Source organism: Mycobacterium parmense (genome assembly GCF_010730575.1).
Taxonomy (GTDB): domain Bacteria; phylum Actinomycetota; class Actinomycetes; order Mycobacteriales; family Mycobacteriaceae; genus Mycobacterium; species Mycobacterium parmense.
In genome coordinates, this window is the sequence record NZ_AP022614.1 from 1090013 (window position 1) to 1548829 (window position 458817).

General features: G+C 68.4%; 418 protein-coding genes, 1 tRNA gene, 8 pseudogenes and 4 riboswitches (2 of these 431 only partly in view). Of the genes and pseudogenes, 189 read left to right on the forward strand and 238 right to left on the reverse strand.

Annotated elements, in window-relative coordinates; translation table 11 throughout:
* Together G6N48_RS04970 and G6N48_RS04975 are read right to left on the reverse strand one after the other, a co-directional pair.
* Positions 1–78 carry the start of an alpha/beta hydrolase gene (locus tag G6N48_RS04970; RefSeq protein ID WP_197745585.1) on the reverse strand. 810 nt of this gene lie to the left of the window's left edge, so 78 of the gene's 888 nt are visible here — the first part of the coding sequence; the start codon lies at positions 76–78; its stop codon lies beyond the left edge, outside the window.
* Positions 79–388: 310 nt separating this feature from the next.
* Entirely contained in the window at positions 389–994 is a 606-nt protein-coding gene (locus tag G6N48_RS04975) for a TetR/AcrR family transcriptional regulator (RefSeq protein ID WP_085268814.1), read from the reverse strand.
* Between the two features lie 311 nt (positions 995–1305).
* Between G6N48_RS04975 and G6N48_RS04980 the strand changes: the two genes are divergently transcribed.
* The 3 genes from G6N48_RS04980 (at position 1306) to G6N48_RS04990 (ending at position 3090) form a co-directional block, all read left to right on the forward strand.
* Entirely contained in the window at positions 1306–1458 is a 153-nt protein-coding gene (locus G6N48_RS04980) for a hypothetical protein (protein WP_161494201.1), read from the forward strand.
* A 28-nt stretch (positions 1459–1486) separates the two neighbouring features.
* Complete coding sequence (locus G6N48_RS04985) at positions 1487–2218, forward strand: SDR family NAD(P)-dependent oxidoreductase (protein WP_085268813.1); 732 nt, start codon at positions 1487–1489, stop codon at positions 2216–2218.
* 77 nt (positions 2219–2295) lie between these two features.
* Entirely contained in the window at positions 2296–3090 is a 795-nt protein-coding gene (locus G6N48_RS04990; RefSeq protein ID WP_085268812.1) for an SDR family NAD(P)-dependent oxidoreductase, read from the forward strand.
* Positions 3091–3546: 456 nt separating this feature from the next.
* Here the strand turns inward: G6N48_RS04990 and G6N48_RS04995 are convergent.
* The 3 genes and pseudogenes from G6N48_RS04995 to msrB all read right to left on the reverse strand — a co-directional run bounded on the left by G6N48_RS04995 (position 3547) and on the right by msrB (position 6074).
* Positions 3547–4574: pseudogene (locus G6N48_RS04995) on the reverse strand (sensor histidine kinase).
* Positions 4561–5256, reverse strand: coding sequence for a response regulator transcription factor (locus G6N48_RS05000; protein WP_085268811.1), 696 nt, complete (start codon positions 5254–5256; stop codon positions 4561–4563). The pseudogene G6N48_RS04995 and the gene G6N48_RS05000 overlap by 14 nt, the downstream one beginning before the upstream one ends.
* Positions 5257–5540: 284 nt before the next feature.
* Positions 5541–6074, reverse strand: coding sequence for a peptide-methionine (R)-S-oxide reductase MsrB (msrB, locus tag G6N48_RS05005; protein ID WP_085268810.1), 534 nt, complete (start codon positions 6072–6074; stop codon positions 5541–5543).
* 458 nt (positions 6075–6532) lie between these two features.
* On the opposite strand from msrB, the pseudogene G6N48_RS05010 reads away from it, so the two are divergent.
* The 3 genes and pseudogenes from G6N48_RS05010 to G6N48_RS05020 form a co-directional block, all read left to right on the forward strand.
* A pseudogene (locus tag G6N48_RS05010) lies at positions 6533–6868 on the forward strand (cytochrome c biogenesis protein DipZ); the annotation flags it as partial.
* 776 nt (positions 6869–7644) lie between these two features.
* Positions 7645–8595, forward strand: a complete 951-nt coding sequence (locus tag G6N48_RS05015; protein ID WP_161494200.1) for an SDR family NAD(P)-dependent oxidoreductase — start codon at positions 7645–7647, stop codon at positions 8593–8595.
* Positions 8596–8672: 77 nt separating this feature from the next.
* A complete protein-coding gene (locus G6N48_RS05020) occupies positions 8673–9398 on the forward strand; it encodes a mycothiol-dependent nitroreductase Rv2466c family protein (protein ID WP_085268807.1) in 726 nt (241 codons plus the stop codon).
* Between the two features lie 78 nt (positions 9399–9476).
* Here G6N48_RS05020 and G6N48_RS05025 read toward each other — a convergent pair.
* From G6N48_RS05025 to G6N48_RS05045, 5 genes and pseudogenes are all read right to left on the reverse strand, one after another.
* Positions 9477–9687, reverse strand: a pseudogene (locus G6N48_RS05025) (hypothetical protein); the annotation flags it as partial.
* A gap of 707 nt (positions 9688–10394) precedes the next feature.
* Positions 10395–11057, reverse strand: coding sequence for a DUF1330 domain-containing protein (locus tag G6N48_RS05030; RefSeq protein ID WP_085268806.1), 663 nt, complete (start codon positions 11055–11057; stop codon positions 10395–10397).
* Positions 11054–11938, reverse strand: a complete 885-nt coding sequence (locus tag G6N48_RS05035) for an alpha/beta fold hydrolase (protein ID WP_085268805.1) — start codon at positions 11936–11938, stop codon at positions 11054–11056. The genes G6N48_RS05030 and G6N48_RS05035 overlap by 4 nt, the downstream gene beginning before the upstream one ends.
* 34 nt (positions 11939–11972) lie before the next feature.
* On the reverse strand, positions 11973–12365 hold the full coding sequence (locus G6N48_RS05040; protein ID WP_139825731.1) for a hypothetical protein: 393 nt from the start codon (positions 12363–12365) through the stop codon (positions 11973–11975).
* A 91-nt stretch (positions 12366–12456) separates the two neighbouring features.
* A complete protein-coding gene (locus G6N48_RS05045) occupies positions 12457–13065 on the reverse strand; it encodes a TetR/AcrR family transcriptional regulator (protein WP_085268803.1) in 609 nt (202 codons plus the stop codon).
* Between the two features lie 100 nt (positions 13066–13165).
* On the opposite strand from G6N48_RS05045, the gene G6N48_RS05050 reads away from it, so the two are divergent.
* A complete protein-coding gene (locus tag G6N48_RS05050; RefSeq protein WP_232066753.1) occupies positions 13166–14056 on the forward strand; it encodes a haloalkane dehalogenase in 891 nt (296 codons plus the stop codon).
* A gap of 33 nt (positions 14057–14089) precedes the next feature.
* Here G6N48_RS05050 and G6N48_RS05055 read toward each other — a convergent pair whose 3' ends face one another.
* The 4 genes from G6N48_RS05055 to G6N48_RS05070 all read right to left on the reverse strand — a co-directional run bounded on the left by G6N48_RS05055 (position 14090) and on the right by G6N48_RS05070 (position 18199).
* On the reverse strand, positions 14090–15016 hold the full coding sequence (locus tag G6N48_RS05055) for a haloalkane dehalogenase (RefSeq protein WP_085268801.1): 927 nt from the start codon (positions 15014–15016) through the stop codon (positions 14090–14092).
* A gap of 409 nt (positions 15017–15425) precedes the next feature.
* A complete protein-coding gene (locus tag G6N48_RS05060; protein ID WP_139825737.1) occupies positions 15426–16046 on the reverse strand; it encodes a TetR/AcrR family transcriptional regulator in 621 nt (206 codons plus the stop codon).
* A 131-nt stretch (positions 16047–16177) separates the two neighbouring features.
* Positions 16178–16855 carry a methyltransferase domain-containing protein gene (locus G6N48_RS05065; protein WP_179969848.1) on the reverse strand — a complete coding sequence of 226 codons (678 nt, stop codon included), beginning with the start codon at positions 16853–16855 and terminating at the stop codon, positions 16178–16180.
* Between the two features lie 885 nt (positions 16856–17740).
* Positions 17741–18199, reverse strand: a complete 459-nt coding sequence (locus G6N48_RS05070) for a hypothetical protein (RefSeq protein WP_085268800.1) — start codon at positions 18197–18199, stop codon at positions 17741–17743.
* Positions 18200–18964: 765 nt separating this feature from the next.
* Here G6N48_RS05070 and G6N48_RS05075 point away from each other — a divergent pair.
* Entirely contained in the window at positions 18965–19393 is a 429-nt protein-coding gene (locus G6N48_RS05075; RefSeq protein ID WP_139825730.1) for a hypothetical protein, read from the forward strand.
* Between the two features lie 719 nt (positions 19394–20112).
* Here the strand turns inward: G6N48_RS05075 and G6N48_RS05080 are convergent.
* The 5 genes and pseudogenes from G6N48_RS05080 to G6N48_RS05100 all read right to left on the reverse strand — a co-directional run.
* Positions 20113–20271 (reverse strand): annotated as a pseudogene (locus G6N48_RS05080) (winged helix-turn-helix transcriptional regulator); the annotation flags it as partial.
* An 85-nt stretch (positions 20272–20356) separates the two neighbouring features.
* Complete coding sequence (locus G6N48_RS05085) at positions 20357–20752, reverse strand: type II toxin-antitoxin system VapC family toxin (RefSeq protein ID WP_085268798.1); 396 nt, start codon at positions 20750–20752, stop codon at positions 20357–20359.
* Positions 20749–21009: a type II toxin-antitoxin system Phd/YefM family antitoxin gene (locus G6N48_RS05090; protein ID WP_085268797.1), complete on the reverse strand. Its 261-nt coding sequence runs from the start codon at positions 21007–21009 to the stop codon at positions 20749–20751. The genes G6N48_RS05085 and G6N48_RS05090 overlap by 4 nt, the downstream gene beginning before the upstream one ends.
* Positions 21010–21221: 212 nt before the next feature.
* Positions 21222–21836 (reverse strand): hypothetical protein, encoded by a 615-nt coding sequence (locus G6N48_RS05095; RefSeq protein WP_085268796.1) that lies wholly within the window; start codon positions 21834–21836, stop codon positions 21222–21224.
* A gap of 45 nt (positions 21837–21881) precedes the next feature.
* Entirely contained in the window at positions 21882–23531 is a 1650-nt protein-coding gene (locus G6N48_RS05100; protein WP_085268795.1) for a pyruvate, phosphate dikinase, read from the reverse strand.
* A 170-nt stretch (positions 23532–23701) separates the two neighbouring features.
* Between G6N48_RS05100 and G6N48_RS05105 the strand changes: the two genes are divergently transcribed.
* Positions 23702–23968: a hypothetical protein gene (locus G6N48_RS05105; RefSeq protein ID WP_139825729.1), complete on the forward strand. Its 267-nt coding sequence runs from the start codon at positions 23702–23704 to the stop codon at positions 23966–23968.
* Positions 23969–24004: 36 nt separating this feature from the next.
* Here the strand turns inward: G6N48_RS05105 and G6N48_RS05110 are convergent, their stop codons facing one another.
* The 3 genes from G6N48_RS05110 to G6N48_RS05120 all read right to left on the reverse strand — a co-directional run bounded on the left by G6N48_RS05110 (position 24005) and on the right by G6N48_RS05120 (position 26853).
* Entirely contained in the window at positions 24005–24244 is a 240-nt protein-coding gene (locus G6N48_RS05110) for a CsbD family protein (RefSeq protein WP_085268793.1), read from the reverse strand.
* 279 nt (positions 24245–24523) lie between these two features.
* On the reverse strand, positions 24524–25201 hold the full coding sequence (locus tag G6N48_RS05115) for a Crp/Fnr family transcriptional regulator (protein ID WP_085268792.1): 678 nt from the start codon (positions 25199–25201) through the stop codon (positions 24524–24526).
* Between the two features lie 170 nt (positions 25202–25371).
* Positions 25372–26853, reverse strand: coding sequence for a flavin-containing monooxygenase (locus G6N48_RS05120; RefSeq protein ID WP_085268791.1), 1482 nt, complete (start codon positions 26851–26853; stop codon positions 25372–25374).
* A gap of 258 nt (positions 26854–27111) precedes the next feature.
* On the opposite strand from G6N48_RS05120, the gene G6N48_RS05125 reads away from it, so the two are divergent.
* From G6N48_RS05125 to G6N48_RS05135, 3 genes are all read left to right on the forward strand, one after another.
* Positions 27112–27330: a hypothetical protein gene (locus G6N48_RS05125; RefSeq protein ID WP_085268790.1), complete on the forward strand. Its 219-nt coding sequence runs from the start codon at positions 27112–27114 to the stop codon at positions 27328–27330.
* A 146-nt stretch (positions 27331–27476) separates the two neighbouring features.
* On the forward strand, positions 27477–28652 hold the full coding sequence (locus G6N48_RS05130; protein WP_085268789.1) for a cytochrome P450: 1176 nt from the start codon (positions 27477–27479) through the stop codon (positions 28650–28652).
* A gap of 1021 nt (positions 28653–29673) precedes the next feature.
* Positions 29674–30756, forward strand: coding sequence for a cytochrome P450 (locus tag G6N48_RS05135; RefSeq protein WP_232066754.1), 1083 nt, complete (start codon positions 29674–29676; stop codon positions 30754–30756).
* Between the two features lie 305 nt (positions 30757–31061).
* Here the strand turns inward: G6N48_RS05135 and G6N48_RS05140 are convergent, their stop codons facing one another.
* The gene (locus G6N48_RS05140) at positions 31062–32777 is read right to left on the reverse strand and encodes a sensor domain-containing protein (protein WP_085268788.1); all 1716 of its coding nucleotides are present in this window, start codon (positions 32775–32777) and stop codon (positions 31062–31064) included.
* Positions 32778–33180: 403 nt separating this feature from the next.
* Here G6N48_RS05140 and G6N48_RS05145 point away from each other — a divergent pair, with 403 nt between their 5' ends.
* Positions 33181–34371: a diguanylate cyclase domain-containing protein gene (locus G6N48_RS05145; protein WP_161494199.1), complete on the forward strand. Its 1191-nt coding sequence runs from the start codon at positions 33181–33183 to the stop codon at positions 34369–34371.
* 15 nt (positions 34372–34386) lie between these two features.
* Here G6N48_RS05145 and G6N48_RS05150 read toward each other — a convergent pair whose 3' ends face one another.
* On the reverse strand, positions 34387–34611 hold the full coding sequence (locus G6N48_RS05150; RefSeq protein WP_085268786.1) for a hypothetical protein: 225 nt from the start codon (positions 34609–34611) through the stop codon (positions 34387–34389).
* A 481-nt stretch (positions 34612–35092) separates the two neighbouring features.
* Between G6N48_RS05150 and G6N48_RS05155 the strand changes: the two genes are divergently transcribed.
* Entirely contained in the window at positions 35093–36724 is a 1632-nt protein-coding gene (locus G6N48_RS05155; protein ID WP_085268785.1) for a PPE domain-containing protein, read from the forward strand.
* 279 nt (positions 36725–37003) lie between these two features.
* Positions 37004–38080 carry an AurF N-oxygenase family protein gene (locus G6N48_RS05160; protein ID WP_085268784.1) on the forward strand — a complete coding sequence of 359 codons (1077 nt, stop codon included), beginning with the start codon at positions 37004–37006 and terminating at the stop codon, positions 38078–38080.
* 9 nt (positions 38081–38089) lie between these two features.
* Here the strand turns inward: G6N48_RS05160 and G6N48_RS05165 are convergent, their stop codons facing one another.
* The gene (locus G6N48_RS05165) at positions 38090–39430 is read right to left on the reverse strand and encodes an aldehyde dehydrogenase family protein (protein WP_085268834.1); all 1341 of its coding nucleotides are present in this window, start codon (positions 39428–39430) and stop codon (positions 38090–38092) included.
* A gap of 163 nt (positions 39431–39593) precedes the next feature.
* Between G6N48_RS05165 and G6N48_RS05170 the strand changes: the two genes are divergently transcribed.
* The 4 genes from G6N48_RS05170 to G6N48_RS05185 all read left to right on the forward strand — a co-directional run bounded on the left by G6N48_RS05170 (position 39594) and on the right by G6N48_RS05185 (position 44856).
* Positions 39594–40544: an alpha/beta hydrolase gene (locus tag G6N48_RS05170; RefSeq protein ID WP_085268783.1), complete on the forward strand. Its 951-nt coding sequence runs from the start codon at positions 39594–39596 to the stop codon at positions 40542–40544.
* A 136-nt stretch (positions 40545–40680) separates the two neighbouring features.
* The gene (locus G6N48_RS05175) at positions 40681–41289 is read left to right on the forward strand and encodes a TetR family transcriptional regulator (protein ID WP_085268833.1); all 609 of its coding nucleotides are present in this window, start codon (positions 40681–40683) and stop codon (positions 41287–41289) included.
* Positions 41290–41524: 235 nt separating this feature from the next.
* Entirely contained in the window at positions 41525–41959 is a 435-nt protein-coding gene (locus tag G6N48_RS05180) for an MmpS family transport accessory protein (RefSeq protein ID WP_179969849.1), read from the forward strand.
* Positions 41956–44856, forward strand: coding sequence for an MMPL/RND family transporter (locus G6N48_RS05185; protein WP_085268781.1), 2901 nt, complete (start codon positions 41956–41958; stop codon positions 44854–44856). Before G6N48_RS05180 ends, G6N48_RS05185 begins: the two co-directional genes overlap by 4 nt.
* Positions 44857–44886: 30 nt before the next feature.
* On the opposite strand, the gene G6N48_RS05190 is transcribed toward G6N48_RS05185, so the two are convergent.
* The 3 genes from G6N48_RS05190 to G6N48_RS28070 all read right to left on the reverse strand — a co-directional run bounded on the left by G6N48_RS05190 (position 44887) and on the right by G6N48_RS28070 (position 46520).
* Positions 44887–45669 (reverse strand): SDR family oxidoreductase, encoded by a 783-nt coding sequence (locus G6N48_RS05190; RefSeq protein ID WP_085268780.1) that lies wholly within the window; start codon positions 45667–45669, stop codon positions 44887–44889.
* 169 nt (positions 45670–45838) lie between these two features.
* The gene (gene usfY, locus G6N48_RS05195; RefSeq protein WP_085268779.1) at positions 45839–46150 is read right to left on the reverse strand and encodes a protein UsfY; all 312 of its coding nucleotides are present in this window, start codon (positions 46148–46150) and stop codon (positions 45839–45841) included.
* 124 nt (positions 46151–46274) lie between these two features.
* Complete coding sequence (locus G6N48_RS28070) at positions 46275–46520, reverse strand: hypothetical protein (protein ID WP_232066550.1); 246 nt, start codon at positions 46518–46520, stop codon at positions 46275–46277.
* Here G6N48_RS28070 and G6N48_RS05200 point away from each other — a divergent pair.
* Positions 46419–47261, forward strand: a complete 843-nt coding sequence (locus G6N48_RS05200) for an alpha/beta fold hydrolase (protein ID WP_232066755.1) — start codon at positions 46419–46421, stop codon at positions 47259–47261. The two genes, G6N48_RS28070 and G6N48_RS05200, sit on opposite strands and share 102 nt — an antisense overlap.
* 79 nt (positions 47262–47340) lie before the next feature.
* Here G6N48_RS05200 and G6N48_RS05205 read toward each other — a convergent pair whose 3' ends face one another.
* Positions 47341–48207, reverse strand: a complete 867-nt coding sequence (locus G6N48_RS05205; protein ID WP_085268777.1) for a hypothetical protein — start codon at positions 48205–48207, stop codon at positions 47341–47343.
* Entirely contained in the window at positions 48204–49451 is a 1248-nt protein-coding gene (locus tag G6N48_RS05210; protein ID WP_085268832.1) for an acyl-CoA dehydrogenase family protein, read from the reverse strand. The genes G6N48_RS05205 and G6N48_RS05210 overlap by 4 nt, the downstream gene beginning before the upstream one ends.
* Positions 49452–49635: 184 nt before the next feature.
* Between G6N48_RS05210 and G6N48_RS05215 the strand changes: the two genes are divergently transcribed.
* The 4 genes from G6N48_RS05215 to G6N48_RS05230 all read left to right on the forward strand — a co-directional run bounded on the left by G6N48_RS05215 (position 49636) and on the right by G6N48_RS05230 (position 53251).
* Positions 49636–50166 (forward strand): nuclear transport factor 2 family protein, encoded by a 531-nt coding sequence (locus tag G6N48_RS05215; RefSeq protein ID WP_085268776.1) that lies wholly within the window; start codon positions 49636–49638, stop codon positions 50164–50166.
* A gap of 7 nt (positions 50167–50173) precedes the next feature.
* Positions 50174–51265 (forward strand): NAD-dependent epimerase/dehydratase family protein, encoded by a 1092-nt coding sequence (locus tag G6N48_RS05220; protein WP_085268775.1) that lies wholly within the window; start codon positions 50174–50176, stop codon positions 51263–51265.
* A gap of 116 nt (positions 51266–51381) precedes the next feature.
* Positions 51382–52005 (forward strand): TetR/AcrR family transcriptional regulator, encoded by a 624-nt coding sequence (locus G6N48_RS05225; protein WP_085268774.1) that lies wholly within the window; start codon positions 51382–51384, stop codon positions 52003–52005.
* 100 nt (positions 52006–52105) lie between these two features.
* On the forward strand, positions 52106–53251 hold the full coding sequence (locus tag G6N48_RS05230) for a phosphotransferase (RefSeq protein ID WP_085268773.1): 1146 nt from the start codon (positions 52106–52108) through the stop codon (positions 53249–53251).
* A gap of 2 nt (positions 53252–53253) precedes the next feature.
* Here G6N48_RS05230 and G6N48_RS05235 read toward each other — a convergent pair whose 3' ends face one another.
* Entirely contained in the window at positions 53254–54225 is a 972-nt protein-coding gene (locus G6N48_RS05235; protein WP_085268772.1) for an aldo/keto reductase, read from the reverse strand.
* A gap of 83 nt (positions 54226–54308) precedes the next feature.
* On the opposite strand from G6N48_RS05235, the gene G6N48_RS05240 reads away from it, so the two are divergent.
* Positions 54309–55634 carry an acyltransferase family protein gene (locus G6N48_RS05240; protein ID WP_085268771.1) on the forward strand — a complete coding sequence of 442 codons (1326 nt, stop codon included), beginning with the start codon at positions 54309–54311 and terminating at the stop codon, positions 55632–55634.
* Between the two features lie 12 nt (positions 55635–55646).
* Here the strand turns inward: G6N48_RS05240 and G6N48_RS05245 are convergent, their stop codons facing one another.
* Complete coding sequence (locus G6N48_RS05245) at positions 55647–57296, reverse strand: purine-cytosine permease family protein (RefSeq protein WP_085268770.1); 1650 nt, start codon at positions 57294–57296, stop codon at positions 55647–55649.
* 157 nt (positions 57297–57453) lie between these two features.
* Here G6N48_RS05245 and G6N48_RS05250 point away from each other — a divergent pair, with 157 nt between their 5' ends.
* Both G6N48_RS05250 and zwf read left to right on the forward strand, forming a co-directional pair.
* Positions 57454–58839: a mycothione reductase gene (locus tag G6N48_RS05250; protein WP_085268769.1), complete on the forward strand. Its 1386-nt coding sequence runs from the start codon at positions 57454–57456 to the stop codon at positions 58837–58839.
* Positions 58836–60254, forward strand: coding sequence for a glucose-6-phosphate dehydrogenase (gene zwf / locus G6N48_RS05255; RefSeq protein ID WP_085268768.1), 1419 nt, complete (start codon positions 58836–58838; stop codon positions 60252–60254). Before G6N48_RS05250 ends, zwf begins: the two co-directional genes overlap by 4 nt.
* Positions 60255–60459: 205 nt before the next feature.
* On the opposite strand, the gene G6N48_RS05260 is transcribed toward zwf, so the two are convergent.
* Complete coding sequence (locus G6N48_RS05260; protein WP_085268767.1) at positions 60460–61113, reverse strand: TetR/AcrR family transcriptional regulator; 654 nt, start codon at positions 61111–61113, stop codon at positions 60460–60462.
* A gap of 97 nt (positions 61114–61210) precedes the next feature.
* On the opposite strand from G6N48_RS05260, the gene G6N48_RS05265 reads away from it, so the two are divergent.
* The 3 genes from G6N48_RS05265 to mhpA are packed head-to-tail and all read left to right on the forward strand — an operon-like array spanning position 61211 to position 64823.
* The gene (locus tag G6N48_RS05265) at positions 61211–62341 is read left to right on the forward strand and encodes a VOC family protein (RefSeq protein ID WP_085268766.1); all 1131 of its coding nucleotides are present in this window, start codon (positions 61211–61213) and stop codon (positions 62339–62341) included.
* On the forward strand, positions 62338–63285 hold the full coding sequence (locus G6N48_RS05270) for a fumarylacetoacetate hydrolase family protein (protein WP_085268765.1): 948 nt from the start codon (positions 62338–62340) through the stop codon (positions 63283–63285). Before G6N48_RS05265 ends, G6N48_RS05270 begins: the two co-directional genes overlap by 4 nt.
* Positions 63282–64823 carry a bifunctional 3-(3-hydroxy-phenyl)propionate/3-hydroxycinnamic acid hydroxylase MhpA gene (mhpA, locus tag G6N48_RS05275; protein ID WP_085268764.1) on the forward strand — a complete coding sequence of 514 codons (1542 nt, stop codon included), beginning with the start codon at positions 63282–63284 and terminating at the stop codon, positions 64821–64823. Before G6N48_RS05270 ends, mhpA begins: the two co-directional genes overlap by 4 nt.
* Before the next feature lie 4 nt (positions 64824–64827).
* Here mhpA and G6N48_RS05280 read toward each other — a convergent pair whose 3' ends face one another.
* The 9 genes from G6N48_RS05280 to G6N48_RS05320 all read right to left on the reverse strand — a co-directional run bounded on the left by G6N48_RS05280 (position 64828) and on the right by G6N48_RS05320 (position 71512).
* Positions 64828–65712: a universal stress protein gene (locus tag G6N48_RS05280; RefSeq protein ID WP_085268763.1), complete on the reverse strand. Its 885-nt coding sequence runs from the start codon at positions 65710–65712 to the stop codon at positions 64828–64830.
* A gap of 136 nt (positions 65713–65848) precedes the next feature.
* The gene (locus G6N48_RS05285) at positions 65849–66763 is read right to left on the reverse strand and encodes a formate/nitrite transporter family protein (protein ID WP_085268762.1); all 915 of its coding nucleotides are present in this window, start codon (positions 66761–66763) and stop codon (positions 65849–65851) included.
* The gene (locus G6N48_RS05290) at positions 66760–67029 is read right to left on the reverse strand and encodes a hypothetical protein (protein WP_085268761.1); all 270 of its coding nucleotides are present in this window, start codon (positions 67027–67029) and stop codon (positions 66760–66762) included. Before G6N48_RS05290 ends, G6N48_RS05285 begins: the two co-directional genes overlap by 4 nt.
* On the reverse strand, positions 67026–67655 hold the full coding sequence (locus G6N48_RS05295; protein ID WP_085268831.1) for an RNA polymerase sigma factor: 630 nt from the start codon (positions 67653–67655) through the stop codon (positions 67026–67028). Before G6N48_RS05295 ends, G6N48_RS05290 begins: the two co-directional genes overlap by 4 nt.
* Positions 67656–67665: 10 nt before the next feature.
* A complete protein-coding gene (locus G6N48_RS05300) occupies positions 67666–68733 on the reverse strand; it encodes an acyl-CoA dehydrogenase family protein (RefSeq protein ID WP_085268760.1) in 1068 nt (355 codons plus the stop codon).
* Positions 68730–69215, reverse strand: a complete 486-nt coding sequence (cynS, locus tag G6N48_RS05305) for a cyanase (protein WP_085268759.1) — start codon at positions 69213–69215, stop codon at positions 68730–68732. Before cynS ends, G6N48_RS05300 begins: the two co-directional genes overlap by 4 nt.
* Positions 69216–69237: 22 nt before the next feature.
* Positions 69238–69762, reverse strand: coding sequence for an OsmC family protein (locus G6N48_RS05310; protein WP_085268758.1), 525 nt, complete (start codon positions 69760–69762; stop codon positions 69238–69240).
* A gap of 359 nt (positions 69763–70121) precedes the next feature.
* Positions 70122–70958 (reverse strand): DUF3097 domain-containing protein, encoded by an 837-nt coding sequence (locus tag G6N48_RS05315; RefSeq protein WP_085268830.1) that lies wholly within the window; start codon positions 70956–70958, stop codon positions 70122–70124.
* Between the two features lie 80 nt (positions 70959–71038).
* On the reverse strand, positions 71039–71512 hold the full coding sequence (locus tag G6N48_RS05320) for a winged helix-turn-helix transcriptional regulator (RefSeq protein ID WP_085268757.1): 474 nt from the start codon (positions 71510–71512) through the stop codon (positions 71039–71041).
* A 54-nt stretch (positions 71513–71566) separates the two neighbouring features.
* Between G6N48_RS05320 and G6N48_RS05325 the strand changes: the two genes are divergently transcribed.
* Positions 71567–72493, forward strand: a complete 927-nt coding sequence (locus G6N48_RS05325) for an alpha/beta fold hydrolase (RefSeq protein WP_085268756.1) — start codon at positions 71567–71569, stop codon at positions 72491–72493.
* On the opposite strand, the gene G6N48_RS05330 is transcribed toward G6N48_RS05325, so the two are convergent.
* Genes G6N48_RS05330 through G6N48_RS05350 form a run of 5 tightly spaced genes read right to left on the reverse strand, consistent with a single transcriptional unit; the run spans position 72442 to position 77648 of the window.
* The gene (locus G6N48_RS05330) at positions 72442–73425 is read right to left on the reverse strand and encodes a patatin-like phospholipase family protein (RefSeq protein ID WP_139825728.1); all 984 of its coding nucleotides are present in this window, start codon (positions 73423–73425) and stop codon (positions 72442–72444) included. The genes G6N48_RS05325 and G6N48_RS05330 overlap by 52 nt on opposite strands.
* 45 nt (positions 73426–73470) lie before the next feature.
* Positions 73471–74541, reverse strand: coding sequence for an ABC transporter ATP-binding protein (locus G6N48_RS05335; RefSeq protein WP_085268755.1), 1071 nt, complete (start codon positions 74539–74541; stop codon positions 73471–73473).
* 2 nt (positions 74542–74543) lie between these two features.
* Positions 74544–75386 carry a carbohydrate ABC transporter permease gene (locus tag G6N48_RS05340; RefSeq protein WP_085268754.1) on the reverse strand — a complete coding sequence of 281 codons (843 nt, stop codon included), beginning with the start codon at positions 75384–75386 and terminating at the stop codon, positions 74544–74546.
* Positions 75373–76311: a carbohydrate ABC transporter permease gene (locus tag G6N48_RS05345; RefSeq protein WP_085268753.1), complete on the reverse strand. Its 939-nt coding sequence runs from the start codon at positions 76309–76311 to the stop codon at positions 75373–75375. Before G6N48_RS05345 ends, G6N48_RS05340 begins: the two co-directional genes overlap by 14 nt.
* Entirely contained in the window at positions 76308–77648 is a 1341-nt protein-coding gene (locus G6N48_RS05350; RefSeq protein WP_085268752.1) for an ABC transporter substrate-binding protein, read from the reverse strand. The genes G6N48_RS05345 and G6N48_RS05350 overlap by 4 nt, the downstream gene beginning before the upstream one ends.
* 158 nt (positions 77649–77806) lie before the next feature.
* Between G6N48_RS05350 and G6N48_RS05355 the strand changes: the two genes are divergently transcribed.
* On the forward strand, positions 77807–78157 hold the full coding sequence (locus G6N48_RS05355; protein ID WP_085268751.1) for a DoxX family protein: 351 nt from the start codon (positions 77807–77809) through the stop codon (positions 78155–78157).
* Between the two features lie 7 nt (positions 78158–78164).
* Here G6N48_RS05355 and G6N48_RS05360 read toward each other — a convergent pair whose 3' ends face one another.
* Both G6N48_RS05360 and pncA read right to left on the reverse strand, forming a co-directional pair.
* Complete coding sequence (locus tag G6N48_RS05360) at positions 78165–78971, reverse strand: ketosteroid isomerase family protein (protein ID WP_085268750.1); 807 nt, start codon at positions 78969–78971, stop codon at positions 78165–78167.
* Between the two features lie 2 nt (positions 78972–78973).
* Positions 78974–79534, reverse strand: a complete 561-nt coding sequence (gene pncA, locus G6N48_RS05365) for a pyrazinamidase PncA (RefSeq protein ID WP_085268749.1) — start codon at positions 79532–79534, stop codon at positions 78974–78976.
* Positions 79535–79629: 95 nt separating this feature from the next.
* On the opposite strand from pncA, the gene G6N48_RS05370 reads away from it, so the two are divergent.
* Complete coding sequence (locus tag G6N48_RS05370) at positions 79630–80631, forward strand: DoxX family protein (RefSeq protein WP_085268748.1); 1002 nt, start codon at positions 79630–79632, stop codon at positions 80629–80631.
* A gap of 9 nt (positions 80632–80640) precedes the next feature.
* On the opposite strand, the gene G6N48_RS05375 is transcribed toward G6N48_RS05370, so the two are convergent.
* From G6N48_RS05375 to G6N48_RS05385, 3 genes are read right to left on the reverse strand one after another with little or no spacing between them, the layout of a single operon-like run.
* Positions 80641–81141: a gluconokinase gene (locus G6N48_RS05375; RefSeq protein WP_085268828.1), complete on the reverse strand. Its 501-nt coding sequence runs from the start codon at positions 81139–81141 to the stop codon at positions 80641–80643.
* Positions 81138–83162 carry a DUF7064 domain-containing protein gene (locus G6N48_RS05380; RefSeq protein ID WP_085268747.1) on the reverse strand — a complete coding sequence of 675 codons (2025 nt, stop codon included), beginning with the start codon at positions 83160–83162 and terminating at the stop codon, positions 81138–81140. Before G6N48_RS05380 ends, G6N48_RS05375 begins: the two co-directional genes overlap by 4 nt.
* Positions 83163–83179: 17 nt before the next feature.
* Positions 83180–84685 (reverse strand): carboxylesterase/lipase family protein, encoded by a 1506-nt coding sequence (locus G6N48_RS05385; RefSeq protein ID WP_085268746.1) that lies wholly within the window; start codon positions 84683–84685, stop codon positions 83180–83182.
* Positions 84686–84763: 78 nt separating this feature from the next.
* On the opposite strand from G6N48_RS05385, the gene G6N48_RS05390 reads away from it, so the two are divergent.
* The gene (locus G6N48_RS05390) at positions 84764–85444 is read left to right on the forward strand and encodes a hypothetical protein (RefSeq protein ID WP_085268745.1); all 681 of its coding nucleotides are present in this window, start codon (positions 84764–84766) and stop codon (positions 85442–85444) included.
* Here the strand turns inward: G6N48_RS05390 and G6N48_RS05395 are convergent.
* Positions 85431–86400, reverse strand: a pseudogene (locus G6N48_RS05395) (SDR family NAD(P)-dependent oxidoreductase). The gene G6N48_RS05390 and the pseudogene G6N48_RS05395 sit on opposite strands and share 14 nt — an antisense overlap.
* Positions 86394–87626, reverse strand: coding sequence for a cytochrome P450 (locus tag G6N48_RS28075; RefSeq protein WP_085268744.1), 1233 nt, complete (start codon positions 87624–87626; stop codon positions 86394–86396). The pseudogene G6N48_RS05395 and the gene G6N48_RS28075 overlap by 7 nt, the downstream one beginning before the upstream one ends.
* 92 nt (positions 87627–87718) lie before the next feature.
* On the opposite strand from G6N48_RS28075, the gene G6N48_RS05405 reads away from it, so the two are divergent.
* The gene (locus G6N48_RS05405; protein WP_085268743.1) at positions 87719–88348 is read left to right on the forward strand and encodes a TetR/AcrR family transcriptional regulator; all 630 of its coding nucleotides are present in this window, start codon (positions 87719–87721) and stop codon (positions 88346–88348) included.
* Positions 88349–88352: 4 nt separating this feature from the next.
* Here the strand turns inward: G6N48_RS05405 and G6N48_RS05410 are convergent, their stop codons facing one another.
* From G6N48_RS05410 to G6N48_RS05420, 3 genes are read right to left on the reverse strand one after another with little or no spacing between them, the layout of a single operon-like run.
* Positions 88353–89171 (reverse strand): mycofactocin-coupled SDR family oxidoreductase, encoded by an 819-nt coding sequence (locus G6N48_RS05410; RefSeq protein ID WP_264049181.1) that lies wholly within the window; start codon positions 89169–89171, stop codon positions 88353–88355.
* Entirely contained in the window at positions 89168–90241 is a 1074-nt protein-coding gene (locus tag G6N48_RS05415; RefSeq protein WP_085268741.1) for an NAD(P)H-dependent amine dehydrogenase family protein, read from the reverse strand. The genes G6N48_RS05410 and G6N48_RS05415 overlap by 4 nt, the downstream gene beginning before the upstream one ends.
* 60 nt (positions 90242–90301) lie before the next feature.
* On the reverse strand, positions 90302–91090 hold the full coding sequence (locus G6N48_RS05420; protein WP_085268740.1) for an SDR family NAD(P)-dependent oxidoreductase: 789 nt from the start codon (positions 91088–91090) through the stop codon (positions 90302–90304).
* A 213-nt stretch (positions 91091–91303) separates the two neighbouring features.
* Here G6N48_RS05420 and G6N48_RS05425 point away from each other — a divergent pair, with 213 nt between their 5' ends.
* A complete protein-coding gene (locus G6N48_RS05425) occupies positions 91304–91903 on the forward strand; it encodes a TetR/AcrR family transcriptional regulator (protein WP_085268739.1) in 600 nt (199 codons plus the stop codon).
* 17 nt (positions 91904–91920) lie between these two features.
* Here the strand turns inward: G6N48_RS05425 and G6N48_RS05430 are convergent, their stop codons facing one another.
* The gene (locus G6N48_RS05430; protein WP_085268738.1) at positions 91921–93024 is read right to left on the reverse strand and encodes an NAD(P)H-dependent amine dehydrogenase family protein; all 1104 of its coding nucleotides are present in this window, start codon (positions 93022–93024) and stop codon (positions 91921–91923) included.
* Between the two features lie 387 nt (positions 93025–93411).
* Between G6N48_RS05430 and G6N48_RS05435 the strand changes: the two genes are divergently transcribed.
* The 10 genes from G6N48_RS05435 (at position 93412) to G6N48_RS05475 (ending at position 100823) form a co-directional block, all read left to right on the forward strand.
* On the forward strand, positions 93412–94059 hold the full coding sequence (locus G6N48_RS05435) for a hypothetical protein (RefSeq protein WP_139825735.1): 648 nt from the start codon (positions 93412–93414) through the stop codon (positions 94057–94059).
* Positions 94060–94265: 206 nt separating this feature from the next.
* Positions 94266–95804 carry a nitric oxide reductase activation protein NorD gene (locus G6N48_RS05440; protein WP_085268737.1) on the forward strand — a complete coding sequence of 513 codons (1539 nt, stop codon included), beginning with the start codon at positions 94266–94268 and terminating at the stop codon, positions 95802–95804.
* Positions 95801–96598, forward strand: coding sequence for a CbbQ/NirQ/NorQ/GpvN family protein (locus G6N48_RS05445; RefSeq protein ID WP_085268736.1), 798 nt, complete (start codon positions 95801–95803; stop codon positions 96596–96598). Before G6N48_RS05440 ends, G6N48_RS05445 begins: the two co-directional genes overlap by 4 nt.
* A 24-nt stretch (positions 96599–96622) precedes the next feature.
* Positions 96623–96751: a hypothetical protein gene (locus tag G6N48_RS28600; RefSeq protein WP_264049177.1), complete on the forward strand. Its 129-nt coding sequence runs from the start codon at positions 96623–96625 to the stop codon at positions 96749–96751.
* Positions 96748–97446 carry a hypothetical protein gene (locus tag G6N48_RS05450; RefSeq protein ID WP_085268735.1) on the forward strand — a complete coding sequence of 233 codons (699 nt, stop codon included), beginning with the start codon at positions 96748–96750 and terminating at the stop codon, positions 97444–97446. The genes G6N48_RS28600 and G6N48_RS05450 overlap by 4 nt, the downstream gene beginning before the upstream one ends.
* Positions 97447–97458: 12 nt before the next feature.
* Positions 97459–97890 (forward strand): hypothetical protein, encoded by a 432-nt coding sequence (locus G6N48_RS05455; RefSeq protein WP_085268734.1) that lies wholly within the window; start codon positions 97459–97461, stop codon positions 97888–97890.
* The gene (locus G6N48_RS05460; RefSeq protein WP_085268733.1) at positions 97887–98960 is read left to right on the forward strand and encodes an NAD(P)H-dependent amine dehydrogenase family protein; all 1074 of its coding nucleotides are present in this window, start codon (positions 97887–97889) and stop codon (positions 98958–98960) included. Before G6N48_RS05455 ends, G6N48_RS05460 begins: the two co-directional genes overlap by 4 nt.
* Positions 98957–99382 (forward strand): hypothetical protein, encoded by a 426-nt coding sequence (locus G6N48_RS05465; protein WP_085268732.1) that lies wholly within the window; start codon positions 98957–98959, stop codon positions 99380–99382. The genes G6N48_RS05460 and G6N48_RS05465 overlap by 4 nt, the downstream gene beginning before the upstream one ends.
* Before the next feature lie 35 nt (positions 99383–99417).
* Positions 99418–99591: a hypothetical protein gene (locus tag G6N48_RS05470; protein ID WP_161494198.1), complete on the forward strand. Its 174-nt coding sequence runs from the start codon at positions 99418–99420 to the stop codon at positions 99589–99591.
* Positions 99588–100823, forward strand: coding sequence for a cytochrome P450 (locus G6N48_RS05475; protein ID WP_085268731.1), 1236 nt, complete (start codon positions 99588–99590; stop codon positions 100821–100823). Before G6N48_RS05470 ends, G6N48_RS05475 begins: the two co-directional genes overlap by 4 nt.
* A 4-nt stretch (positions 100824–100827) precedes the next feature.
* Here G6N48_RS05475 and G6N48_RS05480 read toward each other — a convergent pair whose 3' ends face one another.
* Positions 100828–101466: a hypothetical protein gene (locus tag G6N48_RS05480; RefSeq protein WP_085268730.1), complete on the reverse strand. Its 639-nt coding sequence runs from the start codon at positions 101464–101466 to the stop codon at positions 100828–100830.
* 499 nt (positions 101467–101965) lie between these two features.
* Here G6N48_RS05480 and G6N48_RS05485 point away from each other — a divergent pair, with 499 nt between their 5' ends.
* Both G6N48_RS05485 and G6N48_RS05490 read left to right on the forward strand, forming a co-directional pair.
* Entirely contained in the window at positions 101966–102280 is a 315-nt protein-coding gene (locus G6N48_RS05485; RefSeq protein ID WP_085268826.1) for an NIPSNAP family protein, read from the forward strand.
* Between the two features lie 22 nt (positions 102281–102302).
* A complete protein-coding gene (locus G6N48_RS05490; RefSeq protein WP_085268825.1) occupies positions 102303–102686 on the forward strand; it encodes a DUF4267 domain-containing protein in 384 nt (127 codons plus the stop codon).
* A gap of 89 nt (positions 102687–102775) precedes the next feature.
* Here the strand turns inward: G6N48_RS05490 and G6N48_RS05495 are convergent, their stop codons facing one another.
* From G6N48_RS05495 to G6N48_RS27805, 3 genes are all read right to left on the reverse strand, one after another.
* Complete coding sequence (locus tag G6N48_RS05495; protein WP_085268729.1) at positions 102776–105442, reverse strand: sugar epimerase family protein; 2667 nt, start codon at positions 105440–105442, stop codon at positions 102776–102778.
* A gap of 19 nt (positions 105443–105461) precedes the next feature.
* Positions 105462–117968 (reverse strand): type I polyketide synthase, encoded by a 12507-nt coding sequence (locus G6N48_RS05500; protein WP_085268728.1) that lies wholly within the window; start codon positions 117966–117968, stop codon positions 105462–105464.
* Positions 117969–118354: 386 nt separating this feature from the next.
* Positions 118355–118705: a hypothetical protein gene (locus tag G6N48_RS27805; protein ID WP_085268727.1), complete on the reverse strand. Its 351-nt coding sequence runs from the start codon at positions 118703–118705 to the stop codon at positions 118355–118357.
* Between the two features lie 145 nt (positions 118706–118850).
* On the opposite strand from G6N48_RS27805, the gene rbpA reads away from it, so the two are divergent.
* Positions 118851–119186 (forward strand): RNA polymerase-binding protein RbpA, encoded by a 336-nt coding sequence (rbpA, locus tag G6N48_RS05510; RefSeq protein WP_085268726.1) that lies wholly within the window; start codon positions 118851–118853, stop codon positions 119184–119186.
* Here the strand turns inward: rbpA and lnt are convergent.
* From lnt to G6N48_RS05530, 3 genes and pseudogenes are all read right to left on the reverse strand, one after another.
* A pseudogene (lnt, locus tag G6N48_RS05520) lies at positions 119161–122076 on the reverse strand (apolipoprotein N-acyltransferase). The gene rbpA and the pseudogene lnt sit on opposite strands and share 26 nt — an antisense overlap.
* Entirely contained in the window at positions 122069–123601 is a 1533-nt protein-coding gene (locus G6N48_RS05525) for an amidohydrolase (RefSeq protein WP_085268824.1), read from the reverse strand. The pseudogene lnt and the gene G6N48_RS05525 overlap by 8 nt, the downstream one beginning before the upstream one ends.
* A 135-nt stretch (positions 123602–123736) precedes the next feature.
* Complete coding sequence (locus G6N48_RS05530; RefSeq protein ID WP_085268723.1) at positions 123737–124276, reverse strand: FxsA family protein; 540 nt, start codon at positions 124274–124276, stop codon at positions 123737–123739.
* Between the two features lie 72 nt (positions 124277–124348).
* Between G6N48_RS05530 and G6N48_RS05535 the strand changes: the two genes are divergently transcribed.
* Entirely contained in the window at positions 124349–125056 is a 708-nt protein-coding gene (locus G6N48_RS05535; protein ID WP_085268722.1) for a dienelactone hydrolase family protein, read from the forward strand.
* A gap of 21 nt (positions 125057–125077) precedes the next feature.
* On the opposite strand, the gene G6N48_RS05540 is transcribed toward G6N48_RS05535, so the two are convergent.
* Together G6N48_RS05540 and G6N48_RS05545 are read right to left on the reverse strand one after the other, a co-directional pair.
* The gene (locus tag G6N48_RS05540; protein ID WP_085268721.1) at positions 125078–125956 is read right to left on the reverse strand and encodes a type 1 glutamine amidotransferase domain-containing protein; all 879 of its coding nucleotides are present in this window, start codon (positions 125954–125956) and stop codon (positions 125078–125080) included.
* Between the two features lie 10 nt (positions 125957–125966).
* Positions 125967–126347 carry a PPOX class F420-dependent oxidoreductase gene (locus G6N48_RS05545; RefSeq protein WP_085268720.1) on the reverse strand — a complete coding sequence of 127 codons (381 nt, stop codon included), beginning with the start codon at positions 126345–126347 and terminating at the stop codon, positions 125967–125969.
* 114 nt (positions 126348–126461) lie between these two features.
* Between G6N48_RS05545 and G6N48_RS05550 the strand changes: the two genes are divergently transcribed.
* Genes G6N48_RS05550 through G6N48_RS05565 form a run of 4 tightly spaced genes read left to right on the forward strand, consistent with a single transcriptional unit; the run spans position 126462 to position 130327 of the window.
* On the forward strand, positions 126462–127694 hold the full coding sequence (locus G6N48_RS05550) for a DUF1214 domain-containing protein (RefSeq protein ID WP_085268719.1): 1233 nt from the start codon (positions 126462–126464) through the stop codon (positions 127692–127694).
* Positions 127691–128851 carry a sulfotransferase family protein gene (locus G6N48_RS05555; RefSeq protein ID WP_085268718.1) on the forward strand — a complete coding sequence of 387 codons (1161 nt, stop codon included), beginning with the start codon at positions 127691–127693 and terminating at the stop codon, positions 128849–128851. The genes G6N48_RS05550 and G6N48_RS05555 overlap by 4 nt, the downstream gene beginning before the upstream one ends.
* A gap of 4 nt (positions 128852–128855) precedes the next feature.
* Positions 128856–129509, forward strand: a complete 654-nt coding sequence (locus tag G6N48_RS05560) for a TetR/AcrR family transcriptional regulator (protein WP_085268717.1) — start codon at positions 128856–128858, stop codon at positions 129507–129509.
* 14 nt (positions 129510–129523) lie between these two features.
* On the forward strand, positions 129524–130327 hold the full coding sequence (locus tag G6N48_RS05565; protein ID WP_085268716.1) for an SDR family NAD(P)-dependent oxidoreductase: 804 nt from the start codon (positions 129524–129526) through the stop codon (positions 130325–130327).
* A gap of 80 nt (positions 130328–130407) precedes the next feature.
* Here the strand turns inward: G6N48_RS05565 and cobN are convergent, their stop codons facing one another.
* The 3 genes from cobN to G6N48_RS05580 all read right to left on the reverse strand — a co-directional run bounded on the left by cobN (position 130408) and on the right by G6N48_RS05580 (position 136178).
* Entirely contained in the window at positions 130408–133983 is a 3576-nt protein-coding gene (gene cobN / locus G6N48_RS05570) for a cobaltochelatase subunit CobN (protein WP_085268715.1), read from the reverse strand.
* A 3-nt stretch (positions 133984–133986) separates the two neighbouring features.
* The gene (locus G6N48_RS05575; protein WP_085268714.1) at positions 133987–134658 is read right to left on the reverse strand and encodes an alpha/beta hydrolase family protein; all 672 of its coding nucleotides are present in this window, start codon (positions 134656–134658) and stop codon (positions 133987–133989) included.
* A 125-nt stretch (positions 134659–134783) separates the two neighbouring features.
* On the reverse strand, positions 134784–136178 hold the full coding sequence (locus G6N48_RS05580; RefSeq protein ID WP_085268713.1) for an FAD-dependent oxidoreductase: 1395 nt from the start codon (positions 136176–136178) through the stop codon (positions 134784–134786).
* A gap of 209 nt (positions 136179–136387) precedes the next feature.
* On the opposite strand from G6N48_RS05580, the gene cobG reads away from it, so the two are divergent.
* Genes cobG through G6N48_RS05595 form a run of 3 tightly spaced genes read left to right on the forward strand, consistent with a single transcriptional unit; the run spans position 136388 to position 139630 of the window.
* Positions 136388–137512: a precorrin-3B synthase gene (gene cobG / locus G6N48_RS05585; RefSeq protein WP_085268712.1), complete on the forward strand. Its 1125-nt coding sequence runs from the start codon at positions 136388–136390 to the stop codon at positions 137510–137512.
* 4 nt (positions 137513–137516) lie between these two features.
* Positions 137517–138143, forward strand: coding sequence for a precorrin-8X methylmutase (locus tag G6N48_RS05590; protein WP_085268711.1), 627 nt, complete (start codon positions 137517–137519; stop codon positions 138141–138143).
* Positions 138140–139630, forward strand: coding sequence for a precorrin-2 C(20)-methyltransferase (locus tag G6N48_RS05595; protein WP_085268710.1), 1491 nt, complete (start codon positions 138140–138142; stop codon positions 139628–139630). Before G6N48_RS05590 ends, G6N48_RS05595 begins: the two co-directional genes overlap by 4 nt.
* On the opposite strand, the gene G6N48_RS05600 is transcribed toward G6N48_RS05595, so the two are convergent.
* From G6N48_RS05600 to G6N48_RS05610, 3 genes are all read right to left on the reverse strand, one after another.
* Complete coding sequence (locus G6N48_RS05600) at positions 139605–142604, reverse strand: MMPL/RND family transporter (RefSeq protein ID WP_085268709.1); 3000 nt, start codon at positions 142602–142604, stop codon at positions 139605–139607. The genes G6N48_RS05595 and G6N48_RS05600 overlap by 26 nt on opposite strands.
* On the reverse strand, positions 142601–143032 hold the full coding sequence (locus tag G6N48_RS05605) for an MmpS family transport accessory protein (RefSeq protein WP_085268708.1): 432 nt from the start codon (positions 143030–143032) through the stop codon (positions 142601–142603). Before G6N48_RS05605 ends, G6N48_RS05600 begins: the two co-directional genes overlap by 4 nt.
* Before the next feature lie 227 nt (positions 143033–143259).
* Entirely contained in the window at positions 143260–144810 is a 1551-nt protein-coding gene (locus G6N48_RS05610) for a PPE family protein (RefSeq protein WP_085268707.1), read from the reverse strand.
* 169 nt (positions 144811–144979) lie between these two features.
* Between G6N48_RS05610 and G6N48_RS28080 the strand changes: the two are divergent.
* Together G6N48_RS28080 and sigC are read left to right on the forward strand one after the other, a co-directional pair.
* Positions 144980–145600: pseudogene (locus tag G6N48_RS28080) on the forward strand (DUF2275 domain-containing protein); the annotation flags it as partial.
* A gap of 186 nt (positions 145601–145786) precedes the next feature.
* Positions 145787–146341, forward strand: coding sequence for an RNA polymerase sigma factor SigC (gene sigC / locus G6N48_RS28085; RefSeq protein ID WP_232066757.1), 555 nt, complete (start codon positions 145787–145789; stop codon positions 146339–146341).
* Here the strand turns inward: sigC and G6N48_RS05620 are convergent.
* From G6N48_RS05620 to G6N48_RS05635, 4 genes are read right to left on the reverse strand one after another with little or no spacing between them, the layout of a single operon-like run.
* On the reverse strand, positions 146331–147062 hold the full coding sequence (locus G6N48_RS05620) for a cobalt-precorrin-6A reductase (protein ID WP_085268705.1): 732 nt from the start codon (positions 147060–147062) through the stop codon (positions 146331–146333). The two genes, sigC and G6N48_RS05620, sit on opposite strands and share 11 nt — an antisense overlap.
* Entirely contained in the window at positions 147062–147817 is a 756-nt protein-coding gene (gene cobM, locus G6N48_RS05625) for a precorrin-4 C(11)-methyltransferase (RefSeq protein ID WP_085268704.1), read from the reverse strand. The genes G6N48_RS05620 and cobM overlap by 1 nt, the downstream gene beginning before the upstream one ends.
* Positions 147814–148986, reverse strand: a complete 1173-nt coding sequence (gene cbiE / locus G6N48_RS05630) for a precorrin-6y C5,15-methyltransferase (decarboxylating) subunit CbiE (protein WP_085268823.1) — start codon at positions 148984–148986, stop codon at positions 147814–147816. Before cbiE ends, cobM begins: the two co-directional genes overlap by 4 nt.
* A complete protein-coding gene (locus G6N48_RS05635) occupies positions 148983–149732 on the reverse strand; it encodes an SDR family NAD(P)-dependent oxidoreductase (protein WP_085268703.1) in 750 nt (249 codons plus the stop codon). Before G6N48_RS05635 ends, cbiE begins: the two co-directional genes overlap by 4 nt.
* A gap of 35 nt (positions 149733–149767) precedes the next feature.
* Between G6N48_RS05635 and G6N48_RS05640 the strand changes: the two genes are divergently transcribed.
* Positions 149768–150181 carry a F420-dependent biliverdin reductase gene (locus G6N48_RS05640; protein ID WP_085268702.1) on the forward strand — a complete coding sequence of 138 codons (414 nt, stop codon included), beginning with the start codon at positions 149768–149770 and terminating at the stop codon, positions 150179–150181.
* A gap of 20 nt (positions 150182–150201) precedes the next feature.
* Here the strand turns inward: G6N48_RS05640 and G6N48_RS05645 are convergent, their stop codons facing one another.
* Together G6N48_RS05645 and G6N48_RS05650 are read right to left on the reverse strand one after the other, a co-directional pair.
* Positions 150202–150414 carry a hypothetical protein gene (locus G6N48_RS05645; RefSeq protein WP_232066551.1) on the reverse strand — a complete coding sequence of 71 codons (213 nt, stop codon included), beginning with the start codon at positions 150412–150414 and terminating at the stop codon, positions 150202–150204.
* 38 nt (positions 150415–150452) lie between these two features.
* A complete protein-coding gene (locus tag G6N48_RS05650) occupies positions 150453–152858 on the reverse strand; it encodes an ADP-ribosyltransferase (RefSeq protein ID WP_456299183.1) in 2406 nt (801 codons plus the stop codon).
* On the opposite strand from G6N48_RS05650, the gene G6N48_RS05655 reads away from it, so the two are divergent.
* Together G6N48_RS05655 and G6N48_RS05660 are read left to right on the forward strand one after the other, a co-directional pair.
* Positions 152746–152988, forward strand: a complete 243-nt coding sequence (locus G6N48_RS05655) for a hypothetical protein (RefSeq protein WP_139825725.1) — start codon at positions 152746–152748, stop codon at positions 152986–152988. The two genes, G6N48_RS05650 and G6N48_RS05655, sit on opposite strands and share 113 nt — an antisense overlap.
* 21 nt (positions 152989–153009) lie before the next feature.
* The gene (locus tag G6N48_RS05660) at positions 153010–153216 is read left to right on the forward strand and encodes a hypothetical protein (RefSeq protein WP_139825724.1); all 207 of its coding nucleotides are present in this window, start codon (positions 153010–153012) and stop codon (positions 153214–153216) included.
* Positions 153217–153345: 129 nt separating this feature from the next.
* Here G6N48_RS05660 and G6N48_RS05665 read toward each other — a convergent pair whose 3' ends face one another.
* Both G6N48_RS05665 and G6N48_RS05670 read right to left on the reverse strand, forming a co-directional pair.
* Entirely contained in the window at positions 153346–155589 is a 2244-nt protein-coding gene (locus G6N48_RS05665; RefSeq protein ID WP_085268700.1) for an alpha/beta hydrolase-fold protein, read from the reverse strand.
* Positions 155590–155609: 20 nt separating this feature from the next.
* Positions 155610–156737 (reverse strand): M24 family metallopeptidase, encoded by a 1128-nt coding sequence (locus G6N48_RS05670; RefSeq protein ID WP_085268699.1) that lies wholly within the window; start codon positions 156735–156737, stop codon positions 155610–155612.
* Between the two features lie 48 nt (positions 156738–156785).
* Between G6N48_RS05670 and G6N48_RS05675 the strand changes: the two genes are divergently transcribed.
* Positions 156786–157742, forward strand: a complete 957-nt coding sequence (locus G6N48_RS05675) for a 5'-3' exonuclease (RefSeq protein ID WP_085268698.1) — start codon at positions 156786–156788, stop codon at positions 157740–157742.
* 5 nt (positions 157743–157747) lie between these two features.
* Here the strand turns inward: G6N48_RS05675 and G6N48_RS05680 are convergent, their stop codons facing one another.
* The 11 genes from G6N48_RS05680 to dop form a co-directional block, all read right to left on the reverse strand.
* On the reverse strand, positions 157748–158491 hold the full coding sequence (locus G6N48_RS05680; RefSeq protein ID WP_085268697.1) for a DUF4333 domain-containing protein: 744 nt from the start codon (positions 158489–158491) through the stop codon (positions 157748–157750).
* Positions 158492–158555: 64 nt separating this feature from the next.
* Positions 158556–161324: a DEAD/DEAH box helicase gene (locus G6N48_RS05685; RefSeq protein WP_085268696.1), complete on the reverse strand. Its 2769-nt coding sequence runs from the start codon at positions 161322–161324 to the stop codon at positions 158556–158558.
* A 102-nt stretch (positions 161325–161426) separates the two neighbouring features.
* Positions 161427–162383: a twin-arginine translocase subunit TatC gene (tatC, locus tag G6N48_RS05690; RefSeq protein ID WP_139825723.1), complete on the reverse strand. Its 957-nt coding sequence runs from the start codon at positions 162381–162383 to the stop codon at positions 161427–161429.
* Positions 162384–162428: 45 nt separating this feature from the next.
* On the reverse strand, positions 162429–162683 hold the full coding sequence (gene tatA / locus G6N48_RS05695; protein WP_085268695.1) for a Sec-independent protein translocase subunit TatA: 255 nt from the start codon (positions 162681–162683) through the stop codon (positions 162429–162431).
* Between the two features lie 90 nt (positions 162684–162773).
* Complete coding sequence (locus tag G6N48_RS05700; protein WP_085268694.1) at positions 162774–163736, reverse strand: helix-turn-helix transcriptional regulator; 963 nt, start codon at positions 163734–163736, stop codon at positions 162774–162776.
* Positions 163733–164749 carry a helix-turn-helix transcriptional regulator gene (locus G6N48_RS05705; RefSeq protein WP_085268693.1) on the reverse strand — a complete coding sequence of 339 codons (1017 nt, stop codon included), beginning with the start codon at positions 164747–164749 and terminating at the stop codon, positions 163733–163735. Before G6N48_RS05705 ends, G6N48_RS05700 begins: the two co-directional genes overlap by 4 nt.
* A gap of 113 nt (positions 164750–164862) precedes the next feature.
* Positions 164863–166221 (reverse strand): Pup--protein ligase, encoded by a 1359-nt coding sequence (gene pafA / locus G6N48_RS05710; protein ID WP_139825722.1) that lies wholly within the window; start codon positions 166219–166221, stop codon positions 164863–164865.
* A 182-nt stretch (positions 166222–166403) separates the two neighbouring features.
* A complete protein-coding gene (gene prcA / locus G6N48_RS05715) occupies positions 166404–167177 on the reverse strand; it encodes a proteasome subunit alpha (RefSeq protein WP_085268691.1) in 774 nt (257 codons plus the stop codon).
* Positions 167174–168058 (reverse strand): proteasome subunit beta, encoded by an 885-nt coding sequence (gene prcB / locus G6N48_RS05720; RefSeq protein ID WP_085268690.1) that lies wholly within the window; start codon positions 168056–168058, stop codon positions 167174–167176. The genes prcA and prcB overlap by 4 nt, the downstream gene beginning before the upstream one ends.
* On the reverse strand, positions 168055–168249 hold the full coding sequence (locus G6N48_RS05725; RefSeq protein WP_085268689.1) for a ubiquitin-like protein Pup: 195 nt from the start codon (positions 168247–168249) through the stop codon (positions 168055–168057). The genes prcB and G6N48_RS05725 overlap by 4 nt, the downstream gene beginning before the upstream one ends.
* A 119-nt stretch (positions 168250–168368) precedes the next feature.
* Positions 168369–169877: a pup deamidase/depupylase gene (gene dop / locus G6N48_RS05730; RefSeq protein WP_161494197.1), complete on the reverse strand. Its 1509-nt coding sequence runs from the start codon at positions 169875–169877 to the stop codon at positions 168369–168371.
* Positions 169878–170096: 219 nt separating this feature from the next.
* Between dop and G6N48_RS05735 the strand changes: the two genes are divergently transcribed.
* Positions 170097–170741 carry a hypothetical protein gene (locus G6N48_RS05735; protein WP_085268688.1) on the forward strand — a complete coding sequence of 215 codons (645 nt, stop codon included), beginning with the start codon at positions 170097–170099 and terminating at the stop codon, positions 170739–170741.
* Between the two features lie 12 nt (positions 170742–170753).
* Here the strand turns inward: G6N48_RS05735 and arc are convergent, their stop codons facing one another.
* On the reverse strand, positions 170754–172583 hold the full coding sequence (arc, locus tag G6N48_RS05740; RefSeq protein WP_085268820.1) for a proteasome ATPase: 1830 nt from the start codon (positions 172581–172583) through the stop codon (positions 170754–170756).
* A 281-nt stretch (positions 172584–172864) separates the two neighbouring features.
* Between arc and G6N48_RS05745 the strand changes: the two genes are divergently transcribed.
* Together G6N48_RS05745 and G6N48_RS05750 are read left to right on the forward strand one after the other, a co-directional pair.
* On the forward strand, positions 172865–173491 hold the full coding sequence (locus tag G6N48_RS05745) for a hypothetical protein (RefSeq protein ID WP_163670796.1): 627 nt from the start codon (positions 172865–172867) through the stop codon (positions 173489–173491).
* Positions 173492–173499: 8 nt separating this feature from the next.
* A complete protein-coding gene (locus G6N48_RS05750) occupies positions 173500–173799 on the forward strand; it encodes a DUF503 domain-containing protein (RefSeq protein WP_085269471.1) in 300 nt (99 codons plus the stop codon).
* On the opposite strand, the gene trmI is transcribed toward G6N48_RS05750, so the two are convergent.
* Entirely contained in the window at positions 173796–174638 is an 843-nt protein-coding gene (gene trmI, locus G6N48_RS05755) for a tRNA (adenine(58)-N(1))-methyltransferase TrmI (RefSeq protein ID WP_085269472.1), read from the reverse strand. The two genes, G6N48_RS05750 and trmI, sit on opposite strands and share 4 nt — an antisense overlap.
* A gap of 73 nt (positions 174639–174711) precedes the next feature.
* On the opposite strand from trmI, the gene G6N48_RS05760 reads away from it, so the two are divergent.
* Positions 174712–175587, forward strand: a complete 876-nt coding sequence (locus G6N48_RS05760; protein ID WP_085269473.1) for a RecB family exonuclease — start codon at positions 174712–174714, stop codon at positions 175585–175587.
* Positions 175588–175794: 207 nt separating this feature from the next.
* On the opposite strand, the gene G6N48_RS05770 is transcribed toward G6N48_RS05760, so the two are convergent.
* The 4 genes from G6N48_RS05770 to G6N48_RS05785 form a co-directional block, all read right to left on the reverse strand.
* A complete protein-coding gene (locus tag G6N48_RS05770; RefSeq protein WP_085269474.1) occupies positions 175795–177165 on the reverse strand; it encodes an FAD-containing oxidoreductase in 1371 nt (456 codons plus the stop codon).
* A complete protein-coding gene (locus tag G6N48_RS05775) occupies positions 177162–177644 on the reverse strand; it encodes a DUF4126 domain-containing protein (protein WP_085269475.1) in 483 nt (160 codons plus the stop codon). The genes G6N48_RS05770 and G6N48_RS05775 overlap by 4 nt, the downstream gene beginning before the upstream one ends.
* Positions 177645–177760: 116 nt before the next feature.
* Complete coding sequence (gene hisG, locus G6N48_RS05780; RefSeq protein ID WP_085269476.1) at positions 177761–178618, reverse strand: ATP phosphoribosyltransferase; 858 nt, start codon at positions 178616–178618, stop codon at positions 177761–177763.
* A 2-nt stretch (positions 178619–178620) separates the two neighbouring features.
* Positions 178621–178902 (reverse strand): phosphoribosyl-ATP diphosphatase, encoded by a 282-nt coding sequence (locus G6N48_RS05785; protein ID WP_085269477.1) that lies wholly within the window; start codon positions 178900–178902, stop codon positions 178621–178623.
* Positions 178903–179308: 406 nt separating this feature from the next.
* Between G6N48_RS05785 and G6N48_RS05790 the strand changes: the two genes are divergently transcribed.
* The 10 genes from G6N48_RS05790 (at position 179309) to G6N48_RS05835 (ending at position 189794) form a co-directional block, all read left to right on the forward strand.
* Entirely contained in the window at positions 179309–180148 is an 840-nt protein-coding gene (locus G6N48_RS05790) for an MlaE family ABC transporter permease (protein WP_085269478.1), read from the forward strand.
* A complete protein-coding gene (locus G6N48_RS05795) occupies positions 180145–181008 on the forward strand; it encodes an ABC transporter permease (RefSeq protein ID WP_085269479.1) in 864 nt (287 codons plus the stop codon). The genes G6N48_RS05790 and G6N48_RS05795 overlap by 4 nt, the downstream gene beginning before the upstream one ends.
* Positions 181009–181011: 3 nt before the next feature.
* Positions 181012–182610 carry an MlaD family protein gene (locus G6N48_RS05800; RefSeq protein WP_085269480.1) on the forward strand — a complete coding sequence of 533 codons (1599 nt, stop codon included), beginning with the start codon at positions 181012–181014 and terminating at the stop codon, positions 182608–182610.
* A complete protein-coding gene (locus G6N48_RS05805; protein WP_085269481.1) occupies positions 182610–183674 on the forward strand; it encodes an MlaD family protein in 1065 nt (354 codons plus the stop codon). Before G6N48_RS05800 ends, G6N48_RS05805 begins: the two co-directional genes overlap by 1 nt.
* Positions 183667–184734 carry an MlaD family protein gene (locus G6N48_RS05810; RefSeq protein WP_085269482.1) on the forward strand — a complete coding sequence of 356 codons (1068 nt, stop codon included), beginning with the start codon at positions 183667–183669 and terminating at the stop codon, positions 184732–184734. The genes G6N48_RS05805 and G6N48_RS05810 overlap by 8 nt, the downstream gene beginning before the upstream one ends.
* On the forward strand, positions 184731–185837 hold the full coding sequence (locus G6N48_RS05815) for an MCE family protein (protein ID WP_085269483.1): 1107 nt from the start codon (positions 184731–184733) through the stop codon (positions 185835–185837). Before G6N48_RS05810 ends, G6N48_RS05815 begins: the two co-directional genes overlap by 4 nt.
* Positions 185834–187054, forward strand: a complete 1221-nt coding sequence (locus G6N48_RS05820) for an MlaD family protein (RefSeq protein WP_085269484.1) — start codon at positions 185834–185836, stop codon at positions 187052–187054. The genes G6N48_RS05815 and G6N48_RS05820 overlap by 4 nt, the downstream gene beginning before the upstream one ends.
* Entirely contained in the window at positions 187051–188310 is a 1260-nt protein-coding gene (locus G6N48_RS05825) for an MlaD family protein (protein ID WP_085269485.1), read from the forward strand. Before G6N48_RS05820 ends, G6N48_RS05825 begins: the two co-directional genes overlap by 4 nt.
* A gap of 150 nt (positions 188311–188460) precedes the next feature.
* Positions 188461–189030: a tetratricopeptide repeat protein gene (locus tag G6N48_RS05830; RefSeq protein ID WP_139825794.1), complete on the forward strand. Its 570-nt coding sequence runs from the start codon at positions 188461–188463 to the stop codon at positions 189028–189030.
* A 26-nt stretch (positions 189031–189056) separates the two neighbouring features.
* Complete coding sequence (locus G6N48_RS05835) at positions 189057–189794, forward strand: mannan-binding family protein (protein ID WP_372511191.1); 738 nt, start codon at positions 189057–189059, stop codon at positions 189792–189794.
* A gap of 101 nt (positions 189795–189895) precedes the next feature.
* Here the strand turns inward: G6N48_RS05835 and metH are convergent, their stop codons facing one another.
* Complete coding sequence (gene metH / locus G6N48_RS05840; protein ID WP_085269487.1) at positions 189896–193669, reverse strand: methionine synthase; 3774 nt, start codon at positions 193667–193669, stop codon at positions 189896–189898.
* Between the two features lie 415 nt (positions 193670–194084).
* Between metH and G6N48_RS05845 the strand changes: the two genes are divergently transcribed.
* Positions 194085–194975 carry a PAC2 family protein gene (locus G6N48_RS05845; RefSeq protein ID WP_179969850.1) on the forward strand — a complete coding sequence of 297 codons (891 nt, stop codon included), beginning with the start codon at positions 194085–194087 and terminating at the stop codon, positions 194973–194975.
* Positions 194976–194993: 18 nt separating this feature from the next.
* Here G6N48_RS05845 and G6N48_RS05850 read toward each other — a convergent pair whose 3' ends face one another.
* The 7 genes from G6N48_RS05850 to G6N48_RS05880 form a co-directional block, all read right to left on the reverse strand.
* Positions 194994–195863 carry an SDR family oxidoreductase gene (locus G6N48_RS05850; RefSeq protein ID WP_372511190.1) on the reverse strand — a complete coding sequence of 290 codons (870 nt, stop codon included), beginning with the start codon at positions 195861–195863 and terminating at the stop codon, positions 194994–194996.
* A 40-nt stretch (positions 195864–195903) separates the two neighbouring features.
* Positions 195904–197151 (reverse strand): cysteine--1-D-myo-inosityl 2-amino-2-deoxy-alpha-D-glucopyranoside ligase, encoded by a 1248-nt coding sequence (gene mshC, locus G6N48_RS05855; protein WP_085269490.1) that lies wholly within the window; start codon positions 197149–197151, stop codon positions 195904–195906.
* Positions 197152–197175: 24 nt separating this feature from the next.
* Complete coding sequence (locus tag G6N48_RS05860; RefSeq protein ID WP_085269510.1) at positions 197176–197955, reverse strand: 3'(2'),5'-bisphosphate nucleotidase CysQ; 780 nt, start codon at positions 197953–197955, stop codon at positions 197176–197178.
* 64 nt (positions 197956–198019) lie between these two features.
* Positions 198020–198832, reverse strand: coding sequence for an SCO1664 family protein (locus G6N48_RS05865; protein ID WP_085269491.1), 813 nt, complete (start codon positions 198830–198832; stop codon positions 198020–198022).
* Complete coding sequence (locus G6N48_RS05870) at positions 198816–199403, reverse strand: DUF3090 domain-containing protein (protein WP_085269492.1); 588 nt, start codon at positions 199401–199403, stop codon at positions 198816–198818. The genes G6N48_RS05865 and G6N48_RS05870 overlap by 17 nt, the downstream gene beginning before the upstream one ends.
* A gap of 80 nt (positions 199404–199483) precedes the next feature.
* Positions 199484–200260 carry a histidine phosphatase family protein gene (locus G6N48_RS05875; RefSeq protein ID WP_085269493.1) on the reverse strand — a complete coding sequence of 259 codons (777 nt, stop codon included), beginning with the start codon at positions 200258–200260 and terminating at the stop codon, positions 199484–199486.
* Between the two features lie 85 nt (positions 200261–200345).
* Complete coding sequence (locus tag G6N48_RS05880) at positions 200346–200648, reverse strand: hypothetical protein (RefSeq protein WP_085269494.1); 303 nt, start codon at positions 200646–200648, stop codon at positions 200346–200348.
* 121 nt (positions 200649–200769) lie between these two features.
* Between G6N48_RS05880 and G6N48_RS05885 the strand changes: the two genes are divergently transcribed.
* The 4 genes from G6N48_RS05885 to G6N48_RS28095 all read left to right on the forward strand — a co-directional run bounded on the left by G6N48_RS05885 (position 200770) and on the right by G6N48_RS28095 (position 205345).
* A complete protein-coding gene (locus G6N48_RS05885) occupies positions 200770–201825 on the forward strand; it encodes a YncE family protein (protein ID WP_139825796.1) in 1056 nt (351 codons plus the stop codon).
* An 11-nt stretch (positions 201826–201836) separates the two neighbouring features.
* The gene (locus G6N48_RS05890) at positions 201837–202085 is read left to right on the forward strand and encodes a DUF5703 family protein (protein ID WP_085269495.1); all 249 of its coding nucleotides are present in this window, start codon (positions 201837–201839) and stop codon (positions 202083–202085) included.
* An 11-nt stretch (positions 202086–202096) separates the two neighbouring features.
* Entirely contained in the window at positions 202097–203164 is a 1068-nt protein-coding gene (locus G6N48_RS05895; protein WP_163670940.1) for a quinone-dependent dihydroorotate dehydrogenase, read from the forward strand.
* Between the two features lie 285 nt (positions 203165–203449).
* The gene (locus G6N48_RS28095) at positions 203450–205345 is read left to right on the forward strand and encodes a PE domain-containing protein (protein WP_085269496.1); all 1896 of its coding nucleotides are present in this window, start codon (positions 203450–203452) and stop codon (positions 205343–205345) included.
* 5 nt (positions 205346–205350) lie between these two features.
* Here G6N48_RS28095 and G6N48_RS05905 read toward each other — a convergent pair whose 3' ends face one another.
* Together G6N48_RS05905 and G6N48_RS05910 are read right to left on the reverse strand one after the other, a co-directional pair.
* Positions 205351–205884 (reverse strand): YbhB/YbcL family Raf kinase inhibitor-like protein, encoded by a 534-nt coding sequence (locus G6N48_RS05905; RefSeq protein WP_085269497.1) that lies wholly within the window; start codon positions 205882–205884, stop codon positions 205351–205353.
* 37 nt (positions 205885–205921) lie between these two features.
* Positions 205922–207295 (reverse strand): M20/M25/M40 family metallo-hydrolase, encoded by a 1374-nt coding sequence (locus G6N48_RS05910; protein WP_232066552.1) that lies wholly within the window; start codon positions 207293–207295, stop codon positions 205922–205924.
* Between the two features lie 131 nt (positions 207296–207426).
* Between G6N48_RS05910 and G6N48_RS05915 the strand changes: the two genes are divergently transcribed.
* Positions 207427–207512: transfer RNA gene (locus tag G6N48_RS05915), tRNA-Leu, on the forward strand.
* Here the strand turns inward: G6N48_RS05915 and G6N48_RS05920 are convergent.
* The 4 genes from G6N48_RS05920 to G6N48_RS05935 all read right to left on the reverse strand — a co-directional run bounded on the left by G6N48_RS05920 (position 207494) and on the right by G6N48_RS05935 (position 212695).
* Positions 207494–209140, reverse strand: a complete 1647-nt coding sequence (locus G6N48_RS05920) for a recombinase family protein (RefSeq protein WP_085269499.1) — start codon at positions 209138–209140, stop codon at positions 207494–207496. The genes G6N48_RS05915 and G6N48_RS05920 overlap by 19 nt on opposite strands.
* A gap of 186 nt (positions 209141–209326) precedes the next feature.
* Complete coding sequence (locus G6N48_RS05925; RefSeq protein ID WP_139825792.1) at positions 209327–210832, reverse strand: replication initiator; 1506 nt, start codon at positions 210830–210832, stop codon at positions 209327–209329.
* Complete coding sequence (locus G6N48_RS05930) at positions 210829–212262, reverse strand: FtsK/SpoIIIE domain-containing protein (protein WP_085269500.1); 1434 nt, start codon at positions 212260–212262, stop codon at positions 210829–210831. The genes G6N48_RS05925 and G6N48_RS05930 overlap by 4 nt, the downstream gene beginning before the upstream one ends.
* An 88-nt stretch (positions 212263–212350) precedes the next feature.
* Positions 212351–212695, reverse strand: coding sequence for a hypothetical protein (locus tag G6N48_RS05935; RefSeq protein ID WP_085269501.1), 345 nt, complete (start codon positions 212693–212695; stop codon positions 212351–212353).
* Positions 212696–212949: 254 nt separating this feature from the next.
* Between G6N48_RS05935 and G6N48_RS05940 the strand changes: the two genes are divergently transcribed.
* The gene (locus tag G6N48_RS05940) at positions 212950–213750 is read left to right on the forward strand and encodes a helix-turn-helix domain-containing protein (protein WP_085269502.1); all 801 of its coding nucleotides are present in this window, start codon (positions 212950–212952) and stop codon (positions 213748–213750) included.
* Between the two features lie 5 nt (positions 213751–213755).
* Positions 213756–214223 carry an NUDIX hydrolase gene (locus G6N48_RS05945; protein WP_085269503.1) on the forward strand — a complete coding sequence of 156 codons (468 nt, stop codon included), beginning with the start codon at positions 213756–213758 and terminating at the stop codon, positions 214221–214223.
* Positions 214224–214233: 10 nt separating this feature from the next.
* Here G6N48_RS05945 and G6N48_RS05950 read toward each other — a convergent pair whose 3' ends face one another.
* Entirely contained in the window at positions 214234–214770 is a 537-nt protein-coding gene (locus G6N48_RS05950; protein ID WP_085269514.1) for an HD domain-containing protein, read from the reverse strand.
* Between the two features lie 312 nt (positions 214771–215082).
* On the reverse strand, positions 215083–215757 hold the full coding sequence (locus tag G6N48_RS05955; protein ID WP_139825793.1) for a hypothetical protein: 675 nt from the start codon (positions 215755–215757) through the stop codon (positions 215083–215085).
* A gap of 56 nt (positions 215758–215813) precedes the next feature.
* Between G6N48_RS05955 and G6N48_RS05960 the strand changes: the two genes are divergently transcribed.
* Positions 215814–218399, forward strand: coding sequence for an AAA family ATPase (locus G6N48_RS05960; RefSeq protein ID WP_085269515.1), 2586 nt, complete (start codon positions 215814–215816; stop codon positions 218397–218399).
* Between the two features lie 121 nt (positions 218400–218520).
* Here G6N48_RS05960 and G6N48_RS05965 read toward each other — a convergent pair whose 3' ends face one another.
* Genes G6N48_RS05965 through G6N48_RS05980 form a run of 4 tightly spaced genes read right to left on the reverse strand, consistent with a single transcriptional unit; the run spans position 218521 to position 225198 of the window.
* The gene (locus G6N48_RS05965; RefSeq protein WP_085269504.1) at positions 218521–219507 is read right to left on the reverse strand and encodes a hypothetical protein; all 987 of its coding nucleotides are present in this window, start codon (positions 219505–219507) and stop codon (positions 218521–218523) included.
* 11 nt (positions 219508–219518) lie between these two features.
* Positions 219519–222950, reverse strand: a complete 3432-nt coding sequence (locus tag G6N48_RS05970) for an AAA family ATPase (protein WP_161494210.1) — start codon at positions 222948–222950, stop codon at positions 219519–219521.
* Between the two features lies 1 nt (position 222951).
* Positions 222952–224121, reverse strand: a complete 1170-nt coding sequence (locus tag G6N48_RS05975; protein WP_085269506.1) for an exonuclease SbcCD subunit D — start codon at positions 224119–224121, stop codon at positions 222952–222954.
* Between the two features lie 18 nt (positions 224122–224139).
* On the reverse strand, positions 224140–225198 hold the full coding sequence (locus G6N48_RS05980; RefSeq protein ID WP_232066554.1) for an ATP-binding protein: 1059 nt from the start codon (positions 225196–225198) through the stop codon (positions 224140–224142).
* A 185-nt stretch (positions 225199–225383) separates the two neighbouring features.
* Between G6N48_RS05980 and G6N48_RS05985 the strand changes: the two genes are divergently transcribed.
* Positions 225384–226769: an HNH endonuclease signature motif containing protein gene (locus G6N48_RS05985; RefSeq protein ID WP_085269507.1), complete on the forward strand. Its 1386-nt coding sequence runs from the start codon at positions 225384–225386 to the stop codon at positions 226767–226769.
* Positions 226770–226831: 62 nt separating this feature from the next.
* On the opposite strand, the gene G6N48_RS05990 is transcribed toward G6N48_RS05985, so the two are convergent.
* Positions 226832–228475: a PecA family PE domain-processing aspartic protease gene (locus G6N48_RS05990; protein WP_161494211.1), complete on the reverse strand. Its 1644-nt coding sequence runs from the start codon at positions 228473–228475 to the stop codon at positions 226832–226834.
* A gap of 341 nt (positions 228476–228816) precedes the next feature.
* On the opposite strand from G6N48_RS05990, the gene G6N48_RS05995 reads away from it, so the two are divergent.
* Positions 228817–229575 (forward strand): class I SAM-dependent methyltransferase, encoded by a 759-nt coding sequence (locus G6N48_RS05995; RefSeq protein WP_085269516.1) that lies wholly within the window; start codon positions 228817–228819, stop codon positions 229573–229575.
* A 13-nt stretch (positions 229576–229588) separates the two neighbouring features.
* Here the strand turns inward: G6N48_RS05995 and G6N48_RS06000 are convergent, their stop codons facing one another.
* From G6N48_RS06000 to G6N48_RS06010, 3 genes are all read right to left on the reverse strand, one after another.
* Positions 229589–230734 carry a PPE family protein gene (locus tag G6N48_RS06000; protein ID WP_163670798.1) on the reverse strand — a complete coding sequence of 382 codons (1146 nt, stop codon included), beginning with the start codon at positions 230732–230734 and terminating at the stop codon, positions 229589–229591.
* Between the two features lie 55 nt (positions 230735–230789).
* Positions 230790–231587 carry a PPE family protein, SVP subgroup gene (locus G6N48_RS28605; protein WP_085271480.1) on the reverse strand — a complete coding sequence of 266 codons (798 nt, stop codon included), beginning with the start codon at positions 231585–231587 and terminating at the stop codon, positions 230790–230792.
* 250 nt (positions 231588–231837) lie between these two features.
* Entirely contained in the window at positions 231838–233448 is a 1611-nt protein-coding gene (locus G6N48_RS06010; RefSeq protein ID WP_085271481.1) for a PecA family PE domain-processing aspartic protease, read from the reverse strand.
* 192 nt (positions 233449–233640) lie between these two features.
* On the opposite strand from G6N48_RS06010, the gene G6N48_RS06015 reads away from it, so the two are divergent.
* From G6N48_RS06015 to G6N48_RS06035, 5 genes are all read left to right on the forward strand, one after another.
* On the forward strand, positions 233641–234309 hold the full coding sequence (locus G6N48_RS06015; protein WP_085271482.1) for a cutinase family protein: 669 nt from the start codon (positions 233641–233643) through the stop codon (positions 234307–234309).
* A 22-nt stretch (positions 234310–234331) separates the two neighbouring features.
* Positions 234332–234982 carry a DUF1345 domain-containing protein gene (locus tag G6N48_RS06020; protein ID WP_085271483.1) on the forward strand — a complete coding sequence of 217 codons (651 nt, stop codon included), beginning with the start codon at positions 234332–234334 and terminating at the stop codon, positions 234980–234982.
* Between the two features lie 29 nt (positions 234983–235011).
* A complete protein-coding gene (locus G6N48_RS06025) occupies positions 235012–235560 on the forward strand; it encodes a thioredoxin family protein (RefSeq protein WP_085271490.1) in 549 nt (182 codons plus the stop codon).
* A 98-nt stretch (positions 235561–235658) separates the two neighbouring features.
* Positions 235659–235913, forward strand: a complete 255-nt coding sequence (locus G6N48_RS06030; protein ID WP_085271484.1) for a hypothetical protein — start codon at positions 235659–235661, stop codon at positions 235911–235913.
* 150 nt (positions 235914–236063) lie between these two features.
* Positions 236064–236681: a hypothetical protein gene (locus G6N48_RS06035; protein ID WP_085271485.1), complete on the forward strand. Its 618-nt coding sequence runs from the start codon at positions 236064–236066 to the stop codon at positions 236679–236681.
* Here G6N48_RS06035 and G6N48_RS06040 read toward each other — a convergent pair.
* Positions 236678–237409: an alpha/beta hydrolase gene (locus G6N48_RS06040; protein ID WP_085271486.1), complete on the reverse strand. Its 732-nt coding sequence runs from the start codon at positions 237407–237409 to the stop codon at positions 236678–236680. The genes G6N48_RS06035 and G6N48_RS06040 overlap by 4 nt on opposite strands.
* A gap of 169 nt (positions 237410–237578) precedes the next feature.
* Here G6N48_RS06040 and G6N48_RS06045 point away from each other — a divergent pair, with 169 nt between their 5' ends.
* From G6N48_RS06045 to G6N48_RS06060, 4 genes are all read left to right on the forward strand, one after another.
* A complete protein-coding gene (locus G6N48_RS06045; RefSeq protein WP_085271487.1) occupies positions 237579–237797 on the forward strand; it encodes a DUF3072 domain-containing protein in 219 nt (72 codons plus the stop codon).
* 155 nt (positions 237798–237952) lie between these two features.
* Positions 237953–238168, forward strand: coding sequence for a ferredoxin (locus G6N48_RS06050; RefSeq protein WP_085271488.1), 216 nt, complete (start codon positions 237953–237955; stop codon positions 238166–238168).
* Complete coding sequence (locus G6N48_RS06055) at positions 238165–239571, forward strand: NAD(P)/FAD-dependent oxidoreductase (RefSeq protein ID WP_163670800.1); 1407 nt, start codon at positions 238165–238167, stop codon at positions 239569–239571. The genes G6N48_RS06050 and G6N48_RS06055 overlap by 4 nt, the downstream gene beginning before the upstream one ends.
* 15 nt (positions 239572–239586) lie before the next feature.
* Positions 239587–240846: a cytochrome P450 gene (locus G6N48_RS06060; RefSeq protein WP_085271245.1), complete on the forward strand. Its 1260-nt coding sequence runs from the start codon at positions 239587–239589 to the stop codon at positions 240844–240846.
* 14 nt (positions 240847–240860) lie between these two features.
* Here the strand turns inward: G6N48_RS06060 and G6N48_RS06065 are convergent, their stop codons facing one another.
* The 4 genes from G6N48_RS06065 to G6N48_RS06080 all read right to left on the reverse strand — a co-directional run bounded on the left by G6N48_RS06065 (position 240861) and on the right by G6N48_RS06080 (position 244176).
* Positions 240861–241664 (reverse strand): MOSC domain-containing protein, encoded by an 804-nt coding sequence (locus tag G6N48_RS06065; RefSeq protein WP_085271265.1) that lies wholly within the window; start codon positions 241662–241664, stop codon positions 240861–240863.
* Positions 241665–241765: 101 nt separating this feature from the next.
* Positions 241766–242008 (reverse strand): DUF732 domain-containing protein, encoded by a 243-nt coding sequence (locus G6N48_RS06070; protein ID WP_232066555.1) that lies wholly within the window; start codon positions 242006–242008, stop codon positions 241766–241768.
* A 229-nt stretch (positions 242009–242237) separates the two neighbouring features.
* Positions 242238–242645 (reverse strand): PPOX class F420-dependent oxidoreductase, encoded by a 408-nt coding sequence (locus G6N48_RS06075; RefSeq protein WP_085271247.1) that lies wholly within the window; start codon positions 242643–242645, stop codon positions 242238–242240.
* A 139-nt stretch (positions 242646–242784) separates the two neighbouring features.
* Complete coding sequence (locus G6N48_RS06080) at positions 242785–244176, reverse strand: PPE family protein, SVP subgroup (protein WP_085271248.1); 1392 nt, start codon at positions 244174–244176, stop codon at positions 242785–242787.
* A 330-nt stretch (positions 244177–244506) separates the two neighbouring features.
* On the opposite strand from G6N48_RS06080, the gene G6N48_RS06085 reads away from it, so the two are divergent.
* The 4 genes from G6N48_RS06085 to G6N48_RS06100 all read left to right on the forward strand — a co-directional run bounded on the left by G6N48_RS06085 (position 244507) and on the right by G6N48_RS06100 (position 248512).
* The gene (locus tag G6N48_RS06085; RefSeq protein WP_085271249.1) at positions 244507–245685 is read left to right on the forward strand and encodes a glycosyltransferase; all 1179 of its coding nucleotides are present in this window, start codon (positions 244507–244509) and stop codon (positions 245683–245685) included.
* Between the two features lie 11 nt (positions 245686–245696).
* Positions 245697–246860 (forward strand): glycosyltransferase, encoded by a 1164-nt coding sequence (locus G6N48_RS06090; RefSeq protein WP_085271266.1) that lies wholly within the window; start codon positions 245697–245699, stop codon positions 246858–246860.
* 88 nt (positions 246861–246948) lie between these two features.
* Entirely contained in the window at positions 246949–247956 is a 1008-nt protein-coding gene (locus G6N48_RS06095; protein WP_085271267.1) for a class I SAM-dependent methyltransferase, read from the forward strand.
* A gap of 16 nt (positions 247957–247972) precedes the next feature.
* On the forward strand, positions 247973–248512 hold the full coding sequence (locus G6N48_RS06100; protein WP_085271250.1) for a cupin domain-containing protein: 540 nt from the start codon (positions 247973–247975) through the stop codon (positions 248510–248512).
* An 11-nt stretch (positions 248513–248523) separates the two neighbouring features.
* Here G6N48_RS06100 and G6N48_RS06105 read toward each other — a convergent pair whose 3' ends face one another.
* Together G6N48_RS06105 and G6N48_RS06110 are read right to left on the reverse strand one after the other, a co-directional pair.
* A complete protein-coding gene (locus tag G6N48_RS06105) occupies positions 248524–250035 on the reverse strand; it encodes an FAD-dependent oxidoreductase (RefSeq protein WP_179969852.1) in 1512 nt (503 codons plus the stop codon).
* A gap of 45 nt (positions 250036–250080) precedes the next feature.
* The gene (locus G6N48_RS06110; RefSeq protein WP_085271251.1) at positions 250081–250926 is read right to left on the reverse strand and encodes a hypothetical protein; all 846 of its coding nucleotides are present in this window, start codon (positions 250924–250926) and stop codon (positions 250081–250083) included.
* A gap of 133 nt (positions 250927–251059) precedes the next feature.
* Between G6N48_RS06110 and G6N48_RS06115 the strand changes: the two genes are divergently transcribed.
* The 3 genes from G6N48_RS06115 (at position 251060) to katG (ending at position 255156) form a co-directional block, all read left to right on the forward strand.
* Positions 251060–252373, forward strand: a complete 1314-nt coding sequence (locus G6N48_RS06115; protein ID WP_085271252.1) for a L,D-transpeptidase — start codon at positions 251060–251062, stop codon at positions 252371–252373.
* Positions 252374–252491: 118 nt separating this feature from the next.
* Complete coding sequence (locus G6N48_RS06120) at positions 252492–252962, forward strand: Fur family transcriptional regulator (protein ID WP_139825970.1); 471 nt, start codon at positions 252492–252494, stop codon at positions 252960–252962.
* A 10-nt stretch (positions 252963–252972) separates the two neighbouring features.
* Positions 252973–255156, forward strand: a complete 2184-nt coding sequence (gene katG, locus G6N48_RS06125; RefSeq protein ID WP_232066556.1) for a catalase/peroxidase HPI — start codon at positions 252973–252975, stop codon at positions 255154–255156.
* 54 nt (positions 255157–255210) lie between these two features.
* On the opposite strand, the gene G6N48_RS06130 is transcribed toward katG, so the two are convergent.
* The gene (locus G6N48_RS06130) at positions 255211–255993 is read right to left on the reverse strand and encodes a DUF1906 domain-containing protein (RefSeq protein ID WP_085271254.1); all 783 of its coding nucleotides are present in this window, start codon (positions 255991–255993) and stop codon (positions 255211–255213) included.
* Positions 255994–256118: 125 nt separating this feature from the next.
* Between G6N48_RS06130 and trhA the strand changes: the two genes are divergently transcribed.
* The 4 genes from trhA to G6N48_RS06150 all read left to right on the forward strand — a co-directional run bounded on the left by trhA (position 256119) and on the right by G6N48_RS06150 (position 260203).
* Positions 256119–256862, forward strand: a complete 744-nt coding sequence (gene trhA, locus G6N48_RS06135) for a PAQR family membrane homeostasis protein TrhA (protein WP_085271255.1) — start codon at positions 256119–256121, stop codon at positions 256860–256862.
* 272 nt (positions 256863–257134) lie between these two features.
* Positions 257135–258388, forward strand: a complete 1254-nt coding sequence (locus tag G6N48_RS06140) for a glycosyltransferase family 4 protein (RefSeq protein ID WP_085271256.1) — start codon at positions 257135–257137, stop codon at positions 258386–258388.
* Positions 258382–259140 (forward strand): class I SAM-dependent methyltransferase, encoded by a 759-nt coding sequence (locus tag G6N48_RS06145; protein WP_085271257.1) that lies wholly within the window; start codon positions 258382–258384, stop codon positions 259138–259140. Before G6N48_RS06140 ends, G6N48_RS06145 begins: the two co-directional genes overlap by 7 nt.
* Positions 259141–259150: 10 nt before the next feature.
* Positions 259151–260203: a prenyltransferase gene (locus G6N48_RS06150; RefSeq protein ID WP_139825971.1), complete on the forward strand. Its 1053-nt coding sequence runs from the start codon at positions 259151–259153 to the stop codon at positions 260201–260203.
* On the opposite strand, the gene G6N48_RS06155 is transcribed toward G6N48_RS06150, so the two are convergent.
* Both G6N48_RS06155 and G6N48_RS06160 read right to left on the reverse strand, forming a co-directional pair.
* A complete protein-coding gene (locus G6N48_RS06155; protein WP_085271259.1) occupies positions 260184–260837 on the reverse strand; it encodes a class I SAM-dependent methyltransferase in 654 nt (217 codons plus the stop codon). The two genes, G6N48_RS06150 and G6N48_RS06155, sit on opposite strands and share 20 nt — an antisense overlap.
* 56 nt (positions 260838–260893) lie before the next feature.
* Positions 260894–263353 carry a plasma-membrane proton-efflux P-type ATPase gene (locus G6N48_RS06160; RefSeq protein WP_085271270.1) on the reverse strand — a complete coding sequence of 820 codons (2460 nt, stop codon included), beginning with the start codon at positions 263351–263353 and terminating at the stop codon, positions 260894–260896.
* A gap of 221 nt (positions 263354–263574) precedes the next feature.
* Here G6N48_RS06160 and G6N48_RS06165 point away from each other — a divergent pair, with 221 nt between their 5' ends.
* The gene (locus tag G6N48_RS06165) at positions 263575–263976 is read left to right on the forward strand and encodes a hypothetical protein (RefSeq protein WP_161494249.1); all 402 of its coding nucleotides are present in this window, start codon (positions 263575–263577) and stop codon (positions 263974–263976) included.
* A 573-nt stretch (positions 263977–264549) separates the two neighbouring features.
* On the opposite strand, the gene G6N48_RS29045 is transcribed toward G6N48_RS06165, so the two are convergent.
* Both G6N48_RS29045 and G6N48_RS28885 read right to left on the reverse strand, forming a co-directional pair.
* Complete coding sequence (locus G6N48_RS29045; RefSeq protein ID WP_085271260.1) at positions 264550–264825, reverse strand: CDGP domain-containing protein; 276 nt, start codon at positions 264823–264825, stop codon at positions 264550–264552.
* Between the two features lie 144 nt (positions 264826–264969).
* Positions 264970–265131: a ClpX C4-type zinc finger protein gene (locus G6N48_RS28885; RefSeq protein ID WP_085271261.1), complete on the reverse strand. Its 162-nt coding sequence runs from the start codon at positions 265129–265131 to the stop codon at positions 264970–264972.
* Here G6N48_RS28885 and G6N48_RS06175 point away from each other — a divergent pair.
* Together G6N48_RS06175 and G6N48_RS06180 are read left to right on the forward strand one after the other, a co-directional pair.
* Positions 265076–265441 (forward strand): hypothetical protein, encoded by a 366-nt coding sequence (locus G6N48_RS06175; protein ID WP_163670738.1) that lies wholly within the window; start codon positions 265076–265078, stop codon positions 265439–265441. The two genes, G6N48_RS28885 and G6N48_RS06175, sit on opposite strands and share 56 nt — an antisense overlap.
* Positions 265442–265587: 146 nt before the next feature.
* Positions 265588–266352 (forward strand): hypothetical protein, encoded by a 765-nt coding sequence (locus tag G6N48_RS06180; RefSeq protein ID WP_085271263.1) that lies wholly within the window; start codon positions 265588–265590, stop codon positions 266350–266352.
* A 46-nt stretch (positions 266353–266398) separates the two neighbouring features.
* Here the strand turns inward: G6N48_RS06180 and G6N48_RS06185 are convergent, their stop codons facing one another.
* Together G6N48_RS06185 and G6N48_RS06190 are read right to left on the reverse strand one after the other, a co-directional pair.
* Positions 266399–266863 (reverse strand): hypothetical protein, encoded by a 465-nt coding sequence (locus tag G6N48_RS06185; RefSeq protein WP_085271264.1) that lies wholly within the window; start codon positions 266861–266863, stop codon positions 266399–266401.
* 389 nt (positions 266864–267252) lie between these two features.
* Entirely contained in the window at positions 267253–268488 is a 1236-nt protein-coding gene (locus G6N48_RS06190; RefSeq protein WP_085272091.1) for an IS256 family transposase, read from the reverse strand.
* An 884-nt stretch (positions 268489–269372) separates the two neighbouring features.
* Here G6N48_RS06190 and G6N48_RS06195 point away from each other — a divergent pair.
* Positions 269373–270791: a TIR domain-containing protein gene (locus G6N48_RS06195; RefSeq protein WP_161494246.1), complete on the forward strand. Its 1419-nt coding sequence runs from the start codon at positions 269373–269375 to the stop codon at positions 270789–270791.
* Positions 270792–271446: 655 nt separating this feature from the next.
* Here the strand turns inward: G6N48_RS06195 and G6N48_RS06200 are convergent.
* From G6N48_RS06200 to G6N48_RS06210, 3 genes are all read right to left on the reverse strand, one after another.
* Entirely contained in the window at positions 271447–271842 is a 396-nt protein-coding gene (locus tag G6N48_RS06200) for a hypothetical protein (RefSeq protein WP_085271131.1), read from the reverse strand.
* Between the two features lie 698 nt (positions 271843–272540).
* Positions 272541–273071, reverse strand: a complete 531-nt coding sequence (locus G6N48_RS06205; protein WP_232066557.1) for a DUF2510 domain-containing protein — start codon at positions 273069–273071, stop codon at positions 272541–272543.
* Between the two features lie 188 nt (positions 273072–273259).
* The gene (locus G6N48_RS06210; RefSeq protein ID WP_085271132.1) at positions 273260–273724 is read right to left on the reverse strand and encodes a hypothetical protein; all 465 of its coding nucleotides are present in this window, start codon (positions 273722–273724) and stop codon (positions 273260–273262) included.
* Between the two features lie 46 nt (positions 273725–273770).
* Between G6N48_RS06210 and G6N48_RS06215 the strand changes: the two genes are divergently transcribed.
* Complete coding sequence (locus G6N48_RS06215) at positions 273771–274238, forward strand: tyrosine-type recombinase/integrase (protein WP_085271133.1); 468 nt, start codon at positions 273771–273773, stop codon at positions 274236–274238.
* Positions 274239–274419: 181 nt separating this feature from the next.
* Positions 274420–275256, forward strand: coding sequence for a glycoside hydrolase family 16 protein (locus tag G6N48_RS06220; RefSeq protein ID WP_085271134.1), 837 nt, complete (start codon positions 274420–274422; stop codon positions 275254–275256).
* A gap of 9 nt (positions 275257–275265) precedes the next feature.
* Here the strand turns inward: G6N48_RS06220 and G6N48_RS06225 are convergent, their stop codons facing one another.
* The 3 genes from G6N48_RS06225 to G6N48_RS06235 are packed head-to-tail and all read right to left on the reverse strand — an operon-like array spanning position 275266 to position 277474.
* Positions 275266–276111 (reverse strand): class I SAM-dependent methyltransferase, encoded by an 846-nt coding sequence (locus G6N48_RS06225; RefSeq protein WP_085271135.1) that lies wholly within the window; start codon positions 276109–276111, stop codon positions 275266–275268.
* A 28-nt stretch (positions 276112–276139) separates the two neighbouring features.
* The gene (locus G6N48_RS27815; protein ID WP_085271136.1) at positions 276140–276802 is read right to left on the reverse strand and encodes a hypothetical protein; all 663 of its coding nucleotides are present in this window, start codon (positions 276800–276802) and stop codon (positions 276140–276142) included.
* A 24-nt stretch (positions 276803–276826) separates the two neighbouring features.
* On the reverse strand, positions 276827–277474 hold the full coding sequence (locus G6N48_RS06235; protein ID WP_085271137.1) for an SOUL family heme-binding protein: 648 nt from the start codon (positions 277472–277474) through the stop codon (positions 276827–276829).
* A gap of 104 nt (positions 277475–277578) precedes the next feature.
* On the opposite strand from G6N48_RS06235, the gene G6N48_RS06240 reads away from it, so the two are divergent.
* Positions 277579–278673 (forward strand): NADH:flavin oxidoreductase, encoded by a 1095-nt coding sequence (locus G6N48_RS06240; protein WP_085271138.1) that lies wholly within the window; start codon positions 277579–277581, stop codon positions 278671–278673.
* A 44-nt stretch (positions 278674–278717) separates the two neighbouring features.
* Positions 278718–279725, forward strand: a complete 1008-nt coding sequence (locus tag G6N48_RS06245) for a phospholipase D-like domain-containing protein (protein WP_085271139.1) — start codon at positions 278718–278720, stop codon at positions 279723–279725.
* A 28-nt stretch (positions 279726–279753) separates the two neighbouring features.
* On the opposite strand, the gene G6N48_RS06250 is transcribed toward G6N48_RS06245, so the two are convergent.
* The 3 genes from G6N48_RS06250 to G6N48_RS06260 all read right to left on the reverse strand — a co-directional run bounded on the left by G6N48_RS06250 (position 279754) and on the right by G6N48_RS06260 (position 283058).
* Positions 279754–281208: an aldehyde dehydrogenase family protein gene (locus G6N48_RS06250; protein WP_085271140.1), complete on the reverse strand. Its 1455-nt coding sequence runs from the start codon at positions 281206–281208 to the stop codon at positions 279754–279756.
* A gap of 187 nt (positions 281209–281395) precedes the next feature.
* Positions 281396–282250 (reverse strand): lysophospholipid acyltransferase family protein, encoded by an 855-nt coding sequence (locus tag G6N48_RS06255; protein ID WP_085271141.1) that lies wholly within the window; start codon positions 282248–282250, stop codon positions 281396–281398.
* The gene (locus G6N48_RS06260; RefSeq protein WP_085271142.1) at positions 282243–283058 is read right to left on the reverse strand and encodes a class I SAM-dependent methyltransferase; all 816 of its coding nucleotides are present in this window, start codon (positions 283056–283058) and stop codon (positions 282243–282245) included. The genes G6N48_RS06255 and G6N48_RS06260 overlap by 8 nt, the downstream gene beginning before the upstream one ends.
* A gap of 80 nt (positions 283059–283138) precedes the next feature.
* Between G6N48_RS06260 and G6N48_RS06265 the strand changes: the two genes are divergently transcribed.
* Positions 283139–283708 carry a TetR family transcriptional regulator gene (locus G6N48_RS06265; protein WP_085271204.1) on the forward strand — a complete coding sequence of 190 codons (570 nt, stop codon included), beginning with the start codon at positions 283139–283141 and terminating at the stop codon, positions 283706–283708.
* Between the two features lie 10 nt (positions 283709–283718).
* Here the strand turns inward: G6N48_RS06265 and G6N48_RS06270 are convergent, their stop codons facing one another.
* Positions 283719–284621, reverse strand: a complete 903-nt coding sequence (locus tag G6N48_RS06270) for an NAD-dependent epimerase/dehydratase family protein (RefSeq protein WP_085271143.1) — start codon at positions 284619–284621, stop codon at positions 283719–283721.
* 160 nt (positions 284622–284781) lie between these two features.
* On the opposite strand from G6N48_RS06270, the gene G6N48_RS06275 reads away from it, so the two are divergent.
* The 3 genes from G6N48_RS06275 (at position 284782) to G6N48_RS06285 (ending at position 286486) form a co-directional block, all read left to right on the forward strand.
* On the forward strand, positions 284782–285123 hold the full coding sequence (locus G6N48_RS06275) for a hypothetical protein (protein WP_085271144.1): 342 nt from the start codon (positions 284782–284784) through the stop codon (positions 285121–285123).
* A 285-nt stretch (positions 285124–285408) separates the two neighbouring features.
* Positions 285409–285756 (forward strand): hypothetical protein, encoded by a 348-nt coding sequence (locus G6N48_RS06280; protein ID WP_085271145.1) that lies wholly within the window; start codon positions 285409–285411, stop codon positions 285754–285756.
* Positions 285757–285838: 82 nt separating this feature from the next.
* Positions 285839–286486: a PE family protein gene (locus G6N48_RS06285; protein WP_085271146.1), complete on the forward strand. Its 648-nt coding sequence runs from the start codon at positions 285839–285841 to the stop codon at positions 286484–286486.
* A 28-nt stretch (positions 286487–286514) separates the two neighbouring features.
* Here G6N48_RS06285 and G6N48_RS06290 read toward each other — a convergent pair whose 3' ends face one another.
* Entirely contained in the window at positions 286515–287699 is a 1185-nt protein-coding gene (locus tag G6N48_RS06290; protein ID WP_085271147.1) for an acyl-CoA dehydrogenase family protein, read from the reverse strand.
* A gap of 134 nt (positions 287700–287833) precedes the next feature.
* Here G6N48_RS06290 and G6N48_RS06295 point away from each other — a divergent pair, with 134 nt between their 5' ends.
* Positions 287834–288214 (forward strand): NYN domain-containing protein, encoded by a 381-nt coding sequence (locus G6N48_RS06295; RefSeq protein WP_085271205.1) that lies wholly within the window; start codon positions 287834–287836, stop codon positions 288212–288214.
* A gap of 70 nt (positions 288215–288284) precedes the next feature.
* Here the strand turns inward: G6N48_RS06295 and tpx are convergent, their stop codons facing one another.
* Both tpx and G6N48_RS06305 read right to left on the reverse strand, forming a co-directional pair.
* Positions 288285–288779, reverse strand: a complete 495-nt coding sequence (tpx, locus tag G6N48_RS06300) for a thiol peroxidase (RefSeq protein WP_085271148.1) — start codon at positions 288777–288779, stop codon at positions 288285–288287.
* Positions 288780–288845: 66 nt separating this feature from the next.
* Positions 288846–289322: a nuclear transport factor 2 family protein gene (locus G6N48_RS06305; protein ID WP_085271149.1), complete on the reverse strand. Its 477-nt coding sequence runs from the start codon at positions 289320–289322 to the stop codon at positions 288846–288848.
* 59 nt (positions 289323–289381) lie between these two features.
* Here G6N48_RS06305 and G6N48_RS06310 point away from each other — a divergent pair, with 59 nt between their 5' ends.
* Positions 289382–290152 (forward strand): SDR family oxidoreductase, encoded by a 771-nt coding sequence (locus tag G6N48_RS06310; protein WP_085271150.1) that lies wholly within the window; start codon positions 289382–289384, stop codon positions 290150–290152.
* 2 nt (positions 290153–290154) lie between these two features.
* Here G6N48_RS06310 and G6N48_RS06315 read toward each other — a convergent pair whose 3' ends face one another.
* The 3 genes from G6N48_RS06315 to G6N48_RS06325 all read right to left on the reverse strand — a co-directional run bounded on the left by G6N48_RS06315 (position 290155) and on the right by G6N48_RS06325 (position 293253).
* Positions 290155–290520, reverse strand: coding sequence for a SpoIIAA family protein (locus tag G6N48_RS06315; RefSeq protein ID WP_085271151.1), 366 nt, complete (start codon positions 290518–290520; stop codon positions 290155–290157).
* Between the two features lie 103 nt (positions 290521–290623).
* Positions 290624–291307 carry a hypothetical protein gene (locus G6N48_RS06320; RefSeq protein WP_085271152.1) on the reverse strand — a complete coding sequence of 228 codons (684 nt, stop codon included), beginning with the start codon at positions 291305–291307 and terminating at the stop codon, positions 290624–290626.
* A gap of 62 nt (positions 291308–291369) precedes the next feature.
* Positions 291370–293253, reverse strand: a complete 1884-nt coding sequence (locus G6N48_RS06325; protein WP_085271153.1) for a fatty acyl-AMP ligase — start codon at positions 293251–293253, stop codon at positions 291370–291372.
* Positions 293254–293480: 227 nt separating this feature from the next.
* On the opposite strand from G6N48_RS06325, the gene G6N48_RS06330 reads away from it, so the two are divergent.
* The 4 genes from G6N48_RS06330 to G6N48_RS06345 all read left to right on the forward strand — a co-directional run bounded on the left by G6N48_RS06330 (position 293481) and on the right by G6N48_RS06345 (position 298862).
* Positions 293481–294887: a TIGR00366 family protein gene (locus G6N48_RS06330; RefSeq protein WP_085271154.1), complete on the forward strand. Its 1407-nt coding sequence runs from the start codon at positions 293481–293483 to the stop codon at positions 294885–294887.
* Between the two features lie 14 nt (positions 294888–294901).
* Entirely contained in the window at positions 294902–296626 is a 1725-nt protein-coding gene (gene atzF / locus G6N48_RS06335; protein WP_085271155.1) for an allophanate hydrolase, read from the forward strand.
* Positions 296627–296755: 129 nt separating this feature from the next.
* Entirely contained in the window at positions 296756–297217 is a 462-nt protein-coding gene (locus G6N48_RS06340; RefSeq protein ID WP_085271156.1) for an SRPBCC family protein, read from the forward strand.
* Positions 297218–297296: 79 nt separating this feature from the next.
* On the forward strand, positions 297297–298862 hold the full coding sequence (locus G6N48_RS06345) for an FAD-dependent monooxygenase (RefSeq protein ID WP_085271157.1): 1566 nt from the start codon (positions 297297–297299) through the stop codon (positions 298860–298862).
* Between the two features lie 19 nt (positions 298863–298881).
* Here G6N48_RS06345 and G6N48_RS06350 read toward each other — a convergent pair whose 3' ends face one another.
* The 3 genes from G6N48_RS06350 to G6N48_RS06360 form a co-directional block, all read right to left on the reverse strand.
* Entirely contained in the window at positions 298882–300045 is a 1164-nt protein-coding gene (locus tag G6N48_RS06350) for an LLM class flavin-dependent oxidoreductase (protein ID WP_085271206.1), read from the reverse strand.
* A gap of 162 nt (positions 300046–300207) precedes the next feature.
* Entirely contained in the window at positions 300208–300603 is a 396-nt protein-coding gene (locus G6N48_RS27820; protein WP_161494247.1) for a hypothetical protein, read from the reverse strand.
* 154 nt (positions 300604–300757) lie between these two features.
* Complete coding sequence (locus G6N48_RS06360) at positions 300758–300967, reverse strand: hypothetical protein (protein WP_161494248.1); 210 nt, start codon at positions 300965–300967, stop codon at positions 300758–300760.
* Between the two features lie 780 nt (positions 300968–301747).
* On the opposite strand from G6N48_RS06360, the gene G6N48_RS06365 reads away from it, so the two are divergent.
* Positions 301748–303358, forward strand: a complete 1611-nt coding sequence (locus G6N48_RS06365; RefSeq protein ID WP_085271158.1) for an MFS transporter — start codon at positions 301748–301750, stop codon at positions 303356–303358.
* A 43-nt stretch (positions 303359–303401) separates the two neighbouring features.
* On the opposite strand, the gene G6N48_RS06370 is transcribed toward G6N48_RS06365, so the two are convergent.
* The 7 genes from G6N48_RS06370 to G6N48_RS06400 form a co-directional block, all read right to left on the reverse strand.
* Positions 303402–304079, reverse strand: coding sequence for a TetR/AcrR family transcriptional regulator (locus tag G6N48_RS06370; RefSeq protein WP_085271159.1), 678 nt, complete (start codon positions 304077–304079; stop codon positions 303402–303404).
* The gene (locus G6N48_RS06375; RefSeq protein ID WP_085271160.1) at positions 304079–304558 is read right to left on the reverse strand and encodes a nitroreductase family deazaflavin-dependent oxidoreductase; all 480 of its coding nucleotides are present in this window, start codon (positions 304556–304558) and stop codon (positions 304079–304081) included. The genes G6N48_RS06370 and G6N48_RS06375 overlap by 1 nt, the downstream gene beginning before the upstream one ends.
* A 3-nt stretch (positions 304559–304561) precedes the next feature.
* A complete protein-coding gene (locus G6N48_RS06380) occupies positions 304562–305296 on the reverse strand; it encodes an SDR family NAD(P)-dependent oxidoreductase (protein ID WP_085271161.1) in 735 nt (244 codons plus the stop codon).
* A gap of 283 nt (positions 305297–305579) precedes the next feature.
* Positions 305580–306515 carry an aldo/keto reductase gene (locus tag G6N48_RS06385; RefSeq protein ID WP_085271162.1) on the reverse strand — a complete coding sequence of 312 codons (936 nt, stop codon included), beginning with the start codon at positions 306513–306515 and terminating at the stop codon, positions 305580–305582.
* Positions 306516–306771: 256 nt separating this feature from the next.
* Positions 306772–306978, reverse strand: coding sequence for a hypothetical protein (locus G6N48_RS06390; protein ID WP_139825961.1), 207 nt, complete (start codon positions 306976–306978; stop codon positions 306772–306774).
* Between the two features lie 257 nt (positions 306979–307235).
* On the reverse strand, positions 307236–309524 hold the full coding sequence (gene aceA, locus G6N48_RS06395; RefSeq protein WP_085271163.1) for an isocitrate lyase ICL2: 2289 nt from the start codon (positions 309522–309524) through the stop codon (positions 307236–307238).
* A gap of 61 nt (positions 309525–309585) precedes the next feature.
* Positions 309586–310329: an MBL fold metallo-hydrolase gene (locus G6N48_RS06400; RefSeq protein ID WP_085271164.1), complete on the reverse strand. Its 744-nt coding sequence runs from the start codon at positions 310327–310329 to the stop codon at positions 309586–309588.
* A gap of 111 nt (positions 310330–310440) precedes the next feature.
* Between G6N48_RS06400 and G6N48_RS06405 the strand changes: the two genes are divergently transcribed.
* Both G6N48_RS06405 and G6N48_RS06410 read left to right on the forward strand, forming a co-directional pair.
* Positions 310441–310884 (forward strand): SRPBCC family protein, encoded by a 444-nt coding sequence (locus G6N48_RS06405; RefSeq protein WP_085271207.1) that lies wholly within the window; start codon positions 310441–310443, stop codon positions 310882–310884.
* A 49-nt stretch (positions 310885–310933) separates the two neighbouring features.
* A complete protein-coding gene (locus G6N48_RS06410; protein WP_085271165.1) occupies positions 310934–311530 on the forward strand; it encodes a YbhB/YbcL family Raf kinase inhibitor-like protein in 597 nt (198 codons plus the stop codon).
* 10 nt (positions 311531–311540) lie between these two features.
* Here G6N48_RS06410 and G6N48_RS06415 read toward each other — a convergent pair whose 3' ends face one another.
* Positions 311541–313103, reverse strand: coding sequence for a phytoene desaturase family protein (locus tag G6N48_RS06415; protein WP_085271166.1), 1563 nt, complete (start codon positions 313101–313103; stop codon positions 311541–311543).
* A gap of 106 nt (positions 313104–313209) precedes the next feature.
* Between G6N48_RS06415 and G6N48_RS06420 the strand changes: the two genes are divergently transcribed.
* Positions 313210–313809 (forward strand): TetR/AcrR family transcriptional regulator, encoded by a 600-nt coding sequence (locus G6N48_RS06420; RefSeq protein WP_085271167.1) that lies wholly within the window; start codon positions 313210–313212, stop codon positions 313807–313809.
* A 9-nt stretch (positions 313810–313818) separates the two neighbouring features.
* Here G6N48_RS06420 and G6N48_RS06425 read toward each other — a convergent pair whose 3' ends face one another.
* On the reverse strand, positions 313819–314691 hold the full coding sequence (locus tag G6N48_RS06425) for a LysR family transcriptional regulator (RefSeq protein WP_085271168.1): 873 nt from the start codon (positions 314689–314691) through the stop codon (positions 313819–313821).
* Between the two features lie 116 nt (positions 314692–314807).
* Between G6N48_RS06425 and G6N48_RS06430 the strand changes: the two genes are divergently transcribed.
* The 5 genes from G6N48_RS06430 (at position 314808) to G6N48_RS06450 (ending at position 318219) form a co-directional block, all read left to right on the forward strand.
* Positions 314808–315020: a tautomerase family protein gene (locus tag G6N48_RS06430; protein WP_085271169.1), complete on the forward strand. Its 213-nt coding sequence runs from the start codon at positions 314808–314810 to the stop codon at positions 315018–315020.
* 8 nt (positions 315021–315028) lie between these two features.
* The gene (locus G6N48_RS06435) at positions 315029–315991 is read left to right on the forward strand and encodes an NAD(P)H-dependent flavin oxidoreductase (protein ID WP_197745613.1); all 963 of its coding nucleotides are present in this window, start codon (positions 315029–315031) and stop codon (positions 315989–315991) included.
* A gap of 21 nt (positions 315992–316012) precedes the next feature.
* The gene (locus G6N48_RS06440) at positions 316013–316642 is read left to right on the forward strand and encodes a nitroreductase family protein (protein WP_085271171.1); all 630 of its coding nucleotides are present in this window, start codon (positions 316013–316015) and stop codon (positions 316640–316642) included.
* Positions 316643–316690: 48 nt separating this feature from the next.
* On the forward strand, positions 316691–317188 hold the full coding sequence (locus G6N48_RS06445; protein WP_085271172.1) for a hypothetical protein: 498 nt from the start codon (positions 316691–316693) through the stop codon (positions 317186–317188).
* A 71-nt stretch (positions 317189–317259) separates the two neighbouring features.
* The gene (locus G6N48_RS06450) at positions 317260–318219 is read left to right on the forward strand and encodes an FAD-dependent oxidoreductase (RefSeq protein WP_085271173.1); all 960 of its coding nucleotides are present in this window, start codon (positions 317260–317262) and stop codon (positions 318217–318219) included.
* A gap of 2 nt (positions 318220–318221) precedes the next feature.
* On the opposite strand, the gene G6N48_RS06455 is transcribed toward G6N48_RS06450, so the two are convergent.
* Both G6N48_RS06455 and G6N48_RS06460 read right to left on the reverse strand, forming a co-directional pair.
* Positions 318222–318611 carry a phage holin family protein gene (locus G6N48_RS06455; protein WP_085271174.1) on the reverse strand — a complete coding sequence of 130 codons (390 nt, stop codon included), beginning with the start codon at positions 318609–318611 and terminating at the stop codon, positions 318222–318224.
* A 278-nt stretch (positions 318612–318889) separates the two neighbouring features.
* Positions 318890–319954, reverse strand: a complete 1065-nt coding sequence (locus tag G6N48_RS06460; RefSeq protein ID WP_085271175.1) for an amidohydrolase family protein — start codon at positions 319952–319954, stop codon at positions 318890–318892.
* Between G6N48_RS06460 and G6N48_RS06465 the strand changes: the two genes are divergently transcribed.
* Positions 319953–321305, forward strand: a complete 1353-nt coding sequence (locus tag G6N48_RS06465; RefSeq protein WP_085271176.1) for a sialate:H+ symport family MFS transporter — start codon at positions 319953–319955, stop codon at positions 321303–321305. The genes G6N48_RS06460 and G6N48_RS06465 overlap by 2 nt on opposite strands.
* Here the strand turns inward: G6N48_RS06465 and G6N48_RS06470 are convergent, their stop codons facing one another.
* Positions 321306–322580 (reverse strand): competence/damage-inducible protein A, encoded by a 1275-nt coding sequence (locus tag G6N48_RS06470; protein ID WP_456299180.1) that lies wholly within the window; start codon positions 322578–322580, stop codon positions 321306–321308.
* A gap of 66 nt (positions 322581–322646) precedes the next feature.
* Positions 322647–322952 carry an MTH1187 family thiamine-binding protein gene (locus tag G6N48_RS06475; protein WP_085271178.1) on the reverse strand — a complete coding sequence of 102 codons (306 nt, stop codon included), beginning with the start codon at positions 322950–322952 and terminating at the stop codon, positions 322647–322649.
* Positions 322953–323007: 55 nt separating this feature from the next.
* On the opposite strand from G6N48_RS06475, the gene dtd reads away from it, so the two are divergent.
* The 3 genes from dtd (at position 323008) to G6N48_RS06490 (ending at position 325240) form a co-directional block, all read left to right on the forward strand.
* Entirely contained in the window at positions 323008–323439 is a 432-nt protein-coding gene (gene dtd, locus G6N48_RS06480) for a D-aminoacyl-tRNA deacylase (RefSeq protein ID WP_085271179.1), read from the forward strand.
* Between the two features lie 84 nt (positions 323440–323523).
* On the forward strand, positions 323524–324435 hold the full coding sequence (locus G6N48_RS06485) for a class I SAM-dependent methyltransferase (RefSeq protein WP_085271180.1): 912 nt from the start codon (positions 323524–323526) through the stop codon (positions 324433–324435).
* A gap of 10 nt (positions 324436–324445) precedes the next feature.
* The gene (locus G6N48_RS06490) at positions 324446–325240 is read left to right on the forward strand and encodes an HAD-IB family hydrolase (RefSeq protein ID WP_085271181.1); all 795 of its coding nucleotides are present in this window, start codon (positions 324446–324448) and stop codon (positions 325238–325240) included.
* On the opposite strand, the pseudogene G6N48_RS06495 reads toward G6N48_RS06490, so the two are convergent.
* The 3 genes and pseudogenes from G6N48_RS06495 to G6N48_RS06505 all read right to left on the reverse strand — a co-directional run.
* A pseudogene (locus tag G6N48_RS06495) lies at positions 325215–326262 on the reverse strand (alcohol dehydrogenase catalytic domain-containing protein); the annotation flags it as partial. The gene G6N48_RS06490 and the pseudogene G6N48_RS06495 overlap by 26 nt on opposite strands.
* A 12-nt stretch (positions 326263–326274) precedes the next feature.
* Positions 326275–328203 carry a flavin-containing monooxygenase gene (locus G6N48_RS06500; protein WP_085271183.1) on the reverse strand — a complete coding sequence of 643 codons (1929 nt, stop codon included), beginning with the start codon at positions 328201–328203 and terminating at the stop codon, positions 326275–326277.
* A 130-nt stretch (positions 328204–328333) separates the two neighbouring features.
* Positions 328334–329074: a glucose 1-dehydrogenase gene (locus G6N48_RS06505; RefSeq protein WP_085271184.1), complete on the reverse strand. Its 741-nt coding sequence runs from the start codon at positions 329072–329074 to the stop codon at positions 328334–328336.
* 427 nt (positions 329075–329501) lie between these two features.
* Here G6N48_RS06505 and G6N48_RS06510 point away from each other — a divergent pair, with 427 nt between their 5' ends.
* A complete protein-coding gene (locus G6N48_RS06510) occupies positions 329502–330632 on the forward strand; it encodes a nitronate monooxygenase (protein ID WP_085271185.1) in 1131 nt (376 codons plus the stop codon).
* 17 nt (positions 330633–330649) lie between these two features.
* On the opposite strand, the gene G6N48_RS06515 is transcribed toward G6N48_RS06510, so the two are convergent.
* Genes G6N48_RS06515 through G6N48_RS06525 form a run of 3 tightly spaced genes read right to left on the reverse strand, consistent with a single transcriptional unit; the run spans position 330650 to position 331630 of the window.
* Entirely contained in the window at positions 330650–330871 is a 222-nt protein-coding gene (locus G6N48_RS06515) for an Rv1893 family protein (protein ID WP_085271186.1), read from the reverse strand.
* A 58-nt stretch (positions 330872–330929) separates the two neighbouring features.
* Complete coding sequence (locus G6N48_RS06520; protein WP_408632578.1) at positions 330930–331283, reverse strand: hypothetical protein; 354 nt, start codon at positions 331281–331283, stop codon at positions 330930–330932.
* A complete protein-coding gene (locus G6N48_RS06525; RefSeq protein ID WP_085271188.1) occupies positions 331232–331630 on the reverse strand; it encodes a hypothetical protein in 399 nt (132 codons plus the stop codon). Before G6N48_RS06525 ends, G6N48_RS06520 begins: the two co-directional genes overlap by 52 nt.
* A gap of 240 nt (positions 331631–331870) precedes the next feature.
* Between G6N48_RS06525 and G6N48_RS06530 the strand changes: the two genes are divergently transcribed.
* Genes G6N48_RS06530 through G6N48_RS06540 form a run of 3 tightly spaced genes read left to right on the forward strand, consistent with a single transcriptional unit; the run spans position 331871 to position 334753 of the window.
* On the forward strand, positions 331871–333160 hold the full coding sequence (locus G6N48_RS06530; RefSeq protein WP_085271208.1) for a cytochrome P450: 1290 nt from the start codon (positions 331871–331873) through the stop codon (positions 333158–333160).
* 10 nt (positions 333161–333170) lie between these two features.
* The gene (locus tag G6N48_RS06535) at positions 333171–334184 is read left to right on the forward strand and encodes an alcohol dehydrogenase catalytic domain-containing protein (protein WP_085271189.1); all 1014 of its coding nucleotides are present in this window, start codon (positions 333171–333173) and stop codon (positions 334182–334184) included.
* 23 nt (positions 334185–334207) lie between these two features.
* Complete coding sequence (locus G6N48_RS06540; protein WP_085271209.1) at positions 334208–334753, forward strand: YceI family protein; 546 nt, start codon at positions 334208–334210, stop codon at positions 334751–334753.
* A 17-nt stretch (positions 334754–334770) separates the two neighbouring features.
* Here the strand turns inward: G6N48_RS06540 and G6N48_RS06545 are convergent, their stop codons facing one another.
* Positions 334771–335919 carry a DUF7159 family protein gene (locus tag G6N48_RS06545; RefSeq protein WP_085271190.1) on the reverse strand — a complete coding sequence of 383 codons (1149 nt, stop codon included), beginning with the start codon at positions 335917–335919 and terminating at the stop codon, positions 334771–334773.
* 627 nt (positions 335920–336546) lie between these two features.
* Here G6N48_RS06545 and ag85B point away from each other — a divergent pair.
* Positions 336547–337539 carry a diacylglycerol acyltransferase/mycolyltransferase Ag85B gene (gene ag85B / locus G6N48_RS06550; protein ID WP_085271191.1) on the forward strand — a complete coding sequence of 331 codons (993 nt, stop codon included), beginning with the start codon at positions 336547–336549 and terminating at the stop codon, positions 337537–337539.
* Between the two features lie 77 nt (positions 337540–337616).
* Here the strand turns inward: ag85B and G6N48_RS06555 are convergent, their stop codons facing one another.
* The gene (locus G6N48_RS06555) at positions 337617–338117 is read right to left on the reverse strand and encodes a hypothetical protein (RefSeq protein ID WP_085271210.1); all 501 of its coding nucleotides are present in this window, start codon (positions 338115–338117) and stop codon (positions 337617–337619) included.
* Between the two features lie 148 nt (positions 338118–338265).
* On the opposite strand from G6N48_RS06555, the gene G6N48_RS06560 reads away from it, so the two are divergent.
* From G6N48_RS06560 to G6N48_RS06585, 6 genes are all read left to right on the forward strand, one after another.
* A complete protein-coding gene (locus tag G6N48_RS06560) occupies positions 338266–338856 on the forward strand; it encodes a chorismate mutase (RefSeq protein ID WP_085271211.1) in 591 nt (196 codons plus the stop codon).
* Between the two features lie 94 nt (positions 338857–338950).
* Complete coding sequence (gene rpfC, locus G6N48_RS06565) at positions 338951–339409, forward strand: resuscitation-promoting factor RpfC (RefSeq protein ID WP_197745586.1); 459 nt, start codon at positions 338951–338953, stop codon at positions 339407–339409.
* 48 nt (positions 339410–339457) lie between these two features.
* Positions 339458–339931, forward strand: a complete 474-nt coding sequence (locus G6N48_RS06570) for an SRPBCC family protein (protein ID WP_139825963.1) — start codon at positions 339458–339460, stop codon at positions 339929–339931.
* Positions 339932–340774, forward strand: coding sequence for an SDR family oxidoreductase (locus G6N48_RS06575; protein ID WP_085271193.1), 843 nt, complete (start codon positions 339932–339934; stop codon positions 340772–340774).
* Between the two features lie 4 nt (positions 340775–340778).
* A complete protein-coding gene (locus G6N48_RS06580; RefSeq protein ID WP_085271194.1) occupies positions 340779–341192 on the forward strand; it encodes a lipoprotein LpqH in 414 nt (137 codons plus the stop codon).
* A 52-nt stretch (positions 341193–341244) separates the two neighbouring features.
* On the forward strand, positions 341245–342570 hold the full coding sequence (locus G6N48_RS06585) for a cytochrome P450 (protein ID WP_085271195.1): 1326 nt from the start codon (positions 341245–341247) through the stop codon (positions 342568–342570).
* 1 nt (position 342571) lies between these two features.
* Here G6N48_RS06585 and G6N48_RS06590 read toward each other — a convergent pair whose 3' ends face one another.
* A complete protein-coding gene (locus G6N48_RS06590) occupies positions 342572–342760 on the reverse strand; it encodes a hypothetical protein (protein WP_085271196.1) in 189 nt (62 codons plus the stop codon).
* Between the two features lie 64 nt (positions 342761–342824).
* Here G6N48_RS06590 and G6N48_RS06595 point away from each other — a divergent pair, with 64 nt between their 5' ends.
* Entirely contained in the window at positions 342825–343283 is a 459-nt protein-coding gene (locus tag G6N48_RS06595; protein WP_085271197.1) for a nuclear transport factor 2 family protein, read from the forward strand.
* A 5-nt stretch (positions 343284–343288) separates the two neighbouring features.
* Here G6N48_RS06595 and G6N48_RS06600 read toward each other — a convergent pair whose 3' ends face one another.
* A complete protein-coding gene (locus G6N48_RS06600; RefSeq protein ID WP_085271198.1) occupies positions 343289–343960 on the reverse strand; it encodes a TetR/AcrR family transcriptional regulator in 672 nt (223 codons plus the stop codon).
* A gap of 64 nt (positions 343961–344024) precedes the next feature.
* Entirely contained in the window at positions 344025–344948 is a 924-nt protein-coding gene (locus tag G6N48_RS06605; RefSeq protein ID WP_085271199.1) for a metal-dependent hydrolase, read from the reverse strand.
* Positions 344949–345022: 74 nt separating this feature from the next.
* On the opposite strand from G6N48_RS06605, the gene G6N48_RS06610 reads away from it, so the two are divergent.
* Positions 345023–347020: a flavin-containing monooxygenase gene (locus G6N48_RS06610; RefSeq protein WP_085271200.1), complete on the forward strand. Its 1998-nt coding sequence runs from the start codon at positions 345023–345025 to the stop codon at positions 347018–347020.
* A gap of 9 nt (positions 347021–347029) precedes the next feature.
* On the opposite strand, the gene G6N48_RS06615 is transcribed toward G6N48_RS06610, so the two are convergent.
* Positions 347030–347884, reverse strand: coding sequence for an alpha/beta fold hydrolase (locus G6N48_RS06615; RefSeq protein WP_232066558.1), 855 nt, complete (start codon positions 347882–347884; stop codon positions 347030–347032).
* Positions 347885–347997: 113 nt separating this feature from the next.
* Between G6N48_RS06615 and G6N48_RS06620 the strand changes: the two genes are divergently transcribed.
* The 3 genes from G6N48_RS06620 (at position 347998) to G6N48_RS06630 (ending at position 351605) form a co-directional block, all read left to right on the forward strand.
* Entirely contained in the window at positions 347998–349773 is a 1776-nt protein-coding gene (locus tag G6N48_RS06620) for an N-acyl-D-amino-acid deacylase family protein (RefSeq protein WP_085271213.1), read from the forward strand.
* Between the two features lie 24 nt (positions 349774–349797).
* The gene (locus G6N48_RS06625; protein ID WP_139825964.1) at positions 349798–350043 is read left to right on the forward strand and encodes an SRPBCC family protein; all 246 of its coding nucleotides are present in this window, start codon (positions 349798–349800) and stop codon (positions 350041–350043) included.
* A gap of 170 nt (positions 350044–350213) precedes the next feature.
* Positions 350214–351605, forward strand: coding sequence for an HNH endonuclease signature motif containing protein (locus G6N48_RS06630; RefSeq protein WP_163670801.1), 1392 nt, complete (start codon positions 350214–350216; stop codon positions 351603–351605).
* A 17-nt stretch (positions 351606–351622) separates the two neighbouring features.
* Here the strand turns inward: G6N48_RS06630 and G6N48_RS06635 are convergent, their stop codons facing one another.
* The 8 genes from G6N48_RS06635 to bfr are packed head-to-tail and all read right to left on the reverse strand — an operon-like array spanning position 351623 to position 359483.
* A complete protein-coding gene (locus G6N48_RS06635; protein WP_085270553.1) occupies positions 351623–352057 on the reverse strand; it encodes an SRPBCC family protein in 435 nt (144 codons plus the stop codon).
* Positions 352057–352890, reverse strand: coding sequence for a lysophospholipid acyltransferase family protein (locus G6N48_RS06640; protein ID WP_085270554.1), 834 nt, complete (start codon positions 352888–352890; stop codon positions 352057–352059). Before G6N48_RS06640 ends, G6N48_RS06635 begins: the two co-directional genes overlap by 1 nt.
* A gap of 15 nt (positions 352891–352905) precedes the next feature.
* Positions 352906–354036 carry an amidohydrolase family protein gene (locus G6N48_RS06645; protein ID WP_085270555.1) on the reverse strand — a complete coding sequence of 377 codons (1131 nt, stop codon included), beginning with the start codon at positions 354034–354036 and terminating at the stop codon, positions 352906–352908.
* Between the two features lie 6 nt (positions 354037–354042).
* Positions 354043–355395 (reverse strand): type I glutamate--ammonia ligase, encoded by a 1353-nt coding sequence (locus tag G6N48_RS06650; RefSeq protein ID WP_085270556.1) that lies wholly within the window; start codon positions 355393–355395, stop codon positions 354043–354045.
* A 50-nt stretch (positions 355396–355445) separates the two neighbouring features.
* Positions 355446–356327, reverse strand: a complete 882-nt coding sequence (locus G6N48_RS06655) for a TIGR03854 family LLM class F420-dependent oxidoreductase (protein WP_085270557.1) — start codon at positions 356325–356327, stop codon at positions 355446–355448.
* Positions 356328–356343: 16 nt separating this feature from the next.
* Positions 356344–356838: a carboxymuconolactone decarboxylase family protein gene (locus G6N48_RS06660; protein ID WP_085270558.1), complete on the reverse strand. Its 495-nt coding sequence runs from the start codon at positions 356836–356838 to the stop codon at positions 356344–356346.
* Positions 356835–358958 (reverse strand): MDR family MFS transporter, encoded by a 2124-nt coding sequence (locus G6N48_RS06665; protein ID WP_085270559.1) that lies wholly within the window; start codon positions 358956–358958, stop codon positions 356835–356837. Before G6N48_RS06665 ends, G6N48_RS06660 begins: the two co-directional genes overlap by 4 nt.
* A 27-nt stretch (positions 358959–358985) precedes the next feature.
* Positions 358986–359483: a bacterioferritin gene (gene bfr, locus G6N48_RS06670; RefSeq protein WP_085270560.1), complete on the reverse strand. Its 498-nt coding sequence runs from the start codon at positions 359481–359483 to the stop codon at positions 358986–358988.
* Positions 359484–359835: 352 nt separating this feature from the next.
* On the opposite strand from bfr, the gene G6N48_RS06675 reads away from it, so the two are divergent.
* Positions 359836–360021: a (2Fe-2S)-binding protein gene (locus tag G6N48_RS06675; protein ID WP_085270561.1), complete on the forward strand. Its 186-nt coding sequence runs from the start codon at positions 359836–359838 to the stop codon at positions 360019–360021.
* Positions 360022–360046: 25 nt separating this feature from the next.
* Here G6N48_RS06675 and G6N48_RS06680 read toward each other — a convergent pair whose 3' ends face one another.
* Genes G6N48_RS06680 through G6N48_RS06695 form a run of 4 tightly spaced genes read right to left on the reverse strand, consistent with a single transcriptional unit; the run spans position 360047 to position 362925 of the window.
* The gene (locus G6N48_RS06680) at positions 360047–360799 is read right to left on the reverse strand and encodes an enoyl-CoA hydratase/isomerase family protein (RefSeq protein ID WP_085270562.1); all 753 of its coding nucleotides are present in this window, start codon (positions 360797–360799) and stop codon (positions 360047–360049) included.
* A gap of 27 nt (positions 360800–360826) precedes the next feature.
* Positions 360827–361270 carry a TIGR03618 family F420-dependent PPOX class oxidoreductase gene (locus G6N48_RS06685; protein WP_085270563.1) on the reverse strand — a complete coding sequence of 148 codons (444 nt, stop codon included), beginning with the start codon at positions 361268–361270 and terminating at the stop codon, positions 360827–360829.
* A complete protein-coding gene (locus G6N48_RS06690; protein WP_085270564.1) occupies positions 361267–361977 on the reverse strand; it encodes an EthD domain-containing protein in 711 nt (236 codons plus the stop codon). Before G6N48_RS06690 ends, G6N48_RS06685 begins: the two co-directional genes overlap by 4 nt.
* Before the next feature lie 9 nt (positions 361978–361986).
* On the reverse strand, positions 361987–362925 hold the full coding sequence (locus G6N48_RS06695; RefSeq protein WP_085270565.1) for a hydrogen peroxide-inducible genes activator: 939 nt from the start codon (positions 362923–362925) through the stop codon (positions 361987–361989).
* A gap of 104 nt (positions 362926–363029) precedes the next feature.
* Here G6N48_RS06695 and G6N48_RS06700 point away from each other — a divergent pair, with 104 nt between their 5' ends.
* The 3 genes from G6N48_RS06700 to G6N48_RS06710 are packed head-to-tail and all read left to right on the forward strand — an operon-like array spanning position 363030 to position 365495.
* Positions 363030–363617: a peroxiredoxin gene (locus G6N48_RS06700; protein ID WP_085270566.1), complete on the forward strand. Its 588-nt coding sequence runs from the start codon at positions 363030–363032 to the stop codon at positions 363615–363617.
* A gap of 2 nt (positions 363618–363619) precedes the next feature.
* On the forward strand, positions 363620–364156 hold the full coding sequence (locus G6N48_RS06705; RefSeq protein ID WP_085270567.1) for an alkyl hydroperoxide reductase: 537 nt from the start codon (positions 363620–363622) through the stop codon (positions 364154–364156).
* 10 nt (positions 364157–364166) lie between these two features.
* Positions 364167–365495 carry an alpha-amylase family protein gene (locus G6N48_RS06710; RefSeq protein WP_085270568.1) on the forward strand — a complete coding sequence of 443 codons (1329 nt, stop codon included), beginning with the start codon at positions 364167–364169 and terminating at the stop codon, positions 365493–365495.
* Positions 365496–365514: 19 nt separating this feature from the next.
* Here the strand turns inward: G6N48_RS06710 and G6N48_RS06715 are convergent, their stop codons facing one another.
* Positions 365515–365943, reverse strand: a complete 429-nt coding sequence (locus tag G6N48_RS06715) for a DUF1810 domain-containing protein (protein ID WP_085270569.1) — start codon at positions 365941–365943, stop codon at positions 365515–365517.
* A gap of 18 nt (positions 365944–365961) precedes the next feature.
* On the opposite strand from G6N48_RS06715, the gene G6N48_RS06720 reads away from it, so the two are divergent.
* The 5 genes from G6N48_RS06720 (at position 365962) to G6N48_RS06740 (ending at position 371461) form a co-directional block, all read left to right on the forward strand.
* Positions 365962–367206 (forward strand): alpha-hydroxy acid oxidase, encoded by a 1245-nt coding sequence (locus tag G6N48_RS06720; protein ID WP_085270570.1) that lies wholly within the window; start codon positions 365962–365964, stop codon positions 367204–367206.
* Positions 367207–367348: 142 nt separating this feature from the next.
* The gene (gene lon / locus G6N48_RS06725; protein ID WP_085270571.1) at positions 367349–369676 is read left to right on the forward strand and encodes an endopeptidase La; all 2328 of its coding nucleotides are present in this window, start codon (positions 367349–367351) and stop codon (positions 369674–369676) included.
* 41 nt (positions 369677–369717) lie between these two features.
* Positions 369718–370050 carry a TfoX/Sxy family protein gene (locus G6N48_RS06730; RefSeq protein ID WP_085270572.1) on the forward strand — a complete coding sequence of 111 codons (333 nt, stop codon included), beginning with the start codon at positions 369718–369720 and terminating at the stop codon, positions 370048–370050.
* A 43-nt stretch (positions 370051–370093) separates the two neighbouring features.
* On the forward strand, positions 370094–370729 hold the full coding sequence (locus tag G6N48_RS06735; RefSeq protein ID WP_085270573.1) for an HhH-GDP family DNA glycosylase: 636 nt from the start codon (positions 370094–370096) through the stop codon (positions 370727–370729).
* 6 nt (positions 370730–370735) lie between these two features.
* Positions 370736–371461, forward strand: a complete 726-nt coding sequence (locus G6N48_RS06740) for a DUF72 domain-containing protein (protein WP_085270574.1) — start codon at positions 370736–370738, stop codon at positions 371459–371461.
* 69 nt (positions 371462–371530) lie between these two features.
* On the opposite strand, the gene G6N48_RS06745 is transcribed toward G6N48_RS06740, so the two are convergent.
* From G6N48_RS06745 to G6N48_RS06760, 4 genes are all read right to left on the reverse strand, one after another.
* Positions 371531–374785, reverse strand: coding sequence for a helix-turn-helix transcriptional regulator (locus G6N48_RS06745; protein WP_232066762.1), 3255 nt, complete (start codon positions 374783–374785; stop codon positions 371531–371533).
* 239 nt (positions 374786–375024) lie between these two features.
* A complete protein-coding gene (locus G6N48_RS06750) occupies positions 375025–377175 on the reverse strand; it encodes a Rossmann-fold NAD(P)-binding domain-containing protein (RefSeq protein WP_085270576.1) in 2151 nt (716 codons plus the stop codon).
* A gap of 110 nt (positions 377176–377285) precedes the next feature.
* Positions 377286–378770 (reverse strand): acetyl-CoA acetyltransferase, encoded by a 1485-nt coding sequence (locus G6N48_RS06755; RefSeq protein ID WP_085270577.1) that lies wholly within the window; start codon positions 378768–378770, stop codon positions 377286–377288.
* 116 nt (positions 378771–378886) lie between these two features.
* Positions 378887–381283: a CaiB/BaiF CoA-transferase family protein gene (locus G6N48_RS06760; protein WP_163670802.1), complete on the reverse strand. Its 2397-nt coding sequence runs from the start codon at positions 381281–381283 to the stop codon at positions 378887–378889.
* Positions 381284–381462: 179 nt separating this feature from the next.
* On the opposite strand from G6N48_RS06760, the gene G6N48_RS06765 reads away from it, so the two are divergent.
* The 6 genes from G6N48_RS06765 to G6N48_RS06790 all read left to right on the forward strand — a co-directional run bounded on the left by G6N48_RS06765 (position 381463) and on the right by G6N48_RS06790 (position 388616).
* Positions 381463–382380 carry an undecaprenyl-diphosphate phosphatase gene (locus G6N48_RS06765; protein WP_085270579.1) on the forward strand — a complete coding sequence of 306 codons (918 nt, stop codon included), beginning with the start codon at positions 381463–381465 and terminating at the stop codon, positions 382378–382380.
* 74 nt (positions 382381–382454) lie between these two features.
* Positions 382455–382952, forward strand: a complete 498-nt coding sequence (locus tag G6N48_RS06770; RefSeq protein WP_085270580.1) for a DUF427 domain-containing protein — start codon at positions 382455–382457, stop codon at positions 382950–382952.
* A gap of 2 nt (positions 382953–382954) precedes the next feature.
* Entirely contained in the window at positions 382955–384199 is a 1245-nt protein-coding gene (locus G6N48_RS06775) for an NAD(P)/FAD-dependent oxidoreductase (RefSeq protein ID WP_085270581.1), read from the forward strand.
* A gap of 81 nt (positions 384200–384280) precedes the next feature.
* On the forward strand, positions 384281–385129 hold the full coding sequence (locus G6N48_RS06780) for an SDR family oxidoreductase (protein WP_085270582.1): 849 nt from the start codon (positions 384281–384283) through the stop codon (positions 385127–385129).
* A 46-nt stretch (positions 385130–385175) separates the two neighbouring features.
* A complete protein-coding gene (locus tag G6N48_RS06785; protein ID WP_179969854.1) occupies positions 385176–387593 on the forward strand; it encodes a phosphoketolase family protein in 2418 nt (805 codons plus the stop codon).
* A gap of 261 nt (positions 387594–387854) precedes the next feature.
* Positions 387855–388616: a CPBP family intramembrane glutamic endopeptidase gene (locus G6N48_RS06790; protein ID WP_085270583.1), complete on the forward strand. Its 762-nt coding sequence runs from the start codon at positions 387855–387857 to the stop codon at positions 388614–388616.
* Positions 388617–388620: 4 nt separating this feature from the next.
* Here the strand turns inward: G6N48_RS06790 and G6N48_RS06795 are convergent, their stop codons facing one another.
* The 8 genes from G6N48_RS06795 to modA form a co-directional block, all read right to left on the reverse strand.
* Positions 388621–389649 carry a zinc-binding alcohol dehydrogenase family protein gene (locus G6N48_RS06795; RefSeq protein WP_085270584.1) on the reverse strand — a complete coding sequence of 343 codons (1029 nt, stop codon included), beginning with the start codon at positions 389647–389649 and terminating at the stop codon, positions 388621–388623.
* Positions 389650–389697: 48 nt separating this feature from the next.
* The gene (locus G6N48_RS06800) at positions 389698–389997 is read right to left on the reverse strand and encodes a GlsB/YeaQ/YmgE family stress response membrane protein (protein WP_085270585.1); all 300 of its coding nucleotides are present in this window, start codon (positions 389995–389997) and stop codon (positions 389698–389700) included.
* Positions 389998–390142: 145 nt separating this feature from the next.
* Entirely contained in the window at positions 390143–391294 is a 1152-nt protein-coding gene (locus tag G6N48_RS06805; RefSeq protein ID WP_163670803.1) for an alanine and proline-rich secreted protein Apa, read from the reverse strand.
* Positions 391295–391381: 87 nt separating this feature from the next.
* Positions 391382–392503: a sulfate/molybdate ABC transporter ATP-binding protein gene (locus G6N48_RS06810; protein WP_085267506.1), complete on the reverse strand. Its 1122-nt coding sequence runs from the start codon at positions 392501–392503 to the stop codon at positions 391382–391384.
* Positions 392504–392553: 50 nt separating this feature from the next.
* Positions 392554–392730, reverse strand: a complete 177-nt coding sequence (locus G6N48_RS06815; protein WP_161494164.1) for a hypothetical protein — start codon at positions 392728–392730, stop codon at positions 392554–392556.
* 11 nt (positions 392731–392741) lie between these two features.
* A complete protein-coding gene (locus tag G6N48_RS06820; RefSeq protein WP_085267505.1) occupies positions 392742–394196 on the reverse strand; it encodes an NAD(P)/FAD-dependent oxidoreductase in 1455 nt (484 codons plus the stop codon).
* A 170-nt stretch (positions 394197–394366) separates the two neighbouring features.
* On the reverse strand, positions 394367–395209 hold the full coding sequence (locus G6N48_RS06825) for an ABC transporter permease (protein ID WP_232066559.1): 843 nt from the start codon (positions 395207–395209) through the stop codon (positions 394367–394369).
* A gap of 10 nt (positions 395210–395219) precedes the next feature.
* Positions 395220–396005 carry a molybdate ABC transporter substrate-binding protein gene (modA, locus tag G6N48_RS06830; protein ID WP_085267503.1) on the reverse strand — a complete coding sequence of 262 codons (786 nt, stop codon included), beginning with the start codon at positions 396003–396005 and terminating at the stop codon, positions 395220–395222.
* A gap of 184 nt (positions 396006–396189) precedes the next feature.
* Between modA and G6N48_RS06835 the strand changes: the two genes are divergently transcribed.
* From G6N48_RS06835 to G6N48_RS06845, 3 genes are all read left to right on the forward strand, one after another.
* Positions 396190–396867 carry an SDR family oxidoreductase gene (locus G6N48_RS06835; RefSeq protein WP_085267502.1) on the forward strand — a complete coding sequence of 226 codons (678 nt, stop codon included), beginning with the start codon at positions 396190–396192 and terminating at the stop codon, positions 396865–396867.
* Positions 396868–396925: 58 nt separating this feature from the next.
* Positions 396926–397843 (forward strand): LLM class F420-dependent oxidoreductase, encoded by a 918-nt coding sequence (locus G6N48_RS06840; protein ID WP_085267501.1) that lies wholly within the window; start codon positions 396926–396928, stop codon positions 397841–397843.
* A 219-nt stretch (positions 397844–398062) separates the two neighbouring features.
* Positions 398063–399451, forward strand: coding sequence for an NAD(P)/FAD-dependent oxidoreductase (locus G6N48_RS06845; RefSeq protein WP_085267500.1), 1389 nt, complete (start codon positions 398063–398065; stop codon positions 399449–399451).
* Here the strand turns inward: G6N48_RS06845 and G6N48_RS06850 are convergent.
* Together G6N48_RS06850 and ureG are read right to left on the reverse strand one after the other, a co-directional pair.
* On the reverse strand, positions 399448–400098 hold the full coding sequence (locus tag G6N48_RS06850; RefSeq protein ID WP_085267499.1) for an urease accessory protein UreD: 651 nt from the start codon (positions 400096–400098) through the stop codon (positions 399448–399450). The two genes, G6N48_RS06845 and G6N48_RS06850, sit on opposite strands and share 4 nt — an antisense overlap.
* Positions 400098–400763 carry an urease accessory protein UreG gene (gene ureG / locus G6N48_RS06855; protein WP_085267498.1) on the reverse strand — a complete coding sequence of 222 codons (666 nt, stop codon included), beginning with the start codon at positions 400761–400763 and terminating at the stop codon, positions 400098–400100. Before ureG ends, G6N48_RS06850 begins: the two co-directional genes overlap by 1 nt.
* Positions 400764–400876: 113 nt before the next feature.
* A riboswitch (guanidine-III (ykkC-III) riboswitch) is annotated at positions 400877–400939 on the forward strand.
* Between the two features lie 114 nt (positions 400940–401053).
* On the opposite strand from ureG, the gene G6N48_RS06860 reads away from it, so the two are divergent.
* From G6N48_RS06860 to G6N48_RS06875, 4 genes are all read left to right on the forward strand, one after another.
* A complete protein-coding gene (locus tag G6N48_RS06860; RefSeq protein WP_085267497.1) occupies positions 401054–402217 on the forward strand; it encodes an agmatinase family protein in 1164 nt (387 codons plus the stop codon).
* 693 nt (positions 402218–402910) lie between these two features.
* Complete coding sequence (locus tag G6N48_RS28610; RefSeq protein ID WP_085267496.1) at positions 402911–404263, forward strand: PPE family protein; 1353 nt, start codon at positions 402911–402913, stop codon at positions 404261–404263.
* Positions 404263–405708 carry a PPE family protein gene (locus G6N48_RS06870; RefSeq protein WP_085267514.1) on the forward strand — a complete coding sequence of 482 codons (1446 nt, stop codon included), beginning with the start codon at positions 404263–404265 and terminating at the stop codon, positions 405706–405708. Before G6N48_RS28610 ends, G6N48_RS06870 begins: the two co-directional genes overlap by 1 nt.
* An 86-nt stretch (positions 405709–405794) precedes the next feature.
* Positions 405795–407369 carry an APC family permease gene (locus tag G6N48_RS06875; protein WP_232066561.1) on the forward strand — a complete coding sequence of 525 codons (1575 nt, stop codon included), beginning with the start codon at positions 405795–405797 and terminating at the stop codon, positions 407367–407369.
* Positions 407370–407381: 12 nt separating this feature from the next.
* On the opposite strand, the gene G6N48_RS06880 is transcribed toward G6N48_RS06875, so the two are convergent.
* From G6N48_RS06880 to G6N48_RS06900, 5 genes are read right to left on the reverse strand one after another with little or no spacing between them, the layout of a single operon-like run.
* Positions 407382–408017, reverse strand: a complete 636-nt coding sequence (locus G6N48_RS06880; protein WP_085267495.1) for an urease accessory protein UreF — start codon at positions 408015–408017, stop codon at positions 407382–407384.
* A 6-nt stretch (positions 408018–408023) separates the two neighbouring features.
* Positions 408024–409745, reverse strand: coding sequence for an urease subunit alpha (locus G6N48_RS06885; protein ID WP_085267494.1), 1722 nt, complete (start codon positions 409743–409745; stop codon positions 408024–408026).
* Positions 409745–410056, reverse strand: a complete 312-nt coding sequence (locus G6N48_RS06890; protein ID WP_085267493.1) for an urease subunit beta — start codon at positions 410054–410056, stop codon at positions 409745–409747. Before G6N48_RS06890 ends, G6N48_RS06885 begins: the two co-directional genes overlap by 1 nt.
* Positions 410053–410355 (reverse strand): urease subunit gamma, encoded by a 303-nt coding sequence (locus G6N48_RS06895; RefSeq protein WP_085267512.1) that lies wholly within the window; start codon positions 410353–410355, stop codon positions 410053–410055. The genes G6N48_RS06890 and G6N48_RS06895 overlap by 4 nt, the downstream gene beginning before the upstream one ends.
* A 49-nt stretch (positions 410356–410404) precedes the next feature.
* Positions 410405–410836 (reverse strand): PaaI family thioesterase, encoded by a 432-nt coding sequence (locus tag G6N48_RS06900; protein WP_085267511.1) that lies wholly within the window; start codon positions 410834–410836, stop codon positions 410405–410407.
* Positions 410837–411164: 328 nt separating this feature from the next.
* Between G6N48_RS06900 and G6N48_RS06905 the strand changes: the two genes are divergently transcribed.
* From G6N48_RS06905 to kasB, 9 genes are all read left to right on the forward strand, one after another.
* On the forward strand, positions 411165–411557 hold the full coding sequence (locus tag G6N48_RS06905; protein ID WP_085267492.1) for a BlaI/MecI/CopY family transcriptional regulator: 393 nt from the start codon (positions 411165–411167) through the stop codon (positions 411555–411557).
* A gap of 58 nt (positions 411558–411615) precedes the next feature.
* Positions 411616–412566, forward strand: coding sequence for a M56 family metallopeptidase (locus G6N48_RS06910; protein ID WP_085267491.1), 951 nt, complete (start codon positions 411616–411618; stop codon positions 412564–412566).
* Between the two features lie 190 nt (positions 412567–412756).
* Positions 412757–414223 carry an NADP-dependent phosphogluconate dehydrogenase gene (gndA, locus tag G6N48_RS06915; protein ID WP_085267490.1) on the forward strand — a complete coding sequence of 489 codons (1467 nt, stop codon included), beginning with the start codon at positions 412757–412759 and terminating at the stop codon, positions 414221–414223.
* 32 nt (positions 414224–414255) lie between these two features.
* The gene (locus G6N48_RS06920; protein WP_085267489.1) at positions 414256–415692 is read left to right on the forward strand and encodes a GuaB1 family IMP dehydrogenase-related protein; all 1437 of its coding nucleotides are present in this window, start codon (positions 414256–414258) and stop codon (positions 415690–415692) included.
* A 128-nt stretch (positions 415693–415820) separates the two neighbouring features.
* Positions 415821–417182: a hemolysin family protein gene (locus tag G6N48_RS06925; RefSeq protein WP_276081076.1), complete on the forward strand. Its 1362-nt coding sequence runs from the start codon at positions 415821–415823 to the stop codon at positions 417180–417182.
* Positions 417182–418222 (forward strand): hemolysin family protein, encoded by a 1041-nt coding sequence (locus tag G6N48_RS06930; protein WP_085267487.1) that lies wholly within the window; start codon positions 417182–417184, stop codon positions 418220–418222. The genes G6N48_RS06925 and G6N48_RS06930 overlap by 1 nt, the downstream gene beginning before the upstream one ends.
* Before the next feature lie 312 nt (positions 418223–418534).
* Entirely contained in the window at positions 418535–420739 is a 2205-nt protein-coding gene (locus G6N48_RS06935) for a malate synthase G (RefSeq protein WP_085267486.1), read from the forward strand.
* A gap of 99 nt (positions 420740–420838) precedes the next feature.
* The gene (locus G6N48_RS06940) at positions 420839–422968 is read left to right on the forward strand and encodes a substrate-binding domain-containing protein (RefSeq protein WP_085267485.1); all 2130 of its coding nucleotides are present in this window, start codon (positions 420839–420841) and stop codon (positions 422966–422968) included.
* A gap of 370 nt (positions 422969–423338) precedes the next feature.
* Entirely contained in the window at positions 423339–424595 is a 1257-nt protein-coding gene (gene kasB, locus G6N48_RS06945; protein ID WP_085267484.1) for a 3-oxoacyl-ACP synthase KasB, read from the forward strand.
* Positions 424596–424664: 69 nt separating this feature from the next.
* Here the strand turns inward: kasB and gcvP are convergent, their stop codons facing one another.
* From gcvP to G6N48_RS07005, 12 genes are all read right to left on the reverse strand, one after another.
* The gene (gene gcvP / locus G6N48_RS06950) at positions 424665–427502 is read right to left on the reverse strand and encodes an aminomethyl-transferring glycine dehydrogenase (protein WP_085267483.1); all 2838 of its coding nucleotides are present in this window, start codon (positions 427500–427502) and stop codon (positions 424665–424667) included.
* 46 nt (positions 427503–427548) lie between these two features.
* A riboswitch (glycine riboswitch) is annotated at positions 427549–427669 on the reverse strand.
* Between the two features lie 2 nt (positions 427670–427671).
* Positions 427672–427769: riboswitch (glycine riboswitch) on the reverse strand.
* 128 nt (positions 427770–427897) lie between these two features.
* Positions 427898–428527 (reverse strand): MerR family transcriptional regulator, encoded by a 630-nt coding sequence (locus tag G6N48_RS06955; protein ID WP_085267482.1) that lies wholly within the window; start codon positions 428525–428527, stop codon positions 427898–427900.
* 304 nt (positions 428528–428831) lie between these two features.
* Positions 428832–429326 (reverse strand): bifunctional nuclease family protein, encoded by a 495-nt coding sequence (locus G6N48_RS06960; protein WP_085267481.1) that lies wholly within the window; start codon positions 429324–429326, stop codon positions 428832–428834.
* 111 nt (positions 429327–429437) lie between these two features.
* Positions 429438–430181: a transcriptional regulator FtsR gene (gene ftsR, locus G6N48_RS06965; RefSeq protein ID WP_085267480.1), complete on the reverse strand. Its 744-nt coding sequence runs from the start codon at positions 430179–430181 to the stop codon at positions 429438–429440.
* A complete protein-coding gene (gene garA / locus G6N48_RS06970) occupies positions 430181–430657 on the reverse strand; it encodes a glycogen accumulation regulator GarA (RefSeq protein ID WP_276081084.1) in 477 nt (158 codons plus the stop codon). The genes ftsR and garA overlap by 1 nt, the downstream gene beginning before the upstream one ends.
* 236 nt (positions 430658–430893) lie before the next feature.
* Positions 430894–431292 (reverse strand): glycine cleavage system protein GcvH, encoded by a 399-nt coding sequence (gene gcvH / locus G6N48_RS06975; protein ID WP_085267478.1) that lies wholly within the window; start codon positions 431290–431292, stop codon positions 430894–430896.
* Positions 431293–431319: 27 nt separating this feature from the next.
* Positions 431320–432138, reverse strand: coding sequence for a DUF881 domain-containing protein (locus tag G6N48_RS06980; RefSeq protein WP_085267477.1), 819 nt, complete (start codon positions 432136–432138; stop codon positions 431320–431322).
* A gap of 15 nt (positions 432139–432153) precedes the next feature.
* Entirely contained in the window at positions 432154–432486 is a 333-nt protein-coding gene (locus tag G6N48_RS06985) for a small basic family protein (RefSeq protein ID WP_085267476.1), read from the reverse strand.
* A gap of 55 nt (positions 432487–432541) precedes the next feature.
* Positions 432542–433468, reverse strand: coding sequence for a DUF881 domain-containing protein (locus G6N48_RS06990; RefSeq protein ID WP_085267475.1), 927 nt, complete (start codon positions 433466–433468; stop codon positions 432542–432544).
* Entirely contained in the window at positions 433461–434090 is a 630-nt protein-coding gene (locus tag G6N48_RS06995) for a CDP-alcohol phosphatidyltransferase family protein (RefSeq protein WP_085267474.1), read from the reverse strand. The genes G6N48_RS06990 and G6N48_RS06995 overlap by 8 nt, the downstream gene beginning before the upstream one ends.
* 89 nt (positions 434091–434179) lie before the next feature.
* Positions 434180–436513 carry an accessory Sec system translocase SecA2 gene (gene secA2, locus G6N48_RS07000; protein ID WP_085267473.1) on the reverse strand — a complete coding sequence of 778 codons (2334 nt, stop codon included), beginning with the start codon at positions 436511–436513 and terminating at the stop codon, positions 434180–434182.
* A gap of 101 nt (positions 436514–436614) precedes the next feature.
* Positions 436615–438258: an acetolactate synthase gene (locus tag G6N48_RS07005; RefSeq protein WP_085267472.1), complete on the reverse strand. Its 1644-nt coding sequence runs from the start codon at positions 438256–438258 to the stop codon at positions 436615–436617.
* 94 nt (positions 438259–438352) lie between these two features.
* Here G6N48_RS07005 and G6N48_RS07010 point away from each other — a divergent pair, with 94 nt between their 5' ends.
* Complete coding sequence (locus tag G6N48_RS07010) at positions 438353–440272, forward strand: ABC transporter ATP-binding protein/permease (RefSeq protein WP_085267471.1); 1920 nt, start codon at positions 438353–438355, stop codon at positions 440270–440272.
* A gap of 210 nt (positions 440273–440482) precedes the next feature.
* Here G6N48_RS07010 and G6N48_RS07015 read toward each other — a convergent pair whose 3' ends face one another.
* The 3 genes from G6N48_RS07015 to G6N48_RS07020 form a co-directional block, all read right to left on the reverse strand.
* Positions 440483–441985 carry an FAD-binding protein gene (locus G6N48_RS07015; RefSeq protein ID WP_085267470.1) on the reverse strand — a complete coding sequence of 501 codons (1503 nt, stop codon included), beginning with the start codon at positions 441983–441985 and terminating at the stop codon, positions 440483–440485.
* Between the two features lie 72 nt (positions 441986–442057).
* Complete coding sequence (locus tag G6N48_RS27915) at positions 442058–442558, reverse strand: VOC family protein (protein WP_085267469.1); 501 nt, start codon at positions 442556–442558, stop codon at positions 442058–442060.
* A 123-nt stretch (positions 442559–442681) separates the two neighbouring features.
* Positions 442682–443365, reverse strand: a complete 684-nt coding sequence (locus G6N48_RS07020; protein ID WP_085267468.1) for a TetR/AcrR family transcriptional regulator — start codon at positions 443363–443365, stop codon at positions 442682–442684.
* Between the two features lie 111 nt (positions 443366–443476).
* Between G6N48_RS07020 and G6N48_RS07025 the strand changes: the two genes are divergently transcribed.
* Positions 443477–443923 carry a nitroreductase family deazaflavin-dependent oxidoreductase gene (locus tag G6N48_RS07025; protein WP_085267467.1) on the forward strand — a complete coding sequence of 149 codons (447 nt, stop codon included), beginning with the start codon at positions 443477–443479 and terminating at the stop codon, positions 443921–443923.
* On the opposite strand, the gene G6N48_RS07030 is transcribed toward G6N48_RS07025, so the two are convergent.
* Both G6N48_RS07030 and G6N48_RS07035 read right to left on the reverse strand, forming a co-directional pair.
* Complete coding sequence (locus G6N48_RS07030) at positions 443901–444563, reverse strand: Rv1815 family serine proteinase (protein WP_085267466.1); 663 nt, start codon at positions 444561–444563, stop codon at positions 443901–443903. The two genes, G6N48_RS07025 and G6N48_RS07030, sit on opposite strands and share 23 nt — an antisense overlap.
* A 148-nt stretch (positions 444564–444711) precedes the next feature.
* Positions 444712–445644 carry a sterol desaturase family protein gene (locus G6N48_RS07035; protein WP_085267510.1) on the reverse strand — a complete coding sequence of 311 codons (933 nt, stop codon included), beginning with the start codon at positions 445642–445644 and terminating at the stop codon, positions 444712–444714.
* A gap of 55 nt (positions 445645–445699) precedes the next feature.
* Here G6N48_RS07035 and G6N48_RS07040 point away from each other — a divergent pair, with 55 nt between their 5' ends.
* On the forward strand, positions 445700–446896 hold the full coding sequence (locus tag G6N48_RS07040) for an NAD(P)/FAD-dependent oxidoreductase (RefSeq protein ID WP_139825602.1): 1197 nt from the start codon (positions 445700–445702) through the stop codon (positions 446894–446896).
* On the opposite strand, the gene G6N48_RS07045 is transcribed toward G6N48_RS07040, so the two are convergent.
* The 9 genes from G6N48_RS07045 to G6N48_RS07085 all read right to left on the reverse strand — a co-directional run.
* A complete protein-coding gene (locus tag G6N48_RS07045; RefSeq protein ID WP_085267465.1) occupies positions 446893–447609 on the reverse strand; it encodes an MgtC/SapB family protein in 717 nt (238 codons plus the stop codon). The genes G6N48_RS07040 and G6N48_RS07045 overlap by 4 nt on opposite strands.
* 220 nt (positions 447610–447829) lie before the next feature.
* Positions 447830–448153, reverse strand: a complete 324-nt coding sequence (locus G6N48_RS07050; protein ID WP_085267508.1) for a DUF732 domain-containing protein — start codon at positions 448151–448153, stop codon at positions 447830–447832.
* A 6-nt stretch (positions 448154–448159) separates the two neighbouring features.
* Positions 448160–449560 carry a PPE family protein gene (locus G6N48_RS07055; RefSeq protein WP_085267464.1) on the reverse strand — a complete coding sequence of 467 codons (1401 nt, stop codon included), beginning with the start codon at positions 449558–449560 and terminating at the stop codon, positions 448160–448162.
* A gap of 58 nt (positions 449561–449618) precedes the next feature.
* The gene (locus G6N48_RS07060; protein ID WP_085267463.1) at positions 449619–450926 is read right to left on the reverse strand and encodes a PPE family protein; all 1308 of its coding nucleotides are present in this window, start codon (positions 450924–450926) and stop codon (positions 449619–449621) included.
* A gap of 1069 nt (positions 450927–451995) precedes the next feature.
* Positions 451996–453198 carry a PPE family protein gene (locus G6N48_RS07065; protein WP_085267462.1) on the reverse strand — a complete coding sequence of 401 codons (1203 nt, stop codon included), beginning with the start codon at positions 453196–453198 and terminating at the stop codon, positions 451996–451998.
* Positions 453199–453573: 375 nt separating this feature from the next.
* Positions 453574–453744: riboswitch (M-box (ykoK) riboswitch) on the reverse strand.
* Positions 453745–453852: 108 nt separating this feature from the next.
* On the reverse strand, positions 453853–455052 hold the full coding sequence (locus tag G6N48_RS07070) for a PPE family protein (RefSeq protein ID WP_085267507.1): 1200 nt from the start codon (positions 455050–455052) through the stop codon (positions 453853–453855).
* A gap of 558 nt (positions 455053–455610) precedes the next feature.
* Complete coding sequence (gene eccA, locus G6N48_RS07075) at positions 455611–457443, reverse strand: type VII secretion AAA-ATPase EccA (protein ID WP_085267461.1); 1833 nt, start codon at positions 457441–457443, stop codon at positions 455611–455613.
* Complete coding sequence (gene eccE / locus G6N48_RS07080) at positions 457440–458639, reverse strand: type VII secretion protein EccE (RefSeq protein ID WP_085267460.1); 1200 nt, start codon at positions 458637–458639, stop codon at positions 457440–457442. The genes eccA and eccE overlap by 4 nt, the downstream gene beginning before the upstream one ends.
* A 19-nt stretch (positions 458640–458658) precedes the next feature.
* Positions 458659–458817, reverse strand: the end of a protein-coding gene (locus G6N48_RS07085) for a type VII secretion-associated serine protease mycosin (protein ID WP_163670804.1). Its footprint extends 1698 nt past the window's final position; only the last 159 of its 1857 coding nucleotides appear in the window; its start codon lies off the right edge, out of view — the gene reads right to left on this strand; it ends in the stop codon at positions 458659–458661.

Below are 458817 nucleotides of genomic sequence, written 5' to 3' on the forward strand. Positions count from 1 at the left end.
ATGGATGTTCTCGGTCACGTCGCGAATCGTCTCCAGCTCGAAGCTGGGATTCGAGGAGCGCCTGCCGATCTCGGCCAAGAAATCAGCGAACTCGACCGCCTGCTTGCTTGCCATTCCCTTGTTCCTTCCGCTCGGCACCGTAGAATAACGATCACTATATAACGTTCGCTATTCTATGGCTAGCCCTGAATCGCTGCATACCCCGTCCTGCAGTCGGCCCGCAGCGCGGCCGGGGCGGCCCGGCTCGCGACCCACCGGTTTGGCGAAGTAGGCGTCGAAGGACTTGGTGTCTGTCAAAGTGCTGATGCGGCAGCGAACCGGTGATCCCTGATGGGACAACCATTTTCGCTTCGTCGCTCTATGGTTCGACCGCCGCCGCCGCCGCGGCCTAAGTGGTTTCTGTCGCGGCGAAGGAGGCGATGTGATCGATGGTGGTGTTCAATGCGATTCGAAGGGGCTCGCCGTCGCGCACGGTCTTGGCCAGCAGCAGGCCGCCTTGCAGGGCAGTCAGCAGTGCCATGGCTAGCCGGTCGACGTCGGCGCTTTCGACGAGTGCGCCGCGAGCCCTCATCGCCGCCAAGCCATCACGGATGGCGCCCTGCCAGCGCCGGTAGCCGACCACGACGTCATCTCGAGCAGCGTCGTCTCTGTCGGCGAGCTCGCTGGCCAACGAACCCAATGGGCAGCCTCCCCGAAAGTCGTTGGCCCGGGCCGCGTCCACGACGGCATCGGCCCAGTCGCGCAATCCGTCGATGTCGTCGAGGTGGGCGAGCAGGGGTTTGTGAAACCCGAGGTTCGTGTCGCTCCAATACCCGATGACGGCGCACGTAAGAGAGTGTTTGTCGCCGAAGTAGTGGTAGATCTGCGACGCGCTGACCCCGGCGGCGGCCTGGAGATCCTCGGTGCTGGTGCCAGCTACTCCCTGCTGGTACATCAGGGCCGCGGCCGCGGCCAGGATGCGGTCACGGGTGGCTTGGCCCTTGCGCGTGATCATCTCACAAGGATACCGATCTTGGTGTAGAAATTCCAAAGCAGACCAGATTTTGTGGAGTGACCAATCCGGCAGTCTGGCAGGCAAGCGCATGACGGCGCAGACATCCACCATCGCAAACCGGCGGCGGCGATGGGCCGGTTATCAACGCAGATCGAAGTTCTACATGGTCCAGCAAGCGGCCTGGATGCGGTCACGGGTGGCTTAGCCGTCGCGAGTGATCCGTGCTTGAGGGTAACTAGTTTTGGTGTTGACATTCCAAATGTAATGGAGTTTTGTGAAGTAGATAATCCAGAAAAACAGAAGGCGGTCACATGGCAACGCAGGGGTTCACCATCGCGAGGCAGGCCGCCGCCGCGCAGCAACCCGCGGTCCTCACAGGTGACGTCGAGGCGATGCCGGGCCGACCGGTCACACCGTTCGCCCGGCGTGTGGACAACCAGCGCCAGCTCTTCAACAACGACTAGCCAAGCTCCCAGCAGAGAAGGAACACGAATGAAATTCAGTGGCAAAAACGTCCTCGTCACCGGCGCGACGTCCGGTGTCGGGAGAGAAGCCGCGAAACTGTTCGCCCATCATGGCGCCGCGGTGATCGTCACCGGCCGCGACAAAGCTCGCGGCAAAGCCGTGGTCGAGGAGCTCGCCACCGCAAGCGCACCTGCGCGCTTCATCGCCGCCGACCTGAACGTTTCCGACGACGTGCGAGGGCTGATTCAGGAGGCCGGGGATGTCGACATTTTGGTCAACAATGCCGGTTTCTGGGAGTTGGCCCCGACCGCGGAAGCCACCGAAGCTGGTTTGGACGCCATGTTCGCGGTCAACGTCAAGGCACCGTTCCTGCTGACCGCAGCCTATGCGCCGGTGATGGCGGGAAACGGCGGCGGCGCGATAGTGAACGTGTCCACGATGGTCGCCGACCGCGGCCAGGCGGGCATGGCCGGCTACGGCGCCTCCAAAGCGGCCCTGGAATCGCTGACCCGCTCCTGGGCCGCGGAATACGGACCCCAGGGCGTGCGCGTCAACGCCGTCGCGCTGGGCCCCACAATGACTCCGGCGATGGACCCGATGGCCCACATGCTGCCCACCTTCGTTGCCGCTATTCCGTTGGGCCGTGCCGCCCAGCCGATTGAGATCGCCAACGCCATCGCCTACCTGTGCAGCGAGGAGTCGAGCTTCATCACCGGTGCCGTCGTCCCGGTCGACGGTGGCCGCGTATCGGTGCTGTGACCGGCTGCCCACACTCATCTGATCCTGGGCGCAACGCCCCCACTTTCACGCTAAAACCTCACGATTAGGAGACTTCGATGAGCAAGCAGCCCTCCCCAAACGGCCGGATGCGGGGCCAGACCGTCCTGGTCACCGGCACCACCAAGGGTGGTATCGGCTACGAGACCGCCCGCCTTCTCGGTGACGAGGGAGCCATTGTCCTGACGCACGGCCGCACTCCGAAAGCGGCGGGCGCCTCTGTCGACAGCCTCGTGGTCGACGGTAACGGGGCGGGCAGGTTCATCCCGGTCGCCGCCGATCTGGGCTCGATCGCCGGCGCCCAGCAGTTGGCGGACGCCGCCCGAGCCGTAGCCCCCCAGGGCATCCACGGTCTGGTCAACAACGCCGGCGCCGGGTTCAACGAGCGGCGGCTGTCCCCGGATGGCTTCGAGATGACCATTGCCATCAACCACGTGGCGGTCGCCGCCCTGACCGACGCACTCCTCGACCTGTTGCGCGCGGGTGCGGATTCCTTGGGGAGACCGTCGCGGGTCACCAACATGACCGCGTTGATCGAGGGGCGCGGCAAAGTCGAGACCGACTGGTCCTATCCGGGCAAATACAGCCAGACTCAGGCCTACTTCGACGCCAAGTTGACCAACCTGCTCTACACCTATGCCCTGGCTCGCCGCCTCGACGGCCGCGGGGTCACGGTCAACGCGGTCAGCCCCGGCAGCGTGAAATCGGGTTTCGGCGCCAAGGCCGGCGGAACCTTTGGGCTGATGGCACGGTTCGGCGCACCGCTATACGGGCCCCCCAGCAAAGGCTCCCGCGGAGTCGTGCGAATCATGACCGACCCCGAGCTGGCCACGGCCACCGGCAACGGCGCCTAGTACACGCCCTCCAAACTCAAGAAATCCTCCAAGAAGTCCCGCACACCGGAACTGCAGGAGCAGGTCTACCTGCAGACCGAACGCATTCTCGCTGCCCACCGCGACAAGCACTCCGGACATGTAGGAGATGGCCGCGTTCGCCGCGCATCGGAGAGTTTCGAGTAGGAGTTATCCGAGGCGGCGGATTTGGTGAATGCCAGCCCACCCAACCGGTCTGTCGAGATATAGGAAAGATCAGCGAGAAGCCTCGTGCACGTCGGCGCGGTGCACCACCCATGTCGATGTCGCCACGCTTACGGTCAGGTTGTCCACTCGCCCCAGGCTGCTCGCCGGTTTCCTAGTCAACGGCTCACCGTTCATCCGTCGGCGCCCGCGTCTCGATCGCACCCGCGTCGGTTGCCTCGGGTTCCTCACCCGCGCTTGAACCTCGCGACGATCGCAACTTGTGTACCGATGTCAGGAATCGGCGGCCAATGGCAATCGGACCTCGAAGCGCGCACCAGTGTCCAGGTTGCATGCCGAGAGCGTGCCGTGGTGTGCCTCCACCAGTCCCGCCGCGATAGCCAGCCCCAGGCCGGACCCACTGGGTAGTGATGAATCGGTCCGCGGTACACGGTCGTTGGAGCCGCGGTAGGCGACGTCGAACACTCTGGGCAGATCGGCTTCGTCGATACCGACGCCGGTGTCATCGACTCGCGCCCACGCACCCTGCTCGTCTTGGCCGATTGCCAGCTGGACTCGTCCGCCTTGCGGGGTGTGGGCGATCGCGTTGGCCACCAGATTCGACAACACCCGCACCAGGGCCCGGCCGCTGCCGATCACCTGTACGGTTCATCGGGCAGATCGACGTGCAATGCCACCCCGGCCCGTTCGGCGACGATCCGATGAGCGGTCACCACATCGTCGACCACCTCGTCCAGCGCCACCGTTTCGTGTGCGGGTTGCACCGCGCCGGCGTTGATCTTCGACATCTCGAACAGATCGTCCACCATCTCCGATAGCCGGATCGATTCGTGTTCAATATGTTTGGCTTGCTCGCGGGCTTCGTCGTCGTTCACCACGCCGTCGGCGATCGCCTCGGCCCCCGCGCGGATGCCGGCCAGCGGGGTGCGCAGGTCGTGGCTGACGAACGCCACCAGACGGCGCCGGGACTGCTCGGCTGTCCGCTCGGAGTCTCGGATCTCTTGTTCCCACACCGTTCTACGGGCTTGGTAACGCGCCAGCAGCACCGCGGCGGGTATTGTCACGACCGACACGACGACCAGCACCACCGCGGTGCGCTCGAATGTTTCGGTGATCATGAAGCCGCTGGCGCCGAGAATCCCGGTGAAGGTGGCCAGGGTGGGAATCAACACGAGTGCCACCATGCTCACCGCCAGCGACCGCCACCGGGCGAGGCGGATGGTCAGCGCGCCAATCAACACCACAGGAATTGACCAGGCGAGCGCCCAACCGGCGATCTCCCACAGGTCAGTCGTCGGCATATGACGTCGGTCCTTCCTGCCAGAGGTAGCCGCGGCCCCAGACGGTCTGCACCCGGTGGGCGTCGCCCAGCTTGGTCCGCAGCCGTTTGATGTGCACGGTGACGGTCGACAGATCACCGAAATCCCACCGCCACACCAATTTCAGCAGTTCCTGGCGGGAGTACACGGTGTCGGTGTGGGTCAGCAGGAAGAGCAGTAGGTCGAACTCCCGACTGGTCAGGCTGACCGGTCGGCCATCGACGGTCACCGCGCGGCCCGCGGTGAACACGCGCAGCGAGCCGGCGCTCAGTTCCAGTGGTAGCTCATCGGCTGTCGAGGGGGCGCGGCGCAGTACCGATCGGACCCGAAGCACCAGTTCACGTGGACTGAACGGCTTCGTCACGTAATCGTCGGCCCCCGCCTCTAATCCGGCGATGCGGTCGTCCTCTTCCCCCAGCGCTGTCAGCAGGATCACCGGCACCGCGTAGCCGTCCCCGCGACGCATACTGCGGCACAATGTCATTCCATCCGGGCCCGGCATCATCACGTCGAGGACGGCGAGGTCGAACTGTTCGGTTCCCAGTAGGTGCAGCGCCTTGTTCCCGTCGCGCGCGATCGACACGTCGTGCCCGTCGCGTTCCAGATACCTGCGCAGCACATCCCGGACGATGGGGTCGTCGTCGGCGATCAAGATCCGGCTCACAACACGTGACACTAGACCCGAAAGCGATGACCAGCTGCGTGAACTTCTGACGCCTGACCTTTCGGCCGCCAGCGTCGGCGACGCCACCGTCAGGCACTGTCAGAGCGAGGTTGGCCCTTGGCGCGTGTGGTTGCAATCTGATCACCGCATGGTTGACTCCTGCCGTCGCCGTCGCGCCGGGATGGCACGCAGCCCCGCACGCCGCGCGGAACGCCTTAATCGAGCAGCTCCGCGCGTAGTATCTGACTAGACGCTGCCGCCACACATGTTGCTAGTTAACGTTATTAGCGGATCTCGTCGAGATGGTCGCGCAACGGTGGCAACAGCGCGGCGAAGGTCATCGCGACCCCGTTCATGCAGTACCGCAGGCCGGTTGGCTGTGGTCCGTCGTCGAACACGTGACCGAGGTGGCTTCCGCACCGGCTACAGAGAACTTTGGTACGCGTCATGAACAGGCTGGTGTCGGGACGCTCTACCACGGCGTTGTCCAGGGCCTTCCAGAAGCTCGGCCAGCCGGTGCCGCTGTCGAACTTGGTATCCGACGAATAGAGATGCAGCGCGCAACCAGCACAACTGAACACACCGTGGCGGTGTTCGTCGTTGAGCGCACTACTGTACGGAGCTTCGGTGCCTGCCTCGCGCAGCACGCCGTATTGAGCCGCGGTCAAAAGCTTTCGCCACTCGGCGTCGGTGTGGGTGACGGCAAACTGCGTGTCGGCCGGCGAGGACATCGCGTGCCCGGCGCACGCACTGACCGGGACCATCGACAAGATGGTCACACTTACAGCGGTGAGAACCCGCCGTCTCGTCATATCCATCTCACCAACACCCTTGGCTGACAGGAAGATCATCCAACTCCATCACCGTAATCTCGCCCGCGGTGCCGCGTCTTCGTCAACGCCATTTCGTCATGATTCGGTAAGAAGCTCCGGAGCTGGGCCTCGGATTGAGGCGCCATTGTTTCGTAAGAATTCGGGCCACCGTTCTCGACTAGCCTGGAGGCAGTAGAGCTGGCATGGACACTGACCGCGGGGCGCGTCGTGCGGAGATCGTCGAGAACCAACCCGATATGGGTGGCCGTGCTGCTGTGCGCGGTCAGCCTCCAAATCACCGCCTGCACGGGCCTGTTCGCCGGTCTGGGCAAAGCCGCGCCCGCAATGAACATTCCCGGGCCCGCCGTACATGAGCCTGTGGGTACTCAGGGCGCCCGCGAGACTGCGGTGCTGGCGACGGAGACCCACCTCGGCACCCGAACCGCAGTCAACTACGCCGGCCGGGGAGCCTACAAGCAGGGCACCGCCACGTTCGACTGCCCGCCCAACTCCCGGCCGACGCCTTCGCCTTTCGCGGACGGTGGACCCTGGACCACCAGCCCGCGACCGCTGAAGACGACGACGACACCATCGCGCTCAACTACCACGCCCGCAACGTCTACCTGGTGGTCGGCGGCACCGGCACACTCACCGTGACTAAAGACGATGAGGCTAAACGACTCTCCGTGACTGGACCCCCCAAGATGCACCAGATCGTCGCCGACGACGCCGGCCGGAACGGGCATCTTGAGGTACGGTTGTCCAGGGGATTGCAGGCCTACTCTTTCACCTACGGCTGAGGACTATCGATGCAAATGCTTCGATTTCGGACAGAACCGACGCGGCTCCCTACTTGCACGCTGCTGGTCATTGCGACGTTCAACCTCATCAGTGCCGCGTGCTACACCGCCAAAACGGTTCAGCCGCAGTAGAAAGGGGAGTCCGATTAAATCTGACGCTAGCCGCGCGATCGTGCTCTGCGGTGGTATAGCCGCTCTTGTTTTGGCGGTCGGGTGCGGAGGTGGCGGTGGTATGTCGCCGAGCAGCACGACTGCACCGGCATCCACCACGACCAATTCGTCCGATGTGACGCCAGCACCGCCATCTGCAGCAACTTCCGGGGGTCCCACCGGCGGCCGAGGAGTCGGCGGCGCCTTCCCCGGACATCCCGTCATATGTTATGCCGGCCTCAACTGTGGTTGTATCCGCTACATCACCTGTTACCGCGGGCCAGCTCGGCTACCTCAAACTGCGGAGCCGCCAACTCCGCCACCGCCACAACGCCCTGATGAAGGACCGGATCCGTAGACCGACGCCACCAGGCTGCGTAACTTACCCTGTCAGGCATCGACGCGATCGTGCCATGACCGGAAATCATCATGGTAGCAATGGATTTGGTACAGAACAATCTGAACTGGTAAACCGGCCTCCCCGGTCTACCCACCTCGGGAACCAACGTCTGGGCAAGGTCGCCTGCCCCGGCGACAACGATCGGTTGACACCCGAATCCCGCAAGGCCAGGATGTACTAGTCAGTACAGCCGGGCGTGACACGTTATCCAAAACAGGAGGTCGTCGTGGTCCCCACTTCCGGAAGGGCGGCGTTAATCACTGGCGCGAACACCGGCTTGGGAAAGGATCTGGCCCGGCGGTTGGCGGTGCAGGACAGCTTCGACAGGATCTACTTGGCATGCCGCAACGAAGTGAAGGGGCTGGCGGCCAGGAATGATCTGCAGACGATTACCGGCAAGGACATCTTCGAGGTCATCGTCATGGACATGTCTGACCTGGAATCGGTCCGCTCGGCGATCCCGGCAATCGACCGACCGTTGGCCGCCCTGGTGATGAATGCGGGGGGGACCGGCGGGCCCAGGCCGACGGCGCTGACACGGGACGGTGTCACGCAGATCTTCGCCTCAAACGTCTTGGGTCACGTCGTGTTGCTGGAGGAGTTGGTTGCCGCCGAAAGGCTCGAGGGTGTCGCCGTGCTCACCGGCAGCGAAGCCGCCCGTGGTGTTCCCAAGCTGCGTATCCCGCGGCCCAAGTTTGCGACGCATTCTGTCGAGGAGTTCGTGTCGGTGATTGACGGCTCGTTCTTCGGCGACCGAAAGGCCAGCGCGATGCTGGCCTACGCGCAGGTCAAGTATCTCGGCGCACTGTGGATCGCGGCGCTGGCCCGCAAACAACCCGAGCGTCGTTTTATCACGATGAGCCCCGGCAATACCTCAGGCACCGAGGCCTTGCGTGACCTGCCGACGCCCATGCGGATCTTTTTTCAGCATGTGTTGATGCCCTACTTGGCGCCGGCGTTGGGGATTGGGCACGGCCTCGAAGACGGCTCGGCTCGCCTGGCGGAGGCGGTGACCAATCCGTCTCTGCGCAGCGGCGTGTTCTACGCCAGTGCCGAGAAGGCTCTCACCGGGCCAGTGCTCGACCAATCCGAGATCCTTGCGGACTTCGCCGATCCGACGATCCAAGACCACGCCGACGAAGCGATCCACCGGTTCGTTATGTCTTCGATCGGCTAGCGTGCGCACCTGCCGCCGCCCTCAAGGAGAATGGGGAAATTCATGGGCCACATGTCCTTTGCGATTGGCGCACCGCAATGACCAATGCAGACCTGCACTTCTATTTTGATCCGGTCTGCCCGTTCGCGTGGATAACCAGCAAGTGGGTGCGCATGGTGGCCGCGCAACGCGACTACCGCGTCGACTGGCGGTTTATTTCGCTACGGATCCTCAATGCCGGCATCGACTACGACACGCACTTCCCCGCGGGCTACGAAGACGGGCACACCGCCGGGCTGAAACTTCTGCGGGTTGCGGCCAGGATTCGCGCTGAGTATGGCCGCGCAGTTATCGGGCCGTTCTACGAGGCCATCGGCCGCAGAACCTTCGACACCGGGCCCGGCGATCGCCCAATCGTCGCCGCAGCTCCCGGTTCGAGTGCCTTCCTGGAGCCGATCCTTCAGGACATGGGCTTGCCCACTGACCTATCAGACGCATTGGGGGATAGCGCGTTTGATACCGAACTGCGCGCGGAAACCGAGGAGGCCCTGGCGTTGACGGGACGAGACGTCGGCACTCCCATCCTGCACTTCCGCCCACCCGGGGGCGTCGCGTTCTTCGGGCCGGTCATCAGTCGGCTGCCTGGCGACGAGGAGGCGGGCTTGCTGTGGGACCACGTCGTGGGGCTAGCCAGCTTCCCCGGATTCGCCGAACTCAAGCGCAGCCTGCGCGAACGACCCCAACTGGCCGGTTTTGACGTGCCGGCCGAATCGGTAGGCGTGCAGGAGGACTGGCACGGGGGCAGCCGGCGGATCAAAAAATAGCTCTGCGGCGCTGGCCCGAGACGCGTCAGCGTCGGAGCTCGATCCACCCGTCGAGCGCGGCACGGTCCATCGAGAACGGCATGCGATCAGCCGGCCGAGGCCTTGCAAGATGAGGCATCACATTGCGCCACAGGTACGACGAGGTCGGGTTGTCGAACTGGAACACAATCGCGTCGCCGTCGCCCTCGTCGATGTAGGCCATTTTGCTGCCGTGAATTTCTCGATACTTCGATTTAACGAACGGTGTTGTCCCGAAAATGATTTCGTCGCTCTCCGGTTCGTGATGCATCGGTCCGAATCCGCCTGCGTAGGACAGCGGACTGTTGACTGACCGGTCAACTAGCGGTAGCGTCGGCCGCGTGCCAAAGTCGTCGGACACCCGCGAGCGCCTGGTGTCGGCGGCGGCCTCACGCGCAGGTGCTGGCTTGTTCGTCTTAATCGTCGTTGGATGCGGTGCAATTGCCGGTGGCGGGTCGCAAAGCGGGGCGCCCAGACCTACCACGGTGACCGCATTGTCCAGCGAAACACCATCGTCCCCAAACGATCCCGGCGACCCTGCCGGAGGCGGAGCCTTGCCAGTACATCCAATTATGGGATGCTATATCGGCCTCAACTGTGGGTGCATTCGTGGCTTCACATGTCCTGGCACTATCCCGCACCACCACCATCCCGCTCCCACAAATGACCAACCGCACGGTGCTCCTGGCGGCGCCCCCGGCGGTGGGGGCTGACGCTGGCCGCTGAGGTCAGCAGGCGCTAGTGTCGTGAGTCATTAATTCGGCTGTTCTTATTAGAATGGGGTGATGCCGTCGCCGCGTGCCCATCAGCAACTACTGCCGACGAATTAATGACTCAGGACACTAGGTCCGCACCGCCACCGTCGACAGCAGATCGGCGAGCCGGTCCGGCCGGACGTTGGCGGAGTACTACGACGCCGATGATGTTTACTGCTTGAGTAATTGGACTGGCAGAGAAGCCCCGGATGACCTTCTCGCTCTAGGGGACCCGAAGGATGGTGGTAGCGGACCGCTTGACCGCGGCGGTTCGGATTTCGGCCACCTCTGCGTACGCCTGGTTTGTCACTAGGTCGAACAGCGCCTCTTTGGAGGGATAGTTCCCCAGGAAAACTAGATCAGGTAGGAAATCGTCGTCGTAGGCCAGGTCAGGTAGGAACCGAGGGAAAACGTAGCGGCCTGCGACAGCTTTGACCATAGGCGCTGCTGCCGCAAGGTATTCGTCGTACCGCTGCCGTCCGCCCTCGTGGAACCACAGAATATTCAGTACGACGACACCGCTGTCGAGCAATGCTGCACCGCTGTCAGCCGGCTCAATGGCACAACGCGTGAGCACCGCCCGGTGGACAGCGTCGGTGCGTAGATGCGCGATACGCCGATAGCGTTCACTGCGCCACATCTCGTCGAACGCCGTTGCGGACGGGTACCGGACGAATCCCACCAAGTCGGGATCAAAATCACCCTCAAGCGATTCCTCCACTTGCAGAAACGGGGTCGACAGTTCGGCGCCAACCTCGGCCAACATGGGAAGGACAGCCGCGCCGTATTGTCCGTAAAGTTCCATTCCGCCAGGCCTAAACCACAGCGCATTCAGCATTGCGACAGGGCCGCCCGATCCGCAGCTCGCAGTCGGTGTTTCGCTCATCTGTCTTTCTCTCCCTCGTCGTCGGCTCCTCCGAAGCGCTGGATGATCGCTTCCGCGATGGCGTCAGGTGCGTCCTCCTGAATGAAGTGGTTCGCCTGCGGGAGGCGGATCAATACGTTGTCGGGGAAGGCGCCTTGTAGCCGGCTGAGCACCGCAGCGAGCCCGAACGCAGGGTCTTTCATGCCCCAGACAAACAAGGCGGATTTGGAGCCGAGTCGGCTGGGTACGTCGCGGGCCAGCCGTTCGAGCAGTGGGCGGGCTGCGCGGATCTCCCTGGGGAACTCGGCGATGCCGCGCCGTGCGGCCGGTGATGGTTGGACATCGCGATAGTGCTGCATGACGGCATCGGTTGGTTTCTGGGAAACCGCGAAGGGAAGAAATTCGACAAAGAGGTTGCGGTGCAAGACAAGATACTGCATGGGCCAGGAGCTCATCACGATGCTGAAGAGCTTGAGTCGCCACCCGTCCGAGGGCCAAAACCAGGTGTTGCCCAGCACCACGCCTCGGACGGTTGCGTGACGCTCCGTGGCGATGGCCATGCTGACCGGGCCACCCCAGTCCTGCCCCATGGTGATGAACCCGTCGAGGTTGAGATGGTCCAGCCATTCCCCGACCGCGGCGACGTGTTCCTCGACGGTATAGCCGAAATCACTGGGGTGCTCCGAGAGCCCGAATCCCAGATAATCGACAGCGATGCAACGGAACTCGCCGCGAAGTCGCGTGATGATGTTGCGGTACAGGAAGCTCCACGTCGGATTTCCATGAAAGAATATGATCGGGGTTCCGTGGCCCTCGTCGATGTAGTGCATTCGTCCGTAGCGGCCGTCGAACCATCGCGATTCGAACGGATATAGACTTCGGTCCACGGTGAACTCATGCATCGGGATAGGCTGACCTTTCTATAGAATTGGTTTCTCAGAAGGATTTTCGGACTCGCAGCGCCAGGCCCCCGGCTGTCGCAAAGACGACGGCCGATAAGATGTCCAGGAGTACGACCACCCAGGAGAAGGCGGACACGTGGCGGTCTGGTGGCGCATCGATAAAGCTGTCGCTCAACGGGCCAAACCAGGCGGGGAGCACGTGCTGGAGAATGAAGCCAGCGGCGTTGACGCTGCCGACCACTACCGCGGCCAGCGGCGCCCAGCGACTTCGTGTCGCGACCAGGACCACAGCAAACACGACCAGTAGGGTCTGAACTGTCCCGATCGCGATAATTGGAAGCGGTTCAAAGTCGAGCCCGCGGCGCAGGTGATCGACTCCGTGGACGAAATACACCGTCACAAACACCGCGGCGGTCAGCCGCAACATCGAAGCCACCTTCGGGGCGGATCCGAGCTCTGACAACACTGGTGTCGTTTTAGTCATGCCAGCCCGGATCTGCGACTTCGGCAGGGGCGCCTCATGAGGAAAGTCCGCCCTCGGAGAGGTAGGCGGCCACAAAGTCGTGCAGCGCGGCCGGGATACCAGCAACACCAGCATCGTTGAGTTTGGCGAGCAAGGTCACGCCTTGGTATTGGGCGAGCAAGTGGTGGGCCAACTGATCGGGATCGACGCCTTCTCGAAGAGCCCCCCGCGCGGCGGCCTCACGGCACAGCAGCGCCAAGCCCTCTTCCATTGCCGCGAAACACTGCGCGATATGCGCACGCACAGCGTCGTCTGTGGTCGACAACTCGGCCGCCAGGTTGCCGAACGGGCAACCTACGGCCCGACCGAATTGCGATTCGAAATCGGCCTGAATGGCTCCGATCATGTCGGGAATCGCACGCAGGCGCCGAACGGGGTCGTCGTCCACAAAGTCGGCCAGCCGTACCGCATAAGTGACGGCGTGCAGGTCGATGACCGCGTTGGCAAGGTCACATTTCGACGAGAAGTAATAGTAAAAGCTGCCCTTGCGGGCATCGGCGGCCGCGCATATCTCATCCACCCCGACAGCCTGATAACTGCGCTCCAGAAACAACCGGGCCGCCGCCGACACAAGGCGCTCGCGGGTGTCCGACGACTTTGGCACGCGGCCGACGCTACCGCTAGTTGACCGGTCAGTCAACAGTCCGCTATCCTACGCGGGCGGATTCGGACCGATGCATCAAGAACCGGAGAGGGACGAAATCATTTTCGGAACAACACCTTTCGGTAAATTGACGTATCGTGAAATTCACGGCAGCAAAATGGCCTACATCGACGAGGGCGACGGCGACGCGATTGTGTTCCAGCACGGCAACCCGACGTCGTCGTACCTGTGGCGCAATGTGATGCCTCATCTGCAAGGCCTCGGCCGGCTGATCGCGTGCGATCTGATCGGAATGGGGCATTCGGACAAGCTCAGCCCATCCGGACCTGACCGCTATCATTACGCCGAGCACCGCGACTACCTATTCGCGCTTTGGGAGGCGCTCGACCTCGGCGACAACGTGATCCTGGTGATTCATGACTGGGGCTCGGTGCTTGGCTTCGACTGGGCCAACCAGCACCGTGACCGCGTGCAGGGCATCGCCTACATGGAAGCCATCGTCGCCCCGCTGCGGCCGTCGGATTTCACCGCCGACGCGCCGGCCTTCGACATCTTCTCCGCGGCGGGTGAGCAGATGATGCTGGAACAGAACCTCTTCGTCGAAGCGATGCTGCCCGCCCAGATCCTGCGTGATCTCACCGACGAGGAGATGACGCACTACCGGCGGCCTTTCCTGAACGCCGGTGAAGACCGGCGCCCCACGTTGTCGTGGCCGCGCGACATTCCGATTGGGGATCGGCCCGCTGACGTCGTCGCGGTCGTGAACGACTACGCCACCTGGCTCGCAGCCAGCGATGTTCCGAAGTTGTTCGTCAACGCCGAACCGGGCACCATCCTTAACCGACGCCCACGTGAGCTCGTCCGCCGCTGGCCCAACCAAACCGAAATCACCGTTCCAGGAATGCATTTCCTTCAAGAGGACAGTCCCGACCAGATCGGCACCGCAGTCGCTGATTTCGTGCGGCAACTGCGTCCCACGTCGCACGGCTAAAACACAAAGGCATCGCGAGCTTATTCGAACCAGTCAGGCGCACTGGGTCGATTGGGGAGTGGACTCGACGAACCGGGTCACGGCGGCGGCGAGTTCAACACCCTTGTCTTCTTGAAGGAAGTGTCCAGCGTTTGTGATGGTCACCGGGGGATGCCCTGCGGCACCGGGGATTTCCGCGCGGAACACCGCATCGGCGCCTCGGGTGATGGGGTCTGAGTCGGAGAAGGCGCAGAGAAACGGCCGATTGAACTGGCGCAACGAGTCCCAGGCGGCCCGGTTTGCCGCGGAGGCGGGATCTTCGGGGGCGATCGGAACCAGCAAGGGGAATTGTCGGGCACCCGCCTTGAAGGATTCGTCGGGAAACGGGGCGTCGTAGGCGGCGATGACCTCGGTGCTCAGGTCGGACACGCAGGCGCCGTTGACGATCCGGCCGGCATTGAACACGGGTGTCTCCTGGCTATACCGTTGCCAGGCCAGGAATGCCTTTCCCGGGTGTGTGTCGCCAGTCGGCAGAAACGTGTTCGCAGCGACAACCCGGGCGAAGCGCTCGGGGTGTTCACCAACCAGGCGCAGGCCAATGAGTCCGCCCCAGTCCTGGCACACCAGGGTGATCGCATCAAGGCCGATCGCCTCAACGGCCGCCCATGTCCAGTCCACATGCGCCTGGTAGGTGTAGTCGTCGCGACTGGCAGGCTTGTCGCTGCGCCCGAAACCAACCAGATCGATGGCAACCGCCCGTAACCCCGCATCGGCGAGCACTGGGATCATCCGACGGTATAGGTAGGACCACGATGGTTCGCCGTGTAGCAACAGAATCACCTCACCGTCGCGTGGGCCCTCATCGAGGTAGTGCACACGCAGCATGCTTCCGTCGGTGGCAGCTACCTCCACGTAACGCGGTTGGAATCCGTAGTCGGGCAACGCGTTGAATCGCTCATCGGGGGTTCGCAGGATCTGCACGGTCGGCTCCTTTTCGCCGTCGTCCTCGGCTGTTGAGCGCGATGGGCCGGGCTCACAACGAGGTCAAATCCGAGGCAGCTGCGTTTTCGCAGCAGCCGTCATGTCCAGTCAGCAGTTTCACGAACATGAGGTCGACGCACCTTGTTTCAAAACGTCAACATTCGCCGCCACGTGCTGATGTGGCGAAAGGGGCCCGCGAACAGCTGACGCGGCCGGACGCCACTTCGGCCGCCTAAACCCGTTATCTCGCATGCCTGCCACGGGTTGCTCAGTCGTTGCTTCCAATCTCCCGTGCACCACACCCAGACTGTACCGCACGGTATAACGTCATCAAGAAGCTCTTCCTTGACTGGGTAGGTTTAACACCTCGCTAACAGAACCTGCACCGGGCGCCATGTTCCTTGAGCGGTTAGCGTGCCCGCGGCTTTCGCGTGGTGGCTTTACGTTCCCATTGATGCAGCTGCACCACGGCGCTGAAGAGCGTGTCCTGCAAGGGAGCGACATCGCCGCGGACCCGGGCGAGCAACATACCGCCCTGCAACGCGGCGATCACCGCGGTCGCAAGTCGGGCAGGGTCAGCCTCGGCGACCAGGCCACCGCGGTCCTGGATCCTCTGCAGCCCCCTCGCCAACGCGGCTTCCCACCGGCGAAATGCGGCATCAAGTAGCGGCGCAAAGGCTTTGTCGTTCTTCAGTTCTGAGGCCATCGTCCCTAGGGGACAAGCAAATGGACCTCCCGGCGCGCTGTGTATAGCCAGTACGCCTTCGACCCAACCATCGATTCCCTCCCACGAGTCGATGTGTTCCAACGTGGGCTGCTGGGCGAGAACCAACTCCAATTGCCTCTCGATCACCGCTGCAACCAGGTCGGCTTTGCTATCGAAGTAGTGGTACAGCTGAGACTTACCTGCACCGGCGGCGGCCAACACATCATCGAGGGTGGTCAGCCCGACACCGCGCTGATACATCAGCATGGCCGCAGCGTCGATGATTGCGGCACGGCTGCGCCTGCCCCGTTCCGTTACCGGCAGGGGGCGTGCCGTCGAGGAGCGCGCCGACACAGACACAATTCCCACTCTATATGAGTTGCGAATCAGCGCAGCGGCGCCGCCGCCACTGACCGGAGAAGTCACAAACGGGCTTCCAACCAATATCTTGTGCGCTAATCACGACTCCCGCCCGGCGTTGCCGCGTGCAGCACGGCGATCACACGGTGATCGAAATCGACGATACTGCTGACCAGTAATCCGGCGGCGATGGCGAGGTCGCCGAGTGCGGCTGCGTTGACCCGTGACCAGGGAAACCACTGCCCGACATGATGTTCGGTTTCCCAGCGCAGTATTTCGTGACACGCCGCTGTCGTCGGCGGGTCGACCTCGGCAACGACGATCCCGCCGGGCGCGAGCAGCTCAACGGCGCGCCTGAGTGTCCGGACGGGGTCTCCGCCGATGCCGATGTTGCCGTCGGTGAGCAGAATCTGTTCCCAACAGCCTTCGGCGGGCAACGGTGCGAAAAGGTCAGCGTGAATTGCGGTTCCACCACGATCACGCGTCAGATCGACGGCGGCGCGTGAGGCGTCCACGCCCAATGCAGCCCAGCCGCGCTCTCGCAGCGACGCGGTGAATCGTCCGGGGCCGCATCCGAGGTCCAGGGTTGGCCACGCCGAGCAGCGCCGCAGAACGTGCCCATCGGCGAGCCGATCGCGGTGGCTGGCGTGCGGGCCTCCGATCCAACGGGTCATGGGCAGCTCTCGCACGTGCCCGCGATCGTCGCGAGCCCAGCACACGGCGCCCGCTGCGCCTGCACGATAGATCAGATCCACGGGTTCCTGCGCGGGCATCGAACCTCCTCCCGTCTGAATCATCCCGGCTTAGTCCCAATCCATCGCCGCGTCGCCGCCATCTTGGCTGACCCAGTGGTCAGAGGGAATCGTAGTGTACCGGACAGTACACGATGAGGTTTCTTTGTTGGTTCTTGAGTCGGGGGGTAGACCTGCCGTCGAGGCCGGCGGGCTTCCCCGGCCAGGTCCATGAGCCGGCGCAGCAGGCTCAAGTCGACAGTCGGTAGCCGGACACCGTTGGTGACGACGAACCGAGGATGCAATGCACAATCCGTTGCCGTGTTGTGCCGTCATTTCACGTTGCAGCATCGGCGGTTTGGAATCACGATTCCGATAAGCAAGCGCAGCTTGAAACAGTCTGGCAGACAACATGATAACGGTTAGATTTTCACTGCGGGCAGGAGACGCCGCCGACCGTCTCGCATAATTGATCGGCGGTCCTGGGGTCGACCACTTGTCAAGCCCATCGGGCCGGCTGCGCCCGCTGATTTGAAGGCGGTCTGGTTGCCACGAGAGCACCGCTGAATGCCGAAGCGCTCACAGTGCCCGCGGGCCGGCCGAATACGAACAGCTCTGGGCGGACCGCCACACCGCCTACGAGTATCTGCCGACCAATGCTGCATTGGCGGGCACACAGGGCGCCTTGGCGCGAACCGGCCAGCATCGAGCCGTCGGAGTTGCCGCCGCGCACCAGATCACCGTGGTCCACCACGACGCCGGCGTTGAAACGGCCGCACTCGTATTGACGTTCCAGCACCGGTGGGTAGTACCGCGAGGGAGCATCTGAGCGCCCATCCGCCGGTCGGGATCCAATTTTGGATAATGAGGCCGGTCGGACGCGGCACGACTTGCACAAGCTCCGACACCGCTACGGCGCCAGCCAAGTCACGGCTGTGCGGTGTCGGCTTGCCCTGGGATCCGGCGTCGGTTGCCCCGATAAACTTGGTAGAGATTCACGATCGCCAAGAACATAACGAACAGCGGGATGAATGGTGGCTTTATCCCTAGGGGCAAAACATTCGCCGGCACTTTCGGCTGTAAATGCACGTAGGTCGCAATTCCCATGTTGACGACAAGTGCGGCTGAGGCGAGGAACACGACCGGGCCATAGACCTTCGGAATACTCCGCCTGTAGAAGGTCGGCAACAGCAAACCAAGGCCGATGGCCATCTCGCCGGGTTTACCGAGGGGGATGCTCATTCGCGGCAGGCCACTCTCGGTGATCTGCACATCAAACATGGTTCGAAACGGGTCAAAATATTTCAAGAACCCGAACATAAACATAAACACACCAAGAAATATCGAGTTGTATTTCAATAGCTTGTTCTCTTGTATTTGATTCATAGATTCCTTCCGATATATCAGATCTATCAATTCGGGTTTGGACAAGGTTGTTGCCGCCCGACTGGATTGACAGGCCAAATGTTACGGTCCAAAGCCGCCGGGAGCGGGTGATTACCGCGGTTGCTTGTGTCCCTCAGGCCCGAGCGCTGGGCGGGGTGATCGCGCCAACAGCGGGAACGTCAATCCGGGGGAACGGCTGGCCGTTTGAGCGCGACATCGAAGTCTTTCAACGCGATGTGTTGTCCGCACTGGGACATCATGCTGACTAGAAATTGGACCGACAATGCCAATTCAGATGTGTCCGGCCGTGGCGTCAAAACAGGGTCGTTCTGCCCGGCGGCTGACGGCCCGTGGAGCGGCTGCCAGAGCCCGCATAGAAGCCACATCGCTAGTACGGGAGCGTGGCGTGGCAGGAACGACCCTCGGCTCGCTCGTCAGCGAACGCGCCGACCGATCCGACTCCGCGAGCCTCGAACGCGCCCCGAACGGGCGGGGCCGAGGCCAGGGGAGTGGCGGACAACCCAAAACAATCACGGCCAATCTGGACCCCGCCCGCACGCTCGACATCGGCCGCAGGAGCCGGGTCTGCGAGGTGTCGCGGATCAGCGAATCTGCAACTGATCGGAAATGATCAGCTCGACCTGCCGCTTGCATGACTCTTTCATGCTGGACAGGTGTCCAGTTATGCTTTCATTAAGGCATCAATGTTTCTTTCCCTGGGCGGTAGGCCCTGAGCGGTACACAGACAACGAGAGGAATGCGGACATGAGTGGTGTTCCCAGCCGTCAGGCTCGATTGGCGCACGCGGCGAAGCACGCCGAACTGTGGAACGCGGGGAAGAAAGACGAATGGGTGGCATCGTGGCGCACGATCTGCCCTGGCGAGGTGCGCATGTTCGATCCGGTCGGCACGGAGGAGAAGCGCGGCTTCGAAACCGCTACATCGGAGGCGTTCGACATGTTCCAGTCCATCCTCAAGATCAAAATGATCACAGTCCAAGTGAACGGCGACGAGATGGCGTGGACCTGTGAGAATCACTTTGGCACTGAGCCGAACGTTGAAATGGCTTATAGCATCGAAACATTCGCGTGGGACGGCGACGGAAATCTGCTGATCAAGACCTACTATCCGATGCCTGAGACCGTCGGCTCCGACAGCGACCCCTACGCTCACCTTCTCGAGGGTCGGGAGTAGCCCTGCGGCGGCGGTGCAGTCCACCAGTTCCGCATACGTCCTCGCGACCGCGATCCGACGGCCGCCAAGTAAATTGCGAAAACCGCCAGACGCAATGAGACCGGACATCGATTATCGACGAGCGAAATCCATTGGGCTACCACGCAATGGCTTACCTGACATAATGTCGCTTATCGGCAAAAGCCCATGCTGCGTGCTTTAGACGAGAGTGCTCGCACACGTTGGCGGTTGGCCCATCTGCGCAGTTCTCGGCGCTGTTCCGACGCCTACAGTTCCGAACGAGACGCTGCGGTAGTTGTGCAGACGCCTAGGCCGGCCGATCTTTCAATCCACTAGTGAATGATTCGGGTGTTAGGTGAAGTCTTGAGCGAGCCCCGACCACCCGGCGGCGCAGCCGGCAGCCCACCGCCCGCCTCAACCTGCCGCCGGGCCGCGTGCAATACGTCACTGTGACGAATTGTATTCGTGCGGCGGTCTTCTGAAGCTCCGGGTCGGGTTCTCGATTATCAAGCACCGCGGCCGCAGATCCAGCAGCACGTACGAAACCGTCGTGACTGCCTGGGTGCCGCGGATGACGCGCCTGGCGGACGGTGAGAAATCGGTCCTTGTCGCCGACATCGCCTGACCCGCGGCTTATCCCCTACACGGCATTCGCTGTCGAATACGCGTCCTTTTCGGAACCAGTTAGCGGCAGTGCGAGAACACCTGGGAGCGCTCGCTTAGCGTGCGGCGCCATACGGTGCGCTGTCGAAGCGAGCACGTGCAGCATGGATATCAGAATAACGGGTATCGGCCCAATCGATGAGGCTCGCCATCGGCTCCAGCAGGGATTGGCCCAACGGGGAAAGGCGATATTCAACGCTCGGCGGCTTGGTTGGAAAGACATGGCGCCACCTTGCTCAAGCCATTCGATGATCCGGGAAGGCGACGAAGGCGACGCGGCGGGCCATACCACTGATTTTTCTAGACGTGGATGATGGTGACGCCGGCGGCGTCGGCGAGCGTGTCAAAGTCATCGTCTTGGGTGACCACTGGCAGGCCTTGGGAAGTCGCGATTGCGGCGATCCACAAATCGTTGATGCGGATCCGGCGGCCAGTTTCGGCGAGGTGGATCCGCAGGCGTGCCCATGTCCGTGCGGCGTCTTCGTCGACGGGCAGCGCGGTCATGTCGGCTACGGCGTCTAGCGTCGCGAGCCGTTGTGCTCGAATGTTAGCGGTGGCGGCGGCGAGCACGCCGGCGTTGAGCTCCGCCAGGGTGATCACCGTGGTGGCGACTTCGTCTGGAATGCGGGTTTGGTCGAGTTGGCGGCCGCTTTCATGAGCGATGAATACTGATGTGTCGACGACACCGGCGGTCATCGGATCGGGCCGAGGTCTTCAGTGGTGTCGCCGGCCAGTGCGCTGAGGTCCTCGCGCAGGCCGGGATCGGCTTGTGCTCGGCGTAGTCGCTGCGTGAGTTCGTCGCGGTGCAGCCATCTGCGTCGTGCTGGTTGTGGTGCGATGAGTACGGCGACGGGTTTGCCGTTGACGGTGACGGTGATGTCTTCGCCGGCTTGGACGCGGCGTAGCAGGCCGGCGGTGTTGTTTCGGAGTTCACGGGACGCCACCTCAGCCATGCTACGAGCGTAGCGCAATCGTAGCCCACTTCGCCGATCGTCCTGCGGTAGTCGGGTGGCTGTCCCTCGACGAGGTCGATGCGTGCCAGTGGCATGGTTGGACTCCTTCACGGGGGCTCAGGGGACTCGACCGATCGAGATCGTCGAGTGCGAGCTTAGCCTCTGGTCAATGGGGTTTTCGGGACGACCGAGCACACGTGGAGTCCCGCCGCTCACCCTGCGTGACCGGACCGGGCCTCGTCGGCGCGGTTCAACCCCGCGAGCCCGATGAGGTCTTCGTGCAATTCGAACCAGACGGTGTGATAGCTGTCCACGAGCGGACGCGACACGAACGAGTAGTCGCCCGCGACCACCGCCTCGGCGGCGCGGTCCAACCGCCGTCGGTAATGGCCGAGTCGGGGGGCCAGGCCGGCGATCTGGTCGACCAACGGCACGACGGCCTGATGCACTGCCAGAAGACGCTCGATCACGCGGCGGTCGTACTCCGCGTCGGAATGGTCGTTGGGCTCATCGGCTCCGCGGGTCTGCCAGTCGGTGATGACCGCCTTGAGCTCCCGATTGTGTTCACGGAACTTCCCGTAGACGCCCGCCACCGCCCCTTGGTCGGCGCTGCGCCGCTCGGTGGTCACAAGCTCGGTGCACCGCTCGCGCCCGGACGGCGTGATCCGGTATCCCATCGGCGTCATCTTGACCAGACCACGCCCGGTGAAGCCGTCCAACGCCTCCCGCACCGCCGTGGCGTCGGCGCCGACACAGCCCGCGATCGTCTCGGCGGAGACGCCACCCTTCATCGCCACGATGCGCAGCAGGGTCAATTCGTCGCTCACCGGCGAACACCGCAAAGCGGGACGGGACGGTCGGAATACACCGAATCATGAATCATCAAACTCGAAGTCCTGGTGGGAGTGAGGTGCGGCCCGCTGGTGACTACAGATCATAAGGAGGACCGGCAGCGGATGCTCCGCCGTCACGGCCGAAGCGCCGGCGGCGAGCGCCTGATAGACGGTCGATGGTTCCCGGTGGTCAACCCGTGGAAGGCCCGCGGGTGCTCCTTCGGACGCCGGCAGCACCTCGACGGGACTCGCCCGGCGCGCCCAGACCAGCAACGTGGCCATGTCCGGATCGGCGGTCTCCGACGGACTCGTCAGCGGCAACAGGCCGGCGTAGACCTTGCCGGTGCCGCCGTCGACCGTGACCTCGGTGCCGGCCAACCCGCGCAGGCTGCCCTGGCCGCACCCGACGACGCACGGAGTCTGCAACTCCCGGCTGACGACCGCCGCGTGCGACGTCGAGCCACCCTGCTCGGTCACCACCGCGCGGGCCGCGATCATGCCGCCCACATCCTGCGGGCTGGTGGTCTCGCGGGCCAGCACTACGTGCTCGCCGGCGTCGGCGGCGTCGGCGGCCGAATCACTGTCGGCGACAACGCGTCCCGCTCCAACGCCCGGACATGCGGGCAGCCCCGACGCGACAACGGTGGCCCGCTGAAGCGCCGCCGGCTCGATGACGGGAGTGAGCAACACATCGAGCTGGGCGGGTGTGACGCGGCCCAACGCCTCGTCGATGCTGATGCGACCCTCGCGCTGCAGGGCGACGGCAATGGCGACCGCGGCCCTGGCCGACCTTTTCGCGGACCTCGTCTGCAGCAGGTACAGCCGTCCGCCCTCGACCGTGAACTCGATGTCCTGGGCGTCGCCGGCCTCGGCTTCCAACCAGGACGCCGCCTCCAGGAGCTGTCGGTGAATGTCGGGGTGCTGGTGGGCCAGCGCACGCAGCGGCAGCGGATCGCATCTGCCGCCGACCACGTCTTCCCCCTGTCCACCCGGCAGCCACTCTCCGAAAGGACTCGCTTCCCCCGTGAGGGGATTTCGGCTGAACAGGACCCCGGTGCCCGACCGGTCGTCCAGGTTCCCGAACACCATGGCCTGCACGGTCACAGCGGTGCCGGCCATCTTGCCCTCGAGATGATGGTGGCGACGATAGGAAACCGCGCGCTCGGAGTTCCAGGAGTCGAACACGGCCTGCACCGCGGCCTGCAACTGGGTGTGCGGGTCGGCCGGAATGCAGCCTTCGGCGGGACCGACCACCTGGCGGAAGAGTTCCCGGAAGCGCGCGTGGGCGTCGCGCGCGAACGCGGCGCCGCACCGTTCCGCGAGAATGTGCTCCACGTCGTCGTTGATGCCAAGATTGAGCACGGTATCCATCATCCCGGGCATGCTTGCCGGCGCGCCGCTGCGCACCGAGACCAGTAGCGGCACGGGTCCGCTGCCGAAGGTGTGGCGCGACTCGGCCTCGAGCCAGGTCAAGGCGTCGCGAACTTGCGGCCACAGCCGGTCCATGAGCTGCTCTGGCGCCTCCAGATACTGCCGGCACGCGTCGACGGTGACGGTGAACGCCGGCGGTGTCGGCAGTCCGGCCGCGCGGATCTTGGACAGTCCGTGGGCTTTGCCGCCGACCAGCATCCGCGGATAGACGCGGCTGCCGTCGAGGCGGACGACGAGCCGTCCGTCGAGAGCCTCCATCACGCCTCCATTTCGCTTCCCACAGTGTGCCCGGCAACTCGTGGGGGCCCGCCAGAGGGTTAGCGCATCTACGCTGGCGGGGCGGCGTACCCGGCGCTCGAAACGAAGGGAATGGCGTGATACCACCGCACAACGATTCCGTCTGGCCCGACGACACCCGTCGCGCGGCGGTGGCGCTCGGCCTGGCCGCGGCAAGCAACAGCGACATGGAGTTTCACGACCTCGTGAACGCAATCAACGACGCGCTGAGCAGCGGACGGCCTCTCCAGTTCGTGCTGGAGGTGATCCGGCTCGCCGCCGGGCTGGGCGTGCAGTTCGGCGACGCCGAAAGCGCCGCCGCGTACCGGCAGCTGGCGGCGCAATGCCAAGCGGCCGAGGACGATATGCGGTCACGCGATCACTGGAGAAGCGACGGCGACCCGGCCCGCGAAAACTAGCGAAGACTAGCGAAGACTAGCGAAGACTAGCGAAGACTACTCCTTGGCCGCGTGTTCGCGTTCCTCGTTGACTTTCGCCGCGGCACGGGCCTGCTGCGCCTCGACGCGCTTCTTGCCCTCGTCCTGCTGCGCCTCGCCCTTGTCCTGTTGCGCCTGGCCCTCGGCGACCACGTCGTCGCGGCCAAACGCTCTGCCGACCAGCACCTTGGTCCTGCCCACAGCCACCTCGATGACTCCGAGCACCGTCAGAATCGGGCCGCTCACATAATTCGGCATCTCGCCTGTCCTCCCTGCATCGATCGACTCACCTCACGCGTGTCTTTCTGCCCTGACCGAATGGCGCTGCGGTGAATGCGATCGGACTGCGCGGAAAAGCCGTCGAAAATCATTGCCGACCTGTCCGCGTGTGTCGCGGATCGGCGCGCGGACGCGTGACACGATTGACACATGTTGTTCGAGCTCAGCAGATCGCTTGTGATACTGAGGAATAGAGCGCGAGGACTCCGTCGCCGGATGTCGGGCGGCAAGAGCAACCCGACGCCGGGCTGAGGGTGGTCAGGCGCGGGCCCGGCGCGCCAATCGTGCCGGCTCCATGATGATCAGCGTCTTGCCTTCCTGCCTGATCCAGCCGCGTTCGGTGAAATCGGCGAGCGCCTTGTTGACCGTTTCGCGAGAGGACCCGACTAGTTGGGCCACCTCCTTTTGGGTCAGCCGGTGGTCGACGTGGAGCGAGCCGGCATTGCTGGTGCCGAATCGCATTGCCAGATCCAGTAACTGCTTGGCCACCCGGCCGGGGACATCGGTGAAGATCAGATCGCACAGCGCGTTGTTGGTGCGTCGCAGCCGACGCGCCAGCACCCGCAGCAGCTGTTCGGCGATCTCGGGGTATTCGCCGATCCACTTCTGCAGGGCCGCGCGGCCCATGGTTCTCGCCTGCATCTCGGTCAGGGTGGCGACGGTCGAGGTCCGGGGCCCGGGGTCGAACAGGGCAAGCTCGCCGAACATGTCGCCGGGTCCCAGCACCGCGATCATGTTCTCGCGCCCGTCGGGGGTCTTGTGGAAGACCTTCACGCTGCCCGAGGTGATGATGTACAGGTCGTCGCCCGGTTCACCCTCCACGAACACGATTTCTCGGGGCCGGAACGCCACGCGATCCAGGTGATGGGTCAGCGCGGCGGCGGCCTCGTCGGAGACACCTTGAAAGATACCGGCTCGCGCCCAAACGTCAGTCACGCGTTACCTTTCCACGTGTCGGTCGAAATAACCCGCCTGCCTACACTTGACGCTGCGCGCGCGGCGGGCAGTCACCGCTTTACAGCCTACCCGCGGTGTGTAACGCAATCGTTCCAGGCCCGGCGGATTTTCGCCAGCGGTGGCCCGCTCTCACGCCATCGTGCTCGACCTCAGGCGATCGTGTAGTCGTCGAGCGGGAAGGTCGATGCCTCCCGCACCGCATTGCGTGTGGAGGTCGGCCGCAGTAGCGCGGCCTCGCCGCTGGGGTTGAAGTAGTACGACCGTGACGTCGCGCAATCGCCCCAACGGAAGACAGAGTCCCCCAACGACCGGGTCATCCGATCGAGAAACCGGGCATTCGCCTGTTCGGTTACCTCGAAAGTGGTTGCGCCCCTGCGCTTGTACTCGCCGAGCAGCCGGTCCATGTGCCGCATCTGATACTCGATGGTGTTGAAGAACGACAGTCCCGAGAAGCCGTACGGGCTGACCAGGTTCAGGTAGTTGGGGAACCAGGGAATCGTTATTCCCTGGTAGGCCTGAAATCTGTTCTCGCGCCACCACTTCCCCAGGTTTCGACCCTGGCGGCCGATCACCTCGACGACCGGGAAATTGGCGTCCCACAAGTCGAAACCCGTTGCCAGGACGAGGACGTCGACGACGTCCTTCTCACCGTTGGCGGTGACGACGCCGTCCGGATCGATCCGCTCGATCGGATCCGTCCGCAGGTGCACGTGCGGCTTGTCGAAGGCCGGATAGTAGTGGTTGGACCAGGTTGGGCGTTTGCAGCCGAAGTCGTAGTCCGGCGTCAGTTTGCGGCGTACTTCGGCGTCGCGGACCGTCACGAACCGGCTGACCGCGGCCACGTCACCGCCGTCGACGCCCAGACGGCGGAACTGCCGATAACGCAGCGCGCTCAACGTGATCAGCTCGAAGAAGGTGTCGGTCACCCAGCGGAAGAGGCGCTGCGACAACGGCAGTCGCGAAAACAATTGCTGTATCGCGGCGGGAAAGGGAAAGTCGATTTTGGGAACCGTGTGGATCGCGGTGCGCTGGTACACGGTGAGCTCGGCGGCCTGTCTGGCGAGTTCCGGGACGAGTTGCACCGCGCTGGCGCCGGTCCCGATCACCCCGACCCGCCGCCCCGCGAAGCGGCAACCCTCGTCCCACGCGGCGGTGTGGAAAACCTTCCCGCCGAAGCTCTCGATTCCGGGGAGGTTCGGGACCCGCGGCTGGGACAAAAAGCCGGTAGCGGTGACGAGGATGCTGGTCTGCAGCCTCCGGCCGTCGACCAACGCCACCTGCCAGAGGTGGGCGTCCTCGTCCCATCGGGCGCCTTCGACTGTCTGGTTGAACCGCATGTGGCGGCGCACGTCGTACTTGTCGGCGACCTGCTCGGCGTAGCGTTTGAGCTCGGCCCCCGGCGCGAACAATCGCGACCAGCGCGGGTTGGGTTCGAACCAGTACGAGTAGGTGGTGGCCGGGACGTCGCAGGCGACGCCCGGATAGCGGTTCACGTGCCAGGTGCCGCCCAGGTCGGACTCGCGGTCAAGGATCACGAAATTCTCGTACCCGAGGCGCTTGAGCTGGATCGCTGCGCCGATGCCCCCGAAGCCGGCGCCCACGACGACCGCCTCGAAAAATTCCGTGTCCACATTTGGCTCCGTGTTCACAAGCGACCCGGTCTTCCTGTGGTGCGACTCTAGCCGTGGTCACCACCGCCATCCACCTCCCCGATGACGGCCCCTCCCCGGGGAGCCGTCAGGGGCCACGCTCGTATCGCATTCCGTCACGGTGACGTTTTCACAGCAAATTTCAAGCCTCCGGGCGGTAACCTCATTTCGTGAGTGCAAAGAAAGACGCGGCGTAACGACCGTCGTTCTGATGTAGGACGTTCCCTCGCCGAGTCCGCGATGCTGTATTCAGCTGCGATTCTTCTCACCGCCGGGGCCCTGGTGGTCAGCGGGGCCACCGCTCGCGCCGACTCGCAGTCCCCGGCCCCCAGGCCGCCGTGGGATGCACCCAAATGCCTCACCTTCGACGGCCAGCCGCCGCGCCTGAACTACCTGCCGTGTGGCTGGACAACCGATGGCAAGCGGTGGACTCCGCCGCCGTCCCCACCCGACTCGTGAAGCAACGAACCGCGTGGTGGACACCTTGATCGGCACGGGCCGACCGGAACGCTGAGTTGATGGGTCCGCGCGTCACGGGCATTATTGGCGTGCCATCGCGAACAGGTGACATCTAATAGCGCAGGATCACGCGGAGTTCTGAACGCATGAGCACCCTCGGCGAAAGCCAGCCGGGCACATTCCATCTGCCGCGGCTTCAGTACTCCGGCCTGCCGATGGCCGCGGACCGAGGCCTCGGGTGGAAAACGTTACGGGACGCCGGGCCGGTGGTGTTTATGAACGGCCATTACTATCTGACGCGCCGCGAAGACGTGCTGTCGGCGCTACGCAGCCCCAACCTCTTCTCGGCACATCTGGCGCTGCAGACGCCCGGCAACCCGGTGCCCGTGGTTCCTCTCGCGTTCGACCCTCCCGAGCACACCCGCTACCGGCGAATTTTGGAGCCGCACTTCAGCCCGCAGGCCGTGAGCACGTGGCGACCCGCACTGGAGCGCAACGCCGCGGACATGATCGCGGCCCTTGCCGGCCGAAATGCATGCGAGGCGATGGCAGATCTCGCGCGCCTCTACCCGTTTCAGGCGTTCATGGACCTCTACGGATTGCCGATGCAGGACCGCGATCGCGTGATCGCCTGGAAGGACGACGTCGTGGCAGGCCGGTCCGAACTCGGCCAGGGGTACGCGATGTTGGCGTACCTGAGCGACGCCATCCACGAACGCCGGCGACACCTGGGCTCGGACCTGTTGTCGCAACTGATCGTCGGGAGTGGCGATCACGGCGCTCTGAGCGACCTCGAGCTGCTCGGCAGCATCCTCCTGCAGATCCTGGCCGATTTGGACGTGGTGGCGGCGGCGATCGGCTTCTCGCTCTTCGAATTGGCGCGCAGACCGCAATTGCGCGAACAGCTTCGCGAGCAGCCGGCGCAGACCAGGCTTTTCGTCGAGGAGATCGTGCGCCTCGAGCCGTCGGCACCCGTGCTTGCCCGGGTGACCACCGACTTCGTCAGCGTGGGGGGCATGACACTTCCACCAGGCACGCCGGTGCGGTTGTGCATCGCCGCGATAAACCGCGACGGCAGCGATGCGATGTCGACCGACGACCTGGTGATGGACGGAAAGGTGCACCGACACTGGGGCTTCGGCGGCGGTCCGCACCGCTGCCTGGGTTCCCACCTGGCGCGTATCGAACTCGCCGTGATCGTCGACGAGTGGCTCAAGCAGATCCCCGACTTCGAGACGGCACCGGGCTATACCCCGGAGATCGAGTTTCCGTCGATGGCTTTCGCACTCACTTCGCTGCCGCTGAGGTGGGGCCGCGCGTAACGGAGCTAACCGCGTGGCGATAACCGCGCGGGCCCATCGATCATGGTTGATCGGGCCTTGCCGGTCGCCGGAGACATAGCCCCGGCAGCCGGCGGCAATCACTGTCGACTCCGAATGCGCAGGGCGGCCACTCCGCGCCCCGGAATTTTGAGGATATTCACAGCTCGCCGCGCTTGCCACCGAAGTATGGCCTTGTAAAGTCCTGCCACTGTGGGCCTTCGGAGCGATGGCGCGACTCGACGACGGCGGCTGGTCGTCGCGGTGTTTGCGGCCCTCAGCGTCTTCGTCGCCCTGATCGCAGGGTCCTCATTGCGTCCTCAACTGGCCGCGAGCGCACTGCCCGAGCCGGCCGTGTGGACTCACCAGATCGCCGGAGCACCCACGCATCTCAGCCCGGTACAGCCCGATGCCATGAGCCATCTCAGTGGTCGCATCTCAGCGGGCTCCACGCCACTGGACAAGAAGCCCTTCCACAGCATGTGGATGACGCGGGGTCGTCCGACGAGTTGGGAGTGGTTGTCGCCAACCGCGGACTGGTCGGTGTTGCCGATGTCGTTTGCCCCGTCTCGATGTGAACCCGGCGGTACCCATTCGGCCGCTGCCGTGCCCGCCGTCGGCAACCTGTTGGCCGAGTTCTGCCTTCTTCGCTGCTGATCGGTCATCAACTCGCACAACAGACTTCGATCGCGTACGCGCCGTCGGCGCCCGGCCGCAGGTCGAACGATGTCCGCTTGATGCTGCCTAGCGGTTCGCAGCCCTAACCGGCCGAGCCACGGTTTCACATAACACGACGCCCTCGGGTGTCGTTGTCTCCTGCCTACCCCGAGATCCTTCGAGGAACACCCATGGGTGCATGCACGACTTTCACCGTCCGACCGTCGCGCGCCAACGCCAACAGGGTCAGCGCATGACTTCCGGTGCGCAAAAAGCCAATTACGGTCGCCTCGACTCGAATCGCCCCCTCGGCGAAATCGAGACCACCACATTCCATTTGCCGCGACTGGAGCATTCGACGTTGCCGATGGCCGCTGATCGCGGCGCGGGATGGAAGACGTTGCGCGACGCCGGGCCGGTGGTGTTCATGAACGGCGCCTATTACCTGACTCGCCGCGAGGACGTGCTCGCGGCACTGCGCAGTCCCAACCTCTTCTCAGCGCACTTGGCGTTGCAGCCCCCCGGCAGTCCCGTTCCGGTGCTACCCTCGGCCTTCGACCCGCCCGAGCACACGCACTACCGCAAGATCCTGCAACCGTACTTCAGCCCGCAGGCCTTGGCGGCGTGGCGACCTGTGCTGGAGCGCCATGCCGTCGACATGATCGCCGCTCTCGCCGATCTGGGTGAGTGTGAGGTGATGGCAGACTTCGCCCGCCTCTACCCGTTTCAGGCGTTCATGGACATGTACGGACTGCCGAGGGAAGACCGGGATCGCGTGATCGCCTGGAAGGACGCCGCGGTGGCCGGCAAACCCGAAGGGAACGAGCTGCTGACGTATTTCGCCGACGCGATCCAACAGCGCCGCCAGACTCCGGGTTCCGACCTGTTGTCCCAAGTGATGACCGGTCCGGGCGACCTCAGCGACATCGAGCTTCTGGGCATGAGCCACCTCTTGATTCTGTCCGGCCTGGACACCGTCGCCGCCGCCATCGGCTTCTCGCTCCTCGAACTGGCACGCAGACCGCAACTGCGCAAACAGCTGCGGGCTGAACCGGAGCAGACCAGGGTTTTCATCGAGGAGATCGTCCGGCTCGAGCCTTCGGCGCCCTTGGCAGCCCGGGTGACCACCGACTTCGTCGACGTGGGCGGCATGACACTGCCCCCGGGTACCCCCGTGCGGTTGTGCACTGCCGCGATCAACCGCGACGGCACCGACGAGATCTCCACCGACGACCTGATGATGGACGCAAAGGTGCACCGCCACTGGGGATTCGGAGGTGGACCGCATCGCTGCATCGGGTCTCACCTGGCGCGCATCCAACTGGCCATCGTCGTCGATGAGTGGCTCAGACAGATCCCCGACTTCGAATTGCCGGAAGACTACTCGCCCTGCATCAACTATCCGTCGAAAACTTTCGCGCTCACATCGCTGCCGTTGACATGGGCCTGACCGGACATCGCGATCGCGATGACCGCGTCGGACTTGCCGAACGTCCCTCGTCTCAAGCGGCCTCCGACGCGGGAGCCGCCACGACAGTCACCTCGGAGTGCACGTTGTCGCAGGACGCACATCGCACTTCGTACTCGAGCTTGTTCTGACCGCGGTCCAAGAACCGGTACTCGGCCCACGCCGCGCACCGCGGGCACCGTGCGCGACCACGCTCCACCGCCATCAAATCCGTGTCCCTTCACCCAAGTTCAACGCAGAGATACCCATTCTGGATGCGGTCCAATCGTCGCCGGTGGACCATTGCCCTACCCCAGGAAGTCGTACGGCGCCTCGTGGCGCCGCTCAGTCCGCATGGTGAAGTGGCGGGTGGCTTGGCCCGTGGTCTTTGCTTGGTACATCGCGAAGTCGGCGTCGTGCAGGATGTCGGTGGCATCGCGCTGCTCGTCCGGCCCGACCGCGACCACCCCGATGCTGGCGCCGATGCGGGCGTGGTGGGTGATGCTGTCACTTTCGCTGGCGATGACGATCGGTTCGCGCAGGGACGCGTGCAACCGTCTGGCGATGTGGTCGACCTCGGCGCGTTCGATCGGGGCGGCCAGCAGCGCGACGAATTCGTCGCCGCCGACGCGCCCGACGAAATCGTTGGGCCGCAGGGCTTTGCGGAGACGCTGCGCAGCGACCTGCAGGACGGTGTCGCCGGCGTGGTGTCCGAGCGCGTCGTTGATGCTCTTGAACTTGTCGAGGTCGATGAACAACACCGCCCCCAAGCGGTGGTCGTCGGCTTCGATCGCCTCGGTGACCAGCGTGAGGATGTGGCCGCGATTGGGCAGCCCGGTGACGAGGTCGTGGTTGGCCTGATGGGCGAACCGCTGGCGTGCGTTGTGGTGTTCGGTGATGTCGGTGAACGACACCAGCACCGGCGAATTGGCGCGGTCACCGGGATCCAGCGGCGCCCAGTTCACCGACAGCCAGATGCGCAGCCCGTCCCCGAGCCTGTCCACCCCGTAGATGCACCCCCGCCTGGGGCTACTCGTCAGCGTCTGCAGCACTGGACGCTGATCCGGACTGAGCAGCTCGCCGTCACTGTCGTAGACCGGCATCGACGCCACCTTCGCGAACTCGACAACATCGACTCCCGTCGTCGGCACGTTGAGGATCCGCAGGGCCGCCGGGTTCACGAATTCGACGGCGCCGTCCGCGGCGATAACCACGACGCCCTCCTCCAAACACGTCACGACGGTTTGGAAGTGCTGTTCGGCACGTCGCAGCGCGGTCTGGTCGGCGCACAGCACCACGTAGCCGTCGTCCATCCGGGACACCGATACCCGGACAGCGAGGGCCGAGCCGTCGGCGGCCTGATGAGTGGTGTGCACGACTCCCCCGCCGACGACGATCTGCGCCAGATCCACTTCCGCGCCAACCGCTTCGTTGACGGGCAAGCCGAGCGCTTGCGCGGCGGACCGGCGGTAGATTCCCTCCGCCGCCGGATTCCAACTGGTGACTTTGCCGTCCGGCGTCGTCGCGATGATGGCGTCACTGACGTGGGCGACCAGGGCCGCCTCGAATCGTAGATCCGCCTCGACGGCCTTCTGCGCGCTCAGATCCCGAAAGATGACCTGGTGAGCCGGCTTGCCCTGCCAACAGATCCGGGCCGCCACCGCCTCCACGGCTTGAGTCGTTCCGTCCAACCGGACGATGACCAACTCGGCCGGCGGTGTCGTGTCACCCTCGTGATGGCGAGCGTCGATTCCAGCCTGCACCGCGTCGACGAAGTCCGGGTGCACGAAGTCGATGATCGGGCGCCCCAGAAGCTGGTCGGCGGACTGGGCCCCCACCTTCCGCACCAGGGTGTCGTTGACGTAGACGTGGCGCCCGTCCGCGTGGACGCAAATCGCGACCGGACTGTGGTCGACCAACCACCGGTACCGCTGTTCGACCTCGTCCACCCGCGGCTCTTCACCGGCCGCCGCGGGACCGGCCTGGCGATCCGCGACCGGCTCCTCCCCGAATTGCTCCTCCACGCGCCCATCAGCCTAACCGTCGGTGACACGCTCGTTTGCTGCTCAGTTGATCACAACAATTATCAGCGTGGCAAACATGCGCTCGTCAAGGTAGCTTGACGCAGCCGCAAGGGCGACGACCCACGCTGAGGTGCCGACCAGCAACACGTCCCCCGCCATCCGCCCGGCGAAAAGCGGCGCGCAAACCCACGGCAGCCGCGTTCGCCGGACACTGTGAAATGTGACGTTCGGCGGCGCGCAGCGCACCTCGATGTTGCGCCTCTTACAATCGGCAGGCGCCGCTTCGCAACCGGCGACCAGCTAACAGCCCAAGGAGAACTGCCGGCATGAGCACGGGGTCCCCATCGACACGTGACCGCGACGCGCGACCCGGTGCGGCGCGGTTGCGATGCCGTCCGTGGGGATGAGCCGGCTGAGTGACGCGCTCATCGCCGTGGACATCGAGGGCAACGTCACGGCCTGGAGTCACGGCGCGCGCATACTGTACGGCCAGGTGGCCGAACACGTGCTCGGCCGCCCGCTCAGCGCCGCCGTGGGCGCCCCGGTGGACCTCGCGGCCATCGTGGCTTCGGGCGCCGGTTCGGGCGAGACACACTTCTCGGCCGACGGCGCACCACTGCCCGTCCGGATCTCGGCCATGCGGATCGACGGCGGCTACGCGGTGGTCAGCGTCGCCGACGGCACCGACGAGCAAGCCCAACAGCGTTTTCGGGCACTCCTCAATTCCCTCGAGGTCGGCATCATCGTCGTCGGCGCCGACGACGGCATCGAGTTCAGCAACCGCGCCGCCGGGCAGATCATGGGCATCAGCCCCGCACAGCTGATCGACATTCGGCGCGGCGAGCACGCCATCGACCTGCCCTTGTATGACAAGAACGACAACGTCATCGGGCACGGCGCTCATCCGCTGACCCAGATCCGCAACTCCGGCAAGGACTTCGGCGGCGACGTCGTCGGCTTCGACACGGTAGGCGAAAAGCGGGTCTGGGTAAGGGGATACAGCCACCTGCTGAACCCGGACAACCCGCGCCATTCGGCGGTTCTGTTCAGTTTCGTCGACGTCACCGACTACTTCGACGCGGAACGGCGACTGCAGCGCGAGGCCATCTACGACAGCCTGACGGGGTTGCACAACCGGGGCTACGCGCTGCGGCGGGCCGCCGAATCGTTGACGGAGAGCTCCCAACCCGATCTGGCCGCGGTGCTCTTCATCGACCTGGACAACCTCAAGCTGATCAATGACAGCTACGGGCACCTCATCGGCGACGAGGCGCTGCAGACGTTGGCCCGCCGGCTCCAGGATGCGGCCAGGCCGACTGACGTGGTGGCGCGCGTCGGCGGCGACGAATTCCTGGCGCTCCTGCTCGCGCCGATCAACAGCGAATGGATCGACGTGCTGGCCAACCGCTTCCACACGGCACTCGAACAGCCCGTCGACATCGGGGCGGCAACCATCAAGTTCTCCGCCAGCATCGGGATCACGACTCGCGAACCCGACGACCCGCGCACATTGCCGGAGTTGTTGCGCGATGCCGACGCGGCGATGTACCGGGCCAAGGCAAGCGGGCCGGGCAACACGGTTTACCACCGGTAGACCGGCCGCCGATAGTCACCACGCGAGCACGCTCAGGGAGGGCTCGCCCGGGCCGTCGTCGTCGCCGTCGTCATCCTCGTCGTCGTCATCGTCGAGGTTGTGCCCCGGCAAAGCGTGCCGATCGGCGTCGTCGCGCGGGGACGTGACGGCATCGGGAACCGAATGCAGGTGGCGACCCGGGGCATCACGAGTGGTCGGGTCAGCGGCGGCGCCCGCCTCAGGCGGATCAGATCCGTTCATCGCGACTCCTCGAGGGCCGGTAATTTGGTGGCCTCAGTCTGTCGGGGGGCAGCCGACGACGCCCGCGTAGTCCACTACTCGTTTTTCCGCCGCAGCCGTCGTCGCGGGCGCTCGACGGCAAGCCGTGTTTGGGGCGGCTTCGCGGAGATACGGCGCGCTGATGCGTTGTGAGCGTGGCCCTTTGACTTCGCGTTCGGTTGTGATGTGGCCGGCGCCTGGATGGACAGCGACTCGGGCACGGCATCTGTTAAATCGCGTGATGCGGAACTATCCTGGTCCATTCCCCGTATCTGCTGACTTTGAATCCTCTTATTCACTTATCCGCGGATTGGGCATCCGGGTAGAGTCGGGTCCGCGGACCGCGTTCGGCCACGCGGTGTTCGCATCGGGTTGGCGGTGACGGAGACGGTTGGGGATTCCGTTCGAATGGACATGCGGTGAAGCCCGGGGGGCAACGGCGTTCGACGCGGTGGTTGCGGCGATGACGGCGCCGATCTGGATGGCGCTCCCACCGGAGGTGCATTCCGCGCTGCTGTCCAGCGGGCCGGGGCCGGGCCCGCTGCTCGCGGCGGCCGGCGCCTGGGACTCGTTGAGCGCCGAGTATGTGTCGATAGCCGACGAGCTCGCCGCGCTGCTGGGTGCGGTGCACGCCGGAGCGTGGGAAGGACCCTCAGCCGCTCAATACCTCGGCGCGCATGCGCCTTACATCGCCTGGCTGCTGCAGGCGGGGGTGGACAGCGCCGCGATGGCCGCGCGACTTGAGGCGGCGGCATCCGCATTCGCAGGGGCGCTGGCCGCCATGCCCACGACGGCGCAACTGGCCGCCAACCACGCAGTGCACGCCGTTTTGGTGGCGACGAACTTCTTCGGCATCAACACCATCCCGATCGCCCTCAACGAGGCGGATTACGCACGGATGTGGGTCCAGGCCGCCGAGACCATGACCGCTTATCAGGCGGCGTCCACTGCTGCGATTACCGGCGCCCCGCAGAGCACGGCGGCACCCCAGATCATGAAGACGAGCACGAGCAACATGGGCTCCGGGATGGGCGGCATGGGCAACATGCCGTTCATGATGGGCACCGCACTCCCGAGCGACCTCGACCAGTGGCTGCAGGCGATCTTCCCGTTCAACCCTTTCTCGTCCTTTCCGCCGCCGCTGCACCCCAGCTTTTCGATGTTCGTTCCGCGGGTCGAGACAATGATCTCGGCGTATTCGAACAGTCCACCGCAGCTGATCGAAGCCCTGGTGATGCTCGGCACCCAGTTCGTCGTTCACCGGACGCTGGTGTTGATCAACCTGCTTTACAACTTCCCGCAGCTGCTGACCTTGCCCCTGCCCGAGTTGGCCTACGCCGTCCAGCCGGTGGCCGAGTTGACGGTGATCCCCGCAGTCGCGGCGCCGGCGATCGCACCGGCGGCAACCGGTGGCTTCGCCGGACTGGCGGGACTGGCCGGCGTGGCAGCGCCGGTGCCGGTTCCCGCAGCGGCGGCGCCGATACCCGCGGCCGCCGCGCCCGGCGCACCGGCGGCGACGGCGGCCACCGCCGCCGGCGCCTCGCCCGTGGCCCCGCCGTCGTTGGCGGCGCACGCCCCCACTGCTGTTCCCCCGACTGGCGCCCCGCCACCGACGCCGGTGGGGGGCGCGCAAGGAGCGACGAGCACGCAGGCCGTCGTCAGCCCCTATCTGGTCGGCATCGCTGCGGCCGGGTCGAGTTCGCCCATCCGTGGCGGCACCGACCGGCGCCCATCGAAACCCGCCGCGCAACCGGCGGTCACGACGGCAGCGGCCACGGCGCAGGCACCGACGCGGCGGCGACGGGTGCTCCCCAGGCGGATCGACAGGGGCTACCGCTACGAGTTCTTGGACTCAGATGCCGCGTCCGATTCCGCGGATGCCATGCCGCCGGACGCCACCGACGATCCTGCGCCCTCGTCGCCGGCCTCCGACCGAGGGACGGGAGCACTGGGCTTCCCCGGCATCGCCCGCGCGGGCGGTGCCGCGGGGGCGGCTGGGTTGGCGTCGCTCGCCGGCGACGCTTTCGGTGGTGGCCCGACCGTTCCCATGGTGCCCGGGAGCTGGCAATCGGGATCCGGCGACGCGGAACGGTGATGCTGGGTGGCCGACGTGATTTGGCTCATTTCGGGTCCGGCGCGGCCGTTTACGCAGGGAAGCCGGAGTCTGGGTACGGTATATTCACCGCGATGGGTCAGGCAGTGGCCCACCGAGTTTGCCAGCCGAAGGGGTATGCGGCGGTCGTTGAGGCCAGGGGCACGCACGCGGCGGACGCCCCGCCTCTTCGGTGCTCGCCGTGGACGATGTTGTCGACGGGTCGCAGTGCTCCCGAAGCGACCGCACGCCCACTCGTCAACCTCAAGGGGAAGGCGCCGCATGGCCAGGACGCGAATGTTCCAGCGCTGGCGCCGGAACATGCAAGTCCTCGACGACGCCGATTACGTCGACGCACTGGCCACATTGTCCGATGGCTCGGTGCGGCGAAACTTCAACCCCTACACCGACATCGACTGGGAATCACCCGAGTTTGCGGTCACCCGCGACGATCCGCGGTGGATCCTCCCGGCGAGCGATCCGCTGGGCCGCCACCCCTGGTATCAGGCGCAGTCGCAGGAACGCCAGATCGAGATCGGGATGTGGCGCCAGGCCAACGTCGCGAAGGTGGGCACCCACTTCGAGTCGGTCCTGATCCGCGGCCTGATGAACTACACCTTCTGGGTCCCCAACGGGTCACCCGAATACCGATACTGTCTGCACGAGTCGGTTGAGGAGTGCAACCACACCCTGATGTTTCAGGAGATGGTCAACCGCGTCGGCGCCGACGTTCCGGGACTGCCCCGAATCCTGCAGTGGGTCTCGCCGTTCCTGCCGCTGGCCGCCGGGCCGCTGCCGGTGTTCTTCTTCATCGGCGTGCTCGCCGGCGAGGAACCCTTGGACCACACGCAGAAAGACGTGCTGCGCGAGGGCAAGTCGCTGCACCCGATCATGGAGCGGGTGATGGCGATCCACGTGGCCGAGGAAGCCCGGCACATCTCGTTCGCCCACGAGTACCTACGCAAACGGCTGCCGGAGCTCTCCCGGCCGCAGCGATTCCTCATCTCGCTCTACACCCCGTTGATCATGCGAGTGTTGTGCGAGGCGATCACGGTGCCACCCAAGGCCTTCTGGGAGCAGTTCGAGATCCCGGTTGAGGTCAAAAGGGAGCTGTTCTTCGGTTCGCCGCAGTCGCAGAAGTTGCTACGCGACATGTTCGCCGACATGAGGATGCTCGCCTATGACACCGGGCTGATGAACCCGGTCGCCCGGGTTCTGTGGCGGCTGTTCCAGATCAACGGCAAGCCGTCGCGGTATCGCAGCGAGCCGCAACGCCGACGCGTGGCCGCACTGCCGGGCAGTGGAGCGATGCCGCCGGCCGACGCGACGGCGTACGTAGCCACGGGCGCGGGCAACTGATCGCCGCCGTCACCCCGGTGGGGACCAGTGCACCACCTTCATGGCGGTCATCTCGTCGAGAAGTTCCGGGCCGAACCCGAACCCGGTTCCGCTGGCGCGGCGGGGCTCCGCTGCGCCGCCGGGCGCACCGCCGAACACGGCGTTGATCTTGACGGTGCCCACCGCGAGCCCGTGCCACGCCTCCTGCGCGTTGGCCATGTCTGCCGTCAGTACGGTCGCGGCCAGACCGTAACGGTCGTCGCCCGCCTCGACCAGTGCCGTCGCGAAGTCCGGCACCACCCGCACCGGCGCGATCGGTCCGAAGGTCTCCTCCCGCATGACCAACATGTCCGGTGAGCAATCGGTCAGCACCGTCGGCGGGTAGAAGGAGCCCGCACCCGGGCGGGGTTCGCCGCCGATCAGGACGTGCGCCCCGTGCTGAATCGCGTCCTCGACGTGGGAGTGCACGTGCTCGCGGTGGCGCTCGTCGACCAGCGGTCCGAGGCGGTCTGCCCAGGACGCCGCCTCGTCGACCAAGGCATCGACGAACGCATCGGCCACCGAGGGCACGACGTACACCCGCTCCACCGACGTGCAGATCTGTCCAGCATTGGCGAAGGCGCCCAGCGCCGCCTGCCCGGCCGCCCAGTCCGGATTCACGTCGGCGTCGACGATCAGAGCGTCGTTCCCGCCATTCTCGAGCAGCGCCTTGGCGCCGCGGGCCGCGCACGCCTGCGCGATCTGCCGGCCGGTCGCGCTGCTTCCCACGTGCGCCACGACGTCGACGGACTCCGACTCCGCAAGGTGGGCACCCACCGTTGCGTCGCCGTCGACGATCTCGAGCACACCCCACGGCAGCTGGCCCGCGAGCAGTTCGGCGAACCGCCTTCCGGTCTGCGGGCACCGCTCGCTCGGCTTGTGCACCACGGTGTTGCCCGTCACGAGCGCCGCGCCGAGCAACCCGGCGGCTACCGCGACGGGATCGTTCCACGGCGTCAGCACTGCCACCACACCCCGCGGCTGCGGCACCATCAGATCGGTGGCCGACCACGCGCCCTGCAGGGTGCGACCGCGGTGCAACGGCCCGAGTTGCGCGTACTGCAACAGCGTGTCGATTCCGGCGTCCACGCCCCCGCGGGCGTCCCCGCGCAGCTTCCCGGTCTCCCGTTCGTTGAGTTCGGCGAGCTCGTCGGCGGCGGCGCGCACATCGGCCGCCGCCGCCGCTATCGCGGCGGCACGGTCGGCGGGCGACGTGCGGGCCCACGCTCGCGCGGCATCCGCGGCGCGGCCGACCGCCGCATCGCAGTCCGCGGGCTCGGTCACCGGCACCTGCGTGACGGTGTCACCGGTGCGGGGATCCAGGACGCTGATGATCTTGGTGAGGGCCGAAGACACGCCACCGGTTACCCCCTCAATCGAGCGCTCAATCGGGCCGCCGGGTTTGCGTCAGCGGCGTCGCGGCCTACATGGACGAAATGGACATCGTGTATGGTCAGCGTGCGCAACAGATGCGCAGTGAAGTCTCGAGGCTCCGATGGCAGATCCCCTCCCCCGCAACGCCTTCACGTCGTCACAGGCGCTGGATCCTGCTCTGCGCAACGCCGCACGGTTCGCGCCGCACGGGTACGCGCTGCACCGCGGCTACAAGGTCCAACGGGCCTTGATGCGTCTCCTGGCTACCGCCGCACGGCTGCGCGACGTGCCGGTCGTCGCGATCGACCGGCACGTGAGCGTGCGCCTGCACCGTCCGCCGGGGCTCACCGAACCGGTGCCGGCACTCTTGTGGATCCACGGTGGCGGCACGATCATGGGCCACGCCGCTCAGGACGACAAATATCTGCGCAAGCTCTCCCGTCGCACCGGCGTCGCGATTGCGGCGGTGCAACACCGACTGGCCCCCGAACACCCGTACCCCGCTCCGGTCGACGACTGTTATGCGGCGCTGCTGTGGCTGGCGCGACAGCCCTGGGTGGACCCGGGCCGGGTGGCGGTGGGCGGAGCCAGCGCCGGGGGACATTTCGCGGCGGCGGCGGCGCAGCGCGCGCACGACCGTGGGGAGGTCAAGCTAGCCTTCCAGATGCTGGTGTACCCGATGCTCGACGACCGGACCGGCGCCGGCGGCAACGGCCCCCGACGCTTCATGTGGAGCGAAAGGGACAACCAGATCGCGTGGCGGTGGTACTTGAACGGCGCGGACCCCGCCGCGGCCGCCCCGGCTCGCCGGAAGGAGCTGACGGGTCTGCCGCCCGCGTGGATCGGCGTCGGCACGCTGGACCTGTTCTACGAGGAGTGTCTGGAGTACGCGCGACGGCTGCGGGCGGCCGGTGTCGCCGTCCACGAGGAGATCGTTCCCGGTGCCTTTCACGCGTTCGACCAGATCGTCGACAAGGCGCCGGTGTCGGTGCGGTTCTTCGCCAGCCAGTGCGAGCACCTGCGCGCCGCGCTTAGCCCGCAGGGCGGGGAGCCACGGCTTATTGGCACCTAACCGGTTGTGCCGCAGCCTTATTCGAGCTGCCGTCGCAGCCCGGTGGTGGACCGAAGCGGTGGCGACAGGTGTGAAGTCCTTCCACCTGTGAGCTCCAATAACTGCAAACTATGCATTTCGTGCAACTATGGACGCCATGGGCAACACCTTGGGCCTGCGCGAGCGACGCCGTCGGCAGACAAGCGCGGACATCCGCGACGCGGCGGTGCACCTGGCCCGAGAGCGCGGCTTCGACAAGGTGACCATCGAGGACATCTGCGCCGAGGCCGGCATTTCGCCGCGCACCTTCTTCAACTACTTCCCGAACAAAGAATCCGCGGTGGCCTACGGCCCGTCCGACATACCGCCGGAGCTGGTCGCGGAGTTCGTGGCGGCGGGACCGGCGCCGTATTCGGTGGTGCTGGCCGAGTTGATCACCCTGGCTGCCCACCATCTGCGCGACATGCCACCGAAGCGCGAACAGGCCGCCTGCATGCTGGAACTGGCGAAGACCACCCCCGCCGTGCTGGCCGCCTTCCTGGCTGACATGGAGCGCTTCCAGAACCACCTGACCGACATGGTCGTCCGCCGCCAGGCAATGCATCCCGACGACGAGATACCGGCGTTGATCTCCGCATTGGCGCTCACGGCGGTGCGCTCGGGCATCGAGCGATGGTCCAGTGGCGGCCCACAGGACGCCGACGACACGCCCATGCCCTACGTCGAGCGGGCGGCCGCGCTCGTGAACAGCATCTTCACGAAGTGATCTAAAACACCGGGGCCAAAAGTTGCATATCCTGCAAAACCTGCACAAGATGTACTGTGCCTCGGGGGCGGCGTTCGGCGAGACCTTGGCAATTTGACGTGTCGTCGGCTTCCGGGGGCGGGACCTACCGGACGCCGAACTCGTTGCGGCACATGGCAGCTCGTGGCTCTCGGTGGTGAATCCCTTGCCCCGGGTCACCACGCCGCCGTGTGCGGCGAGGAAGGGAGTCACCTAGGTGCAGGTATCGAGGCTGGTGCGCAACGCGTGGTTGCCGTTGTTGATCGTGGCGGTGGTGGCGGTGGGCGGCTTCGCCGTGGTCCGGGTCAAGTCATTCTTCGGAGCACACGACACCGGCGTCCTGACCAGCCCGCGACTGGACGAGTCAAAGCCGTTCAAGCCCAAGGTCGTCAAATACGAGGTCTTCGGTTCTGCGAGTGACGCCAACATCAATTACCTGGACCTTTCCGCCGACCCCAAGCGGATCGACAATGCGCCCCTGCCGTGGACGCTGGTGCTCAGCACCACGGCCCCGTCGGTGTTCCCCAACCTCTCCGCGCAAAGCGACGGCGACCGCCTCGGGTGTCGCATCACCATCGACGACGAAGTGAAGGACGAGAACCTGACCACCGGCGTGCATGCCCTGACCTTCTGTTTGGTGAAATCCGCATGAGTACAAAGTTCGACGACGCCCGCACCGACAGCATCCCGGTCGCAAACCGCGAGACGCGGCCCAGGATTCCACGCTTGATCCGCGCTTTCGCCCTGCCGATCGTCCTGGGCTGGATCGCGCTCATCGCGGTGCTCAACGTCGTCGTCCCCCAGCTCGACGAGGTCGGCAAGATGCGCTCGGTGTCGATGGCGCCCGACGACGCGCAATCGGTGGTGGCGACAAAGCGCATGGGCGCGGTGTTCCACGAGTACAAGTCCAACAGCTCGGTCATGATCGTGCTCGAGGGCCAGAAGCCCCTCGGCGCGGACGCCCATGCCTACTACGACCAGATCGTGAAGAAGCTCGACGCCGACACCAAGCACGTTGAGCACGTTCAGGACATGTGGAGCGACCCGCTCACCGGGGCAGGTGCGCAGAGCAACGACGGCAAGGCCACCTACGTCCAGGTGTACCTGGCCGGCAATCAGGGCGAGGCGCTGGCCAACGAGTCGGTCGAGGCGGTTCAGAACATCGTCAAGAGTGTTCCCCCGCCGCCCGGGGTGAAGGCGTATGTCACCGGGCCGGCGGCGCTCTCGGCGGACCAGCACACGGCCGGTGACCGCAGCGTGCAGATGATCACGATGGTGACCTTCACGGTGATCATCGCGATGCTGCTGTTGGTCTATCGGTCGGTCGTCACCGTGCTGCTGACACTGGTGATGGTTGTGTTCGAGCTGGCGGCAGCCCGGGGAATGGTCGCGTTCCTGGGCTACTACAAGATCATCGGGCTCTCGACATTCGCCACGAACCTTTTGGTCACCCTGGCGATCGCGGCCGCAACCGATTACGCGATCTTTCTGATCGGGCGATATCAGGAAGCCCGGGCCAACGGCGAGTCGCGGGAGGACGCCTTCTACACGATGTACAAGGGCACCGCACATGTGGTGCTCGGATCCGGCATGACCATCGCCGGCGCGACCTTCTGCCTGCACTTCACCAACCTGCCGTACTTCCAGACGTTGGGTATTCCGCTCGCAATCGGCATGGTGGTCGTGGTCGCGGCGGCTTTGACGCTCGGTGCCGCGACCATCTCGCTGGCGACGCGCTTCCGGAACGCCCTCGAGCCCAGGCGGACGCAGCGGATCCGCGGCTGGCGCAAGATCGGCGCCCTGGTGGTGCGGTGGCCGGGCCCGATCCTCGTCATGACGATCGGCGTCGCGCTGGTCGGCCTGCTGACGCTGCCCGGTTACCGGACCAACTACAACGACCGCAAGTACCTGCCGGCAGACCTTCCCGCGAACGAGGGCTACGCGGCCGCCGATCGACACTTCTCCCAGGCGCGGATGAACCCCGAGATCCTGATGATCGAGAGTGACCACGATCTGCGTAACTCCGCCGACTTCCTGGTTATCGACAAGATCGCCAAGGCGGTCTTCCGCGTGCCCGGAATCGGTCGTGTGCAGGCGATCACGCGGCCCCAGGGCACGCCGATCGAGCACACGTCGATCCCGTTCCAGATCAGCATGCAGGGTGTCAGCCAGCAGATGAACCAGAAGTACCAAGAAGACCAGATGGCCGACATGCTCAAGCAGGCCGACATGATGCAGTCGACCATCGACAGCATGGAGAAGATGCAAAGTCTGACCCAGCAGATGTCCGATGTCACGCACGAGATGGTCGGCAAGACCAAACAGATGAAAGTCGACATCGACGACATCCGCGACAAGATCTCCAATTTCGAAGACTTCTTCCGGCCCGTCCGCAGCTATTTCTATTGGGAGAAGCACTGCTACGACATCCCGGTCTGCTTTTCGCTGCGGTCCGTCTTCGACACCCTCGACGGCATCGACACCACTGCCGACGACGTCGGGGAACTGATCCCCTTGTTGGAGCGCCTCGACAGATTGATGCCACAGCTGACGGCGTTGATGCCGCCCATGTTGGAAAACATGAGGGCGATGAAAACGACGATGCTGACCATGTATTCGACGCAGAAGGGTTTGCAGGACCAGCAGAACGAGGCCCAGAAGAACTCCGCCGCGATGGGCAAGGCGTTCGACGCCTCCAAGAACGACGACTCGTTCTACCTGCCCCCGGAGACCTTCAACAATGCCGAGTTCAAGAAGGGCATGAAGAACTTCATCTCGCCCGACGGCCACGCCGTGCGCTTCATCATCAGCCATGACGGCGATCCGATGTCCCAGGAAGGCATTTCGCACATCGACGCCATCAAGAAGGCGGCCTACGAAGCGCTCAAGGGCACGCCGCTGGAAGGCTCGAAGATCTACCTCGCCGGCACGGCGTCGATGTATAAGGACTTGAGCGACGGCAACACCTATGACCTGCTGATCGCCGGAATCTCCTCGCTGTGCCTGATTTTCATCATCATGCTGCTCATCACCCGCGGTGTGGTGGCCTCGGCCGTCATCGTGGGCACAGTACTGCTCTCGTTGGGCGCGTCATTCGGGTTGTCGGTGCTGATCTGGCAGCACCTCATCGGCATCGAGCTGCACTGGATGGTGCTCGCGATGTCGGTGATCATCCTGCTCGCGGTCGGCGCCGACTACAACCTGCTGTTGGTGGCTAGGTTCAAGGAGGAGATCTACGCCGGACTGAACACCGGGATCATCCGGTCGATGGGCGGCACCGGATCGGTGGTCACCTCGGCAGGGCTCGTCTTCGCCTTCACCATGATGACCATGGCCGTCAGCGAATTGACGGTGATCGGCCAGGTCGGCACCACGATCGGACTCGGCCTGCTGTTCGACACGCTGATCGTCCGATCGCTGATGACACCATCGATCGCCGCGCTGCTGGGCAAGTGGTTCTGGTGGCCGCAACGGGTTCGGCAACGCCCGGTCCCGTCGCCGTGGCCCACGCCGGCGAAGGCGCGCGAGATATTGAGCCCGGTGCCCTGACCGCGTCGACTCCGCGCCCGTGGCAGCGGTCTACGTGACCCACGCAGGCTGCTCGCCGACGTCGACCGCGGAGAAGTCCTTGTGGCCCAGGCCCGCGGTGGTGCCGCCGTCGACGACGAACTCCGAGCCGGTCGAATAACTGGACTCGTCGCTGGCGAGGTAGACCACGAGGTTGGACACCTCCACGGGCTCGGCGGCCCGGCCCAGCGCGCTCTGGAAGATGTCGTCGGGCACCCACTCGGTCATCGGAGTCTTGATCAGCCCGGGATGGATCGAGTTGACCCGAATCCCGCTGGGCCCCAACTCCAACGCGGCCGACTTCGTCAGCCCGCGGACGGCGAACTTCGTCGCCGTGTACCCGTGGCATGCGATGGTCCCGGCCATGCCCTCGATCGAGGAGATGTTGATGATCGATCCCCGCCCCGCGTCCTTCATCGGTTTGACCACGGCGCGGATGCCCAGGAACACACCCGTGAGATTGATGTCGAGGATCCGCTGCCACTCGGAGAGCGCGTAGTCCTCGATGGTGCCGATGTTGATGATGCCGGCGTTGTTCACCAGCACGTCGAGGCCGCCGAACTCGGCGATGGCCGTCGCGACCGCCGCATCCCAGTCGTCGGGCTTGGTGACATCGAGGTGCACGTAGCGAGCGTCGTCACCCACCTCCGCGGCGACCGCTTTGCCCTCGTCGTCGAGGATGTCGCCGAACACGACCCTGGCCCCCTCGGCCACCAGCTTGCGCACGTGCGAGGCACCCATCCCCCGCGCGCCCCCGCTGATGAGGGCGACCTTGCCCGCCAACCGTTCTGCCACCGTGTTCTCCCGTCGAGTCGGAGCGCGCTGAATGTACGCAGTCACCATACATTTGCGCGGTGACGTATGGCGCCAACCTTCGACGGGAGACATCGCGCAGACGCCGTCATGTGTTGCCGGTTGTCGGGCTTCCCTGGGGTGCTCCGCAGCAGCCGGGGTCTGCGGCTGGCTAGCCGGCGTGCAGGCGCGGGCTAGCGCCAGGATGCTCTGCCATCCACCGCTCTTCGATCCGCTTGACACGGTGATGCTCGAAGGTGAGCAGCAACCAGCCCGCTGTCACCAGAGCTCCGGCGAGGAGTCCCAATGTCAGCACGTATTCATCGTGTTTGTATGCCGTCGCCGCCACCAAGCCGGCGATCGCCACCACCCCCAAGCCGATCAACGTCAGGCCGGGTAGACACAACGTGTCGATGAAATTCTCCCCGGCGTGCGGCTGGGTCGTGCGAGAGTGATCTATCGGGTCGTGATACGCACCCTTCATGTTCAACTCCCTCCGGAGCAGGGATACTTATCGATGTTACGCCTGACGTGACGTGGATCACAGTGCGTGGTGCCCGCCGCGACGACATCCTGAATGCGCGAATCGCGGCTCCGAAAGGCGAACACTACTGAACGGCCTCGGGGCGGTTTGCCGCCGTTAAGGTGGCAGTGTCGCTGACCTGGTCCACATCGAGAAGACGGAGGGTGAGGTCCTGTTTTCCCGATCGCGCGAGACGACCGTCGAGCCGCCGCCGTGGTTCACCACGGCTCTGTCCCACACGCCCGAACACCGCGACGTCGAGGTCGAGGGGTGCCGCATTCACCTGCGCGTGTGGGGCGGTGACGACCAACCCCCGGTGGTGCTCATCCACGGCGGCGCCGCGCACTCGGGCTGGTGGGACCATATCGCGCCGTTCTTGTCCCCCACCCATCGCGTCATCGCGCCGGATCTGTCCGGGCACGGCGACAGCGGCACCCGTGTCAGCTACGACTTACGAACCTGGGCAAACGAAGTCATGCACGCGGTGACCGCGGCGGGGGGCGCGGGACGACCAATCATCGTCGGCCACAGCATGGGCGCATGGGTGGCAGCCGAAGCGGCGATGCAGTACCGAAACCAGATCAACAGCATGGTGGTCATCGACACGCCGATACGGGAGCGGGCGCCCGAACAAACGCGGTTGCGCAACCGCGAACACACCCGATATCGGACAAGAGACGAGATCCTGGACCGCTTTGCGCCGGTGCCCTCTCAGGACGTGGTTCTGCCCTACATCAGCCGGCACATCGCGCTGGAGTCCGTTCGCAATGTCGAGAGCGGTTGGGTCTGGAAGTTCGATCCTGCGATTTTCGGCGGCGAACTGCTCGAGCCGACACCGCAGGACCAGGACTCACTGGAGGCGATGATCGACCAAATACGTTGTCGTGTGGGCTATGTGAGATGCGAGAAGGGATTGGTTTCGCCGGCGGCGGCGGAACGTATTCGCTGGCTGCTACAGCTCAGGGGCCCCTTCGTGGAGTTGGCCCAAGCCGGTCACCATCCCATGCTGGATCAGCCGCTTCCGCTCGTCGCGACGTTGCGGACCCTGTTCGAGTTCTGGTCCATCACCTAGTTGTGCTGACCTAGTTGTGCTGACTGGGTTGTGCTGACCGGGTTGTGCTGACGGGGGACGTGACGAGTCCGCCGCGATGCTAGGCCACGACGTCGAAGATCGCCGCGGCCGAGGTGACGGCCTTGTCGGCATTGCCCTCGTCGTGCAGGAGCATGCGCACACCGACGCGTCCGGCGCCGCCGGCGTGCGCGGTGCCCTCGACGCGGAAGGGGCCCACCTTGCCGCGGGACATGAACATCACATGCCAGCTGATCACCTGCACCATCGGAGTTCCGGCGACGCCGGCGGCAAGCTCGGTCGCCGCCGTTTCCAGTACGACGTGCTGGGGTCCGATGTGCAGCGCCGCGTCCGGTGACGCCAACTCCGCGCTGAGCGCGGGCAGCACCCAGTGGCCGTCGTCGCGCCTGGCGGCGCCGAAGGCCTGCCAAAGCGGTGGTAGCTCGGGTGAGTCCTCGATCACCAGCTCGGTACCCGAAACGTCCATCCTGTCAAGGCCTTCCGGGGGGATGCCGATGATCGCCCCCTGGCCCTCGTTGAAGGCGATCACCCGGCCTGGGTTGTCGGCGTCGACGATCGTGCACCGCCCGTAACCCATGGTGCGGCCCTGGTGCACGATGCCCGAGCCGACGATCTCGATCTTGCCGACGTCGTAGCCCGGGTCGACGATCTGCACCGACGCGATGACGGGGTTGGGCACCGCCACCATGTCGGTTTGGCACCCCTCCGGGGAGGAGATGGCCAGCGGCGCGACCATCAGCCCACCGGCCCGATTGCGCATGTCCCGGCGGATCGTGACGGTGTCGTCGGCCTGGCCGAGGTTCATCGACGAGTGACTGCGGCCGATGTAGCGGTAGCTGAGCAGACCGGTCCAGCGCCGGTAGAGCTCGTCGCGGTAGGCGTCGGAATCCCCCGCGAGCTCGCGGATATCACGAAGCTGGTCGCTCATAGCCGGCCGCCTTCCGCCACCTTGGCGTGGCGCACCTGGTTGAACGGCACGCCGCGGTCCGCGGCGTACTCCCGGGGGAAGTTCAAGACCCGCTCTCCGATCACGTTGCGCGCCATCTCGGTGGTCCCGCCGCCGATGCTGGCGATCTGACGGCCCAGGTAACGCACGCCGATGTCGAGCGAGACCGTGCCGTCCTCGACAACGGCCGCCGGACCCGCGATGGCGTAGGCGGTGTCGATCTCGACATTGTGCACCTCGGCCATGTCGAGCCTGGTGATGGATCCTGCGGCCGGCGGCAGCGACCCGTAGGCCACCGCGTGGTAGACGTGCTCGCTGAGTTGGGTGTGCACCGCGCGGTGGACCAGGGCGCGGCCGATCGCCTCGCGGACGCTTTCCGTCTCGCCCTGGCCCGTCCGCGCCGCCAGCGACATCAGGTCGACCGAAACATCCTGCGCCTCAGCTATTCCGGGCCCACTCGTGTACTCCGAGCCGTCGCCCATGGCGCGCCGCTCGTGGTAGAGCTGCCGCGACGCGACGTCCCAGCCCGCGCCCGGTTTCCCCACGACGGCGTCGTCGCCCACGTCAACGTCGTCGAAGAACTCTTCGCAGAATTCGATGGAGCCATTGACCTGCCGGACCCGGCTGATCGTCACCCCGGGATGGGCGAGCGGCACCAGGAACATCGTCAGGCCGTCGTGTTTGGTTGCCTCCCAATCGGTTCGCGCCAGACACAGGCCGTAGTCGGCGGCGAACGCCCAGGTGCTCCACGTCTTGGCCCCGTTGATGACCCATCGCCCGCTCCGGCGGTCGGCGCGGGTGATGACGCCGGCGAGGTCCGAACCGCCGCCGGGTTCGGACAGCAACTGCACCAGCACTTCGTCGCCGCGCAACGCCGCACGGATGTGGGCGCGTTTCTGTTCCTCGCTGCCCATGTCGAGAATGGTGGCGCAGCAAATGGCGAACGATGGGACGTTGAGCAACAGCGGCGTCTCGTAGACGGCGGCCTCGGCGTCGAACGCCTTCTTGTACTCGTAGCCCAGTCCCAGGCCGCCGTACTCGCGGGGAAAGCAGATGCCGGCGAATCCGCCGTCGTACAGCGTCGTTTGGAGTTCACGCGCCCGGTGCCACGACGCCAACTCGTCGCGCTCGAGCCCGACCGCCCGTACCGCGTCCAGTGGGGGCATGTTCCGGGCCAACCAGGACCTGGCCCGCCTCCGAAAATCCTCGACCGACTCGTCAGTCACCGGCATTCACCCTTGTGTGGGCGGTCAGGTGCCGAGGCAGACTCTTCGAAGCTTCGTTGGAGCCGCTCTTCGCCTCTGGCCATGCGTCTCGTCCGCCTCTCGTGCCGCCCCGCCGATTGACAGGCTTACACTCCACGGTGGAATTGTCACGTCCAGAACGCCGATCCACGGGAATCGAGCCGCAATGACCGAGAGCGCACCGCACCTGCTCGCTGCCGACGACGCCGCCACGTTGCTGGCGATCGAGGCCATCAAGCAGCTCAAGGCCCGCTACTGCCGCTACCTCGACAGCAAGGATTGGGCGGCGTGGCGCGCCATTTTCACCGACGACTTCCTCAGCGACACCGCCATGGCGGGAGGCAAGGTGATCAAGGGCGCCGACGAGTTCGTCGCGTTCACCCGCAAAGGCATCGGGCGTCCCGCGCAGGCCACCGCGCACCAGGTGCACTCGCCCGAGATCGAGCTGACCTCGGCGATCACGGCGCGTGGGGTGTGGGCGCTGCAGGACGTCGTGCGGTTCGGGTTCGGGGTGACGCTGGTCGGCTACGGCCACTATCACGAGACCTACGAGAGCGTCGGCGGGCGGTGGTTGATCAAGAGCTCCAAGCTGACTCGGCTCCGGGAGGACATCGTCACCCCGGTGGTGTCGTTCTACCTGTCGGGCCGCACCCGCACGGCGATCGGTAAGGTCGCCGGCCGTCTGATGGAGCGCTGACGCGCCCATGACCGTTAGCACGATCCTGGTGACCGGGGGATTCGGGCAGGTCGGCACCCGATGCGTGCAGATCTTGCTCGACCGCGGACGCGCCGTCATCGCCACGGACCTGCGCACCGAGAAAACCGTTGCCGCGGCGCAGGAGTTGTCCGGCCGCAGTTCGCTGATCTGCGCCTACGTCGATCTGCTGGACGCCGACGCAGTGCGCGACCTGGTCACCACCCACCGGCCCGAAGCGATCGTCCACCTCGCGGCCATCGTCGCACCCGTGTCCTATCACAACCCCGCGCTGGCCAGGAAGGTCAACGTCGGCGGTACCGCGAACCTGCTGGCGGCGGCGTCGGCACTGCCCCGGCCGCCGCTCTTCCTGATGGCGTCCAGCGCCGCGGTGTACGGCTCGCGCAACCCCTACCGCCATCCCGAGCGGATAACCCCGGACACCCCTGTGCATCCCATCGACCAGTACGGCGAGGACAAGGTGCTGGCCGAGGCGGCGATCCGCGCCAGCGGGCTGCCGTACGCGCTCTTGCGGCTCGCCGGGGTGATCTCGCCGGACACCCAGTCGAGCATCAACGGCGACCACCTGGTCCTTCTGCGTTCGATGCCGGGCGACAACCGCATGCACGCGGTGGACGCCCGCGACGTGGCACTGGCATTCGCCAACGGCGTCGACCGCGGGGACGCTATCGCGGGCAAGGCGATCCTGGTCGGCGGCAACGAGTCCTGCGTGATGCTGCAGCGCGATCTCGAAGACGACATCATGGACGCGGTCGGTCTGGGCCGGCTAGGTGAATCGGCAAGCCTGCCAGGCGACCCGGACGACGACCGCGGCTGGAGCTTCACCGGCTGGTACGACACTTCAGAAGCCCAGGCACTGCTGAACTTTCAGGAAAACGACTGGGCACAGACCCTGGCGTGGATCGCGCAAGCGCAGGGCCGCCGGCGGATCGTGCTGCGGATGCTCGGGCCCGTGCTGCGGCCGATCCTGCGCGTCACGCTCAGGTTGCAGCGGCGGGTCGAGGGGCGCGGCCCTTACGCCGACCCCTGGGCGCTGATCGTCAAGAAATTCGGGCCCGAGGTGCTGGCCGCCACCGACTGACCAGCGACCTGGCTGCCGTGTCTGCGGATTGTCCGAAGTTGTTGAGACAAGACAGTTCTGAGGTCGCATGCGCACCAGACAGTGCTTGGCACAACGCATCCCCGTAACATCGCGGCATGGAACCGAGCCGGTGGTGGGGTGCCGACCGCGCGATCCTCGACGACGCGGAGGCCCGCAGGCGCCTGCTGGATGCCGCGGGGCGCTGCATCGTGCGTCGCGGCGACGCCCAGATCCGGATGGCCGAAGTCGCGGACGAAGCCGGCGTGTCCCGGTCGACCGTGTACCGCTATTTCCCCAACCGCGACGAGGTCCTGCTGGGTTTGCTGCTGGCGCGGGTCGACGCCGCGCTCGGCGAGTCGGTCGGCTCGTTGCGCCATCCCGACGACCCCGTCCGTTCGCTGCCGGAGATGGTGCTGGCACGGGTGGAGTCGGTGGCGGGCAACCCGCTGAACGAGGCTCTGTTCGCCGCCGAGAGCACCGCCGTGCCCTCGGCCCTGGAACTGGGTTCAGAGCCGATCGTCGAGGTACTGCTGCGACATTACGAGCCCCTGCTGCAACGGTGGAAGAAGGCCGGCCGGCTCTACGCCGACCTCGATCCGCGCTCGGTCGTCCAATGGCTGCACACGACGACGATGTTCCTGCTGGCACCGTCGTGGCGGCACCGCCCGGTGGCTGACAAACGCGAGTTCGTCGAGCAGTTTCTGGTGCGGGCCTTGGTGCCACCGCGGATCAGACATTAGTCTCAGTTTGTCTGATGTCCAGACATCGGGCCATTTGTGTTCCGCGGGCCTGCGGCGCCCTACGCGGCAGGCCGGCGACAGCTCGAGCAGAAGGACGGCCATGCGCAACCCGGTGGACAACGCCCGTTCGGTCGTCGGCCTGACGGCGCACCTCGGTCGGGGCGTCGGCCGGGTCGCCACCGACGCGATCGTCGGAAGCCGCACGGGACTGCCACGAACGATCGGTGATGTCGACGCCGCTGCCCTCTCGCGCGTGATGGGGCGCAGCGTGAGGTCGGTGCGTGTGCTCTCCAGCGACGCCGGAACGTCGACTCGGGCGCGACTGGTGCTCACCGGCGCCGGCGTGCCCGAGTCGGTGTTCGTCAAGGTCGCGGCCACAACCACGGCGACCCGGCTGATGGGTGAGCTCGGCCGGTTGGGGCACACCGAGGTGCGCTTCTACAATCAGCTCGCGCCGCTGGTCAGCGGTGTTCCGGAGGCATACGGGGCGGCGTTCGACAGCAGCACGGGCCGTTACCTGCTGGTCCTGGAGGACCTGCCCGAGTCATGCGTTTTCCGGGACACGTTGCATCCGTTGTCCATCGACCAGGCCGGTCACGTCGTCGAATTGCTGGCCAATCTGCACGGGACCTTTTCCGACCGGTTGCGCCGCAACGGGCGCGGGCCACTGGGGTGGCTGTACACGGCGTCAGGCGACGCCACCTCGCTGCTGACCGGGTCGCTGATGAAGAGCGCGATGAAACGTCTTGCCGAACGCACCGAGATCCCGGTCGACTTCCCCGTCGCGAGCGGCCGTTTCATCGCCGACAACTACCGAGCGGTCGCCGCGCTGATCGACGCTCCCCCCCATACGGTGATGCACGGCGACGCGCATCCCGGCAACGTGTACTTCCGCGACGGCGAGGCGGGCCTGCTGGACTGGCAGGCGGTCCGGCGCGGGCACCCCTCACGCGAGCTCGCGTACACGTTGATCACCAGCCTCACCCCCGAGGACCGGCGCACGGCCCAACGCGACCTGCTGGACGAATACCGCCGGGCGCTGGCCGCGGCGGGCGGTCCCGAGCTGGACGGTGACGACTTATGGCTGCGCTACCGGCAGAGCGCGCTGTACGCATACGTCGCCCCGCTGATCACGGCCGGGATGGGCGGCATGCAGGCCGAAGCCATTGCCCTGGAGGGCCTGCGCCGCGGCGTTGCCGCTCTGGACGATTTGGAAACGGTTGCCGCATTGCGAGGTTCGTTATAGGTTCAGCGGTCGATCCACGCCAGCTGCGCCTCGGCGTGGTGACCTCCGACCGCCGGCGTGAGCCCGTCGAGGCGCGAGAGTTGGTCGGCGGTGAGTACGACGGCGTCCGCTCCGGCATTCTCCTCAAGGCGTGCAACACGTTTCGTCCCGGGAATGGGCACGATGTCGGGGCCCCGCGCGAGCAGCCAGGCCAGCGCGACCTGCGCCGGGGTGGCGCCGACATCGGCGCTGATGTCGCGCAACTCGTCCGCGCTCTTGAGGTTGTGCTGGAAGTGCGCGTCGAAGAACCGCGGGTTCGTTTTGCGGTAATCGCCGTCGGGCAACTCAGCGGCGGAGCGGATGGCCCCTGTCAACAACCCCCTGCCCAACGGGGAGTACGCGACGAACCCGATCCCCAACTCGCGCAGCACCTGCAGCACCCCGTCCTCCGGGTCACGGGTCCACAGCGAGTATTCGGATTGCACGGCCGTGATGGGGTGCACGGCGTGGGCACGGCGGATGGTGTTGACACCAACCTCGGAAAGCCCGATGTGCCCGATCTTTCCGGCCGCGACCAGGTCGCCCAGCATGCCAACCGTGTCTTCGATCGGCGTGCCGCGATCGAGGCGGTGCTGGTAGTACAGGTCGATGTGGTCGGTCGCAAGCCGTCGCAGCGAACCTTCGACGGCGGCGCGGATGTTGTCGGGGCTGCTGTCGAGTCCGTCACGGCCGGTGTGCGAGATCATGCCGAACTTGGTGGCCAGCACCACCTCGTCCCGTCGTCCCCGCAGGGCCCGGGCAACAAGCTCCTCGTTGACGTAGGGGCCGTAGACCTCGGCCGTGTCGATGAGCGTCATCCCCAGGTCGATGGCGCGGTGGATGGTCCGGATGGATTCGGCGTCATCGAAGCCGCCCACCATATAGGCGACGGACATCCCCATCGCGCCCAATCCGAGGCGGCCGACCTCGAGGTCTCCCAGGCGAGCTTGTTTCATGGAGCCATTGTGCGCTCGGCGACTTCGACCCCCGGGACGGGTACCGTTGCGCGGGTGCATCGCAACGATCTTCCCGCGAATTGATGGACGACGCGCAAACCGCTCGGCCGGCGCGCAATCTGGCGGTCGACTTCTACCGCGTATCGGGTGTGGTCCTCATCGTGTTGGGCCACTGGCTGGCCGGATCCGTGACGTATCACGACGGGTCTTTCGGCCGGCAGAACCCGCTCGAAGACATGCCGTGGACTCAGTGGCTGACTTGGATTTTCCAGGCGGTGCCGGTGTTCTATTTCGTGGCCGGCTACGCGGGGGCGGTGTCGTGGACGCATCGGCGCGGCGCCGACAGCTTCTCTCGCCAGGAGTGGATCCGGCACCGGCTGGCCCGGGTACTGGGACCCACCGCCGTCTACGTCGCGTTCGTGTCGGTGATCGTCGTGGTTCTGCAGGCGCGGGGCGCGCCGGGTTCGGTGCTCGAGTACGGGGGCTGGGCAGTGGCCATGCACCTGTGGTTCCTCGCCGTCTACGTGCTGGTGGTCTCGCTGACACCCATCGCGGTTGGCGCGCAACACCGTTGGGGGCTGCGGGTTCCGGCGGCCCTGGCGGTGGGGGTGGTGGTGATCGACGCCGTCTCCATCGGTGGCGATGTCCCCTACGTCGGCTGGCTGAATTACCTGTTGTGCTGGGGGCTGCTCTACCAGCTCGGAATCGCTTGGCACGGCGGCTTGTTCGCCGGGCGCCGCCCCCTGACACTCGCCGCCGGGGCGGCGTTGGCGCTCGCCCTGCTGATCCGGGTGGGCCCGTATCCGGTGAGCATGATCGGGGTGCCCGGAGACGCCGTGCAGAACACGACGCCACCCACCGTGGCGATGATGGCATTCGCGTGTGCGCAGGCCGGGCTGGCGATGGCGGCCGCGGCGACCCTGGACCGCGCCCTGCGGCACCGCCTCGTGCAGCGCCTTTTGTCCACGGCGAACGCGAACGTGATGGCTCTTTACCTGTGGCACATGGTGCCGGTCGTGGTCGTCGCGATCGTCGCCTACCCGGCACGGCTGATACCCCAGCCGCACGAGGGGTCGGCGGCATGGTGGCTGGTCCGGCTGGAGTGGGTTGCGGTGCTCAGCGCGGTGACGGCGGCCGAGATGATGGTGCTGTGGTGGCAGCGACGATTGTTTGCGGCCCCGCTGCCCACGTTCGGCCTGCCGCTCGACGGCCGCTGGGCGCAGGCGATCATGGCCGCCGGCGCCGTGCTGGCCGCCGCCGGCCTGCACCTGCTGGCCCAGGGGGGCTTCGCGCCGGACGGGCGTTTCTGCTGGTCGACCGCCGCCCTCTTCACGGCCGGGGCGGCGCTGGTCGCGCTGCGCCCCAGAACGCGGTCACCCTCGCGGGCCGAGCAGCGGCCAAGCGCCTGAGCGCCTGAGCGCCTACGCGCGGGCCGGCAGCACGTGGTCGCCCAGCTTGTCGGTGGACAGGCACAGCGAGCAGATGTGCGCCCGATGGGTTTCGCAGGCCAGCATGTCGGGCCGCTCGTAATCGTGGTGACACACGTGGCATTTGAGCTGCGCGCCCGAGGGGTTGCCATGCTCGTCGTACATCGGCAGGTCGATGCCGTCGTGGTCGCGTCGCAGGTAGTACCTCCCCCGGGTCGCGACCGCGAGGACAGGTGGCATCACCAGCGCGATGACGATCGCGACCAGTGGCGAGTAGGGCCGCAGTTCCGGGCCCAGGCCGCCGAAGAACGCGACGATGGACAGGCCCGCGGCCAGCAGCATCGACCCGAAGCCCACCGGGTTGACGGCGTAGAGCATGCCGCGACGGAACTCGGGCTTCTTCGGCGAGAGCTTCAGCAGGTATTTGTTGAAGACGATGTCGGAGGCCACCGCCACCACCCACGCCATGCCGCAGTTGGCGTAGAACCCGAGGATGGTGTTGAGGAAGTCGAACATGTCGGCTTCCATCAGGATCAGCGCGATCACCAGGTTGACTCCGAGGAAAACCACCCGCCCCGGATAGTGCTTGGTCACACGTGTGAACGAGTTGGTCCATGCCAGCGAACCCGAATACGCGTTGGTCACGTTGATCTTGATCTGGCTGATCACCACCAGCACCACGGCGAGGGTGAGCGCGAGCCAGGCCGGCATGAAGTTCCGGTAGATCAGCAGGAATTGGTGCACCGGTTGGTTGGCGATCGGTGTCGACCCCTCGACCGCGGAGATCAGGTACACGGCGAGGAACAGGCCGATGACCTGTTTGGCGGCCCCGAACACCACCCAGCCGGGACCGGCCAGCAGCATCCAGGTCCACCAGCTTCTGGCGTTCGCGGGCGTCCGTGGAGGCATGAATCGCAGGTAATCGACCTGCTCGGCGATCTGCGCGATCAGCGACAGGCAGACGCCGGCGGCAAGCAGACTCGAGCCGAGGTTCACCGCGCCGCCGCCGCGCCCGCCGTAGGCGAAAAAGTGGCGAACCGAGTCGGGATGGCTGACCACCAGGTAGACGAACGGGATGACCATCAGGATGAGCCAGAGGGGTGTGGTCCACAGCTGTAGCTGGGAAAGCACTTTCATGCCGTAGATCACCAGCGGGAAGATGATCAGCGTCGAGCAGGCGTAGCCCACCCACAGCGGAATGTGCAGACCGAGTTTGAGGCCCTGAGCCATGATCGAGCCCTCGAGCGCAAAGAAGATGAACGTGAACGTCGCGAAGATGACGTTGGTGACGACGGAGCCGTAGTAGCCGAAACCGCTGCCGCGGGTGATGAGGTCCAGATCGATGTTGTAGCGGGCCGCGTAGTAGGCCAGCGGCAAGCCGCTCAGGAAGATCACCGCGGCGAAGATCCCGATGCCGCACAGCGCGTTGCCGGTGCCGTAGGAGATTCCAATGTTGGCACCGATCGCGAAGTCGGCCAGGTAGGCAATGCCGCCGAGCGCCGAGATGCCCACCACCGCCGCGGACCACCGCCGGTAGCCGCGCGGAGCGAAGCGCAGCGTGTAATCCTCGAGCGTCTCCCTGGTGGCCGTCATGGCGCCGAGGTCGACCTCGGCCGCGGACGACTTGTCGATGTCTTGCGTCATGCCCCCATCACACGCTCCTCATATCAGCCCGAGGTAACGAACAAGTGTCACACCCGGCCTTCTCCGGCGCATTGTGCCCAGCCTCACCAGGGCATCCGCGGCGCGGGGCCGGCGCCTGCGGCGTTTAGCGCGCACCCGTGCCAGGGAAGACTCGAACGTGCGTCATCACAACCTCGTCGTTATCGGCACCGGCTCGGGCAACATGGTCGTCGACGATTCCTTCGCCGGTTCGGACGTCGCCCTCATCGAGGAACGCAAGGTCGGCGGCACTTGCGTCAACTTCGGTTGCATCCCCTCCAAGATGCTGGCTTACACCGCCGAGGTGGCCGACATCGTCGCCGGTGCGGAGGCCTTCGGTGTCGGCGCCGACTTGGGCGGCATGCGCTGGCGGGCGGTCCGCGACCGGGTCTTCGGTCGCACCGATCACGTCTCGGCCGCCGGCCGCCGCGGGCGCGAGGAAACCGACTGGATCACCGTCTACTCCGGGCGCGCGGAGTTCACCGGCCGGCGACGCCTGGTGGTGGACGATGGCGCGGGCCATCGCACCGAGCTCTCCGCCGACCAGGTCGTGGTCGCGACGGGCGGGCGCCCGGTGATTCCGCCGCCGGTCCAGGAATCGGGCCTGCCGTACGAGACATCGGACACGCTCATGCGCATCGACGCCCCGCCCCGGCGCCTGGCCGTCCTGGGCGGCGGCTACATCGCGGCCGAGCTTGCCCACGTGCTGTCGGCCGCCGGCAGCGAGCTCACCATCATCGAGAAGGCAGACCATTTGCTGGGCGCCTCGCAGGACCACGACGTCCGGGCGGCCTTCACCGAGCTGATGGCCAAGCGGCACGACGTGCGGCTGGGCGCCGAGCTCCTCGAGTTGTCCGGCGAGCCTGGCGCCCTGGTGTTGACGCTCGACGACGGCGGCACCGTCGAAGCCGACATGCTGCTGGTGGCGACCGGCCGGAGATCCAACGCGGACCGGATGAACCCGGCCGCAGCCGGAATCGACACCCACGACGACGGCCGTATCAAGGTCGACCGGTTCTGCCGCACGTCGGCCGAGGGGGTGTTCGCCCTCGGCGACGTCAGCACGCCCGTGCCGCTCAAACACGTCGCCAACCGGGAGGCCGGCATCGTGGCGCACAACCTTCGGCATCCCGCCCGGCTGCGCGCGATCGATCATGACCTGGTGCCTTCGGCGGTGTTCACCGACCCGCAGATCGCCTCGGTCGGGCTCACCGAGGAGCACTGCCGAGAATCGCACCCCGACTATCTCGTCGGCGTCGCGGACTACGGCGACGTGGCGTACGGCTGGGCCATGCAGAACGATTCGGGCTTCTGCAAGGTGCTGGTCGACGCCGCGAGCGATCGCATTCTGGGCGCGCACATCATGGGGCCGCAGGCAGCGTCGTTGATCCAGACTTTCGTGGTGGCAATCGAATTCGGAATCGGCGCGAGCGATCTGGCGCACCGGCCGTACTGGATTCACCCCGCGCTCACCGAGGTGATGGACAATGCGCTGCGCGCGACGCGGGCACGGGGGGCCCCATGACCACCGGGCGGCAGGACCGTCTGCAACCCCACGTGTTCGTATTGTTCGGAGCCACGGGAGATCTGGCCAAGCGCAAGCTCTACCCCGGCCTGTATCACTTGGCCGCGGCCGGCCGGCTACCCGGCGACTATGCGGTGATCGGATCCGGCCGCCACTCCCCCGGCTCCGACGACGAGTTCCGCGACCAGGTGCGCTGCCCGCTCGAGCAGTTCGTCGACGAGCCCGACGGCGACGTCGTCCGCGATCTACTGGGCCACATGTCTTTTCAGACCGCCAGCGCCGACGACGGGGCCGACCTGGCCGCGGCGGTGATGGCCGCGCGGGATCGCCTGGGCGGCGATGCCCGCACGCTGATCTACCTGTCGGTACCGCCCACCGCCATGAAGTCGATGGTCGGCATGCTCGGACGCGAACAACTCACGCAAGGCGCCCGGGTGGTGATCGAGAAGCCCTTCGGCACCGACCTGGAGTCGTCGCGCGAACTAGACGCCGCGATCAAGGAGGTGCTCGACGAACAACAGGTCTACCGCATCGACCACTTCCTCGGCAAAGAGGCGGTGCAGAACATCCTCGCGCTGCGATTCGCCAACGGGCTGATCGAACCCGCTTGGCACCGTGGGTATCTCGAGTCGGTCCAGATCGATGTTCCCGAAACGCTGACCATCGAGGGACGCGGCGGCTTCTACGAGTCCACCGGCTGCTTTCGCGACATGATCTCCACGCACCTGTGCCAGGTTCTCGGCTTCGTGGCGATGGAGCCGCCGGTTCACCTCGACGCGTCGTCACTGCGCAACGAGAAGGCCAAGGTGTTCGCCGCGATGCGGCCATTGGACCCGCAGCGGGTCGTCTTCGGCCAGTACGACGGCTACCGCGACGAGGACGGCGTCGAGCAGAACTCGTCGGTGGAGACCTTCGTCGCCCTCGAGGCGTTCGTCGACACCGAGCGGTGGCAGGGCGTGCCGTTCTACTTGCGCACCGGCAAGGCGCTGGCCGCGACCCGGCGCACCGTCACCCTGACCTTCCGGGCGCCCCCGATGGGAAGATTCGGCGAAAATCGCTACGGGCCAAACCAATTGGCGCTCGAACTGTCGGACTCCCCGGAGGTCGAGGTCAGTCTCAACGCCAAACGCCCCGGCCCCGAGTTGGCCCTGCTGCCCCTGCGGCTGCGCCTGGACCTCGCCGACGAGGACACCGACGACACACCGCTGGAAGCCTACGAGCGGTTGTTGCTCGACGTGATGCGCGGTGACCAGACGCTGTTCACCCGCGCCGACGAGGTCGACCGGCTCTGGCAGGTGTGCCAGCCGGTGCTCGACTCGCCGCCCGAGGTCGTGCCGTACCCGCAGGGATCGTGGGGACCCGACGCGGCGCTGCGGCTTCCGGATCCGCACCGGTGGCGGCTACCCGATGACTGACCGGCCTGATCGGGGATCTGCACACCTGCGCGCTGGTCGGCACGGACGCCCTGGAGTAGATGTTCACCTATGCCGATCACGTCGGCCTCTACGCCAAACAGGTGAGCGCGACCGGTGACCAGGTGGGCAACTTCCCGCAGGCTTTCACCCATCTCGCGTTGATCAGCTCGCAATCAACCGCGACCGCGCACTGGACCGACTCGACTCAGCTCTCGTCGAAGACGCCGTCGGGCAGGGGCCGTAAGCAGACCGCGCGGGCCTCGTCCGTGGTGAGACCGAAGAGTCGCAGGAGGTCCTCGGTGACGGCGTCGGCGGCCCGCCCGTCGTCGCGATCGGGGTCGTCACGCAGCAGCTTTCCCAGGCCCAGCAGCGCGCCGCCGGCCATGGCCAGGGCAAGTTCGGGGTCGTCGATACGAAACCTGCCCGCCTGGACGCCGGCTTTGATGTCACGCAGCGCCCGCGGCGCCAGGCCGCGCTCGGACGACAACAGGCCGAGCCCGTTGGCCAGCAGGATCTCGCTTTCGCGGGGGCGCCGGCGAAATAACCGGCCCGTCAGCCGGAAACTGGTGGCGAACGCCTCGGCGGGGTCGTCGAACGGCGCCGTGAGCCGGTCCAGCATCGCCCCGTGCGCATCGAGCACGTCGACGACCGCGGCCTCGAACAGCTGTTCCTTGCTGTCGAAGTGGTTGTAGAACGACCCCATCCCGACGTCCGCGGCGCGGGTGATCTCCAGGATCGGCACATTGGTCCTGCCCTCGGCAAGCAGCCGTTGCGCGGCTTCGACGAGTGCGGCCCTGGTCCGCAGCCTGCGCCGCTGCAGACCGTTCGGCGGGCCGGGGCCGTCGGGCATTGCGCTCATGGGTAGCAGTATGCCCCACTGTTGAGGATTTCGTCAGAACTCTTGACGCGCCGGCGCCGAATATGTGACGATTTCGTCAGTTTCTAGGAGAGGGACGATGACCGCGACGCAAGGCACCCATCGGGATCTGCACAGCGAGCAGGGAGCGCTCGCCGGCGAACACCCGGGCCGGTCGCGCAACCCGGTGATCAGGGTCGCCGACATCGCGTGGCTGGAATTCGAGAAGCCCGACCTGACGCGCGCCGAGGCGTTCGCGCGGGCATTCGGCTTCCAGACGGCACGGCGCGGCCCCGCCGAACTCCTGCTGCGCGGCACCCGCGCGGGTGCGCCGTGCGTGCTCGTGCGGCGGGGGCCGCGGACGCGCATGCACGCCGCGGCTTTTCGCGCCCGTGAGGAAGCCGACGTGGTGCGGTTGGCCGAGCGATCGGGCGCCACCGCGGGGCCGTTGCCGGACCACATCGGCGGGCTGTCGGTCGACCTCGTCGACCCCAGCGGCATGAGGGTGCGCGTCGTCGCCGGCATGCACGAGTTGCCCGAGTTGCCCGATCAACCGCCGCACTCGTTCAATTTCGGGCACGAGGTGCAGCGCACCAACGCCGCCCAGCGTCCCGCGCGGGTGCCGGCCCGCGTGCAACGCCTGGGCCACCTGGTGGTGCAGTCGACGAGGTATCGGCAGGCGCTGGACTGGTATCTGGACAACCTCGGGATGATCGTCAGCGACTTCCTGTACTTCCCCGGCCAGCGCGACCGCGGGCCGACCATGAGCTTCATGCGGTGCGATCAAGGCTCGACGCCCGCCGACCACCACACGCTGGCGATGGCGCTGGGCCCGGCCAACCGCTACGTCCACTCGGCGTATCAGGTCAGTGACCTCGACGCCCTGGCCGCCGGCGGCGAATACCTCAGGGCCGGAGGCTATTCGCGGTCCTGGGGTATCGGCAGGCACATCCAGGGCAGCCAGATCTTCGACTACTGGCGCGATCCCGACGGCTTTCTGGTCGAGCACTTCACCGACGGCGACCTGTTCGACGCGAGCGTCGCCCCCGGCTGGGCACCCTTCACCGCGTCCGGGCTCGCGCAGTGGGGGCCGCCCGCGACCAAGGATTTTCTTGGAACCGGCCTCAGATCCGTGCGCCATGAACTGGTCTCGGTCATCGGCGCGCTGCGTGACAGCAACGAATTCGACATCAACCGTCTGATCGGACTAATGAAAGTACCCACTTCATGACACTCTCCGTGCTGCACACCGCCGATGCGTGGTGGCTCAAGACTCCCTCCGGGGCCGTGCGAATCGCGACCGCGGCCGCCAGCACCGCCGCGCTGCTGGCCGACCGGGCCGCGATCGATGCCGCGACGCGCGACGGTGGCGACCACGAGATCGTCGCCGTCGACGCCCTGAACCTGGTCTCGCCGGTGACCAGGCCGTGCCGGGTGATCGCCCAGATGACGAACTTCGAGTCGCACGTCAAAGACGCCGGAATGGACCCGGCGTCGACACCGCTCACCTTCTTCCGCAAGGCATCGGCGTCGATCAACGGCCCCTTCGACGACATCGTCAAACCCAAGCACGTCGCGTTGCTCGACTACGAGGTGGAGATCGGGCTCGTCATCGGGCGCGCGATCCCGGTGGGTACCAGCATCTCCGACGCGAACCTGAGCGAGTTCATCGCCGGGCTGGTGGTGACCAATGACATCTCCGCCCGCGACATCCAGCTGCCGCAGACGCAGTTCTACGAGGCCAAGTCGTATCCGACCTTCACCCCGGTCGGCCCTGAGTTGGTGCTGCTCGACGCCGACGAGTTGAAGCGATTCGGCGACCTGCGACTGCGCCTGCGCGTCAACGGCGACGAGCGCCAGAACGCACTCGTGGAGGGCGATATGCTTTACCGGCCGTTGCAGGCGCTGCAGGCACTGACCCAGTTCCAGGAACTCGCCGCAGGCGATCTGGTGCTCACCGGCACCCCTGCGGGCACGGCCCTGAGCGCCCCACCCAAGCCGGTGCAGATCATCGGCAACCTCATGCCGCCGGCGCTGAAGTGGAAGGCGTTCTTCGCCCGCCAGGCCGGCAACCGGAAATACCTGCGGGACGGCGACGTCGTCGAGGCGTCGGTGGCCACCGATGACGGGGCCATCGACCTCGGAACTGCGCGCGCCACAATTCGATTCGCATGACGGTCGCCGCCGCCGAGCACGTCGCCGCCGTCATCGTCGGTGCCGGGCCGACCGGCGTCGTCGCCGCCACGTTGCTCGCGCAGCACGGCGTGAACTGCCTGATCCTCGACCGTTGGCCCGAGGTGTGTCCGCAGCCGCGCGCCGTGCACCTCGACGACGAGGTGTACCGCGTGATCGCCCGCCTCGGCATCGCCGACGAGTTCGCGGCGATCTCGCGGCCCACGCTGGGTCTGCGCTTGCTGGACAAGCGATTTCGTGTCCTCGCCGAGTTCGACCGGGATCCCGGCCGCAGTCCGAACGGTTTTCCGCAGGCCAACATGTTCGACCAGCCCGAGCTCGAGGCCCTGCTGCGGGCGAACCTCAAGCGCTACCCGTGCGCGCGGCTGCGCGGGAACGCCGAAGTCACCGACGTCACCGAGGTCCTCGAGGCCGCCGGAGGCCGAGAAGGGCTGCTGGTCACCTTCGTCGACCGGCACGACGGCAGCGCCCATCGGGTGCGTGCCGACTACGTGCTGGGCTGCGACGGTGCCAACAGCATCGTCCGCACCGCGATCGGGGCGGCCATGCGCGACATGAGGTTCGAGCAGCGGTGGCTGGTCGTCGACATCGAGACCGGCGCGGATCTGCATCAGTGGGACGGCGTGCATCAGGTGTGCGACCCGCTTCGGGCCGCCACCTACATGCGCATCGGCCCCGCCCGCTATCGGTGGGAGTTCCGGCTGCTCGACCACGAAACCGCCGCCCGCTTCGGCTCTTTGGACGCCTTGCGAGCCCTGATCGCGCCCTGGGTGGGTGACGTGCGCAACGGCGAACTGACACTGCTGCGCCTCGCCGAGTACACGTTCCGTGCACAGATCGCCGACCGGTGGCGCCGCGGCAACGTCTTCCTGCTGGGAGATGCCGCGCACCTCACTCCCCCGTTCGTCGGGCAGGGCATGGGCGCCGGGGTGCGCGACGCGGCGAATCTGGCATGGAAGATCGCCGGGGTTCACCACGGCACTCTCATGGCCGACGTGCTGGAAAGCTATGAGGCAGAACGTAAGCCCCACGCCCGGCACATGATCCGGCTCGCGCTGGGCGTCGGCCTGGCAATGACCGGTGGCGGCAGGGCGGGCAATGCGGCGCGGCGGGCGCTGCTACCCCGGCTTCGGCTGATCCCGGGCCTGCGCGCCAAGGTGGTCGATTCCACCACACCGGCGCTGCGCCCGTCGGCGCTGGTCTGCCGTTCGCGCCGGCCCGGCAGCCTCGCGGGCACGTTGTGTCCGAACGTGGTGCACCCCGACGGCCGTCGGACCGACCAGGCCTTGGGCGCGGGCTTCGCGCTGATCACCGTCGTGCGTCCGGGCGCCGACGAAGAGGCGCTCCTGCGCCGGCGCGGGGTGATCGTGCACATCGCCGGCCCCGGCAGTGCGCTTGAGGCGTGGTTGCGGCGGGGCCGGGCGACGGCGGCGCTGGTGCGTCCCGACCGGACGGTCGCGTGCGCCGGGCGTGACGTCGCCGGCCCGGCAGCATGGGCCGCCCGCACCGTGCGGGCGTGACGGCTCAGGCCGACGCAGGCTTCGCGACCATCACGGGTATGCGGACCGAGTGCAGCAACGTGTTGCTCACCGAGCCCAGCAGCATGCCGGTGAGGCCGCCGCGGCCGTGGCTGCCCACGACGACGAGTTGGGCGGATTCGGCCGCGTCGATGAGATGGCGCGCCGGCCGGTCCCGCACCACCACCCGGTGCACCGTCACGTCGGGGTAGCGCTGCTGCCAGCCCGCGAGGCTCTCGGCGAGGCTGCGCTGCGCCTCCTCCTCGACGGTCGCCCAGTCCAGTGAGGGAACTTCGGTTGTGACGTCACTCCACGCGTGCAATGCGACCAGGTCGACGCCGCGGCGCGACGCCTCGTCGAACGCGATCTCCGTCGCGCGTTCGGAGGCCGGTGAGCCGTCGACACCCAATAGCACGGGAGCGTGCTGCAAGTCCGGCAGGTCCTCGTCGTGGATCACCGTGACGGGGCACATGGCGTGCCGCACCACCGTGGCGCTGACCGAACCGAGCACTCCGCGCGCCAGCAGCCCGCGACCCGAGGTGCCCATGACGATCATCTCTGCCTCGTCGGACATCTCGATCAGGGCCGGCGCGGGGCTGGCGAAGACCAGCTCCCTGTTTACGGTGACCTTGTGCTCCGCGGGCATCGCCTCCTCGGCGATCTTCATGGCGTGCATGACGGCCTTTTTGGTTTCATCCTCCAGCCGCACCGCCAATGCCTCCGGGTAGGCCATCGGTGGCCAGGTCGCGGTAGGGGTCACCACGGCTCCGAAGACGGTCAGTGCAACGTTTCGCATCGCCGCGTCTCGGGCCGCCCATACGACGGCGGCATTGGCTGCCGGCGAACCGTCGACCGCGACGATGATGCCGCGCGCTTTGTCAGGTGTTGACATGTCGGTCTCCCTCCATCAACACCGACGCTATAAACAAGGGGCTCACCGGTAGTGAGGCTTTAGTCCCTAAGTGCGGGTACGGAGGACCTTCGCGAGCACGAGTTCGACGAGTCGTAACGAAATCGTCGGGTACTGTTCAGATTCGGTGCCGTTGCAACCGCGCGATCACCCAGAACGGCAGCGCCACGAACAGCGTCCCGCCGATGAGATTGCCCAGGCTGGTGATGGCGATGTCGGTCAGCAAGCCGTGCGGGCCGAAACCCCAGCCGATCGTGCCACGCGGCGCCATGGGGTGAAAGAGGTGGAGCAGCAACGGAAATCCGAGAAAGCCGACGTTGGCGATCACGTGCTGCGTGCCACCGATGACGAACGCGAACGGTCCGTAGAACGCAAACGTCATCCGGGCGACGTCGCTGCGAGCCTTGAAGAACATGCACATCGAGGTCTGCAGGAACCACGTGCACACGACGGCGAGTAGCAGCGCCGTCACGAACGGCTGGCCCGCCTTGACGGTGCCGACGGCCGCCGCCCGTTCGGCGAACGCGCCCAGGTAGGGGCCCCCCGCGACGGCGCAGACGGTGACGAACACCAGCGCGCCCACGATATTGCCGATGAGGCCGACGATCACCAGGAATGCGTACCCACCCACGCTCATCGTCCGCTTGAGCACCGCCAGGAAGCCGGCGGCCATGTCCGCGGTGATCAGCGACATGCCCGATACCAAAATGAGCACGAACGACATGCCGAACGCCAGGCCCATCAAGAGGCTCGCGACGCCGGGAATCTTCACTCCGGTGCTCACCACCAGCGCGAGCAGCGCGCCGAACGCCACCATCGCGCCGCCCACCAGCGACCGCACCAGGAAGGCCCAGGGATGCGCGGCCTTCTCCACCGCCATGGCGGCGACCCTGTCGACCATCGCGCCGATGCTGAGCGGCTCGAAGGGATCCTCCGGGATGGGGTCGCCACCGATGGCGCGCGACACGGTATCGGGCGAGTTCTGCTTTCGTCCTTCGCTTTCCAGCGTTGGCGCCTCTGTGTGGATCGTCATTTGCTCTCGCCTTTCCGTAACGTGTTGATGGCGGTGATGACCCCCGTGATGTGCTCGTCGCTGAGCTTCTCCCCGTCGAAGACGTGGTTGAGCAGGACCTTGAGGTCGAGCATCTGTTGCAGATAGACCAGGCAGGGGGGACATTCGTCGAGGTGCTTGACCACGATGGCACCCCACTGTTGGGGATCGGAGTCGACGAGGTCGTCGACGAGCCGGATGAAATCGACGCAGTCGATCGCCGGCACTGTGTTGTCGTGAACGGTCATCGTCGATACCGCTTTTCCAATTCGTTGCGAAGGTTTCCCCGGGCGCGGTAGAGCAGAGCGCGCTGCGCCTCGGCGGACAGTTCGAGTATCTCGGCCGCCTCTTCGGCGGAGGTGCCGGCGATGTCGCGCAGAATAACCAACTGCCGCTGCCGTTTTGGCAGGTTCTCGAGCGCCGCACGCACGTACTCGACGAGTTCGCTCTCCACGGATTGGTCTTCGGGCAGAAAGCGCCGCGATGGGGGCGCGCTCCAGTGACCCGCGTCGGGGTGGCCGGCCGGATGCATCCGGCCCGACAGCGGGTCGGTGGCCTCGGCGTCCGAGGCCGCCAGCACCTCGTGATCGCGGATCCGGGACTCGCGGCGCCGGTGGCGCGACGCGGTGTTCTTGACGATTCCGAACAGCCAGGTGCTCACCGAGGAACGCCCCTCGAACGAATCCGGCGACTTCAGCACCTGCACCCAGGCCTCTTGTACGGCCTCCTCGGCCACCGTCGCCGAATCGACCATCGTGCGGGCGAAATTGACCATGGGACGGTGAAAGTCGCGCACGAGGGTGGCCAGCGGGACACCGCCGACCAGGCATTCACATTCGGTGTGCTCCGGTGGCACCGCCACCGGAGTCACCACCGACTGCGGTTCAGGCACATCGGGCCAGTTCCCAGCGCAGCTGCCCCTCCGACGGCGACTGCACCGGGATGAACGCCGCCTCCCGGTAGCGCCGACTCGCCGCCGTCCTGCTGGCGTAACCCTTGCCGCCGGCGCAGCGGATCTCCAGATCAGCGCTTGCACTTGATAATTCGGCCGCGGCAAGCCGCAACGACAGCAGCTCCCGCTTGGTGGGCGACTGGGGCCCACCCACCGCCACCCCCAACTTCACCAACGTCGCCTCGGCGCAGGCGAGCTTCTCGGCGATGCGGTCGACGTCGGCGCTGAACACCGCGTTGACCCCGCTGAGCCCGAGCCGCGCCTGCTCGACGGCGGTCCTGGTCAGCCCCAGGCACATCGCCGACTGCAGGACGAGGAAGGTGGGCCGGACCGCCTGCAGAAAGCCGTCGAAATCTTCCGACAAGACCTGTTCGGACCCGACGCGGACGCCCTTGAGGTTCAGATACGACGAGGCGGTGCTGCCCATCGCCAACAGGTCGAAGTGATCACCCAGCACCACCCCCGGCGCATCCAGAGGCAAGGCCATGATCAACTTTTCGCCGGCCTCCGTGCGCGCCGCCGTCACCATGATCGAATCGGGGTACAGGTTGCTGGCCCACCTGATAGCGCCGGACACCTCGTAGCCGCCGGGAACCGGTGTCGCGGTCAGGTCGAGGCTGCCGCAGCCGGCCGCCTCCTTGAACGCCGAAGCCATGCCCGTGACACCCAGTGTGGTGCCGGCGAGCAACGCCGTGGCGGTGTCGGTTGCCAACGGTGTTGCCGCCGTGAGCAAGTACTCCACGGCCATGCGGTGTGCCCACAACGAGAACCCGGTGCTCATGCATTCCCCGGAGATCTGCCGAATCACGTCGGCCATGTCGCGGAGCCTGCCGTCGGCATTGCCGGGTGCGCCGACCCCGAGCAGGCCGGCGGCGCCGAGCGCGGTGAAGCTGCGCCGGGAGTGGTCATCGCCACGATCCAGCGCGCCTGCGTGGGACCGAATGTCCTCCAGGAGTTCGATATCCAGCCGACTCGCCGCGGGATCGATCGTCGCCGTCATTTGACTACCTCCTCAGCCTGTACGGCGGAGTGTTTCCATGCGTAATCGAGGAACTTTCCGTCGAAAGTGACGACCACCCTGTCGCCTCCGGGATCCGGGCGCCGCTCGACGCTCATCTGGAAGTTGATCGCGCTCATGATGCCGTCACCGAATTCCTCGTGAATGAGTTCTTTGATCGCTGGGCCGTAGACCACCAGCGCCTCGTAGAACCGGTAGATCGTCGGATCTTTTGCCATCGTGTCATCAGATCCGCGGTAGGGCATCATTTGCAGCACGGCGACGGCCTCGTCGTCGAGCCCCAGCAGCGACGCCACGGTTGCCGCATCGGCGGACGACAGCGGGTGCTGACCGAGCAGCGCCGCGACCGTCCACACCGGGTCCTTGCCGATCGACTCGGCGATCTTCGCCCAGCTGACGCCGTGCCGGGCACGGGCGCGCCTGATGACCTCCGCGAGGTCGGCCTTGCTCAATGTGTTTGTCACGGTTGACTTCCCGCCGGTATGTCTAGCCGGTGACCAGCGTCGAGCCGACGCTTACCGGGTTGCTGAAGGTGTTCACCACGGGCGACCACGCGATCGCGTTGTCGTGAATCTCCTTGAGGGTGGCATCGTCGGCGTCGCCGGCCAGGGTCACCGTGCAGCGGACCGCGCTGAAGCCCAGGCGCTTTCCGTCCGGGGTGTCGCCGACGCCCCACACGGCGGAGATGTCGATGTCGCCCTCCATCTCGACCTCGATCTTGGTCAGGGTCACGCCGCGGTGGGTGGCGTTGGCCAGCAGGCCGACGGACACACAGGACCCGAGCGCCGCCAGCGCGGTCTCCGACGGGTTGGGCGCCGAGTCGTCACCCAGCAGCGCCGGTGGCTCGCCCACCAGCATCGGTGCCAGGTCGCGGACGTAGGTCATGTTGCGGAAGCCGGTTTCACACACCGTCTTCGCTTTGAGGGTCTTCTTGCCGGTTTCGGGATTCGCCTTGGCATTACACGACAGCCGGTCGAGCCCCTGGGCGTCGATGACGAGCGCGTCGGTCATGTACTTCCTCCGTTTTCTCGCGATTTCTGGGTCGTCACGGATTTAGTGCTCGGCGACCCGCGATGCGTGACGGCGGACAAGATTGATTTACACCGCCGACACGAAACATCACCTCTTCGAAACATGGCGGGCCGCGGGCGATTACGCGCGTAATGGGCCGGTGATCAGGCCAAACGCCAGCGTCCGGCGGCGTTTTGAGCAGGCCGCGGACTCCAGGACGGCCCAGCGGCCGAATAAAATCCCGCCGATCTTTTCGCGCCGCCCGTGGCGCCGCGGCGGCTCAGGTCACACGGGTCAGTTGCGCTGCCGCCAGAGGCCGACGGTGGGAGGTGCGACGCGGCGGACGCGCGTGCCGCGGGTCAGTTGCCGGCCGGTTGCGTGACGAAGTCGATGAGCTCCTCGACGCGACCGATCAGTGCCGGCTCGAGATCGTTCCAGTCGCGCACCCGGGACCGGATGTGGCGCCACGCCGAGGCGATATCCGCCTGCTGCGCGTGCGGCAGGCCCAGTGCCTGGCAGACGCCGCGCTTCCACTCGACGCTGCGCGGCACGTCCGGCCACGCCGCCAGGCCGAGCCGCTGCGGCTTGACGGCCTGCCAGATGTCGACATAGGGGTGGCCGACCACCAGCGTGTCGGGCCCGCCGGGTCCCCGTCGGACGGCGTCGGCGATGCGGGCCTCCTTGGACCCCGCGACGAGGTGGTCGACGAGCACCCCCAGCCGGCGGCCGGGGCCGGGGGCGAACTCCGCCACGATCTCGACCAGGTCGTCGACACCGCCCAATTGTTCGACGACCACACCCTCGACGCGCAGGTCCTCGCCCCACACCTGGGCGACGAGTTCGGCGTCGTGCCGGCCCTCGACATAGATCCGGCTGGCCCGCGCCACCCGGGCGCGGGTCCCTTTGACGGCGACCGAGCCGGACGCCGTGCGGTCCGCGGCGGCGGGTGCCCGCCGGCGCGGCGCGGTGAGGATCACCGGCCGGCCTTCCAACAGGTAGCCCGGCCCCAGCGGGAAGCGTCGGGTGCGCCCGTGGCGGTCCTCGAGCTCGACGCGACCGTATTCGACCCGCACCACCGCACCCACGTAGCCGCTTTCGGCGTCCTCGACCACCAGCCCGGGTTCCGCCGGCCGTTCGGTCGAGCGCGGCTTTCGCCGCCCCGCGGCCAGGACATCGGTTCCATAGGGATCCACCACGGCGGCAATGGTAAATGCGTTGTCGCCGAGCGCCATTGCGACCCGCCGCCGATACCGGTTCGTTAGGAAAGCGGGGACCTCTACGCTTCCTCGGCGAGCAGGGCCCGAAGGCCGGGACCGGATTCGAGTTCCACGTCGCGCGCCGTCAGTTCCCGGCCGCAGCGGTCGCACCCGAGATGCACAGTCGAGCGGCCGCCGCAGCCGCTGTGCAGGTAGAGCGCGAAAGGCCCGTCGGGAGCCATGTACTTGTCCCCCCACGCGCGCAGAGCCATCAGCACCGGATACAGGTCCATGCCCTTCTCGGTGAGGCGGTACTCGTGCCGGGTTCGGCGAGCGTCGCGATAGGCGCGCCGTTCGAAGATGCCCGTGTCGACCAGTCGTCCCAGCCGTTCCGTCAGCAACGACCTGCTCAGGCCGAGATGATCGTGGAAGTCCTCGAAGCGCCGCGCGCCGGCGAACGCCTGGCGCAGCAGCACCAGGGTCCAGCGGTCGCCCAGCAGCCCTAGGGGTCGAAGGATCGAGCACGGTTCACGGTCAAGGTCCCCATAACGCACGGCTCAGCATAACCCTATTGCGTTCGAATTCAGAACTCAGCTAGCATCTCGTGGATGCACGCAGAACTCGAGCGGTGGCGAGCCGCCGGAGCGCACTTCGACTATCTGGGCTTCAACGTCTTCTACCGAAGCGAAGGAAGTGGCCCGCCGCTGCTGTTGATCCACGGCTATCCGTTCAACTCCTGGGACTGGGCGCCGATCTGGCCGACGCTGGCACGCCGATTCACCGTGATCGCGCCCGACATGCTGGGCATGGGGTTCTCGGACAAGCCCTTCGCCTACGGCTATTCGGTCCACGACCACGCTGACATGCACGAGGCGCTGCTGGCCGAGCTGGGGGTGCGACATTGCCACATACTCGCCCACGACATCGGTGACTCCGTCGCCCAGGAAATGCTCACCCGCCACGACGACGGCACACAGTCGTGCGGGCCAGTGCGGATCGACTCGCTGACGTGGCTCAACGGCGGCCTGTTCAACGAGGTCTACACGCCGCGACCGGCGCAGATTCTGTTGTCCCAGACACCGTTGGGTACGGCGGCGAGCCGGATGCGCCGGTTCGTGTTGTCCAAGCGGGTGCTGGATCGTGTGGTCGACGAACTCTTCGGGCCTTACACCAAACCGTCGCAGGAGATGCGGCAGATCTTCAACGAGGTCCTCGAGTACAACGACGGCAAACGGGTCACCCACAAGGTCGGCCGATTCGTCAATGACCGCATGGTGCACCGCAATCGGTGGGTTCGCGCGATGCGGAACACGACGGTCCCGCTACGGTTGATCGACGGGCCCGCCGATCCTAATTCCGGCCGTCACATGGCCGCCCGTTATCTGGAGGTCATTCCCGGCGCGGACGTGGTCATGCTGGGCGACGACATCGGCCACTGGCCCCAGATCGAAGCCCCCGCGGCCGTGCTGGAGCATCTTCTCGATCACATCGACCGTGTCGGGGTGGTGGGCGGGGAGCCGCACGCCTTGAGGTAGGCCGCGTAGTCCCACGTCTGCAGGAACTGCCTTCCCGCTTGCAATCCGCCCGAGTAGAGGCCGTCACGTTGCTGCGCGGTGAGGTCGAAGTCGATCGGGCTCACCTCGTCGGCCGGCACGAAGATGGTCCGCCGAACGGTACACGGGTCGTCGATGTAGGCGTTGTCCTGATTGCTCATCAGCGTCTCGATCGCGGCCAGCCCCAGCGACACCGGCCCATGCACGGGGTGGGTCGGCGGGATGCCGGGCCGCGCCGACAACCGGATACCGAAGGTCGGCCAGCGAGGCTGGGCGTCGGGCCGGTCGAAGAGCTCCACGGGAAAGTCGGACAGCAGACCCCCGTCGACCCAGGTCGCACCCGCGACGCGGACGGGCTCGAACACGTACGGGATCGCCGCCGAGGCGTGCACCGCACGCGCCACCGGGAAGCGGTCCGGGTCCAGACCGTAGGAGCGGAGGTCCCATGGGATGCGCACCAGCCGGCGCCGGGACAGGTCGCTGGCCGTGACCACCAGCGACCAGGCGAACTGGTCGGGCTCTTCGCCGGTGCGCAGGTCGCCGAAGGTGCGCACACCGAGGTCGCCGAGCAGACCGGCCAGCAACTGTTCGAGGTACGCCCCGCGGTACACGCCGTCGGACACCAGCAGCGACAATCCCCCGCCGATCACCGGCACGCGCCCGATGAGGTTGCGGTCGAGAAACTTTCGGTAGTCGATGCTGCGCATGATCTCCGCGAGCCGGGACATCGGCTCGCCGGCGGCCTGCAGCGCCGCCACCAGCGACGCGACGATAGCGCCCGCGCTGGTTCCCGCGACGCGGGGAAACCGGTAGCCGGCCTGGGCCAGGGCGTCGACCGCCCCGACCAGCCCGATGCCGCGCACACCGCCGCCCTCGCAGACCAGGTCGACGGGCGTCGTGCTCACGGCCGCCACCCTAGCCCCACCGGCGACGACCTCCGGTGTGTGGCCCGCCGCTGCTCACGCAATCCGGCCACCGTCCGGGCCGAAGAAGTGCAGGTGACCGGGCTCGGGATGCAGGCGCACGCGGCTGCCCTTCTCCGGTGGGCGGCGTGCGTCGGCGCGCGCGACGACCGGCCGATCGACCACGCTGCCCGAACCGGTGATCCGGCCGTACAGATAGGCGTCCGCCCCCAGCTCTTCGACGACGTCGACCTCCATCTCGACGCCGAGTCCGCCCAGCTCGAAGTGTTCGGGCCGGACGCCGACCACCACCTCGCCCGCCGCCCCACTGACTTCTCGTGGCAATAAGATGCGCCAATCCCCCAGCCATACTGAGGAATCCGATACCGGCAGGGTGAACAGATTCATCGCCGGCGACCCGATGAAGCCCGCCACGAACACATTGTCGGGGTTGCGGTACAGCTGACGAGGCGGCGCGAACTGTTGCAGCACACCGTCACGCAACACCGCGACGCGGTCGCCCATGGTCATGGCCTCGACCTGGTCGTGGGTGACGTAGACGGTGGTGGTGCCGAGCCGTCGCTGCAACGCCGCGATCTGGTTGCGGGTCTGCACCCGCAGTTTGGCGTCGAGATTGGACAGCGGCTCGTCCATCAGGAAGGCCTGCGGGCGGCGCACGATCGCGCGCCCCATCGCCACCCGCTGGCGCTGCCCACCCGAGAGGTCCTTGGGTTTGCGATCCAGATACGGTTGCAGGTCAAGCATTTTCGCCGCGTCCAGCACTCGCTCGCGGATCTCTTGCTTGGGCATCCGAGCGATCTTGAGCGCAAAGCCCATGTTCTGCGCGACGGTCATGTGCGGGTAGAGCGCGTAGTTCTGGAAGACCATCGCGATGTCGCGATCCTTGGGGTCGACGTGTGTGACGTCGCGCTCGCCGATCCGGATCCGCCCGCAATCCACCGTCTCGAGGCCGGCGACCATTCTCAGCGATGTCGTCTTGCCGCATCCGGACGGCCCGACCAGGACGACGAACTCGCCGTCCCCGACGTCGAGGTCGAGTGCGTCCAGGGCGGGCCGCTCGGCGCCCGGATAGCGTCGCGTCGCTTTCTCGAAACTCACCGATGCCATGGCTACCCGCTCAAGCCGGTAACGGCGATGCCGCGGACGAAGGACCGCTGGGCGATCGCGTAGATGATCACCAACGGCAGCATGATCAGCATCGAGGTCGCCATGATGATCGGCCAGCGGGCGACGTACTCTCCCCGCAGGCGGACCAGGCCGAGGGTCAGCGTGGCCAGGCTGTCGCGCTGAATCATCAGCAGCGGCCACAGGAAATCGTTCCAGACGTTGACCCAGGTGAGCACCGCGAGCACCATCACCGCCGGCCGGGCGTGCGGCAACAGGATCCGCCAGTAGATCTGCCATGGCGAGCAACCGTCCAGAATTGCCGCTTCCTCGAGATCGGTCGGCAGCGTCTGGAAGAACTGCCGCATGAGATAGGTGCCGAACGCGCTGCCGAACAGGCCCGGCACGATCATCGCCCACGGGGTGTCGACCCAGCCGGCCAGGCGCATCAGGATGAACTGCGGGATGACGGTCACGGTCAGCGGCACCATCAGCGTGCCCAGGTACAGCACGAACAGCGTGTCGCGGCCACGGAAGTGCAGGCGCGCGAACGCGTATCCGGCCAGCGAACAGAAGAAAACCTGTCCGGCCGTGACGCACCCGGCGTACAGGACGGTGTTGAAGAACTCCCGCCAGAACGGCATCAGGGCGAACACCTCGGTGTAGTTCGACCACCGGGGATGGGTCGGGAAGAGCGTCGGCCGGCTGATCTCGCCCTCCCGCTTCAGCGACCCGGATACCGCCCACGCGATCGGGAACAGCCAGCACCACGCGACACCGGCCAGCGCCGTGTAGACGAGCACGGCGCGAAGTACGCCGCGCTTGAACGTGACTTCACGCGAGACCACGAGACGCCTCCCACGACCGTCGCCGGGTGAGCCGCAACTGCAGCACGGTCAGGACCAACAAAACGGCGAACATCACCCACGCCAGCGCCGAAGCGTAGCCGAATTCCAGGAACGAGAACGCATGCTGGAACAGCATGATGCCGAGCACATACGTGCCACTCTCGGGTCCGCCGTTGGGGCCGTTGAGCACGTAGACCATGTCGAAGGCCTGGAAGGCGTGGATCACCGAGATCACCACCACAAACGAGATTGCGCCCCGGATCAGCGGCACCGTGATGAACGCGAATTGCCTTATCTCGCCGGCGCCGTCGATCCTGGCCGCCTCGTAGACGGTCTGCGGCACGCCCTGCATCGCCGCCAGCAGGATGACGGTGGCGAACGGCACGCTGCGCCACACGCTGACCATGCACAGTGAGGCCATGGCCCAATGGGGTTCGACGAGCCACGGGACCGGGCCGACCCCGATCCAGCCGAGCATGATGTTGAGCAACCCGTTATCGGTGTTGAAGACGAACTGCCACACGACCGCCATCACCACCGACGAGATGGCCAGCGGCAGAAAGACGATGGTCCGGAAGATGGCAATTCCCTTGACTTTCCGGTTCAGCAAGGCGGCGACGACGAGGCTGACCAGGACGGTGGGCACCACGGTGCCCAGGGTGAAGATCGCGGTGTTGCGGATCGCGATGGCGAACAGCGGATCGGAGGTGAACAACTCGCCGAAGTTCCGCAGGCCCACGAACTTCGGCGGCCTGAACACGTCCCACTGCTGAAAGCTCATGTACAGCGAGAAGCCGAGCGGGAAGACCATGAACACCGCGACCGCCAGCAGATTCGGCGCGACGAACAAGCGACCCGCCTGCGCGCGGCGCCGCGCCGCGGCGGGGGTGTTGGCGGCGGCCGTCGCGCCGCGGCTGCCGATCATGGGTTGCGCAGCACTTCCTCGATGGGGCGCGTCAGATCGGCCAGCGCCGTCGCCGGGCGGGACCCCCGCAGAACCGGCCCGAAGTTGCGGTCCATCAGGGCGACCACTTTCTCCCATGCCGGGGTGATCGGCAGCCCTTGCGAGTAGGCCGGGCCTTGGGTGAGGACACCCAGATTGCCGACGCGGCGGTGGGCTCTGGCGAAGCCCGGCGAGTCGAGCGCGGACCGCAGCACCGGGACGAAGAGGCTGGATTCGGCGACCAGGGCCTGCCCGACGGGTCCGGTGGCGAACTTGACGAACTCCCAAGCCTGCTCCCTGCGCGGGCTGCTCGCCGCGATGGCCAGCCCGGTGGAGCCGATGTTCGAGCAGGCGGCCCTACCTTGCCGGCGCGGCCCCACCGGCAGGGGGGCGACGTCGAACTCGAGGTCCTCGGCGCGGATGAACGTCTGGTAACGCCAGTGCCCGCCCATCGCGATGGCCGCGTTGCCCGCCGCGAACAGATCCGGGGTGGACATCGACTGCACGTCGGATGCGTCGGGGGCAACCTTGTGCTTGTTGGCGAGGTCGGCGTAGAACTGCACGGCCTCGATGAACGCACCGTCGTCGAAGTTGAAGTGCGCCGGGTTTCGTCGCGGGGTGGACCACGGCACACCGTTGTTCATCCCGAACAGGCCGGCCGAATAGTACGAGAACCAGGTGTTGACGAAACCCCACTGGGTCGCGCGCCCTGATCCGTCCCGCTTGGTCAGGGCGGTGGCGGTGTCCAGGAACTCCGAGAAGCCCCACGGTCGGTCCCAGGCGGCGGGGGGCGGTGGCACACCGGCCGCGGCGAAGAGTTGTTTGTTGTAGAAGAGATAGTTTCCCGACCATTGCTCGGGCAGCGCGTACTGCCCGTCGTTGAATGCGAAGGTGTCGTAGAGGGAGGCGATGCTGTCGGCTTTCAATTGCTTCGCGAAATCAAGATCGCGCGAAAGCATCGTGTTGAGGTCGAGCAATACTCCCCGGTTCGCGAGCTCGGCGTAGGTCAAGTCCCAAGCCATCAACACATCGGGGCACTTGCCGCCGGCGCAGAAGGTCGACAGCTGCTGCATGACGCCCGGCCCGGAGAGCACCGGGCGGATCTTGATGTCGGGATGGCGGCGCCGGAACTCGTCGACGACACGCATGCGGGCCTCGGCCTCGTCCGGGTTGGCTGCAAAGAAAAACGTCAAGGCGTCGTCATCGGAGGCGCAGCCCGCGGCCCACGGCGTCATTGACGCCGCGGCCAGCACGCCGGCGCCGCGCAGCAGCCGGCGCCGGGTGAACCCGACGGTGCTGTGGTGCTCGTGGTCGCTCATCGGTCACCTTTTTCCCGGGAGTGCCGTCAAGTAGGCGAACACATCCACCGTTGCCAAGGAGCCCAGCACCATGACCTTACCGATTGTGCGCCGCGCAGTGTCCTGCGGCCATTCGGCTCGCCGCGGCCGAAACACCTGCACGCCAAAGGATTGACCGGATGCATGCCGCATGGTTGGTCATCACGCTGGCAACGGCCTCGCTCACCGCGGCGATCGCCGTTGCCGACTTCATTCCAGCGGGCTTCGTGCTGGCCAACTCGGCCGAGGTCGGGGTGCCGCGTTCGTGGCTGCCCGCGTTGGGCGCGGCGAAAATGGCGGGGGCCGCCGGTCTGGTCGCCGGTCTGTTGGGGTTGCGCGTCCTGGGCGCCGCGGCCGCCCTCGGCCTGGTCTTGTTCTTCATCGGCGCGGTGGTGACGCACCTGCGGGCGCGCGTCTTCTACAACATCGCGTTTCCCGGGGCCTACCTGTGTCTGTCGGCGGCGTCGCTGGCACTGACGGCCGCGCGATGAGCGACCGCTAGCTGTACTCGGCGGGGAAATAGCGGACGCGATCGATGACATCGCCGCGGCGTGCCGCATCGGCGAACACGATGCCACGGCCGTGACCCGAGTTGACCGAGACCGCCACCGTGCGCCCCGCACTGGTGACCTTGGTGGGGCTCGCCCCGTCGAGTCGTTCGACCAGCTCGGCGAGCTCCAGCGGGTCGTCGTCGCCCAGAGTCATTGCGGCCGTTGCCGACAGGGCCCGCACGGCGCCGGACTTGTCGCCGTGCGATGCCGCGTCCAAAAACGTGCGCACCAGTTGCTTGTGCCGTGCACCCACCCGCTGAAAGCCGGCGACGAAACCCGCGGTCCCTTGCAGGCCCTGGTTGCGGAGCAGGGCGCGCGACAAACGGAGGGCCGGCGACGCCGCGCGGGGCCCGGTGCGCAGGAACTGCAGCATCATCGCCGGCAACTCCCAGTAGGCGCGCAGTTCGCCGATGCGCCACTGGCCGTGAGCTTCTCGAAGGTCGTAGCGAAGAAAGGCGGGGATGTACATGGTGACCTGCGCCCCCATCGCGACCTGTAGTTCGAGGTCGCGCAGGACGACATCGTCGAAGACGACGTCCAGGTCGCGGTGGAACGTGATGTCGCGCGGGCCGATGAACGTGTCGTAGAAGCGGCCGATCTGCTCGTGTCCCGTGTGCGGCCGCGATCCGACCGGGTCCTCGATGCGGCCGTCGGCGGTGAACAGTCCCACCCAGCCCGCGCGGTCGTGCGCCTCCGCGGCCTGGGGCGAGCGTTCGACGGCGGCCAGCAGTTCTTCGCGCTTCGACCGCGCCACCGTCAGCGGGTCCCGACCAGTTCGACGCCGGCGGTCTGCATCTCGGCCAACGCCGCCGCCGCCGAATCCGCGCCGACGCCTGCCGTCAGGTCCACCAGCACCCGGGTGGAGAAGCCGGCCGCCACCGCGTCCTCGGCCGTGCGGCGGACGCAATGTTCGGTGGCGATGCCGACGACGTCGACCTCGTCGACCCCGCGCTGCCGCAGCCACTCGGCCAGGGGCGTTCCGTGCGCGTCGACGCCCTCGAAGCCGCTGTATGCCGCGCCCCTGGCACCCTTGCGGAAGACGGCCTCGATCCGGCGCGTGTCGAGGTCGGGCCGGATTTCGGCGCCGGCGGTCCCTGCGATGCAGTGCGGGGGCCACGTGGACGAGTAGTCCGGCCGTTCGGAGAAATGATCACCCGGGTCGACGTGATAGTCCTGGGTCGCCACGATGTGCTGGTAGCGCGGCGCGCCGGACAGGTACTCGTTGAGCGCCGGGGCGAGGGCGGCGCCGCCGATCACCGGGAGCGAGCCTCCCGTGCAGAAGTCGTTTTGCACGTCGACGATGATCAACGCTCGCACGGGTCCACCCTAGCTCCGCGCCGGGCGCCGCAGTCGTGCGCCGTTGTTGCCTGCCGCGCGGTTTGCTCGACCACCAGCCGGGTAATACACGGGCCATGGTGATCCGCAGAATCGCACGGCCACTGCTATCCGTGGCGTTCATCGGCCAGGGTGTCAACTCGCTGCTCAACCCGAAGTCCGCGGCTCAAGCCGCGGCGCCCACGGTCGGCAGCCTGCAGGCGCTGCCCGACCCGGTGGGCAGCAGCATCCCCAACGACCCGGAGACGGTCGCCCAGATCAACGCTGCCGTTCAGATCGGCGGCGGCCTGCTGCTGGCGACGGGGAAGATGCCCCGGGTCGCCTCGTTTGCCCTCGCGCTGACGGTGCTGCCCGCGAACCTCGGCGCGCACTCCTTCTGGAGCGAGCCCGATCCGCAGCTCAAGGCCCAGAAACGGCAGCAATTCCTCACCGACCTCAGCCTCGTGGGCGGTTTGCTTATCGCATCCGCGGACACCGCGGGTAAGCCCTCGCTCGGCTGGCGCGGCCGCCGCGCCGCCGAGCGGCTCTCTCAGAGAGTCTCCTCGGCGCTGCCGGGATCCGACGACTCGGGCTTCGACGCCGACTTAGGGGAGTTGGGCGAGAAGATCGTGCACGGCCTGCAGATCGGCGCCGAGCGGGGTCGGGAACTGGCGAGCACGGCCGCGGAGCGCGGCGCCCCCTACGCCGAAGCCGCGCTCGAACGCGGTCGCGAGTTGGCCGGCACCGCCGCCGAGCGGGGCGCGCCCTACGCCGAGGCGGCCCTCGAGCGCGGCCGCGAACTGGCCAGCACCGCCGCCGAGAGAAGTAAGCCGCTGGCCAAGAAGGCGCGCAAGCGCGGCGAGGAATGGGCCAGCGAAGCCGCCGACCGGGCCGCGCCGCTGGCGGAGAAGGCCCGCAAGCGCGGCGAAATGCTCGCCGACGAGGCCGCCGACCGGGCCGCTCCCCTGGCCAAGAAGGCCCGCAAGCGCAGTGAGAAGCTGGCCAAAAAGGCGCGCAAGCGCAGCGAGAAGCTGGCCGACGTCGCGCGCGAGCGGGTTGGTGAACAGGTCAAAGAGGGCCGCAAGCGCGGGTGGATCTGACCCGCGGGCTCACCCGCGTGACGCGGCGTCGGCCAGGTAGGCATTGACGATCGCGTCGACGTCGCGTCCCACGTCGACGGTGGTACCCCGCTCGTCGGCGCCCAACGGTTCGAGTGCGTCGAACTGCGACTGCAGCAGCGTCGCGGGCATGAAGTGGCCGCGCCGGGCGGCCAGCCGGCTCGCGATGACGTCTTGGGGCCCGGCCAGGTGCAGGAACGTCACGTCGGGACAGTGGGCCCGGAGTCGGTCCCGGTAGCTGCGTTTGAGTGCCGAGCAACTCACGACGCCGCCGGGGTGGTCGCTCAGCCACCGGCCGACGGTGTCCAGCCACGGTCTTCGGTCGTCGTCGGTGAGCGGTTGCCCGCGCGTCATCTTGGCGATGTTGGCGGGCGGGTGCATCGCGTCGGCATCCGCGAACGGCACGTGCAGCCGTCGCGCGAGCGCCGCTCCGACCGTGGACTTACCCGATCCGGACACGCCCATCACCACGACCGGTGACGGTCTGCTCACCCTGTCGGCGCGGCGAGGTTGCGGTTCCATTCCAGCCAGCCCACGCCGGTGCGGCCGTCGGCGGTCCGGACGGTGCCCCACACGCGCGGGAACTGGCTCACCCGCCCGTCTGCGGCGGTGAGACGCACCGGCGCCTGGCCGCGCACCTCGACGTCGGCGGTGAGGTCGCCCGGGTTCAACACGAGCGTGGCCTCCGTCGGTAAACCGTTGTCGCCGAACGACTCCCGTGACGCGACCGACTGAAGGTCGGTGACCTCGCCGTCGCGCTGCGCGTAGCCGATGCTGAACGTCGGGGCGCCGGGGATGCGGATGTTGACTCCGTGCAGGTGGGTGCCGTCGTGCAGATGCAGCGCGCTCCAGATCCAGTCCATGCTCCACCAGTCGCGGACACCCCAGGAGTGGTCGCGTTGGCCGGGAACCGAGTCGACGCGGTATTCCGTGGCGTCGACCGTGACGTTCCCGGACACAGTGCACGGAATCTCGTAACGCGTGGTCAGCCCGTACTTGTAGGGCGTGCCGGCGGTGGTCCACACCAGATCCATCGTCACCTCGACGGGGGTACCCGACTCGCCGCGCAGTAACGCCGACGGGTCCGGGAACGCCTCACCTCGCCCGCGGACCGCAACGCGGTAGGCCCGCAGTGGCGCGCTGACCGAATGATCGAGCTCGAAGGCGTCGGTGCGCAACGTCCACGGGTCGGCGGGCAGCGCCACGTCGCAATCGACGACCGCCACGGTCGGCAGGCCAGGCCCGCACAACAGTGCGTGGACCCACGCCCGGCGTTGATTCGCGACCAGGCCGAGCCGAAACCAGCCACCGAAACCCTGTGCGGCGTCGGCGAAGTCGGCATACCAGCTCTCGCTCCACAGCGGTTCGGCGGTGGGCGTGTGGGCGAGTTCGTCCTCTTCCGACGGTCGCAACGCCGCCGGGACCACGGCTGGATCGGTTGCGGGCAGCGTCGCCAGCGCATCGGTGTCGAGGACGTGGTCGCAGTGGCGCTGCAGCATCGTCATGAACATCCGGTCGCCGCGTTCAGTCCGTTCGACGAGCATCGAGGAGACGATCGCCATCATCACCCCGAAGAAACTCTGCCGCCGGACACCGTCGGCGACGTCGGCGAGTGTGATGGGCGCCGAAGGCCCCAGGGCCCCGTGATAGGCGCGCAGCAGCGCATCGTAATGCTCCCGCCGGTCCGCTGTGGGCAGCGCGCAGCCGACGAAGTACGCGAGGTCGGTCAGTGCCGGTCCCCACGAAACCGTCTGCCAGTCGACCACCGTGAGCGGTCGGTCGGCTCCGGCGGTGCCGAACAACATGTTGTCCAGCCGGTAGTCGCCATGAATGAGGCCGTGGATGCGGTCCGGCCGCGACTCGGCCGCTAGGTAGGCGTCGAACGCGGCCACAAGTCGTTCGCACACGACGCGGTGTGCGGGGGCGATCTGGTCGCCGTAGCGCTCCACGAAACCCGCGTACAGCGGTGCGATGATCGCCGCGCCCAGCGGCGATTCGCGGTTCAGCCACGGAGCTTCGGCCAGCGCGACGTCGCCGAGCAGCGGACCTTGTAACCGCGCGAGCTCGACGACACCGAGCCGGGCCTGTTCGACGGTCGCGCCGGCGATCTCGTCACCGACCACCGCGGTTCCGGCGTCGCCCAGCAGCAGGTCGAACACCCCCGTCGCGGTGTCGACCGCGGCGTGGTAGCAGGGCGCGACCGGGCCGCCCAGCCCCGGCGCGATGTCGCCGTAGAAGCGGACTTCGCGTTCGTAAAGGCCCAGCGCCAACCCGGTCTGCCGGCTCACCGGATCGGTGGCCGCGACCTTCAGCACGACCGACTCCGGGCGTTGAACAGCTTCGGCGCCGTCGTCGGCATAGCGGAGCCGGATTCGGTAACACTCGCTCATCTGCCCGGTGCCGATGCGCTCGACGGCGAAGTCGGCGACGGTGCCGGCACCGATCGCCGCGGTCAGCCACGACGTCGTGAGGTCGCCGGGTTGTTCGATGACTTGCTCGGTGTCGGCGTGCATGTCAGCAGCGTGCCAGGTCAACGCGCGAGTGAGAAGCCGTCCCAGGCCATTCGGCGGTGCGGGTGCGGATCGAACTCGACGCGGCTCTTGCGGTCGAACACCATGACGGCGCGATCGGCGGTGGTGTAGGCGGGCCAGTCGTCACCCGGCACTCCGTGACGGCTGAAAGACCGCCAGCGCCGTTGCACCTGGTCGCTGACTCGCAGCGCCGCACGCTGGTCGGCGGCGGCGGTGAGCAGCGAGCCCAACCTGGTGCGGTAGAAGTCGAACACCGCGAGCAGTTCGGTGGCATGCGTCGCGCCCAGACCCGACCAGCGCAGCGTCCGCGGCGCGTAGTCGTAGCGGTACAGGTAGGTCGGCGCGTGGGCGCCGTGGGCCTCGGCGATCTGCCAGGCCGCTGAGCTGAACGCGAAGTCTCCGCCGAGCTGTATGCATGCCGCCCGCCCGGGATAATCGGGATAGGCGGCGGTGATGCGTTCGCGGGCCGCCGGTTCAGCGTCGGCCAGCAGCTCCTCGACCATCGACTTGTTGGTCGGCAGCATCGCCAGGAAGCGGGTGAAAAGCCGGCCCTCCTCGGCGTTGGTGCCGACGATCAGCGGCACCCGGTGCGCCATCCCACGCTGCATCGCCTCGATGGGGTCGACGGGCAGGATGTCATCGCCTACCGAGGGCCCAATCGGGAAGGCGCCCAACCTGTCCTGCATGCCCTGGTCGATGAGGCGGTGCTGGGCTTCCACGAGTTGGGTGGCGGGCACCCGCATCAAGGTGTCGGCGGCATCGCGGCCCCGCGCCCCGAGCAGTTCGGCGAACCGCGCGGCGAACGCGGCCGCCACCTCCTTCGACCGGACCAGGCCCGACGCCGGGCTTTCGGAGATCGCCCGAGCGAATAGCCCTTCGGCCCCGGGCACCGCCGGCAGCGTCGCGGTGATGCACGCACCCGCGCTCTCGCCGAAGATGGTGACGTTGTCGGGGTCGCCGCCGAAGCCCGAGATGTTGTCGCGGACCCACTGCAGCGCGAGAACCAGGTCGCGCAGGTACAGGTTGCTGTCGATCGGCATGGCCTCGGTGGACAACGACGACAGGTCGAGGCATCCCAGCGCGCCCAGCCGGTAGTTCACCGACACATAGACACAGCCGCGCCGTGCCAGGGCGGCGCCGTCGTAGAGCGGCGTGGCCGAGCTGCCCAGGAAGTACCCTCCGCCGTGGATGAACACCATCACCGGCAGCGACTCGCCCCCGGCGCCCTGCGGGCTGACCACGTTGAGCGTGAGGCAGTCCTCACTCATGGGCTGATAACGGCCGACCCCGAGCATCGTGTAACGGCGCTGCTGGGGCGCGCAATTGGCGAATCCGTGGCAGTGGCGCACACCCGACCAGGGCAGCGCCGGTTGCGGCGCCCGGAATCGCAGCGGCCCTACCGGCGGCCTCGCGTACGGGATGGATCGCCAGCGGTTGACGCCGTCGCGGGTGAAGCCTTCGACCGTGCCGATCGTTGTGCGTGCGCGGACAGTGCGCTGATGCATATCCCGACGGTAACCGACACTGATGCCGTAGTGCGCGTGCAGCGGCCCAATTCGGGGTGCGGCGGTTAGCCTGTCGGGATGCGGATTGCCGCTGTGGTCACTGCGTCGTTACTGGTCGCGGGGTGCTCGCATGCCGCCACCGAGCGCTCGGGGCAAACCCAGACCACCCCTGCGACGTCCACCGGGAGTTCCGCGGTCCCCCCGACCGGCAAGCCGCCGCCGTCCGCCGCGCCGGCCGCAGGTGCGTCGATCTCCGACGTCATCGCCTGGATCGAGGCGGGTCGTCCCGCGGATCCGGGCGCGTTTCACAGCGCGACCCGCGACGGGATCACCACGCCGCTGGGCAATGACTTTGCCGTCTCGGCTGCGGCCGGCAAAGTTTCTTGCATGACGGATGCCAAGCACACGGGCGGCGCGGTGGTGTGCCTGGTGAAGCTGACCAATCCGCCGCCGCCGCCAGCGACGTCCTACGGCGAGTGGAAGGGCGGCTGGGTGGACTTCGACGGCGTGAGCCTTGACGTCGGGGCGTCGCGTGCCGATCCGGGGCCCTTCGTCAACGGCAACGGACCGGACCTGGCGAGTGGGGATTCGCTGTTCTTCGGCGATTATCGTTGCCGCGCCGACCAAGACGGCATGTTCTGCGTGAACTACGCCCATCAGTCGGCCGCGCGGTTGAGCCCCGGCGGCATCGAAGCGTTCGGCTGCCTGCGGCCCGCTCCGCCACCCGACGGCGTGGGCGCAGCGTTCAGCTGTTCGTGAGGGTCGAGAACAGCTCACTCATCTCGTCGGCCGGCCCCCCGGGCACGGTGTAGCCGGCTTCGTCGCGGATCTCGTCGAGATGGTCGCGCACGTCCTCGACCGACAGGGCTGGTGCGCGGAAACCCCTTGTCCTGCCGATGAAGAATCGCGCGACATGTCCCCCGCCCACCGTGTAGATCTCCCCGGATACCGGGCAATCCCGGTGCGTCAGGAAGGCCGCGACAGGTGCGACCTGCGCCGGGTTCAACCTCCGCAGGTGTTGCCCCACAAGTTCGTTCAGCACCGCCTGCGCCGCGGCATCGTCGGGTGCACCCGCCTGCCCGATCGAGTGTGTCAGCATCCGCGTGTAGGCGATCGGCGCTATCGCGTTCACCTTGATGCCGCGCGGAGCTCCTTCGGCGGCGAGCACGCGGGTCAAGCCGATCAGACCCGGTCTTGGCCGCCCCGTAGTTGCTCATGCGTTCGGCGCCAAGGATTCCCGCGGCCGAGCAGGTGTTGAGTACCCGGCCGTACCGTTGCTCTCGCATGACCTTCCACGCGGGACGGGTCACGTAGAAGGCGCCTTTGAGATGCACGTCGACGACGGGTTCGAGCCGGTCGGCCGTCATGTCCTCGAAGGCCGCGTCCCCGACGATGCCCGCGTTGTTGATCACGATGTCGACCCGTCCCCACGCATCCAGGGCGGAATCGATGATCGCCTGTCCCCCCTCGGGACTCGCCACGCTGTGGCTGTCGGCGATCGCCTCGCCACCGTCGCGGCGAATCTCCTCGGCGGTGGCTTCGGCGGGGCCGCCGCCAGCGCCGGAACCCGTCACCGAGCCGCCGATGTCGTTGACCACGATCCGCGCGCCGCGCGTGGCGAGCAGCAGCGCGTACCGCTTGCCCAAACCGCCTCCCGCGCCGGTGACCACCGCCACCTGGCCGTCGAAGCGCAGCTCGTCGGACCCGGTCACCAGCTCACCGGGAGCTCTTTCATGCCGTAAATGTTGGCGTCTTTGAACCTCAGCTCCTCCGACGGGACAGCCAGTGTGAGGGCGGGCAGGCGACGCGCCAGCGTCGCGAATGCGACCTGCATCTCGACGCGCGCCAGGTTCTGCCCGATACATTGGTGCACCCCGTAGCCGAACCCCAAGTGGCCCCGTGTGTTTCGGCCGCAGTCGAAGCTTTCGGGGACATCGACGAATTCGGCGTCCCAATTCCCGGCGGGCAGATTCATGACGACGAACTCACCGGCGCGGACCAGCTGGCCGCCGAGGAAGAGGTCCTCGGTCGCCACACGGTCGACCTGGCTGTGAACGATGCTGAGATAGCGCATGAGCTCTTCGACGACATTGGCCACAAAGGCCAGATCGTCGGTCCGCCCGAGCCGCTCGAATACACCAGGATGTTCCAGCAACACAACGGTTCCCAACGAGATCATGTTCGCCGTGGTTTCGTGGCCGGCCTGCATCATGATCACCGCGTTCATGGCCGTGGTGGCACGGTCGAGCCGGCCGGTCGCCACGTATTCGGTGACCAGTTGGCTGATCAAGTCGTCGCCGGGTTCACGCTCCTTGCGCTCCACCAGTTCTTGGATGTAGGCGTACATCGCCCCGAACGCCTCGGCCTTTTGCGCGTCCGTGGATTTCTGGTCGAGCCCGGTCGTGGTGTTGTGCTGGAAGAGTTCCAGGTCTTCGGGCGGCACACCCAGCAACAGCGCGATCACCATCGACGGCACCGGCAAGGCGAACTCGCGCACCAGATCGGCCGGTGCCCCGCGGTCGATCATCCGGCCGAGATAGTGGTCGACCATGTCCTGGATCTGCGGCCGCATCGACTCGCAACGCCGGAAGGTGAAGTGGCTGGTCATCATGCGCCGCAAGCGATGGTGCTCGGGGTCATCGGTCCGCGCGAACATCACCGGCACCTTGTTGTCATCGTCCTTGGGCATGATCGAGTCCGGAATCGTCTTCGCGGACAGGCGCGGGTCGATTAGCGCCGCCCGGATATCTCGGTAACGGCTGACCACCCAGACCTCATTGCCCCCGAACATCGCCTTTCGCAGCCCGGGCCGTTCCCGCCATTCCACGAACTCTGGCGGCGGCGCGAGCGGGCACTGCGCGGGCCGCGGGACGGGCAGCACCGGAAGACTGCCCTCGAAGCCGCTTTGCGAAGCCTCGGTCGATTTGGAAGTGATTGACATGGACCACTTTCCCGCTAAGTGTCAGATGTCTGCCAGTTGTAGAGCCTAGTGTGATCGCTTGTTGACAGTCAACTGTCAGTTAGGCTGGGGGGATGACCGCGGTGGAAGACCGGCCGTTGCGCGCGGATGCGGCGCGCAACGCCGAGCGCATTCTGCGCGCCGCGCGCGAGGTCTACGCAGAGCTCGGGCCGGATGCGCCCGTCGAGGCCGTCGCCCGTGCCGCAAGAGTCGGCGAACGAACGCTCTACCGCCGGTTTCCGACGAAAGCCGACCTGGTCCGGGCGGCGCTGGATCAAAGCATCGCCGAGGACCTCACCCCGGCGATCGACACCGCCCGCCGCGCCACAGATCCACTCCGCGGTCTCACCGACCTGATCGAAGCGGCGATATCGCTGGGGGCACGCGAACACCACCTGCTGACTGCCGCACGCCGCGCCGGTTCACTGTCGTCCGATATCTCGGTCTCGCTCAACGAGGCGCTCGGCGAGCTTATGCGCGAAGGCCAGCACGCCGGCCGAGTCCGCTCCGACCTCGTCGCCGACGACCTACCTCGCCTGGTCGCGATGCTCTTCGGCGTGCTGTCCACGATGGATGCGGGCAGCGACGGCTGGCGGCGCTATGTCGCTCTGATGGTTGACGCGATAGCGGTCAACGAGCGGGTGCCGTTGCCACCGGCGGCAGCGCTGCGCTACGAGGTCGACCCGAACAGCTGGCCGCTGTAGCGCGTCAGTTGATGCTCACCCCAGCGTCGACCTTGAACTGCAGTCCCGTCACCCATCTGGACTCGTCGGAAATGAGGAACAGCACTGCGTTGCTGACATCGACCGGCTCCACGGCCGGCGTCGGCATCGCGTTGACGAAGATGGGAATCAGGTCGGGTCGCTCCTCGCCCAGGGCAACGCCGAACGACGGCGGGATCATGCCCGTAGGGCAACCCGTGGGAAGCACGGAATTGACACGCACGTTCTGGGCCGCCAGCTCGTTGGCCAACCCCAACGTCAGACCCACGACACCATACTTTGTGGCGGTGTAGGGCAGCTGTAGCGGGAAGCCTTTGATGGCGCCGGCAGAGCTGATGGTGACGAGACTGCCGCCGCCCTGCTCGAGCAGGTGCGGGATTGCGGCCGCGCACGTGTTCCATGCTCCGATGAGATTCACGTCCACCACCGTGCGCCATTGTTCGAGAGTTGTTCTGTCCCATGGCGCCGACGTCAACACGCCGGCATTAGCCACCGCTGCGTCCAGCCCCCCCAGCTCGCTTACGCCGTCATCGACCGCGGAACGCAGCTCGGTCTCGTCGCGGACATCGACGATACGGCTCACACAGCGTCGGCCGAATTCCGTCACCAGCCGTACGGTCTCGGTGAGGTCATCGTCGGTGGCCAGGGGATAGTCGATCTGCGTTAGGGATTGACAGATGTCGACCAGGATCAGGTCGGCCCCCTCTTCGGCAAGCCGCAGCGCGTGACTTCGGCCCATGCCGCGGGCAGCACCGGTGATCAGCACGCGCTTGCCGGCAACGCGCCCCGCCGGTGATGCCGTCACCACATCAGGCCACGCATTGTTGCGGACTGGGGAATGTCTTCCACGGCGATCAGTCCTTGGGGCGCCTCGCATACCCAGTCGATCGCATTGACTGCTCGTCCCGCTGTCGAGATACAGCCAGCGTCAGTGGAATCGAGAACCGGATGTGAAACGTGCGTGTTGATTTCCACCCGCGGCTCGCCCTCCACGACGACGCGGTGTACGCCGGTATGGCCGTCGGGCGGGAACTCCCAGTCGGGCGCTGCCGCGGAGGTAAGCCTGGTCACGTGTTCAAGGGTGATGACGGGTTCGCCGTCGCGGACGCCCTCGGTGGCAAACCGCACCGCGGCCATTTGTCCCGGCTCCACCGTCATCATGGTGCAGTCGATGCGCTCCGGTGTGAACCAGCGTTCGCTGCGCTGGCGGACATCGTCGAGTTTGATGTCGAGATTGTCGGCCAGACTGCGCACTTGACCGCCCCACATCGATACGATCACGCCGGGCAGAAAGAGCATGGGCGGGTCTTGGTCTTCGGTCATTCCGAAACCCATTGCGGCACCGGTGAACTCGGCATCATCGAAGTTTCCATAGTCGAAGATCTCTTGCACGGTGATCGAAGAGACCCGGGTGGTCAGGCTTACAGCAGAATGCACCAACGTATCGCCAGAAAAACCCGGGTCGATACCGTTGATGTAGAGCGAAGTGTTGCCCGTGGCACAGGCCTGCTCTAACGGCACCCGCAGCCAGTCTTCGGCATGACGCGGGGTGACCAACCAGACCATCGACGTGCCAACGACGTTAGTGCCCGCCGCAAGGAACTTGGCCATTTGATCGATGGCCTCCATCGGCCGCGTCTCGCCTTGAGACGTATACACCACGCAATCCGCGCCGAGGGCTACCAGGGCGTCGACGTCGTCGGTGGCGGTAATGCCGGTCGCATGGTCCAGCCCACAGAGCTCCCCGGCATCCCGGCCGACCTTCTCAGCACTGGAGGCATGTACACCGACCAGTTCGAGGTCCGGCCGGCCGATGATCGCCCGCAACGAATGCCGGCCCACGTTTCCGGTGGAGAATTGAATGACTCTGCGCACGGTTACCCTCGTTCTTCCAGCGGTGGGTGCTGACCCAGCATGTCGCGTTCGGACCGCAGGTCAGTAGTCGGGAATCGGCAGCGGCGAATTGTTGGAGTCGATGCCGCCGTCGACGTGGAAGGTCGCGTTCGTCGCGTAACAATCGCGGGTGGACAGGTACACCGCGAGCCGGCCGAGATCCTCGACATCGCCCAGCCGATGCAACGGCGTGGCCTCTTGCATCTTCTCCAGCGACCCGGGCATCAGGTCCAGGCTGCCCTTCAGGCCGTCGGTGGCGAACGATCCCAGGGCGATGGCGTTGACGCGAATCTTTGGGGCGAGCTCCTGCGCCATGGCGCGAGTCAGCGCTTCAAGTCCGCCCTTCGCCACGCAGTAGGCGGTGAGCGCGCGGATGCCGAACCGCGCCGAACCCGAGGAGATATTGATGATGGAACCGTGTCCGGCGCTCAGCATGTGGGGGGCCGCCAGCTGACTCATGATGAAGGCAGAGGTCACACACCAGTCGAAGGTGTGGCGAAAATCCTCGTCGGTGATGTCCAGAAACCGCGCATAGGTGGAACCGCCGACGTTGTTGACGAGAATATCGATTCGCCCGAAGCGATCGATCGCGGCGTTCACGACGCGCTCTCCGTCCGGACGGCTCATCGCGTCCGCGACGAGGGCCAACCCAGTGCCGCCTGTGGCCTCGATACCCTCAATCGTGCCGACGATATCCGCCTCGGTGCGGGCGGTCCCGACAACGGTGGCACCCGCCTCCGCCAGCACCCGGGCGATACCCGCCCCCACACCCTTTCCGGCCCCCGTGACGATCGCGACCTGGCCATCCAGCCGGAACTGCTCCAGTGCCATGCCGGGCTCCTTCGGTCACGCGGGGGTGGGTGCGTCGTTCAATCTATTGGCGTTTGCTGACTAAAGTCAACGAATGTACCGGGTCGGGATTTATGGCGATGGGCGCCATCCAACAATGGTGCAGTTGTGCAAGCCTTTCTGCCCCCAACACGGCATAATGATCTGGTTACCCTCGACATGCTTGCATGATTCAGGTCAACTGTGAGGAAAGAAATGGCTGTGACGGACCGGGTGTCTGCGCGAGAAGCCAAGCGCCTGCAGACGAGGGAGCGCCTGATGGGCGCCGCCGTCGCGGAGTTTGCCCGCGCCGGGATGGCGGAGGCCGACGTCAGCGCCATCGTGGCCGCCGCAGGAGTCGCCCACGGCACCTTCTTCTTCCACTTCCCCACCAAGGAGCATGTGCTGCTGGAGCTGGAGCGCCGCGAAGAGGACCGCATCGCCAAGCAGTTCGCGCAGTTCCTCAAGTCCGAGCACGATCTCGTTTCGGCACTCAATGAGGCCGTCCGCCTGGTGGTCGGGCTGGAGCGCCGGCTCGGCGATCTGCTCTTCAATGACTTTCTTGCGCTGCACTTTTCCCAGACTCGTCCGCAGACCGAAGACGGCAGGGATCATCCATTGATCGTGCTGGTCGCCGAGGAAATCGGGCTCGCCCAGAAACGCGGCCATACGGATTCGAACGTCAATCCGATGAACAGTGCGGTGTTTTTCCTGCTGGGCCTCTACGCCCTGTTGATCACCACCAACCACTGGCCGACAGGTCACACTCTGCTCGAGGACTATGTGGCGAGGACGCTGCGTAGCCTGCAACCCTGACGCTGCAACACCGTGAGCTACGAGCGCACCACGCCGCGCAGCGGCACCAGCCCGAGCTCCTTGTGGGTCAGGAACCCCGGCGCGGCGTCGCAGACGGCCGGAACCGTGTTCGCGGGGCCCATCGCGGTCCAGGTATAGCCGGGCTTGGGGTAATTGCCCTGTGGATCCGCCGGCGCCTGCAGGATCAGTTCGGTGGGTTCGTCGCCCTCGATCACGATGCGGTAATGGTAGTGCCCTCCCCAATCCGGCTGTGGCTCAATCGCATCGTATTCGTCCATGGTGTACATCTCGTGGAAGGTGATCAGGGGCTTGTTGTCGACCCACGTCGTCCACTTGTGGTGCTGCGAGGCGACGCTGCCTTTTTTGATCGTGCCTTTGAAGCCCGGCATATCGCTGGACGGTCCTCCCTCGTAGGGGATGTCGCGGATCGCCGTCCCCAACTCGACGTCAGTGGTGTATCTGTCCACAGTCTTCCCGAGGCCGTCGACCACCATGGCCATCGATTGGGCGAACAAGGGCCAGGCGTTGCCGAGTAGATTCGGTCCGGCCCTGAACTCTTCGGGAGTGTTTCCCATCCCCATCTCGTGCAGGTACTTCAATGTGTCCTTGCCGAAATTCACCACCTCGTAGATGTGGATGGCGTCGATCCGGCTGACGATCCGGGCCAGCGTCAGGACGAGCAGGTCTCCGGCGAAACCGGGGTTGACGCCACCGGCATGAAACGACGTCCCACCCTCGTGGCATGCCGCGTCGATCTTGTCGATGTCAGCCTGGCTGTGCTCGGTTCGGTACCACCACGCACCGCCCGAGGCGACGACGTTCTTGCCCCCGCGTAGGAGGCGACAGACTTCGTCAGGATCAGACCACAGCGGCGCGTAGAACACGCAATCGGCGTCGAGCGCTTCGATCTCCGCCTTATCGGTGGTGGCGAGGACCCCGATCGGCGCGGTCCCGGCGAGTTCGCCCGCGTCCTTGCCCACCTTCTCCGGGCGGTTACACAGCACCCCGACCACTTCGAAGGCGGGGTTGTGCGCGAAGTGACGAAGCGCCACCGTCCCGACATTGCCTATGCCCCACTGGATGACGCGATACTTCTTCTCGGCCGGCGATTTGAGCGTCATTGCTACTCCTTTGCATGGCCGGACGGCTGAGCGCTCGCTGAGCGTAGGCGCGCCCCGATCCGCGTGTCAACGACAATCAGCTGACTTTCGTCAGCCGGACCAGGATGTGATTCCGGCTCGGGTGGCGGCATCGTGCGCTGCCCCTGCCCTTGGATACCGTAATGACTTGTGAATCGGCACAGACCACGGCGAGCCATACGGCCGCTAAGGATCTCTCAGGATACCTTCTGCTGACTGTAGTCAGCCTGTTATAGTGCACGGATCGATCGGATCAGCAGACGGGAAGAGATCGTGAGTCCGCCGAAGCTGCACCAGCGCGCCACCCGCGCCGGCGCATCCTCAGAGTCGAACACCGCAGTCGCACCGGCGCTGACGATCGACGAGCACATGGAGCGGTCGCAGCTCGCGCAGCGTCAGGCCGACAAATGGCTCATCTCGGGCAGCCTCCTGATCGGCACCGCGGCCCTGGGCGTCTTCGGATTACCGCTGTTTCTGCGGGGTGTGCACCTGCTGCGCCGAGCCCAGCGTGACGGACTCTCGGTACGGCCGATGTTGGTCACTCTGCTCGGTTATCTCGTCATCATCGACGCCGCGATCAACACCGTCGGCTGGGCACTCGACCTGGTGGCGAACCACACCCTGCTGGCCCGGGTCCTGCTCAACGGCTGGGGCAACATGTTCGACGCCGGCTATTTCTGGCACTACAACGAGCTGTGGGTCGGCGGCGCGGCGGGCCCCGGTGAGAAGGGCTTGGAAGTCGGCCTGATCCTGACCGTCTTCACCATGCGCATCGCCGCCGCCGTCGGCTTCCTGCAGATGAAACGCTGGGGCCATCAGTGGATGGTCGTCACCTGCTGGATGGGCGTGGTCATCTGGATTACCTACGTGTTCAACATGACCATGTTCGCCGACGTACGCTTCGCCGGCGTCGTGCTTCCGGTCGTCGGGTGGTGGCTGTACGACATCTTCTACATCACCCCCTTCCTCGCGATCCCCTACCTGCACACCGTCAACCGCGAACTGTTCTCCGACTGAACGGGGCGCGATGAGCATGATCACTGACTTCACGCAGTGTCCGACCACATCACCAAGGAGGGCGAATCGTGGGCTATGTATGGGAGATTCTCCGCTATGTCGCCGCCTGGGGGGGCACCGGTCTGATCATCTGGTTCTGGTACTGGCTCTTCTCCAACATCGGCACGTTCTGAGGAGCAAGACCATTCGCGCGCGGGATTCGGCCGATGGCTGAGCGCTCCGATGCCCACGCGATGGCGCTGGAAAGGAGTTGCTCCGTGACGGCGCTCGCACTCAGCGCGGCGCGCCGCGAGGGAGCGCGACTCGTCACCGGCGAACGCCGCCGCTTCGGCATGAACGCAGCACTGACGTTCGTTCACGTCCCCTACCCCACGCTCCCCGACTGGAACCGCAGGACGCTGACCTGCGGCGTGGCCCTGCAATGTTCACCGTCGAAAGAGCGGATCACCCAATATCGACTCAACGAGTTGTCCGCCCGGGAACTGCGTGCGCTCACCCTGGTCGAATCCGGCGTCGCCCTGGGCTGGATAGCGTCGCGGTGGCCAGGGCTGCTGCCCGAGATTTGGCGGCTACTCCCGGACGCCGAGGTCCAGTCCGCCGACATGACCGCCGCCGAGATGCTCAACCGCGCAATCACACTGGCAGCGACGGACCGGGAGTTGGCGGTTCATCCCCTGCTGGGCGCCCTGCCGCCGGCCCACACGGCGCCGCAGGGGCTGGCCGACAAGCTGCGCCGCAGCTTCGGCCGGATGCCATGGACCACAACGCAGAAGCGTCTTCCGCGGCCCTACTCGGTCCCGGTCGGCGGTGAGGGGGGCGTGCGCAATCCGAATCTGCCGCCACCGAGCCGCCCGCAAGACAACGACCTCGACGTCACGCCAGAACACCGGCCCGGAATTCCCTATCCCGAATGGAACATGTGGACCCGGCGTTTCATGCCCGACCACGTCGCCGTTGTGGAGCTCATCGAGCACGCCGATCGCAGGCACATCCGCCGTCCGGTGCCGGTGGCCGTCGACGTGCGCAAGTGGTTCGAGGAACACACTCATCGTGCGATGACAAACCGCCTCGAAGACGGCTCCGACCTCGACGTCGACCAATATGTCAGCCACTACCTCGACCTGGTGACGGGCGAAGCCAAGGAGCCGAAGGTGTTTCGCGACCTGTTGCCCAGCAGCCGCGACGTCACCACGGCGCTGTTGCTCGACGGCAGTTCGTCGTTGGGGGTGCACGGCGGCCGGATCTTCCGGCTCGAATTGGCCTGCGCCGACGCGCTCTCGCGTGCGATGACCCTGGCGCGCGAGCGCCACGGCGTCTTCGTCTTCACCGGCAATACTCGTCATCGAGTCGAAGTGCGATGTCTGAAGGACTTCCGGGAGCGCCGGTTCGTGCCGCCGAGCGGGCTGGGCCTGTCCACCCGCGGATACACCAGACTCGGTGCGCCCCTGCGTCATTTGACCGGGCGACTGCTGGCGCAGCCGGCGCAGCGGCGGCTGCTGATCATCATCGGTGACGGGTTGATCTCCGACGAGGGTTACGAAGGCCGGTACGCCTGGGCCGACGCCGCGCACGCCGTCGAGGAGGCCAGCGACGCCGGGGTGTCGATGTACTACGTAGGCGTCGGGCCGACGCGGGTCGATCCCCTTCCCGAGGTGTTCGGACCCCGGCGCTCCCAACGGATCCGGCGCGTGGAGGAGCTCCCTCGGGTGCTGGCCCACGTCCATCGCGAGCTGGTCGCCGCATGACCGCGCGCGTCGGGGACACCTATCTCGCCACCGGCAACGAAGTCCAGCTGTTCGAACGTGCCTTCCGGCGGCGCATGCCGGTGATGCTCACCGGCCCGACCGGGTGTGGCAAGACGCGGTTCGTCGAGCACATGGGCGCGCTGTTGCGGCGCCCGGTCGTCACCATCAGCTGCCACGACGACCTCACCAGCGCCGACCTCGTCGGCCGGTTCATGGTGACCGGTGGTGACGTCGTGTGGACCGACGGGCCGCTCACCAGGGCCGTGAAATCCGGGGCGATCTGTTACCTGGACGAAGTCGTGGAGGCCCGTCACGACTCCTTGGCGATCCTGCATTCGCTGACCGATCACCGCCGGGCCCTGTACTTGGACCGGGCCAACGAAACAGTCGTCGCACCGCAGACATTCATGCTGGTGTGCTCTTACAACCCCGCCTACCGGAGCTCGCTGAAGGAGCTCAAGCCCTCGTTCCGGCAACGCTTCGTCACGCTGCCGATGAACTATCTGCCCGCCGAGCGCGAGGCCGAGGTGATCGTCGCCGAGACGGGTGTCGACACGGCAGCGGCCGTCCGGTTGGTGCAGTGCGCGAACGCCATTCGCACCGCGGACGAGGCGTTCCACTTCGAGCCGCCCTCCACCCGCGTCCTGGTCAACGCCGCACAGTTGATCGCCGCCGGCGCATCCGAACTGGAGGCCGCGGATGCCTGCGTACTCGCGCCGCTGAGCACCGACGGCGCCATCACCGACGGCCTGCGTGAGGTCGCGGCGGCCAGCCTGGCCACAGCGCGCAACTAGCCTTCGCGGAAAGGAGCAACCGGCATGGACCGACAGGAGCAGAAGCGCAAGAGGGCGCTCATCGTGTTCCAGATCGCCATCTACGGCTACCTTCTGGTGATGTTCGGCATCCAGCTCTACATGTCCTTCGCCCGGGGGTGGTGGGATCTGTGAATCCTGTTGCCGCGCAAGCGGCGAGCTCAGTCGGCCTCGAGGATCACCACGACGAGTCCCGCCGGGCCCAGCGCCGGGCCGACAAGTGGATGATCGTCGGCGCCGCGTTGATGGGCATGTGGGCGCCGGGCCTGATCGGATTTCCCATCTTCATGCGGGGGGTTTGGCTGCAGCGCCAGGCCCTGCGCGCCGGCCTGTCGGTCCGGCCCATGATCGTGACGCTGATCGGCTATCTGACCCTGATCGACGGGATGCTCAACAGTCTTGGCTGGGCGCTCGACCTGGTCGCCAACCACACGCTGATCAACAGGGTGCTGATGGTCGGTTGGGGCAACATGTTCGATGCCGGCTATTTCTGGCACTACAACGAGCTGTGGATCGGGGGCGCCGCGGGCCCGGGCGAAAAGGCCTACGTGGCGGGCCTGATCTTCACGGTGTTCTCCATGCGCGTGGCCGCTGCCATCGGCTTCCTGCAGATGAGGCGGTGGGGCCATCAGTGGATGGTCGTCACCTGCTGGATGGGCGTGGTCATCTGGTCGGCCTACGTGTTCAACATGACCATGTTCGCCGACGTGCGCTACGCCGGCGTGGTGTTCCCGGTCGTGGGCTGGTGGCTCTACGACATCTTCTACATCACCCCCTTTCTTGCCATCCCGTACCTGCACACCGTCAACCGAGAAATCTTCGCCGACTAGAGGAGCAGCGCCGTGACCAGTCCCTCGACCACCGAAGACGAAGACCCGGCCATTGGTCTCGAGCCGGGCACGACGCCGTACTACGCGCAGATGCACAAATGGATCAAGCGGGCGGTGCTGGTGTGCCTCGTCGCGCTCGTCATCGAGGGCGCCTTCACCCTGCCATTCATGGCGGTGTACTACGGCTACCCCACACTGAGCCTCACCGAGATCTGCAGCGAGCTGCTGAAGATCCGATATTCCAACGACACGCTGGAATGCAAGTACCCCTACCCGCCGTTCGGGCCGCCGGAGGGTGCCGCAGGGAAGGCCACCGCTCAGGACGTGTGGGGGATCCAGCCGATACCGAAATACCACCGGCTCGGGTTCCGCGAGCTCGTCAAGATCCACAATGACAGGCTCGCCCGCCAGGCGGCCCAACAGCAAGCGGCGCCGCATCCGTGAGCTATCGGGTCGTCCAGTGGACCACCGGCAACGTCGGCAAGAGTTCGGTGCGGGCGATCGCGGCGAACCCGATGTTGCGGCTTGTCGGGTGCTACGCGTGGTCGGCGGAGAAGGTCGGCTGCGACGTCGGGGAACTGTGCGGGATCGGGCCGCTGAAGGTGAAGGCCACCAACGACGTCGACGCGCTGCTCGCGCTCGAGCCGGACTGTGTGGTCTACAACCCGATGTTCCCAGATGTCGATCAGCTCGTGCGCATCCTCGGGTCGGGCGTCAACGTGGTGGGCACGGCCGGCTTCATCACCGGTCATTTCCTCGGCGCGGGACGCGATCGCATCGCCGAGGCCTGCGAGCGAGGCGGGTCCACCATCTTCGGCAGCGGCATCAACCCGGGTTTCATTCAGCTCTTCGCCATCGTCTCGGCCGGGCTCTCGGACCGAGTGGACAAGGTGTCGGTGCTGGAATCGTTCGATACCACCATCTACAACTCGCCGGCGACCGAAATACCCATGGGCTTCGGTTATCCCGTCGACCAACCGAACCTGCCGGTTATCACCCGGAAAGGATCAGGCATCTTCGGCGACGGCGTGTTGCTGCTCGCCGACGCGCTCGGCGTCGAGCTCGACGAAGTCCGTTGTGAAGCCGAGTACGCGCAGACCACCGCGGACCTTCACCTCCCCGGCGACTGGACCATCGCGAAGGGTTGCGTCGCCGGCATTCACGTTCGCTGGAAAGGCATCCTGGGGGGCCGAGAGATCATCGAAATCGGCGGCCAATGGCGCAAAGGGCAAACGCTGGAACCGGATTGGCCGCTAGACATGGGCTACACCATCGAAGTGCAGGGCCGACCGACGATCAGGACCACACTGAGTTTTCTTCCGCCGCCGGACTTTGAGGGCAAAACGCTGGACGACTACATCATGTTGGGCCTCACCATCACCGCCGTGCCGGCGATCACCGCGATACCTGCTGTCGTCGCCGCGCCGCCCGGCATCGCGACCTACACCGGCCTGCCGCTGCTGCTTCCGCGCGGGGTCCTCCGCGCCCAGGCGTCACCGACGATGGGGAGATGACCGTGCCCGAGGAATCGCCTCTGCTTCATCACGTCGTGTTCGCGGTGGCCGCCGAGCGGCACGCGACCGTCGCAGACATGTTCACCGACTTGGGGTTTGCGTTCGAGAACTTTCAGCTGACCGAACTGGGGTTGGACATTCACCTCGACTGGAATCGCGGTGTCGAGCTGGTCAGCCCCATCCCGGGATCGTCGGGATCGGTGGCCGTTTCGGTGAATGCGTTCCTCGAACGTCACGGCGACGGGGTGTACACCGTGGTGATCGGGGTCCCGGCAGCCTCGTCCGCCGACGCCGTCGCCGAGCGCTACGGCGCGACAACGCGGTTCCGGCAGCGCCTCGAGGGCGAGGGCACCTATCTCGACGAACACGACTTGTCGATATTGGGCCTGCCCCTGACGTTTCTGGCAACCAACATTTCGTGACCGCCGACGAGCTACCCGAAAGGAACAGAGTCCCCATGGCCGAAGCGCTCGCCCCCCGTGCAATTCCGGTGCTCGACCTCGCCGATCTAGGCGACCTCGTACCCGATTTCGAACTCGTGCGCGGATACCGTCCCGAAATCACGTGGCCATCCCCCACCTGCACCCTGCCCCGGCTGCCGCTGCGGCTTGGTGCGACGCAGGCGCCATGACCGTCGGCACGGCAGAGCTCAGCGTCTTCGATTCCGACCTGCCGGTGCTGCACTACGACGTCACCGACACACCTCAGGACATCTATCCGCAATTCCAGGCCGCCCAACAGGTCGCGCCGATCGCGCTGGGTCCCATGGGTCCGGAGGTGCTCTCCTATGAGCTTGCCCGAACCGTGCTCGGTGACCCGCGTTTCGGGATTCCGCCGGGCATTCACCTGACCGCACACGGCGTGACGTCAGGTGAGCTCTGGGACCGGGTGACGCGCAGCATCCTCTGCATGGAAGGCGCCGAGCACCGCCGGCTGCGTAGCCTGGTGTCCAAGGCCTTCACGCCACGAGCGACCGCGCGCATGGACGAGACCATCCACGCCGTCATCAACGAGCTCTCCGACGCCGTTGTCGCGGAGGGAAGTTGCGAGTTCGTCGAGGAGATCGCGCGGCCGTACCCGATCCCGGTGATCTGCGCCCTGCTGGGTGCGCCACGCCAAGACTGGCAGCTCTTCTCGAAGTGGGCGGAGGACATCTTCAAGATCGTGAGCTTCGATTGCGATCTCGCCGAGGAGGAGCCCAAGGTTCTGAAGGCCTGGGACGCCTTCGACGAATACATCGACGCGATGATCGCCAGTCGGCGCAAGACCCTCACCGACGACCTGCTCTCCGAACTCATCCGCGCCGAAGACCGCGGCGACCGGCTCAATGCCGGCGAGGTCCGGATGCTGGCGTTCAGCATCCTGGTGGCCGGAACCGACACCACCCGCACGCAATTGGCGGCCTCGACGCAGGTGCTCTGCGAGCATCCGGAGCAGTGGGCCCTGCTTCGCGACAACCCCGGGCTCGGGATGAAAGCTGTCGAGGAAACCATGCGGCACTCCCCGTCGATGTGCAGCACCCTGCGCAGCGTCACCGACGACGTCGCGATCGGCGACTACATGTTCCCGGCCGGCACCTTTATCATCGTGAACACCTTCGCCGCCAACCGGGACCCGGCCGTGTACGACGAGCCCACGCGTTTCGACATCACGCGCAGCGATCCACCGCCCATCCTGACCTTCGGCGGCGGGGCTCACTACTGCCTCGGGGCCAACCTCGCCAGGCGAGAGCTGTCCGAGGCGCTGAAGATCCTCAGCCGCCGCCTGCCGCATCCGCGGTGCAGCGAAATCCCGCCGTGGCGGCCTCTTCTCGGCATGAGCGGACCCACGCGGCTGCCGCTCGAGTTCGATCGGCCCGCGTGACGCGCTAGGCCGGCAACCCGCTCTTGACCGCGGCGTCCTGTTTGCTTGCCAAGTCGAGAAGGACGTCGGTGGGCGTGGGATTTCCCGGCGTGCAATCGACCTCCAGGTCGACGACGGCCCGGCCCTCGGTGAATACCACCTCGGAGATCTCCATTTGCTTGGCCGGGTCGGCGGCCGGGCCGGCGACCATGAACCCGTTGGTGCCGACGTCGACCGGTTGCTGCGCGCCGGTGACCTTCTTGGCGAGTTCGTCTTTCATGGCCGGGATCATCGGGGCGGCCGAGGCGGCGTCGGGGTAGACGGCGATCGTGTCGACGATGGTGCGCTTGCCGTCGGGATTCTTGAACACCTGCCCCACGCCGTTGACTCCGCCCGGGTTTGCGGTCGGCGGCCCGTCGGTGAACGCGTTCGGCCCGACGTCACCGGGCTTGATCAGCAACGAGCTGTAGTCCGACTGGCCCGCCGCGGGACTGGAGGCGGCGCCGGCGCTCGACGACGCCGTGGCGCTCGAGGATGCGGCGGAACTCGACGAGGTGGCCGAGGTTGCGGACGGGCTACCGTTGTTGCCGCAGCCCGCCACTGCGGCGCCGGCGAGCAGCGCGACGGCTGCCACTGTGACGATGGACGTTTGCCCCGTGTACATGGGCGCTCCTTCTGGCGACGGCTATCGGTGACAGCGAGCGGAGTTGAATCCGGATGCCGCCTTCGGCAGGTTCCCATATTCCCTGATTAGAGACACCCCCATGAGAGACACGGTGGCCGGCTCTGTGGCAGTGTGACACGACTTCGACGGGTTGGCGACGCGGCTCGACGGTTGCCAAAACATATTTATTTCGCATCGACGGAAATGACCGAACTGCCGATCTGGCGGCGGTCGCCGTGCAGAGCGCGGCAGAGATCGGCCGGCATCGAAGCCCCTGCCGCGGGGCAGACGTATAGCGTCGATATAAGTTCTAGCGTCGCTATTGACTACGAAACCCCGGTCAGGCTAGCGTTGCTAGCAGCCGCTGGACGGCAGGGTGGGCAGGGTTTTAAAAACCCCACACTCGTCCGCGGTGAATGGTGCCGAGGTCGCCGCTGAGGCCACACCGACGCCCATGAACGAACATCAGCCGACCTCGATGAACGGAGCCCGACAGCCGATGTTTCAGCTCAGGACCTACACGCTGCGCTCGCCCGATGCGCTGCAGCGCTACGCCACCGTGCACTGGGCCCGCCACCTGGGGACCTTCTCCATGTTCGGGATCGCCACCCACGGTGTGTGGACCGAACACGACGGCGCGGATCGCCTGGTCGCGCTGATCGGCTACCCGACGGGCACCGACCCCGAACACCTCACCCGGGTGGTCATGGCCAGCCCGCAATTCGCCGCCGACATGGCCGGCTTCGACGCCGAGGATCTACTCGACGTGCAAACCACGCTGCTCGACCCGACCTCGTTCTCACCCCTCCGCTGATCAAATCCCAGGAGTGTTCGACATGACCGTCACCACCACCATCGGCTTCGTGCTCGCCGGAGTGCTCGCCGCGGCCATCCTGCTCATCGGCGCGCGCTTCCTCATCGCGCCGCGCGTCGCCGCCGCGGGCTACGGCGTGGTACCAGATTTGGACCAACCCAATGCCGGGGCCTACTTGAGCGTCAAGGGCGTCCGCGACATCACCACGGGCCTGATCGTCATCGTCCTGATGATCGCGCAGGCGACCCACCTGCTGGGCTGGGTGATACTGGCCGCCACCATCATTCCGATCGCCGACGCCACCATCGTGCTGCGCCACGGCGGCGCCAGAGCCACCGCCTTCGGCGTCCACGGGGGCACGGCCGCGGTGATGCTCGTGACCTCGGCGCTGCTGCTCATCCCCTAAGAGCAGGCACCGGAGCGAAACACCGCGGTTCCCCGGGGGAAACGTCGTCGGTGCCGGACTGCTCACCAGGGTCGGGCGAGCGCGAACGCCTAGGGGTGGCCGTTCACGGGTAGCGGCGGGTTGCCGCCGGGAGCCAGTTCGAGCACGCGAATCTCGCCCGCGGTCCCGTCGACCTCGACCAGCGCTCCCGGCGGCAGGGTCCGGGTCGCCCCCTGCACGTCCACCACGCACGGGAATCCGAACTCGCGGGCCACCACGGCCGCATGCGACATGGGGCCGCCAAGTTCGGTCACCACCGCCGCGGCGTAGCAGAACGCGGCCGTATACCCGACGTCGGTGACCTCCGCGACGAGGATTTCGCCCGGCTGCAGGTCGTCTATTGTCTCGGGCCGCACGATCCGCACCCGGCCGCGCACCCGCCCACCGCATACGCCAACGCCGCGCAGCGTCTCTCCGTTGGCCAGAGCGGCCGACGAGGCGACCGAGGGCTCCCAACTCCCGCTGAACACCGTCGGCGGAACCACGCCGGCCAACCTCGCCTGTTCGGCCCGCCGCCGCGCCACCAGGCCCGCGACGTCGGGCGGAAGAGCATCGAGTTCGTCGACCAGCAGGAAGAAGACGTCGTCGGCGGCGGTGCAGACGCCCGCCTCGACCAGTCGGCGCCCATATTCGCGCAGCAACCGGCGCAACACCCAGATGGCGCGCACCATCTTGTCACGGCGCACCTCCCGGTCGCGCAGCTGCCGCACGAACAGCGACGCAACGGGCTTGGCTCGCAACGGAATCCGCGCGTGGTGGGGCGACGGGGCGGCCGGCGCGTCCATCGCCCGGGCGACCATGCGCAACAGCAACTCGGGATCGTCGTCGTAACTGGTCGACAGCATCTCGACCTCGGCCGGGCCGCGGTGACCGATGAGCCGCAGCTCGTCGCGGACCGCGGCGTGAAATGCCGGGGCCTCGGCGGCCAGCACGTCGAGGCGTCTGCCGGGTCCGGTCAGCAGGCGAGTGACGCGTGGATCGCGCCGCGCGGCCTCCACCAGCCTTTGCACCGCCTCGACCGAGCGCGCGCTGACCAGTTCCGGCCCGGCCGGCGGGGCCGCGTCGCGGCCGCACAGGCCCCGCAGTAAGACGTTGAACGCCGCGCACAGCATGAACGATCCCGAGGCCAGCACCCAGCCGTGCACGACGTGGTCGCGCGCCAACAGGATCAGGCTGAGCAGCCGGCCATCGTCGAGCCGCGTCAGGTCGCCATCGGCGAGCCCCTCCAGCCGGTCCACGTCAGCGACGTAGGCGTCGGTGTCCTGCAGTGAACCGGCGGACAGGCCCACCAGGTTGACCCCGAACACCCCGATGTTGCGCAGGGTGCGCAATCGCTTTCGGGCCCGGTTGGATTGCGTCGGCGGGCGCTGGGCACCGAAAATCGGCAGGGACCCCATGCTGGGCCCGAAGTATCCGCTGTTGCGCACGATGGTCGCGGGTCGGGCGAACGGCACGGTTTCGGCCATGAAATGCGCCGACGTGATGCCGCCGTACAAGCGGTGGGCGAACACCGCGACCGTGCGCATCGCGATCTCTCGCTGGATGATCCCACCGGGCCGCAGCCGCTCGGCGATGCCGACGCCACCGGCGCGCAGGCCCCGCACGGTCACCGACGCCGACGACGGCGAGAAGGGACCCGGCAGGGCCTCCGACAGGTTGGTGGCCAAATAGGTCGGGAAGCGCGGGTCGATTGGAGTGTCGAATTCGCCGTTGGCGCCGGGTGGACCCGCCAGTTCGGGCACCACCCCGTCGTCGGCCGGCGCGTTCACGGCGGGTAGCTGCTGGATGGCGGCGAGCCGCCACGGCAGTGAGATCACCCGCTTGCCCAGCGTGACGCGACCGCGCACCGCCAGCGCGAGGTCCTCGATGCATTCCCGGGCGCCCCAGGCGGGTTGGAACCCCCACCGGTCGATCAGCCGCGAGGTGTCCATGAGTGCGGCGCTTTGCGCCAGCTCCCATTCGGCGAGCGCAGTCGCGCCGCGGCGTCGCAGCAGCGCGGTGACAGGAGCGCCCAGCCCGACGATCGGCCGTCCGAGCGCGGCGGCGATCTGGCGGAGGGTTACCACACCCGGAGCAGCGAGATTGACTGCGCTGGAATCGATCTCAGCGTCCAGTACCGCCACCGCGAGCAACCGGAGCGCGTCGTCGACGTGGACGACCTGCAGGGGCCGATCGCCCGCCACGCCCGGGATCGCCGGCGATGCGAACAGCCGGCGCACCCAGTTGTCCACCCCCCGGCCGACGACGAGGGCCGAGCGGACGACCGTCGACTGGACGCCGGAATCGGCGAGGATCTCCTCGACGCGGGCCTGGAGCACGCCGTTGGCGCATTCCGGGGCCAATACGTCATCCTCGGCTTTCGCGTCGTCTCCCCCGCCGTAGACGTGCGCCGACGACGAGAAGACGATACGCCGGGCCCCGGTCGCGGCCATCGCGTCTAGGACGTTGGCCGTGCCGCCGACGTTGACCTGTTCGCTGATCCGGTCATCGGGGCCGGGACTCTTCGCCCACGCGAAGTGCGCGACGGCGTCCGCTCCCGCGATGCAGCGCTTGACCGCCACCGCGTCCCGGATGTCACCGACGACGAAATCTGCTTCGGTGGGCCAGCTTTCGGGACGATGACGCGCGATGCCGACCACGTTGTGGCCCTGGCCGAGCAGCCGCGCGGCAAGACCGCGCCCTAGCACACCGCTGGCCCCCGTGACCGCGATCCTCACCGACTGCCCTCGCTCATACTCACTCGTCGTCGTCGAGCAAGGCCGCGTTGACCAGGTCGTCGAGGTCCATGTCGGCGATGTCCTTCTTCGTCGTCCCGGCGGGAATCGCCTGCGTCCCGGCGCCGTTGCCCTCGACCTCGTTGGCCAGCGCCAGCAACAACTCGAGGACGCCGGCCTGCCGGAGTCGCTTGACGGGGATGGACCCGACGACGCGCTGGATCTCGGCCTCCCCGGGCGCGGCGACCGGGGCCTGCTGCTCCGACGAACCGATCAGCTCGCGGCGCATGTATCCGGCGAGGGCGGCGGAGTTCGGGTAGTCGAAGATCAGCGTCGGGGAAAGCGGCAGACCCGTCGCGGATTTGAGCCGGTTGCGCATCTCGACCGCGGTGAGCGAGTCGAAACCCAACTCCTGGAAAGCCCTGTCGGGGTCGATGGACTCCGGGTTGGCGCTGCCCAGCACCGTGGCGATGTGGGAGCGCACGAGATCCAGCATGACCGCCTGCTGCTCGTCCTCCGGCAGCCCCTCAATGCGTTGCAGCAGAGCCGATTTCGACTTCGCGGCGGCCAGCGAGTCGTCGACCTGGCGCCGCGCCGGCGCGTTGATCAGGTCGACGAACATCGGCGGCAATGTGCCACCGTCGAACTTGACCCGCAGAGCTTTGAGGTCGATGTGGGCGGGCAACAGGAACGGCTCGTCGACCACCATCGCGGTGTCGAGCAGCTGCAGGGCCTCCTCGGAGGACATCGCCACGATGCCGTCGCGGGCGAAGCGGGCGAAGTCGACGCTGGCCAACGCGCCGGTCATGGTGCTGGCCTGGTTCCACAGTCCCCATCCCAGCGAGATCGCGGGCAGGCCTTGGGCACGCCGGTGCACGGCCAGCGCATCGAGGAACGAGTTGGCCGCCGCGTAGTTGCCCTGCCCCGACGAGCCCACCAGCCCGGCCATCGACGAGAACATCACGAACGCAGACACATCCAGATCGCGGGTCAACTCGTGCAGGTTCCAGGCCGCATCGACCTTGGCGCGCAACGCCGCGTCCAACCGCTCGGGCGTCAGCGACGTCACCACCGCGTCGTCCAGCGCCCCGGCCGTGTGCAGCACCGCCGACAGCCGGTGCTGCGCCGGGATGTCGGCGATCACCTTGGCCAGGGCGGCCCGGTCGGCGGCGTCACAGGCCACCACCTGCACCTGGGCGCCCGTCTCGCCGAGTTCGGCGGCCAGCTCCGCCGCGCCGGGCGCATCCGGGCCGCGGCGGCTGAGCAGCAACAGGTTTCGCACACCATGGCGCGCCACCACGTGGCGCGCCAGCGCCGAACCCGCCATGCCGGTGCCGCCGGTGATCAGCACAGTACCGTCCGCCCAGGCGTCGGGCATGGTCATCACGACCTTGCCGACGTGGCGGGCCTGGCTCAGATAACGCAACGCCGCCGGCGCGCGCCGCACGTCGAACGTGGTCACCGGCAACGGCCGCAGCACCTCGTCGGCGAACAGCGCCGCCAGCTCGGCGAGTATTTGCGCGATGCGCTCCGGCCCAGCCTCGAAGAGGTCGAAAGCCTGGTAGCGCACCCCGGCGTGGTCGCTGGCCACCACGTCCGCGTCGCGGATGTCGGTCTTGCCCATCTCCAGGAACACCCCACCGGGCGCCACCAGCCGCAACGAGGCATCCACGAACTCACCGGCCAGCGAATCCAGCACCACATCGAACCCGCGCCCGCCGGTGACCGCCCGGAACTTCTCCTCGAACTCCAAACTGCGCGAATCCGAAATATGGTCCTCGTCAAACCCCATCGCCCGCAACGTGTCCCACTTGCCCCGACTAGCGGTCGCAAACACCTCCAGCCCCAAATGCCGCGCCAACTGCACCGCGGCCATACCCACCCCACCGGTGGCCGCGTGCACCAGCACACGACGGCCCGACTCGGCACGGGCCAAGTCCACCAGCGCATAGAAGGCGGTGGCGAAGACCACCGAGGTGGTGGCCGCCGCGGTGTGCGACCACCCCGTCGGGACGCCGACCAGAAGGCGTTCGTCGGTGACCGCGACCGTCCCGGTGCCCTCGGGGAACAGGCCCATGACGCGGTCGCCCACCGCGAAACGGCCCGCACTCTCGACGACGACACCGGAGGCCTCGACGCCCATCACGGCCTCGGGGTCAGGGTAGAGACCGAGGGCGATCATGACGTCGCGGAAGTTGGCGGCAATGGCTGAAAGCGCAACCCGGACCTGGCGGTGTCCCAACGGCGCGTCGGCGTCGGGAATGCGTTCCAGGCGCAGGTTCTCGAAGGTGCCCTGGCTGCTCATGCCCAGCCGCCACGGGCCCTCGCCGGGCGGCACCAGCAGGCCGCTCACCGCGCGGCTGCCGTGCACGCGCCCGGTGTACACCGTGCCGCCGCGCACCACCACCTGCGGTTCGCCCACCGCCAGCGCCGACGCCACCGCCGAATCCTCGAGCGGCGCGTCGGAGTCGACGAGGACAACCCTGCCGGGATGCTCGGTCTGCGCCGAGCGCACCAGCCCCCACACCGCCGCGCCCGCCAGATCCGTGACGTCCTCGCCCGGCAGCGCCACCGCGCCCCGGGTCACCACCACCAGCGTGTCGGCCCGGTCCCGGGCCAGCCACGATTGCAGCACGGCCAGCACCGAGCGCGTGGCGGCGTAGACGTCGGTGACCACGTCGGCGACCGCCGGCGGTGAGGCGAACACATACGCGGCCGGCCCGGGATCGGTTTCGGTTGCGGCGGAACCCGATTCGGCTTCCGCCCAGGCGCGGACCGGCAGCGGCTGAACGTCGGACGACGGCTGCGCCGACCAAACCACCTCGAACAGCCGGTCGGGGCCCGAGCTCGACACGGCGGCGAGCAACTGCCGATCGCTGACCGGGCGGGCCACCATCGACGACACCGACAGCACCGGCAGGCCCAGCCCGTCGGCCAGTTCGATCGACACCGACGTGGGCCCCGTCGGCGCGATGCGGGCGCGCACCGCCGAGGCACCCGCCGCATGCAGCGAGACCCGCTGCCACGAGAACGGCACCAGCACCGAACCCTGCGGCAGTTCGTCACCGTCGGAGGTCAGGATGACCGCGTGCAGGGCCGCGTCGAGCACCGCGGGATGCACGCCGAACCCCGCCGCGGACACCCCGGCGTCAGCGGGCAGGTTCACCTCCGCGAACACCTCGTCGCCGCGGCGCCACATCGAGGTCAGGCCCCGGAACGCCGGGCCGTAGCGGTATCCGCGCTCGGCGAGCCGCTGGTAGCCGTCGCCGACGTCCACGGCTACCGCACCCACCGGCGGCCAGGCCGACAGGTCGGCGCCGGGCTGCACGGCGCCGGAGCCCAGCGCGCCCTCGGCGTGCAAGAGCCAGGCCGAACCCGTGTCGGCGCGCGAAAACACCGACACGGCACGCGAACCCGTTTCGTCGGGGCCGCCCACGACCACCTGCACCGCGACCGAACCCGAGGCCGGCAAGACCAGCGGGGCCGCGAGGTTCAACTCGTCGACTACACCGCAGCCCACCTCGTCCCCGGCGCGGATCGCCAATTCGACGAAGCCGGCGCCGGGGAACAGCACGACACCACCCACGGCGTGATCGGCCAGCCAGCCCTGCAGGCTCGGCGACAGGCGCCCCGTCAGCACCACGCCGCCCGAGGCCGGTAACTCGACGACCGCGCCGAGCAGCGCATGCTCGCCGGCCACCAGCCCCAGCCCGGCGGCGTCGGCCGTGGCGCCGTCACCGGACAACCAGAACCGGCGGCGCTCGAAGGCGTAGGTGGGCAGTTCCACGAAGTTGGCCGCGCCGATGGCGGCCCCCCAGTCCACGTCCATGCCGGTCACGAACCCGTGCGCGACGGCCGCGATGAGCGTCGCCGGCTCGGGACGGTCCATGCGCAGCGCCGACGTCGTCATGACTGGCGCGTCCGGCAGGGACTCTTCGATCGAGGCCGTCAGGCCGCTGCTGGGACCGACTTCGAGGAACCGGTTCACGCCCGCGGCGTGGGCGAAGCGGATGCTGTCGGCGAACCGCACCGCTTCGCGGATATGCCGCTTCCAGTACGCCACCGAGGCGAAGTCCTCCCCCGCCAGCTGTCCGGTCACGTTGGACAGGATCGGGATGCGAGGCCGGTCGACTGCGAGACCGGCTGCGACCGAGCCGAATTCGTCGATCATAGGATCCATCAGCGGGGAATGGAAGGCGTGCGAGACGGCCAGCCGGTGGGTCCTGGCGCCGTCGGCGCGCAGCCGGTCGGCGACCGCGGCCACCGCGTCCCCGGCGCCGGAGATCACCACGGAAGCCGGCCCGTTGACCGCGGCGATGCCCACCTCGGCGGTCAGCAGCGGCCGCACCCGGTCCTCGGGGGCCTGCACCGCGACCATCGTCCCGCCCGCCGGCAGCGCCTGCATGAACCGGCCCCGGGCGACCACCAGCACCGCGGCGTTCTCCAGCGACAGGACGCCGCTGACGTGCGCAGCGGACAGCTCACCCACCGAGTGGCCCATCACCAGATCGGGCGTCACGCCCCACGACTCGAGTAGCCGGAACAGCGCGACCTCCACCGCGAACAGGGCGGGCTGCGCGAATTCGGTGCTGTTGAGCAGGTTTTCGTCGTGACCCCACATCACCTCGCGCAGCGGGCGCAGCAGGTGGCGGTCCAGTTCCGCGACGACAGTGTCGAACGCCTCGGCGAACACGGGATAGCCGGCGTGCAATCCCATCCCCATGCCCAGGAACTGGGAGCCCTGGCCGGGGAAGACGAAGGCCGTCTTCGCGCCCGGCGTCGCGGTGCCCCGGATCACCGACCCGAACTCCTCGGTGGCCAGCTCGTCCAGCCCGGCCAGCAGGCGTTCCCGGTCGCCCCCGACCACGACGGCGCGATGCTCGAAGGCCGCGCGGCCCGCCAGCGACCACGCCACGTCGGTCGCCTCCAGTGTGGGGTGAGCGCGCAGATGCCCGGCCAGGCGCGCGGCCTGAGAACCCAGCGCGTTTGCCGATTTCGCCGACACCACCCACGGCACCACCGGCAGCTTGGGGGTATCCACCCGTTCGGCGCCGGCCGGGGCGGCCTCCACGATCACGTGGGCGTTCGTGCCGCTGATTCCGAACGACGACACACCGGCCCGCCTCACCCGGCCGTCGGCCGGCCAGGGGCGCTGGTCGGTGAGCAGCGACACCGATCCCGCGGCCCAGTCCACGTGCGGGCTGGGCTCGTCGACATGCAGTGTCGCCGGCAACAATTCATGGCGCATTGCCAACACCATCTTGATCACGCCCGCGACGCCGGCCGCGGCCTGGGTGTGGCCCATGTTCGACTTGATGGACCCCAGCCAAAGGGGTTCGCTACGGCCCTGCCCGTAGGTGGCCAGCAACGCCTGCGCCTCGATGGGATCACCCAACGTCGTCCCGGTGCCATGGCCTTCGACCACGTCGACGTCGGCCGCGCGCAGACCGGCATTGGCCAGCGCCGCGCGCACCACCCGCTGCTGGGACGGACCGTTCGGCGCGGTCAGCCCGTTGGAGGCGCCGTCCTGGTTGACCGCAGAGCCGCGCACCACCGCCAGCACCGGATGACCCAGCCGCTCCGCGTCGGAGAGCCGCTCGACCACGAGCATGCCGCCGCCCTCGGAGAAGCCGGTGCCGTCGGCCGCCCCGGCGAAGGCCTTGCACCGCCCGTCGGTCGACAATCCGCGCCAGCGGCTGAATTCGACGAAGATGTCGGGTGTGGCGTTGACGGTCACACCGCCGGCCAGCGCCAGGTCGCACTCCCCCGAACGCAGCGACTGCACCGCCATGTGCAGCGCCACCAACGACGACGAACACGCCGTGTCCACCGACACCGCCGGGCCCTCCAGCCCCAGCACGTAGGACACCCTCCCCGAGGCGACGCTCGACAGCTGGCCGGTGAGCCGGAATCCCTCCACCGGTTCGGCGGCGAACATGCCGTAGCCCTGGGTCATCACCCCGGCGAAGACGCCGGTGGCGCTGCCGCGCAGCGCGGTCGGGTCGATCCCGGCGCGCTCCAGCGCCTCCCAGGAGAGTTCGAGGAACATGCGCTGCTGGGGGTCCATCGCCAACGCCTCGCTGGGCCCCACGCCGAAGAATGCGGGGTCGAAGTCCGCGACACCGTCGACAAATCCGCCGTTGCGGGTGTAGCAGGCGCCCGGTACGTCGGGGTCGGGGTTGAAGAGACCCGCCAGATCCCATCCGCGGTCGTTCGGGAACTCCGAGATGACATCGCGGCCCTGGACCAGCATGTCCCACAGGTCGTCCGGGGAGGCGACCCCACCCGGGTAGCGGCATGACATGCCCACGATCGCGATCGGGTCGTCGCCCGAGACGCGAACCGCCGAGACCTGCCCGATCTCCTGTGGCACTCCGGCCAGTTCGGCGCGCATGTAGCCGGCCAGTGCGTTGGGTGTGGGGTAGTCGAAGATCAGCGTGGGTGAAAGCGCAAGGCCCGTAGCGGCTTTCAGCCGGTTGCGCATCTCGACCGCAGTAAGCGAGTCGAAGCCCAACTCCTGGAACGCCTTATCCGGGTCGATCGCCTCGGGGCTGACGGTTCCCAGCACCGTGGCGATGTGGGAGCAAACAAGCTCCAGCAGCACCGCGTGTTGCTCGGGCTCGGGCAGACCGTGCAGGCGTTGCGCGAGAGCCGATTTGGATTTCGCCGCGGCCAGCGAGTCGTCGACCCGGCGCCGCGACGGGGCGTTGAGCAGTTCGGCGAACATCGGGGGCACCGCGACGGCGTGGGCGCGCAGCGCGGCCAGGTCGATGCGGGCGGGCGCGAGGAACGGTTCGTCGACGATGAGGGCGGTGTCGAACAATTCCAGCGCCTCATCCGCGGACAGCGCCAGGATGCCGTCGCGACTCAGGCGGGCCAGCCCCGCGTCGCCGAGCCCGCCGGTCATGGCGCTGGCCTGATCCCACAGTCCCCATCCCAGCGAGATCGCGGGCAGGCCTTGGGCACGCCGGTGCACGGCCAGCGCATCGAGGAACGAGTTGGCCGCCGCGTAGTTGCCCTGACCCGACGAGCCCACCAGCCCGGCCATCGACGAGAACATCACGAACGCAGACACATCCAGATCGCGGGTCAACTCGTGCAGGTTCCAGGCCGCATCGACCTTGGCCCGCAGCACCGCATCGATGCGCTCGGGCGTCAGCGACGTCACCACCGCGTCGTCGAGAACACCGGCGGCATGGACCACCGCCGTCAGCGGGTGCTGCGCCGGGATGTCGGCGATCACCTTGGCCAGCGCGTCGCGGTCGGCGGCGTCACAGGCCACCACCCGCACCTGGGCGCCCGCCGCGCCGAGCTCGGCCATCAGGTCCATCGCCCCGGGGGCGTCGGGCCCGGTCCTGCTGAGCAGCAACAGGTTACGCACGCCGCGGCGAGCCACCAGGTGGCGGGCCAGAGCGGAACCCGCCATGCCGGTGCCGCCGGTGATCAGCACAGTGCCGTCCGCCCAGGCGTCGGGCATGGTCATCACGACCTTGCCGACGTGGCGGGCCTGGCTCAGATAACGCAACGCCGCCGGCGCGCGCCGCACGTCGAACGTGGTCACCGGCAACGGTTTCAGCGGCCCGGCGTCGAAGAGCGCGGCGAGCTCGAGCAGGTATTGGTGCATGCGCGGGCGGCCCGGCTCGAAGAGGTCGAACGCACGGTAGCGGACGCCGGGGTAGTCCTGGGCGACGACGCCGGGGTCGCGGATGTCGGTCTTGCCCATCTCCAGGAACACCCCACCGGGGGCCACCAGCCGCAACGAGGCATCCACGAACTCACCGGCCAGCGAATCCAGCACCACATCGAACCCGCGCCCACCGGTGACCGCCCGGAACTTCCTCTCGAACTCCAAACTGCGCGAATCCGAAATATGGTCCTCGTCAAACCCCATCGCCCGCAACGTGTCCCACTTGCCCCGACTAGCGGTCGCAAACACCTCCAGCCCCAAATGCCGCGCCAACTGCACCGCGGCCATACCCACCCCACCGGTGGCCGCGTGGATCAAGACGCGCTGGCCGGGCTGCACGTCGGCGAGGTGCACGAATGCGTAGTACGCGGTCATGAACACCGCCGATATGGCGGCGGCCTCCGGGTAGGACCAGTCGGCGGGCATGGGCAGCAGCAACCGGACATCGCCGGCGACCAGCGTGCCGCTGCCGTCGGGGAAGAACCCGAAAACCGAATCTCCGACCGCGAATTCGGTGACCCCGGGACCAACCTCGACCACCACGCCCGCACCCTCGCCGCCGATCAGCGCGTCGTGGGTGAACATGCCCAGGGTGATCATGACGTCGCGGAAGTTCGCGGCGATCGCGCGCATCTCGACCAGCACCTGACCCGGCTGCAACGGCGCCCCGGCGTTCGGCACCGGTTCGAGCCGCAGGTTCTCGAAGGTGCCGGCGCTGCTGATACCGAGCCGCCACGGGCCCTCACCCGGCGGCGTCAAGATGCCGCTGACCGCGCGGCTGCCACGCACCCGCGGCGCGTAGGCCGCTCCGTCGCGCAGCACCACCTGCGGCTCCCCCGACGCCAGCGCCGCGCCGACGGCGGAAGCATCGAGCGGCACGTCGGAATCGACGAGAACGAACCGGCCGGGATGCTCGGTCTGCGCAGACCGCACCAATCCCCACACCGCCGCCCCCGCCAGATCCGTGACATCCTCGCCCGGCAGCGCCACCGCGCCACGCGTCGCCACCACGAGCACACCGGAATCGCGTTCGCTCAGCCACGACTGCACGGCGCCGAGCGCCTGATGCGTGCGCTCACGGGGGGCTGCGAGCGAATCACCATGGCCGACAATGGATTCAAATATCTGATGTGGCGGCACGTCGCCGTCGGCGCCCGCCGTAGCCGGCGTCGGGGTCCACGCCACCTCGAAGAGCCGGTCCGGGCCCGCGGACGAGACCACCGCTCGCAGCTGTTGCCCGCTCACCGGCCGCGCCGCCATCGCGGTCACCGACAACACCGGCAGGCCCAGCCCATCGGCGAGTTCGATCGACACCGCCGAACCGCCGCCGGGCCCGGTGGGCGCGATGCGGGCACGAACCGCCGAGGCGCCCGCTGCGTGCAACGACACGCCCTGCCAGGAGAACGGCAGCACAATCTCTTCGGCCGTGTCGCCGGCGTGGGCGCCGGCCATCGCCACCGCGTGCAGCGCCGCGTCGAGCAGCGCCGGGTGCACGCCGAACCCGGTGACGCCCCCGGCCGCGTCGGGCAGCTTCACTTCCGCGAACACCTCGTCGCCGCGCACCCACGCCGCGGTCAGGCCCTGGAACGCCGGGCCGTAGCCGTAGCCTTGGGCGGCCAGCCGCTGATATCCGTCGGCGGTGTCGAGTGCGACCGCGCCGGCGGGCGGCCACACCGAGAGGTCCGAGGCCGGCTCGACCGATCCCGGGCGCAGCACGCCTTCGGCGTGGCACACCCACTCCGACGAGGTGTCGGCCCGCGAGAAGATCGACACGCTGCGCTCACCGGATTCCGCCGCGGCGCCCACGACCGCCTGCACCGCAACCGAACTGGCGGCCGGCAGCACAAGGGGCGCCTGCAGCGTCAGCTCGTCGATCACCGGGCAGCCGACCTGGTCGCCGGCGCGGATCGCCAGCTCCACGAATCCCGTTCCGGGGAAGACCGCCATCTCCGACACGGCGTGATCGGCCAGCCAGCCCTGCGCGCTGAGCGCCAGCCGTCCGGTCAGCGCCACCCCGCCCGAGGCCGGCAGGTCCACCACCGCGCCCAGCAATGCGTGCTCGCCGGCGCCCAGCCCCAGACCGGTCGCGTCGGCGCCCACCCCATCGCCCGAGAGCCAGAACCGCCGCCGCTCAAAGGCATACGTCGGCAGCTCGACGAAGTGCGCGCCCTCCAGCAGGCCGCGCCATCGGACGGCCGCGCCCGATACGAACGCGGTGGCCGCCGAAGCGACGAACCGGTCGAGGCCGCCGTCGTCGCGACCCAGCGTGGGAACGACGACCGCCTCCGCGTCGCCCCCGGCGCAGTCGTTGAACGTGTCCTCGATGCCGGCGATCAGCGCCGGGTGCGGACTCGACTCGACGAAGGTGCGGTACCCGTTTTCGCATGCGCTGCGCACGGCCTCATCCAGCCGGACCGTCTGCCGGATGTTGCGGTACCAGTAGTCCGCATCCAGTTCGGCCGTATCCAAACGGCTTCCGGTCACCGTGGAGAAGAACACGGTGCGCGTGGAGCGCGGCTCGATACCCGACAGGGCCTCGGCGAGCTGATCGCGGATCGCCTCGACCTGCGGCGAGTGGGACGCGTAGTCCACGTCGATCCGGCGGGTCCGCAGGTCGCGCGCGGCACAGGCCTCGATCAGCCGCTCGAGCGCGGCGACCTCGCCCGAGACGACGACCGCCGACCGTCCGTTGACGGCGGCGATACCGACGCGATCTCCAAAGGGCGCCAACAGTTCCCGGGCCGTTTCTTCGCCGCAGGCGATCGACACCATGCCGCCCGGACCGGCCAGCGCGGTCAGCAGTTTACTGCGCAGCGCGACCACCTTGGCGGCGTCGCGCAACGACAGCGCCCCGGCGACGTAGGCGGCGGCGATCTCACCCTGGGAATGTCCGATCACGGCGTCGGGACTGACCCCGACCGACTTCCACAGTTCGGCCAGCGAGACCATCACCGCGAACAGCGCCGGCTGCACCACGTCGACGCGGTCCAGGCCCGGCGCGCCCGGCGCGCCACGGAGCACGTCGGTCAACGACCAGTCGACGAACTCGGAGAGAGCCTCGCCGCACGCCCGCATCTGCTCTGCGAACAACGGTGCCGTGTCGAGCAATTCGATGCCCATGCCCAGCCATTGCGAACCCTGGCCGGGGAAGACGAAGACCGTCTTGCCCGCGGGGCCGGCGGCGCCGCGGATAACCGATCCGTCCAGGGCGTCACCGGCCAGCTCGTCGAGCCCGGCCAGCAGCCGCTCCCGGTCGCCCCCGACCACGACGGCCCGGTGCTCGAAGGCCGACCGGCCCGCCAGCGACCACGCCACATCGGCGACGTCGAGGCCGGGGTGCGCGCGCAGGTGCGCGGCCAGCCGCGCGGCCTGGGATCCCAACGCCGAGGCCGACTTCGCCGAAACCACCCACGGCACCACCGGCCGCGCCGGGGCGGGCTCACGGTGTTCGACCGGGGCGGCCTCCACAATCACATGCGCGTTGGTGCCGCTGATCCCGAACGACGAGACACCGGCCCTTCGAAGTCGACCCGGCGCGCGATCATCAGCCCGCCAGGGCCGGGGTTCGGTCAGCAGGGCCACCGATCCCGCCGACCAATCCACGTGCGGGCTGGGCTCGTCGACGTTCAGCGTCGCCGGCAACACCTCGTGACGCATGGCCTGGACCATCTTGATCACGCCCGCGACGCCGGCCGCGGCCTGCGTGTGGCCCATGTTCGACTTGACCGACCCCAACCACAGCGGTTCGGCCGGCTCTGTACGGTTCTGCCCGTAGGTCGCCAGCAACGCCTGGGCCTCGATCGGATCGCCCAACGTCGTCCCGGTGCCGTGGCCCTCGACGACGTCCACGTCGGCGGTGGTCAGCCCCGCGTTGGCCAGCGCGGCGCGCACCACCCGCTGCTGCGAGGGGCCGTTCGGCGCGGTCAGCCCGTTGGAGGCGCCGTCCTGGTTGACCGCGGTGCCCCGGACCACCGCCAGCACCTGGTGGCCGAGCCGCCGCGCGTCGGAGAGCCGCTCCACCACCAACATGCCGCCGCCCTCGGACCACCCGACCCCGTCGGCCGCTCCGGCGTAGGCCTTGCAGCGGCCGTCCGGCGCGAGGCCCCGGTGCCGGCTGAACTCCACGAAGACCGTCGGCGTGGCGTTGACGGTGGCGCCCCCGGCCAGGGCCAGGTCGCACTCCCCCGAACGCAGCGACTGCACCGCCATGTGCAGCGCCACCAGCGACGACGAACACGCCGTGTCCACTGACACCGCCGGGCCCTCCAAGCCCAGCACGTAGGACACCCGCCCCGAGGCGACGCTGGAGGTCATGCCGGTAAGCCGGTAGCCCTCGATCTCCTCGGCCAGCATCCCGTAGCCCTGGACGATGAGCCCGGCGAAGACGCCGGTGGCGCTGCCGCGCAGCCCGCTCGGGTCAATTCCGGCGCGCTCCAACGCCTCCCAGGACAGCTCCAGCAACATGCGGTGTTGCGGGTCCATGGCCAGGGCCTCGCTCGGCGCGATGCCGAAGAAGGCCGGATCGAAGTCCGCGACGCCGTCGACGAATCCGCCGGATTGCACGTAGCACTTGTGGCGCGCATCGGGATCGGGATCGAAAAGTCCCGCCAGGTCCCAACCGCGGTCGGTCGGGAAGTCCGATATCACGTCGCGGCCGTCGGCCACCATTTGCCACAGGCCCTCCGGGGTGTCGACCCCGCCCGGGAAGCGGCAGGACATGCCGACGATCGCGATCGGCTCGCTCGACCGCTCCAGCAATGCGCGGTTGGTGCGCTTCAGGCGCTCAACCTGGACCAGCGCTTTGCGCAGCGCCTCGGTCGCATGCTGGAGTTGATCAACCATCAGTACCCCTCGCCAAGGATTGGCCGTCGTTAACCGCCGGTCGCGGCCGTCGCCGGGTGGCGGAATTTGCTGCACGACGCGACGGCGTTGCGCTTTCGGTCAGCGCCGTGCTGCTCTCCGACCCAAGAATGTCGCTGGTGAGTATGTCTAACTCCGGCAGGATTTCAAAACGTCGGACGCTCCCGTCTGTTAGCAGGACGAACCGCTGCGCCAGGCGGGGCGCCGGGCCGCGCATCGGCCCGACGCGCCCGACACGCCCGACGCGCCCGACGGGCATCGGTTCACCGGGAATCCCCGGTGAAGCGGCACACCGTCCATGGCGCGACTGTACCCGGCCAGCCATCATCGGTGATCAGGAGCGCACGGTTGGCGGGCGCGGGGTGTCGTCAGACAACGGCGCGGCGCCAGCCGTCGGCGGCCTGGGCGGCCTGGATCAAAACGTCACACAACGCGCGCAGTTCGATCGCCCCCGCGCCCTCCTCGAGCGCCGTGACCACATCTTCGGCCGCGCAACGCACTTGGTAGACGCGATCGGAGAGGTCGGCCGCGTCGTCGGCCGACAGCACCACCGCGTCGTCGGGCAACGCGGCCGAACCGCCGCGGTTGAGCAAAGCGCGTTGCTCGTAGGCGCGCTGCCGGCAGGACTGGCGGCAGTACTGGCGACGGCGGCCCATTCCTGCGTCCGCGACGTCTCGACCACACCAACGACACGGTTGCGGGTGGGCGCGGCGGGTCACGCCTGCCGACTTTAGTCGGCGCGCTCGGCAATCCCGGTATCATTGATGCTCGGGTCACGTGCGCGGGCCGCCCCCGGGAACTATGCGGGCCGGCACCGCGTTTGCCCAACGGAGATAGCTCAGAGGACCTGAAGGAGTAGCACGCATGGCTGATCGAGTCCTGAGGGGTAGTCGCCTCGGAGCCGTGAGCTACGAGACCGACCGCAACCACGACCTCGCGCCGCGCCAGATAGCGCGGTACCGCACCGACAACGGCGAGGAGTTCGAGGTCCCCTTCGCCGACGACGCCGACATCCCCGGCACCTGGCTGTGCCGCAACGGCATGGAGGGCACCCTGATCGAGGGCGACCTTCCCGAACCGAAGAAGGTCAAGCCGCCGCGCACGCACTGGGACATGCTGCTGGAGCGCCGCTCGGTCGAGGAGCTCGAAGAGCTGCTCAAGGAGCGCCTGGAGATCATCCGGACCCGCCGCCGCGGCTGATCGGACCCGCAGCCACGCCGCTCGGTCTACGTGCGGTTGGGGGTGCGCGCGGACCGGGCGCCCGCCTTGCGCCCCTGAATCCCCCACCGCGTGACTTTGACCAGCGCCTCGGCGATGTTGGAGCCGCTCATCTTGGAGACGCCGAGTTCGCGTTCGGTGAACGTGATCGGCACTTCGGCGATGACGAACCCGTTGCACACCGTGCGCCAGGTCAGGTCGATCTGGAAGCAGTAGCCCTTCGAGTCGACGCCGTCCAGGTCGATCGCCTCGAGGACCTCGCGGCGGTAGGCGCGGTAGCCGGCCGTGATGTCGTGCACATCGATGCCGAGCGCCACCCGCGCGTAGGTGTTCGCCGTCCACGACAGCGCCCAGCGCCGCTTAGGCCAGTTCCGTACCGTCCCGCCGTCGACGTAACGCGACCCGATGGCCAGGTCGGCCCCGGCGTCGACGGCGTCGAGCAGGCGGTGCAGCTGTTCGGGCGCGTGACTGCCGTCGGCGTCCATCTCGACGAGCACCGAGTAATCGCGGCTTAGTCCCCAGGCGAAGCCGGCAAGGTAGGCGGCTCCCAGGCCGTCCTTGGCGGTGCGGTGCATCACGTGCGTGTGTCCAGGGTTTGCCGCCGCCAGCTCGTCGGCGAGCTCCCCGGTGCCGTCGGGGCTGCTGTCGTCGACGATGAGCAGGTGCACGTTGGGGCAGGCCTCTTTGAGCCGCCGATGGATCACCGGCAGGTTCTCCCGCTCGTTGAAGGTCGGGATGATCACCAGGACGCGCCGGCTGGGACGCGCACCCGGGACCGGGGAGGCCGGCTGGCCGCTGGTCATGTAGCTCCTCTGTGTCGGCCGACGTCGCGCGACGGTCGTTTGCCGCCCTCGTGGGGCGCAGTGTAGTCACCGCCGCCGTCCGGTGGCGATTCCAGGTCGCCCTCGTCGGACGCGGTTTCCGGTTCGCTCTCGTCGGGCCGGGGTTCGTCCGGCGGCGCCGTTGAACCGTCGGATCCACTCCGCGGCCCTGACCTGAGGCGAACCGGACGTGCGAACCAACCATTGTGCCGCATCGCCAGCAGGATCACGGCTCCGGCGGACGCGACCAGGACCCACTGCAGGATCGGGGCCCAGCGCGTGGCCGGTGTCAGCTTGGTCTTGAGGCGTACCGGCATGTCCAGGTAGGCGGGCTGAAAGAAGTCGGTGCGCACCAACTCGGCGCCGTCCGGCGCGATCACCGCGCTGATTCCCGTGGTGCCGGCGACCACCACGTAGCGGTCGTGCTCGACGGCCCTGACTTTGGCGAAGGCGAGCTGTTGCTCGCTCATCGCCTGGTTGAACGTGGCGTTGTTGCTCGGCACGGCCAGCAGCTGGGCCCCGTTCAGCACGGATTTTCGCGGGGCCCGGTCGAAGATCACTTCCCAGCAGGTGGCCACGCCGACCGGCACGCCGGCGATCTGGACCACCCCGCTGCTTTTGCCGGGCACCATGTGGCCGGCGCGGTCGGCGTAGCCGGACAGGTGCTTGAAGAGCCACGGCATCGGCAGGTACTCGCCGAAGGGCTGGACGATCTCCTTGTCGTGGCGGTCGGCCGGTCCGGCGCCCGGATTCCACACGATGACGGTATTGGTGTACCGCGGCGCCTCCGGCGTCGTGCCCGGGACGTCGAGCAGGGTGCCCACCATGATCGGGGCGCCGATGGCCGCGGCGGCCTGGGATATTTGCTGCGCGGCGTCGGGATTGGTCAACGGGTCGATGTCTGACGAGTCCTCCGGCCAGATCACGAATTGCGGTTGCGGCGCCGTCCCCGCGCGCACGTCTTCGGCCAGCCGCAACGTTTCGCGGACGTGGTTGTCCAGCACCGCGCGGCGTTGCTCGTTGAACTGCATCCCCAGCCGGGGCACGTTGCCCTGCACCGCCGCGACGGTGACCGTGGGCTCGCCGCCCGAGCCGACGCCCGCGTGCCGCACCTGCGGCCAGACGACGACCGCGGTCAGCAACACCAGGCAGATGCAGATGCCGGGCAACATGACGGCCGGCGGCGCCGGACCGACCCCCCCGCGCTGGTCGTCGCTGCCGGGCTGCGGCCTGCCGGCGCGAGTCCATTTGCCGACCTCCAACGCGATCGCGGTCGCGCTGAAACCCAGGAGCACGGTCGCCGTGGAGAGCAGCGCAACCCCACCGAGCTGCACCAACGGCAGGAACGGCCCCTCCGTCTGACCGAACGCCACCGAGCCCCAGGGGAAGCCCCCGAACGGAAACACCGACTTGAGCCACTCCTGCGCCGCCCACAGCAGCGCGAAAGAGATCGGCCAGCCCGGCAGCCGGCGCACGACGACGGCGAACAGGCCGAATATGCCGGGATACAGCGCACACGTCGCGGCCAGCACCAGCCACGGCATGGCGCCGACCAGATTGCTGATCCAGGGCAGCAGCGGCACATAGAAGGCCAGCCCGAACAGAAAGCCGTAGCCCAGGCCGCCTGCGGGCGTGGTCGCCCGGTGCAGCAGCGGCCACGCCAGCAGCGCGGCGGACAGCACTGCCGCCCACCACCAGTTCAGGGGCGGGAAGCTGGCGCACATCAGCAGTCCGCCGGCGATGGCGAGCACCAGCCGCGGCCAGCGGGGCACCAGCGCCGCGCTGATCGCGGGCAGGCGCGCGACGGCCACTGCGCCGAGGCCCGTCAGCGCCCGGCGTGCGACCGCGCCGGCCGGCCCGGTCGGTCCCGGCACGACGGGCGCGCCCGGTTCGTCGGCCGCCGGCGCCGGGTCCTCCGCGGACTCGGCTTCGTCACCGATCGCGCCGGTGACGGCGCGGCCCGCGGGCTCGTCTCGGGCGTCCTCGTCGGCCGGTTCGCCTGCGCCTTCGCCCGCCCGGGGTCCTCGCCGCCCGAACCACTGCCTAGCCATGGATGACAGCGCCCCGGTGCACCGTTCGCCGGCAGCGCGGCAATGTGTCGGTCGTACCGAGTCGCGGCAGGGCGGGCACCCGGGATCGCGGGTCGGTGGACCAGCGCTGCACGCCGTCGCGGGCAGCGTGAACGTCTATGGCCTCGACGTCCCAGACCGCGTAGGAGGCCGGCGCACCGGGGACCAGGGTCCCCGACATGCCGTCGCGCACACCGGCCGCCCGCCAGCCCCCGCGGGTCGCGGCGGCGAAGGCGGCGCGGGCCGAGATACCGCTGCCCGGGGTGCGGTGGTGGACAGCCGCACGAACGCTCGCCCATGGGTTGAGTCCCGTCACCGGGGCGTCTGAACCTAGCGCGAGGGGCACGCCTTGGGATGCTAACAGCGCGAGCGGATTGAGCCGGCTGCCTCGTCGGGCGCCCAGCCGCCGCGCATACATGCCCTCGGTGCCGCCCCAAAGCGCGTCGAAGTTGGGCTGAACGCTGGCGATGACGCCCCAGGCGCCGAGTTTCTCCGCCTGCTCGGCGCTGACCATCTCGAGGTGCTCGAGGCGGTGCCCGCACCTGGCGACGGCGACGGCGCCCAGGTCGGTGACGACCCGTTCCAGGGCATCGACCACCGCCGCGACGGCGTGGTCGCCGATGACGTGAAACCCGGCGGTGACCTCGGCCCGGGTGCACGCCCGCAGGTGCGCCTCGATGCCGTCGGGATCCAGGTAGCAGGTGCCGACGCGGTCCGGGGCGTCGTCGTAGGGCTCGTGCAGCCAGGCGGTGCGTGACCCCAGCGCACCGTCGACGAACAGGTCACCGGCCAGGCCGTGGGCGCCCGTCTCGCTCATCAGGGCTCGGGCCCGCTCGGGGGTGGTCACCGCCTCGCCCCAGTAGCCGATCACCTCGACGCCGGCGTCGATGTCGCGCAGTTGCTGCCAGTCGTCGAGCCCGCCGATTTCGGGGCCCGCGCACTCGTGCACGGCGACCACGCCGGCCGCGGCCAGGGCGGCCAGCGCCGCGGCCCGGGCTTCGGCAAGCTGGCCGGCGGTCAGCAGGTCACGGGCGACGGCGCGGACCAGGTGGTGGGCATCGCCGGTCAGCGGCCGCTCGGCGGCGAAGCCGTCGGCCGCCGGCAGGTCCGGGGCCAGGCGGCGCAGCGCCGTCGAGGCCAGGGCGGAGTGCACGTCGATCCGGGCCAGGTAGGCGGGCCGGTCGCCGACCGCGCCGTCGAGGTCGCCGGTGCCCGGCGGCGAGTTCTCCGGCCACGACGACTCGTCCCAGCCGTGTCCCCAGATCGGCCGCCCGGGGTGGGCGGCGGCGTAGTCGGCGATCATGTGGATGCACTCCGCGCGCGAGCGCGCAGCGCGCAGGTCCAGGCCGCTGAGCGTCAGCCCCGTCGCGCTGACGTGGATGTGGCTGTCGACGAACCCCGGCGCCACGAAGCCGCCGTCGAGGTCCTCGACGGCCGCGTCCGGAAATTGGCTGCGGCCGGCCTCGTCGCTGCCGAGCCACACCACCGCGTCACCGCGGACGGCCATCGCCGTCGCGTCGGGGTGGGTGGGGCTGTACACCCGGCCGTTGGCCAGCAGGGTCGTCCCGCCGAAGGGCGCGGTCTTGCTCACAGGCCAGAAACTATGCCCGGAATGGTGCGGGGCCGCGGCCGGGTGCGTCGATCAGGCCCCGTCCGGGCGGGGCGCGGTCCCCCGCCCCTCGGCCATGTCCGCCGGCAGCGCCGCCGGCTCGAAGTCGTGCACGTCGACGACCTCGCCATCGATGACGTCTTGGCCGCCGGCGGAACGGCCATCGCGCGGCGCGGCGCTGAAGGTTGTCGGGAAGGTGACCAGCGGCACCCACCGCGAAAGACCGCGCAGCGCGACGGCGGACACCGCGGGGCGGGCGACCGACCGTATCGGCGGCACCAACAGCAACAGGCCCACCGCCGAGGTGAGCAACCCGGGGACCAGGACCAAAACGGTGGCCAGCGCGATCATCGCGCCGTCGCTCGCCCTGCCCCGCGCCTCGGCGGACGCGGACCGCAACTGCAGGATCCGGCGAACCAGCTGCGAGCCGGCCATCGGGGCAACGACACCCCAGCCGAGCAGGAAGGCGGCGACCAGTGCCAGCAGCGTCGCGCCCCAGCCGACCGCGGACGCCAGCGCGATGGTCACCGACACTTCGGCAATTGCGTAGATCAAAAAGAGCCGCCCCAGCATGCGATGCCAACGTCCGCCGACCGTGGCGGAGTTCCCCCGGTGTGAGAAACGAGGGGCTGCGAAGATGACGCTATGACGACGATCCAGATCGACACGCCCGACGGCCCGATCGACGCGCTGCTGAGCGTTCCGGCCGGAACCGGCCCCTGGCCCGGTGTGGTGGTGATTCACGACATTGTCGGTTACAGGCCGGACAAGGAGCAGACCAACGAGCGCATCGCGCAAGCCGGCTACGTGGCGCTCACTCCGAACCTCTATTCGCGGGGCGGCCGCATCCGCTGCGTCACCCGGGTGATGCGCGAACTGCTGACGCAGCGGGGCCGCGCCCTCGACGACATCCTGGCCGCCCGCGATCACCTGAAGGGCATGCCCGAATGTTCGGGCCGGGTCGGCATCGCGGGATTCTGCATGGGGGGCCAGTTCGCCCTGGTGATGTCGCCCGAGGGTTTCGGCGCGGCGGCGCCGTTCTATGGGACGCCCCTGCCCCGCAACCTCGACGAGACGCTGGAGGGAGCATGCCCGATCGTGGCCAGCTTCGGCGGTCGTGACCCGCTGGGCCGGGGCGCCCCCGAACGACTGCGCGAAGCCACCGCGAGCAAGGCCATCACCACCGACGTCAAGGTCTATCCGGGCGTGGGACACAGCTTCGCCAACAAGCTTCCGGGCCAGGCGTTGAACCGCATCGTCGGGTTCGGCTACGACGAGGCCGCCACCGAGGACGCGTGGCGACGGGTCTTCGCCTTCTTCGGCGACCATCTCGCGGCCGGGGCGACGACCTAGCCGGCCAACGCAAGAGGGTCGCTACGACGTTTGAACGCTGTTGTCGGCCTGCAGTTTTAGCGACAACACGGCGGCGAACGTGTGGGTGTCGCCCGGCCAGCGCGCAGACACGTAATCGCCGTCGTCGACGACGAAGGCCGGCCGGGAGTCGGTCGCGGTGTCGCGGGCCATCCCGGAGGACTTGAGCAGCCGGTGCGGAGTGCCGGGCCCGACATCGCGAAAATCCGCCGGGTCTTTGAGTGCCCGGGCGACCTCGGACTGCACGGACATGTAACCGCTCGGCTGCCCCGGTTGCTCGGGGTAGGTGCGGTAATAGTCGCGATCCCAGAAGCGGGTCAGCCGGGTAAGCCGCCACGCGAGGCGCTCCATCGCCCACGTCAGCGCCGTCGTCCTGCGCCCGTACAGCACCGAGTGCCCCGTGGCCGGATCGATGCTGCGGGCGGCGAGCAGCACCCCGTGGCAGATCGCGGCCACGACCACCGGACGGGCGAAGGCATCCACCACGAGCCGTTGCAGGACCTCGCTGTCGATGTAGTCGCGCATCCCGCGTGCGCGATGGCCACCGGGCAGAAGCACCGCGTCGACGCCGTCGAGAGAAGCCTGCGCCCAGCTGATCGGATTCTCGAATTCGTTGGAGCGCAACATCTCCCGATAAGCGTCCCGGCCGTCCTTGTTCGCCCGCAGCATGAGCCCGATCAGCGGGACGGCACCCAACAGCGGTAGCGCGGACCAGACGTCGAGCCCGCGCCCGGTGACCATGATGTCGTCGGCCTTTCCCGGATTCCCGCTCCGGGTTGCGAAGACCACGCGGTGCCCGTTGCGTGTCAGGACGCGCCAGCTGACCGCGACCTCTGTGGGATCGAAGTCGCGGTCGGGAATCGGGACCAGTACCGTGCCCATCGCCGCCGGCTCAGGACACCCTGAGCTCGAGCCCGACGTTGGTGGCGATCCCGCCACGCAGCTTGCTGAAGAGGTTGAACACCTTGCCCAGGATGCCGTAACGCCTGCCGATCGCGTCGTAGACGAAGCCAGTCTGCGACGCGTCGAGGACGGCGGCGGTGCCCTCGACGGCCTCACTGGTGGGGCGCCCGTTCATGGTGCAGGTAGCCAGCGTGACCCGCGGCGTGTTGCGAATCCGCTTGACTTTCCAAGACTTTCCCTGCGTGATGACCAGGAGTCGGTCACCGTCGGCCGCCGCCCAGATCGGGGTCGGCTTCGCCCGGCCGTCCTTGGTGAAGGTGGTCAGCAGGATGTATTGCGACTTGGCCAGGTCGGTGAAAGTGGGCGTCACGATGCCAACCTACCGCCGAAGAAGCGTTGACACCATGAGCGGAAACCTGCGATAGTGGCGACGCTATCTGAAAATATCATTCTCAGCTAAAGGCCCCATCGAAACGGGGGAACCGTGAGCGACCCGACCAAGCCGCCGGCGTGGCTGCCCTTCACGATCGCCGAGGCGGCCCTGTCGGACAGCGCCGGCGCCCCCGACCTCGCGGACGCGTGGTGCCACCTCCTCGACCGCCTCCGCGGCGCCGGGGAGCTCGTGGCGTCGGAGTCGGCGAGCCGAAACCGCGTCGACCTCGCCGCCGGTATGCGCCACCTGCTGGTGCTGTTGACCGCGGGCATCGACGAGGTGTTGCGTTTCGACCCGGATCCGGTCCTGTGCGTCCAGCCCACCACCACCGACGACATCGTGACGTGGGGAATGGAGTGCCCCGACTGCCTTTACACGCGGGCGGTGCTGCGCGGCGGTGAGAGCTACCGGTTGTTCGGCAACCGCGGCACCGCGCGCTATGTCGGGCTGCAGACCATGAACGGCATCGCGGCGACCGCGAACGAACTGGTCGACGAGCTCGAGGTGGATGCCGACGGGAACTTCGAGGTGGTGCTCGCAGCGGCTGAACCGGCGGGGCGAGCGGGCAATTGGATGCGGATCGAGGGCGACCACCCGACACTCACGGTGCGGCACTTTTTCTACGACTGGGACACCGAGGTCGCTTCCTCGTTGAGCATCGAGCGGCTCGGCGAGAAGGCAGGCGGGGAGCGCCCTTTGGCTGACCGGGGCGTAGTGGTGTCGCGGCAGCTGGTCGCCCTGGGCGACTTTGTCGGTGACAACCTGGCGTTCTTCCTGGATTTCGGCGCCGCGGCGCCCGCGAACGGATTCCTTCCCCCGATCGATCGCACCGACATGGGTGCGGCGGCCGAGAACAGGCCGGTGATCGGCCGGTGGGAACTGCGCCCCGGGGAGGCGCTCATCGTCGAAGTGGAACCACCCGAAGGAATCTACTGGAGTTTCTCGATCGGAAATCCGTGGTGGGAGACGATCCATTACGGTCGTCACCAGTCGAGCCTCAACGGCCACCAGGCAGCGGTCGATTCCGACGGCGTCGTGCGGGTGGTGCTGTGTGACCGAGACCCCGGCGTGGCCAACTGGCTCGACACCGCCGGCCACGGTGACGGCCCGATCATCCTGCGCTGCGTGCGAACCAAGACGGCGCCGACACCGACGACCCGAGTCGTGCCGTACGACAAGATCGAGGCGGAATTGCCCGCCGGCACTGCAAAAGTCACTCCCGCGCAGCGGGCGTCCGTCCTCGCGGGGCGCCGCCGGGCCGTACGCGAAAGGTTCGGACCATGACCTTCGATGCCGACGAGTTGCAGGACGGAGCCTGTGCCGCAACAGGTCTCGATGATTTTGGATCGCCCTACTATCGCGAGGGACTCGAGCGCATCGTCGAAGCGCTGAACACCGAGGCCGACCTCAACGACGTCGGCCGGGTCATCCAGCACGCAACCATCAGCAACGCCCTGATCCAACGGCTCAAGATCGAGGACACCTACAGCCGCCACCCCGAGATCGACGACCAGGTGGTCGGTGGCCCCGTCTTCGTCATCGGGCTGCCCCGCACCGGGACCACGGCGCTGAGCCAGCTGGTGGCCGCCGACCCGCAATTCCGCTCGCTGCGGATGTGGGAATCGCAGGCGCCCACCCCACCCCCGGAAACCGCCACCCAGCACAGCGATCCGCGGATCGCCCAGGCGCAGGCGGGCCTGAAGATGCTCGACGACATGTTCCCGCTGATGAAGACGCTCTACAACTCCGAGCCCACGGCGCCCACCGAATGCCAAGACCTGATGGGAATGAGCTTCCGCACCTTCCACTTCGACGGCGCCGTCCGTGCACCCGGATATCTCGCGTGGCTGATGAACTGCGACATGCGCGGGACCTACGTGTTCCACCGGCGAGTGCTCAAGCTGTTGCAGTGGCGGTGCCCGCCGGTGCTGTGGCATCTCAAGACTCCGGTGCACATGTTCGCCCTCGACGCATTGGTCGAATCCTATCCCGACGCCAAATTCATGTGGAGCCACCGTGATCCGGCCAAGGTGATGGGCTCGGTGTGCAGCCTCATCCGCTACGTACGCAGCTGGAGTAGCGACCGCGAAGACGCCGAGGAACTCGGTGCCGAGCAGGTTGACAGCTGGGCTGAAGGTACCCGGCGCGCAATGGATTTCCGGAACCGCATGGGCCGGGACCGCATGGGGCACGCCCGGTTCGCCGACGTCTCTTTCGCCGATCTGCAGAACGATCCGGTGCACACGCTGCAGACCAGCTACGAGACCCTGGGGTTGCGCTTCACCGCCGCCACCCTGGAATCCGTTCGACGGTGGGCCGACAACCACCGGCCCGGCTCGCGCGGGTCACATGACTACGACCTGGCCGACTACGGCCTGACCCCCGAAGGTGTCCGCGAACGGTTCGCGGATTATCTTGCGGCCTACGACGCGACCGCCTGAAGCCATGACCGCACCCCGCGCGCGGCGACGCGACAAGCTGGATCCGGACCCGACGGTGCGTCGCGAAATCCTCACCGCCGCATTGGCGACGTTGCGCGAGCACGGAGTCCACGGCCTCAGCATCGCCGCGGTTCTGGAGCGCAGCGCTCTGAGCACCCGTGCCTTCTATCGGCATTTCGCGTCGAAGGAAGAATTGGTGGCCGCGGTCTTCCTGGAGTCCGCGCGTGTGGAGAAACGGCGGCTGCGACGCCGGATGGCGACTGCCACAACGGCGGTCGAGGCCGTGGTGGCTTGGATCGACGGACGACTCGACTTGGCCCTCGACGTCAGCGTCGGGGCTGACCTGCGCCGCCTGTCGGTGGAGGCACAATCGCAGACGTTGACCTCCCCAGGCCTCGTCCGGCCGGCCTACGCCGAAATCCTCAGCCCGCTCAGCGACGCGCTTGCGCGAGGCCTGCGCAGCGGGGAGCTTCACCACATCGATCCGGTGGCCGCGGCGCAGTTCATCCACGGCACCGTGTGGGCGGCGATCGATGGCCAGTGGGCGACCGGCGACTGTGACCGGATCGATCTCCGTCGGCACAGCCTGCGTTTCTGTCTGGGCGGGCTGGGCGTGCGGCCGGAGACGATCGAACGGTACTGCTCTCACACCTCGTAGCAAGGGAGTCGACGATGGACCTCGGATTCACGGGGGCGACGGCCGTGGTCACCGGCGGCAGCAAGGGAATGGGACTTGCCATTGCCGAAACCCTTGCGGCCGAGGGGGCCAGGGTGGCGGTGATGGCCAGGGGCCGCGCCGCACTGGATGCCGCGGTGTCGTCGCTGCGCGAGCGCGGCGCCCCGGATGCCGTGGGGATCGGCGTGGACATGGCCGACGCGCAATCCATCGCCGAGGCCTTCGCCGCGGTGTCGCGCCGTTGGGGTCGAGTCAATTGCCTGATACACACCATCGGACCGGGCGATGGCTATTTCGAGGAGATGGACGACGCGCAATGGGACGCGGCATTCGCCCTCGGCACCATGTCGGCCGTGCGCTCGATCCGCGCCGCGCTGCCGTTGCTGCGTTCTGCGGACTGGGCCCGCATCGTGACGTTGTCGGCGCACTCCATTCAGCGGCAAAACCCACGCATCGTCGCGTACACGGCGTCGAAGGCCGCACTGGCCAGCGTGACCAAGAACCTGTCCAAAAGCCTTGCCGGGGATGGCATTCTGGTCAACTGCGTGTGCCCGGGTACGATCGTGACCGCGAGCTTCACCGAGGCACTGAAGGACATCCTCGCCGCCGACGGCCTCGACGCCACCGACCCGCGCGACGTCATGACGTGGATCGCCGACAACTTTCACCAGCCCTGCGACCTCGGCCGGGCCGGACTGCCCGAAGAGGTCGCTTCCATTACCGCCTACCTGGCGTCGCGGCGCAACGGGTATGTCACCGGCGCGACGGTCAACGTCGACGGCGGGTCGGATTTCATCTGACACGCTGGCCGGCTGTTTGCCGAGTGTGCGGCCAGCCGCACGTTCGGCGCTGAGTGTGCGGCCTGCCGCACACTCAGCCCTCAGCCCTCGAGATCGCCTTCGGTTTCCAGCAGCGTCTGGCGCAACCCGTCGAGGGTTTCCGGCTGCGGCCGCGCCCACATGCCGCGCCCGGCGGCCTCCAGCAGCCGCTCGGCCATGCCGTGCAGCGCCCACGGGTTCGACTCGGCCATGAACTTCCGGTTCTCCGGGTCCAGCACATAGCGTTCGGTGAGCTGTTCGTACATCCAGTCGGCCATCACACCGGCGGTGGCGTCGTAGCCGAACAGGTAGTCGACCGTCGCCGCCATTTCGAACGCTCCCTTGTAGCCGTGCCGGCGCATCGCCGACATCCACCGCGGGTTCACCACGCGGGCACGGAAGACCCGGGCGGTCTCCTCCGACAGCGTGCGGGTGCGGATCGCGTCGGGCCGGGTGTTGTCGCCGATGTAGGCGGCCGGGGCCTGGCCGGTCAGCGCGCGCACGGTGGCCACCATGCCGCCGTGGTACTGGAAGTAGTCGTCGGAGTCGGCGATATCGTGTTCACGGGTATCGGTGTTCTTGGCGGCCACCGCGATGCGGCGATACTGGCGGTTCATGTCGTCGACGGCCTCACGACCGTCGAGGCCGCGGCCGTAGGCGAAGCCGCCCCAGGCCGTGTACACCTGCGCCAGGTCGGCGTCGTCGCGCCAGTTGCGGCTGTCGATCAACTGCAGGAGCCCGGCGCCGTATGTGCCCGGCTTGGAACCGAAAATTCTGGTCGTGGAACGTCTCTGGTCGCCGTGCTGAGCGAAGTCGGCCTGGGCGTGCGCGCGCACGTAGTTGTCCGCCGCGGGCTCGTCGAGCCCGGCGACCAACCGCACCGCGTCGTCGAGCATCGTCACCACGTGCGGGAAAGCGTCCCGGAAGAAGCCGGAGATCCGCACAGTCACGTCGATGCGCGGGCGGCCCAGCTCGGCCGGCGGGATCGCCGTCAGGTCGATGACGCGCCGCGAGGCGTCGTCCCAGACGGGCCGAACACCGAGCAGCGCGAGCACTTCGGCGATGTCGTCGCCGGCGGTGCGCATCGCCGACGTGCCCCACACCGACAGCCCTACCGACTGCGGCCACGTGCCGTGGTCGGCCCGGTAGCGCGCGAGCAGCGAATCCGCAAGCGCCACACCGGCTTCCCATGCCAGCCGCGACGGCACCGCCTTGGGGTCCACGGAGTAGAAGTTGCGACCGGTGGGTAACACGTTGACCAGGCCGCGCAGCGGCGACCCGGACGGACCGGACGGGATGAAGTGGCCGTCCAAAGCCCGCAGCAACTGGTCGATTTCGGCGTCGCTGCCGGCCAGGCGGGGCACCACCTCGATGGCGGCGAACCGCAGCACGGCCGCGACGTCCGCGTTGTCGGTGAGCCCGCCGACCGTGTCGGGATCCCAGCCGGCGGCCTGCAGCGCCGCGACGAGCCCGCGGGCCGCGGCCTCCGCCCGGTCGACCGACGTCCGCTCGTCGGTGCCGTCCTCGGTGAGACCCAGCGCCTGGCGCAGGCCGGGCAGGGCGAGGTCGCCGCCGAACAGCTGGCGCGCCCGCAGGATGGCCAGCACCAGGTCGAGTTCGGTTTCACCCGTGGGCTTTTGCCCCAGGATGTGCAGGCCGTCGCGGATCTGGACGTCCTTGATCTCGCAGAGCCACCCGTCGACGTGCAGCAGCATGTCGTCGAACGAGTCCTCTTCGGGGCGTTCGGTCAGGCCCAGATCGTGGTCCATCTTGGCGGCGCGCAGCAGCGTCCAGATCTGCTGGCGGATCGCGGGCAGCTTGCTGGGGTCCAGGGCCGCGACGTTGGCGTGCTCGTCGAGCAACTGCTCCAAACGCGCTATGTCGCCGTAGGTTTCGGCGCGGGCCATCGGCGGTATGAGGTGGTCGACGAGCACCGCGTGCGCGCGCCGCTTGGCCTGGGTGCCCTCGCCGGGGTCGTTGACCAGGAAGGGGTAGATCAACGGCAGGTTGCCCAGTGCGGCGTCGGGGCCGCAGGCCGCCGACATGCCCAGCGTCTTACCCGGCAGCCATTCCAGGTTGCCGTGCTTGCCGAGGTGCACGATGGCGTGCGCGCCGAACCCGGAATCCAGCCAGTGGTAGGCAGCAAGGTAGTGATGGCTGGGCGGCAGGTCCGGGTCGTGGTAGATGGCGACCGGGTTGTCCCCGAAACCCCGGGGCGGCTGGACCATCAGCACCAGGTTGCCCGCTTGCATTGCGGCGATGACGATTTCGCCGTCGGGATCGTGCGTGCGGTCCACGAACAGCTCCCCCGGCGGCGGACCCCAGTGCCGTGTCACGGCATCGGTGAGCTCGGCCGGCAAGGTCGCGAACCAGGAACGATAGTCCTTGGCGGACAGACGGATCGGATTGCCGGCCAGCTGGCCCGAGGTGAGCCAGTCGGGGTCTTGGCCGCCGCGTTCGATCAACGCGTGGATGAGCGCGTCGCCATCGCCCGCCTCGACGCCGGGCAGGTCCCCGATCAGGTATCCGCGCTCGCGCATCGCGCGCAGCAGCGCCACGGCGCTGGCCGGGGTGTCGAGCCCGACCGCGTTGCCGATGCGGGCGTGCTTGGTGGGGTACGCCGAGAACACCAGTGCCACCCGTTTGTCGGCGGGGGCGACGTACCGCAGCTGCGCGTGCCGGACCGCCAGTCCCGCCACCCGCGCGCAGCGTTCCGGGTCGGCCACGTAGGAGATCAGTCCGTCGTCGTCGATCTCCTTGAACGAGAACGGCACCGTGATGATGCGACCGTCGAACTCGGGCACCGCGACCTGCGTGGCGACGTCGAGCGGGCTGAGGCCGTCGTCGTTGCCCAGCCACTGCGCGCGCGGGCTGGTCAGACACAGGCCCTGCAGGATAGGGATGTCGAGGGCCGCGAGGTGCTCGACGTTCCAGCTGTCGTCGTCACCGCCGGCCGAGGCCGCGGCGGGCTTGAGCCCCCCGGCCGCCAGCACGGTGACCACCATGGCGTCGGCGTCGCCGAGCCGATGCAGCAATTCGGCTTCGGCGGTGCGCAGCGACGCGCAGTACACCGGGAGGGCGCAAGCTCCGGCGTCCTCGATTGCCCGGCACAGCGCCTCGACGTAGCCGGTGTTGCCTGCCAGGTGCTGCGCGCGGTAGTACAGCACCGCGATCGTCGGGCCGCCGTTGTCGCGGGCGTCCGGCCGCGCGAGCTCACCCCAGGTCGGCGTCACCACCGGTTCGGTGAAACCGAAGCCGGTCATCAGCACGGTGTCCGACAGGAACGCGTGCAGCTGGCGCAGGTTCTCCACGCCGCCGTGGGCCAGGTAGACGTGAGCCTGCACCGCGGTGCCCGCGGCGAGCGTGGACAGGCCGGTGAGCTCGGCGTCGGCGGCCTGCTCGCCGCTGACCAGGATGGTCGGAACGCCGCTGGCGATCACGGCGTCGATGCCGCTCTGCCACGCGCGGTAGCCGCCGAGGATCCGGACAACCGCGATCGCGGCGCCGTCGAGCAGGTCCGGCAGCTGCGCCTCCGAGAGCCGCGACGGGTTGGCCCACCGATAGTTCTTTCCGCTGGAGCGGGCGCTGATCAGGTCCGTGTCGGACGTCGACAGCAGCAGGACGGTCGGCTCAGCCACCTCTCATTCGTACCGCAGAGTCGCGGAGATGCGCTCGGCGACCTCGCGGGCCATCGCCAGCGCCGGCCCGCCGCGCGCCGGCACGTAGCGTTGGGCGTCGCGGTCGTAGTCGGCTCCCGCGATCGACCCGTGGTCGGCCGGCAGCTCGATCAGGTCCACCGGCCAACCGGCCCGCTGCAGGTGAGAGGCGAAGTCCCGGCTGGCCGTCACCGGCACTGCGTGGTCGTCCACTCCGTGCAGCAGCGTGAACGGTGCGCCGGCGCGGTCGGCCGGCAGCCCGTCGGCCGCGACCCGGCCGCAGATCGGATCGGGCACCATGAAGGCGCCGGCCAGACAGACCGTGTGAGCCAGCGCGACGTCGGAGCGCTCGATCGTCAAGCCCGCCGCCGCGGCTCCGCCGAGGGACCAGCCCACCAACACGAGACCCGCGCGGTCATCGGCATGTTCCCGGGCCAGCTCGAGGGACCCCAGGAGATCGGATCGCCCACCGTCGGCCGACTGGGAGTTCCAGTCGGGCACCACCACCGCGGCGCCATGGCCGGCGAGCATGCCGGCGAGCGGCCGGACGGTTTCGCGCGCGTCGGTCTGCATGCCGTGCCAGAGCAGGATCGTGGGCTGAGCCGGCTCGCCGAACACGTCGGCCAGCCGTCCCGGGGCGTATTGGACCGTCTTCACGGGCACGAGGGTGCCCGGGCGGGCGCGGGTTCAATCTCGGTCGTCAGGCGCTGCGCACGTCGAAGTCGCCGGGCTCGGGTTCGCTCAGCAGCTCGCGGTGGGTCTCCGGTGTATCGGTTGCATGGTCAAGACGAGGACGACGTCGCCGTCGGCGAGGAATGCGCGACGTACGCGGCCTTCGCCGGACGGCGGCGCTGAGCGCGCATGACGCGTAGCAAAAACGCGGGCCGCAGCAGCCGATGTGGGGGGTCGACCATCGCGGTGATCCGCATGAACTGTCCGGCAACCAGCGGGTCGACCTCGGTGGCGATCAGCACCCGGTCGATGAACAGGTTGGTCAGTCGCATCGAGATCGGCCGGGCTCCCTGCACTTCGGGCAACGCCAGGTCGGAGCCGACCGCCGTCTGCCATGCCACCTGGATCTTCTTCGCCGAGGCGCGGAAGAACCGTCGCGGCAGGTTCGCCTCGCCGCCCCGCAGACACTCGCGCAGCACGGTCGCCTCGATCGCCGCGACCGTCATGCCCTGTCCGTAAATGGGATTGAAGCTGCACACCGCGTCGCCGACCACCAGCAGGCCGTCCGGCATCCGGTGCATCTTGTCGTAGCGCCGCCACCGGTTCGACGGCACGCGATGGATGCGCACGTCGCTCAGCGGCTCCGCCGTGCGGATCGCGTCCAGCAACTCCGGGGGTGCGAAATCCGCCGCGAATTGCACCATGTCTTCGCGCCGGGTGGGCGGCTCGGCTCCCGCCAGCGTGCCGACACCAACCATCCAGGCGTCGTCCTCGTATTTGATGAACCCGAACATCTTCGGCCGCCCCGGCTTGGGGAACAGCGCGATCATGTGCTCGCGCACGGCGCCCGGTGTGCTGCGCAGCAGTTGACAGGCGTATGCGAGCTGCACCACCAGCTCGTCCTCGCGCGGCCGGGCGTAGCCCAGCCCGGACAGGAAGGTCGGGGTCCGCGACCCGCGGCCCGTCGCGTCGACGACGAGCTCGGCGCCGAGCGTCTTCGGGTTGTCGTTTTCCCGGTCCACGACACTCGCCCCGGTGACGCGGCCACCATGGGCCGTGGCGGTCAAGCCCACCACGTCGTGATTTTCGAGGAACGTCACGTTGCCGATCGCCCGCAGGCGCCGGCGCACGTGCCACTCCAGCAGCGGCCGGCTGGGGAACAGGATCACGGGTGCGTTTGGCGCGATGCCGCGGCGTGTCATCACGTGGCCGGCGGCGGCGAGGTGCAGCTTCGACAGGTCCCCGTCGTCCCAGCAGTCGACGCCCGCGGCCTTCAGCTCCCCCACGAACCCCGGGAACAGCTCGTCGAGGGTCTGAGTGCACCGCGCGAGCGCGGCGTGGATCATCCGGCCCTGGGGAACACCCCGGCGATTCACCGGTTCCGTGGGCAATACGTCGCGCTCGACGACGGTCACCCTGTCGTAGAAATCGGCCAGCACGCGGGCGGCCAGCAGACCGCCCATGCTGGCGCCCAGCACCACCGCATGATTGCCGCATGTGTCCATGAAGCGAAGTGTCTGCTGCGGACCCAGCAATCAATAGAGTAGAGCCCTACTCGACTTCCCAACGCGCTGCCCGCGGGACGACTGGCGGACTCTCCGCAGTTGGAGCGCCGAATCCGCCAGGAGATCCAGGACGACATCCGCGGAGTACCCTATCTGCGACGGCAAACACCGCCGGTGCCCGACGCGCGGCAAAGCCGTACCGTGGGCGGGTGGCCAGAGCTCGCGACACCGACGCCTGCCCCGGAGCGCTGCAGGTCCACGAGGCCGCCGACGGCGCCCTGGCGCGGGTCAGGCTGCCCGGCGGCATGATCACCGCCGCCCAGCTGGCGACGCTGAGCGCTCTGGCCCGTGAGAAGGGCTCGGGAACGCTGGAGCTGACCGCGCGCGGCAACGTGCAGGTGCGCGGAATCACCGACGTGGCGGCGGTCGCCGAGGCGATCGCCGCGGCCGGCCTGTTGCCGTCGACCACCCACGAGCGGGTGCGCAACATCGTCGCGTCGCCGCTGTCCGGGAGGTCCGGGGGCACCGTCGACGTGCGACCGCTGGTCGGTGAGCTGGACGCGGCCATCCGCGCCGAACCGGGCCTCGCACAGCTGGGCGGCCGCTTCTGGTTCAGCCTCGACGACGGCCGGGCCGACGTGTCCGGCTTGGCCGCCGACGTCGGGGCGCACGCGCAGGACGACGGCTGGGCGCTGCTGTTGTCGGGACGGGACACCGGGGCGCGGCTGCGCGCCGACGAGGTTGTCGGCACGCTGATCGACCTCGCCTCGAAGTTCGCCGAGATCCGCGGGAAGGCTTGGCGGGTCGGCGAACTGGATGATCTCGGGCGGCTGATGCCCGGTGTGGTCCTGGGGGCGGGCTTCCCGCCGGTCACCACACCCCCGGTGGGCTGGATCAACCAGGAGGACGGCCGGGTCGCGCTGGGCGCCGCGGTGCCGCTGGGGGTGCTGCCCGCCCGCGTCGCGGAATTCCTCGCCGCCATCGAGGCACCCCTGGTGATCACGCCGTGGCGCTCGGTGCTGGTGTGCGATCTCGACGAGGGCATCGCCGACACCGCGCTGCGGGTGCTGGCGCCGCTGGGGCTGGTGTTCGACGAGAACTCGCCGTGGCTGACCGTCAGCGCCTGCACCGGCAAGCCGGGATGCGCGCACTCGGCCGCCGACGTGCGGGCCGACGCCGCGCGGTCGCTCGACACGCGGGACGCGGAAGCGGGAGCACACCGGCATTTCGTCGGCTGCGACCGTGCGTGCGGCAGTCCACCGGCCGGTGAGGTGCTGGTCGCGACCGGAGACGGCTATCGGCTCAAGAGGGCATCCAACAGGCCTTTAAGGTGAGCGGATGCTCGACTACATCCGTGACGCGGCAGAGATTTACCGCCAATCGTTCGCGGCCATCCGCGCCGAGGCCGACCTGGCCCGCTTTCCCGCCGACATCGCGCGGGTAGTCGTCCGGTTGATCCACACCTGCGGGCAGGTGGATGTCGCCGAGCACGTCGCCTACACCGACGACGCCGCCGCCCGCGCCGGTGCGGCCCTGCGGGCCGGCGCCCCCGTGTTGTGCGACTCGTCGATGGTGGCCGCGGGCATCACCGCGGCGCGATTGCCGGCCGGCAACGAGGTGGTCTCGCTGGTCGCCGATCCGCGCGCCGCCGATCTCGCCGCGCGGAAGTGCACCACCCGGTCCGCGGCCGGCGTGGAGCTGTGGGCCGACCGGCTGCCCGGCGCGGTGCTCGCGATCGGCAACGCGCCCACCGCCCTGTTCCGGCTCCTCGAGCTGGTCGACGACGGGGTTGCCCCGCCGGCCGCCGTGCTGGGCGGGCCCGTCGGGTTCGTCGGCTCGGCGCAGTCCAAGGAGGAGCTGATCGCCCGGCCGCGCGGGATGTCCTATCTGGTGGTGCGAGGGCGCCGGGGTGGCAGCGCCATGGCCGCGGCGGCGGTCAACGCGATCGCGAGCGACACCGAATGACGAACCCGGTCAACCGCAGAGGCACGCTGTACGGGGTCGGGCTGGGCCCGGGTGATCCGGAGCTGGTGACGGTCAAGGCCGCCCGCGTGATCGGACGGGCCGACGTGATCGCCTATCACAGCGCCCGGCACGGCCGCAGCATCGCCCGCGGGATCGCCGAGCCGTATCTGCGCGCAGGGCAGGTCGAGGAACACCTGGTGTATCCGGTGACCACCGAGACCACCGACCATCCCGGCGGCTACGCCGGTGCGCTCGAAGAGTTCTATGCCGACGCCACCCGGCGGATCGCCGAACACCTGGACGCCGGTCGCGACGTGGCGCTGCTCGCCGAGGGCGACCCGCTGTTCTACAGCTCCTACATGCACCTGCACACCCGGCTGACCCAGCGGTTCGACGCCGTCATCATCCCGGGGGTGACGTCGGTGAGCGCCGCCTCGGCAGCCGTCGCCACGCCGCTGGTCGCCGGTGACGAGGTGTTGTCGGTGCTGCCGGGCACCCTGCCGGTCGCGGAACTGACCCGCCGCCTCGCCGATGCCGACGCCGCCGTCGTGCTCAAGCTGGGCCGGTCGTATCACAATGTCCGCGAGGCGCTTTCAGCGTCGGGACAACTCGACGACACGTTCTATGTCGAGCGGGCCAGCACGTCAGGACAACGCGTGTTGCGCGCGGCCGACGTCGACGAGAGCAGCGTGCCCTACTTCTCGCTGGCGATGCTGCCCGGGGGGCGCCGGGCCAACGGCCGGACCTCGGCCGGCACCGTCGCGGTCGTGGGCCTCGGCCCCGGCGACAACGACTGGATGACACCGCAGTGCCGACGCGAACTCGGCGCGGCCACCGACCTGATCGGCTATGCCGGATACCTCGACCGCGTCCCCCTCCGCGAGGGTCAGCGGCGCCATTCCAGTGACAACACCGACGAACCCGCGCGCGCGAAACTCGCGTGTGCGCTGGCCGAGCAGGGGCATGCCGTCGCGGTCGTGTCGTCGGGCGACCCCGGGGTGTTCGCCATGGCCACCGCTGTTCTCGAGGAGGCCAAGCAATGGGCGGGCGTGCAAGTCCGGGTCATCCCGGCGATGACCGCCGCCCAGGCCGTCGCCAGCCGCGTCGGCGCTCCCCTTGGCCACGACTACGCCGTGATCTCGCTGTCCGACCGGCTCAAGCCATGGGAGGTGATCTCGGCGCGACTGGCCGCCGCGGCCGCCGCCGACCTGGTCCTGGCCATCTACAACCCGGCCTCCAAGGCGCGCAGATGGCAGGTCGGCGCGATGCGCGATGTGCTGCTGGCCCACCGTGAACCCGGCACGCCGGTGGTGATCGGCCGCGACGTCTCCGGACCCGACGAGAACGTCCGCGTGGTCCGCCTGGCGGACCTCAACCCCGACGAGATCGACATGCGCTGCCTGCTGATCGTCGGCTCGTCCCAAACTCAGTGGTACGCAGACAGTTCCGGTGACCGGGTGTTCACGCCCCGGCGCTACCCGGGTTGACGCGCGGCCCGTCCGCACCCGAGTAGGTCATTCCGTCCGGGGCCGGCTCGCCGTCGTGCGGGTGTGGCGGGGCGGCTCCCGGGCGCTGGGGCTTGGAAGCCGCGTCCGCCGTCTCACCCAGGAGGAGCGAGCGAACCAGCCGGCGCGCCCCGAACGGGCGAAGCATGGAGCTGGCCGGGCGTGGACGCACATTCAGCGGCCACCAGAACCAGCGACCGAGCAACGCCGCGATCGACGGCGTCATCAACGAGCGCACGATCAGGGTGTCGAACAGCAGGCCGACGCCGATGGTGCTGCCGGCCTGGCCGATCGAGCGCAGGTCGCTGGCGACCATCGACATCATGGTGAAGGCGAAGACGAGGCCCGCCGAGGTGACCACCCCTCCTGTCTCACCCATCGACCGAATGATGCCGGTCTTCAGGCCGGCGCCGATCTCCTCCTGGAACCGCGACACCAGCAGCAGGTTGTAGTCGGAGCCGACGGCCAGCAGGATGATCAACCCGAACACCGGCGCGATCCAGTTCAGATCCAGGCCGAACAGGTGCTGCCACACCAGCACCGACAGTCCGAAGGCCGCGCCCAGCGACAGCAGCACGGTGCCCACGATCACCACAGACGCGACCAGCGCCCGGGTGATTATCACCATGACCACGAAAATCAATGTCAGCGCGGCGATTCCGACGATCAGCAGGTCGTAGTGGGACCCCGACTGGATGTCACGGTAAATGGCCGCCGTCCCGGCGAGGTAGAACCTGGCGTCAGTCAGCGTCGTTCCCTTGACCGCATGGTGTGCTGCCTCCAGTTCCGGCTTGACCGCATCGATGCCCGCCGGAGTCGCCGGGTCCTTGTCGTGGGTGATGATGAACCGCGCGGCCTTGCCGTCCGGCGACAAGAACAGCTGGAGGCCGCGCTGAAAGTCGGCGTTCTGGAACGCCTCCGGCGGCAGGTAGAAGTAGTCGCCGCTCCGGGAGGCGTCGAAGGCCTGGCCCATGGCGCTGGCGGTGTCGGTCATCTGGGCCATCTGGGTGACCAGACCGGAGAAGCTGCTGTGGATGCTCAGCAGGCTGCCGCGCATGGCCTGCGCGACGCCGATCATCGGCGCGAACTGGGCGACCATTTCGGGCATGATCGAGTCGACGTTGTGCACATCTTTGATCAGCGTGCTCATGTTCGCGCTGAACTTGTCCACCCCGTCGATGGCGTCGAACACCGATCTGGTCGCCCAGCACACGGGGATGTCGAAGCAGTGTGGTTCCCAGTACAGGTAGCCGCGGAACGGTCGCGCGAAATCGTCGAAATCGGCTAGGTGGTCTCGCATCTCGTCCAGAGTCGTCTGCATGTCGTTCATGTCGCCCACCATGTGGTGAGTGGCGCCGCTCATCTGCCGCACCAAACCCTGCATCCGCTGCATCGACCCGATCATGGCGCCCAGGTCGTTGCTCATCTTGAGCATGTCACCCATCCGGTCCCTCATGAACTGAAGATTCTCCTGGATCGGGATCGACTGGGCGCTGATCTGGAACGGTATCGACGTGTGCTCGATCGGCCCCCCAAGCGGGCGGGTGATGCTCTGCACCATGGCGATTCCCGGTGAGCGGAACACCTCCTTGGCGAGGCGGTCGAGGATGATCATGTCGCCGGAGTTGCGCATGTCGTGATCGCTCTCGATCATCAATATGTCGGGATTCATTGTGGCGGCACTGAAATGGCGCTCGGCGGCCTCATAGCCGACATTCGACGGAAGATCCTTGGGAATGTAATAGCGGTCGTTGTAGCTGGTTTTCATGGTCGGCATGACGAGGATCCCGATGATGGCGATAGCCAGCGAGGTCGCGAACACCGGGCCGGGCCAACGCACGCACGCGGTCCCGATACGGCGCCAGCCGTGGACTTTGACGGCCCGCTTCGGGTCGAGCAGGCCGAACCGGCTCGCCACCGCCACAACGGCGGGCGCCGCGGTCAGCGCGCCCGCCACGACGACGATCAGACCCAGCGCGGACGGAATGCCGAGCGCCTTGAAGTACGACAGCCGCGCCAGGTGCAGGCAGAAGGTGGCGCCGGCAATCGTGAGCCCCGATCCCAGAATGATGTGGAAGGTACCGCGAAACATGCTGTAGTACGCCGCTTCCCGGTCCATACCGGCCTGCCGCGCCTCCTGATAGCGGCCGATGAGGAAGATTGCGTAGTCGGTTCCCGCCGCTATCGCCAACGAGGACAGCATGGCGACGACGAACGTCGAGAAGCCCAACAGGTCGTAGTTGCCGAGCAGCGCGACCAGGCCTCTGGCCGTGCCCATCTCGAAGCCGACCATGACGAGAACGAGAAGCACCGTGCTCACGGAACGGTAGGCGATGAACAGCATGACCATGATGACCACGCCCGTCACGCCCATCATGGTGAACATGCTCTTGTCGGCGGCCTCGTTCATATCCGTCGTCAGCGCCGCCGGGCCGGTGACATAGACCTTGAGGCCCGGGGGCGGTGACGAATGGTCGACGGTCTCGCGCACCGCTTTTACGGATTCGTTGCCCAGGGTGCTGCCCTGGTTTCCGGCCAGGTTGAGTTGGGCATACGCGGCTTTGCCGTCGCGGCTCTCCACACCCGCGGCGGTGAGCGGGTCACCCCACACGTTTTGGACGTGCTGCACGTGTTTGTGATCGGCATCCAGCTTCTGCACCAGGCCGTCGTAGTAGCGGTGCGCATCCGGGCCGAGCTTGTGATCGCTCTCCAGGACGACCATCGCGATGCTGTCGGAGTCCGACTCGTGGAACTTCGCGCCGATGCGCTTCGCGGCGATCATCGCCGGGGCGTCCTGGGGCGACATGGTGACCGCATGGTTTCGGGCGACCGACTCGATCGGGGGCACAAGCAGGTTCAGGGCCGCGGTCAGCAGCAGCCATCCGACGATGATCGGCACCGCGAAGCTGCGGACGAACCGCATGAACTTCGGGCGCCTGTCGGTGTCGGCGTTCATCCGGCCTTGACCAAGCATGAAGTCTGGGCGTGGTGGCCGTCCGCCGACCGCTCGTCTTTGACCTCGCCGTTGATGGTGATGCGGCAGCCGATTGTGTCGCTGCTGCCCTGTGCCACCACGTTGGCGATCACCGCCGGCACGGTCGTGGTGATCGTGTAGGTCCAGGGCAGGCCGGTGAAGTTCTCCTGCTCCGGTTGGGCGCTCTTGTTCAGATAGCTCACGCTTCCGGTCGTGTCAGCGGGTCCGTACACCTCGTAGGTCACCCGCTTGATGTGGGAAGGTTCGAGCGGTTCTGCGCTGCTGCCCGTGGCAGTGAAGATCTCGTCGGAGCCGAAGACGCCGCGAAGGTCGTTGACCGCGACGGCGCCGAAGGTGACTGCCACGACGACGACGAGGGGTACCCAGGCCCGTTTGAGAAAGGCCAACATGGGTTTTCCTTTCGTCCCCGCTCTTATCGATTCGCAGTCTCACGCCGGCGCCGCGGCATCGGCACGTCCCACAGCACCATGTATACCATACCCCCTATGGTATTTGGTTGCGACGGCGAGATCGCCGATTGAGCCCGATCGTCGCCGCTTCGCAATGCGTGCGAAGACTTTGCGCGGCCAACCGCGAAAGCAACAACACCCGCGCGCGAATATGCCTGTCTGACAGATTAATTCGGCGCTTCGCCGGCCCAGCCGCTCGGCATCATCGGCAGGACCGGCCCCCCGCCCAACCGGTCACCCGGCGCAGCGGTCAACCCGGCCGGCGTGCCGGCACCGGCTTTCGCCGAGGTGCCGGCGAACCCCATGGGGCCACCGCCCAGCGCCGACGCGACGGCCTGCGCGTCCGGGCCGGTGTCGAGGTCCATGAACTCGTGGCGGTGGGCGTGATCCTTTGTCGTGGCGCCGCGGCGCCGCCGTGCCCGCGTCCGCTCGCCGGCCGGCGCAGTGACGGCCGACGTCGGCGCGGCCACGTCGTCGCGCGCAGGCTCCTCGGACCTGCGCCGCGTGTGATCAGCAGCGCGGCCGCGCGCCGACAGCCCCGACAGCCCGACGGCATAGAGCGCGTCGGTCATGCTCGCGCCGACCCCGTTTGTGGCCGTCGGCCCGAAACCGCCCCCGGGCCCGCCACCGACCGGGCCGCCGCCCGTCATCGCCGCCGGCACGGGGGTCGCCGTGCCCGCCGACACCGGGGCACCGGAGGCCACCGCCGGGACGCTGCCCGCCGCGGCGGGCGGCGCAGGGGCACCGGGCGACACGGGAGCCGGCGCGCCCGCGGCCAGCGGCAGCGACACGGGCAGCGCGATGCCGGTCGCCGCCGCGGCACCCGCCGTCGTGGCCGCGGCCCCGGCGGCGTAGGCAGCGGCCAGCAGGGGGGCAGCCGAGAGCGCCAACTGGACCGCCTGCGCCCCGAACGGCCAGAAGATCATCAGCGTATGGAAAATGGCCCAGGCCAGCGCGCTCGCAAGTGTCGGTGACAGTCCCGGGATCTGTAGCAGCGCCGAGGTTATGCCCTGTGTGAACGGGACGGCGGGAATCGGCCAACCGGCGGGGTTGAGGTCTTTGGACACCGGCCACGCGAAGCCGCTCGTGTACTTCTGGATAAGCGCGGCGAGCTGATCCTGCCAGGAGGCGGGGGACGGGGCGGTCGCCCTGCTCGCCTGCAGCGGGGACGCCGCCGCGGGGGCGGCGACGATCGGCGGTGGGGGCTCGGTGGCGGGAACCGCCGCACGGGCCATCTCGGACGCGACCTCGTAGGCGGCCATGGTCTCGGCGGCCTGCACCCACATGCGCGCGTAGTCGGCTTCGTTCACGGCGATGGGAATGGTGTTGACGCCGAAGAAGTTGGTTGCCACGAGCGCCGCATGGGTGACGTGATTGGCGAGCAGTTCTGGTGCCGTGGGCATGGCCGCGAGCGCCGCGCCGTGCGCTCCGGCGGCGGTTTCGTGCATAGCCGCCGCACTGGCGCTCTTGGCGGCGCCATCGAGCAGCCAACTCAGATAGGGCGCGTGCGCCGTGACGTAACTGTCGGCGGTGGGCCCTTCCCACGCCCCCTGAGCAGCACTCAACAGGGCGGTGAGTTCCGATGCGGCCGAGGCATATTGAGCTCCCAACGACGACCAGGCCGCCGCCGCCGCCAACAGCGGCCCGGGCCCCGGGCCGCTGTTGAGCAGCGTCGAGTGAACCTCCGGAGGAAAGGCCGCCCAGACCGGGGCGGTCATCGTCGGCGCCCCCGGCAATCAACTGACGACATGGCTACCCCCTCGAGTGGCTGGCTGGCGGTCACTGCCTTCAGTGGTCGGCGAGCCAGACGGTTTGGTTCCACTCGGTTCCCGGCCGTGTCCCGAGGGGGTCTTTGCGCGGCACGCGGCCATGCGCAACGATGCAGGAATGCGGTGTGACGTTGCGCGTGAGGCGCTGTCGGCGCGATTGGACGGCGAGCGCCCCCAGGTGCTCGCGCAGCAGGTCGACGTTCATCTGGATTCGTGCCGGAGTTGCCGGGCGTGGCTGATCGGCGCCGCGGTGCAGACGCGCCGGCTGGCCGCGATGGAACCCGGCTATGGTCCCGACCTGGTGGGCAAGATCATGGCCGGCGTCGGCCGGCAGCCCGTGGCGCCGCACCGTCGCTGGATGCGCGCGCTGCGTTCGCACTATCGGCGGTGGGCGCTCATCGCCGTCGGGTTGTTCCAGGTGGCGATCGCGGCCGCGCAGATCAGTGGTGTCGACTTCGGCATGGTGTCGGCCCACATGCACGGGGCGATGTCCGGTGAGCACCTGATGCACGAGTCCACCGCCTGGTTGCTGGCGTTGGGTCTGGCGATGGTCGCCGCCGGGGTATGGCCCATAACCGCGATCGGTGTCGCGGCGATCACCGGGGTTTATTCGGTTGCGCTGTTCAGCTACGTGGTCGTCGATGCCTTTGCCGGCGAGGTGACCGCGACGCGCGTGGCGAGCCACATGCCCTTGCTACTGGGACTGGTGTTCACCCTGCTGGTGGCGCGCGAACGCGCCGGGTCGGGTAAGTCGCGGGATTCGGGCCGCGAGGGGCAAGTCGAGGATGCTGCGCCTTCCGGGCTCTCCGCGGGCCGGCGGCGCGGTCATCTGTGGCCGATCAACCGGTCGGCACCCGACCCGATCGACGCCACTACGACGACCCGTCGTAGACCCGTGGTCCCCGTGCGGCTAAGGTGGTTGGTCATGACCGCGTCCAGCGACGACGAGGCCGTTACCGAGCTAGCCTTGGCAGCCGCACGCGGAAATGCCCGAGCGCTCGAAGCGTTCATCAAGGCCACCCAGCAAGACGTTTGGCGCTTCGTCGCCTACCTTGCCGATGCGGGCAGCGCCGACGACCTGACGCAGGAGACGTTCCTGCGCGCGATCGGCGCCATCGAGCGCTTCGAGGCTCGATCGAGCGCCCGGACCTGGCTGCTGGCCATCGCGCGCCGTGTCGTCGCCGATCACATCCGGCATGCCCGGTCGCGGCCACGCACGGCCCCTGGCGCCGATCCCGAGCAGGTCCTGCGCAGCGACCGCCACGCCCGCGGGTTCGAGGACCTGGTCGAGGTGACCACGATGATCGCCGGCCTGACCACCGAGCAACGGGAGGCGTTGTTGCTGACCCAATTGCTGGGCCTGCCCTATGCGGACGCCGCAGCGGTGTGCGGGTGCCCGGTGGGGACCATCCGATCCCGCGTCGCCCGCGCCCGCGACGTGCTGATGGCCGACGTGGAGCGCGACGGCCTCACCGGTTAGCCAGTCTCGCGACCCAACTGGTGGCCTCGTCGACGCTGGCCGCCGTCACCACCCCGGCCGGCAGCGGCGGACGCGCGACCATCACCACCGGAATACCCAGCGCGCCAGCGGCGTCCAGCTTCGCCCGGGTCATGTCGCCGCCGCTGTTCTTGGTGACCAGCGCCTCGATGCGGTGATCGCGCAGGAGCGCGAGTTCGTCGTCGTAGTGGTATGGGCCGCGAGACAGGACCAGCCGGTGCCGGCGCGGCAGCCAGGCGCCGTCGGGTTCGGTGACGGCACGGATCAAGAACCACGCCTCGCTGCCGGTGAATGCCCTGGTACCCGAGCGGCCGGTGGTGAGAAAGATCCGCGAATATCGGTTGCGCTCGACGGTCTGAGCGGCCTCGCCATCGGAGTCGACGACGATCGCGGAGCCGGGATCCCAGGCCGGGCGCGCCAGCACCAGGAGCGGTATGCGCAGCTCCCCGCACACCTGCGCGGCGTGCGCGGTCATGGTGGCCGCGAAGGGGTGCGTCGCATCGACCACGGCGTCGATGCGTTCGTCTCGCAGCCAGCGCCGCAGTCCGCCGACGCCTCCGAAGCCGCCGACGCGAACCGGGCCCACCGGTAACGCGGGGTCCGGCACCCGGCCGGCGAGCGAGCTGACGATGTCGACGCGCGGATGCAGGGCCTTGGCCAGCACGCGGCCCTCGGCGGTGCCGCCCAGCAACAGCAGCCGCATCAGTGCCTGCTTCCCCGCGTCCGGCCGGTCGAATACAGGTAGCTGTCGGTGAACCCCTCGGCGGCCAGCACGTCGCCGACGACGATGACAGCGGTCTTGGTGATCCCGGCGTCGTGCATCTGGCCGGCGATGTCGGCGAGAGTTCCGCGCAGCACGACCTGTTGCGGCCAGCTGGCGAATGCCACGACCGCAGCGGGTGTCTCGGGCCGGTAGCCCCCCGCCGTCAGCTGGGGTACGACGGCGTCGATCTGGGCGGCGGCCAGGTGCAGAACCAGCGTGGCACCGGGTTGGGCGAGCGTGGCCAGGTCCTCGCCGGGCGGCATTGCCGTCGACAGGGTCGCCACCCGGGTCAGCGTCACCGTCTGCGCGACCCCGGGCACGGTGAATTCCCGCTTGAGGGCCGCCGCCGCTGCGGCGAAAGACGGCACCCCGGGCACGATCTCGTAATCGATACCCAGGGCGTCGAGTCGGCGGCACTGCTCGGCCAGCGCGCTGTAGAGCGAAGGGTCGCCGGAGTGCAGGCGGGCGACGTCATGGCCGGCGGCGTCGGCGTCGGCCAGTTCGTCCACGATCTGCTCCAGCGTGAAGGGGCCGGTGTCAACGACTTTCGCGCCGGGCGGACACAGTGCCAGCAGGTCGTCGGGCATGATCGAACCCGCATACAGGCATACCCGGCAGCCCTGGACGAGTCGTTGGCCGCGGACCGTGATGAGGTCGGCGGCGCCCGGGCCCGCGCCGATGAAGTACACCGTCATCTTGTCATCGTCCATTGGGTGACCGGATGCTGCGGCCGCCAGCCGGTGAAGTCGCCCAGCGGTGCGCCGTGATAGTGCTGATAGCGCCGCAGCCGTCCGCCGAAGCGCGAATATGCCTGCGCGACAGCCGATTCCGATTCAACCGTGACGGCATTGACGACGAGACGTCCACCCGGGGGCAGGGCATCGAGGCAAGCGTCCAGCAGGCCCGGTTGGGTGAGGCCCCCGCCGATGAAGATCGCCGACGGCGATTCGGCCCCGTCGAACCCGGCCGGGGCGTCGCCACGGGCGTCGATGCTGACGCCGAACGCCACCGCGTTGGCGTGGACGTTGGCCCGGCGATGGTCGTCGCGCTCGAATGCCGTTGCGCGGCAATCTCGCCAAGCGAGGCACCATGCGACACTGATGCTGCCCGACCCGGCGCCGACATCCCATAGCCGCTCCCCCGGCCGCGGCGCCAGCGCCGCCAACGTCACCGCGCGGATCCCGTGCTTGGTGATCTGCCCGTCGTGGGCGAACGCGTCGTCCGGCGGCGCCGAGGCACGCACGTCGGGCAGGTAGCGGATCGCGAGCACGTTGAGGTCGTCGACGTCCGACGGCGCGTTCTCGGCCCATTGGCGCGCGGTGCCGTCGCGGCGGTGTTCGGTAGGGCCGCCCAGGTTTTCGAGGATGCTGAGTTGAGAGTCGCCGCGCCCGTGCGCCGCGAGCAGCACCGCGAGCTCGCGGGGCGTATGGCCGCCTTGGCACAGCACGATCGCGCGCCCGCCGCGGCGCACCGCCGTGTGGGGCGCGGCCGTGACCAGGCTGATCACCTCCGTGTCGTGGACGTTCCAGCCCATTCGAGCGCACGCCAGCGTCACCGAGGACACGTGGGGCAGCACCCGTACCCGGTCGGCGCCGTACAGCCGGATCAGCGTGCCCCCGATGCCGTGCAGCAAGGGGTCGCCGCTGGCCACCACGTGCACGTCGCCGGTGTGCTCGTCGAGCAGCCTGTGCAAGGCGGGCAGCATCGGCGACGGCCACTGCCGGCGGGGTGCTTCCACGGTGTCGTCAAGCTCGTCGAGTTGGCGCTTGGAGCCGTAAATGACTGCGGCGTGCCGCAATTCGGACCGGGATGCCGCCGACAGCCCCGCCATGCCGTCGGCCCCGATGCCGACGACGACGATCATCGGGGCATCCTGCGCCACACGGATTGCGGCAACAGCCGCATCGCGAAGAATGTCGGACGCAGCGCCCACGGGATCCACACGGTGCGGCGGCCGTTGGCCAGGGCGCGCGCGGTGGCCTCGGCCACCTGCTGCGGCGTGCTGGACAGCGGCGCCGGCGACATGCCGTCAGTCATCCGCCCGATGACGAAGCCGGGGCGCGCGATGAGCAGTCGCACGCCGGTGCCGTGCAGCGCATCGGCCAGGCCGCTGGCGAAACCGTCCAGCCCGGCTTTGGCCGAACCATAGACGTAGTTGGCGCGACGCACCCGGATGCCGGCGACCGAGGAGAAGACGACGAGCGAGCCCCTCCCGGCCGTGCGCATCGCGGCCGCCAGATGAGTGAGCATGCTGACCTGCGCGACGTAGTCGGTCTGCACGATGGCAACCGCATGCGCGGCGTCGCGCTCGGCGCGGGACTGATCGCCCAGGATGCCGAAGGCCAGCACCGCGGTGCCGATGGGACCGTGGTCGGCGATGACGGAGGCGACCAGCGGGCCGTGCGACGCCAGGTCGTCGGCGTCGAATTCCCTGGTGTGGACCGCCACGGCGCCCGCCGACTTGACCGCGTTCACTTCGTCGGCGAGGTGATCGGCTTTACGGGCGGCCAGCACGACCGTCGCCCCGGGCGCCAGGCGCCGCGCGAGTTCGATGCCGATCTCGCTGCGTCCGCCCAGAACCAGTACCGGACCAGCGACCGTGTCGTCCACGGGTGCGATTATCGCCTGCGCTAGCGTGGGCGGTGATGGCGAATACCACTACCCGGCTCACCGACGACGCGCTGGCGTTTCTGTCGGAGCGGCATCTGGCCATGCTGACCACGGTTCGCGCCGACGGTTCCCCTCACGTCGTGGCGGTGGGTTTCACCTTCGACCCCAAGACCCACATCGCGCGGGTCATCACCACCGGCGGCTCGCAGAAGGCCGTCAACGCCGAGCGGGGCGGCATGGCCGTGCTCAGCCAGGTCGACGGCGCCCGGTGGCTGTCTCTGGAGGGGCAATCCAAGGTCAACAGCGATGCCGATGCCGTGCGTGACGCCGAGTTGCGGTATGCCCAGCGCTACCGCAACCCGCGGCCCAACCCACGGCGAGTGGTCATCGAGGTGCACATCGAGCGGGTGCTCGGGTCGTCGGGATTGTTGGACCGGGGCGACAAGTAGGACGCTTCGCCCTTTAGGCACTAACTCTTTCTGCGAGGGTCGTACTCCGTACCGGAAGTGTCGTCCCAGAACTTTGGCGAGACCTCCGTTGGCCGGTCCTCGTCGGCGACCGCGTCAACTCTCCGCTGAAACTCATCAAACATTTCCCGAGCACGCGCCAGCTTCTCTTCCGACGGCGGAGGCGCGCCCGCCTCTTCTCGGGTCATGAAGATCTTTCCCGCGATTTCTCTCACTCAGACCTCCTTTCGAATTAAACCAACATCTCCAAATACTATTCTTCGATCATTTCGATGATGGTCCGACCTGTTAATGGATCAACTTGCCTACTGATAACTAAGAACCTTGTATGCGACGGGAACAAAACTTCTTGCTCGGTTGGGAACATCGAGTAAGGAGAAACATCCCGCCCAGTAAATGACGCAATCCTGAACTCGACATTTCCGGCGAATGCTGGCGACTGAGCTACACCTGGATCTCTAGTGGTGCTCATAAAACCCTTTTCAATGATGTATTCATCCGGTCTGTATTGGGCAAGCACTTCTGACGGCAGGTTTGTGCCTCGGACGACCGGCCCCTCATATGGGGGGAGCTTGCTCAACGCATTATTCAACGCTTCAACTCGAGCGTATAAAGACGCGTCCAAAGCCTCGTTCCTTAACGCCTCGTTCAGGTCAATGTAGCCAGTGCCAGTGTAGTCCGCGAATGTCGACAGATCATCGGAGTGCAATCTGTGAGTAGGGTCCAGGGTGTTGTCGCCGGAACCGCCGCCATGGCTTGGACCCCCGTGTTCGGGCCGATGCGGGTTTCCCTCGTGCGGTCGCCGCTCATGCGGGTGCTTACCCGGCAAGCCGTCGTCACGAGGCCCGTGGGGGCCGTGGGGCCCAGGTCCAGGCGGACGGTTGCCTTTTGGAATACCTTCGCTCGGCTCCCGCGGGCCACCGTGCGGGGACGGCAATTCAGCCGGACGACCGCTGGCGGGCGCAGATGACGGAGCCGACGCATGCGGCGACGCAGCGGTTGGCGGCGGTGTGTGCGCGGCCGCGGGCGCCGGCTCACCAAGCGACGCGCTGGGCGACGCCGGCACCCGCGCGGACGCGGGTTCGGCGGGATGCGGATCGATCCAAGGTGGACGCTCACCGGGCAGACCGGCCGACATCGGCGTCGACGTCGCTCCGACCGGCGCCGGAGTCGTGTCATGCGCCGGTTCCGCTGAAGCGGGCACCGGACCGCGCGGACCCTCCGCCGGCCCGGGCACTGGTTCGCGCGGACCCTCCGCCGGCGCGGGCGTCGGCTCGCTTGCACCGGCCGGCGGGGATGCTTGCTCGTGCGCACCCGCGGGGAGCGGTTCGGTCGCTTCCGGCGTGGTCGACGGCATGCGCTCGCCCGGCGTGCTGGGCACCGATGGTTCGGGTGGACCACCCCCCGGGGCGTACGGGCCGCCCGCCGGCACCGGCTCGTGCGGATCGCCCGCCGACGGCGGCGCAGGATCGTGCGCGCCACCCGGGGCCGCCGGATCCGCGGCATGCGGGGTGGACACGACGGGCGCCTCCGGCAACTTGCCGGTCGCCGGCAAAGCCACCGGGGCGCCGCTCACCGGCGGCCGCTCGGCGGTCGGTATCTCGTTGGTGACGTCTTGCAGGCCCTTGGTAAAGCCGCCGCCGGCCGTGCCGATCTCGTCGAGTTCGCCGGCGGCGGCGCCGAACTCCCCGCCGCGCCGGGCGGCGCCGGCGGCATCCGCGGCTTCGGCGCCGTCCCCGGCGCCGCGGGCACCGGCGGCTCCGCCCTTGACTCCGGCCCCCGCCTCGCCGACTCCGGGGAGGAAAAGTGTTGCGACATCGAACGCGTTCTCACCCGCCCCCAGCCCCGGCCTGTCAGAACGCCAATCATCCAGGTGGAGAAGCGATCTGAACATCTGCTTGTCCGCTTCAAGCGCGTCTTGCGGGTTGCGGAAGTGGTTGAGCAACCCCGTCCTCGTCATGCCCTTCCAGGTGTTCAATGCGCCCGCGGGATCGAGCAACAACCACCGCGGGTCGAGTTCCTCGATGCCCTGCACCATCCCGACGAGACCCTTGAAGGAGCCCTCGCTGAAGTTGGCCCACGTATCGAACATGTCCGCGACCTGGTTGCCCACCGCGTCGCCCAGGAAGTGCCTGAATTCGCCGCGCATGCATTTCTCCATGCCGACGACCCAGCCGTCGATCGCCCGCATGCCCAGCTTCATCCCCTGCTCGGCCGCCCGCGCTTCCCTTCCCAGGTCACGCAGAACGTTGTTGATGTCGCCGGCGATCTCTTCGAGCTCGTCGAGCGCCTTGCCCTCGAAGACCAGCGCCACGTCATGACCGATGTCGGCCAGCGACCCCAGCCGGTGCAACAGGTCCCGAATGTCGTTCTGCGCGTGGCACACCTGGTCGGCGAAGTCGTCGAGCGTGCAAGCCAGTTTCGCGCACTGCGCACCGATGCCGTTGGCGCAGCCGCCGATCTGCGACAGAACCTGGATAACCTTCTCGCCTTCGGGGATCTGCTGGGCGCCGACAAGCGCCTTCGACGCGTTCAACGCGTCCTGCATGCCGCACAGCGCCGTACCGAAGGTCCGCCACCGACCAGCGGCGGCGTGCAGCCCCGCGACGTCGCCGTCGGGCCAAACGTCATCGACCAGCGACTGGATCAGCGCCCACAGCGCCGGTGGCGGCTGCCCGGCCCCCCACGTGCCCGGCGGGCCGGGAGGGGAGATCCTGGCCGGCTCGCCCGGGGGCGCCAGGGTGTCCGCACCGCCGCCAGGCTTCGACGCCGCCTCCGCCTTCGAATAGTTCGACGCGCCCAGTTGAATTTTGGCTCCGCTGAACCGGCAGGCGTTGATGGCGGCCGTGGCCGCCTTCAACAGCGACTCCGCCGCGGACTGGTATTGCAGGCCGAATACCGCGCCGGCCGCGTCGAGTCCGGTGTGCGCAGCGAAGCCCGCCGTCAAGATCGTCAGGTTGGCAGCCACGCCGTCGCCCGTGGCGACCACGGCGCTGCCCGCGGCGAACAGCGCCTGAGGATCGACCGCCAGCGGAACCACGCGCAGCATTCTCGCTCAGGGCGGCCGCGTCCGCTAATCACCCAAAAATCGCAACGCCAAGGTAATTCCGACCGTTGACGCCGGCAACTCCGTCATCAACAGCCCGTCACCGAGCCTTGAGGGTGAGCCGATGCCGGCCCGGGGGCACCGAGACGGTGGCTCCGGAGGCCTCGCCGTCGAGTTGCACCTGAAACCCGGGCGGCAGGCCGCCGAGCGTGATCTGCGCGGCGGTGTCGGTGGCCACCATGATCGTCGACGCGGGCAACGCAGCCAGCCCCGCGCGCCGGACGTCCACCACCAGCCCGGCGACCCCGGTGAGTCGAAGCGTCAGATACGGCAAGGGACCGACGGTTCGTCCGACCTGCCAATCGAGTTCGCTGTCCAACCCCGGGGTCGGGTCGAAATTCAGCACCAGGCCGCGATGGTGCGCAACGGTGTGCGTCGGATCCGGGCGGGCGTACGAACGCGCGTCGACTTCGGCGACCGCCCCACGCCGCGCCGTCACCGCGGGATCGGCCGTCAGCCCGGACAGCCACCACACCTGGTGCGGCCCGATGCCCAGGTCGGGCCGCACCAGCTGCGGGTACCAGGCATAGGTGATGTGTCCCGGATCGGCTTGTCGCAGGCCGGTTCCCATGTGCGCGATCGGGTCCTCGAACTTGTCCTGCAGCACCCAGGCGATGTGATCCTCGAACGGGTACACGGTGAACCGGTGCCGGTAGCCCAGCCGGTCGAGCTCGAGCACCTGCTCGGCGGCCGAGGCGAACGGCACCAGCTCGTCGACCAGCCCGTGCGCGATGACGTACGGCAGCCAGCGGGCGTTGACCAGCAGCCTCCAGGTGTCGCCCTCGCGGGCACACGGCGAGTCCAGATCGAGGTCGGCCGGGATGTCGACGTCGGGCAGCAGCCGCACACCGCACGCCGGCGGGCCGGCCAGCACCACGGCCTGCGAAAACACCTGCGGATAGGTCAACCCCAGCTTGTAAGCGGCATACCCGCCCATCGAATAGCCCGACACGACAGTGCGATTCGGGTCGGTGCGCAGCTGCTCGGCCACCCGCGCCCACACCTCCCAGACGTCGAGTTCACCGGTGTCGAAGTACCAGGTCGACGGGCCTCGGGCCAGCGGCGTGACCACCACCGAATCGCGGCCCTCGCAGACCTCGTGCAACAGGCGCGGGTCGATCGCGGCGAACTGGCTCTGCCCGAGCGCGAGCGAATGCAGCAGCAGCGTCAGCGGCAGCGAGCGGCCCGGCGTGAACCTCGACGGCAGACACACCGAGTAGGGCTGCACCCTGCCGAGGAACTGGGGCTTGGTGCTCAAGATGTCATCTGCCGAAATGCCTTGTCCCAGTTCAACAGAAGATACATACCATCGCGTCGACGGGCCGGTGATCACCGGCTCGGGGGTTGTTTCACCGGACGCGAGGCGCTGCCACGCCACGGCTACCGAGAACTCGGACACGTCGCCCTGGGTCAGGGCCGCCGCCTGGGCCTGGTCCGACCAGAAGTTCAGATGCGGGGGCTCCTGGTCGTTGGTGCGGAACGCGACGTTGTAAACGTTGGGCTGCCCGGGCAGGGCGCCGTGCTCGGCGGGCACGTCGGCGAACCCGTCGCCCGCGCGGTTCGCCAGCCCCGCGGCCAGCCGGACCGTCCAGGTGCCGGCCGGTTCCAGCAGCGACCGCGGCACCCGCGCGAGGAAGGTCCGCGACTGCATGTCGACGCTGTGTTCGACCGGCGTGCTTGCCTTCGTGACCAGGTCGATCAGCGCGGCGCCGCTGCTCGACACCAGCAGCGCCATGTCGATACCGGCCGAGCGCACGCCGGCGCCGGCCGGCCACTGCTCGGATGCGGTGCGATCCGGTCCGGTGTCGAGGGTGAACAGCGCGATCGGTACCGAGGCGTCCAGCAGCGTGTTCCAGTCGACGCGCCACCAGGTATCCGCATCGGTGAGACCGATGGCGACACGGAAGATGTCAGCGCCGTTGCGGGCCGCCGGCCCGGCGGGATAAACGTAGGTGCCGCGCGGCGGCGCCTGAACCTTCAGGTCACCGACCGGGATACCCGTCGCCCCGTGGTCGTCGTAGAGGAAGTCGGTCCAGAAGAACGCGCCGCCGGCCACCCGGCCCGCGCCACAGGTGCGCGGAAATTGTTCACCGAACGGCCATCCCGACGGCGCGGGCAGCCCGGGCTCGGGGCGTCGTGCCGCCGGCGGCACGCCCTCGGGCATCCCGTCCACCACCAACAACTCGGCGGCCGGTGCCGGCGCCGGCGGCGCGGGGTGCACGAGCGCGTGGACGATCTCGCGCGCGATGCGCAGGGGAAGCAACGGGAGGTCCAGGATCGACACACGGCCAACCTACGCGGCGGTTACGACACCGGCACCACGATGAGGTCGTGCGGCCGGTTGTTCACCGCCATTGCGCCGTCGTCCGTCACGACCACGATGTCCTCGATCCGGGCGCCCCACCGGCCCGGGAAGTAGACGCCCGGCTCGACGGAGAAGGCCATGCCCGCAGTGAGCGGCAGCGCGTTCCCCGCGACGATGTACGGCTCCTCGTGCACCGACAGCCCGATACCGTGCCCGGTGCGGTGCACGAAGAATTCCGCGAGCCCCTCCCCCGCCAGCACGTCGCGGGCCGCGGCGTCGACCTGCTCGGCGGTCACACCCGGACGGACCGCGTCCAGCGCCGCCCGCTGCGCCCGTTGCAGCACCGAATAGTGCTGCGCCACCTGTTGATTCGGCTCGCCGATGCTGTAAGTCCGCGTCGAGTCGGAGTGGTATCCGGGCTCGTAGGACCCGCCGATGTCGACGACCACGATGTCGCCCACCTGCAGCTCACGGTCCGAAAACCCGTGATGAGGGTCTGCCCCATGCGGTCCGGAGCCGACGATGATGAACGACACCTCCGAGTGACCTTCGGCGACAATCGCTTCCGCGATATCGGCGGCGACGTCCGCCTCGGTGCGGCCCGGCTGCAGGAACTCCGGCACCCGGGCGTGCACCCGGTCGATGGCCGCACCGGCCTTGCGCAGGGCGTCGATCTCGCATTCCTCCTTCACCATGCGCAGCGCGCGCAACACGTCGGTGGCCAGGATCGGCAGCACGCCGAGCACGCCGGCCAGCGGCAGCAGGTGCAGCGCCGGCATCGAGTCGGTCACCGCCGTTGCCGCGGGTACCCCGCCCAGCGCGGCGCTCACCAGCTGGTACGGGTCCTCACCGTCGACCCAATCCCGCACGGCGACACCCAATTCGTCGATGGCCGAGCCCGTCAGCGATGCCAGCTCGAGCCGCGGCACCACCACGGTCGGCTGGCCGGCCGCCGGCAACACCAGCGCGGTGAGCCGCTCGAACGTCTGGGCCCGCGAACCGACGAGGTATCGCAAGTCGTAGCCCGGGGTGATGACCAGGCCGGCCAGACCCGCGTCGGCGGCCGCGGCGGCCGCGGCGTCCAGCCGGCGGGCGTAGACACTCGAGTCGAATCGGTCCGAGTCCATGGCAGCCAGGCTAACCGGCGCCGTCGCGGCGCTGGCAGGATTGTCCGCATGCCGGCACCGCTGCTCCTCCTCGATGGCCCCAGCATGTGGTTCCGCTCGTATTTCGGTGTGCCCTCGTCGATCACCGCGCCCGACGGCCGGCCGGTCAACGCCGTGCGCGGATTCATCGACTCGCTGGCGGTGGTGATCACCCAGCACCGACCCGGCCGGCTGGTGGTGTGCCTGGACCTCGACTGGCGTCCGCAGTTCCGGGTGGACCTCATCCCCTCCTACAAGGCGCACCGGGTCGCCGAGCCGGAACCCGCCGGCCAACCCGACGTCGAGGAGGTTCCCGACGACCTGAGCCCGCAGGTCGACTCGATCCTGGAGCTGCTGGGCGCCTTCGGGATCCCGACGGCGGGCGCCGAGGGGTTCGAGGCCGACGACGTGCTGGGCACGCTGGCGGCGCGCGAGCGCCGCGACCCGGTGGTGGTGGTCAGCGGGGACCGCGACCTGCTGCAGGTGGTCACCGACGAGCCCGTCCCGGTCCGGGTGCTCTACCTGGGCCGAGGGCTCGCGAAAGCGACCCTGTTCGGGCCCGCCGAGGTGGCCGAGAACTACTGCGTGCCCGAGCACCGCGCGGGACCGGCGTACGCCGAGCTCGCGCTGCTACGCGGTGACCCGTCCGATGGGCTGCCCGGTGTGCCGGGCGTGGGCGAGAAGACGGCGGCCACACTGCTGGCTCAGCACGGGTCCCTGGACCAGATCCTGGCCGCCGCCCAGGACCCGAAATCGAAGATGGCCAAGGGTCTGCGCGCCAAACTGCTGGGCGCGAGCCAGTACATCGAGGCCGCCGCCCAGGTGGTGCGGGTGGCCACCGACGCGCCCGTCGAACTGTCGACCTCCTCGGACGCGCTGCCACTGGTGGCCGCCGATCCGCAACGAACCGCCGAACTGGCGACGGAGCTGGGCGTCGGTTCCTCGATCGGTCGCTTGCAGAAGGCGCTCGACGCGCTGCCGGGGTGAGCCGGTTACTGAGGCCGGCCGACCTCGTAGGTGCCCTTGTTGTCCTGGAAGGTCACGGTGACGCGCTTCTGGGCGCCGTCGATGCTGACGCTGCAGTCGAACGAGCCGCCCTTCTTCACGACGGGATTCTGGCCGTTGTTGCATTTGACGTTCGTGACGTTCTTGGCCCCGTAGCCGTTGGTCTCGTCGGTCAGAATCTGCTGCACACCCGCCTGGGCCTTGTTCACGTCGAGTTTGGTGGTGACGAAGAACCCGGGCTCCCAGAAGCCCAGCACCAGGATGATCACGACGATCAGGAACGCGATCGCGCCGCTTACGCCGCCCACCAGCGCCATTGACCGCTTCTTGCGCGGCTGCTCGTAGGGCGGGTACTGCTGCGGGTACTGGCCCGGCTGGCCGTACTGGCCGTACTGGTCCGGTTGGCCGTACTGGCCCGGCTGGCCGTACTGGCCGGGCTGAGCGTACTGACCCGGCTGGGCGTACTGACCCGGCTGCGCGTACTGGCCCGGGGCGCCGTACTGACCCGGCTGCGGATAGCCGGGGTACTGCTGCTGCGGGTACGCCGGTTCGGCCGGCTGCTGGTACTGCGGGTAGTCGGCCGGGGGCGTGTACGCCGGGGCCTGCCACGAGGCCTCCTGGGTGGGCTCCTGCTGCTGCCAGGGCGACCCGACCTGAGTCGGTTCCGACGAGCGATCGCCACCTTGACCCGGCGGCTGCCACTGCTGGTCGGATCCCTGCGGTCCGCTCATGGTTTCTCCTCAGCCCCTTTGATCTTGGCTTCTCGTTACGGGTCAACCGTAGCTGCGGCCCAGCCTACCCGGCGTCAACTGCGACGACGCCGCGCCGAACGTCGCCGATCGCGCGCTTGGCGGCGGCGCGCAATTCGGCGTCCGGGGCGGCGTTGCGAACCTGGTCCAACAGGTCGAGCACCTGGCGGCACCAGCGCACGAAGTCCCCGGCGAGCAGCGGCGAGCCGGTGCCGGTCGGGTCGAAAGCGGCCAGCGCGGTCGAGAGGTCTCCCGACCTGGCCCACCGATACATGACGCCGACGAAACCGTCGTCGGGTTCGCGGCTCGGGCCGATCCGGTGCGCCTGCTCGTCGGCGCGCAGCGCGTTGGACAGTCGCGCAGTCTGTTGCAACGCCTGCCGCACCCGTTGGTTCGGCGCGTCGGCGGCGAACGCCGCCCCGGGACCGTCGCCGCCCCTGCTCTCGTAGAGCACCGAGGAGACCACCGCCGCCAATTCCGGCGGTTTCAGGCCGTCCCATGCGCCCGTGCGCAGGCATTCGGCGACCAACAGGTCGCTCTCGCTGTAGATACGGGCCAGCAACCGGCCGTCGTCGGTGACGACGGGATCGCCGGCCGCGTCCTGGATGAAGCCCCGCTCGGTGAGCAACCCGACGATCCGGTCGAAGGTCCGGGCGAGCGAATTAGTGGCTGCGGCGACCTTTTTCTCCAACTGCGCATTGTCGCGCTCGATGCGCAGGTACCGTTCGGCGTCCCGCATCCGGGCCTCGAGCCCCGGGCTGTTGTGCGACGGGTGGCGGCGCAACTCGGCGCGCAGCGCCGCCAGCTCCGGGTCGTGGAAGGCGCCGTCGCCGTCGTCGTCGCTGCGGCCGGCCCGGCGCGCGGCCGGGATCGCCAGCCCTTCGACGGCCGAGCGCAACGCCGAAGCCAGGTCGCGCCGCACCCGCGGCTGGCGATGCTCCACCCGCCTGGGTAGCGGCATCGACCCGACCGGCGGCGACACGCCCGAATAGTCCGCCGACGAAATCCTTCCCGCCCAACGGTTTTCGGTGAGCACCAACGGACGGGGGTCGTCCCCGTCACGCGCCGACTCCAGCACCACCGCGAGCCCGCCGCGGTGGCCCTGGGTGATGTTGATGATGTCGCCCCGGCGCAGCGCCGACAACGCGTCGCTGGCGGCCTGGCGGCGCTGCAACCGCGACGCGCGCGACTGTGCGCGCTCCATGTCGGAGATCCGGGCCCGCATCCGGGCGTAGCCCAGTATCGGCGAGTCGGTGCCGCCGAGTTCCTTGGCGATCTCCACGAGCAACTTCTCGCCGCGCTCGATGCCGCGGACCAGGCCGACGACCGAGCGGTCGGTCTGGTACTGGGCGAAGGACTGCTCGAGCAGGCGGTGCGCCTGCTCTGGGCCCATCCGGTGCACCAGGTTGATCGTCATGTTGTACGACGGGGCGAACGAACTGCGCAGCGGGAAGGTGCGGGTGGAGGCCAGGCCGGCCACAGCGGACGGTTCGGTGGTCTCTTCGCTGGGATTCCACAACACCACCGCGTGACCCTCGACGTCGATGCCACGCCGCCCGGCGCGACCGGTCAGCTGCGTGTACTCCCCCGGCGTCAGCGGCACGTGCTGCTCGCCGTTGAACTTGACCAGCCGTTCGAGCACCACGGTGCGGGCGGGCATGTTGATGCCGAGAGCCAGGGTTTCGGTCGCGAAGACCGCCCTGACCAGGCCGGCGGTGAACAGCTCTTCGACCGTGTGGCGGAACGCCGGCAACATTCCCGCATGGTGGGCGGCCAGCCCGCGCAACAGACCCTCCCGCCATTCGTAGTAGCCCAGCACGGCCAGGTCGGCGTCGGCGAGGTCGCCGCAGCGGTGGTCGATCACCTCGGCGATCTGCGCGCGTTCCTCGTCGGTGGTCAGCCGCAGCGGGGACCGCAGGCACTGCTGGACCGCGGCGTCACACCCGGCCCGGGAGAACACGAACGTGATCGCCGGCAACAGCCCCTCGGAGTCCAGGATCGCGATGACGTCGGGTCGGGCGGGCGGCCGGTAGAAACGCGGCCGGCCCTGACCCGTCCGTCCGGGCCGCCCGCGTCTGGGCTGCCAGTCCGACATGCGGTCCGCCTCACGGCGATGCGCGATGTGGCGCAACAGGTTGGGGTCGACGCGCGGCTCGCTGCCCGCGCCCGGCTGCCCGTGCGTGTAGTCGAAGAGGTCGAAGAGGCGCTTGCCCACCAGGACGTGCTGCCACAGCGGCACGGGCCGATGCTCGTCGACCACCACCGTCGTGTCGCCGCGCACGGTCTGGATCCAGCCGCCGAATTCCTCGGCGTTGCTGACCGTCGCCGACAGGCTGACCAGCCGCACCTCCTGGGGCAGGTGCAGGATCACCTCCTCCCACACCGGGCCCCGCATCCGGTCGGCGAGGAAATGCACCTCGTCCATGACCACATGCGAGAGCCCGCGCAGAGCGGGCGAATCGGCGTAGAGCATGTTGCGCAACACCTCGGTGGTCATCACCACCACGGGCGCGTCGGCGTTCACCGAGATGTCGCCGGTCAGCAGGCCGATCCGGTCCCGGCCGTAGCGCAGGGTCAGGTCGGTGTGTTTCTGGTTGCTCAGCGCCTTGAGCGGCGTGGTGTAGAAGCACTTGCCGCCGGCCGCCAGAGCCAGGTGCACCGCGAATTCACCGACCACCGTCTTGCCTGCCCCCGTCGGCGCGCAGACCAGTACGCCGTGGCCGCGTTCAAGCGCCGCGCACGCCCGCTGCTGAAATCCGTCGAGCGCAAACGGCAGTTCCGCAGTGAACCGGGGTAGCTCGACCAGCTCTGTCACGCCGCCGCCATCGTGCGCGAGGGCGCGCAGATGTACGGCGGATACGGAGTGTCGTCGTACAGATACGCGCCCTCGCGGGAGAGGGTGCCACGCTCGCCGGGGTTAGGTGACATCTTCGTGCTGCCCCGCACTGAACGACGGCTGGGGAATCGGGGACGGCGGCTCGATCACCGAGGCCTCGTCGTCGGGAATCTCGGCCTGGGCCTCGCGCTTGGCTTTGCGCCGGTCGTGCAGGCGGGCTATCTGGATGGCGAACTCCAGGAGCACCGACAGCGCCACGCCCAGCGCCGTCATCGAGAACGGATCCGAGCCGGGCGTGAACACCGCCGCGAAGACGAACATCGAGAAGATCAGACCCCGACGCCACGACTTGAGCTTCTGATAGCTCAGAATGCCCACCGTGTTGAGCATCGCGATCAGCAAAGGGAATTCGAAGCTGACCCCGAAGACCACCAGCAGGTTGATCAGGAACCCGAAGTAGCGGTCGCCCGACAGCGCGGTCACCTGCACATCACTGCCCACGGTCAACAGGAAGCTCAACGCCTTGGACAGCACGTAGTAGGCCAGCACGGCACCGGCGACGAACAGCCCGGCGGCGGGGACCACGAACGCGATCGCGAAGCGGCGCTCCTTCTGATACAGCCCGGGTGTGATGAACGCCCACAGCTGGTAGAGCCACATCGGGCAGGCGAGCACGATCCCGGCCGTCATCCCGACCTTGAGCCGCAACATAAACTGGTCGAACGGCGCGGTCGCCAGCAACCGGCACTGCCCGTCGGCGCTGATGTCCGCCCGCGCCGACTGCGGCAGCGAACAGTAGGGATGGCGCAGCCACTCGCCGAGGCTCTCCAGCCCGAAAATCGAGTGCGAATACCAGATGAAGCCGAAGATCGTGGTCAACAGGATGGCGCCCAGCGAGATCAGCAGGCGGGTGCGCAGCTCGGTGAGGTGATCGACCAGCGACATCGTCGCGTCGGGGTTGGTGCGGCTACGACGCTGCCGTGGGTTCAGCCGTTTCAGCACGCCGGCAGTGCGCGCTGAAACCTTGAAAGCTTTCACGACGCTCGGTCAGTGAGGCGCGGGCACCGCGAGGGCGATGCCGGGCTAAGCCGGGCGAGCTTCGGTGTGACCCTGCTCCGTTGCGGTCGGCTGTTCGACGCGCTGCGACTGCACGGGCGTGGCCTGGTCGATGGCGGACGAATCGGCTTTGCTCTCACTTTGCATTTCGCGCAACTCGGACTTGAAGATGCGCATCGACTTACCCAACGAACGCGCCGCGTCGGGGAGCTTCTTGGCACCGAACAGCAAAACCACCACGACAGCGAGGATCGCCCAGTGCCACGGACTAAGACTGCCCACTTTGATTACCTCCAGACGTCCACCTGATGCTACCGCAGCTCAGCCGCTTGCCGGTGAGCCCGCGCCGCGCCGTGGCGGACACCGGTGGTATCACGCCTGGTAGGCCGCCACGGCGGCCGCCGCGGCCTCGCGCACCCGCTCGGCCAGCGACTCCGGTTCCAGCACCCGCACGGCCGACCCGAATCCCAGCACCAGCCGGGTCATCCAGTCGGCGGAGGCGTAGGTCATGACGGCCTCGCACGATCCGTCGGGCAGCTCGCGCACTTCCCGCATGGGGTAGTACTCGAACATCCACGACGCCGACGGCGCCACCAGCAGCTTGGCCGACGGCAGCGCCGGGTCGCCGTCGAACAGCGACGTGTCCGGCGGCGCCGTCAGCGCGACGGCCGGCGGGGCGGCCGGTTCACCGAGTTCGCGGGCGTCCACGATCCGGTCGAAACGGAACAGGCGGACCCCGTCGGACTCGCGCGACCAGGCCTCCAGGTAGCTGTGACCGCCGATCAGCAGCACCCGGATGGGGTCGACGACCCGGCTGGTCAGGGCGTCGCGGGACGCGGAGTAGTAGTCGATGGACAGCGCGCGCTGGTGCTGCACCGCCGCCCGCACGGCGGCCGCGGCGGGGCTCTCGGCCGGGGCGGGCTCGTCCGCGGCGGCCGCCGACGCGGTGGCTTCCCGCCCGACGGCGCCCGCGGCCGCCTCGATCTTGGCGATCGCGCTGCGCGCGGCTTGCGGGTCGACCACGCCCGGGATGTCGGCCAGCGCCCGCAGCGCAACCAGCAGGCCGGTGGCCTCCGGGGAGGTGAGCTTGAGCGGCCGGTCGATGCCGGCGGAGAACGTGACCTTGATGGTGTCGCCGGAGAACTCGAAGTCGATGAGGTCGCCCGGGTAGTAGCCGGGAAGGCCGCACAACCACAGCTGGTTGAGGTCCTCCTCGAGTTGCTTGACCGACACGCCAAGGTCGGCCGCGGCCTCGGCCCGGGTGATCCGCGGGTTGGCCTGGAAATACGGCACCATGTTCAGCAGCCGGATCAACCGGGTGGACACGGGAGTCACGAGCGGACCTCGTCCGCGAGCCCCACGCCCGCCTGGGCGCGCAGCCTCGTCAGGACGTCGTCGCGCAGCGACTGCGGTTCCAGCACGACGGCGTCGGCGCCGCAGCCGGCGATGTCGCGCGCGAGTTGGTCGGTGGAGGTGACGTCGAGTTCGATCACCTCGCCGGCGCGGCCGCCCAGCTGCCGGGCCGTCACCGTCCGGGCGGCGCGTCGCAGCGCGGTGGCGCGCCCGTCGGCAACCCACACCCGGGCCTGCCCGCCCGCCGGCAGTTCGCTCACCTTCTGAGCGACGATGCCGGGAAGGTCCGCGTCGGCCGGGACGGTGACCGCGCCGGGCGGACCGATGGGCGTCACCTCCGGACCGATCCGGGAGAGGCGGAACACGCGGATGTCGTCGCGGTCACGATCGTGGCCGACGAGATACCAACGGCCCTTCTGGGTGACCACGCCCCACGGCTCGACGGTGCGGGTGCTGTATGGCTCGGCGCGCGACGGGCGGTGCGGGAACTGCACGGCCTGGCGAGAATCGATGGCCGCCAACAGGATTCCGAGCACGTCCTCGGAACCGCGCAGGCCCGGGACACCCGCCGGGGAGGCGATGGCCACGGGCGCGCCGATCTCCGAGGGGTCGACGTCGACGCCGGCGGCGCGCAGTTTGAGCAAGGCGCCCTGGGTGGCGGTGATCAACTCGGGGGACTCCCACAGCTGCGTCGCGACGGCCACCGCGGCCGCCTCGTCGGGGGTCAGTTCGACCGGCGGCAGGGCGTAGGCGTCGCGGTTGATCCGGTAGCCCTCGGCCGGGTCCGATGCCGACGCCCTGCCGACCTCGAGCGGGATGCCGAGGTCACGCAGTTCGTTCTTGTCGCGCTCGAACATGCGCGAAAACGCCTCGGCGCTGGGGCTGTCGGCATACCCCGCCACGGTCGACCGAATCTTCTCCGCCGTGATGTAGCCGCGCGTGGACAGGAGGGCGATGACCAGGTTGACCAGCCGCTCGACTTTCGAGGTCGCCATTCGCACCAGGTTAGGCGATGCGCCCGGCGCTTCGCGTGCACCGCCGCACCGCGTCGGAGGAGACCACCGACTCTGGAACCCGCAAGAGCCCCGGCGCCGTCTCGACGGTCCGGCTACATGCTGGCGATCAGGCGCTTGACCCGCTCGTCGACCGCCCGGAACGGGTCTTTGCACAAAACCGTGCGCTGCGCCTGGTCGTTGAGCTTGAGGTGCACCCAGTCGACGGTGAAATCGCGCCCGGCCGCCTGCGCGGCGCTGATGAACTCGCCGCGCAGCCTGGCCCGGGTGGTCTGCGGCGGATGGTCGACCGCCTCGGTGATCTCCTCGTCGGTGGTGACCCGCGACGCGAGACCCTTGCGCTGCAGCAGGTCGAAGACACCACGGCCGCGCTTGATGTCGTGGTAGGCCAGGTCCAGCTGGGCGATCTTGGGGTCGGACAACTCCATGTTGTAGCGGTCCTGATAGCGCTGGAACAACTTGCGCTTGATGACCCAGTCGATCTCCGTGTCGACCTTGGCGAAGTCCTGGCTCTCGACCGCGTCCAGCTGACGCCCCCACAGGTCGACGACCTGCTCGATCTGTGCGTTCGGCTCACGGGTTTGCAGGTGCTCGACCGCGCGGCTGTAGTACTCCCGCTGGATGTCCAGCGCGCTGGCCTGACGCCCGCCGGCCAGGCGCACCGGCCGGCGACCGGTGACGTCGTGGCTGACCTCGCGGATGGCGCGGATCGGGTTGTCCAGGGAGAAGTCGCGAAACGGCACCCCGGCCTCGATCATCTCCAGCACGAGCGACGCGGTGCCCACCTTGAGCATCGTGGTGGTCTCGCACATGTTGGAGTCGCCGACGATGACGTGCAGGCGCCGGTATTTCTCGGCGTCGGCGTGCGGCTCGTCGCGGGTGTTGATGATCGGCCGGCTCCGGGTGGTGGCCGAGGAGACGCCCTCCCAGATGTGCTCGGCGCGCTGGGACAGGCAGAACGTCGCGGCCTTCGGCGTCTGCAGCACCTTGCCGGCTCCGCAGATCAGTTGCCGGGTGACCAGAAACGGCAGCAGCACATCGGAGATCCGGGAGAACTCGCCGGCGCGCACTATCAGGTAATTCTCGTGGCAGCCGTACGAGTTGCCCGCGGAGTCGGTGTTGTTCTTGAACAGGTAGATGTCGCCGCCGATGCCCTCGTCGGCGAGCCGCTGCTCGGCGTCGACGAGGAGGTCTTCCAGCACCCATTCGCCGGCACGGTCGTGGGTGACCAGCTGCACCAGGCTGTCGCATTCGGCGGTCGCGTATTCGGGGTGGCTGCCCACGTCGAGGTAGAGGCGCGCCCCGTTGCGGAGGAAGACGTTGGAGCTGCGGCCCCAGGACACGACCCGACGGAACAGGTAGCGGGCCACCTCGTCGGGGCTCAGCCGCCGATGACCGTGGAACGTGCAGGTGACACCGAACTCGGTCTCGATGCCCATGATTCGTCGCTGCACCTAATCGAGGGTACTGGTTGTGCGACCGTCACGGTGAGCAAGCCGCGCCTACAGATGCGGATTCGATTACGGCGGCCCTTTTCCGGGCCGCGCGTGGCGCCGCCGGCGACGGGTTGAGAAAGCCGCCCAGCAAACCGGTTGGTTCCTTTGAAGCGAACTCCGCGGCGTCTTCGGCGCGCCGGCTAGTCTGCGGACTCGCCGTGCGACTCGGTCGCCTCGCCGTTGGACTCGGCGCCGTTGGAACCGTGCTCCTCCAGGAGGTTCTCCAGCTGGGCGCGGGTGATCCGCCGGAACGCCCGCCGTGGCCGATTGGCATCCAGGATGGCCACCTCGAGGCTGGCCACGTCGGGAGACGGCTGGTCGCCGTTCGAGGTCTCGGCACCGCCGGCTCGCAACGCCTTCACCGCGATCTGGACCGCTTCGCGCAGGTCGGCGTTCTCGGCGTAGGACTCCTTGAGCGCCGTCGCGATCGGTTCGGTGGTACCGCCCATCACCACGAAATGCGGCTCGTCGGCGATCGACCCGTCGTACAGGACCCGGTAGAGCTCCGGCGGTCTGGTCTCCCCGTAGTGGGCGACCTCGGCGACGCACAGTTCGACCTCGTACGGCTTGGCCTGCTCGGTGAAGATGCTGCCGAGCGTCTGCGCATAGACGTACGCCAGCTGACGACCCGTGACGTCGCGGCGGTCGTAGGCGTAGCCGCGCGTGTCGGCGAACTGAATGCCGCCGCGGCGCAGATTGTCGAACTCGTTGAACTTGCCCGCGGCCGCAAAGCCCACACGATCGTAGAGCTCGCTGATCTTCTGCAAAGAGCGCGAGGGGTTTTCGGCCACGAATAGCACACCACCGGCGTAGGCCAGCGCCACCACGCTTCGGCCCCGGGCGATGCCCTTGCGCGCGAGCTCGCTGCGCTCGCGCATCGCCTGCTCGGGCGAAATGAAATACGGAAAGCTCACTTCTCACCGCCGTCGGGGCCGAATGTATCTGCGCGCGAACGGCTTTGGATGACCTCGCGAGCCAGTTCGGCGATGCGGCTCTCCGGCACGTCGGCCGCGCCCTCGGCCCCGATCGTCACCGCCGTGGGATAGATCCCGCGCACCAGATCCGGTCCGCCCGTGGCAGAGTCGTCGTCCGCGGCGTCGTAGAGCGCCTCCACCGCCACGCGCACCGCGGAGTCGGCGTCGACGACTTGCGAGTACAGCTTCTTCATCGAAGATTTGGCGAATATCGAGCCCGAGCCCACCGACTGGTAGCCCTCTTCTTCCAGGTTCCAGCCGCCGGCGGCGTCGAACGAGACGATGCGGCCCGCGCTTTCGGGGTTCGGCGCGTGAATGTCGTAGCCCGCCAGCAGCGGCAGCGCCACCAGGCCCTGCATTGCCGCCGCCAGATTTCCGCGCACCATGATGGCGAGCCGGTTGACCTTGCCCGCGAAGGTGAGGGGCACGCCTTCGAGCTTCTCGTAATGCTCGAGTTCGACCGCGTACAGGCGGGCGAACTCGACGGCGATCGCGGCGGTGCCGGCGATGCCGGTCGCGGTGTAGTCGTCGGTGATGTAGACCTTCTTCACGTCGCGCCCGGCGATCATGTTGCCCTGCGTCGAACGCCGGTCACCGGCGAGGACGACGCCGCCCGGGTACTTCAGCGCAACGATGGTGGTGCCGTGGGGCAACTGCCCGCCGGCACTGACCGACTGCGCCGCCTGCGTGCCGCCGAAGCTTGCCGGCAGCAACTCCGGCGCCTGACGGCGCAGGAAGTCAGCAAACGACGACAGGTCTACGGCCGGGGATGGCGGAAGTGCGGAATGGTTGGACAGGCGATCAGAGAACGGCCAGGTCACTGTCCGCCCTTTTGGACGTACGCGCGGACGAAGTCCTCGGCGTTCTCCTCAAGGACGTCGTCGATCTCGTCGAGCAGGTCGTCGGTGTCTTCAGCTAACTTCTCGCGGCGTTCCTGGCCCGCGGCCGTGCTGGCGCCGAGGTCGTCTTCGCCGTCACCACCACCGCCACGCTTGGTCTGCTCCTGAGCCATCGCCGCCTCCTGCTTGGTCTGGACTTAATCAACGGCTTGTTTGGTTCCTGAGCCACATTGCCCGTCGATCTTTGTCTAGCCTACCGGTCAACCCCGACGTTCCCCCGCCCAACCGGCTTCTAGCTGGTGAGCTGCTCCACGAGTTCGGCGGCGCTGTCGACCGAGTCCAGCAGCGCGCCGACGTGCGCCTTGCTGCCCCGCAGCGGCTCGAGCGTCGGGATCCGCACCAGCGAATCGCCACCGAGGTCGAAAATCACCGAGTCCCAGCTGGCCGCGGCGATGTCCGCGCCGAACCGGCGCAGGCATTCACCGCGGAAGTATGCGCGGGTGTCCGTGGGCGGCTTGTCCACCGCCTCGATCACCTGATGCTCGCTGACCAGACGCTTCATCGAGCCACGCGCCACCAGCCGGTTGTAGAGGCCCTTGTCGAGCCGGACGTCGGAATACTGCAGGTCCACCAGGTGCAACCGCGGTGCCGACCAGTTGAGGTTCTCCCGCTGCCGGAAGCCTTCGAGCAGTCGCAGCTTCGCGGGCCAGTCCAGCAGCTCGGCGCATTCCATCGGGTCACGCTCGAGTTGGTCGAGCACGTGCGCCCAGGTCTCGACGACGTCGGCCGCCCGCGGATCCGGGTCGCGGCTGTCCACCAGCTTCGCCACCCGATCGAGGTAGAGCCGTTGCAGCGCAAGACCGGTCAGCTCGCGACCGTCGGCCAGCGCGACGGCGACGCGCAGCGATGGGTCGCGGCTGATCGCGTGCACGGCGTGCACCGGCCGGGCCAGCACCAGGTCGCTCAGGTCGATCCCGTGGGCCGGGCCCTCCTCGATCAGGTCCAGCACCAGCGCGGTGGTGCCCAGCTTCAGGTAGGTGGAGGTCTCGGCGAGATTGGCGTCGCCGATGATCACGTGCAGCCGCCGGTAGCGGTCGGCGTCGGCGTGCGGCTCGTCGCGGGTGTTGATGATGCCGCGTTTGAGCGTCGTCTCGAGGCCGACCTCGACCTCGATGTAGTCGGAGCGCTGCGACAACTGGAAGCCCGGCTCGTCACCGGAGGGGCCGATGCCGACACGTCCTGATCCGGTGACCACCTGACGGGAGACGAGGAAAGGGGTCAGGCCGGCGATGATGGCCGAGAACGGTGTCTGCCGAGACATCAGGTAGTTCTCGTGCGAGCCGTACGAGGCGCCCTTGCCGTCGACATTGTTCTTGTAGAGCTGCAGTTTGGCCGCGCCGGGCACGCTGGCGACGTGTCGGGCGGCGGCCTCCATGACGCGCTCGCCGGCCTTGTCCCAGATCACCGCGTCCAGCGGGTCGGTGCACTCGGGCGCCGAGTACTCGGGATGCGCGTGGTCGACGTAGAGCCGTGCCCCGTTGGTGAGGATCATGTTGGCCGCGCCGACCTCGTCGGCGTCGACCACCGGCGGCGGCCCGGCCGAGCGGCTCAGGTCGAAGCCGCGGGCGTCGCGCAGCGGTGACTCAACCTCGTAGTCCCAGCGGGTGCGCTTCGCGCGCTGGATGCCGGCGGCGGCCGCGTAGGCCAGTACCGCCTGCGTCGAAGTGAGGATCGGGTTGGCGGTCGGGTCCGACGGCGACGAGATGCCGTACTCGACCTCCGTCCCGATAATCCGTTGCATCCCTTCAGCCTAGGCCCGTCGACGAAGCGGCCCGCCACGCGGGGCGCGAAGGAGACGGGCAATCGGCTTAGGCCCGTCGACGAAGCGGCCCGCCAGGCGGGGCGCGAAGGAGACGGCCAATCGGCTACGGCCGCCGGCCCCAGCGAGCTCCTGCTCGACGGTCCCCGCATGGCCGCGTGTGCGGTTGACGGCGTGGACCGCAGTGACTAACTTCACCGTGTGTCCGCCCCCGAATCCCAGCCAGTGGTCCACCAGCAAACAAGCGACCTCTCCGGCAAACGTTATGGCGAAGTGCTTCTGGTGACCCGCGGCGAAGCGGGTCCGCAAGCGACCGTCTTCAACAGCTTCCCCCTCAACGACTGCCCGGCCGACTTGTGGTCCGCCCTCGACGCGCAGGCGATCGCCTCCGAGAACGGTGTGGCCGCAGCCCTGCTCAACGGTCCCCGGTACTGGCTGATGAACGCCATCGAAAAAGAACAGCAAGGCCCCCAGATCACCAAGACGTTCGGTGGCATCGAGATGATCCAGCAGGCCACGGTCCTGCTGTCCTCGATGAACCCGGCGCCCTACAGCCCGAGCAAGGTGAGCCGCAACACCGTCTTCGTCTTCAACGCCGGCGAAGAGATCTACGAGCTCATCGACGACCACGGGCGAAGCTGGGTCATGCAGACCTACAGCCAGGTCGCCGACCCGAACCTGTCGCGGGCGGACCTGCCCGGCCTCGCAGAACGGCTCAAGCTGCCGCCGGGCTGGTCCTACCGGGCGCGGCGACTCACCGACGAGTTACGGATCGACACGCGGACGCGCGCGGCCCAGGTTCTGCAGGACAACCTGACCAACAGCTACTCGCTCGAAGCGGCCTGATCCAAGGCGGGCCTACAGGTACTGGCCCAGGTTCGACTCGGTGTCGATCGCCCGCGACGCGCTGGACGACTTGCCGGTGACCAGCGTGCGGATGTAGACGATCCGCTCGCCCTTCTTGCCCGAGATCCGCGCCCAGTCGTCGGGGTTCGTGGTGTTGGGCAGGTCCTCGTTCTCGGCGAACTCGTCGACGATCGAGTCGAGCAGGTGCTGTATGCGCAGACCGGGCTGACCGGTCTCCAGCACCGACTTGATGGCGTTCTTCTTCGCCCGATCGACGACGTTCTGGATCATCGCCCCGGAGTTGAAGTCCTTGAAGTACATGACTTCTTTGTCACCGTTGGCGTAGGTGACCTCCAGGAACCGGTTGTCGTCGATTTCGGCGTACATCCGGTCGACGACCTTCTCGATCATCGCCTTGATGCAGGCGGCGCGGTCGCCGTCGAACTCGGCGAGGTCGTCGGCATGCACCGGCAGCGTCTCGGTCAGGTACTTCGAGAAGATGTCCTGCGCCGCCTCGGCGTCGGGGCGCTCGATCTTGATCTTCACGTCGAGCCGGCCCGGCCGCAGGATCGCGGGGTCGATCATGTCCTCGCGGTTGGACGCGCCGATGACGATGACGTTCTCCAGGCCCTCGACACCGTCGATCTCGCTGAGCAACTGGGGAACGACGGTGGTCTCGACGTCCGACGAGACGCCCGTGCCGCGGGTGCGGAAGATCGAGTCCATCTCATCGAAGAACACGATTACCGGGGTGCCTTCCGACGCCTTTTCGCGGGCGCGCTGGAAAATCAACCGGATGTGCCGCTCGGTTTCACCGACGAACTTATTCAGCAGCTCGGGGCCCTTGATGTTCAGGAAGTATGACTTCGCCTCGCGGGCGTCGTCGCCGCGGACCTCAGCCATCTTCTTGGCCAGTGAGTTGGCCACAGCCTTGGCGATCAGCGTTTTGCCACACCCGGGCGGACCGTAGAGCAGCACGCCTTTGGGCGGGCGCAGCGCGTACTCGCGGTAGAGCTCCTTGTGTAGGAACGGCAGCTCCACGGCGTCGCGGATCTGCTCGATCTGGCGGGTCAGGCCGCCGATGTCGAGATAGCTGACGTCGGGCACCTCCTCGAGCACCAGGTCCTCGACCTCGGCCTTCGGGATGCGCTCGAACGCGTACCCGGCCTTGGTGTCGACGAGCAGCGAGTCGCCGGGCCGCAGCTTGCGCGGTCGGGTGTCGTCGTCGACGTCGTCGATGATGCTGTCGGGCAGGTTCTCTGCGACCAGCGGGTCGGCCAGCCACACGATGCGCTCCTCGTCGGCGTGGCCGACCACAAGAGCACGGTGACCGTCGGCCAACAGCTCACGCAGGGTGGAGATCTCGCCGACCGACTCGTAGGTGCCGGCCTCGACCACGGTCAGGGCTTCGTTGAGCCGAACGGTCTGCCCTTTGCGCAACGACGCGACGTCGATGTTCGGCGAGCACGTCAGACGCATCTTGCGACCCGAGGTGAAGACGTCGACCGTCTCGTCCTCGTGCGCGGCGAGCAGGACGCCGTAGCCGCTCGGCGGCTGGCCCAGGCGGTCGACCTCCTCACGCAGCGCCAGAAGTTGCTGTCGGGCCTCTTTGAGGGTCTCCATCAACTTCGAGTTGCGTGCCGCAAGCGAGTCGATGCGCGCCTCGAGCTGATGCACATCGCGGGCAGAACGGGCGCCGCCGTGCGATGCAACCGCATGATCCAGTTGCTCGCGCAGCAGCGCCGCCTCGCGGCGTAATTGTTCCAATTCGGCAGCGTCGCCATCGGACATATCTGATTCGCGGGGGGTACCGAATGCTTCAGAACGCTCTGAGCCACCCATGTTGCGCTCCTTTCCCACACCGAAAGGGTGCGTGGTACACCAACGCTACCGGCGATCGCCGATTGATGTGCGGAGTCAAATACCCACGAAAAGTTAAGACTTTCGTCACGCTGGTAAATTCGGCCACAAATCCGGCTGATGGGAAGGGCCCCGGAAGGAGCACCGTGACCGCAAAACGCCTCACCACGGGCCTCGCCGACGACGCCATCCCCGGCGAGCCGGACGCCGGTGTGACTTCCGTTGCATCCACGGCCCCGACGGGCGCTTAGTCCGCCGCCCACATGCGCCGACACCTCATTGCTGCGCTGATTGTCGCCGTTGCCCTGGCCGCGGCCATTTTGACCGGCTGTTCACACCGCGCCCCCAAGGTCGTGTCGTCGGCCCCTTCGTCGGCCACCCCGGCCTCGTCGCCTCCGGTGATCGCGTCCGCCCCGACCACTCCCCCGCCCGCCGCCGACGTTTTGACCGGCGTGCTCAACCGGCTCGCCGACCCTAACGTTCCAGGCGCCGACAAGGTCGATCTCGTCGAGGGTGCGACCCCCGACAGCGCGGCCACCCTGGACAAGTTCGTCGCGGCATTGCGCGACAACGGCTATTTGCCCATGACGTTCTCCGCGAACGACATTGCATGGTCGGACAAGAATCCGTCACACGTCACGGCCACCGTGACCGTGAACACCGCACAGAACAACAACGGCAAGTTCACCTTCCCCATGGAGTTCACCCCCGCGCGAGGCGGCTGGCAGCTGTCTCGCCGGACCGCCGAAATGCTGCTGGCCCTCGGCAAGGCGCCGGCCACGCCGCCGCCGGCCGGCCCCGGCCTGACTCCCGAGCCGCCCGGCGGGCCGCCCCCACCCGCTCCGGCACCGCCGCCGGAGTCCCTCCCGAGTCAGCCGCCCCCGAGTTGACCGGAGGAATGTGGATCGGCTGGCTCGAGTTCGACGTGCTCCTGGGCGATGTCCGATCCCTGAAGCAAAAGAGGTCGCTGGTTCGCCCGGTCGTCGCGGAGTTGCAGCGCAAGTTCAGTGTGTCCGCCGCCGAGGCGGGCGCGCACGAGTTGTACCGGCGCGCCGGCATCGGCGTGGCCCTGGTGTCCGCCGACCGCGGCCATGCGGTGGACGTGCTGGACGCGGCCGAGCGATTGGTGGCCGGGCGTCCGGAGCTCGAGTTGCTGTCGGTGCGGCGCTCGCTGCTGCGCAGCGACGACTTGATCTAGCCGTCGCGGCCCGGGCGTTTGCGCCCCAGCGGGACCGGCGCGACGACGCCGGGAGCGAGTCGCCGCGTGAAGATCAGGAAGGCCGTGTGCCCGCGCATCGAGTGCTGCGGCCGCACGGCGAGGCCCACCACGTTCCAGCCGCGCTGCAGCGTCTCCCACGAGCGCGGTTCGGTCCAGCACTGCTGCGCGCGCAGCGCCTCCACCACCCGGGACAGCTGGGTGACGGTGGCGACGTAGACCACCAGCACACCGCCGGGGACCAGTAGCCGCGCGACGGATTCCAGGACCTCCCACGGCGCCAGCATGTCGAGCACGGCCCGGTCGAAGCTGCCGTCGGGCAGCTCGGCGTCGGTGACGTCGCCGACGATCAGCTCCCAGTTCGCGGGCAGGCCGTCGAAGAACACCGACACGTTGCGCCTGGCGTGCTCGGCGTGGTCGGCACGCAGCTCGTAGGACACCACCCGCCCGTCGGGCCCGGCCGCGCGCAGCAGCGAGCAGGTCAGCGCTCCGGATCCGGCGCCTGCCTCGAGCACGCGGGCGCCCGGGAAGATGTCGCCCTCGTGCACGATCTGCGCAGCGTCCTTGGGATAGATGACCTGAGGACCGCGGGGCATCGACATGATGTAGTCGACCAGTAGCGGGCGCAGTACCAGGTAGGGAGTGCCGTTGCTGGATTTGACGACGCTGCCCTGTTCGAGCCCGATGACTGCGTCGTGCGCGATCGAGCCGCGGTGGGTGTGGAACTCGGCACCCGCAGTCAGGCACACGGTGTAGTGCCGGCCCTTGGCGTCGGTGAGCTGGACACGCTCGCCGACGGTGAAAGGGCCGGTTGCGGACACGCCGTCCAGCCTGCCAGCCGACGCGCCGCGGCCAGTGCCCGGGGTTGTCGGCACCCGGTCCTAGGCTGCGAACATGACGGTCCAGACGGAGACACCCCCACCCGGGGGGCGCGCGGCACGGCCGGCGCTGTCGCCGTCGCGGGCGGCGGACTTCAAGCAGTGCCCGTTGCTGTACCGGTTCCGGGCGATCGACCGGTTGCCCGAGGCGACGTCGGCGGCGCAGCTGCGGGGCTCGGTCGTGCACGCGGCCCTGCAGCAGCTCTACAGCCTGCCCGCGCCCTCGCGCGGGCCCGACACGGCGTTGTCCCTGCTGGGATCGGCCTGGGAGCAGGTGATCGCCAAGGAGCCCCTGCTGGCGGGCGCATTCGATGACGCGCAGCGGACCCAACTGCTCGACGAGGCCAGGGCTTTGCTCGGCGGCTACTACCGGCTCGAAGACCCCACCCGGTTCGACCCGCAGTCGTGCGAACAGCGCGTGGAGGTCGAACTCGCCGACGGCACGCTGCTGCGCGGCTTCATCGACCGCATCGACGTGGCCGCCAGCGGCGAGGTGCGGGTGGTCGACTACAAGACCGGCAAGGCGCCCCCTGCCGCGCGGGCCCTCGCCGAGTTCAAGGCGATGTTCCAGATGAAGTTCTACGCGGTGGCGCTGCTGCGGACGCGCGGTGTGCCGCCGACCCGGCTGCGGCTTATCTACCTGGCCGACGGGCAGGTGCTGGACTACTCGCCGGACCACGACGAGCTGCTGCGCTTCGAGAAGACCTTGATGGCGATCTGGCGCGCCATCCAGTCCGCGGGCCGCACGGGCGACTTTCGGCCCAGCCAGTCACGGTTGTGCGACTGGTGCCCGCATCAGCAGCTCTGCCCGCTTTTCGGCGGCACACCGCCGCCCTACCCCGGCTGGCCGGAGACTCTCTCAACCGAGACCCTCGCGATCGCCGCGCGCTGACGGTGGCGACCCGCTTCGCCCGGCTCCGCCGCGCTCGCGATCGCACGGGCTGACGGTGGCGACCCGCCTCGCCCGGCTCCGCCGCGCTCGCGATCGCACGGGATCGATGGTGGCGACCCGCGTCGCCCGGCTCCGCCGCGCTCGCGATCGCACGGGATCGATGGTGGCGACCCGCGTCGCCCGGCTCCGCCGCGCTCGCGATCGCCACTAGTCCAGCGGGGACAACTCCTGCAGCATCGTCGGGATGAGCTCGCTGACCGTCGGGTGGATATGCATGGTCCGCGCCAGCGTCGTGTAGGGCGCCTTGGCGGACATGACGTCCAGGATGCCGTGGATGGCCTCGTCGCCGCCTACTCCCAGAATCGCGGCCCCCAGGATCTGCTCGGTGTCGGCGTCCACCACCACCTGCATGAAACCCTGTGTCTCACCCTTTTCCACGGCCCGGCCGACCCGGGTCATCGGCCGCTTGCCGACCAGCGCCCTGCGGCCCGAGGCGCGGACCTGCCCAACGGTCATCCCGGCGCGCCCCAGCGGCGGGTCGATGTAGAGAGCGTAGGCGGTGATGCGGTCGCTGACCCGGCGCGGATCGTCGTCGAGCAGGTTGGCGGCGACGATCTCGAAGTCGTTGTACGAGGTATGGGTGAAGGCGCCCTTGCCGTTGCAATCGCCCATCGCCCAGATGTGGTCGACGGTGGTCCTGAGCTGGTCGTCGACCACGATGTAGCCGCGAGCGTCGGTCCCCACGCCGGCCGCCTCGAGCCCCAGGCTGTCGGTGTTGGGCCGGCGACCGACGGCGAGCAGCAGGTGGCTCCCCGCGATCGGGGCCCCGCCCGCGCAGGGCGTCAATACAAAACCGTTGTCGCTCTTGGCTATTCGGATATCGTCGGCGTCGACGACGATCTCGATGCCCTCGCCCTCCAGTATCTCCTGGACGGCCGCCGAGACGTCCTCGTCCTCACGCGAGGCCAGCCGCGGACCCTTTTCGACGACGGTCACCCGGGAACCGAAGCGCCGGTACATCTGCGCGAACTCCAGCGCGATGTAGCTGCCGCCGACGATGACGAGATGCGCGGGGAGCGTGTCGAGTTCGAGGATCGACACGTTGGTGAGGTAGTCGATCTCGGACAGGCCCGGGATGTCGGGTGCCACCGCACGGCCACCGACGTTGAGGAAGATCCGGTCGGCCCGCAGCACCCGCTCGTCGACCCGCAGGGTGTGCGGGTCCTCGAATTGCGCATGACCGCGAACCACGGTGCAGCCGTCCATGCCGTAGAGCCAGTCCTCGACGCCCTTGCGGTCGCTGAGCATGATCTGGTCCTTGCGCGCCTTGACCTTCGCCATGTCCACGCTCACCGGGCCGGCGGCGACGCCGAAGTCCGCGCCGCGGCGAGCCAGGTGCGCGGCGTAGGCGCTGGCGACCAGGGTCTTGGTGGGGATACATCCGTTGTTGACGCAGGTGCCGCCGATCAGCTTGCGCTCCACGATCGCGACCCGCTGCCCGGCCGCCGTCAGCCGGCCCGCCAGCGGTGGGCCGGCCTGTCCGGCCCCGACGATGACGGCGTCGAAACGCTCTGTCACAGACTGGCCGCGAGCGCGACGACGGCGAAGCCGCCCAGGACCGCGATCGCATCCTCGAGTAGAGCGATCGGCAGGTCCTGGCCGCCGCGGGCGGCCACCAGCCGGTGGCGCGCCTGGTAGCCGCCCAGGGTGCCGAGCACCGCGCCGACGATGCCGGCGCCCAGGGCGCTGAACGTCCAGTGCCACGCCGCGCCCAGGACGGCGCCGGCGAACGCGCCCATGATGATCCGCGCGGCGAACGACGGCGGCGCGGTGCGGGGCGGGGTCTTGGGCAGCTTGTCGGACACCAGCTCGGCGATGGCCAACACGGTGACGACGCCGACCGTGATGAGGCTCGACACCCACGACGCCCACGTGGCGTTCAGGTTGATCCAGCCGAGATACGCACCCCAGGCGACCACGGCCGGCGCGGTCAGGGAACGCAGCCCGGCGACGACACCGATCAGCAAGGCCAACAGCACGAGCAGTAGATGTGTCACGGAGACCCTCCTGGGGAAGAACAGCCCGGCGACGAGGTGGGCGGCGGCCCGTCGATGACACGAGCAAACAACCCAATGCGGGACGCTAACACAGCCGCAGGCGCCACACCCGCTGATCAGAAGCGGCAGAACCTGATGTCGGAGGCCAGGATCGCCTTGGCGCCGATGGCGGCAAGCTCGTCCATGATCTCGTTGACACCGCGGCGTGGCACCAGCGCGCGGATGGCGACCCAGCCGGGGTCGGCGAGCGGCGCGATCGTCGGCGACTCCAGCCCCGGCGTGATCGCCGTGGCCCTGTCGAGCACCGAACGCGGACAGTCGTAATCGAGCATCAGGTACTGCTGGCCGAACACCACGCCTTGCACCCGGGCCACCAGTTGGTCGCGCGCCGCCCTCGTCCCGCCGTGGCCGTCGGAGTCGGCGCGCTCGATCAGCACCGCCTCCGAATCGCACAGCGGCTCGCCGAACGCCACCAGGTCATGCAGGCTCAGGGTCCGTCCGGACCCCACCACGTCGGCGATGGCGTCGGCCACGCCGAGCTGCACCGAGATCTCGACCGCGCCGTCGAGCCTGATCACCGTTGCGTCGATGCCGCGCTCGGCCAAGTCTTTTCGCACCAGGTTCGGGTAGGCGGTGGCGATCCGCTTCCCCGCGAGGTCGGCCGTCGTCCAGTCGCGGCCGGCGGGGCCGGCATAGCGGAAGCTGGACGACCCGAAGCCCAGCGCCAGGCGCTCGAGCACCGGAGCGTCGGAATCTCGGACCAGGTCCCGTCCGGTGATGCCGAAGTCGAGCTCCCCGGAACCCACATAGATCGCGATGTCCTTGGGCCGCAGGAAGAAGAACTCGACCTGATTGATCGGGTCGATGACCGTGAGGTCTTTGGGATCGGTGCGCCGGCGGTAGCCCGCCTCCGACAGGATCTCGGTGGCCGGCTCGCTGAGCGTGCCCTTGTTGGGAACCGCGACCCGCAACATGCTCACAGTTTCCGGTAGACGTCGTCGAGGGACAGGCCGCGCGCGATCATCAGGACCTGCGTCCAGTACAGCAATTGGCTGATCTCGCCGGCCAGCGCGTCGTCGGACTCGTGCTCGGCGGCCAGCCACACCTCGCCGGCCTCCTCCAGGATCTTCTTGCCCAGCCCGTGCACGCCGCCGTCGAGCGCGGCGACCGTCGCGCTGCCGTCGGGCCGGGTGCGGGCGCGATCGCCCAACTCGGCGAACAGGTCCTCGAAGGTCTTCACGGCCAGCGATTGTTTCACGCGACGACCACCGCAGTCACGGCGGTTTCGCGGTAGCCGACCAAGGGTTGCCCCGCCCGGCCGAATACCACCCCCGAGCCGTCGGCACGAAGTTTGCTGCGGCGTGCGATTCGGGTGTGGTTCGACGATTTGCCCGGACGCGGCGCTCCTCGATGGCGGTCCAATTAGACGTTTGTTGAGTATTGAATGCGCTTGTCGAGTAGGCTACGTTTTTGACCGTTAACCGGATTGAGCTGCAGCGTTGCGGAACTTGGTATCACCATCCCAGCCAAGATCACCCACGCTTTCCGTCCGGGACTTAGGACATCCTCGGACAGCCAAGGTGGGAGAGCCCCGATGAAAGCGGGTACTGGTAGGCGATGACCCGTGGCATTTGTTTGCCGAAGCAACGGCTGACCGGACTGCGATGACCACGCGGCAAGACGGCATCACCGTCATCGGGGATTGGTCCGTCGGGTACGTCAAGCGTCACCCGCTCGCCTCGCTGAACACCGTCGGCGAACAGTTCGTCCTCGGCGTGCGCACCCTGCAGTACTTCTTCACCGATCTCGTCACCGGCCGGTTCCAGTGGGAGGAGTTCGTTCGGCAGGGCGCGTTCATGGCCGGGACGGCGGTGGTGCCGACGGTCCTGGTGTCGCTGCCGGTCAGCGTCACCATGTCGGTGCAGTTCGCGATGCTGGCCGGCCAGGTGGGCGCCACCTCGCTGGCCGGCGCGGCCAGCGGACTGGCCGTCATCCGGCAGGGCGCGTCGATGGTGGCCGCCATCCTGATGGCCTCGGCCGTCGGCTCGGCGATCACCGCGGACCTGGGCTCGCGGACCATGCGCGAGGAGACCGACGCCATGGAGGTGATGGGCGTGTCGGTGATACGGCGCCTGGTGGTGCCGCGGTTCGCCGCGGCGATCATGATCGGCGTCGCGCTCACCGGCTTCGTCTGCTTCGTCGGCTTCTTCGCCAGTTACCTGTTCAACGTGTATGTCCAGGACGGCTCACCGGGCAGCTTCGTGTCGACGTTCGCGTCGTTCGCCACCCCCGACGACATGATCCTGGCGCTGCTCAAGGCGGTCATCTTCGGGGCCATTGTCGCCGTCGTCTCGGCGCAGAAGGGGTTGTCGACCAAAGGTGGCCCGACGGGAGTGGCGAACTCGGTGAACGCGGCCGTCGTCGAAGCGATCCTGCTGCTGATGATCGTCAACGTCGCCATCAGCCAGCTCTACATCATGCTGGTACCCAGGACGGGGCTATGACGGTCTCCGCGTACCGGCCCCTGGCGCCGATCTCGCTGCCGCTGGGGCGGCTCTATCGCAGAGCCGTCAAGCCGATCGTGCGGCTCGGCCACATGCTGGTGTTCTTCGTGCGGGCAGCGGTCGCGGTGCCGATCGCCGTGCGCCAGTACCGCGGCGAGTTCCTGCGCCTCCTGTCGAACATCACCTGGGGCAACGGCTCTCTGGTGGTGGGCGGCGGCACCGCCGGGGTAGCGGTCGTTCTCGGCGTTACCGTCGGTGCGCTCATCGGCATCGAGGGCTACAACTTCTTGGACCTCTTGGGGCTGGGCCCGGCCACGGGCCTGGTGTCGTCGTTGGTCAACACCCGCGAGCTGGCTCCGTTGATGGCCGCCATGGCATTTGCGATCCAGGGCGGCTGCCGGTTCACCGCGCAGTTGGGGGCGATGCGCATCGCCGAGGAAATAGACGCGATGGAATCGATTCCGATCCGGCCGATCCCCTATCTGGTGACCACCCGGCTGCTGGCCTCGGTGGTCGCGATCGTGCCGCTCTACACGGCGTGCCTGGCCATCGGCTACTTGAGCACTCAGCTGGTGGTGGGGCTGAGCGGCGGCGGCTCCTCGGGGTCCTACCTGCACTACTTCTCGCTGATGCTGGCCGGCAAGGACATCGTCTATTCGCTGCTGAAGGCCGTCGTCTTCGTGTGGATCGCCTCCACCATCCAGTGCTACTACGGCTATTACGCCAGCGGCGGGCCCGAGGGTGTGGGCGTGGCCGCCGGTCACGGCATGCGGGCCAGCATCATCGTCATGATCATGACGAACATGTTGCTCACCATGGCGATGTGGGGGGTCGACGCGGGCGCAAGGTTCGGTGGCTAGGCCATGGGCATCGCGGGCAAGCCGAACGTCCGGTCGAGGAGAAGGGGAAGCCCCAATTCCTTTGAGCTGGACGGGCGCGGCCCGTCGGACCGGCAACTGCTCGGCTTGGGGTTGCTGGTGGTCGCGGTGGCGGCGGCGCTGACCGCGGGGCTGCTGGCCAAGTCGACGGGCCGCCTCGAGAACTATGTGAAGGTGGTCGCCGACCTGGTCAACGTCGGCGACGGCCTGCCCCAGAAGTCCGACGTCAAATATCACGGCGTGCTGGTCGGAACCGTCGACAGCGTCGATCCCGCGGTCGACGGCAAGCCTAACTACGTCCGGATCAACCTCAAAACCGAATTCGCCCAGTCGATCCCGGCCGCGGTCACCGCACGTGTGGTCCCCAGCAACGTGTTCGCCGTATCGTCGGTTCAACTGGTGGGCAACGGTCCCGGCCGGGCCATCCGCGCGGGCGACCATATTCCCGAAGACACCCGGCTGCCGACGGTGCTGTTCCAGACCACCATCAGCAAACTGCGCGACCTGCTCTCCGCCACGGGCCGGGGCAGAGAGGACAAGTCCGTCGGCATCATGGCAGCTCTGGCGGCCGCGACCGACCACCGCCGCGCGAGTCTGCTGACCGGCGCACGCCAACTCAGACGCCTTGTCGATCAACTCAATTCGATCGTCAGCACAGATCCCGGCCCGTCGACGGTATCGGCGCTCATCGAGGCGACCCGGGGACTGCAGGCCACCGCGCCCGACCTCGTCGACGCCCTGCACCAGGCCGTCGGACCGATGCAGACCTTCGCCGAGACGCGCGGACAGTTGGCATCGCTCCTCTCCGGCTCCGGCGACACGCTGGACACGGCCCATCGTTCGCTGAACAACCACATCGACCAACTCGTCAGGATCACAACCGATTTCACGCCGGTGTTCGGTGTGCTGGCACAGAACTCGCACAACCTGCTTCCCGCCGCTATCAAGATGAACACTCTGGCCGACAAGTTCATGGAAACCGTCGTGACACCGGACGGCCTGCACAACCTGCACGGGATGCTCTCGTTCACCCCCACGTACAGCTACACGCGCGCCGACTGCCCGCGCTACGGCGAGCTCAAAGGCCCGAGTTGCTATACGGCTCCCCTGGTTCCGGTACGCCCTGATCTGCCGGAAGTGCTGCTGCCGCAGAACTATCAACCACCGAAGGACCTGGCACCACCGCCCGGCACGGTGATCGGACCGGACGGCAACCTTGTCGCGGTCGGGCCGCCGCTGATCAACCCGAATCCCGACTTGACCGATCCCAACCCGCCGCTTCCGCCGGGGCTCGCACCGTCTCCGCCGGTGCCGGGGACCGCCAACCCCGACAACCCGGACTTCCCGGCGCCGGGGCCCGGCGACCACGCGCCGTGGATTGCGCCGGTGGCGCCGAAGGCGCCGTGGATTCCGCAGTCGGCATTCGGCGGAAACGTCGGGCCAGTCGGCAGCCCTTACGAGCGAAACCTGCTGTCGGTGATCACCGGCCGGCCCGCCACCGCCGCGACCGTACTCCTCCTGGGCCCCCTGGCCCGCGGCACGACGGTCTCACGCAAGCACGCACCGCCGGACGGACGACCCTGATGAGATTTCGTGGACCGTTGATCGGCCTGAGCCTTTTCATGGTGGCGGCGCTGACGCTGACCTGGCTGGTGTATGTGAGCCTGCGTCGTGACGTGGCCGGCAAGACGGCACCCTACTCGGCGCTGTTCACCGACGTGTACGGGCTGCGCGAGGGCGACGATGTCCGGATGGCCGGAGTGCGGGTGGGCCGGGTCGAAAAGATCGACGTCGACGGCAAATTGGCGAAGGTCTCGTTCGTCGTGCAGACCGAGCAGCGACTTTACGGCAACACGGTCGCCTCGGTGAGCTACCAGAACATCGTCGGGCAGCGTTACCTCGGTCTGTCGTTGGGCAAAGAGGGCGCCGGCGGCGGTCCGGCGGCGCTGCCGCCGGGTAGCGTCATCCCGCCCGAGCGCACCGAACCATCCTTCGACGTCACCGCGCTGCTCAACGGCTACGAGCCGCTGTTCAGCTTGTTCAACCCGCGCGACGCCGACAACCTCACCAACGCGGTCCTGCAGTCGCTGCAGGGCGACACCTCATCGCTCGCCACCTTGATCGGCCAAACCACAACGCTCACCGAGACATTCGCCGGCCGCGACCAGGACCTCGGCGGCGCCATCACCAACCTCGACAAGGTGCTGGGCAACCTCGCCGCCCAGAACGACAACCTCGACGCCATGATCACGCAGACTTCCGGCATGGTCTCCGAGCTCGACGGCCGACGCCCGGAGCTCGTCTCTTCCGCGGGCACGCTGGCGCGGGTGCTGGGCCGGCTGTCGAACTCCGCCACGGACGTCTACCCGGCGGCGCGTGAATTCGTCGACCGACAGCCGGGCGCCGGGCGGCACATGCTCGACGTCGAGCCGCAGGTCGCGTTCTTCGCCGACAACGTCCCGCTGCTGATGAAGGGCCTCATCCGCGCCGGGAACCAGGGCGCCTACGGCAACGGCTACGTGTGCGACGTCAACCTGCTGGGGTTCTTCCCCGGCCTCAACGACATCGTGCCGATCATCGTCGCCGCAGCGACCCCCGGCAACAGGGCGATGCACACTCCGCTCTGCAGGAACACCGCAAATGGCTGACCCGTCCGCACGCCCCGGGCCCAACCGCCTGCTCGAGAGGGCGGCGCGGCGTCCCCTGGAGAGCTACAACAAGACCTGGCTCGGATTCATCGCCGCCGCGGTGGTCGCCGTCGTGATCGGCGCCATGCTCGTGGTCCACCTGCTCGGTGTCGGATACCGCCACTACACCGCGGAGTTCGCGCAGGCCGCGTCCCTGCGGGCCGGCAACCCGATCATGCTCGCGGGCATACCCGTCGGCGATGTCACCAGCATGAAGCTCGACGGCGACCATGTCGAGGCCGGCCTGAAGATCCGTGACGACATCGCGCTGGGCCGGGATTCGAAAGCGGCGATCAAGCTGACCACCATCCTCGGTGGCCGTTACCTGGCCATCTCGCCCGACGGCCCGGGTGGACTGCCGCGCAACACATTCGACCTCAAACACACCGAAGTCCCCTATGACCTGCAGGCCGCACTGAAGGACGCCACCACCACATTCGAGCAGGTGGACTCCGACCGCTTCGCCCAATCGCTTACCGTGCTCGGCAGACAGCTCAACGGCATGCCCGAGCTGATGCCCCAGGCGCTGGCCAACATCGATGCGCTGTCGTCGATCATCGCCCAGCGGCGCGATCAACTGGGGCAGTTGCTCGAGAACACCGAGCGGATCACCAACACGTTGCGCAACCAGCAGTCCAGGGTGGGCAACCTGATCAACCAGAGCCAGGACCTGATGGGTTTGTTCGTGGCGCGACGTGCGGTCTTCCACGCGATGATGCAATCCATACAGAGCCTGGTGGACGTGCTGAGCAAGATCGTCATCAACGACCGCCCTGCCCTGGACGCCCTGATCAGGGACATGGCGGACCTGACCGGCCTGATGGGCAAACACAACGACCTGATGCGAAACATGTTGCAGGCCAGCCCGATCCTGATGCGCGAGGCAGCCAACATCACAGGAGACGGCAACGCGGTGGTCGGCAACGGTCCCGGCGGCGCGGTCATCGACTCGTGGATGTGCGCGATAAGCGGGCGCGCCAAGCAGTTCGGGATGATCCCGTACTTCAAGGACTGCAAATGAGAAGGCTGATCGTGGCGTTGGCAGCCGTCCTGGCCGTGGCGATCGCCGCCACCGGCCTCGGCTGGTGGTTTGAAGGCCGCGGCGAAGGACCGATGACCGTCACCGCCCAGTTCGACAGCGCCGCAGGCCTGTACGAGGGCAATGTGGTGGCCTCGCTGGGCATGCCGGTAGGCAAGATCACCAAGATCACCCCGCGGGGCGGCTACGTCGAGGTCGAGTTCACCGTCGATCGCCACGTCAAGATCCCCGCCGACGCCCAGGCCGTCACGGTGTCGACGTCCATCCTCAGCGACCGCCAGATCGAGCTCACGCCGCCATACCGCGGCGGGCCGGTCCTGCAGAACCACGACACCATCGGGTTGACGCGCACCAAGACGCCCATCGAATTCAGCCGTGTGCTGGGCGTTTTCGAGAAGGTGTCCAAGTCGCTGGAAGGGGATGGCCACGGCGGCGGCCCCATCGCCGACATTCTCAACGGCAGCGCCGACATCGTCAACGGCAACGGAGCACAAACCAGGCAGGCGCTCGACGGGCTGTCGAAGGCGCTGCGCCTGAGCGGCGACGGCGGAGCGGCCAGCCGCGAGCAGATCACCGCGATCATCACCAACGTCAGCTCGCTGTTCGACGCCGCCGCCAGAAACGACGCGAAACTCCGCGAGTTCGCGTCGACCATCCACCAGCTCGCCCAGATCATGGCCGACGAGGACCTCGGCGGCGGCAGCACGGGCAAACGATTCGAGCAACTCGTCCAGCGGGCCGGCGATCTGGTCGAGGCGAACCGTGACGTCTTCAAGCAGGCCATCGCCAATTCCCACGGCACGCTGGACGCCGTGGTCGCCCAGCAGCGCGACCTCGCCGAGGTCCTCGACGTCGCACCCATGCTGGCCGACAACGTCTACAACGTGATCGACCAGGCCAACGGCAGCATCCGGGCGCGCGTGCTCACCGACCGGGTGATCTTCGACAGCCAGTACGCCAAGGAGATATGCAACCTGATGGGCCTGCGGCAACTGGGCTGCAGCACCGGGACCCCACAGGATTACGGCCCCGATTTCGGGCTGACCTATGTGCTCGACGGCCTGGCCGCGATGGGGCAGAAATGACGGCCCGGCGCGGCAGAGCCGCCCTCGCGATGGCGGTGTCCGCCGCCCTCGTCAGCTCCGGGTGCGCGACGAACGGGCTTGCCAGCCTTCCGCTTCCGGCCCCCGGTCTGGGTACCGGCGGCTACACGCTGACCGCGGTGTTCGCCAGCGCCCTCAACCTGCCGGCGAACGCCAAGGTGAAGCTCGCCGGCGCCGACGTAGGCCAGGTCGAGTCGATGGTCGCGCGCAACTACACCGCGGTGACCACGCTGCGGATCCGGCGCGACGTGCTGTTGCCGCGCGGCAGCACCGCCGAGTTGCGCACCGCCACCCCACTGGGCGACGTGTTCGTGGCGCTCAAACCGCCCGCGGACGACCCCCCGGAAATGCCGATGCTGCATGACGGCGACACCATCGGTCTGGAGTCCACCGGGGCGGCCTCGACCTTCGAGTCGGTGCTGAGTTCGGCCGCGGTGATGGTCAACGGCGGCGCGGTGCGCAATTTCACCAACCTCATCAACGGCCTCGGCAACGCCGCGGGCGACCGCGGCCAGGCGTTCGGCGAGTTGGTTCGCAGGTCCAACCAGCTGCTGGGCACGCTGGACGCCCGGTCCGGGCAGCTGTCGACCGCGATGACCGAGATGTCGCGCCTGTCCGGCGAACTCGAGTCCAAAGACGACGCCATGACCGAGTTGATGGCGGCCGCCGGTCCGGGCACCGATGCGCTGGCGTCCAACACGACACAGCTTTCCGGCCTGGCGATCCAGCTCGGCGACACCGCCCGGCTGCTGTCCCGGTTCCCCTCGATCGGCGGAACCGACACCAGCGGCCGAAGCATCGTTTCTGACCTGAACACGATCGCCGCGGCCGCCAATGACGTTGCGGTGAGCCCGGATACGAGTTGGCTGGCGGTCAACCGACTCCTTCCGCCGATGATCAAGGTCACCGCGGGGTATTCGGTTGCCGTCAGCGCCAGCTTCGACAAGCTGATCCTCGGTTCGATACCCGACATCGGATTTCCCGGAGACGTCGGCCTGCACGGACCGCACCGCTACAACTGGAACCAGTTCATCGGCTCGCTGAAGTACACCCTGTGGCGTCTGCAGGAGCGGGTGGTCGGGCGCGGGCCGAACTCACCGCAGGTGCCGTTGATACCCGATCCCGTGGTCCCCGGCCAGCTCGACATCGCCCCCGCGCCGGCACCGCCCGGCCCGAATCCGCCCGGACCACAGCGATGACCGCGCTGATCGCGGACTCCGCCAACACGCTGGTCCGCCTGGTCCGGGCGGGCCACCGGCAGCAGGTTTGGCTGTCGGTGGCCGGCCTGGTGATCACTCTGGTGGTGGCGACGGCTTACCTGCTCATCGGCGCGTTGCGGGTGGCGCCGCTGGCGCCGTCCTACCGGGTCACCGTGCAACTGCCCGAATCCGGTGGCCTGCTGCCCAACCAGGACGTCACGCTGCGGGGGGTGCGGATCGGGCACATCGAGTCGTTGCGCATCACCGACCGCGGCGTCGACGCCGTCGCCGACATCACGTCGACGCTGCGGATCCCGGCCTCGGCCGTCGCGCACGTCTCGGCACTGTCCCCCGCCGGCGAACAGTTCATCAACCTCGAGCCCGAGTCCGAGGCGGGGCCGTTCCTGCGTGACGGCAGCGTCATCGCGCTGGACCGCACCACCGTCCCGGTGAGCCTGGCGCAGTTGCTCGAGGGGGCCAACGGGCTTCTGGCGCAGGTGAACCCGCGCAAGATCGAGCGGATGAAGAAGGAGCTGAGCCTCAGCACGCAGGGCCCGGCCAAGCTGGCCGCCATCGTCGACGGCGGCACGTTCCTGCTGTCGACACTCGACTCGGTGCTGCCCGAGACCACCAGCATCATCAAGACCAGCCGGGTGGTGCTGACACTGGCGGCCGACAAGAATCCCGGACTGGCCACCACCACCGCGGACCTCGACCGCACGCTGAGCGGGGTGGCCAGGATGCAGGGCGGCTATCGGCGTCTGACCGAGGAGTCCCCGCGCGCCCTGCGGGGCATCGACAACCTTTTCGCCGACAACTCCGACACCATGGTGCAGCTGCTGGGCAGCATGGCCACCACCTCACAGCTGCTGTACCTGCGGGTACCGGCGCTCAACGCGCTGTTCCCGAGCTATCGCGGCTCGGTGCTGGACGCGTTCGCCAAGATCTTCCACGACGGCGGGGTGTGGGGCACCGCGGAGATCTGGCCCCGCTACGCCTGCGACTACGGAACGCCGGCCCACTCGCCGTCCACCGCCGATTTCGAGGAGCCGTTCATGTACACGTACTGCCGCGACACCGACCCGGGTGTGCTGATCCGCGGGGCCAAGAATGCGCCGCGGCCAGGCGGCGACGACACCGCCGGCCCCCCGCCCGGTGCCGATCTGGGGCGCAGAACCGATCCGACGCCGCGGGGCCGGTTCACGGTGCCCACGCCCTATGGCGGCCCGCCGTTGCCGATCGAACCGCCGCACTGATAGCCAGACCACGTCCAGCGCAGGGAGAAGATTGTGGTTGCCACCGAAGAAAAAGAAACCCCGGCCGAGCCCGAGAAGTTGGAAGCCCCGGCCGAAGAGCCGGACGCCGACGAGACCGGCGCCGGCGAGGTCGACGCGAAGGCGACCGACCTGGCCGCCGAAGCCGAAGCCGAAGAGGCCGAAGAGGCCGACCAAGCCGACCGGCCCTTCAAACGCAGGCGCCCCGAGCGCCGCAAGCGGCCCTGGCGACGATATCTGCGCCGCGGTGCGCTTCCGGCGTTACTGGTTGCGTCGCTTGCGGTTTCGGGCTTACTCGGCTGGCGGCAATGGCAGGAGCATGAGGTGAAGCTGGCCGGCCAGCAGGCCCAGCAGGCCGCCATCGCCTACGCGCAGGTGCTGACGAGCATCGACTCCAACAAGGTCGACGAGAACTTCCGGCAGGTGCTCGACGGCGCGACCGGCGAGTTCAAGGACATGTATACACAGTCCAGCGTGCAGCTTCGGCAACTGCTGATCGACAACAAGGCCACCGCACACGGGGTGGTGGTGGATTCGGCCATCCAATCGGAGTCCACGAACAAGGTTGTGGTGCTGGTCTTCATCGACCAGACGGTGACCAACATGCAGGCGCCCGATCCGCGCATCGACCGCAGCAGGATCAAGATGACGATGGAGAAGATCGACGGCCGGTGGCGGGCGAGCAAGGTCCAGCTGCTGTGATCCGCGGGCTCGTCGCCACGGTCGCCGTGGTAACCGCCACAGCGCTTGCCGGCCCTCCCGCGGCGAGGGCGTCGGCACCGTCGTTCTGCGGCGAGCTCGGTGGCGACTGGGACGGGCAGTACTGCCACACGACGGTGACCTCCGAGCGAAACGCGGTGCGCGACATCAGGGTCGCCGTGCCCGGTGAGCTCGTGGACAATCCGGTGGCGGGGCCGGTGATCCGCGATTACCTGCACACGCTGGTCGACAACTGGCGAAACGCGAACTCGCACATGATCGCCGACAGCTACGGCGAGGAGAACTATCAGGTCTTCCGGCACGGCAACCTGGTGAGCGCGGTGTTCCACGAGGACTATCACGCCGACGGGCCCAGGCCCAACAACGCCTACCGAACCTTCACTTTCGACATGGCGAGCGGCAGGGCGGTACGCCTGGCGGATCTGACCACGTCGAACCCGCTGACCGCGATCCCGCCGCTGGCGCAGCCCTTCATCCAGACCGCGCTGGATGCGGCTCCCCCGCCGCATGATCCGGGCAGCTATCCGTTCGTCGTCGACCGCTGGACACCCGACAAGGTGTACTCGGGCGCATACAAGGCGTGGGCGCTGACCCCCGACGAGCTGATCCTCTACATGCCGGATTACCCCGTCGGCCACGACGAGCCGGTCGACTTCACGCCCGGCGTCATGCAGTGGTACATGGACGGCGGGACCGTGCAGGCTCACATCCCGCTGGCGGCGCTGAGCGCGGTGCTGCGCCTCTGACTGTCCCGGCCGTCAGGGACCGCAAGATGCCATCGCCCACGGCGTGTCGCCGTACAGACACGCGCGCTCGCGACAAGGGCGACACGGGAGGCGGGCCGCGCTCAGTCCTCCGGGTTGTAGCCGAGGTTAGGACCGAGCCAGCGCTCGGCCTCCTGCAACGTCCAGCCCTTGCGCTTGGCGTAGTCGGCGACCTGGTCCTGGGCCAGCCGGCCGATGACGAAGTACTGCGACTGCGGGTGCGAGAAATACCAGCCGCTCACCGCGGCACCCGGCCACATCGCCATCGACTCGGTCAGCTCGATGCCCGTGCGCTCGCGCACGTCCAGCAACTTCCACAGCGTCACTTTCTCGGTGTGCTCCGGACAGGCCGGGTAGCCGGGGGCGGGGCGGATTCCCCGGTACTTCTCACCGATCAGGGCCTCGTTGTCCAGCTGCTCGTCGGGCTGGAATCCCCAGAACTCCTTGCGGACCCGCTGGTGCATCCGTTCGGCGAAGGCCTCTGCCAGCCGGTCGGCGAGCGACTCCAGCAGGATCGCGTTGTAGTCGTCGTGGTCGGCCTTGAACTCGGCGATCTTGTCCTGGCTGCCAAGGCCGGCGGTGACGGCGAAGGCCCCGATGTAGTCGGCCAGACCGGTGTCCTTGGGCGCGATGTAGTCGCCCAGCGACCGGTTCGGGATGCCGTCGCGGTGCTCGCCCTGCTGGCGCAGGTTGCGCAGCGTGGTCAGCACCTCGGTGCGGGTGTCGTCGGTGTACACCTCGATGTCGTCACCGACCGCGTTCGCCGGGAAGAAGCCGATCACCCCGTTGGCCGTCAGCCACTTCTCCTTGATCAGGGTGTCCAGCATCTCCTGGGCGTCGTCGTACAGCTTGCGGGCGGCCTCGCCCGACGCCGGGTTGTTGAGGATGTCGGGAAAGCGGCCCTTCATCTCCCAGGCGTTGAAGAACGGCTGCCAGTCGATGTACTCGCGCAACTCCGCGAGGTCGTAGTCGTGAAAATCGCGCACGCCCAGACCCTGGGCGGGTACCGGCGGCGTGTAGCCGTCCCACTCGATCGGCGTCCGATTGGCGCGGGCCTTCTCCAAAGTCAGCATGGGCCGCTCGTTCTTCTGCGCATGCCGTTCGCGAAGAGATGCGTAGTCCTTCTCGGTGGCCTCCAGCAGCGCCGGACGCTGCTTGTCGTCCAGGAGCGCCGCGGCGACCGGCACCGAGCGGGACGCGTCCTTGACCCAGACCACCGGACCGCTGCGACGGGGTGACACCTTCACGGCCGTGTGGGCACGCGAGGTGGTGGCGCCACCGATCAGCAGCGGGATGTCCAGACCCTCGCGCTCCATCTCGGCGGCGAAGTTCACCATCTCGTCCAGCGACGGCGTGATCAGACCGGACAGCCCGATGATGTCGGCGTCGTGCTCCTTGGCCGCGCCCAGGATCTTCTCGGCGGGCACCATCACGCCGAGGTCGATCACCTCGAAGTTGTTGCACTGCAGCACGACCCCGACGATGTTCTTGCCGATGTCGTGGACGTCGCCCTTGACCGTCGCCATGATGATCGTGCCGTTGGTGTCCTTCTTCGCAGCCTCGCCGGGCAAGGGCTCCGCCTTCTCCGCCTCGATGTAGGGCAGCAGGTAGGCCACAGCCTTCTTCATCACCCGGGCCGACTTGACGACCTGCGGCAGGAACATCTTGCCCGAGCCGAACAGGTCGCCGACGACGTTCATGCCGTCCATCAGCGGGCCTTCGATCACCTCGATCGGCCGCCCGCCCGCGGCGGCGATCTCGGCCCGCAGCTCCTCGGTGTCGGCATCGACGTGGGCGTCGATGCCCTTGACCAGGGCGTGCGTAATCCGTTCGCGGACAGGCAGACTACGCCACTCAGCCGCCTTGGGATCCTCGGTCTTGTCGGACTTGTTGAACCGCTCGGCGATTTCCAGCAGCCGCTCGGCCGCGTCCTCGCGACGGTTCAGCACGACGTCCTCGATCCGGTCCCGCAGCTCGGGGTCGATCGAGTCGTACGGCACCAGCGCACCGGCGTTGACGATGCCCATGTCCAGGCCGGCCCTGATGGCGTGGTACAGGAACACCGCGTGGATCGCCTCGCGGACCGGGTTGTTGCCCCGGAACGAGAACGACACGTTCGAGATACCACCGGAGATGTGCACCCCGGGGAGGTTTTCCTTGATCCAGGCGCAGGCCTCGATGAAGTCGATCCCGTACGTCGCGTGCTCCTCGATACCGGTGGCCAGCGCGAAGCAGTTCGGGTCGAAGATGATGTCCTCGGGCGGGAAGCCGACCTCCTCGGTCAGGATCCGGTAGGCGCGCGCGCAGATCTGTTTGCGGCGCTCCAGGTTGTCGGCCTGCCCCTGCTCGTCGAACGCCATCACGACGACGGCGGCGCCGTACTTGCGGCACAGCCGTGCCTCGCGGACGAACTTCTCCTCGCCCTCCTTCATGGAGATCGAGTTGACGATCGGCTTGCCCTGCACGTTCTTCAGGCCCGCCTCGATGACCTCCCACTTGGAGGAGTCGATCATCACCGGGACGCGGCTGATGTCCGGCTCGGCCGCGATCAGCTTGGTGAACCGGTCCATCGCGGCGACGCCGTCGATCATGCCCTCGTCCATGTTGATGTCGATGACCTGCGCGCCGACCTCGACCTGCTGCAGGGCGACCGACAGCGCCGAGTCGTAGTCCTCGGCCTTGATCAGGTTGCGGAACCGGGCGGAGCCGGTGATGTTGGTGCGCTCACCGATGTTCACGAACAGGGAGTCGTCGGTGATGTTGAGCGGTTCCAGGCCCGAGAGCCGGGTGGCGACGGGAATCTGCGGCACCTCACGCGGCGGCTTGCCCTCGACGACCTTGGCGATCTCGGCGATGTGCGGGGGCGCCGTCCCGCAGCAGCCGCCGACCAGGTTGACCAGGCCGGCCTCGGCGAAATCGGCGATGTAGCCGGCCTGGCGCTCCGGGGACTCGTCGTACTCGCCGAAGGCGTTGGGCAGCCCGGCGTTGGGGTAGCAGGAGACGAAGGTGTCCGCGATCCGCGACACCTCGGCGATGTAGGGCCTCATCTCGGGCGCGCCCAGGGCGCAGTTGAGGCCGACCGCGATCGGCCTCGCGTGCCGGATCGAGTTCCAGAACGCCTCGGTGACCTGACCGGACAACGTCCGCCCGGACGCGTCGGTGATGGTGCCCGAGATGATGACCGGCCAGCGGCGTCCGCGTTCCTCGAACAGCGTCTCGACGGCGAACACCGCCGCCTTGGCGTTCAGCGAGTCGAAGATGGTCTCGATGATGAGCAGGTCGGCACCGCCGTCGACCAGGCCGTTGGCGGATTCGAGGTAGGCGGCGACCAGCTGGTCGTAGGAGACGTTGCGGGCCCCGGGGTCGTTGACGTCCGGCGAGATCGACGCCGTGCGCGTCGTCGGCCCGATCGCGCCGGCGACGTAGCGGGGCTTGTCCGGGGTGCTGAACTCGTCGGCGGCCGCCCGCGCCAGGGCGGCGCCCGCGTAGTTCAGCTCGTAGGCGAGGTCCGCCATGTCGTAGTCGGAGAGGGAGATCGCGTTCGCGTTGAACGTGTTGGTCTCCAGGATGTCGGCGCCCGCCTCCAGGTACTCGCGGTGAATTCCCGTGATGATCTGCGGCTGCGTCAGGTTGAGCAGGTCGTTGTTGCCCTGCAGGGCGGTCGGCCATTCCGTGAAACGGTCGCCGCGGTAACCGGCCTCGTCGGGCCGGTCCCGCTGGATCGCGGTCCCCATTGCCCCGTCGATCACCATGATCCGCCGGCGCAGAGCTGCCGCCAGTTCTTCGGTGCAGTCGGGCCGGATGTTCGGCACGAAGGTCTCTGACTGCGAGGCGTTTACCGTGGCGTTCACACACATCCCTTCCGTAGCGGAAGGCGTCCTTGACTCTGCCGAGCGTGGCGGATCCGGCACGGGCCGGCAATCCGTTGCAACGCCTCTCGACCAGAGAAGTCTACGTCGTCACCCGACGTCTGGACGCCCAGCACGGCACGACCCGCCCGGCGACCGGGATGCCCTCGGGCCCCCGGCCTGCGGATCTTGCCGGCACTAGTTACCAAGGTTAACCATATTCACGACAAACGTATTTCGGCTCGACCGCCCCCGGTCGCCGACCACCACACGCTGAGCCGATGTCCGCAAGGATGTCGTCTCGCGGCGGTCCTCGTCGGCGGCAGCCACCCGACAAGGATAGTGGCTCTATGTAAAAAGCCTGGCCCTTCGTGCGCCGCGAGGTACCGCCGAAGGTCAGCCGAGAAGGCCGTACCCTGATTTTGTGACCCCGCCCGATGGCCCTCCCTATGGGAAAGCCGCATTGCCCGAACTGCACAACACCATCGTCGTGGCGGCGTTCGAGGGCTGGAACGACGCCGGGGACGCGGCCAGCGACGCGCTCGAGCACCTCGAGGCCATCTGGGAGGCCGACCCCATCCTGGAGATCGACGACGAGGCCTACTACGACTACCAGGTGAATCGGCCCGTGATCAGGCAGGTCGACGGGGTGACCCGTGAGCTTGTCTGGCCGGCGATGCGCATCTCGCACTGCCGGCCGCCGGGCAGCGACCGCGACGTCGTGCTGATGCACGGGGTGGAGCCGAACATGCGCTGGCGGACCTTCTGTTCAGAACTGGTGGCCATCGCCGACAAGCTCAACGTCGACACCGTCGTCATCCTCGGGGCGCTGCTGGCCGACACCCCGCACACGCGGCCGGTGCCCGTCTCGGGCGCGGCCTACTCCCCCGAGTCGGCGAAGCGCTTCGGCCTCGAGGAGAGCCGCTACGAGGGCCCCACCGGCATCGCGGGAGTCTTCCAGGACGCCTGCGTGGCCGCCGGGATCCCCGCGGTGACTTTCTGGGCGGCGGTGCCGCACTACGTGTCGCAGCCGCCGAACCCGAAAGCCACCGTGGCGCTGCTGCGCCGGGTGGAAGACGTGCTCGACATCGAGGTCCCGCTGGAGGACCTGCCGGCGCAGGCCGAGGAGTGGGAGCAGGCGATCACCGAGATGGCCGCCGAGGACGAGGACCTGGCCGAATACGTGCTGTCGCTGGAGCAACGCGGCGACGCCGAGGTCGACATGAACGAGGCCCTGGGCAAGATCGACGGCGACGCGCTGGCCGCCGAGTTCGAGCGGTACCTGCGCCGGCGCCGCCCGGGCTTCGGCCGCTGATCACCGCTTCCCCTCGCGTTACTCCGGGTCGAGGCCCTGGTTGTAGGCGCTCGTGGAGCGACCGAGCGCGGCGACCTCCGCGTCCATCCTGGGCAGCAGCTCGGCGGTGGTCCTGCGGATGGGGAGTTCGCCGATCGGGGTGGACAGCACGGGCTTGAGCCACCGCATCGCCGCGACCCAGCGGGGCACGAAGATGCGGCTGTCGCGGCGCTCGATGCCCCTGGCGATGGCGTCCGCGCATTTGTCGACGGTCGTGGTCTTGTTCAGCGGCCACGGCAGCTTGGCGAGCAACTCGGCGAAGGACGGCAGGTCGGCCTTGGTATCGCGGACCAGGGCCGTGTCGATCCACGACATGTGCGCCGACCCGACGCCGACCCCCAGGTGGGCCACCTCGAGCCGCAGCGCGTTGGCGAGGATCTCGACCCCGGCCTTGGACGCGTTGTACGGCGCCAGGCCGGGAGCCGCCGCGTAGGCCGCCAGCGACGAGACGATCAGCGCGTAGCCGCGGCGCTCGATCACCGCCGGCAGCGTGGCCCGCAGGGTGTGGAAGACGCCGAGCACGTTGACCTCCAGCACTCGCCGGAACGCCTCCGGATCGACCTGCAACACCGAGCCGTAACTGGCGATGCCGGCGTTGGCCACCACCACGTCGATGCCGCCGAAGCGTTCGACGGCCTGCGCGGCGGCGGACCGCATGGCAGGCAGGTCGCGCACGTCGGCGACCGCGGTGAGCACCCGGTCCTCGCCGAGCTCGGCGGCGATCGCGACCAGCTCGGCCTTGTCCAGGTCGGTCAGCACCAGCTTGGCGCCCTTTTTGCACAGCCGGCGGGCGACCTCGGCCCCGATCCCCCGGGCGCCGCCGGTGATGAAGACGACTTTGCCGTGCATGTTGCCGTTTTGCGAGGTCATGGGCGAGACCGTACCGCCATTACAGTTCCACTCCCAGCAACGCGTCGACCGCGGCGGACACCAGCGCCGGCGCCGCGGCGTCGCCGCCCCCGTACTCCAGCGCGTCGGTGGCCCAACCATCAAGGGCGGCAAGAGCTTTGGGGGTGTTCAGGTCGTCGGCCAGGTATTGGCGCAGCCGGGCCACGACGTCGGTGGCGTCGGGGGCCGCCTGCAGCGCGGTCGCCTGGCGCCAGCGCCGCAGCCGGGCGATCGCCTCGTCGAGCACCTGACGGCTCCAATACCGGTCGGCACGGTAATGCCCCGACAGCAGGCCCAGCCGGATGGCCGCGGGCTCGACGCCCTCGGCGCGCAGCGCCGACACCAGCACCAGGTTGCCGCGGCTCTTGGACATCTTGTGGCCGTCCCAGCCGATCATCCCGGCGTGCACGTAGTGCCGGGCGAACCGCCGCTCGGCGCGGACGCATTCGGCGTGGGCCGCGGTGAACTCGTGGTGCGGGAAGATCAGGTCGCTGCCGCCACCCTGGATGTCCAGCCCGCTGCCGATGCGGCTGAGCGCGATCGCCGCGCACTCGATGTGCCAGCCGGGCCGGCCGGCGCCGAAAGGCGACGGCCAGCTGGGCTCCCCCGGCCGCGCGGCGCGCCACAGCAGGGCGTCGAGCGGATCGGCCTTGCCGGCGCGGCCCGGGTCGCCGCCGCGCTCGGCGAACAGCCTCAGCATGGTCTCGCGGTCGTAGCCCGACTCGTAGCCGAACTGCGGGGTGGCGTCGGCGCGGTAGTAGACGTCGGGACAGTCGTCGTCGAACACGTACGCCGCGCCGGACGCCAGCAGCTTCTCGACGAGTTCGACCACCTCGGAGATCGCTTCGGTGGCGCCCACGTACTCCCGCGGCGGGAGCACCCGCAGCGCCGCCATGTCCTCGCGGAACAGGGCGACCTGGCCGTCGCCGAGTTCGCGCCAGTCGACGCCGTCGCGGTCGGCGCGCTCGAACAGCGGGTCGTCGACGTCGGTGACGTTCTGGACGTAGTGCACGTCGTGGCCCAGGTCCAGCCACTGCCGGTGGATCAGGTCGAACGCCAGGTAGGTGGCCGCGTGACCGAGGTGGGTGGCGTCGTAGGGGGTGATCCCGCAGACGTACATCGTTGCCGCCGAGCCCGGTCCGGTGCCCGCCGCCACCGGGCGCACCTGCCGGTCGGAGGTGTCGTAGAGCCTCAGTTCCGGACCGCGTCCCGGCAACTCGGGCACTCGCGCGGAAGGCCAGGACTGCATGGAGTCGACTCTAAACGCCCGAGTTCAGCGCCATGCGTCGCGGATGGCGCCCAACAGGATCGGCGCAAGCTCGGCGCGGCACATCACGAAATCGGGCAGGTAGGGGTCGAGCTGGTTGTAGCGCAGCGGCGAACCGTCGAGCCTGGACGCGTGCATGCCGGCGGCCATCACCACCCCCGCCGGCGCAGCCGAGTCCCACTCCCACTGGCCGCCCGCGTGCACGTAGGCGTCGACGTCCCCGTCGATCATGGCCATCGCCTTGGCGCCGGCCGAGCCGATCGCCACGGGCTGGATCGGCAGCGCCTCCCGCATCCGGAACAACACCGCCGGGGGTCGCGTCGCGCTCACCGCGATCCGGATGGGGCTGGGGACGCCGACACGCGCCGCCTCGGCCGTCACCGTGTCGCTGCGGTACACAATGTTCCCGCGCGCGGGCAACGCCACCGCCGCGTCGGTGATCTCCCGCCCGTGGTCGGCGGCAGCGCCGCTGGGACGCTGCCAGAGCGCGACGTGCACCGCCCAGTCGTCGCGGCCCGGCGTCGAGAACTCCCGGGTGCCGTCCAGCGGGTCGATGATCCAGACGCGGTCGTGCCGCAGCCGCACCAGGTCGTCGTAGGCCTCCTCGCTGAGCACCGCGTCGCCGGGCCGCTCGGCCTTCAGCCGCCGCAGCAACAGCGCGTTCGCCAGGCTGTCGCCCGCGTCGCCGAGCACCCACGGATGGCCGAAACCGACCTCCTCGCGGACCTTCAGCAGCAGCTCCCCCGCGTCGGCGGCAAGGTCGGCGGCCAACGCGGCATCGGTCATCTCGTCCGCGGCGGCGCTCACCGGTTCAGTATCGCCGACGGTCCGAACGGCTCCTGGCCCCGCACTAAAAAGCCGGCCAGGGAATCGGGCGGTGCCGGTTCGGTCCGGGCATCACCGGGTTGTCGAGCAGCGCGTGGGCGCGCCGCAGCAGCGCCGCGATCTCCGTGCGGGTGATCCGCCCGGCCAGTTCGTCGGCCAGCGAGCCCCCGCGCAGCGCGTCGACGAGCCCGGCCACCGCCTCGAGGGTCTCGTCGTCGACGGGCTTGCCGGCCCAGCCCCACAGCACCGTGCGCAGCTTGTCCTCGACGTGCAGGCACACGCCGTGGTCGACGCCGTAGACCCGGCCGTCGACGCCGAACAGGATGTGGCCGCCCTTGCGGTCGGCGTTGTTGATCAGCACGTCGAACACGGCCATCCGGCGCAGCCGGACGTCGTCGGCGTGCATGAGGATGACCTCGTCGCCGGCGTAGTCGTGGGCCCGCAGCACCGGCAGGTAGCCCGGCTGCGGCTTGTCGGCGGGGAACAGGTCGACCAGGTCCGGCGCCGGATCGCAACCGTTCTCGTCACCGGGCTGGTGCACCCACTGCTGCAGCATGCCCTGGCCCGCGGGTCCGTCGCGAATCACCGTGTACGGCACGATGTTCCAGCCCAGCTGCCTCGAGATCAGGTACGCACCCAACTCACGGCCGGCCAGGGTGCCGTCGGGAAAGTCCCAGAGCGGCTGTTCGCCGGCGATCGGCTTGTAGACGCAGTGCACGCTGCGCTCGCCCAGAATGGCCTCGCACAGGAAGGTGCCGTTGCTGGCTGAGCGGATGCGTCCGAGGACCGTCAGCTCGCCGTTGCGCAGCACCTCGCGCTCGTCACTCCTCGGGTTCATCGTTGGACCCGAGCAGCGCGCCACGCTTGTAACCGTTGGTGCGCGCGCAGATGTGACCGTCCGGGTCCAGCGGCTCCTCGCACAACGGGCACGGCGGACGCCCCGCCGAGATGACGCGGTTGGAGCGCGTGGCGAACTGCCGCGCTGATTCCGGCGTCAGGAACACCCGCACGGCGTCGGGACCCTCGTCGGTGTCGTCGAGCACCACCGACGCGTCGAATTCGGCGTCGGTGACGGCCAGCAGCTCGACCACGACGGTCTGGGCCTCGGAGTCCCAGCCCAGACCCATGGTTCCGACCCGGAACTCGGCGTCGACCGGGGTGACCAACGGGCTGAGGTCCTCCACCTCCGTGGGCTCAGGAGGCACCGGCGTGCCGAACCGGCGGTTGACCTCGAGCAGCAGCGCGCCGATGCGTTCGGCCAGCACCGCGACCTGTTGCTTCTCCAGGACCACCGACACCACCCGCGCGTCGTGCACCGCCTGGATGTAGAAGGTGCGATTCCCGGGCTGGCCGACGGTCCCGGCCACGAAACGGTCGGGTGTGCGGAAGACGTGAATTGCGCGGGCCATGGCAATTCCAAAATACCGGCTCTTGCCGTCGCGGTGCGATTCGATCGTCGGCCCGCGGCAGAATTAACCCCGCAGCAGAATCAATCCGTCGTCCCGCCGACCACAGCGTCGCTCGACAGCACCGCGGCAGCCGGCGCCTGAGTCGACGCCTCGCTTGCCTGCCCGTCGGCTTCCGCGGCCGGCCCGTCCTTTGCCGGCTCCTTCGCCTGGTCTGTCGCGGGCGGCCCGGCACGCAAAGCGGCCGACAGCCGTGTCCCGGTGTGATTGACGTGCAACACAAACGGCCGCAGCTCGGTGTAGCGGATCACGCTCAGCGACGCCGGATCGGCGGTGACGCGCTGGAAGCCGTCGAGGTGGATGCCGTACGCGTCGGCCACCAACGCCTTGATGACGTCGCCGTGCGTACAAGCCACCCACAGCGCGTCGCCGCCGTGCTGCTCGGCCAATCGCCGGTCGTGCTCGCGCACGGCGGCCACGGCGCGCGCCTGCACCTGCGCCAGGCCCTCGCCGCCAGGAAACACCGCCGCGCTGGGATGGGCCTGCACGACCCGCCACAACGGCTCACCGGTCAGTTCGCCGATCTTGCGGCCCGTCCATTCGCCGTAGTCCACTTCGGCGAGCCGGTCCTCGACGAGCGGCTCGAGGCCCAGCGCGTCGGCGAGCGGCTCGACGGTGCGACGGCAGCGCAACAGCGGCGAGGTGACGAGCGCGCGAATCGGCAGATCACCGACCCGGTCGATGAGGCCGGCGGCCTGCTCGCGGCCCCGGTCATCGAGGTCGACGCCCTCGGACCGGCCCGCCAGGACGCCCGCGGTGTTCGACGTCGAGCGGCCGTGCCGCAGCAGCAGGACCGTCATGCCGCGGCGCCCAGCCACCAACACATCGCCGACGCACTCACGACCACGACCGTACCTGCCGCAGGAGGCCCGTCCCGCGCGACGACTAGCGTGAAACCGGTATCGCTCTCGCGACGGAGTCACGCACCGCGGCCGTCAGGCTGCGCTCGTCGGTGAGGTCGATGTCGACAAGGCTGCGAACCGCCCGCGCGACCACCTCCTCGGCCTGAGGAACCGGTCCGGCCAAGCGGGGCCGGTAAATTTCGACGACGAGCGAACGGTGCTCGATGTGAAAGGAAAAACTGCGTCCATCACCGACCTGTCCGTACCCGCTGGCGGAGATTCCTGTCGAAATGTCTTCGACAGCAAACTCTTTGCGCGAGATATGCCGGTCAACGATGACGGTCATATCGCGACCATACCTCGTGAGCCCGGCACGATGTGCACAACACGGCAAATTGGGCGCGAAACCGTTCCTTACAATTTGACCCTCATGCAGGTTACGCGAAGGAAAATAATTGCTGCCAGGGATTAATCGCCGCAAACGGGCAGTTCGGGGCACCTCCCTCAGCTCGCTCGTTTTGCTGGCGACGGTTGCCGGCTGTTCCTCGAATCCGCTGAATCCCGCTCCGCCGACCATCGCACCGGCGTCGGCGGCGGTGTCGCCGCCGGTCTCGCGGCAGCCGGCCGGCGCCGTCGCAGCGCTGTCAGCCCACGCCACGGCGGCCGTCTTCGACGGCGGCACCCACGAGCTGGCGGTCTTGTCCCCCGGCGCCGACTCGGCGGCGCCGGGGAGCGTCGCCGTCTTCGCCGGCACCCGGGCCGCACCGCGCGTGCTGGCCCTGCCGGGACCGGCGTCGGCGCTGACCGACGACGGCCACGGCACGGTGTACCTGGCCGCCCGCGGCGGCTACTTCGTGGTCGACCTGCCCACCGGGCGCACCGCACGGGTGGGTCTGTCCGAGGCCGCGACGACCGAGTTCACCGCGATCGCGCAACGGGCCGACGGCAAGCTCGTCCTGGGCAGCGCCGACGGGGCCGTCTACACCCTGGCCTCCCGGACCCCGGACAGGGTCGCCGCCGCGACCGTCGGCGGCCGCAACAAAATCTTCGCGCGCGTTGATTGGCTTGTCACGCAAGGAAATACGACGGTGGTGCTGGACCGGGCGCAAACCTCGGTGACCACCATCGGCGACGACGGACGTGCGCGGCAGGCACTGCGCGCCGGCGAGGGCGCCACCACCATGGCCGCCGATCCGCTGGGCCGGGTGCTGGTGGCCGACACCCGGGGCGGCCAGCTGCTGGTGTACGGCGTCGACCCGCTGATGCTGCGCCAGGCCTATCCCGTGCCGCAGGCACCCTACGGCTTGGCGGGTTCGCGCGCTCTGTCCTGGGTGTCCCAGACGGGCTCCAACGTCGTGATTGGTTACGATCTGTCCACCGGAATTCCCGTCGAAAAGGTGCGTTACCCAACCGTGCAGCAACCCGACTCGCTGGCCTTTGACGAATCGTCAGGCACCTTGTACGTGGTGTCGGGGTCCGGTGCGGGGGTCCAGATCATCGAGCACGCGGCGGGCCGGCCGTGACGAGCTCTCCGATGCCGCGACGAAGTCAGCTACCGGCGGGGTGGGACACCGAGATGTCCGACGACTACGAGTGGGTGCCGTTGCGGCTGCCGCCCGAGGTGACCCGGCTGAGCGCGTCGATCCGGCTGTCCATCGAGGCCGAATATCGCGGCTGGGAGTTGACCCGGGTGCGGCTGTACACCGATGGCAGCCGGCGGGTCCTCCTGCGTCGCAAGAAGACTCGTGTCGACAGCCGGCGGCCCGACCAGCCCGAACTGTGACCGGCCATCGGGTGTACGGCCTGCTGCGACGCCTCCTGTTCGCCCTGCCGGCCGAACGCGTGCACAGGCTGGTCTTCGCGCTGCTGCGCGGGGTCGCGGCCCTCGCCCCGGTGCGGCGAGGGTTGCACCGGTTGCTGGGCCCGAGCGATCCCGTGCTGGCCAGCACGGTGTTCGGCGTTCGATTCCCGGGGCCGCTCGGGCTCGCCGCCGGGTTCGACAAGGACGGCAAGGGCGTGTCGGCGTGGGGGGCGCTCGGCTTCGGGTACGCCGAGGTGGGGACCGTCACCGCGCACCCGCAGCCGGGCAATCCCGGCCCCCGCCTGTTCCGGCTGCCCGCGGACCGGGCTCTGCTGAACCGGATGGGGTTCAACAACCTCGGCGCGGGCGCGCTGGCGGTCCGGCTGGCGCGGCAGCGGCCCGACGTCCCGATCGGGGTCAACATCGGCAAGACCAAGATCACCCCCGCCGCCGATGCCGTCGACGACTACCGGGCGAGCGCACGGCTGGTGGGTCCGCTGGCGTCGTATCTGGTGGTCAACGTCAGCTCGCCGAACACCCCCGGGCTGCGCGACCTGCAGGCGGTCCAGGCGCTGCGGCCCATCCTGGCGGGGGTTCTGCGGGAGGCTGCCGAGACGTCGACGCCGGTGCTGGTGAAGATCGCACCCGACTTGTCCGACCCGGACATCGACGCGATCGCCGACCTGGCCGTCGAGCTGGGCCTGGCCGGCATCGTCGCGACCAACACCACGGTGTCGCGTGACGGCCTGATGACACCCGGGGTCGGCGACCTGGGCGCCGGCGGCGTGTCGGGGGCGCCGGTGGCGCGCCGGGCCGCCGAGGTGCTGCGCCGGCTCTACTCGCGCGTGGGCGACCGGCTGGTCCTGATCAGCGTCGGGGGCATCGAGACCGCCGACGATGCCTGGGACCGCATTACCGCCGGAGCCTCCTTGCTGCAGGGCTACACGGGCTTCATCTATGGAGGCGGCCTGTGGCCCAAGCACATTCACGACGGCATCGCGCGCCGGCTGCATGACGGGGGGTTCGCCTCGCTCGCCGAGGCGGTCGGGTCGGCGAGCTGAGTCAGGCGGCTGTTTCCCCCCGGTCGTCCTCGGCGAGCTGCTCCTTGGCGGCGCGGCGTGCTGCCCGGGCGTCGAGCGTGCTGCCACGGCGGCGACACGCCGACAGACCCCGCCCGGCGCGCACAGTCGAAACCGTGAGCGCACAACCTAATCCGCGACGTCCGTGCCGATACTCCCGCGCCCCCGTCGGCGTCTCGGCGGAGCTGTTCGGCACGCGTGGAAGAGTTTGCCAGGGTGTGACTATGATCACCTGGTCTGGTGTCGGGCCTGAGACGAGGGGATCTCATGTCGTTTCTGTTCACCGCACCCGAAGTCGTCTCGGCCGCGGCCGGTGATCTGGCGGACATCGGCTCGACGCTCCGGGAGGCGACCGCGGCGGCCTCGGGGCCCACCACAACCTTCGCCGTCGCGGCCGGCGATGAAGTCTCGCTGGCGGTCTCGCGGCTGTTCGGCGGCTACGGCGAGCAGTTCGCGGCCCTGAGCGCGCAGGCGGCGGCCTTTCATCATGAGTTCGTCAGCTTGCTGAGCCACGCCGCAACGGCATATCTGAGCACCGAAGCCGGCGCCGAGCAGGCTCTGCTGAGCGCGACCATCGCCCCCGCCGCCGCGACCCCGGCGGCGACGCTCCCGCTCCTGGGCGGCCTGACGGGGATCCTCGGCGGCGTGAGCCCCATCCTCGGGGGCGGCGGGGGGATCTTCGGCGGACTGAGCCCGATCCTGGGCGGCTTCGAGGCGCTGCTCACCGGCGGGAATCTGGCGCCCTACATCGGCGTGCCGTCCTATCTGGACCCGATCCTCGGGCCGGTGAGCCAGCTGCTGTTCACCGGCGGACCGGTGGGCCCGATCATCGCGGGCTCACCCCTGGGCCCCACCCTTCGCGGCATCGGCCTGGACCTCGGTGGCGTGTTGTCCACCCTGATCTCCGGTGGCGTCCCCACGGTGCTGTCCAACCCGTTCGGCCTGCTGGGCCAGGCACTGTCCGGCGCCATCGTGGATGTGCCACTGCTGCACGGACTTCAACCGGTCCTGGCGCCGCTCTTCCCGAATCTGTTCGAGGCGAGCCAGACCGCCACCGCCGCCGGCAACCCGTGGCAGATGCTGATCGCCAACACCGAAGCCAACCTGCACAGCCTCAACAGCACGTGGGCCGCCCACCCGTTCCCGCTCCTGCATCAGGTGATCGCCAATCAGCAGGGCTACGCCCAGGCGTTCGGCGGCGGGCTCGCGCTCACCCTCGAGAACTTCCCGACCACGCTGGCCAACGTGCCGGAGAACATCCAGATCAGCCTGCAGGGGGCGGCGACGTTCAACCCGGGCGCGCTCGCGCAGGCCTTCGTCAACCAGCAGGTCGGCTACGCCCAGACCTTCAGCGCGGCACTGTCGAAGGCCGGCGCCGACCTGCAGACCACGCTCCCGACCTTCCAGGCCGACCTCGCGCTGGCCTCCCAGGCGATCTCCGCCGGCAACTACAACGCCGCCGTGGTGGACGTGACCCAGGGAGCGCTGGGCCTGTTCATCAGCGGCTTCAACACCAGCAACCTGACCAACATCCTGGTGCTCGGGCCGGGCGGCGACCTGCTGCCCATCCTGGGCATCCCCGCGCTGCAGGCGCAGAACTTCGCCGCCCTGCTGCCACCCGGCTCGATCCTGGCGCAGATGGCGCACAACTACACCAGCGCGGTGACGACACTGACCAACGCGACGATCTCCACCAGCATCCAGGTGGGCGTCAACCCACTGGTGACGGTCGGCGCCAACTTCGGGCTGCCGCTGTCGCTGGCCTTCTCGGTGCTGGGCGCACCGGTCGCCGGGTTCGGCGGATTCGCCACGGGCGCACAGGTTCTGGGGGCCGCTCTGGCGAGCGGCAACGGTGTCGCCGCGGCCGGCGCGCTGGTCGATCTGCCCGCCTACGCGCTGAACGGCTTCCTCAACGGCGAGACCGTCATCGGGCTCTCGATGCCGGCGACCGTCGGGGGCGTCACCGTGCCGCTGACGATGTCGTTGCCGTTCGACGGCATTCTCGTTGCCCCGCATGCCATCTCGGCGACCGTGGACCTCTCGATCCTCGGTCTGGCCACCATCCCGGTCACCGTGCCCGTCGGCGGCACACCCTTCGGCGGCCTGCTCCCGGCGCTCGTCGACTACCTGCCCGAGCAGCTCGCCGCGGCGATCACACCCTGATCGCGCTACCCCTGCTGCTCGTAAGTCGCGTGGATGACCGCGCGCGCGATGGCGTGCTGGAACAGGTTGAACCCGAGGTAGGCCGGGCTGGCATCCTCGGTCAGGTCGAGCTTGTCGACGTCGACGGCGTGCACGGCGACGTAGTAACGGTGCGCGCCATGCCCGGGCGGCGGCGCCGCGCCGACATAGCGGCGCATCCCGGCATCGTTGACCAGCGTCTGCGCGCCACCGGGCAGCTCCCGGCCGTCACCGGCGCCCGCAGGCAGCTCGGTGACGTCGGCCGGCAGGTTGGCCACCGCCCAGTGCCAGAAACCGGAGGCCGTCGGGGCGTCGGGGTCGTAGACGGTGACGGCGAAGCTTCGCGTCTCGCCGGGGAATCCCGACCAGCTCAGCTGCGGGCTGACGTCTTCCCCGCCGGCACCCATGATGCCGCTGACTTGGGGCTTCGCCAGCGACCCGCCATCGGTGAGCGACTCCGAGGTCAGCGTGAACGTCGGCAGCTGCGGCAGCGAGGCGTACGGGTCGGGGCGGGTGGTCATGAGCAATCCTCTCGTGACTTCTCGTGTTTATCCGGCACTAGCAATGGGTCAGGAAGTGGGCCAGCACGTCGGTGCCGAACCTCAGCGCGTCGATGGGTACCCGCTCGTCGACACCGTGGAACAGGGCGCTGAAATCGAGATCGGGCGGCAGCCGCAGCGGGCTGAAACCGAAGCAGCGGATACCCAAGCGCGCGAACGCTTTTGCGTCCGTCCCCCCCGACAGCATGTAGGGCACCGTCCGGGCGTCGGGGTCGAGGGCGAGGACCGCGGCGTTCATGGCGTCGACCAGGTCGCCGTCGAAGCTGGTCTCGTAGGAGGTGAGGTCCCTGATCCACTCGCGGGTGACGTCGGGCCCGATCAGCTGGTCGACCTCGGCCTCGAACGCCTCCTTGCGACCGGGAAGGACTCGACAGTCCACCACCGCCTCGGCCGTGGCCGGGATGACGTTGGCCTTGTAGCCGGCCTTGAGCATCGTCGGGTTGGCGGTGTCGCGCAGCACGGCCTTCAGCATGCGGGCCGTGGGGCCGAGCTTGTCGATCACCCCCTCGAGGTCCGTCGAGTCCGCGTCGAACGCGAACCCGGTCTCCTCGCTGACGGCGGCCAGAAACTGCGCCACCGTGTCGGTCAGCACGATCGGAAACCGGTGGCGGCCCAGGCGCGCGACCGCTTCGGCGACGGCGGTGACGGCGTTCTGATCGTGCACCATCGACCCGTGGCCGGCCGGCCCGCGCGCGGTGAGCCGCATCCACGCCAGCCCCTTCTCGGCCGTCTCGATGAGGTAGAGCCGGCGCTCGGTTCCGTCGGGCCGCGGCACGGTCAGGGAGAACCCGCCGACCTCGCCGATCGCCTCGGTGACGCCGTCGAACAGGTCGGGCCGGTTGCTCACCAGCCACTGCCCGCCGAAGTGGCCGCCGTGCTCCTCGTCGGCGACGAACGCGAACACCAGGTCGCGCGGCGGCACGATCCCGGCGCGCTTGAGCTGCCTGGCCACCACGATCATCATGCCGACCATGTCCTTCATGTCGACCGCGCCGCGGCCCCAGACGAACCCGTTCTCCACGGCCCCGGAGAACGGGTGCACGCTCCATTCGGCGGGCTCGGCGGGCACGACGTCGAGGTGGCCGTGCACGAGCAGGGCGCCGCGCGAACTGTCGGCCCCAGGCAGGCGCGCGAACACATTGCCCCGGCCCGGCGCGCCCGATTCGACGTATTCGGTCTGGTATCCGACCTCCTCGAGCAGCCCGGCGACCCAGCGCGCGCACTCCGCCTCACCCCGGGTGGTTTCCGGTTCGCCGGTGTTGGTGGTGTCGAACCGAATCAGCCTGCTGACGACCTGCACCACGTCGTCATTCGCGTCGCGCGGCGCCTCGCCCTCACCGCTTGCCCCGCTCGCCCCGCTTCCGACGGTCACAACCACCTTTCCTACCACTGCCGCCGCCAACGGGCTCGGGAGCGCGGCCGCCGCCGGTCTCAGCCGGCTGGGTTGGGCAGGCGCGCACCCATCCGCTAGCCTTAGCTGCCAACCCATGCGGGTTTGGCCTTGTCCGAGTGGCGGAATGGCAGACGCGCTAGCTTGAGGTGCTAGTGCCCTACTAATGGGCGTGGGGGTTCAAGTCCCCCCTCGGACACATCCGGCGACACGACTCAAGTCGGCCGTCGCCTTGACTTGTCGCAGATGCGGATCGTAATCAAGGCGGAGCCCGAGGCTCGCGTACACCTGGGCGCGTTCCCCCCCGGTCGCCGCACCGAGCACGGCTGACAGCCCACCCAGTTCCTCGACCAATTCGCTGATCTGTGCGGCGGACATGACACGGGGACGCTCCGCTTGCTCAAGACGGGCCTTCAGCTCGTCGCGCTCGGCGGTGCGGCGATGCAATGCGGCGGTCAAGTCCTCCACGGCCACGCCAGACTCCACGGCGGTAACCAAAGCAGCAACCTTGGCATTCGCCTCGCGAAGCTGGCGTTGCAGGGCGGCGTAGCCAGTACCGGCTGCCGGGTCCACGTCCTGCCCGTGTGCGAGGTCTTCCGGATCGGCCAAGGTGGCGATCCATTCGTCAAGTCGCGCAGTCACCTCGTCTTCACGGAGATAGACGGTGCGCGGATGATCACTCAGGTCCACAGGTACAGACCGCGACTTACCCAGCTCACAACGGTAGAGGATGCGGGTCATTCGTTTCCCGACGCGAGCGGCGCCCTGCATCCGCCGTCCACACGCGGCACAGAAAAGCAGCCCGCGGAGCGCATACGGCACCGTCGATTCTCTGCCGCACACGAGACCGGGACCACGCCGTGCCAGCGTCCGAAGACGAACAGCCTGCACCAGTTCATCGGGAATCAGCGCTTCATGCGTGCGGCGGTCTGGTGCGATCCAGTCGGCCTCATCACGCCACCGCATACGAGTCTCATACCCCGCCGCGACATCATCGGGGTTGACCAGGACCTCGTATTTCTCCTGCTTGCCCCAAACACGGATACCGCGGTACGCCGGGTTGTCGAGTATCGCGCGGATCGCCGAATGGGACCATCCTCGCGGGTCACGATGACGATTCCGCGCCGGGTCGTACTGACTCGGTGACGGCACGCCATCGTCGGTGAGCTGTTGCGCAATGTAGCGCAGGCCCGCTCCGTCGGCGTACATGCGGTAGATCCGCTCGACGACCGAAGATGTCGCGGGGTCAGGTTCGAGGCGGTGAAGCCGCTGCCCAAGATTGGCCTTAGCAAGGTTTGGGTGCGGTCCGGCATCGACCAGCCGGTAACCGTACGGTGGTCGACCACCGAGGTATCTCGTTGTGTCCTGCGCGAGCGCCGACATCGCGGTACGGACGCGCATCTGGATTCGCGCACGCTCGCCCTTGCTCATTCCGCCAAAGAGCGTCATCACGAGGTCGTGCGCCTCGGAGCCGGGGTCGACCGCTCCACCGACCTCAGGTACCCACAAACCAACTCCGTAGTGCGTCAGCACAGGGAAAGTAAGCGCGAACTGCGGCCCATAGAACGCGCGGGCGGGCTCCCCGATCACGACAGCATCGAAGCTACGGTCACGAGATGCGACATCAGCAAGCAGACGCGATGCCTCCGGTCTGCGCTTCCACGGCAGTGAACGGCTCTGTCCCACATCGAAGTAGTCAGCGGCCAGAACTCCGCCATGCGGACCGATAAGATCAAGAGCACGCCGTTTCTGCCAGCTACGGCTCGCCTCCGGGTCCTGAGCATCCTCCGTGCTCACTCGGCCATAGAAGGCGAACCTCAGGCTCACGCCACTCCCCTCCCTGATCCGAGCATCCGGTCCCGCACAGCCATTATCACGTGTACCAGCGCGCTGTTGGCCTCGGGCGGAAGTCGATAGTGGTCGGGCACGACAATTTCAACACCCCCCTCTGACATCGTCGGCGCATCGATTCGAGCGTCATGCTCGGACCGGGCATGTGCTATTCGGGATCTGTCAGCCATCGTTCCCCCCTGGCGAATCCCATCGTTGGTTGCGGGCTTGGCCACGGACTTCCATCAGTCCGATGCGGCGGGTTTCCATGCGTCGGAGGGCCGCGGAGTTCACGAGGGTGCGGTCGCCGAGGCTGGTGAGGCCGGCACGGTCAAACTCCCACACCACCAGATCATCGCCATCGGTGGAGTCGAAGCCGAAACCATGTTGGTGTGCAGTGCTTTTCAGACGTTGTTCACGTGTCCAGGTAGCGCGACGTTCGCGTAGCGCGGTCATCGTGGTGGAGTAGCAGCGGGATTTGCTGGTGATGTGGCCCCGGTAGCCCAGGGTGTGCAGCCACCGGCCGACACCAGCCAGTCCCCTATCGGCGAGTTGGCTGATGGTGGTCAGGATCGCCCGGACGTGATCGGACACATCCAGGTCAGCGATGGCCTCGGTGGAGATGCGTCGCGCGCTGATCCCGACGTCAGCTAGGGATTTGGTGACGTATTTCGCGAGGTAGCGAGCTAAGCGGCGGCCTTGCAGCACCCGGCCGTGTGGTGAATCCTCCTGCACAGCACCGCTGTCCGTGCCAGCGCGCCGGTTCTCGATGGGGTGGGTGTCGACTTGTGTGCCGAACCTGATCACCCGTGTCGCGGTATCTGAGGATGAGTCGGTGACCGTCACGGCCACGGTTCGAGCGGCCTGTTGGATGATGGTGGCCAGTTCGATCGCCGTGAGGGGCGCTTGCCACTCCTGACCACCGCAGTTATCGCTGTCGCGCGGGTCGAGACGGATCAGGGCATGAATATGCGGGACGAGCCGGGCTTGCAGCTCGACGACTTTGATGAAGCTGACCCGCACCGCATCCGGGTCGGCGCCGGAGGCGCGTAGCTCGCGGCGCAGCGTGCGTCGTAGGGTGATGGTGAACCGCCGCCACAGTTCTGGCATGTGCCAGGTGAACAGCACATGCCCGGTGTAGTCATAGCAGTCCACGCAGATCGGCTGTCCCACATGGATGTCACCTTCTCCGTGGGTTGTGCTGCACCACAGTGGTTTTCCATGCGGGCAGCGGCGGTAGCCGCCAGTCCCATGGTGGTCGCGGCGCACCCGGAGGCGCTTGTCGCTTGCACGTGAGGTGGTGTGGACCGGCCCGTAGCTAGGTGCGGTCAGAGTGACAAACACCTGCGGGCGATCCGCCACTGCTTCGGGGATGTCGTGGTGCCCGCCGGCGGTGCCAGCGTGCACGAGTTGCCACGTGTCGCGCGCGTACAGGTCTGAGCACGACGGGCAGATCTGGGCGCGGCGGTTATTGCACCGTGTCCACACCACCCGATCGCGGCCGAACTCGTCGGTACCCGTGAGTTGAATGGGGTGGGCGCAGAAGCCAACGGATTCCGCGCGCCGCCACCACGATTCGAACCCCATCGAGGATGCGCGGCGCACCATCTGGTCCACCACCGCGTTGGTGTCGATTGTGGCGGCTATCCCGGGCAACACCAGCGTGAGGGCAGTCGTTGCAGTAGTCACCGCTGACCCCCATCGGTGTCGGTGCGCTCGCCGTTAGCCTGGTTGGGGCGGGTCCCGGCACGGGGTGCCCGGAATCGTGCTGCCAGAGTGGTGATGTCGTGGTCGGTGACGTGAAATGCCCGTACCCGCACCGGGTGGGCGGTGCCATCGATCATCATGTACCCCACACCCGGCGTTGCATCAGAGATCCGGTCGCAATCCGCACCGGCATCCCTTGCTCCCTGGCCGAGAACCATGGCGGTTTGGGTGGCTTCGGTCAGCCGCAGCCCGATCCGCACGGTGAACAGCTGCCGCACTGACAGAGTCTCTTTGGCCGGGTCTTGTACCGCAGCCACCAGCGAAATGCCGACGGCGCGGCCTTGGGAGAGCAACAGACCCAGCAGTTGTTCCATTTCGCTGCGCACCTTGCGATCGGTGACATAGGCGGTCAGAGCGGCGATCTCATCAATAACCACGACAAAACGCGGTTCGGATGAGGTGGGGGTGTGCAAGCGCGTCTTGCCGCGTAACCGGTTGGCGCGGGTGTGCATCACCTCCACAAGTTGCCGCAGCAGGTGCAAGGTGGAGTCGGTGGCGTCGTGGGTGAACACCGTGAACATGGGTGCTCCAGCGCCCAGTTCCATGCCGCCTTTGGGGTCGATGACGCAGAGCCGTACCTGTCCGGTTTTCACTGCGGGGGCGATGCCAGCGATCAGTGACCACAACACCGAGCCTTTGCCCGCGCCGGTCGCGCCAGCCACCAGCAGGTGGTGGCCGAGCAGAGGTAGATGCCACCAGCGGCGGGATTCGGTGATGCCGACCCGGACCGACCCCACATCCACCGCAGTCGTCGTCGTGGGCATCGACAGAGCAATCGGGTCGGCCAGCGCGTCGCCTCGCATCAAGGTGATGCGTAGTTCTCCGGGCGCGGTTGCGCGGATGGTGATCCGGTCGGCACGCCAGGCGGCGGCTAGCGCCTGCGATTGCTTGTGCCAATCGGTCAGGGAGTGGCCGGTCACCACGCGCAGCGCCAGGACGTCGATCGTCTTGCCGATGCGCACCGAATGCAAGGTCGGCACCAAAGTACGTTCGCCAAGTGTGGCGGTCAGGCCGTGCAGGGTGCACACCGATTCCCAGGTGCGGGTGTAGCGCAACCAGGTCAACCAGCGCCGCCGCACCGGCTCGGTGACCCATCCGCGAAACGATCGCGGGTCCAGCCACGCCCATCCCACATACGCAGCAACGAGAGCAGCACCGATGATCAGCCCCGGGCGTGGGCCATGGGTGATGGCTATCCCCACGCTGGCGATGATCGGGATGCTTATGGCCGGGAACAGCACCGCCCACCACAGCAGATATCCGAGCGCCTTGAACAGTGCGAGGATGAGGTCGGTGATCCAGTCGTCATCGTTGGATTGAGAGTTGTTGGTGTTCTTGTGGTTTGATGCCATGACAGGCGCCCCTATGGTGAGTGAATGGTCGGCAGCAACTCCCGTGCGGGGGCGCGACACCCACGAGCGCCGCGCCCCAGCAACCGGGCTACTTCTGCACGCGGGACGCCTGATCGCTCGGCGCAGCGGCGTGGTTCGTGGGGGCGATGGCGTCGGCGCGGAACGCCACACCGCTGCGATCACCTTGAGCCCACGGGATGGCTACCAGTCCCGACACCGAAACAGGTTGGGTTACTGTAACTTTCGGGTCTCCAGCGACAGTGATATTGAGTACTTCGCCGCCAGTGTCATCCAAAGCGAGTAGCTGTGCGGCGTACAGCGGCACCCCGGTCGCGGTGTCGACTTTCGGGCTGCCGGTCTCGAAGTCCAGCCGCGGCTCGGCCGCCCTGGTGACGATGAACCGCGTCCCCGAGGTATCAATTCTTAATCGCATTGTCCCGCTGTTCCTTTCGTGATCTGAATGCGCCCGGCGAGGCGCAGGAATCAGCTCACGCGGACACCGCGGACGTTGCGAGCGAAATTTGCAGGGGTTTCCGACACGGCCCAGACATTTCGGACACGACACGGACATCGCTGCCGACATCAGGCAGACATCGCCGCCGCGGGGACGCGCCAGTCCCATGGCAAACTAGGAACCACGCGCTAGTGATGGACAGGATCAACAACCGAAAGACATGTGCTGAGACGATGGACGATCAGGAGGGTTGCATCGACGCCGCAGTGATCCCCAACGATCGCCTCACGCAACGACTGCACGCCAAGGGGCTGTCCCATGGGCGGTTCGCCACTGCCGTGGGCGTGGATGTTAAAACGGTGCGCCGATGGCTAGCCAACACCAACTACAAAGTCCGCGACGATAACGCACGCCGCGCCGCCGGCGTACTCGGCTGCACCCCGCACGACCTGTGGCCCAACCAGTTCCAACCCTCTACCGCACGCGCGCTGACGACAAACCCGGGCGGGCCATTCACCGCGACGCTCTACGCCAGCCGCACGCAGTTGCCGATCACCGCGTGGCAACAGCATTTCGCCGACGCCACCACCGGTATCGACATCCTCGTCCTGGCAGCCACGTTCCTGTTCGACACGCTCGACGGATTTCTCGACACCCTGCTCGACGCCGCCGCCCGTGGTGTTCAGGTGCGGTTCCTCATCGGTCACCCCGACACCGCCACCACGATCCTGCGCGGCGAGGAAGAAGGCATCGGTGAAGCCGTCATCGCACGCTGCCGCACCTCCGTCGAACTGCTCACCCCGCATGCCGACACACCGGGCCTGCACATCCGCACCCACGACACCACGCTGTACACATCAACTTTCCGGGTCGACGACACAATGATCGTCAACTTCCACATCTACGGCTCACCGGGACGCAACAACCCCGTGCTCGTGCTCTCCCGCAACCACGAGCCCCGACTCTGGGCCACCCTCGAACAAGCATTTTCCCATGTCTGGGACCACGCCACCCCACTGACCGCGAAAGGCTGACCCCAATGCGCACCGACTACTACAACGACCCCAACGCTCCCCAGCCCAACAGCGTGGTCCCGTCCGCCTCGGCCATCGTCACCGACCAACAAGGCCGCATTCTGTTGATCAAACGCCGTGACAACACCCTGTGGGCGCTACCCGGCGGCGGGCACGACATCGGCGAAACTATCGCGGGCACCGCCGTGCGCGAAGTCAAAGAAGAAACCGGTCTTGATGTCGAAGTCACCGCTCTGGTCGGCGTCTACACCAACCCACACCACGTCGTTGCGTTCACCGACGGCGAAGTCCGCCAACAATTCTCCCTGTGCTTCACCACCACCCTAATCGGCGGCGAACTGGCCATAGACCACGAAAGCACTGACATCGCCTGGTCCCACCCCGACGACATCCCCGCCCTGGATATGCACCCCTCGATGCGGCTGCGCATCGACCACTACCTACAACACCGCGACACTCCATACCTCGGCTGACCCACGTGGGTTACAGCCAGGCGCGCACTCGCCGAACGGCGGCTAACAGCTCCTCGCGGCCCGCGTCGACCGCGCGATGCACGGGATCCTCAGGCCCGTAGCGAGCCAATACATCGCTTAGTCGATCATCAGCCGACACCGGCGACCCGTCCGGCCCGGTCGTCAAATCACAAAAAGTCAACGCATCCAGAACGTCGCTGGGCGGATCGCCGAATGCCGATAGACCCGACACTCCGCGCTCAGATGCCTCCACATGCGCTCCGGAATGAAACGCCACCAGCGAGGCGACCAGTTCTCCGAAGCCGGCCAATCGAACAAACTCCGCACCATCGAGCGGATGAAATCCGGTTCCGCATACCGACGGCGCGTAGCCGATGTCGTGCAGCCACGCCGCCGCCACCAGACAGTCCGCTGTCTGCGCGTCGAAACGCCGGCCCAAGCGCTCGGCTGCCGTCGCAACCCCTCGAACATGCGCCAACCGCCGAGGCTGGCCCGCCAACCGCGCCTCGGCCTCACGACGCGCACGCTGCGTCAGAATCCCGCTCACAGCAGCCAGCCTACGAGCCCCGTCGCCCCGGCGCACAGCCGATGCTCAGCGCAGCCATGACCGCACAGCCCGCAGGAATCCGGCGGCTACCTGCGGGCTTCGCTACGCTTCGCCCTCCGTCCGCCGCCGCACCAGCTTGTCCACAACCAATCAGCACCCACATCTCAAAGGCCTCGGCACGCCCGGCATCACTCACGACATGCCTGGGCTGTACTCGCTACTCGCCGCCATATCGAGCCGCCATGGCCAGCAGGCGCGCTAACGCTCGTGCACCGGCTTCGGCCCAGGGTGTGAGAACTTTCTTTACTGAGATCAAGCAAGAGAGCGATCATCTGTCGGTGTTAGAGCTACGGGAAGCGGTTGTGGTGTCAAATCACCGCACGCGAGGTGCTGCCGCGACGTCCGAGCCACCTCGACTTTTGACCACACTTCCGCGAGCTCGGCAAACCATCGGGCGACTGCGATGGTCTCGGCTACAAACGGGTCGGGATTGACTCCTCGAGGCGGTGGCGGAAGTGCGGCCCAGTCCAGGGGTTGCGGAAGCGCCGGCCAGATGATGGGCGCCCGGGGTTGACCGGCAGCGGTCTTCGAATCGCGATGCAGTGCATCGAGTTCGGAGATCCTGTCGCGGGTGTTGGCCAGTGTCGCGTTGGGATCGACGATGCCCACGGTTCTGTCTGCGAGCTCGGTCGCGTCTGTGATCAGCCGACCACCGAATGGCAAGAGCAACCGGGCTGCAAGCACATTGCGCAAAGTGCAGGCATCGCCAGTAACCCACGCGCCGCAGAGGCGCGTCAGTGGCGTCGACGGGCTGATATCCACATGCCAAATAGCGGAACCGCCTTCCCGGTAGCGAAACACGGCAATTACGTCCGCCAACTGCACCACAAGCCTCTCCTCGATAGTCGCGGCGATCATAAGCCCGCTGCGCCACAGCTGATCGTGAATCGCTCGATCTCCGGAAACTCCTGCCGGTGTCGGATCCACGTGCTAGGACAATGTGAACATGCGCATTTTGTAAGTCGGTTCCTGAGGGGGACAGGATGGCTGTGGCCGCGGGCTGGTATGCCGATCCATGGCGACAGGCTCATCTGCGGTGGTGGGACGGCGCACAGTGGACCGGATTCGTTGAGGGAACCGTCATCTCTCGCCCGGACAATGGCCAACCGGATCAGACACGTGAGCAACTAGCGAGGCCTGAGGGCGACACGCATGGTCGCGGTATCGTCCTGACTGGGGAGTTTAGGCATGCACTCGCGCTTCTGAGCGATGGTCGTCATCTCTTCCTCACAGGAAAGGCGGGCACGGGTAAGTCAACGCTGATTCGCCAATTCATGTTCGAGACGAATCGGAAGGTTGTTGTCGCCGCGCCCACTGGGGTCGCGGCCCTCAACGTTGGCGGTTACACCATCCATCGCCTATTCAGCTTCAGCAAAACGACGACCTTGGATGAAGTCCGCACCGGCCGCTACTACCCCTCACGATTCGCGAAAACGCTCGCCTCACTGGAGACCCTCATCATCGACGAAGCATCGATGGTGCGCGCCGACCTCTTCGACATGCTGGCAGCTGCGCTCGAACGATTTGGCCTGGCGCCGGGAACGCCTTTCGGTGGGGTGCAAATTGTGCTAGTCGGTGATTTGTATCAATTGCCGCCCGTGGTCACCGAACCGGAAGTCGAGTACTTCTCAACTCGATATGAGACGCCCTACTTTTTCTCTGCCGACAGTTTCCATCGCGAGGACTTTCCAACCGTCGCGCTGACAACGGTGTTCCGCCAAAAGGGTGACGAGCGGCTTACCTCGATCCTTAACGCGATCCGCGAAGGCGTGCTTCTAGCGCATGCACAAGAGCAGCTCAATGACCGCGTCGATGCCGACTTCGTCCCGCCTGACGATGAATTCTGGCTCACGCTGGCGCCGACCAACCGACTCGTGTCAGCCCGCAACCGCCAGCAGCTTGAACGATTGCCCGGCCACGAGGTGGTACACCACGCCAAGGAGTCCGGGGACCTAAGCCTCTTTGAGCGACCCACCGATGAAGAACTGCGGTTCAAAGTCGGCGCCCAAATCATGATGCTTAACAACGACCAATCCGACCGATGGGTCAACGGCACCATCGGTCGCATCGCCGAAGTCCATGAAGCTCACGGTCTAATCGTGACAGTCGAATTCACAAACGGGACAACCGCCGAAATAACGGCCCACATGTGGGAGGCCACGCGGCCGGTCGTCGAGGGCGGTTCACTTCGGCATGAGACCGTCGGCACGTTCACCCAGCTGCCGTTCAAGTTGGCATGGGCAATCACGATCCACAAGAGCCAAGGACAAACACTCGACCGGCTGGTCGTCGACCTGACCGGCGGCACATTCGACTTCGGCCAACTCTACGTTGCCCTGAGCCGATGCACATCGCTTCAAGGACTCGTGCTCAAACGGCCCGTATTACCCAAGGATCTCAAGACGGATCGACGCATCGCACGCTTTCTGCGCGGCACAGTCAAAGAAGACCACCCTCATCGCTATTGCGGCATCGCGATTCTCACCGTCGGTGACGAAGGACGCATGTCGCGGCCCCGGCCCGTCGAAATAGCTGTGGCCTTCGATGATGGGACGGCCGTTAGCAGCTTAATCAATCCGCAGCGGGATCTCGCCGATGCACGACAGTGCTATGGCATCAAGGTTTCTGACGTCCTTTTGGCCCCGACGCTCGCCGAAGCGTGGAGTGTCATCGCTCCGATGCTTGTCGGGTGCACGCCCGTCGGCAGCGGCATTGACGAGACGCTCGGTCTCATCGACTTCGAACTCAAAAGGCTCGGTCATGTGACGGCGTTGCCTTTGGGGATCGAGGTGCCCCTCGCCGCCCTCAGACCAACACATGGCCGAGCGCTCGCCGCCGCCACCGCGCTGGAACGAGCGCTCGCGTCACTCAACGCACGCGCAAAGGCCGGACTCGACGACTCGAGTTCGACCCCGTTTGGCGAACCGGAGCAGTCAGAATCGCTCCTTGGTTACATCGTGAGTCGTTCCCATCAGATTCCGACGCCGACTTCGGTTCACTTGCCAGCGTTATCGGCGATCCTGGACGTCAGCCGCAGTGTCGGTCAGGTACTGCTGAGTGACGCCGAACCGCAGCAGGTGCAGGGCCGCACCAGGACCCTGGGGGACACACCATGGATCGTCTCAGCCCGCCAATCAGTTGCCGACCAACTGAGGGCCGCGGCTTCGCGGGTCAGACTCACCGACGAATCCACGGCGCGTCTGAGGGAGGCCGAGAAACTGCTTGGTGTCAAAATCATCGATGCTTCGGTCAAGACAGCGCGTGCAGGTGAAGACATAGCCTCGGTTCTTGTGCCGGGGGCACGCATCTGCTTCACAGGTACGGCACAGAACGCCGCGGGGCGAATCCTGTCGCGTGATGAGATGATGACCATCGCAACAGCCGCGGGTCTCACGCCAGTTAAGTCGGTGACAAAGACGCGGTGCGAAGTCTTGGTAACCGCCGAGATTGGCTCTCAGTCCGGAAAAGCGCAAAGGGCTCAGGAACTCGGCAAGCCGGTCTTCTCCGCCGACGAGTTCTTTGCGTGGGTCGACAAGATGCGTGTCGACACGACGCGGACCTTGTCGTAGTAATCTTCTCTGCTTTCTGCGATTTGCGTCTGGGCTCGGCCGGAACAGGACTTCGGGATCAAATGAACCAGTGTTGGCGTATCGCCTCAGGACATTGAGCGGCGCAGTCCGGCGACCTGAGCTACGAAAAAGAAAGTGCGGCAGCACGTATCTCGCGATACAGCCGGGAGGCGTCGCCGAGACGATGTCGCAGCTGCCTTTCCAGGCCCGCGATGGGAACGAGGTTCTGAGGTGCGCGGCTGTCCTTGTATTCTACCGAGACGAATCTGGCCAATAGCTGCTGACTCGCGTTTGCGAGGGCGACAGCCTCGGCGAGGTCCAGTGTGGGTGCGGCCTCTAACCGAACGATGCCGGCCCACGGTCCTGCCGGGGTGCAGGGCAACCGGAGATACCACGAATAGCGCTGCCAGCCCGTCGCGATGGCAAAGATCGGTGTCCTGGCGGCTGTCTCGAGTTGGGCCACGACGGCGTTCAATTCGGGTGGCAAGTATTGGGCCTGATGCGTTTTCACGTAACCGAGGGCGCGGGGAAGGTGAGCGCGGTCGCGCAGCGGACCATCGATGATCAACAGATTGTCGGCGGCGGTGCCGTAAGGGCAGCCGACGGCCCGGGCTTGCACCGCGGCGACGATTTCCAGATCTGTCAGCGCGCGCTGGACGGCGTTGCTCAGCGAGACCGCCACGGCGACGTAGGAGCCCGCGACCACGCGATGGAATACATACGTACCGCCCCCGATGGGGATGTGGGTTCCGGTGACGGCGGAGGTGAACAGGCCGCGACGCACCTCACTGGTGATCAAATGCGCGCCTTGCTGGCAGCAGCAGACCACGCCGGCCGCATACGACGCGCAGATCCCGGCAAACGAGGGGCTGGAATCCGTTGCGCTGGTTGCCGCGTCGTCGATCCAGACGCGGGCGTCGATCCGACGAACGCCGTCGACGAAGAGCAGGTCCCGCTTCTGCCCGTCTGGTTGTAACGCGGGAATCGGGGCCCATTTCGCAGTTGACACCTCGATGGTGGTGTCGACCTGAACCTCCGATTGTGGCAGCGCCTCCAGCTCGACTGCGGAGTCGTAGGTGGGGTCCCAGGTGTCGACGCTGAACTTCATCGTCTGCCTCGTTAGATCCCTTGGCGCTCAATGTGGGAGCCGGCGCCGTCGCGGGTCACCTGGAAACGGACCGGTATCCGCTCGGCCAATGCGGGGACGTGGGTGATCACGCCGACTATCCGCTTGCCCGAAGACACGAGGTTTTCCAGCGTTCCCGCGACCGTCTCCAGCGTGACTTCATCGAGAGTGCCGAATCCTTCATCCAGAAATATCGACTCCAGCTTGCTGGCGCCCACCGCCGACAGCGAGGTGACCTGCTCGGACAACGCCAGCGCCAATGCCAGGGACGCCTGAAACGTCTCCCCCCCTGACAACGTTTTGACCAGCCGAGGCATGTCGGCGTCGTTGTGGTCGATGACCAGCAGGTCGCGTTCGTCGCGGCTGAGGCTGAACTGTCCGCCGGACAGCTCCATCAGGATCGCCGAGGCGTCCAGCAGCAGCATGTCGAGCGCGCTGGCGATCAGCCAGCGGGGAAAGTTGTTGCTGCGCATCAGATTAGCGAGCTCATGGGCGACGTCGGCCGCGTCTTTGGCCGTCTTCATCTGCGTCTGCATGTGTTTCGACTCGTTGAGGCGCTCTTTACCGCGTTTCAGCGCCGCCTGGGCGGTCGCGACCGCGGAGGCGGCCAGACGGGTCGCTTCGGCACACAGGGCTGCGGCGTCATCTGTCGACGGCGCGGTTACCCCTTCGGCGGTCAGCGCCTCCACCAGGCTCGTCCGAGCGGCCTGTGCCCGCGTGTCGGCCTCTGACGCGACACGCTCGGCCGCCTCGATCTGTGTTCCCCGCGAGGACGCTTCAGCGGCACACCAGTCGGCGAGCAGTCGCCACCCGGCAGCGATGTCGGTGCCGGTGATCTCGGGAGCACCGAATTGCGTCAGCGGATCTCGGCTGCGGCGCAACTGCTGCCAACTGGCCTCGATGGCCGCTTCCATCTGGGCCAGAGCGTCTTTCGCCGCGGACACGGCCGTGCGCGCTTCGCCGAGTGCCGAACTTGCCGCGTTCACTTCTACTTCCAGCGCGATCACATGGTCAAGCTGCTCGCGGACGTCATCGACCCCGGGTGCGGCGGACAGCTGCCGGGTGAGCTCGGCCTCGCGCTGCTGCTTCATCTGCAGTTGTTGCTCGGCCCGCTCCTTGGCGACCGCAGCGGCCATGTACGCGTTGGTCGACTCCGCGGCCGCCTCCTCGGCGAGTTTACGTTCCTCATGGCCGCGTGACGCGGCGTCGTTGGCGTCCTCGGATGCTTGTGACAGCGCTTCGGATTGGCGGGCACATGCATCGGCGGTGACCGACACCCACGCCGTCAACTGGTCCCAGCCTCGCCGGATGTCGCCGTCATCGATCGCCGGCGGGTCAAGTGCGCTCACGCTGTCGCGGGCCGCACCGAGCGCGGTGCGAGCTGATGCGGCGTCGTTGTCGGCGGCCGTCGCTGCCTGCTCGGCGGCGCGCACACTACCGCGGGCTCGGATGACGTCGCCGTCGGCGGTCTTGCGCTTGTCCTCGATCTTGGCGCGCCGGCCCTGGGCCGCCGCCAGACTGGCGCGCGCTGCGGACACCTCCGCCGAAAGCTCGGCCAGCCCTTCATCGCTCGTTTCTTCGCTGATTCGGTTTCGCAGCATCACGCACTGGTCCACCATGTCGAGCGCGGTGAGCCGGCCGAGAAGCTTGACACGGCGGTCCTCGCACCGTCGCAGCTGTTGGCTCCGCACCGCGACAGCGCTGTTGTGACCGACTTCGAGTTGCGTGAGCGCAGTCGTTGCCTTCCTGGCCCTGTCTCGCGCCTGTTCGGCGACTGATCTCGCGGCTTCGATGTCGGCGGCAACGGACTCCGGCGGGAGGTGGGTGACGGTCTGGCCGCAGACGGGGCAGTCGTCTCCGACGGTCAGTTCCGTCCTGATCGCCGCCGCCTTGTCGGCACGTTCGGCGTCGTGCACGGCGGCCTCGGCCGTCGCGGCCTGCTCGGCCGCTTGTGCTGCCTCCTGTTGCGCTGTGGCGAGAGCCGCGGCCGATTGTGAGCGCTGTGCGGAGGCGGCGACGTCGCCGGCGACGAGGCTGATGATCTCTTCTGCTTCGGTGACCGCGGCGGCCATGGCTGCTGGGTCGGGGAGCTCTTCGAGCTCGTCGGCCGCCCGCTTCTGGACCTCCTCGGCTTTGCCGAGATCCGATTTCGCCTGCGTGAGTTGACAAGCCGCGTCGCGCAGCGTTTCGGTGAGCGCGTCGAGACCTTCCGGAGCGCTGATTCGGTGCAGCGCGGCGAGACGGTCTCGCGCCTCGACGTGTTCGCGCGCTCGGAGCTCCGCCACGCGGTCGAATTCGGTGGCTGCAGCGCGCGCGGTGTTGGCCGCGGTGTCCGCGCGTTCCCGGGTCGTGGCGGCTTTCTGCAGCTCGGCGTCCACAGCAGCGGCGGCCTCGATGAGAGCCGGTAGCTCTGCGGTGATCTGCTCACGTTCACGCCAGTTCGCAAGCGTCTGCTCGAGCTGGTGACGCGGCGGCGCCGCGTGGAGCGCGGCCCGTGCCGTGTGATCTCGCTCTTCGAGGGCGCTCTGCTGTGTCTCGGCCGTGGCCAACGCGGCCTTCTTCGCCTGCCGCGCGGTATCGAGGTCGGCGACCCCCGCCGGTATGACGACCGCGAGCAGCGCATCGAGTTCGGCGTTCAGTTGTGCGACGCGCTCCGCTGCGCGGGTGACCTCCTCGGTTGCCCGCGTGAGAGCCGGAACGGTCACCGTGGTCACCTGTTTTTCGAAATCCTTGGCTTTCGTGCGTGTTCGGCGCAACGCGGCGACGTTCTCCTCGGTGGCGTCGGCATATCCGGCCAGCTGCTCGGTCAGGGTTTCGGCGCGCATCTTGTTGGCGCTGGCCAGGCTGGATGCCGCGCGCTGGATGCCGTCGTAGATGCCATATCCGAGGAGGTTTTTCAGGATGTCCTGGCGGTCGCCGTCCGTGGCGTGCAGGAAGCGGGCGAAGTCGCCCTGGGGCAGTGCCACCGCCTGGGTGAATTGGTCGAAGGTGAGCCCGAGGAGCCGTTCAACGGCCGTCGTGACGCGCGGGCTACCGGATTCAAGCGTGGTGGTCTCGTCGTCGGAAGCGCCGAGGGCGAGCGGGGACACGAACTCCTCCAGCCGGGCTTCCCTGATGGTGACCGCCTGCGTCCTGCCGCCGCCGCGGCGGACGTCGCGGACGACACTGAAGCGGCGCCCGGCCAGGTCGAAAATCAGGCGGACCACGCCGCGAGCGGCCGTGGGGGCCAGCGCGGGGGCGACGGCGCTGCGGTTGTCCCAGCGCGGGACGGTGCCGTAGAGCGCGAAGATCATCGCGTCGATGATCGTGCTCTTGCCGGAGCCGGTCGGGCCGACGAGCACGAAGAAGTCGGCGTCGCGGAAGTCGACGCTCGCCTTCGTGCGATAGGAGCAGAAGCCGTCGAGTTCGAGCAGGACCGGACGCATGTCAGGTCGCTGTCGCGTCCGCGGAGGTGAGTTCGTCGAGGAGTTCGACAAACAGTGCATCGATGCGGGGATCGGAGATTTGGCGCTCCCTGCAGAATTCGTCGAACAGCTCGACGGGACTCCGGTCGGTGCGGTCCGGGCGGGCGGTCGGTTGGGCCTTCTCGACAAATTCGGGATCGATCCGGATCTCGAGGGCATTGGGGAGGACCTCGAGCACGTCGTCGCGCAGACCGGCGCGCACGGGTTCGCGAACGTAGACGCGCAGGTAGTCATCGCCGAAATCGGGTGCGCCTTCGCGCAGCTCCTGAAGTGAGCCCCTGACGGTGCGTAACCCACGACCCGCGGCGATCGGCACCTCGGTGATCTTCGCCGGCGCGGTTGGTGAAACCTCAACCAGGAGAACCATGCTGGTGTTGTCTTGTTCGCCGAAGTCGACGGCGATCGGGGAGCCGCTGTAATGAACCGGGCAGGGCGCGGGAATGCTCTGCCGCCGGTGGAGATGTCCCAGCGCGACGTAGTGCGGGTCGGAACCGAAAACGCTGCCGGGCACGTAGTAGTCGAAGATGGTCTGGGCCACGCGCTCTCCGCCACCCATCGTGCCACCGGTGATTGTCAAGTGCGCCATGATGATATTGATCGCCCCGGCCGTGAAGCCTGTCTTAAGGTGGCTGAGCATCTTGCGAACCAGTTCGTCGTACGCCGCGGCATGCAGGTCGGGCGTGCCGGCCAGCAGCTCTGCGGCTCGGACCGCATAGCGGGTGGTCAGGAAGGGCAGAACGGCGACGTTGACACGCTCACCGGTCGATCGGGCGTCGAACGAGACAACGCCGCCGCTGTCCGCGGGGCGCACATGGCCGAGCAGATGTATGCCAGCGGCCCCCATCAGCGGCCGGTAGGCGTCGAAAGTGCCAGCATGGTCGTGGTTTCCGGCCATCGCGATGACTTCGGCGCCGGTCCCGCGTAACTCGATGAGGGCATGGACGACGAGCCGCTGCGCTTCGGCTGACGGTGCCGATGTTTCGTAGAGGTCACCCGGCAACAGCACCGCATCTACCTCTTCGGTTCCGGCGATGTCGACGATCTCTTTGAGGATCTCGGCGTGCTCGGCGAGCCTGCTGTGCCCCTTGAGGATCTTGCCGACGTGCCAGTCGGAGGTGTGCAGAAATTTCATCAGTTCCTCCTTGGGCCGCTAGAACGGTGCATCGTCTGGTAGAGGGACGCCGGCGGGAAAGGTGCCGTCTTGAGATTCGCCGTCTGTTGACGATGGAGGCCGGGCGTCGTCGACTTCGGACTGCCGGGTCGCCCATGCGGGGAAGGGGAATTCGACTGCCAGCGGGACCGGTATCGCGGGCTGATTGACGAACATAGCCCCCGGCTTCGCGATCGTGGCACGCATTCGCTGCCCGGCCGGCAGGAAACCGTATTCGCTCCGAGAGGCCTCCGCGGCGTCGAGGCGCCCGACGACTTTGATTGCGCTGTTGCTGATGATGCGGCGCTCCACTTCGCTGGCCGTCTGCTGGGCGCCGATCAGGATGATGCCCAGTGAGCGGCCGCGCTCGGCGATGTCGAGCAGCAGGGCTTTAATGGGGCTTTCGCCTTCGCGGGGCGCGTACTTGTTGAGCTCGTCCAGCATCGTGAACAACAAGCTGCCGGGCCCGGCCGCTTCCTTGCGCTCCATCTCGGCGCGCAGGACCACGCCGGTGACAAATCGCTGCGCCCGCTCCATGAGGTGATGCAGGTCCACGAGCGTCACCTGTTGGTCTTCGGTGCTGATGCGCCTGCCGGGACGATCGGGGATGTCTCCGCGAATGATCTCTGACAGCGCGCGCTGACTGGAGCGAAGCCGGCGCACGAAGGCATTCGCGGTGCCGGCCCCGATTGCGGGTCCGGCCCACAGCGTCGCCGTGGCCTGATCGGTCACCCGGTCGCAGATGAGCTCGACCAGGTCGGTGTAGGTGCGGCACTGCTGTCCGTCGATCACGACCGCACCGTCGCTGCCGGCCGGGGTGGCGTCCTGGCGCAGGCGGCTGGTCACCTGATGCACCACCAGCGTGTACTGACTGCGTTCGTCTTCGGTGTCGGCGAAGACGTAGGGCAAGAGCTGCTCGGCGCAGAACTCCCGGATCGTCCACCAGAACGCGTTCACCCCGTCGGTCCGGCCGGCGACGTTTGGCCGGGCGTTGTTCGACGCCGCCACGGGCGGTGCGAAGAAACCGACCGAGGCGAACGGGGTGGCCGTCAGGTTCAAGCGGGCATATTCGGCACGCAGCGCATCGCCCGATTCCCCCCGGAGCCCTACGTTGGGCCGATCCAGGAACAGCAGATCCTCGCCTTTGACGGAGAAGATCAGCGCCTTGGCGTAACTTGTGCCACTTGAGTTTCTCTGGTCTCAGATCGGACTTTTCTGTCGGTGGCGGTGGCTAGGTTGTTGTTATGAGTTCGGGTGGTGTCGGCGACCGTGAGTCGATCACGGCGGCGTTCGACGTCCTGGACTCTGCCATGGATACGTTGGCGGAGTTGGACTTCGACGCCCTGACCACCCCCGAGTGGTTGGCGTTGCTGGAGCGTTGCGAGCGTGTGCGCCGGCGGCTGCCGGTTCCCGAGCATCAGCTGATCAACAACCTGGCCCGCCAGGCCACCGCAGAAGAGCTGGGCGGCAAGCTCTCTCACGCCATCGCCGAGCGGGTCTTGATCAGCAGGGCTGAAGCCTCGCGGCGCATCCAGGACGCCGCCGACCTCGGACCGCGACGCGGCCTGACCGGTGAGCCGTTGCCGCCCTTGCTTGCCAGCGCTGCCTCCGCGCAGCGCGAGGGCACGCTGGGCGCGGGCCAGCTCGCGGTGATCCGCAAGTTCTGTCACGCCTTGCCCGGATGGGTGGATCAGGCCACCCGCGATCGCGCCGAGAAAGACTTGGCGCACAAGGGAACGCAGTACCGCCCCGAGCAGTTGGCCGGGCTGGCCGACACCCTGGCCGACTGCCTCAACCCCGACGGCACCTACACCGACGACGACCGCGCGCGGCGCCGCGGGATCATGTTCGGCAATCAACAGGCCGATGGCATGTCCGCGCTTCGTGGTTGGCTCACCCCGGAACTGCGCGCCGTCCTGGAAGCCGTCTGGGCGAAATTCGCCGCGCCGGGGATGTGTAACCCGCTCGATGAGACGCCGTGCGTGGCCGGGGCGCCCAGCCAAGAGGCGATTGACGGCGACTCCCGGTCGGCGGCCCAACGCCAACACGACGGGCTGCTGGCCGCCATGCGCACCCTGCTGGCGTCGGGAAAGCTGGGCAAGCACAACGGTCTGCCCGCCTCGGTCGTCGTCACGACCACGTTGAGCGAGCTGCAAGCCTCCGCGGGCAAGGGCCTGACCGGGGGCGGCACCATCTTGCCGATGAGCGACGTGATCCGGCTGGCCGGCCACGCGAACCATTATCTGGCAATCTTCGACAAGGGTAAGGCTCTGGCGCTCTACCACACGAAGCGCCTGGCTTCGCCAGCGCAGCGAATCATGTTGCACGCCAAGGATCGCGGCTGTTCGGCGCCGGGGTGCAGCGTTCCGGGCTACCTATGCGAGGCGCATCACGTCGAAGAATGGGCCCGCAGCCACCGGACCGGCATCGACGAACTCACCTTCGTCTGCGGGTTCCACCACCGACTGCTCGACAAGGGCTGGACCACCCGCAAAAACGCCCAGGGCGAAACCGAGTGGATCCCACCACCGCACCTGGACCGCGGCCGACCCCGCACCAACACTTTTCATCATCCCGAGAAACTGCTGCGCAGCGACGATGACGACGAGGACGACGCCGGCGCGGCGTGAAGCCGGGACCGATCACGCTGCGCTGCAGCCAAAGATGCCGCAGCCCAGCGTGATACCGGCGCCTATGTGTAGAACGTGGTGGTGTCGGCGGTGTTGCTGAGGTACGTCGGGAACAGCGAGTACGGCGCGTATCCGGTGTTCATCAGCCCGCTCGAGATGACCTCCGGGTAGTACGCATTCTGGCCGCCGGCGTAGGTGTAGTTGTACAGGTCGGTGCCGTTGGCGTAGATGTGGATCTCTGTCCCCACGGGGGCGTTGCCGATGACCGACGCCGGGATGGTGCCCTCCACACCGCCGGAGTCGACGATCGACCCGACCTGTTGGATAGCCCCGTTGCCGACCTGCACGCCCAACGTCGTGACCGGTGCCCCCGATACCGTGACCGGGGTGCCGAGGCCCGTCGGGGGTCCCCCGAACACGAGCTGACCTGCCGGCTCGTTGACCAGCACGCCCTGGTTCCACGCCGGGTTGGCGAAGGCCGTCGTCGGGATGCTCGGGCCGGGGCCGCCGGCGTTGGGGCCCAGGCCCAGGACGCCCTGCACGCCGTCGGGCTGGAAGTAGGACTGGAACGACCAGCCGTTCTGCATCGCGGACTGCAGCGACGTCGGGAACGCGAAGAGTTCGACGTTGACCGGCGTCGACTGGGTGACCACCCCGCCGCCGAAGTTCACCGGCATGTTGTAGGTGGCGAACAGGTAGTCGATGCCCCCGCTGTAGCCGCCGATGCCGATGTTGTGCGGGAAGCCGGCCTGCAGCAGACCGAAAAGCCCCCCGACGTTCTGATACGGAATCACCAGCCCGGTGGAGCCGGTGTCGACCAGCAGCGGGGTGACGCCGCCGCTGCCGACGGAGGCGTTCACGATGGCCTCGGTGCCGTACTGGGTGATCGGCACGGTCGCGGTCGAACCGCCGCCGGTGACCGCCCCGCCGAGCGTGCCCGTGGCGGCCGCGGCGCCGATGCCGGTGATGCTGCCGGTGCCGATCAGCGGGCGCCCGAACAGGATGTTGGTGGGGGCGTTGATCAGGCCGGTCGCCACCTGCTGCAGCGTGCCGAGAGGGCTGCCGAACACGCCCTCGACGGTCTGCAGGACGCTCGCGGCCGGGGTGGCGCCGACCGCGGCGGACGCCGCCTGCTCGACGGCGCCCAGCGGGTTCGCGGCGGCGGCCGACACCTGGCTGCCCAGGCTCGGCAGCGCGGCCGACCAGGGGGTCAGCTGCGCCGCGGCCGCGGCGGCTCCCCCGTGGTAGCCGACCATCGCCGACACGTCGGCGGCCCACATCTCTTCGTACTGCGCTTCGGTCGCGGCGATCGCGGGCGCGTTCTGCCCGAACAGGTTCGACACCACCAACTCCACCAGCTGGTTGCGGTTGGCGGACACCACCATGGGATGCACCGTGGCGGCGACGGCGGACTCGAAGGCGCTGGCGAACGTCTGGGCCTGCGCGGCGGCCGTCTGGGCCTGCGCCGCCGCCGCGGACAACACCCCGGTGTACTGCGAGGCGGTCGACAGCATCGCGGCCGAGGCCGGGCCCTGCCAGGCGCCGGCGGTGAGCCCGGAGGTGATCGACGAGAACGACTGCACCGCGGTGCTCAGCTCGGCGGACAGCCCGTCCCAGGCCGCCGCGGCGGCCAGCATCGGGCCCGAACCCGCGCCCGAGTACAGCAACGACGAAATGACCTCTGGTGGCGACACCAAGAAACTCATCCCCCGAACGTCCTTCCGTCAAGCCAATCTGGCACATCCCCCGAGTACCGCACGTCGCGCCAGGCCGGTGATGGGGCGTGTCTTTGCGCGGTGAGGAAACCTTACGAAACCTCCGGCACGAAAATCTCGGATTTCACCAAATTCACGTCTGGTCGACAGCTTCCGTTATTCGACAAACATGCAGGTGAAGCTCCCTGACCGGCCGCTTGGTCTGCTGTGCCGAGCGTCACACCCGCCGGGCGCGGCACCCGCTTGACCGGCCTGGCGCCGGCGGGCGGCGGGATGCCACCCACGGTCGGCGCCACCGGTGGGGCGGGCCGCGCTCGATTACCGTGGCGGTGGTGACCGATCGTCAAGAGCGCGCGATGTCCTTCGGTGCGATCGCGGAGAACTACGACGCGCTGCGGCCCCAGCCGCCGGCGGCGGCGGTCGACTGGCTGGTGCCGCCGGGCTGCGACCTCGCCGTCGACGTGGGCGCGGGCACCGGGCTGTTCACCCGCACGTTGACGGCCAGGGCCGCGCGGGTGGTCGCCGTGGAACCCGACGCGCGCATGCGCGCGGTGCTCGAGGCGCGCAGCCCCGGGGTCCGTGTGGTCGAGGGCCGCGGCGAGTCGATCCCGCTGCCCGACGCCGGCGCCGACGCCGTCTTCGTCTCGTCGGCCTGGCACTGGATGGACCCCGAACGGGCCGTGCCCGAGATCGGCCGGGTGCTGCGCGACGGCGGGCGCTTCGGTCTGGTCTGGACGAGTCGCGATCGTGACGTGGATTGGGTACGTGACCTCGACCGGTTGCCCGGCGGCGACGCGTCCGACCGCCGACTGGCCGACCGGTTCCGGACCCGTCAAAACGTCGTCCTGCCGGAGCCGCAGATCTTCGACAACGTCGCCCGCGAGACGTTCCCCTTCGTGCTGCCCATGCCGGCCGAGGACGTCATCGCGATGCTGGGCACCTACAGCCGGGCCATCGTCGCGTCGCCGGACGACCGCGCGCGGGCGCTCGACGAGGCGCGCGCCGCCCTGGCCGCCCGGTTCCCCGGCGCCGACCAGATCGACGTCCCGATGCGCTCCTGGTGCTGGCGCGCCGATCGGCTGGCCCGCTAGCGTCCGCGCGGCGTCAAACCAGGACCCGCGTCGGCATCACCTTGAGCGTCACTCCGTAGCGCGGCCCCGCGGCGTAACCGCCCCGGCCGGCCGAGGCCGCCGCCGGCATGCCGGTCGCCAGCGTCGTCGACTGAGCCGGTTCCTCGGCGCCGGTCGACCAGTTCGAGCCCTCCAGCACCGTGGTCCCGGTCTCACCCGCCGTGGCCGCCGACCAGGCCGTGGGCACCGACAGCTTGCCCACCACCGGCGCCGACCCCATCCCCGCGAGCACCGGCGCACCCGCGGGGGCCGCCGCGGGCGCGGCGGTTCCCGCCAGGACCCCCCCGCCCAGGGCCCCCACACCACCGGCCGCCTGGCCGGCCGCCGCGCTGTTCTGCATCAGCGCCCCGGCCGAGATGGCGGCGAACATGTTCCAGGCGCCGGTGTCGAAGATGCCCTCCCCGAGGTTGGTGAAGACGCTGTCGCTGAACAGGTTGGCCAGCGGCAACGCCTGGGCCGGGGTCGCCGCGGCCAGCGGCGAGGCGAGCGACTGCATGGCCGCCGGCAGCGCGGCCACCAGGCTCGCGAGGCCCGTCGGCGTCGTCGCGGTGGCGGTGGTGGACTGCGCGACGGACGCGGCCTGCCCGCCCGGGTTCGCCGTCGGCGCCGGTGCGCTCAGCGGGCCCAACTTGCCCGCTGCCGCCGACGACCCGGCGTAGCCGTACATGGCCGCGGTGTCCTGGGCCCACATCTCGGCGTACTGCGCCTCGGTGGCCATGATCGCCGGGGTGTTCTGGCCCAGCAGGTTGGTCGCGACCAGCGCAGCGAGCTGGGCCCGGTTGGTCGCGATCAGCGGCGGGGGCACCGTCATCGCGAAGGCGGCCTGGTAGGCGGCCGCCGACGCCGTCGCCTGAGTCGCCGCGTCCTGGAGCAGCGCGGCCGTGGCATGCATCCACGCCACGTACGGTTCGGCCGCCGCGGCCATCGCCGCCGAGGACGGCCCCACCCACTCGTCCCCCGTCAGCTGGCAGACCACCGCCTGGCTCGACGTGGCCGCGCCGCTCAGCTCGGCGGCCAGGTTGTTCCAGGCCGCCGCGGCGGCCATCATCGGTTCGGACCCGGGTCCGGTGTAGATGCGCGCGGAGTTGACCTCCGGGGGCAACGCTCCGAAATCGAACATTTTCTCTTGCCTCTTCCTTCGTTGGAATTGCTTGCGGGAGCGGATTATTGGTGTTCTAGACGACCGTGGGCCGGGGCATGACGGTCGGTTTGGCGCCGTAGCGCGGGGCGCCGAACCCCGACCCGCCGCGACCGGCGGCCGCCGCCGACGGCAGGCCGGCCGGGACGGTCGTCGACGACGGCTGGGTGGCGGCGTTCGTCCAGTGCGCTCCCGTCAACGTCACCGGTGCGGGCCCAGCCGTCGCGCCGCCCGCGGCCCAGCTCGGTGGCGCCGACATGCCACCGATCGACGGCGCCGCGCCGGAGGTGGCCGAGACGACCGCCGTACCGGGGGTCGCGGCACCCGCCGGTGTCACGGCGTCGGCGGCGATTGCGGGGCCGGCGGCGCTCACGATGCCAACGCCGGGCGGCACGGCGGAAGGGGTGGTGGTCAGGCCCGGCCCCAGCGAGAACAGGTCCGACGCGGCGGCCGGGAAGTTCTGCGCGAACCCGATCGGCGTGCCGATGATCGAGTCCGACGACGCCAGGTCGCTGAGCAGCGACTGCGCCGGCGTCGAGGCGGTGGTCACCTGGTTGGCCGCCTCGGTCTCGCCGTAGGAACCGGCGTTGGCTTGCAAGGTGCTGACCAGTTGCCGGTGGATGGCCGCGGCCTGCGCGCTGACATGCTGATACCAGCTGCCGTAGGTGGAGAACAGCCCGGCCTGCAAGGCCGAGACCTCGTCGGCGGCCGCGGGGGCGACGCCGGTGGTGGGCATCGCCGCGGCCGCGTTCTCGTCCGCCATGGCGGCGCCGATCGTCTGCAGCCGGGCGGCCGCGCCCGTCAACGCCTCGACCCGCGTGGTCACAAATGACATTGCCTTCCTCCTCACGAAAAACGCCGACCCCTGGGGGCCGGCGACGGTGGTCGTGCAGTGCGGTAGGACTCAGGACTGACCCCGATCCCCGGACAGGAGTTACCCGCCCATGCAAGTTTGACCCCTGATGAACGCCGTGACCATCAAAAACATGCGGAGCCGGCGGGTGGCGCGGCGAGCCGAGTCAAAAGTGCTGCGCGACAAAGCACTTCAGCTGAGCCGCGCAGATCAGTTGAGCGACAACGAATTACTACGCGTTGTAGAAGGTGAGCGTGTCGGCGCCGTAGTTGAGGTAGGCGGGGTGCTCGAGGAAGGGCAGGGCGCCGGTGTTCATCGCGTACGGCGAGGGCGTCGGGAAATAGGTCGTGTCGTAGTTGTAGCTGTACAGCAGCGCCCCGTTGGGCGCGAACACGCTGATGGGCGTGCCCGGCAGCGCACTGATGGGGATGGTGCCCTCGACGCCGCCGGAGTCGACGACCGCGTTGACGGAGTACTCCGGCACACCCAGCAGCGAGTCCAGCCCCGAGCTGAGTTCCAGCGTGGTCACGGGCGCCCCGTTGAGCGTGGCGATCGGGGTCAGGGTGGTCGGCGCCGGGCCGAACGTCAGCGTGCCCGCGGCCTCGTTGATCAGCAGGCCCTGGTTGTAGGGCGCGGGCAGGGCCTGGGTCACGATGCTGGGACCGGGTCCGCCCGCATTGGGGCCCACGCCCATGACGCCGACCACGCCGTCGGGGGCGAAGTAGTTCTGGAACGAGAAGCCGTTGGCCATCAGCGATTGCAGGGAGTTCGGCCAGGCGAACAGCTCCACGTCGACGGCCGTGGGCGAGGTGACCAGCCCGCCGCCGAAGTTCACCGGCATGTTCATGGTCATGTAGAGGTAGTTCACTCCCCCGCTGTAACCGCCGACGCCGAAGCCGGTGGGCAGCGAGAGGCTCTGTAAACCGATGTCCTGCAACGGAATAACCAGCCCCGTCGAACCGGTGTCCACGAGGACGGGCACGTTGGGGCCGCCGTTGACCGACACGCCGATCACCGGTTCGGTCGTGTGCACCATGGTCAACGGGACGGTCGCGCTCTGGCCGTTGACCACCGTGGCGTTGGTGCCGGCGTTCGTGGTCGCGGCGGCATTGCCGATCAGCGGACGCCCCAGCAGCAGCTGGCTTGGCCCGTTGACGACGTTGATCACGGCCTGCTGGGCCTGGCCGACGTAGCCGTTGACGGCCTGCTCGGCGCCGCTGATCACGCCCCCGAGCGGGCCGGCGCCGACCGTCGCGTCGAGCGCGTTCACCACCGGGCCCGCCGGGGTGCCCGCGACGACCGCCGAGGCCTGGGCCGGCAGGCCCTGGATGGCCGCCGACCAGGTGGACAGCTGGGCCGCGGCGGCCGAGACACCGCCGTGGTAGCCGACCATCGCGGACACGTCCTGCGCCCACATCTGCTCGTATTGGGCCTCGGTGGCCGCAATGGCGGGCGCGTTCAGCCCGAACAGATTCGAGACCACCAGCTGCACGAGCTCGTTGCGGTTGGCGGACACCAACGCCGGGTGCACCGCGGCGGCCAGGGCCGCCTCGAACTCGCCCGCGATCACCCGCGCCGAGCCGGCGGCCGACTGGGCCTGCGTCGCCGCCGAACTCAACATGCCGGTGTAGCGCGCCGCCGTCGCCAGCATCGCCGTCGACGCCGGACCCTGCCAGACCCCGCCCGCCATCCCGGAGGTGATCGCCGAGAACGACTGTGCCGCGGACCCGAGCTCCGCGGCCAGGCTCTCCCAGGCCGCGGACGCGGCCAGCATCGGTTCCGGGCCCGCGCCCGCGTGCAACAACGACGAAATGATTTCCGGTGGTGACACCAAGAAGCTCATCCCGAGACCTCCCCACTAGGCCGAGACAATTCGCACCGGGGAGTGGCTTACGTCACAATCCCGGTGGGCAAACTGTAAATAACGACGGCGTAGAAAACGTCGATTTTCACCAAACGGCTTGTAGCAACGCGGTTCTGTGATCTCCGACGGCCACCGGCGGCCCTTTATGCGGCCATGTGACAGGATCTGCCAATGATTTCACGCGGCCTTGTTCGCATCCTCGGCATTCCGGTCGTGACGGCGGCGGCGGCGCTGGCCGCACCGCTCGCCCCGCCCGCCGCCTCCGCCGATCCGTGCGCCGACGTCGGGGTCGTCTTCGCTCGCGGCACCCACCAGGGGCCCGGACTCGCCGACGTCGGCCAGGCCTTCGTCGACTCACTCACCTCGCAGCTCGGCGGCCGGACAGTCGACGTCTACGCGGTGAACTATCCGGCGAACGACGACTACCACAACAGCGCCACCGCCGGCGGCAACGACGCCGCCACCCACATCCAGGACACGGTGGCCAACTGCCCCAACACCCGCATGGTGCTCGGCGGCTACTCGCAGGGCGCGACCGTGATCGACCTGGCCACCAACCAGATGCCGCCCTCGATCGCCGACCACGTCGCGGCGGTCACCCTGTTCGGCGAGCCGACCAGCGGGTTCTCCGACATGCTGTGGGGCGGCCAGCCGCTGCCCACGATCAACCCCGCCTACGGCGCCAAGACGCTCAGCCTGTGCGCGCAGGACGACCCGATCTGCTCCCCCGGCGGCAACATCATGGCGCACGTCTCCTACATCCAGTCCGGCATGACCAACCAGGCCGCGACGTTCGCCGTCGACAAACTCAACCTGGCACAGCCCCGCGCCAGCGCGTAGGCCGGCTAGTCAGGTCGGGGCCGTGAAATCCCTGCCGGCGCTCGGCCGCGACACCGTCGCGGTCCGGATCGGCATCGCCCTGGTGCTCGGCGTCGCCGTCGCCTTCGTCGTGGGCCGCACGGTCGGCTGGCGGTTCGCGCTCGTCGGCTGGATCGTCAGCGCCGCGGTGTACGTGGTGTGGACGCGGCTGATCATCGGCGGCATGGACGCCGAGACGACCTGCCGGTACGTCACCCGGGAGGACCCCACCCGCTGGGTCGCCGACGTCGTCATCCTGTCGGCCAGCGTCGCGAGCCTGGGCGGGGTCGGCTACGTCGTCGCGGCCGGGTCGCGCACCGGCGCCGAGGCCGTCGCAGCCGCCGTCGTCGGCGTCCTGGCCGTCGCGGGCTCGTGGTTCTCCGTGCACACGCTCTACACCGTGCACTACGCGCGGCTGTACTACACCGGCCAACCCGGCGGCATCAACTTCCACGACGCCGAGCCGCCACGCTTCCGCGACTTCGCCTACGTCGCGTTCACCGTGGGCATGACGTTCCAGGTGTCGGACACCGAGATCGGCCTGAGCTCGATCCGGGCGACGGTGCTGCGCCACGCGCTGCTGTCCTACCTGCTGGGCGCCGTCGTCCTGGCGGTCACCATCAACCTGGTGGCGGGGCTGGGCTCGAAGCTCTGAGGCGCGTCCGGATGACTACGCTGGCGGTCATGGCCACCGAGTCCACGATGCTCGCCCTCGGAACGCCCGCGCCGTCGTTCAGGCTGCCCGAGCCCGCTACCGGCGCCGAGGTCGGCCTCGACGATCTGACCGGCCCCGCGCTGGTCGTGACGTTCATCTGCAACCACTGCCCCTACGTCAAGCACGTCGCCGAGGGGCTGGCCGCGTTGGGCCGCGACCTCGCCGACCGCGGCGTCGCCATGGTCGGCATCTCGAGCAACGACGTCGCCACCTACCCGCAGGACGGGCCCGAGCAGATGGCCGCCGAGGCGCGACGGTACGGCTGGACATTCCCCTACCTGTACGACGAGACGCAGGACGTCGCCCGCGCCTTCTCGGCGGCGTGCACGCCCGACACCTTCGTGTTCGACGGGCAACGCCGGCTGGTCTATCGCGGCCAGCTCGACGGTTCCCGGCCGGGCAACGGCCTGCCGGTGACGGCGGCCGACGTCCGCGCGGCGGTCGACGCCGTGCTCGCCGGCCGGCCGGTCGACCCCGACCAGCGGCCCTCGATCGGCTGCGGCATCAAGTGGCGCTGAGCCCGGCGTTGCGAAACCTGGCTCGCATCAACCCCACTGGGAGCGGCCGTGACGCTGCCCACACGCACCGCGCCGGGGCATCGGCTACGGTCGACGTCATGTCCAAAACTTCCGGAAACGACCTCATCGACGACGTCAGCCCAGGCGACATCATCGCCGTCGACCGCGGCTCCGGTGAGCGCCCCTACAAGGTGGTTTTCAAGGACTGCAACGACGGCACCTTCCAGATCACGCTGGAGGGCGACGAGGGCGAGACGTTCCAGGTCGACCTGGAGGCCGGCACGACGGTCAAGAGGTCGCTCGAGGCCAAGTGGGAATCCGCGCAGAGCCCGACGCCCAACGCCGAGGGCTGACGGCGCACGTAGCCACACAATGCTGACCCGTGACGCCACGTCACGGCGCTGTTAAACACAGATAAAAAGAGCGCTTCGAGGGTTTCGCACAACCGCGCGTGTGGGAACCACTTGTCCAGCAACAAGTTCGCTCGACTCGGAGAGACTCCCATGGCCAAGCCCCGTACCCACCGCGCGGCGCGGCGCAGCACCCCGCACCAGACCGACGAGAGCCCGGCCGGTTCCGCCCGCGCCGAACACATCGCCGTCGCCGGCGGCGCATCGTTGATGCTGGTCATCGGCGTGCTGGCGGGCTGGGCACACCACAGCCTGTCCACCGCGCGGCCCGCGGGCCCCACCGCGGCCACCGCGGAAAGCAGCATCAGCGCACCAGCGCGGGCGCAATTGCGGGCCTGGCTCCCGCACGCCCAGCCCGCGATCGACGCGCTGATCAGCGCCCGCCACGACATCGCCTCCGCGGCGGCCAGCAACGACGTCGCCAGGACGGGGGCCACCTGCCAGGGCGCCTCGGGCGCCGTTGCCGGCCTGGTGGGGTCGCTGCCCAGCCCCGACACGGCGCTCAACACCGCCCTGCAGCGGGCCGTCGACAACTACCGCCTGGGGTTGCACAACTGCATCGAGGGCGCTGCGCGCCAGGACAGCGACGATTTCGCGCAGGCGGCGACCTACCTGGGCCAGGCAAACGACGAAATTCAGGCGGCGGTCAATCTGCTCGAATGCGACCTGCCCGACTTCACGCCCCGCGGGCAGGCGGTCCTGACCGTCTAACCCGCCCGCAGGAACCAGTCCAGCCCGCGCTTCGCCCGGTCGGAGGGCACCACGTGCCCGTCGTAAAACTCTTCGTACTCAACGTGATAGCCGAATTGCTCCAGGCGGGGCCGCAGCCGCCGGCTGGTGAACTCGATCGGCAGGACCCGGTCCTCGACGCCGTGGGTGAGATAGATGGCCGGCCGCCCCGTTTTGTGGCTGGGCGCGGAGAACCCCGGCGAGAAGGCGATCACGTGGGTGAACAGGTCGCCGTTGGTCAGACCGACCGACAGCGCGTAGGACGCGCCGTCGGAGAAGCCGCCGATGCCGACGAATTCGGGGTCGACGGCGAAACGGGCGAACACGTAGGCCAGACCCCGGTCGATCGACGCCACGTCGGGCCCGAACGAGCCGAAGACCACCTTCCACGTGATCCCCACGCTGGCGGGCGCCAGCAACAGCACCCCACTCTCGTCGGCGAACCGCAGCAACGGGTCGATTCCCCCGCGGGCGTCACCGCCGGCCCCGTGCAACAGCACGACCAACGGGGCCGCCACGTCGGCCCGGTACCCCGCCGGCACGTAGAGCAAGCCGTCGTCGCCGCGGCCCAGATCGAGCCGGTGCAGACCGGGCGGTTCGGGCGGCATTGTCGGCGTGCTGACCCGCGCCGCCAGCCGCCCCCCGACCGGTGCGACGCTTCCCGGTGCGGCGCTTTCGCGCAGCGCAGCATACTGATTGATTGAATTCATAGTCCCCTCCCCGGTCCGTTATACCTCGGAATTTCGTTCTCATCCAACGTAAAACGCCGACCTTGATGCATCGTCGTTTGCCGGCTGCTCGGCGCGGACACCAGCAAATCCGACCGCCGCGCCCGCGCTCACCGGTTACACCCGCGCGCAAGCGGGCATAGCTGAATGCATGACAGATAATGCGGCGCAGGCGCCGCGGGAAAACGCGGAGAAGGACCAGTCTGAGTGGGTGACCGGCGACGAGCCGATGACCGGCCCGCAGCGCAGCTACCTCCGCACGCTGGGGCAGGAAGCCGGCGAGCAGATCCCCGACAACCTCACCAAGGCCGCGGCGTCCAGCCTCATCGACGAGCTGCAGCAGCGCACCGGCCGGGGCGGCGGCTCGTGACGGTGCACGCCGAGGAGCTCGACACAGCTTTCCGCAACCTGGGCGCCTGAGGGCGCCTCATCGGATGAAAATCCGATAGCGCCTGTGGCGGATGCCGGACGCGCAGTAGTCTCTGCGCGCGGGGGTCACGTAGCCGACAGGCGAAGGGTCCGGGTATGCGGTTGACGATCGATCTCAACAGGTGCCAAGGCTATGCCCAGTGCGTTCCGCTGGCGCCGGAGGTGTTGCGGCTGGTCGGCGAGGAGGCCCTGGCCTACGACCCGAATCCCGACGACTCCCAGCGCCGGCGCGTGCTGCGTGCGGCGGCGTCTTGTCCCGTGCAGGCGATCGTCGTGGAAGTGGACCCGCCGGCGGACCGCGACACGCCGTGAGCACGGTCCCGCTGATCGGCCAGCTGGTCGATGCCTTCAAAGCCGAGGGCCGCATCGTCATCGTCGGCGCGTCGCTGGCCGGGTTACGTGCGGCAGAGGCATTGCGCGAGAGAGGATTTCGCGGCCGACTCACCATCGTCGGGGACGAGCCGCACGAACCGTACGACCGGCCGCCGCTGTCCAAGCAGGTCCTCAAGGGCTGGGTGCCCGCCGACCACACCAAGCTGCCCCGCCTGCGGCCCGTCGACGCCGACTGGCGGCTGGGCGTCGCGGCGACGGGCCTGGACCGGCCCAACCGCCGGGTGCTGCTGGCCGACGGCGAAACGGTGGACTACGACCGGCTGCTCATCGCCACCGGCACCCGGGCGCGCCCGTGGCCCAACCCCGAGGAGGCCGCCCTGCGCGGTGTGTTCACCGTGCGCACGTGCGACGACGCCGCGGCGCTGGCGGCCGCGTTCCGGGAGCGGCCGCGCCGGGTCCTGATCGTCGGCTCGGGATTCGTCGGTTCCGAGATCGCCTCGGTGTGCCGCGATCTGGGGCTCGCCGTCACCGTGGCCGAACGCGGCAGGGCGCCGCTGGTCGGCGCGCTCGGCGGGGTGATCGGCGACATCGCCGCGCGGATGCAGATCGACGCCGGCGTCGACCTGCGCACCGGCGTGGCGGTCGAGGGCCTCGACGGCACCCGCGACGGACGCGTTCGCGCGGCCCGGCTCTCCGACGGCACCGTCCTCGATGTCGACGTCGTGGTCGCCTCGCTCGGCTCGATCCGCAACGTCGAATGGCTCGACGGCGCACAGTTGGCGAGCGGCTTCTGGGGCGTCGCTTGCGACGCCGGCTGCCGCGCATTCGACATCAACGGCGTGGTGACCGACAACATCTTCGTCGCCGGCGACGTCGCCCGCGCCCCGCACGTGCTCTACGAATACCAGTTCATGTCCCAAGAGCATTGGGACAATGCCGTTTTCGGCGCCCAGGTGGCCGCCAACAACATGATCAGCCTGGAACTGGGCCGACGGCCGCACCTGCCCCTGCCGTCGTTCTGGTCCGGCCAGTTCGGCGTCAACATCAAAAGCGTCGGGGTCTGCTCGTTCGGTGACGAGATCGTCTTCACCCAGGGTTCGGTGGAGCAGCGGCGCTTCGCGGCGGCCTACGGCCACCGCGGGCGCACCGTCGGTGCGGTGACCTTCGACCACGGCAAGTGGCTGCCCTACTACGCCTCGCTGATCGAACGGTCGGCGCCCTTCCCGCCGCCCCCGCCCGGCTACGACCGCCCCGCCATCTTCGAGCCCATGCCGGCCCGCTTCCCCGACCCGCGGGAACCGACCGCCCTGCCCGACGTGGTGCTGACCGGACACGACCCCACCTCGCGCGGCGCCGAATTCCGGCCGGCCCGAAGCCGTTGACCCGAGGAGACGAGCATGGACGCCGAAACCGCCTGGGCCGAGGCCATGAAGTTCGAAAACCGCCCGAACCCCTACCCCTACTTCAAGGAGCTGCGCAAAACGCCGGTGGCCAGGGTGGCCGACAAGACCTACGCCGTCACCGGGTATCCCGAGTTGCTCGCACTGGCCCACGACCCGCGAATCAGCTCCGACATCGGCCGCAGCCCAGCGAATTTCGGGGTCGACAAGCCCGAACCCGAGCCGGGCAGCGAGCACATGCAGTCCTACGGCCGCGAGCGCAGCATCATCGTCTCCGATCCGCCCGACCACGACAGGGCCCGCCGCCAGGTGATGCGCCACTTCGGCCCGCCGCACTCGCCCGGCGTGATACCAGCCATGGAGCCCCTCGTGGTGCGGCTGGCCGACGACCTGCTGGACAACGCCCGCGGGGGTTCGCGGCTGGATGTGGTGGCGGACTTCGCCTACCCGATTCCCGTCGCGGTGATCTGCAAGATCCTCGGCGTGCCCGCCGCCGACGAGCCGACCTTCCACGCCTGGATCTTCGACTTCATGATGGGCCTCGACCTGGGCCCGCAGGGCGCCACCGACGAGGGCCGCGCCCTGGCCGAGAAAGGCCGTGCGGGCAGCGCCGCGCTGCTCGCCTACCTGGGCGACCTGTTGGACGGGTACGTGCGGACCCCCGGCGAGGGGCTGCTGTCCAAGCTGGTGCACGACGACGGACCCGACGGCCCGATGTCGGTGCGGGAGGCGACGTCCAACGCCATGCTGCTGCTGGTCGCCGGGCACGACTCGACGGTCAATACGATCGCCAACTGCGTGATGACGCTGCTGCGCAATCCGGGCTGCTGGGATTTGATGAGAGAGCGCCCGGAGTTGCTCCCGCGTGCCATCGAAGAGGTCCAGCGGCTGCAGTCGGCGGTGCAGTTCTTCCCCAGCCGCAGCGCCACCGCCGACATCGAGATCGGCGGGACGGTGATTCCCGCGGGGTCGGCGGTGTATCTCGTCTACGCCGCGGCCAACCGCGATCCGCGGCGGTTCGACGACCCGGACCGGTTCGATCCGCTACGCGAGGACAACCAGCATTTCGGTTGGGGCAGCGGCATTCACACCTGCATGGGTGGTCCGCTGGCGCGCCTCGAGGTGAATCTGGCGCTGGAGGCGTTTCTGCGGCGGGTCGAATCGCCGAAGCTGGTGGTCGACCCGCCGCCGTATCGGCACAGTCAGATCTTCCGCGGGCCGCGACAGCTCTGGGTGGACTTCGCCGCGGTCGTCTGAGCGGGACCGCCCCGTCAGCCGTGCACGGTGACGAGGTCACCGAGGCCGATCACGCCCTCGGCCACCACCGCGAGGTACACACCCGCACACGGCTGTGGACCGTGACCTCCGGTGTCGCACCGGTTTTCGGCGGCCGGCTTGCGCAGCGCCTGTGGCGCCCGCGGCAGCGGTCCGTGCTCGAGCGTGGGCACCACGCACCGCGAGGTGGCCGTCAGCACCCGCATCCGAGTCGGCCCCACCGTGACTTCCCCACCGGCCCAATCGTTCTCGCCGTACGGCGGATAACCCGCCGGAGTCGCGATCACCAGATTCGGCCGGTAGCGCAGCGCCTCGACGCCGATGTGTTCCAGGGTGGCCGTGGTGATCGCGTGCAGCGGAGCTTCGTCGGTGAACGAGTCGCCCGGTGTGCTCGCGGCAATCTCGAGGATGCGCCCGTCGACGTCGGCGTCGAGCCCGAACTCGAGCAGCCCCTCGGGGTCCGGGCGCACCAGCGTCGCGCCTTGGGCACGCTGACTGACCAGCCGCACGGTGCGGCCCGTCAGCCGCGAGAGCCGTTCGTCGACGTCGGGATCGTCGGCGGCGACGTTCGTCCCGTCGGGCAGCGCGATGCGCACCCGCCCGGGGCCCCCGCCGGCGGTGCACTTCAGCAGCCCACGCCACAGTCGCGCGTTCTTGGCGCTGGCCACATGCCCGGTCAGGGCGTCGAGCAGCGCCAGCCGACGGTCGCCCTCGGCGCCGTGTTCGTCGACGAAGAGGCTCTCCACGCTTTCGCCGAGCATCGACTTGACCGGGTAGCGAAACAGGCCGTCGACCCGCATTCCCACCGGGGCATGACCTTTCACCGGCTTAGGCTCCACGGCAAACAGTATGAGCTCAGCGCCGGGCGGCGAACCCGGGAGTCACCGTAGCCGGTGGCGAATCAGTCCGGGCAGTAGGTTGATTCCGCGGCGCTGACCATGCCGGTGACGTCGGCGAAGGAGTATCCCTTCGAGCTCAGCGACGAGTGGATGTCGGAGGCGATCGCATCGGGCGTCTTGCCGGCATTGCGGTCCGCGCAGATCTGGTGCCCGATCGAGATCATGTCGGCGTCGGCCCCGGAGGACCAGGTGAAGCCGAGGCCGTGCAGCTTTCCGAGGTAGGTGTCATCCGTGCTGTCGGCCATCGCGATCGCCGTGCCAGAGGTCAAGGCCGCGCCAACCATCACGGGGACGGTCATTCTGGCGAGCCAGCGAGGTGCAATCATTCCGGGCCCTTCTTATCGGCGTTCAAGGGCCCTCAGTATATGGGCGTGCACCGAAATTGAGTATCGAAATAATGGTTTTCGGCAAACGGCCGGTGAATCACCACACGCTCGCTTATGCCGCGTCGCCGCAAGGCCGGCCGGGTTTGCCCTACGCGGTATCGGTGGCCAGGGCGATGCGCAGCAGCACCCGGGGCTTGCGGCCCATGGCCGCGATCGCTTCGATGGTCGTCACGATCCGGTACTCGATGCCGTACTTGCGCTTGAGTAGCGCTTCGGCCGCGGCCACCTCGGCGGGGTCGGTGATGACCGTGGCGGTTGCCTCGTAAACCGGTTGGCCGGGTTGAACTTTCCCCGTTCGGCCGCACGCCGTGAGTGTCACGCGGGGGTCGCGCCGAACCCGCTTGACCTTCCAGGACTCGGCCGGTGTCCACACCAGCAGCGCGTTGTCGTCGCGCACGACCCACATCGGTGACGCCACCCCGTGGCCGTCGCGCTTGAATGTGGTCAGCGACACGAACTTCTGGTCGCCCAGTTGCGCTGTTGCGTCTCGGCTCATCTCTGCGGTACACCGTCCTCGCCTTGAACCGATTCGACCGCAAAGCGGCCGAATTTCCCATTGCGCTCGCCGTTTGCATTAAATGAAAATAATTGCCGGTGGCATCTGTCGATGTTGGACGCATTCGCTTGTTTCTCGATCAGTGTGGGAGCAGGCGCCGTTTCTGCTCGGTGAATTCCTCTTCCGTGAGGATGCCCGCGTCACGCAGCGACGCCAGCTCGCGGAGTTCGGCCGCGATGCCCGTGATCGGGCCACCCGGCGAAACCTGCGCCGCAGGTTCGGGTGCGGAGTCCTGGATCGGCGGCTGGGCGGGCTTCTGCGTCGGCTGCTGCGCCGTGGCCTTCATCCGCCCCGTCTGACTTCCGCCGCCGCCCCCGGTGCCGGCCATCGCGCGGCCGGCCATGCTGGCCACGGCCATTTCGCCGAACAGGCTTCCGGCGCCGGTCGACGACGCTTCCGCGGCGGCGCCCACGCTGGTGACGGGCAGCGCCAGCGCGGACTGGCGTATCGCCGGGGCCGCCGCGGTCCAGCCCGGCGGCACCGACAGCCCCCCGACCGTCGACGCCTGGCCCAGGCCGGCCGACGCCGTCGTCGCCGTCGACCCGCCCGCCAGGTTGGTGATCACCGGGAACGGCGACGGGGGCACGGGCGCGTCCCCCGGCCAGGCCTGGACCCCCGCCCAGCCGCTGACGATGTCGTCGGTGTGGAAACCGGTCAGCGCGCCGGCGACGTCGAAGGGAAACGCGGCGGTCGAGAACGGCGCGTCGATGCCGAGGCCGGCGACGCTGGCCGGCGCGTCGAGGAAGATCGCGATCAGGTCGCTGATCAGACCCAGCGCGTCCAGCGGGGTGGTCTGGGCGGGCACCGCCGCGGCGGGGCTCGCGAGGTTCGTCAGCGCGTTGGGCACCGCCGCCAGGCCCTGCTGGGCCGACGAGACGATGTTCTGCGCGTTGCCGGCCGAGGTCCCCGCGGCCTGCGTGACCGCCGCCGACTGCTCGCCGCCCTGGCCGGTGGTCCGCGGCGGTGACGCGAACGGCGTCAGCGTCGTCGCCGACGCCGCGGCGGTCGCGTAGCCGTACATCGCCGCGGCGTCCTGCGCCCACATCTCGGCGTACTGCGCCTCGGTTGTCGCGATCGCCGGGGTGTTCTGCCCGAACAGGTTCGTCGCGATCAGGCCCATCAGCAGGGTGCGGTTGGCCGCGATCACCGGCGGCGGCACCGTCTCCGCGAACACCGTCTCGAAGGCGCCGGCGGCCACTCTGGCCTGGTCGGCGGCCTGCTCGGCCTGCGTGGCGGCGGTTCTCGTCCACGCGATGTAGGGAGCGGCCGCGGCCGCCATCGCCGCCGACGACGGCCCCACCCATGGGCCGGCGGTGAGCGCGACGATCTCCGCCTGGTAGGAGTTCGCCGCCGAGTGCAGCGCGCTGGCGAGCCCGTCCCAGGCCGCCGCGGCGGTGAACATCGGGGCGGCCCCGGGCCCCGTGTAGATCCGGGCGGAGTTGACCTCCGGCGGCAACACTGCGTAGTCCATGACGTCCCCTCTCGGTCGGTGCCCCCCGCGCCGACATCTTCGGCAACGGCGCGGTGAACCACCAGCAAACGACCGCTCATCTCTACTACAACACGCGCATACGCTGCACGAGCAGACATGACTCACACCACGCCGACGCGACGGCTGCGACTCACATCCTCTCCCGCTGACCACGGCCGACGGCGTCAAGACATACAGCGGAGTTGCGCGCCACGGGTTACCGGCGGGTTACCCGCGCATTGCGTGATGTCCGCGGCGGTGGAGGCGCGCGTGGGTGCGGGCGGTGACTCTGCTTGGATCGAAAGCGTCACCGCGAGTTAGGGCTGCTGAATGAGATTTGTGCTGGCCGGTTACGGCAGCCGGGGCGATGTCGAACCGTGCGCCGCGGTCGGCCGGGAGTTGTCGCGCCGTGGCCACGCGGTGTCGATGGCGACCTCCCCCGACAAGGTCGATTTCGTCGAGTCGGCGGGGCTCGCCGCGGTGGCCTACGGGCCCGACACCCGGGAGCAGATGAACACTGCCACGAAAGTCGTTCTGCAAGTTCAGAATCCGTTGAGCGCACTGCCCGACGTGGTGGAGCGCGTGAACCGGATGTGGACGGAGAAGAGCGCCACGCTGTCGTCGCTGGCCGGGGAGGCGGACCTGTTGGTCGCCGGCATGAACGAGCAGCGCCTGGCCGCCAATGTCGCCGAGAGTCAAGGCATTCCGCTGGCCGCATTGCACTTCTTCCCGGCGCAGATCTCCGAACTCGGCTGGTTGCAGTCGAACATCACCAAGCAGGCCGAGCACGCCCAGCGCAGCGCCCTGGGGTTGCCGGAGGCGGCGCCGCCCAGGTGCGCGCCGCTGGAGATCCAGGCGTACGAGGAACTCTGCGTCCCGGGGTTGGCGGCGCAATGGGGGGAAAGTGCGGGGCTGCGCCCGTTCGTCGGCGCGGTGACGCTCGGGCTGGCAGCGAACACCGACGACGAGGTGGCGGGGTGGATCGCCGACGGAGCGCCCCCGATCTACTTCGGGTTCGGGAGCACCCCGGTGGTGCCGTTCGCCGACACGGTGGCCATGATCGAGGCCGCTTGCGCCGAGCTGGGCGAACGCGCGCTGATCTGCGCCGGCCCCAACGACTTCGCCGACGTCTCGCACGGCGACGACACGAAGATCGTGGCCATGGTCAACCACACGGCGGTTTTCCCGGCGTGCCGCGCAGTCGTACACCACGGTGGCGCCGGCACCACCGCGGCGGGATTGCGGGCCGGAGTGCCCACCCTGGTCCTGTGGCTCTGGCTCGATCAGCCCGTGTGGGCAGCCGCAGTCGAGCAGCTGGGCGTCGGCTCGGCGCGCCCGTTTGCCGCGACCACCAGGGAATCGCTGGTCGCGGACCTGCGGACCGTACTGGACCCGGCGATCGCGGCCCGGGCACACGAGGTCGCAGCCCACGTGACCCCGCCGGCCAAAAGCGTCGCCGCCGCCGCCGACCTGCTGGAGGAAGCCGCCGGAGCGGGGCGCCCCGACTGACTGCATCACCGCTGAAATTCGTACTGGCGGGCTATGGAAGTCGGGGGGACGTCGAACCCTGCGCCGCGGTCGGTCGGGAACTGCTGCGCCGGGGCCACGACGTGCGCATGGCCGTCCCGCCCGGCATGCTCGGCCTCGTCGAATCGGCGGGCCTGGTGGCCACCGCCTACGGACGGGACACGCGGTCGCTGCACGACGAAGACCTCGCCCTGTTTGCGCATCCGAACCCGATCGGCGTGCTGCCCCAGATCATGGAATATGCCGCGAGCATCTGGTCGGAGAAGACCGCTGCCCTGACTCCGCTGGCGAGCGGCGCGGACCTGCTGTTGGCCGGCGCCGCCGAGCAGGACCTGGTGGCCGATGTCGCCGAGCATCACGGCATACCCGCGGCCGGGCTGCACTTCTTCCCGCCGGGAGCCCTGCCCGTCACGTGGCTGGATCGCCGCATCACCGAGCAGGCCAGGGAGGCGCAACGCCGCGCTCTCGGCCTCCCGCCGTCGGCGCCGGACCACAACATGCTGGAAATCCAGGCCTACGACCAGTTGTGCGTCCCCGGCCTGGCCGCCCAGTGGGGCGACACCGCGCAGCGGCGCCCGTTTGTCGGCGCGCTGACGCTCGAGATGCCCGCGGACGCCGACGACGAGGTGCTGGCATGGATCGACCACGGCACGCCGCCGATATACCTCGGGTTCGGCAGCTGGCCGGTGCCCTCCTTCGCCGACACCGCGGCCATGTTCGGCGCGGTCTGCGCGGAACTCGGCGAACGGGCGTTGATCTGCGCAGGACCGAATGTGCTCGCCGGGGTCTCCCCCGGCGAGCACGTCAAGGTGGTGGCCGCGGTCAACCATTCGGCTGTCCTGCCCGCGTGCCGGGCTGCCGTCCACCACGGGGGCGCGGGCACCACCGCGGCGGGCCTGCGCGCCGGGGTCCCGACGCTGATCCTCTGGCTGCGGCTCGACCAGCCACTCTGGGCGGCCGCGGTCATCCGGCTGGGCGTCGGCGCGGCGCGCCGATTCGTGGACGCCACCCACGAGACGCTGGTCGCCGACCTGCGTTCCATCCTCGAACCCGGAGCCCTCGCCCGCGCCCGCCGGGCCGCCGCCACGATGACCAGCCCCGCCCGGAGCGCCGCCGTCACCGCCGACCTGCTCGAGGCCGCCGCGCGTTCCCGGTGAGCGCCCGGAGCGCAACCGCCACCGGTGGTGCAAAACGGGTCGGGTCGTGTACAAGGTTCTCGTGGAGGACCCCACTTTCGATCCGTCGATGCTGCGCGAGGCGATGATCCGGCGGCTGTATCGCCGATCGGTGGCCGAGGGCCAGGTCGTGGTGCCGGCCGTGCCCGGCCTGATCGACGAGTACGTGCTGCTGTGCAGCAACATCTGCGCCACCCTGGGCGTGTTCCACACCGCCGAGCAGTCGGCTCAGCTCAAGAAGGTGCTGGAAGCCGAACTGGCCAAGGCGTACAAGGCCTCGCCCCGTTCGGACGTCATCATCTCCTACAACGCGCCCTTCGGAACGGGGGTCAACTTCCGCGTCAAAGCCGAATGGCGCACGATCGACGCCGACTACGACCAATGGGTCGCCCTGCGCCCGGCGCCGTTGTTTGGCACCGAACCGGACGCGCGCGTGATGGCGCTGGCCGGCGAAGCGGCGGACCGGTCTGCCTACCGGGTGCTCGACGTCGGTGCCGGCACCGGGCGCAACGCACTGCCCCTGGCCCGGCTCGGGCACCCGGTGGACGCGGTCGAGATGGCCGAGAAGTTCGCCGAGGTGATGCGCACCGACGCCGAGAGCGAGTCGCTGCCCGTGCGCGTGATCGCCAGCGACGTCTTCACCGCCGTCGAGGGCGTCCACGACCACTACCAGCTGATGGTGCTCTCGGAGGTGGTGTCCGACTTCCGGACCCCGCACGAGTTGCGCGGGATGTTCGAACTCGCCGTGGACTGCCTGGCGCCCGGCGGGCGCCTGGTCTTCAACACCTTCCTGGCCCGCCCGGGCTACACGCCCGACGACGCCGCCGTGCAACTCGGGCAGCAGTGCAACACGATGATCTTCACCCGCGAACAGGTGACCGGCGCCGTGGCCGGGCTGCCGCTGGAGCTTGTCTCCGACGACTCGGCCTACGACTACGAGAAAGCTCACCTGCCCGCGACCGCGTGGCCGCCCACCGGCTGGTTCGAAGGCTGGTCCCGCGGGCAGGACGTGTTCGACGTCGAGCGCGACGACTCCCCCGTCGAGCTGCGTTGGCTGGTATACCGCAAGGCGGCGTGACCGGCAAGATGGGGATATGGAACCGAACCGACGGTCATTGCTTTTCGCGGCTCCCCTGCTGCTGGCGGCGGTAGCCGCGGGCGACAAGCCGGGCAGGCCCGGCGGCATCGCCTCGTCGCCGCCACCGGCAAGCGGGCCCGACCCCAACGAGACCTTCGTCTTGCCTTCCGACCGAATCGATTTCGAACCGTGGGGCAACCTCCCGCCGCACAGTGGCGAAATGGCGATGCTCTACGGCGATTTCAACAAGCCCGGGCCCTATCTGGTGATGATGAGGTGGAACCCGGGCTGGTTCAGCGCACCCCACACCTACGCGACCGACCGGATTCAGGTGGTCGTCTCGGGCACTTGGTTCGTCAACAGCGGGCGTGACTTCCAACCCGGGGACGCGGTGCCGGTCGGCGCGGGCGGCTATGTCAAGCGGGCTGCGCGCACCCCGCACTACGACGGCGTCCCGGCCGATCACGCCGACCCGGCCGTCATCGCCGTCTTCGGCGAGGGGCCCGTCGACATGCTGCTGGTGGACCCTGCGCAGCCGTCGTGGCGCCGGGTGTGAGGCGGTTGGGGTCAGCGGTCCGCGGACAGATCCCGGGTGGCCGGCCCTTCGAGCAGCGTGCCGTCGGGTGCGAACCGCGAGCCGTGCAGCGGGCATTCCCACGCCTTGTCGGCGTCGTTCCAGTTCACGATCCCGCCGAGGTGCGGGCAGACCGGTGAGACCCGTTCCTGCGTGCCGTCGACGGTGCACCGCGCCTGCAAGCGCCAGGGCGGACCGCTCACGATGCCCTCGCCTTCGCCAGGGCTGCGCTGCCCGGCGCGTGTCGCCGGGGTGATCCAGCCCTTGGTCAGCTCGAAGCCGACCTCGACGTTGGCCTGCAGGGCCGTCGGCAGGCCGGACAGTTCGTGCGGGCTCCAACTGGCGAACGCGCGGGCCCAGTCCATCCGCCCGCCCAGGATGCGGCTCGACAGCGCCAGCGCCGCCGCGGGCCCGTTGGTCATGCCCCACTTGCTGAACCCCGTTGCCACGAAAATGTGCTCGGTATTCGGCAGGATCGGCCCGACATACGGCAGCGCGTCGATCGGCGTGTAGTCCTGCGCCGACCAGAAATGCGTCTGCGCCGCCCCCGGGTAGTGCTTGCGCGCCCAGGCCGACAGTTCCTCGAGCGCCGCCGACGGGCTTTTCTCGCGCCCGACGGTGTGGCCGGCGCCGCCGACGATCAGCCGCTCGCCGTCGGCGACCGGCGCATAGCGCACCGAACGCGTCGGCGAGTCGGTCGAGATCATCATCGGCCGGCTGATGGCCTCGCCGGGCACCTTGAACGCCAGGCAATAGGACCTGCTCGGCTTGAGGCGGGCGAAGTAGCCGCCGCGGTCCAGGATCGGGATGCCGGTGGCCAGCACCAGCTGATCGGCCTCGAGTTCGATGCTGCGGCGGGCCGCGTCATCGACATGCACGCGCGGCCTCTTGCCGAGCAACGACACCCGCCGCACCCGGGTGTGCTCGACCAGGCGTCCGCCGCGGCGCAGGAGCTCGACCACCAGTGAGTCCAGGAACTCCATCGGGTTGAACTGGGCCTGATCCGGCAGCCGGACGCCGCCGCGGTAGGGAAACGGCACCGGGGCATGCTCGTCCCACACGACGGGCAGGCCGACCTCTTGGCACGCCTTGAGCTCGGCGCGCGCGGACGCGATGCCCTCGGTGGACTGGGCGTAGGTGTAGGCGTCCTCGCGCTGCACCGACACGCCGGTTGCCGCGCAGTGGTTGATCACCCAGTCCTGGCCCTCGCGGTTGCCGTCGACGTACGCGCGTGCGAGTCCCTTGCCGTGCTTGGACAGGATCTTCGACAGGTGGGTGCCCTGCAGCAGGCTGATCTTGGCGGTGGTGTTCCCGGTCGCGCAGGCGCCGACCGTGCGCGCCTCGAGCACCAGCACGTCCTTGCCGGCGCGGGCCAGCAGCACCGCGGTCATCAACCCGGTGATCCCGGCGCCGACGACGATCACGTCGGCGCGGCGCGGCCCATCGTCGAGGCGGCCCGCAGCCCACGGTTGCTCGCTTCGATCGGACAGCCATAGAGAAGTCACGGCTGTGCTGATACCCGGCGCCGCCATGCGGAAACGCGGCACCGCTCAGGTGCGCTCGAACCGGGCTGTCGCCGCTTGGGCCCTTCTCAATGACTCGGCCGCGTCGCGGGCGGCCCGCTGCGCCCGCCGGCATTCCGACTCCGCCTTGTCCAGGTCGCGCTCGGCGCCGCGCAGACCGGCGAGCGCTTCGGCGCGGCGCTGCCCGGCGGCGTCGCGTGCCTGCTTCCGCTGGGACAGCACCTCGTCGGCGCCGGCTTTGGCACGCTCGGCATCAGCCTGCGCGCGCCGGGCCGCGTCCAGTCGCTCCCGCCGCCTGGACTCCGCGTCGGGTTGCGGTGGCGGTGCGGGCGCCGTCTTCCTCGTCTTGCTCGTCTTGTCGGGTTTCTCGGGAGTCTTGGGGCGGGCCGGGCCCGAGGCCGGCGCCGCGTCGCCGAATGCGCCGAAACCCGACCACCGCTCGGGCCGGTCCAGCCGGCCGAGCCGCGCCCTGACCTCGGGGTCGGCGATCGCGGCCTGCAGCGTGCCGGTCACGTCGTCGCGCACCGCCGCCGAGGGGGCGCGCACGTCGGCGGCGTCGAGCGCCACCTGAGCGAGCCGGGCGATCAGCCGGTGCTGCTCACCGGACAGATCCCGAATCTCGGCGCCGTCCATCGCCGCATGCGCGGACCGCAACCGATCGCCCAAGTCCGCAAGCCGCCGGGCCACGTCCTTGTTCTCCAGCACCAACCGGTTGACCACCCACGCCGCCGTGGTGGGTTTGCGGGCCGATGAAATCCGCCTCGCGGCGTCGGTGTCGCCACGCTTCTTGGCGGCTGCCGTCAATCTGGTGCGTTCTGCGGTAAAGTCCTGGGGCCGCGCCAGATACAGACTGTCGAGTTCGTCGTCGGCCACCAGGCCATGATCCCTCGCCATCGGCGGCGTCCAGCGGTTTCGGGATTCACGCCTTTGGGCAAGCGAACACAACGTCGTCGTCGATGCGGACGCACTTTCGAAGCCGTAATACAGCGAAGGACTTGGCAGCTTGATGATGTCCATGAACAGCGAACAGCTGGTACGCCGGATCCTCGGCATCAGCTGGCCGCGCCGGTTCATGCTCGCCGTGTTCGTTTTCGTCGGCGTGGTGGCGGCGGTGCAGCTCACATGGCTGCCGGGGGGCTGTGCGGGCGGGGAGTGCGCGCGGCACAGCCCCCTGTCGCAGCTGTCGAAGAGCTCGGATGCCGCCGCCACCCAACCGGCCAAGGTGACGATCACGCCCGGCGACAACGCGCAGGACGTCGACCCCGTCGGGCACGTGCTGGTCAAGGCCGACACGGGGACGCTGACCGAGGTGAACATGGTCAACGAGGCGGGCAGGTCGATCGACGGCGTGATGACGCCCGACAACACGGTGTGGAAGCCGACCGTCGCCCTGGGCTACGGCCGCACCTACACGCTGACGGTGATCAGCCGTGGACCCGGCGGCGTCACGTCGACTCGGGTGTCGTCGTTTTCCACCCTGCGGCCGTCCAACCAGACCAAGGTCTACTTCACCACCACCGCCGACGCGTCGCTGCGCGACGGCGGCACCTACGGCGTCGGGACCGTCATCGTGGCCCACTTCGACGAGAAGATCACCGACCGGGCCGCCGCCGAGCGGCACCTGACGGTGACCACCAACCCCAAGGTGCAGGGCTCGTGGAACTGGGTCGACGACCAGCACGCCCACTGGCGGCCGGAGCACTACTACCAGCCGGGCACGACGGTGACCGCCGACGCCAAGATCTACGGAATCGGGCTGGGTGACGGCCTGTTCGGGCAGGATGACACCTCGGTGTCCTTCCGGATCGGCGACTCGCACGTGTCCATCGCCGACGACACCACCCATCAGGTCGAGGTGTACGAGAACGGGAACCTCGTCCGCACGATGCCGACGTCGATGGGGATGGGGGGCACCGAGGACGTGGGCGGCAAGACCATATATCTGTGGACGCCGCCGGGCATCTACACCGTGCTGGACAAGGGCAACCCCGTCATCATGGACTCGTCGACCTTCGGGCTGCCCAAGAACTCCCGCCTGGGCTACCGCGAGACCATCAACTACGCGACCAAGATCAGCATCGACGGCATCTATCTGCACGAGCTCGACGCGACGGTGTGGGCTCAGGGCCACCGCGACACCTCCCACGGCTGCCTGAACCTCAACGCCGACAATGCGAAATGGTTCTACGGATTCTCGGTGCCCGGCGACGTGGTCGAGGTCCGCAACACCGGCGGCCCCCCGCTGACCCTCGCGCAGAACGGCGACTGGTCGGTCAGTTGGGATGAGTGGCTCAAGGGCAGCGCCCTCAAGCCCACCTGAGTCGGGGAGGCGTTTGCTGCGCTCCCCCGCCGAGCGCCACGAGCCCGCCACGCGAATGTGTGCTCCAGTTCACAAAAGAGTCTTGACTGGTTCCAGATAACTAGGACATATTGGTCCGGTGTCCTCAACGGCCGAGTACGCGGAGCAGCTGCGGATGGCCGATCTCCGGGTGACCCGCCCCAGGCTGGCCGTGTTGGAGGCGGTGGGCACCCATCCGCACGCCGACACCGAAACCATCTTCTCGGCGGTGCGGGTCGGCCTTCCCGAGGTATCCCGGCAGGCCGTGTACGACGTGCTCAACGCGTTGACCGCGGTGGGTCTGGTTCGCCGGATCCAGCCGTCGGGATCGGTTGCCCGCTACGAGTCGCGAGTCGGCGACAACCACCATCATGTCGTTTGCCGTTCCTGCGGCGTCATCGCCGACATCGACTGCGCCGTCGGCGAAGCGCCATGCCTCACCCCGTCCGACGACAACAACGTTCTGGATGGCTTCGTCCTCGACGAGGCCGAGGTCATCTACTGGGGTCTGTGCCCCGACTGTTCGACAGCTGGTTCTACATCGCAGCCCGATTTCAACCCATCACCCTGAGAGGAACGTTGTGAGCGAGAGCGAAAACCCGACCATCGCCGCCCCCAAGCCGAAGGCGCATGCCCCCCGGTCCAACCAGGACTGGTGGCCCAACCAGATCGACGTGTCGAGGCTCTACCCGCACCCGCTGCAGTCCAACCCGCTGGGCGCGGACTTCGATTACGCGGAGGAGTTCGCCAAGCTCGACGTCGAGGCTCTCAAGGCCGACATGATGTCGGTGATGACCAACTCGCAGGACTGGTGGCCCGCCGACTACGGCACCTACGGCGGCCTGTTCATCCGGATGAGCTGGCATTCCGCCGGCACCTACCGCATCCACGACGGCCGGGGCGGCGGCGGCCAGGGCGCCCAGCGCTTCGCTCCGATCAATAGCTGGCCGGACAACGTGAGCCTGGACAAGGCACGCCGGCTGCTGTGGCCGGTCAAGCAGAAATACGGCAACAAGATCTCGTGGGCCGACCTGATCGCCTTCGCCGGCAACTGCGCCCTCGAGTCCTTCGGTTTCAAGACCATGGGCTTCGCCTTCGGCCGCGAAGACATGTGGGAGCCCGAAGAGATCTTGTTCGGTGAAGAGGACACGTGGCTGGGCACCGACCGGCGTTACTCGGGCGAGCGGGACCTCGCCCAACCCTACGGCGCCACCACCATGGGCCTGATCTACGTCAACCCGGAAGGCCCCGAAGGCAAACCGGACCCCGTCGCCGCTGCGCACGACATCCGGGAGACCTTCTACCGGATGGCGATGAACGACGAGGAGACCGCCGCGCTGATCGTCGGTGGCCACAGCTTCGGCAAGACCCACGGCGCCGCCAGTGGCGACCTGGTGGGTCCCGAGCCGGAAGCCGCCCCGCTCGAACAGCAGGGATTCGGCTGGAAGAGCTCCTTCGGCAGCGGCAGCGGCCCGGACGCCATCACCAGCGGCCTGGAGGTGATCTGGACGACGACCCCGACCAAGTGGGGCAACGGATTCCTGCAGAACCTGTACGGCTACGAGTGGGAGCTGACCAAGAGCCCCGGCGGGGCCTGGCAGTTCGTCGCCAAGGACGGCGCCGGCGCCGGTACCATCCCCGACCCGTTCGGCGGCCCGGGCCGCGCCCCGACGATGCTGGTCACCGACATCGCGCTGCGGGAGGACCCGGTCTACCGGGAGATCACCAGGCGCTGGCTGGACCATCCGGAGGAGCTCGCCGACGCGTTCGCCAAGGCGTGGTTCAAGCTGATGCACCGCGACATGGGTCCGGTCTCGCGCTACCTGGGGCCGTGGGTCCCCGAGCCGCAGCTGTGGCAGGACCCGGTGCCGGCCGTCGACCACGAGCTGGTCGACGCGCAGGACGTCGCGGCGCTGAAGAGCAAGGTGCTCGGGTCCGGTCTGTCTGTTCCCCAGCTGGTGAAGACGGCCTGGGCGGCGGCGTCGAGCTACCGCAACACCGACAAGCGCGGCGGCGCCAACGGGGCGCGGTTGCGCCTCGAGCCGCAGCGCAGCTGGGAGGTCAACGAGCCCTCGGAGCTGGACAAGGTGCTGCCCGTGCTGGAGGGCATCCAGCGGGAGTTCAACGGCTCCGCCCCCGGCGGCAAGAAGGTGTCGCTGGCCGACCTGATCGTGCTGGCCGGGTCCGCGGCCGTCGAAAAGGCGGCCAAGGACGCGGGCTACGAGATCTCGGTGCACTTTGCGCCCGGCCGTACCGACGCCTCACAGGAGAACACCGACGTCGAGGCGTTCGGGGTGCTCGAGCCGCGGGCCGACGGGTTCCGCAACTACTTCCGTCCCGGCGAGAAGGTGGGGCTCGAGCACCTGCTGCTGGACCGCGCGATCCTGCTCGGCGTCACCGGTCCGGAGCTTGCGGTGCTGGTGGCGGGTCTGCGCGCTCTCGGTGCCAACCACGGCGGCAGCAAGCACGGCGTGCTCACCGACAAGCCGGGCGCGTTGACCAACGACTTCTTCGTCAACCTGCTCGACATGGGCACCGAATGGAAGGTGTCGGACAGCGCCGAGAACGTCTACGAGGGCCGTGACCGGTCCTCGGGCGCGCTCAAGTGGACCGCCACCGCCAACGACCTCGTGTTCGGGTCCAATTCGGTGCTGCGTGCCATCGCCGAGGTCTACGCGCAGGACGACAATGCGGGCAAGTTCGTGGAGGACTTCGTCGCGGCGTGGGTCAAGGTCATGAACAACGACCGCTTCGACCTGAAGTAGGTGCCTCGAGACCGGCGCCCCGCGAGCCACGGCTCGCGGGGCGCCGTCGTCAGCTCAGCGGTCCCACTGCCCGAAGTCCGCCGCGAGGACGTCGTCGACGTCGACGTTGATGCCGCCCAGCAGCGGACCCGGATTGCCGGGACCGTTCACGACGGCCTGATAGAGCACCGCCATCGGCGCCCGCTGCCCGTGCGACCACGCCTTGGTCTGCCAGGCCCACTGGTGACCGGCGGACGTCGAGTTGCCGATCACGCCGTCGTTGACCGCCCACTCGCACGCCAGGGCGTGCCCGTAGATGCCGGTGCGGTCGACCCCCAGCACCGAGTTGAGTCCCCGAAACCATTGCACCGCAACGCCCGTCCAGGTGTTCAGGTCGATGTCGTCGTCGACGCTGAAGAAGATCGGGGCCGACGGCGGACCGCCGGCCGCGGCATGCAACCGCTGGGCCGTCTGCGCGTCGGCCACCCCACCGTCGTACCCGCGGGTGAAGTCCGACGGGTCGGGCCACCCGGGCTTGCCGTACTGGAAGTTGCTGACGATGTGCAGGCCCGCGGCGCGCAGCGAATCGGCGTACTCGCGGGTGAGCGGCTTGGCCTCGAAGTTCGCGCCCGGCCGCGACTCGGACACGTAGTTCACCACCCCGTCGTAGCCCGCCGCCTTGATCTCGGCGGGCGCGATCCTGCGCTCGGCGAAGTCGATCAGCCTCATGTCAGCCGCCGACGCCTTCGGCGCGTCGAGAGCGGCCAGCGTCAGAAGCGCCGGCGCCAGCGCGAACTTGAAGGCGTCGCGCCGGGATACCGACGCGCCCGGGGCGCCCTGGCCAGCCGAATCCCGCACGGCGCGATGTTAACAAAGGGCGTACGGCCGCAGAACCGTCGCGACGCAGCCGTTGCGCACACGGGGTGCGCCGCAAAACCGGGCTAACGTGGGCGGGCGGATGCGGCGCGTCCGATTGGGGGGACATGACAGAGGTAACCGAGCCGGTCGGCGACAGCAGGTCGCCCACACCGGCGGCCGTCGTCGTCGAGGAGTTCGCGGAACGGCTGGTCGAGAATGTCGCCAAGGTCTTCGCCAGCCCGCGTGCGCGTGGCTGGATCCACCTTTATTCGGCCGGGGTCGCGGTGGTCGCGGGCGTGGCGCTGGTGGCGGCGGCGTGGTCGACGAGGTCGGCGAGCGCCGGCCTGGCGACTCTGGTCTACGCCGTCGGCGCCGTGACCATGTTCAGCGTCAGCGCCGCCTACCACCGCATCCGTTGGCGGTCGGACAGGGCGCGCCGATGGATGATGAGGGCCGACCACTCGATCATCTTCGTGTTCATCGCCGCCACCTTCACCCCCTTCGCGATGGTGGCGATGCCCCACCAGACCGGCGTGCTGGTGCTCTGCATCGCCTGGGGCGGTGCGCTGGCCGGGGTCGCGCTCAAGCTGAGCTGGCCGGATTCGCCCCGGTGGGTGGGCGTGCCGCCGTATCTGCTGATCGGCTGGGTGGCGGTGGCCTTCGCCAGGACGCTGCTCGACGGCGCCGGGGTGACGGCGACGGTGCTGCTGGTCGTCGGCGGGGTGCTCTACAACGTCGGCGCCGTGATGTACGCCCTGAAGTGGCCGGACCCCTGGCCCACCACGTTCGGCTACCACGAGTTCTTCCACGCCTGCACCGTGCTGGCGGCCACGTGCCACTACCTCGCGGTGTGGCTGGCCGTGATCTAGGGCGAGGGCCACGGAGGCGCCGAAAAGCGGTCCGGTTGGCGAGCAGTTCAGCCCCAGTTGGTGCCCGGGTGGCATGATCTTCGGGTGGCGGACATTCCCGGGATGGTCGGAGCGCGCGGCGGTGACACCCGCTCTCGTTGCGCTCGCTTAGGTGAGCGAACTATAGTCTGGACACATGTCCAGTTTGCTGTCACGGAACTCGGGAGTCCGTTGATCGCGATGGAGTGGGGGTCACCTCTCCGGGTTTCTTCACCGGCGGATAAGAGTTAAGTATGCGAATAGCCCTGCTGTCCTACCGTAGTAAGACCCATTGCGGCGGACAGGGCGTCTACGTGCGCCATCTCAGCCACGGCCTGGTCGAGCTCGGTCACGACGTCGAGGTGTTCTCCGGCCAGCCCTATCCGGATCTCCTCGATCCGCGCGTGCGCCTGACCGAGGTGCCGAGCCTGGATCTGTACCGGGAGCCCGACCCGTTCCGGGTCCCGCGCCCGAGCGAGATCCGCAACTCCATCGACCTGCTCGAGCTGCTCACCACGTGGACCGCGGGCTTCCCCGAGCCGCGCACCTTCACCATGCGGGCCGCCCGGCTGCTGGCCGGGCGGATCGCCGATTTCGACGTAGTCCACGACAACCAGAGCCTGGGCACCGGACTGCTCACCATCGCCGAGGCGGGGCTGCCCGTGGTCGCGACGGTGCACCATCCGATCACCCGCGACCGGGTGCTCGACCTGGCCGCCGCGCGGTGGTGGCGAAAACCGTTGGTGCACCGCTGGTATGGATTCCTGGACATGCAGCAGGAAGTGGCGCGCCACATTCCCGACCTGCTGACCGTGTCGTCGTCGTCCGCCGCGGACATCGTCGCCGACTTCGGCGTCACACCCGACCAGCTGCACGTGGTGCCGCTGGGGGTCAACACCGAGCTGTTCAAGCCGGCCTCGCGGCCGAGGGAACCCGGCAGGGTCATCGCGATCGCCAGCGCCGACACCCCGCTGAAGGGCGTGCGCACTCTGCTGCATGCGATCGCCAGGCTGCGCACGAGGCACGACCTCGAGCTGCGGCTGGTCGCGAAGGTGGAGCCCAACGGCCCCACCCACAAGCTGATCGCCGAACTCGGCATCTCCGACATCGTGCATGTCACCAGCGGTCTCTCGGACGCCGAGCTGGCCGCGTTGCTGGCCTCCGCCGAGGTCGCCTGCATTCCCTCGCTCTACGAAGGGTTTTCGCTGCCGGCCGTGGAGGCCATGGCCAGCGGTACGCCGATCGTGGCCAGCAGGGTGGGCGCGCTGCCCGAGGTGCTCGGCACCGACGGCGCCTGTGCCGAATTGGTTCCGCCCGCCGACGTCGACGCCCTGACCGGTGCACTCGGTGAGCTGCTGGACTCCCCCGAGAAACGCCGCAGCCTCGGGCGCGCGGGACGGGCGCGCGCGGTTGACGTCTTCAGCTGGGAGGCCGTGGCCGCCCAGACCGTGCGGGTCTACCAGCGGGCGATCGCGCGCGCCGCCGCCCAGGGCGGAAGCCGATGCTGACGGTCGACTTCGACCGGCTCGGCGTCAGAGCGTCGATGAAGGTCATCGACGTGGGCTGCGGGGCGGGCCGGCACGCCTTCGAGGCATACCGGCGCGGTGCCGACGTCATCGCCTTCGACCGCGATGCCGCCGAACTGCGTTCCGTGGAAACGATTCTGCAGGCCATGGCCGATGCCGGCGAGGCCCCCGCCGGAGCGTCCGCCAAGGCGGTCGTGGGCGATGCGCTGAAGCTGCCGTACGCCGACGAGACCTTCGACTGCGTGATCGCCTCGGAGATCCTCGAGCACATACCGCAGGACGATTCGGCGATCGACGAGTTGGTCAGGGTGCTCAAAGTCGGTGGCACACTGGCGGTCAGTGTGCCGCGCTGGCTGCCCGAGCGGGTGTGCTGGCTGCTGTCCGACGAGTACCACAGCAACGAGGGCGGCCACGTGCGGATCTACCGGGCCAGCCGGTTGCGCGACAAGGTCCGGCGCGCCGGCATGGAATTCACGCACGCGCATCATGCGCACGCGTTGCACTCCCCCTTCTGGTGGCTGAAATGCGCTGTGGGCGTGTCTAATTCCGACCATCCCGCCGTGACGGCCTACCACAAGCTGCTGGTGTGGGATCTGATGCGGCGGCCGAAGGTCACCCAGCTGGCGGAGTCGGTGCTCAATCCCCTGGTGGGCAAGAGCGTGGCCATGTACTTCACCAAGTCCAGGTCAACGGGAAGCGAAGCGAGGCTGGGGTATTCAGTTGCGTCGATGTGATCCGCCCGCGGTGCCGGGTGTCGTTAGTCGCGAGCAGTGCCGGCAGACCGCGCAGTCCATCGCCGCGGCGCAGGAAACCTCCGGGGCCATCCCGTGGTTCGAGGGCGGGCACACCGACCCGTGGGACCACATCGAATGCGCGATGGCGCTCACCACGGCCGGGCTGTTGGAGCCGGCGCGGGCCGCGTTCGACTGGAGCCGGCGCACGCAGCGCGCCGACGGTTCGTGGCCGCTGCAGTTCCGCGCGGGCGTCATCGAGGACGCCAACAGCGACAGCAATTTCTGCGCCTACATCGCCACGGGTGTGTGGCATCACGTGTTGGTGACCGGTGACAAGGCTTTCGGCGCGCAGATGTGGCCGGTGGTGCGCAAGGCGATCGACTTCGTCATCGACCTGCAGTTCGGTTATGGCGAGATCTATTGGGCGCGAAGCGAAGCCGGGCCGGTACCGGAGGCACTGCTGACCGGGTGCGCCAGCGTGTTCCACAGCATCAGGTGCGCGCTCGCGCTGGCCGCGTTCGTCGGCGAGCCGCAGCCGGAATGGGAGCTGGCCCTGGGCCGGCTGGGTCACGCGATCGCCGCGCACCCGGAGGCATTCACCGTCAAGGACCGCTACTCGATGGACTGGTACTACCCCATTCTCGGTGGTGCGCTGCGGGGACCGGCGGCGGTCGCGCGCATCGAGCAGCGCTGGGACGACTTCGTGGTCGGCGGGCTCGGCATCCGCTGCGTGGACGACCGCCCGTGGGTGACGGGCGCGGAGACCTGCGAGCTGGTGATGGCGCTCGACGCCATGGGCCATCGCACCTGGGCGCATCGCCAGTTCGCCGCGATGCAACACCTGCGCGAAGAAGACGGATCCTATTGGACGGGTTTAGTGTTCGCCGACGGGAAACGCTGGCCCGAAGAGCGCACCACCTGGACCGGGGCGGCGATGATCCTGGCCGCCGACGCCCTTTCCGAAACGACGCGGGGCGCCGGGATCTTCCGCGGGGACGCGCTGCCGCTGGGCCTGCAGAGCGACTTCGACTGCGAATGCCTGATCAGCGAGCCGGGTCGCTGATCCGCTCGAGCACCCGAAGCGACCCGGTCGCCGAGACCTCCCGGAACTGACCGGAATCGATTGCGCGGCAATAGATCAGGTAAGGTGGCCGGCCGCCGTCTCGGGGGTTGGGGAACACGTCGTGGATCACCAGGGCCCCGCCGGGGCTCACCCACTTCGCCCAGCCTTCGTAGTCCTCGGTGGCCGCCTTCTCCGAGTGCCCGCCGTCGATGAACAGCAGCTGCAGCGGTGAGCGCCAACCCCTGGCCACGACCGGCGATTTGCCCACCACCGCAACAACGTGGTCGGCAAGCTCGGCGGTGTCCAGCGTGCGGCGAAACGCGGGCAGGGTGTCGAACAGTCCGGTGACCGCGTCGACCATCGAGGCGTCGTGGTACTCCCAGCCGGCCTGGTGTTCCTCGGAGCCGTGGTGGTGGTCGACGGTGTAGAGCACGCTGCCCGTCTGCTCGGCCGCCGCGCCCAGCAGCAGCGTGGATTTGCCGCAGTAGGTGCCGATCTCGACGCCGACGCCACCGTCGAGGTATCGCAGCGCAGCCTCGTACAGCGCGCGGCCCTCGTCGGCGGGCATGAAACCCTGCACCTGCTCGGCGAGGGCGAACAGGCGGTCTGCGGAGCTCGTCTCGGTGCTGCTCATCAGCTGAACCTATCGGTCGGGCCGGCGACGTCGGCAGCGTGGTCCGCGGCCGGGCGTCACCGACGCGTCGCCGACGAGGTCCAGCCGATGTTCGTTACCGACCGATTCGGGTGCTCGCGGCGGGGGTGATGGTCGAGCCAGGCGTAGGCGGCGAGCTTGACTCGGTCGTTGAACAGGAACCACACCACCGCGAAGGCCCACACGAGACCCGCCCGGAGCCACCCCACGGGCGTCATCGCCACGCCGTAGACGGCGATCAGCGTGGCGATCGTCTGCGCTGTGATCACGGCTCCCAGCAGCAACGGCGCCGGCGCGGGTCGGGACCAGAACGGGCCGCGGGAGCGGGTGAGAAAGATGGTCAGCTGACCGGCGACGGACAGTTTGAGGTAGATCATGGTGCGGATCAAGTCGTGGCTGAGCCCGAAGACCTTGTCGGCGAGGAAGAACAGGGTGAAAGTCGCGACGACGCCGGTGACGCCCAGCACGGTGGCGATGGTCAGGACGGCGCGCATGTCCCACTTGGCGGGCCTGGGTGAGCCGCGCACGTGGTCGTAAGCGATCGACAGGATCGCGCCGTCGTTGAGCAAGGCCAGGAACACGATCATGGCGGCGGTGACCGGGAAGAAGTTCATGAAGACCACCGCGAGGGTGATCAACAACAGCACCCGGATGGTCTCGGCGATGCGGTAGGTGGCATAGCTGGTCAGCCGGGCGAAGATCTCCCGGGCCAGCCCGATCGCCGTCACGACCACCGACAATCCCGGCGCCAACAGAACCACGTCGGCAGCGGCCCGGGCCGCGTCGGTGGCACCCGACACCGCGATACCGGCGTCGGCCTGCTTGAGCGCGGGGGCGTCGTTGACCCCGTCGCCGGTCATCCCGACAATGTGGCCACGGTCCTGCAGCAGCCGCACGATGCAGTACTTGTGCTCGGGAAAGACCTGCGCGAAGCCGTCGCTGGCTTCCACGCGCGCACCCGAAATGTCGTCGCCGTCGAGGACGGCCGCATCGAGGATCCTGTCGCCCAGGCCGACCTGGCGGGCGATCTCACGGCCGATCGCGACCTGGTCGCCGGTGACCATCTTGACGTCGATCCCGAGTTCGCGGGCGGCGGCAATGGTCGCCGCGGAGTCTTCACGGGGCGGGTCGGCCAGCGCCAGCACCCCCATCAGCCGCCAGGAGCCGTCGCCGTCCGTCCTGGCCACCCCGAGCGCGCGGTAGCCGTGGCCGGCGAAACCGTCGACCACCTCGTCGACCCCGGCGGCCGCGCCGTCGCCGTCGCACAGCGCGGCAATGACCTGCGGAGCTCCCTTGCTGACCCGGAAGCTGTGTCCGTCGGAGTCGCGCACCAGCGCCTCGGTGCGTTTGCTGACCGGGTCGAATGGGACGAACCGCTCCACCTGTCTTAACGGGTGCCGACCGGCGGCCGCCAGCACCGCCAGGTCGATGAGGTCGTTGTCCTCGGCGCGCGAAGCCAACGCGGCGGCCGTGAGGAGCTCGTCGTCGCTGACTTCGGCGGCGGTCCAGCTTGCGGCGAGCGCGAGTCGGTTCTGGGTCAGGGTGCCCGTCTTGTCCGAGCACAGCAGGTCGATCCCGCCGAGTTCCTCGACGGCGGGCAGGTGGCTGACCACGGCCTCGTGCCGCGCCAGCTGCCGCGCGCCGATCGCCATGGTCACCGACAGCACCGCCGGCAACGCCACCGGGATCGAGGCGATGGTGACCACCAGGGCGAACTCCAGGGTCTGCAGCACCGGGTTGTGCCGCAGCAGGGACACCGCGACGGTCAGAGTGACCAGCGCGAGCGCGATGACGATGAGGTAGTTGGCGATGCGCAGTACCGCACGCTGGAAATGGCTGACGGTGCCCGCGCCCTCGACGAGGGCGGTGGTCTTGCCCATGTACGACGACGGCCCGGTGGCGCACACGAGCGCGTCGGCCTCGCCGCGCACCAGCACGGACCCCGAGAACAAGTTCTCGCCGCGCCCGCGGCTGACTGCCAGCGACTCGCCGGTCAGTGCGGACTGGTCCACCTCGAGGGTCACGTCGTCGAGGACTCGCAGGTCGGCCGGAATCACGTCGCCGAGGCGCACTCGCACGACGTCGCCGGGCACCAATTCGCGCACCGGGAGGGTGGCCCACGCGCCGTCGCGCAGCACCCGTGCCGATGTCGCCAGGCGCTGCTTGAGTGCGGCGATCGCGTTGGCCGCCTGGTGTTCCTCGAAGAACGCCACCACCCCGTTCATCGCCAGCAGCACCCCGATGATCGCCGCGTCGGTCCAGTGCCGGGCGGCCAGCGACAGCGCCAGCGCGACCTCGATCATCCACGGGATGGGCGCCCAGAAATACCCGAAGAATTCGAGCACCGGGTTGTGCCGGCGCTCCGCAATCTCGTTAGGGCCGTAGTGCAGCAACCGCCGCTGCGCCTCGGCAGACGTCAAACCCGCTGTGCTGGTGTCTAATTCAACCAAAAGGTCGGGCAGTGGCAACTCGGTCAGCCTGTCGGTGGTTTGGGTCAACTCGGCTCCCCCGGACGGATCGCGTTTCGACCCACCCTCGCGCCGCGCGCCCACTCCCGGATAGGGCCGAACGCCCTTTATCCGATGCGGAAAGACCGTCGCGATTCTCCCGGCATTCGATTACTACTCGACGTAGTAATTTGCGCGGGGAGGTAAGAGCGCGGTCGACGATTGAGATCGTTGTCCCGCCGCGACGAATGAGCGGAATTTACTCAGGAGTGATGTTCACCGAGCAGCCTGTGAGCGCGGCTGCAGCGCCATTGTTCGAAGAAGAAATTTCAGGCCGGGGTGTCGGTGCTGGAGCACACCCGGAAGTCGCGCACCATCGGGACGATGCCGCCGCCCTGCGCGGCCCGCGGCCGTGCTCGGAAGGAGGGGTGGCGCCGGATCGCGTCGGTTCGCTCGTGCGCGCGACGCTGAGCCGCGACCCACCGTGGGTGGGAATGAAGAAAAATAACGGTCGCTTCTGGTGTCTCGGCCACGACTGTCAACTCCTCCCGGGGCAACCCGCACAATCTATGAACAACGGTTACCGGTTTGTGATTCCAGAATGCCCTGCCGATCCTGAGGCCAAACCACACGAGAACATGAGAATTGGCCATGAATTTTCTCCTGGGCGATAGCTGGGTTAGCTGGAAAAGTGGCGCAAGAAACCGCTGGCCACGGAGGTGGAGCTGTGCGAGCTGTTCGAGCTGAGGAAACACTGCTGCGGACGGGCTGCGGACGGAACCAGGATTTACGCTGCCCCCGTCGATCCGGGTCGGCGGTCCCCAGCCGGCGCAGCGATGGGGGTTCGCGATCTGATTCGGCACGAACGAAGATTCTCATGTGATGCCGACAAGAATGCCCCTGCTGCGCCGCCTCGCGAAGGGTGAAAGTCCCGTCCACATGAGCCGGAACCGCAACGCCATGAGCCGCCCAATACGAGAGCTGCTGAGCGAGGCCGTGTTCTTCGACTTTCAGTTGGCTCACGACTTGGTGCAACGCGATTACACGGGCAGCGGCGTCGACGCCGTCAGTCTCGGCCCGGTACGACCGCCGTGGGCGGGTGGTGGAGCGTGCCGCCGCACTCGTTGCACGACCACGTCTTATGCGCGCAAGCACATAAGAATCCATAACCGCAAGTTTGTGCTCCGCGCAGTTCGACGACGCGCACGATTCCGCAACGGGCGCTTTGGGTCCGGCGGCCTGATTCGTCAGAGTCCAATGTGGTGATTCGGCTGCCCCAATGGGAGGGTAGGCGGATTCGCCGGATCATACATAAAGCACCGCTGAGTCCCCGAAACCGCGAAGCACCGCGCCCACGTGCCATCAGGCCGGATAGGGCCGTCGCACCACATCGTTCCATTGAACGCTGACTCACAATTGGTGTTCATGCCAGGCACGATCGGATCAGCATGCGCCGCCGCTGCCGCACCGACGACCAGCGTCCCAAGAACCAACGCTGTTGTCGTGGTGACCATGGTTCGCATCAAATTCCCTCGCGCGCGGTCATAGGTCAAAGCTGGCCAATCCGCCTGCCAACACCTCAGTGAAACGTGGGCGGCGGCGACAGCGTGACCGCCTGCCAAAACTTGAGTCCCCGAATGGTTGTCCGCCACTGGGAGCAATGAAGCCTATTGCGCAGATCGGTCAGCGATTAGGGTCACGCATTCGTCGACGCACTGGTCGCAGATGAAAGCACCGAGGCCAGCAATCAGTGTTCCGACTTCAGTGTTGGGCTTGGCGCAGAACGAGCACGTGGCGATCACAGTCTGCGGGTCGCCGGCGGACTTCATAGTGGTCGATTCCTTCCTGATGAGCCAGTGCCCCCCATCTTCCACCGACGACCATCACTACGCCCTCTTTCACGGCAAGTCGATGGCGCTCGGACGCTATGCCCGGTCGACATGCACAACGATCTTCGTCGGGGCCGCGCTATATATCTTCGCCAGCTTGTTGGCGCTGGCCGGGATCGCGCTTACCACGAGCACGTATTACCGGGACAAACGGGACGGCAAGGTGAATTTTGAAACCCGTCTCGTCATCCGTCCCGCTCCCGCACCACAAATAACCCGGCGCTTGGGCGTACGTGGGGGCCGGTGCTGATCGGGTTCAGCGTGATCGCCGGCCTGCCCGGAAACCTCATCTGGTTGCTGTCGAGCTGAGAATGGCGGGGGCTGATCCGATGACTTAAGCCAACGACTCGCGTAGCCTTCTGGCCGGGAGGGGCCGTGAAGGGACCGCGAGCACAAGTGGCCGACACAGAAGCAACAGCAACGATTGCGGCCGCCGCCGCGCTCATCGGGAGCGCCCTGACCGGTGCCTTCACTTTATGGGGCATCCGCTGGACTAATAAGGCGCAAACACACGACCTCGCAACGCGGCTGGAAAACGAGCGGGCTACAGCGCGTGAAGGGCTTGAGCAGGACCGCCGCCAACTCGCTTACAAAGCGCTTCTGACGCATGTAAATCTGCTGCAGTACTCCATGAAGCTCAACCTTCAAGTGGTAACTCGGGAGATCCGAGCGGTAGTGAAAGTGCGCGAAGTTGACTCCGCACTCAATGCCGGTTCAGCAGCGGAAGCAGCTGCGCTCGCATCGGCAGGCCCAACCGAAGAAGAGAAAAGAGACTTACTTGGGGGGCCGACCCTCTCGGAGCGCGCTGAAACACTGGCGGTTGTTGACCTGCTCGCGAGCGACGAGGTAAAGAGCCGGTTCGATGCGTTCCTTAAGACCGAGAAGACGCTTAGCGACCAGATAGTTCGGGCAAGAATTATTTTACGACGTCCGGTGAAACAGCAGCAGGCCGTGCTCGACCACGCGCAAGCATCTCCGAAGTACAAGATCGACCAAGCGGCCGCCGAAGCAAAAGCGCTGCTGGAGCAAACCCTGCAGATGGTCGAAAATACGGGTGACCTCGGCGCGGCCGGCGATGCCATAGCCAAGGGAACTGACGAGTTCATTCAGGCATTCGAGACTCTCGAAAAAATGGTCAGGTCCGAGTTGCGGCTGCCCTAGACCTGCGCCGCGCTAATTCGGGATGAGATGCGGCAGCTACCGCAAATCAGTGGGGTGCGACGATCCCCAGCAGATTTGCTGCGCCGCCGAAACCTATGCCCAGAAGCAGCAGTGTCGGTCCGACCCAGGCCGGCGCCGTAGGTACCAGGACTGGCAGCTGCGCGTACATCTTCAGGATGTTGGTGGTGCCCACTAGATAGAGCTTGTCTTTCTCGTAGCTGGCGATCCGTTCCAGGATTGGCTTGAGGACGGTAGCGCTGAAAATCCTTCCGCTGTGCTGTGCCGCCGCTTTCTCGGCGAGAGCCTTCGGAGCAACCTCGTCGGTCATTCTGGACAACTCGGCGAGGTAGTGGTCGAACCAGATCATCCGCCACTTGGCTTGCGACAACTCCCAGACGACCAGCAAGACGCCGGCCGCCTGGAACACGATTGCTGCGCTGGTGAGGATGAACAGCCCACCCTGCGACTCCAGCCCTCGCCACACTGCCGGCCAGTGCACATCGCGGCGCATGATGTATGACAGTGCTAGGACGAGAACGATTGCGCACAGCGCGCCAACTGCGCGGCGCTCGTTACCCCGGCTAACGCCTCTATCTGGAGCTGTCATCATTTAAGCGAGAAGCCGGGCGGTTCCGCGCGGCGGTCATTAAGCATCGACAGTTCCCAACGCACCAGATCGAGGGCGGCCGCAATTGCCCGATCATCAGGGTCGTAGCCTCGCCCGCGCAACACTTCGCGCTCGATGTCTCCGTGTATGTGTCGGACGCGCGCATCCGCGCACCGGTTCCCGCGCTAGATAGCAACAACTCGCAGATCGAATAGAAAGTAGCCAGAACCGCGCTCGGTCAAGTCCAGGGACGTGGTGTACGACGTCGTTGTGTGATTCTTCGTCGTGATGTGTCAGGCGGTCAGCGCCGCCGGGGTGTCCTCCTGTTCTGTTGGGGTGTCGTTGACCGCGCGTGATTTGCTCAGCACGTCGAGGCCGAGGTAGCGCCGGGACTCGGCCCATTCGTCGTGTTGTTCGGCCAGCACGGCGCCGACGAGACGAATGAGGGCGTTGCGGTCGGGGAAGATCCCGACGACGTCGGTGCGTCGGCGGATCTCCTTGTTGAGCCGCTCCTGGGGGTTGTTGGACCAGATCTGCCGCCAGATCTGTTTGGGGAACGCCGTGAACGCAAGCAGGTCCGCTCGCGCGGCCTCAAGGTGTTCAGCTGTCTTAGGCAGCTTTCCATCTAACGCGTCAATCACCCGATCATATTGGGCGGCAACGGAGTCCGCGTCGGGCTGATCGAACACCGAGTGCAGCAGGGTCTTGACCCACGGCCAGGACGCCTTGGGTGTGACGGCCATGAGATTGGTCGTGTAGTGGGTGCGGCAGCGCTGCCACGATGCGCCCGGCAGGGTCGCGCCGATCGCGGCGACCAGTCCGGCATGCGCGTCGGAAGTCACCAGCTTCACGCCTGAGAGGCCGCGGGCTGTCAGCGAGCGCAGGAACGTCAGCCAGCCAGCACCGTCCTCGGCTGTGGTGACATCGACCCCGAGGATCTCGCGGTAACCGTCGGCGTTCACCCCGACGGCGATCAAGGCGTGCACGTTGACCACCCGCCCACCTTCGCGAACCTTGAGCACCAGGGCATCGGCGGCCATGAAGGTGTACGGACCGGCATCCAACGGGCGGGTCCGGAAGGCTTCGACGGCCGCGTCGAGCTCCGTGGCCATCACCGACACCTGCGACTTCGACAACGACGTGATTCCCAGAGTCTCGACGAGCTTGTCCATCCGCCGCGTCGACACCCCCAGCAGGTAGCAGGTGGCCACCACGGTGGTCAGGGCCCGTTCGGCGCGTTTACGGCGTTCCAGCAGCCAATCCGGGAAGTACGAGCCATGGCGCAGCTTGGGGATCGCCAGGTCCAAACTGCCTGCACGCGTGTCGAACTGGCGGTGACGATAGCCGTTGCGCTGATTGGTGCGCTCGGAACTGCGCTGCCCGTAGCCGGCGCCGCACAGCGCGTCTGCTTCGGCGCCCATCAGGGTGTGGATGAACGTGGCCAGCAGCTCACGCAACACATCCGGGCTGGTGGTGGTGAGTCGATCAGCCAGCACGGCGGGCCAGTCGATATCGTGGGCAGTGGTCATCGCGTCGATTCCTTTGCTCGAGTGACTTTGGTCGGTCTCTCGAAGAATCACGCGATGACCTTCATTCATTCGGCTACGACACGCCGGACATCCTGATCAGGCCCGACTCGTACACCACTCTGCTGGACGCAACTCGAGCAAGGTCATCACAACCAGCTCGCACTCTGGCCAACGCGCCGAACCATGCGGGTTCAGGCTGACGGAACTTCAGTCAGTCCCCAAGCGCGAAAGGGAAGCTTCGCTCCGGTCCGTGTTGGTCCTCGCCATGACCAACGCTTCCTGCCACATGGGCATTTTACGGCGGCAGCACCATCCATCCGCCTTCGGTGCAGGGCACCAAGCTGCCGATGTGGGCACCGCATGAAACGGTATCTTGGTGCATCATCGGGAACGTCGAGAGTCACGACTCACTGATAGCACGTCACCCCGACGTCCCGGGGCCGCGCGCTGCACCTATGCAGGGACCACTGCACCACCATAACTGTACACGTGTCCAGTTTCCGAGAGCGAACACACCAACCTAAGGCGACGTCAGTACTGCAGCGTTGCGGCTGTCATAAACGACGGCGGTCACCCTAAACACGAACGCACGAAACGCCAGACGGCTGATTGGCTGCGGCGACAGTGCGGGTTGCGGGCGTCGCACAATTCGGTTCGTGGGCCTTCGGCTGATCGGCAGAGCCACCGACAACAGCGACGCTGACAAGATGCCGACATGGTGTGCGACGTTCGCATACCGTCCGCGAGGACCACTGGTTGATCGCGCTCAGCGAAAGTCCTTCGGTGGTTCACGCATCGGCCATCCCGTGCGCAAACAAAGTGGTCCGCGCGTATGCTGCGTTTCCAGTGCAGCTGGACCTAGCTCGTTTGAGGGAGTGCACGACATGGGAGTGTTCGTCAGCTACTCCAGCCGGGACAAAGAAGCAGTCACACGGCTGACCCAGGATTTGCGTGACGCCGACGAGCAGGTGTGGCTGGATCAGCGACTCGCCGGCGGCGACGCCTGGTGGCATGCAATCCTCGAGCAGATCCGCGGCTGCGACGTGTTTATCTTTGCGCTGTCGCAAAACTCAATCCAATCGAAGCCCTGCCAGGCCGAGTTGCACTACGCACAGAATCTTGGGCTGCCGATCCTTCCCGTCCAGGTCGGCCCCGTCGACAGCATGCAGCTCAATCCTCTGGCAACGGTCCAGACGGTTGACTACCGCACTTCGACGTCGACGGCGGGCATGCGCTTGTTGTCGGCGCTGCACCGAGCGCGAGCACAGCGCCAACCGCCCCCCTCGCCGCTGCCCGCCGAACCGCCGGTGCCGTTCGAATACCTGATCCGGCTCTACACCGCCATCGCAGGCACTGACCAGCTCAGCCCGCGTGATCAGGCCGCACTCGTCACTCAGCTCCAATTCGGCCTCCGGGAAGACGGCGAGCACGACGCCGCCCGCAAAGACATCGTGATGCTCTTGACCAAACTGCGCGACCGCGAAGACGTCACCTACCGCACCCGAACCGACGTGGATACCATCCTGGCGAACATCGACACGCAGGCGCCTCTCGGGCCTGCCTTGCAGCCACCCGGCGTCACCGCAACCAATACGCGCCCGGCCTCGACCGGCTCAACCGCCACGCTGGACGCTCCACCCACCGAACCCCAGGGCATGGGGATCAGCGATCCCCGCGAACCGCGCGGGAAGACACCACCGAAGTCCGACACCTTTATCGGCACGGAGACAGAAACCCCTCAGCAACAAGGGGTGTCGAAGCGGTTGTGGTCGTCGCAACTGGCATCGGGGTTGCTGGGCGTCACCGTGGGCTTCGTTGTGGTGACATGGTCATGGTCGGGCATGACCTTGACTCCCTTCGTGTTCTGTATTTTCCTGTATCTTCTAACAACCGGTATGGCGCAACTGTTCGTTGCGTCAGCCACGCGAATTTCCGCCGCCCGGTTTATGTTATTTGCCAGCGGCGCGGCGTCGCTAATCTTGGGTTTGGTAGTTCTGTATCTTAAATCAACCGGGATCAATTACCGTTATTTGTTCGTCGCGCTAGCGGTTGGGTTAATCGTGCGCGGCGGTGCGCAGGAGCGAGCGGCGGTCACCGACCACAACCGGCTCGGACGTGGCTGGCACATTTTGCTTGGAATCCTCGGTTTAATCGCCGGTATTTCGTTACCGTTACTTTGTTACTGGGAATGGTCGTTTTACGCGCTTATACCGGCGGCTGGCCTGTGGTTCGTCGTTATCGGGCTGTGCGAAGTCGTGTCCTCGCTCCGGATCAAGGCAGCCGCTGACGTGATGCGGAATTGATACCGGCTCCGGTCAACCCTTCCCCAACGGGTACTGCACCCTGCCGGAAAAGCAAAAATGTGACTTGGTGCCGACACCATGCCTGTCCTGCAAACCGTTTCCGAACAACGCCAACCTTCCTGCCTGTCCACATTCGCCAGCGCGACGAAACTGTCCGGCTGATTGAGGCGGCAAAACCCGAAGGGCGCGCCAGAGCGGCCGACGCACTCCAAAGCACCCTGGACCGACTCGACGCGATCATCGGCAGTCTGACCGGAGAAGCCGCTGAAGATGCCTCGGCCTGACTACGAACACAGGATCGCCCGCCTGAGCGCAGCAGTTCAGCGAAAGTCAGACGACGCCTCCGCCCGTGCCAGACGTGCACTAATGGCATTGGAGAGTCGACGCGCCCCGGTGAACTTCAACACCGTCGCCTGTATCCAAGGACTTCCTAGCCCCCTGATGACATTTGCCCGCGTGGAGAGATGCTCAGCCCAATGGGCACCGGATATTGCGTCCAGATTCAGGGGCCGTATGCGCCTCGAGGACCGCAGCTTCCTTGCAATGAGGGGCTATCCTGCGCTCTTCAAAATTGGTGATTCGAGGACGTCTCAATTCGAGGTCGCAACCTCGACCGTAGGTTGTGCAGCGCTGAGAGGGTAAGTCGCGTCGGGCGTTATCCCGAGAGGACGCCGTGCAACCAGCTGCCCAGTGCGTCCTCGGGCTCGTCCCCAACGACCGCCTCGTTATCGGTACCGACCTTCGCAGATTCGGGAGGATCGGGACCCTGGAAATATTGCGAGGCAACAACTTCACCGCTGTGCCAGTCCACGACTCGAGCGTCGTAATCCTGCCGCACCGCCTCGGTGGACCCGGCTCCGGATGCGCTCTGGTAGTGGCCCACGACGATGTAGATGATGCGGACGCAGACGACGGTATTGATCTTATCCGGGTCATTCGATGACAGACTGAAATCGACCTCTCTGGGCACAGAACCCTCCCTCCAATCTCTGGAGAGCGTTTCAATGCGCTGCTTGACTTGGCTGGCGTCGCCGATTTCGAAGAGGTCCACCGGAGGACGGGCATGTCCTTGCGCCGTGCCCGCAGACGCGGCGAACGCCTGTGTACACAATTGGCTTGCCCGCGAGTCTTCGCGCGCCTGCGCGTCATTCGTAGTCGGGGTCGTGCTTGACGCCGCGTTGTGCTGCGACGAATGCCCGCACGCACCCGCGACCATCAGCGTCGCCGAAATGCACGCCAACAGACAAACGCGCCGGCGCGGTATCGCCGGGCCAGGAGTCGACTGATGCTGTTTGACACCGCGGTTACCGACCATCGGCAACGACCTGCCTGAAAAGGCCGCCGATCTCGACGGTGCAGAACAGATCGGCAGCCACGGGGCCAGTGTTGCAGACGCCAGACAATGCCGCCGGTTATCTCCGCAAGTCATTGTGCCACTCACCTGTGACGACGGCCGCACAGTTGCGCGACGCTTCATGTCAGCGGGCCGTGAGAAAGGCATGGATGTTCGGCGCCGCCGAGGGATTCACAAGCCGACAACCACAGGCAGCGTCTACGACGCGATCCCCCACGGGACACCACCTCGCCACAACTGTCGCGGTCCGCTGACTTGCCCAGGAACCCTGGTATGTCTAGATGAACCGAATCTGGACGTTGCAATTACGACTAGGCTCGGGACCAGATCGGGAAGCACACCGGTCACACGAAATGAGGTGTGCATCGAACTCGGGATGCTTCAGTACCGAGCCGTTAATGAACCAGGTGGGCGATGCCAACCACCAGCGCGACGACGCCGATCAGAACTGCGATAACCACCAAAGTCGCCTGGTCCTCAGACATTCGACCGAGCCAGTTCGCCGTCGGCGATGCTGGCATCCCGTTTGTTCGTTGCACGTGGCCGTTTTCGTCGACACTGATGGTGGTGCGCTTCTCTCCGCCGCTGACCGTCATGACAATCCACACGGGCAGCCATAGGCCGCATAAGAGGACGGTCACGAGTAGATGCAGAACGTGGTTGATCGGCCTGCCCGTGGCCACAATCGCCGACGTCGTCGTACGCGCTTCGACCCGGCCGCCGCGCGCCACCACCGCCATAAGTTCCTGATCGAGCGCGGTTGCGCGTTGCGGTTTGGACGGCATGGCCGCCCCGACAACGGTCGTCGGCTGCGGCATCGGCGCCAAGCTGGGGGTCCACGCACCGCCATCCCAGTAACGCATAGCGTTCGCGCCGGACGGGTCGGGATACCAGCCGGCGGCGGGCATCGGCATCGGCGAGCTCATGGCGGCTCAAAATACCGGAATGCCGTTAGGAGTGGTGGCGAATCGAAAGATGACCTCCGCGACTACCCACGTCTCTTCAGGCCCCAGGGCCGGAGCGCCTGGCGCTGGAGCGATGTAGCCCGAATCGCTGACAACAGCAGCACATGCTTGGCATCATCAGACCCGTGAAGCGGCTGCCGGTGGGAATCCTACTGGCGTTGCGGCGCAGTCTCATCACTTCCGGCCTGCGGCGTACCGTAACGCTGCTCCCCTGCATTCAACATCTCGTTGATGCGGTCTCGATGGGCCTGCAACTGCGCGGCACGTTCCGCCAAGTACTGCCGTTCTTCGTCCGCAGCCTTCGGATACACCCAAACCCCGCCGTGCTCGCTCGTATAACCCTTGAGCACACCCGCGATTTCGGTCAACTTGTCCGCAACCGTCTTTGCGTTCACATCCGGGCTATCCCCGACATACAGCGTGTCGAAATGCGTTGCCCAGTCCAGAATCGCCCGATTCTCGAACCGGTTGCGGCGGCTATCCTGGAAACGTACGGAACCCTCGAAACGAGAGCCCAACTCGTCGCGTTTGTCATACCGCGCCGTGGACGAGTCCCACATGGTGATCCATTCCTGACCCGGAGCTAATATGGCGATCTCGTCGGGCAGATGCACATGCGTTACCAGCTCACCCGACCCGCCTAGATAAGGCGTCCGGGGTGTGGTGCATCCGAGGCAGCAGTGGGCCGGGGCACCGTTGAAGACGCCTGGCAGCGATGCACCAATCCCGATCCCCCGGGACCTGGCGCTGATGCTGTCCGCTTCGGTGCAGCGGTTCGGTGGCGAAATGATGGTGACTAACCGCAGGGGTAGGCCGTGTGGTCCGTGGATCATTTACGAAGCCATCAAAAAGGTCCGTGAATCGGGAGTTGTTGAAGGTTTGCCGGAGAGGTTCACGTTCCATGATCTGCGGCATTACCTGGCTTCGCTGCTGATCGCGTCGGGTGCTGATGTCAAGGTGGTGCAGGCGCGGATGCGTCACGAGAGCGCAAGCACGACGCTGGACGTTTACTCGCATTTGTGGCCGGACACTGATGATTCGACCCGGGCGGCGGTCGGCATGGTGATCACGAAGCGGATGGCTGCGGATGCTTCTGCGGACGCTCTGCGGACGGAGCGGTTGTCGTGAGCGGCGGTGTGCAGGTCAGCGAATTAGCTGCTCGGGAAGTGAGAATTGGCCATGAATTTTCCTCATTCGAAATCGGTACCGCGGACCGGTATCGAGATCCGCGAGGAGGACCCTAGCGAAGCGCTCTGACACATTTGCTGTTTCGACCGTGCGCGGCACAGGCTGCTATCGTCCCTTGCTTATGCCGGAGATGGATCGCCGCCGCCTGATCGTGACGACGGGAATCGGCGTGCTGGCAGCCGCGCTGACCGCCCCGGAAGCGCGGGCCCGCCCGGCTTCCCGGGGCCGGGTGGCACCGCCCGAGGCCCCCAGCGGCCAAGCCGGAAGCTACATCTTCGCCGACGAGTTCGACGGGCCCGCCGGGTCGGCTCCCGACGCGTCGAAATGGGCGGTGGCGCAAGCGCGCGAGACCATCAAGGACCCGACGTATTGGGAGCGGCCCGAGAACATCGGGCAGTACCGCGACAGTCGCCAGAACGTCTTCCTGGACGGCAAGTCCAATCTGGTCCTGCGCGCCGCCAAGGACGGCCCCACCTATTACAGCGGCAAGGTGCAAAGCACCTGGCGGGGCGGCGTAGGGCACACGTGGGAGGCCCGTATCAAGCTCGACTGCCTGACCCCGGGCGCCTGGCCCGCCTACTGGATGGGCAACCAGGACGAGGGCGAGATCGACGTCATGGAGTGGTACGGCAACGGCCTTTGGCCGGCCGCCACCACCGTCCACGCCAAATCGAACGGCGGCGAGTGGAAGACCCACAACATCGCGCTGGACAGCGGCTGGCACACCTGGCGAACCCAGTGGGACGAGGCGGGGATCCGGTTCTGGAAAGACTACGTCGACGGCGCGCAACCCTACTTCGACGTGCCGGCCAGCTCGCTGCCGGACTGGCCGTTCAACGCCCCCGGCTACACCGTGTACACGGTGTTCAACCTCGCGGTGGCCGGCTCCGGAGGCGGCGATCCCGGGCCGGGTTCCTATCCCGCCAACATGCTCGTCGACTGGGTGCGCGTCTGGTAGCGAGCGTTCCTAGCGGGTCAACAGGGTGGCCGCGCTCCACGCCCGGCGACCGGGACGACGCGGATCGGGCTGCGGCAGCCAGGCGTACGGGCGCATGAACGCCGGCAGCCGATGTAACCGGCGGGCGGCCAGGTACAGCGCCTCCCACTGCAGGGGCTTCCAGCCCAGGCCCTCGAAGAACGCCAGCCCGTTGTCGGGGGCGAAGACGAACGGCGCGTTCTGCAGCATGCCGGCCATCTTCTTGTTCATCATCTTCTTCAGGCCCGGGCCGGCGAAATCGAGCATCCACCACGCGACCTCGGGCCGGGTGATCGCCCCGGAGAGCGCGACGACGTCACGTTCCTGCAGGTACATCAGCAATCCCTCGGTGAGGACGAGCGCCTTTTGCGCGCCGGCCAGCGCGTCGTCGAGGAAGGCGTCGCGCGCGTGCGGCTCGGCCAGGTCGACGGCGGCGCGGGTCAGCCTGCAGCGCGGCGTCTGGTCGGCGAGCAGCTCGGTCTTCTCCGCCAGCAGTGCCGGCAGGTCCGCTTCCACCCAGCCGAAGTCGGGCGGGAGTTCCAGACGGTAGGGCCTCGTGTCCAGTCCGGCGGCCAGGTTGAGCACCCGGTCACAGCCGTCGGCGATCGCGGCCGCGATGGCGTCATCGATGATCTTGGTGCGCGCGACCAGCCACCACCCGTTGCGCGTGCTGCGCGGGACTTGGGCGACGATCGCGCGGCCGTGCTGACCGGCGAGGCGTTCGGCGAGCGGGTCGTGAAACAACGCGTCGGGGCGGGCGGACTCGGTCGCCCGGTGCAGGGCCGTCCATCGGGCCGTATCGGAAACGTGGGTGATCGTGTGCCCGGTGTCTGACATAGGTTGCGTTATAGCATCCCGCCCCGGGTCAATCCCCGGCGAACCAGACGGCCGTGACCGTGCGGGTCTGTGGCGGCGGAAGGTGGGCGCCCGGCGCGCCGAGTTGGCCGACTTTGACCGTCCACACCTGCGACGAGCGGTCGATGCAGTTGCCCTCACCCTGGCTGGGCAGCCACAGCACCGCGAGGTCGGCGCCCGCGACGTCGCAGCCGTAGACCGGCACGTAGCCGTCGTCGCGCCCGCCCCACGCGCCGCCGTTGCGGAACAGGCAGTGCGTTCCGTCGTCGAGGGTCAACGCGAACGGGTCCGGCAGAGCGGGGGGTTGCACGGGCGGCAGCGGGCGGCCATAGGTCACGCGATGAAGCTGCTTGTCCCACGGATTATCGACGCAGAGAAGCGATCCCGCTGTCGACGGCCAGCATGTGCCGGCTCCGGCGGCACTGGGCGAGCAGTAGTAGATGTTGGCGGCGACCGCCGACGGCGACGGCGTGCTGCAGTCGTCGACGGTCGCGACGTTGTCCTGTCCCGGCGCCTCCCGGTAGCCGTTGATCGGTCCGCCGCCCGGGCCGATGGCCACGACGGTGATCTGCTGGGTGGGTGGCGGATCGGCGAGCGCCGGCCCGTGCGGCTCGGCCACCGCGAGCGCCGCAAACGCGAGCGCTACCAGGGCAATTCGCGACGCTGCGTGCACCGAGCCAACCTTCCCGCAACCGGCCTAGACCGGTACCGAAGCCGGATCGACCGGGACGGCGATCTCGTTGCGGCGAAACGGTGGCAGGGTCCACGGCGGATCGTAGAACCATGCGCCGGGATCCCCGGCGGGGCGAACACCCTTCTCCCGCAACGCGTCCAGGAGTTCTGAAGTGCGGGCGGCGATGGCCTTCGGGCTGCGGTCACCGCTGAATCGCAGCACCGCCACCGTCTCGGGCGGCACCTCGACCAGGCGGACCCGGTCGTCGTCGGGGGCGGGGAGCGCATCCATCGTCCAGTTCGCGGGCATGTAGAACCGGATCACCCAGCCGCCGTCGCTGCCAACAGCCTGCGCGACCGGCGCGGTCATCGAGATCTGCGCTGCGTTTCGCGCCGGGTGCTGGCCGACGGGTGCCGTCATCGAGATCGACTGGTCGGTGTGATTGCCGCCGAAGATGTATCCCGCCAGCCGCCGGAACCCGGCGTTGCGCGCGCGGTTCTCGTCGTCGACCACCGTTGTCTCGGCGGCAATCCGCGGTCCGTAATCGCGTATCTCGACGGTGCCGGTCAGCCGGCGGCGAGTGTAGCTGGGCTCTTCGGTCCCGGCGCGAACGCCCACCACCGCGAGAACCGATTCGATGACCTGCTGGCCGAGTTGGATCGGATTCAGCATCAGAGGGTTTCCTTTCCCCGCACAGCATATTCCCCTCATCCGAAGCCGGTCCCGGACGGCCGCGGCGCGGAATAGCCACGACGGGCGATGCGTTGGGCACCAGCATGGCAACCGACGACCTGTTTACGCCGTTGACCGTGCGATCGCTGACCGTCCCCAACCGGTTCGCGATGGCGCCGATGACCCGCCAGGCCTCGCCCGGCGGCATCCCGGGCGCTGACGTCGCCGAGTACTACCGGCGCCGCGCCGCCGGCGGTGTCGGGCTGATCATCACCGAAGGAGTGCGGCTGCCCGACCCCGCCGCGGGTTATCCGTTCAGCGTCCCCACGCTCGCCGGTGACGAGGTGCTCGCGGGCTGGACGCGTGTCGTCGACGCCGTGCACGCCGAGGGCGGCACCATCGCCGCGCAGCTGTGGCACCAGGGCGTGGCGCGCGACGACAGCGACGGCGTGCTGCCGGTCGGGCCCTCGGGCGTCGACGGGTTCGGCGCGCCGAAGGGCCGCGCTCTGGCGACCGGCGAGCTTCCCGAGGTCGCGGCGTTGTTCGCGCGCAGCGCGGCCACTGCGCGCGACCTCGGGTTCGACGCGGTCGAGCTGCACGGGGCCCACGGCTACTTGCTGGACCAATTCTTCTGGGAGCGAACGAATCTGCGAACCGACGGGTACGGCGGGTCGCTGGCCGCGCGGACCCGGTTTCCCGCCGAGGTGGTGGCCGCGGTGCGCGCCGCGGTCGGACCGGACTACCCGATCATGTTCCGCTTCTCGCAGTGGAAGGGCACCGACTACGCGGCGTCCATCGTCGACGACCCGACGCAGCTGCAGGAGCTGCTCGCCCCGCTGGCGGATGCCGGCGTCGACGTGCTGCACCCCTCGACCCGCCGGCACTACGTGCCCGCGTTCCCCGACCACGACAGCGAGTTGAGCCTGGCCGGGTGGACCAAGAAGGTCACCGGGCTCCCGGTCGTCGCCGTCGGCTCGGTCGGCCTGCAGACCCAGTTCCGCAGCGAGGAGCGCGGCCAGGTGATCCAGCCCGCGTCCGTCGACCGCCTGGTCGAGCAGTTCGACGCCGGGGAGTTCGACCTGGTGGCCGTCGGGCGGGCCCTGCTGGCCGACCCGGCGTGGGTGAATCGGCTGCGCGACGGCAGGCTCGGCGGTTTCGCCGGATACAACCCGGAGACCGCGCTGGCCGCGCTTGCCTGAATGGTCCACCGCAATGTCGGTGCGCGGCAATAGCATCTCCAGGCGTGGGGATCGTCGTCGTGTTGCGCAGAGCGCTGGCAGCGGTGTGCGCGGCGGCCGTGGCGGCGGCCCCGGTTGCTGCGCCGCGCGCCCCTGCCGCTGACGCGGATTACCAGCTGGTCCAGGAGCCCGAGGCGGGCTACTCCCCCATCATCGGATTGATCGCCGGCGCGAGGCGCTCGGTGCGGATGACCATCTACGAACTCACCGATCCGGCCGCCGTCGGCGCGCTCGTCGACGCGCAGCACCGGGGGGTGGACACCCGGGTCATTCTGGATGCCGCGTTCCACGGTTACCAGACCAACGCCGAGACCTTCCGGCAACTCGACGACGCCGGCGTCGGCGTCAAATGGGCTCCGGACGGGGTGATCTACCACCAGAAGACGATTGTGGTTGACGACATCACCGCGGCCGTCGGCACCGGCAACCTCACGCCGCAGTACTACGCCACCAGCCGCGACGCCTGGGTGCTCGACACCAACCCCGCCGACGTGCCGGCGATCGCCGCGACATTCGACACCGATTACACCGCGGCCCCGGCCGGCCGGCCGCCCGCGGCGACCCCGGCGCCCGACCTGGTCTGGTCGCCCGCGGCGCGGGCCGAGTTCCTGCAGCGCATCGACAGCGCCTCCCGCACCCTCGACGTCACCAGCGAGGAGCTCAAGGATCGCGCCGTGATCAGCGCGCTGGACAAGGCGGCCCGCCGGGGGGTGAACTGCCGCATCGTCTTGACCGAGAATCCCGCGTGGGCCCGGGGCATCGCCGAGGTGTCGGCCGCCGGCTGCTCGGTGCACCTGTTTCCGAAGACGGACACCGGCCTCTACATGCACGAGAAGATGCTGCTCACCGACGGCAGCGAGCTCATCATCGGTAGCCAAAACCTGTCCACCACAAGCCTTCTCGAGAACCGGGAGCTGTCGCTGGCGTTGGACAGCGCCACGGCGCCAGAACTCATCGCCGCCGTCGCATCCACCTTCGACGCCGACTACGCCGCCGCACCCCCGTCGTCGTGATCCCGGGGCTCGGCCCGCGACGAGACCGCTAGAGCTGAATCCAGGCCGACTTGGTCTTCATGTACATGTCGATGCCCTCGCGGCCGAACTCGTGCCCCCAGCCGGACTGCTTGTGGCCGCCGAAGGGCACGTCGTGGTCGAAGACCAACTGGCAGTTGACCTGAACGCTGCCGGCGTGCAGTCGCTTGAGCATCCGGTGGGCCCGGCCGACGTCCTGCGTCCAGGCGGTGGCCGCCAGGCCGTAGGTGGTGTCGTTGGCCATGGCCACACCCTGGTCCTCGTCGTCGAACGGCAGGATGGTCACGACGGGCCCGAAGATCTCCTGCCGGTACAGCCGCATGCCCGGATCGACGTTCGTGAGCACCGTCGGGTGGACGAAATAGCCCTTGCGGTCCAGGCGGTAGCCGCCGGTCACCACCTCGACGCCGTCATTGCGGCCCTCGTCGATGAAACCCATGACGCGGGTCAGCTGTTTCTGGCTGATCAGCGGGCCGCTGACGCAGCCTTCCTCGTTGGGCGCGCCGAGCTTGAACGTGTTCGCCATCATGGAAATACCTTCCACGACCCGGTCGTACACACCGCGCTGCGCGAAGATCCGCGACCCGCACACGCAGCCCTGCCCGGAATGCACGAAGATGCCCAGCGACGCCATCAGGATGGCCTTGTCCATGTCGGCGTCATCGAAGATGAGCACCGGCGACTTGCCGCCCAGTTCGAGCGTCACCTTCTTCAGGTTCCCCGCCGAGGCCCGCACGATCTCCTTGCCGACCTCCGTCGAACCGGTGAAGGCGACCTTCTCGACGTCGGGGTGCGCGGTGATGGCGGCGCCCGCGGTGTGGCCGTAGCCGGTGAGCAGGTTCGAGACGCCCTCCGGAACGCCCGCCTCGTGGATCAGCTGGTCGAGCAACAGCGCCGAAAGCGGTGTCTCCTCAGCGGGTTTGACGAGCACGCTGCAGCCCGCGGCCAGCGCCGGCGCGAGCTTGGCGCTGGCGTTGAAGATCGGTCCGTTCCACGGGAAGATCAGGCCCACCACGCCGTAGGGCTCTTTCAACGTGTACGCGTGCATGTCGACGTAGGCGTCCGTCGCGATACCGTCGGTCTTCACGTCGTAGGCGACGCCGTTGATCTTCGAACACCAGCCGGCGTAGTAGCGGAAGAACTCCGAACACGTCGACATCTGCAGCGTCGCCTGCATCAGCGGCATGCCCGTGTTGAGCGAATCCAGCTGGGCGAATTCGTCGGCATGCGCGTCGATCAGGTCCGCTATGCGCCACATGATCTTGGCGCGCTCACGGCCCGGCAATTGGGACCAGGCGCCCGACTCGAAGGAGGCCTTGGCTCGCGCGGCGGCTTCGTCGACGGCGTCGGGCCCGCAGTCGGTGAATTCGGTGATCGGCTCTTCGGTGGTGGGATCGATGACTTGAATGACGTCACCCGATCCCGGGCGCTTGCGAATGTCGTCCAATATCGCCTGTACCGTCATCTGATTCCCTTCCCATGCCCCGCGCGCCCACAATGCTGAGCACCTGCTTAGCATTGTGGGCGCGGGGCGGTCAAGGTCCCCTGCCGACTCGGCGCAGTGCTGAATCCGGATCAGCTTGCCGACTGGGATCGCGACCGCGCAGTCGCGCAGCCCACACCGCCAAGCGCGGCGGTTCGGGTCGTCGTGTTCATGCCGTGGTGGCGCTGCGCCACGCCAGCGGGTTGAGCGCCCGGTACGGGTCGGTGCTGCGCAGGCGCTGCAGGTCGGCCAGGATGGTCTCCAGCTCTCGGCGCGTCCGCTCCTTGACGGCCTCGACCCATCCCGGGGCGTCGATGCCCAGCGGTGTGCTGGTGTCGATCGGCGGGCCGAAGCGCAGATACATCCGCCGGGGCCTGGGAATGAGCGTCGGTCCGATTCCGCGCAGCAGCGGCATCGCCATGTCCGGGCGGCCGTTCAGCCTGCGGCCCAGCGCCTCGCTGAACCTCCCGTAGATGCTGTCGCGGGTGGTCCAGCTGCGGTAGACGTCGTCACCCCCGACCAGCCCGACGGGCACGATCGGGTAGCCGTTCTCCACGGAAAGCCGGGCGAATCCCGAGCGCCCTTCCCAGCGCAGCGTGTACTCCTCGCCCTTGAACTTGCCGATCTCGCGGCCACCGCCGGGAAAGACCAGGATGGTCTGGTCGTGACGCATGAGCTCGCGCGCGCTGTCGGGTTCGCCGATCACGCCGCCGAACGCCGCCATGAGGTCGGCGGGAAGGCCCCGCAGCCGCCCGAAGCCCCGGTCGGCCAGTGGCCGCACCCGGGTGCCGATCGTGCGCCGCACGGCGTCCGAGATCAGGAAGATCTCGGAGCCGGCCTGGGTATGGTTGCCCACCAACAGGAATCGGCCGTCGGGCGGTAGGTTGTCGACGCCGTCGATGTAGGGCCGGGACAGGTCCAGGACGGGTGCGAGCCGGTCGGTGACCGCGTCGAGTGCCCGGCGCAGCGACCGGACTCGCCCGTTGGGCTCCATGATGGCGTCGAGGTGGTTGCCGTCAGCCATGGTCTGGTGTGTCCGCACGGCTGAACACGACGGTGATCGAGGGCGGTCCCAGCCGCCTCGGCGAGGGCAGCATCTCGACCCGCATCCCCGGGTCGGCGGCGCGGCCGAGGGCTTCGAGCGCCGACGGGCTGTAGGCGCGCAGCGCGCTGATGAACCCGTCGTGCAGGCATGGTTGCACCCACGACCACGGGAGCAGCGCGAGGTTGACCGGCAGTGCCATCACCGGGAACAGCAAGGTGGCCAACGGCGACTGCCGCCTGAGGTCGATGATCAGGAACCGCTTGCCGACGCGGGTGGCCTCGGCGATTGCGCGGCAGGCGACGGCCGGCGGCAGGTGGTGGAACGCCATCGCGAAGACCACCAGGTCGTAGCTGTCATCGGCCGCGTCGATCGCGGTCGCGTCGATCACCTGGGCCCGGGCCCGCGGGTGGGCGCCGAGGTCGCCCGCGGCGATGTTGGCCACCGAGGTCGGGTCGAGGTCGCTGACGGTGACGGTGGCCGTCGGGTGCAGTGCGAGAATCTTCGCCGACAACTTGCCGTGGCCCGCACCGAGTTCCAGGATGCGCGGTTCGTCGATGCCGGCGACGACGTCCAGGGCGACGCGCGCGCACGTCTCGTGCTGGTTGGTCAGGGTGCCGAACCGGTCCAGCATCCCGATGACCTTCTGCTTGACCTCGTCGGCGACGTCATCGCGGTCGAGGTACTCCAGCGTATCGGTCTGCATTCGCCGGTCCAGCCACGACGCGTCGGGGCCACCCCGTGGCATCTGCGCAATCGTGGTCCGGTCAAGCGCTGTCGTCGTACCCATCACGGTCTCCTCCTGGCTTCGCGGCAGGCATTTTCCACCACTTTAACAAACGAACCAGTTCGTCCGCCTATGATGTGACCGTGAGAACAACCACCGAGCTGCGCGGCGAGATCCTCGCCGCCGCCCGCGCCGAATTCGCGCAGTACGGATTGGCCGGCGCCCGCATCGACCGGATCGCCCGGTCCGCCAGCGCCAGCAAGGAACGCCTGTACGCCCACTTCGGCGACAAGGAGACGCTGTTCCGCGACGTGGTGGCCACCGACGGCGCGGAGTTCTTCCGCGCCGTCGAGCTACGCCCCGACGCCGTCCCCGAATTCGTCGGCGACATCTTCGATCTCGCGCAGAACCGGCCCGAACATCTACGGATGATCACCTGGGCGCAGCTGGAGGGATTCCCGCTCGACAAGCCGGAGGTCGACGGCGTGTCCCCGCCCGACCAGGCCGTGGCCGCCCTGGAGCAGGCTCGCCGCGACGGTCACGTCGACTCGTCCTGGGAGCCTGAGCAACTGCTCGTCCTGTTGTTCGGCATCGGGCTCGCCTGGGCGCATTGGCCCGATCCCGCCGCCGCGACCACCGACCGCGACGTCATCGCGCGCCGCCGCGCCGCAGCGGTCGAGGCGGCGGCCCGCCTCGTCGGGCCCCGTCGGTGACGGCGATCCCTCAGGCGCCGACCAGCTCCGGGTGGAATGCGGCCGCCATTCGGCGCAGTCCGTCTTGCCAGTCGACGCGCGTTGCGCCGACGAGTTCGTGCATCCGGGTCACGTCGGTCGGGTTGCCGCGCAACGCCTGTTCACTCTCCTCGAAGACCGGCCGCCTGCCGATCAGCGAACCGAGGTACTCGCACCACTCCTGGATGCTGACCGTCTGATCGCCGCACCAGTTGACCGTGGTCGCCGGCACCGACGCCGCGTCCAGCAGCCTGGGGATGGTTGCGATGATGTCGTCCTCGTGGATCGGGTTGTAACGGGCGGGACCGCCGGGTGGCACGGGGATCGGGATGCCCGCCAGCATCATCTCCATGTGGTAGAACGGCCACCCGCCATTATCGCCGTACGGGACGTTGAGCCGCGCGATGATGGTGGGCAACCCGAGCACCCGCGCCATCGACCGCGCAACGACCTCGCCCGCGATCTTGGAGATGGAGTAGGTGGGAAACAGGGGCTTGTGGTTGTCGCCGAGGGCGGCGTGTTCGGTCCGCGGTTCGTCGTCGGGCGGGTCGTAGACGGCGGCAGACGAGCAGTGCAGGAAGGCCTTCGCGGCGCGGCAGTGCGCCATGAGCAGGCCGACCGCCTCCGCGTTGGCGCCCAGGTCCTTGTCCCAGTGGCCGCTCTTGGCCACGGCAAGGTTGAGGACGTAGTCGAAATCGGTGGGCAGGCCGCTGAAGTCGCCGGCGGCGAGATTGACGGTCCGGCAGCGGATCCCGGCCCGCTCCAACCCTTCCCGGGCGGTCGCGTTCGTGAATCGCGCGATGCCCCACACCTCGTTGTCGGCCGCGAGGGCGAGGGCGATGGGAGTGGCGATTTGACCGGTCGGACCGGTGATCAGGATCTTCGAGCCGCGCATGGACTGATGGTAGGCCAGCGGCGATTACGCGGGTCGGTGGGTCGGCTTCGGGAGCGCCCTTGGGAGCGGCCTTGGGTGACACTGTGAATGGTCCGCGAATGCGGATCCAGGTCCGTTCTCGACGCGCTTTGTCCACCCGATTGGGTTACTGTTCACGGCTATGGACGACCGCGACAAGGACCCAGCGGTGGTTCTGCCCTACCTTGTAGGCAGATCGCTTGCCGCCACCGAAGTCTACGAGGCATTCGGTTACCGCAAGTCGGCGTACTACAAGGCGGCCCGGGAGGGCCGGCTGATCACCGCCGACAACCTGATCAGGGCCGCCAGGCATTTCGGGCTGAACCCGATCGATCTACAGGTTCGGTTCGGGTTGATCGCACCCGAGGCCGTCACCGAATATCTGGAATCCGCGCCTGCGGCACCCGGACCGCGAGACCTGCGGCCCGAACCGTCGCTGACGCCGTCGGGCCGAAAGACGCTGTCCGACAAGGCCGTCCGCTAAGAAACGGGCGCTACCTCCGTGTCGACGCCAGTTACCTTGCGCGCGAGGGATATTCGATGACGGACATGGACAGCTCCCCACGGCGGTCGCGCAGCTCGCGCGTTACCGTTGCGCACGACCATGCCCGTGGGTAAGCGCCCGCGAAGGTCCTGCCGCAGGTGCCGCGGCGGCAAGCGGGGCGGATCAACGTCGTCAACGCGACACGTCGCCGACGGGCATTACGGCGAGGTTTAGAGGTCGATGGTCCCTACCCTCGGGGACGTGCGCACGACATCATTTTCAGACATGACGGAACCGATCGAATCCAGTGTCGCGCGCGACGTGCTGCCCAGCCGGCTGGGCCAGGCCGTGGCTGTCGTGGTCATCGTCGCCGGTGTCGTGTTCGTCGCCGCGGTGGTCTTCTTCACCGGAGCGGTGCTGGGCGCGAGCCGCGGCGGCTACGGCGATCCGGACGGGTGGCCCGGTGCGGGTCAGCACGGCCCGGGCGGCCGACCGGGCACCTGCCCGATGATGGACGGGGGTCCGATGACAGGCGGCGGCATGATGGGTCCCGATTGGATGCCGGGACGCATGATGGGTCCCGGCTCGAGCCCGATGCCGCCGACACCGACCCCAGCCGCACCGCGTCCGTAGCGCGCCCGAGAACTGCGCCGGGCGTCCCCGGCGGCCCTTAGAATTGGTCGAAGGCCCACCGCGTCACAGGAGCAGTCCGCACATGGAATCGATGTCGATCAATCCGGGCGCCGCCGCCATTGGTTCACGTTTGGTCGACGCGGCCGGCCGCGGGCTGGGCTCCGCTTCCGCGGCGCTGCCCTCGCTGACCGCGTTGGCGCCCGCCGGGGCCGAAGAGGTCTCGATGCAGGCGGCAGCGGCGTTCACGGCTGACGCCGAGGTGCTTCTGGCCCTCAACGCCGCGGCTCAGGAGGAACTGTCCCGCACGGGCATGGCCCTGATGGAGATCGCGAGAAGGTACTCACAGGTCGACGGCGAGGCGGCAGGGAGCCTGACGGCGGGCGGCGCTCAATTCTTCGGCCCCTCGTTCGCGGGCGGCTCAGGCGCGGGACTGATGCGCGCGGGCACGCTACCCGGGGCGGGCGGATCGGCTCCCCGCACGCCGCTGCTAGCCAACCTCATCGACGGGGTCGCGGCGGCCAATCCGGTGACCAACCCTTCCGTGGTGCCGGCAGCCGCCGGCGCCGCCTCGACGGCGCTGAGCGCCGGGACCGCCCCGCTGAGCTCGTTGGGCTCGTTGGGCTCGGGCGCGGCCGCCGGGCCCGGCCTCACGTCGTCGGTCGCACCGGGCGAGGACGACACCGAGGGTGACGATCCCGGCGACGGGCAGCCGGCCGAACGCCTCCTCTAGGCGGCGGAACTCATTCAGTCGGAGCGGCTTACAGCCCGGGCTGGTCTTCGATGATGCCCAGCCAGATCTGGGCGGCGTCGATGGCGACCTTCTCGCTGATGAAGGCGTGCTGGGTTCCGGTGTAGATGTCGCGGAAGGCGCGCTCGAGGCGGCTGCCCTCCCGTATCGCGCTGGTTCCGGCGACCAGATGCGCCCACTCGGCACAGGCCCGCGCGGTGTCGGTGGCGTAGACGGCGGCGACCCGCATGTCGGCGCGCAGGGCCGGTGTCAGCTCCTCCCCCGCGGCGACGGCGGACTCGGCGGTGGTGAAGGCGTCGAGCACCAGCAGCCGCGCGGCCCGCCAGGCCGCGCGATGATGCGCCAGTCCCTTCTGAAAGGTGGGGCGGCTGGCCAGCGAGGCCATGTCGCTCATCCGGAACTTGGTGGCCGCCAGGTCCTGGACGTCGTCGAGCATGCTCTTGGCCACGCCCAGCGCCCACGAGGCGTGGCCGGCGGCGGTGACGGGCATCAGCCCCATGCGGGTCGCCGGCGACGCTCCCCGGTGCGGCTCGCGCACGAACAGTTCGAAGGTTCGGCTCTCCGGGACGAACACCTGCTCGGCGCTGTAGTCGTAGGACCCGGTTCCCTTGAGGCCCTGGACATGCCAGCCGTCGTTGAAGCTGATCTGGTCGCGCGGCACCACGGCCACACGCATCTCGGGAAAGCCCTCGGTGATCCAGCGCATCTCGCCGTCGTCCATCGGCAGGAACCCGGCCGCGACGTATTCGGAGTGACCGATGCCCGAGCCGAAGCTCCACGACCCACTCACCAGGTAACCGCCGTCGCCGGCGTGTCCCTGTCCGTTGGGGAAGAACTGGCCGCCCATGGTGACCCGGTTGTCGTGCGCGGCGAACACCTCGGCGAAACCCTCGTCGGGCAGATACGCCGCGGCGGCGAAGGACGACGGCAGGTTCGCGATACCGATCCACCCGAATGAGCCATCCTGCCACGCCATTTCGATCCAGGTCTCGATCATCTCGGTGAACGACGGTTCGACACCGCCGGCCGCGACAGGGTTGAAGGCCGACATCAGCCCGCTCGCCCACATCTCGTCGACGATCGGCGCGGTGAGCGTGCGCGCCCGCTCGCATTCGCCGGCTTCGGCCTGCACCAGGTCCCGCATGCCGCGGGCCAGCGCAACGACCCGGCTGTCGGTGTCGGCTATCGACGTCATCGGCGATTCCCCTCGTTGAAGGTGCGGCAGGTCAGCGGGAAGACTGATACCGGTGACCGTACAACCACGCGAGCCCTTGCAGAACGACAAACTTCTCGACGGCCGGGTTGTCGATGATCGCCGACGCTGAGCCCGTGCGCTGGATCGTCGACGGCATGAACGTGATCGGGAGCCGGCCGGATGGCTGGTGGAAGGACCGCAATCGCGCGATGGCGGCGCTGGTGGAAAGCCTGGACCGGTGGGCCGCGGGGCACGGGGACGCGGTGACCGTGGTGTTCGAGCGGCCGCCGTCCACCGCCCTGACGTCGTCGCGGGTCGAGGTCGCCCACGCGCCCCGGGCGGCCGCGAACTCCGCCGACGACGAGATCGTCCGGCGAGTTCAGGCCGACGCCCGGCCCTGCGAGATTCGGGTGGTGACATCCGACAAGGTGCTGGCCGATCGCGTCGCCGCCCTGGGTGCATCGGTCCACCCCGCGGAGGGCTTCCGCGAGCTGGTCGACCCGCGCGGCTCGTGAGCCGACGCCCGCGCGGGTACCGACCAGATGTGGGCAAGACCGAGCCGCCTCATCGGCGGCCCGGTCCGCGTCAGCCCGCCGCCGCCAGCGCCGCGTCGTAGTCGGGCTCTTGGGCGATCTCGGGCACCAGCTCCGTGTAGGCGACGTTGCCGTCGGCGCCGATCACGACGATCGCCCGGGCGAGCAGCCCCGCCATCGGACCGTCGGTGATGGTCACGCCGTAGTCCTCGCCGAAGCTGTCACGGAAAGCCGAGCCCGTCTTCACGTTCTCGATGCCCTCCGCCCCGCAGAAACGGGCGAACGCAAACGGCAGGTCCTTCGAGACGCAGACCACGGTGGCGCCCCCGGCGGCGGCGCGCTCGTTGAAGGTCCGCACGCTCGTCGCGCAGACCGGTGTGTCCACGGACGGAAAGATGTTGAGCACCACGGGCTTTCCGCGGAACTGCGCACCGCTCAGCGGCTTCAGGTCGCCGCCGGTCAGAGTGAAGTCCGGGGCCGGGGAGCCGACGGCAGGCAGCTCACCGACGGTGTTGATCGCATTTCCACGCAGGGTTATCTGTGCCATGAGCACAGTCTGCCAAGGCCGACGAAGCCGGTCGGGGGCAGGTCGGGCTTCTGGGGAGCGCGGCGCTCAGGGGTTGGGCTGCAGGATGTCGTCGGAGGCCAGCTGACCACCGGCCTGCAGCCAGGCGCCCACCACGCGCGGCGCGTCACGGTTGGGGTTGTAGATGTCCTCCTCGCTGGAGAACACTCCGTCGCCCGCATAGACCAGCCTGGTCCAGTTCGGAAACCAGAACGGCTCCCCCTGCGGATCGGTCGGATGATCCAGCAGGTTCTTGATCATCAGCACGACGGCGTCGTTGTCCTCGTCGAAGGCGATCCACTCGAACGGGAACCTCATGTGTGGGAACGGGGCCATCACCGCGACGATCCAGTCGCGCACCGCCTCCCGGCCGTGGAAGACGCCGTAGTGGTGTTCGGTGTAGACGACGTCGTCGGTGAACAGGTCGGCGAACGCTCGCCAGTCACCCGAGGCGCTGCATCCCTCGACCACCTCGGTGTAGTTGTTGACCGCCTGCTCAATTTCGGCTCTGGTGAAATTGCCCATGGCGGACACACTAGAACGTGTTCTCGGTTTCGGGTGGCTCTTGCGGATGAGGATGTGCGATGAACGTCGTGAAGCTGTTCGGCCTGGACGGCAAACGGGCCGTGGTGACCGGTGCGTCGAGCGGCATCGGCCGCGAGGTGGCCCGGGCGTATTTACAAGCCGGCGCCGAAGTGGTCGTTGCGGCAAGGCATTTCGACGCGCTGGAGAAGGTCGCCGCCGAGCTCGCGGCCGGTGGCGGGGGCCGGGTGGTGCCGGTGTGTTGCGACGTGACGCAACCGGACCAGGTCAACGAACTCTTCGACCGGGTGGTCGCCGAGCTCGGCGGGCTCGACATCGCGGTGTGCAACGCCGGCATCGTCAGCGTGAGCCCCGTGCTCGACATGTCGCCCGAGGAGTTCCAGCGCATCCAGGACACCAACGTGGCGGGGGTCTTTTTCACAGCACAGGCGGCCGCCCGGGCCATGGTCCGGCAGGGCGCGGGCGGTGTCATCATCACCACCGCGTCGATGTCGGGCCACATCATCAACACCCCGCAGCAGGTGGGCCACTACTGCGCGTCCAAAGCGGCGGTGATCCACCTGACCAAGGCCATGGCGGTGGAATTGGCCCCGCACAACATCCGGGTCAACAGCGTCAGCCCGGGCTACATCCGCACCGAACTCGTCGAGCCGCTGGCCGAGTATCACCGCCAGTGGGAGCCCAGGATCCCGCTCGGGCGGATGGGTCGCGCCGACGAACTCAACGGCCTCTATGTGTACCTGGCCAGCGACGCCTCGAGCTACATGACGGGCTCCGACGTGGTGATCGATGGCGGGTACACCTGTTGGTGAGGCTAATCGCCGGTGACCCACTGTCGCGCTTGCTCGAGCTGATTCGCCGGGAAATGGCGAACGTCTGCCGAGACGAAGTGCGATCCCAGATGCTCTGCCACGTCCCCGATGTGTGAGTCGGTGACCAGTGCGAGCTTCTTGACATGCTTGTGGTGATCCCGAACGAAACGCATGTGGGTGACGAATGACCCGAAGCTGTCCCAGCCCGGGAACGACGGCGCGTTGACGATGACGCCGGCGAGGTCGCCGTGGGCTTCGATCTGGGGGTCGACCGACTTCGCGAGTTCGACGAAATCGTCTTTGTCGAGCGGGGCCTTCGGCCGCAACTCCAGGAGGGAATGTTCTTTGTCGAGGTCGTAGTCGATCATGGCGGGCTCCTTCGTGGCCGGTTGCAGTCATGATGCCGGTGGCGGGTAGCGGCCGGTAAGAGCCCAAAGTCACGAGTCGGGCGCCACGGGACCGGTGGTTCGGTCATCCCTCTATCTCGCCGGAGATACCGCGCTCGAGGCCGGCCTGCGTGCGCGCCGGCAGCACGACCAGCCCGTCGAGTTCCCGGCGCGCCCGGTCGTAGGCGTTCTGGCGCTCCTGCGGCGCCGCGGCGGGATCGGATGCCATGCGGAACAGGTTCTGAGCGCGCGTGATTCGCTGTTGGTCCGCCCGCGAGAAGTCGTGGCGGCGTCTGCGCTTGGCTTCCGACTCGGCGGCGTTGAACGCGGTCACGTAGCGCTCCACGGCGGCCATGTACTGCGCGGCGGCTTCCCTGTCGTCGAACAGTTCCTCGGCCTTGGCGGGGCGGAGGAAGTCCGCGCGCAGTTTGGCGCTGTGGAACGCCGTCGTGAGCGGATCGCGCATGTCGGTCATGAGCGGGAAGTCGAGGAGCTTGGCGACGTCGAGTTCGTAGTCGAGCCACCGCGCGTCGGTCCGGCTGTGCTCCTCGAGGACGCGGCGCAGCGACCGCCACTGGGCGGCTTGGCTGTTGCCGGTGCCCCCGGTGCTTCCGGCGCCGACGGTGTCGGGGGTCGGTGCCTCGAAGACGGCCCGCGGCTCCCCGGCCCGGCGCCTGTACGTGGTGAATGCCCGAAACGCGGCGATGGCCGCGCCCGCCAGCGGCAGCAACAGGATCAGGAGTTCGGCCAACCGGATGAGCAAACCCACACGGCCAGGATGCCACGCGGGCAGCGCTGCGCCGCCCGCCGAAAGCGGGGCCTGCGGTCGAATCAGCGCCTGCGGGCCTGGGAAGGGTCCACGCTCGGCGGTCCGAGGCTGCCGTCAAGGTACTGCTCCCGGCAGGCCCGGCGGGCCAGTTTGCCGCTGGTGGTGCGCGGGATGGCGCCGGCCGGCAGGAAACGCATGTCGGAGACCGCAATCCCGTGGCGGTCCGAAACCGCCGCCCGGACCGCCTCGATCGCCGGCTCCGGGTCCGCGCGGCTGGTGCCCGCCGCCCGCTCGGCGATGACCACGAGCCGTTGGCGCGACGCGTCCGGGCCCGAATCACCGGCTGGCACCGCGAAGGCCGTGACATATCCGCGCCGCACGAGCGGTGACGCCTCCGCGACCGTGGCCTCGATGTCCTGCGGATAGTGGTTGCGGCCGTCGACGGTGATGAGGTCCACGATGCGGCCCGTCACGAAGATCTCGCCGTCGAGATAGAAGCCCAGGTCCCCGGTGCGCAGCCAGGTGCCGCCGGGGGTCGAGCCCTCGGCGCGGCTGCTCTGCCCCAGCCGGGCCTTCAGCGTCGCGCCGAAGGCCTCGCGCGTCTGCTCGGGCAGGCGCCAGTAGCCCGCGCCCACGTTGTTGCCCTGCAGCCAGATTTCGCCGACCTCACCGTCTGGCAGTTCGGCCGCGGTTTCGGGGTCCACGACGACCGCCCACAGGCTGCGCGCCACCCGGCCGCAGGACACCTGGACCACCGCATTGGGCGAATCCGCCGCGACCCGCACGGCGTGACCGGCGCCCAGTCGCTCGCGGTCGAGATACACCACCGGCGCCTCGGTGTCGTGGTCGGTGGTCGCGACGAACAGGGTCGCCTCCGCGATGCCGTAGGACGGCTTGAATGCCGTGCGCGGCAAGCCGTACGGGGAGAACGCCTTGTTGAACATCCTCATCGCGTCGACGCTGACCGGCTCGGACCCGATGATCATCACCACGTTGCTGAGGTCGATGTCGTCGTCGGGGCCGGGCAGTCCCCGCTGCGCGGTCCACTCGTAGGCGAAATTCGGTGCGGCCGTCACTGCGCGGCCTTCGCGCGAGCCGGCGGACAGCGCCTTGATCCACCGCAGTGGCCGGCGCACGAACGCGGCCGGTGACATCAGGGTCGAGTGCCCGCCGTACACCGCGGGGAAGCCGATCATCGACAGGCCCATGTCGTGGTAGAGGGGCAACCAGCTCACGCCGTGGGTGTTGCGGTCCAACAGGTCGATCGAGAGGATCATCTGGACCAAATTGGTGCCCACCGCGCGGTGGGTGATCTCCACGCCCACCGGGGGTCGCGTCGAGCCGGAGGTGTACTGCAGGTGAGAAACGCGGTCGACGGCCAGCTCGACGGGCACGAACGTCTCGCCCGCGGAGTCGGGTATCTCGTCGATCACCAGGACGTGCGGCCGCCGCAGTTGGTCGAGGCCGGCCAGGAAGCCCTCGACCGCGTCCCTGGCCGCGGCGGTGGTGAGCACGGCGACGGGTTCGGAGTCGCGCAGGGCCGTGTCGAGACGCTCGGCGTGGCCGGGCAGTTCGGGCGCGAACAACGGCACCGCGATGGCTCCCGCCTTGACCGCCGCGTAGAACCCGGCGACGTAATCGATGCCCTGCGGCGCGAGGATCGCCACCCGATCACCGTCGCCGGCGAACTGCTGCACGCGCGCCGCGATGGCCTGCAGCCGCACGCCCAGCTGCGCCCAGGTCACCTCGGAGGCGTCTCCTTCGGACCGGGCGTGGTCGAGGTAGCGGTAGGCGACCTGGTCGCCGACATTGGCGATGTTGCGCTCGATGAGGGAGATCAGCGTGGTGCCGGGGGGCGCCTCGATGCGACCGTCGGCGTCCAGGCAATCCTCTATCCGCAGCAGGCCTTTCGGCGCCACGGAGTGCGGCCGGGAACCGTTTTCCATGGGTCCCAGTCTAGTTGTGCGCGAGCCGGTGAACCCCCGGGCTGGGCCCGCCTCGGTGTCCCCCTGCCGGCTCGCCGGCCGGCAATGTTGGTTGTCATCGCCGTCGGGTGCCGCCGATTTCACCTGTTGGCAACCTGTCAGGAGTTGGGTTTCGACGAGCCGACCAGAACGCAACGCCCGCGCAGAGACCGCAGAGACCGCAGAGACCGCAGAGACCAAGGAAACCGATGACCACGACGTCAGACCGCCAGGACGAACGACACGGCCTCACCCAGCGGTTCACCGGACTGTGTGTCCGATACGTCGAACGCCTCATGCCCGACCCGTATCTGTTCGCGGTCATCCTCACCCTGATCGTCGTCGCGCTGGTGGCCCTCCTCGTACACGGCGCGACACCCACCGGCGTTCTGAAGGCTTGGTACGGCGGGGTTTGGGGCTCGCAGAACATCTTCACCTTCGCGTTCCAGATGGTGCTGATCCTGGTGACGGGCTACACACTCGCCGAGGCGCCCATCGTCAAACGAGCCATCGTGGCCGTCGCGAGCAGACCCACCAACCAGGTGCAGGGCGCCCTGCTGTGCTTCGGCGTGAGCGCCGCCCTCTCCCTGCTGAACTGGGGACTCGGCCTGGTCGCGGGCGCCCTGGTCGCGCGCCAGGTGGCGAAGCGGCTTGCGGGTGCGCATTTCGGATACCTCATCGCGACCGGGTTCATGGGCTACATCGTCTGGACGCAGGGCCTGTCGTCGTCGATCGCCCTGGCCAACACCGACACCACCAGCCCGATCAACGTGATCCACAAGATCACCGGAACAACCGTGCCGCTGACGTTGACGATCTTCCAGCCCTACAACTGGGTCGCCGTGCTCGTCGTGGTGTTGCTGCTCTCCGTCGCGATCTGGCGGATGGCGCCCCGGGAGGCCCTCGAACCGGACCCGGCGGTCTTCGACGAGGAACCCGAGCCGGCCCCACTCTCCGGTAAGCGGACGCCGGCCGAGTGGCTGGAGAACCTGTGGATCCTCAACGTGCTGGTCTTCGCCGCGGGCATCACGTATTTCGTGCTGAGCGGCTTCGCGCTCAACATCTCCTCGATGATCATGCTGTTCACCATCACCAGCGCATTGCTGCACCGCACGCCGATCCGCTTCATCACCGCGTTCTCGAACGCGGCCCGGGTGTCGGGCCCGTTGTTGCTGCAATACCCCCTGTACGGGGGGATCGTGGGGCTCCTCGGATACCTGCCCACCCACTCGGGCAAGGCGCTGCAGACCGTGCTCGCCGAAGCGCTGGTGCGCGGCGCCGACGAGTACACCCTGCCCTTCCTGACGTTCGTCGGCTCGGTCCTGATCTCGCTGTTCGTTCCCTCCGGCGGGGGGCATTGGGCGGTTCAGGGGCCGATCGCGGTCGACTCGGCGCTGGCGATCGGGCAACACTCGCCGAAGTACCTCGGGTTGATCTCGATGTCGGTCGCCGACGGCGAGGCCGTCGCCAACATGATCCAGCCGTTCTGGCTGTTGCCCGTGCTCGCCATCGCCAAGCTCAACGTCCGCCAGGTGATGGGCTTCACCGTGATCGCCTTCCTGGTGGGGTTCGCCGTGTCAAGCGCGGCGGTTCTCATTGCGCCGCATGTGCTTTGACGGTTCGACACCGCATGGTCACTGACGCAGCACGCTCCCCCACGGCCCGGGTCGCGGCCGCCTACCGGACGATCGCCGAAGCCGACCGGCCCGAGATCTGGATCACGCTGAGACAACAGACCGACGTTTTCGCCGACGCCGCCGCGGTCGAGCGGCGACTGGCCGCGGGAGAACCGTTGCCGCTGGCGGGAATGCTGGTTGCCGTCAAGGACAACATCGACGTCGCGGGCCTACCCACCACCGCGGCCTGCCCGGAGTTCGCCTACCTCCCCGCAACCACGGCGGTCGCCGTGCAGCGGCTCTGCGCGGCGGGCGCCGTCGTGCTCGGCAAAGCCAACCTCGACCAGTTCGCCACCGGATTGGCCGGCACCCGCAGTCCCTATGGCGCCGTGCGGAATTCGCGCTATCCGCAGCTGGTGGCCGGGGGTTCCAGTTCGGGTCCGGCCGTGGCCGTCGCGCTGGGCATCGCCGACATCGGCGTCGGCACCGACACCGCGGGGTCCGTGCGCGTCCCCGCCGCGCTCAACGGGATCGCCGGCATCAAGCCGACCCTCGGGATCATCCCCACCCATGGCGTCGTGCCGGCCTGCCCCAGCTTCGACGCGGTCTCCGTGCTCGCGGCGGACGTCGCGCGTGCCGCCGCCGCGGTCGCGGTGATGGCCGGCCCCGATTCGCGCGACCCCCGCAGCCGCGCGTGGCCGTCCGACGTCCGGTTCGCGGCGCCCGGCGTGCCACGGCTGGCGATCCCCGAGGACGCCAACCTGTCCGCGCTCAGCCCCGCCTACGCAGATGCCTTCACGCGGACCGTCACCCATGCCACCCGAGCCGGCATGCGCGTCGAGGCGGTCGACATCTCGCTGCTGCTCGATGCCGCCCTCCTGTTGTATGACGGCGCCTTCGTTGCCGAGAGATACGCCGCGGTCGGCGCGTTTCTCGACAGTCATCCGGCGGGTGCGGATCCCGTTGTGGCACAAATCATCACCTCGGCCCGCTCGGTGAGCGGCGCGGCGTTCGCGGCGGACCTGAACGCGCTGGCGCTGGCGCGGGCCGGCGCCGGGAAGCTCCTGGCCGGGTTCGACGGGTTGCTGCTGCCAACGACCACCGAGCACCCCTCGTTGGCCGACGTACGGGCCGATCCCCACACCGTGGTCCGGCGGATGGGGGCGTACACCAACTTCTGCAACCTGCTCGACATGGCCGCGGTGGCCTTCCCCGGCGAGCCGACGACCGGCGGGGCCCCGTTCGGGGCGATGGTCGTCGTCCCCGCATTCGGCGACCAGGTCGCCGTCGACATCGCCGCGCGCATCGGCGGTACGCCGTCCGGGGCGGTCGCGGCAATCGGCTGCGATCTGGCCGTGTTCGGCGCGCACATGCGCGGCCACCCCATGCACGGGCAACTCGACGGGCTCGGCGCCCGCTATCTCGGGCCGGTCAGCACCGCGAGCGCGTACCGCCTGCTCGCCGTGGCCGGGACGACCCCAACCGCCGGGGTGGTCCGGGCGGCGGCCGGAGCCGGGCGCGAGATCCAGGGCGAACTGTTCCGCGTCTCCGAAGTCGCCCTGAGTCGCCTGCTGTCGGGTCTGCCCGCGCAGCTTGGGCTGGCCGGCGTGGAACTCGACGACGGTCGCAGCGTCGTCGCGGTGGTGGCCGCCGACCACGCGGCCGGATCGGCCGCCGACATCACCGGTTATCGGCATTGGGCGCGCTACCTGGAAGCCACCGGGGGCGAGCAACCCTGAGCAGTGGACGGGCCGGATCCCGCGGTCGCCGTCGCGTTCCGGGCTGACGAACGGGGTGCAGCGGCGCGGGCGCGCTGCGGTAGGGTACCGCCAGCAACGCTATGGGCGTTTGACTGATCGGGAGTAGGGATGTCGGGCCGCAAATTCTCCTTCGAAGTCACCCGCACCAGCTCCGCGCCCGCCGCGACGCTGTTCCGGCTCGTGGCCGACGGCGCCAGCTGGTCGCGGTGGGCTAAGCCGATCGTCGTGCAGTCGAGCTGGGCGCGCCAGGGTGACCCAGCGCCGGGCGGTGTCGGCGCCATCCGCAAGGTCGGGATGTGGCCGGTGCTGGTCCAGGAGGAAACCGTCGAATACGAGCAGGACCGCCGACACGCCTACAAGATGGTCGGGCCCGCGACCCCGGTCAAGGACTACTCGGCCGAGGTCGTGTTCACACCAAACGCCGCGGGCGGCACCGACATTCGCTGGACCGGCTCCTTCGTCGAGCGCGTCCGCGGCACCGGCCCGCTGATGCGGGGCGTCATGGGCGGGGCGGTCCGGTTCTTCGCGGACCGGTTGGTGCGGGCGGCCGAGCGCGAAACGGGCGGATGACGGTCGCCCGCCGGGCGACGACCACGCTCTGACAACCTGGCGATGGCGGGTCCGTCGCGCGATACCTACGCTGGACGAAGTGATCGACGTCGTCATCGCGGGCGCTGGCCCGAACGGGCTGATGCTGGCCGGCGAGCTCGGATTGGCCGGCGTCCGGCCGGTCGTGCTGGAACCGATGCCGGGACCCAACCCGCTGCGGCGGGCGAACGGCGTTATCGGCCAAGGGGTTCGGATACTTGACCATCGCGGCCTCTACAGCACGCTCGCGGGCACGGACGATCCGCCTGCGCTCAATCCGCGCGCGATGTTCGCGGCCTTCCCGCTGGATCTGGCGCTGGCGCCGGACGCCCAGGTGTTTCTGCTGCCCGTGCAGCAGCCCCGACTCGTCGAGGTGCTCGCGGCGCGGGCCCGCGCCCACGGTGCCGACATCCGATGGGGTCACGCGCTCACCGGGTTCGACCAGGACGACGACGGCGTCACGGTGCACGTCAGCGGACCCGACGGCCCCTACGATCTGGCGGCCCGGTACTTCGTCGGCGCCGACGGCGGGACCAGCATGACCCGCAAGCTGGCCGGCATCGGTTTTCCGGGCATGTCGTCCTACGACATGACCGTGCGGATGGGATTCGACGTGCTGCCCCCGCACGAGTGGGTCGATCCGGTCAGCGGCGGCCTGGACATACCCGGGTTCGGACGCGTGCCGCCACTGCAGTTCCGTCGGGCCGAGAACGGTGTTTTCGCGTACGGCGCGCTCGGCGACCGCGCCGCCGTGATCGCCTTCGAAATGGACCGATCGGCGCGCGAGGAGCCGCTCGCCGATGACGGCGCCGACTCGCCGATGAGCCTGGCGGAGCTGGAAGCAGCCGTGAAACGCGTCATCGGCGCGGATGTGCCGCTGCGACCCGCGCAGGGGGCGGACGAAACGCTGGACCTGCGCCGGTTTTCCGGCATCAACTCGCGGATCGCGTCGCGCTACCAGGAGGGCCGGGTGATCCTCGTCGGGGACGCCGCGCATGTCCACTCGCCGATGGGCGGGCCCGGGCTGAACCTCGGGCTGCAGGATGCGGCGAACCTCGGCTGGAAGCTGGCCGCCGTCGTCAGCGGACGCGTCGAACCAGCCCTGCTCGCCACCTACGAGACCGAGCGCCGGCGCGCCGCCGAGCGGGTCATCATGCACAGCCGGGCGCAACTGGCGCTCGTCCGCCCCGGGCCCGAGGTGACGGCGCTGCGGGAGCTGTTCTGCGAACTGGCCACCGACCCCGGTGTCGTCCGCCGCCTCAGCGATCTCATTTCGGGCGCCGAAAACCGTTACACCACCGACCCGGACGCACATCCGCTGGTGGGGTATTGGGTACCCGACTTCGCGGTGACCGCCGACGGCCAGACGCGCCGGGTCGCGGAGCTCGCACGGACCGGGCGCCCGCTGCTCGTCGACCTCACCGGCGGGGGCGCCGTGTCGGCAGCGGTCGCCGACGTCGCCGACCAGATCACCGTCGCGGCGGGGCGCCCGGTGGGCGCGGTCGCGGGCACGGCCGTGCTGGTGCGTCCCGACGGCTACGTCGCGTGGGCGACGTCGGCGGCCACGCCGGCGGAAGGGGAATTGAGCGCACTGCGCGGTGTCCTCGCGCGGTGGTTCGGCATCTGAGGCCGAGCGCTATCGAGCGCTACTTCGATGCGACCTCGTCCTGGTACTTCTTGGTCATGTGCTCGACGGCCTGTAATTGGGTGCGGGCCAGGTCTTCTCGCATATGTTCGGCGCGCGCGGCGGCGTCGATCGTCGGCTGCGCCTGACCCTGGAAGTGCGGCATCACCTCGGCGGCGAACAGCTCGGCCGAGCGTCTGGTCGCCGCGGGATTGGCCCACTCGTGGCCCATCTGCAGCATGCAGCCGAAGCCGCCGGACTGGTCCCACAGCCGCTGCACCTGGGCCCGGGCCCGCTCCGGCGTGCCGATGACGCCGGCACCGTTGTCGTTGATGACGTCGATCATCTCGTCGAGCTGTTCGCCGGGCATGGTCATCTGGGGGAAGGCGGCCACCTTCTGGAAGTACCGGAACCACGGCTCGATGCCGAACTTCACCTCCTCGCGGGCCTGCTTCTCGGTCTCGGCGAGGTGGAAGAGCCCGACCAGGCTCCAGTTGTTGCGGTCGACCCGGCTGCCGAACGCCGCGGCGCGCTCCTCGACGATGTCCCAGTGGTAGGAGAGCGCGTTGAACCCCTCGACGGTCAGCGTCGCCCCGATGGAAAGCAGCCCGATGCCGTGCTTGCCGGCGAGCCGGGCCCCGGTCGGGGAGGCCACTGCGGCCACGGCGAGCGGGATGCCGCCGTCGGAGTAGGGGGCGAGCTGCAGGCGCGCGTCGACGAGTTCGTGGGTCGGCGTCTTGGCCGTCACGGTTTCGCCGGCCAGAAGCCGGACGACGATGTCGAGGTTGGTCTCCAGAAGTTCGCGCGTGTCAGTCGGATTCAGACCGATCATTGCCGAGTCGGTGGGCAGCGAGCCGGGGCCGAAGCCGCCGATGACACGGCCGTGCGTGAGGTGGTCCAGCAGCATCAGCCGGTCGGCCACCCATAGGGGGTTGTGGTAGGCGAGCGATATGACGCCGGTGCCGAACCTGATCCGCTTGGCACGTTCCGCGGCCGCGGCGATGAACACCTCCGGGGAGCTGATGATCTCGCTGCCCGCAGAATGGTGCTCGCCGAGCCAGACCTCGTCGAAGCCGAGGGCGTCGAGGTGTTCGACGAATTGGAGATCACGCTGCAGTGCCAGTGTGGGGTTGGTTCCTGCGCGGTGGAACGGCGCGATGAAGTATCCGAACCTGAGCTTCGACATTGAAGTCCCCTTGCATTCGAGTTGCGCCAGAACCATAACTCGAATGAGGCGCACCGCCCCAGGGCGGGCGACGGGCGGCAGGTTTTCAGCCGGTGGGGCCGGGTGATCCCGGCCCCACCGGCTCTAGGGAGCAAGTCTTGTGCCGCGCGGGCGGGTGCGGGCTCAGTACCCGCCGCACAGGTTGCCGACGCATCCGCCGCCGCCACCTGGGCCGCCGCCGCCACCGCCGACGCCGGGAATGCTGCCGCCGCCGCCACCGGGTCCGCCGCCTCCGGTGGGCCCGCCGGGAACGCTGCCGCCGCCACCGCCGGGTCCGCCCCCTCCGGTGGGCCCGCCCGGGACGCTTCCGCCGCCACCGCCCGGACCGCCGCCACCGTTCGCGCCGCCCGGGCCGCCGCCGCCGGGCGTCGTCGCGGGCGCCACGCTGGACGGCGGAGTCGTGGTGGTGGGCGTCGTGGTGCTGCTGGGCCCCTTGCTGCCGCCGCCACACCCGACGGCCAACACGAGCATGGCCGCACCGCCGAAGGTCGCGACCGTAACCCTGGTCCCGTGCCTCATCGCACACCCCACTTCCCGCTCGCAGTCCACGTCTTCGTACCCCGTGGCGGCGGCGCGCAAACTCCGGCGGGACGACGTTTCGACCGAAATGCCGATGGCCCGTTCCTGCACGGAACGGGCCATCGTTTCGGCGGCGCGGTGCGCCGCTCGGGACTCAGCAGTTCTCGCCGGAAATGCAGCCGGTGAGGGTTGCGTGGGTCACGCCGGAACCGGGTGTAGTTGTGAGGACGCTGGGCGACGAGTGCGTCGCCGGAGACGGCGTGCTCCCGTCCGTGTTGACACCCACCGGCCCGAAGCCGACCGCCCAGACCAGGGCCGCCGCACCGCCGAACGTCGCCAGTGCCGCCTTGATGTGCGTATTCATCAGCTTCTCCTCTCCGCAAACGCAATTATTACGGCAGTGTTTCTACCGTTAAAACTAACGCTACACCTATGCAATTGTTGCAACCAGGCACACTTCGATAACGAATGCCTGTGAGAGCGCTGCTATCAGCACTGTCGCGAACCGCCAACAGCCGCGAACCCACCTTGCTCGCCCAAAGACCGCTCGCGGATATCTTCGATGCACCCGCGCGGGCATAATCCAGAAGGTGTGACGTGCCAGTGGCATGCCGGGGCAGCAGCTGTGGCCGATGCCGTCAGCGAGGAAGGAGGGAATCGCGATGACTGCGGCCGTCGTCCCATCGGCGCCATCGAGCGGTACGGGCTGTGCCTGCCAGGATCCCGCTCTCGCCCCGTCGGAATGCCGCCCGGTGGATCAGACGGCGCCAAGCCCCAGCGGACGGGTGCCACACGACTCGGCCGCTCTGCTCCGCCCGCGCGACGGCTGATGAGTCGTGAGTCAGCTGCTGCGCCGCTTCCTTGCGTGGCCGGCCCTCGCCGCAATCGGCCATGAGCGGGCTTCGGTAAACCATCGGGAGACAAGGGCTTTGCGTAGGCGAGTACCCGTGATGCGCGGTCGGGCGAACGGGTTCGGCCTTTTTGATCCCGGCGCGGAAGGCCCCGCCCGCGGACCAGACAGTGAACGCCCTTGTCCTGTGATGCCTGCCCGGCCATTTCGGTTCGTTGCGGCAACGGAGGGCGTCGGTCGGCTTCGTTGTGGCGCCCCGGCCGGACGGATGGCCTACCGATCATCGGTTCATCGATGAGTCTGGGTCAGGAGCGTGGCGACGCCGGGCAGCGATCAGCCTGGGCGCCGTTACGCAGCCCCGTGTACCGCGCCCTGTTTATCGCGCAGTTGGCCTCCAATATCGGCACGTGGATGCAAACGGTAGCGGCGCAATGGTTTCTGGTGGAAAAGCACAGCAGCGATGTCATCGTGGCACTGGTCCAGACGGCGACCCTTGGGCCGACGCTGATTTTGGCTTTATTCGCCGGCGTGCTCGCCGACCTGTTCGACCGGCGGCGGTTGCTGATTGTTCTTCAGTCATATGCGGTGCTGGTGGCGCTGGCTCTGGCCGCGCTGACATACCTCGGCCGGCTCAGCCCGACCTCGTTGTTGTGGTTTACCGTGGCCATCGGTTGCTCGGCGGCACTGACGGGTCCGGCCTGGCAGGCGATCCAGCCCGAGGTTGTCCCGCGTGAGCAGATACCGGCTGCCTCGACTTTGGGCAGCGTCGCGGGAAATGCCGCCCGAGCGATCGGGCCGGCAATCGGCGGTGTTGTGGTCGCATTATCCGGACCGGCGGCGGCGTTCGCGATCAACGCAGTGTCGTTTGCGGGAGTGATTGTCGCCCTGGTTTCATGGAAACGACCCAAGCAATTCACGGCGATCGAGCGAGAGCCATTCGGCCACGCCATCCTCACGGGACTGCTCTATGTCAATAACAGTCCCATCTTTCGCCGGATCCTTTTGCGCGCAGTCCTCTTCCTGTTTCCGGCGTCGGCCGTGCTGGCACTGCTGCCCGTGGCTGCCGCCCGCCGTTGGCACCTGGGGGCCAGCGGCTATGGTGTCGCGCTGGCGGCTATCGGTTTTGGTGCCGTCCTCTCCGTCGTGTTTGCCGCAGCGTTGCATCGGAGGGTGTCCGACAACGTGTTGCTCACGGGGTCTGCCGCTGTGTACGGTTTTGCGCCGCTGGCGATGGCCTGGCTGCCATTCGCTGCGGCGGTGCCGATCTTGGTGTTGTCGGGGATGTCGTGGCTGATCACGTTGACGACGTTGAACGCCGCGGCGCAACTCTCGTTGCCGCGGTGGGTGCGTGCCCGTGGGTTGTCGGCCTACCTGCTGGCCGCGACGGGAGCTCAGGCAATCGGCTCCTACGTCTGGGGTGCCATCGCGACGCGGGCGGGACTCGACGTCGCGTTGCTTGGCTCCGCGGTGGTGCTGGGGGCTGTTGCGCTCAGCGTCGCCGTCCTTCCGTTGCGGCCGTGCACCGGGACGCTGAGCGTCGACATCTCCACTGCCTGGCCCTCACCGACGCTTGTGTTCGAACCGTGTCCCGACGATGGCCCGGTGTTGGTAACCGTCCGCTACCAAGTTCCAGCCGAGAACCTTCATGACTTCATCAAGGCGATGACGGCGGTGAGGCAGTCACGGCTGCGAACCGGTGGACACAGTTGGCGGCTGTATCACAGTGCCGGACAACCGGATACATTCCTCGAGAGATTCACCGTGGGGTCCTGGACCGAATTTGAGCGTCAGCGCACCGAGCGCTGGTTGGAATACGATACTGACGGCGTCAAAAAAGCGATCGGCTTCACCGTCGACCGCGACCGAATGTACGAGTACTTCCTTGCTCTGCGCATAAACCGATAGCGGGGATCGTGGGCGTCCAAGCCGGTGCCGAGGAGGTCAATGCTCACCGTCGTTCCTTCTTCGGGCGTGGGCCGCCTTGGTGGGAGCGCCCAGTTATCGGTGGAGTCGATAGTTCGTTGCTCTGGAGTGCTGTGGTGAGCAGTGCCGTGACCGCGGCGCGAGCCTCCGCCGCGATGGACGGGTCGTGATCCATCTGCGCGCTGAGGATGGCGCCGTCGTAGACGAGGTGCAGTTGGCGTCCCAGTGTCCGGGAATCGGCGGCACCGGTGTCTGCGGCGAGGCTGGTGAACAGTTCCCGTAGCTCGGCGCGGTAGGCGTCGACGGCGTGTTCGATCATTCCGCCGGGCGGCGCCTCGGCGCTAGCCGAGATGAACGCGCAACCACGGAAGGTGGGCTGGGCGAGGATTTCGGCTTGGGCGTCGAAGACCGCATACACCCGCGCCACCGGGTCACTGTGCTGTTGCACCGCGGCCCGCAGACGGGCGAGGGTGCGCGCGTGCCGTCCATCGAGATAGGCCTGCACCAATTCGTCCTTGCTGCCGAACGCGTTGTACAGCGACGCCTTGGCCACTCCAGCGTGTTCGATAACACGGTCGATGCCCACGGTATGGACGCCTTCGTCATAAAACAATTCGTCGGCGGCATCGAGCAGCCGTTGGCGAGCCGAGCGCCTCGGCGCTGGCGCACTCGTGCCGGTGGTCGGCCGTGTCGCGTTGACCATCAGCTCTCCCCGGCCACTTGGTCGACATCCGTTGCGCTGTCGGACTGTTCGACCGGTTCGAGCAGCATGACCGGAATGTCGCGATCGCCGGCCTTGGCGCGGTATTCGGGGAAGTGCGGCCAGAAGCGTTCGGCGACCTCCCACCATTGCGCTTTCTCGGCACCGTGGGCTTCCCGGGCCCGCAGGTGATGCACGGTGGCGCCGTCCTGCAGCGTCACCCGTGGGTGGGCAATGAGATTGCGGTACCACGCCGGATGAGTGGGGGCGCCGGCGGCCGAGGCGACGGCAACGTAGGTGTCGCCCTGCTTGATGCGCATGACCGGATTTTTCCGGACGCTGCCGGTTTTGGCGCCGATGGTGGTCAAGATGACCACCGGTCGGCCCTCCAGGGTGCCGCCCTCGACTCCGCCGGTGGCTTCGTAGAGCGCGACCTGCTCACGTACGCGATCACTGGGGCTGGGCACATAGCTGCTGGTCATCTTCTACACCGCCGTCCGGCCGCCGTCGACGGGGATGACCGCGCCGGTGATGTAGCTGGCCTTGTCGGAGGCGAGGAAGGCAACGACCTCGGAAATCTCCTGCGGTTGCGCGCCCCGATTCAGTAGCGTGGTGCCGGCCAGATTCTCGATCAGGTCGCGCTTGGACTCGGCTGTGAACACCGGCCCAGGCGCCACCGTGTTCACCCGCACCCCCGAGGGGCTGAACTCGGCCGCCCACGCCCGTGACATCGCGGTCAGCGCCGCTTTGGTGGCCCCGTAGGCGGCTCCGCCGGCCAAGCCGACGTGCCCGGCCATGCTGTCTATGCTGACGATGCTGCCGTGCCCACGCTCGGCCATCCCCGGCGCCAGTGCAGCGACCAGCTGGTAGGCCGCGCGCACGTTGCTGTCGAACAAGTGATCAAAGGTCTCGATGTCCAGCTCCGCGCTGGGACCGAACCAAGAGATCCCACCGTTGTTGACCAGCACCTCAACCTCACCAACCTCTGCCGCCAACGCCGTCACCGCGTCGGCGTCGGCTAAGTCCGCCGCGACGAACCGCGCCCGACCGCCGTTGGCGGCGATCTCATCGACAGTGGCCGCGCCCCGTTCGGCGTCGCGGCCATGCACGATCACCTCGAAACCGTCACGCGCCAAGTTCAATGCGACTGCCCGGCCGATGCCCGAGGTCGCCCCGGTCACCAAGGCCACCGGCGGCCGACTGTGCGATTGTTCCGTCATGACGACTCCTGATTGAGTAGACCTGTCTGTCTAATTTTGAAGACGCCACTTCAAACAGAGGCCCTCGTCCGATCATTCCCGACACAGCCGAGACACGATCTGAGCACGCTCGTTGCTCTAAATGCGAGACTCCACGACTCCATGACTCCATGACTGCGGGCGCTCGCGAAAAGTCAGTCCCCTCGGCGTCAGGCGAGCGGCACTCTCGTCTGTGGCCGCGATGACGTCGGCGTGCAGCGGGTCGACCGTGTCAGCCCGAGGACGAACGCGACAGTCATTGCCGTCACTTGTCGGAAGGAACCTCAGCGAAGCCCGGTTCCCCGCCGTCCGCAACGGAATTAAACCGGATCCGCGTCTCGAGACGTTCGCTGATTTCCCGGATTGCGCTCTCGGGCAGGGCGGTGACATCGAAGTTCTCTTTGATGCGTGACGGTGTGACCGACCCGGTGAGCACCGCGGTGCCGCGCTGTATCCCCCAGGCTAAGAGCACTTGCGCCGGTGTCTTTCCATGACGTGCAGCGATCGAGACGATGAGCGGGTCATCGAGCAGTCGCGGTTCTAATGCGTGGCCCAGCGATGCGAACGCCAACAAGATGATTCCGTGTGCCTGGCAGAGTTCATGGAGCTCCCATTGCGGGTGATACGGATGCGACTCGACTTCCACGACCGCCGGCTTGATTCGCGCGGTTTCGATGATCTCGCGGGTGCGTTCGACGCCGATATCGGACAGGCCTATTGCCCGTGCAAGTCCGTCGTCCACGAGGCGCTCCATCGCCTGCCACGTCTGCGCTAACGTGACCTGTTCGTCGTAGATCACCTGACCGTTGTCATCCCTGGGATCTTGGTCGTCGCCAGGACGGAAGGCGAACGGGGTGTGCACCAGGTACAGATCGACGGTCTCGAGGCCGAGCCTGTCCAGGCTGGCTTGCAACGCGGGTTTGACTCGTCGCGGTCGATGGTTGTTGTTCCACAGCTTGGTGGTCACGAATAAGTCCTCGCGCCGCACCGTCCCGGCGGCGAATAGATCTTTGAGCGCCGCGCCGACCTCCGCTTCGTTGCGGTACCGCTCCGCGGCGTCGAGGTGACGGAAACCTACCTCGACAGCTGTCGTCACCGCGCTGCGCGTCTTCGTGCGATCGGAAAGCGATGTCCCGAACCCCAGCGCCGGGATCTCACTGACACCGTTGTTCAGGGCGAACTTGTGGTGGTTGAGTTTCACGGAATGCCAACACTTTTCGCCTTATCCATCCCCAGCGTCGGCGGGCATAGATGGCGTCCGCGGGCCTCCCATCCACGCCCATACGTGGAAACCCAGAGCATCTCAAGATCGTACGACCAGCCGCGTCGCTCGGATAGGTGCGGACCAGGATTTAACTAGCGTGACTTGCGCGGACAGGTCGCTGGCGGCCTGTGCACGCTCAGGCCGCATCGCCTACTACTCAGGAGGCTCGGCCGCGACCGTCGTTCGACACGCTCTAGCAGGGGTCGAGACCGGAGACACAGGTGGTGAGGGTCGCGTGCTGCGGCGCGGACGGCGCGTGCGCGGCGCTCGACGAGGGTGGCGGCGTCACTGCCGAACCGCCGCCGACCTGACCGGCGCCAACCCCACTGAACCCGGCGCTCAGGACCAAGGCGGTGACCGCGCCGGCGGTAACACGTGCGACCTTTGCGGATGTCTTCATGGGATATCCCCGTTCCGGAATGTGCTACTTCCAATAGATTTCGTCTGTACGACCCAAGCATACACCTATGCAACTATCGCCATCGGAATGCTTTGTACGCGTGTTCAGCGCGATTGTCGCCGGGGTCGTGTTGCTCGAATCGTGACCTGTGCGGAGGGGCCCGCACGCGACATACGGCATCCCACGCCGGCGGTTCGCGTGTCGGCGTCGGGTCAGTCACGCCCGCCGGACATGGCGTGCGACGGGCGGAGCGCCGCCTAGCCTTCCTTGGTGATCAGCTTGCGCAGCGCAACGCGGTCGGGCTTCAGCAGCTCCTCGATGCGCGGGCGGTCCACCTCGGCGACGATGATCTCGCCGACCTCCTGGTTGACCTCGCGGAAGATGCCGTGGGACTTCATCTTCGAGGTCTGATACAGGTTGTCCTCGGTGGGCGTGACGTAGTAGACGGCGTCCGCCTTGAACCGGTGCACCAGCCACAGGTGGATCAAGGTCATCAGCCGCTTCTGCCGCAGCTTCTCGGCGAAGGTGTTCTGGTCGCGCACCGTGAGGATGCTGCGGCCGTGGCGGTCCTTGATCGGGTCGAAGACCACGTTGGCCAGCTGCTCATCCCCGTTGCCGTAAATTCCGAGCACCAGCACGTCCGAGCCGGCCCGCCGGGGCCGCAGTTGCACGCGCAGCTTTTCACCGAGCTGATAGTGCTCGCTCCACAGCGCCAGCCACTCCTCGAGCAACTTCTTGGGCACCTCGGTCTGCACCAGGTGCTGATGCTGGGTCGAGCCCTTGCCCATGGCCTTGGTCGTCGCCGTGCGCCCGGACGAGGCTTGGAGCGCGGCGTCGCTGCGGGGTCCGCCGACCAGCGTCTGCGGCGTCCGGTAGGGCGACTCGACCAGGCGCATCTTGCGCTGCAGGCGCGCCAGCGCCAACATGCCCTCGTGCCGCAGGGAGGTGGCGAACTCCTCGGCCGCGACACCGTCGATCTGGTGTCCGCCGTAGGTGATGAAGTTGAAGACGAAGCCCATCTTGCCGAGCTCCTCGGGGAACTTCTTCATCTCCTCGTCGGTCATGCCGGTGGTGTCCCAGTTGAACGACGGCGAAAGGTTGTAGGCCAGCATCTGTTCGGGGAACTCGGCGTGGATCGCCTCGGCGAACTCGCGGGCGTCGGCGAGGTCGGCGGTCTTGGTCTCCATCCACAGAATGTCAGCGAACGGCGCCGCGGCCAACGACTTGGCGATCGCATACGGGATGCCGCCGCGGATCTGGTAGTAGCCCTCCGGGGTCTTCGACCGTTCGCAGTCCCACGGCGGGTCCACGCCCAGCTCCTTGGCCTTCGCCCGGGCGTCGTAGAGGGAGGCGCGCTGAGCGAACCGGCGCCACTCCTGCGGGCTCATGTCGCTGGGCTCGTCCTCGCTCTCCCCGAAGGTGAGCACCTCGGCCACGGCCTCGCCGTAGGTCATCAGGCCCGCGTCGTCCTCCCAGGCCGCCACGAACCGCGACTCGACCTGGTCGAAGAGGTCGTCGATCGAATCCGAGCCGTCCTCACGGCGGGCGTTCACGGCGTCGGAGATCAGGCCCTGGATGCCCTGACGCTCCAGCCACGCGGTGGCGGCGGCATACTCCGCGTCCGACAGCGCGTACAGCAGGTGACCGTTGAGCTCCTTGGCGCCCAGCTCGTAGAAGCGCCGGACCATTGCCAGGAAGCAGGCCTTGTAGGACGGGATGTTGAGGTTGGTAGCGCCGAGCAGGAACGGCTGGTCGCGTTCGTCGGCGCGGCTGTCTATCAGGTTGGCGGCCTCGGCGTCGGTGCGCGCGACGATGATGCCGGGCACCTTCATCACGTCGAGCTGGAACCGGGCGGCGTTGAGGCGTTTGATCTGCTCGTCGGACGGCACCAGAACCTTGCCGCCCTGGTGCCCGCACTTCTTGGTTCCCGGCCGCTGGTCCTCGATGTGGTAGCCCGCCACACCGACCTCGACGAAGCGGCGAATCAGGTTGCGCACGTGCGGATCCCCACCATGGCCGGTGTCTGCGTCGGCGATGATGAACGGACGGTAGTCGTAGGCCGGCGTCGCCGCCCGCTGCGCCTCGCTCATGTGCAGGCGCTGGTACTGCTGGTTGCGATCGGCGGTGAGCAGGGCGCGCACCAGCACCGCGGCGTCGTCGGGCACCTGGCTCAGCGGGTAGCTGGCGAGGTCGGGCCCGGGGTCCTCGGTGGTGGAACCCTTGGCCGACGTCGCCCAGCCGCCGAGATAGATCCCCTCGATGCCCATCCGTTTCATGGCGACGGCCTGGCCGGGCGAGTAGGGGCCGAAGGTCGTGATGCTCTTCCCCGCGGCGAACAGTTCGCGCAGGCGCTCGTAGAACGCGCCGGCCGCGTCGCGCGCCACGACGTACTCGGCCGGGATGGTGCCCCGTTGCTCGACTACCTGGCGGGCCGTGTAGAGGCGGGTGATGTGGGCGAAGCGCGGGCTGTCGAAGTACCGCTGCGTCGTGTTGACGTCGTCTTCGAAGGATGTCCGGACCTCGGTGTCCGTGTCGATGATCGCCATTGATTTCGCTCCTGTTCGGCAGGTTACCGCTGAGTAGGAGTCTATCCCCGGCCACAACGGTTCAATCAGGGGTCGAAAGGCCCGAGCCGAAAGATTCGGCACCGGCGCGGCCGCGCAGCCAGTCCCGCTGACGACGGACGAACTCGGCGCCGACGAGGTTTCCGTGGCCCGGAACGTAGATGGCCCCGGACCCGCCGGCCGCGAGCACGCGGTCGAGCGTCGCGGGCCAGGCCGCCACGTCGGAGTCGGCGTCGATGGCGGGGTCGGCGGACTCCTCGACGAGGTCGCCGGTGAACACCACCGTGGGGTCGCCGTCGACCGCCCCGGGCACCAGCACCACCAGGTCGGACGCGGTGTGACCCCGGCCGAGGAAGGTGACGGTGGCGCGGCGGTCGCCCAGATCGACCGCCGCGTCGTAGACACCCGCGCGTGGCGGCCGCAGGGCCGCGATCGCGGCGTCGATCTGAGCGGGGTCGGCGCCGTGGTGCATCGCGTCGGCGCGGATCAGGCCCCGTCCCGACGACAGATAATCGACGACCTCGGGGGCGCAGAGGATGTCCGCGCCGCCGAAGGCCGAGGAGCCCAGCACGTGGTCGAAGTGCTTGTGCGTCAACACAATATGGCTGACCGGGCGCCCCGCCAGCCGCCGGACGTCCGCGTCGATGGCGGCCGCCTCCACCAGGGTGCTGCCGGTGTCGACCAGCAGCGCCCCGCTGCGGCCGAGCACCAGGCCGACGGTCACGTCGCAGAATGGAAGCCGGCAGCGGTGCACGGTCGGAGCCAGACGTTCCCAGGCGAAACGCACAAAGTCAGAACGTAGCGGCCCTCCCCCGATGCCGCAGCCTTATGTCGACGGCGCCTGGCGGCCCCGGCGAAGGCCGTTTCGAACGTCGTCGCTTCGGTTATGTTCCGTGCCATGGCTGTCACCGAGTCCCGCGAGGTCGTCATCGAGGCGACGCCCGACGAGGTCATGGATGTGCTGTTCGACCTCGAGGCGCTGCCCGAGTGGTCGTCGGTGCACAAGACGGTCGAAGTCGTCGAACGCGACGACCAGGGCCGCCCGCGCCGATCCAAACAGGTGGTCAAGCTCGTCGGGTTCACCGAAGAGCAGGTGCTCGACTACACCGTCCACGACGACGGCGTGAGTTGGACGCTGGTGAGCGCCAAACAGCAACGCGCCCAGGACGGCCGCTACACGCTGACGCCCGAAGGTGATTCCACTCGGGTCCGGTTCGACCTCACCGTGGACCTGCTGATGCCCGTCCCCGGCTTCCTGGTCAAGCAGGGGGCCAAGAGCCTGATGGAGACCGCGACGAAGGGCCTGCGCAAGCGGGTGCTCGAGGTCAAACGGGGAAAGTAGGCGCTCACCGCGGCTTCCCTCCCGGACTGCAGTGAGCCAGACTTTTCCCATGAGATCGACACTGGCAAGCAGGCCCGGGCGGATCTCGCGCGCGGTCGTGGGGACGGCGCTCCTGGCGGCGCTCGCATGGTCCGGGACGCTCGGGGCCGGCCCGGTCTCGCCCGAGGTGGCCACCGTCGGCCGCACCATCGCCGAGGCGCCCGCCGGCGGGCCGCTGATGATCAGCAGTCCGGCGTTCGCCGAGGGCGCCCCCATTCCGGCGCAGTACACCTGCACCGGAGGCAACCTGGCGCCGCCGCTCGCGTGGTCCACGCCGTCGGAGGCAGCGCTCGTCGTCGACGACCCGAACGCCGTCCGCGGGACCTACATCCACTGGATCGTGGTCGGCATCCCGCCGGGCCCCGGCAGCACCGGCGACGGGCAGACCCCCGCCGGGGCCACCAGCCTGCCCAACTCCGCGGGGCAGGCCGGCTACACCGGGCCCTGCCCGCCGCCGGGCACCGGGATGCACCACTACCGGTTCACCCTGTACGCGATGCCCGCCACGCTCCAGCTCGCCCCGGGCCTGGCGGGCGCGCAAGCGGTGCAGGCGATCGCGCAGGCCTCGACGGGACAGGCGCAACTCGTCGGGACGTTCGGCGCCTGACGGCGGGGCCTCAGGCCATGTCGTCGAGCGCCTGGTACGCGGCGTTGTAGCCCGGAGTGAAGGTGATGCCCGGGCCGCCGTGGCAACCGGCCCCGCCGAGGTAGAGGCCGTCGATCGCAATGGGCAGGTCCAGGAAGCCCTTCGGCCCGGGCCGGTTGGGCCCCATCAGGTCCGGATGCAACAGCCCGTGGCAGAAGTCGCCGGAGGGCGCCCCGAACATGGTTTGCATGTGGTACGGCGCGAAGGTGATGTGGCGCAGCACGATGTCGGTGAAGTTGGGCGCGAACCTGGTGATCTTGTCGATGACCCGCTGTGCCATCTCGTTTTTGAGGTGGCCATGGTGGTGGCGGTCGGATTCGACCGGAAAGGCGTAGGCGTAGGCGCTCGCGGCGTGTTTGCCGGGCGGGGCGAGGGCCGGATCGTGAACGGAGGGGATCTGCAAGCCCATCGAGGGGTTGTCGGGGACGGCGCCCCGGCGGCAGGTCTCCCACTGCAGTTGTTGTTCCTCCGGCGAGCCGAAGATGCCGATCGACTGCTGCATGCCCGCCTCGTTCAGCAGGTCGTAGGGCGGGGCGAACTGTGGAAGGCCGTCCAGGGCGAAGTGGATCTGCACGAACGACGCGCGATGGTCACGACCGGACAGGCGCGAAATGATCTCGGCCGAAACATGTTCCGGGCCGACGAGCTCGTTGAGCGTGACGTCGGGCGCCAGGTTCGACACCACGATCGGCGCCGACACCGTCGATCCGTCACGCAGCCGCACGCCGGTCGCCGCGCCGTGGTCGACGAGGATCTGCTCGACTTTGGCCCGGAACCGCAGCTCGCCGCCGTGCGACACGAACAGCTCGCGCAGGTGCTCGGTGAGCGCACCGATGCCACCCTCGAGCTTCGTCATCATGGCGGCGCCCTCCGTGGGCACGGCCAACGCGAACGCCAAACAGGTGGCGCTGCCCGGGGTGTAGGGCCCGCGGTACGTCGAGTTGACGGCCAGGAAAGCCAGCATCCCGCGCATGACCGCGTGCTTCTCCTTGTCGGGCAGGTAGCGGTCGATCACATCCATCGCCGACCCGAACAGCATCTCGTGGATCGCGCGGCGCTCGGCTTCGTTTGTGGCGCAGGCGTACATCTCGTCGAGGGTCTTCGGCGGGGTGCAGACGTCGAAGCGCCCCAACGCCCGCGCGGGCCCCTGACTCCAGCCGATCAGTTCGGCCATGCCGGCCACGGCTTCGGCCCCGTGCTTGTCCCCGAGGTGGGTCATCAGCCGCACCGGGTCGCGGTAGAAGATCATCGGCTCCTCACCGGAGTCCCCGATGTTGGTCGACATCACCTCCGGTTCCACCGTGGGGAGCGTGTCGAGGCCGAGCTCCTTGGTTATCCGGCTGGCGGTCGGAAACTGCACCGAACCCGCGATCTCGTAGCGGAAGCCGTCGATGAGTTCCACCGTCGCGGCCATGCCGCCGGCGTAGGTGTTGGCCTCCAGGCACAGCGTGCGCAAGCCCGCGCGCTGCAGGATCGCCGCAGCCGTCAGCCCGTTGTGGCCGGCCCCGACCACGATCGCGTCGTAATCCGTCATCGCCGCGGTCCCTCCTCGATATGGTGGATGCCACGATATGTCAGTACTGACATAATTGGAAGATGCCGGCCGGGGTACGTCGACACTGGGTTACGATCGGCGCGAGATGACCGCGTCGACCAACCGCCACGAACTGCGCCGACGTTCCACGCACGAGGCGCTGCGGCAGGCGGCGTTGAAATGTTTCGCGCACAAGGGCTTTGCGAACGTCACGGTGATCGAGCTGGCTCGGGAGGCGGGCGTCACCGAGCGGACCTTCTTCCGGCACTTCCCGACCAAGGAAGCGGTGCTGTTCGCCGATTACGAGACCCAGCTGGAATGGCTCGCCGAAGCGCTGGCGCAGCGTCCGCCCGACGAGTCGCTGTTCGACGCGGTGCTGGCCAGCGTCGCCGCGTTCCCGCACGACCTGGAGGTGGTCCGGCAGGCCGCCTCGGCCCGGGCGGAGTTGATCAGCGCCGACCGGATAGCGAGCCACCTGCGGGTGGTGCAGTCATCGTTCGCCGCCGTGCTCACCGAGTTCGTCCGGAACCGGAACCGCGGCGTAGCGGAAATCGACCTAGCCGCGGAGGTCGCGGGCGGTGTCCTCGCTGCGGGTCTGGTCGTGGCAGTGGAGAATTGGGGCCGCAACGGCTGCGTGGCGGATTTGGGTGAGACCGTCGCCGCCAGCCTGAATCTGGTTCGCTCCGGTTTGGCGCCGCTGGCCTGACCCGGGCCGCTACACGCTCGCGACGGCCGCCTCGATGAAGCGGCGCAGTACCGCGTTTCGCGCGCGAGGCGGCACAGCCAGGGCGACCGGACTGGGCGGCGCGCCGCGCAGCGCGACGAACCGCACGCCGGGGTGGATGCTGCGCCGAACCGCGACGTCGGGGATGACGCCGATGCCACGATCGGCGGCCACCGATTCGAGCCACTCGTCGAAATTATTTGTCTCAACCACTGTTTCGGGCCTATTGCCCGCGGGCCACGACCACGGTCCCGTGGTGCCGCTGGTGACGTTGACGACGAGCGGCCATCTCGGGACCTCGGACCAGTCCAGCTCGGGCCGCGCCGCCAACGGAGACTGGATGGAGCACACCGCCACTCGCGACTCGTCGAAGAGGTGCACGATGCGGACGGCCGGCGTTGCGACTCCCCCGCGCACCGGGCCGCGGATCACGGCGACGTCGACCCGCCCCTGCTGCACGGCGCCCAGCGCGTCATCGGTGCGGACCAGGCTGACCGCCGCGCCGGCCGTCCGCTCGAACCGGGCCACGGTCCGCTGCGCCCATGGGTCGGGCAGCAGCCAACTGAAGCCCAGGCGAAGGGCCGCCCGCCTGCGCACGGCGTCGAACCCGCGTGCCAGCTCGGCCAGGGCCCGTTCGACGTGTTCGAGGAACGTACGCCCGGCCGGCGTCGGCTCCACGTGCCGCGAGCTGCGGTCGAGCAGGGTGACTCCCACCGCGTCTTCGAGCTGCCGAATGGTGCGGCTGAGCGCCGGTTGCGTGATGCGCAGTTCCTCGGCCGCATTCGTGAAGGACGCGAGCCGCGCCACCGCCTCGAACGCCCGCAGGTGACGCAACTCGACCCGGCCGGTCTCCAGCCCGCCCATGCCTGCAGAGCATAGATGCACGAAACCGGGCATTTCACGGATGCGTTCGCGGGACCTAGCGTCGGTGGTGACGCCACACCGGCCAGTCGGCCGAAGCGTCCGACTGGAGGAAGACAATGCCGCTGCTGTACATCGACCTCATCGAAGGCCGCGACCCGTCGGAGGTTCGGGCGCTGCAGGAGCTGTTCTACAAGCTGCTCGCGTCCAACCTGGCCGAGCGATGCGGCCTGGATCCGGCGGACCTAATCGTTTCGATCACCGAAAACAACGACGAGGACTGGTCATTCGGTCACGGGCGGGCCCAATTCCTCACCGGTGAATTGCAATGAGCCCGACCGTGTCGCTGTCCACCCGCCTCACCGCATTCCTCGGGATCGAGCAGCCGGTCCTGTCGGCGCCGATGGCCGATGTCGCCGGCGGTCGGCTCGCCGCGGCGGTTACGGGCGCGGGTGGTCTGGGCCTGATCGGCGGAGGCTACGGCGACGCCGATTGGTTGCAAGCCCAGATCGGCGAGGCCGGCGGCGTACGCGTCGGGTACGGGTTCATCACGTGGAGCCTGGCGGGCAACCCGGCCCCGCTCGACCTGGCGCTGGAGCAGCTGCCCGCGACGGTGATGCTGTCCTTCGGTGATCTGCGGCCGTTCGCCGAGCGCATTCACGCGGCCGGCGTTCCGCTGACCGCGCAGGTGCAAAACCTCGAGCAGGCGCGTCAGGCGCTGGACGCCGGCGCCGACATCATCGTGGCTCAGGGCTGCGAGGCCGGCGGACACGGGATGAGCGCCCGCTCGACCTTCACCCTGGTGCCCGACGTCGTCGACCTGGCCGCCGAACGCTCACCCGGGACCCCGGTGGTGGCCGCCGGCGGCGTGGCCGATGGCCGCGGGCTGGCGGCCGCGCTGGCTCTGGGAGCCGACGGTGCGCTCGTCGGCACCAGGTTCTGGGCGACGCCCGAAGCGTTGGTGTCGCCGCGCGCGCACCGGCGCGGCCTGGCCGCTGGTGGCGACGACACCGTCCGCACCCGGGTGTACGACTATGTGCGGCAACGCGACTGGCCCGAGCAATACGATGCGCGGCTGGTGAGCAACGCGCTGATCGAGGCGTGGCACGGCAACGAGTCCGAACTGGTGGCGCGGCTACCGGAAGCGGTGAGCGCATTCCGGGAGGGAGTCGCGGCCGAGGACTTCGACGTCATCACCGTCCTGGTAGGCGAGGCGATCGGACGCATCACCGAGCTGCGCCCGGCCGCGGACATCCTGCGCGAGATGGTGCGCGACGCCGCGGGCATCATGAACCGGGACTAGCGCACGCCAGAAGGACGGAAAATGGACATCGCCTCGGTCGACGAGTTGCTGACCACCACGCGGTCGGTGCGCAAGCGCCTCGACCTCGACCGGCCCGTCGGCCGCGAGGTGATCCTGGAATGCATACGGCTGGCGATGCAGGCGCCGACGGCGAGCAACGCGCAGGACTGGCGCTGGCTGGTGATCACCGACCCCGGCAAACGCGCCGCGATCGCCGACATCTACCGCAGCATCGGCGAGCAGTACCTCGCGCAGGCCGCCGGTCAGACGGCGGACGCACAGACTCGGCGCGTCTACGCCAGCGCGCTGGCGCTCACCGACACCCTGGCCCGGGTTCCCGTCCACGTCATCCCCTGCCTGAACCGGCGGTTCGACGGCGACAACCTGGTGACCGCCGCGTCGGCCTGGGCGTCGATCATCCCGGCCGGCTGGAGCTTCCTGCTGGCCCTGCGGTCCCGCGGACTGGGTTCGGTGTGGACGACGATCCATCTGGCCAAGGAGCGGGAGGTGGCCGAGCTGCTGGACATCCCGGCCGACGTCACCCAGGCCGCGCTGTTCCCGGTGGCCTACACCATCGGTACCGACTTTCGTCCCGCCGCACGCCCACCGGCGGAGACCGTCACCTATTGGGACGGCTGGGGACGCGGCTGAGCTGCGCGGATGTGAAATGGACCCCGCGCCCCGGTACCCTGCGGTGTTATGGGTCGAAAGCACGCACGGCCGGTCGCGGCGGGCGCCGCGGCGGGACTGCTGATGGCCGGCTGGGGCGCATGGGGTGCCACGGCGGCCGGCGCCGACCCCGAACCCTCGCCGCCGCCGGGACCGAAGACGACCATCGATCACGACGGCACGTACGCGGTGGGCACCGACATCGCGCCGGGAATCTACAGCTCGGCAGGGCCCGTCGGCGACGGGACCTGCTACTGGAAGCGGTCGGGCAACCCCGACGGCGCTTTGATCGACAATGCCATCTCGAAGAAGCCGCAGGTGGTCCAGATCGACCCGACGGACAAGTCGTTCAAGACCAGCGGCTGCCAGACCTGGCAGCTGACCCCCGACGCGTCCGTGCCCCCCAACACCCCGCCGCCCGGCGTGCAGGGCACCCTCGGAATTCTCAACGGGCTGCTGGGTGGGAACGCACCGCAACCCCCGCATTCCTCCCCCAGCCCGCAGCCCTCCACGCCGCCCCAGTCCTGATGTTTCTCGGCGCCGCCTGAGGCCGCGAGCCCACGACGGCACGGTCGGCCGGATTTCGCTACCGTGGCGCCGTGGCCAGTGGGCGCGAAATTGTCGTGGTCGGCTCCGGGGTGAGCGGGCTGACATCGGCGATCTGTCTGGCCGAAGCGGGCCGGGAGGTGCGGGTCTGGTCGGACGCGATGCCGCAGCGGACCACCTCGGCGGTGGCCGGCGCGGTGTGGATGCCCCCGCGCCCGGCCGAACGCGCAAGCAACACGCTGGACTGGACCGAACGCTCCCTCCGGGTGTTCCGCGAGCTGGCCGGCGACCCGGACACCGGGGTGCAGATGGCGCCGGCGATGGCCGTCGGCGAGTTGACCGCGACCGAGGCCATGGCCGCGGCCGCGGCGCTGATCCCCGACCTGCGGCCGGCGGACGACGCCGACCTTGCGGAGGGCTTCCGGAACGGCTTCCGGGCCACCCTGCCGATGATCGACATGCCGCACTACCTCGACTATCTGGTGCGGCGGCTGGCCGCGGCCGGCTGCGAGATCGAGGAGCGCCCGGTGGCCTCGCTGGCCGAGGCGGCCGACGCGGCGCCGATCGTCGTCAACTGCGCCGGGCTCCGTTCGGGGGAATTGGTGGGCGACGAGGCGGTGCGACCCATCTTCGGCCAGCACGTCGTGCTCACCAACCCCGGCTTACGGCAACTGTTTATGGAGATGAACAGCGGGCCGGAATGGACGTGCTACTTCCCTCACCCCGAGCGGGTGGTGTGCGGCGGGATCAGCATTCCCGGCCGCTGGGACACCACGCCCGACCCCGACGTGACCGAGCGGATCGTGGCCCGCTGCCGGCGCGTCGAGCCGCGGCTCGGTGACGCCAAGGTGATCGAGACGATCACCGGCCTGCGTCCCGACCGCCCGTCGGTGCGGGTTCAGGCCGAGCCCCTGGGCCGTGGGCTGTGCGTTCACAACTACGGGCACAGCGGCAACGGCGTGACCCTGTCCTGGGGGTGCGCGCAGGACGTGCTGCGCCTCGTCGACGCGTGACCTCACCGGGCGAAGTCACGCACGATCAACGACAGCACCCAGCTCACGATCGACAACACGATCGCCGCCCAGATCGCCGTCCACCAGAAGTGGTCGATGTGAAGGCCCCAGTGCGTCGTGTTCGTCGTGATCCACGCGGTGATCCAGAGCATGAGCGCGTTGACGACGACGTGAAAGAGGCCGAGCGTCACGATGTACAGCGGGATCGACAAGAACTGGACGACCGGCTTGACGAACGCGTTGACCAGGCCGAAGACCACCGCGACGACGAAGATGATGCCGGCACGCTGCAGCTTCGTGTCGCCGCCGACGAAACTCATTCCGTGGACGAGCTTGGTCACCAACCACAGCGCCAATCCGGTCAATACCGCGCGGAGCAGAAATGGGCCCATGCGCAAATCGTGCCACCCGGCCGGCCGTCTGTGCGGCTTCGCCGCGCTCGCGATCGCCGTGGGGGTATGACGGCGACCCGCTTCGCCCGGCTTCGCCGCGCTCGCGATCGCCGTTGGTTGTCGTGTCGGCGACCCGCTTCGCCCGGCTTCGCCGCGCTCGCGATCGCCGTGGGGGTATGACGGCGACCCGCTTCGCCCGGCTTCGCCGCGCTCGCGATCGCCGTGGGGGTTTGACGGCGACCCGCTTCGCCCGGCTTCGCCGCGCTCGCGATCGCCGTTTAGGTCAAGCCGTAGAAACGCTGCGCGTTGAGCCCGCCGATCTTTTCGCGGGCCTCCTCGCTGATGTCAGCGCGGTTGCGCAGATGCTTTGTGCTCTCGGGCCATTCGCCGTCCCAGTGCGGGTAGTCGCTGGCGAACATGATGAAGTCGGCGCCCAGCACGTCGATCACGCCGGGCAGGATCGGCTCCTCGGGCTCACACGTCACCCAGATGTTGCCGGCGGCCAGATACTCGTGGGGGTCGCGCCGCCAACCCCGCTCGACCCAGTTCCCCCGCTTCTCGTAGTGCTCGTGCAGGCGATCCATGAAGAACGGCACCCAGCCCGCGCCCGCCTCGAGGAACGCCACCCGCAACCGCGGATGACGCTCGAAGACGCCGCCCGACACGAGCGCGGTCATCGCCGTCATCTGGTCGAACGGGAAGCTGACGCAGTGCACCTGCATGTAGTTGGTGAACCGGTCCACGCCGATCTTCGGCAGGTGCATTCCGGGGGCGCCATGCACGCCGAGCGGCATACCGAGGTCGGCGGCGGCGGCGTAGAACGGGTCCAGGTCGGGGTGGTCGAGGTTGCGGGTCTTGAGCGCCGGCGGGACGAGCGTCGCGACCAGGCCCAGCTCCTTGGCCTCGGTCATGACGTCGATCGCCGCCCGGCCGTGCTCGATCGGGGCCACGGCGACGCCGCGCAAGCGCCCGCTTGAGGACCCGCAGTACCCCGCGAGCCACCGGTTGTAGAGCCGGGCGAATCCGACTGCCAGATCCGGGTTTTCGAGGGTGGGCGCACAAAGCCCGAGACTCGGGTACAGCACCATCGTGTCGATGTGGTCGCGATCGGCGTCCGCGAGCACCCCTTCGGCGGAACGGCACCGGATGCCGGGCGCCTTGCTGATCCCGTGCTCGGGCGGGCAACCGGCCCCGGGGCCCCGGTCCTCGGGATAGTTGCGGCCCTCGAACGTCAACCGTCGGCCGTCGGCCGCGGGCTTGACGTGCTGCGGCCAGCGTTTGATTGCTTCGGCCGCAAGCGAGGGGGCCTCGGCGACATGGCCGTCGGCGTCGATGATCCGCATGTATCGCGAACTTACTCCCGCGAATCGCGCGTCGAAACGGCTCGCGCCGGCGCGCCCGGTAGGTCACGATGCTGACGTGACATCACAGAGCCGCGCAAACAAGCTCACCGCCGATCAGCGAAACTCCTTCGTCGCCGCGCTGCTGGGCTGGACGATGGACGCGTTCGATTACTTCATCGTGGTGCTCGTCTATGCGGACATCGCGAAGACGTTCCACCACAGCAAAGCCGAGGTCGCATTCGTCACCACCGCCACCCTGGTGATGCGGCCGGTCGGCGCGCTGCTCTTCGGGCTCTGGGCCGACCGCGTCGGCCGGCGACTGCCGCTGATGGTCGACGTGATGTTCTACTCCGTCGTCGGGTTCCTGTGCGCGTTCGCGCCCAACTTCACGGTGCTGGTGATCCTGCGCCTGCTCTACGGCATCGGCATGGGCGGCGAGTGGGGGTTGGGGGCCGCGCTGGCCATGGAGAAGGTCCCCGTCGAGCGGCGCGGGTTCTTCTCCGGGCTGCTGCAGGAGGGCTACGCGTTCGGCTACCTGCTGGCCAGCCTCGCGTCGCTGGTCGTGATGAACATGCTGGGCCTGTCGTGGCGCTGGCTGTTCGCGTTGAGCGTCATCCCCGCGCTGATCAGCTTGATCATCCGATACCGGGTCGAGGAGTCCGAGGTGTGGGAGGCCGCGCAGGACCAGATGAAGCTGACCAGCACCCGGATCCGCGACGTGCTGCGCGACGGCGCGATCGTGCGGCGGTTCGTCTACCTGGTGCTGCTGATGACCGCCTTCAACTGGATGAGCCACGGCACCCAGGACGTCTACCCGACCTTCCTCACAGCCACCGCCAGTCACGGCGCCGGGCTGTCGAGCGTCAGCGTCAAGTGGATCGTGGTGGTCTACAACATCGGCGCCATCGTCGGCGGGCTGTTCTTCGGCACGTTGTCGCAGCGGTTCAGTCGCCGCTACACGGTCGTCTTCTGCGCGCTGCTGGCGCTGCCGATCGTTCCGCTGTTCGCCTACTCGCGCACCGCGGCGATGCTGTGCCTGGGATCGTTTCTGATGCAGCTGTTCGTGCAGGGCGCCTGGGGCGTGATCCCCGCCCACCTCACCGAGCTGTCGCCGGACGCCATCCGCGGCCTCTACCCCGGCGTGACGTACCAGCTGGGCAATCTGCTTGCGGCGTTCAATCTGCCGATCCAGGAGCGGCTGGCCGAATCGCACGGCTACCCCTTCGCGCTCGCGGCGACCATCGTGCCGGTGCTGCTCGCCGTCGCGCTGCTGACGCTGGCCGGCAGGGACGCCACCGGCATCCGCTTCGGGACCGCCGAAAGCGCTTTCCTGCCAACGAAGGTGACGTGACTACTCCGCTTTGCCGTCGGTGAGCAGGCGCCGCAGCATATGCATCGCCACCGTCGTCGAGCGTTCCCTGACGTCGGACCGGTTGCCCGGGAGCCGCAGCGCGCGGGTGTCGGCGCGCCCGTCGGCGAGCATCAGGCTGAAGCAGACCGTCCCGACCGGCTTGTCGTCGGTCCCGCCCCCCGGCCCGGCGATGCCGGTGATCGCGACGGCGGTGTCTGCCCCGAAGCGCCGCAGCGCTCCCCTCGCCATCGCCTCGGCGACCGGTTCGGACACCGCGCCGTGCGCCTCGATCAGCGCCGGGTCGACGCCGAGCAGTTCCGTCTTGGCCGCGTTGGAGTAGCTGACCACGCCGCCCGCCACGTATTCGGATGAGCCGGGACGGTCGGTGAGCCGCGCGACCAGGAGCCCGGAGGTGCACGATTCCGCCGTCGCGATCCAGCGGCCCGCGAGCAGCCGGGCGACCAGGTCGTCGACCCGCGACCCGTCGTCGGAAAAGATCTGCGCCCCATGCCGGTCGCGCAGGAAACGGGTCAGTCGCGCGTAGGTGTCGGCCGCGTCCGGTTCATAGCGGGTGACCATCTCGACCTCCCCGCGCCGCAGGCAGGTGGTGATCTCCAGGGAAGGGAAGCCGGGTATCTCCTTCTCCGCCTCGCGCAGCGATTCGGCCAGCCCGGACTCCGGCAGCCCGAACATCCGCAGCATGTCCTGCCGGTAGACGGTTCGCCCGGCGATCGCCTGCTGCGCCGCCGGGGTGTCGACGGCCCGGCGCCACATGGGCTGCAACTCGCGCGGCGGCCCGGGGAGCACGATCACGGTCGGCTTCCCGGGCACCACCACGCCGGGCGCGGTGCCCACGGGATCGAGCACCTGGGCGCCTGCGGGGACCATGGCCTGCTTGCGGTTGGCCGCGCGCACCGCCTCGAAGTTGCCCTGGTCGAAGTGCGCCATCAGCTTTTTGAGGATGTCGGCAATCTTGCTCTCGGTCTCGGTGTCCAACACCAGCTCGCGACCGCAGAAGCGGGCGACGATCTCGACGGTCATGTCGTCGGCCGTCGGGCCCAGGCCGCCGCTGGTGACGATGAGGTCGACCCCCTGCTCGGCCATGAACCGCAACTGCGCCTCGATGTCTTGGGCGCGGTCACCGCAGATGGTGACGTGGGCGAGTTCGACGCCCAGCTCGAGGAGCCGGTCGGCGAGCCAGGGGCCGTTGGCGTCTTGGACCCTTCCGGTCAGGACTTCGGTTCCGGTGACGACGATGCCTGCGCGTGCGCTCACCGGCACGAGCCTACTGGCGGCGTTCGCCGTCCACGCCGACGTGGCCGAACGGGCGGCCGCGCAGCGTCAACCCCCCGCCAGGTAGCGCTCGACCGCGGCCACCTTCTGCGTCATCGCGTCCTCGGCCCCGGCGCGCCAGTCCGCCTTGATCACCGTGGTGACCCTGGGCGCGCGTGCGGCCACCGCCTCGACCGCGCGCTGCACGACATCCATGACCTGCGCCCAGCTGTCGCCCTCGATGACGGTGAACATCGAATCGGTCTTGTTGGGCAGCCCCGAATCGCGCACCACCCGAACCGCTTCGGCCACGATCTCGCCGACACCCTCGCCCACGCCCAGCGGCGTCACGGAAAACGCGACCAGCACCGACATTCGACGAGCGTACCCAACCCGGCCCCCGCGAACCGGCCTGGCAGCATCGAGGCCCATGCGGGTTCTGGTGCAACGGGTCTCGTCGGCGACGGTGTCGGTCGAAGGAGAGGTGGTCGCTGCGGTCCGGCCCGAGGGTCAGGGCCTGCTGGCCTTCGTCGGCGTCACCCACGGCGACGACGCCGGAAAGGCGCGGCGCCTCGCCGACAAGCTGTGGAACCTGCGGATCCTCGACGGCGAACGCTCGGCCGCCGAGGTGGCCGCGCCGATCCTGGTCGTCAGCCAGTTCACCCTGTATGCCGACACCGCGAAGGGGCGCCGGCCGTCGTGGAACGCCGCGGCTCCCGGATCCGTCGCCGAACCGGTGGTGGCCGCGTTCGCCGAGGCGTTGCGGGATCTGGGCGCTGAGGTGCAGACCGGTGTGTTCGGCGCGAACATGCAGGTGGAATTGGTCAACGACGGGCCGGTGACGGTGTTTCTAGAGCTCTGAGGCCGGCCCTGCGAGTACCTTGGGATCGTCGGGGAGTGTGGAACGGGAGGGCCTGACCTTGCGAGACATCCGTGAGCGCATCTCATGACCGCGTCGCGCGAGTTCGGGTCGCAACGTTGCGACGACGACCACTGGGACATCGTCAGCAGCGTGGGCTACACGGCGTTGCTGGTTGCGGGTTGGCGCGCGGTGCACGCCGTGAGCCCGCACCCGCTGGTCCGCGACGAGTACGCCAAAGACTTCATCGCGGCGTCGCAGGATCGCTACCTGGCCGGTGTGCTCGCGAACCCGGGAACCACCGAGGACGAGTTGGCCTTCCCTCGTCTCTACGGCGTGCAGACCCGGTTCTTCGACGACTTCTTCACCGCGGCCGGTGAGGCCGGTATCCGGCAGGCGGTGATCGTGGCCGCGGGCCTGGACTCGCGGGCATACCGCCTGGACTGGCCCGACGGCACAACGGTTTTCGAGATCGACCTGCCGAAGGTGCTGGAGTTCAAGGCAGGCGTGCTCGGCGACCGGGGCGCGGTGCCCAAGGCTCGCCGGGTCGAGGTTGCGGCCGACCTGCGCACCGACTGGCCGAGGTCGCTGGAGGCCGCGGGCTTCGACGTGGAAAGCCCCAGCGCCTGGTCCGTGGAGGGCATCCTGCCCTACCTCACCGACGAGGCGCAGAACACGCTGTTCACCCGGATCAGCGGGCTCAGCGCGCCGGGCAGCCGAGTCGCGGTCGGTGCACTGGGATCACGCTTGGACCACGATCAGCTCGAGGCCCTGGAGGCGGCCCACCCCGGCGTCAACATGTCGGGTGACGTCGACTTCTCCGTCCTCACCTACGAACCGCGGACCGGCCCCGCCGAATGGCTGGCGCCGCACGGGTGGAACGTCGAACCCGTGCGCAACACGTTGCAGCTGCAGGCGGCCTACGGGATGACGCCACCCGAAGTCGACGTCAAGATCGACAGCTTCATGCGGTCGCAATACGTCACCGCGAGTCGGTGAGGCCACGGGCATGGCATCGATCACCGCGAAGGCGACCAGACTCTCCCCCGCCGATGCCCTGACCGAGATCCGCGCCAGCGCACCCGGGCCCACCGTCGGCGCATTCTTCGACCTCGACGGCACCCTGGTCGACGGGTTCACGGCGGCGGTGCACGTCGGCGACCGAATCAGGCGCCGGCAGGCCGGAATCGGGGAGCTGCTCGGCGTTTTCGAGGCGGCGCTGCGGTACCGCTTCGGCCGGCTGGAGTTCGAGCACCTGATCCTCCGCGCGGCGGGTTACCTGCGCGGCGAAGCCCTCGAGGACCTCGAGGAGCTGGGCGAGCGGCTGTTCACCGAACGGGTGGCCTCGCGACTGTACGTCCGCATGCACCAGGTGGTGCAGGCGCATCAGGAACGCGGGCACACGGTGGTGTTGAGTTCGTCGGCGCTGTCCATGCAGGCGCTGCCGGTCGCCCGCTTCCTCGGGATCGTCAACGTCCAGTGCAACCACTTCGAGGTCGACGATTCCGGCCGCCTGACCGGCGGAATCGTCCGACCCATCGTCTGGGGAGCCACGAAAGCGGATGCAGTGCAACGCTTCTGCGCCGACAACGGCATTGCCCTGCAGAGCAGTTACTTCTATGCCGACGGCGACGAGGACGCGGCGTCGATGTCGCTGGTGGGTTATCCGCGACCGGTGAACCCGCGCGCGGGGCTCGCCGCCGCGGCGGCGGCGCACGGGTGGCCGGTGATGTGTCTTGCCTCGGGACGGCGCGGTCCGGTGCGGCGGCTCCGGCACCTGACCCGGCAACGCAACCGCAGCTAGGTCTGCAGCAGAATCTTCACGTCGTCGCCCGTCCGGGACGCCGCGGTCGCATAGCCTTTTGCCGCCTCCTCCAACGGCAGTGTGGTGGTGAAGATTCCATCCACGTCGAGCCGGCCGGACTGCAGCAGCGGGATCAGCTCCGGCCAGGTGCGCTGCACCGGCGCCGTGGTCATGCGCAGCGTGACGCTGCGGATCAGGCAACCCAGCGCGTTGAGGGGAAACGGATTCATGTCGTGCACCCCGACCACCGACACGGTGCCCCCCGGCCGCACCGCATTGAGCGCGTCGGTCAGGGACGCGTCGGTGGCGACGGCGTCGATCACCGAGTCGGCGCCGCGGCCGCCCGTGGCGGCCAAGATCGCCTCCAGCGCGGGCGCCTTGAGCGGGGTCGCGCCCCAGGCGGCGGCGCGGTCTAGGCGGCCATCGACGGTGTCGATCGCGAAAACCGTTGCCGCGCCTTGGAACAACGCGCTGCGCAGCGAACACAGGCCGACCGCTCCCAGTCCGATCACCGCCACGGTGCCGCCGAACGGGATGTCGGCGCGTTGGGCCGCCGCCCAGCCGGTGGCGAGGTTGTCGGTGAGCAGCAGTGCCTGCTCTGTGCTGATCCCGGCGGGAATCTTGAGCAGCTGGAAGTCGGCGGCGGGCACGGCGAGCAAATCGGCCTGAGCGCCGTCGAGCACACCGCCACCGAAGATCTGGAAGCCGGCGTGGCACATGACGGGGTCGCGGGTGGCGCAGCCCGGGCACGCGCCGCAGCCCGTCACCGATGACACGATCACCTGGTCGCCCACCTTGACGGTGCGCACGTCCGGGCCTGCGTCGACGACGGTGCCCACCGCCTCGTGACCGAGGGTCATCGGCTCGACGAGCGGGAAGTCGGCCTCGTAGAAGTGCAGGTCGGATCCGCAGATGCCCGCGGCGCTCACCTCGACGACGGCGCCGTCGGGGCCGGGGAGTTGCGGGTCGGGCCGGGTGTCCAGGCGGATGGTGCGGGGGCCGTCGACGACTACGATTCGCATGGGCTTTTTTCCTTATCGCACAACGAATTTGGACCAATCGGGTTCGCGCACCGCGGCCCAGTACTCGTAGAGCCGCCATGGGCTGACGGTGTGGATCTCGCCGTCGGCGTTCTTGAAGTACGAGTGCTTGACCGCCGGGTGAGACCAGACCATCTTCGTGATCTCGTCCTGCGTCCGCCGATGCCATTCGGTGGCCGCCTCGGCGGTGGGCTCCAGCGAATGCAGCCCGGCTTCGGCCAGGTGCTCCAGACACTGGTTGACGTAGCGCATCTGCAGCTCGGACTGGAAGATCAGGCTGCCCCCGTGGGCGAGGTGGGTGCCGGGGCCGTAGAGGAGGAACAGGTTGGGGAAACCCGGGACGGTGATCCCGAGGTAGGCGTACGGCCGGCTTCCCCATAGCTCGTGCAGGTCGACTCCGTTGCGGCCGACGATGTTCAGCGGCCAGAGCACATCGGTGTGACGGAACCCGGTGGCGTAGACGATGACGTCGACGTCGTGCGCGTGACCGTCCTCGGTGACGATGCCGGCCGGGGTGATCCGCCGGATCGGCGTGCGCACCAGTTCGACGTCGTCCCGTTGCAGCGTCCGCAGCCAGCTGCCGTTGTCCTGCAGCGTCCGCTTACCGCAGGCCGGATAATCGGGGATCACCTTGGCCAGCAGCTCCTGTGCGTCGGGGCCGTCGCCGATCTGGCCCGTGATCCACTGGGTGAACATCATCGCGGCGGCGGCGTTGATGTCGCTGACCGCGTCGTCCCCGCTGTAGTCGGGGTCGCAGCGGGCGGCGTCGAGTCCCTTGTCGGCGCCGGGCCACAGCACCAGGAAGCGGTACCACCTGCCGTAGAACGGCAGATGCCGCATCGCCCAGCGCATCCCGTCGCCGACCTCGTCGTGGTACATCGGATTCGGGAACATCCACTGCGCGGTGCGCTGGAAGACGGTGAGGCGCTCGACCCGGTCGCAGATGGCAGGCGCGATCTGGAAGCCGCTGGCGCCGGCCCCGACGAGCGCGACGCGTTTGCCGGTGAGGTCCACGGAGTGATCCCACGCCGCCGAGTGAAACGACCGGCCCGCGAACGTATCGGCCCCCTCGAACGCGGGAATGCTGGGCCGGTTGAGCTGACCGACCGCGGTGACGAGCGCGCGCACCCGCTCGGTGCCGGTTCGCCCGTCCGCGGACCGCAGCGAGACGGTCCAGACGCCGTCGCCGTCGTTCCACTCGGCCGACACGACCTCGGTCTGCCAGCGCACGTGCGCGGCCAGGTCGTGTTTGTCCATCACCGCGGCGAAGTACCGCTGCAGCTCCGGCTGCTCGGCGAAGTAGTGGCTCCAGTCGTTGTTGGGCTCGAAACTGTAGCAGTAGAAATGGTTGGCGACATCGACGCGGGCGCCGGGATAGCTGTTCTCCCACCAGGTTCCGCCGGGCCCGGGGTTCTTCTCCACGATTGTGAACGGAATGTTGGCTTGCTTGAGGCGGATTCCCGCGAGGATGCCGGATTCGCCGCATCCGACGACGAGGACGGGCAGCTCCGTGGTGCGCTCGGCGGCCAGAGGCGCCGGGCGGCGCGGATCGGCGCCCTGCAGATCCATCTCTTCGAGCATCAGCGGCAGGTAGTCGTCGCTCACGTGTTCGCAGGCCGCCCAGTCCATCATCTCCCTGACGAGGTCGATGCTCAGCGGCGCCGGCTCGGGGCAGCCGCGATCGCGGTAGTCGGCGAGCACCGGCAGCGCCGCGGCGCGGGCCCGCGCCTTGTCCTCCTCGGACATGAAGCCCTGGATCTCGTTGAGGAAGATGCCCATGGGTTTGAAGTCTCGGATGAAGCGCGGGTCGCCGGTGATGTGGACCATCGACAGGAGCAGCGACGGGATGCTGACATCCTCGAGCGCCGCGGCGATTTCGGGTGTTGAGGTGGTGAACGGATCGCCGGCATAAGCGCTGCGCATCGTGGCTGATCCTCTCGGTGGGCGGGCTCGCCAAATTACGCTACTGAGGGTTTCGTAATTGGCAGGATCACGCTACCCGGTACGGACGCGGCGGATCAAGGGTCGCGCGTGCCGGCCGGGCGCCACGCCGCTATCCGGATTTATGTGAGACGTCCGCGATCAGGCCCCCGTCCATGACGAACTCGGCGGCGGTTGCATACGCCGATTCGTCGCTGGCCAAAAAGAGCACGAACGCCGACACGTCCTGCGGCTCGCCGGGCCGGCCCAGCGGGATGTTGAGCATGTCCTGCGGAAGTTTCTCGGTCATGGCCGTGCGGATGAATCCCGGGTGCAGCGAATTGACCCGGATGTTGTGAGGTGCCAGCTCCAGCGCGGCGGACTTCGTCAGGCCGCGCACCGCCCACTTCGACGTCACGTAGCCGTGCACCCAGGCCGCGCCGCGCATGCCCTCGATCGACGAGATGTTGATGATCGACCCGCCGCCGGCGGCGATCATCGGATCGATGGCGGCCTGGATGCCCAGCAGCGTCCCGGTGACGTTGACATCGAGTATCCGCTGCCACTTGGACAGGTCGAACGTCTTGAGCGGGCCGTAGTTGACGATCCCGGCGTTGTTGACCAAGACGTTCAGCGTGCCGTACTCGGCACCCGCCGCCGCGGCGGCGGCTGCCCACTGCTCGGGTTCCGTCACGTCGAGGTGCACGTATCGCGCCGCGGCGCCGAGTTCGTCGGCGAGGGCTTTGCCCTCGTCGTCGAGGACGTCGCCGAGCACCACGCTGGCGCCCTCCGCCACGAGCAGTCGCGCGTGCGAGGCGCCCATGCCCCGGGCGCCACCGCTGATCAGTGCAACCTTGCCGTCAACGCGTCCCATGACGGCTGAGGCTACCTGGACCGTTGGCGCGATAGAACCTGTTCCAGGGCCGGCCGGCACGCGCTTGGCTGGTGACCGCGGACGCCCCGCCCGGGCCGGCGTTTATCGGGGGCTGCTACCGGCACGCCGACGACCCACCGGGCGGCCGATGAGCCATCCGATCGCCGCCGTCACGGCAATCCAGCTGGGCGCGTTGGGATTTCGTTCCCGCCGGGGCCATGACCCGGCCCGGTTGCCGGGGCCGTCGGCCGGGTTCGCCGGCGCGGCCGACGGTGCCGGGTTGACCCTGCGGGCCCGCCGGCGCGCGCTTGCCGGCGCCGTACGGCCAATAGTCGAAGCGCCCGGGGCGGGACCCCCTGGCCACGTCAACGGGCTCCGTACTAAACTAGAACACGTTCCAATTTGTCCCGGCGTCACAGGAGTAGGCATGCACACCGCCATCTGCGATGAGCTCGGCATCGAGTTTCCCATCTTCGCGTTCACCCACTGCCGCGACGTGGTGGTGGCGGTCAGCAAGGCCGGGGGCTTCGGCGTGCTGGGCGCCGTGGGCTTCACCCCCGAGCAGCTCGAGATCGAGCTCAACTGGATCGACGAGAACATCGGCGACCACCCGTACGGGGTGGACATCGTCATCCCGAACAAATACGAGGGCATGGACTCGCACCTGTCGGCGGAGGAACTGGCCGAGACGCTGCGCAAGATGGTCCCCCAGGAGCATTTGGACTTCGGCAAGAAGATCCTCGCCGACCACGGCGTGCCGATCGAGGACAGCGACGGCGACAGCCTGCAGCTGCTCGGGTGGACCGAGGCGACCGCCACGCCCCAGGTCGAGGTGGCGTTGAAGCACCCGAAGGTCAAGATGATCGCCAACGCGCTCGGCACTCCCCCGGCGGAGATGATCAAGCACATCCACGAGGCCGGCCTCAAGGTGGCCGCCCTGTGCGGCTCGCCCTCGCAGGCGCGCAAGCACGCGGACGCGGGCGTCGACATCATCATCGCGCAGGGCGGCGAGGCCGGCGGACACTGCGGCGAGGTGGGCTCGATCGTGTTGTGGCCGCAGGTGGTCAAGGAGGTCGCGCCGGTACCGGTGCTCGCCGCGGGCGGCATCGGCAGCGGCCAGCAGATCGCGGCCGCGCTGGCGCTGGGTGCGCAAGGGGCGTGGACCGGTTCGCAGTGGCTGATGGTCGAGGAGTCCTCCAACACCCCGGTGCAGCAGGCGGCCTACGTCAAGGCCGGCAGCCGCGACACCGTGCGCAGCCGCTCCTTCACCGGCAAGCCGGCCCGCATGCTGCGCAACGACTGGACCGAGGCCTGGGAGGCCCCGGACAACCCGAAGCCCCTGGGAATGCCGTTGCAGTACATGGTCTCCGGGATGGCCGTGCGGGCCACCAACAGATACCCGAACGAGTCGGTCGACGTCGCGTTCAACCCGGTTGGCCAGGTGGTCGGACAGTTCAACAAGGTGGAGAAGACGTCGACTGTCATCGAACGCTGGGTGCAGGAGTACCTGGAAGCGACCAACCGGCTCGACGAGCTGAACGAGGCCGCGACCGTCTGAGCGGGCCCCGTCGACGATTACTCGTCGTCGACGACGTCCCGGCCGGTGAAGACCTCCTTGGCCCGGTCCACCGCGTACGTACCGATGTCGATCGAATTCGCAACAATGCCGCTGGCGCCGCCGGCGAGATCCCCGCGGATGATGTCGCTGGCGTGTTCGACGATGTCGGAGGCCTTCTCAACCGCGTTCGTCGCGATGTCCTTGGCCGCGTCGACTGCGTCTCTGGCGTTGAAGCCCATCGGAGTCTCCTCTTGTTGCCGGACGTTTCGATACGACTCTAGACGTCGCGCACCGGCCTCAGTAATTCACCAATGCGCGCCAATAGTCCTCGGGAATCTCGGCCCCGGAACGCAAGATTCGTGCGAGCCCGACGGCCATCGCGATGCCGAGCAGGCCCAGCCACAGGCCGGCCAGCCCGATGATCGCCCAGAGGACGGCCGTGACGGCGGGCCACGGCGACAGGACGGCGAGCGCCGGCGCGAAGAAGAAGCCGGTCCCGACGTACCAGGCCGACCCGGCCCGGTCGGACGCGAGGACGAAGCGCAGCCAGCGCGGGACCTGCGCTTCGACGAGCCGGCCGCGGTCCACCGCCGGAACCGTCAGCCGGCGGGCGGGAAGAACCCGGCCCCGGTGAACCATCCCTCTTGCCATCCCCGGTCTCCCAGGCACAGCATGGGCAGTCCGGCCTGCGACTGGGCCGCGGATTGCGGGCCGGGGCATTTGGCGCCGGCCTGCTGGACCCCGTAGAGCGGGTACGACATCACCCAGTAGCCGATCGTGGCGGCGGGAAATTGGTTGGGCGGCGGGAAGTGGCACGCCTCGGCCTGTCCGCTGGGACCCCGGCCGAAGATGAAGCGCTCGTAGTTGTCGCACGGCGCGCCGAGCGAAGCCTGGTAGTTCATGCCCGGCACGTCGCCGTCGTATCCGGCGGCCGCGCACGGCGCCACCGCGATCGCGCCGGCCGTGACCACGGCGGCGGCGAATAGTTCGCGAATCATGCTTCACCCCTCGCCTCACGTCACCGGGCTCCGGTGCCGCCGGTGACCTGCATCAGAGCATATCCAGCGGGACATCGGGCACAAGGCGTTTTGGTTCCGGCTCCCGCAAGTGCGGACCGGAACACGTTTCAGTTTGCTCCGGGCGATCTCGAGTGAACGCTTCCCATCGGTGGTGCAGCAGTGGTTTCCTTGCACAAGGACGCCTAGACGACTTCGTATCGAGGAGTGGCCGTGTCAACTCTGAAGCCCACCGTCGAGCCCACCGCCACGCCGGTTCCCAATCTGCCGCCCGGATTCGACTTCACCGACCCGGACATCCACAAGGAGCGGCTGCCGGTCGAGGAACTGGCCGAGCTGCGGCGGACCGCGCCGATCTGGTGGAACGAGCAGCCCGACGGCGTCGGCGGATTCGACGACGGCGGCTTCTGGGTGGTGTCCAAGCACAAGGACGTCAAGGAGATCTCGCGGCGCAGCGATGTGTTCTCCAGCCTGGAGAACACCGCCCTGCCCCGCTACAAGGAGGGCACGGTCCGCGAGCAGCGCGAGACCGGCAAATTCGTGCTGCTCAACATGGACGCCCCGCAGCACACCCACTTGCGCAAGATCATCTCCCGCGGCTTCACGCCGCGCGCCGTCGAGCGGCTGCGCGAAGACCTCAAGGAGCGCGCCCAGCGGATCGTCGAAGCCGCAGCCGCCGAGGGCTCGGGGGACTTCGTCGAACAGGTGTCCTGCGAACTGCCGCTGCAGGCCATCGCCGGGCTGATGGGTGTGCCTCACGAGGACCGCAAGAAACTCTTCCACTGGTCCAACGAGATGGTCGGCGACCAGGACCCCGAGTTCGCCCGCAACGACGCGATGGGCGCCTCCATCGAACTCATCACCTACGCCATGCAGATGGCCGCCGACCGGGCGGCAAACCCCGGGGAAGACATCGTCACCAAGCTGATCCAGGCCGACGTCGACGGCCACAAGCTCTCCGACGACGAGTTCGGGTTCTTCGTCATCCTGCTCGCCGTCGCAGGCAACGAGACGACGCGCAACTCCATCACCCAGGGCATGATGGCGTTCACCGACTTCCCCGACCAGTGGGAGCTGTACAAGCGGGAACGTCCCGCGACGACCGCCGACGAGATCGTGCGGTGGGCCACCCCGGTCACGTCGTTCCAGCGCACCGCGCTGCAGGACTACGAGCTGTCCGGCGTGCAGATCAAGAAGGGCCAGCGCGTCGTAATGGTCTATCGCTCGGCCAATTTCGACGAGGACGTGTTCGACGACCCCTTCACGTTCAACATCCTGCGCGACCCCAACCCGCACGTGGGGTTCGGGGGCACCGGCGCGCACTACTGCATCGGTGCGAACCTCGCGCGCATGACGATCGACCTCATGTTCAACGCCATCGCCGACACGATGCCGAACCTGCGATCGGCCGGAACACCGCAACGGCTGCGGTCGGGGTGGTTGAACGGCATCAAGCATTGGCAGGTCGACTACAACGGCAATGGGACAGCGAAATCGCCTGTCGCGCACTAGCCTCAACCGCATGGCAAAGCACAGAGCAGTCCACGTCAAGTCCGCCGGCGCACCGCTGGATCTCGTCGAGGTCGACACCACGCCACCGGCGCGCGGCGAGGTGCGCATCGACGTGCGGGCCTGCGGAATCTGCGGCACCGACGCACACTTCGTCGCCGGCGCGTTCCCCGAGCTGACGTGGCCCCTGACCCCCGGCCATGAGATCGCCGGCACCATCGCCGAGGTCGGCGACGGCGTCGAGGATTTCCATGCCGGCGATCGCGTTGCCGTCGGGTGGTTCGGTGGCAACTGCAACCACTGCGAACAGTGCCGCAAGGGCCTGTTCATTCACTGCGTCAACGGCAAGGTGCCGAGCTGGCACTATCCCGGTGGCTACGCCGAATCGGTGACCGTGCCGGCCACCGCGCTGGCCCGCATCCCGTCAGAGCTGTCCGATGCCGAAGCCGCTCCGATGGGCTGCGCGGGTGTCACGACCTACAACGCGCTGCGCCACACCAAAGCCTTGCCGGGTGATCGGGTGGCGGTCCTCGGCGTCGGCGGGCTCGGCCATCTCGGTCTGCAGTTCTCCCGGGCGATGGGTTTCGAGACGATTGCGATCAACCGCGGCACCGCCAAAAGGGACGACGCCCTCAAGCTGGGCGCGCACCACTACGTCGACGCGAGTGACGGCGACGTCGCCGAGTCGCTGAACGACCTCGGCGGGGTCGCGGTGGTGCTGGGCACCGCCGGCGCCTCGAAGGCCATGGCCGCCACGGTCGGCGGCCTGCAACCGCGGGGTGAACTCGTCACCATCGGCGTCACCACCGAACCGTTGCCGGTCAGCCCTCTCCAGCTGATCACGCCGGGCCTCAGCGTGGTCGGTCACCCGTCCGGGACCGCCAGCGAGATCGAAGACACCATGAATTTCGCGGTCCTGTCCGGAGTGCGGGCGTGGATCGAGGAGCTCCCGCTGGCGCAGGCGGCCGAAGGTTATGCGGCCCTGGAGGAGGGGCGAGCGCATTACCGAACCGTCCTGACCATGTGAAGTCGTCGGGCGCCGGGACCTCGATGGCCGACTGGACACTGGACCCGTCCGACGGTGAGCTGCAGCTCCGCACGGGCGTGCGGGGCCGCGCGGCCAGGATGGGTCATCGTCTCACCATCGCAATGACGCGCTGGCGGGCCACCGTCACCTGGTCCGGCCGCGACCCGGCGACCGCGGAGCTGTCGGTCGAGACCGATTCGCTCGAGGTGCTACGCGGTGAGGGGGGCGTGAAGGGGCTGTCCGGTCCCGAGAAGACGGTCATCCGGTCCAATGCGATGAAATCGCTGGACGCCGCCCGCTTTCCGCGAATCCGCTTCCTCGCGAACGTCGTCGAGAAGAGTGTCACCGGCTACCGCCTCACCGGTGAACTCGAGATCCGGGGAATGGCGCGCGAACACGTAATTGATTTGCGCGCAGAGGATCTCGGCGACTCGTGGCGGATGTCCGCCGAATCCACCGTTCGCCAGTCCGACTACGGCATCAAGCCCTATTCGCTGTTGATGGGCTCGTTGCAGGTCGCCGACGACGTGACGGTGTCTTTCACCGCCGTCCACGCCAAGAACGACTGACCGGCGTCCGGCGGCACTCAGGGCTGCGGGTGCGGCGCCGAGTCGTCCGAGGGGTCGCCGCCGCCTGCGTCGCCGGGGATGTGCTCGAGCACCCGGGTCAGGTAAGGCTGGCGGTCGACGGGGTCGGGCTGCTGAGCGAACGGAGGGCTCGGCCGCTCCTCGGGGGCGGCCGATTCGGCGGCCGGCACTTCTGCCGGGGCCTTCGACCGGTCGGCCGGCGCGGCTTCCGGTGCGGGCCGCGCCGGTGCGGGCGCCAGGGCCGGCGTGCGCGCCTCGGCGACCGGTGGCGGCGTCGCATGCGAGGCGTGCTTCGATGCCGCCTGGTTGTGCGGGGCCAGTTGGATGCCGACCGCGAGCGACAGCGAGGAGACGAACGTGACCGCTCCGGCCGCCAGCGCAGTCACCGCCCCCGCGTACGACAGCCTGCGCGGCGCCGCCGGCTCGGACACGGGTTGGACCGCCGGGCGCGCCACCAACTGCTCGTCGGTGAAGTCGGTGCTGCGAGCCGCGGCGAGCGCCGCGCCGCGCGCGACCGTCACCTGAGCCATCGCCTGCGCGAAAACCGGTACCGGAACCGACTTTTCGAGCTGCCAGGACAGCGCATTGAGGTCGTCACCGGCGCCGACCACCACCACGCCGCTCGGTCGCCAACCCTTGCGTGAGAACATCCCGGTCAACCAGGACTTGAGCCCGTCGAATCCGCCGGGCACCTGTTTTGTCGCCGTCTGGGTCTCGCCCTCGTGGGTGTCGACCATGACGACGGTCGCCCACTCGTGTTCGAGGATGCAGACCGCGGTCTGGTCATAACCGATGACGGGCGCGATAGCCCGTGCAAGGGTTTCGACGGCCTCGAGCAGCCGGACCGGCACGACGTTGTCGAAGCCCGCGTCGGTCAGCGCCTCCATCAGCAGCGCCGCCTGGGCGGCCGCTTCGTCGTTCCAGGTCACGCCGATGACGCGCAGGCGGCGATCGTTCTGGGTCGCCGCCGCGTCGATCCGCAGCACCTCGCCGGCGACCTGCTCCGCGGTACTCACTGCCTGCACGCCGCGCCCTGCCTGCAGCGCCAGCTCCTGATGATCCAGGATGGTCCCGTCTGCGCCGTGTCCTTCAGCGAGGACCCACCCGAAGGCGGCCGGCGTCACTGAGAGCCCAAGTACCGTGTCCAAATTTGCACCTCAAATTGGTCCGGTCTCCGACGCCATCAGCCGCACCGCAACGCACAGTGAGTCCTCTGGTGCGGTGGTTCGTGAGAGCCGGAACGGACCGGGATTGTGTGGTTCCCATCGATTGCTCGGTCAGAGCCTACGCGGTCGGTGCAAGTTCGGCTGCCCCGGTTCTGCGATCCCCCGACAACTCACAGACGAACGTCAGCATCCCGCGGGACCGGACGCGGCCGCCGTCGCGCCGGTGTCCATGTCCCGCCCGTGACGCACTCATGTCGAATGCATCAAATTCGCGCCGCGTCGGCCCCCGCCGATTGCCGCTGCGGCGATCGGTTCAGGCCCGCTTTCCCGATCGCGATCGGACCGGGTTTGCACTGCTGCCGCACGCGTGCGGGCTCCGCGACGACGTCCCCCGGGGCCGTCTGCCAGGAGTTTTGCCCAACCGTCGCGATGGGGGCGCACCACCGCGCCGCCGTCTTCGGGGGGCACGCCTATCGCGTTGTCCACGACGCGAATATCGCGCCACAAAGCGATACGAAATTGAGACCGCTTCGCGCCCCGATCGACATTCGGCCTCTTTACCCGGTAAATTTCAATGAGACCACGATCACATACGGACAAGGGGCAGGTATGACAGACGTGAGTGAGCGTTTCCGCGCCTGGGGGCGCCGGCTTCTGGTCGGTGCGGCAGCGGCTGTCACCCTCCCTGGCCTGGTTGGTCTCGCCGGCGGAGCGGCGACCGCCGGAGCCTTCTCCCGCCCCGGTCTGCCCGTCGAATACCTGCAAGTGCCGTCCGGGGCCATGGGCCGCGACATCAAAGTCCAATTCCAGAGCGGCGGCAACGGCTCACCGGCGGTCTATCTGCTCGACGGATTGCGCGCCCAAGACGATTACAACGGCTGGGACATCAACACCCCGGCCTTCGAGTGGTACTACAAATCGGGCCTGTCGATCATCATGCCGGTCGGCGGTCAGTCCAGCTTCTACGCCGACTGGTACCAGCCTGCTTGTGGCAAGGCCGGCTGCAGCACCTACAAGTGGGAGACGTTCCTGACCAGCGAGCTCCCGCAGTGGCTGTCGTCGAACCGGAGCGTCAAGCCCACCGGCAGTGCCGCGGTGGGCATCTCCATGTCCGGGTCCTCGGCGATGATCCTGTCCGTCTATCACCCGGCACAGTTCATCTACGCCGGTTCGCTCTCGGCCCTGATGGACCCCTCGTCGGGCATGGGACCGTCGCTGATCGGCCTGGCCATGGGTGACGCGGGCGGCTACAAGGCCGACGCCATGTGGGGCCCGTCGAGCGACCCCGCCTGGCAGCGCAACGACCCCACGGTGCAGATCCCGCAACTGGTCGCGCACAACACCCGCCTCTGGGTCTACTGCGGCAATGGCACCCCCTCGGAGCTGGGCGGGGCCAACATGCCCGCCGAGTTCCTGGAGAACTTCGTGCGCAGCAGCAACCTGAAGTTCCAGGATGCCTACAACGCGGCCGGCGGCCACAACGCCACCTTCAACTTCAACGCCAACGGCACCCACAGCTGGGAGTACTGGGGCGCGCAGTTGAACGCGATGAAGGGCGACTTGCAGGGCACCCTGGGCGCGACGCCGGGTGGCGGCGGATAACCGCCTTCGCACGGGGTCACTGCTGCGCCTGACTGTCGTCGGGCGCAGCAGTGCGTCGGGGCCTCGACAAGGCCCCGTCAGCCCGCTTTCGTGATCCGGTCGGTCACGTCGATCCACGTCGTGTCGGCGCGGTGATCGTTCATGTTCCGGCACTGACCATAGATCCGCGCCACCCCGAGGCCGGGATCGTCGTCGCGGCGATAGATCGTCACCGTGACGCCGTTGCGCGTCAGCGTGCTGGCCAAAGCGTGATTGTTGGGCGCGAGCCCCTCGGTCCAGCCATGGGTGTGCAACGTCGACGCGATCGTCTCGAAATAGCTGTCGGCGTGTGCGTCGGCCGCGAGCGTGAAGGTGAGATACACCGCTCCCTGATAGGGCGGGTTTTCCCGGTCTCTGCAGGACATCAGCAGGTAGCCGGCCGACTGGGTCTTCAGGCCGGTCAGCGAGACGATCTGTCTGGCCGAGTCGATCACTTGGGCGGCCGACTGTTCGTCGGTGACGGGATCGACGGGATGGTCGAGGACGTCCGAGGGCGTCGAATGCAGCCGGCCCACCAGCAGGAAGGCCCCCGCCAGCATCAGCGGACCGGCGAGCGCCGCGCCCAGTAGGGCCCGGAACTCCCTGCTGCGCCGCCAGTCTCCGCCCGCGCCGGGACGGGGTTTGTCGGCACTCCCGACGTTTCGGGGCGCGGGCACGTCAGGCCAACTCCACGACACAATGATGGGCATGGTCCGCGACCGCTGTCGACCACGCCGCCGAATCGTCTTGGTCTCGTGGTGCGGGCTGCTCGGTGCCCTGGTCGTCGCGACGGCGGCACCGGCGCCAGGCGACGCCGGCAACCCACTGACGGCCCTGGTCGACGCCGCCGCACAGCGGTTGCAGGTGGCCGAGGCGGTGGCCGCCTTCAAATGGACGACGCACGCCGCCATCGAGGACCCGGCTCGGGTCGATCAGGAACTGTCCGCACTGGGCGCCGACGCCGCCGAGCGCCATGCCGACCCGGCCTACGTGACCCGGGTTTTCTCCGATCAGATCGACGCCACCGAGGCCATCGAATACCGGCGGTTCGCGGACTGGAAGCTGGATCCCGCCACGGCGCCCGTCATGAGTGCCGCGGACCTGTCGGCATCGCGGTCGGACATCGACGGTCTGAACCAGACCATGCTGGCGCAGATCGTGACCGGCTGGGACGCGTTGCATTCGCCCGGTTGCCCGTCTCTGCTGGCCGCCGCCACGCGCGCGGTGACCCGGGCCCGGCAGCTCGACGACCTTTATCAGCGGGCGCTTTCGTTGGCAACGCGCTCATATTGCCAGTGATAATTTAATTTTTCCTCATCAATTCCTAACATCTGACTTTCCTGCGCATAAGCCGATTTCCGCAGATAGACAGCCAATCTCGCGCCATTTTCAAATGGGTAACGCTTTGGACACGCGCGCCGAAATTCCTGCCATGAGAAAAATCTGCAAGCCTCTCGTCACGTCAGTGATGGCCGGCGGGTTAGTTGCAGCCTCATTGACTTCGTCGGCTGGCGCGGCCCACGCGGCCCCGGCCCCGGTGGGCCCGAACTGGGATGCGATCGCGCAATGCGAGTCCGGCGGCAACTGGCACGCCAACACCGGCAACGGTGAATACGGTGGACTGCAGTTCAAGCCGGGCACCTGGGCCCGGTACGGCGGTGTCGGCAATCCCGCGGACGCCTCCCGGGAGGAGCAAATCGCCGTGGCCAATCGCCTTTTCGCCGATGAGGGAGTCGAGCCGTGGCCGAAGTGCGGCGCCGAATCCGGCCTCCCGATCGCCTGGTACTCGCACCCCGCCCAGGGCATCAAGCAGATCATCAACGGGCTCATCCAGGCGGCCGTCCCGCACTGACGGGCGACCGCGTCGAACATCCGTCGGGCTCTAGGTCCTGACACCAAGCTGTGTTTGGATCAGCCCATGGAAGGTTCGGCAACCGTTCATATGGCGGCGCCCGCGGCCAAGATCTGGGATCTGATCGCCGACGTGCGCAACACCCCGCGTTTCTCACCGGAAGTGTTCGAGTCCGAGTGGCTCGGTGACGCCGCAGGTCCCGCCGTGGGAGCGAGGTTTCGCGGTCACGTCCGGCGCAACGAGATCGGGCCCGTGTACTGGACGACGTGCGAGGTGACCGCGTGCGAACCCGGCCGCGAATTCGGCTTCACGGTGCTCCTCGGCGACCGGGCGGTGAACAACTGGCACTACCGCCTGGCGCCCAGCGGCGGCGGCACCGACGTGACCGAGTCCTTCCGCCTGAGCCCGGCGCCCTGGCTGGGGCTGTACTGGTTGTTCGGCGGCTTCCTGCGTCAGCGCCGCAATGTCCGCGACATGACCAAGACGCTCAACCGCATCAAAGACGTGGTCGAGGCGGGCTGAGTGCAATCGGTCTTCATCACCGGCGCGGGCAGCGGCATGGGGCGCGAGGGTGCAAAGCTGTTCCACCGCAACGGCTGGCGGGTGGGCGCGGTGGACCGCCATGACGCCGGCCTGACGACGCTGCGCGACGAACTCGGCGCCGACCGGTTGTGGAACCGCGCCGTCGACGTCACGGACAAGGCGGCCCTCGACGGCGCACTGGCCGATTTCTGCGGCGGCAACCCTGGCGGCGGGCTGGACATGATGTGGAACAACGCCGGCATCGGGGAATCGGGATTCTTCGAAGACGTGCCGTACGACGCGGCGATGCGCGTCGTCGAGGTGAATTTCAAGGCCGTGCTCACCGGCGCCTACGGCGCTCTCCCCTACCTCAAACGGGCGCCCGGAAGCCTCATGTTCTCGACGTCGTCGTCTTCGGCGACGTACGGCATGCCGCGCATCGCCGTGTACTCGGCCACCAAGCACGCGGTCAAGGGCCTGACCGAGGCGCTCAGCGTGGAATGGCAACGCCACGGCGTGCGGGTAGCCGACGTGCTGCCCGGCCTGATCGACACCGCCATCCTGACGACCACGCCCAACCACTCCGGCGACGCCCCGGCGGCGCCGATGAGTGCGGAGGACCTCCGGGCGGGCGCACCCAAGAAGGGCATGTTCCGGCTGATGCCCGCGACCGCGGTGGCCGAAACCGCATGGCAGGCTTACCACCATCCGACGCGCCTGCACTGGTATGTCCCCGGGAGCGTCCGGCTGATCGATGTCCTCAAGGGCCTGCGCCCGGAGTTCGTGCGGGGTCGCATCCGCAAGTCCCTGCCCGCGCTGATGCCCGAACAGGCAAGGGGGTGAACGAGTGCGCAGTCGAGTGCTCCCCGTCGCCCTTGTCCTGATCGCCGCCGCCGCGGGTTGCGGGCAACCGCAGACAATGTCCCGCAAATCCGCACGCCTGACCATCGACGGCACCACCCACACGACGCGTGCACCCTCGTGCAGCCAGGAGCAGTCGTACCGGACCATCGACATCCGTGACCACGACGGCCAGGTCGAGGCGGTGGTGCTGCTCAGCGGCTACCGGGCGATGCCGCAATGGGTGAAGATCCGCAACATCGACGGGTTCACCGGCAGCTTCTGGCAGGGCGGCGTGGGCGACGCCCACGCCGACGTCACCAACGACGCCTACACGATCGCCGGCAGCGCCTACGGCATCAGCAGCAGCAATCCCGACAAGGTGATCACCACCGACTTCAAGATCACCGCCGAGTGCTGACACCCGCGGCCGCGGCCTACGCTTGGTGACAACTCACCCCTGGGGAGGTTCGGTGAAAGAACGACTGCACTGGCTTGCGATGCACGGGTTCATTCGTGGCGTCGCGGCCGTCGGGGCGCGGCGCGGGGACATGCAGTCCCGGCTGATCGCCGATCGGAGGGTGGCCGCCGACCCGGTGCCGTTCTACGAGCAGCTGCGGGCCCAGGGCACCCTGGTGAAGGGCCGCGTCAACTACCTGACCACCGACCACTCGCTGGCCCACGAGCTGCTCCGGTCCGAGGACTTCCGCGTGGTCAACATGGGCTCGAACCTGCCGGCGCCGCTGCGCTGGCTGGAGCAACGCACGCGCGACAACCTGCTGCACCCGCTGCGTGCGCCGTCGCTGCTCGCCGTCGAACCGCCGGATCACACCCGCTACCGCAAGACCGTGTCGGCGGTGTTCACGCCCCGCGCCGTCGCCGCACTGCGCGACCGGGTGAAGCACACCGCGGATGAGCTGCTGGATCAGTTGGCGGGCCAGGCCGGAGTCGTCGACGTCGTCGGGCGGTACTGCTCGCAACTTCCCGTCGCGATCATCAGCGACATCCTGGGGGTGCCCGAGCAGGACCGGCCCCGGGTCCTGGAGTTCGGCGAGCTGGCCGCCCCGAGCCTGGACATCGGGCTGCCGTGGCGGCAGTACCGCACCGTCCAGGAAGGCATCGAGGGGTTCAACTTCTGGCTGGCCGACCACCTGCGCCAGCTGCGGCAGGACCCCAGCGACGACAGCCTGATGAGTCAGCTCATTCGGACGGCCGAAAGTGGTTCTGCCGAAACACGTCTCGACGATGTTGAACTCCACGCGATCGCCGGCCTGGTGCTGGCGGCGGGATTCGAGACCACGGTCAACCTGCTGGGCAACGGGATTCGCATGTTGCTGGACTGCCCGGAGCATCTGGACACGCTGCGCCGGCGTCCCGACTTGTGGCCCAACGCGGTAGAGGAGATCCTGCGGCTGGACTCGCCGGTGCAGTTGACCGCGCGGGTGGCCCGAAAGGACGTCGAGGTGGCGGGCATGACGATCGCCCGTGGCGATTTGGTGGTGGTGTATCTGGCCGCCGCCAACCGGGACCCGTCGGTATTCCCCGACCCGCACCGCTTCGACATCGAAAGGCCCAACGCCGGAAAGCATCTCGCGTTCTCCGGGGGCCGGCATTTCTGCCTGGGGGCCGCCCTCGCGCGCGCCGAGGGCGAGGTGGGGCTACGCACTTTCTTCGACCGTTTCCCCGGCGCGCGAGCCGCGGGCACCGGAAGCAGGCGGGACACGCGGGTGTTGCGGGGCTGGTCGTCGCTGCCGGTGGTGCTGGGGCCGGCGCGGTCGATGGCCCGGGTCGACGGCTGAACTAGTGCTTGCGCCTGTACGGCAGGCCGGGACCCCGGTTGCGCTTCTTGCCGGTGGACGAACAGGCCGCGCTGACCGCGGCGGTCGCGGACAGGCCCAGTAACGCCAGCCGCCGCATGGCTTGGCGGCGGGTCAGCAGGACGTGATGGTCTGCGGCCTGGTCGGGGGTGGGGCGCTGCGACGGTGCCACGTTGAAAGTATGCACAGCGAAGCCGTGGTTGACACCTGCGACGCAACCGAGTTTATTTGCCGCTATGACAGAGGTCTCTGAGGTCGCGGTCGAGGACGTCGTACTCGGGCTGTGGCAGGCACTCTCGCGGCGGGACTGGGACGCCGTCAAGACCTTCCTGGCCGACGACTGCCTGTACGTCGACATGCCGGTGCCCGCGTTGTCGGCGCGCGGCCCGGACGACATCGTCAAACGCCTCAAGATGGGTCTCGAGCCGCTCGCGGGCTACCAGAACCACCAAGGGGTGCTGGTGTCCAACGGCTCCGATGTCATCTACGAGCATTCGGAGACTTGGACGTTCGCCTCGGGCGAGCAGGGCGTGCTCAGGTTCGTCACCGTGCACAAGGTCGACGACGGCGCCATCACCGTGTGGAAAGACTACTGGGACTTCAACAGCCTGGTCGCCTTCGCGCCCCCGAATCACTTCGAGGCGCTCGCGACCGCGGACACCAGCTGGGTGTTCGACGCGTCAGAGTTGGTCTGACCGGGTCACGACGCGGACCGGCGCCGCGAACGCCGCGCCGACGCGACCTTGCCGACCGATTCCACGGCCCCGGCGAACTGCGGGTAGACGACGGCCGGCCCTACCCAACGCGCCAGGAACTTGCGCAGAGTCGCTCCCGCCGGGGTGGCCTGGCTGCTGTCGGCCAGGAACGAGATCAGGATTCGCAGGCAGAACTCGGCGAGCCCGCCAAGCGCTTCTTCGTCGAAACCCGCTGCCCGCCAGTCCACCTCATATCGGTGCAGCATCGAGCGACTGAAGCTCAGCGCTGTGCCGGAGGTCAGCGAGGGCGCTTTCTCGCCGCGCGACCGCTCGCTCAGCATGAAGCGGATGCGTTCGTCTTGCGACAGGTTCTCGATCACGAACGCCAAGCCTTCGATCACGGCAGCGACCGCGTCGGTCTCACCTCGTACGTGATTGGCCAGCTGGTCGAGGAAGCCGTCTCCGGAGCGCATGGCGGTGGCGAGCAGCAGCGCCTCGGTCCCGGGGAAGTACCGGTACACCGTCTGACGGGTGACGCCGAGCAACCGCGCGACATCGGCGATCCGCAGTGTCGCCCCTGGCTCGGCGATGATCTTGTCGGCCGCATCGAGGATCCGGGTGATCGCCTCCTCGTCGGAGGCGGGCGTGTTGCCCGACCAGCCGTGGCGCCGTACCACTAGTCGCGCGCCCGTGGGACCTGCATGTCGCGATCATATCGGCGGCACCTGCCGGTGCGTCTCGCTACGGCCCGGCCGCGCCGATCGAATACCAGCGGGCAGCGCTTCTCGGCTCCTGCGCGTAGCGGTCAAACCATCTGCCGGCGAATTCCGGGAGGCGTTGGCGGGCCGGGTCGTGGCCCGGTGCCTGCGATCGCACCAACCCGACCACCATGTCGAAAATCTCCCGCCGGGGCACGCCGGCATAGGTGGCCTGTCCCGGCCCGGTCAGCGACCGGGAAGCGGATAACGCGTTGATCAGGGACCGCGGCGACCAGCCGCACGGAAGGAGTCGGCCGTAGTCGCCGCCGTCGGCTGCGGGCACGTGCTCCTGGAAACCGCGAGAAACGATCGACAGCACTTCGCCGATGTGCCTGAGCACCGCGCCGATGGTCCTGACCCGGTACAGGAAGTCGCCGTGCACCGCGTCGTAAACCATCAAGGCCGAGCTGCGATGCTCGATCTCCTCGACGAAATGCCAGAGAAACAGGGACGCGACGCGCTCGTCGCCCGGCTCGAAGAGCTTGTCCTGATGGTCGAGGAAGACCTTGAAGTAGGGCGTGAAGGTGTTCTCGATGACGGCCGTGTAGGCCAGCCGCCACGCCAACGGCTTTGTGGCGGTGAGTCGGTCGTAGGACGCGATAACCTGGTCCATCGTCTCGTGCAGCCCGGGCCAACGCCGGGCGAGCGCACGAAAGTGGCTCATGTGGGCCGCCGAGTGCTGCGCCTCCTGACGTAGGTAGGCGTTGGCCTCTTCGGCTTGTCGCGGGTCGCGCATCAGCGGGATCGCCTCGCGGGTGGCGTCGACGATGAGTTTCTCGAAGCCGGGCGCGAAGAACGTGATCAGGTTGCACTGCATCGCGAACGCGGGGCGTTGGGGATGCCAGTTGAACGGCACATCGTCGCCGCCGAGGTCGAAGCGCACCCGACGCACTTGCAGATTCGTCATCGGCGCCGGGCTCCTCTGGTCACGCGGGTCGGATATTTAGACCATACGCCTGATCATTTATGTATGGTACGTGGATGAGTGACTCCGCGTTCGACAACTCCGCAACCCAGGGTGTGGCGGAGGTCAACCCGTTGCTCGGGCTGCCGTTCGATGATCCCGACGACGTCATTCGAGAGGCGGTGGCCGAAGCGAGCGTTCCTGCCCTGTTGATGTCGATGGTGCACATGACCGGTGACATGGGTCTGCTGGACGAGCTGCCCGGCCCGTTGCTGCTCGTCGCCATGGACCTGCAGGGCGCGATGAGCGAGCCGGACAAGCAGAAGGTGCGCGACCGCGCGGTGGAGGTGATCCGCGACTACCGGGACCGGGGATGCCCGCCGCCGTTCATGCCGGACCGCGGGCAGATGCGGGTGATGCTCGACGTCATGTCGGCGGGCACCGTCACCGAGGAGTTGGTCGATTACGTCGCCGCGGATCTCCGTTTCAGCGACGCCGACCAGTGCGGACCGGCGCTGGCGTCGACGCCTGAGCAGCGCGGTGCTTTCCCGGTGGTCGTCATCGGGTGCGGCGAGGCCGGCCTGTTGGCGGGAATCAAGCTGAAAGAGGCCGGCGTGCCGTTCACGATCGTGGAGAAGCAGTCGGCGGTGGGCGGTACGTGGCTGGCCAACCGCTACCCGGGTTGCCGGGTCGACATCGCCAATCAGTACTACGCCTACTCGTTCGAACCCACCGACCACTGGACGCATTACTACTCCGAGCAGCCCGAGATCCTGGGCTATCTGCAGGGCGTCGCCGCCAAGCATGACATCCTCCCCCACGTCCGTTTCGACACCGCGGTGACCGGCGCAACGTGGGAGGAACAATCGGCGACCTGGCGCGTGACGATCCGGGGCGAAGACCGGCGGACCGGGGTGCTGACCGCGCGGGCCGTGATCTGCGCGGTCGGTCAGTTCAGCAACCCGGTGATTCCCGACATCAAGGGCGCCAACAGCTTTCGCGGGCCGTCCTTTCACACGGCGGACTGGCGCGCTGACGTCGACCTGACCGGGAAGCGAGTCGCGGTCATCGGCGCCGGCGCCAGCGGATTCCAGCTGGTGCCCGCCATCGCGGACTCGACCCGGCGGGTCGACGTGTACCAGCGCACTCCGCAGTGGATGGCGCCCAATCCGCTTTACCACGCGGCCATTCCGGACGGGGCCAGGTGGGCGATCCGCCACCTGCCGTACTACGGGCGGTGGTTGCGGTTCGTGTCGTGGTGGCCGATAGCCGACGCGCTCGACGAACAGGTGAGGATCGACCCCGAATGGGACGACGGCGGCCTGTCCTGCAACGAGTCGAACCGCGCGATCCGCGAGATGTTCATCGCGTGGATGCGCGTCTTCTGCGCGGACGAGCAGCTCCTGGCCAAGGTCACACCGAATTACCCGCCGATGGGCAAACGGACGTTGCAGGACAACGGAACCTGGCTGATGACCCTGCAGCGCGAGGACGTGGAGTTGATCACCGAGCGCATTGCGGAGGTCACCTCCGACGGTGTCGTCACCGTCGACGGTGTGCATCGTCACGCCGATGTCCTGGTGTGGGCCACGGGGTTTGACGTCAACCACCAACTGGGCCCGGTCAACGTGCGGGGGGTCGACGGAATCGAGCTGAACGCCGCCTGGGGCGATTCCGCGTACGCCTATCTGGGCATCACCGTGCCGGGGTTCCCGAACTTCTTCTGCATGTACGGGCCGGGAACCAACGCGGTCAACGGAGCCAGCATCATCTACAACTCGGAGTGCCAGATGCGCTACATCATGGGGTGCATCGACATGGTGCTGGCGGGTGGTTTCGGCTCGGTCATGCCACGGGCGGAGGTCTGCGACGACTACAACCGCCGCAGCCGGGAGCGGCTGAGCCAGATGGTGTACAGCCATCCCGCGGTCACCAGCAGCTACTACAGGAACGCTTCGGGCGGGCTGCCCACGTTGTACGGGTTTCGCATCTTCGATTATTGGCGGTGGACCAACCGCCCGAACCCCGACGATTACGAACTGCGGCCGGCGGCGGGTCCGTTCGGAAACGCTTGAGGCGAACCGTCAGTCGATCTTCAGGTACTCGAGGACGGCCGCGCCCACCGCCGCCGGCTCGTCGATCTGCAGAAAGTGCCCGGCCCCCGCAAGGGTGCGGACGCGGCTGCCCGGGGGCAGCGCGTCGATGACCCCGTCGAGATACCCGACCTGCACCGCTCCGTCCTGCTCGCCGAGTAGCACGAGTAGCGGAGCGCGGGGCAGCTTGAACCGGAACCGCTGCAGCCCTGCGTATTGCGGTGCCGAAGCGGTGAACCGGACCATCGACCGGTAGTACGCCACCGCCGCCCTGCGGTGTGCGAGGGTGGGCAGAGCGGCCAGCGCGGTCGCCACGCCGTCGCGGACGTCGGCCCCCGGTGGGGACCAGTCCTTCCACAGTCGTGGGATCACCCGCCGCAGCACTCGTTCCGGTAGCAACGGTATCTGGAAGAACAGGACGTACCAGCTCCTGCGCAGCTGAACCGCCACCATCCGCAGATTCTGCGCCACGCCCCGCCGCGAATTGTCGATCGCGCGGATCGGCGGAACCGCCATCGCGATGTGTGTGCCGAACGGCGAACCGCCGAAGGCGGCCAGACCGTGGGCGGCGAAGGCGCCCCAGTCGTGTCCGATCAGCACGGCGTCGGCGGACCCCCCGAGATGGGCGTGCAGATCGACGAGGTCGCTCATCAGCGCGCCCAGATGATAGTCGCCGTCCGGGGCCGGGCCGGTGGGCGCATAACCCCGCATGAACGGCGCCACAACGCGAAATCCCCTGGCAGCCAACATAGGTGCGATATAGCGCCAGCTGTGCGCGCTGTCGGGGAAGCCGTGGACGCACAGCGCCAGCCGGCCGTCTCGTGGTCCCCAGGCCAGGGCCGTCATCCGCAGTCGCGGGAGGTCGAGTTGGATCGCAGCCGGTTGGGTAACGTCTTGACCATACATTAATGCGCAAGTGTACTGTAATGGTCGCGACGGGTGACAAGGAGTTCGTTCCGATGAGTTTCGACGTGGTGATCAAGAACGGCCGGTACTTCGACGGGACGGGTGGCCCGTCGGCGGTGAGAAACGTCGGCATCCGCGGCGGCCACGTCGCGGCGGTCACCGAGGAACCGATCGAGGGTGCCGAGGAGATCGATGCGTCCGGTCAGTGGGTGCTGCCCGGTTTGATCGACATCCACACCCACTACGACATCGAGCTCCTCGATGCCCCGGGCCTGGCGGAATCGCTGCGGCACGGCGTCACCACCATCGTCGTCGGATCGTGCTCGATCTCGACCGTGCACGTCGACGGCGTCGACGCGGGCGACCTGTTCGGCCGTGTCGAGGCGATCCCGCGCGATCATGTCATCGCGACGATCGAGCGCCACAAGGACTGGTCCAATGCCGAGGAGTACGTCCGCGCCGTCGAGGCCCGTCCGCTCGGACCGAACGTGACCGCGTTCATCGGCCACTCCGACATGCGCACCGCCGTCATGGGACTGGATCGCGCAACCACCAAGCGCGACCAACCGACAAGGAGCGAGCTTGCTCGGATGGAGCGCTGGCTCGTCGAGGCACTCGACGCGGGCTTCATCGGCCTGTCGTCCCAACAACTGCTCTTCGACCGACTCGACGGCGACGTGTGTCGTTCCCGCACGCTGCCCTCCACCTACGTCAAGCGGCGGGAGATGCGCCGGCTCACCCGGCTGGTGCGAAGGCGGGGCCGCGTATTGCAGAGCGGGCCCGACATCCAGCACCCCGGGAGGGTTGCGGCGCAGCTCGCGAGATCTATCGGAGGGTTGCGCCGCCCGCTGAAAATGAGTCTCCTGGCGGCGGCCGACGCCAAATCCAATCCGATCGGGTACCTGATCTTGAGTAGCGCGGCCCGCATCGTCAACAAGCTAGGCGGAGACTTCCGCTGGCAGCACCTGCCGGTGCCGTTCGAGGTCTACGGCGACGGCATCGACCTGGTGATCTTCGAGGAGCTGGGCGCCGGGGCCGCGGCGCTGCACCTGCGCGATGAGGTCGAACGCAACGAGTTGATGCGAGACGAGCAGTACCGCCGCCGGTTCCGCAGGGAGTACGACAACAGGTTCGCCATCGGGGCCTGGCACCGCGACTTCTTCGACGCCGACATCGTTTCGTGCCCGGACCCGTCGGTGATCGGCAAGACGTTCGGCCAGATCGGGCTCGACCGCGGGCTGCACCCCGTCGACGCATTCTTAGACCTGGTTCTCGAGCACGGCCGCGCGCTGCGGTGGCGCACCGTCATCTCCAACCATCGGCCCAAGGTGCTCAAGAGGCTGGCCGTCGACCCCGGCGTTCAGGTCGGCTTCTCCGACGCCGGCGCGCACCTGCGCAACATGGCCTTCTACAACAGCGGGTTATGCCTGCTGCGCCACGTCCACCAGAGCGCCGCGGCCGGTGCCGAGTTCATGACGGTCGAGCACGCCGTGCATCGTTTGACGGGCGAGTTGGCCGACTGGTATTCCCTGGACGCGGGTCATCTGCGCGTCGGTGACCGGGCGGACGTCGCGGTGATCGATCCCGCGCACCTGGACGAGTCGTTGAGTGCCTACGCCGAGGAATGTGTCGAGCACTATGGCGGACTGAGCCGCATGGTCAACCGCAACGACGACACGGTGACGGCCGTTCTTGTCGGCGGCCGGACGGTCTTCCGCAACGGGCTACCCACCGATCTGGTCGGAACAGTGCGGACGGGCAGCTTCCTGCGTGCCGGGAGGAAGATCGCGGCGCCGCCGGTCGCGTCGATGGCGGCTTCCGGCGGATGATTGCCGGGCGAAGCCATCGTCTACATGACGTACGGAGCGCCGAATCCGATCACGACGGACGAGGAACGTGAGTGGTACCGCTTGTCGATGGACGTGGTGTGCAATGTGTTGTGCAATCAGGACTTTCCCATGGCTCAGGCCTGCCAGCGGGGGCTGGAGGCCGGCGTCACCGAGGTCGTGTTCGGTCGCAACGAGCCGGCGCTGCACCACCTCGCCGCGGCCCGGGCGCAGGCGCTGGGCGATGGCGCGAAAGTCGCGGGGGTGTCCTGAGCGCGATGGGATCCCTGAAAGCCGACTCGTCCCGATGAGAGTTGTGTCCACGAAGGCCGGCATGGGCCGGTAGCGCGTGTCGCGGCCCGGCGCGAAAAAACTTGTGTCACAGTGGTTTCAGAAGTCACACGACCGGAAGTTCTGTCGGTGGTGGTGGCTAGGTTGACGGTATGACTGCGGGCGGGATCGACGATCGGGACGCGATCACCGCAGCCTTCGACGCGCTGGATGCCGCGCTCGACGGGGTGGTGGGGTTGGGGTTCGACGCGCTGACCACCCCCGAGTGCCTGGCGTTGTTGGCGCGCTGCGAGAAGGTCCGCCGACGGCTGCCGGTGCCCGAGCATCAGCTCGTCAACACCCTGGCCCGCCAGGCCAGCACGCAAGAGCTGGGCGCCAAACTGTCCCACGCGATCGCCGAGCGGACGCTGACCAGCCGCGCCGATGCCGCCCGCCGCATCCGCGACGCCGCCGTCCTGGGACCCCGACGCGGCCTGACCGGCGAGCCGCTGCCGCCCGTGCTGGCCCACACCGCCGCCGCGCAGCGCGACGGGCGCCTCGGTGCCGAGCACGTCGCGGTCATCCGCCGCTTCTGCCAGCAGTTGCCGGCCTGGGTCGACCAACCCACCCGTGATCGCGCCGAGGCCGACTTGGCGCGCAAGGGCGCACAGTTTCGTCCCGAACAACTGGCCGGCCTGGCCGACAAGCTGGCCGACTGCCTCAACCCCGACGGCAACTACAGCGATGTCGACCGGGCGCGGCGCCGCGGGCTGATCCTGGGCAAGCAGCAACCCGACGGCATGTCGGCGCTGCGTGGCTGGCTGACTCCCGAGGCCCGCGCCACGCTGGAGGCGGTGTGGGCCAAGCTCGCCGCCCCCGGAATGTGCAACCCGCTCGACGACAAGCCCTGCGTGGACGGCGCGGCCTCACAACAGGCCATCGACCGAGACGGCCGCTCGGCCGGCCAACGTCAGCACGACGCACTGCTGGCCGCCCTGCGCGCCCTGCTCGCCTCCGGCGAACTTGGCAAGCACAACGGATTACCGGCCTGCATCATCGTCACCACCACCCTGGCCGAACTCGAAACCGCCGCCGGGCGCGGCCTCACCGGCGGCGGCTCTTGGCTGCCAATGAGCGACGTCATCCGCCTGGCCCGCCATGCCCATCACTACCTGGCCATCTTCGACCGGGGCAAAGCCCTGGCGCTGTACCACACCAAACGCCTGGCCACCCCCGCCCAGCGAATCGTGCTCTACGGCAAGGATCGCGGCTGCACCGCGCCCGGCTGCACCGCCGGCGGCTACTACTGCGAAGTCCACCACGTAATCCCCTACGCGGAGCGCCGCACCACCGACATCAACCAACTCACCTTCGCCTGCGGACCCCAGCACGGCATCGTCCAACCCGGCGGCTGGCGCACCCGCAAAAACCGCGACGGGGACACCGAATGGATTCCACCGCCCCATCTCGACCATGGTCAACCGCGGACCAACACGTTCCACCACCCGGAGAAGCTGCTGCGCGACGAAGACGACGAAGAGGACGAAAATCCAGGCGCGGCATAGGTTGTCGCCGTCGTCCGTCAGCTTTCGGCGAGCCGCTTCAGGTTCTTCAGCGTCTGCGACAGGGTGCGGCCCACCTGCCGCACGGCGACCCGGTCGGCGACGTAGCCGATCAGCCCGCCGGGCGCCTGGTACGACAGCCGGAAGATCACCTTCGTCCGTCCGCCGCCGGCGCCGCGCAGCCGAATCCGCCCGCGCACGGTGACACCGGTGATGCCCACCCACGCCAGGTCGCGGCCCGCGTCGAACTCGACGACCTCGATCAGCCCGCCGACGGGCACCGAACCGATCTTCCAGTGCACGGTGTAGCGGGCGCCGACTCCCGGGTCGGCGTCATTCGACGATTCCCACCGCTCGAGGTTGGTCATGAACGACGGGTAGCGGTCCGGGTCGCCGACGATCTTCCACACCGCGTCGCGGTCGGCGCCGATCACACAGCGGCGTTCGACGCGCATCAGCCGATCACCGGGAATCGGCGTTCGGCGGCCAGCCGGTCGACGCCGCCCTGCAGGCTGGCCATCACCTTGTCGTGCACCGCCCGGTCGTCACCGTCGACCTCGATCGGGTCCTGCACCTCGATCACGATCTTCGACGGCAGCGGGATGTGCCCGGCCAGGTCGCCGACGTTGAGGCCCCACGGCAGCGCCAGCGATATCGGGATGCTCTTGAGGCGAAACAGCTTGTCCGCCATCAGCATCTTGGCCAGCCACTGCCCCCGGCTGAGGAACAGCGCGCTTTCCTGACCGCCGACGCTCGCGACCGGGACGATCGGCACGCCCGCGTCGCGCGCCAGCCGCACGTAGCCCTGCCGCCCGCCGAAGTCGACCTTGTGGCGTTCCCACGACGGCCGGCAGACCTCGTAGTCACCGCCCGGGTACACCAGCAACGCCGCCCCGGAGTCCAGCGCCAGACGCGCGTTGTCGGGATTGGCGGCGACGGTGCCGAACTTGCGCAGCCAGCCCAGCGGCGGCGCCGAGACGACCAGATTGTGTGCCAGCTGGTAGAACGGCCGCTCGACGCCGAAGTACGAGCAGAACGCCAGGGTGAACACGAACGTGTCGGGGGGAACGTTTCCGCCGCTGTGGTTGCCGACCAGCAACACCGGACCGTCCGGCGGGATGCGGTCCATCCCCCTGACGTCCGCCCTGAAGTACAGCGACGCCAGCAGCCAGGTCAGGGGCAGCTGGTCGCGAATGTAGTCGGGATCCCGCTGGTCGAGGTCGGCTTTGGGGACGCGCGACACGACCTGGCGGCGGGCCCAGTCGATGGCCTCGCCCGTGAGTCCCATGGCCCCGTCCTGTCCTCAGCGCCTCCCGCCGTCGAGGTCGTAGACGCGGGCGGCGTTGCCGTGTGCGATAAGGTCGACTACCCGAATTGCGTCGCTTTCACACCAGTCGCCGTCGTCGACGAAACCGCGCAGCACGCGATGAATTCCGTTCCGCCACAATGCCGCGCCGAGGAAGTGCAGTTCCGCGGGGCCGAAGCCGTCCGACGAGTAGAGCAGCTTGCCGAAGGGCGCCATCTCCAGCAACCGCGCGAGGAACGCCGGCGCGCGGGCGCCCAGGTAGTTCACGCTCAGCCCGCCGTCGACGAACACGTTGTCGAACGCCTGCGCCAAATACCCGGCCTCGCGCTCGTAGGGGTAGCAGTGCAGCAGCACGATCGGGGTTGGGGTCGGGGCGGCCGAGCAGAGCCGCAGGAAGTCGAGCAGCAGAAGCGGGTTAGCCTTGTGCAGATCGCAGTCCCGGTCGCCGAAGCCGACGTGGAACTGCAGCGGTTTGCGGAGCCGCAGCGCCTGGTGCAGGCCGAAACGTAGCAGAACCCGGTCGCGCAGCCGGGTGCCGCCGGCGTCGCGCCAACGACCGGCGGCCTCGGCGACCTCGCCCGGCGACGGCTCGCTCAGGTCGCCGTCGAAGCCGCCGCGGTAGGCCAGGATCGACTTGGTGCCGACGGCGGTGGCGGCGCGCCGGTGCAGGATCTCCTCGAAGGCCCGCGCGTAGTCACCCGGCGCCTGCGCGGCCTGCTCGGCCACCTGCTCGAGGCGGACGATCTCGTGCGCACGGTTGCCGGAGAACTCGGCCACCTCCGCGACGCTCGCGATGTCGCCGTCGATGCCGGTGTCCACCAGCCAGTCGGTCACCCCCGCGGCGGGCAGGAAGGCGCGTGCCAGCTCCGTTTCGCCGAATTGCCCGCGGTGCTCCCAATATGCCTGCGGGTCGGCGTGTTTGGCCAGCCCCAGGACCGGTCCGCAGTGGGCGCGCACGGCGAAGCCGAGTTGGGAGTCGAACCCCGCGTCCGCGACGGGGTCGGTGTTGGCCTCGTTGAGCGCATTCTCGAAGCGGCGCCGGTCCCCCGCCGCCAGCCAGCAGCCGTGCACGTGCTGGTCGATGAGGCCCACCTCCGCGATGTGCCGGGCCAGGAGCGTCTCGGTCACCGCGGCTCACAGGCTCCAGGCCATGCGGAACTTGTCCGCGAGCGGGCCCGGTTCGAGGTCGCCGTAGCGCTCGTGCTCGAGACGCCGGACGGCGACCACCATGCCGACCGCGGCATCGCCGAGAATTCCGCGCAGCAATTTCGAGTTATGCAGCGCCGCAATCGATTCCGCCTGGTCCGCGCTCAGAGCGACGATGCCGTCGCGCTCGCGGTCCGCATCGTGCAGGCGTGCCGGGTCGACGGTAACTTCGGGCGGCAGCTCGGTGTGGTGCGTGAGCCCGTCGAGGGCAAGCCCGAGAATGGCCGCCGACGCGAGGTAGGGGTTCGCCGAGGGGTCGACGATTTTCACCTCGACGTTGCCGCCGTACCGATTGCCGGGGCCGCCCCGGATGAAACGCACGGCCGCCTCGCGGTTCTCGGTGCCCCAGCACGCGAAGGCCCCCGCCCAGTTGCCGGGCCGCATCCGCAGGCCCGACACGACGGACCCGCACAAGATGCCCTGCGCTTCCGGCAACCCGTGGACCACGCCCGCCACCGCGCTCTCCCCCGCGGGCGTCATCCCCGCCGCACCCGTACCGCCGGAGAACAACGGGCCCTGCGGGCCGGTGAGCGAGAAGTGTTGGTGTGCACCGGAACCCACGCCGTCGGCGAAGGGCACCGGCGACAGGCTGATCCGCAGCCCGTGCCGGCGCGCCACGCGGCCGATGAGCAGCCGCATCAGCACCAGCTGGTCGGCGGCGGCCACCGGAGGCATGGGCGCCAGGGAGATCTCGAACTGGTTTGCGCCGTACTCGGGGTGGAACTGCTCGACGCCGACGCCGGCCGAGGCGGCCACGGTGTTGACGTCGTGGACGAAGGCCTCGTGCTCGAGGACACCGGCGAGGCCGTACTGCGCCCACAGCGTCGACGGCAGCCGGCCACCGGCGGGGTCGACCAGAAGGAACTCGATCTCGTGGCCGACGGCGGCGGTGATGCCCACGTCGGCGAGCGCCGCCTCCACCCGGTGCAGGACACCCCGGCCGCACGCCGCAACCGGTATGCCGTCCTGGGAGAAGAACGCGGCCGGCGCCCACGCCAGGCCGTCGCCGAGGACGCGCACGGCCGACGGGTCGATGCGCAGCCGCTGGTCGCCGACCACGCCTACGTCGTCGGTGAAGGCGATGCCGGTCTGGTCGATGGCGAACGCGTGCCACGAGGGGCTTGCCCCCAGGCCCAGATCGGCGAAGGTGTTGAACCGCCGCACCGGGACCGTCTTGGCCAGCACGAGTCCGGCGGGATTGACGACGGTACCGACGACGGTGTCGACGCCCTCGGCCTCCAGCTGCCCGATGGCCGCGGCGGCCGGCGGTGTTCCCGTCATCGCAGCCCTGCCGTGAAGACCATGAAGGACATTGTGCAGGCTCGGGCCGCTCAGTTCTGGCGGGTCACCAACTCGGCGGCGAAGCGGTCGAGAAACTCCTCCAGCGGCGCCCCGCCGGCCGGCCGGATCACGAATTTCGTCAGCCCTGCGTCGATGTAGCCGTCGAGCTGCCGGTGCAGCCGGTCCCAGCCCGCCGCGATCAGCTCACGGGGATCGACGTCGGGGCGGCGGCTGCGCGCCGCGGCGGCCAGGCCGTCGGGCAGCTCCCCGTCCGTGACCGCCAGCGAGACGCCGAAGTGGTCGGCCTCGATCTGCCGGCCGGCCTGCTCCGCGGCCCGTTCGATCGCCTCACGCCCGGCCCGCGCCTCGGCCGGGGTGAGGAAACTGCCCAGCCAGCCGTCGGCCAGCGCGCCGATGCGCCGAAAGGCCGCCGGCGCCGAGCCGCCCAGCCAGATGTCCAGCGGGGGTTGCGGGCGTGGGGCGACCGCGGCCCCGGTGACGGTGAAGTACCGGCCGGCGTAGCTCGCGGAGTCCTCGACCAGCGCGGCGCGCAGAACCCGCAGCGACTCGTCGAACACGGCCGCCCGCTTGCCCTGCGGCACCACGAACACCTCGCGCTCGGCGGGGATCGCCGACTGCAGGCCGAAGACGGGAAGGACACGTTTGGGCGCGAGGGCCGCCAGCGATGCCAGCTGCTTGGCCACCAGCACCGGGTGACGCCCGGGCAGCACGGCGACCGAGGTGCCGACCTTCAGCCGGGCCGTCCGCGCGAGCGCGTAGGCCATCCCGACCATCGGATCGACCGCCGGGGAGTACACCAGCTCGGAGAACCAGAGCGAGTCCACCCCGTCGGCCTCCAGGCGATCGACGACCGCGGCGAGCTGGTCGGGGGCGGTGTCCGCGCCAAGGCCGACGCCGAAACGGATCTTCACCCGGAACTGGCGAGGGCTACGCGCGGCTGGGCAGCGTCAGCTTGCAGGCCTGGCCGATGTCCAGCGTCCGCAGCACGCGTCCCATGCCGACCCACAGCGCGCACGACAGGGCCAGGTCGGCCAGCAGCTCGTCGGAGAAGTGCTCGCTGCAGCGGCTCCAGAAGTCTTCGTCCTCGCGCAGCTTGGTGTGCTCGGTGGCGAACCGGTGCGCGAACTCGGCCGCCAGTCGTTCCTGTTCGCTGTAGCCGGGCCAGGTCCGCCACTGCAGCGCGTGCTCGTACAGTTCCTCGTCCACGCCGGCGGCGAGGCCGTCCTCGTCGCGGGTGTTGACGCACACCACGCACTCGTTGTCGTGGGCGATCACCGCTCGGGCGATCTCGCGGGTGCGCATCGGCAGCCTGCTCTTGTTGTAGACCGCCTGGCTGAAGCCGCCGATCGCGGCGCCCAGGTCGGGCGATTTCGCGAACCAGCCGGCCAGGTCGTCTTCGGCGAATGTTCCGATTCGGCTCATGGCGTGATGCTACGCCCGCGCCTCGGATTTCCCGCCAACACATCCGGGCCCGCGGCGTCGATGCCGGCGCGCGGGATGATGGTGGTCGGATGGTCTTCGTGCCAATCCCGTTGCGCCACAACGTTGCCCGCGACGCGTTCGAGCGCGGCCTCCACCTTGCGGCGGTCGGGCCGGCCCTCGAAACCAGGCGAGCGGGCCAGTTTGTCCACCAGCCACGCCACCAGCAGCGCGTGCACGTACTCGACCTGTTGAGCGCCGGCGGCGGTGAGCCACAACTCGTCGCCGGCGCGCTGCGCATTGCCGGTGGCGACCAGCCGCGAGAAGGTGGGCTCCAGCACCTCGAACGGGATCCGCAGGGAATTGGCCATGTCGGTGAGTCGCGCCACGCCGTACATCTGCCGATAGCGGTTGATCCGCAGCACGCCCCACAGCCCCGCGACGTCCAGGCGGCAATCGGCCCGCATGGCGATGCTGCGCAGCCGCAGGCCGGGCTCGCCGCGCAACATGCGTGCGATGGCGGCCTCGAGCATCTGGTCCGGCGTCTCGGTGGTCGGCATTCCGAAGGCGTCCCCGAGGTCGACCGTGCTGTCGTGGAGGTCGCGCAGCGGCACCTCACGCAGGAACAGCGCCAGGACGAACCCGACCGCCGCGACGGGCGCAGCCCACAGGAACACCTCGGTGAGCGAGTCGGCGTAGGCGGCCACGATCGGCGCCGCTACGTCGTGCGGCTGGCGGTGCAGCGCCTCCGGCGAGCTGACCGCGCTGGGCGGCGCGCCGCTGGCCGCCAGCGCCGCACCCATCCGATGGTCGAGGAAGTTGACGAAAAGTGAGCCGAATATCGCCGCGCCGAAGGAACTTCCGATTGTGCGGAAGAACGTCACGCCCGACGTGGCGACGCCGAGGTCCTCGAAATCGGACGTGTTCTGCACGATGAGGACCAGCACCTGCATGGACAATCCGATGCCGGCACCGAGCACGATCAGGTAGAGCGACTGCACGAACGCCGAGGTCGACGGGCCCATCCGCGACATCAGCAGGAACGCGAGCGCCATCAGCGCCGTGCCGGCGACCGGAAAGACCTTGTAGCGGCCGGTGCGCCCGACGATGGTGCCGCTGCCCGTCGACGTGAGCAGCATGCCGACCACCATGGGCAGCGTGCGCAGGCCCGACGTGGTCGCCGAGACGCCGTCGACGTACTGCATGTAGGTCGGCAGGAACGTCATGGCGCCGAGCATCGCGAACCCGACCACGAAGGACAGCACGCAGCACACCGTGAACACCGGGTTGCCGAACAGCCGGATCGGCAGGATCGGCGCGGCGGCCCGGCGTTCCACCACGACGAACGCGCCGAGTGCGGCCGCGGCGCCCACGAACAACCCGATGATCGTCGCCGAGCCCCACGAGTACAGCGTGCCGCCCCAGCTGGTGGCCAGCGTGAGGCCGGCCGCGCCGAGGCCGATGCAGACTATCCCCGCGTAGTCGATGGACGGCTTCTCGGTCGACGCGAGCGCTGGTATGGCCGCGGCCGCCACGACAATCACCACCACCGAGATCGGCACGTTGATGTAGAACGCCCACCGCCAGGACAGGTAGTCGGTGAAGTAGCCGCCGAGCAGCGGTCCCACGACCGTGGTGACCCCGAAGACGGCCCCCAGGATGCCCTGGTAGCGGCCGCGATCGCGGAGCGGGACGACCTCCCCGATGAGCGCGCTGGCCGTCACGGTGATCCCGCCGCCGCCGATGCCCTGCAGCGCACGCGAAGCGACCAGCATCCCCATCGACTGAGCAAGCCCGCAGATCGCCGAGCCGATGACGAAGAACACGACCGCCGCCTGGAACACCCGCTTGCGGCCGAACACGTCGCCGAGCTTGCCGACCAGGGCGGTGACGATCGTCGACGCCAGCAGGTAACTCGTCACGACCCAGGATTGGTGTCCCGCGTCACCCAGGTCGGCGACGATCGTCGGCAACGCCGTCGCCACGATGGTCTGGTCCAGCGCCGCCAGCAACATGCCGAGCACGATCGCGACGAAGATGAGGTTGCGCCGCTGCGGACTGATCAGCTCGCTGCTCGACGCGGTGTCCGGGGTCGCCGGGACAACTTCCTTCGGGCGTGTCATACCTGCCGAAGGTTAGTCGAAGGCCGGTCAGTCGCCCCCCTGCTGGGAGCCCGGCGGCCGGGACACGCACTGCGCCGAGTACAGCTCCTCGCCGAGCTTGCCCATCAGCTCGAGCTGCGTTTCCAGGTAGTCGACGTGAAGTTCCTCGTCGGCCACGATCTTCTCGAACAGGTTGGCCGTGGTGGTGTCCTGCTTCTCGCGGCACATGATGATGCCCGGTTTGAGGCGGTCGAGCACCTCGTACTCGATCGCCAGGTCGGCCTCGAACTGCTCGCGCAGCGTCTGGCCGATCCGCAACGAGAAGAGCCGCTGGTAATTGGGCAGGCCGTCGAGCAGCAGGATGCGATCGGTGATCGCCTCGGCGTGGCGCATCTCGTCGAAGGATTCCGCGCGGGTGTGCTCGGCCAGCTCCGTGAAACCCCAGTTGTCCTGCATCTTGGAGTGCAGGAAGTACTGATTTATGGCGGTGAGCTCGCTGGTGAGCTGCTCGTTCAGCAGACGCAGAACGTCCGGATCGCCTTGCATGTCTCTCCTCCCGTGGGCTGCCATTCGGCCGCGGCGGGTGCTGGGCTGGAGCACACCGCGCCGGGCCTGTAGTCGCACTTTGCCATGCGGGGATGCAATCTTCCAGGAAGGTATGGCTGCGCTCAGTGTGTCGGGTGGGTCGCGCGGGGTGGTCGCTTAGCTGCGAAGTTAGGTTAGACTCCGCTAAACAAGTTAGGTTAGACTCCACTAATATGCGGCTCGTGGATGCGGCACCGTCGAAAGGGACTCCCCTGATGCATGACGCGTCACGGAAGGCCGATCCGCGGGGGTCTGGCAAGAGCGTCGTCGAATCCGGCGAAGGGAATGTGGATCACGTGCGAGGGGTGCGCTGATGTACGTGTGCCTGTGTGTCGGGGTCACCAATCAGACCGTGTCGGATGTCGTCGCGCGCGGTGCGTCGACGTCCAAGGAAGTCGCCGCCGCGTGCGGCGCCGGCGGCGACTGTGGGCGGTGCCGGCGCACGGTGCGGGCGATCATCGCCGCGGCGGCCGAACTCGAGACCGCCCAGTCGGCGTAGCGCTGGGGCCGGTCAGCGGCCGGTGTCAGCGGCCGGTGTTGAAATCGGCGAGCGCCGCGGCGTTGGCCTGCGCACCCATCAACTCGGCGAAATGCGCGTTCTCCCGGGCGCCGGCAGCCGCGATCTCCGGGCGGACCGGCTCCATCATCGTGTGTTTGACCGCCATCAAACTCGAAATGGGCCGGGAGGCAAGGACTTCCGCGTGCCTGCGCGCCTCGGGCAGCAACTCCTCCGGTTCGCATATCCGCCAGACCAAACCCATCCGCAACGCCTCGGGGGCGTCGACCCACTCCGAGGACATCAACAGCCAGGCCGCGTTCTGCCGGCCCACCAACTGCGGCAGCAGGTACGACGACGCCGCCTCGGGCGCCACCCCGAGGCTGGTGAAGGGACACTTCAGCCGCGCCGTCGAGGACATGAACGCCAGGTCGGCGTAGCCCAGGATGGTGGCGCCGATGCCCACCCCCACGCCGTTGACCGCGCAGATCAGCGGCTTGGGGAAGGCGCTCAGCGCGTCGATCAGGCCGGTGAAACCGTGCTTGCCCGGGGTGAAGCCCGGATCGGTGATGCGGGCCTGCATCTCGCCGAGGTCGGTGCCCGCGGAGAAGCCGCGGCCCGCGCCGGTGAGCAGGACGACGGCGACCTGCGGATCGTCGGCGGCGGCCAGCAGCGCGTCGGCGGTGGCGTCGTAGAGGGCCTCGTTGAAGGCGTTCAGCGCCTCGGGGCGGTTCAGGGTGAGGGTGCGAACCCGCTTGTCGTCATCGATCTGCAGTATCACGGCAGCAGCCTAGCCAACGTTCGTCGGTCAGCCGTTGCCGTAGACGCGCGTCGGGTCGATCAGCACCACCGCGCGGCCCTCCCGGGCCATCACCCGGTCATATTCGTCCCAGTCGTCGTGCGTGCCGCCCGCGGCGGTGAAGACCTCGCGCAGCAGCAAGCGCAGTTGGTCTGCGCCGGTGAGCCAGGGCGGCGTGTCCTCGGGGCCGGCCAGTTCCGCGCGGCCCTCGACGGTCGCCCACCGCCACCCGCCGCGAAACGTGACGGCCAGCTGCGGACGTGCCCGCAGGTTGGCGAGCTTGACCTTGCCGTAGGTGGCGAAGCCCAGGACGGGTTGACCGGTGGCCGGGTGTGGGAGCAGGCCGACGTTGACCAGCGACGCCTGCACCGTCGCGTCGGCGCGCACGGTGGACACCACGGCCAGCCCGTTCTCCGCCGTGGCCAGGGCGACGGCGTCTTTCAATGTCGTCATCGGGCCTCCTCCGTGAAAGGTGACTTGACGACGTAGCGACTGGTGGGAACCGTGTCGATGTTCTCGTTGGCCCCGAAAGCCGCGGTGCTGGCCACCATCTGGGTGATCCTGTTCTGCAAGTCGGCGTCGTCGGCGGCCCCGAAGAAAGCCTTGATGTCGGTGATCGCCTCAGAAGGAAACAACTCTTCGACGATGCCCGCGATTCCCGGCGCCTCGGCGGTCAGCGCGCGCACCACCCAGTTCTGGGTGTAACCGAAGGTCGACTGTGTGTCGATGGCCACCGACGTGTGGTCACGCTGCCACCGGGTGAGCCAGGTGGCCTGATCCAGCTCGGCAGGGCGCCGCAGCAACGCCACGTTGGCCAGTCCCGGTGTGCGGCAACCCGGCTGGCCGCTGGGGGCCGCCAGCGGGACGGACTCGGTCACCAGATAGGCGGCCAGCCGGTCGCATTCCCGGCTGAGCAGCTCGAGCGCCGCCGCCATCTGTTCGCCGTAACACTGCTGGGTCCACATGCTCACCACCGCCGCGACGGGCGGGTCCAGCGTGGTGAGCGTCATCACCGACGCGCGCACGGCACCGTCGCGGACATTGACCGACAGCCCGGGCAGCCCCAGCCCCAACAGGGACTCGGCGACGGGTCCGCGCTGCCGGGCGCACCATTCGTCATCCGGCTCGTCACCCATCAGCACGGCGATCACCTTTTCCATAGGCCGAACTTACTGCCTGACCAGGCGTACCTGGTGTTCGCCGCTGATCAGCTTCCCGATCGTCGCGGCCAGCCGCCGGTAGGAGTCGTCGCGTCCGCTCGACGAGCGGTAGACCAGGCCGATGCGGCGCCCCGGACGCGGCCCGGCGAACTGCGCGAGCCCGAGGCGGCTGCGTGCCGCCTCGACCGGCACCGCCGTCTGCGGGATCAGCGTCACCCCCAGGCCACCGGTGACGCACTGCACCGCGGTCGCCAGCGAGGCGGCGCGGGTGTTGGCCAGCTCGGCGCGTATGCCGGCCTTGTGGCAGACCTCGAGCGCCTGATCGCGCAGGCAGTGCCCGTCGTCGAGCAGCAACAGCGGCAATTCGGCCAGCGCCGCCGCGGGGACCCGGCGCTTGCCCGACAGCGAGTGGCCCGGAGGCAGTGCCAGCACGAAGTCCTCGTCGTAGATGGGGATGGCGGTGACGCCGGCGGCGTCGGCGGGCAGCGCAATCAGCGCCGCGTCCAGCGCCCCTTCGCGCAGGACGGTCAGCAACCGTTCGGTCTGGTCCTCGACCACCCGCAACGTCAGACCGGGCAGTTGCACCGACAGCCCGGCGAGCACCGTCGGCAGCACGTAGGGGGCGACGGTCGGGATGAGTCCCAGCCGCACGTTGGCCTGCAGCGGATCGGACGAGCCCGCCGCCGCGGCGGTGAACGCGTCCATCGCCTCCACCACGGCCTGGGCGTGCGGGAGCAGTTCCGCCCCCTCCGCCGTGAGGAAGACCCGCCGCGTCGACCGCTCGACCAGTTGGGTTCCCAGGCCCGCCTCCAGCGCGGCGAGCGCCTGCGACAACGTCGACTGGCTGACACCGAGAGCGGTTGCGGCACTGCTGAAATGCCGCTTCTCGGCCACCGCGGCGAACGCCCGCAGGCCGGCGACTGTCGGCTGATAAGTCTTATCGGTCATGGCTATGAGTCTAGTGGTAAATATCACCTTTACCTGACACTGAATGTTCGGCACCATCATGGGTACACAACAAATTGTTTGTACCCATTCCAAAAAGGAGCGACATGGCTTTGCTGACGATCGGCGATCAGTTCCCCTCCTACCAGCTCACCGCGCTGATTCCGGGCGATCTGTCGAAAGTCGACGCCCAGGACCCCAGCGACTACTTCACCACCGTCAGCAGCGACGACCACGCCGGCAAGTGGCGCGTGGTGTTCTTCTGGCCCAAGGACTTCACCTTCGTGTGCCCGACCGAGATCGCGGCGTTCGGGAAGCTGAACGACGAATTCTCCGACCGCGACGCGCAGGTTCTCGGCGTCTCGATCGACAGCGAGTTCGTGCACTTCAACTGGCGCGCTCAGCACGAGGACCTCAAGCAGCTGCCCTTCCCGATGCTCTCGGACATCAAGCGCGAACTGAGCCTGGCCACCGGCGTCCTCAACGCCGACGGTGTCGCCGACCGCGCCACGTTCCTGGTCGACCCCAACAACGAGGTCCAATTCGTCTCCGTCACCGCCGGTTCGGTGGGCCGCAACGTCGAAGAGGTCCTGCGGGTGCTCGACGCGCTGCAGTCCGACGAGCTGTGCGCCTGCAACTGGCGCAAGGGCGACCCGACGCTCAACGCCGGCGAGCTGCTCAAGGCCTCCGCGTAGTCATGAGTGTGGAAAACCTCAAAGCCGCACTCCCCGAATACGCCAAGGACCTCAAGCTCAACCTCGGCTCGATCACCCGCAGCACCGAGCTGAACGAGGAGCAGCTGTGGGGCACGCTGCTGGCCAGCGCGGCGGCCACGCGGAATGCCCGGGTGCTGGCCGAGATCGGCACCGAGGCGGCCGACACCTTGTCCGGCGAGGCGTACAACGCGGCGCTGGGGGCCGCCTCGATCATGGGCATGAACAACGTGTTCTACCGCGGCCGGGGCTTCCTGGACGGCAAGTACGACGACCTGCGGGCGGGATTGCGGATGAACATCATCGCCAATCCCGGCGTGGACAAGGCGAACTTCGAGTTATGGTGCTTCGCCGTGTCGTCGATCAACGGGTGCCCGGACTGCGTTGCCGCTCACGAGCACACGCTGCGTGAGGCGGGCGTGAGCCGGGAAACCATCCAGGAAGCGCTGAAGGTGGCGGCGATCGTCGCCGGCGTGGCGCAAGCGATGGTGGCCTGCGAGACGCTGGCCAACGTCGGCTGACCCCGCCACTGTGACGCGTCCCGTTACCGGACCAGCCTGGGTCGAGCACGCGATCTGGTGGCAGGTCTATCCGCTGGGATTCGTCGGCGCGTTTCCCGCGTCCCCGTCATTCGGGCCGCCGCAGCCCGGCGAACACCGGCTGCGGCGGCTCGTCGACTGGTTCGACCATGCCATCGCCCTCGGCGCGTCGGGCGTGGCGCTGGGACCGGTATTCGCCTCGCGCACACACGGATACGACACGACCGACCACTACCGCATCGATCCCCGCCTCGGTGACGACGCCGACTTCGACCATCTGGTGGCCGAGGGCAGGCGAAGGGGGTTGCGCATCCTGCTGGACGGCGTCTTCAACCACGTCGGCGTCGACTTCCAGCGTTATCGCGAGGCATCCGGGGACGGGGCCGCGGCACGCTGGTTTCGCGGACGGCCGGGGCGCTTTGACACCTTCGAGGGCCACGGCGACCTCATCGCCCTCAACCACGACAACCCCGAGGTTATCGACTACACCGTCGACGTGCTGTGCCACTGGCTGGCGCGCGGGGCGAGCGGTTGGCGTCTGGACGCGGCTTACGCTGTGCCGGAACGGTTCTGGGCCTCGGTGTTGCCGCGGGTGCGTGAGCGCCATCCCGACGCGTGGTTCGTCGCCGAGCTCATCCACGGCGACTACTCCGCGGTCGTCGATGCCGCCACCTTCGACTCCGCAACCCAATACGAGCTGTGGAAGGCCATCTGGAGCAGCCTCAACGACGGTAACTTCTTCGAGCTCGACTGGGCGCTGCAGCGGCACAACGAATTCCTGACCCGCTTCTCTCCGCTGACCTTCGTCGGCAACCACGACGTGACCCGGATCGCCAGCCGCCTCGAGCGGCGCGAACACGTGGCTCACGCGCTGGTGCTGGCGCTGACCGTCGGGGGCGTGCCCAGCATCTACGCCGGCGACGAGCTCGGGTTTCTCGGTGTGAAAGAGGAGCGCTTCGGCGGCGACGACGCCGTGCGCCCCGAGTTCGGCTCTCCCCCGGTGCCATTGGATGCGATGGGTGCCGAAACCTGGGCGCTGCACCAGTTCCTGGTCGGGCTCCGCCGCCGGAACCCGTGGCTGCATGCGGCGTCGACGAGTGCGCTGCGCCTGGAAAACCGGTGCTACGTCTACGAAACACGTCGCGGCGACGACGTCCTGCTGGTCGCGCTCAACATCGACGACGAGCCGTTGCGGCTGAGGCCGGCCGAAGTGGGCGTCTCGCGGGCCCGGGTCGTCGGCGGATCCGCCGCGCCGCCGCCAGAACTCGTGGACGAGGTGGTCGTCGAGCCGCACGGCTGGCGAATTCTGGGCCCCGCCTAGGCGGAAGTGGTGGGCGAAACTAGGTCTTCGGCAGCCGCGCCAGCGTCGCCTCGTCCCGGCGGCCGTCGTAGTACTTGTCCAGCAGCGCGACGAATTCCTCGTTGTCAGCGGTGGCGGCGGCGAACAACGTCATCGACGAGCGCAGCTTCAGGTCGTCGGGTGAGCCGAAGATCGCCCCGATCGGCCGGCCACCCACGTCGTTGACCAGGCGGGTGCACTCACGCAGCCGCGGCCCCAACACGTCATGTGCCAGGTACGCGCCGGCTTCCTCGAGCGAGGAGATGCCGTAGCGCGTGGCCATCGCGCTGGCACCCAGGCCGCGCAGCTGCGGGAAGACGAACCACATCCAGTGGGTGCGTTTGCGTCCGGCGCGCAACTCGTCGACGACGTCTGCGTACACCGGGCCCTGCGCGTCGACGAAACGCTTCAGATCGAACGGGTCGTCCATATGAGTACGGTGACACATATGGCCGTCAAACGACGAGTGCCCAAGGTGCGCGACCTGGCGCCCCTGATCCAATTCAAGAAGCCGCAGTTCGATAGCGCCAAACGCCGCCTGGCCGCCGCGTTCACCATCGCGGACCTGCGGCGCATCGCCAAACGGCGCACGCCCAGGGCGGCGTTCGACTACACCGACGGCGCCGCCGAGGACGAGCTGTCCATCGAGCGCGCGCGACAAGCGTTCCGCGACATCGAATTTCACCCCACCATCCTGCGCGACGTGACGAAGGTGTCCACGGGGTGGAACGTGCTCGGTCAGCCGGTCGCGTGGCCGTTCGCGATCGCCCCGACCGGCTTCACCCGGTTGATGCACACCGAGGGCGAGGTCGCCGGCGCGCGGGCGGCAGCGGCGGCCGGGATCCCGTTCTCGCTGTCCACCCTGGGCACCACCGCCATCGAAGACCTGGTGGCCGCCGCCCCGCAGGGGCGCAAGTGGTTCCAGCTCTACATGTGGCATGACCGCGAGCGCTCGATGGCGCTGGTGCGGCGCGCCGCCGACGCCGGATTCGACACCCTGCTGGCCACCGTCGACGTCCCGGTCTCCGGAGCGCGGCTGCGTGACAACCGCAACGGGATGACGATCCCACCGACGCTGACGATTCGGACCATCCTCGACGCGGCCGGGCACCCGAGGTGGTGGTTCGATCTGTTGACCACCGAGCCGCTGGCCTTCGCGTCGCTGGACCGCTGGCCCGGCACCGTGGCCGAGTACCTGAGCACGATGTTCGACCCGAGCCTGACCTTCGACGACCTGGAGTGGATCAAGGCGCAGTGGCCCGGCAAGCTCGTGGTCAAGGGCATCCAGACGCTGGAAGACGCTCGCGCTGTCGTCGATCGCGGCGTCGACGGCATCTTGCTGTCCAACCACGGCGGGCGGCAGCTGGACCGGGCGCCGGTGCCTTTCCATCTACTGCCCACAGTGGCGCGCGAACTCGCCGGTGACACCGAGATCCTGGTGGACACCGGGATCATGTCCGGCGCCGACATCGTCGCGGCGATCGCCCTCGGTGCCCGCTGCACGCTGGTCGGGCGGGCTTACCTGTACGGGTTGATGGCCGGCGGCCAGGCGGGCGTCGCCCGCGCGATCGAGATCCTCTCCGAAGGGATTGCCCGGACCATGCGCCTGCTCGGGGTCGCCTGCCTGGAAGAGCTTTCGCCCAGGCACGTCACGCAGCTGCGGCGGCTAAGCCCCATCAGCCCGCCGGTGTGACGCTTGCCCGCCAGTGTGCGGCTGGCCGCACACTCGCGATCGAATGTGCGGCTGGCCGCACATTCGGCCCCGGAAGGAGCCCGAGGGAACAAACCGGCGCCGGGCTGGGTTAAGCGCATCAGACTCAAGTTTTGGAGGATCGATGGCTGAAGCCAAGTCCGTGCCGGTGCTGTTCGTCACCGACACGATCGTGTTGCCCGGGATGGTCGTGCCGGTAGCGCTCGACGACGCCGCGCGTGCGGCGATCGACGCCGCTCAGGCGAGCGAATCGGGGCAACTCCTGATCGCACCCCGGCTGGAGGATCGTTACCCCTCGCACGGCGTGATCGCGAAGATATTGCAGGTCGGCCGCATCGCGGGCGGCGGCACCGCGGCCGTCGTGCGCGGTGAGCGCAGGGCGCAGATCGGCGCGGGAGCGTCCGGGCCGGGCGCGGCGCTGTGGGTCGAGGTGACCGAGGTCGCCCAGACGCCGGTGACCGACGAGGTCAAGGCGCTGGCGGCGGAATACAAGAAGCTGTTGCTGGCCATGCTGCAGCGTCGTGAGGCCTGGCAGATCGTCGACCACGTCAACAGCCTGACCGACCCTTCGGCGCTGGCGGACACCTCCGGCTACGCCTCCTACCTCACCGACGTGCAGAAGCGGCAACTGCTCGAGACCGTCGACGTGGCCGAGCGGCTGCGGGTGCTGATCGACTGGACCAGCGGCCACCTGGCCGAGGTCGAGGTCAACGACAAGATCGCCGAGGACGTGCGGGAGGGCATGGAAAAGACGCAGAAGGAGTTCCTGCTGCGTCAGCAGCTGGCCGCCATCCGCAAGGAGCTCGGCGACATGGACCCCGACGGTGCCGGCAACTCAGCCGACTACCGGGCCCGCGTCGAGGCCGCCGAGCTGCCCGAGAACGTGCGCGAGGCCGCGCTGCGCGAGGTCGGCAAGCTGGAGCGGTCCAGCGACCAGAGCCCGGAGAGCAGCTGGATTCGCACCTGGCTGGACACGGTGCTGGATCTGCCGTGGAACGTCAAGACCGACGATTCCACCGACCTGGGGGCCGCGCGGGAGATCCTGGACGCCGACCACCACGGGCTGGACGACGTCAAGGACCGCATCGTCGAGTACCTGGCCGTGCGGGCGCGCCGCGCGCAGCGCGGGCTGCAGGTGGTCGGCGGCCGCGGTTCGGGCGCGGTTATGGTGCTGGCCGGGCCTCCCGGGGTCGGCAAGACGTCACTGGGCGAGAGTGTGGCAAGGGCGCTGGGCCGCAAGTTCGTGCGCGTGGCCCTGGGCGGGGTGCGCGACGAGGCCGAGATCCGCGGCCACCGGCGCACCTACGTGGGGGCGTTGCCGGGCCGCATCGTGCGCGCGATAGGCGAGGCGGGTTCGATGAATCCCGTTGTGCTGCTTGACGAGATCGACAAGGTCGGCTCCGACTACCGCGGCGACCCGAGCGCCGCGCTGCTCGAGGTGCTGGACCCGGCGCAGAACCACACGTTCCGGGACCACTACCTGGACCTGGACCTGGACCTGTCCGACGTGTTGTTTTTGGCCACCGCCAACGTCATCGAGAACATCCCGTCGGCGCTGCTGGACCGGATGGAGCTGGTGGCGATCGACGGCTACACCGAGGACGACAAGGTCGCCATCGCGCGCGACTACCTGCTGCCCCGGCAGCGGGAGCGGGCGGCGCTCAGCGACGACGAGGTGACCGTCACCGACGCCGCGCTGCGCAAGATCGCCGCCGACTACACGCGCGAGCCCGGCGTGCGGCAGTTCGAACGACTGCTGGCCAAGGCGTTGCGCAAGGTGACGACGAAGCTCGCCTCCGAAAGTGGGCCCGTTACCGTCGACGAGCCGGATCTGGTTGATTACCTGGGCCGTCCGCGGTTCACGCCCGAGTCGGCGGAGCGCACCGCGGTGCCGGGCGTGGCCACCGGTTTGGCCGTCACGGGCCTCGGCGGTGATGTGCTCTACATCGAGGCCGGGGCGACCGACGGCGAGGCGGGGTTGCAGCTGACCGGTCAGCTGGGTGACGTGATGAAGGAGTCGGCGCAGATCGCGTTGTCCTACGTGCGCTCCCACGCCGCGGAACTCGGTGTCGACCCGTCGGCGCTGGACCGGCGCATCCACGTGCACGTGCCCGCCGGCGCCGTCCCGAAGGACGGTCCGTCGGCCGGTGTCACCATGGTGACCGCGCTGGTGTCGATGGCCACCGGGCGTCAGGTCCGCTCCGACGTCGGCATGACCGGCGAGGTCACACTGAACGGACGGGTGCTGCCGATCGGCGGCGTCAAGCAGAAGCTGCTGGCGGCCCAACGTGCCGGACTGTCAACGGTGTTCATCCCGGCGCGCAACGAGCCGGATCTCGATGACGTGCCCGCCGAGGTGCTCGGGGCGCTGACGGTCAAGCCGATGGCCGACGTCGCCGAGATCGTCGCGCAGGCCCTGGAGCCGGCGACGCACAGCGCGGCGGCGGCCTGATCCCGCTGGGCGGGCGTGACACTCGGCGTTAAGGTCTGCGGGTGGCCTACGACGAGGACCTCGCCGACAGGATTCGCGAACTCCTCGGCGCCGAGCGCGGCGTCGAGGAGAAGCGCATGTTCGGCGGCCTGGCGTTTCTGATCAACGGCAACATGTCCGTCGCCGTAAGCGGGCAGGGCGGGCTGCTGGTCCGCGTGCCGCCGGACGACACCGACGAACTGCTGCAACGCGCCCACGTCCATCCCATGGTGATGGCGGGACGCGAGACCCGCGGCTGGCTGCGCGTCGAGACCGCCGGGGTGAAAACCCGACGCCAGCTGCACGGCTGGGTAACCCGCGGGGTGGGCCACGCGCGCAGCCTCCCGCCGAAGTGACGGCCCCGGTTTGCCGGGAGCCGGTGCGGGTAGGCGGTGCGGCATGGACAAGCCGAAGCAGATCGTCGAAAGGCTGCCCGAGGTCGCCGGAACGACCTACGCAGCCGAGGCCGGGATCAAGCTCGACGACAAGCCCATGCCCCTGTTCCAGCTCCTCGTGCTGTGCATGCTCGCGAGCAAGCCGATCGACGCCACCATCGCCATGGGCGCCGCCCGGGAGTTGTTCAAGGCGGGCCTGCGCACGCCGAAGGCGGTGCTGCAATCGGATCGCCGGACCATGATCGACGTGTTCGGCCGTGCGCACTACGCGCGCTACGACGAGAGTTCGGCCACCCGGCTCACCGAGATGGCCGAGCGGGTCCGCGACGACTACTCCGGGGACCTTCGCGAACTCGCCGTCCGTTGCGAGCACGACCCCGCGACCGCGAAACGTATGCTCAAGAAGTTCAAGGGAATCGGCGACACCGGCGCCGACATCTACCTGCGCGAAGTCCAGGACGTGTGGACCTGGGTGCGGCCCTACTTCGACGACCGCGCCACCGCCGCGGCCAAGAGCCTGGGCCTGCCCGACTCGCCGGCGAAGCTCAAAGCCCTTGCTCCGCAAGGTAGTGCGCGGCTCGCCGCCGCGCTCATCAGGGTGTCGCTGGACGACGACGTGCGCCGGCAGGTGATGGGCTGAACGGCGGTGACGATACGGATCGGCACCTCCGGGTGGTCCTACAACCACTGGACCGGCGTGCTCTACCCCCCCGGGTTGCCGCAAGCCCGCCGGCTGGCCCGCTACACCGAAGTCTTCGACACCGTCGAACTGAACGCGAGTTTCTACCGCTGGCCCAAGGATTCGACGTTCGCGGGCTGGCGTGATCAACTGCCCGAAGGGTTCACCATGTCGGTCAAGGCGCACCGCGGGCTGACCCACTACCGGCGCCTGGCCAACGCCGAACCGTGGATCGAGCGCTTCGAGCGGTGCTGGCAGGTGCTGGGTGACCGCCACGGCGTGCTGCTCGTGCAGCTGCACCCCGAGCAGCAGCGCGATGACGAGCGCCTGGATTCCTTCCTGCGCAGCGTCCCCCCGTCGATTCGGGTGGCCGTCGAGCTGCGGCACCCGTCGTGGAACGATCCGGCCGTGTACGCGGTGCTGGAACGTCGCGGGGCCGCGTACGTGGTGATGAGCGGAGCGGGTTTGCCGTGTATCCCACGGGCCACCACCGACCTGGTGTACGTGCGGATGCATGGGCCCGATCCGGACGCGATGTACGAGGGCTCGTACCCCGATCAGGATCTGCGCCGGTGGGCGGCTCAGATCGCCGAATGGGACTCAGACGGTAGGGATGTCTGGATGTACTTCAACAACGACCTGGGCGGCCACGCCGTGCGTAACGCGCTGAGCCTACGAGACCTGTTAGGTTGAACCGCTTTCCGGTTCAACGGGCTGCCACGCCCCGGGGAGTTCCCTCATCCTGCCGATGGCCGGCAACCTTCAGGTGTGGCGACCGGCCTCTTGGGCGAGTTGCACGCGGCTGGTCAGTCCAAGCTTGGTGTAGACGTGGGTGAGGTGGGTTTGCACGGTGCGTGGTGAAACGAAAAGCCTTGCGGCGATGTCGTTGTTGGCCAGTCCTTCGCTGACCAGGCGTACGACGTCGCGTTCGGTGGGGGTGAGCGACGCCCAGCCGCTGGCCGGGCGTTTGCGCTGGCCGCGGCCGCGCTGGGCATAGGCGATCGCCTCCTGTGTGGAAAGGGCCGCACCCTCGGCCCAGGCAGCGTCAAAGGCATTGCTGCCCAAAGCGTTACGGACTTCTGTCAGCCAGACCTCGTAGCCGTCGTTCCAGACCTTGAACCGCACCTCACCGACGCGTTCCCGGATGCCGTGTGCCGCGCCGAACAGCCGCGCCGCTTCGCGGTGGCTGCCGCCATGCCCGGCCAGAGCGGCGAGGCACTCCAGGGTGTCGCAAATGCCCAGGTGCGCCCCGAGCTCGGCCACACGCGCGAGCGCGTCGCGGGCGTCGCGTTCGGCCTGCTCCGGCTCACCCTGGGCGATCGCCACCCGTGCGCGTGTGCTCAGCGCCAACATCATGATCCATCCGGGCGCCGTTGCGACCGCTTCGTCGGCCCAGCGCCGAGCGGCGATCAGATCCCCGCCTGCCTGTGCGGCCGCTGCAACGATGGGGCGCAGGTGCGCCGCAAAGCCCGGCGCGAAATTCCCGTGCTTCCAGGCCGCCGCGGTCGCGTCGCGCGCAGTCCCGACGTCGCCGGCGGCCAGGGCCGCATTTGCCAACGCATAAAAACCAACGCTGGCGATAAGCGAGCCAAACTCGGATACGGACTCCAGGCTGGCGTCGGCCGCGGCGCGGGCCGCGTCTGGCTTCCCCTGCCGTGCCAGCGCGGTGCCCTGGTGCGCGAGGCTCACCGCCGCGTGGACCCCATCGTGGCTGATCTTGGCCTCTGCGGCCACCGCGCGGAATTGTGCGACGGCTCCAGCCAGATCGCCCTGGTAAACCTGGGTCAAACCCAGGCACATGCGGCAGTGGCGCGAGGCGAATCGATCGCCGATCGCGTCGGCGAGGTCGCGTCCTTCTTCGGCTGCCACGCGCGCCGCTATCGGGTCGCCGGCGGCGATCGCCGCCGCGGCCTGCTGGGCCCGTATCTGGCTCAGCCGCCACTTGTCGTGCAACTCCCGGACGAGTCCGACCGCCTCGGCGAAGTACTTCCCTGCCAACTCGGCGTTGTAAGCGGCGGTAAGGCCACAGGCGGTCAGCGCCCTGGCCAGCACGGCCGGGTCGTCGACATCACGCGCGAGGACCAGAGCTTGCTGCGCGTGGGACGCACTGTCGGCAGCGCCGCAGAATAGCTCAAGCACCGCTATGTCGGCCAGCGCCCGGGCGCGCACCGCGGCGGCCACTTCGGCGTCCTGCGCGACCTCACAAGTGAGTGCGGCATCGAACCAGGCCAGCCCTTCCCGGATGCGTCCCCGCGCCTGCCACAGCGGCTGCAAAGACGACGCCAGCGCCAGGGCCATCTCTACCTCGGAGTTTTCCCTGCTCCACTCAAACGCGGCGCGCATGTTGCCGATTTCGATTTCGGCCTGCTCGATGCGCTGCTCATAGTCACCGTCTGCCGGAGCGTCGACCAGGGCGGCCAGTGCCGTGTAATGGTCTCGGTGGCGCGAGCGCACGGCGTCGGCCTCGCCGGACTCGCCGAGCTTTTCCAGGGCGTACTGGCGCACCGTTTCCAGCAACCGGTAGCGCGTTGCGCCCCCGGTGTCGTCGGCCACCACCAACGACTTGTCCACCAGCAGGGTGAGTTGATCGAGCACGTGGTAACGCTCCACCCCACCGCCACCGGCGACCGCTTGGGCGGCGTCGAAGTCGAATCCGCCGGTGAATACCGCCAACCGACGCAACAGGACCCGTTCGGGCTCGGTCAACAAAGCGTGCGACCAGTCCACCGAGGCGCGCAATGTCTGCTGGCGGCGCACCGCGGTCCGCGCACCACCGGTCAACAGCCTGAACCGGTCATGCAGGCCGTCGAGGATCTCGACCGGTGACAACGCCCGAACCCGCGCCGCGGCCAGCTCGATCGCCAGCGGCACCCCGTCCAGGCGCGCACAAATCTCCGCCACAGTTGCGGCATTGTCATCAGTCACGGTGAAACCGGGGCGGGCATTACGCGCCCTGTCGCTGAACAACTCGACCGCATCACCAACCAGCGAGAGTGAGGGCACCCGCCAGCTCACCTCGCCCGCGACGCCGATCGCCTCACGGCTGGTGGCGAGACAGGTCAGCTGCGCCGCCCCACTCAGGAGGGCGACGACCATCTCGGCGCTGGCATCGAGCAGATGCTCGCAGTTGTCCAGCACCACCAGCATCTGACGGTCGCGGACGAACCGCAGCACGTTGTCCGTCGTGGAGCGGCCCGGTTGATCGGGCAACCCCAAGGCACGTGCCACCGTCAGCGGCACCAGCTCGGGGTCGGTGATCGGCGCCAGGTCGACGTACCACACACCGTCGGCGTACGCGTCCGTCATCTGGGCCGCGACCTCGATCGCCAGCCGCGTTTTGCCGGCCCCGCCCGCGCCGGTCAACGTCACCACCCGGTTATCGGTCAGCAGCTCGCGCAGCTGTGTCCCCTCCGCGTCGCGACCCACAAAACTGGTCAGCTGCACCGGAAGACGAGTGGACGCAACGGTGGCCGAGACTCGCAGGGGCGCGAACTCGTTGACCAGATCGGGGTGGCACAGTTGCACAACTCGTTCTGGGCGAGGCAGGTCACGCAACGGGTGGGTACCCAGATCGGTCAGCCAAGCGCCTTGCGGTAGCCGGTCGATCACCAGGGGTTCTGCCGCACCTGACAGCACGGTCTGACCGCCGTGGGCCAGATCGCGCAGCCGCGCAGTGCGGTTGATGGTCGGACCGGCGTAGTTGCCCTCATCGCGCAGCTGCACCTCGCCCGTGTGAACGCCGATGCGCAACAGGAGCGGGGCCAGCGGCGCCAACTGCAACTCGAGCGCGCAGGCCACCGCGTCAGAGGCGCGCGCGAACGCGGCCACAAAACTGTCGCCCTCGCCCTGCTCTACGGGGCGTACTCCATCATGGGCGGCGATCATGTCGGAGGCCGTTTGATTGAGCCGCGCCACAGCCGCGGTCATCTCGGCGGGCTGGGTCTCCCACAGCCGCGTCGAACCTTCCACATCAGCCAACAGCAACGTCACCGTGCCCGTCGGCAAAAGCCCACTCACGCCAAGATCGCTCCAGTCCACCAGCGGCAGGTCCGCGCGCGGATCGATCTCGCTCATGCTAGCCAGCATGCGGGCGCCGCGTGCGGCAAACATCAGCGCAAACGCGCAGATTACCGCCTATCGCGCGCGTATCTGCGACCCGGCGGCGCGCAGAAGCCGGCCCAAACGCCACTGAAAGCGCAGCGACTAACCGGCCAATTCGCGCAGTCCGGCCGCTTGCGCTGTCAACCCGTTACCGGTCAGCCGGCACCGGCGGCCAGTCCGGAGGAATCGGCCGTCCTGTCGACGGGCTGCCACGCCCCGTCGATGACCTCCGGCGGGCGCTGCGCCCCGAGGCGTTCCCGCTCGGCGCGGCGGCGCTTGATCCGCAACCGCGCGTCGCCCGGCATGGTGACCAGTTCGTCGCAGGTCAGGTAGTACACGTCGTCGACGGCGTCGATCAGATCGGCCGCAACTCGGCGAGACCCCAACTCACGCAGACACATTCGGAGCTCATGGGTGAACCTGAGGGTGGTGTCGTGCGCCAGCTCCCTGGAGCCGCGGGCACTGGCCGCCATCCGCCTGGCCCTGGTCGCCGGCGGCTGCGGGTCCCGGTCGGCCCCGGCGGGTGCGGCGGCCTCGGCGGCCTTCGCCGCCGCCGTCAGCAACATCACCGGGTCGTCGGCGAAGGCGGGGCTGGCCAATTCGACCTCGCCTGGCCCGCGGTGCCCGATGCGGGCGACCGCGGAGTCGAGGGCCGCCGCGGTCTTCGGGGACAGCGCGCGGATGCTGGCGAGGTTGCCCTCGCGGGCCAGCGCGCCCAGCGCCGGGTCCGCGCGCAAAAAGGCTGCCAGTTCGGCGGTTTCGGTGGCGATGCGGGTGCTCTCCACGATCATGTCCACCCCGGCCACGGTCGACGCCGCGCGGGCGCGTCCCAGCGTCGCCGCGGTGACGCCGGTGTCGATCAACCACAGCCCGGTGAGTATCCAGCCCTGGTGGATGCGATCGCGCAGCAGCCGAACGCGTACCTCCAGCGCGGCGTCCGGCAGCAATTCCAGCCCGGCCGCGTCCATGTGCTCGGCCTCGGCCGCGGCCGCGTAGGCGCTGGTGTCGGACTTGAGATGACGCAGCGACGCCAGCGAGCGCGTCGCGGCCACCGCCTTGGCGACCGACCCGAGCGCCCCGACCGCCAGCCGGGGGTCCCCGAACGGCAGGGGATCGCCCACCTGCGGCTGATCCATCAGGGCGCGCCGGGTGACGGCGTGCTGATCCCACCCGGGCAGCTGGGTCGCGGCGACGATGTTGGCCGACACCCCCACGTAGGCGCGGTGACCGAACACCGCGATGGCCCTGGTGCCCCATTCGTCGTCCACCACGCCGCCGAGCGCGAGCACCTGACCCATCACCCGGTTGGCGACGCGCAGGCCGTTCAGCTGGACGTCCAGCGTCATCGGGGTCAGGGGCCCGGGCAGCGCCTCGGCGAGGCCGGCCGCGCTGAACACCGGGAACCTCGGGTCGATCCGGTCGTCGAACTCCCCCTCCACGCCCTCGGGGGCCGCGCTGGACAGCTCCTCGGACTGCCGGGGCCGCGGGAGCACCTCCACCGGCAGCGCCGTCTGTCCCCCGCGGCTGATCGCGCCCGCGGGCCCGAGCCGGCGCCCGCCCAGGCCGCGCGCCGTGTCGGCAACCGCCTCGAGCGCCTGCCAGCCGAAGTCGAACTGCCAATCCTCTTGTACAGCAGTGATATTCATGTCTGGGATGAGTTCGGACCAGCTTTGGATGCGGTGCAGCCGGGAGCGGGAGTCGACGCAACGCAGCAGCCGCCACGCGGTGACCACGTTGACGGTGTCCGGGGTCGCGAGGTCGACGACGCCGGTGCGGTCGGTGCTCAGCGAGAAGAGCAGGAAGCGCACCAGGTCCTCGACGTGCAGGACACGCATCGGCTGCACCGTCGCCTTGGCGCGCAGCAGCGTGGCGACCGTCCGGCATACCATCCAGTCGAGCTGGCGGCCGACCGGCGGGGCGATCCGGACGACCAGACTCGGCCCCCAGCTGGAAGCCACCAGAGCCTCGGCCGGCCCGTACAGGTCAGGCGGGCCGGCGGCCTGGGAGACCATCAGCAGCCGGGCGCCCGCGCGGGCGGCCGCGTCGGTGACCTGCGCGAGGCCGTCGAGTCCGGCGCCGCCGGGCGCGGTGTCGTCGACCGGGGCGAGGTGAATGACGGCGTCGGCCTCGTCGGCGAGCTGTCGCAGGATCGGGGCGTGCAGCGGAGAGCAAACCAGCTCGACGTTGCGATCGACACACGGGTGGGGGCGATCGGCAATGCCGCTGACCGAATGCCCCGCGGCGATCAGCTGCTGGGTAACCAGCCTCCCCACCGCGCCGGTGGCGTCGGTAACCAGGATGCGCACCTGGGGCTCACCTCCCCCAACGTAAGACTAAACAATAGGCACGTCGGTCCGGCGTACGCGACCGTTACGCTCCGGACGGCCCGCTGTGCTGGGGCGATGTGCCCGGCCGGCTACCGGAGTGTCGCGCTGCCGTCCGCGGCGACCGCGACCTTGGCGCCCCGGATGTCGTCGGCCACCGATGCGGCCGCCTCGTCGGCATCGTTGATGACCGCCAGCGCGCGCGCCCCGTCGGGCGTGCGCACGGCCACAAACGCCTTCTGTGGCCTCCCCTCGCGGTCGAACGGCGTCGTCCACGACTCGACGATGCCGACGCCCTCCCACTCGACCAGGCCTTTGCGGGTCGGCTCGCGGTCGACGGCCGGTTGCACGTCCTCCCACCGGAAACACTCCGGCGGCTCGGTGCCGTACACGCCGAAGCTGTGCTTGGTCAGGTAGCCGCCATTGGCGGTGATCAGGCCGCGCCGGCCGGGATTGGCGACCAGCAACTCCGCCATGGTGGCGATCGAATGCGTCACATAATTGCTCCAGGGTCCGCCGGCAAACGTCAAGCCACCGGTGACGGTCAGCGGGCGGGCCGGATCATCGGTGCTCAGCCCCAGCTCGGCGGCCGCCACCTGGACGGCGGACGGGAAGCACGAATACAGGTCGACGTAGTCGAGGTCGTCGACGCCGAGCCCCGCCAGCTGGAGCGCCCGCGCCCCGGCGACCCGGATGGCCGCCGACCGATGCAACTCGTCGCGCTCGGCGATCGCCGGGGTGTCGTGCGCGTCGGTGCCCGCGTGCGGGTAAACCCAGCGCTCCTCGGGGATCTGCAGGCTGCGGGCCCGTTCGACCGACGTCAGGACCAGCGCCGCGCCCTGGTCGACCATGTTGTTGGAGTTCATCAGCTTGGTGTAGGGCCAGCTGATCATCCGGTTCGTCGGGCCGGGCTCCCGGATCTCCTCGGCGGTCACCGCATCGCGGATCCAGGCGTGCGGGTTGTCGACCGCGACGGCGTTGAAGCGCGCCCACAGCCGGGCGATGCGCGCGCGGTGATCCCCGCCCGACTCGCCGTTGGCGATGCGCAGCGACTGCTCGAACAACGGGTAGACGTAGGCCGGCCGGTCCAGCCGGATCCTGATCTCCGCCTCCCCGGCCATCGGGACGTCGTCGCCGCTGACATCCGCCATGGGCACCGAGTTGTCCTGCTCGGTCCACGTGAGCCGGCCGCCCTGCCGCTTGAGACTCGTCCTGGTGCGCCAGGTCTCGGCTCCCGCCAGCAGCACCACCGCGGCCCTGCCCTGCGCGATGTCCAGGCACGCCTGGTTGACCAGCGACTGCGGCACGTTGCCCCCGACGGGACTGTATAGCGTGGTGGAGCCACCGGCACCGATCCGCTCGCCGAGCAGCAGTCCGGGATCCCGGTAGTGCGCCGACAGCACGTTCACCACACGGATGGAATCCACCGCCTCGATCACCCGGGCGTCGGCGGCTTTTCGCGCCGCGGCGGCCATCAGGTCTACCGGTTCGACGGACCGCTGCTGCGGGTCGATGTCGTCGCGATGATTGACCTGGCCGTAGCCGATCAGCACCGGTGTCCGGGGGTCGATAGTCATGCTGCTGAACCTATCGGACGACGAGTGTGCGGCCAGCCGCACACTCGGGCTCGAGTGTGCGGCCAGCCGCACATTCGGGCTCGAGGGTGGTGATCTCGAGCGCCCGTCAGTGCCCGTCAGCGGCCGTCGGCGGTGAACAGCACGTGGTCGCCGATCAGCCGCTCGGTCTCGGCGGCGGACATGCCGAGCAGGTTGCGGCAGATCTCTGTGGTGTTCTCCCCGGCCATAGGCGCGGGGCGTTGCGGCGCCGGCGGGATGTTGCGGAACGGCGCGGGACCCGTCTCGGCCGGCAGCGGCCGGTCGATCAGCGGATGGACCATTTCGGCGTACACGTGCCGGGCGGTCAGCTGCGGGTCCTCCCGGAGGTCGGGCGCACGGTTCATCGGCGCGGCCGGAACCCCCGACGCCTGCAGCAGTTCGGCGGCCCGCTGCGGGGTGCGGGTGCGGGTCCAGGCGGACACCAGCTCCACCAAATCGCGTTTGTTTTGCACGCGGGACTCGCCGGTGCCGAACCGCGGGTCGCCGGCCCAGCCGGGATGATCGAGAAGCGCTGCGACACAACTCCACTCGTGGTCGGTACGAATCGAGACGACGCACCATTCGTCGTCACCGGCACACGGACAGACGGCGTGCACGCCGGTATCTTCACGGACCCGCGTGTTGCCCGCCGCGAGTGCGCCCTGCGTGACGAACAGCGTGTCGAGTTGGTTGACCACGACCTCGGCCTGCGAGATGTGGACGTGGGCCCCGCTCCCGGTCCGGTCGCGGTGGATCAGTGCCGCCAGCGCCGCGATCGCGGTCACGCGACCCACCACGTGGTCGGGGAAGATCGTCGTCGCGTCGTAGAAGGCGTGCCGCGCGCCCCCGCCCGCATCGGCGTCGCCGGAGGTCCACAGCCGGGTGACGCCGGTGGCGGCGCGGACCAGCGGGCCATAACCCATGCGGGTGCTCCATGGCCCGCTGTCGCCGTACGCGCTGCTTTCGGCGAGCACGATGCGCGGGTTGGCGGCGCGGAGCTTGTCGTAGGACAGGCCAAGTGCGGCAAGGGTTCCCGGCTTGAAGTTGGCGAACACCGCGTCGGCGCCGGCGGCCAGCCGGCCGAAGACCGCCTTGCCCTGGTCGCTGCGCAGGTCCAGGCCGAACCCGAGCTGGTTGCGGTGCGTCCAGGCGAACGACTCGCTCATGGCCTCGCCGACGCGCGCCTGGCGCAGCCCGTCCGGGTAGTCGGCGCTCTCGACCTTGATCACCTCGGCCCCCAGGTCCCCGAACAACCGGCTCAGTTCGCCGCCGGCGACGATGATGCCCAGGTCGAGGATCCGCAGCCCCGCGAACGGATAATCCCCGACCCTGCCGGACGGCGACGGCACCACCGACGGGCTCCCCTGCCAGTACGGTCCGTCGTCGCCCGCGTCGGGCGCCGGGGTGCGCAAGCCCGCGCGACGCCCGTCGACGACGAAGTAGCCGCTCGGCACCCGGGCGCGCACGTTGGGCGCGAGCTCGGTGTCGATGATCGCGCCGACCGCCTCGAAATGCTCGGAGGCCAGGATCTCCGCCGGGGTCAGGACCGCTTCGATCGGCACCCCGTGCGCCTGTCCCGCGGTGACCAGCTCGCCGCGCGTCTGCCCGGCGAACAAGGCCTCGACCAGCGCGCTGATCTGCGGCCACGCCGCGAAACGCGCGCCGATCACGTCGTACTTGGGATCCTGGAAGTCCTCCGGCTCGCCCAGCCAGCGCCGCAGGCCGCGCCACTGCCGCGGGGCCATCACGCACAACCGGACGTAGCCGTCCTTGCACGGATAGATCGGGTAGGCGTCCTGGTTCTTCGGGCGGCCCCGCCATTGGCCGGTGCGGCGGATGCCGGCGGCCACCTGGCCGTGCGCACCGAAGGCCGGGTCCAGTGCCATCACGACGGCGTCGAACCGGGAGAAATCGATGTAATCGCCTATGCCGCAGCGCAATCGGTTGTAGTAGGCGACCAGCGCCGCCCACGCGGCCTGCACGGCGGCGGTGGCCGAGGCGATGCCGTCCGGCGGCAGCACGGGGGTGCCGCTGGTGGGACCCGAACGCGACAGCGCCCCGGACATCGCGTAGAGCACCGGATCGGTGGCCTGCCACGAGGACCGCGGGCCCGTCGCGCCGAAGTCGGTGACCGAGAGCACCACCAGGTGCTGGTTGCGGGCGGCCAGTTCCGGGCCCGACGTGCCGTAGACGGCGGCCAGCCCGTCGGGGCCGCTGTCAACGACGATGTCGGCCTCCGCGGCCAGGTCGAGGAGCCGGTAGCAGTCACTGTCCTCGAGCGGGTCCAGCACGGTGCTGCGCTTGTTGGCGTTGTGCACGGCAAACGGGATGCTCACCCCGGCCAGCGTGGGCGCCTCGTCGCGGGCCGGACTGCCACCGGGGAACTCCACCTTGAGAACGTCGGCGCCCAGGTCGGCGAACAGCCGGCTCACCGTGTCCGCCACACCGTTGGACAAGTCCAGGACGCGCACGGCGCCCAGCAACCCGTCGACCATCTGCACACCGTACCCGCCTGGTCAGGCGCCTGCGCGGGCGCGCCATCCTCACCCCTGCGCGTGTGCGCAGCGAAACAGCCTGTCGTACAGGTGAATCCGATTGGGCGCCGCTCGTCGCTCACCCGTCGCGGCCGTCCGCTATCGTCACAGGCCAACCATGCCGACGAAGGGCCCAACATATGAGCGCGCACTTGAGCTACGTCGAGGCCCTGGTGGTGGGTGCGTTCCAGGGCGTCACCGAGCTGTTCCCGGTGTCCAGCCTGGGACATTCGGTGCTGGTGCCGGCCCTGATCGGCGGCCAATGGGCCACCGACCTCAACGTCTCGGCGCCGAAATCGCCCTACCTGGCGTTCATCGTCGGCCTGCACGTCGCCACCGCGGCCGCCCTGCTGCTCTTCTTCTGGCGCGACTGGCTGCGCATCGTCGCCGGGTTCGTCTCATCGGCGCGGCACCGGCGCATCAGGACCCCCGACGAGCGGCTGGCCTGGTTGATCGTCGCGGCCACCATTCCGGTGGGGCTGGCCGGGCTGGCCCTCGAACAGCTGTTCCGCACCACACTGGGCAAACCCGTTCCGGCGGCGGCGTTCCTGCTCGTCAACGGCGTCGTCCTCTACGTGGGCGAGGTGCTGCGCCGCCGCGTCGCCCCCGTGCCCGGGCCCGACCGGCCCGCGGAGGCCGAGGAGGACCACAGCGGCGAGGCCGTCGACAACCGGCTCGCCGGGCTGCCCCTGGGCCGCGGCGTGCTGATCGGGTCGGCGCAGATCCTCGCGCTGCTGCCCGGCATCAGCCGCTCGGGCATCACCATCGTCGCCGGCCTGTGGCGCGGCCTGTCACACGAAGACGCGGCGCGATTCTCGTTCCTGCTGGCGACGCCGATCATCCTGGCGGCCGGCGTCTACAAGATCCCCGAGCTGTTCGGGCCGCTGACCACCGGCATCCAGGGGCAGGTACTGGCCGGCAGCGTCATGTCCTTCGTCAGCGCCTACCTGGCGGTGCGTTTCCTGACGGCGTATTTCGAGACCCGCGACCTCACGCCCTTCGCGATCTACTGCGCGCTGGCCGGCGCCGGCAGCCTGGCGTGGCTGACGCTGCACTGACCGGCGCCGCGACGACCGGCGCCCGGCGGCGCGGCCGATAGCATGGTGTGGTCGAACGATCCGGAGGCCGACGCATGAGCCGAACCGCGCGCGATGGGGCCACACCGCGGCGGGAATCGGTGTGGGACTATCCGCGGCCGCCACGGGTCGAGCCGTTCGCCGGCTCCATCACCGTCGAGCTGGGTGGCGAACTCGTCGCGTCGACGGCCGACGCGCTCAGGGTGCTCGAGACCAGCCATCCGCCGACGTACTACCTTCCGCGCGAGGCGTTCGCGGCCGGCGCCCTGCGGGAGGCGTCGGGAAGCTCATGGTGCGAATGGAAGGGTGAGGCCACCTACTACGACGTCACCGGCGGCCGGGCCGTCGCCCCGAAAGCCGCGTGGGCCTACCTCAACCCGTCGCCGGGATTCACCGCGATCACCGGCATGGTCGCCGTCATGGCGGCACAGGTCGACCGCTGCACGGTCAACGGCGAGGTCGTCGTGCCGCAACCCGGCGGGTTCTACGGCGGCTGGATGACGAGCTGGATCGAGGGCCCGTTCAAGGGCGTTCCCGGATCGGCGGGTTGGTAGGCGTGGCGGCCGGGCCCGACGTCCTGGTCATCGGCGCGGGCTTGGCAGGTCTGCGCTGCGCGGGCGTACTGGCGGCGGCCGGCCGTGACGTGCGGGTGTGGGAGGCGGGCGACGACGTCGGCGGTCGCGTCCGCACCGACGAGGTCGACGGGTTTTTGTGCGACCGCGGATTCCAGGTGCTCAATCCGGCTTACCCCGAGCTCGAACGCTCCGTCGACGTGGCCGCGCTGCGCCTGCAGACCTTCCGGGCCGGGGTGGCGATCCGGCGACAACTCGGCGCGGCACTGCTGGTGCACCCGCTGCGCGAACCGGCGCTGGTGCCCAGGATGCTCGCCTCGGGCGCGGTCAGACCCCGCGAGGCGCTCGCGCTGGCACGCTGGGCGCTGCCGGCGCTGCGGCCCGCGAAGCTCAAGTCGCGCCGCGACGACGACACCCTGCGGCGAAGCCTGGACCGGTGCGGCGCCCACGGTGAACTGCGCCGCACGGTGGACAGATTCCTCGCCGGTGTCCTGCTCGACGACAGTGGCGGCACGTCCAACGCCTTCGGCCTGCTGTTGGCCCGCATGTTCTTGTTCGGGGTTCCCGGGTTGCCGGCGGGCGGGATGCGGTCGCTGCCGCGCCGGCTCGCCGAGCCGCTCGCGGGCCGAATCTCGTTGAACCACAAGATGACTCATTTCGAGCATGGCGGGGGGCGGTGGACGGTTCACGGGCCCGAGACGACGACCGCCCGCGATGTCGTCGTGGCGACCGGCCCGGTGACCGCGGCGGCGCTCACCGGCGCGCCCACGCCCGCGACGCACGCGGTGGTCACCGACTGGTGGGCGGCCGACGAGGCACCCCCGGGGCCGCCCATGCTCTGGGTCGACAGCCGTTCCGATCCGCCGGGACCGGTGGTCAACACGGCCGTCATCAGCGCCGCCGCGCCGACGTACGCGCCACCCGGGCGGCACCTGATCAGCGCGTCGGCGCTGCTGGGGCCTGACCGTGCGGCGCCGCCCGAGACCGCGATGCGACGGCACGCCGCCGAGATCCTGGGAATTGACGGCGGGCGTTGGGAATCGGTGACGCGGCACGTCGTCGAGCATGCGCTGCCCGCTCAACCGCCGCCGCTGGCCGTCCGCCGCCCCGTGCACATCCGCGACGGACTGTGGTGGTGTGGCGATCACCGGGACACCGCCTCGATTCAGGGCGCCCTGGTCAGCGGCAGGCGCACCGCGGAAGCGCTGCTGCGGCAACGCCGTCCCTGAAGTTGTTGCGCTCCCCCGCGCGGAGTGCTGTGCTTACCCCATCGCAGACTTGACACCCGTCAAGAACCGGAGGTACGGACAATGGCTGACACCGCATCCATCGGGCTCAGGGTCCGCGACAAGGTCGTCGTCATCACCGGCGGCGCCCGCGGGATCGGGCTGGCCACCGCGACCGCCCTGCACAGGCTGGGCGCCAGGGTGGCGATCGGCGACGTCGACGAGGTGCGGGTGAAGGAGTCCGGCGCGAGCCTCGGACTCGACGTCTACGGGAAGCTCGACGTCACCGAACCGCACTCGTTCGCCGACTTCCTCGACGAGGTCGAACGCCAACTCGGCCCGATCGACGTGCTGATCAACAACGCCGGTATCATGCCGCTCGGCCGGATCATCGACGAGTCGGACGCGGTGACGCGCCGCATCCTGGACATCAACGTCTACGGCGTGATCCTGGGCAGCAAGCTGGCGCTGAAGCTGATGGTTCCACGGCGGCGAGGTCACATCATCAACGTCGCCTCACTGGCCGGCGAGAGCTACATCCCCGGCGCGGCCACCTACTGCGCGAGCAAGCACGCCGTCGTCGGCTTCACCGACACTGCCCGGCTCGAGTACCGCAAGACCGGCGTGAAGTTCTCTGTGGTGTTGCCGACGTTCGTCAACACCGAGCTCATCGCGGGCACGTCCGGAGTGAAGGGGTTCAGAAACGCCGAGCCGGCCGACATCGCCGACGCGATCGTGCGCCTGGTCGCCAAGCCCACGCCGCGGGTCCGTGTCACCAGGGCCATGGGCGTGCTGGTCTCGTCGGCCAAGTTCATGCCGCGCTCGGTGGCCGAAAGCGTCAACCGGGCTCTCGGCGGCGAGCGCTTCTTCGCCGACGACGTCGACGTCGAGAAGCGGCGTGCCTACGAGGCGCGGGCGCGCGGCGAAGAGTGACCTAAGCTTCTCGCGGTATTCATCAGCTCCGCGCACAATCGGCGGGGTGAGCCTGCAAACCATGACCACCGCTTCCCTCGCCGACGACGAACTCGACCTCATCAACGCCTACTGGCGGGCCGCCAACTATGTGTCGGTGGGCCAGATCTACCTGCTGGCCAACCCGCTGCTCGCCGAGCCGCTGGCGCCCGAGCACGTCAAACCGCGGCTGCTGGGCCACTGGGGCACCACACCGGGGCTCAACCTGATCTACGCGCACCTCAATCGGGTGATCCGCAACCGCGACGCCAACGTCATCTACGTGACCGGCCCCGGCCACGGCGGCCCGGCGCTGGTGGCCAACGCCTACCTCGAGGGCACCTACAGCGAGGTGTACACCGGCATCGAACAAGACGCCGAGGGCATGCGAAAGCTGTTCCGGCAGTTCTCTTTTCCCGGTGGCATCCCCAGCCACGTCGCCGCCCAGACGCCGGGGTCCATCCACGAGGGCGGCGAGCTGGGCTACGCGCTGGTGCACGCCTTCGGCGCGGCGTTCGACAACCCGGACCTGGTGGTCGCGTGCGTGGTCGGCGACGGCGAGGCCGAGACGGGACCGCTGGCCGCCGGCTGGCACTCCAACAAGTTCCTCAACCCCGCCCGCGACGGCGCGGTGCTGCCGATCCTGGCGCTCAACGGCTACAAGATCGCCAACCCCACCGTGCTGGCCCGCATCCCGCACGACGAGCTGGAGGCGCTGCTGCGCGGCTACGGCTACCGGCCGATCACGGTCGCCGGCGACGACCCGGCCGACGTCCACCGGCAGCTGGCCGCCGCCCTCGACGACGCCTTCGACGAAATCGGCGTGATCCAGAGCACCGCGCGCTCGAGCAACAACCTGAACGACAACGAGGGCAACCGGGTCGAGCGGCCCGTCTGGCCGATGATCGTGTTACGCACCCCCAAGGGCTGGACGGGGCCGAAGGTGGTCGACGGCAAGAAGGTGGAGGGCACCTGGCGGGCGCATCAGGTGCCGCTCGCCGAGACCCACGACAACCCCGAACACCGTGCGCAGCTCGAACAGTGGCTGCGCAGCTACCGGCCCGAGGAGCTTTTCGACGACGACGGCAGGCTGCGCGCGGAGTTGCGGGCGCTGGCCCCCGAAGGTGAGCGGCGGATGAGCGCCAACCCGCACGCCAACGGCGGGCTGCTGCTGCACGACCTCGACCTGCCGGACTTCCGCGACTACGCCGTCGCGGTGCCGGAGCCCGCGGCCGTCACGCACGAGGCCACCCGCGTACTCGGCACCTTCCTTCGGGACGTGATGGCCCGCAACGCCGACCGCTTCCGGCTCATGGGCCCCGACGAGACCGCCTCCAACCGGCTCGACGCCGTGTACGGGGTCACCGACAAGGTATGGATGTCCGAGATCGGCCCCGACGACGAGCACCTCGCGCCCGACGGGCGGGTGATGGAGGTGCTGTCGGAGCACCTGTGCCAGGGCTGGCTGGAAGGCTATCTGCTGACCGGCCGGCACGGGCTGTTCAACTGCTACGAGGCCTTCGTGCACATCGTCGACTCGATGCTCAACCAGCACGCCAAATGGCTTGCCACCAGCCGCGAACTGCCGTGGCGGCGGCCCATCGCGTCGCTGAACTACCTGCTGACCTCCCACGTGTGGCGCCAGGACCACAACGGCGCGTCGCACCAGGACCCCGGCTTCATCGACCTGGTCGCCAACAAGCGGGCCGAGTTGACGCGGGTATACCTGCCGCCGGACGGCAACACGCTGCTGTCGGTGGCCGACCACTGTCTGCGCAGCCGCGACTACATCAACGTCGTCGTCGCCGGCAAGCAACCCGCGCTGGCCTACCTCGACATGGACCAGGCCATCGCGCACTGCGCCCGCGGGCTGGGCATCTGGCCATGGGCGAGCACGGCCACCGACGAGCCGGACGTGGTGCTGGCGTGCGCCGGCGACATCCCGACGCTGGAAACCCTGGCCGCCGCCGACATCCTGCGCCGTGAACTGCCCGGCCTGGCCGTCCGGGTGGTCAACGTCGTCGACCTGATGCGGCTGCAGCCGGATTCCGAGCACCCGCACGGCCTGCCGGACCGGGAGTTCGACGCGTTGTTCACCCGCGACAAGCCGGTGATATTCGCCTACCACGGCTACCCGTGGCTGATCCACCGGCTCACCTATCGCCGGACCAACCACCCGCACATCCACGTTCGCGGCTTCAAGGAGCGCGGCACCACCACGACGCCGTTCGACATGGTGATGCTCAACGACTTGGACCGCTTCCACCTGGTCATGGACGTCATCGACCGGGTGGACGGCCTGGCGAGCCGCGCCGCCGTGCTGCGCCAGCAGATGACGGACGCCCGTCTGGCCGCGCGCGCCTACACCCGGGAGCACGGGGAGGACGACCCGGCGATCTCGGGGTGGGTCTGGGAGGCGAGCGAGCGGAGCGAACGCAGTGAGTGACGGGAGCGAGCCGACCCGTTGAACCCGGCGGCGAGCGAGCGGAGCGAACGCAGTGAGTGACGGGAGGGAGCCGACCCGTTGAACCCGGAGGCGAGCGAGCGGAGCGAACGCAGTGAGTGACGGGAGCGAGCCGACCCGTTGAACCCGGCGGCGAGCGAGCGGAGCGAACGCAGTGAGTGACGGGAGCGAGGCGACCCGTTGAACCCGGCGGCGAGCGAGCGGATCCCGGGGTCGACTCCGCCCCGCGGGTAACATTGCCTGATGCCCGAGACCGCCGCCTGCGCCGACAGCCATCCGCTGGTCTCACAGCTCTCGGCGCTGCACCGATTCCGTCTTCGGCTCGACGTCGCCGTCGTCGTGGTGGTCTTGATCGTGGCCAATCTGGTCGCGCATTTCACGACCCCGTGGGCGAGCGTGGCCACCGTGCCCGCCGCCGCCGTCGGGCTCGTGATCCTGATGCGGTGCAGCGGGCTGGCCTGGGTCGACCTCGGTCTGGGCCGTGAGCACTGGCGATCCGGCCTCGGTTACGCGCTGGCCGCCGTGGCCGTCGTCGCGTCGGTGATCGCGATCGGTGTGCTCTTGCCGGTGACCCGGCCGATGTTCATGAACCACCGCTACGCCTCGGTGTCCGGCGCCCTGATCGCCTCGATGGTGATCATCCCCGTGCAGACGGTGATCCCGGAGGAGTTGGCCTTCCGCGGGGTGCTGCACGGCACGCTGCACCGCGCCTGGGGATTTCGCGGGGTCGCGTTGGCGGGCTCGCTGCTGTTCGGCCTGTGGCACGTGGTGACGTCGCTGGGTCTGACCGGCAGCAACGTCGGCTTCACCCGGCTGTTCGGCGGCGGGATCGCGGGGATGCTGGCGGGAGTGACACTGGCGGTGCTGGCCACCGGCGCCGCCGGCTTCGTCTTCAGCTGGCTACGCCGGCGCAGCGGCAGCCTGATCGCGCCGATCGCGCTGCATTGGTCGCTGAACGGGCTCGGCGCCCTGGCCGCCGCGCTGGTCTGGCATTTGTCGACCTGAGCGGTCACACCAGCAGTACGGCCGCCCCGGCGATGCGGCCCGCGCTGAGATCCGCCAGGGCCTCATCGGCGCGCCCCAGCGGATACTCCGGTGTCGTCACCTCGATGTGATGTTGCCCCGCGAATTGCAGGAACTCGCGCGCATCGGCCCGGGTGTTCGACGTGACCGACCGCATCTGGCGCTCTTGGAAGAGGTGACGCTGATAGTTCAGCGGTGGTATGTCGGACAGGTGGATCCCCGCGATCGACAACGTGCCTCCGCGATCGAGGGCTTCGAGGGCGGGCAGCACCAGGTCGCCGACCGGCGCGAACAGGATCGCCGCGTCGAGCGGTACCGGCGGAGGGTCGGCGGCGCCCTGGGCCGACGCGACGCCGAGCCGCAACGCCAAGTCCCGGGCCTCGGCCCCGCGGGTCATGACGTGTACCTCGGCCCCCTGGGCGAGGGCGACCTGCGCGGTGATGTGGGCGCTGCCGCCGAAGCCGTACAACCCGAGCCGCCCCCCCGGCGGCAACTCCGCGCGCCGCAGCGAGCGGTAGCCGATGATCCCGGCGCACAGCAGCGGCGCGAGTTCGCTGTCGCTGTAACCGGCCGGTAGATGGTGCGCGTAAGCGGCGGGGACGGTGGCGAATTCGGCGTATCCCCCGTCGGCGTCCCAGCCGGTGTAGCGCGACTGTGGGCAGAGGTTCTCGTCGCCCCGACGGCAGTATGTGCACACCCCGCAGGTGTGGCGCAGCCACGCGATGCCCACCCGGTCGCCGGGCCGGAAGTCGTCGCCGGCCGCCGAGCCCACCTCGACGACCTCCCCGACCACCTCGTGGCCGGGCGTCACGGCGTCCCGGTGAACCGGAAGATCGCCCTCGGTGACGTGCAGGTCGGTGCGGCACACCCCGCAGGCGCGCACGGCGACCAGCAACTCCGGCGGTTGGGGGCGCGGGACGTCGGCGGTCACCGCTTCGAGGGGACCGGTCTGGATCGGTCCGGGCCGGCGCACCCGCCAGGCGCGCATCGTCGTCGGGATCGCGGCCGGGGCCATCCGACCATCATGCCGCCGCGAGGCCCCGGCCGCGAAGGGTGGGCCGGGTTAGGTCCTGCGCACCATGCCGACGACCCAGAGCAGGAGCAGCGCGCCGAGCAGCGCGGTGAAGAAGGTGAAGATGAGTCCGCCGCCGGCGGTGTTGACGAAGAAGCTCAGGATGAAACCGCCGATGAGTGCTCCCACGACGCCGATGACGATGTCCATCAGGATGCCTGCTCCGCTGCCCCTGATGATTCTGCTGGCGAGCGCGCCCGCCAGCCCGCCGATGATGATGTAGCCGATGATGCCGACGCTGGTGAAGGTCGTGGAACGGGCCAGGTATTCGGTAGCAGCCATGACGTTCATGCGGGTCTCCTTGCATTCGCTGGCAAAGCCCGGCTATTTGCCGGGCCGTCATTTCGGTATACCCGGTTTGCGTCACGAAACGAATGTCGATTTGGAGACGGTTGACCTGTCGCGGGTCGGCGCCGCGACGGCTTCACGGCGACGGTCAGGCGGACAGCGTCTGCTGCGGCGCCGGCGAGGGGCTGGGGCTCTCCTGGCTCGCGGGTGCCTGCCCCGGGGCGGGCGCGGGAGCCGGTGCGGGCACCGGTGCAGGGGCCGGAGCCGGAGCTGGGGCCGGGGCAGGCGCCGGAGCCGCCGGGCCGGGTGGCACCGGCGCGGGGGCTCCCGGGGCGGGCGGTCCGGATGGGGCTTCGGGTGGCGGCGCGACGCCGGGTTGGATGGATTCGGCCAGCGCCTTGGCCGCGACCTTGTCGACGGGGTCGTTCGAGGTCCCCAGCCACACCACGAACCAGCGCTGCGAAGGCGCGCCGTTGGCCGCGGGCGCGCCGACGACGCCGGTCCAGATCTGCCCGTTGGGCTTGCTCGTGTCGGAGAATTTGACCTCGTAGAACGACGCGCTGCCGGTGATCCCGTTGGCGCCGGTCAGCGGCGTGGCCTCCTGGTTGATCCGGGTGCCGGGGTAGGGCATGAAGAACTCACCCATGTCCGACCCCAGCCGCACCGCGGCCTTGGCGTTGTCGGGTTCGGCGCTGGCGTAGAGCTTCTGGTCCAGCCTGCCCAGCACGATGCGGGTGTCGTTGGCGACCGCCGGGGGCTGCCCGGACATCGGCGGCGGCCCGGTGACCTTGCTCAGCAGCGCCGAGCCGTAGTCGAGATGGGAGGCGTCCGATTCCACCCAACCGGCGGGCAGGACATAGCTGAAGCCGCCGACGGGGTTGCTCACCCGACCGGCGTTGGGGTCGACCGGCGGGGGCGGCGGGTTGACGCCGGGCGGCGGCGGTGGCGCGTTGGGGTCGGCGGGCGGTGGCGGTGGCGCATTGGGGTCGACGGCCGGTGGCGGCGCCGCGTTGGGCGCTCCCGGCGGTGGTGGCGCCGCGTTGGGGTCGACGGCCGGTGGCGACGCCGCATTGGGCGCGCCCGGCGCCGCGTTGGGCGCTCCAGGCGCCGGCTGGCCGTCCGGGGCGGGGGCGCCCGGGGGCGCCGGCGCGGGGGCCGCCGTGGTGGTCGGTGGCACCGGGTCGGCGCTCGCCGTCGCCGGCAACGCGATGCTGACGGCCGTTGCGCTGGTCACCGTGGCCATCGCCAACGTCGCCCACCAGGCTTTGCGACGCGCCGAGTTCCATTCCACCTGATCCATGGCGACGAACCTACCGTGTTACTGCCGTGTTGCAAGGAGCCGTGCGGGCGGTTTCGCCGCCGTTGCCGAGATGCAACCTGGCGTCGCTCAAGGCAATTCATCGGGGGGGTGCCGTCGCGACGCCGGATAGAGCGCCACCTCGCGGGCTTTGACGGCGAACCACACGCGCTCCCCGGGCGTCATCCTCAGCTCGGCGGCTGCGTCGACCGTGATCTCGGCGGTCAGCCCCGGGGCGCCGTCGGGTTGCTGGGCGCCGCGCACCAGGACGGCCGACCCCCGGACGTCGAGTTCGGCGACGGTGACCTCGACGGTGTTGCGCGGGCTACCGTGCGGTTGGTCCCGGAAGACGGCCACCGCGGTCGGCGGGAACACCGCGATCGCCTCGTCGCCGTCGGCGAGCGACGTTTCCGGCTCCGGGTTCGCGTGCCAGGTGCCCGAGCCGGCGCGCAGCGCGCCGCCGGGCATCACGACGCCGTTAACCAGGTTGATGCCGGCGATGCGGGCCCCGAAATTGCTGCGGGGCGCCGTGAGTACCTCGGGCGCCGGGCCGATCTCGGAAATCCTGCCCGACTCCAGCACCAGCACCCGGTCGGCCAGCGTGAAGACGTCGAGCAGGTCGTGGGTGATCAGGACGACGGCGCAGCCGGTTCTCGTCACGACGCCGCGAAGTACCGCCCGGACCGACGCCGCGGCGGCCACGTCGAGCCCGGTGAGCGGCTCGTCGAGCAACAGCACGTCGGGCTCCGCCGCCAGCGCGCGGGCGATCGCCACCCGTTGTGCCTGCCCGCCGGACAGTTGCCGCGGTCGGCGACCGGCCAGGTGCTCGGCATCGACCTCGCGCAACCAGCGCAGCGCCGTCGCCTGCCGGGCGGCGCGGGCCGAGCGCAGCATGCCGCGCCGGCTGTTCGGCCCGAAGGCCACGTTGGCAGCGACGGTCATGTGCGGGAACAGCAGCGGGTCCTGCATCAGCAGCCCCACTCGCCGTCGGTGCGTCGCCACGTCGATCCCGGCCGAAGTGTCGGTCAACACCCGGTCCCCCAGCCGCACGATGCCCTCGTCGGGGCTGACGAGCCCGGCGATCACGTGCAGGGCCGTCGACTTGCCGGCCCCATTGGGGCCGAGCACGGCGAGCACCTCGCCGGCGGACACCGAGAACTCGACGTCCAGGTGGCGTTCGGCCACGACGGCGCGCAGCTGCAGCTCGCTCACGGCTGGGCCTACCTCGTCTCGGTTGGGGACGACGGGCGGCCCGTCCGGGGTCAGCCGTGTCCGCTGTGGATGATCCGCATCATTTTCAGATTGATGCTGACAAAGCGCCAGGATTGGAACACGAGGTTCTGCCGCAACCGCAACGTCCCCCGGGTGGGCAGCGGGGCGTCGGCGATGCGTTCGGCGGTCCGGGCGTCCACCGCCGAGTAGATGCTTTCGTCCTCCATGCACGCGCCTTTCACTCGGGGATCAGCCACCAGAACGGCTTGGCCTTGGCCTTGTAGATGAACATGTGGTGCAGCATCACCTTGATCCAGTGTCCGGCCAGACCGAGCTCGCCGGACGTGCCGTCGATATCCCGGCCGGTCTGCGGGTATTTCGCCGGGTCGGGCACCACCGGGTACATCGTCATCGCGGCGGCCGAGCCCTTGCGAAGGCCGGTGCCGGCCGACGCGACGCAAGCGGCGCCCATGGTCGCCATCGAGGCGCGGTGCGCGGCGGCCGCGGGATCTTTGATGCGGTCGCGGATGGTTTGGGCGACGGTCTTGGCCATGACGCCCGACGGCATGCCGGTGCGCGGCGGGCTGGGGGTGATGACCGTCCCGGTGGGGCTTTTGCGCGGCTTGGATATCGGGTGCGGGGGCGCGAACGCGATGCCCGGGGCGAAGATGTTCGGGTACGCCGGCGATTCGTAGGTGTGCGGCCAGTCCCCGGCGGCCCACTCGTCGTAGGGCTTGCCGGAGTAGTCGGCATCGACCTTGAGGAACCCCGAAGGCGCGAACAGCCTGGACGTGATGTCGGCACCCGCGTTGTCGTAGGCGGCGAGGCTGGCTCCTTTGAACGGTGGCAGCAGCATCGCGAAATCGAAGTCCAGGGAGTGCTCGCGGCCGTCGAGCTGCTCGTAGCGCAGCTTGCCCTCCATGACCTCGTGCACCGCGGCCTGCGTGATGGCCCGTACGCCGCGCTCGCGGAACAGCGACTCGGTCCACAGCCGGCTGGACTGCACGAAGCCCTTGTCGACGAAGCTCATGCCGTTGACACCGAAATCGCCGAGCTCGTATTCGTTGGTGAGATAGACGATTTCGGCGAAGTCGCGCAGACCGGCCGCGCGCAGCGTGTGCTCGACGTTGAAGGTGTACTCGAACGCCGCGCCCTCGCAGGTGCAGGTGCCGTGCCCGACGCCGATGACGATCCGCTGCTTCTCGCCGGCTCTCATCTTGGCCATGACCCGGCGCAGTGCCTCGGCCGCCGCCGTGGCGTGCTCGGCCGTGCACACCGAGTAGGAGTGTCCGTCGGGACCGAGGCCGGGCGTCGCGGCGAAGTTCAGTTGCGGACCCGTCGCGTTGATCAGGTAGTGGTAGCCGATCGAACCGGTCTGACCGCGGCGCTGCCCGTCGGTGTAGGTGAAGTCGACGGTCGGCGCAGCCTCGCGACCGGTCCCCTCGGGGCGGATTGCGGTGGCGAACGCCTGGTGGAAGACGATGCCCTTGCGGTCATAGATCGGCTTGAGCGGGATGAGTACCCGATCCGCTTCCATGCCGCCGACGCCGACCCAGATGTTCGACGGGATCCAGTTCCAGTCGGCGTTCGGGGAGATCACGACGACCTCGTGCTTGCGGGATAACCATCGGCGCAGGTGCAGCGCGGCGGTGTGTCCCGCGATGCCGGCGCCGAGGATGACGACGCGTGCCATAGACGCTCCTCGGTTGGGACAGGCCGCACAGTGCGGCTCGACCGTTCCAAGTTACCCCTGGGGGTATCGATGGGAAAGGTGGCTCAGCTCATGTTCATGGAGTTGACAGGATGCGGTAAGAGCATGAGGTCACCCCGCGGCGGCGCGTTCGGCCGGTGTGAGGCCCGCAGCTACCCGGCCTGCGGCCCGGTCAGCGACCGGGCACCCACCCCCAACACCACCACCGCCGCCACCGCAACCAGCAAGATCGACAGCGCCACAGCGGCATTCGTGTCATCAACCTGCCGCAGATAGATCTCCAGCGGGAGCGTACGGGTCACTCCCTGGCGCGAACCGGCGAACGTCAGCGTCGCGCCGAACTCACCGAGCGAGCGGGCGAAGGCCAGGACTGCGCCCGAGACCATGCCCGGCAGCAGCAACGGCAGCGTCACCCGCCACCAGACGGTGCCGGGCCGGGCCCCGAGAGTGGCCGCGACCATCTCGAAGTCGGATCCGGCGGTCCGGGCGGCGCCCTCAAGGGCGATGACCAGGAAGGGCAGCGAGACGAAGGTCTGCGCCAGCACCACGGCGGTCGTGCTGAACGCGACGCTGATGCCGGCGGCCTCGAGGTAATGCCCGATCAGCCCGAGCCGGCCGAACGCGTAGAGCAGGGCGATGCCACCCACCACCGGCGGCAGCGCCAAGGGCAACAGGATCAGCGGGCGCAGCCAGCGGACCAGCCGGACCGTGCCGCGCGCCAGCACCAGCGCCATCGGCACTCCCAGCAGCACGCACAGCGCCGTGCTGGCGGCGGCGGTCTTCAGGCTCAGCAGCAGCGCGGTCCTCGACGAGGAAGCGGTGATCAGCGACCAGAAGTGCGGCCAGTCGACCTTCACGGCGATGGCCAGCAGCGGCAGCACCACGAAGACCGTCCCCGCGGCGGCGGGGACGTACACCCACCGGGGCAGCTGGGTCGGGCGCTGGGTCGGGCGCTGAAGAAGGCGCTGAAGAGGGCGCTGAAGAGGGCGTGGCACAGGGCGGCGCTCAGGGCTGCGCGAAGCCGAACCGGACGAGGATCTGCCGGCCGGCATCGGAGGTCACCAGATCCACGAATTTCTGCGCCGGCTCCGGTCGCGGCGCCTTCTTGAGCACCGCGATGGGATAGACGTTCACCGCGGTGGACGCCTGGGGGAAGCTCACGGTGGAGACCTTGCCCGCCGCGCTCATCGCATCGGTGCGGTAGACCAGCGCGGCGTCCGCCTGCCCGCTGGTGACCTTGTTCAGGACGTCGGTGACGCTGGGCTCCTCGCTGACCGGGTTGAGGTGCACGCCCGTGCTGTCTTCGATGCGGTGGGTGGCGGCCCCGCACGGCACCGGCTGCTGGCAGACGACGACGCTGAGGCCCGGTTTGGCCAGGTCCGCGAATGCTCCGACGTGTCGCGGGTTCCCGGGCGCGGTGACGATCACCAGCGTGTTGGAAGCGAAGTTCGCCGGATTGCCCGCCAGCAGGCCGGCGTTGGCGACCGTGGCCATCTGCGCGGTGTCCGCCGACGCGAACACGTCGGCGGTCGCGCCCTGCGTCAGCTGGGTGGCCAGCGCGGAAGATCCGGCGAATTCGAACTCCACGCCGCTGCCCGGGTTGTCGGTCTTGAACCGCCCCCCGATCTCTGTGAAGGCGGACTTCAGCGAGGCGGCGGCGAAGACGACGATCGACCCGGTTGATTGCGGCGTCCCTCCCGGAGACGACGACGGCGACCCGCCGTGGCAAGCCACCAGCCCGGCGGCCAGGACCGTGGTCACCGCGGCAGCCAGCACCCCGGTCGCGCGCATGGATGCACCCTAACCGGGCGACGATGCGCAAGCGTTACGCAACTGGTGCGCGCGTCGCGGCGCGGGAGATTTCCCCGCCTAGCTACTGTCCAGTAACATCGACGCGGAGATCCTTCGCACCTGCCCGGCGGTGCCACCGCCGCAACGGCCAGGGACGGGGTTCAGCGTTGAACACGAGGAGGTCATGGCAGTGGAGGTGCTGGTCACCGGCGGAGACACGGAGCTGGGGCGCACGGTAGCCGAGGGCTTCCGCGACGACGGTCACAAGGTGACACTCGTCGGCGCTCGCCAGAGCGATCTCGAAATCGCCGCGAAGGAACTCGACGCCGACGCGATCGTGTGCGACACGACCGACCCCGCCAGCCTCAACGAGGCGCGGTCGCTGTTCCCCCATCACCTCGACACCATCGTGAACGTGCCCGCACCGTCACGGGAGGCCGGCGACCCGCGCGCCTACTCGGTGGCCGACACCGCCGAGGCGTGGCGCAATGCCCTCGACGCGACGGTGCTGTCGCTGGTGCTGACGGTTCAGGCCGCCGGTGATCATCTGCGCTCCGGCGGCTCGATCATCAGCGTGGTGACGGAGAACCCGCCCGCTGGCAGCATCGACGCCGCCATCAAGGCGGCCCTGTCGAACTGGGTCGCGGGGCAGGCCGCCATTTTCGGCACCCGGGGCATCACGGTCAACGCCTTGGCAAGCGGGCGCAGCGCCCAGGAGTCCTACGACGGGCTCTCCCGCACTCCGCCGCCGGCCGCCGCGGAGATCGCCCGCCTGGCGCGGTTCCTGACCACCCCGGCCGCGCGCCACATCACCGGCCAGACGATGCACGTCAGCCACGGCGCGCTTGCACGTTTCGCTTAAAGCGATAACGGCCCTGCGGCCGGTTCCTCAGACCCGGCGCGCTCGCTACGGTGATCGGGTGGCTATTCGACTCGGTCTGCAGATCCCCAACTTCTCCTACGGCACCGGCGTGGAACAACTGTTTCCCACGGTCATCGCCCAGGCCCGCGAAGCCGAATCCGCCGGATTCGATTCGGTTTTCGTGATGGACCACCTCTACCAGCTGCCCATGCTGGGCTCCCCCGACCAGCCGATGCTGGAGGCCTACACGGCTCTGGGCGCGTTGGCCACCGCGACGGAACGGGTGCAGCTGGGCACGCTGGTCACCGGCAACACCTACCGCAACCCTGCCCTGCTGGCCAAGATCATCACCACGCTGGACGTGGTGAGCCAGGGCCGCGCCATCCTCGGCATCGGCACCGGCTGGTTCGAGCTGGAGCACGACCAGCTGGGCTTCGAGTTCGGCACGTTCACCGACCGGTTCAACCGGCTCGACGAGGCGCTGGAGATCATCCTGCCGATGATCGCCGGCGAGCGCGCGACATTCCAGGGTAAGTGGTATCAGGCCAATGAGGCCTTCGCGAATCCCCGTTTCCGCGAACACATTCCGCTGATGATCGGGGGCAGCGGCGAGAAGAAGACGATCCCCCTGGCCGCCCGGCACTTCGACCACCTCAACGTGATCGCCGGCTTCGACGAGCTGTCCGGGAAGGTGGCCGCCGTGCGGCGCAGCTGCGAGGCGATCGGCCGCGATCCGGCGACTCTGGAAACCAGCACGCTGATCACGGCGCTGGTCGACGAAAACGCCACCGCCGAACAGATTCCCGCCGAGATGGCGCAGCGCATGGTCGTCGGCAGCGCGGATTCGGTTGCCGACCAGATCAAGACGAAGGTCATCGACGCTGGCATCGACAGCGTGATCATCAACATCCCGTTCTACACACCGGGTGTCATCACCGCGGCCGGCGAGGCGTTGCGCCCGATCGTGGGTCTGTAAACCGGATTTCGGGGATTCGGCGCCGGACGAGACCAGCATCACGTCCGGTGACCAGCGCCGATGCGTCGGTGTGTTTGATTACACAGGCTTACGAGTTGGTCTGCGGGGTACCCGAGTGACTAGCGTGGTAACTGAGTTCGCTTGTCACACCGCTCGTGCACTGAGCTCGCCAGAGCTCGTCGGAGCCTGTGAAGACCCCCGTGAGGAGCAGCGGAAGCCATGACCCCCCAGCCGGAAACCGCCGCTGGACCCGAACGTCGGCACCGAGTCGTCATCATCGGGTCGGGATTCGGTGGGCTCAACGCCGCGAAGAAACTCAAGCACGCCGACGTCGACATCAAGTTGATCGCGCGCACCACCCACCACCTGTTCCAGCCGCTGCTCTACCAAGTGGCCACCGGCATCATCTCCGAGGGCGAGATCGCCCCGCCGACCCGCGTCGTCCTCCGCAAGCAGCGCAACGTGCAGGTGCTGCTCGGAAATGTCACCCACATCGACCTCGCCCACCGTTCGGTGGTGTCCGAACTGCTCGGCCACACCTACGAGACGCCCTACGACACGCTGATCGTCGCCGCGGGCGCGGGCCAGTCGTACTTCGGCAACGATCATTTCGCCGAGTTCGCACCGGGCATGAAGTCGATCGACGACGCGCTGGAGTTGCGTGGCCGGATCCTGAGCGCGTTCGAACAGGCCGAGCGCTCGAGGGATCCCGAACGGCGCAGGAAGTTGCTGACCTTCACCGTGGTCGGCGCCGGGCCGACCGGGGTGGAAATGGCCGGGCAGATCGCGGAATTGGCCGAATACACCCTGAAGGGCGCCTACCGGCACATCGACTCCACCAAGGCTCGCGTCATCCTGCTCGACGCCGCGCCGGCGGTGTTGCCGCCGTTCGGTGAGAAGCTGGGCGAACGGGCGGCCGCCCGGCTGAAGAAGCTGGGCGTGGAGATTCAACTCGACGCGATGGTCACCGACGTCGACCGCAACGGCATCACGGTCAAGGATCCCGACGGCACCGTCCGGCGCATCGAGTCGGCGTGCAAGGTGTGGTCCGCCGGGGTTTCGGCCAGCCGGCTCGGCCGCGACCTCGCCGAGCAGTCGGCGGCCGAGCTGGACCGGTCCGGGCGCGTCAAGGTGCTGCCCGACCTGTCCATTCCCGGTCACCCGAACGTGTTCGTCATCGGGGACATGGCCGCCGTCGAGGGCGTGCCCGGAGTGGCGCAGGGCGCCATCCAGGGCGCGAAGTACGTCGCCAACGCCATCAAAGCCGAACTCGGCGGCGCGAATCCGGCGGAGCGCGAACCCTTCCAGTACTTCGACAAGGGCTCCATGGCCACGGTCTCCCGCTTCTCGGCGGTGGCCAAGATCGGCCCGCTGGAGTTCAGCGGGTTCATCGCCTGGCTGATGTGGCTGGTGCTGCATCTGGTGTATCTGGTCGGGTTCAAGACGAAGATCACCACGTTGCTCTCGTGGACGGTCACCTTCCTGAGCACCCGGCGCGGCCAGCTGACCATCACCGAGCAGCAGGCTTTCGCCCGTACCCGGCTCGAACAGCTGGCCGAATTGGCGGCCGAGGCCGAGAATTCGTCGACCACCCGTGCGGCGAGTTAATCCCCCAGCCGGTCCCCCTGCCAGGTGGCCAGCGTCCCGCCGCCGGCCAGCGTCAGCACGGTCGAGCCCGCGACGAGTGTCGATGACGCGAATGCGCCCGGCGGGCAGCGAAATTCGCTGACCGCCGCGCGCGGCGCCGCGATGCGGTCGTCGGCGAGCGATCCGGCCCCCACCTCCACCCGATGCCGCAGCACCGGCTGCCCGTCCCGGTCCACGCGCAGCGACCCCGACCAAAACCCCTGCCGCTCATCGCATCTGCCGATCTGCACCCGCTCCCGGAACCGCACGCGGGCGTCGTCGCGCAGGATCAGCGTCGCGTCGGACAGGTGCCGGGCGTCGGCGGCAACCACGGTGGGCTCGAGGTCGACGTCCAGGGTGCCGGCGACCTCGAGCTGCCAGCGGGCGTGCGATGTCGGGGTTCCGGCCCCCGGCAGGGCCACCGTGGCGGCCGCGCTCCGCAGCCTCAGCGTGGCGTTCGCGGCCACGACGACCCGGATGTCGATGCTGTCACCGCCCAGCGGGGTGGCGGCCGCCGACACCAGGTGCACGGTGTCGGGCGCGGTGCACCGGGCCGCGACACCGCCGCCGCAGCACTCGATCCTCGGCAGCCTGTTCGAGGACGCGACGACGAGGACGCGCGAATGCATCACACGCGCGCGGCCTCGCGCAGTTGCGTGCGGACCCAGGCCACCGCCTCGGTGGCGGCCGGATCTTCGGTCAGCGACTGCAACACGGTCGGGCGCCCGTCGCGCACCGCGGCGGCGTCGCGGGCCATCACCTGCAGGTCGGCGCCCACCAGAGGGGCCAGGTCGGTCTTGTTGACCACCAGCAGATCCGAGAAGGTCACCCCGGGCCCGCCCTTGCGGGGCACCTTGTCGCCACCCGCGACGTCGACCACGAAGATCTGCACGTCCACCAGGCCGGACGAGAAGGTCGCCGTCAGGTTGTCGCCGCCGGATTCGACCAGGATCAGGTCGAGGTGGTCGTGGGCGGCGATCAGGTCCTCGATCGCGTCGAGGTTCGCGGTGATGTCGTCGCGGATGGCGGTGTGCGGGCAGCCGCCGGTCTGCACGGCCGCGATCCGGTCGTCGGGAAGGACGGCGTGTCTGCGCAGGAAGTCCGCGTCCTCGGTGGTGTAGATGTCGTTGGTCAGCACCGCCAGCGACAATTCGTCGCGCAACTGCCGGCACAGCGCGGCCACCAGCGCTGTCTTGCCGGAGCCGACGGGGCCGCCCACGCCGATACGCAGCGGCTCGCCGGGCTGCCTGACGCGCCTCGGGCGATCGTGATGTGTGTGCGAATGCGCTGGCATAGAAGGCCTTTCGGTACATCAGTAAGGGCCGCTCGCGCCGCTGAAAGGTTCGGGCGCGGCGCGCGACGGCGCGCGAACTTGCAGTCGAGGACCAAGCAGGTACCTTATATGGTGGCGCGCCACGGTGGCCGCCCGGACGAGTTCGCCGTACCCGGACAGCGACAAGACGGCGAGTGTGGGATGCCGGCGCGCCGATTCCAAAGACTTCAGGCCTGTGGATCTTTCTGCTTTGATTCCGGTCGCCGGGGCATCCTCCGCCGTGTGTTGGCACTCGACGAGAGGAAACATTGATGTTCAATCCGTTCGCTGGACAGGCCGATATCCCGAATCGCGAGGGCAGCTGGGCCCAGCAGGTCGAGGCCGAGTTGTCCGACCGCCGTCACCGCGAGGAGATCGACCGGTGCATCTCCCACGGGCTGGAAGCCGCCCCTACGATCAATGACCGCACGTTGTCGACCTTTTCCCGCGGCGAGCTCCCCCACTTCGCCGGCGAGCGCGGGACGTTCCTGAAGGCGCCGTTCCTCGAGGACGTCCACGAGGTCTCCGACGCCGAGGTGGCCGTCTTCGGTGCGCCGCTGGACGCGGGCACCACCTATCGCCCGGGCACCCGGTTCGGGCCGATGGGCATCCGCCGCTCGACCAACCTCTTCGGCACCTACTGCTACGAGCTCGGTGTCGACCTGCGCGAACAGCTCAACATCGTCGACATCGGCGACGTGGTGACCATTCCCGCCAACATCGAGAAGTCCTTCGACCAGATCAGCCAGGCCATGGCGCACGTGGTGTCGCAGGGCGTCTTCCCGGTGGTGCTCGGTGGCGACCACTCGATCGGGTTCCCGACCGTGCGGGGCCTGGCCCCCTACCTGGACGGCAATGTGGGCATCATCCACTTCGATCGTCACGTCGACACTCAGGAAACCGACCTGGACGAGCGGATGCACACCACGCCGTGGTTTCACGCCACCAACATCAAGAACGCGCCGGCCACCAATCTGGTGCAGATCGGCATCGGTGGGTGGCAGGCGCCGCGAGCGGGCGTGCAGGTGGGCCGGCAGCGCGGCAGCACCGTCATCACGGTCGGTGACGTCGAGCGGGTGGGGATCGAGAAGGTCGCCGAGATCGCGCTCGAGACGGCGTGGAAGGACGCCAAGGCGGTGTACCTGTCCTTCGACATCGACGTGATCGACGCCGGATTCGTGCCCGGCACCGGATGGCCCGAGCCCGGCGGCCTGCTGCCGCGCGAAGCGCTCAACCTCATCCGGATGATCTCCGAGCCGGGGCTCAACGGCATCGAGGTGGTCGAGTGCTCACCCCCGTACGACTGGGCGGAGCAGACCGCGCTGATGAGCAGTCGGGTCATCCTTGACAGCCTGGCCGTGATGGTGCGCGCCGGAAAGCTCGGGAAGAAACCCGCCGCGCTGAAGCGGCATGCCTGGGGTCCATACGCCGACTAGCGGCTTGGCCGGCGGCGATGGGCGTCACCTCCCGGCCTGAGTCGAGCGTCCGGTGGGGCCGCGCGTGGTGGATCGGCACCACCATGCGCTCCCCGCCGGCCTGCTCCCGGATTAGACGTTGCTGACATGTCATATGGCAAACGGTCGCGGGCAAGGGGCGGGAACCCGATCCACAACGAGAACTCACGCCTCGACGGCGCAGGAAATGGCTCGGTCTCGGGCTTCGGAGCCGGCATCACCCGTGCGCCCCCGAGACGATGCGCTAACTCCCTTGTTCGCTAATCCTGTTGTCTAAGTGCAATTATGGCGCGTGACCAGGTTCTGCGGCCGACGGCATTCGGCCTGTGCGGATTTACGGGCGGACCGCCGCACGAGCCCGGTCGTCATCCACGCTGTAACGTCGCCCGGTAGCCCGCTCCGACGCGGCCGGTCAACTTTCAGCTAATTCCCAGCAGTTCGCCAGGACTAGTACAGCCGGGTTTGGAAAAATACAACGTACGTGCGGGAATATAAGCGTCGGTGCGTAAATATGCACATCCGTCCAGGCTCACGGACATGTGCGGCGAGCCGGCTGCCGTCAGCCGCAGCGCTCGCAGCGCAACCGGCTGGCCGGCATCCGGGACATGCCGGCGGCTGAGTTGTGCCTGATGGCGCCCGGTCCGCTCCGGGGCGGCTCAATACGGGGGTATAGAGGTGGACTTTGCGGCACTACCGCCGGAGATCAACTCCGGGCGGATGTACGCGGGCCCGGGGTCGGGCCCGCTGGTGGCGGCCGCGGCGGCCTGGGATGGGCTGGCCGCGGAGCTGAACATCGCGGCGCGGTCGTACGAGTCGGCGGTGTCCGAGCTCACCGGCGGCCCGTGGGCGGGCCCCTCGTCGGCCACGATGGCCGCCGCCGTCACCCCGTACATCGCGTGGATGAGCGCGACGGCCGCGCAGGCCGAACAGACGGCCGGCCAACTCAACTCGGCGATCGCGGCGTACGAGGCCGCCTTCGGGGCGACCGTGCCGCCACCGGTGATCGAGGTGAACCGGGCCCTGCTGGCGGCGCTGGTGGCCACCAACATCCTGGGACAGAACACCCCGGCGATCATGACCACCGAGGCGCAGTACGCCGAGATGTGGGCCCAGGACGCCGCCGCGATGTACGGCTACGCCGCCGCTTCGGCCCTGGCTACCAAGCTCACCGCGTTCGTCCCGGCGCCCCAGACCACCAACCAGGGCGGCACGGCCGCCCAAGCCGCCGCGGTCAGCCAGACCGCGGCCACGCCGGCCGCGCAGACCGGTGTGACCCAGGCGATGAGCCTGGTGCCCGGCGCGCTGCAGAACATCGGGGCCGGCGGATCGTTCGATCCGATTTCGTTCGTGGAAGACGTGCTCGGCACCACCACCGGCCAGGCACTCAACACCTTCACCACGGATTCGGGCAACTGGGCGCTGGTCATCAGTGGTCCGTTGTTCACGGCTTCGGGCATCACGCCGCTGTTGGGTGGCCTGTACGGGCTCGCCGTGCCCTCGGCCGCGGCCGTGGCCGGCGACGTGGCGCCCGACGCGGGACTCGGCGCGTTGGCGAGTTCGGTCGGTTCGGGTGCGGGCGCCGCCCCCGTCGCGGCGAGCGTGGGTGGGGCGGCGACGGTCGGCAAGCTGTCGGTGCCGCAGTCGTGGGCCGGCGCGCCGGGGATCCGGCTCGTCGACAGCGCGTCGCCGCTGGCGGCCGCCGGCCCGGGCGCTGCGCCGCAAGCCGGCGAGCCCGGCTTCTTCGGCGGTATCCCGCCCGTCGGAAGCCTGGTCAACGCGCCTCGCGGCGAACAGGTTCGGGCGCGGTCGGAGACGGGCCAGAAGGTCATCCCGACGATGCCCGGCGAACAAGCCGCCGAGGACACGTCGGCCGGCCGAAGCGCGCCGCCGCAACCGGCTCGCCGGCACGTGGCCAGCGCGCTGAGCGAGCAGGAACGCGAGGAGCTCGAGCAGCTGCGCAGGTCCATCGCCGAGGCGGCGATGGAGCGCGACGCGGCGGCTCGCCTGATCAAGGAGGCCATGCTGTGATCGACTTTGCGGCGTTGCCGCCGGAGGTCAACTCCGCGCGCATGTACGCGGGCCCGGGAGCCGCATCGCTGACCGCGGCGGCGGCCTCCTGGGAGGCCCTGGCCGCGGAGTTGAGTTCGACCGCGAGCTCGTATCGGGCCGTGGTGTCGGGTCTCACGGGCGGCCCCTGGGAGGGGCCGTCGTCGGCGGCGATGGCCGCGGCGGTCAGTCCCTATCTGTCGTGGATGAACGCGACCGCCACGCAGGCGGCGCAGACCGCCGGTCAGCTCGGGGCGGCGGCCGCCGCCTACGAGGCGGCGTTCGCGGCCACGGTGCCGCCGCTGCAGATCGAGGTGAACCGGGCGATGCTGGCGGCGCTGGTGGCCACCAACACGCTGGGGCAGAACACCGCGGCGATCGCGACCACCGAGGCGCAGTACGCGGAAATGTGGGCGCAGGACGCCGCGGCGATGTACGGCTATGCCGGGGCATCGGCGGCCGCGACCAGGCTGACGGCGTTCTCTTCGCCGCCGCCGACCACCAGCCAGTCGGGCACGACGACTCAGGGCACGGCCGCCGCCACCACCAGCGGACAGAGCACGCAGTCGGCCCTCGCGAGCGTGCCCAACGTCCTGCAGAGCCTCTCGTCGGGACCCGCTGCCGCCGCGCCCACCGGAAACCCGATCATCGACTACCTGAACGGGCCGAACCCGATCCTGGGTGTGCTGAACAGCTATCCGTTCGCGACGTTCCACACGCTCAGTGCCGGCACGGTGGGCTACCAGATCCTCTCCGAAGGTCTCAACTTCGACGCTTCCGGATCGTTGCTCACCCTCGCGCCCCCCGTGGCGGCGGGCTGGAATCCGTTGGTGAACGCGCTTTCCGCGCCGGCGCCCGCGGCCGGAGCGGCCGGGGCGGCGGGCGTGGGTGGCCTCGACGCCGGCGTCGGGTCGTCCCTGGTGAGTTCGGCCTCGGGGGCCTCGGCGGGCCTCGGCAACGCCGGGGTGTCCGCGGGGCTGGGCGAGTCGACCATGGTGGGCAACCTGTCGGTGCCGTCGTCATGGGGTACTTCCCCGGCCGTCCGGCTGGCCGCGTCCGCATCGCCACTGCCGGGTTCCGGGCCGGCCGGCGTGCCGCAGGCCGGCGCGTCCGCACCGGGCTTCTACGGCGGCATGCCCCCGATGGGTCCGGTGGCCAGCGTCGTGAACGCCCCCCGCGGCGACCAGGGCCGCTTGCGGGCCGGGGGCCGCAACAAGGTGATTCCGGCGCTGGGCGGGGACTCGGGTGTCAACGACGACCCCGCGGCCCGCTGGGCACAGCCGGCGGCCAGCGCCGCCGACGAAGGCGCGCTCAGCGAGCGGGAGGAGTTGGCCCAGCTGCGCAAGGCGATGGCCGACGTGACCCGGCAGCGCGACGTGCTCAAGCGCACCGCGGCGACCTTGATCCGGGAGGGGACCAACAAGTAGCGACTCGGCGATCGCACACCTGTACGGCAAGTCGGCCAGCGGACACCCTGCCGCTCCACCCGGTCGGAGAAGATGAGGAGAACATTTTGGACACCAACGTGAAATCCGATGCCTCGCAACCGGATACCCGGACGCAAGCGGCGGATGCCGCCTCCGGCGATCCGCACGACGATGACCTGGCGCAGCTTCAGGCGCTGGGCTTCAAGTCGGACTTCAAGCGGGACATGAGCCCGTGGGCGAACTTCTCGCTCGGCTTCACCTACCTCTCGCCGGTGGTCGGCATCTACACGCTGTTCGCATTCGCGCTGGCTGCCGCAGGCCCGCCGATGATCTGGACCCTGCTGATCGCCGGTGCCGGCCAGATGCTGGTCGCGCTCGTCTTCAGCGAGGTGGTCGCGCAGTTCCCCGTCGCCGGTGGTGTCTACCCCTGGGCTCGCCGGTTGTGGGGACGCAAGTGGGCGTGGATGACCGGGTGGGTCTACATCTTCACGCTGCTGGCGCTCCTCGCGGACGCGGCCTACGGCGCCGGCCCGTACGTGGCCGACGTGTTGGGCTTCAAATCCTCGGCGCATGCCACGGTGCTGTGCGCGCTGATCATGCTGGCCCTGGCCACCGGCATCAACTTGACCGGCACCAAGATGCTGGGCTACTTCGCCATCTTCGGTTTCAGCGCCGAACTGATCGGTGCCGTGGTGGTCGGCGTCTGGCTGTTGTGCACGCAGCGCCACCACGGGCTCGGGGTGCTGTTCCACAGCTTCGGCGCCCAGGGACAGCACAGCTTCACCTACGCTTTCCTGGCCGCCAGCCTGATCGCCCTGTACCAGTTCTTCGGTTTCGAGGCGTGCGGCGACGTCGCCGAAGAGGTCCGTAACCCCGGCCGGGCGATCCCGAAGGCGATGCGCCGCACCATCTACATCGGCGGCTCCGCAGCCACGTTCGTCTGCCTGAGCCTGATCTTGTCGGTCGGCAACTACCACGCGGTGATCAGCGGCAAGGACAGCGACCCCATCGACACCATCCTCAAGACGTCGTTCGGCGGCGTCGGCGCCAAGCTGGTGCTCTGCGTCGTGCTGATCTCCTTCGTGTCGTGCGCGCTGAGCCTGCAGGCCGCCGCCAGCCGGCTCGTCTATTCCTACGGACGCGACGACATGATCGTCGGCTCCAAGCTGTTGGCGAAGTTCGACCACAAGCGCCACGTGCCGCCCTACGCGCTGCTGATCGCGGTCATCATCCCCGGCGCGCTGATCGTCGGCTCGCTGATCTCCAGCGACGCCCTGTCGAAACTCGTCAGCTTCGGCTCTGTCGGCGTCTACATCGCATTCCAGATGGTCGTGCTCGCCGCCCTGCGTGCCCGCCTCAAGGGCTGGAAACCGGCCGGCAAGTACCGGCTGGGGCGGTGGGGCATGCTCGTCAACATCGGGGCCCTGGGCTACGGCGTGGCGGCGATCGTCAACCTCTGCTGGCCGCGGGACACCCACAAGCCCTGGTACGACGACTACATCATCCTGATTCTGTCGGCGGCCGTCATCGGTTCGGGTCTGCTGTACCTCGCGTTCACGCGGGCCCACGCCAAGAGCGACGCACCGCACGCGGACGCGATTCCGCAGCGGCAGGAGTCCGCGACCCCGGCGCCCGAGACGACGCTGCCCGCAAGCCAATAGCGGGCCGGGGCGTCAGGAAACGAAGAGCGGCCGTTCCCGGCCGGCGTGGCGCTGCGCGAGCGTGTCGAGCAGCGGGTCGGACAGGTCGGCCAGGCCGGCGGCGGCCTCGGCGGCGGTGCGCTCGCAGAGCGCCGCAAGCTCGAACGTGCACGCCGCCACGTCGGCCGGGTCCAGCGCGAGCAATCGCTGGGCGGCCGTCGCCGAGCCGGTCATCGTGGTGTAGACGATCGCCAGCGCGCTCTGCCCGGGGCTGATCCCGCTGACGGCCCCGACCCGCCCCGCCGCGACGGCGAGGTGCGGGTGGGGTCCGGCGTCGTCCCAGCCGCCGGTCGGCCAGACGCGCCGGGCCAGGCGCGCCAGTCCGCGGCCCTGACTGCGCGACGCCTGCCGGGCGGCCGGCGCCGGCGTCCGCGCGTCGGTCTCCCGGTCGGCATCTGCGAGGCTGAGTTCGCCGCGGTGGACCGCCGCCGCGATGGACGCGGTGACCAGCCCGTGACTGCGAATCCGACGGCACAGGAACGCATTCAACGTCTCCAGATCGGTCACCAGGCCGCTGGTGACGGCCTCTTCCGCGCCGCCGGAGTGCACGTGCGCCCCGGCCGGCAGGCGGGAGTCGGCCAGGGTGAGCAGGGTAGCCAGCGCGGACATGAGCCGTCAGAACAGGAAATACCGTTGTGCCATCGGCAGTTCGGCGGCCGGTTGTTCTGGCCAGATTTCGCCGTCGATGCGGACGGTGAAGGTGTCGGGGTCGACCTGGATGTCAGGCGTGGCGTCGTTGAGAGGCAGGTCGGCTTTGCCGACCGCGCGGACATCGGCGACGGGGGCCAAACGCCGTGTCACGGCCAGTGTTTCGGCCAGGCCGGCCTCGATGGCCGCCGGGGCGACGAAGTGCAGCGAGGTGGCCGCCGTGGTGGGCGGGGCGGCGCCGAACATGGGGCGCGGCAGGACCGGCTGGGGGGTGGGGATGGAGGCGTTGGCGTCGCCCATGGCCGCCCAGGCGATCATGCCGCCCTTGAGCACGGCGTGCGGGCGGACCCCGAAGAACGCCGGTTCCCACAGCACCAGGTCGGCGAGCTTGCCGACCTCGACCGAACCGATTTCGTGGTCGAGGCCGTGCGCAATGGCCGGGCAGATGGTGTATTTCGCCACATAGCGGCGCGCGCGGTGGTTGTCGGCCGACCCGTCGCCGGGCAGGGCGCCGCGGCGGCGTTTCATCACGTGCGCGGTCTGCCAGGTGCGCAGCACGACCTCCCCGACGCGGCCCATGGCCTGGGAGTCACTGCCGATCATCGAGATCGCGCCCAAGTCGTGCAGCAGGTCCTCGGCGGCGATGGTCGAGGGCCGGATCCGGCTTTCGGCGAATGCGAGGTCTTCTGGCACGTGCGGGTGGAGGTGGTGGCAGACCATCAGCATGTCCAGGTGCTCGTCGAGGGTGTTGACGGTGTGCGGGCGGGTCGGATTGGTGGAGCTGGGCAGCACGTTGGGGTGGGCGGCCACGGTGATGATGTCCGGAGCGTGACCGCCGCCGGCGCCCTCGGTGTGGTAGGTGTGGATCGAGCGGCCGGCGATGGCGGCCAGGGTGTCTTCGACAAAACCCGTCTCGTTGAGGGTGTCGGTGTGCAGCGCCACCTGCACCCCGGCGGCGTCGGCGACGCTCAGGCAGGCGTCGATGGCCGCGGGCGTGGACCCCCAGTCCTCGTGGAGCTTGAAACCCGATGCGCCGCCGCGCAATTGCTCCCACAGCCCCTCGGCATTGACGGTGTTGCCCTTGCCCAGCAGCGCGAAGTTCATCGGCCAGCCGTCGAGCGCCTCGAGCATGCGCGCCAGGTGCCAGGAGCCGGGTGTCACCGTGGTGGCCTTGCTGCCCTCGGCGGGCCCGGTGCCGCCCCCGATGATGGTGGTGATGCCGCTGCCCAGCGCCTCGGGCATGAGCTGTGGGCAGATCAGATGCACATGGCAGTCGATGCCGCCCGCGGTCACGATGCGGCCGTTGCCGCCGATGACTTCGGTGGACGGCCCGACGACCAGGTCCCGGTGCACACCCGTCATGGTGTCGGGGTTGCCGGCCTTGCCGATCCCGACGATGCGCCCGTCCCGAATGCCGATGTCGGCCTTGATTATTCCCCAGTGGTCGATGATCACCGCGCCGGTGATCACCGTGTCGGGTGCGCCCTCGGCCCGTGACGCCCGGCCCTGGCCCATCGACTCGCGCAGCACCTTGCCGCCGCCGAACACCGCCTCGTCGCCGGCCAGGCCCGGTCCCCCGCTGCGGTCCTCGGTGATCTCCACCAGCAGATCGGTGTCGGCCAACCTGATCCGGTCTCCGGTGGTGGGACCGAACAGCTGGGCATAACGCTCCCGCGACAACCCGGCCATCAGGCGTCGAGCCGCCCGGGCGGGTTCAAACTCAACCCGTGCACCTCCCGGCGCCCACCCAGGGGCACCAGCGAGACCGTCTGGGCCACACCGGGTTCGAAACGCACCGCGGTGGCCGCCGGCACGTCCAGGCGCAAACCGTGGGCGGCGTCGCGATCGAAGGACAAAGCGGAGTTGGCCTGCGGCAGGTGTACGTGGCTGCCCACCTGGACCGGGCGATCGCCGGTGTTGACCACGCGCATCTGCAACCGCGGTGCGCCGGCGTTGATCTCGATATCGCCGCTGCCGTAAAGGATTTCGCCGGGAATCATGCGATCGGGTGATGCACGGTGACCAACTTCGTGCCATCGGGAAAGGTCGCTTCGACCTGCACGTCGTCCAACATCTCCGGCACCCCCTCCATCACATCGTCGCGGCCGAGCACCGCACACCCGCTTGCCATCAGCTCGGCGACCGTGCGACCGTCCCGCGCGCCCTCGAGAATGTGGTCGGTGATGATCGCCACCGCCTCCGGATGATTGAGCCGCAGACCCCGGGCGCGACGACGACGGGCCAACTCGGCGGCGTATGACAACAGCAATCGCTCTTGCTCGTGCGGCGTCAGCAGCATGTTCTGTGATCCTGCCACGCGAGCCGCGCGCGCGAGCACGGGGCCGCGCTCAGACCCGCCCCGGTCGCTCCTCGAGGTTCTGCAGGCGCACCTGCCCGCGGGCCACCAGCCGGTTGTCGGCGTCGGTGATGGTGACCAGCCACAACTGCTGGCGCCGGCCGCGGTGAATCGGCTCGGCGACGCCGTACACCGTGCCCGACCCGATGGATCGCAGGAAGTCGGTGTTGTTGTTGACCCCCACCACGGTGCCGCCGGCGCCGCGATCGGTGAGCCACGTGTGGGCGGCGACGCTGGCCATGCTCTCCACCATCGAGCAGTAGACACCGCCGTGCACGAGACCCATCGGCTGCAGCAGTTTGGGCGTCACCTCGAGCTCGGCGCGCACCCCGTCGGGGCCGAGCTCGGTGTAGCGCAGGCCTATTTCGCTGTCGAACGGCGCGGTGAAATCCGGCGGAATGTCGGACGATCTGGACACGCAGATGTGTCTACACCATCGTCGCGCGCCGGCGACTCGTGCCGCCGCCGGCGCCCGAAAGGGTCCGCAGAAACGGGCGAGCCCCGGGCCGCTGGGCACGGGGCTCGCCGATCGAGTAGACCGGGGGTCGCTGCAGCCCTCAGGACTCGCCGCGGTCGTTGTCGCTCGACCGATTCAGCATAGGCAAGGCTGCCCTAAATTTGCAAGGACCCGGGCCGGCTTCCCCGTCGACGCGTTCGGGCACCTTCGGGCCGCCCCAACCGTTACGAGTTTCAACGACCGTCGGTAGTAAAGCGGGAGTACGCTTCGTCTGGACGTAGGAGATGATCGCTATATGGCCAAGCTGACGCGGCTGGGAGAGCTGGAACGCGCCGTCATGGATCACTTGTGGTCCTCGCCGGAGCCGCAGACCGTCCGCCAGGTTCACGAAGCCCTGTCGGCGCGGCGCGACCTCGCATACACGACCGTCATGACCGTGCTCCAACGGCTGGCGAAGAAGAATCTGGTCTCTCAGATCCGGGACGACCGGGCGCACCGGTACGCGCCCGTGCATGGGCGCGACGAACTGGTCGCCGGGCTCATGGTGGATGCCCTGGCCCAGGCCGAGGACACCGGGAGCCGACACGCCGCGCTCGTGCACTTCGTCGAGCGCGTCGGCGCCGACGAGGCGGAGGCGCTGCGCCGCGCGCTCGCCGAACTGGAGTCCAACCAACGTAACTCGCCGTAACTCGCCGTAACTCGCCGCCTGCTGGCGCTCAGCCGCAGGACTAAGGGAGACTGGCAGTGTGTCCGCGCTGGCTTTCACCATCCTCGCGGTGCTGCTCGCCGGTCCGGCGCCGGCTCTCCTGGCACGCGCCTCCTGGCCCCTGCGCGCGCCGCGGGCCGCGATGGTGCTGTGGCAGGCGATCGCGCTGGCCGCGGCGCTGTCGGCGTTCAGCGCGGGCATCGCCATCGCCACCCGGGTGCTGATGCCCGGCCCGGACGGCCGGCCCACGACCAGCATCCTCGGCGCCGCCGGGCGGCTCGGCTGGCCGCTGTGGGCGCTCTACCTCGCCGTCTTCGGGCTGACCGTCGTCGTCGGCGCGCGGCTGATCACGGCCGTGATGCGGGTGGCGATCGCCAATCGGCGCCGGCGCGCCCACCACCGCATGGTGGTCGACCTGGTTGACGTGGGCCCCGACGCGGCCCTCGCCCAGCCGTGCGCGCGGACGCGTGACCTGCGCGTTCTGCACGTCGCGCAGCCACTCGCCTACTGCCTGCCCGGTGTGCGCAGCCGCGTGGTGGTCAGCGACGGGGCCCTGACCGCACTGAACGGCGAGGAAGTCACCGCCATCCTCAGCCACGAGCGGGCCCACCTGCGCGCCCGCCACGACCTGGTGCTCGAGGCCTTCACCGCCGTGCACGCCGCCTTCCCGCGGCTGGTGCGCAGCGCCAACGCACTGCGCGCCGTGCAGCTGCTCGTCGAGCTGCTGGCCGACGACGCCGCGGTGCGCGCGGCCGGCCGCGCCCCCTTGGCCCGTGCGCTGGTGACCTGTGCCGGCGGGCACGCGCCCTCGGGTGCGCTCGCCGCGGGCGGGACCAGCACCGTGCTACGGGTCCGGCGGCTGTCCGGAGCCGGCAACAGCGTGAGGGTCTCGGCGCTGGCCTACCTGACCGCGGCGACCATCCTGGTAGTGCCCACGATCGCGCTGGCCATCCCGTGGCTCACCGAGCTGCAACGGCTGTTCGGCGTCTAGGACGGCGCAGGGCGCGACGCCCGGTGCGGGCAGGCCCATCACCTCGGGCGCAGACGAGTCCGTTGTGCCACAGTGTCCTCGAAGGCTTGTCGTCAATCGAAGGTTTGTAGTCAATCGAAGGTTTGTCGTCAATCGAAGGTTTGTCGTCAATCGAAGGCTTGTCGGATCCAACTGAGAGGCTCCTGAAGAGATGCCAGAGAAGAGTTCGGCGGAATCCACGACGGGCACCGCGCAGATCGGTGTCACCGGCCTGGCCGTGATGGGTTCGAACATCGCCCGCAACTTCGCCCACCACGGCTACACGGTCGCCCTGCACAACCGGTCCGTCGCCAAGACCGACGCGCTGCTCGAGGCGCACGGCGGCGAGGGCAAATTCGTGCGGTCGGAGACCATCGCAGAATTTCTGGACGCGCTGGAAAAGCCGCGGCGGGTGCTCATCATGGTCAAGGCCGGCGACCCCACCGACGCGGTGATCAACGAGCTGGCCGACACCATGGAAGAAGGCGACATCATCATCGACGGCGGCAACGCGCTCTACACCGACACCATCCGCCGCGAGAAGGCGATGCGCGAGCGCGGCCTGCACTTCGTCGGCGCCGGAATCTCCGGAGGTGAGGAGGGCGCGCTCAACGGCCCGTCGATCATGCCGGGCGGCCCGGCCGAGTCGTACAAATCGCTGGGACCGCTGCTCGAGGAGATCTCCGCGCACGTCGACGGCGTTCCGTGCTGCACGCACATCGGGCCCGACGGCGCCGGCCACTTCGTCAAGATGGTGCACAACGGCATCGAGTACTCCGACATGCAGTTGATCGGTGAGGCCTACCAGCTGCTGCGCGACGGCCTGGGCAAGACCGCCGGCGAGATCGCCGACGTCTTCGACGAGTGGAACAAAGGCGACCTGGACAGCTTCCTGGTCGAGATCACCGCACAGGTGCTGCGCCAGACGGACGCGAAGACGGGCAAGCCGCTGGTCGACGTCATCCTCGACGAGGCCGAACAGAAGGGCACCGGCCGTTGGACGGTGAAGTCCGCGCTGGACCTCGGCGTGCCGGTCACGGGCATCGCGGAGGCGGTGTTCGCGCGGGCGTTGTCGGGTTCGGTGACCCAGCGCAAGGCCACCACCGGGCTGGCCTCGGGTGAGCTGGGCGCCCGGCCCGGCGACGCGCAGCAGTTCACCGAGGACGTCCGCCAGGCCCTGTATGCGTCGAAGATCATCGCCTATGCGCAGGGCTTCAACCAGATCCAGGCCGGCAGCGCCGAGTACGACTGGGGCATCACCCCCGGTGACCTGGCCACCATCTGGCGCGGCGGCTGCATCATCCGCGCGAAGTTCCTCAACCGCATCAAAGAGGCCTTCGACGACGACCCCGACCTGCCGACGTTGATCGTGGCGCCGTATTTCCGCAGCGCGATCGAGGCCGCGATTGACAGCTGGCGCCGCGTGGTGGTGACCGCCACACAGCTGGGTATCCCCATTCCGGGTTTCTCCTCGTCGCTGTCCTACTACGACGCGCTGCGCACCGAGCGGCTGCCCGCCGCGCTGACCCAGGGCCTGCGGGACTTCTTCGGCGCGCACACGTACGGGCGCATTGACGACGACCCGGAGAAGCGCTTCCACACGCTGTGGAGTGCAGACCGCACCGAAGTGCCCGCCTAGCCGGGCGAACTCGAGGGGGCAGATCGACCGCGATGAGGTTTCTGGACGGGCACCGGCCCGGTTACGACCTGACCTACAACGACGTGTTCATCATGCCGAACCGGTCCGATATCGCCTCGCGGTTCGACGTCGACCTGTCCACCGGCGACGGCTCGGGCACCACCATCCCGATCGTCGTCGCCAACATGACCGCCGTCGCCGGCCGGCGGATGGCCGAGACGGTGGCGCGGCGCGGCGGGCTGGTCATCTTGCCGCAGGACCTGCCGATCACCGCGGTGCAGCGAACGGTGGATTTCGTCAAGAGCCGCGACCTGGTGCTCGACACCCCCGTCACTCTGGAGCCCGACGACGCGGTGTCCGACGCCATGGCCCTGATTCACAAGCGCGCCCACGGGGTGGCGGTCGTGGTCTTCGAGGGCCGCCCGATCGGGCTGGTGAGCGAGTCGTCCTGCGTGGGTGTGGACCGCTTCACCCGGGTGCGCGACGTCGCGATGACCGACTTCGTCACCGCTCCGGTGGGAGCCGAACCGCGCAAGATCTTCGACCTGCTCGAGCACGCGCCGATCGGGGTCGCGGTGGTGACCAACGTCGACGGCACGCTCGCCGGGGTGCTGACCCGCACCGGGGCGATCCGCGCGGGCCTGTACACGCCGGCCACCGACACCCACGGGCGGCTGCGGATCGGCGCGGCCGTCGGGATCAACGGCGATGTGGGCGGCAAGGCCCGCTCGCTGGTCGAGGCCGGGGTGGACATGCTGGTCATCGACACCGCGCACGGCCACCAGTCCAAGACCCTGGACGCGATCCGGGCGGTGTCTTCCCTGGACCTGGGTGTGCCGCTGGCCGCGGGCAACGTGGTCTCGGCCGACGGCACCCGTGACCTGCTCGGCGCCGGTGCCTCGATTGCGAAGGTCGGGGTGGGGCCGGGCGCGATGTGCACCACCCGGATGATGACCGGCGTGGGCCGCCCACAGCTTTCCGCGGTGCTCGAATGCGCTTCTGCCGCAAAGGAACTCGGTGGACGCGTATGGGCCGACGGCGGTATCCGGCATCCGCGGGACGTGGCGCTGGCGCTGGCCGCCGGGGCGTCGAACGTGATGATCGGGTCGTGGTTCGCGGGCACCTACGAGTCGCCGGGCGACCTGATGCGCGACCGCGACGACCAGCCCTTCAAGGAGAGCTACGGCATGGCGTCCAAGCGTGCGGTGGTCGCCCGGACCGGGTCCGAGACCGCGTTCGACCGCGCCCGTAAGGCGCTGTTCGAGGAGGGCATCTCGACGTCGCGGATGGGGCTGGACCCCGATCGCGGCGGGGTCGAGGACCTGATCGACCACATCACCTCGGGTGTGCGGAGCACCTGCACCTACGTGGGCGCGGCGAACCTCGCGCAGCTGCACGAGCGCGCCGTCCTCGGCGTGCAGTCCACCGCGGGCTTCGCCGAGGGCCACCCGTTGCCCTCGGGCTGGTGACGACGGATGTGGGCACCACTGGCTAGCATGTGAATTCACGTGATTTGCGCCCGCGGCAAACGCCGCGTGGCACCGAGCGAAAGGCATGACGTGCCGCAGGCACGCGTCGAGGTCCCGCCGGCGTGAACATGACCGGCAACGTGATCAGCGTGGTGGCGATCGCACTGCTGATCTTCGGCAACGCGGTCTTCGTCGCCGCCGAGTTCTCGCTCACCGCGCTGGACCGCAGCACCGTTGACGCCAATGCCCGCGGCGGCGCCCGCCGCGACCGCTTCATCCAGCGCGCGCATCATCGGCTGTCGTTCCAGCTTTCGGGCGCCCAGCTGGGGATCTCGATCACGACGCTGGCCACCGGTTACCTCACCGAGCCGATGGTCGCCGACCTCCCGCACCCGTGGCTGGATGCGCTGGGCGTGCCCGACCACGTCGGCGACGGCATCATGGCCTTCCTGGTCCTGGCGGTGGTGACGTCGGTGTCGATGGTGTTCGGCGAGCTGGTGCCCAAGTACCTCGCCGTGGCGCGCCCGCTGTCCACCGCGCGGGCCGTCGCGGGCTTCCAGCTGCTGTTCTCGCTGCTGCTCACCCCGGCGATCCGCATGACCAACGGCGCGGCCAACTGGACGGTCCGCAAGCTGGGCATCGAGCCCGCCGAGGAACTGCGGTCGGCCCGGTCGCCGCAGGAGCTGCTGTCGCTGGTGCGATCCTCGGCGCGCAGCGGCGCCCTGGATCCCGCGACCGCCGCCCTGGTGCGCCGCTCGTTGCAGTTCGGCACCCTGACCGCCGAGGAGCTGATGACGCCCCGGTCCAAGATCGTGGCCTTGCAGCCCGACGACACGGTGGCCGACCTGGTGGTGGCGGCGGCCGAGTCCGGCTTCTCCCGGTTTCCAGTGGTCGCGGGCGATCTCGACGAGACCGTCGGCATCGTGCACGTCAAGCAGGTCTTCGCCGTCCCCCCCGGCGAGCGCTCGCGCACGCTGCTGGCCACCATCGCGCAACCCGTTGCGGCGGTGCCTTCCACGCTGGACGGCGACGCGGTGATGGCCGAGATCCGCGCCAACAGCCTGCAGACGGCGATGGTCGTCGATGAATACGGCGGAACCGCGGGCATGGTGACCGTCGAGGACCTGATCGAGGAGATCGTCGGCGACGTCCGCGACGAACACGACGACGCGACGCCGGATGTGGTGGCGGCCGGCAGCGGCTGGTGGGTGTCGGGTCTGCTGCGCATCGACGAGGTCGCCGCCTCCACCGGGTTCCGCGCGCCCGAGGGCCCCTACGAAACCATCGGTGGTCTGGTGCTGCGGGAACTCGGCCACATGCCGCGGGTCGGTGAAACGGTGGAGCTGCCCGCCCTGGACGGGGACGGCCTGCCGGACGACACGAAGCACTGGCAGGCCAGGGTCATCCGGATGGACGGCCGCCGGATCGACCTGCTCGAACTGACCGAGCTGGGGCGCCACGACGAGACACCCGCGGAGCGGGGCCACTGATGAACTCCACCCTGGGCGTGCTGCTGGCGCTGCTGCTGATCGGGGCTAACGCGTTCTTCGTCGGCGCCGAGTTCTCGCTCATCTCGGCGCGGCGCGACCGCCTGGAAGCCCTTGCGGAACAGGGCAAGACGAGGGCCGTCACCGTGATCCGCGCCGGCGAGCAGCTGTCGTCGATGCTGGCCGGCGCCCAGCTCGGCGTCACCGTCGCCTCCCTGCTGCTGGGACGGATCGGCGAGGCGGCGGTGGCCGACCTGCTGCGGACGGCCCTCGGGTTCACCGGCGCCAACCCGGCGCTGGTGCATACGTTGTCGCTGGCCATCGCGCTGGCCATCGTCGTCACGCTGCACGTGCTGCTGGGCGAGATGGTGCCCAAGAACATCGCGCTGGCCGGCCCCGAGCGCACGGCCATGCTGCTGGTACCGCCTTACCTGGCGTACGTGCGGGCGGCCCGACCGGTCATCGTGTTCTACAACAAGTGCGCCAACGCGATCCTTCGCGCGGTCGGCGTCGAACCCAAAAACGAGCTCGACATCACGGTCTCGCCGGTCCAGCTCAGCCAGTTGATCGCCGAATCCGGCTCCGAGGGGCTGCTCGATCCCGAGGAACACAGCAGGCTGACCCGGGCGCTGCAGATCGGAAACCGGGTGGTCGCCGACGTCGCGCGGCCGCTGGCCGACGTCCATGCGGTGCCGGTGGCCGAGGCCGGTTCGGGGCCCACCGTCGGGGCGGTCGAACAGGCGCTGGCCGAGACGGGGTACTCGCGGTTCCCGGTGGCCGATTCCCATGGCGACTTCATCGGCTACCTGCACATCAAGGACGTGCTGACCCTCGGCGGTGACCCGCAGACGGTGATCGGGCTCGGCCTGGTGAGGCCGCTGCCGCGGGTCGCCGCGTCGCTGCCCCTGGCCGACGCCCTGTCGCGGATGCGGCGGACGAACAGCCACCTGGCACTGGTGACCGACGCCGGCGGCAGCGTGGTCGCGATGGTGGCAATGGAGGACTTGGTCGAAGACCTGGTCGGCACGATGCGCGAGGCTTAAAGCCACTAGGGCCACTAGGGCCACCGGGGCCACCGGGGCCACTGGCCGCCCGGGCCGGTCGGGCCGGTCGGTCCCAGCCCGTATGATCTCCAACGGCTACCAGTCAAGACAGGCGCTGGGCGGGCAGTGGATGCCGGGCCGCGGTACCCGCGCGACGCCGGTTCGCTCCGGACTCGTCGCGGTGCCGCATCGCTTGACCTGCTGTTGCGGGTCGGCCGGTTCACGTCCGCCAGCCTGCTGATCGGTAGGCTGACGATGACGCATGTCGAGGGCCAGTGAGTTGCCAACACCAGGCTCAAATGGAGGAGAACGATGACTGATCGCGTGTCGGCGGGCAACTTGCGCGTCGCCCGAGTGCTCTACGACTTCGTGAACAACGAGGCCCTGCCCGGCACCGACATCGACCCGGACAGCTTCTGGGCGGGCGTGGACAAGGTGGTCACCGACCTCACCCCGAAAAACCAGGATCTGCTGAACCGTCGCGACGAGCTGCAGGCACAGATCGACAAGTGGCACCGCAGCCGGGTGATCGCGCCGCTCGACATCGACGAGTACCGCCAGTTCCTCATCGACATCGGCTACCTGCTGCCCGAACCCGACGACTTCACGATCACGACCTCCGGCGTCGACGACGAGATCACCACCACCGCGGGTCCGCAGCTGGTGGTGCCGGTGCTCAACGCGCGATTCGCGCTGAATGCCGCCAACGCCCGCTGGGGTTCGCTCTACGACGCCCTGTACGGCACCGACGTCATCCCCGAGGACGACGGCGCCGAGAAGGGGTCGAGTTACAACAAGGTCCGCGGCGACAAGGTGATCGCCTACGCCCGCGAGTTCCTCGACCGGGCGGTTCCGCTGGAGTCCGGGTCGTGGGCCGCCGCGACGGGGCTGTCCGTGCAGGACGGCCACCTGAACATCGCGACCAGCGACGGATCGGTCGGCCTGGCCGACCCGGAGAAGTTCCTCGGCTACACCGGTGAGCTGGGCTCCCCCGACTGGTCGGTCCTGCTGGTCAACCACGGCCTGCACATCGAGATCCTCATCGACCCGGAGTCGCCGGTCGGCAAGACCGACGCCGCGGGCATCAAGGACGTGGTGCTCGAGTCGGCGATCACCACGATCATGGACTTCGAGGACTCGGTGGCCGCCGTGGACGCCGACGACAAGGTGCTCGGCTACCGCAACTGGCTGGGGCTCAACAAAGGCGACCTGTCCGAGGAGGTCGCCAAGGACGGCAAGACGTTCACCCGCGTGCTCAACCAGGACCGCACCTACCAGACGCCCGACGGCGGCCAGCTCACGCTGCCCGGGCGCAGCCTGATGTTCGTCCGCAACGTCGGGCACCTGATGACCAACGACGCCATCGTGTCCGTCGGCGACGGCGACGAGGAAAAAGAGGTGTTCGAGGGCATCATGGACGCCCTGTTCACCGGGCTGACCGCGATCCACGGGCTCAGGACCGGGGAGGCGAACGGACCGCTGGCCAACAGCCGTACCGGGTCCATCTACATCGTCAAACCCAAGATGCACGGACCCGACGAGGTCGCGTACACCTGCGAGCTGTTCAGCCGCGTCGAGGACGTCCTCGGCCTGCCGCAGGGCACGCTGAAGGTCGGCATCATGGACGAGGAGCGGCGCACCACCGTCAACCTCAAGGCATGCATCAAGGCCGCCGCCGACCGGGTCGTGTTCATCAACACCGGCTTCCTGGACCGCACCGGCGACGAGATCCACACCTCGATGGAGGCCGGCCCGATGATCCGCAAGGGTGCGATGAAGGGCACCACCTGGATCAAGGCCTATGAGGACGCCAACGTCGACACCGGTCTCGCGGCCGGCTTCAAGGGCAAGGCGCAGATCGGCAAGGGCATGTGGGCCATGACCGAGCTGATGGCCGACATGGTCGAGCAGAAGATCAGCCAGCCCAAGGCCGGCGCCACCACCGCGTGGGTGCCGTCGCCGACGGCGGCCACCCTGCACGCGATGCACTACCACTACGTCGACGTGGCGGCCGTGCAGGAGGAGTTGGCGGGCAAGAAGCGCACCACGATCGACGAATTGCTGACCATCCCCCTGGCCAAGGAACTGGCCTGGGCCCCCGAGGAGATCCGCGAGGAGGTCGACAACAACTGCCAGTCGATCCTCGGTTACGTGGTGCGCTGGGTCGCTCAGGGCGTCGGCTGCTCGAAGGTGCCCGACATCCACGACGTGGCACTCATGGAGGACCGCGCCACGCTGCGGATTTCCAGCCAGCTGCTGGCCAACTGGCTGCGCCACGGCGTCATCACCGAGGAGGACGTGCGCGCCAGCCTCGAGCGCATGGCACCGCTGGTGGACGAGCAGAACGCCAAGGACGCCGCGTACCTGCCGATGGCGCCGAACTTCGACGACAGCCTGGCCTTCCTGGCCGCCCAGGACCTCATCCTGACCGGCACGCAGCAACCCAACGGCTACACCGAGCCGATCCTGCACCGCCGTCGCCGCGAAGCCAAGGCACGCGAAGCGCAATCGAATTGAGACGGCGCCCGATCGGCGTGTTCGCGCCGGTACCGGGCTTGATGGGTAGAATCGGCGCCGGGTTTGTGACGGGTCGAGGGAAAGGCGACGGGCACCGGTATGGGTAGGCACAGCATGCCCGACCCCGAGGATTCCGTCGAGGAACTCCCCGATCACGGCGCCGAGAGCGAGGCCGACGACGAGGCCATCGATGAGGCGGACGACGCGGCCGCGGGCCAGCACGCCGTCCCCGCCCGGGATGGCGCCGGCGACGCCGAAGACCCCCCCGAAGACCTTCAGGTCCAGCCGTCGTCGGACGATCCGCCGGGCGATGAGTCCGGCGCCGAGTACCACCCCGAAGACGATCTGTACTGGGGCGACGCGGGCATCCCGGCCGCGGGCTCCCTCGCGGGCGCCGCGGCCGACGACTACCCCGAGTTCCCGTCGCGGGTGGCGGCCCCGGAGCCGCCGGAGTCCCCCACCTCCCCGTTTCGCCGGGGCCATCGGGGCCTCGGCGACTGGCGGGGCGGTCATCGCAGCCAGAGCGGGCGCCGCGGGGTCAGCATCGGCGTGATCGTGGCCCTGGTCGCCGTGGTCGTGGTGGTGGGGACCGTCATCGTGTGGAGCTTCATCGGCGACGCGTTGTCCAACCGCTCGCACCGCGCGGCCGTGCGATGCGTCGGGGGCAAGGAGGGCGTGGCCGTGGTCGCCGACCCGTCCATCGCCGAACCCCTGCAGCAGTTGGCCGACAGCTTCAACTCGTCGGCCGGACCGGTGGGTGACCACTGCATGGTCGTCGGGGTCAAACCGGCCGGCTCCGACGCCGTCCTCAACGGCTTCATCGGCAAGTGGCCCGCGGAGCTGGGCGGCCAGCCGGCGTTGTGGATACCGGGCAGCTCGGTGTCCGCCGCGCGGCTGGTGGGGGCCGCCGGCCAGAAGACCATCACCGACAGCCGCTCACTGGTGACCTCGCCGGTGGTGCTGGCCACCCGCCCCGAACTGGCGACCGCCCTGGGCACCCAGAACTGGGCGGCGCTGCCCGGCCTGCAGACCAACCCGAATTCCCTGGCCGCCCTGAACCTGCCGGGGTGGGGATCGCTGCGGCTCTCGCTGCCGATGAATGGCAACGGCGACGCGTCGTTCTTGGCCGGCGAGGCGGTGGCCGCCGGGTCGGCGCCCGCGAACGCGCCGGCGACGCAGGGAAGCGGCGCGGTGCGCGCCTTGCAGAGCGCCCAGCCCAAGCTGTCCGACAATTCGCTGACCACGGCGATGGACGCGCTGGTCAAGTCCGGGGACGCCGCGACGGCGCCGGTGCACGCAGTGGTCACCACCGAGCAGCAGCTGTTCCAGCGCGGCCAATCGCTGTCGAACGCCAAGGCCACGCTGGGCTCCTGGCTGCCTCCCGGCCCGGTGCCCGTCGCCGACTACCCGACCGTGTTGCTCAGCGGCTCGTGGCTGACCCAGGAGCAGACCGCCGCGGCCAGCGAGTTCGCCCGCTTCCTGCACAAACCGGAGCAACTCGACAAGCTCGCCAAGGCCGGCTTCCGGGTCAGCGGCGTGAAACCGCCCGACAGCCCCGTCACCAGCTTCCCCGCGGTGTCCTCGACCCTCTCGGTGGGTGACGACTCGATGCGCGCCACGCTGGCCGAGGCGATGGCATCACCGTCGAGCGGCGTGGCCGCGACCATCATGCTCGACCAGTCGATGCCCGGCGACGAGGGCGGGAAGACGCGCCTCGCCAACGTGATCGCGGCCCTCGAGGACCGGCTCAAGGCCCTTCCCCCGACCTCGGCGATCGGCCTGTGGACCTTCGACGGTCACGAGGGGCGTTCGGAGGTGAGCACCGGGCCGCTGTCCGACCCCGTCAACGGCCAACCGCGCGCATCGGCGTTGACGGCGGCGCTGGACAAGCAGTACTCGTCGGCCGGTGGTGCCGTCTCGTTCACCACCCTGCGCATGATCTATCAGGAAATCCAAACCAATTACCATGCCGGACAGACAAATTCGATACTCGTGATTACCGCAGGGCCGCACACCGACCAGTCCCTCGACGGCGCGGGGTTGCAGGACTTCATTCGCAAGAGCGCCGACCCGGCCAAGCCGATCGCGGTGAACGTCATCGACTTCGGCTCCGACCCGGACCGCGCGACGTGGGAGGCGGTGGCTCAGCTCAGTGGCGGCGGCTATCAGAACCTGCCCACGTCGGCCTCCCCGGAGCTGGCCGCCGCGGTCAACACCTACCTGAGCTGAGCCCGCGACCGCAGGGCGCGGGCGACGAACAAGTGGCCGCGAAACGAAGGATCGGCCGCGGCTGCGGGCTCGGCGCGGCCTCCTCACCTGCGGTTTCGACCGAATCTCGGCATCGGCGTCACGTGGCCATGTCAGCTCGTGCCCATCCGAGGGCGCTAAGCTCAGCGTGAGGTTGAGTCGACAGCCGGTGCCGTCACAGGGCGCGGGCAGGAATGTGCAGGCCGGGCAAGCCGTGTTGGCGGGCGTCGCGACGCGATCGCGTGCCTACCATGGATTCACCTGAAACTGGCCGCACGCGGCCATCTGCCGAGGCCCGAATTCCTGTTGAAGCGCGCTGTTGGTGAGTTAGGAAAGGAAAATCGCCCGCCCGATGCCAGAATTTGTTACAGGAAAAGCACTTCCCGACGTCGTCGTCACCGGCGTGGCGATGACCACGGCGCTCTCGCCGGACACCGAGACCACGTGGAAATTGCTGCTCGACCGCCAGAGCGGCATCCGCGAGCTCGACGACCCCTTCGTCGAGGAGTTCGACCTCCCGGTCCGCATCGGCGGGCACCTGCTCGAGGAGTTCGACAGCCAGCTGACCCGCGCCGAGATCCGCCGGACCAGCTACCTGCAACGCATGTCGACGGTCGTGGGCCGGCGGGCGTGGGACAACGCCGGCTCGCCGACAGTGGACCCCAACCGGTTGCTGGTGTCCGTCGGCACCGGGTTCGGCTCGGGCGAGGAACTGGTCTTCACCCTCGACGACATGCGCGCGCACCGCAGCATAAGGGCCGTGTCGCCGCTCGTCGTGCAGAAGTACGGGCCGAACGGTGCGGCGTCGGCGGTCGGGCTGGACCGGCGCGCCCGGGCCGGCGTGCTGACGCCGGTGTCGGCGTGCGCGTCGGGTTCGGAGGCCATCGCCCGCGCGTGGCAGGGCATCGTGTTCGGCGACGCCGACATCGCCATCTGCGGCGGTGTCGAGACCAGGATCGAGGCGGTGCCCATTGCCGCCTTCGCCAAGATGCGCATCGTCATGTCGACCAACAACGCCGATCCGCCGGGCGCCTGCCGCCCCTTCGACAAGGACCGCGACGGCTTCGTCTTCGGCGAGGCCGGTGCGCTGATGGTCATCGAGACCGAGGAGCACGCGAAGGCCCGGGGCGCCAACATCCTGGCCCGCCTGATGGGCGCGAGCGTCACCTCCGACGGCATGTACATGGTCGCGCCGGACCCCAACGGGGAGCGCGCCGGCTACGCGATGACCCGGGCCATCCAGCTTGCGGGCCTCACGCCCGGCGACATCGATCACGTCAACGCCCATGCCACCGGAACGCAGGTGGGCGACCTGGCCGAATCCAAGGCCATCAACAACGCTCTGGGGAGCAACACGCCGGCGGTGTACGCGCCCAAGTCGGCCCTCGGCCACTCCGTCGGCGCGGTGGGCGCCCTGGAGGCGATCCTGACGGTGCTGGCGCTGCGGGACCAGGTGATCCCGCCGACGTTGAACCTGCGCAACCTCGACCCGGAGATCGATCTGGACGTGGTGAGCGGCGATCCCCGGCCCGGCGTTTACGACTATGCGATCAACAACTCGTTCGGATTCGGCGGCCACAACGTGGCGACCGTCTTCGGCCGGTACTGATACCACCGGGGCGGCCATCGCCCGGGTGCCGCGAGCGTAGGCGCACTGCAGCCGCGAGTCAGGCGCGAGTCAGGCGAAGGCCTCCACCGGCGGGCACGCGCACATCAGGTTGCGGTCGCCGTAGGCGCCGTCGATGCGACGCACCGGCGGCCACACCTTGGGCCGGAAGCCCTTGCCGAGCGGATAGGCGGCCTGCTCGCGCGTGTACGGGTGATCCCACTCGGCCACCAGCAGGCACTCCGCGGTGTGGGGTGCGCCCCGCAGCGGGTTGTCGTCCACCGGCCACTCCCCCGAGCCGACGCGGTCGATCTCGCCGCGGATGGCGATCATGGCGTCGCAGAAGGCGTCGACCTCGGTCAGGCTCTCGCTCTCGGTGGGCTCCACCATCAGCGTGCCGGCTACCGGGAAGCTCATCGTCGGCGCGTGAAAGCCGTAGTCCGCCAACCGTTTCGCGACGTCGTCGACGGTCACGCCGGTGGACTTGGTGATGCCGCGCAGGTCCAGGATGCACTCGTGGGCGACCATGCCGTTCTCACCGGTGTACAGCACCGGGAAGTACTCGTCGAGGCGGCGGGCGACGTAGTTGGCCAGCGCGATCGCGGTCAGCGACGCCGCCCGCAGCCCGTCGGCGCCCATCATCCGGATGTACGCCCAGCTGATCGGCAGGATCGACGCCGACCCGTAGGGCGCCGACGCCACCGGGTGGCCCTGCGGCAACTCGGGCGCGTAGGGGTGGCCAGGCAGGAAAGGCGCCAGGTGCGAACGCGCCGCCACGGGCCCGACGCCCGGCCCCCCGCCCCCGTGCGGGATGCAGAACGTCTTGTGCAGGTTGAGGTGGCTGACGTCGCCGCCGAACTTGCCGGGCCGCGCCAGGCCGACCAGCGCGTTGAGGTTCGCGCCGTCGATGTAGACCTGCCCGCCGGCGTCGTGCACGGCCGCGCAGATCTCGGCGACGTCGTGCTCGTAGACGCCGTGCGTGGACGGATACGTGATCATCAGGGCCGCCAGCCGGTCGCCGTGCTGGGCGACCTTGGCCCGCAGGTCGTCGAGGTCGACGTCGCCCGCCTGACCACCCTTGTCACGGCAGGCCACCACGACCACCCGCAGGCCGGCCAGCGCCGCCGACGCGGCATTGGTGCCGTGCGCGCTGGACGGGATCAGGCAGATGTCGCGGTGCGGTTCGCCCCGGCTGACGTGATAGTCGTGGATGGCCAGCAGGCCCGCGTACTCCCCCTGTGAGCCGGCGTTGGGCTGCAGTGACACCGCGTCGTACCCGGTGATCTGCACCAGCCAGTCCTCCAGATCGCCGATGAGCCGGCGCAGCCCCGCGGTGTCGGACGCCGGCGCGAAGGGATGCTGACGTGCGAATTCCGGCCAGGTGATGGCCTCCATCTCGGCGGCGGCGTTGAGCTTCATCGTGCACGAGCCCAGCGGGATCATGCTGCGGTCCAACGCGACGTCCTTGTCCGCCAGCGTCCGCAGGTAGCGCATCATCGCCGTCTCGGTGCGGTACTGCGTGAAGGCGGGGTGGGTCAGGAACTCCGACGTGCGGTTGACGATTCCCGCGCAGGTCGGGCCGGCGGGCGGCACCCCGAACGCCCGCAGCACCGCGGCGACGTGTGCATCGGTGGTGACCTCATCGCAGGCCACCGAGACGTGGTCGGCGTCGACGCGCCACAGGTTGATGCCCTCGGCTTTGGCTGCGGCCAGCACCTCGTCGGCGCGTCCCGGTACCCGCGCCAACACGGTGTCGAAGTACTTGTCATGCACCACGGCATCGCCCAGCGCAGCGGCGATCGTCTCGGCATGACCGTGCACGCGCCGCGCGATCGCGGTCAATCCCTCGGCGCCGTGGTAGCTGGCGTACATCGCGGCCATCACCGCCAGCAGCACCTGCGCGGTGCAGATGTTGCTGGTGGCCTTGTCGCGGCGGATGTGCTGCTCGCGCGTCTGCAGCGCCAGGCGATACGCCGGGGCGCCGTCGCTGTCGACGGACACGCCCACCAGCCGGCCCGGCAGCTGCCGCGCGTGCTGCGCGTGCACCGCCAGGTAGCCCGCGTGGGGGCCGCCGAATCCCATTGGCACACCCAATCTTTGGGTGGTGCCGAAGGCCGCGTCGGCCCCGATCTCACCGGGCGGTGTGATCAGCGTGCACGCCAGCAGGTCGGCGCCGACGGCCACGAGCGCGCCCCGGTCATGGGCTTGACGGACCAGAGCCGACCAATCGGTGACCCGGCCGCTGGCACCCGGCAGCTGCGCGATGACCCCGAAGAACTCGCCGTCGGGCAGGCCCTGCGACAGGTCGGCGGTGACGACTTCGATGCCCAGCGGCCGCGCCCGGGTGGCCAGGACGGCGGCGGTCTGGGCGAACAGGTGGGAGTCGACGGCCAGCCGGTCGGACTTGCTTCGCGACGCGCGATGCATCAACGTCATGGCCTCGGCGGCCGCGGTGCCCTCGTCGAGCATCGACGCGTTGGCGATCTCGAGACCGGTGAGGTCGGCGACCATGGTCTGGAAGTTCAGCAGCGCCTCCAGCCGCCCCTGGCTGATCTCGGGCTGATACGGGGTGTAGGCGGTGTACCAGGCGGGGTTCTCCAGGATGTTGCGCAGCAAAACCGGCGGTGTGTACGTGTCGTAGTAGCCCTGCCCGATCATCGACACGGCCGTGGTGTTCGCCTCGGCGAGCGCACGCAGCTCGGCCAGCGCCTGCGCCTCGGTGGCCGCGGGCGGCAACCGGTCGAGGCCCGGCGCGACACCGTCGCCGGAGGGTTCGTCGAAGATGCCCGCGGGCACCGCCTTGGCCGCCAGCTCGTCGAGCGAGTCGACGCCGATGACGGCGAGCATGGCCGAAACGGCCTGCTCGTCCGGGCCGATGTGGCGGGCTGCGAAGGTTGCGTGGTCGGGCACGGCGAGAAGCTCCTCAGGTAGACGGCACGAGGCAGAGGCCTAGCGGCCCTCTCCCTCTGTCTTCACCCGTCGGCCGGGCGCCTGAGAGATTCGGCGCCGGGTGTCCGAACGCCTTTCCCCATCGGCGGGTACCGGCCGTCACAGCCGCTACCGCTTTCCAGAGGCATCGTTGACTCGTGCGGTCCGGGTGCCTGAGAGGTTGACGGAGAGGTGTTGCTCCTTCGGCGTCCGTGACTGGCGGTCACAGAACTCTCCCGCACGAATGCGATGCGCAGTCCAGCTTACCCACCCACCGCGCCCGGCACCCACCGCGAGCGTGCGTGTTCGCGCGCCCACGCGGCGGGTGGGATGCCCGGCTGCGCGGGCTCGCGGCAAGGGCTGTGGGCCCGAGGGCGTCAGCCGATCTTGCGGTCGCGGTGCTTGCGCCGGGATGCCAGCTCGTCCTCGGGAGCGGCGATGGACTCGCCGCCGTCGGCGCGCTCACCCGGGAAGTCGGCGATGACGCCGGTCAGCTCCCGCATGGCGCCCGACACCGCGATGCCGAACACCCCCTGGCCGCCCTGCAGCAGGTCGACGACCTCCTCGGCGGAGGTGCACTCGTACACGGTGGTGCCGTCGGAGAACAGGGTGATGTTTGCCAGGTCCTGAACGCCGCGTTGGCGCAGGTGGTCGACGGCGACCCGGATGTTGTGCAGCGAGATGCCGGTGTCCAGGAGCCGCTTGACGATCTTGAGGACCAGGATGTCCTTGAACGAGTAGAGCCGCTGGCTGCCCGAACCGGCGGCGCTGCGGATCGACGGGACCACCAGCGACGTCCGCGCCCAATAGTCCAGCTGGCGGTAGGTGATGCCGGCGATCTGGCAGGCGCTCGGCCCGCGGTAGCCGACCAGTTCGTCGGGCACGGAGTCGTCGGGGAACAGCCCGGGTTGCACGGCCACCGCCGCTTCGGTGACGCCCTGGTCACGGGCCGCGGCGTTCGCGTGGTCAGCTAGGTCCAGCTTTTCTTGACGTGGCTGCTCGCTCACGGTGGTTCCTCTCGCCGATCGCGCAATCTGTTAGCTGCGTCGCTGGCTGCGTGGCAGCCACGTTTGCTCAGGCCCGAGTGCTGAAGAGCTTACGCCGTTCTACAGCCGCCGTGCCCTCAACTCGTGATCAAAGTATGGCCGCCCCCGGGCTGACTCCGCGTGCTATTCGCCAGCGTGTCGACACCACAGTGCTAGATGAAATGGATCCGTGATGTCGCCTGTCCACCCTAATACTTCCGAGGGGCTGTCACGGCCGGAATGCGGCCGACGGCCGAAAGCGGCGGCAACGGCCGCCGGCGGCGGCTCAGGTGGCTTTGAAATCGTCGGGTGAGACGCTGTCGAGGAACTCCTTGAACTTCTCGACCTCGTCCTCGCGGACGGCCGTGCCGCCCTCCTCGTCGCTCTCGTCGGGGATGAGCAGCCCGGCCTGGGCGAGCACCGCCTCCTCGACGTAGATCGGCACCCCGACCCGCAACGCGATTGCCACCGAGTCCGACGGGCGGGCCGACACGGTGATGTTGCGGTCGAAGATCAGGTCGGCGTAGAAAGTGCCCTCCTGGAGATCGACGATCCGCACCTCTTTCAGCGAATGTCCAAGCGCCGCAATGATGTCCCGGATCAGATCGTGTGTCAGCGGGCGCGGGGGCTCGACGCCTTGCTGCTCGAGCGCAATCGCGGCGGCCTCGGACTGGCCGATCCAGATCGGGAGGTACCGTTCACCGTTGGCCTCGCGCAGCAACAACACCGGCTGGTTCTGCGGCTGTTCGACGCGAATGCCGACAACACGAACTTCACCCATCTGTGTCTGCCCTCCGCACGACGCTGCCGTTTACCACTGCAGCTCGGCGCGCCGACGCCGTCGGGTTTGCCCAGGCCGTCGAAAACCAAGCTGTCGAAAGAAGTCTAGTCCTCACCGATGGAGAACGTCGCGAACGGCGGATTTGATCAACGACGTGTGCAAAGTGATGGCGAGGGCCGCGACCTCGCGCGCCAGATCGTCGGCGCGATCGCGGGCCCCCGCCTTTCCGGCTTTGACGACCGGTCCCGCGATCTGGGCAATCAGGTCGGACTGCCTGTCCGCCGCCGAGCGGAAGGCTCGCAAATGCCGGGCCTCCACGCCGTATTCGGACAACGCCCGCGCGCATTGCAGGATCACCACCGTGTGCTCGTCGAAGAGCCCGCCCGGGCCCGGGGTGATCACGCCGGCCTTGAGCAGCGACGTCAGCAGGTCGTCGTCGGCCCCGGAGCGCTCCAGCAGATCTTCCCGGCTCAACCGGACCGCGGTGGGCGCCACCGCCGCCGGGTCCGAACCCAGCCCGGCGTCGCCGTTCGGGCCGACGGCCACCAATCGCGGGGCACGGTAAGAAGATCCGGACGGGGGAAGCTCGCCGTCGGGCTGGGCGTCCAACTGCGCGCGGATCACCTTCAGCGGCAGGTAGTGGTCACGCTGCGCGGTCAGGATGAACCGCAACCGCGCGCAGTCGTACGCGGTGAACCGTCGGTAGCCCGACGCGGCGCGTTGGGGCGTCACCAGTCCCTCGGCCTCCAAGAAGCGGATCTTGGAGATCGTGACATCGGGGAAGTCCGGCCTCAGCAGCTCCAGGACCGCCCCGATCGACATCCCGGCCAGCGCCGGGCTATCGGGTGCGCTCACTACCCTCCGGATCCTCCATCGTCGTCGCCCTGCTTGGGTCCGGTCAGGAACACCAGGCGAAACTTGCCGATCTGCACCTCGTCGCCGTTGGCCAGCACCGCGGAGTCCACGGGCTCACGGTTGACGTAGGTGCCGTTGAGGCTACCAACGTCGACCACGTGGAACTCGTTGTTTTCCAACCTGAATTCGGCGTGGCGACGGCTGACGGTCACGTCGTCGAGGAAGATGTCGCTGTCGGGGTGCCTGCCGGCGGAGGTGACGGGCTGGTCGAGCAGGAAGCGTGAACCGGCGTTCGGTCCCCGTTTGACGACCAGCAGAGCCGAGCCCGCCGGGAGTCCCTCGACCCCCGATACCGTGCTGTCGGTCCCGGGCTGCGCGGGAGCGTCCAGTTCGTTGAGGAAGTCGGCACGGAAGACGGAAGTCGTCTCCACCGTGACTTCGTCAGAAGTCTGGTCCTGCGGACTTCCTGAGTCCATGTCCGTCACGCGCTGCTCCTCACTGGCCGCTGTGGCGTTGTCTGACCGGGCCGCTCGGCCGGCTTCCCACTAGGTGTCTTTGCCCGGTACTGCCGTCTAACCACTTAGGTGCTGATCTGTCGACCGTACCGCGCACTGGTATGCCGTGTGCCCCCCGCCGGACGATCCGAATCCCGGAACCGGCCGGTTGCACCGCTCCCGTCGACGGGCGGGGCTGGCAGGGAGATTAGCAACCGTCATTCGGTCAGCGTTCCGCGGTAGGCCTCGGCATCCAACAACGACGCGATGGCCGACTCGAGTCCGTTGGCGTCGGCAACCCGGATGTCGAGCAGCCAGCCTTCGCCGTAGGGATCGGTGTTGACCAGCTGCGGGTTGCCGTCCAGGTCGGCGTTGACGGCCGAAACGGTGCCGGTGACGGGGGCGAACAGGTCCGACACCGACTTGGTCGACTCCACCTCGCCGAACGACTCGCCCGCGGTCAGTTCGGCGCCCACGTCGGGCAATTGGACGAAAACGACGTCACCCAGCGCCGATTGCGCGAAGTCGGTGATCCCGATCCGCGCGGTGTCGTCACCGCTGCGGCGCACCCACTCGTGCTCGGCGGTGTAGTGGAGATCGGGTGGGATGTCGCTCACGGGTGATCCTGTCTGGTCGGCCGGTGTTCACTTGACGGGCTGAGCGTATTGGTGCGGTTTTGGTTGTCGCAAGGTGGCGACGTCGACCCGGTCGGCCTGCTGGACCACCATCCGGGCGCCGACGCGCTTGATGCTGTCCTCGGCCCCGCCGGGAATGTTCATCGCGGCGGCCAGCGTCGGCGGATCGCCAATCGCCAGAATCGAATACGGCGGCGCGAGCGTCTTGCTGTCGATGATCAACGAGCCCGGAGTTCCCACCACCCACGTATCGACACCGACCCGCACCGACTCGTGCGCGTCGTTGATCTCGACCGCCTCGGCGCCGGCGGCGCGCAGCTCGTTGATCACGTCCAGCATCGCCTCGGGCGACACGCCGGGGCCCGGGTCGTCGATCGTGATCGTGACGCCCGGCCCGGTGGCGCCCACGGCGCCCACCAGGATGGAAAGCGCCGCAAGTCGGGCCCGTGCGCTCTGGATCGCGGCCTGATCGTTGTTGCCCGACGCCTGCAGCGCGTTGAGCGTGTTCTGCAGCTCGCCCACCTCGGTGTTCAGCGTGGCTTCGCGCTGCCGCAACGAATCCAGCAGCACCAGCAGGTCGGCGGGCCGCGCGGTGTCCAGCGAATCACCCGACTCGGTCTGCCGGACCTGGGTGACGATCGCGACGCCCAGCAGCAGGCACAGCACCACCGCCAGGGTCCCGAACATCATCCGGGAGCGCCCGCTGCGAGTCGGCCCGGACGACCCGCTGCGATGCACCGAGCCGATCTCCGGGCGCGGGGTTCGGGGCGGCAGTTCGTGGCGGCCCCGGTGGTTGTCGCCGGCGGGGGCCGACGGGTTGTCGCTCACGAGGGCCTCATCGGGTCACGCCCCGAACAGCCGGCGTCGCAGGGCCGCGGCGTTGCCGAAGATCCGGATGCCCAGCACCACGATGATGGCGGTGGACAGCTGGGTGCCGACGCCCAGCTGGTCGCCGACGTAGACGATCAGCGCGGCCACGAAAACGTTGAACACGAACGAGATCACGAACACTTTCGGGTCGAAGATCCGTTCCAGGTAGGCGCGCAGGCCGCCGAACACCGCGTCGAGCGCCGCGACCACCGCGATCGGCAGGTACGGCGCGACGACCTCCGGCACCGCCGGATGGAAAACGAGTCCCAGCACGATGCCGATCGCCAGCGCAGCGATGCCGATCACGCGGGCGCTCCCATCCGCGGGCGAGGCAGGTGCGGCGGTGTGGTGAGGTCATTTCTCACTGTGGCCCAATCTGCTTGGCGAACTTGACATCCCGGATCGATCCCGCGGGAACCGAAAGCCCGTCGGCGACATCAACGGTAACGACGACACCGTAGGAGATCTGCAGCAGCCGGAGGCGCTGCATACCGGGACTGTTGTCGAAGGCATCGCGCATCGCGTGCGGCGGCCCGACCGCCAGGATCGTGTACGGGCTGCTGGTCGGGGTGTTGTCGACCAGGATGGCGCCGCCGGCCTGCCGGATGGTCACGTTCGGCCCGATCCGCGCCCCCCCGACCGAGATCGCCTCGGCGCCGCTCGCCCACAGCGAGTTGACGACGAGCTGCAGGTCGCGGTCCAGGATGATCTGGCGGCTGCCGCTCACCCGCTGCTTGGACACGTCGGAAAGGTTCGGGCCGGCGCCCGGATCGGTCACGGTCACCTTCAGGCCGGGGCCGATGACCGGCGTGCTGGCCGCCGCCAGGCTCAGCGCGTCGAGGCTCTCCAGCAGGCGCCGCCCTTCGGCGTCGTGGGTCAGCGCGAGGCGCTGGACGTCGTCGACCCGGCTCGACAGCTCGCCGCGCCGCTGAGCGAGCTTGGCGGTGTCCGACTCGGTGGACCGCACGGTGCGCACCAGCAATTGCTGGGCGGTGCGCACACCGGGCGCGACGGAGCGGGCCTGCGCGACGGCGGCGGCGAAGACGGTGGCGATCAGCAACGCCGCCAGGGCCTGCCAGAGCCAGCCGAGGGCGCGGTCTCTGCCGCCGGGCGGTGCGGCGGCATCGGAGCGCCTGGCGGCCGCCGCGGCGTAGCCGGGATCGAGATGTTCCGACAGCAGTGCGCGCAGCAGCGAGGGCACCGGGATCAGTTGGGGCCGCGACGCCACGTGGGCGCTGCGCCCCGCGTTGGGGTCGTAGCCGCCGAGCAGCCGGTCGCCGTCAACCATGCTCGCCCGCTTCCGGCGCTACCGGCTGACGGGCGCGACCCCCCAGCTTCGGCATGCGGCGCATCACCAGGGTCAGCTGGACCGCGTACTGCACGAACGACCAGAGGTAGGCGTAGATCCCCCAGATCAGGAAGGCCCAGCCGCAGGCCCCGATCACCCGGCTCCACAGCGAGTCCCACGTTCCCAGCAACACCAGCGGGAAGCCGGACATCAGCGCGAAGGTCGCGGCCTTGCCGATGTAGGTGACCGGCAGCGCCGACAGGCCGCGGCTGCGCAGCAGCGGCAGCGTCGCCGCCAGCAACCCGTCGCGCACCAGCAGGGCGACGACGAACCACCACGGCACGATCCCGTCCAGCGCGAGCACGACCGGGACGGTCACCATGTACAGCCGGTCGACCGCCGGGTCCAGCAGGACGCCGAGCCGTGAGGACTGGTTGAGCGTCCGGGCGATTTTGCCGTCCGCCCAGTCCGAAGCGCCGCTGAACATCAGCACGCCGACCGCCCAACCGTTCGCATGCGCGACCAGCAGGACGTAGACGAACACCGGGATCAGCGCCAGGCGGATGGCGCTCAGCGCGTTGGGCACCGTCAGCACGCGGTCGGGCGGAAGCGCGGGCTCCATGAGCCGTGACCTTAACGCAACGCCGAGTGTGCGGCTGGCCGCACGCTCGAGCTCGAGTGTGCGGCCAGCCGCACGCTCGGCGGCTCGGCCTAGCGGAACACCCCGGGCAGGCTCAGCGTCGACAGCGTGTCGTCGGACAGCGGGTTGTCGTTGACCATGTAGGTCCACGTCGACGTCGGCCGGGCCAGCTTCGACAGGTCCAGCCCCGGCTCCTCGTCGAGGACGTTCGCGGTCTCGAAGGTCTGCTGCGCGGCCTCGATCGCGTCGGCGGCCAGCGACGCGAAGGCGTCGACCGCCATTCGGTGGAACTCGTCGAGCGGATTCTGCCGCCCGAGCGCGCGCAGGTGGATGCTCTCGCGGATGTCGGCCAGATAAGCCAGGTGGTCGGCCCAGCCCCGGTCGAGGTGGTACAGCATGATCAGCCGGCAGATCTTCTCGAGCTGTTCCTCGGAGAGCTCCCCGGAGAGCTCCTCGTACCGGTCGGGTGCCAGCTCGGCGAGCTCCTCGCGTGCGGTCGCGGTGCGCAGCAACGTGTTTCGCCGGTCGACGATGATGGCGCGCTGCTGGGCGATCAACTGGTTGTAGCGCCACGTGTTGGCATGCACGTCCAGCATCCGGCCTTCGGCGACGCGCTGGGCGTGGTCGAGCAGACCGGCCGCCTTGGGGCTCACGATCCGGCCGTCCCCGGCTTCCGGGTCGGTCTGCATGGGCAGCTTGTTCTGGTCGAGGTTGGCCGCGACGACGTCGTCCTCCCAGCTGGAGAAGAAGACCGTCGACCCGGGGTCGCCCTGCCGCCCGGCCCGCCCGCGCAACTGGTTGTCCAGCCGCTCGGTGTGGTGGCGGCCGGTGCCGACGACGTGCAGCCCACCGAGGTCGGCGACCCGGTCGTGGTCGCTTTCGTCGGACCCCCCGAGGCGGATATCGGTGCCGCGGCCGGCCATCTGGGTGGACACGGTGATCCTGCCGTACTCGCCGGCCTCGGCGATCACCTTGGCCTCCTCCGCGTCGTTCTTGGCGTTGAGGACGACGGCGGGCACGCCGCGGCGCAGCAGCCGCTCGTGGATCTCCTCGGACTCGGCCACGTCGCGGGTGCCGACCAGCACGGGCTGACCGGTCTCGTGCACCTCGGCGATGTGGTCGACGATCGCGTCGTTCTTGGCGGCGGCGGTGATGTAGACCCGGTCGGACTCGTCCTCGCGAATGTTGGGTTTGTTCGGCGGGATCGGGGACACCCCGAGCTTGTAGAACTGGCGCAGCTGCTCGCCGGCGGCCAGCGCGGTGCCGGTCATCCCGCACACCGTCGCGTAGCGGTTGATCAGCGCCTGCACGGTGATGGTGTCGAGCACCTCGCCGGTTTCGGTGGTCTCGATGCCCTCCTTCGCCTCGACGGCCGCCTGCAGGCCGTCGGGCCAGCGCTGCAGTTGCGCGATGCGTCCGCGCGAGGAGTTGATCAGGTGCACCGCGTCGTCCCGGACGATGTAGTGCACGTCGCGCTGCAGCAGCACGTGGGCGTGCAGCGCCACGTTGACCTCGGTCAGGGTGGTGCCGACGTGCTCCTCGGAGTACAGGTCGATGCCGCCGAGCGCCTTCTCGACCTTGCGCGCGCCGACGTCGGTGAGGTGCACGTTGCGGCTGTCGGAGTCGGTCTCGTAGTCGCAGGCGGCATCCAGCTTGCCGACGAGCTCGATGATCTCCAGCCGCGGCGTCTCGCGGTGGGTGGTGCCGGCGAGCACCAGCGGCACCAACGCCTCGTCGACGAGGACCGAGTCGGCCTCGTCGATCAGGGCCACGTCGGGGTTGGGCGACACCAGGTCGTCGACGTCGGTGACCAGCTGATCGCGCAGTACGTCGAAGCCGATCTCGTTGACCGAGGCGTAGGTGACATCGCAGCCGTAGGCGGCGCGGCGCTCTTCGCTCGTCGACTCGGCGGTGATCCAGCCGACCGTCAGCCCCATCGCCTCGATGAGCGGGCCCATCCACTCCGCGTCGCGCCGGGCCAGGTAATCGTTGATGGTCACCACGTGCACGTGCCGACCCGCCAGCGCATAACCGGCCGCGGCGATGGCGCCGGACAGCGTTTTGCCTTCGCCCGTCGCCATTTCGATCACGTCGCCCGCGAGCATCCGCAGCGCCCCGAGCAGCTGCACGTCGAACGGGCGCAGCGTGGTCGCCCTATCGGCCGCCTCGCGGGCGATCGCGAGGAACTGGGAGATGTCGTCGGACTCGGCAAGGTCGTCGAGCCTGAGCAACCCGGCCGCCTTGCGCAGCTGCTCGTCGGTGAGCTCGGCGGCTTCCTTGTCGTAATCCGACGACTCGGTGACCTGGGTGAGCGAGCGGCTGCGGTTCTTTTCGGTACTGGCTCCCAGCAGTCGCCAGAATCGGCTGGTCAGGCGTCCCGGTTGGGTACGGGTGGTCTTTGGCACAGGTCAACGGTACGCGAGCCACCACCTCCGCGAGCGTGCGTGTTTGCCCGCGGCACGCCGGGCCGAGGCGCGCGTCTGCGCGCGCCCGCGGTCCGCCCGGATCAGGCCAGGTTCGAGCGGCGAGGGTAGGCGACGGCCGGATCGGTGAGCACGTTGACGACGGCGGGCTGGCCGCTGGCGAACGCGCGTTCCAGTGCGGGCCGCAGCTCGCTGGGCGCGGACACCAGCTCGCCGTGGCCGCCGAGCGCGCGCGCCACCTCGTCGTAGCGCGTGCCCGGGCGCAGCTCGGCGACCACCGAGTAGCCGTACAACGCCTCCATGGGGTGTTTCTCCAGACCCCAGATCCCGTTGTTGCCGATCACCGACACCACCGGCACGTTGTGCCGGACGAGCGTGTCCCACTCCATGCCGCTGAAGCCGAACGCGCCGTCGCCCTGCAGCAGGACCACCTGCCGGTCCGGGTGGGCCAGCTTGGCGGCCAGGGCGTAGCCGGGTCCGGAGCCCAGGCAGCCGAACGGCCCACTGTCCAGCCAGCAGCCGGGCGCGTAGCTGTCGATCACCCGGCCGGCGTAGGACCCGAAGTCCCCGGCGTCGATCACCACGATGGCGTCGCGGTCCAGCAGCGGCGCCAGCTCGGCGTACACCCGCATCGGGTGCAGCGGCACCCGGTCGTCGCCGAGCTCGGCGATCTCCAGGCCGCGCGCCGCGGTCTCGGCGGTCCGCAGGGCGTCGATCCAGTCCTCGTGATCGGTCCCGCCGGCTCCGGCCAGCGCCGTGAGGGCGGACGTGAGGTCACCGTAGAGCTCGGCCTCGACCGGGCGGGGGCGGTGGCGGACGGGTTCGGCACGATCGGCCACGACAAGCTTGGTTTCGGAGCCGAACACCGCGCCGAAGCCCAGGCGGAAGTCCATCGGCACGCCGACGATCAGCGCAACGTCGGCCTCCCCCAGTGCCTTTCCCCGCACCCGCGAGAACGCCATCGGGTGGTCGGCGGGCACCACCCCGCGGGCCATCCCGTTCATCAACACCGGGATCCGCAGCTCCTCGGCGAGCCGCAGCAGCGCCGCCTCGCCGTGCCCCCACCAGACGTTGGTGCCGGCCATGATCACCGGTCGCCGGGCCGCGGCGAGCAGGCCGACGGCCCGGTCGAGCGCGTCGCCGTCGGGAGCCGGCCCGGGCGGCAGGTCGGTGAGGGCGCCGGGGCGGCCGTCATCGTCGGCGGGAGAGAACGCGTAGTCCATCGGGAAGTCGACGAAGCCCACGCCCGACGGCGCGCCGACGGCGGCGCGCAGCGCCTCGTCCACCAGGCGGCCGGCGTCGCCGGGCGACTGCGCGGTGGCGGCGAAGCGGGCCAGCGGAGCCACGAACGGCACGTGGTCGATCTCCTGCAGCGATCCCATGCCCCACCGCAGCGCGGGTGCCCGGCCGCCCAACACCACCAGCGGCGACTGGTTCTGCTGCGCCGCCGCCATCGCGCTCATGCCGTTGGTGATGCCCGGCCCCGCGGTGAGCGCGGCCACCCCCGGCACCCTGGTCACCTTCGACCACCCCTCGGCGGCGAAGGTCGCGGTCTGCTCGTGCCGGGTGTCGACGAGCCTGATGCCCTCCGCGCGGCAGCCGTCGTAGACCGAGAACAGGTGGCCGCCCGACAGCGTGAAGAGGGTGTCGACGCCGCCGGCCTTGAGCCGCCGGGCGATCAACCGGCCGGCGTGCAATGTCTGGGTCGTGGCGGCGTCGGTAGTCATGACCGCAGCCTAGCCAGCCGCGTCAGGTACCTTCGCCGAAGGATTTGAAGTTGAGGAGCCGCACGGACACCTCGACCGTAAGGAGAAACCGACCTTGGGCCCGAAGCCTTTCAAGCCGTCGATCGACTGGGCCCAAGCGCCCATGGATTCTCTGCGGTGGGTCGCCATCGCCTGGGTTGTCAGCGCCGTCTGCCTCGTCGTCGTGCTGTTTGCGTTCAGGTACCTCACGCCGTGGGGAAAGCAGTTCTGGCGCATCACCCGCGGCTACTTCGTCGGCACCCAGAGCATCGGCGTGTGGCTGATGCTGGGTGTCCTGCTGCTCTCGGTGCTGCTCTCGGTGCGGCTGATGGTGCTGCTCAGCTATCAGGGCAACGACTTGTACACGTCGGTGCAGAAAGCCGTGCAGGGCGTCGCGTCCGGCAACGACGCCGTCAAAGAGTCTGGCATTCATGGCTTTTGGATGTCGATCCTGATCTTCAGCATTCTGGCGACCCTCTACGTCATCCGGTTCATGGTCGACATCTACCTGACCCAGCGCTTCATCATCGCGTGGCGCATCTGGCTGACGGCGCACCTCACCGACGACTGGCTCGAGGGCAAGGCCTACTACCGGGACCTGTTCATCGACCACACCATCGACAACCCCGACCAGCGCATTCAGCAGGACATCGACATCTTCACCGCCAACGCCGGCGGCACCCCGAACATCCCGTCCAACGGGACGGGGACCACGCTGCTGTTCGGCGCGGTCAACGCGGTCGCGTCGGTGATCTCGTTCGCCGCGATCCTGTGGAATCTCTCCGGCAACCTGACGCTCCTGGGCTTCGACCTCCCGCGCGCGATGTTCTGGACCGTTCTGGTCTACGTCTTCATCGCGACGGTGGTCGCGATCTGGCTGGGACATCCGCTGATCTGGCTGAGCTTCAACAACGAGAAGCTCAACGCCGCGTTCCGGTATGCGTTGGTGCGGCTGCGCGATGCCGCGGAGGCGGTCGGCTTCTACCGCGGTGAGCGCGTCGAGCGGGCGCAGCTGTGGCGCCGCTTCACCCCGATCATCGACAACTACCGCAAGTTCGTCCGCCGGACCATCATCTTCAACGGCTGGAACTGGTCGGTGTCGCAGGCGATCGTCCCGCTGCCGTGGGTGATTCAGGCTCCGCGGCTGTTCGCCGGCCGGATCGACTTCGGCGACGTCGGCCAGAGCGCCACGGCGTTCGGCAACATCCAGGACTCGCTGTCGTTCTTCCGCAACAACTACGACGCGTTCGCGGCGTTCCGGGCGGCGATCATCCGGTTGCACGGGCTGGTCGACGCCAACTCCCGCGGCCGCGCGCTGCCGACGATGCTGGTCAAGCCGAGCGAGGAGTCGGCCGTCGAGCTCCGCGACGTCGAGGTGCGCACGCCGACTGGAGACCGCCTCATCGACCCGCTCGACGTGCAACTGGACGAGGGTGGGTCGCTGGTGATCACCGGACGCTCGGGCGCCGGCAAGACCACGCTGCTGCGCAGCCTCGCCGAGCTGTGGCCGTACGCGTCCGGGACGTTGTGCCGGCCCGACGGCGACAACGCGACGATGTTCCTGTCGCAGCTGCCGTATGTGCCGCTGGGCAGCCTGCGCACCGTGGTGTGCTACCCGAACTCGCCCGACGGCATCACCGACGATCACCTGCGTGACGTGTTGACCAAGGTCGCGCTGGCGCCGCTGATGAACAGGCTCGACGAGGAGCAGGACTGGGCCCGGGTGCTCTCACCGGGCGAGCAGCAGCGCGTCGCGTTCGCGCGCATCCTGCTCACCAAACCCAAGGCTGTCTTCCTCGACGAGGCCACGTCGGCGCTCGACGAGGGGCTGGAATTCGCGCTCTATCAACTGGTACGCAGCGAGCTGCCGGACTGCGTGATCGTCAGCGTCAGCCACCGGCCGACGGTGGAACAGCATCATCAGCAACAACTCGAGCTGTTGGGCGGCGGCCCGTGGCGGTTGGGTCCCGTCGAGAGCGAGCCCGCTGGGGTCTAGGGGTCTGCCACGGGCCGTCGCCCTCGAGCGCGGGCCGTCGGCTTTGCGTGTGCGCCTATGGCTCTGCGTGTGCGCGCAGGGCTTTGCGTGTGCGCCTATGGCTTTGCGTGTGCGCTCAGGGCGGCGTTCCTCGGCGTGTCGCCGCCGTGAGCGCACACCCGACGCCGTGAGCGCACACCCGACGCCGGGGCCGACGAGGCCCGCGCGAAGCTACGAGCCCGCGGCCCGGCGCGCCGCGCGCGTTCCGGCGCGGCGGCCGAAGAATGAGCCCTCGCCGAGCTGCGTGCCGCTGGCGTAGCCCTTGCCGTCCTGGGCGAGGTTCGAGGCGCACGCCCCGGCCGCGTAGAGCCCCGGGATCACCGTGCCGTCGCCCCTTTGCACCTCGCCGTCGATGGTCACCGCCAGGCCGCCGATGGTGAACCCCGAGTACATCGCCCGGCCCAGCGACAGGTCGAACACCGCCCAAGGGCCATTGTCTTGTGGCGCAAGGTATTCCGGCTGCTTGTGGAAGTCCGGGTCTTCGCCGGCCGCCGCGAACTTGTTATAGCGCTCCAGGGTGGCCGCGAGGTTGCCCGCGGGAATGCCGAGCGCGGTCTCCATTTCGGCGACCGTCTCGTATCCGTCGAGGAACTTGATCAGCGGCATCTCGGGCATCTCGGTGTGTGCTTCGTCGACGATCAGGTACGCGGTCTGGTCCGGCTGCTCCAACACGAACGCCGACGTGCGCGAGTGATAGGAGTCCTCGGCGACGAAGCGCTTGCCCTCCTTGTTGACGATCACACCCGTCAGCAGGATCTCCGGCGGGTAGGCCGCCGCGGTGATGAACAGCTCGTCCATGTGCTTGGTCGCCCCGCCCGCCGAGACGCCCATCCGGATGGCCAGCCCGTCGTCGTGGGGATTGCCCAGAATGTAGGGCGCCACCAGGCCGTGGTGTTTGGTGCGACGCTCCTGGCCCAGCGCGGGGGTGTGCTCGGCGACCATGTCCGGGTTCATCGCGAAACCGCCCGCGGCGATGATCACCGACTTGGCCTTGACGGCACCGGTCTCGGCGAAGCGCTTCCAGGCGACACCGACCACCGCGCCGTCGCCGTCCATGACCAGGTTGGTCGCCCCGGTCTCGTAGTGGACCTGCACCCCGAGGTCGGCGGCGCGCTTGACCAGCAGGTCGATCACCATCGCAGCACCGCCCAGCTCGCCGGGCACCGGGACCGAGTGCCCGCGCGGCGCGGGCTTGGCCTGTTCGCAAAAGGGCCATACCTTTTCGTTGCCCGTGTAGCTCAGGCCCTCGGTGCCCGGCGGGACGACCACCTTCCCGGGGTAGTAGCTCCGCTCGAACTCAAAGCCGAGACCCTCCAGCCAGTCGAAGTGCTCGACGCTCCCATCGCAGTAGGCGCGGATCTTGTCCAGTTCGGGCTCCCGCGACACTGCGACCAGGTACTTGTACATCTCCTCGGCGGAGTCCTGCTGACCGGTCGCCTCCTGAACCGCCGTTCCCCCGCCCAGGTAGAAGTGGCCACCGGCCATCGAGGTGGTGCCGCCCGCCGCTGCGGCGCGCTCGAGTACCAGCACCCGCCCACCCGGCCCCAATTCCCGGGCCGCGCTGACCGCGGCGCAACCACCGGCGATCCCGAAGCCGAGCACCACCACATCGACCTCATCGGACCAGGAGGTCACGTCGTCCGCGTTGACGGTCGCCGGTATCTCCGTGCTCATTGGCGCCACTCCTTTCCACCGCGTGCGGGAGGTCCCCCACGTCGCTGCGTTGTGCGCCGAGGCCGGCGCGGTTCAGTGCTGCTCCTGCTTGATGTAGTCGTAGAACGCCCGCATCTCCGGCGAGACATAGGCGAACTCCACAAACGGCACCGCGGCCTGAGGCGCCGACACGTAGGCGAACCGGATCCCGCCAGGCATCACGCCCTGCTGCACCACCTGAGCGCCGTGGTCAGCCGCCTCGGCCAGCACCGCATCGAATCGCTCGGGCGTTTCCACCTCCATGCAGATGTGGTGCAGACCCGGCCCGCTGTCCCGCAGAAAGTCACTATAGATGTTCGGGCCGCGGACCGGTGAGATGAGCTCCAGTTGCATGTCGCCGACGTAACTCAGCGAGATGCCCGCGACGAAGTCGGCCGGCTCGCCGAGGTAGCTGCAGGAGTCGGGAGCAAAGTGCACGTCCGGGATCCGCACCCACTTGCGCGCCCCTAACAAGCCGGTGAGAGCGGTTTCGGTGGCATCCAGGTCGGCGGTCACCCACGCGATCTGAGTTGGCGAATGAACGGAGAGGGGCATCGTCTCGCAGGATAGCCGAGGCGGTGGCACCGCAGAAAGGGGCGGAAAACCTTTGCCCCGGTCGGCGTCAACCGCCCGCGGGACGGCGGGTGAACACGTTCTAATTTCGTCGCGGGACGGTCGTCAGGGTCGGCTCAGCACGTCCACCAGCAACCGCAGCTGGGCATCGAACACCGCCTCGGGATCGGTGAGTGTGTCCGAGCCGTACTGGCCGAACACCTCGAGGCTGATGGCGCCCAGCACCCCCGCCCACAGCAGGAAGCACTTGGTCACCACCCGGTCGTCGCCGGGAAAACCGAACTCCTGGCGCAGCCGCTCGAAGTCGGAGGATGTCGGCTGCGCGACCACGTCGTCGGTGAGCCTGATGTCCCCGGTGGCGATCCCGGCGGCGACGGCGTCGAAGAGCGCCGCGACCACCCGCGTGCCCACCTCCACCGTCCGCTCGGCGGGCGCGTGATAGCCGGGCACCGGACTGCCGTACAGCAAGGCCCACCGCTCCGGGTGCGCCACCGCCCACCGGCGCGCCGCCCGCGCGATGGCGATGACGTCGTCGCTCCACAGGTCCCCCACGCCCTGCCGAGCCCGGTCCACGGCATCGGCCAGGTCGCCGTAGGCGTCGACCAGCAGCAGGGTCAGCAGCTCGTCGCGGCTGGAGACGTACCGGTAGACCGCGGAGGAGACCATGCCCAGGTCGCGGGCAATCGCGCGCACCGACAAGCCCGCCGCGCCGCCGTCCACCAGCTGCCGCCGGCCGAGCTCGACGATCCGCGCCTCGATCTGCTCGCGCGACTCCTGGCGTTTCCCCACGGCTCAGTCTGACACAACCGAGAACACTGCTCTTGCTTTATGGCGGAGGTTGTGGCAGCGTAACCGCCAAAGAGAGCAGTGCTCTCGAACCGCCGAGCGGAAGGACGCGGCATGACCACGCGCTACGACGAACCGAATCGGGCCGCACGGATCGCCAACGCGGCCATCCGCTGGCTCGCCGAGATGGGCATCAGCATCGCCGGCACCCGGGCGCTGCGAGTCAGGGGCCGCACCACCGGCAAGGAGCGCTCGGTGGTGATCAACCTGCTGACCGTCGACGGTGTCGACTACCTCGTCTCGCCGCGGGGCAACACCCAGTGGGCGCGCAACGTGCGGGCCGCCGGCGTGGTCGACATCGGCTCCCGCTGGCGCCGGCGGCGCGCCACGGTCACCGAGGTCGATGACGCGGCCAAAGCTGAACTGCTGCAACGTTATCTGGATCGGTGGTACTGGCAGGTCAAAGACTATGTCGGCGGGTTGACGCCCGACAGTCGCGACGACCAGCTGCGGGCAGGCGCCGCGACCATACCGGTGTTCAGGCTGGCAGCCGCGGGGTGAACTGGGCCGCCGGCGGACCGTTGGGCGCCGGCAGATCCTCCCGGACCTGCTGCGACGTGGCCCCCCACGACACCGCGGCAGGGAAGTCGCCCCACATGCTGTTGAAGATCCCGACAAGCTGTCCCGGGCCGCCCGCTGGTGCCACATAGACGGGTCCACCGGAATCCCCGTTGCGGCTCTGCACGCCGTGCGACATGGTGAACCAGCCGTTGTTGACGCTTTCCACCGTCCCGCACGTCTCACCGGTGATCACGCCGAAATGGCAGATCGGCTGTCCCGGGGCGACGCCCAGGTTCGGCGTCGACACCAGCGGGCGGCCACCGGGCAGCACGTCGTTGACGGTGACGTCGTTGTCCAGCACGATCGCCTCGTAGTCGCTGATCGACTGGTCGGTGGCCACCGTGGTGCCGCTGGGCGTGCTGTCCCGGAAGGCGGCCATGTGTCCGATCAGGTGGTGGTCCTTGTCGGAGACCGCGCCCTCGCCCCCCCGGCAGTGGCCGGCGGTGAACGCGACCTTCGTCGCCGGGTCCACATAGGCCAGCGTGCACAGGCGATTGCCTTGCAGAATCTCCATCCCGGGGAACACCACGGCGGAATCCGCCCGGGCCGCCACCGGCGATGGCCCGACCAAAACGCACATGCAAGCAAGCGACGCGGCGCATACCCTCTGAGCCAGTCGGCGCACCTTGAACTCCGATCTTCAGGGCCAGAAAAGAACCGACTGAAGGGTCAGGCTACGGCTTAACCCCCCCTCCACGCAGAGATAATCGCGAAACGGGACCGTGACGTTACCGTGATGTGGCCGGCGCCACCGCCGCGCCGGCCGCGGCAGGTATCCGCGGCGCCCAGCCGGGCGGCCCGAACACGTAACCGAGCCGGTCACGCAGGCGATTCGCCGCGCGCCAGTCGCACGCGATCGCCACGTATTCGTGCGTCTGCAGCTTCCAGATGTTGAACGTGTCCACCCGTTTGGTCAGTCCGTAATGGGGACGGAACAGTTCGGGCTGAAAGCTGCCGAACAGCCGGTCCCAGATGATCAGGATGCCGCCGTAGTTCTTGTCGAGATAAATCGCGTCCATCCCGTGGTGCACCCGGTGATGCGACGGGGTATTGAAGACGAATTCGAATGGGCGCCACAGCTTGTCGATCCGCTCGGTGTGCACCCAGAACTGGTAGATGAGGCTCACCGAGAAGCTGAAGAAGACCAGCCATGGAGGAATGCCCAACAGCGGCAACGGAATCCACATGACGATCTCGCCGCTGTTGTTCCACTTCTGGCGCAGCGCGGTGGCAAAGTTGAAGTATTCGCTGGAGTGGTGAGCCTGGTGCGTCGCCCAGATGAGGCGGACCCGGTGCGCCATGCGATGGTAGACGTAATACAGCAGGTCGACGCCGACGATCGCGATCACCCAGGTGTACCACCGGCCGGCCGACAGATGCCACGGGGCGAGGTAGGCGTAAATCGCGGCGTAGCCGAGCAGCGCGAGCGTCTTCCAGCCGGCCGTGGTGCCCACCGACACCAGGCCCATCGAGATGCTCGCCAGCGAATCGCGCGTCAGGTAAGCGCCGGACCCGGGCCGCGAGTCCCCTACGATGCTTTCCAGCTTGCGCGCCGCCGTCCATTCGAGAATCAACAACAACACGAAGAAGGGAATGGCGAACAAGACCGGGTCGCGCAGCTGCGGCGGCAGCGCGGTCACCAGACCCGATAAGGCACCCACGGGCACAAGAGTACGACTCGCTCCGTGTGCCGCCGAGACGCGAGGTGTTCACACATTGAGGACTGTGCTGGTGATCGGCTCGGGCTTCGCGGGCCTGTGGGCGGCGCTCGGGGCCGCTCGCCGGCTCGCGGAGCTCGCCGTCCCGGTGGACGCGGTCGGCGTCACCGTGTTGAGCGCCCAGCCCTTCCACGACATCCGGGTCCGCAACTACGAGAGCGACCTGGGCGACTGCCGAATCCCGCTCGGCGAGTTGCTCGACCCCGTAGGCGTCGGGCACATCACCGCGCAGGTGACGGCCATCGACGCCGGCGCCCGGTCCGTCGCCTGCTCCGACGGTGCCACCCATCGTTACGACCGGCTCGTCCTGGCGTCGGGCAGTCACGTGGTCAAACCGCCGGTCGTGGGGCTGCGTGAGTTCGGCTTCGACGTCGACACCTACGACGGCGCCGTGGCGCTGGGCGCGCATCTGCGACGGCTCGCCGAGGGCCCGCCCGCGGCGGCGGCGGCGACCGTCGTCGTGGTCGGGGCCGGGCTGACCGGCATCGAGACGGCGTGCGAGATGCCCGAGCGGCTGCGGCGGCTGTTCGCACGGCGCGTCGCCGCGCCGCGGGTGGTTCTGGTCGACCACAACCACGTCGGCTCCGATATGGGGGCCTCGGCGCGCCCGGTGATCGAACGCGCCCTGGCGGACAACGGCGTGGAGATCAGGACGGGGGTCGGCGTCACCGCGGTCGGTGAGCGCGGCGTATCGCTGTCCTCCGGCGAGACCATCGACGCCGCGACGCTGGTGTGGTGCGCCGGGATGCGGGCCAGCTCGCTGACCGGGCAGCTGAGCGTTCCGCGCGACCGGCTGGGCCGGGTGGCGGTCGACGATTACCTGCGGGTCATCGGGGTGCCCGGCGTGTTCGCCGCGGGTGACGTTGCCGCGGCGCGCGTGGACGACGACCACCTGTCGGTGATGTCATGCCAACACGGCCGCCCGATGGGCCGCTACGCCGGATACAACGTCATCGGCGACCTGTGTGGCGAACCGATGTTGGCTCTCCGGATCCCTTGGTACGTCACGGTTCTCGACCTGGGCGCCGCGGGAGCGGTGTACACCGAGGGGTGGGACCGGACCGTGGCCGCCCGCGGCGCGCGGGCCAAGGCGACCAAGCAGACGATCAATACCCGGCGGATCTACCCGCCCCGGACCGGTGAGCGCGCCGACCTGCTGGCCGCGGCCGCGGCCGAGGTGCAGGGCCGCCCCTAACCCCGGTCGTCCGCCTGCGCCTTGTCACCGGCGTACCACTGCACGGCCCGAACCCCGGGCTGCAGGGAAAGTTCGGCCACCAGCCGCTCGAGCTTGGCCGGCGTATGACCGTCCATCAGCACGTGCGCGGTCAGCGTGACCTCGTCGTCGCCGCGCTGGCCGGTGTGGATGCCGCGCAGGGTCATGTCGTTGTTGCTCGCGTGCTGCACGATCTGGGCGCGGACGTACGTCTCCGATTTGGGGCGGCATACCACCTGCACCAGGAAGGGCTGGAGGCTTTCGTCGTCCTCGCCGCTGTTGTCGTGATCGATCAGCCTGCCCAGCGGCCGCCCGAACAGGTGAATGCCGATGACCGTCCCGGTGCCGATCAGCGCGAACACCAGGTGCCCCGAGGCGGCGAGTACGCCGATCGCCGCGGAACACCACAGCGTGGCGGCGGTGTTGAGGCCGCGGACGTTGACCCCTTCCCGCAGGATCACCCCACCGCCCAGGAAGCCGATGCCCGACACCACATACGAGGCGACCCGCGTCGGACTGGTGTCCTCGGTGGCGGCGGCGTACAGCACGAACAACGTGGCACCCGCGGCCACCAGCGCGTTGGTGCGAAGGCCGGCTCTGCGCGCGCGCCACTGCCGTTCGAGTCCGATGAGCGCCCCGCAACCCACACCGACGGCCAGTCGGAGGGCGAAGTCGGCCACGGTCAACGCCTGCATGACAACAACTCCCCTCCCCGGACGGTCGCGGCGGCAATCGGCGGGAACGACGATGACGTTGTCACCCGCCTCGGCTCGGCGCCGGTGCGGGAGCTAACCACGTCCAGGTGAACAGCAGGTGGATCGCGCTCAAACCCGTCGCAGAGCAGCCACGTGGCCAACACCGCCCAGCCGGGCGGCGTTGGCCCGCCCGTCGCCCGTCAGACTCCGAACGAAACGTCTAGGACTTGGAGAGCTGTTGCGGGCAATAGAATTTCGCCGAGATCATCGCGAAGTTCGATGCGTTTTCCATATCGAAGCCGGGATTGTGGGTCTTCACGTCGTGCACCAGCTCCAGGCCGGATTCGCCGTTGTTCAGGCACGTGCAGACCGCCTTCGCGGAGGCGACGGCCGCGCCCGGGTTGGTGTAGCTGATGTGGGCCGTGTTCAGGGCGGCGATGAAGCCCGCGTCGTCACCGTCCGGCGGTGGCGGGGGGTCGGCGTACGCCGGCGCGGCACAGCCGACCGCGGCCAAGATGCCAATGAGCGCTAGGAGCCGTTTCATCTTCACCTATCCTAACTGCACTTCCGACGGCACCACCTGCGATTTCTTCTTCTTCAGGTGCACCGCGTGGATACCGGGCTTCTTCGAGAGCTGTTCAAGGAGCGCGTCGAGGTTCTCCTGGTCGGTGTTGTGGTGTTGCACGCTTTCGGGCTTCTCCGAAATCTGGGCCACCAGACGCTTGAGCTTCTCCGGCGAATGGGCGTCCTTGAGCTCCTTCATCTTCGGGATGCGCCCGCGGACACCCACACGATTGAGCGCGTCGGGACCCCCGGCGCCCATGGCACTGCCGAGCATCCCCGCGAGCGACATCGAGCTGAGCAAGCCGCCCTGGCCGAGCGCCGCCGCCGGCACCGCGTCGGGCCCGGCTGCGGACAACGCGGCAGCGACCGTCCGGATGGCCGGCGTCGCCGACGCCCAGCTGGGCGGCACCGAGAGCTTCCCGACCAAGGTGCCCGCGTTGCCCATGCTGCCCGACACGGCGTTGAACAGCGTGCCGCGCCCCCAGTGCGCCGCCCCGAGGCCGGCGCCCAATGCTTCCCTGGGAATCGCGCCCAGCGCCCCTTTCGGGGCGAACTTCAGGAACTGCGACGCGGGCAGGTTGATCAGCAACCCGATGTCGTTGAACCCTGTCGTGAAGCCGACCGGGCCCTTGATCGCGTTGTACAGCAGGCTGTAGGTGCTCGAGCCGGTCGCCCCGAACAGGGAGTTGACCAGGCCGTTGAGGGTGTCGGTGTAGTCGGTGGCAAGGTTCGACAGGGCCGACAGGATCGGGTTGCCCGCCGTCAGCGGGTTCAGGGCCTCGGTCAGGAGCGAAGAGGCCGTCCCGATCGGCGTGGCGGCGGCTGACGTCACCGCGGCCGCCTGAGTGCCCGCGGCGCCGAGGCTGGTGATCTGCGGTGCTTCGGTGAAGGGTGTGACGTTCGTCGCGGCCGCGGACGAGCCGGCGTAGGTGTCCATCGCCAGCGCGTCCTGAGCCCACATTTCGGCGTACTGGACCTCGGTCGCCGCGATCGCGGCGGTGTTCTGCCCGAATACGTTGGTGGCCACCAGTTGGGCCAATTGGGCGCGGTTCGCGGCGATCTCCTCGGGTGGCACGTGCGCGGCGAACGCCGTCTCGTAGGCGGTGGCCGCCTCCGTCGCCTGGGCCGCGGCCTGCGAGGCCTGCGCGGCGGTGCCCTGCATCCACGCGAGATAGGGCGTGACCGCCGCGGCCATGTTCGCCGACGACGGGCCGGTCCACACCCCGTTGGTCAGGCCGTCGATCACCGCCGAGTACGAGGCCACGGTCGATTGCAACTCGCTGGCCAGGCCCTCCCAGGCCGCGGCGGCAGCGCGCATCGACCCCGATCCGGGGCCGGAGTACATGCGGCCCGAATTGAACTCCGGCGGGAATGCTCCGTAAAACATGTCTAGACCCCTTGCCTGATCGGTCGCGCCTGGGTGAAGGATTCGTTGGTCATCGCCGTCAGTCCTCCAGCACCGGGATCACGATGATGGTGGCGGCGGCGGGGTCGGCCTCGAGCACCCCACCGAGTGCACTGGCCGCTGCGCTGCCGCTGCTCGCGGACTGGAACGTGGCGGCGCCCACCGCACGTCCGGCCAGGCTCGACAGGGCCATCTGACTGAAAACGCCGCCCTCGCCAGCGAGCGAGGCCGCCGGAGCGGCGGCCAGGTTGGCGGGCAGCACCTGGGCGAGCGTCCGGATCGCCGGAGCGGCCTCGGTCCAGCCCTGCGGCACCGACATGCTGCCGACCAGCGCCGCCTTACCCATCGCTCCCGATACCGGCACGCCCCCGACAGCAGAACTCAGGTTCACCGCGGCACCGCTGGTCAACGGCGCCAGGGCGCCGGTGATGGGCTTCACCGCGCCGAAGGCGGCAAGGCCCTGCCCGTTCTGGGCATACGAGTACACCTGCCCGAACGACAGGAACGGGCCACCCGCTATGGAGGTGAGGCCCTGCAGGGAGTAGGGCCCGCTGGCGGTGACCGAGATGATGTTGTTCCAGGCGGTCAGGTCGGCGTTCAGTCCCGGGGGCAGCGCGGACAGGTTCACCAACTGCGGCAGATTGAGCCCCGAAAGCAGGTTCCCGGTCGTCGCCGTCGGTGCCGTCGGTGACACGAGGGTCGATCCCAGATTCTGCAGGAATGTCGGCACGTAGTTCAGGAACTGCGACACCTCGGAACCGACGGACGCGGCGGGAGTGTTGGCGGCCTGGGTGGCCGCCGCGGCCTGGGCGGTCGTGTTGCTCGTCGTCTGCGGCGGCTCCACGAACGTCTGCAGCTGGGTCGCCACGGAGGAGGAACTTGCGTAGGCGTACATGGCCGCAGCGTCCTGGGCCCACATCTCGGCGTACTGGGCCTCGGTGGCCGCGATTGCCGGCGTGTTCTGGCCCAGGAAGTTGGTGGCGATGAGCGCCATCAGCAGAGCCCGGTTGGCGGCGATCACCGGCGGGGGCACCGTCGCGGCGAAGGCGGTCTCGTACGCCGCCGCGGCAAGCTTGGCCTGCGTGCCCGCCAGCTCGGCCTGCGCTCCGGTCGAGTTGATCCACGCGACGTAGGGTGCGGCGGCGGCCGCCATGGCTATCGATGACGGACCCGTCCACGGTCCTGCCGTCAGGCTCGCCAGCGTCGAGTTGTACGACGCGCCGGCGGATTGCAGCTCCGAGGCGAGGTCGTCCCAGGCCGCCGCGGCGGCCAGCAGGGGTCCCGACCCGGCGCCGACGTACATCCGGCCCGAATTGATCTCCGGCGGTAGCGCACCGAAATCGAACATTAAACCCTCCGGTCCCTCGGGTGGGCGTCATGGTATGCACGGCATGCGACCCCCGTACGCGACCACGCCGCACCTCTTACCAAACCCATCAAAAGCGCCTTGGAATCCATGTGCTTGAAATCCAATCGACCCGTACTTCCTTCGCTCAAAACGTTCAGCAGTGTCGCCCGTCTTACTCCGAACCACGCTCCGCTGCAAATATAGCGGCAGCAGTCACCGGACCGTATTCACCTGAGGTTCCCGCTGAGTAACTTAAAGTAAAAAGTAAATGTCACAGCACCTCCGCGCGGTGTGAGAACTTCCAGGGCTGAAACATCCAAAAAGCACGCTGACCTGTGCATTCTGAACGATTCCGCCCATGAATAATCCACGGAACTATAGCTAGAACCGTGCGAGTTTCTCACAACGCTAAATGAGCCAGCGGCTAAATCGCCGACAGCATCACAATGCCTGGAGTGCCTATTTTATTGCGAAACTATTCGAATCTGTCAAACCCCCTATTTCGCTGGTGGCAAAGAATTCGTAATTGCGATGAACGACTAATGCCGGGCCGCAGCGGAGTGCCGCGATTCACACCTGAGGGCGTTTTCTCCCGGTTGTCTTCGACCGGCGGATGCGGCCACGCCCAGCTCGCGGCGACGACACCGTCGGCCCCCGGCGCCGGTATCGCTCGCGCCGCCCGTCACATCGCCGGCGGTCGACGCGTCGCGGACGGGAGCCCCATGCCGGCCACCCAGCGAAGCCACCCGCAGGCAAAGGGGCGCCGCGAACACACGACCCGCGAGACTCCTAGTTACTTGCATAACAGTTCTCCTAGAATTCACCAAGAAGGTTAAGGGAGTTAAACTGCCACGGGGCTGATTAGCTACTGGGGGTTTACTGTGAGCCCTGCCCTGCGGTTCGCGCACAGCGACACAGATAGGCTTTTTGCGCAGCCCGTGTGGCTGGGCAGAACTTGCGTCGCACCCTGGTCAACCTGCGCCGACCGCCCTGGCTTCCGCAAATGCGGAGTCGACAGCGCGGGCAGCGTGGTTCGCTTGGCTGCGCGAACTCCGCGGCCCGGCCCCCGCTATCCGGCCGCCGGCGGGCGCGCCACGAAGGAGGGGCGAAAGCCATACTGCGGCATGGCCCGTCCGTACGGCTGGGCGGCCACGTTGCCGAACGGCATCCCCGGCAGCCCGGCCGCCATCGCCGGGGGCGGCACCATCGGGGTGCCTCCCAGCGTGGAAGCCAGCGGGCCGGCCAGCGGTGCCGGCGCGGTCCAGCTCGGCGGCACGGACAACGGGCCGATGATCGACGCGTGGCCCAGCCCGGCCGAGACCGCGCTGCCGAGCCCGCCGATGGGTCCCGCCACCGCGTCACCGAGCGCGCTGGTGGCCGCCTGCCCTGCCGCGTCGCCGGCCGCGTTGCCGGCGGCCTGGGCCCCGAGCAGGCCCAGGAAGGGGGCCATCGTGTTGCTCGGCATGTAGAACCCCGACGAGAAGACCGTGTTCCAGATGTTGGCGTCCGGTCCCCAGGTGCTCCAGAAGTTGTCCAGCGCAGTCGATCCCGAGCTTGATCCGGTCAGCAGGTCGACAACCCCGGACAGCCCCGAGGCGGGCGAGGTCGCCGACGTCGGCGACGCCAGGCCCTGCAGCGCGGTGGGCAGTGCCGACATCAACTCCGACAGCGCCCCCTGCTGCGTCCCGGCCGGCGTCGCGACGGCCTGGCTGACCGCGGCCGCCTGCGCCGTCGTCGCGCCGGCGGTGGTCGCCTGCCGCGGCTCGGTGAACGGCGTCAGTTGGCTCGCCACCGCCGAGGAGGCGGCGTAGCCGTACATGGCCGCCGCGTCCTGGGCCCACATCTCGGCGTACTGGGCCTCGGTGGCCGCGATCGCCGGAGTGTTCTGCCCCAGAATGTTCGTGGCGATCAGCGTTGCCAGCTGAGCGCGGTTGGCCGCGATCAACGGCGGCGGCACCGTGGCGGCGAATGCGGCCTCGTAGGCCGCGGCGGCGGCCTCGGCCTGGCTCGCGGTCTGCTCGGCCTGCGCGGCGGCGATGCTCATCCACGCCACGTAGGGAGTGGCCGCCGCCGCCATCGATGCCGCGGCCGGCCCGTGCCACTCCTCGCCGGTCAACGCCGAGAGCACCGAGTGGTAGGACAGCGCGGCCGAACGCAGCTCCGCGGCAAGCCCGTTCCACGCCGAAGCGGCGGCCAGCATCGGCGCCGAACCTGCACCGGAGTAGATGCGGCCGGAATTGATTTCAGGTGGCAGCATTGCGAAGTCCAACATTGCCTGCCTCCTTCTCGGATGAGTCGGGCTTTTTATGGTTCGGTGGGCGCACACGAACCGACCTCGTGCGCAGCGCAGCGGTGAATGTGTTGGGGATCAACAGGTTCCGCGGCAGCAGGAAGTCGAGGCCACGAAATCCACGATGCTGCCGCAAGTTTGAACACGCACGCGAAAAGCAAACGCGCGGTTGTCTATCGGTGGGTCAAACCGATTCAGATGCCATTACGGCCGGGGCCGGATCGCAACGAAATGGTCGTCGATCTGGAATACGGACCATCGTCGGGACTCATCTCGCTCTCACCTCCTCACGGCCAAGGCATACGGGGATGCCATCGAATGCACATAGGGAGGAGCGCCCGGATCGAACGCCCGGGCACGGCACCCCTCTCGTCAGAGCTTTGGCACCACACGGCGTATCCGGTAGGACCGGAAGCCACTTGGGCTCAACCCTTAAGCCGGGAAGAGCTGTCCTGACCCTGGGCGTCTTTCGACGTTCGAGGTCAGTGGCCTATATCCGTGCAGACGCCTCACCTAGCGAGGTGCTTGCTTTGGCTATGGTGACACCAAGATCAAGGCGAGTCAAGCCTACTTGCCATCGACTCGCAACAGGCTACCCCCGAAATCAGCTGCACGCGGCGATTTTCGCGGATGTAGCTACCCGGCCGCCGGCGGCCGGGGCATCACGTTCACGCGGAAGCCATAGCGCGGCCCGTGGCCGAACCCGTGGCCCGACGCGGCCGCCGGCATGCCCGGCATGCCGGGCACGCCGGCCGGGACCGCCTGCGCAGCACCGGCGCCCGGGCCCACCGCGTTGGTCCAGCCACCCCCCGCGAATGTCACGCCCGCCGGGTTCGCCACCTGAGCTGCCGTCGTCCAGGCTTGCGGCACAGACAATCTCCCCACCAGGGTGGCACGGGCCATCGTTGATGTAACCCCGCCGAAGCCCGAGTATCCCGCGGCGCCGTTGGCCGACACCAGGTTCGAGAACGCGGGTGTGTTCAGGCTCGCGAACGACGGGATGCTGAAGCCGCCGGGCGGTGCGACGGGGGGCACCAATCCGGGGGTCTGCAGCGAGTTGAGGTCCGACAACCCGCTGGTGACCGCGGGGGTGATGATCGCGGGGTTCACGTATCCGGCCGAGCTCAACCCGTTGAAGAAATTGGAGTTCAGGAACTGCCAGACGGGATTCGTACTCAGCGGCGCCGCAAGGGATTGCAGCGCCGCCGGGACGGCCGACGTCAACTCCGACAGCGTCGTCTGCGCGCCGCTGACCGCGGCCGGGCCGGTGGCCTGGGCGACGGCCCCGGCCTGGGCCGCCTGCGCGGCCGGGTTTGCCGTCTGCGGCGGCTGGCTGAACGGTTTGAGGACCGCGGCCACCGCCGAACTGGCCGCGTAGGCATACATCGCGGCCGCGTCCTGGGCCCACATCTCGCCGTACTGCGCCTCGGTGGCCGCGATCGCCGGGGTGTTCAGTCCCAGGAAGTTGGTGGCGATCAGCGTGGCGAGCTGGGCCCGGTTCGACGCGACGACGGCCGGGGGCACGGTCATGGAGTACGCCGCCTCGTAGGCGCCTGCCGCCGCCGTGGCCTGAGCCGCGGACTGCCCGGCCTGCGCCCCGGCGCCGGTCAACCACACCACGTAGGGCGCGACGGCCGCCGCCATCGAGGCCGACGCCGGCCCCAGCCAGCCTTCGCCGACCAGGCCCGAGACCACCGTTTGGTAGGTCGACGACGTGGAGTACAGCTCGGCGGCCAGCCCGTCCCAAGCCGCCGCGGCGGCCAGCATCGGCGCCGAGCCGGGACCGGAATACATGCGGGTGGAATTGATCTCGGGTGGTAGGGCGCCGTAGTCCACGGTCAGCACCCCCTCGTTGGCGATTCATCGCGGCCTGACCCAGCCGGTGACGAATTCGATTGCGGCACAATTGACATCGGATCTCCCTGTGGGATGGTCCGACCCGGTCTGGGATTTTGGCCGCTGTCGTGGTGTCGAGGCGCCGCGGATCGGCGTGCACCTGGGCTGCCCGGCGTCTGGTCAGGTCCCCGGCGGCGGGCCGTCCGCAACGGCCGCACCAGGGCGCCGCGACCGGATCGGAGAAACGGTCATGGATTACGCACAGCAATTGCCTGTCGGCCCAGTCCGCCCACCTCCTGCCGGAGTCCGGGCCCGTTTGCCGGCCGCGGCCGTTTCCGGCGCTTCGCGCCAGGCAGCGCGGCGTCAGACGGGTGCCACCGCGCGACATGAACGGCCCGTTTAACGCAAGGTGCTTCGCCTGACGAGTGCATTCCGGGTCATCGTGACACCAGGCGTTGCACGGATCAACGCGACTCGCGGTGGGCTATCCGGCGACCCGCATTCTTTGCGGGAACCGCGCATGCCGACGCATGCGAGGTCGGCCGCCGCGTCCGACGGCTACGTGGTCTTCTTCTCGGCCACTGCGGCGCTCAGGCCTTCCAGGAGGTCTTCGCCGGTCAACCTTCTGAACCGGAGCAGCTGATCCTCGCTGAAGTCGTTGAGCTCGCTGGAAAGCACCGCGTCCAGGTCCTCGTCGTCCAGACGGAAGCTCCGGTGGTCGCGCGCCTTCTCGACCACGTTGCGCACGAACCCGGCGTTGCCGAGCGTGTCGATGCCGCGGATCAGATCCCCGTCCTCCGAGAGGGTTTCGTCCAGGTAGAACTTGGTGTAGGACGGCAACAACGCGTGGGCGTCCGCGTCGGTGATGACGTCTTCGTTCTCCTGGCCCATGAGCCGGGTCAGCGCCACCAATTCGTCGGGGGTGTAGCTGAAGAACTCGATCACGGTCGAGAAGCGCCGCCGCAGACCCTGGTTCACGTCGAGCATCTTTTCCATCGCTTTGGCGTAGCCCGCCCCGAACACCACCAGCTCGTCGCGGTGGTTCTCCATGTAGAGCAGCATCGTGTTGATGATGGCGTTGCCGTAGGGGTCGCCCTGCTGATAGCCCTTCTCGTGCAGGGTGTGCATCTCGTCGAAGAAAACCGCCCCGCCGAGCGCCCCTTCGAACAACTCCTCGGTGTTCTTCTCGGCGTCCGCCATGTACCGGCCGAGCAGCTTGGTGCGGCTGGTCTCGACCACCACCGGCTTTCGCAGGACGGTCAGGCCGCACAGCTGCTTACTGAAAGCCCTTGCGACCGAGGTCTTTCCGGTTCCCGGCGGCCCCAGCAGCAGCGTGTGGCGCGAGGTGACGGGCACCGGCAGGCCCATCTTGGCGCGAGCCAGGTTCACCTTGGTCGTCGACTTGATGAGCTTGATCTCGCGCTTGGCCCGCTCCATGCCGAGCATGGCGTTGAGCTCGGCATCGCCTTCGGCCAGGTACCTCGCCGCCTCCTCGGCGTGCCGGGCGGCTTCGGTCTGGGCCCGGGTCGGCGCGCTGTCGGGGTCCCACGGGTCGGTGCGGGCTTCGATCGTCTCCGGGTCGGTCAGCACCAGCCGGTAGTTCGGGTTGTCCAGCGCCTCGCGGGCCGGGGTGAACTTCGGGTCCCGCGAGTACACCTTGCGCAGAAGCTCGATGGCTTCCTCCTCGCGGCCCACGTGCCGCAGGCACATGCCCTGGGTGTACAGCGCGATGTTGGCCGCGCCCGGGACGCGATCGCCCTCCACCGCGTCCTGACCCCGGCGGAAAGCCTCCTCGAACACACCCAGCGACGCCAGCGCCGTCGTCGCCATCGCCGCGCCGGCCGCCTTGAGCTCGGGCTGACGCCAAACCTTGCCCTCCGGGAACTGGTTGAGCACGTCGGGCCATCGCCCGGTGCGGAAGTACAGCAGTCCGCGCACGTAGCTGACCAGCTCCTCCTCGAAGGGCTGGCGCGGTTCGACGCCGTCGAGCAGCTTCGACGCCTCTTCGAAGCGCTTCGCTTCGGCGAGGACGGCGGCGTACGCACACGCCAGGGACTCCACGCTGGTGACGGCCAGCTTCAGGAACAGCCCGTCGGACACCTCGGGACGGAACACCAGCTCGGTGACCCCGAGCCGGCGCGTCTCCCAGCCGAACGTGCGCACCGAGGCCCACGCGCCGGAGAGCACTTCGATGCTCTGCTCCCCCGCCAGCACGCGCGCCAGCCAGGCGTCGCACATATCGGGATCCAGGTTTGTCGCCGTGGTGAACATCTGGGCGGCAACCTGCGAATTGTGGCTGGGCTGCAAGCCGTTGACGGAGATCCCGGATGCCAGCAGGCCCGCGACCATCGCGTTGCGGGCGCCTTCGGCCGTGGACTGAGACCGCGTCATTGCGCTACGGGCGCGCCCGCCGAGCTCTCCTGCAGGTGGCCTACGAACAACGTCAGATCGTCGTCATGGTGCAGCGTGCGGCTGGGCACGACCAGCAGCGGGCGATGCGTCGGGGCGGGCAGGCTGGCGCGCACGGCGGCCAGCTGACGCCCGGTGAGCCGGTTGAGTCCCGCCGCCACGTCCCGGGGCAGGCGACTCTCGCTGTGGTAGCGCACCCAGCCCGAGATCTTGGGCACGCCGTCCTCGGCGGTCAGCCGCAGCGTGAGCACGGTGGCACGGGTCTCCGCCTGCCACAGCTCGTCCAGCGCTTCGGTGGTGATGTCGGTCGGCGTCAGCCAGAAGCTGGTCGCGAACCCGTTGAAGTGCTTGAGATAGCGCCATCCGGGCCGGCTCCAGGTGGGTTCCAGATCGGCCAGCACGGCGCTGTCGATCTCGGCGAGCTGCTCGGCGGTCAGCGGACGCGCCGAGCACGCCTGGCCGTCCAGATCGTGCGCCAGCCGCTCGGTGGCCGCCACCAACGTCGAGGCCAGTGAATCGCGCGACGCGACGGCGGCCACGTTGTGCTGCGGGTTCATCCGCAGCACCAGCCAGGTGCGGCGAACGTAGGAGGTGGGCTCGTCGCTCATCAGGTCCCACTCTTCGGGCCCCCAGTCGTCGAGCTTGGACAGCTCGGCTGCGTTGCCTCCCCGGCGCACCTTCACCGACACGATGTCGATGCCGTCGAGGTGGATGTCGAACTGCTGCAGCCCCTCGGCGACCGCCTGCACCAGCAGGCTGGCCGGCGCCGACCGGTGGCGGTGCCGTGCCGCCGCGGCCTCGTCCTCACCGTCGTCGACGGCGATCGCGGAGAGCAGCAGGCCGTCGTGCTCCCGCACGCCCACCGTGTCGCGGCCGAACCGCCGCTGGTGGTCGTGCGCGGGTGTGCAACCGGTGGCCAGCGCGCTGCCCGGGTCGGCCGACCAGTCCCAGAGCCACGTCGCCAGCCCGGACGTCAGCGTCACCCCGTGGTGGGTGACCAACGACAGCAGCGCGACCACCACCGAAAGGCCGACACCCACCCAGAACGCGATGCGATAGGTGCCCTGCCAGGACTCCGGGCAATGACTGGCCACCGTCATGATGACGATGACGGCCACGAACACGGCGGTCACCCGCGGCCACGACAAAGACAACCCGAACCTGCGTTGCGCCTTCATTGGTGTTGCTGCTCCGCCCCTATTGCTGCTTACGCGAATGCTTCATCAAAATCGTTGTCCCGAACACCGCGCCACCGATGAGCAGTGCCCCGATCAACCCTCCCGCGGCCACCCATACCGGGACCATGTCCCGATTGGGTGCCGGCTTCGGCAGGTTCAACGGCGCCGACAACTGCTG

What these genes read in the sequence shown, in the direction of transcription:
- G6N48_RS06035 (WP_085271485.1), top strand. Translation starts at nt 236,064, where the DNA reads ATGGCCAAGCCCCGTACCCACCGCGCGGCGCGGCGCAGCACCCCGCAC.
- G6N48_RS05385 (WP_085268746.1), bottom strand. Translation starts at nt 84,685, where the DNA reads ATGCATCAGCGCACTGTCCGCGCACGCACAACGATCGGCACGGTCGAA.
- G6N48_RS05940 (WP_085269502.1), top strand. Translation starts at nt 212,950, where the DNA reads ATGGACGATCAGGAGGGTTGCATCGACGCCGCAGTGATCCCCAACGAT.
- G6N48_RS06305 (WP_085271149.1), bottom strand. Translation starts at nt 289,322, where the DNA reads ATGGGCAATTTCACCAGAGCCGAAATTGAGCAGGCGGTCAACAACTAC.
- G6N48_RS06370 (WP_085271159.1), bottom strand. Translation starts at nt 304,079, where the DNA reads ATGGTCAACGCGACACGGCCGACCACCGGCACGAGTGCGCCAGCGCCG.
- G6N48_RS06165 (WP_161494249.1), top strand. Translation starts at nt 263,575, where the DNA reads ATGTTCACCGAGCAGCCTGTGAGCGCGGCTGCAGCGCCATTGTTCGAA.
- G6N48_RS07060 (WP_085267463.1), bottom strand. Translation starts at nt 450,926, where the DNA reads ATGTTCGATTTCGGTGCGCTACCGCCGGAGATCAATTCGGGCCGGATG.
- G6N48_RS05620 (WP_085268705.1), bottom strand. Translation starts at nt 147,062, where the DNA reads ATGCGGCTGCTGTTGCTGGGCGGCACCGCCGAGGGCCGCGTGCTGGCC.
- G6N48_RS05270 (WP_085268765.1), top strand. Translation starts at nt 62,338, where the DNA reads ATGACACTCTCCGTGCTGCACACCGCCGATGCGTGGTGGCTCAAGACT.
- G6N48_RS07025 (WP_085267467.1), top strand. Translation starts at nt 443,477, where the DNA reads ATGACCACGCGCTACGACGAACCGAATCGGGCCGCACGGATCGCCAAC.
- G6N48_RS05280 (WP_085268763.1), bottom strand. Translation starts at nt 65,712, where the DNA reads ATGTCAACACCTGACAAAGCGCGCGGCATCATCGTCGCGGTCGACGGT.
- G6N48_RS05930 (WP_085269500.1), bottom strand. Translation starts at nt 212,262, where the DNA reads ATGGCATCAAACCACAAGAACACCAACAACTCTCAATCCAACGATGAC.
- G6N48_RS05030 (WP_085268806.1), bottom strand. Translation starts at nt 11,057, where the DNA reads ATGAGCGAAACACCGACTGCGAGCTGCGGATCGGGCGGCCCTGTCGCA.
- G6N48_RS06115 (WP_085271252.1), top strand. Translation starts at nt 251,060, where the DNA reads ATGATGTCCATGAACAGCGAACAGCTGGTACGCCGGATCCTCGGCATC.
- G6N48_RS06720 (WP_085270570.1), top strand. Translation starts at nt 365,962, where the DNA reads ATGGCCGTCAAACGACGAGTGCCCAAGGTGCGCGACCTGGCGCCCCTG.
- G6N48_RS05745 (WP_163670796.1), top strand. Translation starts at nt 172,865, where the DNA reads ATGCGCCGACACCTCATTGCTGCGCTGATTGTCGCCGTTGCCCTGGCC.
- G6N48_RS05260 (WP_085268767.1), bottom strand. Translation starts at nt 61,113, where the DNA reads ATGAGCGCAATGCCCGACGGCCCCGGCCCGCCGAACGGTCTGCAGCGG.
- G6N48_RS06410 (WP_085271165.1), top strand. Translation starts at nt 310,934, where the DNA reads ATGAGATCGACACTGGCAAGCAGGCCCGGGCGGATCTCGCGCGCGGTC.
- G6N48_RS05595 (WP_085268710.1), top strand. Translation starts at nt 138,140, where the DNA reads ATGACGAACCCGGTCAACCGCAGAGGCACGCTGTACGGGGTCGGGCTG.
- G6N48_RS05335 (WP_085268755.1), bottom strand. Translation starts at nt 74,541, where the DNA reads ATGGCATCGGTGAGTTTCGAGAAAGCGACGCGACGCTATCCGGGCGCC.
- G6N48_RS06625 (WP_139825964.1), top strand. Translation starts at nt 349,798, where the DNA reads ATGACGTACGGAGCGCCGAATCCGATCACGACGGACGAGGAACGTGAG.
- garA (WP_276081084.1), bottom strand. Translation starts at nt 430,657, where the DNA reads ATGGACTCAGGAAGTCCGCAGGACCAGACTTCTGACGAAGTCACGGTG.
- cbiE (WP_085268823.1), bottom strand. Translation starts at nt 148,986, where the DNA reads ATGATCGTCGTCGTCGGCATCGGGGCCGACGGCATGGCGGGGCTGTCG.
- G6N48_RS05370 (WP_085268748.1), top strand. Translation starts at nt 79,630, where the DNA reads ATGGTGATCCGCAGAATCGCACGGCCACTGCTATCCGTGGCGTTCATC.
- G6N48_RS06780 (WP_085270582.1), top strand. Translation starts at nt 384,281, where the DNA reads ATGGCTGACACCGCATCCATCGGGCTCAGGGTCCGCGACAAGGTCGTC.
- G6N48_RS06815 (WP_161494164.1), bottom strand. Translation starts at nt 392,730, where the DNA reads ATGGAGGACGAAAGCATCTACTCGGCGGTGGACGCCCGGACCGCCGAA.
- G6N48_RS05075 (WP_139825730.1), top strand. Translation starts at nt 18,965, where the DNA reads ATGAGTGGTGTTCCCAGCCGTCAGGCTCGATTGGCGCACGCGGCGAAG.
- G6N48_RS05285 (WP_085268762.1), bottom strand. Translation starts at nt 66,763, where the DNA reads ATGACGATCCACACAGAGGCGCCAACGCTGGAAAGCGAAGGACGAAAG.
- G6N48_RS05380 (WP_085268747.1), bottom strand. Translation starts at nt 83,162, where the DNA reads ATGCACGCCGACACCGAGCAAGTCATCGAACAACCCGGCGACCTCACG.
- G6N48_RS06205 (WP_232066557.1), bottom strand. Translation starts at nt 273,071, where the DNA reads ATGAGCTCGCCGATGCCGATGCCCGCCGCCGGCTGGTATCCCGACCCG.
- G6N48_RS06520 (WP_408632578.1), bottom strand. Translation starts at nt 331,283, where the DNA reads ATGGCAAGAGGGATGGTTCACCGGGGCCGGGTTCTTCCCGCCCGCCGG.
- G6N48_RS05175 (WP_085268833.1), top strand. Translation starts at nt 40,681, where the DNA reads ATGGGCAACACCTTGGGCCTGCGCGAGCGACGCCGTCGGCAGACAAGC.
- G6N48_RS05150 (WP_085268786.1), bottom strand. Translation starts at nt 34,611, where the DNA reads ATGAACGGATCTGATCCGCCTGAGGCGGGCGCCGCCGCTGACCCGACC.
- G6N48_RS06905 (WP_085267492.1), top strand. Translation starts at nt 411,165, where the DNA reads ATGGCCAAGCTGACGCGGCTGGGAGAGCTGGAACGCGCCGTCATGGAT.
- G6N48_RS05850 (WP_372511190.1), bottom strand. Translation starts at nt 195,863, where the DNA reads ATGCACGGCAAAGTCGTCTTCATCACCGGCGGCGCCCGGGGGATCGGG.
- rbpA (WP_085268726.1), top strand. Translation starts at nt 118,851, where the DNA reads ATGGCTGATCGAGTCCTGAGGGGTAGTCGCCTCGGAGCCGTGAGCTAC.
- G6N48_RS05810 (WP_085269482.1), top strand. Translation starts at nt 183,667, where the DNA reads ATGGCTGACCCGTCCGCACGCCCCGGGCCCAACCGCCTGCTCGAGAGG.
- G6N48_RS05205 (WP_085268777.1), bottom strand. Translation starts at nt 48,207, where the DNA reads ATGAGCGACCAGCTTCGTGATATCCGCGAGCTCGCGGGGGATTCCGAC.
- atzF (WP_085271155.1), top strand. Translation starts at nt 294,902, where the DNA reads ATGGTCACTGACGCAGCACGCTCCCCCACGGCCCGGGTCGCGGCCGCC.
- G6N48_RS06525 (WP_085271188.1), bottom strand. Translation starts at nt 331,630, where the DNA reads ATGATTCGCGAACTATTCGCCGCCGCCGTGGTCACGGCCGGCGCGATC.
- G6N48_RS05670 (WP_085268699.1), bottom strand. Translation starts at nt 156,737, where the DNA reads ATGGACTCGGACCGATTCGACTCGAGTGTCTACGCCCGCCGGCTGGAC.
- G6N48_RS06195 (WP_161494246.1), top strand. Translation starts at nt 269,373, where the DNA reads ATGGGAGTGTTCGTCAGCTACTCCAGCCGGGACAAAGAAGCAGTCACA.
- G6N48_RS06660 (WP_085270558.1), bottom strand. Translation starts at nt 356,838, where the DNA reads ATGAGCCGAATCGGAACATTCGCCGAAGACGACCTGGCCGGCTGGTTC.
- G6N48_RS06535 (WP_085271189.1), top strand. Translation starts at nt 333,171, where the DNA reads ATGGCAAAGCACAGAGCAGTCCACGTCAAGTCCGCCGGCGCACCGCTG.
- G6N48_RS06630 (WP_163670801.1), top strand. Translation starts at nt 350,214, where the DNA reads ATGACTGCGGGCGGGATCGACGATCGGGACGCGATCACCGCAGCCTTC.
- G6N48_RS05110 (WP_085268793.1), bottom strand. Translation starts at nt 24,244, where the DNA reads ATGCCGAATTATGTGAGCGGCCCGATTCTGACGGTGCTCGGAGTCATC.
- G6N48_RS06765 (WP_085270579.1), top strand. Translation starts at nt 381,463, where the DNA reads ATGAGCGCGCACTTGAGCTACGTCGAGGCCCTGGTGGTGGGTGCGTTC.
- usfY (WP_085268779.1), bottom strand. Translation starts at nt 46,150, where the DNA reads ATGAAGGGTGCGTATCACGACCCGATAGATCACTCTCGCACGACCCAG.
- G6N48_RS05300 (WP_085268760.1), bottom strand. Translation starts at nt 68,733, where the DNA reads ATGACGGCGACGATCGATCCCGCGGCGAGTCGGCTGGATATCGAACTC.
- G6N48_RS05225 (WP_085268774.1), top strand. Translation starts at nt 51,382, where the DNA reads ATGGAACCGAGCCGGTGGTGGGGTGCCGACCGCGCGATCCTCGACGAC.
- G6N48_RS05985 (WP_085269507.1), top strand. Translation starts at nt 225,384, where the DNA reads ATGAGTTCGGGTGGTGTCGGCGACCGTGAGTCGATCACGGCGGCGTTC.
- G6N48_RS06250 (WP_085271140.1), bottom strand. Translation starts at nt 281,208, where the DNA reads ATGACGGTACAGGCGATATTGGACGACATTCGCAAGCGCCCGGGATCG.
- G6N48_RS28885 (WP_085271261.1), bottom strand. Translation starts at nt 265,131, where the DNA reads ATGAAGTCCGCCGGCGACCCGCAGACTGTGATCGCCACGTGCTCGTTC.
- G6N48_RS05070 (WP_085268800.1), bottom strand. Translation starts at nt 18,199, where the DNA reads ATGAATCAAATACAAGAGAACAAGCTATTGAAATACAACTCGATATTT.
- G6N48_RS05325 (WP_085268756.1), top strand. Translation starts at nt 71,567, where the DNA reads ATGCACGCAGAACTCGAGCGGTGGCGAGCCGCCGGAGCGCACTTCGAC.
- G6N48_RS07055 (WP_085267464.1), bottom strand. Translation starts at nt 449,560, where the DNA reads ATGTTTTACGGAGCATTCCCGCCGGAGTTCAATTCGGGCCGCATGTAC.
- eccE (WP_085267460.1), bottom strand. Translation starts at nt 458,639, where the DNA reads ATGAAGGCGCAACGCAGGTTCGGGTTGTCTTTGTCGTGGCCGCGGGTG.
- G6N48_RS05805 (WP_085269481.1), top strand. Translation starts at nt 182,610, where the DNA reads ATGAGATTTCGTGGACCGTTGATCGGCCTGAGCCTTTTCATGGTGGCG.
- G6N48_RS06610 (WP_085271200.1), top strand. Translation starts at nt 345,023, where the DNA reads ATGAGTGACTCCGCGTTCGACAACTCCGCAACCCAGGGTGTGGCGGAG.
- G6N48_RS07045 (WP_085267465.1), bottom strand. Translation starts at nt 447,609, where the DNA reads ATGCAGGCGTTGACCGTGGCCGACTTCGCCCTCCGACTGGCCGTCGGT.
- modA (WP_085267503.1), bottom strand. Translation starts at nt 396,005, where the DNA reads ATGCGCGCGACCGGGGTGCTGGCTGCCGCGGTGACCACGGTCCTGGCC.
- G6N48_RS05435 (WP_139825735.1), top strand. Translation starts at nt 93,412, where the DNA reads ATGGAGCGGTCGCAGCTCGCGCAGCGTCAGGCCGACAAATGGCTCATC.
- G6N48_RS06405 (WP_085271207.1), top strand. Translation starts at nt 310,441, where the DNA reads ATGGCTGTCACCGAGTCCCGCGAGGTCGTCATCGAGGCGACGCCCGAC.
- G6N48_RS06065 (WP_085271265.1), bottom strand. Translation starts at nt 241,664, where the DNA reads ATGCGGGTCGACGGCCTGTTTCGCTACCCGGTCAAGTCGATGCTCGGC.
- G6N48_RS06485 (WP_085271180.1), top strand. Translation starts at nt 323,524, where the DNA reads ATGACCGCGTCGCGCGAGTTCGGGTCGCAACGTTGCGACGACGACCAC.
- G6N48_RS06715 (WP_085270569.1), bottom strand. Translation starts at nt 365,943, where the DNA reads ATGGACGACCCGTTCGATCTGAAGCGTTTCGTCGACGCGCAGGGCCCG.
- G6N48_RS06010 (WP_085271481.1), bottom strand. Translation starts at nt 233,448, where the DNA reads ATGAGCTTCTTGGTGTCACCACCGGAAATCATTTCGTCGTTGTTGCAC.
- G6N48_RS06820 (WP_085267505.1), bottom strand. Translation starts at nt 394,196, where the DNA reads ATGGCACGCGTCGTCATCCTCGGCGCCGGCATCGCGGGACACACCGCC.
- G6N48_RS05640 (WP_085268702.1), top strand. Translation starts at nt 149,768, where the DNA reads ATGGCGAATACCACTACCCGGCTCACCGACGACGCGCTGGCGTTTCTG.
- G6N48_RS05795 (WP_085269479.1), top strand. Translation starts at nt 180,145, where the DNA reads ATGACGGTCTCCGCGTACCGGCCCCTGGCGCCGATCTCGCTGCCGCTG.
- G6N48_RS05245 (WP_085268770.1), bottom strand. Translation starts at nt 57,296, where the DNA reads ATGACGCAAGACATCGACAAGTCGTCCGCGGCCGAGGTCGACCTCGGC.
- G6N48_RS06695 (WP_085270565.1), bottom strand. Translation starts at nt 362,925, where the DNA reads ATGACCGATAAGACTTATCAGCCGACAGTCGCCGGCCTGCGGGCGTTC.
- G6N48_RS05155 (WP_085268785.1), top strand. Translation starts at nt 35,093, where the DNA reads ATGACGGCGCCGATCTGGATGGCGCTCCCACCGGAGGTGCATTCCGCG.
- G6N48_RS06145 (WP_085271257.1), top strand. Translation starts at nt 258,382, where the DNA reads ATGCTGACGGTCGACTTCGACCGGCTCGGCGTCAGAGCGTCGATGAAG.
- G6N48_RS06835 (WP_085267502.1), top strand. Translation starts at nt 396,190, where the DNA reads ATGGCAGTGGAGGTGCTGGTCACCGGCGGAGACACGGAGCTGGGGCGC.
- eccA (WP_085267461.1), bottom strand. Translation starts at nt 457,443, where the DNA reads ATGACGCGGTCTCAGTCCACGGCCGAAGGCGCCCGCAACGCGATGGTC.
- G6N48_RS05705 (WP_085268693.1), bottom strand. Translation starts at nt 164,749, where the DNA reads ATGGCGACCTCGAAAGTCGAGCGGCTGGTCAACCTGGTCATCGCCCTC.
- zwf (WP_085268768.1), top strand. Translation starts at nt 58,836, where the DNA reads ATGACCACCGGGCGGCAGGACCGTCTGCAACCCCACGTGTTCGTATTG.
- G6N48_RS06510 (WP_085271185.1), top strand. Translation starts at nt 329,502, where the DNA reads ATGCACACCGCCATCTGCGATGAGCTCGGCATCGAGTTTCCCATCTTC.
- G6N48_RS05975 (WP_085269506.1), bottom strand. Translation starts at nt 224,121, where the DNA reads ATGAAATTTCTGCACACCTCCGACTGGCACGTCGGCAAGATCCTCAAG.
- G6N48_RS05760 (WP_085269473.1), top strand. Translation starts at nt 174,712, where the DNA reads ATGACGGTCCAGACGGAGACACCCCCACCCGGGGGGCGCGCGGCACGG.
- G6N48_RS05135 (WP_232066754.1), top strand. Translation starts at nt 29,674, where the DNA reads ATGGCCGCTGATCGCGGCGCGGGATGGAAGACGTTGCGCGACGCCGGG.
- G6N48_RS05890 (WP_085269495.1), top strand. Translation starts at nt 201,837, where the DNA reads ATGCCGCGACGAAGTCAGCTACCGGCGGGGTGGGACACCGAGATGTCC.
- G6N48_RS05470 (WP_161494198.1), top strand. Translation starts at nt 99,418, where the DNA reads ATGGCCGAAGCGCTCGCCCCCCGTGCAATTCCGGTGCTCGACCTCGCC.
- G6N48_RS04980 (WP_161494201.1), top strand. Translation starts at nt 1,306, where the DNA reads ATGGCAACGCAGGGGTTCACCATCGCGAGGCAGGCCGCCGCCGCGCAG.
- G6N48_RS06760 (WP_163670802.1), bottom strand. Translation starts at nt 381,283, where the DNA reads ATGGTCGACGGGTTGCTGGGCGCCGTGCGCGTCCTGGACTTGTCCAAC.
- G6N48_RS04990 (WP_085268812.1), top strand. Translation starts at nt 2,296, where the DNA reads ATGAGCAAGCAGCCCTCCCCAAACGGCCGGATGCGGGGCCAGACCGTC.
- G6N48_RS06990 (WP_085267475.1), bottom strand. Translation starts at nt 433,468, where the DNA reads ATGGTTGACGGCGACCGGCTGCTCGGCGGCTACGACCCCAACGCGGGG.
- G6N48_RS06235 (WP_085271137.1), bottom strand. Translation starts at nt 277,474, where the DNA reads ATGCTGAATCCGATCCAACTCGGCCAGCAGGTCATCGAATCGGTTCTC.
- G6N48_RS05565 (WP_085268716.1), top strand. Translation starts at nt 129,524, where the DNA reads ATGGACCTCGGATTCACGGGGGCGACGGCCGTGGTCACCGGCGGCAGC.
- G6N48_RS06595 (WP_085271197.1), top strand. Translation starts at nt 342,825, where the DNA reads ATGACAGAGGTCTCTGAGGTCGCGGTCGAGGACGTCGTACTCGGGCTG.
- mhpA (WP_085268764.1), top strand. Translation starts at nt 63,282, where the DNA reads ATGACGGTCGCCGCCGCCGAGCACGTCGCCGCCGTCATCGTCGGTGCC.
- G6N48_RS06560 (WP_085271211.1), top strand. Translation starts at nt 338,266, where the DNA reads ATGGTCCGCGACCGCTGTCGACCACGCCGCCGAATCGTCTTGGTCTCG.
- G6N48_RS06795 (WP_085270584.1), bottom strand. Translation starts at nt 389,649, where the DNA reads ATGGCCCCGGCCGCGATCCCGACGACGATGCGCGCCTGGCGGGTGCGC.
- trhA (WP_085271255.1), top strand. Translation starts at nt 256,119, where the DNA reads ATGACAGAGGTAACCGAGCCGGTCGGCGACAGCAGGTCGCCCACACCG.
- G6N48_RS06095 (WP_085271267.1), top strand. Translation starts at nt 246,949, where the DNA reads ATGCTGCGCGAGGCGATGATCCGGCGGCTGTATCGCCGATCGGTGGCC.
- G6N48_RS05090 (WP_085268797.1), bottom strand. Translation starts at nt 21,009, where the DNA reads ATGGCTGAGGTGGCGTCCCGTGAACTCCGAAACAACACCGCCGGCCTG.
- G6N48_RS05160 (WP_085268784.1), top strand. Translation starts at nt 37,004, where the DNA reads ATGGCCAGGACGCGAATGTTCCAGCGCTGGCGCCGGAACATGCAAGTC.
- G6N48_RS05420 (WP_085268740.1), bottom strand. Translation starts at nt 91,090, where the DNA reads ATGGCACTGGAGCAGTTCCGGCTGGATGGCCAGGTCGCGATCGTCACG.
- G6N48_RS06685 (WP_085270563.1), bottom strand. Translation starts at nt 361,270, where the DNA reads ATGACGACATTGAAAGACGCCGTCGCCCTGGCCACGGCGGAGAACGGG.
- G6N48_RS06075 (WP_085271247.1), bottom strand. Translation starts at nt 242,645, where the DNA reads ATGAGCCGAGACGCAACAGCGCAACTGGGCGACCAGAAGTTCGTGTCG.
- G6N48_RS07005 (WP_085267472.1), bottom strand. Translation starts at nt 438,258, where the DNA reads ATGACTACCGACGCCGCCACGACCCAGACATTGCACGCCGGCCGGTTG.
- G6N48_RS06475 (WP_085271178.1), bottom strand. Translation starts at nt 322,952, where the DNA reads ATGTCGGTGCTGGTCGCGTTTTCCGTGACGCCGCTGGGCGTGGGCGAG.
- lon (WP_085270571.1), top strand. Translation starts at nt 367,349, where the DNA reads ATGGCTGAAGCCAAGTCCGTGCCGGTGCTGTTCGTCACCGACACGATC.
- G6N48_RS06425 (WP_085271168.1), bottom strand. Translation starts at nt 314,691, where the DNA reads ATGGGCGGGCTGGAGACCGGCCGGGTCGAGTTGCGTCACCTGCGGGCG.
- G6N48_RS05430 (WP_085268738.1), bottom strand. Translation starts at nt 93,024, where the DNA reads ATGACGCTCAAATCGCCGGCCGAGAAGAAGTATCGCGTCATCCAGTGG.
- G6N48_RS06620 (WP_085271213.1), top strand. Translation starts at nt 347,998, where the DNA reads ATGAGTTTCGACGTGGTGATCAAGAACGGCCGGTACTTCGACGGGACG.
- G6N48_RS05990 (WP_161494211.1), bottom strand. Translation starts at nt 228,475, where the DNA reads ATGAGTTTCTTGGTGTCGCCACCAGAGGTCATTTCGTCGTTGCTGTAC.
- G6N48_RS05215 (WP_085268776.1), top strand. Translation starts at nt 49,636, where the DNA reads ATGACCGAGAGCGCACCGCACCTGCTCGCTGCCGACGACGCCGCCACG.
- G6N48_RS06350 (WP_085271206.1), bottom strand. Translation starts at nt 300,045, where the DNA reads ATGTCGAAGCTCAGGTTCGGATACTTCATCGCGCCGTTCCACCGCGCA.
- G6N48_RS06540 (WP_085271209.1), top strand. Translation starts at nt 334,208, where the DNA reads ATGGCCGACTGGACACTGGACCCGTCCGACGGTGAGCTGCAGCTCCGC.
- G6N48_RS05875 (WP_085269493.1), bottom strand. Translation starts at nt 200,260, where the DNA reads ATGACGGTCCTGCTGCTGCGGCACGGCCGCTCGACGTCGAACACCGCG.
- G6N48_RS05230 (WP_085268773.1), top strand. Translation starts at nt 52,106, where the DNA reads ATGCGCAACCCGGTGGACAACGCCCGTTCGGTCGTCGGCCTGACGGCG.
- G6N48_RS05130 (WP_085268789.1), top strand. Translation starts at nt 27,477, where the DNA reads ATGAGCACCCTCGGCGAAAGCCAGCCGGGCACATTCCATCTGCCGCGG.
- G6N48_RS06030 (WP_085271484.1), top strand. Translation starts at nt 235,659, where the DNA reads ATGTCCAAAACTTCCGGAAACGACCTCATCGACGACGTCAGCCCAGGC.
- G6N48_RS06380 (WP_085271161.1), bottom strand. Translation starts at nt 305,296, where the DNA reads ATGACGGAACAATCGCACAGTCGGCCGCCGGTGGCCTTGGTGACCGGG.
- G6N48_RS06270 (WP_085271143.1), bottom strand. Translation starts at nt 284,621, where the DNA reads ATGCGCGGCTCGAAGATCCTGATCACCGGTCCGACCGGTCAAATCGCC.
- G6N48_RS05725 (WP_085268689.1), bottom strand. Translation starts at nt 168,249, where the DNA reads ATGGCTCAGGAGCAGACCAAGCGTGGCGGTGGTGGTGACGGCGAAGAC.
- G6N48_RS06430 (WP_085271169.1), top strand. Translation starts at nt 314,808, where the DNA reads ATGCCGCTGCTGTACATCGACCTCATCGAAGGCCGCGACCCGTCGGAG.
- G6N48_RS05265 (WP_085268766.1), top strand. Translation starts at nt 61,211, where the DNA reads ATGACCGCGACGCAAGGCACCCATCGGGATCTGCACAGCGAGCAGGGA.
- G6N48_RS28075 (WP_085268744.1), bottom strand. Translation starts at nt 87,626, where the DNA reads ATGTCAATCACTTCCAAATCGACCGAGGCTTCGCAAAGCGGCTTCGAG.
- G6N48_RS05355 (WP_085268751.1), top strand. Translation starts at nt 77,807, where the DNA reads ATGCATGCCGCATGGTTGGTCATCACGCTGGCAACGGCCTCGCTCACC.
- G6N48_RS05290 (WP_085268761.1), bottom strand. Translation starts at nt 67,029, where the DNA reads ATGACCGTTCACGACAACACAGTGCCGGCGATCGACTGCGTCGATTTC.
- metH (WP_085269487.1), bottom strand. Translation starts at nt 193,669, where the DNA reads ATGTGTGTGAACGCCACGGTAAACGCCTCGCAGTCAGAGACCTTCGTG.
- G6N48_RS06500 (WP_085271183.1), bottom strand. Translation starts at nt 328,203, where the DNA reads ATGCGCAGCGCTTATGCCGGCGATCCGTTCACCACCTCAACACCCGAA.
- G6N48_RS06505 (WP_085271184.1), bottom strand. Translation starts at nt 329,074, where the DNA reads ATGGGACGCGTTGACGGCAAGGTTGCACTGATCAGCGGTGGCGCCCGG.
- G6N48_RS06280 (WP_085271145.1), top strand. Translation starts at nt 285,409, where the DNA reads ATGACGGAACCGATCGAATCCAGTGTCGCGCGCGACGTGCTGCCCAGC.
- ag85B (WP_085271191.1), top strand. Translation starts at nt 336,547, where the DNA reads ATGACAGACGTGAGTGAGCGTTTCCGCGCCTGGGGGCGCCGGCTTCTG.
- G6N48_RS06605 (WP_085271199.1), bottom strand. Translation starts at nt 344,948, where the DNA reads ATGACGAATCTGCAAGTGCGTCGGGTGCGCTTCGACCTCGGCGGCGAC.
- G6N48_RS06310 (WP_085271150.1), top strand. Translation starts at nt 289,382, where the DNA reads ATGAACGTCGTGAAGCTGTTCGGCCTGGACGGCAAACGGGCCGTGGTG.
- sigC (WP_232066757.1), top strand. Translation starts at nt 145,787, where the DNA reads ATGACCGCGTCCAGCGACGACGAGGCCGTTACCGAGCTAGCCTTGGCA.
- G6N48_RS07050 (WP_085267508.1), bottom strand. Translation starts at nt 448,153, where the DNA reads ATGAAACGGCTCCTAGCGCTCATTGGCATCTTGGCCGCGGTCGGCTGT.
- G6N48_RS06365 (WP_085271158.1), top strand. Translation starts at nt 301,748, where the DNA reads ATGAGTCTGGGTCAGGAGCGTGGCGACGCCGGGCAGCGATCAGCCTGG.
- gndA (WP_085267490.1), top strand. Translation starts at nt 412,757, where the DNA reads ATGCCAGAGAAGAGTTCGGCGGAATCCACGACGGGCACCGCGCAGATC.
- G6N48_RS06220 (WP_085271134.1), top strand. Translation starts at nt 274,420, where the DNA reads ATGCCGGAGATGGATCGCCGCCGCCTGATCGTGACGACGGGAATCGGC.
- G6N48_RS06040 (WP_085271486.1), bottom strand. Translation starts at nt 237,409, where the DNA reads ATGAATTCAATCAATCAGTATGCTGCGCTGCGCGAAAGCGCCGCACCG.
- G6N48_RS05480 (WP_085268730.1), bottom strand. Translation starts at nt 101,466, where the DNA reads ATGTACACGGGGCAAACGTCCATCGTCACAGTGGCAGCCGTCGCGCTG.
- G6N48_RS06665 (WP_085270559.1), bottom strand. Translation starts at nt 358,958, where the DNA reads ATGACACGCCCGAAGGAAGTTGTCCCGGCGACCCCGGACACCGCGTCG.
- G6N48_RS05800 (WP_085269480.1), top strand. Translation starts at nt 181,012, where the DNA reads ATGGGCATCGCGGGCAAGCCGAACGTCCGGTCGAGGAGAAGGGGAAGC.
- G6N48_RS06850 (WP_085267499.1), bottom strand. Translation starts at nt 400,098, where the DNA reads ATGCATTCGCGCGTCCTCGTCGTCGCGTCCTCGAACAGGCTGCCGAGG.
- G6N48_RS06445 (WP_085271172.1), top strand. Translation starts at nt 316,691, where the DNA reads ATGGGTCGAAAGCACGCACGGCCGGTCGCGGCGGGCGCCGCGGCGGGA.
- G6N48_RS05085 (WP_085268798.1), bottom strand. Translation starts at nt 20,752, where the DNA reads ATGACCGCCGGTGTCGTCGACACATCAGTATTCATCGCTCATGAAAGC.
- G6N48_RS05870 (WP_085269492.1), bottom strand. Translation starts at nt 199,403, where the DNA reads ATGGCCCGCGCAATTCACGTCTTCCGCACACCCGACCGTTTCGTGGCC.
- G6N48_RS06700 (WP_085270566.1), top strand. Translation starts at nt 363,030, where the DNA reads ATGGCTTTGCTGACGATCGGCGATCAGTTCCCCTCCTACCAGCTCACC.
- G6N48_RS06465 (WP_085271176.1), top strand. Translation starts at nt 319,953, where the DNA reads ATGTATCGCGAACTTACTCCCGCGAATCGCGCGTCGAAACGGCTCGCG.
- G6N48_RS07015 (WP_085267470.1), bottom strand. Translation starts at nt 441,985, where the DNA reads ATGAGCACGGAGATACCGGCGACCGTCAACGCGGACGACGTGACCTCC.
- G6N48_RS06555 (WP_085271210.1), bottom strand. Translation starts at nt 338,117, where the DNA reads ATGCTGGCGGGGGCCTTCCTGCTGGTGGGCCGGCTGCATTCGACGCCC.
- G6N48_RS06460 (WP_085271175.1), bottom strand. Translation starts at nt 319,954, where the DNA reads ATGCGGATCATCGACGCCGACGGCCATGTCGCCGAGGCCCCCTCGCTT.
- G6N48_RS05525 (WP_085268824.1), bottom strand. Translation starts at nt 123,601, where the DNA reads ATGGCCGTCCGCGGTGACGCGGTGGTGTGGCTCGGCAGCGACGAGGCC.
- G6N48_RS06255 (WP_085271141.1), bottom strand. Translation starts at nt 282,250, where the DNA reads ATGGCTGACGGCAACCACCTCGACGCCATCATGGAGCCCAACGGGCGA.
- G6N48_RS04975 (WP_085268814.1), bottom strand. Translation starts at nt 994, where the DNA reads ATGATCACGCGCAAGGGCCAAGCCACCCGTGACCGCATCCTGGCCGCG.
- G6N48_RS06650 (WP_085270556.1), bottom strand. Translation starts at nt 355,395, where the DNA reads ATGACGGGAACACCGCCGGCCGCCGCGGCCATCGGGCAGCTGGAGGCC.
- G6N48_RS06755 (WP_085270577.1), bottom strand. Translation starts at nt 378,770, where the DNA reads ATGACTATCGACCCCCGGACACCGGTGCTGATCGGCTACGGCCAGGTC.
- bfr (WP_085270560.1), bottom strand. Translation starts at nt 359,483, where the DNA reads ATGCAAGGCGATCCGGACGTTCTGCGTCTGCTGAACGAGCAGCTCACC.
- G6N48_RS06440 (WP_085271171.1), top strand. Translation starts at nt 316,013, where the DNA reads ATGGACATCGCCTCGGTCGACGAGTTGCTGACCACCACGCGGTCGGTG.
- rpfC (WP_197745586.1), top strand. Translation starts at nt 338,951, where the DNA reads ATGGGTAACGCTTTGGACACGCGCGCCGAAATTCCTGCCATGAGAAAA.
- G6N48_RS06240 (WP_085271138.1), top strand. Translation starts at nt 277,579, where the DNA reads ATGGCAACCGACGACCTGTTTACGCCGTTGACCGTGCGATCGCTGACC.
- G6N48_RS05425 (WP_085268739.1), top strand. Translation starts at nt 91,304, where the DNA reads ATGGCTGTGACGGACCGGGTGTCTGCGCGAGAAGCCAAGCGCCTGCAG.
- G6N48_RS07065 (WP_085267462.1), bottom strand. Translation starts at nt 453,198, where the DNA reads ATGTTGGACTTCGCAATGCTGCCACCTGAAATCAATTCCGGCCGCATC.
- G6N48_RS05345 (WP_085268753.1), bottom strand. Translation starts at nt 76,311, where the DNA reads ATGATCGGCAGCCGCGGCGCGACGGCCGCCGCCAACACCCCCGCCGCG.
- G6N48_RS05220 (WP_085268775.1), top strand. Translation starts at nt 50,174, where the DNA reads ATGACCGTTAGCACGATCCTGGTGACCGGGGGATTCGGGCAGGTCGGC.
- G6N48_RS05590 (WP_085268711.1), top strand. Translation starts at nt 137,517, where the DNA reads ATGCTCGACTACATCCGTGACGCGGCAGAGATTTACCGCCAATCGTTC.
- G6N48_RS06415 (WP_085271166.1), bottom strand. Translation starts at nt 313,103, where the DNA reads ATGACGGATTACGACGCGATCGTGGTCGGGGCCGGCCACAACGGGCTG.
- G6N48_RS06800 (WP_085270585.1), bottom strand. Translation starts at nt 389,997, where the DNA reads ATGAACGTCATGGCTGCTACCGAATACCTGGCCCGTTCCACGACCTTC.
- G6N48_RS05035 (WP_085268805.1), bottom strand. Translation starts at nt 11,938, where the DNA reads ATGCATGAGTTCACCGTGGACCGAAGTCTATATCCGTTCGAATCGCGA.
- G6N48_RS06925 (WP_276081076.1), top strand. Translation starts at nt 415,821, where the DNA reads ATGACCGGCAACGTGATCAGCGTGGTGGCGATCGCACTGCTGATCTTC.
- G6N48_RS06940 (WP_085267485.1), top strand. Translation starts at nt 420,839, where the DNA reads ATGGGTAGGCACAGCATGCCCGACCCCGAGGATTCCGTCGAGGAACTC.
- G6N48_RS06025 (WP_085271490.1), top strand. Translation starts at nt 235,012, where the DNA reads ATGGCCACCGAGTCCACGATGCTCGCCCTCGGAACGCCCGCGCCGTCG.
- G6N48_RS06455 (WP_085271174.1), bottom strand. Translation starts at nt 318,611, where the DNA reads ATGGGCCCATTTCTGCTCCGCGCGGTATTGACCGGATTGGCGCTGTGG.
- G6N48_RS05825 (WP_085269485.1), top strand. Translation starts at nt 187,051, where the DNA reads ATGACCGCGCTGATCGCGGACTCCGCCAACACGCTGGTCCGCCTGGTC.
- G6N48_RS06885 (WP_085267494.1), bottom strand. Translation starts at nt 409,745, where the DNA reads ATGGCCGGGTTGTCGCGGGAGCGTTATGCCCAGCTGTTCGGTCCCACC.
- G6N48_RS06155 (WP_085271259.1), bottom strand. Translation starts at nt 260,837, where the DNA reads ATGAGCAGCACCGAGACGAGCTCCGCAGACCGCCTGTTCGCCCTCGCC.
- G6N48_RS06880 (WP_085267495.1), bottom strand. Translation starts at nt 408,017, where the DNA reads ATGTCCGCGCTGGCTACCCTGCTCACCCTGGCCGACTCCCGCCTGCCG.
- G6N48_RS06860 (WP_085267497.1), top strand. Translation starts at nt 401,054, where the DNA reads ATGTTCAATCCGTTCGCTGGACAGGCCGATATCCCGAATCGCGAGGGC.
- G6N48_RS06285 (WP_085271146.1), top strand. Translation starts at nt 285,839, where the DNA reads ATGGAATCGATGTCGATCAATCCGGGCGCCGCCGCCATTGGTTCACGT.
- G6N48_RS06705 (WP_085270567.1), top strand. Translation starts at nt 363,620, where the DNA reads ATGAGTGTGGAAAACCTCAAAGCCGCACTCCCCGAATACGCCAAGGAC.
- G6N48_RS06790 (WP_085270583.1), top strand. Translation starts at nt 387,855, where the DNA reads ATGCCCGAGACCGCCGCCTGCGCCGACAGCCATCCGCTGGTCTCACAG.
- G6N48_RS29045 (WP_085271260.1), bottom strand. Translation starts at nt 264,825, where the DNA reads ATGCGAACCATGGTCACCACGACAACAGCGTTGGTTCTTGGGACGCTG.
- G6N48_RS06805 (WP_163670803.1), bottom strand. Translation starts at nt 391,294, where the DNA reads ATGGATCAGGTGGAATGGAACTCGGCGCGTCGCAAAGCCTGGTGGGCG.
- G6N48_RS28600 (WP_264049177.1), top strand. Translation starts at nt 96,623, where the DNA reads ATGGACCGACAGGAGCAGAAGCGCAAGAGGGCGCTCATCGTGTTCCAG.
- G6N48_RS06635 (WP_085270553.1), bottom strand. Translation starts at nt 352,057, where the DNA reads ATGCGCGTCGAACGCCGCTGTGTGATCGGCGCCGACCGCGACGCGGTG.
- G6N48_RS06770 (WP_085270580.1), top strand. Translation starts at nt 382,455, where the DNA reads ATGAGCCGAACCGCGCGCGATGGGGCCACACCGCGGCGGGAATCGGTG.
- dtd (WP_085271179.1), top strand. Translation starts at nt 323,008, where the DNA reads ATGCGGGTTCTGGTGCAACGGGTCTCGTCGGCGACGGTGTCGGTCGAA.
- G6N48_RS05605 (WP_085268708.1), bottom strand. Translation starts at nt 143,032, where the DNA reads ATGTTGGCCTTTCTCAAACGGGCCTGGGTACCCCTCGTCGTCGTCGTG.
- kasB (WP_085267484.1), top strand. Translation starts at nt 423,339, where the DNA reads ATGCCAGAATTTGTTACAGGAAAAGCACTTCCCGACGTCGTCGTCACC.
- G6N48_RS05965 (WP_085269504.1), bottom strand. Translation starts at nt 219,507, where the DNA reads ATGAAGTTCAGCGTCGACACCTGGGACCCCACCTACGACTCCGCAGTC.
- G6N48_RS05350 (WP_085268752.1), bottom strand. Translation starts at nt 77,648, where the DNA reads ATGAGCGACCACGAGCACCACAGCACCGTCGGGTTCACCCGGCGCCGG.
- G6N48_RS05860 (WP_085269510.1), bottom strand. Translation starts at nt 197,955, where the DNA reads ATGACCGATGCCGCGTTGGCCGCCGACCTTGCCGCCGACGCGGGGGAG.
- G6N48_RS06050 (WP_085271488.1), top strand. Translation starts at nt 237,953, where the DNA reads ATGCGGTTGACGATCGATCTCAACAGGTGCCAAGGCTATGCCCAGTGC.
- G6N48_RS05680 (WP_085268697.1), bottom strand. Translation starts at nt 158,491, where the DNA reads ATGAGCGGACCGCAGGGATCCGACCAGCAGTGGCAGCCGCCGGGTCAA.
- G6N48_RS06995 (WP_085267474.1), bottom strand. Translation starts at nt 434,090, where the DNA reads ATGGAGCCCGCGCTTCCGCCCGACCGCGTGCTGACGGTGCCCAACGCG.
- G6N48_RS06960 (WP_085267481.1), bottom strand. Translation starts at nt 429,326, where the DNA reads ATGGGTGAAGTTCGTGTTGTCGGCATTCGCGTCGAACAGCCGCAGAAC.
- G6N48_RS05125 (WP_085268790.1), top strand. Translation starts at nt 27,112, where the DNA reads ATGCTGTATTCAGCTGCGATTCTTCTCACCGCCGGGGCCCTGGTGGTC.
- G6N48_RS06895 (WP_085267512.1), bottom strand. Translation starts at nt 410,355, where the DNA reads ATGCTGCTGACGCCGCACGAGCAAGAGCGATTGCTGTTGTCATACGCC.
- G6N48_RS05790 (WP_085269478.1), top strand. Translation starts at nt 179,309, where the DNA reads ATGACCACGCGGCAAGACGGCATCACCGTCATCGGGGATTGGTCCGTC.
- G6N48_RS06225 (WP_085271135.1), bottom strand. Translation starts at nt 276,111, where the DNA reads ATGTCAGACACCGGGCACACGATCACCCACGTTTCCGATACGGCCCGA.
- G6N48_RS28605 (WP_085271480.1), bottom strand. Translation starts at nt 231,587, where the DNA reads ATGTCATTTGTGACCACGCGGGTCGAGGCGTTGACGGGCGCGGCCGCC.
- G6N48_RS05970 (WP_161494210.1), bottom strand. Translation starts at nt 222,950, where the DNA reads ATGCGTCCGGTCCTGCTCGAACTCGACGGCTTCTGCTCCTATCGCACG.
- G6N48_RS06735 (WP_085270573.1), top strand. Translation starts at nt 370,094, where the DNA reads ATGGACAAGCCGAAGCAGATCGTCGAAAGGCTGCCCGAGGTCGCCGGA.
- G6N48_RS05485 (WP_085268826.1), top strand. Translation starts at nt 101,966, where the DNA reads ATGTTTCAGCTCAGGACCTACACGCTGCGCTCGCCCGATGCGCTGCAG.
- G6N48_RS06340 (WP_085271156.1), top strand. Translation starts at nt 296,756, where the DNA reads ATGTCGGGCCGCAAATTCTCCTTCGAAGTCACCCGCACCAGCTCCGCG.
- G6N48_RS05475 (WP_085268731.1), top strand. Translation starts at nt 99,588, where the DNA reads ATGACCGTCGGCACGGCAGAGCTCAGCGTCTTCGATTCCGACCTGCCG.
- G6N48_RS05905 (WP_085269497.1), bottom strand. Translation starts at nt 205,884, where the DNA reads ATGACCACCCGCCCCGACCCGTACGCCTCGCTGCCGCAGCTGCCGACG.
- G6N48_RS05815 (WP_085269483.1), top strand. Translation starts at nt 184,731, where the DNA reads ATGAGAAGGCTGATCGTGGCGTTGGCAGCCGTCCTGGCCGTGGCGATC.
- G6N48_RS05445 (WP_085268736.1), top strand. Translation starts at nt 95,801, where the DNA reads ATGACCGCGCGCGTCGGGGACACCTATCTCGCCACCGGCAACGAAGTC.
- msrB (WP_085268810.1), bottom strand. Translation starts at nt 6,074, where the DNA reads ATGGATATGACGAGACGGCGGGTTCTCACCGCTGTAAGTGTGACCATC.
- G6N48_RS05170 (WP_085268783.1), top strand. Translation starts at nt 39,594, where the DNA reads ATGGCAGATCCCCTCCCCCGCAACGCCTTCACGTCGTCACAGGCGCTG.
- G6N48_RS05560 (WP_085268717.1), top strand. Translation starts at nt 128,856, where the DNA reads ATGACCGCACCCCGCGCGCGGCGACGCGACAAGCTGGATCCGGACCCG.
- G6N48_RS05535 (WP_085268722.1), top strand. Translation starts at nt 124,349, where the DNA reads ATGACGACGATCCAGATCGACACGCCCGACGGCCCGATCGACGCGCTG.
- G6N48_RS05440 (WP_085268737.1), top strand. Translation starts at nt 94,266, where the DNA reads ATGGCTGAGCGCTCCGATGCCCACGCGATGGCGCTGGAAAGGAGTTGC.
- G6N48_RS06615 (WP_232066558.1), bottom strand. Translation starts at nt 347,884, where the DNA reads ATGACGGCCCTGGCCTGGGGACCACGAGACGGCCGGCTGGCGCTGTGC.
- G6N48_RS05750 (WP_085269471.1), top strand. Translation starts at nt 173,500, where the DNA reads ATGTGGATCGGCTGGCTCGAGTTCGACGTGCTCCTGGGCGATGTCCGA.
- G6N48_RS04985 (WP_085268813.1), top strand. Translation starts at nt 1,487, where the DNA reads ATGAAATTCAGTGGCAAAAACGTCCTCGTCACCGGCGCGACGTCCGGT.
- G6N48_RS06935 (WP_085267486.1), top strand. Translation starts at nt 418,535, where the DNA reads ATGACTGATCGCGTGTCGGCGGGCAACTTGCGCGTCGCCCGAGTGCTC.
- G6N48_RS06390 (WP_139825961.1), bottom strand. Translation starts at nt 306,978, where the DNA reads ATGAAGACATCCGCAAAGGTCGCACGTGTTACCGCCGGCGCGGTCACC.
- G6N48_RS05935 (WP_085269501.1), bottom strand. Translation starts at nt 212,695, where the DNA reads ATGCGATTAAGAATTGATACCTCGGGGACGCGGTTCATCGTCACCAGG.
- G6N48_RS06015 (WP_085271482.1), top strand. Translation starts at nt 233,641, where the DNA reads ATGATTTCACGCGGCCTTGTTCGCATCCTCGGCATTCCGGTCGTGACG.
- G6N48_RS06375 (WP_085271160.1), bottom strand. Translation starts at nt 304,558, where the DNA reads ATGACCAGCAGCTATGTGCCCAGCCCCAGTGATCGCGTACGTGAGCAG.
- G6N48_RS05530 (WP_085268723.1), bottom strand. Translation starts at nt 124,276, where the DNA reads ATGCTGGGGCGGCTCTTTTTGATCTACGCAATTGCCGAAGTGTCGGTG.
- G6N48_RS05235 (WP_085268772.1), bottom strand. Translation starts at nt 54,225, where the DNA reads ATGAAACAAGCTCGCCTGGGAGACCTCGAGGTCGGCCGCCTCGGATTG.
- G6N48_RS06185 (WP_085271264.1), bottom strand. Translation starts at nt 266,863, where the DNA reads ATGCGCCGCGATGTGCACTGGCCGGCAGTGTGGCGAGGGCTGGAGTCG.
- G6N48_RS06330 (WP_085271154.1), top strand. Translation starts at nt 293,481, where the DNA reads ATGACCACGACGTCAGACCGCCAGGACGAACGACACGGCCTCACCCAG.
- G6N48_RS06360 (WP_161494248.1), bottom strand. Translation starts at nt 300,967, where the DNA reads ATGAATACGCACATCAAGGCGGCACTGGCGACGTTCGGCGGTGCGGCG.
- G6N48_RS05040 (WP_139825731.1), bottom strand. Translation starts at nt 12,365, where the DNA reads ATGTTGCGGCTGACCGCCGCGGTGTTTGTGACGGTGTATTTCGTCCAC.
- G6N48_RS06275 (WP_085271144.1), top strand. Translation starts at nt 284,782, where the DNA reads ATGGACGACCGCGACAAGGACCCAGCGGTGGTTCTGCCCTACCTTGTA.
- G6N48_RS07030 (WP_085267466.1), bottom strand. Translation starts at nt 444,563, where the DNA reads ATGTGCGTTTTGGTCGGGCCATCGCCGGTGGCGGCCCGGGCGGATTCC.
- G6N48_RS05065 (WP_179969848.1), bottom strand. Translation starts at nt 16,855, where the DNA reads ATGCCCGCGCAGGAACCCGTGGATCTGATCTATCGTGCAGGCGCAGCG.
- ureG (WP_085267498.1), bottom strand. Translation starts at nt 400,763, where the DNA reads ATGCCAGCGCATTCGCACACACATCACGATCGCCCGAGGCGCGTCAGG.
- G6N48_RS05675 (WP_085268698.1), top strand. Translation starts at nt 156,786, where the DNA reads ATGCCGGCACCGCTGCTCCTCCTCGATGGCCCCAGCATGTGGTTCCGC.
- G6N48_RS06690 (WP_085270564.1), bottom strand. Translation starts at nt 361,977, where the DNA reads ATGGAAAAGGTGATCGCCGTGCTGATGGGTGACGAGCCGGATGACGAA.
- G6N48_RS06845 (WP_085267500.1), top strand. Translation starts at nt 398,063, where the DNA reads ATGACCCCCCAGCCGGAAACCGCCGCTGGACCCGAACGTCGGCACCGA.
- G6N48_RS05880 (WP_085269494.1), bottom strand. Translation starts at nt 200,648, where the DNA reads ATGACCGTCATCGTTGACCGGCATATCTCGCGCAAAGAGTTTGCTGTC.
- aceA (WP_085271163.1), bottom strand. Translation starts at nt 309,524, where the DNA reads ATGGCGATCATCGACACGGACACCGAGGTCCGGACATCCTTCGAAGAC.
- G6N48_RS05865 (WP_085269491.1), bottom strand. Translation starts at nt 198,832, where the DNA reads ATGAACCCGAGGAGTGACGAGCGCGAGGTGCTGCGCAACGGCGAGCTG.
- G6N48_RS06000 (WP_163670798.1), bottom strand. Translation starts at nt 230,734, where the DNA reads ATGTTCGATTTCGGAGCGTTGCCCCCGGAGGTCAACTCCGCGCGCATC.
- G6N48_RS06190 (WP_085272091.1), bottom strand. Translation starts at nt 268,488, where the DNA reads ATGACCACTGCCCACGATATCGACTGGCCCGCCGTGCTGGCTGATCGA.
- G6N48_RS05655 (WP_139825725.1), top strand. Translation starts at nt 152,746, where the DNA reads ATGCCGCACAGCGCCGTACCGAAGGTCCGCCACCGACCAGCGGCGGCG.
- G6N48_RS06290 (WP_085271147.1), bottom strand. Translation starts at nt 287,699, where the DNA reads ATGACGTCGATAGCCGACACCGACAGCCGGGTCGTTGCGCTGGCCCGC.
- dop (WP_161494197.1), bottom strand. Translation starts at nt 169,877, where the DNA reads ATGCAACGGATTATCGGGACGGAGGTCGAGTACGGCATCTCGTCGCCG.
- G6N48_RS05310 (WP_085268758.1), bottom strand. Translation starts at nt 69,762, where the DNA reads ATGACCGACGCGCTCGTCATCGACGCCCAGGGGCTCGACCGGCTGTCG.
- G6N48_RS06080 (WP_085271248.1), bottom strand. Translation starts at nt 244,176, where the DNA reads ATGGACTACGCAGTGTTGCCGCCGGAGGTCAACTCCGCCCGGATCTAC.
- G6N48_RS05405 (WP_085268743.1), top strand. Translation starts at nt 87,719, where the DNA reads ATGACCGCGGTGGAAGACCGGCCGTTGCGCGCGGATGCGGCGCGCAAC.
- G6N48_RS28095 (WP_085269496.1), top strand. Translation starts at nt 203,450, where the DNA reads ATGTCGTTTCTGTTCACCGCACCCGAAGTCGTCTCGGCCGCGGCCGGT.
- G6N48_RS05945 (WP_085269503.1), top strand. Translation starts at nt 213,756, where the DNA reads ATGCGCACCGACTACTACAACGACCCCAACGCTCCCCAGCCCAACAGC.
- G6N48_RS06045 (WP_085271487.1), top strand. Translation starts at nt 237,579, where the DNA reads ATGACAGATAATGCGGCGCAGGCGCCGCGGGAAAACGCGGAGAAGGAC.
- G6N48_RS06140 (WP_085271256.1), top strand. Translation starts at nt 257,135, where the DNA reads ATGCGAATAGCCCTGCTGTCCTACCGTAGTAAGACCCATTGCGGCGGA.
- G6N48_RS06890 (WP_085267493.1), bottom strand. Translation starts at nt 410,056, where the DNA reads ATGATTCCCGGCGAAATCCTTTACGGCAGCGGCGATATCGAGATCAAC.
- G6N48_RS05820 (WP_085269484.1), top strand. Translation starts at nt 185,834, where the DNA reads ATGACGGCCCGGCGCGGCAGAGCCGCCCTCGCGATGGCGGTGTCCGCC.
- G6N48_RS06315 (WP_085271151.1), bottom strand. Translation starts at nt 290,520, where the DNA reads ATGATCGACTACGACCTCGACAAAGAACATTCCCTCCTGGAGTTGCGG.
- G6N48_RS06930 (WP_085267487.1), top strand. Translation starts at nt 417,182, where the DNA reads ATGAACTCCACCCTGGGCGTGCTGCTGGCGCTGCTGCTGATCGGGGCT.
- G6N48_RS05390 (WP_085268745.1), top strand. Translation starts at nt 84,764, where the DNA reads ATGCGGATTGCCGCTGTGGTCACTGCGTCGTTACTGGTCGCGGGGTGC.
- G6N48_RS05540 (WP_085268721.1), bottom strand. Translation starts at nt 125,956, where the DNA reads ATGGGCACGGTACTGGTCCCGATTCCCGACCGCGACTTCGATCCCACA.
- G6N48_RS05600 (WP_085268709.1), bottom strand. Translation starts at nt 142,604, where the DNA reads ATGAACGCCGACACCGACAGGCGCCCGAAGTTCATGCGGTTCGTCCGC.
- G6N48_RS05490 (WP_085268825.1), top strand. Translation starts at nt 102,303, where the DNA reads ATGACCGTCACCACCACCATCGGCTTCGTGCTCGCCGGAGTGCTCGCC.
- G6N48_RS06640 (WP_085270554.1), bottom strand. Translation starts at nt 352,890, where the DNA reads ATGGGACTCACGGGCGAGGCCATCGACTGGGCCCGCCGCCAGGTCGTG.
- hisG (WP_085269476.1), bottom strand. Translation starts at nt 178,618, where the DNA reads ATGTTGCGGGTCGCGGTTCCCAACAAGGGCACGCTCAGCGAGCCGGCC.
- G6N48_RS27820 (WP_161494247.1), bottom strand. Translation starts at nt 300,603, where the DNA reads ATGAGGCACGGGACCAGGGTTACGGTCGCGACCTTCGGCGGTGCGGCC.
- G6N48_RS06260 (WP_085271142.1), bottom strand. Translation starts at nt 283,058, where the DNA reads ATGGGTACGACGACAGCGCTTGACCGGACCACGATTGCGCAGATGCCA.
- mshC (WP_085269490.1), bottom strand. Translation starts at nt 197,151, where the DNA reads ATGCAGTCCTGGCCTTCCGCGCGAGTGCCCGAGTTGCCGGGACGCGGT.
- G6N48_RS27915 (WP_085267469.1), bottom strand. Translation starts at nt 442,558, where the DNA reads ATGCCCCTCTCCGTTCATTCGCCAACTCAGATCGCGTGGGTGACCGCC.
- G6N48_RS05960 (WP_085269515.1), top strand. Translation starts at nt 215,814, where the DNA reads ATGGCTGTGGCCGCGGGCTGGTATGCCGATCCATGGCGACAGGCTCAT.
- G6N48_RS05145 (WP_161494199.1), top strand. Translation starts at nt 33,181, where the DNA reads ATGAGCCGGCTGAGTGACGCGCTCATCGCCGTGGACATCGAGGGCAAC.
- G6N48_RS06060 (WP_085271245.1), top strand. Translation starts at nt 239,587, where the DNA reads ATGGACGCCGAAACCGCCTGGGCCGAGGCCATGAAGTTCGAAAACCGC.
- G6N48_RS06490 (WP_085271181.1), top strand. Translation starts at nt 324,446, where the DNA reads ATGGCATCGATCACCGCGAAGGCGACCAGACTCTCCCCCGCCGATGCC.
- G6N48_RS05555 (WP_085268718.1), top strand. Translation starts at nt 127,691, where the DNA reads ATGACCTTCGATGCCGACGAGTTGCAGGACGGAGCCTGTGCCGCAACA.
- G6N48_RS05020 (WP_085268807.1), top strand. Translation starts at nt 8,673, where the DNA reads ATGACCAATGCAGACCTGCACTTCTATTTTGATCCGGTCTGCCCGTTC.
- G6N48_RS05500 (WP_085268728.1), bottom strand. Translation starts at nt 117,968, where the DNA reads ATGGTTGATCAACTCCAGCATGCGACCGAGGCGCTGCGCAAAGCGCTG.
- G6N48_RS05240 (WP_085268771.1), top strand. Translation starts at nt 54,309, where the DNA reads ATGGACGACGCGCAAACCGCTCGGCCGGCGCGCAATCTGGCGGTCGAC.
- G6N48_RS05100 (WP_085268795.1), bottom strand. Translation starts at nt 23,531, where the DNA reads ATGGAGGCTCTCGACGGACGGCTCGTCGTCCGCCTCGACGGCAGCCGC.
- G6N48_RS05465 (WP_085268732.1), top strand. Translation starts at nt 98,957, where the DNA reads ATGACCGTGCCCGAGGAATCGCCTCTGCTTCATCACGTCGTGTTCGCG.
- G6N48_RS05610 (WP_085268707.1), bottom strand. Translation starts at nt 144,810, where the DNA reads ATGACCGCCCCGGTCTGGGCGGCCTTTCCTCCGGAGGTTCACTCGACG.
- G6N48_RS06515 (WP_085271186.1), bottom strand. Translation starts at nt 330,871, where the DNA reads ATGGGCTTCAACGCCAGAGACGCAGTCGACGCGGCCAAGGACATCGCG.
- G6N48_RS06420 (WP_085271167.1), top strand. Translation starts at nt 313,210, where the DNA reads ATGACCGCGTCGACCAACCGCCACGAACTGCGCCGACGTTCCACGCAC.
- G6N48_RS06325 (WP_085271153.1), bottom strand. Translation starts at nt 293,253, where the DNA reads ATGGAAAACGGTTCCCGGCCGCACTCCGTGGCGCCGAAAGGCCTGCTG.
- arc (WP_085268820.1), bottom strand. Translation starts at nt 172,583, where the DNA reads ATGGGTGGCTCAGAGCGTTCTGAAGCATTCGGTACCCCCCGCGAATCA.
- cobM (WP_085268704.1), bottom strand. Translation starts at nt 147,817, where the DNA reads ATGACGGTGTACTTCATCGGCGCGGGCCCGGGCGCCGCCGACCTCATC.
- tpx (WP_085271148.1), bottom strand. Translation starts at nt 288,779, where the DNA reads ATGGCACAGATAACCCTGCGTGGAAATGCGATCAACACCGTCGGTGAG.
- G6N48_RS06085 (WP_085271249.1), top strand. Translation starts at nt 244,507, where the DNA reads ATGAGATTTGTGCTGGCCGGTTACGGCAGCCGGGGCGATGTCGAACCG.
- G6N48_RS06100 (WP_085271250.1), top strand. Translation starts at nt 247,973, where the DNA reads ATGGAACCGAACCGACGGTCATTGCTTTTCGCGGCTCCCCTGCTGCTG.
- G6N48_RS06920 (WP_085267489.1), top strand. Translation starts at nt 414,256, where the DNA reads ATGAGGTTTCTGGACGGGCACCGGCCCGGTTACGACCTGACCTACAAC.
- G6N48_RS06675 (WP_085270561.1), top strand. Translation starts at nt 359,836, where the DNA reads ATGTACGTGTGCCTGTGTGTCGGGGTCACCAATCAGACCGTGTCGGAT.
- G6N48_RS05185 (WP_085268781.1), top strand. Translation starts at nt 41,956, where the DNA reads ATGAGTACAAAGTTCGACGACGCCCGCACCGACAGCATCCCGGTCGCA.
- G6N48_RS05580 (WP_085268713.1), bottom strand. Translation starts at nt 136,178, where the DNA reads ATGGACACATGCGGCAATCATGCGGTGGTGCTGGGCGCCAGCATGGGC.
- G6N48_RS06070 (WP_232066555.1), bottom strand. Translation starts at nt 242,008, where the DNA reads ATGGCCGACAGCACGGATGACACCTACCTCGGAAAGCTGCACGGCCTC.